Origin of the sequence: Micromonospora sp. NPDC005257 (assembly GCF_042872445.1) — a bacterium.
In the GTDB taxonomy this organism is placed as follows: Bacteria; Actinomycetota; Actinomycetes; order Mycobacteriales; family Micromonosporaceae; genus Micromonospora.
On the sequence record NZ_JBIAKL010000007.1, the window covers coordinates 1 to 355810 of the forward strand.

Here is a 355810-nt window from a genome sequence, read left to right on the forward strand (position 1 = left end):
ATCGATGGCTCCACGCCTGTTTCCACTGCCGCCCGACTCGCCGCCTTCGTCCGTGTCGCACCAATCAACCCTTACGCGTTGCTGAGATCACCTCACTGACGCCGTGAGCCTCGCGCTCTCAAGATCTGATCAGCACGCGGCGCATCACAGCCGCCCGCCACCAAACTAGACGTCCTCTAAATGGCCGCAATGGAGGCGACCCTCGGCCCGCTGCACGGTTTGGCAAAGGGTCAGCGTGCCGGCGTCGAAGTCGATATCCGACCAGGCCGGCCCGAGCAGCTCCCCGCGACGAAGCCCGACCGTTGAGGCACAGACGGACAACGCCTCCAGGCCAGTCGTTGCCGAGAGACCAGCGCCCCGTCTTCTCGGCCAACAGCCGACCCTGCTGGGGGACGACAAGGCAATGAAGAAGTCATGGACGCAGCGGCGCCCGTCGCGGTTTCACCTTCCGATAGGCGATCCGCCACCCTGCGGCCTCTCGACGAACGACGTCCTCGTAAACCACGCTGCCGACTGATCCGTCGGAATTGATGCCAATTCCTTTCGACACAGCCCGGACGGTGCCATCCGCGTCCTCGGTCACGTAGACGTTCGTGACATGGTGGCCCACAGGATTCCTGTCCCCTAGGGCTAGAGCTGCTTGCTTGATTTCCTCATAGCCGTGCAACTCGCCAGCTCCGAAGGCTGTCACGTCGTACACCACGTCGACAGCGAACAGCTCGTCCATCCTGTCGAATTCGCCAGCGTCCATGAGATGCCCGTGCAGAGCTATCAGCTCGTGGACCGCCAACTTGTCTTCCGCCGAGAGCGTCATCAGCGAACCCCTCCCCGTACAGCTATCTGTACAGCCGAGACTGCCAGCAGACGCCGGCACGGCCGGACAGCAGCAGACTGCGTGAGCAGGGGCAGGCTACCGTGACCAGCCATCCGCGATCCTCTTCGAATCCCGAGGCCGCAGGTTCGAATCCTGCCGGGCGCGGCCGGCGGGCCGGCCTGCAGGGCGACGAAGGCGAGCGGTGCTCCTCTGCCGGAGTCCGTCCGCCCGGCCGGTGACGCACTGCGCTGCGGGACCTACCGGCTCGGACGGATCCGGTGCAGTGCTCGCCGTACGGCCAGGACCACTCGCCCACGCCGACCGGCGACCGGACCGGGCGTCTCGGGCCCGTCCGGCCGCCGGTCGGCGTTCGCCCACTCCGCGTCGTTCCAGGTCGCGGGTACCGCGCCGACCGGCTGGAACCGGATCTGCGGATCGTTGCTCTGCACGAGACACACCAGACGCCGGCCGATCAGACCCGCCCGGCGGGAGTGAAGCGCCATGATGTCCAGCACGACCTGCGCGGCCCTCGGGCAGTGCGTGGCGAACGCATCGTAGCCGGTGAACACGAGGGCGAGGCCGGTTGCCGCGGGCGGCCAGCCGTAGTCCTGCCTCACGACGTCACGCATGCAGTCGTTGAGGGCGTCGAGGTTGTGCCCGTAGTAGCCGGGGAACCCGAGCACGGCCGCCACGTCCCGGTGCATGGCCTCCTCGGTCGTCCAGCCCGAGGCGTCCAGTTCGGTGACCTGGTAACCGTGATCGCGCAACCACTCCGTCGTCCGGTCGAGGACCGACGTGCGCCAGAAGAGGGTCACCGGTGTGTTGCTCAGGAGACGGAAGCCCAGGTCTGTGCGGGGATCGGTCTCCGCGTCGAATGCGGCCACGACCGGGACGGTACAGCCAAGCCCGCTCAGGTCGTCAGTGCCGCCAGAGCCCGGTCCATCGCGGCGTTGAACTCCTCCGGCTTCAGCGTCAGCCGGGACTTGACGTCCCGGCTCCACTGGTCGGCCAGCACCTCGGCGGCACCTGCCTCGACGCCGTCGAGCGCCGCGTCGGCCAGGTCGGGCAGCGGCGGTTCGCCGGGCGTCGTCGCCGCGCTCAGCCCGCACCAGACGAGCGCGGCCACCGCCAGGACCGCCGTCACCACACCCCGTCGCCCGCCGCGTGCCGGCAGCGCCGACACGGCGACCGCGAGCAGGAGTACGCCGAGAACGAGACCCCACGCGGTCAACCGCTGCCGGTCCATGCCGTCCTGCCAGCTCTCCAGCAGGTACGCCCGCGTCGCCGGCTGGCCCCGTGCCGGCTCGCCCGCGTCAGCCGCCTGTTGCCGGTGCCAGAGCAGGTTCGCGGCCGCCACCAGGGCGAACATCCCGGCACCGGCGGCGGCGCCCCACCTCACCCGGGGCGTGCCGGAGGCCGTGAACGCGTGGCCGCACAACGCCCCCAAGGTGACCACGGCCCACAGGAGTGACGCGTCCGGCATGGCGAGCAGTGCCGCTCCGACCGACAGCAGGCCGGCCACGAGCGCGGCCACTCCAAGGCTGGACGACAAGCGCATGGCGGAGAGAGTGGCACAGGAATCCGAGCCGCGATGACCCGGCGGTTTCGTCGGTGGCCTCGGGCATGATCGCATGGCCGCCTGCGGTGGCGGTCGACGAGCGGATTCACCGGGAGGCAGCGTGGGCGCATCGGGTTGGGACTATTTCGTGGCATACCAGCCGGACGCCCAGGCCGCGTTGGACGAACTGCGCCGACAGGTCTTCGAGGCCGGCGACTACTGGTGGGCGGTGCCGGGCGAGTTCGGCTCGTCCGCCGCCGACTTCCCGGACCGCCCCCGCAGCGAGGAGGAGCTGTGGGTGGACGAGCGGGTGCAGGAGTCCGGCACACACTCCATCCTGGACATGACGCGGGTGCTGGCCGACGGCGAGGCGCCAGGCTTCGGGGCGTTTGCGCCGGTGACCGAGGCGGAGGCGCTCGAACGAGCAGGCGTCGCCCGGCCGACCCGCGCCCACGTCGACGCGCTCGCGCCGCTGGCCGAGCAGCGCTGGTTCGGCCGGTACGCCGTGCTGCACGACGACGCGGGCGCCCCGAGCGAGCTCTACTTCTGGGGGTTCTCCGGCGACTGAGGATCAGCGTGCCGTGCCGGCCAGCAGCCACCGCCGGACGGGTACCTCCAGCAGCACCCGGTCACCGTCCGCGGTGACCGGCTGCCGGATGTCCCATCCGCCGTACTTCTCCGCGAACGCCGCGACGATCCCGGGCGGGAAGTCGGCGCGGTGCACGCGGGCGTCGCCCTCCGCGACGACCGGGTGGACGCCGTCCTCCAGGGCTAGCGAGACGCGGGGGTCGGCCGCCACGTTGCGGGCCTTGACGCTGCGCCCCTCGCAGCCGATCCACCAGACGCCGCCGGCGTAGACGAACCACACCGGCGTGACGTGCGGGGAGCCGTCCCGGCGCAGCGTGCAGAGCCAGACGTTGCGCTCGCGGGCAAGCCGGTCCTCGACGGCCGGCGGAATCGGTGCGGTGGGAGAGGAAGCCATGCCACAAGTGGATCAGGTGCGCGCGGAGGCGCGCGACCGGCTCACTCGCAGAGCCGCCACTCCCCGTCTTCCTTCACCAGCGGGAACGACTGCGTCACCTTGCTGCCGACTTTCGGGGTGAAGCGGATGGTCGTCGACCCGCTCACCCGTCCGTTGTTGTTCGACACGTTCAGCCCGACGATGTCGTAGCCGGTGAACTCCGGCTGCGAGGACTGCAGGCGTTCGAAGTCCGTCTCGCTGACCTGGTCGCGCACCTGGGAGCAGAACTGCCGGTACGCGGCGGGATAGTTCCGGTCGACGATCGCCTCGGCGTAGCTCTCCGCCACGGACCGGGCCGGGCCGGTGGCGTCCTGCACCACCCGGAAGAGGAGGAAGCCACCCAGCACACCCCCGGAACAACACAGCGCCAGCACCACGCCCAGCACGATGAACAGGGTTCGCTTGGACTTCTTCGGCGGCGCCATGGCCGGCTGGTATGCCATGCCCGGCAGGATAGGCGGCTCCGGCAACCTAAAGCAGATGCCGGAGCTCCCCTTCTCGGCAACCATCGACGCATGTCTGCGAACCGCCTACCCGAGCCGGACGTCCGTCGCTACTACACAGAGGTCTACGTCGAGGCCGACCGGCTGGAAGGATCACCGCAGGGCCGGCTGGAGGCTCGCCGTACCCGGGACCTGCTCGCCCGGCTGCTACCCGCCGCACCCGCGGACGTGCTGGACGTCGGCGGCGGTCCCGGGGCCTACGCGGGCCCGCTCGCCGCGGCCGGTTACCGGGTGCACCTGGTCGACCTGGTGCCCGCACACGTGGCGGCGGCGCGGTCCGCGTACCCGCTCGTGACCGCGTCGGTGGGTGACGCCCGCGCGTTGCCGTCGCCCGACGCGGCGGCGGACGCGACGCTGCTGCTCGGCCCGCTCTACCACCTGCCACGGCAGGCCGACCGGGTGGCGGCGCTGCGCGAGGCGGCGCGGGTGACCCGGCCGGGCGGGGCGATCGTGGCGGCGGCGATCAGCCGCCACGCCGCGCTGATCGACCTGAGCGCGCAGGGCCGCGTGGACGAGCACAACCGGCGGTTGCTGCGCGTCGAGTACGAGACCGGCGTGAACGATCCGCGCACCGGTTTCACCACCGCGTTCTTCCATCGGCCGGAGGAACTGGCCGCCGACTTCGTCGCGGCCGGACTGCCCACCCCGGAGGTGTACGGGGTGGAGGGTCCGCTGTGGCCGCTGCTGAACGCGCTCGGCACCGGGTCGCACGAGCGGTTGTTCGCCGACGCGGTGACCTGCGCCGAGACGTTCGAGCGGGACGCCGCGATCGTCGGCGCCAGCGCTCACCTGCTCGCCGCCGTGCGGCGTTGAGCACCGGACGCTTTACGGCGGAGTGAAACTCGTCAAACACCAAGGGTGACCAGTTGCGACAAAACATGTTATTCTCCGGCGTCAATCTAAGCCGCGCGGACCCGGCCGGGTCGCTGCCGGAAGGACATCCCCCCGATGCCGGTCGCTGCCGCCATGCCGCTGCCACGGCCCCCGCTGGCCCGCCCGGCGGGTGACGCGTTCACCCTGATCTTCACCACCCTGCCGGCGCTGCTGCGGCTCACCTGCGGCCTGGTCGGCGCGGTGGTCGCGCTGTCGGTGCGTACGCCGCCGGTGCGGGTCGCGCTGTTGATCCCCGCGGTCGTCGTGCTCACCGCCTGGTCGGTCCGGTACGCGTGGCGGGCGTTCCGGCACGGCATCGACGGCGCGCTGGTCGCCGGTGACGTGGCGCTGACCACTGCCGCCGCGCTCGCCGTACCGTGGCTCGTCGCGCCGGAGGTGCTGCCGGGCGAGGCGAGCTGGATCGCGGTGCTGGCGAGCTCGACCATCATCAACGCGCAGGCCACCGCACCGGCCCGCTGGTCCGTGCCGGCCGGCCTGCTGGTCGCCGCCGCGTACGGCACCGGCGCCACGCTGGCCGGCAACCCGGCCGAGGCGCGGGCGCACGCCGCGACACTGCTGGTGCAGACCGGCAGCACCGCGGTGATGACAGCGGTGATGCGCCGCCGGATCGGCCGCGCCGACGCCGCGTTCGCCGACTACCAGCGGTTGTCCCGCGAGGCGGTGGTGGCGCGCGCCGCCCGCGAGGCCGAACGGCGGCACAACCGCGATCTGCACGACACGGTCCTGGGCACGCTCACCATGGTCGGACTCGGCGCGGTCCCCGACTCGGCGACGTTGCGCGAACGCTGCGCGCACGACCTGCGTACCCTCACCGCCCTGGCGGGGGCGCGGACCGCGAGCGCGGCCGGCGAGGCCGATTTGGACGAACGGCTGCGCGACGTGCTCGCCGGTGCGCCCGGCCCGACGGTGGCCGCGACCCTGGAACCGTGCCGGCTGCCGGCGGAGGCCGCCACGGCGCTCGCGGACAGCGCCGCCGCCGCGCTGGCGAACGTGGCGCGGCACGCGCCGGGTGCGGCCGCCTCGCTGCGCCTGGCCCGCGAGGGCGACACCGTCGTGGTCGAGGTGACCGACGACGGTCCCGGCTTCGACCCGTCGATGGTTCCGGCCCACCGGTACGGGCTGCGCGAGTCGATCCACGGGCGGATGAGCACTGTGGGCGGTCGGGCGGTGGTGACTTCCGCCCCTGGCGCCGGCACCCGGATCCGGCTGGAGTGGTCCGGTGGCGACTGAGTCCGGTACGGCGGCGACGGCCGGCCCCGCGCTACGGCTGCCCCGGCCGCGGGCGGCGACGCGCGCCGGAGCGCCGACGGCCCCGCCCGAGGCGCACGCGGTGGCCGACGCGTCCGACCAGGGCGCGCGGATCGCGGTGATCGTCATCGCGGCGGCCTGGCACCTGGGGGTCGCGTTGCCGGCCGTGTCGCGGGCCGGGCAGGGGATGGCGGCCCCGGCCGTGGTGGCGACGGGCTGGCTGGTGACCGCGCTGGTCGGGGTCGGGGCCGGGGTACGGCTGCTGCGCGGCGGACTGCCGCCGGCCGGGCCGCTTGCCGCGGTGCTGCTGGTGGTCGACGCGGCGGTGGTCGCGGGGGCCGGCGAGCGGTTCCTGTTCAGCACCGCCAACTGGGTGTGGGGCGGCCTGGCCTGGTTCTTCCTCCTGGCCATCTGGCAGCGGCCGGCACGCTGGCTGCTGGTCATGCTCGCCGCGCACGGCGCGATCGCGCTGGCGGCGGTGGTGCTGTACGGGGCGACCGCTCCGGCCGACCTGAGCCGCACCGCGATGTACGTCTACGGCACCTCCACGCTGCCGGTGGCGGTGTTCGTCGGCGCGGCGGCGCTCACCGCGCAGGCCCGGGACCGGGCGGCCACCGCTGCGGCGACGCTCGCCGTGGCGGCGGAGCAGGAGGCGGCCGAACGGGCCCGCACCGAACGGCAGGCGCGACTGGCCCTGGTCAGCGGCACCGCCGAGGAGGTGCTGGCCGAACTGGCGGCCGGCGCGGCCGACCCGGCCGACCCGGCGGTACGGCGACGCGCGGTGCTGGCCGCGGCCCGGCTGCGCCGTCTGATCGCGGAGTCGGACGACGTGCCGGACGCGTTGCTGCACGAACTGCGCGCGGCGGCCGACCTGGCCGAGCGCAACGGACTACCGATCGACCTGGTGTCGGTCGGCACGCCACCGGAGTTGCCGGTGGAGATCCGCCGCGGGCTGGCCGACCCGCTCACGGCGGCGCTCGCCGCCGCCCAGGGCTGGGCCCGGCTGACGGTGGTCGCGGGCCCGGACGAGGTGGTGGTGAGCCTGGTGACACCGGATCACGACGGCCCGGACGAGCCGGCGGCCGGCGCGTACGGGCCGGTGGAGCACCTGCACGAACGCGACGGGGAGATCAGATGGACGCAGACCCGCTGGCGGCGGACGTGAACGCTGGCACCCCGATCGGGGTGGCGATCGTGGACGACCACCCGGTGGTGATCGACGGGGTGCGCGCCTGGCTGGCCGGCGAACCACGGTTGCGGGTGCTGGCCACCGGCGACGACCCGGACGAGGTGCTGCGGGCCGCGCCGGACGCCGAGGTGGTGCTGCTCGACCTGCGCCTGCACGGCCGGATGGTGCTGGACAAGCTGGCCGAGCTGAGCGCGGCGGGGCGCCGGGTGGTGGTCTACTCCGAGCACAGCGACCCGCAGACCATGCTGGCCGCGCTCGATGCCGGCGCGGTCGCGTTCCTGGCCAAGCACGAGGGGCGCGAGCACTGTGTGGCCACGGTGCTGGCGGCGGCGAGCGACCGGCCGTACGTGCCGCCGGCGCTGGCCGGCGCGATGGTCGGTGACGCCCGTCCGGACCGTCCGTCCCTGTCGGACAAGGAACGCGAGGCGCTGCTGCTGTGGTTCCAGTCGATGTCGAAGGCGTCTGTGGCACGCCGGATGCAGATCAGTGAGCACACGGTGAAGCAGTACGTCGACCGTGCGCGGATCAAGTACACCCGAGCGGGTCGTCCGGCTGCCACGAAGGCGGCGCTGCTCGCCCGGGCGATCGAGGACGGACTCGTCCGACCGGAAGATATCGGCATCTACCGGTCGCAGGCGTCGGCCGACCGGACGACCCCCTAACAGGCGTCATGACAGTCACCCCAGGAACCCGGCAGGCTCACCGATACCGCCAACCGTCACCGGGAGGTCGTACCGTGCCGGAGGACGCCACACCCTTCTTCGTCGGACCACACCGGTTCGACGCCGACGACGACCCCACCCGTCCCGTGCTCGACCGGCGCTACGAGCTGGTACCCGAGCCGGGCGAACGCCTGCTCGGCCAGCACCGCCTGCGCGTCGCCGGCCACCTGCTCGGCCCGAGCGAGGACGTCCGCTGCTGGTCGCTGCCCACCCCGGCGACGGTCACCGTGACCGACCGCCGGATGGCGTACGTCTGCACCGGCTCCGAGCTGTCACTGGTCTCCGGGCGGGACGGCCGGACGGGCGCCCGGCACCGGCGCCCGGTCCGGCCGTCCCGCCTGGTCAGCGCGCAGATCCGCTGGCAGTGGCCGTCCCGGCTGCACCTGGCCGAGGTCGGCGACGGCAGCGGTGAGCTGCGCGTCGTCTGCGACGCGCTGCGTACCATCCGGCAGCCCGCGCTGGCGCTGACCGGCCCGGTCGGCCCGGTGGCCGCGTTGGCCCGGCAGGTGCGCCGCGCGGTGGCCGGCTTCCGGCTGGCGAACGCCGAACTGGTCGATCTGTCCCCGCCGGAACGGGAAGTGCTCGCCGTCCGGGTGGCCGCCTCCCCCGGCCCGATGCTCGGCACCGTGACGCTGCCGGGCTCGCTGCCGGTGGAGTTCCTGTCGCGCGACGACTACTACCGTTCGCCGGAGGCCGAGACGTCGCAGTGGTCGTGGTCCGGCTTCCCGGCACACGACCAGCCCGGCTCCGCCTGCTGACGCTCGAAAGGGCGCGAAGGTCAGGAGGCGCTGCGGGTGCGGCGCCCGGACCGGTCCAGCTCGACGGCCTCCTCCGGGGTCGGCGCGCCGCCGCCCAGGTGGGCCGGCTGCCACCAGGCGTCGTCCGGGCCGGACGGCTTGTCCGGGTACTCCCGCTGGGCCCGGTCCACCAGCGCCGACAGGCGGGTACGCAGGTCGGCGGTCATGACGGTGGCGTCCGGGTAGGCCGCCGGGTCCATCGGCTCGCCGACGATGATGGTGATCGGCGTGTGCCGGCGGGTCAGCGTACGCGGGCGGTCCTTGGTCCACAGCCGCTGCGTGCCCCACAGCGCCACCGGCAGCAGCGGCACGCCTGCCTCCTGCGACATCCGGGCCGCGCCGTTCTTCAGGTCCTTGACGGTGAAGGAGCGGCTGATCGTCGCCTCCGGGAAGACGCCCACCACCTCGCCCCGGCGCAGCGCGCCGACAGCTGCGGCGTACGAGCCGGCGCCGGCCGCGCGGTTGACCGGGATGTGCTTCATGCCGCGCATCAGCGGACCGGAGACGCGGTGCCGGAAGACGCTGTCCTTGGCCATGAACCGGACCAGCCGCTTCGCCGGGTGGGCGCCGTAGCCGCAGAAGATGAAGTCGAGGTAGCTCACGTGGTTGGACGCGAGGACGGCGCCGCCGGTGGCCGGCACGTGCTCGCTGCCGGACACGTCCAGACGCAGGTCGAGCAGCCGGAACATCGTCTTGGCGGCGGTGATCACAGGTGGGTACACGAGTTCCGACATGCCGAAACTTTACCCCGAGTAGGTTACGCGACCCCAGGGCCGACCTGCCCTCGGCAGAACCGGGTGGCGCACCGGCCCGGCTGCGGTGACGATGACGCCATGACCGAACGCGCTGTGCTGCTCTGGATCCACGGTGGCGGCTGGCGGGCCCGCGCCGAGGAGGACGGGGCGGCGCTCGCGTCGCTCGGGCTGCGCGTGGTCGCGGCCACGTACCAATTCTCCCACCAGGCGCACTGGCCGGCCCAGCTCGACGACGTACGCGACGCGGCCCGGGCCGCCCGGGCCGCGGCGGGCGGCCTTCCGCTGCTGGTGGCCGGCGACTCGGCCGGCGGGATGCTGGCCCTTCAGCTCGGCCTGCGCGGGGTGGACCGCCCCGGCGACGTGGCGGGCGTGCTCGCGTACTGGGCACCCGTCGACCCGCTCGACCCGGAGCAGCGGCGCCGGCGTGCCCCCGGCGACGACCCGTGGACCGACCTGCTGGGCCGACCGCCGGCTGCGGACGATCCGGCCACGATCGACGCCACAGTCGCCACCCACCTCGGCTCCGGCGTGCCGGTGCTGCTGGTGCAGGGGCGCGACGACGTCGCGGTGCCGGCCGCCCAGTCGATCGATTTGACCGGCCGGCTGCTCGCCGCCGGCCACCCGGCGCATCTGTGGCTCACCCACGGCGGGCACGCGCTCGACCTGGCCCGGCCCGATCTACGCGCGGCTGCCGCCGCGTTCCTGGACAGCGTCCTGCCCGCCGTCGCGGGCGACTAGTTTCGAGGCATGCCCGACCTCGCCGCGATCGTCATCCACTGCCGCGACCCCTACCTGCTGGCCCCGTTCTGGAGTGCGGTCACCGGGCTGCCGGTGGTCGAGGACGATCGGGTGAAGCTCGCCGAGGGCACGCTCGCACCGGCCGAGGCGGTGCTGCTGCGTGATCCGCACGGCCGGCGTCCGGACCTGTGGATCAGCCCGGCCGACGTGCTGCCGGCGCCCGGCCGGATCCACCTCGACCTGGTCGGCGACGCCGAGGAGCGGGCCGCGGTGCTGGAGGCGGGCGCGACGGTCGTGCGCGAGCTGCCGCGCTGGACCGTGCTGGCCGACCCGGAGGGCAACGAGTTCTGCCTGCTCCCGCCGAACGAGGCGCACACCGCACCGCCGCCGGGCCACTGAGCCGCCGCCCCGCCACCGAGCCGGCTCAGTCGGGCAGCTCGTCCAGGTCGAGCCGGCCCCTGGCGAACGCGTCCACCCGACCCCAGCGGCCCGGGATGTCCAGCACCTCGATCCGTCCCATGCCCACCGGCAGCTGCGGGTCGACCACCAGGTGCCCCTCGTGCGGCTCCAGCCCCAGCATGGTCCGCAGCAGCAGCAGCGGCGCACCGGTGGACCAGGCCTGCGGGCTGCACGCGGTCGGGTACTCGACCGGGAAATTCGTCAGCTCGCGCTGGTAACCGCCGAACGCCTCCGGCAGGCGGCCGCCGAAGTAGGTGGCCGCGTCCAGGATGCCGTTGGCCACCGTGGCCGCCTCCTCGGCGAAGCCGTACCGGCGCAGGCCCCACGCCGCGAAGGAGTTGTCGAACGGCCAGATCGTGCCGTTGTGGTAGCCGATCGGGTTGTAGCGGACCTCGCCCTCGGCCAGCGTCCGCACCCCCCAGCCGGACCAGAGCCGGGGCCCGAGCAGATGCTCCGCGATCCTCGGCGCCCGCTCCTCGTCCACGATCCCGCTCCACAGCAGGTGGCCGATGTTGGAGCTGAGCACGTCGCACTGGCGTCCGTCCGGGTCCAGCGCGAGCGCGTAGAAGCCCTGGTCGGCGACCCACCAGTCGTTGTTGAAGCGCCGCTTCAGCTCCGCCGCCTCGCGTTCCAGCTGATCGGCGTACGCGGGGTCGCCCCAGAACGTCCGGGCCATCCGGGCGGCCCGCGTCTTCGCGTCGTACGCGTACCCCTGCACCTCGCAGGTGGCCCGCGGGAACGGCGGCAGCGTGCCGTCGGCGTACGAGATGGAGTCCCACGAGTCCTTCCAGCACTGGTTCTCCAGGCCGGTGTCGGTGTTGCGCCGCTCGTACCAGATGTAGCCGTTGCCGAGCAGGTCGGCGTAGTCGTCGATCCACTTCAGCGCGGCCCGGCACTCCCGTTCCAGCTCCTTGACCAGCGCGCCGTCGCCGCTCCACCGCTCGTACTCGTCGAGCAGCACCACGAACAGCGGCGTCGCGTCCACCGAGCCGTAGTACGGCGAGTGCGGCTGTTCCTCGAACGCGGCGGTCTCGCCGTACCGCATCTCGTGCAGGATCCGGCCCGGGTCCTCGTCCCGGAAGTCGTCGAACCGGGCGCCCTGGAGCGCGCCGAGGATGCGCAGCGTGGTCTTCGACATCTCCGGCGCGAACGGCAGCACCTGCAGGCAGGTGAGGATGCTGTCCCGGCCGAACATGGTCATGAACCAGGGCAGGCCCGCCGCGGGCAGCGTCTGCCCGCCGAGCGACAGCGGCGAGAAGCGCAGCGCGGCGAGGTCGACCAGACTGCGCCGGTACGTGGCGGCGATCTCGTCGTGTTCGCTGTTCACCTTCGGGGCCCGGGCGATCCACTCCTCCAGGTCGTGCTGGAGCGCGAGCCGCTCGGTGCCGTGCGCGCGCAGTCCCATCCGCAGGTCCCGGCCGCCGGGGCCGATCGCGAACGTCTGCACGTCGATGACGGCGTCCCACTGCTCGTTGGGCTCCAGCCGGATGCTCCAGGCGAAGCCGCGCTGGTCGTAGCGGGCCGGCCGATTGGCGGAGACGAACGTCTCGCGCCGGAAGTTGCCGCGCCGGTAGCCCAGGCGCAGCCGGTCCGGCTCGGCCTCGGCGTAGTGTTCGCCCTTCTTGTTGAGGATCTCGTCCTTGACCTGGAAGAGGTCGGCGAAGTCGGCCCCGGCGTCCATCCGGATCTCCAGGTCGATCGCCTTCTCGTCGTGGTTGAGGATGGTCACCGTCTCGCGGAAGCTGCCGCCGACAGCCCGCTCCCGGATGACCGACAGCTTCGCGTCCGTGTAGTGCGTGGCCACGCCGGGCACCAGGAAGAACCGGGCCTCGTAGTACTGCAGGTCGTCGTAGGACAACGCGTTGAGCCGCTCGCCGTTGACGGTGAGCACCCACTTCGACAGGTACCGCGTGTCGAGCGAGAACAGGCCGGTCGGCTCGCTCGCTGTGGCCTCGATGTCGCCGGTGTCCTGGCTCACCACGAACGTGTTGCCGTCCAGGATCCGGACCGTGTTGCCGCCGGGCATCAGGCAGCCCTCCCGGCGAACGTGTGGTGCGGTCCCCGGGAGTCCGGCGGGCCGGGGAAGACCCGCTCGACCTGCAACACGAGCCGCAGGTCGCCGACGACTGTCATGTCGCCGCGCAGCAGCGCCGCGATGGGGTTCTCCTCGCCGCCGACCATCTCGGCGAACAGACGCGGGTCGGTGCCGACGACGGTGTCCGCCTCGCCGTCCTCCTGCCGGACCCGCAGGTTCCCGTGATCGATCTCCAGCAGCCAGTGCGTGGTGTGCGGGCCCTCGTGCAGGTCGAAGCGGAGCGTTCCGGATGTCTTGGCGAGCAGCGGCTCGAACCCGCGCCGATCCAGGTCCTCGAAGAATCTCGTGGTCATGTCCACCATCCGGGTGACTCCTCCCGCGATCCGCGGTCCACCTGCCCAGCTCCGTGTCCCCACCCGGTCCGGGGTCAACCTCGCCCGGACCGGGTGAGCCCGGCACCACGGCGCGGACACGCGACGCCGGTCCCCGAACCGGGGACCGGCGTCCTCGCGGCGGACAGGTCAGTTGTTGGGATCGTCGGCGCTGATGTCCGCGAGCACCGACTGGGGTTCCCGTTCCACAGCCAGGTCACCCATGGAGATCAGGCCGACCAGCCGGCCGTCGTCGACCACCGGGAGCCGGCGGACCGCGTACGTGCGCATGAGGTCGGCGGCGGCCACGACATCGTCGTTCTGGCTCACGGTCACCACGTCCCGGCTGGTGATCTGGTTGAGCCGGGTGGCGGTGGGGTCCATGTCCTCCGCGACGCCCCGTACCGTGATGTCCCGATCCGTCACGATGCCGACCACGTTGTCGCCGTCGGTGACGACCACGTCGCCGATGGCGCTGTCGCGCATCTCCTGCGCCGCGGCGACGAGCGTGTCGTTGCCGTCCATCGTCACCAACCGGGTCGTCATGAACTCTCCGACCGTTGTCATGGTGCTCCCCTCTCGGTGTCGGCACGGCGGTCTACCCGCCGGCCGAGCCGGGGTAACGCGGGGGCGCCCACGACGGCGGCGTCAGCGTTCGGCGGCGACCAACTCGGCGAGCTGCACGGCGTTGAGCGCCGCGCCCTTGCGCAGGTTGTCGTTGGCGCAGAACAGCGCGAGCCCGTGCTCGACGGTCTCGTCGGCCCGGATCCGCCCGACGAACGTCGGGTCCTGGCCGGCCGCCTCCAGCGGCGTCGGCACGTCACGCAGCGCCACGCCGGGTGCGCCGTCGAGCAGCTCACGGGCGCGGGCCGGGTCGATCGGCCGGGCGAACCGGGCGTTGATCTGCAACGAGTGGCCGGTGAAGACCGGCACCCGCACGCACGTGCCGGAGACCTTCAGGCCGGGGATCTCCAGGATCTTGCGGCTCTCGTTGCGCAGCTTCTGCTCCTCGTCGGTCTCGAAGGAGCCGTCGTCGACGATCGAGCCGGCGAGCGGGAGCACGTTGAAGGCGATCGGGCGGGCGAACGAGCGCGCCGCCGGGAACTCGACGGCCCCGCCGTCGAAGGCGAGCCCGGTGGCGTCCCCGGCCACCTTGCGGACCTGCTCGTCCAGTTCCGCCACCCCGGCCAGGCCGGCACCGGAGACCGCCTGGTACGTGGCGACGACGAGGCTGACCAGTCCGGCCTCGTCGTGCAGCGGACGCAGCACCGGCATGGCGGCCATCGTGGTGCAGTTCGGGTTCGCCACGATGCCCTTCGGGCGGTCCGCGATCGCGTGCGGGTTGACCTCGGCCACCACCAGCGGCACCTGCGGGTCCATCCGGAACGCCGAGGAGTTGTCGATCACCACGGCGCCGGCCTCGGCGACCCGGGGAGCCAGCTCCTTCGCGGTGCCCTTGCCCGCCGAGAAGAGCACGATGTCCAGCCCGCGGTAGTCCGCCGTGGCCGCGTCCTCGACCGTGACCTCGCCGTCGCGCCAGGGCAGCGTGCGCCCGGCCGACCGGGCCGAGGCGAACAGGCGAACCTGCTCCGCCGGGAACTCGCGCGCCGCCAGCACCTGCCGCATGACGCCACCGACCTGACCAGTGGCTCCCACAATGCCGATCCTCATGCCCGCGAGGCTACCCAGCCGGGCGGCGCGGGTGGGAAACGTTTCCCACCGCGCGGATGGGGGGCGACGGGAATCACAGGCCCGCCGCCCCGCCCGGTCAGGTGTGGTCGACCACCTCGCCGAGACCGCTGGCGACCAGCTCGTCCCGGATGACCGCCGCGTCGCCCTCGACCACCATCGTCAGCGACTCGGGGCGCAGGTACGTCGCGGCCGCGGCGGAGACCTCCTCGACGGTCGCGGCGAGCAGTTGCTCCCGCAGCCGCGCGTGGTAGTCGTCCGGCAGGTCGTGCACGACGAGCGTGGTCAGGGCCGAGGCGATCGCCCGCGGGCTCTGCAACTCGACCGAGAGCTGCCCGGCCCGCCAGGAGCGCGCCACCTCCAGCTCGTCCTCGGTGACGCCGGTGAGCTGGGTACGCGAGATCTCGCCCACCGACTCGACCAGCGCCGGCGCCGTCACCCCGGTCTGCACTCCGGAGCTGACCGCGAACCGGCCGAACCGCCGGGACGAGGCGAAGTCGCCCCGGATCCCGTACGTGTAGCCGCGTACCTCACGGATCAGATGGTTGAGCCGGGAGGTGAACGCGCCGCCGAGCACGGTGCCGGCGAGCGTCATCGGCACGTGGTCCGGGTTGGCCCGGTGCGGGGACGGGTGGCCGAGGCGCAGCGTGGACTGCACCGAGCCGGGCCGGTCGACCAGGACGATCCGCCGCTGCCCGGCCATCGGCACGTCGATCGGGGCGCCGCGTTCCACGGGCCCCCCGCCGGTGCCGGCGAACGCCGTCGCGGCGAGCGCGTCCAGGTCGATCCGCTCCAGGTCACCGACGACGACGAGCGTGCCGGGGCGGATGAACCACTCCGAGTGGAAGACGGTGACGTCGTCCACCTCCAGCGCGGCCACGCTGTCCGGGTCGCCGTAGAGCGGGCGGCCCCACCGGTGCTGCGCGCCGAACAGCTCGGCGCGCAGCACCGCGTCGGCACGCGGGCCGGGATTGGCCCAGTCCATCCGCAGCGCGGTCGCCTCGTCGTCGCGCACGCGCAGCACGTCGGCCGGGTCGAGCCGGGGCGTACGGACCGCCTCGGCCAGCAGCTCCACGGCGGCGCTCAGCCGGTCCACCGGCACCTGCACGCTCACCTGGAACGAGTCCCAGTCGAGCCCGGTCGCCAGCTCGGTGCCGAGCGCCTCGATGGCCAGCGCGTACGCGGTGGCGTCCCGCTGGGCGGTGCCCTCCTCCAGCGCCTTGGCCAGCACCGCGCCGAGGCCCTCCTTGCCGACCGGCTCCCGGCCGGCGCCACCGTCGAGCAGCAGCAGCGCGACGGCGAGGTTCTGCCCGGGCAGGTGCGCGGCGACCACCTGGCCGCCGGCCACCGTTCGCCGGACCACCTGCGGAAACCGGTAGGCGCGGGCGGCACCGGGGCCGGGACGGGTGGTGATCAGCGACATCACTTCTCCTCGGGCAGGTAGGTCAGGATCACCCGGTCGGCGGCGCCGAGCAGCTCGGCGGCCTGCTCGGCGATCTGCTCCGCGGTCACCGCGAGCCAGGCCGGCAGCCGGTCGGCGGCGCGGGCCGGGTCGCCGAACTGGGTGGCGTAGCGGCCGAGCGTGTCCGCCCGCCCGTCCACAGTGGCCATCTGCCGCCACCACATGGTGCTCAGCAGCGCCTTGGCCCGATCCAGCTCGGCGGCGGTCACCGGCACCGTGGCCAGCTCGTCGACCACCTCGGCCAGCCCGTCGCGCAGCCGCTCGGCGCTCACTCCGGGGCGGGCCGTGGCGGTGGCGATCAGCGGGGCGGGTGCGTGCGCCAGATCCACCCCGTACGCGCCGACCAGGTCCGGCTGGGCGATCCGCTCGCCGTCGGCCAGCCGCTGGTAGAGGCGGCTGCCCCGGCCGCTGCCGAGCACGGTGGCCAGCACCGTCGTCACGTCGTACCCCTGGGTGCCGAACGGTTGGGTGCGGTGCGCGAGGTAGACGCGGGGGGCGGGCACGTCGGCGGTGACCGTCTCCAGCGCGGGACGGCCGGTGGCCGGCACGGTACGGCCGTCCGGCGCGGCCGGGATCTCGGCGCGCGCGGCCAGGCCGCCGAAGTACTTGTCGGCGAGCGCGAACACCTCCGCCGCTTCTGTGTCGCCGGCCACCGTGAGGACCGCGTTGTTGGGCGCGTAGTAGGTGCTGTGGAACTCCTGGAAGGTGGCCAGGTCGGCGGCGTTCAGGTCGGCCATCGACCCGATCGTGGCGTGGTGGTACGGGTGGCCGGGCGGGTAGAGCAGCGGCAGCAGCCGCAGCCAGGCGTCGCCGTACGGCACGTTCTCGTAGCGCTGCCGGCGCTCGTTCTTCACCACGTCGCGCTGGTTGTCCAGCGTCTCCTGGGTCAGCGCCGGCACCAGCCCGCCCATCCGGTCGGCCTCCAGCCAGAGCGCCAACTCCAGGTGCTCGGCCGGGACCGTCTCGAAGTAGTTGGTCCGGTCCGGGTTGGTGGTCGCGTTGAGCGAGCCGCCCGCGCCCTGGATCAGCTTCATGTGCTCGGTCTTCGCCACGTTCACCGAGCCCTCGAACATGAGGTGCTCGAAGAGGTGGGCGAAGCCGGTCTGTCCCGTCGGCTCATGGCGTGAGCCCACGTCGTACCAGAGGTTGACCGCCACGGCCGGGGCGGTGCGGTCCTCGCTCACCACCACACGCAGGCCGTTGTCCAGTCGGGTCGTCTCGATCGGCCAGGGGAAACCGCTGTCGGGCATGAGGTGACGCTATCCGATCTCGGAGGCGGAAAGGTGACACGCACGCCGGAGGCATCGTCGGTGCGCGCCGGGGTACCCGGCGGGCATGGCCACCACCACGTCTTCCGCCGTCGAGCGCGCCGCCGCCGCGCTGGCCCGGCTCCGGCACGCCCGGCTGCTGCACCCGGCCGGGCGCACGTTCGCCGGCGAGGCCCGGATCTGGGGTACGCCGGGACCGCCGACCGGGGTGCCGTTGCTCGACTCACCCGGCCGGTGGCCGGCCACGATCCGCCTCTCCAAGGGCGTGCCGACGCCGGGCGCCTGGCCGGACGTGCTGGGCGTGGCGGTACGGCTGCACCGCGACCCGGAGCCGCCGGTGGACCTGCTGTGGAGTTCCAGCGGCGCCGCGCCGGTGCTGCGGAACCTGCCGCTGCCCCGGCGGCGCTTCACCGGGACGTACACGTCGATCATGCCGTTCCGGGCCGGCGGGCGGCGGCTGTTCCTGGCCGTGCTGGCCGACCCGGACTCGCCGGACCTGGGCCGCGGCCTGGCCGAGGCGGGCGCGGCGGTGGCGGGCGGCGAGCCCCGGCTGGTGCTCGCGGTGGCCTCGGCGGTGGGCCGCTGGCGGCCGTTCGGCGAGGTACGCCTCGACGACGAGCGCGGCGCCGCCGAGGACGCCGCGCTCGCGTTCGATCCGATCGGCAACGTGCCGCCGGGGTTGTGCCTGACCGGCCCGCTGGCCCGGCTGCGGGACGACAGTTACCGGGGGTCCCGCCGGGCCCGGGGCGCCGGGCTCAGTCGGGCGGCTCGATGGGGGTGACGGTCTGCTCGGAGGTGCGGTGCTCCAGCACCGTGTCGGGGGCGGCGTTCTGGTCCGCCTCGCGAATGTCGGACTCGGCGAGGATCGCGTCGGCCTGCGCCTCGGCGTCGTCGCTGCCCGCCGCCGCCTCCTCCGGCAGCAGATGCGCCCGGGATTCGATTCGTTCCTGGTCACTCGGGTCGTGGCTCGTGGTCATGGCGATCTCATACCCCGCGTTCCGCACTTCGGAACGGAGCGGGCTTTTCGCCGCGCGTCGGGTACGCTGGCCGACGTGACGCGGTCGTATCGATGGTTTAGGCAGCCGGCTGGAGGAGCCGGTGACTCGACCATGAGCTGACGTCACTTCCTCTTCGAGCCGGCCGGGCAGGGATCGTTTCCTTGCCTTTCGCACGCGAGCAGCCGGCTCGATCCCCGGGCGCCGGCACGGGGGCACGGTCGGCGGAAGGATCCCCACCGTGGCCACCCCCCAGGACGCCCATCCGATCATCGACCAGCGCATCGACCGTGTGGTGCCGCTGACCACCCCGGCCCTGCTGCACCACCACCTGCCGCTCGACACCCCGCTGGCCGAGACCGTCGTGGCGGGCCGGCGGGCCGTCGCCCGGGTGCTGGACCGCGCCGACGACCGGTTGCTCGTCGTCGTGGGCCCCTGCTCCGTGCACGACCCGGCCGCCGCCCTGGAGTACGCGGGCCGGCTGCGCGAGGCCGCCACGCGGGTCGCCGACGACCTGCTCGTGGTCATGCGTGTGTACTTCGAGAAGCCCCGTTCGACGGTGGGCTGGAAGGGCCTGATCAACGACCCGGCGCTGGACGGCTCCGGCGACGTGAACACCGGCCTGCGTACCGCGCGGGCGCTCCTGCTCGACGTGCTGCGACTGGGCCTGCCGGTGGGCTGCGAGTTCCTCGACCCGATCACCCCGCAGTACATCGCGGACACGGTGGCGTGGGGCGCGATCGGCGCGCGGACCGTGGAGAGCCAGGTGCACCGGCAGCTCGCCTCCGGGCTGTCCATGCCGATCGGCATGAAGAACCGGCCGGACGGCAGCATCGCCACCGCCGTGGACGCGATCCGCGCCGCCGGTGTGCCGCACGTGTTCCCCGGCATCGACGTCTCCGGCACCCCGGCGATCATGCACACCCGGGGCAACGCGGACGGCCACCTGGTGCTGCGCGGCGGGGGCGGGCGGCCGAACTACGACGCGGAGTCGGTGGCCGGGGCGCTGGAACTGCTGCGCGCCGCGGGCCTGCCGGAGCGGGTGGTGGTCGACGCCAGCCACGCCAACAGCGGCAAGGACCACCGCAACCAGCCGCTCGTCGCCGCCGACGTGGCCGCCCAGCTCGCCGCCGGCCAGCGCGGGATCGCCGGGATCATGCTGGAGAGCTTCCTGGTCCCCGGCCGGCAGGACCTGGACCCGACCCGGGAGCTGGCGTACGGCCAGTCGGTCACCGACGCCTGCATCGGCTGGGACACCACGGCCGAGGTCCTGGAGCACCTGGCCCGGGCCGTCCGGGCCCGCCGCGCCACGCTTCCGGCGCGGGCCTGAGCGGGGTTGGGGCGAGTTTGACCGGTTCGGGGTCGGGTAGGTGGTCGGCGTGACCGATGACGCGCCCGTGACCGAGCAGCCCGACACCCGGCCGCTCGACGACTTGCTCGACGACGTCTACCACGGCCAGGAGCGGATCACCCAGGCGGACATCTACCGCCGGGCGGTGGCCGCCGAACTCCCCGCGGAACTGCTCACCCGGATCGCCGCCCTCCCCGAGGGCGAGTACGCGGCGGACGAAGCGGCCGATCTGCTGGGCGGCACGGTCGCCTGAGCCCCCGCCGACGAGAGGACGCGACATGACCGACCGCAACCCCGACCACGAGCACCTGGCGGCGCTCGGCCAGCCCCCGGAGGGCGTCGACACACTGCCCGAGCCGGACTTCGCCAACGAGCACGACCGCACCGCCGTGGACCGGGAGATCGTCACCGGGGAGGACGAGGACGAGCGGGAGCCGGAGGCGTCGCGCGGCTGGGCCGGCGAGGACCACGGCACCACCCCCACCTGACGGGTGGGAGGCACGGAAAGGGGGCCGGCGCCCGCGCGCCGGCCCCCTTTCGTGTCCGCTTCTCACTCCTGGTGGTGGCAACCACCCTCGGCCGCCTGCTGGGCCACCGCGTACCCCATCTGAAGGAAGTCGGAGGCGGCCACCGCGGTCAGCGCGGTGGCGACCAGCCGGGTCAGCCGGGGTGCCAGCACCAGTCCGCCGGTCAGCCCGGTGGCCACCCAGACCGCGAGGCAGAAGGGGCAGCTCACCAGCTCGCCGAGCGCGTGCCGGGTCGGGCTGCCCTCGTCGCGGACCTGCTCCATCACCTCGCCGCTGCCGATCGGGTGGTCGTAACGGGTGAACGGCGCCCGCAGCGGGCTGGTGATCGCGTCCTTGGACAGCAGCCGGCTGAGCTTGTGCGTGGCGATCGAGAGCAGCACCACGTCCGCGGGCGTGGGCCGCTCGGGCACCGGTCGGCCGGTCGCCCGGACCAGGCCGACGAGCCCGGCGGTCACCCCGGCGTACGTGCCCATCGCCTTGAGATAGCCCTCCAGCGGCCGATGCTCGTGCGGCGCGTACGCCTGGCGCAGGCGCGCCACCTTCTGCTTCAGGCCACTCCCGGTCAACCCGGCCTCCTCGTACTAGTCGTGCGGCCGTGCTCAGCCGGCGGTCAGGTTGTCGGCCACCTCGCGGTCGAGGTTGGCCAGGATCTCGTCGGCCAGGTCGTGGTCCGGCCCGGCCAGGTCCAGCCGTACCCGGGCACCGCCCGCGTCGGCCGGCTCCACGTCGATCTCGGCGGACCAGTCCGCGGCGCTCCACCGGGCCCGCATGTCGTCGGCGTCGACGACCTCCACCCGGCAGGCGCCGGAGCTGCGCAACCGCTCGGGCAGCCAGGCCGAGGAGCGGTCCGGATCGGTCGCGGTGTTGAACACCACCTCCGGCGGCGCGGACATGCCGCGCTCGGCGTGGCTGGCCATCAGGCGTCCCGCAGCCGGCTCGGGTCGACCTCCCGGCCGGGGTGCCGGGCCAGGTACTCCGTCTCCAGTTCGGCGGTGCGCCGCAGGTGGTTGGCGAGTGCAGAGTCGGTGGCGTGCCGCAGCGTGTCCAGCCGGGTCCGGTGCAGGCTCTGCATCTCCCGGACCAGGTCGTCGTCGCCCAGCTCCGCCGGGTCCACCCCGAGCTGCTCGCCGTCGACGGTGCGGGCGTGGTCGCCGTCCCACTCCGCGACCCGCTGTTCCGGGCTCGCGTCCCGGCGTACCGATTCGGTCATGGTCGCCCCCTCGTCTCGTTCGGGTTGGCAACTAAACGGATGCCCAGCGGGCGTGTCACCAAACCACCGCCCGGACTACGACGCCGTGTCGGAGACAACCGGCGGCCCCGGTACTCTCGTTGGCATGAATCGGCTCTGGACACCGGCGTGGATCGTCCGCCACGTGGCCATGGTCGTGCTCGTGGTGGCTTTCCTCGCGCTGGGCTGGTGGCAGGTCACCCGCGCCGCCGGGGGGAACGCGCTCAGCTTCGGTTACGCGATCGAATGGCCGGTGTTCGCCGCCTTCGTGGTCTTCGTCTGGTGGCGTGAGGTGCGTCAGACGCTGCGCGCCGCCGACCCGGCGTCGGACGATCCGGCGCCGTCGGACGGCCCCGCGCCGTCGGATGACCGCCCGCCGTCGGTGACCGCCGGCGCCGTACCGGTCGGCGCCCCGGCGGTACGCCGGCCGGTGCGCGTCGTGCGGGTGCCGGCCGCTCCGGCCGACGGGGCGGACGACGCCGAGCTGGCCGCGTACAACCGCTACCTATCCTGGTTGAACGCCAATCCGGGCGCCCGGCCCGGCGACTATCCCGGCTGAGGCCGGTGCGGAAGGACGGACGACGGTGGGCGGAGCCTTTACCCGGTACCGCGTGATCGCCTGGATCGTGGGCGTGGCGCTCGTGGTGCTGGTCCTGATCGGCATGCCGCTGAAGTACGGCTTCGACAACCCGAGCGTGGTGGCCGTGGTCGGCGTGGCGCACGGCTGGCTGTACATGCTCTATCTGGCGCTCACGTTCGACCTGTCCCGCCGGGCGGACTGGCCGCTGAAGCGGATGCTGCTGGTGATGCTCGCCGGCACCGTGCCGTTCGTCTCGTTCTACGCCGAGCGCCGGGTGAGCCACTGGGTGGCTGCCGAGAGCCGGTCGCGTATCCCGGAGCCGGTCGCGGGCTGACCGCGGCTCATCGAGCCGGCCGCCACGGCTCGGCCGACGGCGGATCGGCCCAGCCGCCCGGCCGCGACGCCTCCCGGGCCCGCGCCAGCGCGCGGGCGACCTGACCGAACTGCCGCTCGTCGTCGCTGCTGAACAGCAGCACCTCGGTGCCGCCCACCCGGCCCCACAGCTCGTGCGCCGGGGGCCGCACGCGGTCGCCGACCAGCACGAGCAGCAGCGGCACCAGCCCGACCGCGCCGAGCACGAGGTACGCACCGGCGGTGAGCCGGTGCAGGCCGCCGGTGAACCCCAGCAGCAGGCCGACCGCGGCGATCATCGCGGCGGAGACGGCGACGGCCCGGACGGCGAGCCGGTCGTGCGGCCCGCGGTCGGTCCGGAGCTGGGTGATCCCGGCCACCGGCCAGGTGTTGCGGCCGACGGTGAAGCGCTCGGCGGTGACGACGATGCCCGGCCGGGCGTAGAGCAGCCTGGGGGCGGCCGGTCGAGGCGAGCGGGTCGGCTGGGTGGCGGAGCGGTCGGTCTGCACGGCGGCCTCCCGGGAGCAGGGATCCCGTGGTGGGATTTCCCGTCCGGGCTTCATTGTGGTGGCCTTGCGCCACCTGACCTCGGGTTTCGGCGCTCGCGCGACCCACCGGCCCGGCCATGCCAGCCGGAAACAGAGAATGATTTCCGTCTTTGTCACGACTTTGCCCGCCGTTGCCTGGCTACATCCGCCCAGAACGACGAATCGGGCGAGTCGCCTCATCCACCCGCCGACTCCCTCTCGTCACTTTCCGCCACTTTGCCAACTTTCGCCCCTGCTTGAACTCCCGGTTACTGCGATCACGGGTTAGGTTGTCCAGGTCGGCCCGGTCGACAGCCATCCACCCGGATGGCCCCGGGCCGGTGTCGCCGGGCCGCTGTACGTGCCAGGCGACCGGTGGGAGAGGAGCTTTCCGCTCTTGTCGTCCTTACGGATGCTGCTCCGCTCGCTGGCGGTGGCCGGCCTCTCGGCCGCACTGCTCGCCCCGGCGCAGGTGGCCCGGGCCGAGCCCACCCCCACCGAGCTGACGAAGCAGATCGAGAAGTCCTCGACTGAGCTGGAGCGAATCGTCGAGTCCTACAACAAGCTCAACGAGGACATCAAGGCCAACAAGGCCACCGCGGCCAAGTTGGAGGCCCGGATCGGGCCGTTGCAGGACCAGGCCGAACGCAGCCGCGCCGACGTGGGCGTACTGGCCGCGACGGCGTACAAGACCGGTGGCATGCGCACCGCGGCGGCCCTACTGGACCCGGGTGGCCAGGCCACACTGCCGGAGCGGCTGGGCACGCTCGATCAGCTCACCCGCCAGCGGCAGCGCACCATCAACAGCTTCACCGCCGACCAGCAGCGGCTGATCGACCAGAAGACCCGGCTGGACGCCACGCTCGCCCGGGAGGCCGCGCAGGCCAAGCAGCTCAAGTCCGCCAAGACGCGGATCGAGGCGGACCTGTCCGGCCTCTACGAGATGCGGCGCAAGGCGTACGGGCGGGCCACCGAGGCGCCCGCCAAGCCGAGTTCGGCGGGCAAGCCGCCGGCCGTCTCCGGTGCCGCCGGCACCGCGGTGCGCTACGCCTACGGCGCGGTCGGCAAGCCCTACGGCTACGCCCAGGACGGCCCCGGCAGCTACGACTGCTCCGGTCTGACGCTCGCCGCGTGGCGGGCGGCCGGGAAGTCGCTGCCGCACAGCGCGGCGCGGCAGTGGAGCGCCACCACCCGGATCAGTCGCAGCGAGCTGCAACCGGGTGACCTGGTGTTCTACTCCGGGCTCGGGCACGTGGCGCTGTACGTCGGCAACGGCCAGATCATCGACGCGCCGAGCGCCGGACGCAACGTCAGCAAGCGCGGTATGAACATCATGTCGATCGCCGGCTACGGCCGGGTCTGAGCACGACAGACGGCGAACGGCCGGCGTCCCCCTGTCGGACGCCGGCCGTTCGCCGTTAATTGTTACCAGGTCAGGCCGCCTGGAGCCCCTCCGCGCGAGCCAGCTCACGCAGCCGGCCGAGAGCCTGGATCTCCAGCTGGCGGATGCGCTCGCGGGACAGCGAGAACCGCGACGCGACCTCGGTCAGCGAGTGCTCACGCCCGTCCTCCAGGCCGTACCGGGCCCGCATGATGCCCGCGGAGCGGTCGTCGAGGTGGTTGAGCAGACCCTCGATCCGCTGCCGCTCCAGGCCGGTCAGCACGATCTCCTCGGGCGACGGCGCGTCGCTGTCGGCGACCAGGTCACCGAGCTTGGTGTCGCCGTCGTCACCGACCGGGGTGTCCAGCGAGACGGTGTCCTGCGACCAGCGGACCAGCTCGTTTACCCGCTCGACGGTCACGCCGAGCGCGGTCGCGATCTGCTCCGGCTCCGGGTCGCCGCCCAGCTCACGGGTGAGCTGCCGGGCCACGTTGCGCATCCGGTTGACGTCCTCGACCAGGTGCACGGGCAGCCGTACGGTCCGCTCCTGCTGGGCGATCGCCCGGCTGATCGCCTGACGGATCCACCAGGTCGCGTAGGTGGAGAACTTGAAGCCGCGCTCGTAGTCGAACTTCTCGACCGCCCGGACCAGGCCGGTGTTGCCCTCCTGGATCAGGTCCAGCATGGGCATGCCGGAGCGCACGTAGCGCCGGGCGATCGACACGACCAGTCGCAGGTTCGCGCGGATGAACAGGTCCTTCGCGCGCTCGCCCTCGATGACCAGCCGTTCCAGGTCCTCCCGGTCGGCGCCGTCGGGGATGCGCCCCTCGTCGAGCAGGTGCTCGGCGTAGAGGCCCGCCTCGATCGCCTTGGAGAGGTCGACCTCCCGGGCGGCGTCGAGCAGCGGCGTCCGGGAGATCTCGTGCAGGTAGACGCCGACCAGGTCCCGCTCCTCGGCGACCTCGTCGGTACGCATGCCGATGTTCTTGTCCACGATTGCCACGGTCCCCTCGCTCGCGCCGGTTGCCCGGTTCCTTGCCATCCCCACGTTCATCAGCCCTCCCCGCAGCCTCCGCTGTGCCCGTAGGTGCTGACACCTACACAACAGATGCGACGTGTCGGGGATTCCATGTCGTGAGTCGAAACTGTCACGAATGCCTGAGTAGTAGCTGAGAGCCCGGTCCATGTTTCCTGTTACCGGCCCGGTTCCGGCGTTCCCGGCCGCCGATTTCGACGCATACCGGAGCTGCGGAATCACCGTTTGCCCATGGAATGGCACCATTGCCTCTTCCATGAACACAGCGAGCCGCGTCACCGGGTCGTTGCGATCCTGCTCACTGCGAGATACGCGCCTGCGGGCCGGCCGGTTCAGCCATGCTCAAGGATTACCCTCCGCCTCGTTGAACAATCCGTACCGGAGGAGTCGTCCCCTCCCTGCACGTGATACGCCTCGCACCCGCCGGGCGGATGCACCGGCGGGTGGAATCGGGCGGGCGGGAGGGGCCGGGACGGTCAGGAGGCGAGCAGGGCGAGCGCGTCGCGTACCTGGTGGGCGGAGCGGGCCAGCGCGGCCCGGGCGGCCGGCACCTCGGCGCCGGACACCAGCGCGACGAGCGCTGTCTTGAGGTCGCCGTCGGCCTCCCGCAGGGCGACCTGGCACACCTCCTCGGCGCAGCCGGTGGCCTCCATGAGAATCGAGATCATGCGGCCACGGAGTTTGGCGTTCGTGGCCACCATGTCGATCATCAGGTTCGAGTAGACCCGGCCCAGACGCACCATCACGGCCGTGGAGAACGTGTTGAGCACCAGCTTCTGCGCCGTGCCCGCCTTCATCCGGGTCGACCCGGTGACCACCTCCGGCCCGGTGTCCACCCCGATGAAGACGTCCACCGACGCGGCGGCCGCGGCCTCCGGGTTCGCGCAGAGCAGCACCGTACCGGCCCCCTGGGCCTGGGACGCGGCGAGCGCCCCGAGGACGTACGGGGTGCGCCCGCTGGCCGCCAGGCCCACCACGAGGTCACCGGGGCGTACGCACTCGGCGGCCTCGGCGGCGCCGGCGCGCTCGTCGTCCTCGGCGTCCTCGACCGCGTGCCACATCGCGTCCGGGCCACCGGCCAGGTGCGAGCAGAACCAGTGCCGCGGCGAGTTGAACGTGGGTGCCAGTTCGGCCGCGTCGAGCACGCCGAGGCGGCCGGAGGTGCCCGCCCCGAAGTAGTGCACGCAGTGGCCGTCGCACAGCGCGGCCACGGCCAGATCGACTGTCTCGGCGATCTCGTCCAGCACCGCGGCGACCGCGGCCGGCACCCGCCGGTCCGCCTCGTTGATCACGGTGAGCACGTCCCGGGTGGACATCAGGTCGAGGTCGACGCTGTGCGGGTTGCGCCGCTCGGTCGGTGCGCCGACACGTACCACCGGCTGGATCGCCGCCACGCCGTCGGGCTCCACCCGGCCCGCCGTCATCCCCGCCTCCGGCTGGGACCGACCCGGTGCGACTTGACCGCTTCGGCGGTGGCCTCCAAGGCCTTCTTGGTCCGGGCCCGGCTGCGGGCGGCCACCCCGACGAAGAGGCAGTCGACCACTGTGAGCTGCGCCAGCCGGCTGGCCGTCGCGCCGGAGCGGTACGTCGTCTCGCGCGCGGCGGTGGTGAGCACGTGGTCGGCGACCTCGGTGATCGGCGAGCGTGGGAAGTTGGTGAGCGCCACGGTGGTGGCCCCGCGTGCCCGCGCCTGCTCCAGCACCTCGATGACGTCGGAGGTGGTGCCGGTGTGCGAGATGCCGACCGCCACGTCGCCCCGGCCCAGCAGGGCGGCGGAGGTGAGCGCGGTGTGCACGTCCGGGAAGTAGAACGCGATGCGGCCGATGCGGTGCAGCTTCTGCTGGAAGTCGGAGGCGACGAAGCCGCTGGCGCCGGCGCCGTAGACGTCGATCCGGCCGGCCGCGCCGATCGCCTCGACCACCTGCTCGCAGACCGCCGGGTCGAGTTGCTCGGCGGTCTCCTCGACGGCCCGGGCGTCGTTGAACGCGATCGTGGCGATGATCTGGGCGAGATCCGCGCCCGGCGGGATGTCGCCGCCGACCACCCGTGCGTCCGGCGGATCGACCCGGCGGGCGGCCTCGGCGGCGAGCCGGATCCGTAACTGGGGGTAGCCGTTCATGCCGACCGAGCGGCAGAAGCGGATCACTGTCGCCTCGGACGTCTCGGCGGCGGTGGCGAGGTCGGTGATCGTGCGTCGGGCCGCGTCCGCCGGATCGGCGACTACCAGCCGGGCCACCCGCTGTTCGGCCGGGGACAGCGAGGGCAGCAGGCCGCTGATGTGGACGATCAGTCCACCGGGCTCGTGACTCGCAGAAATCTTCGGACTCTTCGCCACGGATGAAACTTACTTTCACACGGCGTGAGCGTCAACCATGACACCGCGTATCGGGAAATTTACCGTCTTCCGTGTCCCCTCCGGGCCAAGGATCCCATTCTCCCAGCCCGACCGCCTCATCCGGTCCGGTCGAGTCCCTCCTGCCGCCCGGCGCACCGGTCCCCCGTCGTGCCGCCCGGCCTGTCTGGTCAGCCTCGGCCGGGCAGGCCGGACGGTCCGCACGGGCCACCGGTCGGCCCGACGGTTGGCTAGCGTGTGTCCATGACGCGACGCACGGTGCTGGTGACCGGAGGCACGGGCGGACTCGGCCGCGCGGTCACCGCCACCTTCCTCGACGCCGGCTGGCGGGTGGTCGTACCCCAGCGGGAGCCCGGGACCGACGACGGCCCGGTCCGGGTCGTGGCCGACCTGCTGACCCCGGAGGGGGCCGCGCGTGCGGTCGAGGCCGGGACCGGCGAGCCGGGGGCGCCGCTGCGCGCGGTGGTCAACCTCGTCGGTGGGTACGCCGCCGGCGGGCTGGTGCACGAGACCCCGGTCGAGGACTTCGAGCGGATGCTGCGGCTCAACCTCCGCCCGACGTACCTGGTGACCCACGCGGCGCTGCCGCACCTGGCGGCCTCCGGCGACGGCGCGGTGGTCTGCGTCTCGGCCCGGGCGGCGGTCTCACCGTTCCCCGGCGCCTCCGGTTACGCCACCGCCAAGGCGGCGGTGCGCGCATTCGCCGACACGGTGGCGGTCGAGTACCGGCAGCGTGGCGTGCGGTGCAACACGGTGCTGCCGAGCGTGATCGACACCCCGGCCAACCGCGCCGCCCAGCCCGGCGCCGACCACGGGCGCTGGGTGCCGCCGGCCGAGATCGCCGAGGTCATCCGTTTCCTGGCCTCCCCCGAGTCCGCGCCCACGAGCGGCGCGAGCATCCCGGTCTACGGGCGGGCCTGAACCGGCAGCGGCCCGGCGCGACCGGTGCCGCCGGCCGGGCCGGTGCCGCCGGCCGGACATCGCGGGACGGCCGGCACGGGGCCGGGGCCGGCGGACGGGTCCTCGGGCAGCCACTCGCTCAGGTGCGCCCGGATCCGGCGGGCGACGTCCTCCGGCGGGCCGTTGCCGTCCACCACCACGAAGCCGCCGTACTCGGGTAGCTCCCGGTACGCGGCGTCCGCGGCGGTCAGCCACGCCATGCTCTCGTGGTCGGTGCCGCGCCGCTCGATCCGGCGGTACGCCTCGGCGGGGTCGACGGTGAGCAGGAACGTGACCCGGGGTGCCGGGAAGATCCGGTAGCCGGCCCGGGCCAGCCGCTCCCACCGCTGCCCACCGTGCGCGCGGATGCTGGCGTACTGGCAGGCGGACCACCTGTCCATCACCGCGGTCCGGCCGGTCACCAGGCGACTGAACAGGGCGAGCGCGATGGCCAGCCACCGCAGCACCGACTCGACCGCGAGCAGGCCGTCACGCCCGACGAGCCGCTGCGCGTCCGCGCGGCCCACCCGCTGGGCGAGCCGGCCGAGCCAGCGGCGGCCACCGGCGTTGCGGTGGTAGGTGGCGGGAAGACCGGCGGCGGTGAGCGCCTGGGCCAGCCGGTGGGCCTGGGTGGTCTTGCCCGAGCCGTCGATGCCGATCAGGGCGACGATGCGCGGTCGGGCCCCGCCCCGCCGCGTCCGCAGTGAGCTGGCCACCCTCCCGAGGTTATCCGACCGATGCTCGCTCGGCCGTTCGTCGCTTTGCTGCCCCGGCGCACGGATCGCGCGGCGACAGGTGTGACAGAAGCGTCCTCCGGGTACGCATCGTGGTCCCACCGCCCATGACGACGAGGGAGCCGCAGATGGCCGAGCGCGGGGACGAGACCCTGGTGCACACGTTGAAGAAGGTCGCCGCCGTGCTCAAACAGTCCGAGATCCCGTTCGCGCTCGGCGGCAGCTTCGCGGTGTACGCCCACGGCGGCCACTCCAGCGACCACGACGTGGACTTCCTGCTCCGCGAGGCGGACATCGAGCGGGCGCTGGAGGTGCTCGTCGAGGCCGGCTTCACCGCCGAGCGCCCGCCGGAGGACTGGCTGGTGAAGGTCTACGACGAGGACCGGATGGTGGACCTGATCCACCGGCCGGTGGAGACGCCGGTCACCGAGGAGACGTTCGCCGACACCATCGTGCGCCCGGTCGACGCGATCCACATGCCGGTGCTCTCGGCCAGCCAGCTCATGGTGCACAAGCTGCTGAGCTTCTCCCAGCACTACTGCGACTTCGCCCGCGCCCTGCCGCTGGCCCGCTCACTGCGGGAACAGATCGACTGGGAACGGGTACGGAAGGAGACGCAGCACTCGCCGTACGCGGAGGCGTTCCTGGTGCTGCTGGACCGGCTGGACGTGCTGCCCGGCGGCACGCCCGGCGGAAGGGAGACCCTGTGACCGGACAGTCCGGCGATGTTCCCCCCGACGAGTACGTCGAGGCGGAGATCCAGAGCATGCTGGCCGAGGACCCGACCGTGGCCGAACAGGGCATCACGGTGGTGCGGCGGGAGAACGGGCTGGTGCTCTACGGCGAGGTGGAGAGCCCGCACCGGCGGGAGGAGATCCTGCGGCGGGTGGCCGAGCGCTTCCCGGACACGCCCGTGACCGGCGACATCGGGGTGATCCGCACCCAGGCGCCCACCCAGGTCGAGGAGTTGCCGTGAGGGAGGTTCGATGGTGATCCGGATCGCCGCCGTGGGCGACGTGCATCTGGACGAGGACGTGGTGGGCCGGTTCCGCCCCGCGCTGGAGGAGCTGCCCGGCCGCGCCGACGCGCTGCTGCTCGCCGGTGACCTGACCCGGCACGGCACCGAGGCCGAGGCGCGGTGCGTGGCCCAGGAGTTCGGCGGCCTCGGCGTACCGGTGATCACCGTGCTCGGCAACCACGACCACCAGTGCGACGAGGTGCCGCAGGTGGTGAAGGTGCTGGAGGACGCCGGGATCACCGTGCTGGAGGGCACCGGCACCGTGGTGGACACCCCCGGCGGACGGCTCGGGGTGGCCGGCGTGAAGGGGTTCGGCGGCGGGTTCGCCGGGCGCTGCGCCAGCGACTTCGGCGAGCCGGAGATGAAGGCGTTCGTGCGCACCACACGGGAGGCCGCCGACGCGCTCGCCGACGCGTTGCTCTCGCTGGAGTGCGACGCGCTCGTCGCGCTCACCCACTACTCCCCCGTGCCGGACACGCTCGCCGGCGAGCCGCTGGAAATCTATCCGTTCCTCGGCTGCTACCAGCTCGGCCAGGCGATCGACTCCGCCCCCACCGCGCTGGCGCTGCACGGGCACGCCCACCACGGCACCGAGCGCGGCACCACGCCGGGCGGGGTCCGGGTCCGCAACGTGGCGCACCCGGTGATCAAACAGGCGTACAGCGTCTACCACCTGGGCGGTGATCAGCTCGACTGAACGCGAGGTTTCCGGGATCGGGCGCCCGGGTATTCAGCCGACATGGAGCTGATTCTCTGGATTCTCGCAGTCGTACTGGTGGTCGCCGGAATTCTTGCCCTGTTCCGTCGGCAGATCCTCTGGGGCATCGTCCTCATCGTCGTCGGCCTGTTGGTCGGCCCGGGTGGCGTCAGCATCTTCAACACGTAACCGAGGTTCACGTACCCGCCGGGGTCGCCGGGCCCGGGTGTTCCGTCCTGCGGGACCGGAACGTCCGGGCCGGGTGACCCCGGCCTTTTCGCGTCCGGCGGCAGTGCCGCGTTTGCCGGGCCGCCGAGCGGAAACATCTCGACGATGGAGATGTCGCGAAGTGTCGCCCGGCGCACCACCGGAGCCCGCAGATGGTGGGCGCTGCTCGGCTTCGGCGCCGCCACGTTCGCCGCCGCCGCGATCGGCGGGCTGGGGGTCCAGGGCACCTCCGCCGAGTACCAGAGCCTGGAGCAGCCCGCGTGGGCGCCGCCGTCGTGGCTGTTCGGCCCGGTCTGGACCGTGCTCTACGCGCTCATCGCGATCGCCGGCTGGCTGGTCTGGCGCCGGGCCGGTTTCGGCCCCCCGATCTGGGCCTGGGTCGTGCAGCTCGTGCTCAACGCGATCTGGAGCCCGCTGTTCTTCGGCGCCGGGGCGTACGGGCTGGCGTTCGCCGAGATCGTGCTGATGTGGCTGGCGATCGGCGTGACGGTGGCCCTGTTCCGGCGCGTCTCCCGGCCGGCCACGCTGCTGATGCTGCCGTACTGGGCCTGGGTGACGTTCGCGTCCGCGCTGAACTTCGCGGTGTGGCGGCTGAACTCGTGACCGGTCCGGGCGCGGGGGCCGCCGGCCCCCGCGCCCGCCGGGTTCAGCAGCGGGGTACGCCGGGGATGTAGCCGTCGTAGCCGGTGTAGACGTAGGCGTCGGAGATGAACCGGCCGGAGCCGATCCGGTCCCAGATCGTGCTGGTCCCGTAGGTGCCGCTGACGCTGGTGCCGTTGGTCTGGCACTGGATGGTCACCGTCGCCCCGTCGGCCACGGTGCCGACCGAGCTGTAACCGGTGCCCGGCCCGGACCGGACCGTCAACGGTGAGCCCGCGGTGTTCACAGTGCCCTCGCCGGTGTCCGCCCCGTCGCAGCCGTTGCCGCTGGTGTAGGTCTTGGCGCCCCAGTAGAGAGCCTGGACCCCGCCGAACTTGATCTTGATATCGCTGCCGTTGAGGCGCTGCTCGTAGTGCAGGTGCGGACCGCTGGAGTTGCCGGTCGAGCCGACGTAGCCGATCACCTTGCCGTAGCCGACGGTCTGCCCGACCGACACGTTGAAGCCGCTCAGGTGCGCGTAGTAGGTGGTGTAGCCGCCACCGTGGTTGATCCGGACGTACCTGCCGTAGCTGGCGCCGCCGAGGTTGGTCACCACGTCGACGGTGCCGGGCGCGCTGGCGACCACCGGGTCTCCCTCGTCGTTGGTCCGGTTGAAGTCGATCGCGTTGGCCGGGCTGTGATCGGACCGGGTCTTACCGGTCCAGGACTGGCCGCACGGGAACGGGACCTTGAACGTCGGTGCGGCCATCGCCGGCGCGGCCGGCACGAGAGTCGCCGCCAGGACCGCCACGCTCGCCCCGAGGGCGAGCCATCGCTTCCGCATCCACTGCCTCCCATGTTGAAAGTCTTCAATACGATGGGGACATCGTGACAGAAAGTTCCGTTCCGGGGAAGATTCGTGGGAGCGCACCCACCGCGGCGGCCAGGGTTTCTGGATTGTTACCGGGCCGTGTCCGATCAGGGGTGGACCCGACACGATGCAAGCGCTTACATATGAGGACGACATCGGACCGGCGCGGGTTCGATACCTCCACGCGCCGGCAAGGAAGGAGATCGGCATGGCGTTTGCCAGATCGCGCCAGACGCTCGCGGTTGCCGGCGTCCTGGGGCTGGCGCTCGGCGTCGCCGCCTGTGGCACCGGCGACGACAAGAAGAGCGACAAGGCCGGATCGGCCGAGTGCGCCGCATACGAGAAGTACGAGGGCCACGACGGCAAGAAGGTCACGATCTACTCCTCGATCCGTGACATCGAGGACGAGCGCCTCCAGCAGTCCTGGAAGGAGTTCGAGGACTGCACCGGCATCGAGATCGACCACGAGGGCTCCGGCGAGTTCGAGGCCCAGCTTCCCGTCCGGGTGGACGGCGGCAACGCCCCGGACCTCGCCTTCATCCCGCAGCCGGGCCTGCTGAAGCGCTTCGTCGACTCGGGCAAGCTCAAGCCGGTCGGCGCCGACACCAAGGCGATGGCCGAGCAGAACTACTCCCCCGACTGGCTGAAGTACAGCACCGTCAACGGCCAGCTCTACGGCGCCCCGCTCGGCTCCAACGTGAAGTCCTTCGTGTGGTACTCGCCGAAGACCTTCAAGGAGAAGGGCTGGACCGTCCCCACCACGTGGGACGACCTGATCAAGCTCTCCGACCAGATCGCGGCGAGCGGCACCAAGCCGTGGTGCGCCGGCATCGAGTCCGGTGACGCCACCGGCTGGCCGGCCACCGACTGGATCGAGGACGTGCTGCTGCGCACCGGCGGCCCGGACGTCTACGACAAGTGGACCACCCACGAGATCCCGTTCAACGACCCGCAGGTCGCCGACGCGCTCAACCGGGCCGGCACCATCCTGAAGAACGAGAAGTACATGAACGGCGGCTTCGGCGGCGTCAAGAGCGTCGCCACGACCTCGTTCCAGGAGGGCGGCACGCCGATCACCGCCGGCAAGTGCGCGCTGCACCGCCAGGCCTCCTTCTACGCCAACCAGTGGCCTAAGGGCACCAAGGTGGCCGAGGACGGCGACGTCTTCGCGTTCTACTTCCCGGCCATCGACCCGTCGAAGGGCAAGCCGGTGCTGGGCGGCGGCGAGTTCGTCGGCGCGTTCGCCGACCGTCCCGAGGTCCAGGCGGTGCAGACCTACCTGGCCTCCGGCGAGTACGCCAACAGCCGCGCCAAGATCGGTGACTGGGTGTCCGCGAACAAGAAGCTGGACATCAACAACGTCCCGAACCCGGTGGACAAGCTCTCCGTGGGCATCCTCCAGGACGAGAAGACGGTCTTCCGCTTCGACGGCTCGGACCTGATGCCGGCCGCCGTCGGTGCCGGCACCTTCTGGAAGGGCATGGTGGCCTGGATCAACGGCAAGGACACCACCTCCGTCCTGAACGACATCGAGGGTAGCTGGAAGTGATCTAGCAGGTGGTCCGGTCCGCATCGCGGGCCGGACCACCTCTGCTAGCCGAACCCTTGAGGGAGGGTCGATGGAGTTCGACTTCGCGGCGGAGCAGCCGAAGTTCCTCATGCTGATGTATGGGTTGATCGCCTTCGTCGCGGTGGTGGGCGGCCTGCTCCTGCTCCTCGACGTGGTGCCGTCGTTCTTCGCCCGGCGCCGGGAGGCACGGCTGGTCGCCGTCTCGGCGAGCGGTGCGCCGATGCCTCGGCCGCGCAAGCGGGGCGAAGGCTCGTTCGCGTTCTTCTTCCTGCTGCCGACGCTGCTGCTGCTCGGCGTCGGGCTGGTGGTCCCGGCCGTCCGCACCACGCTGCTCTCCTTCATGGACTCCAGCGGCAACGACTGGGTGGGCCTGGACAACTACCGCTGGATGTTCGCCGAGGACTCGATCGTCCGGGTCCTGATCAACACACTGATCTGGGTGCTGCTGGTGCCGCTGGTGGCCACCGCGTTCGGCCTGATCTACGCGGTCCTGGTGGACAAGGCCCGGTTCGAGGCGGTCGCCAAGTCCCTGATCTTCCTGCCGATGGCGATCTCGTTCGTCGGCGCATCGATCATCTGGAAGTTCGTCTACGCCTACCGGGGCGAGGGCGACCAGATCGGCCTGCTCAACCAGATCGTGGTCAGCCTGGGCGGGGAGCCGAAGCAGTGGCTGCTGGACTCGCCGCTCAACACGTTCCTGCTCATCGTGATCATGGTGTGGATCCAGGCCGGCTTCGCGATGGTGGTGCTCTCCGCGGCGATCAAGGCCATCCCGGCCGACATCGTCGAGGCGGCCCGGCTGGACGGCACCACCCCGTGGCAGATGTTCTGGCGGATCACCATCCCGAGCATCCGGCCGGCGCTGATCGTGGTGGTGGTGACGATCTCCATCGCCACGCTCAAGGTCTTCGACATCGTCCGGACCGCCACCAACGGCAACTACGACACGAACGTCATCGCGACCGAGATGTACAACCAGGCGTTCCGCTACCAGGAGAACGGTCAGGGCTCGGCGCTGGCGGTGTTCCTGTTCGTGCTGGTGATCCCGATCGTGATCTACCAGATCCGCAACCTGCGCAAGCAGCGGGAGGGCTGAGATGACCACCGCCACGCCCACTGTCGGAGTCGGCGCCCAGGCCACCACCGAGCCGACCACCCGGGGCACCCGGGTCCGCAAGCGCCTGAACAGCCGTACCGCCACGCTCGTGTCGATCGTCATCGCGATGCTCTGGACGATCCCGACCTTCGGCCTGTTCATCTCCTCGATCCGGCCGGAGAACGAGATCAAGACCACCGGCTGGTGGACGTTCTTCAGCAACCCGCAGTTCACCCTGGAGAACTACCAGGAGGTGCTGTTCAGCCGGGGCTCGTCCGGGCAGCTCGCCAGCTACTTCATCAACTCGCTGGCGATCACCGTCCCGTCGGTGCTGTTCCCGCTGGCGTTCGCGTCGCTCGCCGCGTACGCGCTGGCGTGGATGAACTTCAAGGGGCGGGACTGGGTCTACATCGGGATCTTCGCGCTGCAGATCGTGCCGCTGCAGATGGCCCTGGTGCCGCTGCTGCGGTTCTTCTCCACCGGCGTCACGGTCGCCGGCGTGCAGATCCTCCCGGCATGGGGCCTGGTCGACGAGCAGAAGTTCGCCCAGGTGTGGTTCGCGCACACCTGCTTCGCGCTTCCGTTCGCCGTGTTCCTGCTGCACAACTTCATCTCGCAGCTTCCCGGCGACCTGATGGAGGCGGCCCGGGTCGACGGGGCCACGCACCCGAAGATCTTCCGCACCATCGTGCTGCCGCTGATCATGCCCGCGCTGGCGGCGTTCGGCATCTTCCAGTTCCTCTGGGTCTGGAACGACCTGCTGGTCGCGCTGATCTTCGCCGGTGGCGGCGACGAGACCGCCCCGATGACCGTCCGGCTCGCCGAGCTGGCCGGCACCCGGGGCAACGAGTGGCAGCGGCTCACCGCAGGCGCGTTCGTGTCGATCGTCGTACCGCTGATCGTGTTCCTGTCCCTCCAGCGCTTCTTCGTGCGAGGCCTGCTCGCCGGCAGCGTCAAGGGTTGATCCGGCGTCCCGCCGCCGGCACGGCCGGCGGCGGGACCCGGATCGGTGCGGGGAGCCCACCATGACCAGGATTGACGACGTCGCCCGTCTGGCCGGGGTGTCCACGGCCACCGTCTCCCGGGCGCTGCGCGGCCTGCCGACGGTCTCGGCCGCGACCCGCCGCCGGGTGCTCGCCGCCGCCGAACAACTCCAGTACGCGGTGTCGCCCAGCGCGAGCCGGCTGGCCGGCGGCCGGACCGGCACGGTGGCGGTGGTGGTGCCCCGGATCACCAGATGGTTCTTCGGCACGGTGGTCGAGGCGGTCGAGGAATTCCTCCAGGACAGCGGCTACGACCTGCTCCTCTACAACCTCGGTGGCCGGGAACGGACCCGCCAACGGGTGCTGGGCACGGCCAGCCTGCACAAGCGCGTGGACGCGATCATCCTGGTCGCCACCCCGATGCGGGCGGCCGACGTGCACACGCTGACGAAGCTGGGCCTGCCGGGCGTGACGATCAGCTCCGGCGGCCAGGTGCCCGGGTGGCCCTGCGTCCGGATCGACGACGTGGCCGCCGCCCGGACCGCCACCCGCCACCTGCTCGACCTCGGCCACACCCGGATCGCGCACATCTCCGGCGACCCGGACGACGAACTGGCCTTCACCACCCACCTGGACCGGCGGCTCGGCTACCAGGAGGCGTTGCGGGCCGCCGGGCTGCGGCCCGACCCGAGCCTCGACGCCGAGTCGCGGTTCACCATCGACGGGGGCGTCCGGGCCACCGCCGAACTGCTGGCCCGGGGCGAGCCGCCGACAGCCATCTTCGCCGCCTGCGACGAGATGGCGATGGGCGCGATCACCGCGCTGCGCGACGCCGGGCTGCGGGTGCCCCAGGACGTGAGCGTGATCGGCATCGACGATCACGACCTGGCCGGCGTGCTCGGCCTGAGCACCATCGCTCAGCCCGCCGCCGACCAGGGGTTGCTCGCCGCCCGCATCCTGCTCGACCCGCTCGGCTTACGGGTCACCGAGCCGTACCCCGGCCTGGTGCCGGCGCCGCGCGGCACCGGCACCGGCACCGGCGACGGCACCGACGACGGGACGCCGCCCCCGGTGATCCTGCCCACTCGCCTGGTGGTGCGCGAATCGACTGCGCCGCCCCGGGCACACTGAACAACTCGCTCGTCCCGCACCACCCAGACAGGAGTAAGGCGCTGAACACCGACGCGACGCAGCAGGCCCCGGGCACCGGCTGGTGGACCGAGGCGGTCATCTACCAGGTCTACCCGCGTTCGTTCGCCGACTCCGACGGCGACGGGATCGGCGACCTGCCGGGCATCACGTCCCGGCTCGACCACCTCGCCGAGCTGGGAGTCGACGCGGTCTGGCTGTCCCCGTTCTATCCATCCCCGCAGGCCGACGCCGGGTACGACGTGTCCGACTACCGCGACGTCGACCCGCTGTTCGGCACACTCGCCGACGCCGACAAGCTGATCGCCGAGGCGAAGGCCCGCGGGCTGCGGGTGATCGTCGACCTGGTGCCCAACCACACCTCGTCCGCGCACCGCTGGTTCACCGCGGCCGTCGCCGCCGCGCCGGGCAGCCCGGAACGGCAGCGCTACGTGATCCGCGACGGCAAGGGCCCGGACGGCGCCGAGCCGCCGAACGACTGGGTGAGCGTGTTCGGTGGCCCCGCCTGGACGCGGCTGCCCGACGGGCAGTGGTACCTGCACCTGTTCGACCCCGGCCAGCCCGACCTCAACTGGGACAACCCGGAGGTGCGCGCGGAGTTCCTCGACGTGCTGCGCTTCTGGCTGGACCGGGGCGTGGACGGCTTCCGGGTGGACGTGGCGCACGGCCTGATCAAGCAGGCCGACCTGGCCGACTGGCAGGAACCGCAGGAGATCCTCTCCGGCAGTGAGGTGGACAAGCCGCGCCCGCCGATGTGGGACCAGGACGGCGTGCACGAGATCTACCGGGAGTGGCGACGGGTGCTCGACTCGTACCCCGGTGAGCGGATCCTGGTCGCCGAGGCGTGGGTGGAGCCGGCCGAGCGGCTGGCCCGGTACGTGCGCCCGGACGAGATGCACCAGGCGTTCAACTTCGAGTACCTGATGGCCGCCTGGTCCGCGCCGGCCCAGTACGCGGTGATCACCCGTTCGCTGGAGGCCACCGATTCGGTCGGAGCGCCGACCACCTGGGTGCTGTCCAACCACGACGTGGTCCGGCACGCCTCCCGGCTCGGGCTCGGCACCGGCGGCGGCCGGGCCAACGGCGTCGGTGTGGACGACCCGCAGCCGGACGCCGCGCTGGGTCTGCGCCGGGCCCGGGCGGCCAGCCTGCTGATGCTTGCGCTGCCCGGTTCCGCCTACCTCTACCAGGGTGAGGAGCTGGGGCTGCCGGAGCACACCACGCTGCCCGACGAGGCCCGGCAGGACCCGACCTGGGAACGCAGCGGGCACACCGAGCGCGGCCGGGACGGCTGCCGGGTGCCGATCCCGTGGGAGGCCGACGCCCCCTCGTACGGGTTCGGGCCGACCGACGCGAGCTGGCTGCCCCAGCCGGCGACGTGGGCCGAGTACGCGCTGGACCGGCAGCGCGGCGTGGCCGGCTCGACGTACGAGCTGTACCGGACCGCGCTGCGGTTGCGCCGCGAGCACGCGCTGGCCCGGGGCCCGCTGCGGTTCCTGTCCTCCGGCGACGAAGTGCTCACGTTCACCAACGGCGACCTCACCGTGCTGACCAACTTCGGCGCCGCCCCGGTGCCGCTGCCGGCCGGCGCCGAGGTGCTGGTGTCGAGCGCGCCGCTGGACGGCGCCGCGGTCCCGACGGATGTCACCGTCTGGTTCCGGGCGTAAGGAAGGGCCCCTTATTGACGCCTCCGGTAGAGGAAGGGCCCCTTCTTAACACTCACCGTCAAGAAGGGGCCCTTCCTTCCTCCAAGCGGTCGGCGCGGGCGTGCAGCAGGTCGCGCACCTGCGCGATGTCCCGCGGCGAAGTACGCGCGGCCAGCCAGTACATGATCCCGGTCGGGATGAAGAAGAGCTGGAACGCGGCCAGCCCGACCGCGTAGTTCAGCGGCGGCGGGAAGGCCGCCCGCAACCCGGCGAACGCCACCCCCACCAGCCCGTTGCCCGCCGCCCGGCCGACGCCGTTCACCAGGTTGCCCAGGCTGTAGACGGTGCCCCGGTGCTCGGGCGGGTTGACGTCCGCGATCAGCGCGAACCAGTTCGGCGAGTTCGCCGAGGTCAGCGCCAGCGCCACCACGGCGGTGAGCAGGCTCAGCCCCACCGACGGCTCGGTCAGCACGCTGGCGAGCACGGCCGTCACCACCGCGCCGGCGCCGGCGCCGTCGGGCACGTCGATGCGGATCGGCACGAAGAACAGGACCAGGTAGAACGGCAGCGCCGCGAGGATGCCGACGGCCGCGACCATGGCCCGGCCACTCGGTGTACGCCGTTGCAGCGCGTCGCCCACCAGGCCGCCCACGATGGACAGCACGCCGCCGAGCTGGAACAGGGTGGCGAAGACGCTGCCCACCACCACTGCCGTGGCGGGCGAGTAGCCCTGCGCCTCGGCCCGCTGGCTGAACAGCACCGGCAGCCAGACCAGCGAGCCGAACGCGGCCTGGGCGGTGAGCCCCTGCAGGATCAGCCAGCGGTTGGTCCGGCGGGCCAGGATCCGGGGCAGGTCGGCGCGGCTGATCCGGTAGTCGTACTCGTTTCCGGCGTCGATCGCCCCGGCCAGTTCCGGTTCGCTCTGCCCGCGCGCGATGTCGTAGGTGAACAGGTACGCCGCCGTGGCGGCCAGGCCCACGCCGGTCAGCAGCAGGAACGGCCGCCGCCAGTCGGTCGCGCCGAGCAGGCCGCCGAGCAGCGTCCCGGCCAGCGTGCCGACGCCCTGGGACAGCCCCCAGAAGCTCATCACCAGGCCGCGACGGCGCGGCGAGATCAGGTCGGTGACCACCGAGAAACCGACCGACCCCACCGCGCCGAGCCCGACCGCGCCGACGAACTGCGCGGTCAGGAACGTCGCGTACCCCCCGGCGAGCGCGCTGCCCCCGGTGCCGGCGGCCCAGAGCAGCGTGCCGACCATGAGCAGCGGCTTGCGGTTGGTGCGGTCGCCGACGTACGCCCAGCCCACCGCCGCCACCGCGCTGACCAGGAAGCTGACGGCGGTGACCAGGCCGAGCATCCGCTGGGGCACGTCGAGGGCGGTGGAGATCGGCCCGTACAGCGGGGGCACCAGGCCGATCGCCACGTTGTCCAGCGAGGCGAGCACCACGAAGACCACGACGCTGTAGAGCCGGTGTGCCGCGTTCCCGCGCCGGGAGATCCTCGTGCCCCTCATGCAGGGCAGCCAATCAGGTGCGGGCCGGATCGGGGACACCGCCCCCGGCTGACGCGCGTGTTGAAAGGGGCCCTTCCCTACCCCCGGGCGCGGGCGTAGCGCTCGCGGATGGCGGGGACCGCCTCGCCCGTGTACTCCTCGGTGTCGCCGATCGCCCAGGCGGGCGGGGTGTCGCCACCGAACGCCACCCAGGCGGCCTGCCGGGCCGCGCCGTCGGCCACGTACTCGCCCGGCGGCGGCACCACCACCGGGCGGCCGAAGACCTGTGGCGCGATCCGGCGTACCGCGGCGGACCGGGCGCCGCCGCCGACCAGGATGATCCGGTCGGCGCGGGCGCCCTGCGCGATGAGCGCGTCCAGGCCGTCGGCCAGCCCGCAGAGCATGCCCTCCACCGCGGCCCGGGCCAGGTGCGCCGGGGTCGACGTGCCCAGCGTCAGGCCCGTCAGCTCGCCGGTGGCGTGCGGCCGGTCCGGCGTCCGCTCCCCCTCCAGGTACGGCACCAGCACCAGCCCGTCCGCGCCGGGCGGGGCGGACAGGGCCAGCTCGCCGAGCGTGTCGAGGTCGACGCCGAGCAGCGTCGCGGTGGCGTCCAGCACCCGGGCCGCGTTGAGCGTGCAGACCAGCGGCAGGAACCGGCCGGTGGCGTCGGCGAATCCGGCCACCGCGCCGCTGGAGTCGGCGGCCGGCGTGTCCGCGACCGCGAAGACGGTGCCGGAGGTGCCGATCGAGACGACCACGTCGCCCGGGCCGGCTCCGGCGCCGAGCGCCGCGGCGGCGTTGTCCCCGGTGCCGGGACCGAGGAGCACCGGGCCGGCGGCGCCGGCTCCCGAACCCGCGGACGGGCCGGACGCCACGCCGTCGCCGAGCACCGCCGGGTCGAGGTGCCCGGCCACCTCGGCCGGGCCGAGCACAACCGGCACCTTCGGGCGGCGGCCGAACGCCCGTTCCAGCAGGTCCAGCCGGTATTCGCCGGTGCGCGGCGACCAGTAGCCGGTGCCGCTGGCGTCGCCCCGGTCGGTGCGCAGCCCGTCCAGGCCGGGGGCACCCGCCAGCCGCCAGGTGAGCCAGTCGTGCGGCAGGCAGACGGCCGCCACCCGGTCGGCGTTGTCCGGCTCGTGCCGGGCCAGCCAGCGCAGCTTGGTCGCGGTGAAGCTGGCCACCGGCACCGCGCCGGTCGCCTCGGCCCAGAACCGGCGGCCGGTCTCCCCGCCGCCGGCCTCCTCGACCAGGTCCCGGGCCGCGTCGGCGGACCGGGTGTCGTTCCACAGCAGCGCCGGGCGGACCACCTTCCCGGACTCGTCCAGGCAGACCATGCCGTGCTGCTGTCCGCCGACCGAGACGGCTGCCACGTCGGCCAGGCCGCCGGCCTCGGCGACCGCCGCCAGCAGGGCCTCCCACCAGGCGTGCGGGTCGACCTCGGTGCCGGGCGGGTGCGGCGCGCGGCCCTGCCGGACCAGCGCGCCGGTCTCCGCGTCCCGGACGACCACCTTGCAGGACTGGGTCGACGAGTCGACCCCCGCGACGAGCGGCATGGCGGCCCGCCTCAGCGCGCGCCGAGCACGTGCTCGACGGCGAGCTGGTTGAGCCGGACGAAGCCGAAGCCCTTGGCGCCGACCGACTCCGGGTCGAACTCCTCGAACGCGGTCCGGTCGGCCAGCAGCTCGCGGTAGCCCTCGCCCGGGTTCAGCGTCGGGGTGGCCAGCTCGGCCACCCGGGCGACGGCGAGCGCCTCGACCACCTCCGGGTCGGCGCGGAACGCCGCGGCCCGCTCCTTGAGCAGAAGGTACGTCCGCATGTTCGCCTCGGCGGAGGCCCACACGCCGGCGATGTCCTCGGTGCGGGACGGCTTGTAGTCGAAGTGACGCGGGCCGTCGTACGCCGGGCCGCCGTTCGGGCCGCCGTGCTCCAGCAGGTCGACCAGGGCGAACGCGTTGAGCAGGTCGCCGTGGCCGAAGACCAGGTCCTGGTCGTACTTGATGCCGCGCTGGCCGTTGAGGTCGATGTGGAACAGCTTGCCCTGCCAGAGCGCCTGGGCGATGCCGTGGGCGAAGTTCAGCCCGGCCATCTGCTCGTGCCCGACCTCCGGGTTGAGCCCGACCATCTCCGGGCGGGCCAGGGTGGAGATGAAGCCGAGCGCGTGGCCGACGGTGGGCAGCAGGATGTCGCCGCGCGGCTCGTTCGGCTTGGGCTCCAAGGCGAAGCGCAGGTCGTAGCCGTTGTCGACGACGTACTCGCAGAGCAGGTCCACCGCTTCGCGGTAGCGGTCCAGCGCGGCCTGGACGTCCTTGGCGACGTCGTACTCGGCGCCCTCCCGGCCGCCCCACATGACGAACGTCTTCGCGCCCATCTCGGCGGCCAGGTCGATGTTGCGCAGCACCTTGCGCAGCGCGTACCGGCGTACGTCGCGGTCGTTGCTGGTGAAACCGCCGTCCTTGAACACCGGGTGGTTGAACAGGTTGGTGGTGACCATCGGCACGACCAGGCCGGTCTCGTCGAGGGCCTTGCGGAAGCGGCTGAGCCGGGCGTCGCGGGTGGCGGCGTCCGCGCCGAACGGGACCAGGTCGTCGTCGTGGAAGGTGATGCCGTACGCGCCCAGCTCGGCGAGCCGGTGCACCGCCTCGACGGCGTCCAGCTCGGGCCGGGTGGCGTCACCGAACGGGTCGCGGGCCGGCCAGCCCACCGTCCAGAGGCCGAAGGAGAACTTGTCCGCGGGGGTGGGGCGGGGTGCCATGGCAGACCTCCAGGTGGTGGTGTCGTCCGCGATTTGTTCAGCGGTTGAATTAAATGGCGGCGATGTGGCAGTGTCAAGAGGTGACAAGCGCCAGCACCGCCGGGGCGGTCCGGCAGGGCAGCCTGCGCGAGTTGAACCTCGCGGTGGTGCTCCGGCGGATCGCCGCCGCCGAGCGGCCGCCCTCCCGCGCCGGGATCGCCGCCGACACCGGCCTGACCCGGGCCACCGTCTCCGCCGTCGTGGACGACCTGATCGCCGGCCGGCTGGTCGCCGAGGCGGAGCCGGAGCCGCGTACCGGGGCGGGCCGCCCGGCCCGGGGCCTGGTGCTCGCCTCCGACGGCCCGGCCGGGCTCGGCCTGGAGGTCAACGTCGACTACCTGGCCGCCTGCGTCGTCGACCTGACCGGCACGGTCCGGCACCACCTGGTCCGCCGCGCCGACCTGCGCCCGGTCTCCCCCGCCGACGCGCTCGCCCGGCTCGCCACGCTGGCCGCCGAGGCGCGCGCCGCCGCCGTACGCGACGGGCTGACGCTGGCCGGCGCGGCGCTCGCCGTGCCGGGCCTGGTGGGCGACGGCGGCCTGGTCCGGCTCGCACCGAACCTGGGCTGGCGGGACGTGGACGTGCCGGCGCTGCTCGCCGGGCACCCGCTGGCCGAGCCGGTCGACGGGGTGCCGCCGCTGGTGGTCGACAACGAGGCCAACCTGGCGGCGCTCGGCGAGCTGTACGCCGGTCCGGCCGGCCCGCGCAGCTTCCTGCACGTCACCGGCGAGATCGGCATCGGCGCCGGTATCGTGCTCGACGGCTCGCTCTACCGGGGCGCACGCGGCTGGAGCGGAGAGATCGGCCACTTCCCGGTCCAGCCGCAGGGGCGGCCATGCCGCTGCGGTGGCCAGGGTTGCCTGGAGCGGTACGCGGGCCAGGAGGCGATCCTGGCCGCCGCCGGGCTGACCGGCGCGGAACTGCCGGCCGACACCGCCGCCGCCCGGCTCGCCGACCTGGCCGAGGCCGGTGACGCGGCCACGCTGACCGCCCTGACCGACGCCGGCACCGCCCTCGGGGTCGCCGTGGCGGGTGTGGTGAACCTGCTGGATCTGGATACCGTGGTGCTCGGGGGCGGATACGCCCGGCTCGCGCCCTGGCTACGGCCGCCGGTGGAGGCGGAGGTCTCCCGGCGGGTGCTCACCGCCGCCTGGGCGCCGGTCACGGTACGCCCGGCCGTGCTCGGGGCACAGTCCGCGGCGGTCGGCGGGGCCGGCTCGGTGGTCCGCCGGATCGTCGACCGGCCGGTGGGCTGGCTGGCCCGGACCACCTGACCCCGGATGATCGTCGGCAGGCATTCCGTGCCTGTGCTCGGTACTCTTGCCGGCAGGCAACCTGTTTACCGAACGAGGGGTGCACCGACAGCATGCGCAGGGGTCGACCGACCGAAGCGCCCGGCCACCGGAGGTGACCGCCGCGCGCCGGGGCGGTGTCACGGGGCCGGTCAGCGGCGGCGGACACACCCCGCGGAGACGGCCCCGGCGGGTCGCCGGGGCCGCGCTTCCGGCTGACGGCCATCTGGCCCGGGAACTGCTGGACGGGCTCGCCGATGCGGTCGTGACCGTCGACCACGCCGGCGTGGTCACGCTCGTCAACGCGATGGCCACCGACCTGCTCCCCGAGGTCACACCTGGCGTCGACCTGGCCGCGTGCCGGGTGCCGGCCCTGGCCGACGCGGCGGTCGCCGGATCGGACACGTTCGAGACCGAACACCACGGCCGACGACTGCGCGGCCTGCGGCGCCCTCTGGCCGAGGACCGCAACGCCTGGTACGTCCGCGACGTCACCGAGGAACACGCGCGCACCGACGCGCTGCTCACCGAACGGTCCCGCACCGCGTTCCTCGCCGAGGCGGGCAGCCGGCTCGGGCTGTCCCTGCACCGGGAGCAGACGCTGCGCACCGCGGTGACGTTGCCGGTGCCCTACCTGGCCGACGCCGCCGTGGTGGTGCACCGCCCGCCGCCGCCCGCCGAGGACCAACCCCACTGGATCCGGTACGCCACGGGCGACCCCGGCCCGGTCACCGGCCTGGCCGGCTGGGCCACTGTGGAGTCCGTACCCGGCCTGGTCGAGGCGCTCGACGGCGACCTCACCGAACCGACTCCCTGGCTGGACGCCGAACTGGCCGACCTGGCCGAGGTGCTGCCCGCCGGGTTCGGCCGCCCCGGCACCGTGTTGATCAGTCCGATGCCCAGCGCGGGCGGTCCGGCCGGCGCGCTGTTGCTGGCCCGCCGCCCGGAGCGGCCCGGCTTCGACAAGCGCGAGATCGCCCTGGCCCGGGAGTTCGCCGGCCGGGCCGGCGCCGCGCTGGCCGCCGCCGAGCTGTACGGCGAGCAGGCCCACCTGGCCCGCGTGCTGCAGAACAGCCTGCTGCCGCCGGAGCTGCCCCGGCTGCCCGGGATGACGCTCGCCGGTGGCTACCGCGCCGCCGGGGACAGCCTGCGCATCGGCGGCGACTTCTACGACCTGTTCCCCACCGGCGACGGCGGCCTGTTCGCGCTCGGCGATGTCTGCGGCAAGGGCGTCGGCGCGGCCGTGCTGACCGGCCGCGTCCGCCAGTCCCTGCAGACCCTGCGCCTGGTCGAGCAGCGCCCCCGGGAGCTGCTGGAACTGCTCAACCGGGCGCTGCTGGACGCCCCCGACGCGGCCCGCCGGGCCCAGTTCACCACGCTCCTGCTGGGCGCGCTGCGCCGCGAGCCGGACGGCGGGCTGCTGGTCCGGCTCGCCGGTGGCGGGCACCCGGCACCGTTCGTCGTCCGCGCCGGCGGCGACGTCGGGACGGTCCGGGTGGGCGGCATGCCGGTGGGTGCGCTCACCGACGCCCGGTTCGCCGGCGCCGAGGTACGGCTGGCGCCGGGTGACCTGCTGCTGGCGTACACCGACGGGGTGACCGAGGCCCGCGGCGGCCCGACCGAGCCGGCCATGTTCGGCGACGCCCGGCTGCGTCAGGCGCTCGCCACCGGCGCCGGGCTTCCGCCCGCCGCGCTCGTCGAGCGGGTGCTCCAGCTCGTCGACGAGTGGCTGGACGGGCAACCCCACGACGACATCGCCATGCTCGCCGTGGCGGCCGGATGACGCCCCGGCGGATCGGGCCGGAGGCGCTCGCCGCGTACCTCGATCACCTGGACGCCGCCGATCGGGCCGGTGCGGTCGAGCTGGCGTGCAGCCTGCTGGCCGACGGCTTCTCGATCGCGGACGTCCTGGTCGACCTGGTCGCCGTGGCGCAGCGGGAGATCGGCCGGCGCTGGCTGGCCGGGTCGTGGAGCGTCGCCCAGGAGCACGCCGCCACCCACGTCAGCGAGCAGGTGGTGGACGCGGTGAGCGCGACGATCGGCCCGCCGCGCCGCGGGCACGTGGTGATGGCCTGCGTCGAGGGTGAGTGGCACGCGCTGGCCGCCCGCATCGTCACCGAGGTGGTCCGGGCGGCGGGTTGGCGGGTGACGTTCCTCGGCGCCAGCGTGCCGGCCCGGCACCTGGTCACCTACCTGCACCAGACCGGCCCGGACGCGGTGCTGCTGAGCTGCGTGCAGCCGAACCGGCTGGTCCGGGCGGCGCGGATGGTGGGGGCCAGCCGCGCGGCCGGGGTGCCGGTGCTCGCCGGTGGCCCCGGCTTCGGCGCGGACGGCCGGTGGGCCACCACGATCGGCGCGGCGGCCTGGGGCGCCAGCGCCCGGGACGCGGTGGCGCTGCTGGACCGGCCGCGCTCGGCCGCGCACACCGGTGCGCCGCCGCCCCCGCCCGACGACTCGTACGTGCCGGTGCTGTACCGGCGGCGTGAGCTGGTCCGGCTCGCGCTGTCCACGGTGGACCCGCCGCCGGAGACAGCCGAGGACGTCGCCGCCGGCATCGCGCACCTGGTGGACGCGCTGATCGCGGCCGTACGGGTGGACGACGACCGGCTGCTGCGCGACTTCGTCGAGTGGCAGGAGGAGGCGCTCACGTCCCGGGGTGGCCGGGCGCTGCTGGACGAGGTGCTCGACACGCTGGAACGGGCGCTGACCGAGCATCCCCGGGTGGTGGCCCGGTTGCGGGCCGCGCGCGAAGGCGTGCCGGACGATTCCGCCCGCGCCGACTGAGTCAGGCGGTACGGGCCACCGGTGACTCGCCGGACGGCCGGGCGGGATCGCCGATCCGTTCCCCGGAAGGCTGAAGCATCGGCCAGCCCTCCGCCACCGCGGCCCCACCGCGCCGGCCCACCTCGTCGAACTCCCGCATGCCGCGCACCAGCGCGAGCCGGCCCTCCGGGCTCATCCCGGCCATGATCCGCTCCAGCCGGCGCCGCCGGTCGGCGCGCAGCTCGGCGAGGAGCCCGATGGCGGCGGGCGTGAGGTGCAGGGAGATCTCCCGCCGGTCGTAGCGGCCCGGCTCGCGTTCCAGCATCCCGGCCGCGACGAGCCGGTCGCACAGCCGGCTGGCGGAGGAGAGCAACATGTCGGTGAGCGTGGCGAGCCGGCGGAGGTTGATGCCGTCATACTGCTCGACGACCATGATCGCGCGTAGTTGGGCACTCGACAGCCGGCTGGTGGTGCGTTCCCGGGCCGCCTCCCAGACGGCGAGCAAGGTGCCTGCCGCCTCGTCCAGGACAGCGGACATACTCGTTTCAGGTCCCCGGGGACCACGCTCTTCGGTCATGGTGGGCCCGAGACTACTCCCCGGACCTGCCGGGCGACCTGTGCAAAGGAGCAAAGATGAGCGGAGCGGAGGGCCGCGCGCGCCGGCTCCTGACCGAGGCGCCGACGGATCTCATCGTGGACCGCCTCGCCGCCGAGCTGGCGCGCACGTACGGCGTCACCCGCACCGCGCTCTACCAGGTCGACTACCGGCTCGCCGAACTGCTGCCGCTGGACGACGGCCCATCGCTCACCGGGCCGGGCCACCCTGCCTGGCGTGCCTTCGACCACCAGGAGCCGGTGATCGCCGACGGCGTCGGCTGGTTCCCGGTGGGCATGCGCGGCGAACGCCGGGGCGTGCTCCAGGTGTCGCCGGTGCCCGCCGACCCGCACGCCCGCCGGGAGCTGGACACCATCGCCACGGTGCTCGGGCACGAGCTGAGCGCGGTCACGCCGACCACCGACCTCTACCGGACGGCCCGGCGCAGCCGGCGTCTCACGCTGGCCGCCGAGATGCAGTGGGATCTGCTGCCCGGACGCAGCCGGATCCGGCCGTCGTTCAGCCTGGCCGGGCAGTTGGAGCCGGCGTACGCGGTGCGCGGGGACAGCTTCGACTGGTCCGACGACGGTCACCGGCTCTGGCTGGCGGTGCTGAACGGCTACGGCGAGGGGGTGGCCGCCGCGCTGCTCGCCTCGCTGGCCACGTACGCGCTGCGCAACGCGCGCCGGGCCGGGCTGGACCTGGCCGACCAGGCCGCGCTGGCCGATCAGGCCATCTACGCCCAGCATCGGGGTGAACAGCACGTCTCCGTGCTCCTGGTCGAGGTGGACCTGGCCACCGGCGAGATGACGGTCGTCGACGCCGGTTCGCCCCGGCTGCTGCGTCTGCGGTCCGGCGAGGTGACCGAGCAGGAGCTGGACAAGCAGTTCCCGCTGGGCATGTTCGAGGGCACCGACTACCGCCCGCAGCGGTTCCGGCTGGAGCGCGGGGACCGGCTCTTCGTGGTCAGTGACGGCGTCATCGACGCCACCACCGAGCAGGTGCGCTACGGCGAGGCGGCGCTGGACCGGTTCCTGCGCCGGACCGGGCCGATGGAGCCGCTGGACGCGGTCCGGTCGCTGATCGGCGACCTGCGGGCCTTCGTCGCCGGTGACCTGGTGGACGACGCGGTGGTGGTCTGCCTGGACTGGCTGGGGCCGCAGCCCTGACCCGCCCCGATCAGTACGCGCCGCGGCTGTTGACCACCGCGCCGAACGTCTTCCAGAGGATGGTCAGGTCGGCGGCCAGCGACCAGTTCTCCACGTAGTACAGGTCCAGCCGAATGCCGTCCTCCCAGCTCAGATCCGACCGGCCGCTGACCTGCCAGAGGCCGGTCATGCCGGGCTTGACCAGCAGCCGGCGTGCCACGTCGCCGTCGTAGCGGGCCACCTCGGACGGCAGCGGCGGGCGCGGGCCGACCAGGCTCATCTGGCCGAGCAGCACGTTGACCAGCTGGGGCAGCTCGTCCAGCGACCACTTGCGCAGCAGCCGGCCGACCCGGGTGACGCGCGGGTCGTCGCGCATCTTGAACATCAGGCCGTCGGTCTCGTTGCGCGCGGCCAGCTCGGCGAGCAGGGCGTCGGCGTTCACCACCATGGTGCGGAACTTGAAGACGCCGAACTCCTCGCCGCCCTGGCCGACCCGGGTCTGCCGGAACAGCACCGGGCCACGGCTGTCGATCTTGATGGCGAGCGCGATCACGGTCAGCAGCGGCGCCAGCACGAGCAGGGCGATCAGCGAGATCGACCGGTCGACGAAGCCCTTGACGAGCTTGCGGGCGCCGCGGAACTCGGGCGCCTCGACGTGGATCAGCGGCAGGCCGGCGACCGGGCGGGTGTGGATGCGGGGACCGGCCACGTCGGTGAGCGCCGGCGCCACCACCAGGTCGACGCCGGTGCCCTCCAACTGCCAGCCGAGCCGGCGCAGCCGGGTCGCGGTCAGCTCGCCGGAGGCGGTGACCGCCACCGTGTCGGCGCCGATCGCGGTGGCGGCCTCCGGGATGCCCCGGAAACTCCCGACCACCGGCACGTCGCCCAGCCGCTGCGGCACCGGGGCGAGCAGCGCGTCCGGGATGCAGGCGCCGACCACCTGGTAGCCGGCGTACGGTTCCCGGCGCAGCGTGTGCACCAGCTCCAGCACGTGCGCGGTGTCGCCCACCACGAGCACCTTGCGGGACCAGCCGGCGCCCCGGTCGCGGGCCCGGTGCAGCCGCTTGCGGGCGGCGAAGCGCGCCACCTCCAGGCCGACCGTGCCGACCGCGAAGGAGATGGCCAGGAAGCCCCGGGAGACGCCGACGTCGGCGATGTACCCGGCGATGGCGATGCCGCCGGCGAGTCGCATGCTGGCCGCGCTGACCCGGCGGTACTCGTCGGCGCCGTAGCCGAGCACCTGGTCGTCGTAGCAGCGCATCGCCTTGAGCGAGACGAGCCACACCAGCAGGAGCACCGGGGCGACCACCACGTACGGGATCTTGGAGCCGGTCGGCTCCTCGTCGCCGAACCGGGCCAGGTAACCCACCAGGATGGCCACGGCGAGCACGGCCGTGTCCAGCACCAGCAGGACCCGGATGTAGGCCCGCTCCGCGGATCGCGTCGTCTTGCCCGGGCGTTCACCACCGGGTCGCGACGACGTGGCAGGGGTCAACAGCGTCGCCGAGGTCACCGGTCCTCCCCACTTCGTTCAGGACCGCCTCGTCCCCGCCCGACTCCGGTGTGGAGCCTGCGGTCGAGGCACCCGGTCATCATGCCTGGACAATTATGGTTACCGATTGATTCGGACGCATTACCGTCAGTTCTCATCCCGGTCTTGACCCGGGAAGCCTTCCGCCGTACCGGATTTCCGGCACGGCGGAAGACTAGCGCTGAGCTTCAGGTCAGCGGGGGGCGGGCGGCCGGAGCGCGATCGCCCGGAGGAAGATCTCGCCGATCTTGCTGGGGTCGGTGGTGACGAAGGCGCCGCCGCCGGTGACCTTGGTGATCGACTCCAGCTCGGCCCGGTTCACCTCGGTGCCGATGCCGATGATGATGACCTGTACCGGCTGCTCGTCGTCCTGCAGCTTGGTCAACTGGTCCAGCAGCGCCTTCTGCGAGATGCCGTTGTCGTCCTCGTTCTTGCCGTCGGTGAACAGCACGATCGAGTTGACCTTGCCCGGCTCCCAGTCCTGCTGCACCTTCTTGTACGCCGCGAGCATCGTGTCGTACAGGCCGGTGTTGCCGTTGGAGGGCTTGATCGAGGCCAGGCCGCGCTGGAGGGCGCCCCGGTTGCTGGACAACGGCTTGATCCCGACGAGCTCGCTCCAGTCCTGCGAGCCTTCGAGGTTGGTGGAGAACGTCCAGAGGCCGATCGACCAGGAGTCGTCGAACAACCCGAGGCCCTGGCTCGCGGCGGCGACGGTGACCTGCTCCCGGCTGGCGCCGTTGGCGGTGGCGACCGGCTTCTTCATCGAACCGGAGACGTCGACGACGCAGAGCATCCGGCCCGACTGGGTGGCCACCGACCAGGTCGTGGTCGCGGTCGAGATGGCGCCGGGGTCGAGGCCTGCGGCACCGCCCTGACCCGACGGCGGCACCTGGCGCTCGCCGCCGTTGGCCGGGCTCGGCGCGCCGGTCGGGGCCTGGAAACCGCGCCCCCAGTTGCCGTCCGGCGCGCGCAGCGCCTGCGAGGCGAGCCGGTCCTTGAAGCCCGGCGTCCGCAGCACCTCGAAGAGCACCTTGGCGGCGGACGCCTTGGCCGGCTCGATGCCGGGCAGCACCGCGAACGGGTAGTCCAGCGAGATCGGCGGCGGCTCCAGATAGAGCGCGGCGAGCCGGATCGGCGGCTTGGTGCTGTTGTAGGCGATCACGTCCTCCTCGGACAGCGCCGCCGCGCCGAGCGCGTTGGCGATCGCCGTCGGATCCGACGAGCGCGGGAACCGCGCGAGGAGGTCCTGCCGCAGCGAGGAACGGTTGGTCGCCAGCGCACGCAGCGCACCGACCATAGCCTCCTGGGCCTTCGGCGAGCCGGACTCGCCGGTGGAGCTCGCCGCCGCGGTCAGCGACAGCAGGCCGGACAGGCCGGCCGCGTCCTGGGTCGGCTCGACGATCCCGGCGCGCAGCGGCTTGCTGGCGGTGACCTGGGTGAGCAGGTCGGACCAGCGGAGCTTCTTGTCCGGCCACCCGATGCGCGAGGCCACCGGCTCGGGCAGCGCCACCACCACCGGGCTGCGCGCGATCGAGGCGCCGTTCGCCGGCGCAAACGCGCTGGCCCCACCGCTCTTGAGCCGTACCAGCCAGGTCGAGGAGTCCGGCACCCAGACGTCAGGGGTGACGGCGGTGCCGCTGGCCTGCCCGACGCCGGCCAGCGTGGCGCCGTGCTTGCTAGCAACCGCGGCGGCCACCTCGACCGACTCGGCCGAGGAGACGTTCACCGCGATGCAGGTTCCGCCCACCGCGGCGCCGTCGGAGACCCACTGGTCGGCGGCGGCACGCACCGCGGGGGCGATCTCCGGGGCGGTCGCCACCGACAGCTCGATCCGGCCCGAGCAGTTCGGGCCGGCCAGCTGCTGGTAGCCGAACCAGGAGCCGGCTACGACGGCGACAAGGGCTGTCGCCACGGCGGCGGCACCTGCTCCGCGGAGGTGGGAACTCATGCGATGGCGGCCAGACACGGTGACCATCTTGCGTACCTCGTGGGGTTACCACCACAACCGTTCGGACGAAAGTTACGCAGCAGAAACAGTTGATCAGCCAACCCATACGTTAAGTTACTGATCAGTCATTTAAGGTGACTCCAGTCCACTTCGGACGCCCTTCGGTGACCGCCCGGTCACGGGAGAACGCACGTCGGGCTCGCCACCGGCACCGGCTCCCCCACCGGCTCGGGCACCCCGCCGTCCGGATCGACCCGGAAGATCCTGATCATGTCGGCCCGCTCGTCGGCCACGTACAGGTGCTCCCCGGCGAACGCGAAGTGCCGGGGCCACTCGCCGCCGGTGTCGACCTCGGCCACCAGCTCCGGCGCGGCGCCGCCGAGCGCGAAGACCGCGACGGTGCCGACTCCGCGGTTGCCCACGTAGAGGAAACGCCCGCCCGGCCCGACGGCCACCTCGGAGGGCTGCACGTGCCCGGTCCGGCCGCTGGCGTCGACCCGGCTGCGCTGCCGCGGGCCGTCCGGCGTCAGCTCGTACGCGGTGACCGTGGCGTCCAGCTCACCGACCAGCCAGCAGCGCCCCCCGTCCGGGTGCCGGGCCAGGTGCCGGGGCCCGGTACCGGGCGCCGTCCGTACCCGGGGCTCCCGCTCGGCCAGCCGGCCGGTGGCGGCGTCGAGGTCGTACCGGTAGACGGAGTCGGTGCCCAGGTCGACGGCGAGCAGGCCGTCACCGGCCGGGTCCGGCGAGACCATGTGGCAGTGCGCCTGCTCCTGCCGCTGCGGGTCGGCGCCGTGACCGGAGTGCCGGACCAGGTCGGTGCGCTCCCCCGGCACGCCGTCGGCGTCCAGGCCGAACACCGCGACGCTGCCGCCGCCGTAGTTCGCCACGAACAGGTGCCGCCCGTCCGGGGCGACCGCCAGGTGGCACGGCTCCGCGCCACCTGTCTCGCGTACGCCCAGCGGCGTGAGGTCACCGTCCGGGGCCACCCGGAAGGCGCTCACCAGCCCGTCCGGCAGCTCGTTGCACCCGTACAGCACCGGCAGCACGGGATTCCGCACCAGGAACGACGGCGACGGGGTGACCGCCACGACACCCAGCGGGGTCAGTTCCCCGGTCGCCCGGTCCCGCCGGGCCGCCACGACGCCCTCGGCCCGCCCGCCCGTCTGCGCCGTGTAGCCGCCGATGTGGACGATCTCGTCCCGCCCGGTCACCGCTCCCACCTCTCGTCGGTCCTGTTCTCCGGAGATCCAACCAGAGGCTTCCCGGTAAGGCGGCCGATCAGTCCCGCGACAGCCGACGGGATTCGCCGCGGGAGGTTCATCCCACCGGCACCGGCTCGCCGCGCTGCCGCGCCACGTGCTCGACGAGCGAGATCAGCACCAGCTTGCCGGACTGCCGGTCCCGGGCGTCACAGAGCACCAGCGGGACGTCCGGGTCCAGGTCCAGGGCGTCGCGCACCGCCTCCAGGCCGAACCGGCGGGAACTCTCGAAGCAGTTGACGCCCACCACGAACGGGATGCCCCGCTGCTCGAAGTAGTCGATCGAGGGGAAGCAGTCGGCCAGCCGGCGGGTGTCGGCGAGCACCACCGCGCCGAGCGCACCGAACGCCAGCTCGTCCCAGAGGAACCAGAACCGGTCCTGGCCCGGGGTGCCGAACAGATAGACCTGGAGGTCGTCGTTGATGGTGATCCGGCCGAAGTCCATCGCCACGGTCGTGGTCGACTTCTGCTCGACCCCGGAGACATCGTCGGTGTCGACCCCGGCCCCGGTCAGGACCTCCTCGGTCTGCAACGGCCGGACCTCACTCAACGCGCTGACGAGCGTCGTCTTCCCGGCGCCGAAGCCACCGGCGATGAGGATCTTCAACGCCAGCGGCACTCGTGGCGCCCCCGGCTCCCGGTCATAGCGCACGGAGTCCACTGACCACCGCCTTGAGGATGTTGTCGTCGGGCAGGTACGCGGTGGCCGGTGGCCGGTGCACCGCGACGAGCCCCTGGGCGAGAAGGTCGCCGAGCAGCACCCGGACCACACCCACGGCGAGGTCCAGGTCGGCGGCGAGGTCGGCCACGGCCTTCGGCCGCCGGGCCAGCTCGGTCAGGCGGCGGTGCTCCGGCTGGAGGCCGGGCCGCCCGGCCGGGTCCGCGCCGGGGGCGGCGAGCACGAACGCCAGCAGGTCGAAGCCGTCGACGGGCGGGCGCACGCGGCCCCCGGTGAGCGTGTACGGGCGCACCACCGGGCCGGCGTCGGCGTCCAGCCACTCGTGCTGCGGCCCGGGCGACTCAGCGCGCATCGGCCCGCTCCCCCGCCGCCCGGCTCGGCGCGGCCAGGTTCTCCCCGACCCGGATGACGAGCATCGCCATCTCGTACGCCACCAGGCCGATGTCGGCGTCGGCGTCGCTGGCCACCGCCAGGCAGGCGCCCTGCCCGGCGGCGGTCACGAACAGGTAGGCCGACTCCATCTCCACCACGGTCTGACGGACCGCGCCGCCGCCCAGGTGCCGGGTCGCGCCCTTGGCCAGGCCGGAGAAGCCGGACGCCAGCGCGCACAGGTGTTCCGCGTCGGTGCGGTCCTGGTCGGTGGAGGCGCCGAGCAGGAGCCCGTCCGCCGAGAGCACCACCGCCTGGCGGGCGGCGGGGACACGCTCCACCAGGTCGTCGAGCAGCCAGTCGAGATCGGCGTTCTGCCGCGTCGTGTGCACCACTAGGCGTCCCTCTCAGTCGCGGTTCGTTGGTCCGGCGCCGGCGGGGCGGGCTCCACGGCCGACCTCGCGGTGGTGGACGGCGTACCGGTGTCGCGCGTCCCGGTGGTGGGGGTGGCCGGGTCGGTCCCGGCGGCGCGCGAGCCGTCCCGGCGTCCGCGTGCGGTGCCGGCCTGCAACGCGGACATGGCCCGGCGGGCCTCCTCCGGGGTGCGGTGGGCCGGGGTGTCGGCGACCGCGGCGCGGGGCCGCGGTGTCGCGCCGCGCCGCCGGATCCGGCGGGGCAGCCCGTCGTCGTCGGCGGGTGGCTCCACCGTCGAGGCGCGCGCCGCCTGCAACGAGACCACAGTGCTCTCCGGCCGGTCCGGGCCGGGACGGCCCGTCCGGCCCGGCCGAGGCACGGTGGTCAGCCGGGTCACCTTGGCCAGGCGCCGCCGTTCCGGCCCGGCGGAGGCGTCCGCGCCCACCGGCGGCTCGTCGGTGACCAGTGCCGACGGTACGAGCACCGCGGCGACGATCCCCGCCGGGCGGGACGGCCGCAGCTCCACCCGCACGCCGTGCCGGGCGGCCAGGCGTGCCACCACGAACAGCCCCAGCCGGGCGCTGCCGGACGGGTCGAACTCCGGCGGCTCGGCCAGCTTGCGGTTGGCCTCGGCCAGGGCCGGGGCGGACATGCCCAGTCCCCGGTCGGTGATCTCGATGGTGTAGCCGCCCGGGACGCTCCGGCCGGTGACGTCCACCCGGGTGCCGGGCGGGGAGAACGCGGTGGCGTTCTCGATCAGCTCGGCGAGCAGGTGGATCACGTCGCCGACGGCCCGGCCCAGCACCCCGGCCGCCGCCACCTCGCCCACGTCGACCCGGTCGTACGCCTCGACCTCGGAGATCGCGCCGCGCATCACGTCGACGGCGGCGACCGGCCGCCGCCAGCCCCGCCCGGGCGCGGCCCCGGCCAGGATGACCAGGTCCTCGGCGTGCCGCCGCAGCCGCGTCGCCAGGTGGTCGACCTGGAACAGCCCGTCCAGCTCGTCCGGGTCCTCGGTACGCCGTTCCAGCCGGTCCAGCAGCGCCAACTGCCGGTGCACCAGCCCTTGGCTGCGCCGGGCCAGGTTGAGGATCACCTCGTTGAAGCCGCGGCGCAGCGTCACCTCGTCGACGGCGGCGCGGACAGCGGTCCGGCGCACCTCGTTGAACGCGCGTGCCACCTGGCCGATTTCGTCGCCGCCGTGGTCCAGCTCGGGCGCCTCCCGGGCCACGTCGACCTCCTCGCCCCGGCGCAGCCGCGCCACGACGTCGGGCAGCCGGCGTTCGGCCACCTCGGTCGCCGCGGCGCGTACGCCGGTCAGCCGCTGCGCCAGCGACCGGCCGACCCGCAGCGCCACCAGCACGCACACCACGATCGCGATCAGGCCCAGCACCCCGGCGGCGGCGAGCTGGACGAGGATCCGGGTGGCCATCGGCACCGAGCGCTCGGCGAGCGCGTCCGCGCCACGCAGCTCGAAGTCGCGCAGGCTCTGCCACACCTCGGCGTGACTGGTGTCCCACGCCCGCACGTCGAACCGGGCGGGCAGCGCCGGCGAGCGGATCAGGCTGTCCTGGAGCGCGCGCAGCTTGCCGAACCCGGCGCCCTCGATCATCCGCTGGTACGCGGCCCGCTCCCCGGACGGCAGGTCGGCCACCGCGATCTCGGCCAGGAAACGCTGGTTCTCGATCGTGCGCACCAGTTGTTCGTGCTCGCCGTCGGCGTACCGTCCGGCGGTGACGGCGCCGGCCAGCAGCGCGTCGGCCTGGCCGAGCAGCTCCCGGGAGCGGCCCAACGCGGTGAGCGCCGTGGCCTCCCGGTTGAGCTGCGCGTCGGGCAGCGCGGCCATCGCGCCGAACGCCTGGAACGCCGAGCCGATCATCCCGCTGTAGAGGCCGACGGCACCGGCCCGGTCCACCGTCCGGTCGTCGATGAACGCGCGCCCCCCGGGCAGCGCGTCGAGCGCCGAGACCAGTTGGTCGAGCCGGTTGTCGAGCTGGGCGTCGGCGACGTCGCGCAGGTCCTCGCCGTCGACCTTCCGGCGCAGCTCGACGATCGCGTCGTCGGTGCGTACCCGCTGTTCGACCAGCTCGGGGAGGGCGCGGTCACCGGCGAGCTGGACCACCGACAGCCGCCGTTCCCGTTGCAGCTCCGCCACCACCGTCTCGCCCGGACGGCCCAGGTCGTAGAGGAGGGTACGCGCGGAGAGCAGGTCGAGCGCGGGCCCGAAGGTGAGCGTGGTGGCGAAGATCCACAACGCCAGCAGCCCGGTCAGCGGGCCGATGACCAGCGCGGTCAGCTTGGCGCGGATCGGCCAGTCACGGGTGTTCAATCAGACCTCGCCCGGGAAGGTGTCGCTCGGTGGCGCCGGCAGCGGCCGTCACGTTCGCCGGCCACGACGCCGGGCCCGGCCCGGACGCCTTGGGCAGGATACGTAATCCGGGACGGATGCACTACCGGCCGTCTCGGCTCTCGCTACGGTCCGGAACGGGCACCACGGGCTCAGTCGGACACCGGCCCGGCACCGGACGGCGGTCGCGACACCGCACCTTTTTCTTGCCCGGGGACGGAAAGTGCCGCACAACGGGATTGGCGATCACCCGCGAGAGGGAATACCAGCGTGCGAAGGAGGAGCCATGTCGTCCACCCAGGTAGTCGTCATAGTCATCGTCGTCGCCGTCATCGCCGCCCTCGTCGCGGTCGCCGTGGTCGCCAGCCGCCGCCGCGCGCTTCGGGAGCGCTTCGGCCCCGAGTACGACCGGGCCGTCGCCGAGCAGGACAGCCGTAGCGCCGCCGAGCGCGAGCTGCGGGAACGGGAGCGCCGGCACGCCGAGCTGGAGCTGACCCCACTGAGCCCGGAGTCCCGGGCCCGTTACGCCGCCGCCTGGGAGGAACTCCAGGTGCGCTTCGTCGACTCCCCCGCGGAGACGGTCGGCGAGGCCGACGAGCTGGTCAGCCGCCTGATCGCCGAGCGCGGATACCCCACCGGGGACTTCTCGGACCAGATCGCCCACCTCTCCGTCGAACACGCCCGCACCCTCACCCACTACCGCGACGCCCACGAGATCCGGCAGCGCAACGAGCGCGGTGAGGCCGGCACCGAGGACCTCCGGCAGGCGCTGGTGCACTACCGGGCCCTCTTCGCCGACCTGCTCGGCGAGGACCCGGTCGCCCCCCAGCAGCCGGAGCAGCGCCACCCCGACCACGACCACGACCACGACGTCCCGAGCCGCTGAGGAGGCCGCCCCATGCGCCAGGAGGAACAACAGGTCACACAGGACCACCCCGAGGCCGTCCGGTCCGCACCGGTGCCGGTGCCGCAGCCGGGCGAGCACGCCGACGCCGACCGACGCGACGCCGACCGCCGCGACGCGCCCGAGGACGCGCTGGACGACCGGGGCACATTCGACGACCCGGCGGTCGCCACCGAGCGGGGCGACACCGAGGCCGACGAGCGGCGCGACGCCGTGACCGACGAGCGGAACGACGCCGAGGTGGACGAGACCCGCGCCTACGACGCCGGGGAGCTGCCCGACGCGGCCGACCGGACCGACGACGGGCGGGCCCCGTACCACGACCCGGCGCCGCTGCCGACGGCGTTCGGCGCGGCGACGGTGGGCGACGCGGTCGCCGCCTCGGCCCTGGCCGGCGGCCGTCCGCAGGACGAGCGCGACGCGCGCGACGAGGACACGGCTGCGCCGGGCGACGGCGCACCCGGTCAGACCGACCCGCTGGACGACGAGCGGGCCGACCCGACCGCCGGGGACCGCCTGCACGACCGCGACCGCTGGGACGCCGAGCACTCCGGCGGCATCGACCTGGACGGTGACGGCCGGGACGACCGCACGGCCGACGGCGTCGTCCGCGACGACGCGGTCGCCGACGGCGCGGTCGGGTACGGCAGCGCCGAGCCGGGCCTGGTCGACCCCGACGCCGAGCCCGTGTCCACCGCCTCCGGCGACGACCGGGTGGACACCACCACCGCGGCGGCGGGCGCGGCAGCCGCCGGCGCCGCCCTGGGCGGCGCGGAGCGGCCGACGCCCGGCGCGGTACCGGCCGACGCGGCGACGCTGTTCGCGCCGGAGGCCGCCCAGGGCTTCCGGGACCGCTGGCGCGATGTGCAACTGCGTTTCGTGGACGACCCGCGCGCGGCGGTCGGCGAGGCGGAGTCGCTCGTCGAGGAGGCGATCGAGGCGCTCTCCGCGGCCCTGCGTGAGCAGCGCACCCGGCTCGGCTCCTGGCAGGAGTCCGGCTCCACCGACACCGAGCAGCTCCGGATGGCGGTGCGTGGCTACCGCGACTTCCTGGACCGCGTGCTGGGCCGCTGACCCCTCACCACGAAGCCCCGGCCGGGTGACCCGGCCGGGGCTTCCGCATGCCCAGACCGAACAGCAGGCATAAGACCTCGCAATCGGGGTACGTGCGGGCGGCGGTACACACGAGGGGAGCACCGGCATGGGCGCCGGCCTGCGTCTGGACATGAACGCGGTGGACTATCTGATCCTCGCGCTCTACTTCGTCACCGTGCTCGGCGTCGGTTTCGCCGCCCGGCGCGCGATCCGTACGAGCGTGGACTTCTTCCTCTCCGGCCGCTCGCTGCCCGCCTGGGTCACCGGCCTGGCGTTCGTCTCGGCGAACCTGGGCGCGCTGGAGATCATCGGCATGGCCGCCAACGGCGCCCAGTACGGCATCATGACCGTGCACTACTACTGGATCGGCGCCGTACCGGCGATGGTCTTCCTCGGCATCGTGATGATGCCGTTCTACTACGGCTCGAAGGTCCGCAGCGTCCCCGAGTACCTGCGGTTGCGCTTCAACCGCCCCACCCACCTGCTCAACGCGATCAGCTTCGCGGTCGCGCAGGTGCTCATCGCGGGCGTGAACCTCTACGCGCTGGCCCTGATCATGCAGGCGCTGCTCGGCTGGCCGCTCTGGTTCGCGATCATCGTCGGCGCGGTGATCGTGCTGGCGTACATCACCGTCGGCGGGCTCTCCGGCGCGATCTACAACGAGGTGCTCCAGTTCTTCGTGATCATCGCCGGCCTGGTGCCGATCACGGTGATCGGCCTGGTCAAGGTCGGCGGCGTCAGCGGCCTGATGGACGCGGTACGCGGCTCCCGGCTCGGCGAGGCCGGCCTGCACGCCTGGGAGGGCACCGGCAGCACCGGCAACCCGCTCGGCGCGCACTGGCTGGGCATCGTGTTCGGCCTCGGCTTCGTGCTTTCCTTCGGCTACTGGACCACCAACTTCGCCGAGGTGCAGCGCGCCCTGTCCGCGCGGAACATGAGTGCCGCCCGGCGTACGCCGATCATCGCCGCGTACCCGAAGCTGCTCATCCCGGCCGTCACCGTGATCCCCGGCCTGATCGCCCTGGTCACCGTCAAAGGGCTGGGCGCCGACGAGGGCGACCTGGTCTACAACAACGCGATCCCGCTGCTCATGCGCGACCTGCTCCCGAACGGCGTGCTGGGTATCGCGGTGACCGGCCTGGTGGCCTCGTTCATGGCCGGCATGGCCGCGAACGTCAGCGGGTTCAACACCGTCTTCACGTACGACATCTGGCAGGCGTACTTCCGGCGGGACGAGCCGGACGAGCACTACGTGAAGGTGGGCCGCCTCGCGACAGTGGGCGCGGTCGTGATCGGGATCGGCACCGCGTTCATCGCGGCCGGGTTCAGCAACATCATGAACTACATCCAGGCGCTGTTCTCGGTCTTCAACGCGCCGCTGTTCGGCACGTTCATCATCGGCATGTTCTGGCGGCGGATGACGCCGCTGGCCGGGTTCTGGTCGTTGCTGTCCGGCACCCTCGTCGCCACCGCCACGTACCTGCTCTACAAGGGCGGCGTGATCAGCTTCAACTCGGACCTGGAGGAGAGCTTCTGGGGCGCGGGCCTGGCCTTCGCCACCGCCGCGGTGATGGCCGCGATCGTCACGCCGCTGACCCGGCCGAAGACCGACCGGGAGCTGACCGGACTGGTGTACGGCCTCAGCGACAGCACACTCGCCGACGACTCGCTGGCCGGCGACGCCGCCTGGTACCGCTCCCCGGTGCTGCTCGGCGTCGTCGCCGTGATCCTCGCCGCCCTGTTCTACATCCCGGTCTTCTGAAGGAGGGGACGCACGCCGTGGCAGACGACGCGGACCGCCACTACCAGGGCGGCGAGGCGCACGACCCGCTTGTCGACGAGACCGAGGACGCGCGGGAGGCCCGCTCGGCCGCGGCCCGGTTGTTCGACATCCGCCGGGTGATCGGCGGCCTGTTCGTGGCGTACGGGCTGATCGTCGGGCTGATGGGGCTGTTCGACACCTCCGCCGAGATCGAGAAGGCGCAGGGTGTCCGGATCAACCTCTGGGCCGGCGCGGCGATGCTCGTGTTCGGCCTGCTGATGCTGCTGTGGCAGCGGCTGCGCCCCACCGAGGCGGCGGAGCCGCGGCGCGACGACTCCTGACCCCCGCGCCCGCATGGCGCGGCCCGCACCGGGTACGCCGGGCGGATCACGCGAAGCGACAGGAGGGCAGCAGCATGACCGATCGTGACCGCGGTGGCGAGCGGCCGCTGGAGGAGACCCCCGAGGTGGCCGCGGCGGTGGACGACGACAGCACGGTGCCCCAGTTGCGCAGCGGCGGCACCGACCCGGACAATCCCGTCTTCACCGAACCAGACGGCGCGGTGCCCGACACCGGCTCGCCGAACCTCATCGGTGACCCGTACGCGGCCGGGACCGGCGCGACCGGCACCGGCACCGGCGCCGCCCCGGACGGCATCCGCACCGGCGCCGAACAGCCCTGGGACCCGGAGGATCTGGTGCAGGCCCGGGGTCAGGACGTGACGCCGGAGAACCTGGAGCGGGCCCGCCGCGATCTGGCCGAACTGGGCCGGGCAGCGATCGAGCGCACCGTGCCCTGACCCCGGGACGGCCGAGGGCCCCTGGCCGACGTGGGCGTCGACCAGGGGCCCGGGGAACCCGCGCGGGCGGTGCCTCACTCCCGCCGCCGCGGGTGGTCCGGCCGCGGCTCAGGAGAGCGCCGGGTACGCGTTCTGCATGAGCTGCTGGAACTGGGCCGCGAACCACGCGCCGGAGATCGGCGCGTCCGGCAGCGCGCCGGACATGTTGTTGCCGTTGCGGGCGTTACCGGTGTAGGTCGGGTCGCACATCCGGTCGAAGCCCTTGCCCTCGCTGTTCGGGATCTCCTTGCTGGAGCCGTCCGACTCACCCGGGGGCTTCACCCAGACGTAGGCGTCGATCCCGGGCTCCGGGTTGGCCCGCGGCCGCTCGCCGAGACCCGCGCCGGCCTGGTTGCACCAGTTGCCGGTGTGGAAGCGGCGGTCGACCCGGCCGCCGTCGACGTACGCGTCCACGCTGGTCGACGGGCCGGGGCCGGTCGGCCGGGCGGTGCCGCCCCAACCGTTGCGGGAGGTGTCGATCAGCATGCCGATGTTGCTGTCGAAGCCGATCGAGACCAGCTTCTGCCGGAACGCCTGGGCGAACGACAGCTCGTCGAGGTACTGGTTCCAGTCGGCCCACTTGGACTGCCGGACGGTCTGGCCGTTCACCGTGTCGGTGATCTTGACGTACGGCTCCTTCAGCGCGGAGTAGTTCGCCGTGTTGACGATGAAGCCCTGCACGTTGGCGACGGTGCTGCCGGACGCCACGGCGGCGGCCTTGAGCTGGTCGGCGACCGGGCCGAAGTTGCTGTCCCAGCCGATCCAGCCGTGGTGGGCGGCGTCGATGTAGTTGTAGACGTTGCCGATCGCGCCCAGCTTCGCCAGGGCGTAGCCGACACCGTTCACGTACGCGCCGTTGGCCTTCACCGTGTCACACATGACCGTGCCGCCCGCGTTGCCCGAGGTGTTGGTCACCAGGTTGGGCAGCGAGTCGATCTCGATGATGTTGACGATGCGCAGGTTCCGGTACTTCGCCTCGCCCTGGATCGCGGCGATCGGGTCGATGTACTCGGACTTGTAGCGGGGCAGCTCGTCCGGACCCAGCTCGCCGTTCGAGGCGAGCGCGGAGCAGTCCCGGCCGGGCAGGTTGTAGATGACGAACTGGATGTAGCCGGCACCCTGGGCGAGCGCGGCGTCCAGGTGGTCACGGACGCCCATCGCGCCGTTGGAGCTGCTGTCCGGCGTGCCGTTGATGGCGGCGATCCGGTCGAGCCAGACCGCGGTCGGGTTGTTCGACACCCGGTTGCCACCGGCGACCGACTCGGCCTTGGCCTTCCACTCGGGGTTCACGTACCCCTGGACGCCGGCGTACGGGTTGTCGACCCGCTGCCCGGGCGGCGGGGTGGTCGTCGGCGGCGGCGAGGTCGGCGGGGTCGACGTCGGCGGCGTGCTCGTGGGCGGCGTGCTGGTCGGCGGCGTGCTCGTCGGCGGGGTGCTGGTCGACGGCGTGCCGCCGTTGCAGACCGTGCCGTTGAGCGTGAACTGGGTCGGCTTGGGGTTGCTGCCGCTCCAGGAGCCGTTGAAGCCGATGGTGGTGCTGGCGCCGCTGGCGAGCGACCCGTTGTACGCCTCGTTCTGCGCGGTGACGTTCTGCCCGCTCTGGGACCACCTCGCGGACCAGCCGTTCACCACCCGCTGGGAACTGTTCGGGAAGGTGAAGCCGAGGTTCCACGAGCTGAGCGCGTCACCGATGTTCTTGATGGTCACGGTGCCGGTGAAACCACCGGGCCAGTCGCTGGTCGTATAGGTCACGCTGCACTGGGTGGCGGCCTGCGCCGCGGTGACCGGGAGGGTCACCAGTCCACCGGCTACCAGGACGCCGGCGCTGGTGAGCGCAAGCGTCCGGTTCCGGCCGGACAGCCTTCTCCACAGATTCATGCCACTGATCTCCTTGGGCGAGACCGGATCCGCGTACGGCCCGGCGCAAATGGCGGCTGTGGTCGTCCTGCGGGAACGGCCGTGCGCGCCACGGGTTACTTCGGGGGACGCCCGCCCGGACGGGCGTTGGGGGTGGTGGTGCCGACCGGTCCGCAGGACCGGCCGATGGAGACGGACGTCGGCCGGTGGTGCCGGCTGCCCTCGACGTCTGAGCTCGCGGTGTGGCTCCCCGAACCGCGTGCAGCGATTCTTGCATGGGAGCGCTTCCATGGCAATGCCTCGATGCGCCACCACCCACCCTACCGCCGCCCGGCGTCGCCCTCGCCCGGCGCTGGGCCGCGCGGACGAGGGCGACGGCCGGGCGGAACGGCATGGATGCCGAAACAGCCCGGCGGCCCCAGGGAGCTCCACTCGCGCGTAGAGGTCGGGGAGCACGCGCCCGGGTCGCATCACTGGCAAATCCCTAAAAGCGAATCTTTCCCCGAATAAGTCGTGAAACGGTCTAACGTCAGCCTTAGCTCGACTGACGTCGGGCTCAGGACGAACAGGGATGGAGACGCTGGTCATGGCTAAGAAGATGCTCGGGAAGGTGATCGCGGGCGCCGCTCTCGGCGGAGCGGGCCTTCTCGCGTTCACCCCGGGAATGGCCTACGCGGGTGGGCACGACGAGGGCAAGGTCATCGCCAAGCCGCACGCGGTGAAGGCCGGGGACACCGTCGAACTGCTCGCGATCTGCTCCGAGCCGCAGAAGCACGCCACCGTCTGGTCGGAGGTGACCGGCAAGGTCGACCTGCGCCCGGCCCGGAACGGCGAGCACGGTGACTGGGCCGACCGCGGCGGCGACCAGGGCGGCGACCAGGACTGGGGCTGGGACGCCGACCTGGGGCCGGACGGCAAGGGCGACCACGGCAAGGGCCCCGGCGGCAAGGGCGAGCCGGGCGAAGACGGCCACGGGCCGGGCGGACCCGGCGCACCGGGCGGACCCGGCGGCAACGGCCCGGGCGGGCCGGGGAGCGGCACGCCGCGGCCTCCGGCGGACCAGCCGCAGCCGGGTGGCGCCGGTGCCGGTGCGGCCGCCGACGCCGATGCCTGGCAGGGGCACGACGAGTACGGCCAGGACGCCGAGCCGGGCTGGGACAAGGAGCAGCGGGGCACGCCCGACTGGACCAAGGACGAGCACGGCCCGGACGGCAAGGACCGACACGCCAAGGACGCCAAGGACGAACACGGCAAGGACGGCAAGGACGACTGGCAGGCGAGCGGAGGCGCCTGGCAGGACGACAAGGGCGCCTACGGCAAGGACGGTAAGGACGAGCACGGCGGCTGGCCGGGCGAGAAGGGCGGCAAGGACGGCGAGGACCGGCCGGGCGGCGACTACGGCAAGGACGACGCGGGCTGGGAGCACGGGAAGGACTTCGTCTACTACGGCGAGGCCACCGTCTCGCACGACGCCCGGCCGGGCCGGTACGAGCTGCACGGCGCCTGCGGTGAGGGCGAGCTGGTGGTCCTGCCGCGCGGTGGGGTCGACGGCGGCGACGGCGGCATGACGACCACCGGCGTGGACCGCAACCTCGCCACCGGCGGCGCGGGCATGATCGGCGCCGCGGCGCTGGGCGGCCTGGTGCTGCTGCGTCGGCGGCGGGCCGGTGGCTCGGTCTGACCGGACGACGACCCGGGCCGGCGGCCGTCACGGAAGTCCGTGGCGTGCCGCCGGCACGGCCGTCGTCGTCCTGTTCGCCATGCTCGGCGCCGGTCTGGTCGGCGCGTCCGTCCGGACCGATCCGCCGCCCAGACCGCCACAGCCGATCACGCAGGCGGGCCCGGTCGCCACCGACCTGTCCGGCGATCCGGACGGTGCCTATGCCCACCCGGACACCGCGGGGGAACCGGCACCGGACGCCGCCGACCGGCCGGTACCCGGCAGCGGGCAACCGACCGTGGGAGGCAACGGGCAGACGACGCCCGGCCCCACCACCATCGGACCCGGCGCCCCGCCGGGCACCCCGAACCCAGGTGCCGCCGGCACCCAGGGTATCCCGAGCGCCACGAACACCCCACCGGCCCCGGCGGCGACCCCCGCCACCGGCCCGGCCCCGCTGCCCCGGTCGGCGCCGATCACCATCTCGATCCCCCGCATCGGGGTGCAGGCCCCGATCATGTCGCTCGGCACGAACCCGGACGGCACGGTCCAGGTGCCCCCGCTGGAACAGGCCATGAAGGCCGGCTGGTACTCCCCCGGCGCCAGCCCGGGCGAGGCCGGCAACGCGGTGATCGTGGGTCACGTCGACTCCGCCCAGCTCGGCCCGGCGGTGTTCTTCAACCTCGGCGCGCTGGTGCCCGGCGACACGATAGTGGTCGCCCGCCAGGACGGCTCGGCAGCCACGTTCACGGTGCGGGAGGTCGGGTCGTACCCGAAGACCGCCTTTCCCGCCGCGCAGGTCTACGGTCCGTCGGCCGCGCCCGCCCTGCGCGTGGTGACCTGCGGCGGGGTGTTCGACAAGACGGCCGGCAGCTACCTGAACAACATCGTCGTCTACGCCGCGATGACCGGCTGAGGCCGGGAACGGCGGTGGCCCGGTGGTCGGGGAACCGACCACCGGGCCACGCGCGCGTCAGCGGTCAGACCGCCGCCGAGGTCCGGACCAGGGTACGGATCTGGCGCAGCAGCACCGACAGCGCGGACAGGTCGGCGCGGGACTCGTCGAACTCCCCCATCGCCCGGTGCGCCCGGTGGATCGAGGTGGCGTTCGCCTGCTCCCACTCCTGCACCCGCTCCACCGGCGGCACGTCCTCGGACGTGGACCCGAGCACCTCCGCGGTGAGCGCGGCGAGCGCGGCGTACAGGTCGTAGCGCAGCGCCATCCGGGCCAGGGTCTGCCACCGGTCCTCGCGTGGCAGCAGGGAGATCTTCGACAGCAGCGCGTCGACCCGGAACCGGTCGGAGAGCACGAAGTAGACCGAGGCCACCTCGTCCACGTCCCGCCCGGCCGCCTGCGCCGTCTCGACGATGTCCAGCAGGCCGAAGCTGTACATCAGGCGGGTCGCCTGCTCGGCCAGGTCACGCGGCAGCCCGCGCTCGACCAGCGACTCGATGTGCGCCGCGATGGCCTCCCGCTCGGTGCCCCAGAACCGGTTCTCCAGATCCGGCAGGAGCCGGGCCACGCCGTCGCGCAGCCGGGCGATCTCCGCCGGCACGTCGATCGGCGACCGCCGGTTGGTGACCAGCCAGCGCACCGCGCGGTCGAGCAGCCGCCGGGTGTCCAGGTAGACGGCGGTCTGCAACTCGGGCGAGACCTTGTTGTCCAGCGCCTCGACCGCGTCCCACAGGTCGCGCAGGCCGAACACCTCGCGGACCACCACGTACGCCCGGAGCACGTCGGCCGCGGAGGCCGCCGTCTCCTCGACCACCCGGAAGACGAACGAGATGCCGCCCCGGTTGATCGCCTCGTTCACCAGGACCGTGGTGACGATGTCCCGGCGCAGCCGGTGCCGGCCCATCCGTTCGGCGAAACGCTGCCGCAGCGGCGTCGGGAAGTAGTTGACCAGGATGTCGGTCGTCCACTCCTCGTCCGCCAGGCCCTCGCCGACGATCTCGCGCTCCAGCACGATCTTGACGTACGCGAGCAGCACCGCGAACTCCGGCGCGGTCAGGCCGCTCTCGGTGCGGACCGCCAGCTCCTCGTCCGACGGCAGCGCCTCCAGCGCCCGGTTGAGCGCACCGGACCGCTCCAAGTCGTTGATCATCCGCCGGTGCACCGGGAGCAGTGAGGCGGCCTGGGCCTGGGCGTTGTTGAGCGCCCGCGCCTGGTCGTAGTTGTCCCGCAGCACCAGCTCGGCGACCTCGTCGGTCATCTGGGCCAGCAGCTCGTCGCGCTCCGGCCGGTCCAGCTCACCGTCGGCCACAGCCGTGTTGAGCAGGATCTTGATGTTGACCTCGTGGTCGGAGCAGTCCACACCGGCCGCGTTGTCGATGAAGTCGGTGTAGATGCGGCCGCCGGTCGCCGCGTACTCGATCCGGCCCTGCTGGGTGAAGCCCAGGTTGCCGCCCTCGCCGACCACCCGGCAGCGCAGGCCCTTGCCGTCCACCCGGATGGCGTCGTTGGACTTGTCCCCCACCTCGGCGTTGGTCTGGCTGGACGCCTTGACGTAGGTGCCGATGCCGCCGTTCCAGAACAGGTCGACCGGCGCGGTGAGGATCGTCTTCATCAGCTCCTGCGGACTGAGCTGCGTGACGTCCTCGTCGAGGCCGAGCACCGCGCGGACCTGCGGCGAGATCGGCACCGACTTCGCCGTACGCGGATAGACGCCGCCGCCTTCGGAGATCAGGTCGCGGTCGTAGTCCTCCCACGACGAGCGCGGCATGTCGAACAGCCGCTTGCGTTCCTGGAAGGACCGGGCCGAGTCCGGATCCGGGTCCAGGAAGACGTGCCGGTGGTCGAACGCGGCCACCAGGCGGATGTGCCTGGACAGCAGCATCCCGTTGCCGAACACGTCGCCGGACATGTCGCCGACGCCGACCACTGAGAAGTCCTGCGTCTGGGTGTCGTGCCCCAGCTCCCGGAAGTGCCGCTTCACCGACTCCCAGGCGCCCCGGGCGGTGATGCCCATCTTCTTGTGGTCGTAGCCGGCCGAGCCGCCGGAGGCGAACGCGTCACCCAGCCAGAAGCTGTGCGCCTCGGAGATCTCGTTGGCGATGTCGGAGAACGTCGCGGTGCCCTTGTCGGCGGCCACCACCAGGTACGGGTCGTCGCCGTCGTGCCGGACCACGTCCTCGGGCGGCACGATCTCGCCGCTGACGATGTTGTCGGTGACGTCGAGCAGCGCGGAGATGAACTCCTTGTAGCAGACCACCGCCTCGTCCCGGTCGCCCGGCTTCTGCTTGAGCACGAAGCCGCCCTTGGCGCCGACCGGCACGATCACCGCGTTCTTCACCATCTGCGCCTTGACCAGGCCGAGCACCTCGGTCCGGAAGTCCTCGCGCCGGTCGGACCAGCGCAGGCCGCCGCGGGCCACCGGCCCGTAGCGCAGGTGCACGCCCTCGAAGCGGGGCGAGTAGACGAAGATCTCGAACTTGGGTCGCGGCGCCGGCAGGTCCGGGATGGCCTGCGGGTCCAGCTTGAACGCCACGTACGCCTTGGGCCGCCCGCGCACCGGCTTCTGGTAGAAGCTGGTCCGCAGCGTGGCCTGGATCAACGTGAGGTACGCCCGCAGGATGCGGTCCTGGTCGAGGCTGGCCACCTCGTCCAGCGCCGCGCCGATCTCGTCGACCAGCTCGCCGCTGCGCTGCCGGCGCTCGTCCAGCGTGGTCGCGCCCGGCGCGAACCGGGTCTCGAACAGCTTCACCAGCAGATCGGCGATACGCGGGTACGCGATGAACGTCTGCTCCATGTACTCCTGGGAGAACACGGTGCCGGCCTGGCGCAGGTACTTCGCGTAGGCGCGCAGCACGACGACCTGCCGCCAGGTGAGCCCGGCGCGCAGCACCAGCTCGTTGAAGCCGTCCACCTCGGCCTCGCCCCGCCAGGCGGCGGCGAAGGCGTTCTCCACGTGCGGCCGCACCTCGGCCAGGTCCTGGTGCCGCTCGGGCAGCTCCAGCCCGAAGTCGTAGAGCCAGATCCGGCCGTCGACGCGCTCCACCTCGTACGGGTGCTCGTCGACCACCTTCACGCCGAGCGAGTGCAGCACCGGCAGCACTGCGGAGAGCATCATCGGCTCGCCGTACCGGTAGACCTTGAACCGCACGTCCATCGCCTCGTCGGCGTCGGTGGCGCGGGCGGCGTACGGGCGCGGCGGCGCCTGCTTGCGGAACAGGTGCATCTCCAGCTGGCCGGGCTCCTCCAGCAGTTCCAGCTTCGCCAGGTCCTTCATCGCCTCGTACGGCGTGTGCCCGTCCTTGTAGCCCTCCGGGAACGCGTCGGCGTACCTGGCGAACAGGTGCTTGGCCTGCTCGTCGCCGAGCTTGCGCTCCAGCACCAGCCGGTAGTCGTCGTCCCACAGCCGGGTCGCGTCGGCCAGTTCCTCGGCGAGCAGGTCGGCGTCGATCTCACCGGGCGGGTTGCTGGGGTCGGTGCGCACGATGAAGTGCACCCGGGCCAGCATCGACTCGGTCACCCGGGTGGTGTAGTCGACGCCGATGCCGTTGAGCTCGCGCAGCAGGATGTCCTGCATGCGCAGCCGGTTCTGCGTGGTGAACCGGTCCCGCGGCAGGTAGATCAGGCAGGAGATGAACCGCCCGTACGCGTCCCGGCGCAGGAACACCCGCAGTTGCCGGCGGCCCGCCATCCGCAGCACGCCGATCACCGCGTGGTAGAGGTCGTCGGTCTTGATCTGGAACAGCTCGTCGCGCGGGTAGGTCTCCAGGATCTGCAGCAGGTCCTTGCCGGAGTGGCTGCGCAGGCTCAGGCCGGAGCGGTCCAGCACCTCGGCGACCTTGCGCCGGACCACCGGCAGCTCCTGCACGCTGGTCCGGTACGCGGCGGTGGAGAACAGCCCCAGGAAGCGCCGCTCCCCGACCACCTCGCCGGCCTCGTTGAAGATCTTGAAGCCGATGTAGTCGAGGTACGCCGAGCGGTGCACTGTCGCACGCGAGTTGGCCTTGGTGATGATGAGCAGGCGCTTCTCCAGCACCTTCTCGTGCGCCTCGGGCGTCATCGACTTGAGCGACCGGGCCTCCGGCGAGTCGGAGCGCAGGATGCCCAGCCCGGTGCCGAGGACGGCTTCGAGTGCCTGCCCGCCACGGGCGCCGTCGGTGGCGACCAGGCGGTACTCGCGGTAGCCGAGGAACGTGAAGTGGTCGTGCGCGAGCCAGCGCAGCAGCTCCACCGAGTCCGTGATGTCCTTCTCCGGCACCGGCGGGCGGTTGTCCGACGTCCGGGCGGCGGCCAGCTCGTCGGCGAGCGCGAGGGCCCGCTGCCGCATCTTCGGCCAGTCCTCGACCGCCTCGCGCACGTCGGTGAGCACCCGCTGCAACTCACGGCGCAGCGCCTCCCGCTCGGCCGGGTCGCGGACCGGGTCGATCTCGATCCGCATCCAGCTCTCGACCAGGTCACCGGCGATGGCGTCGTCCGGTTCCACGTCCGCCGAGACCTCGGTGAGCCGGCCCAGCGGCTCGCGCCGCACCACGACCAGCGGGTGCACCAGCAGGTGTACGTCCAGGTGGCGGGAGTTCAGCAGGGCGGTCACCGAGTCGACCAGGAACGGCATGTCGTCGGTGACGATCTCGACGACCGTGTGGTGCTGCTCGGCGTCCGGCTCGTGGATGCGCAGCTTCAGCTCGCCCGGTACCCGCTGCTGGGCCAGGTCCCGGTGGGCCCGGGCCGCCTCCAGCATCTCCTCGGCGGTGAAGCCGATCAGCTCCTCGTCCGGCGCGAACCGCCAGAAGCGGTCCACGAGCGTGGCCGCGTCGTGGTCGTCGCCGGCCAGGGCGACCGCCTGGGCGACCAGCCGTTCCGCGTTGGGAACGGGCTCGTCCAGCTCGGCGTCCTCCGACCCGTCGGCCAGTGCCTGCGCGGGCAGGCCCAGGTCGTAGAGGGTGTCGATGCTGGAACCGGTCATCCCGGTCACGCCTGTGTCGAGACGGCTGAAACCGTCTCCGTCGGTCGCCGAATCGAAGCTGTCGTCGTCGTCCCGGCCGGTGTCAGCCTGCCGGAGGTCGGGTCCCGGTTTGATCGCCGGACGCCGGTCCATCGGTGCCACTCCCCTCGACCCACCGCGTTGTGGGTCACTCTGCCGCCCAGCCTAGGCCCTACCGCGTGGTACCTCCCGCGGTGGATCATCGGCCGGACGTCCGGATCGGGACTTCGTCCTTTCACCCGTTGCGGGTCTGTGGTCGGCCGTTCGCGGAGTACCCCGACTGGCGATGTTCATCACACTGCCACACACGGCTCGTCGCGCTGCCGGAGGCCGTGGCGGGGCGGTGGCGAGCGGCGGGCCGTACTAGCGTGCAGGGCAGTTACGCACCGGAGGGACTGCTTCATGCCCGTGTCGTACCCCGTACGCCCCCGTCACACCCGTCACCGCGTCCTCGCGGCGCTGGCCGCCGTCCTGGTCACGGCCGGCGCGCTGACCGGATGTTCCGGAGACGACGGTCCGGACGCGGCCGTCGAGGAGTTCCTCGTCGGCTGGCGCTCCGGCGACCTGCACGCGGTCGGCTTCGTCGAGCCGACCGGCGGGCGGCTGCCCGCCGCCGAGGTGACCAAGCAGATCCAGGCGCTCGCCGGCGCGCTCTCGTCCGGCCAGCCGGAGCTGGCACGCACCGGCGAGATCACCACCCGGGGGGACATCGCCACCGCCCGGGTCAAGGTGAGCTGGGCGCTGCCGGGCGGCGGCCGCTGGGACTACGAGAATCCGGTACGCCTCAAGCGCGGCGGCGACGACCAGTGGCAGGTGATCTGGGAGCCGTCGGTGGTGCACGAGAAGTTGGAGAGCGGCGACCGGATCGCGCTGCGGCGGGAGCCGGCGCAGCGGGCGGGTGTGCTGGACGCGGCCGGCCAGCCGATCGTCGCGCCGCGCCCGGTGGTCCGGGTGCAGGTCGTTCCCGGCGAGGTCACCGACGTGCCCGGCCTGGTCCGGAAGCTGGACGCCGCGTTCAAGGCGATCCGGCCCGCGCTCACCCCGCCGGTCGACCTGAGCGACCTGCCCAAGCGGCTCAAGGAGGCGAAACCGGACGGTCTCGTCGAGGTGGTGACGTTGCGCCAGGAGGCGTACCGGCAGATCAAGCCGCGCATCTACGACCTGTCCGGCACCCGGTTCGCCACCGAGCAGCTCATGCTGGCGCCGACCCGCGAGTTCGCCCGGGCGCTGCTCGGCTCGGTCGACCAGGCCACCGCCGACGACCTCCAGGCCCACCCCGACCGGTACGCGCGCGGCGACCTGGTGGGCCACGGTGGCCTCCAGGGCCGGTACGACGAGCGGCTGCGCGGCGTCCCCGGCGTCACCGTGATCAGCGAGCGGATCACCCCGGACGGCAAGGTCGAGCCGACCGGCACGGAGCTGTTCCGCAGCGAACCGAAGCCCGGGCAGCCGGTGAAGACGACGATCGACACGGCCACTCAGGTCGCTGCCGACGCCGCGTTGCGTGGGCAGACCCGCCGGTCCGCCCTGGTCGCCATGCGGATCAGCGACGGCGCTGTGCTGGCCGCCGCGAACGGACCGGGCGCGGCGGGCGACAACCTCGCCTTCACCGCCCAGGTGCCGCCCGGCTCGACGTTCAAGATGGTCAGCGCGCTCGGCCTGCTCGACCGGGGCGCGGTGACGCCGCAGACGATCGTCGACTGCCCGAAGACGTCGACGGTCGAGGGCCGGGTCTTCAAGAACTCGGACGACTTCGAGCTGGGCCGGGTGCCGTTCGCCACCGACTTCGCCAAGTCGTGCAACACCGCCTTCACCTCACTGGCGCCGAAGCTCGGCCCGGACGGGCTGGCCCAGGCCGGCCGTACGCTCGGCCTGGAGGCCGCGTGGGATCTCGGCACCGAGGCGTTCACCGGCAAGATCTCCGCCAACGGCCCGGCGCCCGAGCAGGCCGCCGCCGCGATCGGCCAGGGCACCACGCTGGTGAGCCCGCTGGCGATGACGAGCGCCACCGCGGCCGTGGCCCGGGGGAAGTTCGAGCAGCCCAGAATTCTGCTCGACCCGGCGCCGGCCAAGCCTGCGCCGTCCGGCGAGGCGCTCAAGCCGGAGTCGGTGGCGGCGCTGAAGTCGATGATGCGCGGGGTGGTCACATCGGGCAGCGGCAGCGCGCTGGCGGACGTGCCGGGCGAGCCGGTGCACGGCAAGACCGGCACCGCGGAGTACGACAACAACCCGGCGCACACGCACGCCTGGTTCGTCGGCTGGCAGGGCGACGTGGCCTTCGCCGTCTTCGTCGAGCAGGGCGGGGCGGGCTCGAAGGTGGCGGCGCCGATCGCCGAGCGGTTCCTGCGCGGCCTGGCCTGATTCCCGGCAGGTCATCACGCACGGTGATCGATCCCTTCGTCACGGACGGTAGCCGGCGTGGGCCCAGAGCGGACCCGACCGCAGTCCCACCGGGGGGACTGAGCGGCCGCGCAGACGTCGCCGGTGACTCTCCGGAGGAATCGCCGACAATAGCGTGAGCGAAAGCCACGTTGCGTGTTATCGCCGGTCGCATCTTCCGCTATTCATCCAGACCGATCGCCAAACCGTTTTGCCCACTCGTGCGATCCTGGTCAATGTGGGGTCACTGGATGATACGACTCCCGACCGCAGCAGAAAGGGCCCCGGTGTTCCCTGACCTTTACGCGACCACCGCCCAGGTTCTTCCCGTTCTGCTGCTCGCGCTGATCTGGGAGTCACGATTTCTGGATCGCCTTCGCGAGCAGAACCGCCGGCGCCGGAGTGAGGACCCCGATGGCGTCCTCTTCTGGACCCGGCCTCGCGTCCGGGCGTATTCCCTTTTCATCGTCGCCACCATCGTCACCGGAACGGCACTGGCCCTGCTGGTGCTGGCCGAGGTGCTGCCGCACGGTCCCGCGCTACGCGCCGGCGTGACGGCCTGCGTGCTCCTGGCGCTGGCCACGCTGCTCACCCGCGTCGTGGTGGATGTGCTGGCCGCGACCCGTCGTGATGCGGAGCCGGGCGTGGCCGAACCGTCCGTGACCGCGCCACCGGCACCCGCCCCGCCGGTGCCCGCCGCTCGGGACGAGCCGCGATGAACCGCGTCGACGTGGTTTTCGTGCACGGCCTCTTCTCCTCCCGACGCGCTTGGGAGCAGATGGCCCGCCTGCTGACGACCGACCCGGAGCTTCCCTCGCTCCGAGCCCACTTCTTCGAGTACGACTCGAAGGTCGTCCGGCTACGCCCGGACCGGCGGATACCGCGCATGGACGACATCGCGGACCGGCTCGGCACCTACCTCACCCACGAGATCGCCGAGGCAGAGCGGATCGTCCTGGTCTCGCACAGCCAGGGCGGGCTGGTGATCCAGCGGTACCTGGTGCGGACGCTGGCCCGGGGCGGAGGGCAGGAACTGGCGCGCATCCGCCGGGTGGCGATGTACGCCTGCCCGAATTCCGGGTCACAGTTTCTCGGCTCCCTGCGACGAATGATGCCTCGTTGCCGCAATCCCCAGGAGCGGGAATTGCGTCCGCTCACCAAAGAGATCACTGAGACCTACGACGCCCTCCAGCGTGGCGTTCTTCAGGCCCGGAAGGCCGGATCCCACGAGTGGCCGCTGCCGATCTCCACGTACGCCGGAATGTCCGACAACATCGTTCCCCCGTACGTCGCCAAAGGATCATTCACCGCCAGCGGGGTGGTGGACGGCGACCACTTCTCGGTGATCCGCCCCGCGACCCGTGACGATTCCCGCTATCTGGCGCTGCGCAAGGAAGTCCAGACCGCCGCCGAGGCGGGCGAGTCGCAGGTGGCCGAGGCCGCCGCGGACGGAGTCGTCACCACGACCCCGGCCGGAGGCTCCGCCGCGGAGGCGCCTGCCGACCGGCCGGAGCGGGCCGGGCGAATCTCCGTCGAACCACCGCTCAGCCTCCTGGACTTCCCGCTCTACGGCCGGGACGAGCTGATTCAGGCGATCCTGTCCCCCGAGCCGGGCGAGGAGACGCGTTCCGTGCACGTCCTGCACGGACTGCCCGGTGCCGGCAAGAGCTACCTCGCGCTGGAGGTCGCCCGGCGCACCCGTCTCGCCGGCCGGGAGGTCTGGTGGGTCGACGCCCAGCGTCTCAGTTCCAACATGCGCGAGGTGGCCACCCGGCTCGGCGCCCCGAGCGGCCTGGTCGATCGGGCGTGGTCGGGGGACGCGAGTGCCACCGACCTGGTCTGGCGCTTTCTCGACAAGGCCGAGAACCGGTGGGTGCTGATCATCGACAGCGCCAACGACCCCCGGCTGCTCGACCCGGTCGACGACGATCTCACCTCCGGCCGGGGCTGGCTGCGTCCGCCGCAGGACCCCGCCAATCTGGTCGTGGTCACCAGCCGGGACGGCGACCGCAACACCTGGCCGGCCTGGTCGGAACGGCACGCCGTGCGGCCGCTGACCGACGAGGAGGGCGCACTGGTGCTGCTGGACCGGGCCGGCAGCGCGGCCGGCACGGTGGAGCAGGCGCGTGAGTTGTCGGCAACGCTCGGCGGGCTGCCGATGACGCTGCGCACGGTGGGCGCCTACCTGAAGTCCGTCCACACCACGCAGATCTACCAGGGCCCGCAGGTGCTCCGCGACTTCGAGAGTTTCCGGGTCGAACTCCAGCAACGCCTCGCCGGGCCACCGGGCGCGCCGAAGCTCGACGAGCTGACCGGTCTCGGGGTCACCGCACAGGTCTTCGACATCTCGCTGGAACTGCTGCTCCGGCGTGGTCTCACCCAGGCCGGGAATCTGCTGCGGGTCCTCGCCTGCCTGAGTGTAGGCCCGGTGCCCTACTACCGGCTGTTCGACCAGGACGTGCTCAAGAGATCCCCGCTGTTCTCCGAGTTCACCGCGCAGCAGCAGTTGACCGTCCTGGAAGGACTGGCCGACCTGTCCCTACTGACCCCGGACGCGCTACCGGACGTGCGGATCGAGGACTTCCGGCACGTGCTCTCACTGCATCCGCTGGTGCACGGCATCATCCGGGACGACCGCGAGTTGCGCCGGCAGGCCTCCGAGTACCACGCGCTCTGCGCGCAACTGCTCACCGCCGCGGTCCGGGGCCTCAACCCCGACGCGACCGCCGACTGGGATGGCTGGTACCTGCTGGCTCCACACACCATCGGGCTGGCCCGGGACCACCTCCGCGGCAGCGGCATCCGGTACGAGCGGCTGACGGTGCTGGCGGTGCTGGAACTCGTCCGGCTGACCGCGCGTTATCTCCTCGCCACCGGCCTGGCGCTCTCCGCCGAGGAGATTCTCGTGCCGGTGGTGGACAACTGCGCGGCGTACGGCATGAGTCCGACCGACCGCGAGATCCTCGCACTGCGGCACGAACTGGCCCGGGCGGCACTCGAACAGCAACGGCCGGCGGAGGCCGAGGCGCTGCTCCGCGACGTGGTCGCCGGCCGCGAGGCGTTACTGGGCCCGCAGCACCCCGACACGCTCGCCAGCCGGCACAAGCTGGCCCGGTCCATCATGGCGTTGAACCGGTGGAGCGAGGCGGAGCAGGAACTGCGCGCGATCGTCATCGCGGAGGACAAGGTCCGCGGCCCGGAACACTCGGACACGATGATCATCCGGCACACGCTGGCCCGGGCGATCATGCATCAGGACCGGACCATCGAGGCCGAGGCGATGCTGCGGGAAATCCTCGCGATCAGGCTCCGCAACTGGGCGCCCGAGGAACCGGAGACGCTCCTGGTCCGGCAGAGCCTCGCTCGGTGCCTGTACGTCCTCTCCCGCTTCGACGATGCGGCGGATCAACTCAGGGCCGGCCTCGCCGGCCTACGGGCGGACGAACTGGTGCGGCCGGAGGCGCTGCTGCTGCGGTGGACTCTCGCCCAGGTGCTGATCGAGAAGGATGTGGCCGAGGCCCGCGCGGTGCTCACCCGCCTGCTGGAGGACCGTGAGCGGGTGCTCGGCGAACACCATGCGGACACGATCGTCACCCGCGAGACGCTCGCCCGGCTGGCTCCGTACGTGGTACCCCGCCAGCCCGGCGAGGCGGAACGGGAACAGAACGATCAGAGCCCACGGCGGACGGATTACGAGACGTGACTGATCTTCGGTTAGGCGGGCTACGTGATATCAGGAGGAAATGTCGTCCATCGAACTCATGCCATCCTCCGAATGGAGGTTGTACTGGTGGCCGCGGCGTATCAATCTCTAGAGGCAACGCTCGACGCAGGGGGCGCGAATGTCTGTCGACGACCAGCCGGGACCGGAACAGCCCAGCACCGAACAGGGGCGCCCGCCGACCCCCGCCTCGCGGGCCGAGGCGCTGCGCCAGATAGCCCGTGACATGGCCAAGGCGTACGAGGTGGCGCTGGAGGTCGACCCCCAGCTCTACTTCAGCGGCCGCTCCCCGGTGACCGCCAGCGCGCACGGGTCGGTCGATCGGGCATGAGCGCGGACGGCAGCCGGCTCTTCGTCGTCGACGCGTTCACCGACGAACCCTTCCGCGGCAATCCGGCCGGCGTCGTCATTCTCGCCGACAAGCGGGACGATTCCTGGATGCAGTCCGTCGCGAGCGAGATGCGCCATTCGGAAACCGCATTCGCATCTCCGGCGGAGAACGGCTGGTGGCACCTACGGTGGTTCACCCCCACTGTCGAGGTGGACCTGTGCGGGCATGCCACGCTCGCCACCGCACACGTACTCGGGGGCCACACCCGGTTCCACACGCGGAGCGGTGACCTGTCCTGCTCGGTCTCGCCGGAGGGGTGGATCGAGATGGACTTCCCGGCGGACCCGCCCACCCCGGTCGACGCGCCGGAGCAGCTCCGCGCCGCGCTCGGCGAGGGGATCCGGGTCGTCGCCGTCACCCAGGGCGTGTCCGACCTGCTCGTCGAGGTCGCCGGGCCAGACGACGTGCGGGCCGCCCGCCCCGACCTGGAGGCGCTCGCCTCGATACCGGTCCGGGGCGTCATCCTCACCGCGAACGACGCGTCCCGCGACCGGATCGTCAGCCGCTGCTTCTATCCCGCAGTCGGTGTCCCGGAGGATCCGGTCACCGGCTCCGCCCACTGCACCATCGGGAGTTGGTGGGCCGAGCGTCTGGGCCGGGACGACCTCATCGCCGAGCAACTCTCGCCACGCGGCGGCACCCTACGACTGGGCCGGAAGGGCGACCGAATGCGACTCGGAGGCCGGGCGGTAACCGTCTGGCACGGCGAGATCAAGGTCTGATCTTGAAGCACGCCGAGGAACTGACCGCCGTTACGCTGGCGCAGCTCGCGGAGGGCACTCTCGACGCCATCTGGGTCCGCGGCTTCCACTCGCCGTCGGCCTGCCGGGCGGTGCTGCCACGGCTGGTCGAGGCGTGCGAGCGGTCGCGCTACACCCTGACCGGAGACTTCCAGAGCATCGGAACCTCAATCGGTGAGGCGGCTGAGTCCGACGCCGACGAGCGGCGCTACCTGGAGACCGCGGCCGACACGCTCGCCCTGATCCGTGACGGCATCTTCGCGGGCCGGCTCTCCCCGCTCGACGAGCTGCGATTGCGGCTGGACGAAGCGTGGCCCGCCGGCGCCACGGTGGCCCGGCACGAGGGTCGGTTGATGCTGCCCGGCATCATCCGGCGCTGGCCGGCCGGTGGGCACGCCAACCCGCACATCGACCAACGGGCGATCCCGCTGCTCGCCGCGCACGGTCTGCGCCGCCGGATCGGTACCAACGTCTACCTGGAGGTGCCGCCCCCGGGCAGCGGCGGGCAGGTCGACTTCTGGTCGCTGTGGTCCGACGAGGACACGTACGACGGGCAACGCCGAACCGACTACGGCCTGGACCGGAAACAGCTCGGAGAGCCGCACTGGTCCTGCGCGCCCGGCCAGGGAGACCTGCTGATGTTCGACGCGGCGCGGGTGCACGGCGTACGCCGGGTGGCCCAGGGATCGCGGGTGACGGCGGCCTGCTTCGTCGGTGTGCGCGACCCCGGCCGGCCGCTCGTGCTGTTCGCCTGAACCGCGCCTCCGCCTACGCGGTTCCGTCGGCCGGCGACGCCTCCTCGACCGGCGGCGCGTCCGTGCCGGGCACCGCCACGCGGCGGAGCAGCCCGGGACCGGCCGGCGGTCGCCGATCCTCCGCGTCGGGCCACGACGGCGGCTCCTCGGCATCCGCCGGCGCGTACTCGTCGAGCCCGACGGGTGCGGCCGGCGGGCCGATCGGGTCCGTTGCGACGGCGGGCACCGGCACCGTCACCGCCGCCCGCTCGGCGCGGTGGCTGCCGGCGGCGCGGGGCGCCGGTGCGACCGGCGCGGCCGGCGCGGCCGGCAGCAGCCGGGGCGGCACCGCGTCCGGCGCCACGACCGGGGCGAGCCCGGCCACCACCGTGTTCACGATCTCGGCCGCGTACGCGCCGTCCAGGTCGTAGTCGGGGTCGAAGACGGTCAGCTCGACGCCGAGGCAGTGCGGGGTGTCGACCAGCCCGGCGAGCAGGATCTCCAGCTCGGCGAAGGCGATGCCGCCCGGGTCGGGCGCGTCCACGGCGGGCATCACCGCCGGATCGAGCACGTCCACGTCGATGTGCACCCAGTAGCCGGCGCAGTCGACGAGCTGCTCGTGCGCCCACTGGGCGGTACGGGCGGCGCCCTCGGCGCGCAGCGCCGGCACCGGCCGGGTGGTGATGCCCGCGGCCTGAAGGTCGAGGCGGTACTCGTCCTGCGCGCGGATGCCGAGCACCACCACGTCGATGTCCCGGAAGTACGGCCGCCGGCCCTCGATCGCGGCCAGGTCGGGCTGCCCCCGGCCGGTGACCAGGGCCAGGTTCTCCCCCGCCGCCGCGCCGACGTAGGAGGCGTTGCCCGGGTGCCGGAAGTCGGAGTGGCCGTCGACGAAGACCAGCCCGATCCGGCCGCCGACCGCCTCGCCGAGGCGGTGCATGGCGAGCGCCGAGCCGAGCAGCACCGAGCAGTCGCCGCCGAGCACCAGCGGGAACTCACCCCGGTCGATGATCGCGCCGATCCGGTCGGCGAGCGCCAGGGAGTACGTCGAGATCTCCGGCGCGTGGCAGACGCCGTCGCCGGGCCGCCAGTCCCCCGGGTCGTACCGCGGCGGGGTGAGGCAGCCCGCGTCACGGGCGCGCAGCCGGGCGAGCAGGCCGTGGTCGCGCAGCGCGCCCGGCGCCTTGCCGCAGCCGGGCACGGAGCTGGCGGTGGGCGGGCGCAGCCCGAGGTTCGTCGGCGCGTCGAGGACGGCGATCCGGCGCATCATGGGCTCCCGTCCTCGGCGGTCGGGCGGGCCGGCGGTGCGCCGGCCCGCGCGGGTTGACTCAGAACAGCGCGCTGGCCAGGGCGCGTCGGGCGGAGGCCACGGCGGGGTCCTCCGGGCCGGCGATGGTGAACAGGCCGAGCAGGTGCTGGCGTACCCGGTCCCGGTCGTCCCCGGCGGTGCGCCGGACCAGGCCGACCAGCCGCTTGTACGCCTGGTCGGCGAGGCCGCTGAGCACCTCGATGTCGGCGGCCAGCAGTTGGGCGTCCACGTCGTCGGGGGCGGCGGCAGCGGCGTCCAGCGCGCCCTGCGGGTCCGCACCGGCCACCCGTCGGGCCAGCCCGACCTGCGCCAGGCCCGCCTCCGCCGCCGCGTCCGCGGGCGACTCGGCCAGGATCTTCCGGTACGCCGCCTCGGCGGCGTCGAGGTCGCCGCTCATCAGCGCGTCGTCGGCGGCGTCGAGGCGCGGGTCCTCCGGCTCGGCGAGGGCGACGCCACCGGCCTTGAGCACGGCCTGGAGCCACTGTCGCAACTGCGACTCCGGCACCGGGCCGGGAAAGGCGTCGACCGGGCGTCCGCCGACGATGGCGTACGTGGTGGGCAGCGTCTGAAGCTGGAACATCTGCGCGAGCCGCGGCTGCTGCTGCACGTCGACCCGGGCCAGCAGCCACGCGCCGCCGCCCTCGGCGGCCAGCCGCTCCAGCACCGGGGCGAACTGGTCGCTCTCCGGGTAGCCGGCGGCGCCGAAGAAGACCACTACCGGTGTGGTGAGCGAGCGTTCGAGCACCTCGGACTGGATGTTCGCCTCGGTCACGTCGATCACGGCGGCGGAGCCGGCGGGGCTGCCCGGCAGCCCGGTCGGCCCAGCGCCCGGAGACGGTGTGGCGGAGGAGGTGTCGGCCGGTGCGGGGGTGCGCAGCGCGCTGAGGTCGACCGCGCCGCGGGTGAAGATCGACGAGGTGATCCGTGGGTCGCTCATGGTTGTCTAGTCTCGCACGTGCGTCACGGATCTCCGACCAGCCGCGACGGCGACAGTCGCCACTCTCCCGCCTGCTCAGCCCGGGCGAGGAAGGGCCCCTGTCAACGCCTTTGGTGAGGGAAGGGCCCCTTCTTGACAAACGCCTGTCAAGAAGGGGCCCTTCCCTGCTGGGCGGGGGGTCAGAAGCGGGCGGGCTCGCGGTAGACGCCCCACTCGGCGCGCAGCGCGTCGCAGATCTCGCCCAGGGTCGCCTCGGCGCGGACCGCGTCGAGCATGGCGGGGATCATGTTCTCGCCGGTACGGGAGACCCCGACCATCCGCGCGACGGCGGCCGTGACCGTGGCCTCGTCGCGGGCCGACTTGCGCTCGGCCAGCACCCGGCGCTGCTCCAGCTCCACCTCGTGCGAGATGCGCAGGATCTCCAGGTCCTTGGCGATCGTGCCGGTGTGGCAGTTCACGCCGACGATCTTCTTGTCGCCCTTCTCCAGCGCCTGCTGGTAGACGAACGCCGACTCGGCGATGTGCCCGGTGAACCAGCCGTCCTCGATGCCGCGCAGGATGCCGGAGGTCATCGGGCCGATGGTGTGCGGGCCCTCGCCGCCGAGCTGCTTGATCCGGGCGAAGATCTCCTCCGCCTCGGCCTCGATCCGGTCGGTGAGCGCCTCGACGTACCAGGAGCCGCCGAGCGGGTCGGCCACGTTCGTCACCCCGGTCTCCTCCATCAGCACCTGCTGGGTACGCAGGGCGATCTCGGCCGACTCGTCGGTGGGCAGGGCGAGCGTCTCGTCGAGCGCGTTCGTGTGCAGCGAGTTGGTGCCGCCGAGCACCGCGGCCAGCGCCTCCACCGCGGTGCGTACCACGTTGTTGACCGGCTGCTGGGCGGTCAGCGACACCCCCGCGGTCTGCGTGTGGAACCGCAGCCACTGAGCCTTCTCGCTGGTCGCGCCGTACACGTCACGCAGCCAGCGGGCCCAGATCCGGCGGGCGGCGCGGAACTTGGCGATCTCTTCGAAGAAGTCCACATGGGAGTCGAAGAAGAAGCTCAGGCCGGGGGCGAACGTGTTCACGTCCAGCCCGCGCGACAGGCCCAGCTCGACGTACCCGAACCCGTCGGCGAGCGTGTACGCCAGCTCCTGCGCCGCGGTCGAGCCGGCCTCCCGGATGTGGTAGCCGGAGACGGACAGCGGCTTGTACCGGGGGATCTCCCGCGCGCAGTACTCCATCAGGTCGCCGATGAGGCGCAGGTGCGGCTCGGGGTCGAACAGCCACTCCTTCTGCGCGATGTACTCCTTGAAGATGTCCGTCTGGAGCGTGCCGTCCAGCGTGGACAGGTCGGCGCCCTGCCGTTCGGCGGCGACCAGGTACATGCAGAAGACCGGCACGGCCGGGCCGGAGATGGTCATCGAGGTGGTCACGCCGGACAGGTCGATGCCGTCGAACAGCGCCTCCATGTCGGCCGCCGAGTCCACGGCGACACCACAGTGGCCGACCTCGCCGAGGGCCTGCGGGTCGTCCGAGTCGCGGCCCATCAGCGTCGGCATGTCGAAGGCGACGGAGAGACCGCCGCCGCCCGCGCCGAGGATCATCTTGTAGCGCTCGTTCGTCTGGCGGGCGTTGCCGAAGCCGGCGAACTGACGGATGGTCCAGGTCCGTCCGCGGTAGCCGGTCGGATAGAGACCCCTGGTGTACGGGAACTCGCCCGGCCAGCCGATCCGCTCGAACCCGGGGTACGCGGTGTCCTCCGGCGGGCCGTACACCGGCTCGACCGGCGTTCCGGACAGCGTGGTGAAGTCGGCGTCGCGCTTGCGGGCGGCGTCGTAGCGGGCCTGCCAGCGGGCTCGACCGGCGGCGATCTCGTCAGCATCCATGCGCGGAGCTCCTTCTCAAGTCGTCGTCCCGAGTCCGAGTGTAGAGCGAGATCCTGAACGATCCTTAAGGGCTCGCGTACCCGCCGGTAACCCGGCGGACCGCCCGCCCGGGCGACCCATGGCCGTCGATCCGCAGGTCAGAGCCCTGTCTCACGTGGCGGACGGCCGCCCGGCGCAGCCTCCCCGCGCGCAGGGGTCCGTGCCACACTCCCGCCGTGGGCAATCGAATCGCGACCCGGCTGATTACCTAGGCGGCGTACGCCTCCGCGTGCGTCGCCGGCCAAGCCATCCCGTCGGCTCGTCCTAGTGAGGCCCCCGTGAGCGTGTCCGCATCCACCCCCGGAACCGTCGACCGTCCCCGGCCCGCAGCCGACCGGCCGCACGCCGATCCCGCCGGTGACCACGGCTGGCCGAGCACGATGGTGATCCACCTCGGCGTGGGACACTCCACGACCGGCCTGCTCAAGGTGCTGTCGGTGCTGCACTCCCGCCGGGTCGCCGTCTCACACGTCCAGTACGTGCAGTGCCCGGACCGGTCCGCGGTGATGATCGTGGAGTGCACCCCCGGCACCGCGCCGATGGAGACGGTGCGCAAGAGCGTCGCGAACGCCGTACCGGTCGTCAGCGTCAGCGTGCACAGCGCGCCGAGCCGCGAGAGCGTGCGGCGCCTGCGGTCGGGCCCTCGCACCCACAGGTGAGGAGTCAGCCGGCGGGCTCCGGACCGGCGGCGCGCATGACGTCCCGGGCGGTGAGCGCGACGTGCAGCGACAGGCGCCGCTCGCTCGAATCCAGGTCGACGCCGAGCACCCGCTCGATCAGCTCCAGCCGCTGGTACAGCGCCGACCGCGACAGCGACATCGTGTCGGCCGCGCGCCGCTTGTTGCGCCCCTCCACCAGGTACGTCTCCAGCAGCGCGACGTGGTTCGTGCCGTGGCGCTGGTCGTAGGAGAGCAGCGGGCCCAGTTCGCGCTCGACGAACGTCTGCAGGCGCACGTCGTCGCGCAGCAGGTACAGCAGGCCCCGGAGGCGGACGTCGTGCAGCCGGTAGAACGGGCGGGGCTCGGCGGTGTGCACCGTGGCGTCGGCCACCTGCGCCGCCTCGACCAGTGAGCGCCGGGCCAGGTCGAGCGTCCGGACCACCGACCCGGCGGCGACCACGACGTCCGAGCCGGCCCGGTGACCGGCCCGGGTGAGCGCTGTGGACAGGCCGTGCAGCGCGGCTTCGTCCGAGCCCGTCTCGTCGAGGGCGACGAGGAGCGTGACACCGGTGCCGCCCGCCGCCTCGTCCACGTCGCCGACGAGCGCCGCGAGCCCGCACTCGCGTACCGCCGTCTCCACCGCGTCCAGCAGCTCCCGCCGGCGCGCGTTCCCGTCGACGCCGCCGGCCGGGGCCGCCCGCCGCCGACGGACCACGACCCCGAGTAGCGGTCGCTGCTCCAGGACCACACCGAGCCCGCGCGCCCGAAGCGCCACGTCCCGGGTGGGCGCCGAGTGGTTGACGAGGCTCAACAGCAGACTGCTGCGCGCCTGCCGCTCGACCGACGAGGAGTCCCGGGCGACGAGCTGGTTCAACGCGATGGTGGACGCGGCCCGCTCCAGCAGCACCCGGGTCCGGGCCGGCGGTTCCTGGTCGCACAGCAGCACGAGCCGCCCCCACCTGTTGCCCCGCGCCTCGACGCTCGTCACCAGCCAGCCGGAGCGCGGCTCGTAGCCGGTGCCGGACGGGACCTCGACCGCGCGCGAGCGGGTCTCCCACCGGTCCAGCAGCTCCTCGGCGGTCAGCGGGCCGGTCTCGTACGCCAGCACATGGTGGGCGAGGTTCTCCAGCACCGCGGGACGCCGGGACAGGCGGGTGACCTCGCGGAGCACCTGCCGGGGCTCGGCGCCCTCCACCGACAGCTCGGTGAAGACGCGGTGGATCTCGTCCTTGGCGAGCAGCTCGGCGGTCTGCTCCTCGACGATCACGGAGTGGACGACCTCGGTCACCGCCACGAACCGCATCTCGCGCCGCAACGCGATGAGGGGGAGGTTCCGGCTGCGGGCGTGCTCGACCAGCCCGGCCGGCAGGGTGCCGCCGAACCGGCGGCCCAGCTCGATCACCACGCCCGCCACTCCGACGGCCGCCAGGCCGTCGATCCAGCGGCGCAGCCCGTCGTCGTCGGGGGGCAAACCGATGCCTGTGGTCAGGACCAGCTCACCGCCGCGCAGCAGGTCGGCGATCTCGGGGACCTCGGCGACGTGCACCCAGCGCACCGGCGCGTCCAACCGGTCCCGGCCGGCCAGGACATGCGGCCCGGCCTGCTGCAACGCCGGCAGTTCGAGCACGTCGCGAACCGTCATCGGCATCGGCGGCGTCTCCCCCTTCCCCCACGGCGCACAGTATGTGCGCATCCCGGGTACGGGAGCGACACAGTGCCCATTGCCCGGACCTGGGGAAGCGCAGATGATCCGGGCATGACCCAGACAGCACCCGGCACCGTGCCCGCTCCCGTCCCGCTGGAGCGGGTGACCCACTGGATCGACGGCAAGCCGTTCGCCGGCGTCACCGAGCGTACGGCCCCAGTCTACGATCCGGCGCTGGGCTCGGTCCGCACGGAGGTGCCGCTGGCCTCGGTCGACGAGGTGGACCAGGCCGTCGCCTCCGCCGCCGCCGCGTTCACCTCTTGGCGGGCCTCGTCGCTGACCAAGCGCACCCAGGTGCTGTTCGCGTTCCGGGAGCTGGTCAACCAGCACAAGCAGGAGCTGGCCGAGCTGATCACGGCCGAGCACGGCAAGGTCGTCTCGGACGCCCTCGGCGAGGTCACCCGCGGCCTGGAGGTCGTCGAGTTCGCGTGCGGGATCCCGCACCTGCTCAAGGGCGGCTACTCCGAGGGCGTGTCCACGAACGTGGACGTCTACTCGATCCGCCAGCCGGTCGGCGTCTGCGCCGTCATCTCCCCGTTCAACTTCCCGGTGATGGTCCCGATGTGGTTCGTGCCCATCGCCATCGCGGCGGGGAACACCGTCGTGCTCAAGCCCAGCGAGAAGGACCCGTCCGCGTCGCTGCTCGTGGCCCGGCTCTGGGAGCAGGCCGGCCTGCCCGCCGGCGTCTTCAACGTCGTGCACGGCGACAAGGTGGCGGTGGACCGGCTGCTGGAGCACCCCGAGGTCAAGGCGGTGTCGTTCGTCGGCTCCACGCCGATCGCCCGGTACGTCTACGAGACCGGCACCCGCAACGGCAAGCGCGTCCAGGCCCTCGGCGGCGCGAAGAACCACATGGTGGTGCTGCCGGACGCCGACCTCGACCTGGCCGCCGACGCGGCGGTGAACGCCGGGTTCGGCTCGGCCGGCGAGCGGTGCATGGCGATCTCCGCCCTGGTGGTCGTCGAGCCCGTCGCCGACGACCTGGTGGCCCGGATCCGCGAGCGCATCGCCGGCCTGAAGGTCGGCGACGGTCGGCGCTCCTGCGACATGGGCCCGCTGGTCACCCGGGAGCACCGCGACCGCGTCGCGTCGTACCTCGACGCGGGCGTCGAGGCCGGCGCCGAGCTGGTGGTGGACGGCCGTGAGGTGCGGGTCGACGGCGACGAGTCCGGGTTCTGGCTCGGGCCGAGCCTGCTGGACCGGGTGCAGCCGGAGATGAGCGTCTACACCGACGAGATCTTCGGGCCGGTGCTGTCGGTGGTGCGCGTCGGCAGCTACGACGAGGTGCTCGCGCTGGTGAACGCCAACCGCTACGGCAACGGCACGGCCATCTTCACGAACGACGGTGGCGCGGCCCGCCGTTACCAGAACGAGGTCGAGGTCGGCATGGTCGGCGTCAACGTGCCGATCCCGGTGCCGATGGCCTACTACTCCTTCGGCGGCTGGAAGGACAGCCTCTTCGGCGACTCGCACGCCCACGGCGCCGAGGGCGTGCACTTCTTCACCCGCGGCAAGGTCGTCACCTCCCGGTGGCTCGACCCCAGCCACGGCGGCATCAACCTCGGCTTCCCCGAGAACGTCTGAGCAGCGGAAGAGAGAACGCCGATGAGCACCAGCGCACGCACCTACGAGCTCGACCGCGCGCACGTCTTCCACTCCTGGTCCGCCCAGTCGCTGCTCGACCCGATGGTGGTCGAGCGGGCCGAGGGCTCGTACTTCTGGGACGGCGACGGGAACCGCTACCTGGACTTCTCGTCCCAGCTCGTCAACACCAACATCGGCCACCAGCACCCCGTGGTGGTCGCGGCGATCCAGGAGCAGGCGGCCCGCCTCTGCACGATCGCGCCGTCCTACGCCAACGACGTCCGCGGCGAGGCGGCCCGGCTGATCACCGAGCTGACCCCGGCGGGCCTGTCCAAGGTGTTCTTCACGAACGGCGGCGCGGACGCGATCGAGCACGCCGTCCGGATGGCCCGGCTGCACACCGGCCGGCCGAAGGTGCTGTCGCAGTACCGCAGCTACCACGGTGGCACCCAGACCGCGGTGAACCTCACCGGCGACCCGCGTCGCTGGCCCAGCGACAACGGCACCGCCGGGGTGGTGCACTTCTTCGGTCCGTTCCTGTACCGGTCGGAGTTCGGCGCCACCACCGAGGAGGAGGAGTGCGCGCTCGCGCTGCGCCACCTCGAACGCGTCGTGGAGATGGAGGGCCCGTCCACCATCGCCGCGATCGTGCTGGAGACGGTGCCGGGCACCGCCGGCATCATGCCGCCGCCGCCGGGCTTCCTCGCGGGCGTACGGGAGCTGTGCGACAGGCACGGCATCCTCTACATCGCCGACGAGGTGATGGCGGGCTTCGGGCGTACCGGCGCCTGGTTCGCGCTCGACCACTACGGCGTGGCACCCGACCTGATCACCTTCGCCAAGGGCGTGAACTCCGGTTACGTCCCGCTCGGCGGTGTGGTGATCGCCGAGCACGTCGCCGAGACGTTCGCCACCCGCGCCTACCCCGGCGGCCTGACCTACTCCGGTCACCCGCTGGCCACCGCCGCCGCCGTCGCGACCATCAACGTGATGCGGGACGAGCGGATCGTCGAGAACGCCGCCACTATCGGCGCCGACGTGCTGGGCCCAGGGCTGCGCGAACTCGCCGAACGGCACCCGAGCGTCGGTGACGTACGCGGGCTCGGCGTGTTCTGGGCACTGGAACTGGTACGCGACCGCGAGACGAAGGAGCCGCTGGCGCCGTACGGGTCGTCGTCGCCGGAGATGAACGAGGTGCTGGCCGCCTGCAAGCGCAACGGCCTGGTCGCGTTCGCGAACTTCAACCGGATCCACGTGGTGCCGCCGTGCACCGTGTCGGAGACGGAGGCAAAGGCGGGCCTGTCGATCCTCGACGAGGCGCTGACACTCGCCGACCGCCACACGGTCTGAGGCAATGCCCACCACCGCCCGCCGGGTCCACCCCGGCGGGCGGTCCCGTATCCGAGATCCGCGAGACGGCCGGCGACCCCGGTGACGCGGAGACCCAGCACCCAGAAGGTGACGAATGACTACCGTAGATCTCGCCGACCCACCGGTCACCAACCCCTTCACCGGCGTCACCGGCCTTCCGCGCACAGCCGAGGGCTGCACGCAGCTCGTCACCCCGGACGGGCGCCTGCACCCGGACGTGGACGCCGACCGCGACGCCCTCGGCCGGCTCACCCGTGACCTCTACCGGGGGATGCGGCTCGCGCGGCGCCTCGACGACGAGGCGTTCGCGTTGCAGCGGCAGGGCGAGCTGGGCCTGTGGTTGCAGTGCCGCGGCCAGGAGGCCGCCCAGGTCGGTTCCGTCGCGGCGGTACGCGCCGACGACTACGTCTTCCCCAGCTACCGGGAGCACGCCGCGGCGCTGTGGCGCGGCATCGGCCCGGCCGACCTGCTGCGCCAGTGGCGCGGCGTCGCGCACAGCGGCTGGGATCCGGAGCCGTACTCGTTCCACATCTACACGCTGGTCCTGGCCGCTCAACTGCTGCACGCCACCGGGTACGCGCTCGGCGTGCAGCGCGACGGCAGCGACGCGGTGGTCGTGACGTACTTCGGTGACGGCGCGGCCAGCGAGGGCGACGCGAGCGAGGCGATGAACATCGCCGCCGTCAACGACGCGCCGATGGTGTTCTTCTGCCAGAACAACCAGTGGGCCATCTCCACGCCCACGTCGGCGCAGAGCCGTACGCCGATCCACCGGCGCGGCGCCGGGTTCGGCCTGCGCAGCGAGTGGGTCGACGGCAACGACGTGCTGGCGGTGTACGCGGTGACGTCCGCGGTGACCGAGCACGCCCGGTCCGGCAACGGCCCCGCGATCGTCGAGGCCACCACGTACCGGATGGGCGGGCACAGCACGTCGGACGACCCGACCCGCTACCGCACCGACGACGAGCTGGAGGCCTGGCGGGCGCGGGATCCGCTGGCCCGGGTCGAGGCGCTGATGCGCGCCGAGGGCTGGAGCGACGAGGCATTCCTCGGCGAGATCCAGGCCGAGGCGGACGAGATGGCCGACCGTACCCGCCGGGAGTGCCTGGCGCTGGAGGCGCCGGACCTCGCGGACGCCTTCGCCACGGTGCTGGCCGACGTGCCCCAGCTGCTGCGGGAGGAGCGCGACGCCTTCGTCGCCTACCGCGCCTCCTTCCTCGACTGACGCCCGCCCCGATCGGAGAACTCGTTTCATGATCACCCTGTCTCAGGCACTGAACAGCGGCCTGCGCCGCGCCATGGAGGACGACGACAAGGTCCTCCTGATGGGCGAGGACGTCGGCCGGCTCGGCGGCGTCTTCCGGATCACCGACGGCCTCCAGAAGGACTTCGGCGAAGCCCGGGTGGTGGACACCACGCTCGCCGAGTCCGGGATCATCGGCACCGCCATCGGGTTGGCGCTACGCGGGTACCGCCCGGTCTGCGAGATCCAGTTCGACGGCTTCGTCTACCCGGCGTTCAACCAGATCGTCTCCCAGCTCGCCAAGATGCGCGCCCGCACCGGCGGCCGTACCGCCCTGCCGGTGGTGGTGCGTATCCCGGTGGGCGGCGGGATCGGCGCGGTGGAGCACCACAGCGAGTCGAACGAGGCGTACTTCGCGCACACCGCCGGGCTGCGGGTCGTCTACTGCGCCGGCCCGGACGACGCGCACTGGATGATCCGCCAGGCCGTCGCCGGCGACGACCCGGTCATCTTCTACGAGCCGAAGCGCCGCTACTGGGTCAAGGGCGAGGTGACGCCCGAGGAGGCCGGGCCGCCGCTGCCGCTGGACCGCGCCCGGACCGTGCGGCCGGGCACCGACGTGACGCTGCTGACGTACGGGGGCACCGTCGCCACCTGCGTCGCCGCCGCCGAGGCGGCAGCACAGGAGGGCCGCGACATCGAGGTGATCGACCTGCGGTCCATCTCTCCGCTGGACGTGCTGACCATCGAGGAGTCGGTCCGCCGCACCGGCCGGGCGGTGGTGGTCCACGAGGCCCCCACGTTCGCCGGGTTCGGCGCCGAGGTCGTCGCGCAGGTGACGAGCCGGTGCTTCTACTCGCTGGAGGCGCCGGTCGAGCGGGTCGGCGGCTTCAACCTGCCGTACCCGCCGGCCAAGGTCGAGGAGGAGTACCTGCCCGACCTGGACCGGATCCTCGACGCCGTCGACCGCGTCCTGGCCGCGTGAAGGGAGAGGTACCGATGAACGTTCAGCAGTTCCGCCTGCCCGACGTCGGCGAAGGGCTCACCGAGGCCGAGATCGTCACCTGGCGGGTCGCACCGGGCGACCCGGTACGCCTCAACGACGTCATCGTGGACATCGAGACCGCCAAGGCGGTGGTCGAGCTTCCCAGCCCGTACGCCGGTGTGGTGGACCGCCTCCTCGCCGAGGAGGGGCAGACAGTCGAGGTCGGCTCGCCGATCATCGCGATCCGGGTGGCGGGCGACGGCCCGGCGGCCCCGTCCACCGACGAGCCCGCCGGCGAAACGCCCGCCGACGAGCCGGCCGCGGAGCGCACCGCGGTGCTCGTGGGCTACGGGGTCTCCACGCAGGCCCGGACGCGCCGGCCACGTCGCACCCCGTCCGTCCGTCCGGCCGACACCTCCCGCCCGGCGCACACGTCCCGGCCGCCGGTGCTCACCAAGCCGCCGCTGCGCAAGCTCGCCAAGGATCTCGGTGTGGAGCTGGCGGACGTACACGGCAGCGGCCCCGACGGCCGGATCACCCGCCAGGACCTGCTCGACCACACAACCGGCCCGGCACCGGCGGCCGACCACCGGCGGGACGAGCGCCTGCCCGTGCGCGGGGTCCGCAAGGCGACCGCGGCGGCCATGGTCGCCAGCGCGTTCACCGCACCGCACGTCACCGAGTTCCTCACCGTCGACATGACCGGCACCGTGGAGTTCGTGGACCGGCTGAAGCAGGACCCGGCGTTCCAGGGGGTGAAGGTCAGTCCGCTGCTCGTGGCGTCGCTGGCCCTGCTGGACGCGGTACGCCGGCATCCGGACGTCAACGCCCGGTGGGACGAGGAGAACCAGGAGATCGTCCGGTTCGCCGACGTCAACCTGGGCATCGCCGCCGCGACGCCGCGCGGGCTGCTCGTGCCGAACGTCAAAGCGGCGCAGAACCTGCCGGTACGGGGCCTCGCGGTCGCCCTGAACGAGCTGGCGACCACCGCGCGGGAGGGCCGCACCCGTCCCGCCGACCTGGCCGGCGGCACCATCACCATCACCAACATCGGTGTGTTCGGGGTGGACGCCGGCACTCCGATCCTCAACCCCGGTGAGGCGGCCATCCTCTGCCTCGGCGCGCTGCGCCGGACGCCGTGGGTGGTCGACGAGCAGGTCGTCCCCCGGTGGACCGCGCAGTTGTCGCTGTCGTTCGACCACCGGCTGGTGGACGGGGAACTGGGCAGCCGGGTGCTCGCCCACGTCGGGCGGTTCCTCACCGATCCGCTGTGGGGCCTGGCCCTGCGCTGAGACCGGCAGACGAACGGCGCGTGGACGGGGACCCGGGTCCCGTCCACGCGCCGTCGTCGTACGAGCGGCCCGCGTACGCGTCAGCCGGCCGTGGTGCCGCCGTCGAGGACGAGCGTGTGGCCGGTGATCATCCGCGCCTCGTCGCCGGCGAGGAACACCACCGCGTCGGCGGAGTCGCGCGGCGTCGCCATGCGGCCCAGCGGGATCGAGGCCCGGAAGTTCTCCCGCGCGCTGTCCGGCACGTCGCCCATGCCGCCCAGGAACGCCGAGAGCATCGGCGTCTCGGTCGCCGCCGGGGCGATCGCGTTGACCCGGATGCCGTGCGGCGCGAGTTCCAGCGCCAGCGCCTTCATCAGGCCGATGACGCCGTGCTTGGCGGCGGTGTACGGCGCGTACCGGGGACGGGCGATGACGGCCTGGAGCGACGCGGTGAACACGATCGCGCCGCCACCGGCTTCGATCAGCGCGGGCACGGCGGCCTGCGCGGTCCAGAACGCCCCCTTGAGGTTGACGTCCACCACGCGGTCCAGCGTCGCCTGGTCGACCTCGTCGACCGGACCGGTGAACGGCGTACCGGCGTTGGCGTGCATGAGGTCGAGCCGCCCGAACCGCTCGACGGCGGTCTCCACGGCGGCGCGGCAGTCCTCGGCGCGGGTGACGTCGCAGGCCACACCGGCCACGGCGGACCCGAACTCGGCGGCCGCCTTGGCGGCCCGGTCGCCGTCGAGGTCGGCGATGACGACGCGCGCGCCCTCCTCGACGAGCCGGCCGACGGTGGCCAGTCCGATGCCGCTGGCGCCTCCGGTGACGACGGCGACGCGGTCAACCAACCTCATGTGCTGCTCCTGTTGAATCGGTCCAGGAGGTCGCCGCGCAGGGTGGGCACCGCGGACAGCAGCCTCTGGGTGTACGGGTGCTGGGGTTCGGAGTAGATCGATTCGGTGTCACCCGTCTCGACGATCCGGCCCTGGTTCATCACCGCGATCCGGTCGCACAGGTACCGGACGACGGACAGGTCGTGCGAGACCAGGATCAGGGTCAGCTTGAACTGCTCGGCCAGCTCGGTGAGCAGGTTGAGGATCTGCGCGCGCACCGAGACGTCGAGCGCGCTGACCGGCTCGTCGCCCACGATGACCTTCGGACCGGCCGCCAGGGCACGGGCGATCGCGATGCGCTGCCGCTGGCCGCCGGAGAACTGGTGCGGGTAGCGGGTCACCGCCTCCTCGGGCAGACCCACCGAGTGCATCAGCTCGGCGACGCGGGCCCGGTGGTCACCGGGCAGGCGCAGCGCGCGCATCGGCTCCGCGACGATGTCCGCGACGCGCATGCGCGGGTTCAGCGACGACATCGGGTCCTGCAACACCATCTGCACGTCGCGGCGCAGGGACCGGAGCCGCCGCTCCGGCAGGCCGCTGATCCGCTGCCCCTGGTAGAACGCGGCGCCGGACGTCGGCTGGTCGAGGGCCATGAGGATGCGCGACAGCGTGGACTTGCCGGAGCCGCTCTCCCCCACAATGCCGAACGCCTCGCCTTCGTGGACCTGCACGCTCACGCCGTCGAGCGCACGGATCGGCTGTCCCGGCGTACGCAGCGACCGCCGCGGGGCGCGGTACTCGCGCACCAGGTCGACGGCTTCCAGCAACGGGGTGGTGGTCATGCGCTGGCCTTCCCGCTTTCTAGGGGCTGGTCGCTCTCGATCGGGTGGTGGCAGGCCGCCCGCTGGGTGCTGCCGGGCGGCGCCGTCAGCAGCGGCACGGTCCGGCAGACGTCGTCGGCGCGCGGGCAGCGGTTGCGGTACACGCAGCCGGTGGGGAACGACCCGAGCGACGGAACCCGGCCCGGGATGGTCGACAGCCGGCCGCTGCCGTCGGTGCTCTCCAGCACCGTCGACGCCCGCAGGCCCGCCGTGTACGGGTGCCGGGGCGAGTCGAACACGGTGGCCACGTCGCCGTGCTCGACGATCGAGCCGCCGTACATGACGAGCAGTTCCTCGCAGATGCTGGCGACGACCGGCAGGTCGTGCGTGATGAGCAGCAGCGACGCGCCCTCCTCGCGCACCAGCGTGTCCATCAGCCGCAGCATCTCCGCCTGCACCGTGACGTCCAGCGCCGTGGTGGGCTCGTCGGCGACCAGCACGGCGGGGTCGCACGCCAGCGCGATGGCCAGCACGACGCGCTGCCGCTGACCGCCGGAGAGCTGGTGCGGGTACTTGCGCGCGGTGCGGTCGGGCTCGGGCAGCTGCACCCGTTCGAGCAGCTCGGTGGCGCGGGCGGAGGCCGCCGCGCGGCTCATCCCCTTGTGCAGCCGCAGCGACTCGGCGACCTGGTTACCGACCCGCATCAGCGGGTTCAGCGCCGTCATCGGCTCCTGGAACACCATGGCGATGTCGTTGCCGCGGACCGCGCACATCTGCTTGTCGGACAGGTCGAGCAGGTTACGGCCGTTCAGCAGCACCCGCCCGGACGCCGTCACGCCGTGCGGCAGCAGGCCCATCAGCGCGAGCGCGGTCAGCGACTTGCCGCAGCCGGACTCGCCGATGAGCCCCATCCGGCGGCCCCGCCCGATCTCGAACGAGACGCCCTTGACGGCCTGGATGTCGTGGACCTCGACGACGAGGTCCTCCACCACGAGCCCGCTCATCCCGGTCACCGTCCTCTCAGCCGCGGGTCGAGGGCGTCGCGCAGCCCGTCGCCCATGAGGTTGAAACCGAGCACCGACAGGGCGATGGCCAGACCGGGCCAGACGGCGAGCATCGGCTGCACGACGAAGTAGTTCTGCGCCTCCTGGAGCATCCGGCCCCAGGTGGGGGTCGGCGGCGGGGTGCCGTACCCGAGGTAGGACAGCGCCGCCTCGGCGAGCACCGCGTGCGCGAACGACACCGACGCCTGCACGATGAGCAGGGCCGCGATGTTCGGCAGCACGTACCGCACCATGAGCACCACGCCCCGGCGGCCGTAGCTGCGCGCGGCGAGCACGAAGTCGCTCTGCAGCACCTGCATCGCGCCGGCGCGGGTGAGGCGGCCGAACACCGGGACGTTTGCGACGCCGATGGCGATCATGCCGGTGAGCGTGGAGGCGCCGAAGCCGGCCGCCAGGATGATCGCCAGCAGGATCGCCGGGAACGCGAAGACGATGTCCAGCCCTCGCATGACCGGCTCGCTGAGCCAGCGCCCTCCGCCGGCGGCGAGCAGACCCAGCGGTACGCCGATCGCCGCGGCGATCGCGACGGCGACGACACCGACGAACAGCGTGGTCCGCGCGCCGACGAGCAACTGGCTGACGATGTCCCGCCCGAAGTGGTCGGTGCCGAGCCAGTAGTCGCCGCCCGGGGCCAGCAGGGTGTTGGCCGGGTCGACCCGGGTCGGGTCGTACGGCGTCCAGAGGAACGACACCAGCGCGGTGAGGACGACCAGGCCCACCAGGGCGGCGCCGATCACCAGCGTGAGGTTCCAGCGGCGGCGCGGCCTGCCAGGGCCGGACGCGACGACGTCGGCGGTGGCCTCCGGTGGGGCGTCGGCGACTGATGTCATGCCTTGCTCCTCAGCCTGGGGTCGACCGCGTGGTACACCACGTCGACCAGGAAGTTGATCAGAAGCACCGCGGCCGTGAGCACCATGACCGTGCCCTGCACCTTCAGCAGGTCGCGGTTGCCGACGTCCTGCAACAGCATCCGGCCGAGGCCGGGCAGGCCGAAGACGTTCTCGATCACGACGGTGCCGATGAGCAGCGTCGCGAGTTGCAGGCCGAGGACGGTGATGACCGGGATGGCGGCGTTGCGCAGCGCGTGCCGGGTCAGCGCCTGCGAGCGGCTGAGACCCTTGGCCCGCGCGGTCTGGATGAAGTCCTCCTGCATGACCTCGACCACCGCGGAGCGAACGTAGCGCATCAGGATCGCGCCCTGGGCCACACCGAGGGCCAGGGCCGGCATCAGCAGGGCCTGGACGGCGTCGCCGACGTCGTCCCAGCCGGTGAACCCACCGGCCGGGAGCCACTGGAGTTTCACCGCGAACACGGTGATGAGCAGGATGCCCAGCCAGAACGAGGGGACGGCGATGCCGACCTGGCTGAACGCCGACAGCGCCGTGCCGATCGCGGTGCGGCTCTTCACCGCGGCCAGGATGCCCAGCGGCACGGCGATGAGCAGCGCCAGCGTCATCCCGGCGAGGATGAGCGGCACCGTGACGCCGAGCTTGTCGGCGATCTCCGAGCCCACCGACACCCCGCTGAGCGGTGAGACGCCGAAGTCACCGCGGATCAGGCCGCCGGCCCAGTCGAGGTACCGCTCGGTGAACGGCCGGTTCGTCCCGAACTGCTCCCGCAGCGCCTCCAGCGCCTCCGGCGTGGCGTTGACGCCGAGCATCGCCTGCGCCTGGTCGCCCGGCAGCAGCGCCAGCATCGCGAAGACGAGGACGGACGCGGCGAACAGCGAGACCGCGAGGATGGCCAGCCGCCGGACGAAGTAGATCACCATGCGTGTGTGCTCCCACTCCGAATCATGGCCTGATCATCACCATCTTGGTCACGGTCAGCTCCTCCATGGCGAAGCGCGGTCCCTCCCGGCCGATGCCGGAGTCCTTGACGCCGCCGTACGGCATGTTGTCGGCGCGGAAGCCGGGCACCTCGTTGACCAGCACCCCGCCCACGTCGAGGCGGCGCACGACGTCGAGGGCGACCGCCAGGTCACGGGTGAAGACAGCGGCCTGCAGCCCGTAGCGCGACCTGTTGACCAGCTCGACCGCCGCGTCCATGTCCGGCACCGAACGTACGCAGACCACCGGGCCGAAGATCTCCTCCGCCCAGCACTCGGCGTCCTCGGGGACGTCGACGAGCACCGTCGGCTGCAGCACCCGGCCCTGCGCCGTACCGCCGGACAGGCAGCGCGCCCCGGCGGCGACCGCGCGGTCCACCCACGAGTGGACCCGCTCGGTGGACGCCTCGTCCACCAGCGCGGACACGCGGGTGCCGGCGGACCGGGGATCACCGGTGGTGACGTTCGCGAGCAGCGGCTGGAGGCGTTCCAGCAGCGCCTCGCGGACCGGCTCCTCGACGATGACCCGCTGCACGCTGATGCACGCCTGCCCGGAGGCGTAGAACCCGCCGCGTACGACGGCCTCGGCGGCCCGGTCGAGGTCGGCGTCGCGGCCGACGACGAGCGCCGCGTTGGACCCGAGTTCCAGCAGCACCTTGCGCGGAGCCGCGGCGCGGGCGATCTGGTGGCCGACGTGCGCCGACCCGGTGAACGACACGGCCGCGACGCCGGGGTGCGTGGTCAGGAGCTTGCCGACCTCGACGCCACCGGTGACGAGCTGGACCCCGGCGGCCGGGCAGCCCGCCCGGCGGAACAGGTCGACCAGCACCAGCGTGGCCAGCGGCGTGTTCGGCGCCGGCTTGACGATCACCGGGCAGCCCGCCGCCACCGACGGCGCGACCTTGTGGGCGGCCAGCAGCAGCGGGTAGTTGAACCCGGTGATGCCGACGACGACGCCGACCGGGCGGCGTACCCAGAAGCCGAGCATGCCCTCGCCGGCCGGTTGCATGTCCAGCGCCACCGTCTCGCCGGTCAGGTGCCCGACCTCCTCGGCGGCCGTCTCCAGCGTGACCAGCGTGCGGGCCACCTCGACCCGGCAGTCGACCAGCGGCTTGCCGGTCTCCAGGACCAGCAGCCCGGCGAGCGCGTCGGCGCGGGCGCGGACCTCGGCGGCGACGGTGGTCAGGATCGCGCGCCGACGGTGGCCGGGCAGGCCGGCCATCTCCGCGGCGGCCTCACTCGCGGCCGCGACAGCCGCCTCCGCGTCGGCGGGGCCGCCCCACGGCGCCTGGGTCACGGTGCTGCCGTCGTACGGGAACCGCACCGGGGCGGTCTGCGCGGTGGTGGCCCACCCCGCGCCGATCGGCAGGCCGGCGGGCAGCGCGGTCAGCAGCTCCTGCGCGGTCACGACGCCGCTCCCGCCCGGGCGCCGGTGGCCCCGGTGAGGAAGGCCAGCGCCGCCTCGGCGTACACCTTCGTCTTGCGGACGATGTCGTCGACCTCGACGTACTCGTCGGGCTGGTGGGCGATCCACTTCGGGCCGGGGCCGTACACCACGTTCGGGATGCCGCTGTCGCGCCACAGGATGGTTCCGTCGGTCGCGCCGGGCACACCGCCGAAGGCCGGCTCGGCGCCGGTGACCGCGCGGTGCGCCGCCGCGACGGCGAGCGAGACGGGGTGGTCCTCCGGGGTGACCGCGCACGGCCGGTCGTCGACGACCTCGACGGCGAAGGTGACGCCGTGCCGGGCGCCGATGGCGTCGGCGTCGGAGCGGACGCGCGCGGCCAGGGCCGCGTGGTCGACACCGGGTACGGTCCGGCAGTCCACGCCGAGCACGGCGCGGCCGGGGATGACGTTGAGCTGGTCGGCGGAACCGGCGTCCAGGACCGTGGGGGTCAGGTACGTCGGGCCGAGGTGCTCGTGCTCACCCGGGTCGGCCTGCAGCTCCTTCTGGAACCGGCCGAGCGCGGCGACCAGCTCGGCGACCGCGGGCACGGGGTTGCGGCCGTGCTGCGGCATCGCGCCGTGCGCCATCTTGCCGGTGCAGGTGACGAGCAGCCGGACCGCGCCCTTGGCGACCGCGCAGATCTCCTCCGCCTCCGGCTCACAGATGATCGCGGCGTCCACCTCGCGGGCGAGCGCGGTGGTGGTGAAGTGCTTCGCGCCGAGCATCTGGCCCTCCTCGTCCACCAGGGCCGCCACCACGATCCGGCCCGGGAACGGCCCGGCCAGCTCGACGGCCCGGGTCGCGTGGATCATCGCGGCGACACCGGCCTTCATGTCGGCGGAGCCGCGACCGTACAGGCGCCCGCCGACGATGTCGCCGCCGAACGGGTCGACCGTCCACTCCTCGGGAGAGCCTTCGGTGACGACGTCGGTGTGCCCCTCGAACATCAGCGTCGGGCCGGGCAGGCCGCCGTCCACCACCGCGACGACGTTGGGGCGCCCGGGAACGACCTCGGTGACCTCCGGCCGCCACCCGAAGCCCCGCATGACCTCCGCGACGAGTTCCGCCACGGGCTGCTCGCTCCGCCCGCGCTCCGCGTCCCAGGTCGAGGGGATGCGGACCAGGTCCTGGGTGAGCGACACGACGGCTTGCTCGTCGACGAGATGGCCGGCGCGGAGTGAGGCATGGGTGTCCGACGTCATGGCGTCGGAGGTTACGAACTCCGACACCGGAGGGGAACGTCCAGTTTCCGGGCCGGTGGGGGTACCAGCCGTGGCCGGACCTGGTCTTCTACGGCCGCGGCGACCCGCCGCACCCCCTCGTCGATGCGGTCCAGCGGCATCACCTGGTACCCCAGCCTCAGGTGGTGGCGCGGCGCGGGCCGGGTGGCCCAGTACGGCGCCCCGGGGTCGAGCAGGACACCCTGCCGGCGCAGCTCGCGGGCGAGTTCCCCGGCGTCCAGCCCCGGCGGGCCGATCAGCCACCGGGCCAGCCCGCCGCGCGGCACCGGCTGCGGTCCCCAGCGCACGTGCCGCTCGACCGCCCGCACCATCTCCTCGTACAGGCCCTGGTAGTGGGCGCGCACGCGGCGCACGTGGCGGGCCAGGTCCCGGCTGGCGATCATCTGCGCCAGGGCGCGTTGCATCGGGCCGGGCGGGTGCCGCAGCACGTAGCGGGAGCGGGCCCGCATGGCGTCCACCAGCGCCGGGGACGCCACCACGTAGCCGAGCCGCAGCCCGGGCGCCAGCAGCTTGCTGAAGCTGCCGAGGTAGACGACGCGGTCCTCGTCGTCCAGCGCCCGCACCGCCACCGCGGGCATCCCCCGGAACGTCATCTCCGGGTCGTAGTCGTCCTCGATCACCACCGCGTCCGCCGCGCCGGCCCGGCGCAGCAGCTCCTCACGCCGGGACGCCGACATCGTCGCGCCGGTGGGGTACTGGTGGCTCGGCGTGACGTACACCAGTTGGGCGCCGTGCAGGTCCGCCGGCAGGTCCTCGACGACGAGGCCGTCCTCGTCGACCCGGCCGGGCACCACGTCGGCACCGGCCATCTGCATGATCGTCCGCGCGTCGGGATAGCCCGGGTCCTCGACCAGCACGACGGTCCCGGGCCGGACCAGGACGCTCGCCAGCAGGTGCAGCGCGTGCGTCGAGCCCAGCGTGATCATCACCTGGTCCGGATGGGCGGAGATGCCACGCGCGGGCAGCACGTGCTCGCAGAGCTGACGCACCAGCTCCGGGTCGTCGGCCTGGCCGGCGTCCCCGATGACCCGGGACAGGCCGTCCTGCCGCAGCGCCTCCCGCTGCGCCCGTTCCCACGCGCCGATCGGGAACATGCTGGGGTCGGGCTGGCCGACCACGAACGGGAACGGCGCCCGCGCCCAGGCCGGATCCCGGTGCACCGGCGTGGGGGGCGGTTCCGGCAGCCGCGACTCCCAGTCGATCGGCCGCATCGGCGAGCGGGCGGTCCGCCGCGCGGCCCGCATCCGCACCACCGCGTCGGAGGAGACGTAGAGACCGCGCCGCGGGACCGTCACGATGAGGCCCTGCTCCATGAGCCGGTCGTACGCGGTCAGCACGGTGTTCCGGGAGACGCCGAGCGACTCGGCCAGGCGGCGCGTGCTCGGCAGCGGGCCGTCGTCGTACTGCCCGGCGAGGATCGCGTCCTCGAGCCCGGTGATGATCTGCTCGTAGAGCGGAACCGCGCTCTGCGGGTTGACCGGCAGCAGGAAGTCCGCCACCTCGACCTCCCACTCCCGCGGGGGTCTCGCCTCGTCCCGTCGTCGCACGCCTTGCACACGCCATCCGCGTCCCGCTGGTACCAGCCTAGCCGGAGACCTGGACCTGTTGCCGACGGCCCGTTCCCGCCACGCTTGGCCGGGCGATGGCAGGTGACGGTCTCCTGCACGCGGACAGGGGTGGACTAATGAGCGCCCAGCGAATCGCGCTGGTGCCCGGCGACGGCATCGGACCGGAGGTCACCGCCCAGGCGGTCAAGGCGTGTGACGCCGCGGCCCGACGGTTCGGGCTCGACCTGGTGTGGGAAGACTACGAACTCGGCGCGGACTACTGGCGGATAACCGGCCAGGTCGTGCCGCCGGACGTGGAACAGGAACTGGCCAAGGCGGACGCCATTCTCTTCGGCGCCGTCGGCGACCCGTCGGTGCCACCCGGCGTGCTCGAACGCGGCCTGGTCATCCACCTGCGGACCGCTTTCGACCAGTACGTGAACCTGCGGCCGGTCAAGCTGCTGCCCGGCGTGCCCTCGCCCATCGCGGGACTCCGCCCCGAGCAGTGCGACCTGCTGATCCTGCGGGAGAACACCGAGGGCGCCTACGTCGGGGCCGGCGGCTTCATCCACCGGGGCGGGCCGGACGAGATCGCCACCCAGGAGTCGGTGAACACCCGCAAGGGGGTCGAGCGTCTCATCCGGCACGGTTTCCGCGCGGCGATGGGGCGGCGCAGGCACCTCACCCTGGTGCACAAGGCGAACATCCTCACGTTCGCCGGTGACCTGTGGCAGCGGACCTTCGAGGAGGTCGCGGCGGAGTACCCCGACGTCGCGACGGACTACGTGCACGTCGACGCGATGTGCCTCTACCTGGTGACGCAGCCGGAGCGGTTCGACGTCGTGGTCACCGACAACCTGTTCGGCGACATCATCACCGACCTGGGCGCGGCCGTGCAGGGCGGGCTCGGCCTGGCCGCCAGCGGCAACCTCAACCCGACCGGGTCGGCGCCGAGCATGTTCGAGCCGGTGCACGGCTCCGCGCCGGACATCGCCGGCCGGGGCTGGGCCAATCCCGCCGGCTCGATCCTCAGCGCCGCGCTCATGCTGGAGCACCTGGGCCACCCGGAGGCGGCGCGCAGCCTGGAGGACGGGGTGAAGGCGGTGCTGCCACGTCTGGGCGCCATGCGCGGGCCGGAGATGGGCATGTCGACCGAGGACTTCGGCGACGCGGTCGCCGCCGTCATCGCCGAGGGCGCGTACCAGGCGGAGGCGCTGCCGGCGTAGCGCGTCATCGGCTGATCGAGGTGGCGGCGGGGGTGGACCCCGCCGCCACCTTTTTCGCCTGGCGCCACGCCGGGACCGGGTCGGGCGTACGGGGACGTGGACAGCGCCGAACGGCCACCTCCCGTACGGCGTCGCGGGCAACGTTCGGGGACCTCACGGCCGGACCTGGCGCGCCCACCGAAAACCGCGTCTCACCTGCTGAGAGCCATTCGTCGCGGTGTCACGGCGTATTCCCGCGCCGGTGGCCGCCGGGCCGCCCGAAACCGGGCCACCGCAGGCTCCCCGAGCGGCGATTGGTACCTGCCCACCCCGCTGAACTGGCCCTTTTGCATCGGGTACCACGCTCCTAGTGTCCCGGCTCACAGGCTACGAGCGCCCTTGGCGTTCTTCGCGATGGGACACACGAATGAATCGGCTGAAGATAACGCTGCCCGCCGTGCTTCTCGCCACGGCGCTGGCTCTGACCGCGTGCAGTAGCGATGGCGACGACTCGGAGACCACCACCGGGGGTGGCTCCGGCAACGGCACTGTCACCCTCGGCGCCTACCTGGAGCCGGTGAGCCTCGACCTGACCGCCGAGGCCGGCGCCGCGATCCCGCAGGTCCTGCTCTACAACGTGTACGAGGGCCTGGTGCGCCAGAACGCGGACACCGGTGAGGTGGAGCCGCTGCTGGCCAGCGAGTGGAAGGTGTCCGACGACGGCACCAAGTACTCGTTCAAGCTCCGTGAGGGCGTCACCTTCCACGACGGTCAGAAGCTCACCGCGCAGGACGTGGCGTGGAGCTTCAAGCGGGTGACCGCGGAGGGCTCGACGAACCCGTTCAAGTCGCAGATGACCGTCGTGAAGACCGTCGAGGCGCCGGACGCCACCACCGTTGACGTGACGCTGTCCCGGCCGAGCCAGAGCTGGCTGTTCGACGTCGCCGGCCGCGTCGGCGTGGTGCTCAAGGAGAACGCCACCGACCTGGGGACCAAGCCGAACGGCACCGGCCCGTTCAAGTTCGACAAGTGGAACCGCGGCGACAGCATCACGCTGGCGCGCCACGACGGCTACTGGGGCGACAAGGCGAAGGTCGCCTCCGCCGTCTTCCGGTACATCACCGACGCCAACGCGCTGAACAACGCGATGCTCTCCGGTCAGCTGGACATCGTGGCGAACATCCAGGCGCCGCAGCTGCTCGAGGTGTTCAAGGGCAACAAGCAGTTCGAGGTGGTCGAGGGCAAGACGACCGGTGAGGTCGTCCTGGCGATGAACAACGGCAAGGGCCCGCTGGCCGACGCCCGGGTGCGCCAGGCCATCCGCCACGCGATCGACCACGACGCGCTCATCAAGACCGTCTGGTCCGGGTACGGGACGAAGATCGGCAGCATGGTGCCGCCGAGCGACCCGTGGTACGAGGACCGCACCGGCGACTTCCCGCACGACCCCGCCAAGGCCAAGCAGCTGCTGGCCGAGGCCGGCCACGCGAACGGGCTCACCCTGACCATGGACGTTCCGCCGCCGGGTTACGCCCGCGCGTCGGCGCAGTTCGTCGCCTCGCAGCTGAACGAGGTCGGCATCAAGGTGACCCAGAACAACGTCGAGATGCCGCAGTGGCTCGACAAGGTGTTCGGCAAGGCCAACTACGACCTGTCGATCATCGCCCACGTCGAGCCCCGTGACCTGGTCCGCTACGGCGAGCCGGGCTACTACCACCGCTACAAGAACCCGGCCGTCACCCAGCTCATGCAGGAGGCCGACACGGCTCTGGACGCGGCGACCCGGGACAAGAAGTTCGCCGAGGCCGCGAAGCTCATCTCGCAGGAGGCCGCCAGCGACTGGCTGTTCCTGCTGCCGAACCTCGCGGTGATCCGCGACGGCGTCGAGGGTTACCCGAAGGACTCGGTGACCCAGTCCTTCGACGTCACCAAGGTGTCGAAGAAGTAACCCGCTCCACCCACACGGAAGGACCTGGTAGGCCCCCGAGGCCCACCAGGTCCTTCTGCCATTCCCGCTCCCGCTCCCGCGATCTTGCAGTTGCGGCCCTCGACGCGGGGGATTTCTCCCTTTCGCCGGGGCACAAAGCGCAAGATCGACCGCCCGGGCAGGATCCCGGGAGCTGACACCGGTACGTGATCCGCCGTCCTGGCCGTGCGGGCGTGGGACTGGTTCGCCCGGAAGGGCCCAGTCTCTCGGCAGAGCTCGCTATTGGGCTGCGTGAGTGGCCCGAGTGGATGGACATGCACAGGGAGTACGGCGGTGGTCAGGTCGCCATCGACGAGCAGTATCGGGCGTGGACGAGAAGGGCCGGGAGCTGACGCGGCAGCTGCCAGAGGAGACCGGCGCGGCAGTCGTCTACCAGGGGATCGCGGTGAAGTGGCTGGTGGCTTCGTACCGGACGGCGAGCTTGTCGAAGCGGCTGGCCACGGCGCGGTCGCGCTCGAGCCGGTTGATGCCGCACTCCACGGCGTGACGCGGGATTCGGGTGGGCGGGCGGGCCGGGGAACGACGCGAGGCGGGCCCCGTCCGTGTGGACGAAGCCCGCCTCGATCGTCAGGCGCCTACGGTTGCGGCACCGGGTGGGACAGCGTGCGTGTCAGCTCAGCTGGGCGGAGGGTGCCCGTCGGCGACCCCGGAGGTGCATGCCCAGCAGGCCGATGCCGAGGATGCCCGCGGCCAGCAGAGCCGTGGTCACGCCGGTCGGGACGCTGGGGCCGCCTGTGTCACCGGAGGCGAGCACCATGCCGTTCTGCGACTCCTGAGCGGCGTCGTTCGTGTTGCTCGCCGGAGCGGCCTTCGGCTTGCCCTTGTCCTTGTCGGCACCGGCCGGCGCGGGGACCGGCGTCTGCGCCAGCGCCTGGGTGGCCTGAGCGAAGGTCTCCGGCGTCACGTCCGGGGCGTTGCCCTGCGTACGCCACTGCTTGAGCTGCTTCATGCCCTTGCAGGCCGAGGGGTAGCGGTCACAGTAGCTGGTGGTGTTGCCGATGCTCTCGGACGACAGGACGGCCTTGGCGATGGCCCGGGCCAGGGTGCTGGCGCCGGCGTTGAAGATGGCGTTCAGCTGACGGGTGTCGGCCGGGTCGTTGATCTGCAGCGCCTCGCCCTTGCCGGTGGAGACGGCGAACACGGTGTCACCGTCGCCCAGGGTGTGGATCGGGCTGATCGCGCGGGCCATGCCGTCGTGCGCGTTGCCGGACATGCGCTGCGCGGCGGCCTTCTCCAGCGGAGCGTTGGTGGCGACCACGGCGATCGTGGTGTTGGCCGGCTGCTGAGCGGCGGTGCTCGGCGGGTTGCACTCCTTCTTCTTGGGCGCCTTGTACCCGGCGAACTCGTCGCCGATGCCGAACTTGACGCCGTACAGGGTGCAGTCGGCCGGGTCGACCGGCGAACCCGCCGGGTTGACGATCACCATCGCGCCGACGTAGATGCCGTTGCCGAGGTGGACGCTGGCGGTGCCGACGCCGCCGCGCAGGCCGCCGCCGCGGGCGCCGGTGCCGCCGCCGACGCCGCCCTGGCGGACCGGACCGTCCGAGGTGGCCTGTGCCGCGAGGTAGCCCCACTCGGCGGAGGTACGCGCCTTCGGGTCACCGCCGCGGCCGAGGTCGAAGATGTCCGCGGCCGGCACGATCGGGGCCACGCCACCGGCGCCGACGCCGACGCCCTCGCCCCGGTCCTCCAGCCAGCGGATGATGCCGTTGGTGGCCGACAGCCCGTACATGCTGCTGCCGCCGAGCTGGATCGCGTTGACGCCCGGGTTCGAGTTGAGCGGGCTGAGCAGGTCGGTCTCCTTGGTGGCGGGGGCGCCACCACGCTGGTCCACACTCGCCACGGACATCTGCGGCATGTAGACGACCGAGGTGCCGGTCAGGTACGGAGCGGTGTCGGACTGGACCTGACCGACCTGGATGCCGGGAACGTCGGTGATGGCGTTGTGGGCACCCGGGGCGCCGGCGGCGGGATCGGCCGACGCGGGCGACGCGACGAGCACGAGTCCCGGACAGACCAGCGCTGCCGCTGCGAGTGCGGCGAATCTGGACGACTTCATGCAGCTTCTCCCATGTGAAGCGGTGCGACCGCCACCCCGATTAGGGGCGGTCGATGCATTGGTCAACTGGTGGTCCCCCGTGGTACACGACGAGCGATGTGGGGGAGGCTACTGGTCAGACCAGTTGAAGGGAAGACCTGGCCCAGCCAATGGCCAACTCGGGTAATCCCAGGTCAGGCCACATCAGGTGGTATCAGAGCAATATGTCCACCATCGAGCGACGCGCCTCCGGCACGTACTCGGCGTAGTAGTGGTGCAGCTCCTGACGGGTCAACCGGGCCACCTCGTCGGCCTCACCCGCCCGCATCGCGTCGATGACCCGCCGGTGGTGGGCCAGCGTGCGCTCCATCAGGGCCTGCGGGTCCGGGGCCTGCGCCAGCTTGGTGGCGATCAGGTCCAGCACCATGCTCCGGACCGCGTCGAGGCAGAGCACGAGCAACTCGTTGCCCGAGAGCCGCGCGACGTGTTCGTGGAAGCGGACGTCCGCCGTGCTGAACGCCTCGTAGCCGTCGGCCACCGCGTCCCGCATGCCGGCCAGCGCCGCCTCCAGCTCGTCCAACTCGGACGGTGACGCCAGCCGGGCGGCGACCGATCCGGCCGCCGACTCGATGATCATCCGGAACTGGAGCAGCTCCGCCACGCCGAGCCGCCGGCTGTCCACGACCCGGGCGAACAGCTTGCGCATCGCCGAGGCGGTCGAGGCGATCACCTGCGGCCCGAGCGGGTCACCGGGGCGGGAACGGATCAGGCCGCTGCTCTCCAGCACGCGCAGCGCCTCACGCACAGTGGACCTGCTGACGTCGAACTGCGTGGTCAGCTCGCGCTCGCTCGGCAGGCGGTCCCCCGGCCGCAGATCCCCGGCGGCGATCCGCTCCTCGACCTGCCGGACGATCCCCTCGTACGCCCTCACGGTTCGCACTGGAGCGAACGAGACAGCCTTCGGCATGGCGAACCTCCCGACGCACGGCGGCCTCGCGCCGCTGGGAACAACGGTACGGTGCATCGACCCGTCCGGTGGTCAGCCCCCGCCCGCCAGGACGAGTGCGCAGGCCGGGCGGCGGGTCACCGGAGGAGGCGGCGGGCGCACGGGCCGTCGTGGTCGGCCCGCAGCAGGCAGCGCCGGCCGTCGCCCATCCGCAGATCACAGAAGACCCGATGGCGTACGCCCTGCTCGTCCTCGGCCGAGACGGTGGTCTCGCCCGGGTCGGCCTGGGCGAGCACACCCGACCAGCGGGCGACGACCCGGGCCAGGCGTACGGCGCCGGCCAGGTCACCGGCGACGACCGGCAGGTGGATGACGAACCGCTCGCGGGGACTCATCGACGGTACGCTCCCGCGTTCATCCGCTTCTGCGCCTGCTCGGACTGCCAGCGCCGCAGCGCGTCCCGGACCCGCGCGGCCTCCTCCCGGCTGACGCCGAGCGCCCGGTAGACGTCGGCCAGGTCGAGCGCCACCCGGTCGAGGAACTCGTGCACCTCGGCCGGGTCGAGCCCGCACCGGCCCAGCCGGGTCGTCCGGAACCGCCGTTCCCGCACCCGCCAGGGGCGCAACGGCGTGTAGTTGGCCGCCCGGTAGCAGCCCGGCTGGGTGGTGCCGCGACCGGCTCGCGCGCGCCGACCGGGCCACCGGATGTTCCACCGCACGAACGCCTGCCTCTCGTGGTCGAAGGGACTGGAAGGGCGGGACCACCCGCCCGCCGCGCGCGGGCGGACCCGCCCGCCCCGCCACCGCAGCGTCACTTCGCGGTACGGCACCGGGGCAGACCGATCGGTCCGTCTCCCGCATACGCGACACGTACCGTGAGAAGGAAACTACATTGAATGACATGTGGCCACAAGGCCATACGGCCAGAAGCTCAGATACCCACGAGGGCACAAGGCTGAAGACATGGCCATCGATCCGCGCTCGCACACGCCGGTCTATGTGCAGCTTGCCGACCTGCTGCGCGAACGGATCGAGTCAGGAGAGATGCCGGCCGGATCGACCCTCGCCAGCGAGGCACGCCTCTCGCAGGAATACGGCATCGGCCGCGACGCCGTTCGCATGGCGATCTCGCTGCTGCGATCGGAGGGCCTGGTCAGCACGAGGCGCGGCCACGGCACCGTCGTCCGTGAGACGCCGCAACGCAGGCAGGTCGAACTCGCACCCGGCGGATCGGTCGTCGCGCGGATGCCTACCGGCGCCGAGCGCCGGAACATGCTGCTGGACGAGGGCGTGCCGGTGCTCGAGATCCACGGCCCGGAGGGCGACGTGGAGTTGCTGCCGGGCGACGAGGTGGAGCTGACCCGCCCGGCGCACGACTGAGCCGGGCGGCGCGCGTCAGGCGGTGGGCGTACCCATCGCCACGTCGTCGACCTTGATGTTGATCTCGTCGACCCGAAGGCCGTACGCCTCGACGGCGGACGCGACAGCGATCCGCACCTCGTCGGTCACCTGCGGAACCGGGTGGCCCGCCTCGATCACGAGGACCAGGTTGATCACGGCCGCGCCGTCGGTGACGTGGGCAGTGCAGCCCCGCCGGGCGTCGCCGACCTGGTCGAGCCCGACCCGGTCGAGCACCGCGTTGAAGAACCGGGCCACGTCACCGCCCAGCTCGGCCACGCCGGGCACCCCTCGGGCGGCGGCCACCGCGATCTTCTCCACCACCTCGTCGGAGACGTGCGTGGTCCCGCCCGCCACCGCGTCCGGCGTCACCTGAAGTTCCTGGGTCGCCTCGTCAGCCATGCTCTCCCACCCGTCGCACCGCCCCGCGCCGACGGCGTGGGCGGTGCGAGCGTACTAGGCGGAGGCGGTCCGCAGTGGACGGCCGCCCGGTTCAGCGTGCCCCGGCCGGCGCCGGCTCGCCGATCCCGTCCAGCCCGCCGGAGGTGCCCGGCACCGGGTGCGGCCCGGCGCCGCCCGCTGCCTGCTCGCGACGCCGGAGCCAGCGGTCGACACCGAGGTTGAGCAGCAGGCCGACCGCCGCCCAGACCGCCACGACGGCCAGGTTCCGTCCGACGCCGACCCCGCCGAAGTAGACGAGCGACCGGGCCGTGTCCACCGCTGCGGGCAGCGGCAGGACGCCCTGGAGCGTCCGGAAGAACTCCGGCACCATGTAGACCGACAGGCCGCCGCCGGACGCGGGCACGCCGGCCATCATCAGGACCACCATCATCGGGATGATCGCGGCGAGGCCGAAGGTACGGGTGAACACGGCGGTCACCAGCGACACGGCGAAGATGGTGAGCGCGCCGAAGCCGATCATCTCCAGGGCGTGCCCGTTGACCGCGCCGATGATCACGTCGAACAGCAACCACAGCCAGGCGGACATACCGATCGCCCAGCCACCGAGGATCGGCAGGAACTGCCGCAGCCGCCGGATGTGCGGCGCCCCGCCCCGGAGCACCGCGAGCATCAGGAAGCCGGACATGATCCAGGACATGCCGACGTACAGGCTGTTGCTGCCCATCGTGTCGGTCTCGCTCAGCGGCGACACGTCGGTGGCCGCCAGTGGCATCTGCTGCCCGGCCGCGACCTGCTGGAACATGGTCTGGACCATGGTGTGCTGGCTGGACCCGGCGGCCGAGGACGAGTACAGCGTGGCCTCGCCACCGGGCGTGGACGGCAGCACGTACGCGGCGACCAGGTCACGCGCGAGGATGCGCTCGCGGGCCTCGTCCACCGACGCGGCCACGGAGATGTCGACGACGCCGTTCAGGCCCGCCCGCAGCCCGGCGGCGGCCCGCTCGGCCTGCTCCGGGACGGCGGCGACCACCGCGACCGGGATGTCGTGGGGCTCCGGCTTGTGCATGGAGAAGCTCATCAGGCCCACCACGACGACAAGGATGCTCAGCGGGAACGCCGCCACCGTCGCGTACCGGAATCGCTTGGACCGCGGCGGCCCGCCGGCCAGCGCGGGCAGCGGCGTGTCCGGGCCGTCGACCTGCGGCGCCTGCGGGATGGGTGCCCCACCGCGCTCCTTGAGCAGGCAGAGCGCCACGGCGGCGACGATCCACGCGGCGAGCGTCAGCAGGTGGACGCCGATGCCCCGGCCGTCGAAGTAGAGCGCCGACCGCAGCGCCTCGCCGGCCGCCGGCAGGGGCAGTACGCCGTGCAGGAACTGGAAGAACCCGGGCATCGTGTGGACCGGCAGCGCCAGGTTCGACGCGGGCATGCCGAACACGACGAAGAGCAGCATCCCGAGCAGGACCGCCAGCGGCCCCATCAGCTTGGTGAACAGAAGCTGGGCGAGACCGACGGCGGCGGTGGCGAGCATGCCGACGCCGAGGAACGTGAGGTAGTGGCCGTCCACCGCGCCGACGACCGGGCCGAGGATCAGCCAGACGATCGTGCTGGTCAGCGCGGACCAGCCGGCGACCAGCGGGACGAACCGCCGCAGGCGCAGCAGGTGGGGGGTGGCCATCAGGAGCAGGCTCAGCGGCACGTACCCGGCGAGCATCATGCCCATCGCGGCGAACAGCACGGCGATGCCGGCCCGGTCCTCGTCGGGCAGCGCCGCGACCTCCTCGACCGTTGACGCCCACTGCTGCTGCACCGCGACCGGGGCGAGAAGCTGCTGGGCGGTGGCGGCGCCGGAGGCCCCGGCCGCCGAGGCCGTGAAGATCGTCGCCTGGTCCGACCCGGCGGCCGGGAGTTGCAGCGCGCCGCTGATCTCCCGGTCCCGCAGCAGCTCGACCGCGGCGTCCCGGGACGTCACCAGCCGGGCCTCGACCGGCTCGCCGGGGGTGGCGTTGAGCGCGTCGACGACGCCCTGCGCCTGGGCGCCGCTGCCGACCACCGCCACCGGCATCTGCCGGGGGTGTGGGGAGTGCATCGTCGCCACGTAGGTCGCGAACATCATCGTGACCATGAGGAACGGCATGACGAAGAGGGCGACCGAGCGGATGATCCGTTCCTTGCGGTCGGCGGCGTTCGGCTCGGCGGTCGCCGGGTCGGTGGTGGACGGCACAGGCATGCTCCGGACTGGGTTCGCGGCCGCGTCGGGCCAGAATGTAAGTCAACTGACTTACATAGTGTAGGTGACGCCGGCGCCGGACCACGAAACGACTAGGTTTGGCCTGCGCCACAGTCGCGCGGTCCACGAGGAGGGGTGCGGTCATGGCACGGTCGGAGGCAGCCCGCGGCGCGCTGCTCGACGCGGCCGAACGCCTGTTCGCCGAGGAGGGGATCGCCCAGGTCTCCGACCGCCGGGTGGCCGAGGTGGCCGGCAACACCAACCACTCGGCGGTGCGCTACTACTTCGGCGGCCGGGAGGGCCTGCTCCGGGCACTGGTCACCCGGCACATGGACGCCCTCGCCGAACCCCGCCGGGCGATGCCCGAGCAGCCCGACTCGGTCCTCGGCGACGTGCGCAGTCTCGTACAGCCGTCCATGGCGGTGCTCGCGAGCCTGCCCCGGCCGAGCTGGCGGGCCCGCTTCCTCGCCCAGGCCCTGCACGACCCGACGCTGCGGGTGCTGATGCGCGAGGCGTTCGAGTCGGCCTTCGTCGACCTGCCGGCCCGCGCGTCGCTGGCGTCGCGCCTGGCGCACCTCGACCGGGGAGTGGTGGCCGGCCGGTCGGCGCTGATCGCCCGCATCGTCATGACCGCCACCGCCGAGGTCGAGGCCCGGGCCGAGCAGGAGAGGCAGGACCCGCGCTGGCTGGACGTCGGCGACTTCCTCGCCGACGCCATCGCCGGCATGCTGGCGGCTCCGGTCAGCCGGCCCGGAGCCGCCAACCCGCTCACCGACGCGGAACTCTGAGCCCGGAGGCGGGCCGGCCGAACCCGGCGGCCGCGCCTTCAGGAACCGAGCTGGGCCAGCAGCTCGTCGGCCGCCGCGTACGGGTCGATGGCGCCCTCGGCCACCTTCGCGGCGAGCGTCGGCAGCTGCGTACCGTCGCGCAGTGAGCCGATCCGGGCACGCAGCACGCCCAGCGCGATGGCCTCGATCTCGGCGGCGGCCCGCGCCTCCCGGCGGCGGCGCAGCTCGCCGTGGCGCTCCAGCCAGTCGCGGTGCTTGTCGATCGCGGCGGCGATGTCGTCGATGCCCTCGGCGCGGGCGGCGATCGACCGCACCACCTGCGGGCGCCACTCCCCCGGACCGCGCTCGCCGAGCGCGATCATGCCCTGGATGTCGCGGACCGTCGCGTCCGCGCCGTCCCGGTCGGCCTTGTTGACCACGAACACGTCGGCGATCTCCAGGATGCCGGCCTTGACCGCCTGGATCGCGTCACCCATGCCCGGCGCGAGCAGCACGAGCGTGGTGTCGGCCAGCGAGGCCACCTCCACCTCGGCCTGCCCGACGCCGACCGTCTCGACGAGCACCACGTCGCAGCCCGCGCCCTCCAGCACGCGCACCGCCTGCGGCGTGGCCGCGGAGAGCCCGCCCAGGTGGCCCCGGCTGGACATCGAGCGGATGTAGACGCCCGGGTCGGTCGCGTGGTCCTGCATCCGGACCCGGTCGCCGAGGATCGCGCCGCCGGTGAACGGGCTGGACGGGTCGATCGCCAGCACGCCCACCCGGTGCCCGCGCGCCCGCAGCGCCCGTACCAGCTCGTTCGTGGTGGTCGACTTGCCCACGCCGGGCGAGCCGGTCAGGCCGACCACCTGGGCCTGCCCGGCGTACGGCGCGAGCGCCGCCGCCACCTGCGGCAGCACCTCGTCGCCGGACTCGACCAGGGTGATCAGGCGGGCCACCGCGCGGGGGTCACCCGCGCGGGCCCGTTCCACCAGCATGGGTACGTCCCGGCTGCGGCGCACCGGGCCGGTGGCCGCCGCCGGGGCGTTCTGTGCATCGTTCACAGGTATCAGCAATCAGCTCTCGGCGCCGTTCGGCACGTGGATGATCAGCGCGTCGCCCTGCCCGCCACCGCCGCAGAGCGCCGCCGCGCCGGTGCCGCCGCCGCGCCGCTTCAGCTCCATCGCGAGCGTGAGTACGAGGCGGGCGCCGGACATGCCGATCGGGTGGCCGAGCGCGATCGCGCCGCCGTTGACGTTGACCTTGTCGGGGCTGATGCCGAGGTCACGGGTGGACTGGATGCCCACCGCAGCGAACGCCTCGTTGATCTCGATGAGGTCGAGGTCCTCGATGCTCAGGCCGCCCTTCTTCAGGGCGTGGTTGATCGCGTTGGACGGCTGCGAGTGCAGGGAGTTGTCCGGGCCGGCCACGTTGCCGTGCGCGCCGATCTCGGCCAGCCAGGTCAGACCCAGCTCCTTGGCCTTGGCCTTGCTCATCACGACCACGGCGGCGGCGCCGTCGGAGATCGGCGAGGCGCTGCCGGCGGTGATGGTGCCGTCCTTGGTGAAGGCGGGTCGCAGCCGGCCCAGCGACTCGGCGGTGGTGTCCGGGCGGATGCCCTCGTCCTCGCTGATCACCAGCGGGTCGCCCTTGCGCTGCGGGATGACCACCGGGGTGATCTCGTCGCCGAAGTGGCCGTTCTTCTGCGCGGCGGCGGCACGCTGGTGGCTGGCCGCGGAGAACGCGTCCTGCTCCTCGCGGGTGATGCCGTGCTTCGCGCCGTGGCGCTCGGTGGACTCGCCCATCGAGCAGCAGTCCCAGGCGTCGGTGAGGCCGTCGAGGGCCATGTGGTCCTTGACCGTCACGTCGCCGTACTTGTAGCCGGAGCGCTGCCCGAGCAGCAGGTGCGGGGCGTTCGTCATGGACTCCATGCCACCGGCCACCACGACGTCGAACTCACCGGCCCGGATGAGCTGGTCGGCGAGCGCGATCGCGTCCAGCCCGGAGAGGCAGACCTTGTTGATGGTCAGCGCCGGGGTGGACATCGGGATGCCGGCCTCGACGGCCGCCTGCCGGGCCGGGATCTGCCCGGCGCCGGCCTGGAGCACCTGGCCCATGATCACGTACTGGACCTGCTCGGGCGCGACGCCGGCGCGCTCCAGGGCCGCCTTGATCGCGATGCCACCGAGCTTGGTCGCGGGGAGGTCCTTGAGGTTGCCCAGCAGGCGCCCCATGGGGGTCCGCGCGCCGCTGACGATCACCGAAGCCATTGCCTGCCTCCGAGGGGGTGCCGACCTGTACGCCTTAACGATTGTTCGGTCAGACTAGCGTCATGGCTGAGAACTCCCCCGTCGAGCCCGCTGCCGAGTTTGTCACAGACATCGGCCTGCGCCGCATCGACCACGTCGGGGTCGCCGTGGCCGACCTGGACGCCGCGATCGACTTCTACCAGCGCACGTTCGGGATGCGCTGCGTGCACACCGAGACCAACGACGAGCAGGGCGTACGCGAGGCGATGCTCGCGGTCGGGCCGGACGCCTCCGGCGGCATGGTGCAACTGCTCGCCCCGCTCTCCCCGGACACCACGATCGGCAAGTTCCTGGACAAGCGCGGGCCGGGCATCCAGCAGGTCGCGTACACGGTGGCGGACATCGACGTGGCGTGCGCGGCGCTGCGCGAGCGCGGCGTACGGCTGCTCTACGACGCGCCCCGGCGCGGCACCTCGAACTCCCGGGTCAACTTCGTGCACCCGAAGGACGCCGGCGGCGTGCTGATCGAGCTGGTCCAGCCCGCCTGACGCGCGGAGGGGGCCGGCCGCGGCCCCCTCCCGGAATCCGAACGCGCGCGGGTGTGCGCGCTTGCGCGTTCCCACGGACACCTCCACGCATCGGTGGATGCAGTTTTTCACAGAGACCTTCCCGCTTTAGCTACCGTTCAGTAACGTCCGCCGAACAGGAGCGCGACCGGTGCCGGACTGTGTCGATTGCCGACATGGCGGTCCCGTCGCACCGGCGCCGACGATGGCAGCACCCCTGCCCGCGTTGTGCGGGTGCGGATTAACGGGAGGTCACCGTGCAGGACATCCTCGAAGCGATCATGGCGGCGGAGGGTTCGTCGCAGCCGGAGCGGGAGCTCGCCGGCCTCGCCGGCCTGCCCGTGCCGGAGAGCTACCGGGGCGTGGTGGTGCGCGCCGAGGACACCCGCATGTTCGAGGGCATGGCCACCCGCGACAAGGACCCGCGCAAGGCCCTGCACGTGCAGGAGGTGCCGGTCCCGGAGCTGGGCCCGGGCGAGGCGCTGGTCGCGGTGATGGCCAGCGCGATCAACTACAACACGGTGTGGACGAGCATCTTCGAGCCGCTGCCCACCTTCAAGTTCCTCCAGCGCTACGGCCGGCTCTCCGAGCTGACCCGCCGTCACGACCTGCCGTACCACGTCGTCGGCTCGGACGCCGCGGGCGTGGTGCTGCGTACCGGGCCGGGCGTGACCAAGTGGAAGGCCGGCGACGAGGTGGTCGCGCACTGCCTGTCGGTCGAGCTGGAGGACTCCGCCGGCCACGACGACACGATGCTCGACCCGCAGCAGCGGATCTGGGGCTTCGAGACCAACTTCGGCGGCCTCGCCGAGCTGGCGATCGTCAAGGCCAACCAGCTGATGCCGAAGCCGCGCCACCTGAGCTGGGAGGAGGCGGCCAGCCCGGGGCTGGTCAACTCCACCGCGTACCGGCAGCTCGTCTCGCACCACGGCGCGAACATGAAGCAGGGCGACGTCGTGCTGATCTGGGGCGCCTCCGGCGGCCTCGGCGGCTACGCCACCCAGATGGCCCTCAACGGCGGCGCGATCCCGGTCTGCGTGGTCTCCTCGCCGGAGAAGGCCGAGCTGTGCCGCAAGATGGGCGCCGAGCTGGTCATCGACCGCACCGCCGAAGGGTTCAAGTTCTGGAAGGACGAGCACACCCAGGACCAGGACGAGTGGCGTCGCTTCGGTGAGCGCATCCGCGAGCTGACCGGCGGCGAGGACCCGGACATCGTCTTCGAGCACCCGGGCCGGGAGACGTTCGGCGCCAGCGTCTACGTCGCCAAGAAGGGCGGCACGATCGTCACCTGCGCCTCGACCAGCGGCTACATGCACCAGTACGACAACCGCTACCTGTGGATGCACCTCAAGCGCATCGTCGGCAGCCACTTCGCCAACTACCACGAGGCGTGGCAGGCCAACCGGCTGGTCGCGCTCGGCAAGGTGCACCCGACCGTGTCCAAGACCTACGCGCTGGAGCAGACCGGCCAGGCCGCGTACGAGGTGCACCGCAACGCGCACCAGGGCAAGGTCGGCGTCCGGTGCCTCGCCCCCGCCGACGGGCTCGGCGTCCGCGACACCGAGATGCGTTCGCGCCACGAAAGCGCCATCAACCGGTTCCGCGGTCACTGACCGTACGGTCGCCCCGGATTGCCTTTCCGGCCGATCCGGGCGCCATTCGACCGGCGTACGCACAAAGGGCCGCGGGTACCCACCCGCGGCCCTTTTCGCGCCGTCTTCCCCGCGGACGCCCGACCCGCCCCACCCGCCCGGGAGCTGGCAAGATCGCCAGTTGGTCCGGTCTCACCTGCCGTGGGAGTTGACCATGTAAACAGGACGCGAAAGGTGCCGACCGCTCTTGCGAACCACCCTGGGGGGTCTGCGAGTATGTCCCAATGCCCCAGCAGCAGTCCTCCCCTCTTGCGTTCTTCGATAACGCGAACTCACAGCCCGATTTCACCGTTGGCCTGCGTGGCTACAACACCAACCAGGTCGACGACTTCATCGGCCGCCTCGCCGCCGCCCTGAGCCAGTCCGAGCAGGCCCGCGCCGAGGCCGAACAGCGGATGAACGACGCGCAGCGCCGCCTGCGGCAGGCCGAGCAGCGCCAGAGCGCGCTGGAGCAGAAGCTCACCGAGACCAACAAGCAGCTCGAGGAGAACAGCCGGCCGACCCTGTCCGGCCTGGGCACTCGCGTCGAGCAGATCCTGCGGCTGGCCGAGGAGCAGGCCAACGACCACCGCAACGAGGCCAAGCGCGAGTCGGAGGGCATTCTCTCCGCCGCCCGCCTCGAGGCGCGTGAGATCACCGACAAGGCGCGCGCCGAGGCCGCCGCCATGAAGGCCACCGCCGAGCGCGAGGCCGGCAGCGTCCGTACCGCAGCCGAGCGGGAGGCCGCCGAGGTCCGCGTGCAGGCCCGCCGCGAGGCGGACACGCTGCGCGCCGACGCCGACCGGGAGACCAAGCAGCTCCGTACGGTCACCGCGCACGAGGTGGCCGAGCTGAAGTCGACGGTCGAGCGCGAGGTCGCCACGCTGCGTGCCACCGCCGAGCGCGAGATCACCCAGCAGCGGGCCAAGGCCGGCCGCGAGGCCGAGGAGAAGCGGGCCGAGGCGACCAAGCTGCTCACCGACGCGCGCGACAAGCGCGACAAGGACCTCCAGGCCCTGGAGCTCCAGCTCGCCGAGCGGCGCGAGAAGGCCGAGCGCGAGGAGTCGGAGCGGCACGCCACCCAGGTCGCGCAGACCCAGAAGCTGGTGAGCGAGGCCGAGCAGCGGGCCCGTGCCGCGCAGGAGCGGGCCAAGGAGATCGAGCAGCGGGCCGAGGCCCGGCGTGTCGAGTCCGAGCGCACCGCCAACGAGACCGTGGACAAGGCCAAGGCGCTCGCCGACAAGACGCTCAACGAGGCGCGCGCCGAGGCGCAGCGGGTGCTCAACGAGGCCCGCACCGAGGCCGAGCTGACCACGCAGGCGGCCCGCCGCGAGGTCGACGACCTCACCCGGCAGAAGGACGCCGTCACCTCGCAGCTCGGGCAGATGCTCTCCGGCCTGGCCGGCATCGTGCCGGGCGTGCCGGCCGGCGGCAAGACCGAGACGCCGAAGGCCGCCGACGCCTCCGGACAGAAGGTGACAGCCGAGTCGGCCGGCTGATCGAACACCCGCTGTCGGGGGCATGAGCCACGGCGCGGGGTGACCCGGGTGACCGGTGTCACCCCGCGCCGTCATGCTTGTGCGGACCGTTTCGCCAGGAGGGTGAAGTAGCTCCCAGAAGGGGCGTCCGTATCGCCCCAGCAGAGCCGGTTGCGTGTGAGGATGGGGGCATGTCGCACGGCGAGGAACTGTTCGCGCTCGGCGGGGACGTGACGACGGAGCCCAGCTTCGAGTCCGCCCTTCGGGGGTACGAGAAACGGCAGGTCGACCGCTACGTCGCTCGCGCGGAGCACGAGATCGCGGCGTTGACCACCGAGCGGGAACAGGCGTACACCCAGATCCACAAGCTGGCCGGCCAGGTCGAGGTGCTCCAGCGCGACCTGGCCCAGGTACGCAAGCAGGTGGGGGTGGTGGACCGGGCCTCGTTCCGGCACCTGGGCCCCCGCGTCGAGCAGATCCTCACGATGGCGGAGGAGCAGGCCGACGAGATCCTGAGCGCCGCCAACGAGGAGATCGAGGCCCGCCGCGCCGCCGCCGAGCACATCGTCGAGGAGGCGCGGGAGCAGGCCGCCCAGGCGCTCAAGGACTTCGAGATCGCGCTGGCCGCCCGCCGCGCCGAGGAGGAGCGGCACACCGCTGCCCGAAAGGCCGAGGCCGAGGCCACGCTCAAGACCGCCAAGGACGAGGCGGCGACGCTGCGCAAGGCCGCGCAGGACGAGTCGGTGAAGCTGCGTACGGCCGCCCAGGACGAGGCCGAGAAGCTGCGCCGCACCGCCCAGGACGCGCTGGCGAAGGCCCAGCAGGAGGCCACCCAGCTCCGCGACACCGCCAAGGAGATCCACTCCCGGGCCCAGCAGGAGGCCGCCCGGCTGCGCGAGGCGGCCAAGGAGGTGCTGGCCAAGGCCCAGCAGGAGGCGAACCAGCTCCGCGAGGCGGCCAAGGAGGTGCACGCCAAGGGCCAGCAGGAGGCCAAGCGGCTCACCGACGCCGCCGCCGGGGCCGGCCGGGCCACGCACGCCAAGGCGCTGGCCGAGGCCAAGAAGATCGTGGACGACGCGGAGGAGGCCGCCAAGGCCACCCGGGGCCGGGCCCGCGCCGAGGCCAGCCGGCTCACCACCGAGGCCACCGAGGCTGGCAAGCGCAACCGCGCCGAGGTCGAAGCGTACGTGCAGCGCATGCGCACCGAGACCGAGGCGTACGTGCAGCAGTCCCGCGCTCAGACCCAGCAGGAACTGGGCGCGTGGCGGGCCGGGGTGGAGAAGGAGGTCACCGAGCGGCGGGACAGCGCGGAGAAGGAGCTGGCCCAGCGCCGGGCCGCCGCCGAGCAGGAGTTCGCCAAGCGCCGCGACGAGCTGGACAAGGAGCACGCGAAGCGGCAGGAGGAGCTGGAGCAGGCGTACACCGCCCGGCGCGAGGAGGTCGAGCGCACCGCCGCCGACGTCCGGCAGGCCGCCGAGGCCGACGCGCTGAGCATGCGGCAGCAGGCCGAGCTGGAGACCGCCGAGCTGCTGCGCCGCGCCGAGGCGGACGCCACCGCGCAGCGCCGCAAGGCCGACGAGCACGTCGCGGCCTCACGCCGCCAGTTCGAGGAGTACGCGGCCACGACCCAGCAGCACCTCGCCACCACACAGCAGCACCTGGCCTCGACCCAGCAGGAGGTGGCCGCCGGGCGGCAGCAGCTCGCCTCGGTGATGCTGGAGATCGCCAAGGCCCAGCAGGAGCTGGCCGACCTGCGTACCGAGACCTGGAGGTCGCGGCAGGAGTCCGACGACCTGCAACGGCAGCTCACAGGCCTGCGGCACGACGCCGACGCGGCAGGGATCGCGGCCACCCCGGTCGACCCGGACGAGCTCGCTGCAACCGCGTCCGCCGGCCGCTCGACCGGCGACGGCGAGCCGGAGGGCAGCGGCACCCCGGCTGGGGCCGGCACCGTGGTCGGCGGCGGTGCGCCGGTGGCCACGAAGGCTGCTCCCAAGGGCGCCGGGCCGGCCAAGGGCGAGGGCCGGGCCGACGGCGAACCGGCCGAGGCGGGCAGGGCCAAGCCGGTCGGCGAGCCGGTGACCACCATGGACTCCCCCGCCGGCGCGGGCGTCGACGGGGAGCCGACGGTCGCCGCCGTACCGGGCGAGGGTGGCCGGGGCGCCACCCCGACGAAGATCACCAGCACCGGCGAGAACGGCAAACGCCCCACCAAGCCGACCACCGACGAGCGCAGCGCCAAGCCCAGCGCCGTCACCGTCGACAAGGACTGATCCACACCGCCTCGGATGCCGCCGCTTCGGCCGAAGCGGCGGCATCCGGCCCGCCCGGACCGCACCACCTCCCCGAGCCGCCCGGCGGCCGACCCGGCAAGCATTGCGGGCAGCGGTGGTGGGATGGCCGGGGCGGGGCGGCGGCGACTACCCTGCGGGCAGAGGGTCGCGCGTCGGCCGGGGACGTCACCGGCGGGGCCCGCCGGGCAGTGGGGAGAGCCGGGAGGCACGGGTGTCGCAGGAGGGCTCCGCCGCCCACGAGGACAAGACCCCGGACGTGCACACCGCCGGCCCGGTGGAGTCCGCGGGCGAGACCACGCGCACCGCCGCGAGCGACACCACGGGCACCGCGAGAAACCCGCGAACCGGCATCGACACGAGCAGCGAGCGACCCGCCGACGTCGAGCCGGGTGAGTTCGAGCCGAGCGGGCGCTTCGGTGTGCCGGGGCGGCCGCTGCGGCGCAGCGCCTTCCTGATCGGCTTCACCGGCGCGCTCGGCGTGCTGCTGGCGTACGCGCTGTTCCTGGGCATACGCAATGCCGCCGGCATCCTGGTGCTCGTGGTGATCGCGCTGTTCCTCGCGGTCGGCCTGCACCCGGCGGTGGTCCGGCTGCGCAAGTGGGGTCTGCCGCGCGGCCTGGCGGTGGCGGTGGTGACGCTCACCCTGCTGTTGCTGATCGTCGCCGGCCTGCTCGCGCTGGTGCCGCCGGTGGTGACCCAGTCCGGCCAGTTCGTCCAGCAGCTACCCGGCTATGTCGAGGAGCTGCGCCGCAACCCCACAGTCAACGACCTGGTGATCCGGTACGACGTGATGGAGCGGGTCCAGGCGGCGGCGAACGCGGACACGATCGGGCGGGCGCTCGGCGGTGTGCTCGGCGGGGCACAACTGGTCTTCGGGACGATCTTCCGCCTGCTCACCGTGCTGGTGCTGACGATCTACTTCCTGGCGTACTTCGACAAGCTGCGCGAACTCGGGTACGCGCTGGCGCCGCGCTCGCGCCGGGAGCGGGTCCGGCTGATCGGCGACGAGATCCTGACCCGGGTCGGCGCGTACATGGTCGGCGCGCTCGCCATCGCGGTGCTGGCCGGGCTGACCACGTACGTGTTCGCGTTGGTGGTCGGCCTGCCGTACCCGTTCGCGCTGGCTGTGGTGGTCGCGGTGACCGACCTGATCCCGCAGATCGGCGCGACGCTGGGCGCGGTGGTGGTGACGCTCGTCGGGCTCGCCACGGACCTGCCGGTGGGCATCGCCTGCCTGGTGTTCTTCGTGCTCTACCAGCAGGTCGAGAACTACCTGATCTATCCGAAGATCATGCGCCGGGCGGTGTCGGTGAACGAGGTGGCCGCGTTGCTCGCCGCGCTGCTCGGGGCGGCGCTGCTGGGCGTGGTGGGCGCGCTCATCGCGATCCCCACCGTCGCCGCGTTGCAGTTGATCCTGCGCGAGGTGGTGCTGCCCCGCCAGGACGCGCGCTGACCCGTTACTCGGCGCGTCGCTGAGCCGGACCGGGCACCGGGGTGTCGGCGAACGCGGCGACCGTACGGTCGGCGTACGCGCTGACGTCACCGGTCTCCATCGGGCCGTCCCAGGTGGTCGGCAGCGGCAGCGGCACGCCGGGGGCGACGCGCCGGACGATCTCGTCCAGCACCTTCTCCGCGTCGCCGACCCAGAGGTGCTTGGCGCCGTCCACGCCCACCACCTCGGCCTGCGGCACGGCGGCGAAACGCTGCCGGGCCTCCTCCGGGCGCAGGTAGTCGTCGAACTCGGGGACCAGGGCGGTCAGCGGCTTGCCGGACTCGGTCCAGACCGCCAGGTCCTCCGGCGCGGAGAAGCGCAGCGGCGGGGAGAGCAGGATCGCGCCCGCCACCGCCGGGTCACAGCCGTACTTCAGCGCCAGGTCGGTGCCGAACGACCACCCGACCAGCCAGATGTTCGGCAGCTCGTGGAACTCGGCGTACTCGATCGCGGCGGCCACGTCGAACTTCTCACCGACCGCGCCGTCGAACGCGCCCTCGCTGGTGCCGCGGACGCTGGTGGTGCCCCGGGTGTTGAACCGGAGCACGGCCAGGCCGGCCAGCGCGGGCAGCCGCCAGGCCGCCTTGCGGAACACGTGGCTGTCCATCATCCCGCCGTGGGTGGGCAGCGGATGCAGGCAGACCAGCGTGGCGGCCGGTTCGCGGTCCAGTGGCCGGGCCAGCTCGCCGACGAGCGTCAGCCCATCGGCGGTGTGCAGCTCGATGTCCTCCCGGCGGCCGGGCAGGATCGACGACGCGCGAATCGGAGTGCTCACGCCTGCCAGTCTCCCGCGTCGGCGGCCCCGCCGCCCACCGGGACGGGAACCTGGTGATCCAGATCGCTCAGCCGTAGCGCGGAGCGCCCCGGCCGCGCTGGAGGTTCGGCCCACGCCGGTCCCGGGCCCGCCAGCAGCCGGAGTGCCAGTGCCGGCGGTCGGTCAGGTCGCCCCGGTCGTCGGCCGGCCAGGCCACCAGGTGCGCCACGCCGGGGCGGATCTCCTGCTCACAGCCGGGACAACGGTACGTCTTGACTGATGCGCCGCCGCTGATCCCGCGTACCTGCCAGTCGCCGTCGCGCCACTGCTGCACGGTCGGCACGCCGTGGCGGGCACGCTCGGTGTCCACGGCGGCGATGTCGTCCCGGCGGGGGCGGTTGCGACGAGGGCTCACGGTCACCAAGCGTACGGTCCGCCGACCGGGCCGGCCCGCGTCGGGCAGCCGGCCGGCGGACGACCGCTCAGTCCCAGGTCTCCGGGCGGGTCGGGTCCGGCGCCACCTGTACGCCACCGAGCACGAGCGCCGCGTCGCGCTCGTCGAACCCCTGCTCGGGCCAGCCGTAATCGGCGAGCAGCTGCGACTTCGGCAGACCCAGCAGCTCGATCCGGCCCTGTTCCGGATAGAGGCGGGCGGGCCGCCCGTTGATCTCCATGTTGGCGCCCGCGGTCGAGGTCGACACCTCGGCCGCGTACCGGTAGGAGACGGCCATCTGCTGGTCGACGGGGCCGGTGATGACGAACCGGGCGGTCACCAGCCGCGGGAAACCGCTCGCGTCGACCCGGCAGCCCACGACGCGGGCGCCGTCCGGCAGGCTCGTGGGGCGGACGGGGGCGCCACACCGGCGCGCCTCGGTCAGCCGCAACGCCTCCACAGCGGCGGTCAACGCCGTGTCCGGCTGGTCCGACGCGCTCGCCCGCGCGTACAGGCCGGGCACCGGCTTCCACTGCCGGACCCGGATCGGCAGCCCGTCGACGGTCAGGCCGCTGGTCCGGCCGTCGAACGCCGCCTCCTCGGCGAACGCGCTGACCTCGAAGGGCACCCCATCGGCGGCGTACTGCCGTAGCGATTCGGCCGAGCGCGCCAGCTCGACCGTGACGATCCGCCCGCCGCCGACGTCCAGCCGGATGCTCTCCACGCTCCGCCACGTCTCCCAACGCAGGTAGCGGGCCCGGGTGGGGTCGACGCCGAAGTGCAGCACCCCGGCGTCGGTGCCGACGGCCTCCGGCGCGCCCGCCGCTCCCGGCTCGGCCCGCATCAGCGGTGGCACCGCCCCGGCGGCCGGGGCGGCCGGGGCTGCCGGGCCGGTGAGCGGCCGGTCCACGCCGGGCAGGCCCGGAACGACGGCGAGGCCGCCGAGCAGCGCGACCAGGGCGAGACCACCACCGAACACGGCCCGGCGACGGTGTAGCCGACGGCGGCCACCCGTCACCGCCCCGGCGGTCAGCCGGTCGAGGTCCACTTCGCCCTCGGCGTGCTCCCGCAGCACCGAGGCGATCCGCTGGTCGAGGTCGGTCACGGCCGGCTCCCCTTCGTCATCGGGACGCCGCAGCGCTCCCGGAGGTGGGCGAGCGCCCGCATCGCGTGGGTGCGGACGGTGACCGGGGAGCAGTCGAGGATCTGGGCGATGGTGGCGTCGTCCAGGTCCTCGTAGTAACGCAGCACCAGCACGGCGCGCTGACGGTCCGGGAGGGCGAGGATCAGCCCCCACATCTCGTCCCGGTCGGCCGCCTCGCCGCTCAGGTCGCCGCGCTCGGGCCGGTCGGCGAACGTGTCCACCGCCAGCTCGCGGCTGGACCGCCGCCGCCACCAGGACGTGTTCGCGTTGACGAGCATCCGCCGCACGTACACGTCGGGCCGGTCGGCGCGGGCGATCTTCCGCCAGTGCACGTACGCCCGCGCCAGCACGTCCTGCGTCAGGTCCTCGGCGCGGTGCGCGTCGCCGGTCAGCAACCGGGCCAGACGCAACAGAGCCGGGCCGCGGCTGCCGACGTACTCCTCGAATGTCACACCTCGAAGACGCCGTCACCGGGCCCGGCTGTTGACAGCGGTCAGCGCCGGGTGTGGTCGCGGAACCCGCGCCCGCTCTTGCGGCCCAGGTAGCCGGCCGTGACCAGGTGCTCCAGCAGCGGCGCCGGGGCGAAGCCGGGCTCGCGCAGCTCCAGGTACAGCTCCTGCTGAATGGCCAGCGAGACGTCCAGGCCGACCACGTCGAGCAGCTCGAACGGGCCCATCGGGTAGCCGCAGCCGAGCTTCATCGCGTAGTCGATGTCGTCGGCGGTCGAGTAGCTGGCCTCCAGCATCTTCACCGCGTCGTTCAGGTACGGGAACAGCAGCGCGTTGACGATGAAGCCGGACCTGTCGCCGCAGACCACACCGGTCTTGCCGAGCTTCGCGCAGACCGCGCGGGCGGTGGCCGACGTCTCGGCGGAGGTGCGGATGGTCTGCACGATCTCCACCAGCGGCATGATCGGCGCCGGGTTGAAGAAGTGCAGGCCGATCACGTCGGCCGGGCGCTGGGTCGCCATCGCCACGTCGATCACCGGCAGCGACGAGGTGGTGGTGGCGAGCACGACACCGGGCTTGCAGATCTCGTCCAGGCTGGCGAACAGCGCCTTCTTGACGCTCAGCTCCTCGATCACGGCCTCGACCACCAGGTCGACGTCGGCCAGGTGCTCCAGCGTCGCGGACCAGGTGATCCGGCCGAGCGCGTCGTCCCGGTCGGTCTCGCTGAGCTTGCCCCGCACCACGCCCTTGTTCAGCGAGGTCTTGACCGCCTCGCAGACCTTGGCGGACTTCTCCGCGCCCCGGGTCACCGAGATGACCTCGTACCCGGCCTTCGCGAACACCTCGATGATGCCGGTGGCCATGGTGCCGGAACCGACCACGCCGACCTTCGCGGTGGCGCGGGCGCCGTCGGCGATCGCGGCCTCCGCGGCGAGCGGCGTGAACTCGTCGGGTACGACCTTCGGCGAGCCCGGCCGCTCGTAGGTGTAGAAGCCGCGACCGGACTTGCGGCCCAGCAGCCCGGCGGTGACCATCTGCTTGAGCAGCGGGGCCGGGGCGTGCCGGCGGTCCCGGCCGCCGCGCCGGTACATGGTGTCGAGGATCTCGTACGCGGTGTCCAGGCCGATCAGGTCCATCAGCGCCAGCGGGCCCATCGGCAGGCCGCAGCCGAGCTTCATGGCGGCGTCGATGTCCTCGCGGGTGGCGTAGCGGGCCTCGAACATGCCGACCGCGTGGTTCAGGTAGCCGAACAGCAGCGCGTTGGCGATGAAGCCGGCCCGGTCGCTGATCGTCACGTCGACCTTGCCGAGCCGCTCGCAGAGCGCCTCCACGTCGGCGACCACGTCGGCCGAGGTGACGACCGTACGGACCACCTCGACCAGCTTCATCACCGGCGCCGGGTTGAAGAAGTGGATGCCGATGACCTGGTTGGGCCGGGTGGTGGCGACGGAGATCTCGGTGACGCTCAGCGAGGACGTGTTCGTGGCCAGGATCGCCTCGGGCTTGCAGACCCGGTCCAGCTCAGCGAAGATCCGCTGCTTGAGGTCGAGGTGCTCGGGCACCGCCTCGATCACCAGGTCCACGTCGTGCAGCGCGTCCAGCCCGACCCGGAAGTCGACCCGCGCCAGCAGCGCGTCCCGCTCGGCCTCGGCGAGCTTGCCCTTGGCCACCGCCCGGTCGGTGGAGGCGGTGAGCGTGGCCCGGCCGCGCTCCAGCGCCCCGTCGGAGATCTCGACGGCTGTCACGTCGATGCCGTTGCGGGCGAACACCTCCACGATGCCGGCACCCATGGTGCCCAGACCCACCACGCCCACCCTGGTGAACTCCCGCGCCACGACCGGCCTCCCCTGGCTCGACTCCGCCGTCCGCGACATGAACGGCCGCTAAGGTTATGCGCCGGAGTCTGCCACGTGACGCTGTGTTGTCGAGACGCGGTGGGATATTTCACGCACCGCGCCTCACCCGGTGGCGTTCTGCCCGGCCAGCGCCAGCAGTTCGGCGACGAACTCCGCCGGCCGTTCCAGGTGCGGGCTGTGCCCGCAGCCCGGCAGCACCACCTCCCGGTACGTCCCGCCGGCCGCCGCGTACCGGTCCAGCACCGCGCGGGTCTGCCCCACCATCGGCTGCGGCGGGCACTCCCGCTCGCCCGGCCAGCCGGGCACCATGCCGAGCTGACCGAGGTACGCCAGGTCGAACAGCGAGGTGTCCGAGACGATCACGTCGGCGTCGCCGCGTACCCAGGTCACCGGCGGCTTGACCGGCGCGGCGGCCAGCTCGTCGGCGAGCCGGAAGTGGGCCGGGGCGAGCGCGTTGAGCACGCCGCGCGGCCCGGCGGCGGTCCCCGGCCAGTGCGGCGAGGCGACAGCCGTGCCGGGGTAGTTGTCGTCCCCGGTGGCGGTGGTCAGCATGCTCTCCACCAGCAGGTCCTCGTCGTCGCCGAGCGAGGCCGGGTCGGCCACGTACGCGGCGCGCAGCACCGCGCGCGGGCTGGTCGGGCCGTCCGCGCTCCGGTCACCGGCGGCGAGCCGGGCCACGAAGTCCGGGTTCGCGCCTCCGGCGCCGGTGCCGGCGAAGTCGGGCGTGGCGGGGGTGCCGTCGAGGTCCCGGGTGCCGCCGAAGCCGTACGGGGACACCGGCGCCTCCAGCAACAGCCCGGCGATCCGTTCGGGGCGGTCGACGAGCAGCCGCATCGTCACGCCGCCGCCCAGCGAGTGCCCGGCCACCACCGGCCGGGCGCCGGGCCGGAACAGCTCCGGGGCGTCCAGCAGCGCGGCCACGTCGTCGGCGAAGTCGTCGAGCCCTCGGGTGGCGTCGACCGGCGCGGTGTCGGTCTCGCCGTAGCCGCGCAGGTCGGGGGCGACCGCCCGCAGCGTCTCCGGCAGCCGGGCCAGCAGCGGTTCCCAGAAGGCGGAGGAGGAGACGTTGCCGTGCACCAGCAGCACCGGCACGCCGTCCGGTGGGCCGGCCACGCGGACCGCCTGGGTGATGCCGTTGGCCTGGACGGTGAGCCGTGCGCTGCGCATCCGCGCATGCTGGCACGGACGGCCGGCCCGGTCCATGTGGCCTGCCGACACAGCGGGCCTACCGAAGGTGGGCGCCGGCTCCCCGGCGCTCGGCCGTCGGCGTCAGCCGACGTCGGCCGGCTGCGCCTCGCGCGCCTCGATCGGCTGGCGCGGCCCGGGGACGGGCAACGGCAGGGTGGGACGCTGGTCGCGGCGCATCGCGCCGAAGCTCATCCCGACCGGGTCGGTCCGGGCCACACCCGGGTCGTAGAGGCGCAGGTCGGTGCGGCCCAGCCGGACCACGTCACCGTCGGAGATCGCCACGCTGCCGGTGACCCGGGTGTCGTTGAGCCAGGTGCCGTTCGTCGAGCCGAGGTCGGTGAGCAGCACGCCCTCCGGGGTGGCCCGGACGCTCGCGTGCCGCCGGCTCAGATGCGGGTCGGCGAGCACGATGTCGGCGGTCGGCGCCCGCCCGATCACCTGCGCGTCCTGGCCGACCCGGAACGTGAGCCCGCGCATCGCCCCGCCGGACACCGTCAGCAACGGCATCAGCTCAGGATGCTCCTCCATGGACAGTCCTCCACCCCACATCGCCCCGTGGCGTCAGCCTGCCACCTCACCGTAGTGGCTCACACCACCGCGCGGTTACCCCCGCGACCCCGGGCGGTCATCTCCCGTTCGCCGTTTCGGACGGCACCTCCGTCGATGCGCCGACTGATCGTCCGCGCAGCGTACGGCGCGTTCCGCACCTACCGGCGAGTAATTCTCAGGTCTAGACTTCGGCCATGACCGCTGTGCATGTGCCGGGCGCCCCGCTCATCTCCGAGGGCCGGCTGGTGTCGACCAACCCGGCCACCGGCGCCGAGGCAGGCAGTTTCCCGCTGGCCACCGAGGCGGACGTGCGCGCCGCCGTCGACCGTGCCCGGGCGGCCGGCGACTGGTGGGCCGCGCTCGGCTTCGCCGGGCGGCGCGACCGCCTCCAGCGCTGGCGCGGCGTGCTCGCCCGGCGGATCGAGGAACTGGCCGACCTGATGCACACCGAGGGCGGCAAGCCGGTCGGTGACGCCGTGGTGGAGATCCTCACCGCGCTGGAGCACATCGACTGGGCGGCCCGCAACGCCCAGCGGGTGCTCGGGCCGCGCCGGGTCCGCTCCCGCCTGGTCCTCGCCGAGTTCACCGGTCACCTGGAATACCAGCCGTTCGGCGTGATCGGTGTGATCGGCCCGTGGAACTACCCGGTCTTCACCCCGATCGGCTCCGCCGCGTACGCGCTCGCGGCCGGCAACGCCGTGGTGTTCAAGCCGAGCGAGTACACCCCTGCGGCCGGTCAGTGGCTGGTCGACAGGTTCGCCGAGGTGGTGCCGGAGCAGCCGGTGTTCCAGGTGGTGCACGGCTTCGGCGCGGTCGGCGCGGCGCTGTGCCGCTCCGGGGTCGGCAAGGTCGCCTTCACCGGCTCGACCGCCACCGCGAAGCGGGTGATGGCCGCCTGCGCGGAGACGCTCACGCCGGTGCTGCTGGAGGCCGGCGGCAAGGACGCGATGATCGTGGACAGCGACGCCGACCTGGACGCCGCGGCGGAGGCGTGCGTGTGGGGCGGGATGACGAACGCCGGCCAGACCTGCATCGGCATCGAACGGGTCTACGCGGTCGACCAGGTCTTCGACGCCTTCGTGGAGAAGGTGGTGGCGAAGGCCGGGCGGCTCACCGTGGGCGCCGACGGGAGCGACCTCGGCCCGATCACCATGCCGTCGCAGATCGACATCATCCGGCGGCACATCGACGACGCGCTCAGCCGGGGCGGCCGGGCGGTGCTCGGCGGTCCGGAGGCGGTCCAGCCGCCGTACGTGCACCCGACGGTGCTCGTCGACGTGCCGGAGGACTCGGCCGCCGTACGGGAGGAGACGTTCGGCCCGACGCTCGTGGTCAACCGCGTCCGCGACGTGGACGAGGCGGTCGAGCGGGCCAACGCGCTGCCGTACGGGCTCGGGGGTTCGGTCTTCGGCCGGAAGCGGGCGGTGGCGGTGGCGCGGCGGCTGCGCTCCGGGATGGCCTCGGTCAACTCGGCGCTGACCTTCGCCGGCATGTCGACGCTGCCGTTCGGCGGCACCGGCGAGTCCGGCATCGGCCGCATCCACGGCGAGGAGGGGCTGCGCGAGTTCGGCCAGCCCAAGTCGGTCACCCGCCGCCGGGCCCGGTCGCTGCTGCCGGCGATGACGTTCGAGCGCACCCCGGCCGACATCGCCCGCATCGTCAAGATCGCCAAGCTGATGTACGGCCGGGGCCGCTGAGGCCGCGCCTCAGAACAGCGTCAGCTCGTCACGCTCGATGCCGCGCAGCTTGTCGTAGTCGACCACCACGCAGCGGATGCCCCGGTCGGTGGCGAGCACCCGCGCCTGCGGCTTGATCTCCTGGGCGGCGAACACGCCGGCGACCGGCGCGAGCAGCGGGTCGCGGTTCATCAGCTCCAGGTAGCGGGTGAGCTGCTCCACGCCGTCGATTTCGCCGCGCCGCTTCACCTCGACCGCCACCGCGCCGCCGGTCGCGTCCCGGCAGAGCAGGTCGACCGGCCCGATCGCGGTCATGTACTCGCGCCGGACCAGCGTGAAGCCCTCCCCCAGCGTCGCCGGGTTCGCGGCCAGCAGCTCCTGCAGGTGCGCCTCGACGCCGTCCTTGCGCAGGCCCGGATCCACGCCCAGCTCGTACGAGGTGTCCTGGAAGATCTCCTCCAGGGTGATACGCAGCTCCTCGCCGGCCTTGTTCACCACCCGCCAGACGCCCGGCGCCTCCTCCAGCCGGCACGGCGGGCTCATCCAGTTCAACGGCTTGTAGGCCCGGTCGTCGGCGTGGATCGACACCGACCCGTCCGCCTTCACCATGAGCAACCGGGTCGCCGGGGGCAGGTGGGCCGAGAGCCGTCCGACATAGTCCACCGAGCACTTCGCAATGACCAACCGCACCCGCCGAGGGTAGCGGAGGCCCCGGCGGGCGCCGACGAGCGCCACTGGCACGGCAGTGTCATATTGAGATCGTGCTCGAAGTCCTCACCGGTTCCGGTCTGGCCGCCTCGGCGGGCCTGAACGCCTACATCCCGCTGTTGCTGATGGGGCTGCTGTCCCGCTACACCGACCTGGTCGAGTTGCCGAGCGGTTGGCAGTGGCTCGGCAACGGCTGGGTGGTGCTGATCCTCGCGGTCCTGCTCGTGGTCGAGGTGGTGGCCGACAAGGTTCCGGTGGTCGACCACGTCAACGACGTGGTGCAGACGGTGGTCCGGCCGACCGCCGGTGGCCTGGCGTTCGGCGCGGGCGCCGGCTCGGAGACGGTCACCGTGAGCGACCCGGACACGTTCTTCTCGTCCCACCAGTGGGTGCCGGTGGTGGCCGGCGTGGTCATCGCGCTCGGCGTGCACCTGCTCAAAGCCGCGGCCCGGCCGGTCATCAACGCGACCACCGCCGGCGTGGGCGCGCCGGTGGCCAGCACCGCCGAGGACGCGACCAGCGTGGTCATGTCGGTGGTGGCGCTGCTGCTGCCGGTGCTGGTGCTGGTGTTCCTGGCCGCCCTGGTGATCTTCGTACCCTGGCTGTTCCGCCGTCGCCGGAGTCGGCGTCGGGAGCGCGCGGCGGCCCGCGCGGCCGGCTTCCGCGTCTGACCCGCACCGGCTCCCGAAACCTCTAAAATCGGGGCAAGACACCCAAGGAGGTACGGGAAGATGACCGCGTCATTGGAGATGCCCCGGGTGCAGGAGTGCGCCGTTCGCTCATGCGCCTACAACCACACGAACGACTGCCACGCGTTCGCCATCACGATCGGCAGCAGCGACCACGCCCACTGCCACACGTTCGTGGAGATGCCGGTGCGCGGCGGCATCGACCAGTTGGTCGCCCAGGTCGGCGCGTGCTCACGCGACGACTGCCGGCACAACTCCGACCTGGAGTGTCACGCCCCGGCCATCACGGTCGGCCCCGACATGGACATGGCCGACTGCATGACCTACGAGAGCCGCTGAAAGGGGCCCTTCCCCTCACGCCAGCGCGTTGGCCTCGCGGATCACCGTGACCAGCTCGTCGATGATGCCGGTGAGCGCGAAGTCCTTCGGCGTGAACACCCGGGCCACCCCGGCGGCCCGCAGCGTCTCGGCGTCGGCGGCCGGGATGATCCCGCCCACCACCACCGGCAGGTCGCCCCGCCCAGCCGCGCGCAGCCCGTCCAGCACCGCCGGCACGGCGGCCAGGTGCGAGCCGGAGAGCACGGAGAGCCCGACCAGGTCGACGTCCTCCTCCACCGCCGCCGCCACGATCTGCCCGGCGGTCAGGCGGATGCCCTGGTAGACCACCTCGAAGCCGGCGTCGCGGGCGCGCACCGCGATCTGCTCCGCGCCGTTGGAGTGCCCGTCCAGGCCCGGCTTGCCGACCAGCAGCCGCAGCCGGCCGCTGCCCAGCTCCCGGGCGGTCGCGGCGACCCGCTCCCGCACCCCGGCGAGGGTCGCGTCACCGGCTGCCCCGACCGCCCCGGCCAGGCCGGTCGGTGCGCGGTACTCGCCGTACACCTGGCGCAGCGCGCCCGCCCACTCGCCGGTGGTGACGCCGGCCCGCACGCAGTCGAGCGTCGCCGGCATCAGGTTCGCCGTGGTCGCGGCGTCGGCGCGCAGCCGGTCCAGCGCCGCCTCGACCGCCGCCGCGTCCCGGTCGGCCCGCCACCGGCGTACGCCGTCGGTGGCCGCCTCCTCGACGGCCGGGTCCACCTGCTCGATCGCCTCGGCGCCGGCGGCGGTCAGCGGCGACGGCTCGGTCTCGGTGTACCGGTTGACGCCGACCACCACGTCCGAGCCGGACTCCATCCGGCGGCGCCGCTCGGCGAGCGATCCCACCAGCGCGCTCTTGAGGTAGCCGGTCTCGACGGCGGCGACCACGCCGCCCATCTCCAGCACCTTCTCCAGCTCGACCCGGGCGCCGGAGACGATGTCGTCGACCAGCGCGGTCATCACGTGCGAGCCGGCGAACAGGTCCGGGTACTCCAGCAGGTCCGACTCGTACGCCAGCACCTGCTGCATGCGCAGCGACCACTGCTGGTCCCACGGGCGGGGCAGGCCCAGCGCCTCGTTCCACGCGGGTAGCTGCACGGCGCGGGCGCGCGCGTCGCGGGACAACGTGACGCCGAGCATCTCCAGCACGATGCGCTGGATGTTGTTCTCCGGCTGCGCCTCGGTCAGGCCCAGCGAGTTGACCTGGACTCCGTAGCGGAACCGACGCTGCTTCTCCTCCGTCACGCCGTAACGGTCGCGGGTGATCTCGTCCCAGAGCGCACCGAACGCGCGCATCTTGGCGATCTCCTCGACGAAGCGCACCCCGGCGTTGACGAAGAACGAGATCCGCTGGACCACGTCGCCCATCCGCTCGGGCGGCACCTGGCCGGAGTCGCGCACGGTGTCCAGCACGGCGACGGCGGTGGCCAGCGCGAAGCCGACCTCCTGCACCGGCGTCGCGCCGGCCTCCTGGAGGTGGTACGAGCAGATGTTGACCGGGTTCCACCGGGGCATCTCGCGCAGCGTGTACGCGATCACGTCGGCGGTCAGCCGCAGCGAGGCGGCCGGCGGGAAGATGTACGTCCCCCGGGACAGGTACTCCTTGATGATGTCGTTCTGCGTGGTGCCGGCGCAGCGGCTCAGCTCCGCGCCCTGCTCGGCGGCGACGGTGCCGTAGAGGCCGAGCAGCCACATCGCCGGGGCGTTGATGGTCATCGAGGTGTTCATCTCGGCCAGCGGGATGCCCTCGAACAGCGCCCGCACGTCGCCCAGGTGCGCCACCGGCACACCGACCCGGCCCACCTCGCCGGAGGCCAGCTCGTGGTCCGGGTCGTACCCGGTCTGGGTGGGCAGGTCGAAGGCGACCGACAGGCCGGTCTGGCCCTTCGCCAGGTTGCGGCGGAAGAGCGCGTTGGTGGCCGCGGCGGAGGAGTGCCCGGCGTACGTGCGCATCACCCACGGGCGGTCCCGCTCGGGCAGCCGTCCCGGCATCGCGTCGTCCATGGCCGGAGTTTAAGTTACCGTTCAGTAAAAGAGAGTGTGGAAAACCACACAACCCGGTGCCCGCGCCGGTGGGCCGGCGCGCGGCCGGCCCACCGTACGGGTCACTCGCTGCGGGCGGTCTCCGGACCGGTGATCCGTTCCAGCAGCGGCAGGGTCGCGGCGATCACCGCGAGGCAGCCCAGTACGCCGAGGGCCATGACCGCCGCGAACCCGATCCCCGGTAGGCGCAGGTCGTAGCCCATCTGCGCGCGCAGGAACAGGTGCGCGGCGGCCAGTCCCATCCCGACCGCGACCACGGCGACGGTCAGCAGCGGCACCACGCTCTCCAGCGTCACCACGCGGCGCAACAGCCGCACCGGGGCACCACTGAGCCGCAGCAGGCTGAACGGCCGCCTCCGTTCACTGAGACCGGCCGCCACCGCCACGGCCAGACTGCACCCGGCGAGCGCGAGACCGGCCACCACGACGAGGTCGGCCAGCCGCTGCCAGCCCCGCATGGTGTCGGCGAAGTCGGCCTCGAAGTCGCCCGGCACGTTCGGGGCCACGAAGAAGGTCGGGAACGCGGCTTCGAGGACCGTCCGGACCCGCTCCACCGCCACCGGGTCCGCCGCGTCGACCGCCACCGAATCAGCCGGGAGTCCCGCGAGGGCAGCCGGGTCCACGGGGGACGACGGCCAGACCCGGTCGGCCGAGGCGGACTCCCGCCAGGGGATCAGGCCCGGCGGCACCTCGGCCACGCTCGCCCCGGCTGCGCACCGCCCGTAGGCGGGCGGGATGGCCGCGCAGGCGATCACCCCGGAGTCGCGGCCGTTCCCGCGTACCGGGTTCTCCCGGACGAGCACCGGGTTGCGGACGCCGGGAATCGCCGCGAGATCGGCCAGCAGCGTGCCGGGCACCGGCGAGTCACCCGCCAACGAAAGGGACAGCCGACCGGCCTCCAGCGAACCCCGGGGCGCCGGACCGCGCTCGTGCGCGATCGTCCCCATCACGCCCACAGCCACGGTCGTGACGAACAGCGCGAGCATCACGCCGCTCACCGCCCGGAACCCGGCGGCCGGGTTGTCGGCGAGCCGGCGCGCGGCGATCAGCGCGGCCGGCCGGCTGGCCCGGGCGGCCATCGCCCGGGCGCCGACCATGGTCAGCCACGGGCCGCCGGTGATCAGACCGACCATGACCAGCAGCAGGGCGGGCAGGAACAGCGCGGCCTGGCCGTCCGACGTGGGGGGTCGGTACACCAGGGCGAAGCCCAGCCCGACCAGGCCGAGCGCGAGCGGGATCAGCCGGTACACCCGGGGCGGCCGGGGCGTGACCCGGCGGCTGACACCGAGCGGGGAGATCCGGACCCGGCGCAGCGCGACCCAGGCCGCGGCCGCCGCACCCGCCGGCACGCCGAGGGCCACCAGGAGGGCCTCCGGCGCCCCGATGGCCATGTCTTCGGGGAAGAACGGCATGCCGGTGAACGGGATGCCGGCGAGCTGCCCGCGGAACGCGAAGAACACCGCGAAGCCGGCCGCCGCACCGGCCGCCGCCGCGAGCGCGGCCTCGACGGCCGCTACCGCCGAGATCTGCCGGGGCGTCGCCCCGACCAGCCGCATGGCCGCGAACCGCTGCTCCCGGCGGGCGGCGCCGAGCCGGGTCGCCGTGCCGATGAAGACGAGTACGGGGAACAGCAGCCCGCCGGCCACCACGCCGAGGATGAGGTCGACCGCCGCCCTCGGCAGGGCAGCGCCGTTGTCGTCGACGCTGGTGACCTTCCGGACCTGGTCCAGGCTCCCCACCTGCTCCTGGGTGCCGCCGACGAGGACGAGCAGGGTGTCCGGCGAGGTCAGCGCCGCCGGGCCGACGACGCCGAGGTCCCGGCCCGGGTAGCGGTCGGCGAGCTGGTCGGCCGGGGCGGTCGCCATCAGCTTGCGCAGCGCCGGAGAGGCGTAGTACTCGCCGGGTCCGGGCACGCGGGGCACGCCGACAGGCGTGGGCGCGTCCGGCCCGGTGGCGGCGACGTCGATCCGCACGATCTGGTCGCCCCGGAAGAAGTCGCTCCGGGTCGACCAGAGCAGCGGATCCGCCGACCCGTCCGCCGTCCCCTGCGGGTACATCGACGCGTAGCGGGTGAGCTGGGCGTCGGTGGCGTGCACACCGGCGAGCGTGGTGAGCAGCAGCCCGGTGCCGACCGCGACGGCGGCGGCGATGGCGACCAGCCGGAGCAGCGCCTCCCGGCCACCGGCGACGGCGAGCCGGAGCGCGAGCCCGATCACGAGGCGACCCCGGCGGGGGCGTTGACCCGGCCGTCCCGCACCATGACCTCCCGGTCGGCGTACGCGGCGATGCGCGCCTCGTGCGTCACCAGGACGACTGTGGTGCCCTTTTCGCGGGCGGCGTCCACCAGCAGCGTCATCACCTCCTCGCCGGTGAGCGAGTCGAGCGCGCCGGTGGGCTCGTCGGCGAACAGCACCCGGGGCTCGGCGACCAGGCCGCGGGCCAGCGCGACCCGCTGGGCCTGCCCGCCGGACAGCTCGCCCGAGCGGCGGTGTTCCAGGCCGGCCAGGCCGAGCCGCTCGAACCAGCCCCGCGCGGCGCGCAGCGCCGGAGTGCGGCGGACACCGCGCAGCAGCAGCGGCAACGCCACGTTCTCCGCCGCGGTGAGTTCCGGCACGAGCTGGCCGAACTGGAAGACGAAGCCGAAGCTGTCGCGGCGCAGCGCGCTGCGGTCGGCCTCGCCGAGCGTGTCGATCCGCGTCCCGTCGAACCGGACCTCACCGGAGTCGGGGCGCAGGATCCCGGCCATGCAGTGCAGCAACGTCGACTTGCCGGAGCCGCTCGGTCCCATCACGGCGACGACCTCACCGGCCGCCACGGCGAGGCTCGCGCCGCGCAGGGCGGGTGTCTCGCCGAACGCGTACGTGACGTCCCGTGCCTCGATCATCGCGCTCATGGGCGTACCGCCTTTCTCAGGGCGTCCAGCCGGGCGCCTGTCGTCTCGATCCAGCGCAGGTCGGCCTCCAGGTGGTAGAGGCCGTGGTCGGCGAGCATCACGTCGACGAGTTCGCCGTTGCGTTTGATCTCGGTGAGTTCGCGCATCCGGCGCAGGTGGGCGGCGCGCTGGGTGTCCAGGTACTCCTCGGCCGGGCGGTCGAGCATCAGCGCGAGCACGACCTTGGTGAACAACAGCGTCTGCAGGTGTGGTTCCGGCTCGACCGGCTCGGTCAGCCAGTGCTCCACCTCGGTGGCACCCACGTCGGTGATGACGTAGCGCTTGCGGTCCGGCCCGGCGCCGGGAGCCACGTCGCCGACCACCACCTTGCCGTCGCGGGCCAGCCGGCTCAGCGTCGAGTAGACCTGCCCGTACGGCAGCGGCTTGCCGCGCCCGAAGAAGGTGTCGTAGTCGCGCTTGAGGTCGTAGCCGTGGCTCGGTTCGCGTTCGAGCAGCCCGAGCAGGGTCAGGGGAACCGTCATGACCAGAGACTACACCGGGTGTATACCTCGCGTATATAGCTGACCCGGCAGTGGAACGGGCGACCGCACGACGCACACTTGACGGCATGGAGAACGAGCTCGCGATTTCCGTGCGAGGGCTGCGCAAGGCGTACGGCGGCAACGTCGCCGTCGCCGGGGTGGACCTGGACGTCCACCGGGGCGAGGTGTTCGCCCTGCTCGGTCCCAACGGCGCCGGCAAGACCACCACCGTCGAGATCCTGGAGGGCTACCGGCAGCGCGACGCCGGCGAGGTGCGCGTCCTCGGCGCCGACCCGGCCCACCCCGACGCCGGATGGCGCTCCCGGGTCGGCATCGTGCTCCAGGGCACCGGCGAGTTCGACGAGCTCAGCGTCATCGAGGTGGTCCGGCACTTCTCCGGCTTCTACCCGGGCGCCGACGACCCGGACAAGGTGGTCGAGCGGGTCGGGCTGGGCGCCAAGGCCAGGGCGCGCACGCACACGCTCTCCGGCGGGCAGAAGCGCCGCCTGGACGTGGCGCTGGGCATCATCGGCCGCCCCGAGCTGCTCTTTCTCGACGAGCCGACCACCGGCTTCGACCCGGAGGCCCGGCGCGAGTTCTGGGAGCTGATCCGCGACCTGTCCGCCGCCGGCACCACGATCGTGCTCACCACCCACTACCTGGACGAGGCCGAGACGCTCGCCGACCGGGTCGGCGTGATCGCCGCCGGCCGGGTGATCGAGGTCGCGCCGCCGAACGCGCTGGGCAACCGGCAGGAGTCGCTGGCGACCGTCTCCTGGCGTACCCCGGACGGGACGCCGGCCTCGGCGGAGACCGCGACGCCGACGGCGCTGGTGGCCGACCTGGCCGCGCGCTTCGGCGGCGAGGTGCCCGGCCTCACCGTGACCCGGCCGACCCTGGAAGACGTCTACCTGCGGATGATCGGACACTCATGAGCACCACGACGAAGCCCGCCGCCCCGGTCGCCGCCGCCTCCGGCCGGCGGCCCGGCGCGGGCGCGCTGGCGCTGCGCCAGGGGCGGCTGGAGATCACCCAGTTCCTGCGCAGCCGGGAGTCCGTCGTGTTCACGATGGGCTTCCCGATCATCATGATCCTGATCTTCGCGGCGATCTTCAGTGACGAGATCGCGCCCGGGGTCAGCTACACGCAGTACTTCATCACCGGCATGATCGCGACCGGCCTGATGACCGTCAGCTTCCAGAACCTCGGCATCTGGATCCCGATCGAGCGGGACCGGGGCGTGCTCAAGCGCTACCGGGGCACGCCGATGCCGAAGTGGGTCTGGTTCGCCGGCAAGGTGATCATGGTGGTGGCCATCGGCATCGCCGAGACCGTGCTGCTGCTCGCCGTCTCGGTGGCGATGTTCGACCTGGACCTGCCGCAGACCACCGCCAAGTGGCTGACGTTCGGCTGGGTCTCCGTGCTCGGCGTCACCGCCTGCACGCTGTGCGGCATCGCCATCTCGTCCCTGGCCCGCACCGCCCGCAGCGGCTCGGCGGTGGTCACCCCGGTCGCGCTCGTGCTCCAGTTCATCTCCGGCGTGTTCTTCGTCTTCACCAGCCTGCCCACCTGGATGCAGCAGGTAGCGGCGATCTTCCCGCTCAAGTGGATGTGCCAGGGGCTGCGCTCGGTCTTCCTGCCGGACAGCTTCGGCGCCCGGGAGCCCGGCGGGTCGTTCGAGCTGGGCACGGTCGCGCTGGTGCTGGGCGCCTGGTGCGTCATCGGCCTGGTGCTCTGCCTGACCACGTTCCGCTGGACCACCAAGCGCGACGGCTGAGTGGCACACTCGCCGGCATGGCACACACGCTGACCCGGCGAGCGGTGCTCACCGCCGCCGCCGGGCTCGCCGGGGTCGGCCTGGTCGGCGGCCTGGCCGCCCGGCAACTGGCCGGCCCCCGCCCGGGACCGGCCCCGGCCCTGCCGGACGCGCCGCCCGGCGACGAGCGGCTGATCCGCATCGCGTCCGCCGCGCGCGGGCGCGAGGTGGACTTCTGGACGGCGGTGCCCGACGGGTACGGCGACGGCCGCGGCCTGCCCGTCTGCCTGGTGCTGCACGGCGCGTCGGCCACCCCGCGCGACTACGGCCGGTTCGGGCTGGCCCGCTTCCTCACCGACGTGGTACGCCGGGGCGCCCCGCCGTTCGCGCTCGCCGGCGCCACCGGCGGGCGGCTGTCCTGGCGGGCCGCCGGTAACGACGACCCGCAGCGGATGGTGCGCGAGGAGGTACCCACCTGGTGCGCCCGGCGCGGGTTCGACAGCAGCCGGCTGGCCGTGTGGGGCTGGTCGATGGGGGGCTTCGGCGCGTTGCTGCTGGCCGAGACGTACCCGAAGTGGCTGCGGATGGCGGCGGCCTTCTCCCCCGCGGTGAGCCCCGGCGACGCGGTCTTCACCGGCGTGGAGAAGCTGCGCGGCACCCCGGTCGGGCTGTGGTGCGGGCGGCAGGACAACTTCCTCTCCGATGTCCGCGCCCTGGCCCGGGCGCTGCCCGAGGAGCCGGTACGCGCCGCCTGGGCCGACGGGCGGCACAACTTCGGCTACTGGGGCACCGTCATCCCGGACGCGTTCGCGCTGATCGGCGCCGCGCTCAGCCCGCCCCGGACGTGAACCAGGCCCGGACGTGAACCGCCCCCGGCCGCGCGGGCCGGGGGCGGGACGGGCCGATCAGTACGAGTAGAAGCCCTGGCCGGTCTTGCGGCCCAGGTCACCGGCGGTGGCCATGCGCTGGAGCAGCTCCGGCGGGAAGAACTTCTCGTCGGCGGTGTCCGTGTAGATGTTGCGGGTGGCGTTGAGCAGCACGTCCACGCCGGTCAGGTCGACGGTGGCGAGCGGGCCCATGGCGTGGCCGAAGCCCAGCTTGCAGGCGGTGTCCAGGTCCTCTGCGGAGATCACGCCGGCCTCGACGAGCTTGACCGCCTCCATCGCCAGCGCGCAGATCAGCCGGGTGGTGACGAAACCGGCGATGTCCCGGTTGACCACCACCACGGTCTTGCCGATCTCCTCGGCGAACGACTTGGCGGCGTCCATCGTCGCGTCGCTGGTCTTGTAGCCGCGCACCAGCTCACAGAGCTTCATCATCGGCACCGGCGAGAAGAAGTGCGTGCCGACGACCGACTCCGGACGCTCGGTCGCGGTGGCGATCTGGGTCACCGGGATGGCGGAGGTGTTGGTGGCGAGCACCGCGTCCGCCTTGCAGATCTTGTCCAGCGCGCGGAACACCTCGTGCTTGATCTCGATCTTCTCGAAGACCGCCTCGACCACGATGTCCGCGTCGGCGGCGGCCTCCAGGTCGGTGGTCGGGGTGATCCGGCCCAGCGTCGCCTCGACGTCGGACGCCTCGATCTTGCCCTTCTCGGCGAACTTCGTCAGCGACTTCCGGATGCCGTCCACGCCGCGCTTCGTGGCCGCGTCGTCGATGTCGCGCAGCGTCACCTGCCAGCCCGCCTGCGCCGCCACCTGGGCGATGCCCGAGCCCATCAGCCCGGCACCGACGACCGCGAGTCGACCCGCCATCTGCTTCTCCCTCGCCGTGTTCTGCAACGTCTGCCAGAACCCTACTTAACGAGGGATAAGCGTCGGCCGTCAGATGGCCAGGTCCGGCTCCTCCGGCGCGGTGCCGCGTTCCACCTCGACGCCGAGCGCGCGCAGGTCGGCCACGAAGTCCGGGTAGCCCCGGTCGACGTGGTGCACGTGCGAGACCTCGGTGAGCCCGTCGGCGCAGAGCCCGGCGATGATCAGGCCGGCGCCGGCCCGGATGTCGGTGGCGCGTACCGGGGCGCCGGACAGCCGCTCCCGGCCGCACACCAGGGCGTGGTGACCGTCGGTACGGATCTCCGCGCCCAGCCGCATCATCTCGTTGGCGAACATGAACCGGCCATCGAAGATGTTCTCGGTGATCAGCGAGCCGCCCTCGCTGACCGCCGCCAGCCCGATCGCCATCGGCAGCAGATCGGTGGCGAAACCCGGGTAGGGCAACGTGACCACGTCGACCGCCCGGGGGCGGTCGTCCATCCGTACCCGGAAGGCGTCGCCTCGCGTCTCGACCAGGCCGCCGGCCGCGACCAGCTTGTCCAGCGCGACCTCCAGGTACGCCGGGTCCAGGCCGGTCACCGTCACGTCGCCGCGGGTCATCGCGGCGGCGAACGCCCAGGTGCCGGCCACGATCCGGTCCCCCACCGTGGCGTGCCGGACCGGGCGCAACTCGGGTACGCCGACGATGTGCAGCGTCGACGTGCCGGCGCCGGAGATCCGGGCGCCCATCCGGTTCAGCATGGTGCAGATGTCGACGATCTCCGGCTCCCGGGCCGCGTTGTCGATCGTCGTGGCGCCCCGGGCCAGCACCGCCGCCATGACCAGGTTCTCGGTCGCGCCCACGCTCGGGAAGTCCAGCACGATGTCGGCGCCGTGCAGCCCGTCCGGCGCCTCGGCGATGACGAAGCCGTGCTCACCGGAGATCTCCGCGCCCATCCGGGCCAGCCCGGCGATGTGCATGTCCAGGCCGCGCGAGCCGATGGCGTCGCCGCCCGGGTGGGCGACCCGGACGTACCCCCGGCGGGCCAGCAGCGGACCGAGCACGCAGATCGACGCGCGCAGCCGCCGCACCAGGTCGTAGTCGGCCTCCGCGCCCGGCCGTTCCGGCACGTCGATGAGCACCGAGCGGGACCGCTCCACACCGCCGTGGGCCACCATCGGGTCGACCGGGTCGTCCGGGCCGAAACGTACGCCGCAGCCGAGCCGCCGCAGCACCTCGCCCATGATCGCGATGTCGGTGATCCGGGGCACGTTGGTGATCAGGCTGCGGCCGGGCGCGAGCAACGCGGCGGCCATCAGCTTCAGCGCGGAGTTCTTCGCACCCACCACGTGCACGGCACCGGCGAGCCGGGCGTCACCGCGTACCCGGATGACGTCGACGTCGTTGAGCGCCGAATCTCCCGCGTCCCCCGGCCCCACCGGGCTCGGGCTCGGCCGGGCCGGGATCGTCAGGTCCGGTATCCGTAGGCTGTGCGTCATGGCCGTCCACCTCACGCGCATCTACACCAAGGCCGGCGACGCCGGCATGACCAGGCTGAGCAACAACGAGCAGGTGCCGAAGACCGATCCGCGCATCGCCGCGTACGCGGACGTGGACGAGTGCAACGCCTCGATCGGCGTCGCGCTCGCCCTGGGGCAGCTCTCCGACGAGCTGCGGGCCGTGCTGCAGTCCGTGCAGAACGACATGTTCGACGTCGGCGCGGACCTGGCGACGCCGGTGGAGCCGGACCCGAAGTACCCGCCGCTGCGGGTGACCGAGGAGTACGTCGAGCGCCTTGAGGGCTGGTGCGACGAGTACAACGCGCGCCTGAGCAAGCTCGACTCCTTCATCCTCCCCGGCGGCACCGCTGGTGCGGCACTGCTGCACGTGGCACGGACGACCGCCCGGCGCGCCGAGCGTGCGGCATGGGCACTGGTCGCACACGACCCCGATCGGACCAGTCCCCTCCCGGCAAAGTATCTCAACCGACTCTCCGATTTGCTCTTTATCCTGACGAGAACGGCAAATCCGGACGGCGACGTGCTATGGGTGCCGGGCGGGAAGCGCTGACCATCGGCGGCCTCCATCACGTGGAGGTCTGGGTACCCGATCTGGCGGCGGCCAGTCGTTCCTGGGGCTGGCTTCTCGGCGAGCTGGGCTGGACGCTCTACCAGGACTGGCCCGCCGGCCGGTCCTGGCGGCTCGGCGCGACGTACATCGTGCTGGAGGAGTCACCCGCGCTCACCGGCCGCGCCCACGACAGGCGCGCGCCCGGCCTGAACCACCTGGCCTTCCACGCCGGCCCACCGGCCGCCGTCGAGCGGCTGGTCAATGCCGCCTCCGGGTACGGCTGGACGCTGTTGTTCCCGGACCGGCACCCGCACGCGGGCGGCCCGGACAGCTACGCCGCCTACCTCACCGACGGGCAGGGGTACGAGGTCGAGCTGGTCGCGAAGACGTGAGAAGGCCGGCACCCCGTTGGTTCGGGGTGCCGGCCTTCACGCTGTGTCTTGCTTGTTGGTCTTACTTGGTCCAGTGCTGGGCGACGAGGTCGGCGGCCTGCTGCTCCCACTGGGCGTAGTGGTCCGGGTAGGCCGACACCTGGACGGTCTGGGCGGCCTTGGTCAGCGGCATGTCCCGCCAGCCGTCGACCTGCTTGAGACCCTTCAGGAACGCCGTGGTCGAGTACTCGGGGTCGGTGATCTGCTCCACCGTGCCCCAACCACTGGACGGCCGCTGCTGGAACAGGCCCTGCGAGTCATGGTCGTTACGGTCGCCGAGGTGGCCCAGGTTCTCCAGCTTCGACTCCTGCAACGCCGTGGCGATCGACACGACCGCGGCACGCTCGTCCATGCCGGCCTTCTTCGTCGCCGCGATGATCGCCTTCACATTCGCGGTCTGCTCGTCGTTCAGGTCGATGCGCGACTGCTCGCCCTGCACACCGTGCGGGATCAGCTTGTCGCCCTGCACGCTCACGCTCACCGGCTTCGCGGCGTGGGCGGTGGTGTCGGCCGCGTGAGCGGCCACCGGACCGGCGAACACGCCACCGGTGAAAGCCAGACCAGCAATACCCAGAACGCTCTTCCGCAGAATCGTGTTCATGATGAGGGCTCCATTCGGGGGATCGACGCCCACACCGACGGGGGATCGGCGCGGGTGCGAGCACCGTCAGGCGCTCAAAAGGTCTTCGGGGGGAACCGGCCGCTCGCGGGGCAAGGGGATGCCACGTCGCGGCGCCGGAGACATGTCCAACGACCCACCACCCGGCATCATTCCCGAGGAGGGCTACACACCACCGGGGAGCAGCGCGGGCCGTCACGTCGTCGTGGTGCTCGGTCGTTCACCCGGTTACAACGCCACCCACCCGCCCACGATTCCGCCACCAGAGTGCCGCCCACCACCCCCGAACCGGACACACCGCCCACACGGGCTCGCGATGCCGGCTCGCGCACCTCGAAGCGCCCTCGCACCCCCACGGCAGCCCGCCCGCCCGCGTCGATCATGAAGCTAGCGGCGACAAACCGGACAACAAACGCCGCCAACCTCATGATCGACCCACCCAGGGCAGGGCTGGCCCGGAGCGGGAGCGAGCGCTTCGGGTCACCCGCGATCTTGCAGCTTGAGTCCTCCGCGTGCCCTGTCTGCGCGGTTTGCGGGGTCCCGAAGTGCAAGATCGCGGGTGCCGCGAGGGACGTCTCGGCGATCTTGAAGTTGTGGTGCCTCGCGAAGGGCGCGAAGCGGGCATCCTGGGTTCCAGAAGTCCACGATCGGCGGCAGCTAGGGCATTCGTCGCGACCCGTGACGGGGAGCGGGAGTCAGGCGGCGGGCCAGTCCTGGGAGGCCAGACGCGGCGAGGCCGCCCCAGGTGGGGCGGCCTCGAGCCAGGACAGGAATCCGGTGACCGTGGATCGCGCCATGGCGATCTCGATCGGGGCGTGGTGGCAGGTACAGCGCAGGATCACCCACTCGGCGGGCATCGACATGCACTCCTGCCCCTCGGGCAGCCGGCGGCGCTCGACCGCCAGCCCCTTGCGCGAGAGCACCCGCTTGGGGCGCAGCGCGAAGCTGAACATGCGATACCAGCGGAGCTCGTCGCCCACGAAGCGACCGAACCCGGGTGACCAGCCACGACCGTCGAGGATCGTGTTGACCCGGACGCTCAGCCGGATGATGCCACCGGTACGGGTGAACAGGGCCCGCCGGATGAAGAGGACCAGAAGCGCGACGACGACTACCGCGACGCCGATTCCGATCCCTTCGACGATCTCCATCGGCGGATCGGCTCAGCGGGCCGGGGTGGCGGGGGTTGCGCTCTCGGCCAGGACTGTGACGCCCTCACCGGTCACCGACAGGAAGCCGCCGGCCACGTCGTACGCGATCTGCTGGCCACCGGCCTGCTTGATGCGTACCTGGCTGGGCTCGGCGAGCTGGCCGAGCAGGGGTGCGTGCCCTGGCAGCACACCGAGCTCACCCTCGGTCGTCCGAGCGACGACCATCTCGGCCTCGCCGGTCCAGACCTTCTCCTCGACGGCTACGAGCTCGACGTGAAGCTGCTTTGCCACGCTGTCTCCTTGCTGCGGCGGCGGATTGCCGAAAGTCTAGTCGCGCCCCCGCAGCCCACCCAACGCGGGTGGTGAGAGCCCTACCACCTCGGCCCCGCACCCGCTCAGGCTACTTGGTCTTCTGAATGAAGTCGGGGTGCTCCAGCAGGAAGGCGTCGAGCTGTTCGGTACGCAGCGCGGTGAAGAAGTCCTCCGCCGGTTCGAGCAGCTGCTCGCCCCGGTAGTTGCTGCCGGTGCCGACCGACCCGGCCGGCAGTTTGATCGTCTCGATCGCGTCGGGGCGGATGTCCTTCAGCGCCAGCCCGAAGTCCACCACACTGTTGCCGCGCCCGTTGAACACCAGCGACTTGCCGGCCGCACGCAGCACCCGGTCCAGCTTGACCGGGTTGGTCACCACGTCGGCGCTGAACGCCTGGCTCGCCATCGCCTTGACGAACTGCTGCTGGTGCCGCTGCCGGCCGTAGTCGCCGTCCGGCACGCCGTTCTTGGGGTAGCGCTGCCGGACGTAGTCCAGCGCCTGCCAGCCCTTGAGGTGGGCGCTGCCCTTCTCGTACACCGCCTGCGGCCCGAGGTAACCCCCGCCGCCGGGCCGCAGCTCGCGGGGTGTGCCGTCCGGCTGGAGGTGCTCGGAGCGCACCTCCCGCTCGATGTACATGTCGACACCGCCCATGGCGTCGACGATCTTCTTGAACCCGCTGAAGTTGATGATCGCGCCGGCGTCGAAGCGCTTGATGCCGGTGACCTCCTGCACGGTGTTGGCGAGCAGCTCGAAGCCCTGCGCGGTGCTGGGGTTCTGCCCGGGCACGTTGCTGCCGTGCGACATGGCCGCGTTGAGCCGGTCGTTGGCGCCCGCGTACTCGGCCTTGGGGAAGGCCGGGATGTCCACGCGCAGGTCGCGCGGGAGGGAGAAGAGATATCCGCGGTCCATGGTGGCGGGCACGTGCAGCACCATGATCGAGTCGGCCAGCGGCCGGGCGGTCGACGTCCGCGGGTCCACGCCGACCAGCAGGACGTTGAGCGGGCCCTTGATGTCGCTCTTCTTCTCGTTGGCGCCGGCGGCCTGGTCACCGAAGAGGTCCGCCTTGCCCACCGATCCCTCGTAGCGGGCGACAAGGGCACGTGAGCCGACCAGCACGGAGCCGCTGAGCACCACCATGACGATGCCGAGGATGGTGCAGACGCGGGCCCACCGGGGCACGCCGCGCCACATGGACCGCTTGCCGCGATCCGTGCCGCCCTTACCGCCCACGAGCATCTCCAATCGTCGCGCCCTCGGGTAGGAAGACGGGCACGGGGATCCGTTTCGTTGCAGAGAGCAACGGCCGGGATGTGAAGTCGTGTCAGAAACGGTAGCGCGTGATCCGGTGAACCGCTTGCCGGAGAACCGGGCATCTGATAGAGCGGCGCCCCGAACAGGCGAGGGCCCCCCCGGCTTTCGCCGGGACGGCCCTCGTGGGATGTGAGCGGGCTCTCAGCCCTCCTCGCCCATCAGCTCCTTGGCCTTGGCCTTGAGGTCCTCCAGGCCGCCGCACATGAAGAACGCCTGCTCCGGGAAGTGGTCGAACTCCCCCTCGCTGATCCGGCGGAAGGCGTCGATGGTCTCGGAGATCGGGACCGTCGAGCCGGGGACGCCGGTGAACTGCTCCGCCGCGTACGTGTTCTGCGAGAGGAACCGCTCGATCCGGCGGGCGCGGCCGACGGTGAGCTTGTCCTCCTCGGAGAGCTCCTCGATACCGAGGATGGCGATGATGTCCTGCAGGTCCTTGTAGCGCTGCAGGATCCGCTTCACCTCGGTCGCGACGGCGAAGTGCTCCTCGCCGACGAACTCCGGGGCGAGGATCCGGGACGAGGACGCCAGCGGGTCCACGGCCGGGTAGATGCCCTTGTCGGAGATCGACCGCTCCAGGTTGGTGGTCGCGTCGAGGTGGGCGAACGTGGTGGCCGGCGCCGGGTCGGTGTAGTCGTCGGCGGGCACGTAGATCGCCTGCATCGAGGTGATGGCCTGGCCCCGGACGGAGGTGATCCGCTCCTGGAGCTGGCCCATCTCGTCGGCCAGGGTCGGCTGGTAACCCACCGCGCTCGGCATGCGGCCGAGCAGCGTGGAGACCTCGGAACCGGCCTGGGTGAAGCGGAAGATGTTGTCGATGAAGAGCAGCACCTCCTGCTTCTTCACGTCACGGAAGTACTCCGCCATGGTGAGCGCGGACAGCGCGACCCGCAGCCGGGTGCCCGGCGGCTCGTCCATCTGGCCGTACACCAGGGCGGTCTTGTCGATGACGCCCGACTCGGTCATCTCGGCGATGAGGTCGTTGCCCTCGCGGGTGCGCTCACCCACGCCGGCGAAGACCGAGGTACCACCGAAGTTCCGGGCCACCCGGGTGATCATCTCCTGGATGAGCACCGTCTTGCCCACGCCGGCACCGCCGAACAGGCCGATCTTGCCGCCCTTGACGTACGGGGCGAGCAGGTCGATGACCTTGATGCCGGTCTCCAGCATCTCGGTCTTCGGCTCCAGGTCGGCGAAGGCCGGGGCCTTGCGGTGGATGCCCCACCGGTCGTCGGCCTCGATGGTCTCACCCTCGGTGAGGTTGAGGCACTCGCCGATCGCGTTGAACACGTGGCCCTTGACCGCGTCGCCCACCGGCACGCTGATCGGCGCCCCGGTGTCGCGCACGTCGGTGCCGCGGACCAGGCCGTCGGTCGGCTGCATCGAGATGGCGCGGATCAGGTTGTCGCCCAGGTGCTGGGCGACCTCCAGGGTCAGCGTCTTCTCGCCACCGGAGAGCGTCACGTCGACGTGCAGAGCGTTGAACAGCCCCGGCATGGCGTCGCGCGGGAACTCGGCGTCGACGACCGGGCCGATGACCCGGACCACGCGACCCGTGGCCGTCTTGGTCTCAACTGCGGATACAGTCATCACACTTCACTTCCCGATGCGGCCAGCGCGTTCGCGCCGCCGACGATCTCACTGATCTCCTGGGTGATCCCGGCCTGACGGGCCGAGTTCATCTCGCGCGTGTACTTCTCGATCATCTCTTCGGCGTTGTCCGTGGCGCTCTTCATCGCCCGCCGGCGGGCGGCCGACTCGCTGGCCGCCGACTCCAGCAACGCCGCGAAGATCCGCGTGTTGATGTACTTCGGCAGCAGAGCGTCGAGCAGCGACTCCGGCTCCGGCTCGAACTCGTACGCCGGCAGCGCGCCCTCGGACCGCGGCCGGTCCTCGACCTGCATCGGGCCGATGATCCGGGTCACCGGGTTCTGCGTCATCAGGGACTTGAACTCGGTGTAGACGATGTGCAGTTCGTCCACGCCGAGGATCCCGTCGGCGCCGGCGTCCCCGTCCGTGTCGTCCGCGCCGGCGGTGAACGCCTTGATCAGCGTGTCACCGACCTCGCGGGCGTCGGCGAACGTCGGCTGCTCCGAGAAGCCGGTCCAGCTTCCGGCGATCTCCCGGCTGCGGAACCGGTAGTACGCCACGCCCTTGCGGCCGATGACGTAGAGCACCGGCTCCTTGCCGTCGGCGCGCAGCCGGGCGATGAGCGACTCGGCGGTCCGGATCGCGTTCGAGCTGTATCCACCGGCCAGACCCCGGTCGGCCGTGACCAGCAGGACGCCCGCCCGCCGCACCCGCTCGCGCGAGGTGAGCAACGGGTGGTCGATCCGCGCGTTCGAGGCCAGCGCCGTCAGCACGCCGGTGATCGCCTCGGCGTACGGCAGCGAGGCCGCCACCTTGGCCTGGGCCTTGGCGATGCGGCTCGTCGCGACGAGCTCCATCGCCTTGGTGATCTTCTTCATCCCCTTGGCGGAACGGATCCGCTGCCGGAGAACGCGTACCTGGGCGGCCATCGGATCAGCTCTCGGCCGGGCGGTCGGCGCCGTCGCGCAGGCGGGTCACCGTCTCGCGGGACTGCTCACCCTCCAGCGGCTTCGCCGGCGCCTCGTTGATCCGGACCTCGTCCTCCTTGCCCAGGAAGAGCTGCTTGAACTCGGTGATCGCCGAGTCGAGCGAGGAGATGATGTCGTCGCCCCACTTGTGGTCCGCGATCGAGGCCAGGACGCCCTCGTGCTTGTGCCGGAGGTACTGCAGGAACTCCGACTCGAAGCGGCGGACCTCACCGACCGGGACGTCGTCCAGCTTGCCCTCGGTGCCGGCCCAGACGGAGACGACCTGCTCCTGCACCGGGTACGGCGAGTAGTTCGGCTGCTTGAGCAGCTCGACCAGCCGGGAACCGCGGTCCAGCTGGGCCCGGGAGGCCCGGTCCAGGTCGGAGGCGAAGGCGGCGAACGCCTCCAGCTCGCGGTACTGGGCCAGGTTGAGCCGCAGCGAGCCGGCGACCTTCTTCATCGGCTTCACCTGCGCGGCGCCACCGACCCGGGAGACCGAGGTGCCGACGTTGATGGCCGGCCGGACGCCCTGGTTGAACAGGTCGGTCTCCAGGAAGATCTGGCCGTCGGTGATGGAGATGACGTTGGTCGGGATGAACGCCGAGATGTCGTTCGCCTTGGTCTCGATGATCGGCAGACCGGTCATCGAGCCGCCACCCAGCTCGTCGGAGAGCTTGGCGCAGCGCTCCAGCAGGCGCGAGTGCAGGTAGAAGACGTCACCCGGGTAGGCCTCACGGCCCGGCGGGCGGCGCAGCAGCAGCGACACGGCGCGGTACGCCTCGGCCTGCTTGCTCAGGTCGTCGAAGACGATCAGGACGTGCTTGCCGCCGTACATCCAGTGCTGCCCGATGGACGAGCCGGTGTAGGGCGCGAGGTACTTGAAGCCGGCCGGGTCGGAGGCCGGGGAGGCGACGATGGTGGTGTACTCCATCGCGCCCGCCTCCTCCAGCGTCCCCTTGATGGAGGCGATGGTGGAGGCCTTCTGGCCGATCGCGACGTAGATGCAGCGGACCTGCTTCTTCGGGTCGCCGGAGCGCCAGTTCTCGCGCTGGTTGAGGATGGTGTCCAGGGCGACGGTGGTCTTGCCCGTCTTCCGGTCGCCGATGATCAACTGGCGCTGGCCGCGGCCGATCGGGGTCATCGCGTCGATGGCCTTGATGCCGGTCTGCAGCGGCTCGTCGACCGACTTGCGGGACATCACGTTCGGGGCCTGCAGCTCCAGCTCGCGGTAGCCCTCGTTGGCGATGTCACCGAGGCCGTCGATCGGCTCGCCGAGCGCGTTGACCACGCGACCGAGGAACGCGTCACCGATCGGCACCGAGAGCACCCGGCCGGTGCGCTTGACGCGCTGACCCTCTTCGATCCCGCCGAAGTCACCGAGGACGACGACACCGATCTCCCGGACGTCGAGGTTCAGCGCCACACCGAGCGTGCCGTCCTCGAACTCCAGGAGCTCGTTGGTCATGGTCGAGGGCAGCCCCTCGACGTGTGCGATGCCGTCACCGGCGTCGGCGACGGTGCCGACCTCCTCGCGGGAGACGTCGGCCGTGTAGGAGGAGACGTAGCGCTCCAGGGCGCCGCGGATCTCCTCCGTCGAGATGGTCAGCTCGGCCATCCTCTGCTTCCTTAAAGTTCAGGGGCCCGGGATACCTAGTACCGACCGGTCCGATGGCGTCGAATCAGGGCTGCAAAAGACGCTGGTCAGCGCTTCGCGAGCGCGTTGCGGGTCTCGTTGAGGCGGCGCAGGACGGTGCCGTCGTACAGGTCGGAGCCGACCCGTACGCGTGCCCCCCCGAGCACGTCGGGGTCGACCGTCTGCTTGACGGAGACCTCCCGACCGTACATCTCCGAGAGGCGGGCACCGAGGCGTCGCTCCTCCTCCTCGGTCAGCGGGGACGCCACGGTCACGTACGCGACCTGACGGTCCCGCCGGTCGGCGGCCAGCTCGACCAGCCGGGTGAGCGCACCGGTGAAGGAGCGTCCCCCGAAGCCGGCGAGCGCGGCCTCCACGAGGCGGACGGTGACCGGCTGGGCCTTGCCGGCGAGTAGCTGCCGGGCCAGTTCGGCCCGCCGCTCCACCGAGGCCATCGGGTCGGAGAGCGTGTTGGACAGCTCGGCGGAGCCGGAGACGACCTGCCCGAAGCGGAACAGCTCGTCCTCGACCTCGCCCAGGTCGCCGGAGAGGTCGGCGCTGGCCAGCAGCGCCTCCACGCCGAGGCGCTCGACGCCGTCGAGCAGCTCGGACGAGTTCGACCAGCGGCCGGACACCAGCGACGCGAGCAGGTCGAACGCTTCCGCGCCGATCCGGCCGCGCAGCATGTCACCGAGCAGACCGGAGCGGTCGGACCCGGCCCGGGCCGGGTCGGAGAGCGCCCGGCGCAGCCGCGGCTCGCGCCGCAGCAGGTCGGCGACGGAGAGGATGTCGTCGGCGGTGGCAGTCACCGCCGACGGCTCCGCGCCGCGGACGTACGCGTCGAGGCGCTCGGCCCCGGCCCGGTACGACTCCCGGCTGGCGGCCTGCATCAGCGGGCCCCCGTGCTCTCGAGACCGCTCAGGAACCGGTCGACGGTGCCCTTGCGACGCGCCTCGTCGGCGAGCGACTCACCGACGATCTTGCTGGCCAGGTCCACAGCGATGGTGCCCACCTCGGTGCGCAGCTCGCGCACGATGGTGGCCCGCTCCGCGGAGAGCTGCTCCTTGCCGGCGGCGATGATCCGGTCGGACTCCTCACGCGCCTTGGCGAGGATGTCCTGCCGGATGCCGTCGGCGTCGGCCCGCGCGTCGTCGCGGATCTTGGCGGCGTCGGTACGCGCCTCCGCGAGCTGGGCCCGGTACTGCTCGAGGAGCTGGTTCGCCTCGGCCTGGGCCGCCTCGGCGCGCTTGATGCCGCCCTCGATCGCGTCGACCCGCGCCTGGTACATCGCCTCCATGCGGGGCATGACGAACTTCAGCAGGACGAAGACGAGCAGGGCGAAGGAGATCGTTCCGACGACCATCTCCTGCCAGATCGGCAGGATCGGATTGTGCGCGCCTTCGGCGGCGAGATACATGTCAGACCTCCGGGTCGGGGGAGCTCGCGTCAGCTAACGGCGAAGGCGAGCACCAGGCCGAACAGCGCCAGCGCCTCGACCAGGGCGAAGCCCAGCACCAGCCAGGTGCGGTTGTAGCCGGCCGACTCGGGCTGGCGAGCGCTCGACTGGATGTAGGCCGCGAAGACCAGGGCCACACCGATACCGGGGCCGATGGCGGCGAGGCCGTAGCCGATGGTGTTGACGTTGCCACCGATCTCGGCAAGAACGTTCATTGCGGGTATTCCTCCTAGTTCACACGTGAGGGCTCACGTGTACGCGGTCGGTACCAGATGCTTGGCCGGGCCGGGTGCCCGCCGAGCCGGATCTCAGTGCTCGTCGGCCAGCGACGTGCCGATGTAGTTGGCGCTCAGCGTGACGAAGACGTATGCCTGCAGCACCGCCACCAGCGCCTCGAAGAAGGCCATCACGATCGCCATCGCGAACGAGAAGACCGAGGTCGCCTGGACGAAGACGCTGCTCGACCCGAGCATCACGAAGCCGCCGACGGTGAAGACCAGCAGGAGCAGGTGGCCGGCGAACATGTTGGCGAAGAGCCGCAGTGCCAGGGTGACCGGCCGGACGACGAAGTTCTGCAGGAACTCGATCGGAATCAGCAGGAAGTGCATCGGCCACGGCACGCCGGGCAGGATGAGGCTCTGCTTGAGGTACTTGCCGAGGCCGTGCTTGCGAACGCCGACGTAGTTGTACATGACGTACGAGATGGCGGCGAGCACGATCGGGAACGCGATGTGCGAGTTCGGCGAGATCTGCAGGCCGGGGACGATGCTGAAGATGTTGGTCAGCAGGATGAAGCTGAACAGCACGGTGAGGTAGGGCGCGAAGCGGATGCCCGCGTTGCCCATCTGCTCCCGGGCGATGTTGTCCCGGACCAGCCCGTAGACCGCCTCCGCCGCCCACTGGCCCTTGCCCGGCACCAGCTTCGGCTTCCGGTACGCGGCCACGAAGAAGATGATCAGCAACGCGACGGCGATCCAGATCATGATGCTGAACTTGGTGACCCAGGGGCCGGCCACGTCCGGCGGGTAGAAATCCCCGACGCTGGGGGGCCAGGGAAGGTCCTGGGCGACGACCAGCTGTCCGCTCACCGTGTCATCCTCCGCACTCAACAGACCCGCGTGTGCCGGAACTCAGGCACTGAGCCTCTTCATGATCAGGTAGATCGCCCCGGCCGCGCCGAGCATCATGCCGACGGCGACCCCGATGCCGGCTGGCAGACCGAAGAACCGCTCTGCCAACCAGCCGAGGCCACCCCACATCAGAATGCCGGCGAGAAGGTAACCCACGACGGCGCCTGCCGCACCCTCCGACGAGTGCTCGTCGGACTTGCGGGAGTGGGGGTCATCGGCCATGACGTGGCGAACAATATCAGCAGGGGCGCGCGGGGATGTGCGGCACCCCCCACACTGCGGGCAGCGTGCGGGCCGTACTGCGGGCGCGTCAACCTGGCGCCACGTTACTCCTGTCGCGCCCGTGAGGGGACCCGCCGTACCGGACAGAATTCGGCGAAGTCACTCGATGTCGTCACGGCGCTGGAAGGTGGGCAGCGGGGACCTCATCGCCCAGGTCAGGTGCGCTCCGGTCCACACCACGACCGCCGCGATGATCGCCACGCCCATGTCCGGCAGGCCGGGCCATCCGGTGGCCGCCACGGCGGCCATCACCACGCCCAGGATCACGATCTTGGTGGCGTAGGTGACCAGTCCCACCGACATGATCATCCGAGGGTGGATGGCGTCCGCCCAGGCCACCGAGAGGCTGGAGATCAGGTAGCTGACGATCACCAGCGCCACGCCGGCCGCGAACCCCGCCGCCCCGGTCGGCCCGCGCAGCAGCGCCGCCACCGGCACCCCCACCACGGCGAGCGCCGCGCACGCCAGTAGCGGCAGCCGCAGGTGGGTCAGCCGGGCCCGGATCGCGCCGGGCTCGCCCGCCCGTGGCGCGGTCATCGGGGGTACGCCGGGAAGGCGGCGACCAGTTCGGCGACCTCGCGGGCCACCTCGGTCAGCGCGTCGGCGCCACCGAGGGCCTCCGGATCGGTGCGTACCGCGCGCGCGATCAGCCCCGCGATCCGGCGCATCTCCCCCTCGCGCATGCCCTGGGTGGTGACGCTCGGCGTCCCCACCCGGATGCCGGAGGCCACCGACGGCGGCTGCGGGTCGTACGGGATCGCGTTCTTGTTGAGCGTGATGCCGGCGGCCTCGCAGCGGGCCTCGGCCTCGGCGCCGGTCACGCCGGTCTCCCGCAGGTCCAGCAGCGCCAGGTGGGTGTCCGTGCCGCCGGAGACCGGCGGCAGCCCCTCCGCGGCCAGCCCGTCGGCGAGCGCGCGGGAGTTGGCGACGACCTGGGCGGCGTACGTGCGGAACTCGGGCTGCGCGGCCTCGCGCAGCGCCACCGCCTTGGCGGCGACGGCGTGCATCAGCGGGCCGCCCTGGGTGAACGGGAAGACCGCCTTGTCGATCCGGGCCGCGAGCGGCTCGCGGCAGAGGATCATGCCGCCGCGCGGGCCGCGCAGCACCTTGTGGGTGGTCGCGGTGACCACGTCGGCGTACGGCACCGGGGACGGGATCGCCCCGCCGGCGACCAGGCCGATGAAGTGCGCGGCGTCCACCATCAGGTACGCGTCGACCTCGTCGGCGATCTCCCGGAAGCGGCCGAAGTCGATCAGGCGCGGGTACGCCGTCGCACCGCAGATGATCATCTTCGGCCGGTGTGCCCGGGCCAGGTCGCGTACCTCGTCGTAGTCGATCATCCCGGTGTCCGGCCGGACGGTGTAGCCGACCGGGTGGAACCACTTGCCGGAGAAGTTCACCCGGCTGCCGTGCGTCAGGTGCCCGCCGTGCGGCAGGTCCATGGCCAGCACCGTGTCCCCTGGCTGGATCAGGGCGGCGTACGCGGCCAGGTTGGCGCTCGCCCCGGAGTGCGGCTGGACGTTCGCGTGCTCGGCGTCGAACAGGTCCTTCGCCCGGGACACGGCCAGTTCCTCGGCCCGGTCCACCTCGGCGCAGCCGCCGTAGTAGCGCCGGCCCGGGTAGCCCTCGGCGTACTTGTTGGTGAGCGTGGAGCCCAGCGCGGCCAGCACCGCGGGCGAGGTGAGGTTCTCGCTGGCGATCAGTTGCAGTCCGCCGCGCAGCCGGTCCAGTTCCCCCAGCACCACCTCGGCGATCTCCGGGTCGACGGTACTGAGCTGCTGGAAGTCCGGCCCCCAGAAGGTGTCCCTCGCGTTCTCCACAGCGAAGGAGTCTACGGAGCCGCAGACTGGATGCCGTGAGATGCCTCGTCACCGGTGCGACCGGCTACATCGGCGGGCGCCTCGCGCCCCGGCTGCTGGCCGAGGGGCACACCGTACGCTGCCTGGCGCGTACCGCCGGGCGGCTGCGGGACGTGCCCTGGGCGGCCGACGCGGAGGTCGTCGAGGGTGACCTGCGCCGCCCGGAGACGCTGCCGGCCGCGTTCGCCGGCGTGGAGGTGGCGTACTACCTGGTCCACTCGCTGGGTCAGCGCGGTTTCGAGGCGGCCGACCGGGAGGCGGCGACGAACTTCGCCGCGGCGGCGCGTGCCGCCGGCGTACGCCGGATCGTGTATCTCGGCGGGCCGGAGCCGACGGAGCGAGACGGCCTGCCCTCGGCGCACCTGCGCTCCCGGGCGGAGGTCGCGCGGATCCTGCTGGACAGCGGCGTGCCGACGGCGGTGCTGCGCGCCGCCGTGATCATCGGGTCCGGCTCGGCCTCGTTCGAGATGCTGCGCTACCTGACCGAGCGGCTGCCGGCGATGGTCACCCCGCGCTGGGTGCGCAACCGGATCCAGCCGATCGCGGTCCGGGACGTGCTGCGTTACCTGGTCGGCTGCGCGCACCTGCCGGCCGGGGTGAACCGGGCCTTCGACATCGGCGGCCCGGACGTGCTGACCTTCACCGAGATGATGCAGCGGTACGCCCGGGTGGCCGGACTGCGGCCCCGGGTCATCCTGCCGGTGCGCCCGCTCACCCCGTCGCTCTCCTCGCACTGGGTCGGCCTGATCACCCCGGTCCCGAACGCGATCGCCCGGCCGCTGGTGGAGAGCCTGGTGCACGAGGCGGTGGCGCACGAGCACGACATCGCCGAGTACGTGCCGGACCCGCCGGGCGGGCTGACCGGCTTCGACCAGGCGGTCGCGCTGGCGCTGACCAAGGTGCGCGACGCGCAGGTGGAGACGCGCTGGTCGAACGCGAGCGGGCCGGACGCCCCCGCCGAGCCGCTGCCGTCGGACCCGCACTGGTCCGGTGGCACGGCGTACACCGATGTGCGGCAGCGGACGGTGGACGCGCCGCCGGCGGCGCTGTGGCGGGTCATCGAGGGTGTCGGCGGCGAGCACGGCTGGTACTCGTTCCCGCTGGCCTGGTCGGTGCGCGGCTGGATGGACCGGCTGGTCGGCGGCGTCGGGCTGCGCCGGGGGCGGCGCGACCCGCACCGGCTCCAGGTCGGCGAGGCGCTGGACTTCTGGCGGGTCGAGGAGATCGTCCCGGGTGAGCTGCTGCGGCTGCGCGCCGAGATGCGGCTGCCCGGCCGGGCCTGGCTGGAGATGCGCGCCGAGGCGGACGGGGACGGCCGCAGCCGCTACGTCCAGCGGGCCGTGTTCCTCCCGCGCGGGCTGCCCGGCCACCTCTACTGGGCCTCGGTGGCCCCGTTCCACGCCGTGGTCTTCGGCGGCATGGCCCGCAACATCGCCCGGGGCGCCGAGCACCCGGCCGGTCGGTGAGGAACGCCGGGCACGGTGGGCCGGCCTGCCGGATTCATGCGGCGTCCTTCTGCAGTGCGGGGCCGAGGAGCAGCCCTCCGTCGATGACGTACTCGGCGCCGGTGATGAAGGCCGCGTCCGGCGACGTGAGGAACAACAGCAGCGCGGTGATGTCGGCGGGCTGCCCGAGTCGCGGGACGGCGAACGGCTCGGGCGAGTAGAAGTCGGCGATCGGGGCGTCGCTGCCGGCCGCCGGCTCGGTGATGAACGGAGTGGCGACCACGCCGGGGTGGATCGCGTTGACGCGGATGTTGTCGCGGCCCAGCTCGAGGGCGGCGGTCCGGGTGAGTCCTCGTACCGCCCACTTGCCGGCGACGTAGGGCGCGTAGAAGGCGGTACCGCCGAGGCCCATCGTGGAGCCGATGTTGACGATCGATCCTCCTCCCGCGCGTCGCAGCGCCGGGGCGGCCGCCTTGATGCCGAGGAAGGTGCCGGTGAGGTTGACGTCGAGGATGCGAGCCCACGTGGCCTGGTCGGTGGACTCGATGAGGGCCGGCGGGTTCTGCACCCCGGCGTTGTTCACCAGGATCGTGAGCGCACCGAATGCCTTCTCGGTCTCCGCGACGGCGGCGGCCCACGACTCCTCCCGGGAGACGTCCAGGGAGACGGAACGGGCCCGGTGACCCAGCTCGGCGGCGAGGTCGGCGCCGCGCCCGGCGTCGATCGCACCGATGGCGACGTTGGCGCCTTCGGCGTGCAGGGCGCGAACGTGGCTGGCCCCCTGCCCGCCGGTGCCGCCGGTCACAAGAACGGTCTGATTGGCGAATCGGGACATCGGATCCTCCGGTACGTACGAGACGACAACCCGGGAAACAGGTGGTGAGTCGATCGACTCACCATGCCGACGCTACGCCCCCGCACATGGTGAGTCAACCCACTCACCTCGCTACGATGGGCGCATGACCCCAGCACCGTCGGCCTATCACCAGCGCGTGGCGGAGGAGAAGCGCGCGCTGATCGTGCAGGCCGCCACCGAGCTCTTCCTGGAGTTGGGCTACGACCGGGCCTCGCTGGCGCGTGTCGCCGCCAGTGCCGGCGTGTCGAAAGCGACGCTGTTCAAGCAGTTTCCGACGAAGGCGGCATTGTTCGATGCCATCGTCATCGACTCGTGGGCCCGGAACGACGTCGCCGACGTGCCGCCCGCCGGTGACCTGACGGCCGGCTTGACGGTTCTCGGGCGGCACTACGCGACGCTGTTGAGCCGGCCGGAGATGACCGACCTGTTCCGCATCGTGATCGCCGAGATGCCCCGCTTTCCCGAACTGGCCAGAGCGCATTTCGCACAGGGCAAACTGCCGTACTTCGAGTCCGTCCGGATCTACCTCTCGGCCGAGCACGACGCGGGAGTCGCCGACATCGCCGACCCGGAGATGGCCGCCACGCACTTCCTCGGCATGATCTCCAATTACCTGTTCTGGCCGAGCCTGGTCCTCCCGGACTGGACGGTGACTCCCGATCGCACGACCGCAGTAGTGGACGAAGCCGTCCGGACCATGGTCGCGCGGTACGGCAGATCGACAAGCTGACGGACGTCTCTCAGTTGCCGGTGCGAGGGCTGGTGTGCTGGAAGGCGACCGCCTGGCCGGGCGGGACGAAGTCGCGTACCGGCTCGTCGCGCAGCGACCACGCGAGGATGCGTCCCACCGCGGCGATCTGCCGCTTTTGCACTCCGCCGCCGACCGCGTCCCGGGGGTCGTCCGGGTTCGCGGCGATCGTCGCCACCGAGAGCTGCGGGGTGAACGCCACGACCGTCTCCGTGGCGTTGCGCTCCGAGCTGCCGGTCTTGCCCGCCACCGGCCGGCGCAGGCCCGGGGCCAGCTCCTCGGCCGTGCCCCCGTCGCAGCGCCGGTACATCGACTGGTCGCCGACCGGGCAGCGGCCGGCGTCGGCCGCCGCGCGGGCGACCTCGGTGTCCAGCACCTGCCGGCAGTCGGTGTTCCCGGCCGCGATCTTCCGGCCGGACGGGTCGGTGATCGAGGTGACCGGCGTGGGCCGGCACCAGTTGCCCTCAGCGGCCACGGTGGCGTACGCGCCGGCCAGGTCCAGCGGCGTGGTGGCGGAGACGCCGAGCGTGAACGGCCCCCAACTCTTGGCGCCCTCGCGGGCCATCCGGGCGTCCGCCGGAGCGCGGAACGCGATGCCCAGCCGCTGGGCCATCTCGACCACCCGGTCCGCGCCGACGCGCTCGGTCAGCCAGGCGAAGTACGTGTTCACCGAGCGGCCGAACGCATCCCACATGTCCCGGTCGCCGTCCATCCAGGAGGCGTTGGCGTTCTCCGGGCACCACCGGCCGCCGCAGCTCGCCGGGCCGGCGCCGACCGGGTACCCCGTCACGTAGACGCGCGGGGCGTCGAACTCGGTGTCCAGCGGCAGCCCGGACTCCAGCGCGGCCAGCAGCGCGAACAGCTTGAACGTCGAGCCCGCCTGGTAGCCGGTGATGTCGCCACCGCCGGCCACGAGCTGGTTGACCGTGTTCGGGTAGTTCTTCTGCCCGTCCGGGTTGGCGGCCGTGCCGTACGTGCGGTTCACCGCCATGGCCAGCACCCGGCCGGTGCCCGGTTGCACCACCGCGGTCGGCGCCGCGCGCGCGATCGTCTCCGGGTAGATCTCCCGCACCTGCTCGCTCGCCTTGGCCTGCACGTCCGGGTCGAGCGAGGACACGATCTTCCAGCCGCCACGGCGCAACGTGCGCTGCCGTTCGTCGGCGGTCTCGCCGAACGCCGGCTGGGCGTTCCACCACTGGGTGAACCAGTCGCAGAAGAAGCCCCAGTCGTTGTGCTCGGCGGACACCGCGGCGCAGTCGTTGGGGGTGGTGTTCGGCTGGAGGGCCAGCTCCTCCGCCTTCGCCGCCTCGGCATCGGCCGCGCCGACCCGGCCGGTCTCCACCATCCGGTCCAGCACGTACGCCCGGCGTTGCAGCGCCGAGTCGGCGTCGCTGTTGATCGGGTCGTCGGCCGGGGAGCGGACCAGCCCGGCGAGCAGCGCGGCCTGGGCCAGGGTGAGCCGGTCCGGCGTGGTGGAGAAGTAGCGCTTGCTGGCGGCGGCGATCCCGTACGCCCCGGCGCCGAAGTACGCGATGTTCAGGTAGCGCCCGAGGATCTCGTCCTTGCCGACCTGCCGTTCCAGCGCCAGCGCGTACCGCATCTCGCGGATCTTGCGCCCGACGGTGATCTCGGTGGCGGCGGCACGCTGCTCCTCGGTCAGCCGGGTGTCACCGGCGAGCGCGTTGCGCACGTACTGCATGGTCAGCGTGGAGGCGCCCTGGCGGGTGCCCTCGCGTCGGTTGGCGGTGAACGCCCGCGCCACGCCGCGCACGTCGACGCCGTGGTGCTCGTAGAAGCGCACGTCCTCGGCGGCCACGATGGCGTCGCGCATCACCGGCGCCACCTCGCCGACCGGCACGTCCACCCGGTCCTCGACGTAGAACGAGGTGATCAGCGTCCGCCCGTCGCTCGCGTACAGGTTGGAGCGCTGCGCCGGCTGCGGCGTCTTGAGCGCCTCCGGCAACGCGGTGTACGGCATCAGGTTCTTCACGCCCAGCCCGAAGACCAGCGCGGCCGGCAGCGCGGCGGCGGCCAGGGCCAGTCCGGCGAGCACGCCAGCGAGCACAACAGTGAACAGTTTGTCGAGATAGGCCCGGTTCATCAGCTCTCCCCGCAGGAGCCGGCCGTACGGACCCGTTCAGAATGACCGGAATGGCCGCTTTCGCCGCCACCTTCCGCGAAATGCGCAGAAAGTTCGCGGGAAAGGATGAACCGCGATCAGGGCAGCAGGACGGCAGCCAGCGGCTGCACCGTCTCCTCGATCTCGTCCGCGACCCGGCTGAAGCACTGGTCGCCCCGGCCCCACGGGTCGTCCAGATCGTCGGTGGGCAGCGCGGAGGCGTTCTGCCGGACCGCGTCGGCGGCCGCGACGAGGGCGATGCCGCGCGCGTGGACCGCGTCCGGCGTCGGCTCGGCCGGCGGCAGGGCAGAACGGTCCAGCCCGCCGAGCAGGCGGCCGAACTCACCGAGGACGAACGTGCGCGCGGCGGCGTCCGGCCGCAACGCCACCACGTACTCCTGCTGGTCGGCCGTGGCGGTGAGCACCAGGTCGGCGGCGTCGATCAGGTCGGAGCGCAGCCGCCGGGCGGCGAACCCCTCGGTGTCACCACCGCGCGAGGCCACCTGCCGGGCGGCGGGCGGGTTCATCTCCTCCCCCGCGTGCCAGCCGCCGGTGCCGGCGCTGTGGCTGTGCACCAGCGCGTCCGACCCGGCCGGGTCGACGTCGAGGCGGGCCAGTCGCTCCCGGACCGCGAGCAGCAGCAGCCGCTCGGCCATCGGCGACCGGCAGATGTTGCCCATGCAGACGTGCAGGACGGTGAAGGGCGGCACTCAGATCCCCCGCTCGTCGAGGATGTCCGGCACGACCTCCCGCAGCTTCGCCAGCGTCACCGCGCCTTGGCGCAGCACCCGCGGCACGTCGCCGGTCAGGTCGACGATGGTGCTCGGCACGGGGTCGACCGCCGGCCCGGCCTCCAGGTACGCCCGGACGCCGTAGCCGAGCTGGTCGCGCGCCTCCTCGGCGGTGAGTGCGGCCGGCTGACCGACCTTGTTCGCCGACGCGACCGCCATCGGCCCGGTCTCCCGCAGCACCTCCAGCGCCACCGGGTGCAGCGGCATCCGCACCGCCACCGTGCCGCTGTTGTCGCCCAGGTCCCAGGCCAGGCTCGGCGAGTGCTCCACCACGATGGTCAGCGCACCCGGCCAGAACGCCTCGACCAGGTCGCGGGCCACGCCGGGCAGCGAGAAGACCAGGCCGTCGAGCGTGTGCCGGGAGCCGATGAGCACCGGGGGCGCCTGCCGGGCGCCCCCCTTGGTGTCCGCCAGGGCCTTCACCGCGTACGGGGTGAAGGCGTCCGCCCCGACGCCGTAGACCGTGTCGGTCGGCAGGACGACGAGTTCCCCGTTCTTGACGGCCTCGATGGCAGCGGCGATGCCGCGGTCCCGGTCGGCGAGCGACCGACAGTCGTAGAGCATCACGAGGAGTCAGTCTGCCACGCCCGGCCGGGGTCGGGGTGGGTGCCGTCCGCCCGCCGGGACGCGCTCGCCCAGCGGGGCCGCCCGGCCAGGTCCCGGTGCTCCTCGACCCGGTCGTAGCGGCCGTCACCGCGCAGCAGCGCCGGCACCTCCTCGGCGTGCGTGTCGTCGTGCTCGACGCCGATCACGCCGCCCTGGCGCAGCAGCGCGGCGGCCCGGCGTACCACCGGGCGGATCACGTCCAGCCCGTCCGCGCCCCCGAACACGGCCTCGTCCGGGTCGTGCCCGGCCACCTCCGGCGGCACCGTCACCGACCTCGGCACGTACGGCGGGTTGCAGAGCAGCACGTCGACCCGCCCGGCCAGGCCGGCCAGCAGCTCCGGGTCGGTCACGTCGGCGGCCACCACCTCGACCGGCCGGTCCCCGGCGGCGGCCCGGTCCGCCGCGTTGCGCCGCAGCCAGGCCAGCGCGGCCGGGGACCGCTCCACCGCCACCACCCGGGCCGCGGGCACCTCCTGCGCGACGGCGAGGGCGATCGCGCCGGAACCGCTGCACAGGTCGACCACGAGCGGCGCGGCGTGCTCCCGGGCCCGCTCGATCCCCCAGCCGGCCAGCAGCTCGGTCTCCGGACGGGGCACGAAGACGCCCGGCCCGACCGCCAGCTCCAGGTGCCGGAAACCGGCCCGGCCGAGCAGGTGCTGCAACGGCTCCCGGGTCACCCGCCGCCCGACCAGCTCGTCCAGGCGGTCACGCTGCGCCGGAGTGAAGCCGTCGGCGAGCGCCAGCCGGCCCCGCGGCACGTCGAGGACGTACGCGGCCAGCTGCTCGGCCTCGGCGCGGGGCGCCTCGACGCCCGCCGCGGCGAGCGCACGCGCCACCCGGTTGATCACCAGCGACGGACGTTCGCGTTCTGTCCCTTCGGACGGGTGTTGCGGGAGTGCTGTCACGCAATAATCATGAGGCGTCGCGGCCCACCTCACGAACGGGTGCGTCCGGGCACACACCGCAGGGAGGTCGCGAGTGGGCTGGCTCGACCAGGTCGAGGACCAGGTTGACGCTCTCCGACGCGCTCGGTCCCTCCAGGAAGCCAGCCGGTCCGCGGAGGCGTGCGCCCTGCTCGACCGCGTCATCCGCACCACAGCCGATCCGTACGCCCGCGCCGACGCGCTCGTGCAACGCCTGTCCGCGTTGATCAACCTCGGCCGGACCGCGGAGTTCACCCGGGCCATCGAGGACGCCTCCGCCGCCGTACGCGATCTGGCCGAGCCCTACCTGCACGGGCACCTCCACGCGCTGGCCGCGCTCGCCGCCCACCACCAGGGCGCACTCGACAGGTGCGTGACGCACCTGGTCCGGGCCGCCCGCGCGCTCGGCGCCGACGACACCCCGGACCGGGACACCGCCTGGGGCTGGCACGACCTGGCGATGGCGTACTCGTACCTCAGCTTCCACGGCCACGCTCTCGGCGCGATCGAGCGCGCCCGGGAGGTCGGGCTGAGCGCCGGCATCCCGGAGGAGACGTTCGCCGCGCCGGGCATCCGGCTGCGCAACGCGGTGGCGCTCGACCACAACGGCGACAGCGACGGCTGCCTGCGGGTACTGCGCGACGTGGCCGGCGACCTGGCCCGGTTCCTGCGCGGCGGGCGGGCCGGCAACCTGCGCCCGAGCAGCCTGGCCGCGTACGGCTACGCCGCCGCCCGCCGGGCCGCGCTCGGCGACCGGGTGGAGTCCGCCGGAGACGCCGACCCGAACCGGCTGCTCGGCCACGGCGCCGACAGCGCCCGCGCCCGCGACCTGCGCCAGCTCGGTCAGGTCTGCCTCGCGGTGGCCGACGGCCGCCCGATCGAGGCGGTCACCCGGCTGGACTCGCTCCGGGTCTCCGCCGAGACGCTCGGCGCGGCCGAGGCGCCCCGGCTGCGCAGCGTGGCGCTGGCCCGGGCCGGTGACCACGCGGGCGCGCACCGGGCCGACCGGCACGCGTTCCGGCTGGCGGCACAGCGCAGCGACCGGCTGCGGGACGTCTACATCGACGGCATCGCCGCCCGGATCGACCACGAGGAGATGCGCCGCGAGGCGGCCCGGTACGAGGGCGAGGCGCTCACCGACCCGCTCACCGGCCTGCCCAACCGGCGCCGGCTGGAGCGCTACCTGGGCGCCGTGGTGTCCCGGGGCGAGCGGGTCGTGATCGGCGTCTGCGACCTCGACGGGTTCAAGGCGGTGAACACCCGCCACGGCCACCACTCCGGTGACCTGGTGCTGCAACGGGTGGCCGGGGTGATCAACCGGGTGATGCGGCGGGGCGACTTCGTGGCCCGCTACGGCGGCGACGAGTTCGTGGTGGTGCTGCCCGACACGGTCATGTCGGAGGCGGTCGAGGTGGCCCGCCGGATCGAGGCGGCCGTCCACACCGAGGACTGGGAGTCCCTGGTGCCGGGCACGCCGGTCGGGGTGACCATCGGCTTCGCCGAGGTCGACGGCAGCACCACGGTGAGCGTCCGGGAGGCGCTCGGCACCGCGTTCGAGCTGGCCGACCGGGAGATGCTGCGCGCCAAGGCGCGGTTGCGGGCGAGCTGAGGCCGTGCCGCTCCTGCGGCCCTCCGCGCGGACGCCGCGACCCGCGCGGATCGCACGCCGGCCTCGCGCGGACGGCGAGGCCCTGGCGGCGACCGCGTGCGGTCAGCGGCGGGACAGCTCGGTCTCGCCGGCCAACCGGGCCGCGCGGTCCGCCTCGGCCAGCGCGTCGAGCACCCCGTCCAGCTCGCCGGCCAGGGCCAGGTCCAGGTTGTACGCGGTGTAGCCGATACGGTGGTCGGTGATCCGGTTCTGCGGGAAGTTGTAGGTGCGGATCCGCTCGGACCGGTCCACGGTGCGGATCTGCGCCTTACGGGCGTCCGACGCCGCCGCGTCCGCCTGTTCCTGGGCGGCGGCGAGCAGCCGGGCGCGCAGGATGCGCATGGCCTGCTCCCGGTTCTGCAACTGCGACTTCTCGTTCTGACAGGAGACCACGATGCCGGTCGGCACGTGGGTGATGCGGACCGCCGAGTCGGTGGTGTTCACCGACTGCCCACCGGGGCCGGACGAGCGGAACACGTCGATGCGCAGCTCGTTCGGGTCGATGGTGACGTCCACATCCTCCGCCTCGGGCAGCACCAGCACCCCGGCGGCGCTGGTGTGGATGCGGCCCTGCGACTCGGTGACCGGTACGCGCTGCACCCGGTGCACGCCGCCCTCCCACTTGAGCCGGGACCAGACGCCGTTGCCGCCCTCGGGCACACCCTTGCTCTTGATCGCCAGCGAGACGTCCTTGACGCCGCCGAGGTCGGAGTCCTGCGCGTCGATCACCTCGGTGACCCAGCCGTGCCGCTCGGCGTACCTGGTGTACATCCGCAGCAGGTCCCCGGCGAACAGCGCGGACTCCTCGCCGCCCTCACCGGCCTTGATCTCGACGATCACGTCCTTGGCGTCGTGCGGGTCGCGCGGGATGAGCAGTTCCGCGAGCCGTTCCTCAAGGGCCGGCAGGGAGGCGGCGATGGCGTCCGCCTCGGTGGCGAACGACGCGTCCTCGGCAACCAGCTCCCGGGCGGCGGCCAGGTCGGCGCGGGCCTGCTCCAGCTCGCCGGCCGCCTTGTGCAGCGGCACCAGTTCGGCGTACCGACGGCCGACCCGCCGTGCGGTGCCCTGGTCGGCGTGGATGGCCGGGTCGGCCAGCCGCCGCTCCAGCTCGGCGTACTCGTCGAGGAGGGCGGCCAGGCGCTCACTGCTCATGCTGCGGATGCTCCTTGGGATGAAGGCGGCGCAAACGGACGAACGCCCGTGCCCGGCAGGAGCCGGACACGGGCGTCGTCGACGGAGCTACTTGGCCTTCTTGGCCTGAACCTTGGCGTACTTCTGCTGGAACTTCGCGACCCGGCCGGCGGTGTCCAGCACGCGCTGCTTACCGGTGTAGAACGGGTGGCAGGCGCTGCAGGTCTCGACGCTGATCGCGCCGCCCTTGGCGGTGCTGCGGGTCGTGAAGGAGCTGCCGCAGGAGCAGCGGACCTCGGTGGTCGCGTACTCCGGGTGGATGTTGGGCTTCATGTCGCCTCGGTCCTTTCGTCGGTGGTCGCCGGGTCGCCGTCGGTGCTTCCCGTCGTCACGACGGGCTCGGGCGTGAACCGGAACCGGTGGCCGATTGACCAGTCTGCCACGGGCGTCTTCCACCCGGCACAGGAGGTCCGCCACCTCCAACGCCGGCCCACCGCTCAGCATTCCCACCCCCACCCCGCCCACTCCCCCACCCGACTCTCGCCCCCCACCCGAGCCCGAGCCCTGAGCCCGACGATCATGACGTTGACCGCCACCCGGCCGGGCGGGCCGGGAGGCGGGAGGGCCGGGGCTCCGTCCCCCAGGTGCGGAGCCCCGGCCCGGGGTCAGGCGGCGGGGGCGTGGACCGCGGCGGCGGCGGTGGTCACCGTCGCCTCGGCCTTCACGCCGTTCACAGTGACCGCCAGCAGCACCTGGGCACCCGCGCGCAACGCGGTGAGCTTGCCGGTGGCCGGGTCGAACCAGGCCACGTGCCACGGCCGTACGCCCAGGGCGCCACCGACGTGCAGGTTCGGTGACCCGGACCAGTCGGCGCTCACCGGCGCGGCCACCGGCACCTGCCGCCCACCCGGCTGGGTGAGCGTGGCCGTGACCTCCACCGGCGTCCCCCGGCGCACCTCGGCGGGCGCGGTCAGGGCGAGCCGGTCGACGTGCGCGTGCGTCTCCGCCGCCACCCACGTCGGCCCCTCGGCCAGCGGGTCACGGCGGGCCCGTTCGGCCTCCCCCGGCGTCACCGGGTCCACGCCGAACTCGGTCCAGCCGGTGAACCCGCCGAGCGCGGCCGGGGTGGACGGGTCCTTGCCCGAGTTGCCGTTGATCACGTACGGCACGCCGTCCACCCGGTCGGCGTGGAACGTGCCGACGTGGCCGTTGACCATCAGGGCGCCCTTGCCCGTGCGGTGCTGGAAGTCGGCCAGCCACTGCTCCACGAGTGCCGCCTCCTTGCGGTCGCCGAGCTGGCTGGCCTTGGCGGGGCTGGGATCGCGCGGTGGGTGGTGGAAGAACACCGCCACCGAACCCACCGAGCGGTCGGCGGCCGCCTGGTCGAGCGTCCGGCGCAGCAGCTCCACCTGGTCGAACCCGCCGCCGCGCAGCGATCCGGTGGCGGTGCTCAGCGTGAGGAACCGGGTGCCCCGGTGGTCGAAGACGCGTGAGGTGTCGCCGAAGACACTGCGGAAGTTGTCGATCGGCGCGCCCATGATCTCGTGGTTGCCCGGCACGTAGTGGTACGGCACCTCGCCGCCCAGTTCCTCGTCCAGGATGCGCTTGGCCAGGGCGAAGTCCGCCGGGTAGGCGGTGTCCACGAAGTCGCCGTTGATGATCAGGAAGTCCGGCCGGGCGGCGCGGACCTCGCGCAGCGTACGGCGGGCCTGGGCGACCAGGTCGCTGTCCGGGTTCGCGGCGACGAACTGGGCGTCGGAGAGCACCGCGAAGCGCCAGGGCGCCCCGTCCACCGTGCCGTCGCGCACCACCACCCGGTCGGTGCGGTTCGGCTCCGGCGGCGCCTGCACGTCCGGCGGCACCCGGGCCACCAGATCGTCGATCACCACCTCGCTGCGGTACTGCTTGGCCGGGTCGGTCTCGGCCACGTAGAACCGGCGCACCCGCACCGGGTACTGCACGCCGGGCGGTACGGCGAACTCGACGTACTTCCAGCCGGTCCAGTCCAGGTAGGGCCCGCGCAGCACGAACTGGGTGTCCTGCGCGTCGTGCAGGTGCAGGCTGGGCCACTCGCCGGTGCCGTTCGCCTTGATCCACATCCCGAACGCCTGCGGCTGGCCGGGTACGTCGATCCAGGCGGGCGGGTCGGCGTACGCGGCCCGGGTGCCGGTGGACTGGCTGAAGTCGTACGACATCCGCAGCCCAGTGCCGGTGTGCCCCTCGGCCGGTGCGACCGACCCGGCGGCGCGGGCCTGGCTGAACTTCCAGGACGCGGCGTCGTCGAACCCGGCCACCGGCACGTCGGTGAGCCCGACGGTCACCGGCAGGACCGTGCTGCGGTTGCCGACCCGGGCGGTGACGAGCGCCGAACCGGTCGCGGCCAGCGCCTTGACGGAGAGGTTGCCGTCGGCGGTGGGGGTGACGGAGAGCAGGTCGCTGTCGTACTCCAGCTTCAGGTCGGCCGGCTCGATCGGCGCGGTGTTGCCCTCGGCGTCGAAGCCGACCACGCCGAACAGGCCGCTGTCACCGGCCCGGTCCAGGCCGACCCGGTCGACGGTGCCGTCGATGCGCGCGAGCGGGCCGAGCACCGTCAGCTCGATGGCGCCCCGGGCGCGTCCCCGCGTGGCCGTGACGGTGCTGCGTCCGGGGACGACGGCGCGGAACACGCCGTCGCCGTCCACCAGGCCGTGCGTGGCGTGCCAGCGCGGCTCGCCCGCGGCCGGACCGTACGTCTCGTCGTATCCGGCGGCGGTGAGCCGGCGGGTGAGGCCGGGGAAGACCCGGTCCGGCCGGCCGCCACGCACCGGCGCGACGCCGGGCGCGGCGGTCGGGTCGCTGGCGGCCTCCAGCCAGTAGCCGGTGAGCCGGCCGCTGCCCTTCGGCGCATAGACGGCGAGCCCGTTCGGCACCGGCCGCTCGCTGCCGTCGGACGGGCTGTTCTCCACCTGGACCGCCGCCGCGCCCGGCTCCCGGGCGAGCAGCGTGGAGGAGCCGCCGCCGTCGAGGTTGAGCGCGTTCGCGGCGCCCAGCTCGGCCATCATGCGGCCCATCTCGGTCTGGGTGACGCCGCGGCTGTCCACCTGCCGCCCGTCCACCGTCAACATGATCATCTTGCGGCCGTCGGCGGAGAAGCCGACAGCGGTACGCGGGGCCAGCGACTCGTCGGCGATGCTCTGCACCACGCCGTCGCGGACCAGCACGTTGCCGCCGCCCACTGCCGCGCGCAGGTCACCGCCGTCGGAGGCGCGCGGCCGCCAGGTCAGGTCCACCGTGTCGCCGGGACGCAGCGCGGCGAGCGCGTCGGCGCCGGCCTCGCGGCCGAGCAGCACGGTGCTGCCGGCCGGGATCGGCCCCTCGCCCGCCGTGGTGGCCACGCTCGCCACCCGGCCGCCGGTCACCGTCACCTCGACCGTCCGGGCCGCGTCCTCGACCGCCCGCTTGCGGGTGTACGAGCCCCAGAGCGGGGTGAACACACCCACGCCGTCGCGCTGCACCATGTTGTTGAACTGGGTGAGCGACACCGGCCCGGCGGGCAGCGTGGCGGTGCCCTCGAAGCCGACCTGGACCACCCGGCCGACGCCCTGAGCGCTGATCCCGACCGCGTTGGGGTGCCCGGCGACCGGCGACTGCACCAGCTCACCGGAGCGGACGCCGACGCCCTGGGCGGCCCCGGAGTTGTTGATGTCGAAGAAGTCGCCGTTCACCGCCGCGACGGCGCGGGACCGGTCCGCCGCGGCGCGCAGCGGCTCGTCCCTGGTGACCTCGCCGGAGTTCACGTAGTCCACTGTCAGCCCGCCGGCCAGGTCGGCGGTGAGGGCGTCGGCGCGCAACCAGCCGGCCGCGTCGTACCTGTCGAAGGAGGTCAGGTCGAGACCGGGCGCGACCGGCCGGGTGGTCTTGGCGGTATCCAGGCCGCCGGCCGGTTCGACACCGGCGAGCGCGACGGCGGAGTCGGGCCGGGACGAGGCGCGTGGCGCGTCCTCGGCGGCGGTGGCTGCCGGCGGGCCGACAGCCGACGGCCCGGCGGCGGACGGCGCCGGCGCGGTGAGGGTCAGCAACGGCGTCAGCAGCAGGACGCCGGCGAGGTGGGCGGGTCGACTGCGGGTTCGCATGGACGACAGTCAACCCGATGGTGAACAGAAGTTTCAATACCTCGCGGCTTAACCGTAGAAAAACTTCAACACACCGGCCGTGAACGCGACGAGGGGCACGGCCGCGTGGCCGTGCCCCTCGTTCGTCGGATCCGTCAGCTCACTCGCCCGGGGTGGACTTCGCGATCTGCATCAGGAACTCGATGTTGGTGCGGGACTGCTTGAGCCGGTCCAGCAGGAGGTCGAGCGCCGCCTGCGAGTCCAGCGAGTGCAGCACCTTGCGGAGCTTGTGGATGATCGCCAACTCCTCCGGCGCGAGCAGGACCTCTTCCTTACGCGTACCGGTGGGGTTGATGTCGATCGCCGGGAAGACGCGCTTGTCGGCGATCTTCCGGTCGAGCTTCAGCTCGGCGTTACCCGTGCCCTTGAACTCCTCGAAGATGACCGTGTCCGCCATCGAACCGGTCTCCACCAGCGCCGTGGCGATGATGGTCAGCGAGCCGCCGTTCTCGATGTTGCGAGCGGCACCGAGGAAGCGCTTCGGCGGGTACAGCGCGGTGGAGTCGATACCACCCGACATGATCCGGCCGCTGGCCGGCGCCGCCAGGTTGTACGACCGACCGAGCCGGGTCACCGAGTCGAGCAGCACGACCACGTCGTGCCCCAGCTCGACCAGCCGCTTCGCCCGCTCGATCGCCAGCTCGGCCACCGTGGTGTGGTCCTGCGGCGGCCGGTCGAACGTGGCCGCGATGACCTCGCCCTTGATCGACCGCTGCATGTCGGTGACCTCTTCGGGCCGCTCGTCCACCAGCACCACCATCAGGTGGCACTCCGGGTTGTTGCGGGTGATCGCGTTCGCGATCGCCTGCAACACCATCGTCTTACCCGCCTTGGGCGGCGACTGGATGAGCGCCCGCTGGCCCTTGCCGATCGGCATCACCAGGTCGATCACCCGGGTAGTCAGGATGTGCGGCTCGGTCTCCAGCCGCAGCCGCTCCTGCGGGTAGAGCGGGGTGAGCTTGTAGAACTCCGGCCGGCGCTTCGCCTCGTCCGGCTCCATCCCGTTGATGGTGTCCAGCCGGACCAGCGGGTTGTACTTGTCGCGCCGCTGCTCGCCGTCCCGCGCGGCCCGCACGGCGCCGGTGATCGCGTCACCGCGGCGCAGGCCGTACTTCTTGATCTGGGACATCGAGACGTACACGTCGTTCGGGCCGGCCAGGTAGCCGGTGGTCCGGACGAAGGCGTAGTTGTCGAGCACGTCGATGATGCCGGCGACCGGGACGAGCACATCGTCCTCGCCGACCTGCGGCTCGCGACCGCTGCCGCTGTCGCCGACCTCGCCCCGCTCGCCACGGCCGCGACGGCGGTCCCGGAACCGGCTGCGCCGGCCGCGCCGGCCGCCGGCCTCGTCGTCGTCGCCGTCGTTGTCCCGCTCGGCGCGCTGGCCTCGGTCGTTGCGGTCACCCCGGTCGTTGCGGTCGCCACGGTCGTTGCGGTCACCCCGGTCGTTGCGGTCGCCACGGTCGTTGCGCTCGCCACGGTCGTTACGGTCGCTGCGCTCGGCCCGCTCGGCCCGCTCGCCACGGTCGCCGCGCTCGTTGCGGTCGCTGCGCTCGGCCCGCTCGCCGCGATCACCACGGTCGTTGCGGTCGCCGCCACGCTCGTTGCGGTCGCCGCCACGCTCGGCCCGGTCACCGCCACGCTCGGCCCGCTCGCCACCGCGCTCGGCCCGCTCACGGCCCCGGCCCTCGTTACGCTCACCGCGCTCGGCCCGGTCACCGCCACGCTCGGCCCGCTCGCCGGTCTCGGCGGGCGCCTCGTCGGCGCGCGTCGTCTCGGCCGGCCGCGTCTCGGCCGGCCGCGCCTCGGCAGCCGGCGTCTCGGCCGGTCGGGCCTCGGTGGTCGCGGCGGCGGTCCGGCTACGGCGACCACGGGTACGGCCCTCGGTCACCTCGGCGGCCGGCGCCTGCTCGGCGGGGCGTGCCTCGGCCCGCTCCTCACGGACCTCCGCGTGCACCTCCTCACGGGCGGGCGCGGCCGCTGCCGCCACCTCGGCTCGCGGTCGAGGGGTTCCGGCCGCGGCGCCGCCCTGCTGCCGCTCGGTGATGGCACTGATCAGCTCGCCCTTGCGCATGCGAGCGGTGCCAGAGATGCCGAGCGACGCGGCCAGGCTCTGCAGCTCCGGAAGCAGCATCGCCGACAGACCGGTGCCGCTACGCCGGCGACGCGTGGGGGCGGCGGCGGTGGTGGCATCGCCAGCGACGTTGGAAACATCCGACGTCACGTCGGTGGTGTCGCTCAATGGATTCCTTCCCTCGATAGGCCGGGCTGCCCGGGGTCGTGGAACCAGGTGGCCGGGCGGCCTCGGTGCACCCGCCTCGCATGACGCGTCGCGGGAGTCTGTGACACAGCAGCCGGTGGTTTCCCGACTCACCACCGTCGGTGAGCAGGTCTCGCCGTCTGCGGCGACCTGTGGAAACTGCGGCGCGGCGTGGGCCTTGAGCAGGGGTGACGGGCTACCGCCGAGAGCTTCGGGGGTGCGCCGAACCGCAGGAAGATCGCATGCTTCGCGGCTGTGCTAGGTCTAGAGCGTAATCGCCTTGTCCGACCTGCGGCAACAGGGCCCCGCTCGGCGTGTCAAAGTCTACCCCGGATGACCCGGGCACCGCTGACATCTATCGGCAACTCCCAGCGCCGCCAATCTGTTCCCGCCTGAAAGCCCGCTGAGACCTGGGAGAGCGCCAACACGGTCGGCCCCGCCCCACTGACCACAGCCGCCACACCCGCCGCACGCAGCGCGGCGACGAGCGCCGCCGAGGCGGGCATCCCCGGGGCCCGCTGGTCCTGGTGCAGCCGGTCGACGGTGGCGGGCAGCAGCAGCGCGGGGTCGGTGGTGAGCGCGTGCACCAGCAGGGCCGCCCGGCCGGCGTTCGACGCCGCGTCGGCGTGCGGCACGGTGGCCGGCAGCGCCGCCCGGGCCACCGAGGTCAGGCCCCGCTCGGCGGGCACGAACACGGTCGGGCGCACGGCCGCCGCCACCGGCAGCGAGACCGCCCGCGCCCCGCCCGGTTCCGTCCAGGCGATCGTGAAGCCGCCGAGCAGGCAGGGCGCGACGTTGTCCGGATGCCCCTCCAGCTCGGCCGCCAGCCGCAGCGCGGCGCCGTCGTCCATCCGCCGCTCGCCGTCGGTTACCAGCGCGCGGGCCGCCAGCACCCCGGCCACGATCGCCGCCGACGACGAGCCGAGCCCGCGGGCCTGCGGGATGCGGTTGACGCACTCCAGTGCCAAGCCGGCCGGCTGCGCGCCGAGCGCGTCGAAGGTGGCCCGCATGGCGGTGACGATCAGGTGCCGCTCGTCCGACGGCAGCTCGCCGGCGCCCTCGCCGGTGACCGACACCCGTACGCCGCCGTCCGTCACCTCGGCAGTGACGTCGTCGTGGCGGCCGAGGGCCAGCCCGAGCGCGTCGAAGCCGGGGCCCAGGTTGGCGCTGGTCGCGGGCACCCGGACCCGTACCGGGCCGGAGGTGAATGTGATCGGCACCGGCTCATGCTAGGACGTCACAGCGACCGCCCGGCCGGACCGCCCGGACCGTGGGACCGGCGCGTCACCCGGTGCGCTCCGGTGTCGGCACGTCGACCGGGTCGGTGAGCGAGAGCCGCCGGGTGGCGAACCGCCAGCCGATCGCGTACAGGACTGTGACCAGGCCACAGCCGGCGAGCACGGTGCGCTCGTCCACCCGGTCCACGACGAGCGCCACCACCAGCTGGCTCACCGCGATGGCGAGCGTCGCCAGCATCATGTCGGTGGCGAAGACCCGGCCGCGCAGCCGGTCCGGCACCTCGCCCTGCAACGCGTAGTTGGACAGCACCCAGTTGCTGCCGCCGCCCAGGTGGGCCAGGAAGACCAGGACCAGCACCAGCGGGAACCAGGTGACCATGGAGGCGCCCAGGTAGGCCAGGCCGTACATCGACATGGACAGCGCCAGGCCGGTGAGCAGCCAGGCCCGGTTGCTCAGCACCCGGCGCATCATGATCGGGCCGACCAGGGCCCCGGCGCCACGGGCGGCGAAGAGCAGGCCGGCGCCGACCGCGCCGACCCCGTACACCCCGGCGAGCAGCGGGAAGACGGTGAGCACGCCGTTGCCCAGGCCGACCGCCGACTTGACGGTCACCAGCGCCAGCACCCGCGGGCGGTGGGCGATGTAGCGCAGCGCCTCCCGGATCGCCGCCCAGGTGCGCGGCACCGCCGCCGCCGGGTCCCGTGGCGCCTGCAACGGCCGGCGGATCAGCGCGGCCAGGCCCGCGGCGGCGACCAGGCCGACGGCCGCCACCCAGAAGCTGACGTACGCGCCGGCGGCGGCGCTCAGGATGCCGCCCAGCGAGGCGCCGACCACTGTCATCGTGCCCCAGGCCGAGCCGGCGACCGCGTTGCCCGCCGCCAGGTCCTCCGGGTCGACCACGTTGGGCAGCGCGGCCTGGGCGGCGGGCGAGTAGAACGCCTTCGCCACCGCCACCAGCGCGATCGCCGCCAGCGCCAGCCAGGCCGTACCGGCGCTGCGCACGCCGAGCAGCAGCAGCACACCGGCGAGCGCGCCCACGTTCGCCACCATCATCACCGTGCGGCGGTCGAACCGGTCGGCGACGGTCCCGGCGTACGGGAGCAGCAACGCGGTCGTGCCGGTGTCCACCGCCAGCACCAGCGCGCCCCAGACGCCGCTGCCGGTCAGGTCGGGCAGCAGCACCAGCAGCGGCACCATGACGAACCAGTCCGCGCCGAAGACCACCAGCTCGGCGAGGAACAGATGGCGGAAGTCGCGGTTGCGGACGACTACCGAGAGGGTGGGCGACACGCGGGGCACCCTACCGGGCCGCCCCCGGCGCGGCAGCGCGGCGCAGCAGGTCGGAGACCGTGACGAAGGTGTATCCCCGGGCCCGAAGCCCGTCGATGATGTCGGGCAGGCCGCGAAGCGCCACCAGCCGTGAGTCGTTGCCCACGTCGTGGGCGAGCAGGATCGTGCCGGGGCGCATGTCGGCGACGATCCGCCGGGCGTGCCCGGCCGGGTCGTGCGGGAAGGCGCCCTCGACCATCTGGAGCGTCCAGAGCACCACGCGGTAGCCCAGCCGGGCCGACGCGTACAGCACCGAACCACCGAGGTGCCCCCAGGGCGGGCGGAGCAGCCGGGGCGCCGACCCGGTGGCCGCGGTGATCGCGTCGTGGCTGCGGCGCAGGTCGTCGTAGACGGTTGCGGCGTCCATCCGGGCCAGGTCGCGGTGCGCCCAGCTGTGGTTGCCGACCTCGTGCGCGTCCATCCGGCCCCGCAGCAGCGCGGCGTGCTCGCGGGCCCGCTCACCGACCAGGAAGAAGGTGGCCGGCACCCGGTGCTCGGCGAGCGTGTCGAGCGCCATCGGGGTCCACTGTGGGCGGGGGCCGTCGTCGAAGGTGAGCGCCACCAGGCGCTCCTCGGTGCGTACCCCCCAGACCACCTGCACCCCGCCGGCGCCGACCTCCTGGTGGCGGTTGCCGACAGTGGTGCTGGCCGGCCCGCCCGCGATCGGGAGCCGGCGGTCGGCCACCCAGGTGCTCTCGGCCGTCGCGGCGGAGCCGATCGTCGCACCGCCGAGCAACAGCGCGGAGCGGCGCAGCAGGCTCCGCCGATCCCACCGGCCTATGCCCCCCGCCATCACGCCCCCGAACCGAAAGTGTGCAAAAGTTCACTGAGCGTACCGCTCGATGTCACTGCGGTGTGTCCCGCGCGCCGAGGCGCCGGGAGGGGCCCACGGGCCCCGTCCCGGCCCGTCACTCAGTCGGCGGAAGCGGCGAGCTGCGGCTCTTGGGCAGGCGCAGCACCTCGAACTGATCAGTGCCGTCGACCAGCGCGCCCGACGGGCGGGCCGGCGGCGGCGCGACCCTGGACCGCTCCTCGGACCGTTCCTCGGCCCCGCCGGCCGGCACCGGCACCGGATCCGGCTGGAGTTCGACCGGCTCGGGAGCGCCGCCCCGGCGCCGGGCCCGCAACGAGCCCTTTGTGTGCTCGACCATGGTGTAGAGCGTCGGGACCAGCACCAGCGTCAGCAGCGTCGAGCTGAGCAGGCCGCCGATCACCACGATCGCGAGCGGCTTGGAGATGAAGCCGCCCTCGCCGGTCAGCCCGAGCGCCATCGGCAGCAACGCGAAGATGGTGGCCACCGCGGTCATCAGAATCGGCCGCAACCGGCGCCGGCCGCCCTCGACCACCGCCTCGGTCACGCCCATGCCCTGTGCCCGGTACTGGTTGATCAGGTCCAGCAGCACGATCGCGTTCGTCACCACGATGCCGACGAGCATGAGCACGCCGATCAGCGCCGGCACGCCCAGCGGTGTGCCGGTGACCAGCAGCAGCCCGATCGCGCCGGTCGCGGCGAACGGCACCGAGATCAGCAGGATCAGCGCCTGGGTCAGGCTGCGGAACGTGGCCACCATGATCAGGAAGACGATCGCGATGGCGGCCAGCACCGCGAGACCGAGATCCGCGAACGCGTCGGCCTGGTCCGCGCTGACGCCGCCGATCACGTACGTGGCGCCCGGCACGTCCAGCGCGTCCAGCCGCTTCTGCAGCTCCTGCGTGGTGGCGCCGAGGTTCGAGCCGGTCGCCGTGCCGGTGACCGAGACGCTGCGCTCCCCGTCGATCCGGGTCACCTGCTGCGGGCCGTCGACCTGGTTGACGTCGGCGATCGCGTCCAGCGGCACCGCGCCGACCCGCAGCGCCCGCAGTTCCCCGACGGTGAGCGGCGGCCGGGCGCCGCTGCTCAGCACCACGGTCTGCGCGGTCCCGTCCAGCGTCACCTGCCCGAGCGGCGCACCCCGGTACGTCTGCGCGACGAGCTGCCCGACGGCCGCCTCGGTGAGACCCGCGCGGGCCGCGGCCAGCCGGTCCACTGTCACCTCGACGCGCGGCACCTGGGTGGCCAGGCTGGTGGTCACGTCCTCCACGCCCGGCGTGCCGGCCAGCGCGCCCCGTGCCGCCTCGGCCGCCCGGGTCAGCGTCTCCTGGTCGGCGGCCTGCACCACCACCTCGACCTGGCTGGCGGAGGCGTTCTGCCCGCCGCCGAACGTCAACTCGCCCACCTCCGGGCCGAGCGCGTCGAACTCCTTGCGCAGAGCCTGCCGTACCGTCGCGGCGTCGGTGTCGTCGGACAGCGACAGCGACCAGGTGGCCCGGTCGCTGCCGCCGCCAGCGAACGGGTTGTCCCCACCACCGGCGCTGACCTGGTAGGTCTCCACCCCGGAGGTACGCCGCAGCACCTCCTCGACCCGCGCGGCGGCCCGGTCGGTGCCGGCGAGCGAGGTCCCGGCCGGCATCTCCTGCCGGATGGCGAGCGTGTCCTGGCCGGAGTCGTCCAGGAAGTTCGTCTCCAGCTTCTGCGCCAGGCCGAACGTGCCCAGCAGCACGAGCAGGCCGAGGCCGACGGTGGCCCAGCGGGTCTTCCGCGAGCGGGTCGCGAAGTCGATCACCGGCAGGTACGCCCGCTGCAACGGGTTGCGCAGCTCCTTCTCCTCGGCGGCCCGCCGGGCGGCGGCGTCGGCACCGGCGCGCGGCCGCAGGAACCAGTACGCCAGCACCGGGATGACGGTCAGCGACACCAGCAGCGAGGCGAGCAGCGCCACCGTCACGGTGATCGCGAACGGGGCGAACAACTGCCCGACGAAGCCGCCCACCAGGGCGATCGGCGCGAACACGGCGACAGTGGTGAGCGTGGACGCGGTCACCGCGCCGGCCACCTCGCGGACCGCGGTCAGGATGGCGTCCCGCTTCGGCTCGCCGTACTCCAGGTGGCGTTTGATGTTCTCCAGCACCACGATGGAGTCGTCCACCACCCGCCCGACGGCGATGGTCAGCGCGCCGAGGGTGAGCAGGTTCAGCGAGTAGTCGCCGGACCAGAGCACGATCAGCGCGACCAGCACGGACAGCGGGATGGACACCGCGGTGACCACCGTGGAACGCACCGACAGCAGGAACACCAGGATCACCACGACCGCCATGACCAGGCCCAGCAGGCCCTCGGTGGTCAGGCTCTCGATGGACCGCTCGACGAACGGCGCCTGGTCGAAGACCACTGTCAGCTCGGCGCCCGCGGCGTCACCCAGCTCGTCCAGCCGGTCCCGGATGTCGTGCGAGATCTCCACCGCGTTGCCGTCCGGGGCGGCGGTCACCGCGATGCCCAGGCTGGGCTTGCCGTTGGTACGGGTCAGCGAGGTGGCCGGGGCGAGCCGCTGCTCCACCGCCGCCACGTCGCCGAGGCGTACCGGGGCGGCGGGAGCGGTGGTCAGCACGATGCCGCGCAGGTCGTCGAGCGTGCGGATGGGGGTGCCGACCTGCACCGGCAGCGACCGGTCGCCGTCGGCGAGCGCGCCCGCCGGCACGGCCACGCCGTTGCTCTTGAGCGCCGAGGCGATGGCGGTCGGCGCCACCTTGGCGGCGGCCAGCTTCGCCGGATCCGGCGTGATCGTCACGACCTGGTCCCGGGCACCGGTGACGTCCACCGAGCGGACCCCGTCCAGCGCCTCCAGCTCCGGTACGACGGCGCTGCGCAGCTTCTCCGCCAGCGCCCGCTCGTCGCCGTCGCCGGTCGCGGCGACCACCAGGGCGGGCAGGTCGTCGGTGCTACCGGCGATCACCTGCGGGTCGACGCCCTCGGGGAGCTGGGAGTCGATCCGGTTGAGCGCGGTCTCCATCTTGTTCACGACGTCGTCCAGGTCGGTGCCGAACTCGTACTGCACCTGGACCGTGACCGCGCCCTCGCGCGAGGTGGAGGTGACCTTGTCCAGGCCGGGGATGCCCTGGAGGCCCTTCTCGATCGGCTCGGCGACCTGGGATTCCACGATCTCCGGCGCGGCGCCCGGGTACGTCGCCACGATGAACGCGGCGGGGAACTCCAGCGACGGCAGGAGCTGCTGCTTCAGCGACGGCACGGCGAACAGGCCGAAGGCCGTGGTCACCAACGCGACGAGGGCGATCAGGCCCCGGTTGGCGAGGCTGAATCTGGCGAGCAGCGACATCGGCGTTACTCACTCCTGGAGAGGTGTCCGGCGGGGGCGTCTGAGTCTGCCGCACGCCCCGGCACTCCCGGCATCCGCCCCGGCCGATCACACTCCCGCCGACGTCGTCCGCCGACGCCTCGACCTCAGACCAGGTCGAGGGAACGCGCGGCGGCCAGCGCGTCGTTGGCGATGGTCACCGGCGCCGGCGCGGTGGAGATGGCCCACTCCGGGTCCTTCAGGCCGTGCCCGGTGACCGTGCAGACCACCCGTGATCCGGCCGGCACCCGGCCGGCGTCGGCCTGCTGGAGCAGACCGGCGACGCTCGCCGCGCTGCCCAGCTCGACGAAGACGCCCACCTCGCGGGCCAGCAGCCGGTACGCCGACAGGATCTCCCGGTCGGTGACCGCCGAGATCAGGCCGTCGGAGGCGTCCCGCGCGTCGATGGCCTTCGTCCAGCTCGCCGGGTTGCCGATCCGGATGGCGGTGGCGATGGTCGACGGCTCCGGCACCACCTGCCCGGTGACGATCGGGGCGGCGCCGGCCGCCTGGAAGCCGTACATCCGGGGGGCCTTCGTGGCGTTGCCGTCACGCAGGTCCTCGGAGTAGCCCATCCAGTACGCGGTGATGTTGCCGGCGTTGCCGACCGGCAGGCAGTGGATGTCCGGCGCGTCGCCGAGCGCCTCGACGATCTCGAAGGCGGCGGTCTTCTGGCCGTGCAGCCGGTCGATGTTGACGGAGTTGACCAGCGCGACGGGGTAGTCCTGGGCGAGCTTGCCGGCGAGCCCGAGGCAGTCGTCGAAGTTGCCCTGCACCTGGAGCAGTTTCGCGCCGTGCACGAGCGCCTGGGCCAGCTTGCCCAGCGCGATCTTGCCCTGCGGCACCAGCACCGCGCAGGTGATCCCGGCGCGCGCCGCGTACGCGGCGGCAGAGGCGCTGGTGTTGCCGGTGGAGGCGCAGATGATCGCCTTGTCACCGGCCTCGACGGCCTTGGAGACCGCGACCGTCATGCCCCGGTCCTTGAACGAGCCGGTCGGGTTGGCGCCCTCGACCTTGAGCCACACGTCCGCACCGACCCGGGCGGAGAGCACCGGCGCCGGCAGCAGCGGGGTGTTGCCCTCGTGCAGGGTGACGACGGGCGTCGCCTCGGTGACCGGCAGCCGATCCCGGTACGCCTCGATCAGTCCCCGCCACATGTCGCGCTCCTCGCCTCTGTCGCCCCGCACCGGGGCCTGCCACCAGCGTGACCCAGCCGGCCCGGCCGGTCACCGGCACACCCTGACCTAACCATCAGGCGGGACGCGTGGGTTACGCGCCGCCCTCCACCCGCAGCACACTCGTCACCGACCGGACGATGTCGAGTCCGCGCAGTTCCCGCACGGTGGCCGCGAGCGCGGCGTCGGGCGCGACGTGGGTGACGATAACGAGTTCCGCGTCACCGCCGGCCGGGCCCTGACGGACCGTGGCGATGGACACCTCGTGCCGGGCGAAGACGCTGGCCACCCCGGCCAGCACGCCCGGCCGGTCGGCCACGTCGAGGCTGATGTGGTAGCGGGTGAGCGCCTCGCCCATCGGCCGCACCGACAGGTCCGCGTACGCCGACTCGCTCGCCGCGCGCACCCCGGCGAGGCGGTTGCGGGCCACCGCCACCACGTCGCCGAGCACCGCGCTGGCGGTGGGAGCGCCACCGGCGCCCCGGCCGTAGAACATGAGCTGCCCGGCGGCGTCGGCCTCGACGAAGACCGCGTTGAACGCGTCGCCGACGCTGGCGAGCGGGTGGGTCAGCGGGATCATCGCCGGGTGCACCCGAACGTTCACGGTCTCCCGGCCGTCCGGGCCGACGCCCCGGGCCGCGATGCAGAGCAGCTTGATCGTGCAGCCCATGGCCTTCGCGCTGGCCACGTCGGCGGCGGTCACCTCGGTGATGCCCTCGCGGTGCACGTCGGCGGCGGTCACCCGGGTGTGGAACGCCAGCGAGGCGAGAATGGCGGCCTTGGCGGCGGCGTCGAAGCCCTCCACGTCGGCCGTCGGGTCGGCCTCCGCGTACCCCAGCTCGGTGGCCTCCTCCAGCGCATCGGCGAACCCGGCGCCGGTGGCGTCCATGGCGGAGAGGATGAAGTTCGTGGTGCCGTTCACGATGCCGGTGACCCGGGTGATCCGGTCTCCGTGCAGCGACTCGCGCAGCGGGCGCAGCAGCGGGATGGCCCCGGCGACGCTCGCCTCGTAGTAGAGGTCGGCCCCGCCCTCGGCGGCGGCGTCGTGCAGTGACGCGCCGTCCTCGGCGAGCAACGCCTTGTTGGCGGTGACCACGCTCTTGCCCGCGCGCAGCGCCTCGACCAGCCAGCCCCGGGCCGGCTCGATGCCGCCGACCACCTCGACCACCACGTCCACGTCGTCGCGCTTGATCAGCCCGAGCGCGTCGGTGGTGAACAGCGCCGGGTCGACCGGCAGGTCGCCGCGGTCACGGCCGATCCGGCGTACGGCGATCCCGGCGATCTCCAGCGGGGCGCCGATCCGGGCGGCGAGGTCTGCCGACTGCTCGTGCAGCAGCCGGACCACGTCGCTGCCGACAGTGCCGCAGCCGAGCAGCGCCAAGCGAACCGGTGAGGTCATCCCACATCCAATGCCAGCAGGTCGTCTTCGGTCTCCCGGCGGACGATCAGCCGCGCCCGACCTTCGCGGACGGCGACAACCGGGGGCCGCGGGACATGGTTGTAGTTGCTCGCCATGCTCCGGCAGTAGGCCCCGGTGCCGGGTACCGCGACAAGATCTCCGGGCTGCACGTCACCGGGCAGGAATTCATCCTTCACCACGATGTCCCCGGACTCACAGTGCTTTCCCACCACGCGGGCGAGCTTCGGCTGCGCGGCCGACGTGCGGTTCGCCAGGGTGGCCGAGTACGAGGCGTCGTAGAGGGCGGTCCGGATGTTGTCGCTCATCCCCCCGTCCACGCTGACATAAGCACGACCCTCCGCTGCGTCACCGCCGGCGCCCAACGGCACGGACTTGACGGTCCCGACCTGGTAGAGCGTGAACACGGCCGGACCGACGATCGCGCGGCCCGGCTCGACGGACAGGTGCGGCACGGCGAGGTTCTCCGCCGCGCACTCCCCGTCGACGATCTTGCGCAGCCGCTTCGCCAGCTCGTGCGGCGAGGCCGGGTCGTCCTGGGTGGTGTAGGCGATGCCGAAGCCGCCGCCCAGGTCGAGCTCGGGCAGCTCCACGCCCCGTGCGTCGCGGATCCGCGCCTGGAGCTCGAGCACCCGGCGGGCGGACACCTCGAAGCCGCTGGCGTCGAAGATCTGCGAGCCGATGTGCGAGTGCAGCCCGCGCAGCTCCAGCACGTCCTCGTCGAGGATCTTGAAGGCGGCCGCCGCGGCGGCGCCGCCCGCCAGCGAGAACCCGAACTTCTGGTCCTCGTGCGCGGTGGCGATGAACTCGTGGGTGTGCGCCTCCACGCCGACGGTGACCCGGACCAGCACCTTCGGGCGTACCCCGCGTTCGCGGGCCAGCTCGGAGAGCCGGTCGATCTCGGCGAACGAGTCGACGATGATCCGGCCCACGCCGGCGTCCACCGCCCGGGTCAGCTCCGCCACCGACTTGTTGTTCCCGTGGAAGCCGATCCGCGCAGGCTCCATCCCGGCCGACAGCGCGATGGCCAGCTCACCGCCGGTGCAGACGTCGAGGAACAGGCCCTCCTCGGCGATCATCCGCACCACGGCGCGGCACAGGAACGCCTTGCCGGCGTAGTACACGTCCGCGTCCGGGAAGGCCGCCCGGAACTCGCGGCAGCGCTCCCGCAGGTCGTCCTCGTCGAGCACGTACGCCGGGGTGCCGTACTCGGCGGCCAGGTCGCGGACGTCCACGCCCGCGACGGTCAGCGCGCCGCCGGGGCCGCGCGCCACGTTGCGCGGCCACAGTTGCGGCACCAGGGCGTTGACGTCGACCGGGGTACGCAGCCAGGCCGGCCCCCTGGTGCCGATCTCGCCGTGCAGCGCTCCCGCCTCGTGAGCCCGCATGCCGTTACATCCGCTCCGGCGCGGACACCCCGAGCAGGTGCAGGCCGTTGGCGATGACCACCCGGGTGGCGTCGTTGAGCCAGAGCCGGGCCCGGTGGGTGTCGGTGATCTCCTCGTCGCCCTGCGGGGCGATCCGGCAGTTGTCGTAGAACCGGTGGTACGCCTGCGCCACGCTCTCCTCCAGGTAGCGCGCCACCCGGTGCGGTTCGCGCAGTTCGGCGGCGGTGGCCACCACGGCCGGGAACTCGGCGAGCGCCTTGAGCAGCTCGTTCTCCTTGTCGTGGCCGAGCAGCTCCGGCTGGAACGCGGCGGCGTCACCACGGGTCAGCCCGATCTCGGCCGCGTTGCGGGCCGCCCCGGCGGTACGCGCCGCGACGTACTGCACGTAGTAGACCGGGTTGTCGTTCTTGGCCCGGGTCCACAGCTCCACGTCGATGTCGATGGGCGAGTCCGCCGAGTAGCGGGCCAGCGCGTACCGGGCGGCGTCCACGCCGATGGCGTCGACCAGGTCCTCCAGCGTGACCACGGTGCCGGCCCGCTTGCTCATCCGCACCGGGGCGCCGTCGCGGACCAGGTTGACCAGCTGGCCGATGAGGATCTCCAGGTTGTGCGCCGGGTCGTCGCCGAAGCACGCGGACATCGCCTTCATCCGGCCGATGTAGCCGTGGTGGTCGGCGCCCAGCATGATCACGACCCGGTCGAAGCCGCGCTCCCGCTTGTCCAGGTAGTACGCGCAGTCGGCGGCGAAGTACGTCCACTCGCCGTTGGACTTGCGCAGCACCCGGTCCTTGTCGTCGCCGAACTCGGTGGTGCGCAGCCAGGTCGCGCCCTCGGACTCGAAGACGTGCCCCTGCTCGCGCAGCCGGTCCAGCGCGGCGTCCAGCGCGCCCCGGTCGTGCAGGTCCTTCTCGTTGAAGTAGGTGTCGAACTCCACACCGAAGTCGCGCAGGGAGGACTTGATCTCCGAGAACATCAGCTGGACGCCCTCGGTCCGGAACACCTCCTCGGCGGCGTCGTCGGTGAGGTCCAGCACATCCGGCCGCAGCCGGACCACAGCGGCGGCGATCTCCGCGATGTACGCACCGCCGTAGCCGTCCTCCGGCGCGGGCTCGCCCTTCGCGGCGGCCAGCAGCGACCGGGCGAACCGGTCGATCTGGGAGCCGGCGTCGTTGAAGTAGTACTCCGTGCCCACGTCGGCGCCGGTGGCGCGGAGCAGGCGGCTGAGCGCGTCGCCGACTGCCGCCCAGCGGACCCCGCCGATGTGCACCGGGCCGGTCGGGTTCGCCGAGACGAACTCCAGGTTGATCCGCTGACCGGCGAGCGTGTCGCTGCGCCCGTACGCCGGACCGGCCTCGACGATGACCTTGGCGAGCTGGCCGGCGGCGGCCGCGTCCAGGCGGACGTTCAGGAAGCCGGGCCCGGCGATCTCCACCGACTTGATCCCCGGCGCCTTCGCCAGTTCGTCGGCCAGCGCGGTGGCCAGCTCCCGCGGGGGCACACCGACCTTCTTGCTGAGCTGGAGCGCCAGCGTCGAGGCGTAGTCACCGTGATCGGGATTACGGGGCCGCTCGACGGTGGTCTGCGCGGGCAGCGCGGCGCGGTCCAGTCCCCGCTCGTCGAAGACGGCGTGGGCTGCGGCGAGGACGACCTCGGCGAGTTCTGCGGGAGTCACTGATCCATGTTATCGGGGGTAGACTCGGCCACCGCGGCGGCGACCCAGCATGTGAACCGGTCCCGCACTCCCCCTGACCGACCGACCTGACGAGGCACGATGAGCATCAGCACCCCGGGCGGCCCGGAACGCCGTCCCACCGTGGTCAGCACCGGCAAGAAGCCGGCCGCCGGCCGGCCCGCGGCTGCCGACAAGCCCGCCGCGAAGGCCGGCTCGGGCAAGGCCGAGGGCGGCAAGGGCACGCCACGGCAGGGCGCCGGGGGCAAGGGCCGCAAGCCGATCGCCCCGGTGAAGGTCAGCCAGGGCCGCTCGTGGGGCCCGATCGCCCTGTTCGTCGCGGTCGGCGTACTGGCCGTGGGCATCATCGGCGTCGGCGCCTGGGCGGTCTACCAGGGCGCCCAGCCCTGGCAGAAGCGGGCCGACGCGATCGACGGCCTCGTGAACTACCGCGACAAGGACCCCGAGAGCCTGAAGTACGAGAAGCACCAGTCGGGCCCCCTGAAGTACAAGTACCTCCCGCCGGTCGGCGGCGTGCACAACGACGCCTGGCAGAACTGCATGGGCGACGTCTACGACGCCCCCATCGCCAACGAGCACGCGGTGCACAGCCTGGAGCACGGGGCGGTGTGGATCACCTACCGCACCGATCTGCCGCAGGACCAGGTCGAGAAACTGGCCAGCAAGGTCCGCGGCACGGAGAAGATGATGATGAGCCCGTACGAGGGCCTCGACAAGCCGATCTCCCTCCAGGCCTGGGGTTACCAGCTGAAGGTGGACAACGCGGACGACAAGCGGATCGACGAGTTCATCAAGGATCTGCGGGTCAACGCCTCGGTCGAGGGCCCGACCGCCCTGTGCAACCAGGGCGTGACGGCGACGGGCACCACCCCTCGTGACCTCGGCCCGCAGATGCCGACTCAGTAAGGGGTCAGCATGAATGCCACCGACACCACCGACGTCGAACCGGCGGCGGCCCCGGACGTCGACCAGGACGTCCACGTTCCCCGTCGTTTCGGCGCCCTGGCGCTGACGGTGACCCTCGTGGTCGGCCTCCTACTCGGGTACGCCGGCGGTTTCCTCACCCCACAGCTCACCCGGCCCGGGGACAACTCCGCCGAAGCCGGCTTCGCCCGGGACATGACGACCCACCACTCCCAGGCCGTGGAGATGAGCCTCACCGCCTACCGGTCCGCCACCCTGCCGGGCGTACGCCAGATCGCCGTCGACATCGCGACCGGGCAACAGGGTGAGATCGGTGCGATGCAGACGTGGCTTCGCGAGTGGGGCCTGAGCCCGACCGGCTCCGAGCCGCCGATGTCCTGGATGCCGGACGGCCGGGCGTCGATGCGCGATGGGCTCATGCCAGGCATGGCCAGCAGCGCGGCGATGAAGCAGTTGCGCGAGGCGCAGGGCATCGAGGTGGACCGGCAGTTTCTGGCCCTCATGATCGAACATCACCTCGGCGGCATCCACATGGCCGACGCCATCCTCAAGGCGAGCGACAACAGCGAGGTGGTGCGCGTGGCCGGCACCATGAAGGCCACCCAGCAGAACGAACTGAACAGCCTGCTCGACCTGCAGCGACAGGCGAAGGGCTGAGGTCGGACGCCGATGCCGGCTGACCGTTCGGGTCAGCCGGCATCGGCGTCTGTCATCCCGGGCAGTCCCATATGTCGATCATTCACGCCCCCACCGGACGTCGATCCTGACCTATCCTGTAGCTGGCCGCTTACAGAGGGCCGGACGCAACGGGGGGCAAGTGAACGTTCAACTAAAAATTCTGGGGCCGATCGACGTGCTCGTGGAGGGCACGTCATCCGCCCCCGCAGGCATCAAGCCGAAACAGCTGCTCGCGGCGTTGATGCTGGATCCCAACTCGGTCATGCCAACCGATCGCCTGGTAAGCGCGCTGTGGCCCGAAGAACGGCCGGCTTCGGCCTTGGAAAATCTGCGGACATACGCCACAGCGATCCGGCATTCGCTGCGATCCACCGGGAACGCGGGCATCAGCCTGACCACCATCCGCCTCGGATACCGGCTCAATGTGCCGCCTCACCTGCTGGACCTCAGCCAGTTCGAGGAACTGACGGCTCGCGCCCGGGCGGCTACCGCCTCGGGCAGGTTGTCGGACGCCGCGAGTTCCCTCGGTGAGGCTCTGCAGCTCTGGACCGGAGCGGCCGGGGAAGGGCTGCCGCGCAGCGGCTGGCTCGGCAGCGCGCTGGATTCGCTTGACGAGTCACGGACGATCGCCCTGGAGGAACGCGCCGATGCCTGGCTGGGCCTGGGCCGGTACGCCGAGCTCATCCCCGAGCTTCTCCGGCTGACTGCTGAGCACCCGCTGCGGGAACGGCTCTGGCAGCAGTTGATGCTGGCCCAGTACTGCAGTGGCGCGGCCGGCGAGGCGCTCGAGACCTACGCGAGGGCACGCCGGACACTTGTCGATCAGCTCGGTATCGAGCCCGGCGACGAACTGGTCGAGCTGCAGCGTTCGATCCTGCGGAGGGACCTGCCCGCCGCCTCGGCGCTCGCTGATCAGACATCGGTCGGGCCGCCCGCAGACGCTGCGAGCGGACGGTACGGGACTCCGCCGGATCACGCGCGGGGGCGGCAGAGCGCCGGCCGGCCCGCCGCGGACGAAGGTTCACGCCCCATACCGCTCCAGGTGCCAGCGCCGCCCGTTCCCTTCGTCGGGCGGGAGAAGGAGGAGCGGCTGCTGAGGGAGGCGATGACGGCAGCCGACACCGACGCGCCGATGGTCGCCCTGATCCGGGGGCCGCTCGGGACCGGGAAGTCGGCGCTGGCCAGCCGCGTCGCTCACGGGCTGCGCGACGCGTTTCCGGACGGCCAGTTGTACGTCAATCTCCGGGAATGCGGCTCGCCGCACACCTCGACCACGACGCTTCACGCCGTCCGGCATCTGCTGAGGAGCCTCGGTCGGGACGTCCCATCCGACGCCACCCTCTCCGAAGCGACCTGCCTGCTTCGATCCGTCCTCGCCTCCCATCGTCTCCTGATCGTGATCGACAACGCCGTCTGCGAGAGCTCAGTGGTCGCGCTGCTGCCCGCGTACCCGGGTTCGTCCGCGATCGTCACGAGTTCACGCGAGTTCGCGCTCACCCAGGCGGGTCGCCAGACGCGACTGGGTCCACTGGACGACGCCGACGGCCTTCGGCTGCTCGGATCACTGGTCGACCCCGCCGTGATACGTGCCGATCAACGAGCGGCGGCCGAGATCGTACGACTCTGCGGCGGGATCCCGCTGGTGCTCCGCGCCGCAGCAGCGCGGCTGGCCAGCCGGCCGAATTGGTCGGTCGCCATGTTGCGGGACAGCCTGAAAGATGGCTGTGGCCGCCTTGAGGGCCTCCGGCTCGGCGAGTCCTCGCTGCGGGAATATCTCCGTTCCGCGCTCGACGAACTGGCAGCGGAGCAGCCGGCCGCCATCGAATTGCTGAGCCGGCTGGCCTTGTTTCCCACGCGCTTCCGGCAGTCGGACATCGCCCATCTGTTCAGGCCGGGAGGCTCCCGGTCCACGCTCCAGATCGGCCCCTCGGAGCTGGAAACCCTTATCGATTTCCACCTGCTGGAGACACCGGCACCCGGCTATTTCGACCTGCCGGATCTCGTCCGGGTTTTCGCCTCCGACCTCTCCAAGCACAAGGTCAGCTAACGACAGCTGAATGTACGACATCTGTCACGATCGCTGTATGGGAAAGGAATAGCCTGTCGGCATCAACATCCGCGATCAGATGGAGGCCACAATGACCGCAATGCTCACCCGGATGGCGGACCAGGCACTGAGCCGGGTAGTCCCCCGCGTCGTGGCCGTCGCCAAGGTGTGCGGGTGCGATCCGGGGTCGACGTGGTGCACCAGTGGCACCGTCCGGTGCAGGTGCAACAGCGATTGCGTGACGACCTACTGCTACTGCCCCATCAACGGCTGCCGCTGACGAGCAAAGGAAGCGGGCCGCTCCTTCCATCGGATGAGCGGCCCGCTTCTTTTCTGCCTACTACCAGGGACCGCAGACCGACGTCAGGCACTTGCAGTAGTGGGTCAGGCAGTCCGCCTTGCAGCAGCAGGCTTCGCGGAGCGAGTAGTTGCGGCAGTAGCAGGACCCCGGGTCGCAGGCACAGACCTTCGCCTGCGCCGGAACCTTCGGGACGACCCGGCCGAGCATTCGCGCGCCGAGACGCTCCAGGGTATTCCTCACATTTTCCTCCTTCTCCTGGGGGATTTCCTCGAGATTAGACGGGCTTGGTACAACGACTGCGCCAGCAAATGCACAGAGCCTTCTGTATTCGGTCCATCAAGGCGATCCGAGGACAACGCCCAGCACTGATTCGGTCGCCACGTAGCCGAATCGACGTGAGTCGAAGCTCCGATCCGGATTGTCACCGAGCACCAACATCTGCCCGGCGGGCACCACGGCGCCGAGCGCCGAGCGCCACTGACGGAACTCCGGCGGCACCGGCTCCCCTTCGGTGGCCGCCACTCGCTTGACGATCCACTTCTTGTCCGGCTCGGACTCGCCGGCCGGCCAGAATCCCTCCGGACCGACCCGAACACCTGCCTGCCATGAGTCGACCGAACGCCAGGGCGGCGGTTGGCCTACCACCACGACCTGGCCCGCCACCGGCCTGGCGCCTCGCATCCGACGCGCCAGAACGCGGCTGCCTGCCCGAAGCGTCGGCTCCATGCTCTGGCCCTGCACCTGCACCAGCAGCAGCCGCCGGCGAGCGAGGACGACTGCGCCCACTGCGACGCACACCGGCACCGCAAGCCACAGCCCGGTCATCGGGCTCCCGCTCCGGGCGACGGCGCCAGGACCTCGGCGATGTCTTCGAACGCCACCACGACCACCGCGATCACCACCGCGCCACCGATGGAGAGCAGCACGGCGGGCAGTGCGAGCGGCGCGTCGCTCGCCCCGCCGACCAGCCCGGCGAACCCGATGGCCAGCAGCAGCCCGTTCCGGACGAGGTGCCGGCGGCCGAAGTCGACAGCGGAGCCGCCGAAGCAGGGACAGGCGACGCGAGTGCCGCGGGCCAGCACCAGACCGATCGCCGCGGTGAACGACGCGAGCAGAACGATGGCGAGCACGAACCCCGCCGTGCCCGTGCCAGCGCTCGGGAGGCCGAGCAGCACCACGGTGATGATCTCGCCGACCACTACCGCGACAGCCACGGTCGGCACGACGGCCTTCGGCAACACGCGCATGTCCGCCAGGCCCTTCCGGAAGGCCACGAAGGCGGCACCACTCTTGATCTTGCCGACTGCCGATGCGACGAACACGAGCGCCAGGACCGTTCGTCCGAGAACTTCTACGTACTGCATGTGTCGTGTCCTAACTAGGAGATCTCTGCATGTCCGAGTAGCCCGACGCCTGCGTCTCGTAGAGCTCCGCGTATTCGCCACCCCGGCCGACCAGTTCCTCGTGGCTACCGAGTTCGGTGATGCACCCGTCACGCAGCACCGCCAGCACGTCGGCGTCGCGTAGCGAACTCATGCGGTGCGAGATCAGCACTGCGGTTGCGCCCGTCCGGTGCCGTCTCACCAGATCGTTCACCTCGTGTTCGGCGACAGCGTCCAGACCCGCGCTGGGCTCGTCGAGGATCATCAGGTCGCGCCGGCCCCGGAACATGGCGCGCGCCAGCGCGATCCGCTGCCACTGGCCGCCGGAGAGAAGCACGCCGCTCTGCGCTTCCTCCTCCTCACCGAAGTTGCGGAACATCCGCGTGAGCAGCGTGTCGTAACCACGGGGCAGTGCGGCGAGGGCCGCGTGTGAGCCGGCCACGCGGCTCGCCTCCTGGATCGCATCCCGGTCACCGAGCCGCCGTATGTCACCGATGGCTACGTTCTCCGCCGCCGACAGGTCGTAGTGCATGAAGTCCTGGAACAGCGCGGAGATCCGCTCACGCAGGGCCCGCGGGTCGTACTGGCGCAGGTCGACGCCGTCCCAGAGGATCTCTCCCCTCGTCGGGTCGTAGAACCGGCACAGAAGTTTGACCAGGGTGCTCTTGCCCGCCCCGTTGCGGCCGACCAGACCCAGCACAGCGCCCTGTGGGATGAAGAGGTTGACGCCCCGGAGGACCCACGGGTGGTCGTCGGCGTATCGGAACCAGACGTCGCGCAGTTCGATGCCCCGACGTAGTGCGGTGATCGGGACGGGGCCGGCCGGCACCGGCAAGTCGGGCTCCGCATCGATGACGTCCTGGTAATGCCGGAACAGCATCAGTTGCTGATTGCTCCTGGCGACGACCAGCACCGCCGCGCTCAGTGCGGTCTGGACACCGCCGACGCTGGTCACGAAGAGCGTCAGGTCGCCGACCGAGAACACACCGGCGCGCGCCCGCGCGACGGCCCACAGCAGTCCCCCACCGGAGACCGCAGCGGCGAGGACCGCCAGCAGGGCCTGGGTGCGGAGCTCACGTCTCTCCTGAGCGCTCCGGGCCCGATTGGCGATCGTCCGCTCACCGAGCATCCGTCGACGCAGGAACGACCCGATGTTGAACAACCGGATCTCCGTCGCCGCCTCCAGGCTGGAGAGCAGCCCGCTGAAGAACAGTTCCCGCCGTTCGACCGGGCTGAGCCCCCATGCCAGGACCGCCCGCTGGCGGGCCAGTTTCAGCTCGGCCAGCAGCACCGGGACGACAGCGGCGATCACGAACCCGACCATCATGGGACTGATCAGGGAGAGAGCGGTGACGAAACCCGCGAGGGTCAGCACCTTGGCGACGATGCCGAACAGGTCGCTGACAAGTTGGGTCGACGTGACGCCGGCCGCCTGCTGGGCCAGCCGCAATCGATCCTGGAACGCGGGATCCTCGAAGCGTCTCAATCCCGAGAAGGTGTCGAGCGCAGCATAGAGCCGGTCCTGCGCCAGCAGGCCGGTCGCGCGGCCGAGGTGCTCGCCGAGAAACCGTTCGAGCTGCGGCAGGAGCGCCGCCAGCACTCCGACCCCGGTCAGCGCCAGGGCCACCGCCACCGTGTGGTCGCCCGCGCCGAAGCGCGGATCGATCTCGTCGATCAACTGCTTCATCAGCCAGGCGGCTGCCACCGGCACGCCGGCCTGTCCGAAAACCACGCATCCGTAACAGAGGACGAACGCCGGTGCGGCCCGCCACGCGAGCCGCACCGCCGCCAGTGATGTCCTCACCGGGTCTTCCGTGTTCCCACGAGCACCGGGGGCCGTGGTCAGCGTCGCGCGGACGCCAGCACGGGGAGGTGGGAGAGCGTGTGCCCGCCCGACTCCACGACCCCGGCGTCGCCCATCACGTAGATGGCAGGGAAGCCGCTGCCCTTGAAGACGTCGAGCATCGGCTGCCCACCCTTGGCCGCCAGCACCGTCGCGACGGGCGACAGCTGCCGGACCATGTCCTTCGTCTCGAAGTCGTCCGCCGCCGCGACCACGGCGAAGACGCGGGACGGGCCGTCCGGCTGCGCGGACGCGTACTCGATGAAGTCGGGCACCTTTTCGATGCACGGCTGGCAGTTCGGTGAGAAGAAGGCGACGACAGCCCCCCGGGGGAGCATGGCCCGGTTGACCACCGCACCTTGCACGGTGTGGGCGGTGAAGTCGTCGATCCGCTCGCCCGCCGGGAACAGGCCCTCGTTCGAGCCGGTGCCGCCGTGTGGCTGCGCGAGCAGCTGCGAGTGCTCCCGGAGGCGACGAACGACGCCAAGGGTAAAGATCAGGTTCAGCATCGCGATTGCCCCTACCAGGACTACCGCTCCAACGATGTATGGCATCGGGTGACCTCCTCAGTGCAGTGGAGACACGCTAGGCACATCCGCTACACCCGGAGCTACGAGCGTCGTACACGTCGTCATGTACGGCCGGGTAGAATGCCCCTTTTGTCCGTTGGCTTCTATATGAGTCCTAAGTTAGGAACGAGAAGGTTGCTGCCTTATGCGTGACCAGTTGTGATTCGGGCTCGTTGCCCAAGACGTGGGGGTTGCACTCAGAGACGCAGGGCGGTCGGTGACCAGCTGGTGCCGACGCCACACCATCGGCGGTGACGGAGCGGTGGCAGCCGTCCGTCGCGGACTGCGGCAGGGCGAGCCGGGAACGCTCAGCCGCGAACAGGAACTCGAACTCATCGACGTGCTCCGGGGGATCCACCCCGACGAGTTCGGCCTCGACGAGGAGCTCTGGACACGGCAGAGCCTGACCGTCCTCATCGAGCGCCGGTTCGGGCTGACGATGGACGCCGGCACCGTCGGGGCGTACCTGCGGGCCTGGGGGCTCGGGCCCCGCGAGCCGCGCGAGCGGGCCTGCGGCCTGTGCGTCGGCGCGGTCGAGCGCTGGGTACGCGGCGAGTACCCGGCGATCACGCGGGCGGCCCAGGAGCACGCCGCCGAGGTCTACTGGATCGGCCGGGTACGCCTGCGCGGCACCATGCCCGCCGCCGACGTGGTCTCGGCGGTCTCCTCACGGGGACGGGTGCGGTTCATGGTCACCACACCGTCGGTGGACCCGCCACTGCCCCGGGACTTCGTCCTGCGGCTCAGCGGCGCCGAGGAACGCACGGTGCACCTGATCGTGGACGGCTCGTGGCCGCGCAACGAGTGGCCGCGCCGGCTGCCCCGGCGGGTCGTGCTGCACCCGCTGCCGAGCTGCGGTCGCGCCGTCGCCGCCGCCTGACCGACGAAGATCGACTCGCAGGGGTACCGATTCGGTGATCCGGGAGGGGGTTTGCTACTCTTCTCGGGTCGCTGAGCCCCCGTAGCTCAGGGGATAGAGCACCGCCCTCCGGAGGCGGGGGCGCAGGTTCGAATCCTGCCGGGGGCACACTTGCCAGCAAACCGCGATCACCGCAAGGCCCTTGACCAGCCCGGTCGAGGGCCTTCGTCGTGTCCCGGGCCACCTGAGCAACCCTCACCCGGCCTCGCGGCGGGCCTTCGCGCGGCGCTTGCCCTCGTGCATCGCCTGCACCCGGGCCACCGGAATCGTCCGACCCTGCTCGACCAGGTCCGCAGGCAGCCGCTGCGGCGCGGGCAGCGCCTCCGCCCAGGGATCCCGGTCACCGAGCAGCGCGGGCACGGTCCGCACGGTGAAGTCGGCCGGGCTCGCGCTCTCCAAGTCGGTCCAGCCCACCGGGTACGACACCGGGGCGCCGGGCCGGATCCGAGGGCTGTAGGCGGCCACCACTGTCGCCCCGTACGCCCGGGTGGAGTCGACGAAGACGCGGCCGCCGCGGTCGGCGACGATGAACGCGGTGGTCGCGGCCGCCGGGTCGAGCCGTTCGGTACGGGCGGCGAGCGCCCGGGTCGCGGCGGCGGCCTCCTCCGCCGTGGTGGCCGGATCCACCGGCACGATCACGTGCAGTCCTTTCGCCCCGCTCGTCTTCACCGCGCCGGCCAGCCCGGCGTCGGCGAGCGCCTGGCGCACCAGCAGCGCGACCCGCACCACGGCGCCGAACGCGTCCCCCTCCGGCGGGTCGAGGTCGAGCACCAGGTGGGTCGGGTGCTCGGGCGCCCCGGTGCGGGCCAGCGTCGGGTGGTACTCCACCGCCCGCTGGTTGGCGAACCAGAGCAGCGTCCGCCGGTCGTCGCAGAGGGCGTACGAGATCTTCCGGTGCGACGCCTCCGCCCACACCTCGGTGCGGCGGACCCAGTCGGGCGTGTACTTCGGCAGGTTCTTCTGCATGAACGGCTCCTGGCCGGGCCGCACCCGCAGCACCGACAACGGCCGGTCCCGCAGCTCCGGCAGGATCCGGTCGCCCACCGCGTCGAGGTAGTCGACCAGGTCGCGTTTGGTCGCCCCGGCGCCGTCGAACAGCGGCTGGTCGAGGTTGGTCAGCGACACTCCGGCACGGGTCTCGTCAGCGGCGGCCATCGGACCACCATCCCGGGCCGGGCCCGGCTCGGCAACCCCGACACGGCGTCCCGCGCGTCCCGGCGGCCCGCACCTGAGACGATCGGGAGGTGGGTGAGGCGGAGGCGGACCGGTGCGGAGCAGGCCCTGCGGAGCAGGCGAGCGCCTGCACCGTGCGGGAGGCGCTGGACCGGGTCGGCGGCAAGTGGGCCATCGGCATCCTGATCGCCGCCTCGGCCGGCCCGATCCGCTTCACCGAGTTGGAGCGCCGGGTCGAGGGGATCAGCCGCCGGATGTTGACGCTGACGCTGCGCAACCTGGAGCGGGACGGGCTGCTGCACCGGCAGGCGCATCCCACCGTGCCGCCGAAGGTGGAGTACACCGCCACCCCGATGGCCCGGGAGCTGTACGAGTCGCTGGTGGCGCTGACGAGCTGGGCCGAGCGGCACCGCGAGGCGATCAGCGCGGCCCGGGCCGAGTACGACCGCACGCACGGCCGCCCACCGGCCTGACTCAGTCCGGCACCCGCTCGGCCCAGTCGATGTGGTGGTCGAACAGCCAGGCCTGGGCGGCGCCGCCGTCGCGCGCCAGGTAACGGGCGGCCAGTGGCATGCCCAGGTCCCGGATCAGCCGCCCGACCGGGCCGGCGACCTTCGTGGTGCTGGTCCGCCGCCCCTGCGCGACCACCCGCTGCACCCGGTCGCGGCGCAGCCGCTCGTAGGCCCGGAACGCGGCCGGCACGTCCGGCAGGTCGCGCAGGCAGCGGGCGAGCTGGACGGCGTCCTCGAAGGCCATCGCCGCGCCCTGGCCGGAGGAGGGGGCGGCGGTGTGCGCCGCGTCGCCGATCACGATCATGCGGTCGCGGTGCCAGACCGGCACCGAGGGCAGGTCGTACGTGGGCCAGCCGTACTCGATCCGCTCGGTGTGGTCGAGGATCCGCGTCGCCGGTCCCGGGTCGCCGGCGAGCAGCGCCCGCAGCCGGGACCGGGCCTCGTCCGGGTCGGTCGCCGCGGGCCGCTCCCGGCTCGGCTCGACCGGCTGCGGCGGGTTGGCGAACCACCAGACCTCGTCCTCCCCCACCACGATCCAGCAGAAGAAGCAGCGCCGGCCGAACATCATCTGCATCACGCCGCGCTCGTCGGGCAGGCGCAGCCCCCGGGCGAAGCCACCGGCGTTCAGCAGCGGCACGTAGCGCGGCGCGGGCGCGGCCGGGTCGATCAGCGTGCGGACCCGGGAGCGCAGCCCATCGGCGCCGACCAGCAGGTCACCGCGGGCGGTACGGCCGTCGGCGAACCGGGCCGTCACCCCGCCGTCAGTCGTCTCGGCGCCGGTCAGCCGCGCGCCGTGGACGAACTCGACGCCCCGGCGCAGCGCCTCGTCGCGCAGCGCCCGGTAGAGGTCGGAGCGGCCGACCGTACGGCTGCCGGGCACCCCGAACTCGGCGAGCCGGCGCCCTCTGTGGTTGTGCATGAGCATCCGGGGCGTCGGGTGTCCGAGCCCGGCCACCAGGCCGTCGAGTTCGATCGCGCGCAGCGCGTCGAGCCCGTTGGCCGACAGCGTCAGGAACGCGCCCACCCCGATCGCGTCCCGCGGATAAGCCTCGTACACGGAGGCGTCGATGCCGGCGCGCCGCAGCGCCATGGCGGCAACCGGGCCGGCCAGTCCGGCACCGACGACGAGAGAGTTAGTCATTCCATGACTATACATAAAATGACTATGGCGCGACAGGGGGCACCTAGGGTGGTGCCATGACGGTTCGTCGCTCGCCGCTGGCGATGATGGTGCTGGCCCTCCTGGTCGAGGAGCCGATGCACGCGTACCGGATGCAGCAGCTCATCCGGGAGCGGGAGAAGCAGGACGTGGTGAACGTCGCGCAGCGCAACAGCATCTACCAGACCATCGAGCGGCTGCGCCGCGACGAGCTGATCCGGGTGGCCGAGACCAGGCGCGAGGAGGGGCGGCCGGAGCGCACCGTGTACGCGCTCACGCCGGCCGGCCGGCGCACGCTCGACGGGTGGCTCGCCGACGCGCTCGCCACCCCCGCCCGGGAGTTCCCGGAGTTCCCCGCCGCCCTGTCGTTCCTGCCGATCCTGCCGCCCGAGGAGGCGGCCCGGCGGCTCGACCAGCGGGTCGGCGCCATCGAGGCACGGTTGCGCGAGCGTGAGGCCGCGCTGGCCGGGGTAGAGCTGCCCCGGCTCTTCCTGATCGAGGACGAGTACCAGCTGGCGCTGCTCCGCGCCGAGCTGGACTGGGTACGCCGGCTCGTCGCCGACCTGCGCTCCGGCGCGCTCACCTGGTCCGGGGAATGGCTCGCCGACTGGACCGGCACACCGTCCTGACCTGCACAGACCGGTCATTGTGGCGAACACCACGGACCGGATCTGACCGATCGGTCAGCACCTGACCGATCGGTCAGGCATGCTGGAGGACATGGCGCGACCGACCACCGCCACCCACGACGAGCTGCTGGCAGCGGCCGCTCGCCGGTTCGCCCTCACCGGGTACAAGGGCACCTCACTGCAGGACATCGCCCGTGATGTCGGCTGTTCCAAGGCGACGGTGCTCTACCACTTCGCCAGCAAGGACGCCCTGCTCTGCGAGCTGATGGCCCCGGCCATCGCGATGCTGGAGGAGCTGGACGCCCGGATCGCCGCGCACACCGGCGCCGAGGCCCAAGGCGTCGCGGCCGAGGGCTTCGTCGACCTGGCGGTCCGCTTCCGCCGCGAGATCGCGCTGCTCCGGGGCGAGTTCTCCGACCTGCTCCAGCAACCCACGTTCACGCACATCCAGCAGATCTCCGAACGGCTGGTCGCGGCGTTCGCCGGCTTCTCCGACCGTCCGGAGGCCCGCGTCGCGGCCCTGGTCGTGCTCGCCGGCATCGCCGAGACCTGCGGCGAGTTCCTGGACATCCCCGACGAGCAGCTCCGTCCCGCGCTGCTCGCCGTGGCGTACCGCGCGCTCGAAGTCACCACCTGATCCGAACCCGAGGACAAGGAAGGTCCATGGCGACCCTGCTGTACCGGCTCGGCCGGGCATCCCTGCGCCGACGGCGACTCGTCGCCGTCGTCTGGCTCGTCGTACTCGTCGGACTCGGCCTGGCAGCGGCCACGCTGAGGGGCCCGACGGCGAGCAACTTCACCATGCCGGGCACCGAGTCGCAGAAGGCGATCGACCTGCTCGCCGACCGCTTCCCGGCGGCGAGTGGCGCCACCGGCACGATCGCGATCAAGGCGCCGCAGGACGGCGCCCTCACCTCACCCGCCGGACAAGCGGTGGTCACGCAGGTCACGCAGGAGGCGGCCACGCTGCCCGGCGTGGTCGGCGCGGTCGACCCGTACCAGGCGCAGGCGCTCACCCCCGACGGCCGGTACGCGCTGATCCAGGTGCAGTTCGCCGGTGGGGCGGACGAGGTCACCGACGAGCAGCGCGACGCGTACGAGAAGGTCGGCGCGCAGGCCGAGGCGCAGGGCTGGCAGATCGCCCCCGGCGGCGAGGTGCTGAACGGTGAGCCGGAGGTCGGCTCGACCGAGGCGATCGGCGTGCTGGTCGCGGCGATCGTCCTGGTGATCACGTTCGGCTCGCTCGTGGCGGCCGGGATGACCATGCTGAACGCGCTGATCGGTGTCGGCGTCGGCATGGCCGGCCTGTTCGCGCTCAGCGGCGCGGTCGAGCTGACCAGCACCGCGCCGATCCTGGCGCTGATGCTCGGCCTCGCTGTCGGCATCGACTACTCGTTGTTCATCACCTCCCGGCACCGGCAGAACCTGCTCGACGGCCTCTCTCCGGAGGAGGCGGTCGGCCGCGCGGTCGGCACGGCCGGCTCGGCTGTGGTCTTCGCCGGCGCGACGGTCGTGGTGGCGCTCGCCGGCCTGGCCGTGGTGGGCATCCCGTTCCTCACCGTGATGGGCCTGGCCGCCGCAGGCACGGTCACCGTGGCCGTGCTGGTGGCGATCACGCTGGCCCCGGCGCTGCTCGGTTTCGCCGGCCACAAGGTCCTGCCGCGCAAGCTGCGTGACCGCAAGGCGGTCGAGGACCCGACCACCGGCTCGGAGGACCGCTCCGGCTTCGGCTTCCGCTGGGCGCGGTGGGTGACCAGGCTGCGCATCCCGGTGATCCTGGTCGGGCTGCTCGGCCTCGGCCTGCTCGCGCTCCCGGCGCAGGACATGCGCCTGGCGCTGCCGGACGCCTCCGCCGCCGCCGAGGGCACCCCGGCCCGGGTCAGCAGCGACCTGATCCGCGAGGGCTTCGGTCCCGGCTTCACCGGCCGGCTCGCCGTCGTGGTGACTGCCGACTCGCCGCAGGCCACCCAGGGCGCCATCCCGCAGGTGACCGCGCTGATCCAGAAGACCGACGGGGTGCTGGCGGTGGCCCCGCCGCAGGTCGACCCGTCGGGGCGTACCGCGCTGATCGGGGTGATCCCGAAGTCCGGGCCGACCGACGAGGCCACCGAGACGGTGGTGCACGACATCCGCAAGCAGGTCTCCGGCATCCAGGACGTCGACGTGCTGCTCACCGGCGTCACAGCGGTCGGCATCGACGTGTCGGAGAAGCTCTCCGACGCGCTGCCGGTCTACCTGCTGCTGGTGGTGGGCCTGTCGATCCTGCTGCTGATGCTGGTGTTCCGGTCGATTCTGGTGCCGGTCAAGGCGGCGCTGGGCTTCCTGCTCACCGTGGCGGCCACGTTCGGCATCACCGTCGCGGTGTTCCAGCAGGGCCACCTGGCCGACCTGGTCGGCCTGGACACCCCGGCCCCGCTGGTCAGCTTCCTGCCGATCCTGCTCATCGGCATCCTGTTCGGCCTGGCCATGGACTACGAGGTCTTCCTGGTCTCCCGGATGCGCGAGGACTTCGTGCACGGCGACACCGCCCAGCAGGCCACCATCAACGGCATGGGGCACGGCGCCCGGGTGGTCACCGCCGCCGCGCTCATCATGATCTCGGTGTTCGGCGGCTTCGTCTTCCTGGAGGACCCGATCATCAAGTCGATGGGCTTCGCGCTCGCGATCGGTGTCGCCATCGACGCGTTCGTGGTCCGCATGACGATCGTGCCGGCGGTGATGTCGCTGCTCAACAACGCCGCCTGGTGGCTGCCGCGCTGGCTGAACAAGATCCTGCCCAACGTGGACATCGAGGGTGAGGGGCTGCGCGCCCACCTCGCCGACAAGCGGCACGCGCAGGTGTGAGCCGTACCGGGTGGGGTCCGACGTGGCCCCACCCGGTCACATCCCCGCCGGATACGTCTCCATCTCGCCCGGGGTCACGCGCGTCGGCAGCGGGTGCAGCGCCGTCGTCTCGTCACACCAGATGAACGCGTCGTACCGCTCACCCAGCCGGGTCGGCACGTAGTTGCCCCACGACTCGAAGCTCGGCTCGTACACCACCCCGATCGCCCGGTGGTCGGCCTCTTCGGTCACCCATTCCGGCTGGTCGTCACCGCCGAAGACGAGCACCGCCCGGTCCGGCATCAGCTCGTGCAGCCGGTGCTCCACCGAACCCGCCCGGGACGGTGGCACCACCATCGTCTCGGCGGGTGAGCCCCAGCGCGGCGCCGCCACGACGCTGCCGCGCCAACTGCCGAAGCCGATCAGCGCCACCGCCTCCCGGCCGTGCCGTTCCCGGCCGAGCTGCCCGATGTTGACCATTCCGTCGGCCGCCATGTCGGTGGCCCGGGCGTCGCCGACGTGTGTGTTGTGCGCCCACACGATGCCCCGCGAGCCCGGCCCGTACCGGTCGAGCAGGCGGTCGAGCGTGTCGGCCATGTGCACGTCCCGCACGTTCCACGACTCGGGGCCGCCGCCGAGCATGGCCCGGTAGTACCGCTCCGCGCCGGCCACGACCTCCGCGTTCTGCCAGGCCGAGAAGCGGTCCGCACCGTCCGCGACGGCCTGTTCCCGGGTACGCGCCAGCAGCCGGACCACCTCCTCCTCGCACCGGGCGGAGACGAACCGGCTGGCCGACGCGTACTCCTCGGCCCGCCTGCCGTACGGCTCGAAGCAGCGGTACGCCTCCTGGGCAGCCTCCAGCGAGGTCGGGTCCTCCTCACCGAGGTAGTCGAAGATGGCCTGCATCGACTCCCAGAGGGAATACACGTCCAGACCATGGAAGCCGGCCCGCTCCCCCTCCGGGCGTTCCAGGTTCCACGCCCGCATCCAGCGGCAGAAGCGGGCCACCTCGGCGTTCGCCCACATCCAGGTGGGCCAGCGTTCGAACCGTTCCAGCGCGAGGAGCGGATCGGCGAGTCCGCCCGGCGCGCCCACCACCGATCGGTGCACCCGGTCGCAGTCCGGCCAGTCCCCCTCCACCGCCACGAAGTCGAACCCCTGCTCGGCGACGAGCCGCCGGGTCAGCTGTTCCCGCAGCCGGTAGTAGTCGTAGCTGCCGTGCGTCGCCTCGCCGATCATCACCACCCGGGCGTCCCGCACGCGGTCCAGCAAGGGGTCGAAGTCGCTCGGCGCGCCGAGCCGCTGTACCAGCATGTTCGCGGCTACCCGGGCCCCGCCGCGACAAACCGCGGCCCGGACCCGGCGGCGGGGCATGCCGCCGGGCCCAGCGGGTAGCCCGGCGGCATGCCCGTCACCGGTGCGCAGTTGCGGGAGTTCCTGGCCGGCTTGGACTACCCGGTCTCCCGGGAGGACCTGATCCGCTGGGCCAGGAGAACGTTCTCTGCACTACCCGGTGTCGGCGTACGGGTCTCGATGCAGAGCCAAGTACTCCAATGCCGCCGTTGACCATGAGTCACGAGTGACCGCCTGGTAGCGCACCGGATCGCGACACGAGAGTGAGCCGATGTCCGCTGCGGCATACTGCGTCAGCGCAGGACGCTCGCCACGACGTTGTACACCTCTTCGACTGGCGGCTCGCCGCGGTGCTCGGTGAACAGCAACTGCACGACGCCGATCAGGCTCGGCGCCAGCACCTGCACCTCCGCGTCGGCGGCGAGCCGGCCACGGTCGCGTTCGGCTGCCAAATAGCCGGCCACCGCGGCGACCGCCTCGCCGACCAGGGGGAACCGGGCGGTGCCAGTTGCGCGCAGGCGGTTGCGCAGCTCGTCGCGGGCGATGGTGAGCACGATGATCGCGGACATGACCGGCTCGAAGAGCTCGAACATCGCGTCGGTGAGGTTGCCGGCAACGGTCCCGGTCCCGGCCGCCTCGCGAAGCGCGGCACCTTGCGCCTCGACTCGCGCGATGCGGTCGAGCACCAGATCGACCAGGAACGCGTCGAAGTCGGCGAAATGCCGATGCAGCACGCCCTTGGCAACGTCGGCCTCGTCGGTGACCGCGCGGCTGGTCAGCGCCGTGACGCCGCCGCGGGTGAGCACCCTCGCGGCCGCGTCGAACAGTTGCTGACGCGGATCGCGTAGAGCTACGCCGGTCGGCATGAATGCTCCAGCTTTCTAATGGGCAATCGCCCACTAGAGTGGGCACATGGCCACTCTACCGCCGCACCCTCACGAAGCACGCCGCATCGCAGAGTCGTTCGGAAGCGATCCAGGACGCTACGACCGCAGTCGGTCGCCGTATCCGAACGCGCTGATCGAGCACATCGTCGCCGCCGCACCGGGCCCCGCGTTCCTCGACGCCGGTTGCGGAACCGGGATCGAAGCCCGCCAGTTCCGCGCTGCCGGGCGCACGGTCCTCGGCGTCGAGCCCGACCCCCGGATGGCCGACTTCGCCCGCGCGAGCGGCATCGACGTCGAGGTCGCGACGTTCGAGACGTGGGAACCGGCCGGCCGCACCTTCGACGCGATCGTCTCCGGCACAGCCTGGCACTGGGTCGACCCCGCCGCCGGAGCCGCCAAGGCAGCCGAGATACTGCGCCCGGGCGGCGTCCTCGCACCGTTCGGCCACGTCTACGAACTGCCGCCGCCGATTGCCGTAGCGTTCGCTGAAGGGCTGCGACGAGCCGCGCCCGACCTGCCCTACCGCCAACCGTCCGGCTCCATCCTCGACGGCTATCGCGCCCTCTACGACCGCGCCGCCGAGGGAGTCCGCACGTCCAGTTGCTTCGCCGAACCCGAGATCCGCCGCTACGACTGGCAGCGCACCTACACCCGCGACCAACTACTCGAACTCATCCCGACTTCCGGCGGCCTCGCGAGCATGCCACCAAACAAACTCGCCGAGATCCTGTCGACGGTCGCCGCCGCGGTCGACGGCGACGTCACCCTTACCTATGCCACCTGGTGCCTGACCGCTGTCCGCAGGTAACCCGTCGACGCCGCTCGCCGCAACAGAGAGCGCCAGTCACACCTCAAGTACATTCACATCGGCCAGATCCGGGCGTCACGGCAGCCGGTAATGCCGGACGAATGGGGCGAGCACGATCGAACTCACGGGGCTGGATCCACTCCGCCGCCGAGCTGGGCGAGGCGCTGATCGTGCTGGCCGACGCCTGACCGGCAGGTGCGCGGCCCCTATGCCGGAGGCGTGGAGTAGGGGCCCTTCCGCGCGTGCAGCAGGCGGAACAGCACCAGCCACTGCTCCGGCCAGACCAGCCCGACCGGGGTGTCCGGCGCGATCCGCGCGGCCCGCAACGCGCCGTCGACGCGCCGCCGGGGATGGGCCGCGCGCAGCGAGGCCGCGAGCGAGCCGCCGACTCCGCCGAAGCCCAGCTCCACCATCCGCCGGTACGCGGGCAGCGCGGCCGGCGCCACGAGGGGCGTGCTCCGGCGCTCCAGCCGCAGGATGCCCCCGTCGACGCCCGGCACCGGCCGGAACGCGGCCCGGGGCACCCGCCCGCCCAGCCGCCAGTGGTACTCGGGCCAGGTGAGCACGGTGAGCCTGCTCCACCGGCCGTGGTCGCCGGTGCGCTTTCGGGCGTAGTCGAGCTGGGTGAGCAGCGTCGCGGTACGCAGTCCGGGTGCGGCCAGGCACCATCTGACCACCGCCGCGGTGAGTGACCAGGGGATGTTGCCGGCCACCGAGAACGACCCGGCGGGCGGGGACGCGGCCAGGAAGTCGGCCGCCCGTACCTCGATGTTCGGCAGCGGGGCGCAGGCCGCCGTCAGCTCCGGCAGCACTGCCGGGTCGACCTCGTACGCGATCAGCCGCCCGCACCGCGCGGCGAGTGGCCGGGTCAGCCGGCCGCGCCCGGCGCCGACCTCCAGCAGCAGGTCGTCCGGGCCGGGCCGGACCGCGCGGACCATCAGCGCGACGGCGGCCGGGTCGGCGAGAAAGTTCTGGGACAGTACGCGACGCGACCGGTCGCGTGCGGTGATTCGGCGGGGCGCCACGGGTTCGTCCTGTCTGTCGCCGGACGGCGACGGGTACGGACCGCTGCGCGGGTGTCACCCCCGCCGTCGAGGCGGCGCGAGGGCGGATCGGGCGGGCGGTCCGAGCGGATCGGGACTCGGACGACCCTGGGGAGTAGCCGGGACGCGGCGCCGGGGAACGGCGCATGCCGGAGAACGCCACCTCGGCGAGGTGGCGTGGTCGACGGACCGCTGACACCGCCACCTCGCGAGGTGGCGACCGACGCGCCACCTGGGCGGGTCGGGGACCGGCGGTCGGGTCAGACGCGGGCGGCGTACCGGCCGGCCAGGGCCGGGCGCCGGAACCGCGGACGGGCGACCGGGAGGAGCCCACACGCGGCCGGCGCGACGGCCACGCGGATCAGGGCATGCGTGAACATGCGGCCACGCTAGCGACCGGGTCCGGCCCGGGCGACCGGTTTTCTACAGGTCGACGGTGCGTCCCTGCGCCCGGGCGGTCTGCGCGGCGTCGAGCACCGCCACCACCTCGCGGCCGAACCGTACGTCGCAGCGGTGGTCGCGGGTGCCCGCGTCGGCCTCCTCCAGCAACTGGTCGAGCGCGGCGCCGAACGCCTGGAGCGCGCTCCCGTCGCCGGGCGGGACGGTTTCGGTGCCGTTCTCGCCGAAGAAGACGAAGTCCCGGGTGACCGCCTCCGGCGGCGCGTCCAGGGTGAGCGAGAGCGAGCTGGTCGCGCCGCCGTCGTGGGTGAGCAGCAGGTGCACCAGGCCGCTCGGGCCGTCCATCGCGGCGACCCGGGTGACCCGGCCGAGCACCGGCAGGATCAGCGACAACGCGTGCGGGCCGATGTCCCAGAGCGCGCCGCGCTCCCGTCGCCAGGTCGAGTCGCCGTACGGGTTCCCCGGCTGGAAGATCGAGGCGAACATGGTGGCGCGGGCGTGCTGCCAGCCGGCGGCCGCCGCGGTCGAGGCGAGGAACCCGGTGACGTTCGGGTGGAAGCGCTGGGTGAAGAAGACCACCGAGGCCACCCCGGACGCCTGCGCCGCGTCGACCACCCGGTCGGCGTCGGCGAGGTCGAGCGCCAACGGCTTGTCCAGCAGCAGGTGCCGCCCGGCGGTGGCGGCCCGGACGGCGATGTCGGCCTGCACGTCCGGCGGGAGCGCCACGGCGACCGCGTCGCAGGCGTCGATGAGCGCGTCGACGTCGGTGAAGGCGGGTACGCCGTGCCGGGTGGCCAGTTCCTCCGCCTTGGCGGGGTTGCGCCCCCAGACGCCGGCGAGCCGCGCCCGCGGATGCGCCTCGATGGCCGCGGCGTGCGTCTCCGCCGCCCAGTAACCCGTGCCGAACAACCCGAACCGCACCCCGGCCCCCTGCCGTCGACGTCCGCCACCGGCGTACGCCGGGACCGTGATCCACGCTAGCCCCCGGACCCGTCCGGCGCGCCCCGACCCGGTGGGCGAGCCGCTACTACGCCGGTTAGTAGGCTGTCCCGGTGAACGACACCGTGTCGACGACCAGCGCGGCGGCCTCCTCCCCGGTGGACGGGCCACTCGCCACGGTCGCGATCGTGATCTCGCTGGCCGTCGCCGTCTGGGCCCTGGTGGCGGCGGTACGCCACCGCCCGCCGGACCGGATCCAGTTCGTCGGCCTGGCCGTGCTGGAGGTGGCGCTGCTCGCGATCACCGTGATGGCGATCGTCGCGCTCGGCGGCGGCGAGCGGCCGGGCGAGCCGGGCGCGTTCTTCGGCTACCTGGCGACGCTCGTCTGCCTGCCGCCGCTGGCCTGGGTGCTGGCCCGGATGGAGCCGACCCGCTGGGGCTCGGGCATCGTCTGCGCGATCTGCCTGGTCACACCGGTGGTGGCGGTACGGCTCCAGCAGACCTGGGAGGTCCTCGGTGGCTGACACCGCGACCGAGCAACCCGTCACCAACCGCGGGCCGGGCCGGCTGCTGATCGCCGTCTACATCGTCTTCGCCATCGCCGCGACCTCGCGGGCGGCATTGCAGATCGCCACGAAGTTCGACGAGGCGCCGGTGGCGTACCTGCTCTCCGCGCTCGCCGCGCTGATCTACATCGTGGCAGCGGTCGGGCTGGCCCGGGCCGGGCACACCGGCCGCCGGATCGCGCTCGCCTGCTGCACTGTGGAACTGGTCGGAGTGCTCGGGGTGGGCGTGCTGAGCATCGCCGACAAGGAGCTGTTCCCGGACGAGACGGTTTGGTCGGACTTCGGCAGCGGCTACGGCTACGTGCCGCTGGTGCTGCCGGTGCTCGGCCTGCTCTGGCTCTGGCGCACCCGGCGCGACCCCGCCTGAGCGGGCCCGCGCCGGGCACCTGCCGGTCAGTCCTTCGGACCGCCGGCGACGTAGATGACCTGGCCGGAGACGAACGACGCGCCCTCGCCGGCCAGGAACGAGATGGTGTGCGCGACGTCCTCCGGGCGGCCGGGACGGCGCACCGGGATCTCGGCGGCGGCGTGCTTCTGGAGGTCGTCGAAGTCGACCTTCATCCGGGCCGCGGTGGCAGCGGTCATGTCGGTGACGATGAAGCCGGGCGCGACCGCGTTGACTGTCACCCCGAACGGGCCCAGCTCGATCGCCAGCGTCTTGGTGAAGCCCTGGAGGCCGGCCTTGGCGGCCGAGTAGTTCGCCTGGCCCCGGTTGCCGAGCGCGGACGTGCTGGACAGGTTGACGATCCGGCCCCACTTCGCCTCGACCATATGCTTCTGCGCGGCCTGGCTGAACAGGAACGCGCCACGCAGGTGCACGCCCATGACCGTGTCCCAGTCGCCCTCGGTCATCTTGAACAGCAGGTTGTCGCGCAGCACGCCCGCGTTGTTGACCAGCACCGTCGGGGCGCCCAGTTCGGCGGCGACCCGTGCCACGGCGGCCTCGACCTGGGCCCGGTCGGACACGTCGGCACCGACCCCGAGCGCCCGGCCGCCCGCCGAGCCGATGGCGTCCACCGTCTCCTTGGTGGCGGACTCGTCGATGTCGACCACGGCGACGGCCATGCCGTCGGCCGCCAGCCGGCGGGCGGTCGCCGCCCCGATGCCGCGCGCGGCTCCGGTGACGATGGCGACGCGGGTCTCCTCCGACATGCTTACCTCCCGGTAACTTGTGGCTCGATCGAAGGAGCTTAACCCGCCGGTACGCCGTGCCTACCGCTCGTGGTCCCGGCAGAGCCGGATCCACCGGTAGCCGTACCCACCGAGCTTGAGCCGGTCGAGCTTGCCCACGTCCTCGTAGTTGCGGTCGCTGAGCACGTCGATCGGCAGGTCCGCCTCCGGCGCCAGCGTGCTCAGGTCCACCTCGACGTCCTCGGTGCCGAGATTGTGCAGGAAGACCATGATCCCGGTACGCCCGTCGGCGCGGTGCGCGAGCACGCCCGGCGGCATCGGCACGTCGATGTGGGTGGTGCTGCCGGAGCCGGTCTCCGGCGCCTCCCGCAGCGTCCGGATCATTCGCTCGAACCAGCCGAGCAGGGACCGCGGGTCCTTGCGCTGGGCGGTGACGTTGACGTGCTGGTAGCCGTACTCGCCCTTGTCGATCACCGGGCGGATCAGCTTCTCCGGCTCGGCCGTGGAGAAGCCGGCGTTGTCGGCGTAGGACCACTGCATCGGGGTACGGATCGCGTCGCGCCCGTCCAGCGCCAGGTTCTCCCCCATACCGATCTCCTCGCCGTAGCGCAGCACCGGCGTGCCGCGCAGCGAGAACTGGAGCGAGTACGCCAGCTCGATGTGCCGGCGGTCGTTGCCGAGCATGGGGGCGAGACGGCGGCGGATGCCCCGGCCGTAGAGCTGCATGTTCTCGTCCGGCCCGAACTTCGCCAGCACGTCGTTGCGCTGGTCGGCGGTGAGCCGGGACAGGTCGATCTCGTCGTGGTTGCGCAGGAACGTCGCCCACTGGCCGCCGGTGGGCAGCTTCGGGGTGTCGCGCAACGCCTCGATGATCACCTCCGGGTCCTCCCGGACCAGGGCGAGCATCAGCCGTCCGTTGAGCATGAAGTCGAACAGCATGTGGATCCGGTTGCCCGAACCGCCGCCGTCGCCGAAGTAGACGGGCAGCTCGTCCGGCTCGACGTTCGCCTCGGCCAGCAGGACCGCGTCGCCGCGCCGCCACTGCACGTGCTGGCGCAGGTCGGTGATGAAGTCGAAGTCCTTCGGCGAGTTCGGGTTGCCCGGCTCGGTGCGCTCGATGATGAACGGCACGGCGTCCATCCGGAAGCCGGCGACGCCGAGCTGGAGCCAGAACGACGTGATCTTCTTGATCTCCGCCCGGACCTTCGGGTTCTCGATGTTCAGGTCCGGCTGGAACTTGTAGAAGCGGTGGTAGTACCACGCCTTCGCGGTCCGGTCGTAGGTCCACGTCTCGTGCTGCTCGCCGGGGAAGACCATGCCCTGGTGGCGGTCGGCCGGCTCGTGGTCGGCCCAGACGTACCAGTCCCGGTACGGCGAGTCGGGCGAGGAGCGGGCGGACTGGAACCACGGGTGCTGGTCGGAGGTGTGGTTGACCACCAGGTCGATGATCACCCGGATGCCCCTGTTGCTCGCCTGGTGCAGCAGTTCGGCGAAGTCACCGAGCGTGCCCAGGCGCGGGTCGACGTTGTAGAAGTCGGTCGCGTCGTACCCGTCGTCCTCGTTGGGCGAGGGGTGGATCGGGTTCAGCCACAGGCAGGTCACCCCGAGCCGGGCCAGGTAGTCCAGGCGCCCGATCAGCCCCTGGAAGTCACCCACCCCGTCGCCGTTGGAGTCCGCGAACGTGTCGACGTCGAGGCAGTAGACGACCGCCTCCTGATACCACCTGTCACCCATGCGAGGACTACTTCTCCGAACGCGCGCGGCGGCAAACCCGGTACGGTGCCGGGATGGACGAGGAGGCGTACGACTGGTCCGCCGGCTCCTGGCTGAACCCGCCCGAGCGGGCCGAGCCGGTCGACGGCGGCCTGCTGGTCGAGCCGCGTGGCGGCAGCGACTTCTGGCGGCGCACCAGCTACGGCTTCGTGCACGACGACGGCTCGGCGCTGCTGGCGCCCTTCCCGGTCGGCAGCGCCGTGGAGGTGTCGTTCCTCCTCGACTACTCGTTCCAGTTCGATCAGGCCGGCGTGCTGGTCCGGGTGGACGAGCGGCGGTGGACCAAGGCCGGGGTCGAGGTGAGCGACGGCGCTCCGCAGGTGGGCGCCGTGGTCACCGACGAGTTCTCCGACTGGTCGGTGGCACCGGTGCAGCAGTGGTCGGGCCGGGAGGTGACGGTCCGGGTGAGCCGGGCCGGCGACGCGCTCACCGTGCGGGCCCGGTGCGCGGACGAGCCGTGGCGGCTGGTCCGCGTCGCCCCGCTCGACCCGGCGGCGGAGGCCTCGGCCGGGCCGTACTGCTGCTCGCCCAGCCGGGGCGGCCTGCTGGTCCGCTTCACCGGCTGGCGGCGGGGTCCGGCGGACGCCGCGCTGCACCCGGAGGCTGAGTCACAGGTGTGACACCGGGCGGTCCGGGTAACACCTTCGGATCTCCGGATCTCGCGTGGAAGGACCGCCATGGCCCTGGCCCAGGATGTCGACCCGAACCAGTTCACCGGGCTGACCGGCTGGGTGGCGGACGTGATCGACTCGTTCGGCGCGGTCGGCGTGGCGCTGCTGGTGGCGCTGGAGAGCATCATCCCGCCGATCCCGAGCGAGATCGTGCTGGCGATGGCCGGCTACCTGTCCGCCGAGGGCCGGTTCAACCTGGTGGTCATCGTGGTCGCCGCGACAGTCGGCTCGCTGCTCGGCGCGCTGGTGCTCTACTGGCTCGGCGCGGCGCTCGGCGAGGACCGGCTCAAGCGCTGGCTGGACCACATCCCACTGGTCGACCTGGAGGACCTGGAGAAGGCCGACCGCTGGTTCGAGCGACGCGGCCGGTGGGCGGTGCTGATCGGCCGGGTGGTGCCCGTGGTGCGCAGCCTGGTCTCCATCCCGGCGGGCGCCAACCGGATGCCGCTGGGCGAGTTCATCCTGCTCACCACGCTCGGCAGTGGGGTGTGGAACGCCCTGATCGTCGGCGCCGGGTTCACCCTCGGGTCCCGCTGGGAGGACGTCGACAAGTACAGCCAGTGGTTCAACTACGCGATCTTCGCGGTCTTCGGCTTCATGATCGTGAGCTGGGCGGTGAAGAAGGTGCGCCGGCGGCGCGCCCGGCAGTCGGTGACCACCGGGCGCTGACCGCCGCGCGGGCTCAGAAGCCCGCGGTGATGCCGGTGAACTCCCAGGTGTTCTGCGCGATGCCGGAGCAGTTCGCGACCACGCCGCCGCCGGGGCAGGGCCGGTCCCGGTTGACCGACCAGAACGTGAACCGGGCCAGGCCGCGCGCCTTGGCCCAGTCGCGGATCTGCGTCCAGGTGGCCGGCGAGGTCAGCTCCTGCTGGTCGGAGAGTCCGTTCATGCCCGACAGCCCCATGTGCGCGTACGCGGTGGCGTCGGACCAGCCGAACGCGTTGCGCAGCGCGGTCTTCAGGCCCTCGGCCGCGTTCACGGTGCTCTGGTACATGTTCGCGCCACCGCCGAAGTCGAACGGCATGATGGTGAACACGTCGATCCCGGCGCCCTTCGCCGCGGCCTGGTTGATCAGCCGGGTGCCGTAGTACGACGGCCCGGTGGTCGAGGTGCCGAACGTGATGATCGTCTTGATGCCCGGGTTGTTCTGCTTGACGATCTTCAGGGCGTCCAGGATGCGGTCCTGCACCGCCTCGTTCTCGAACTCGTCGCTGTTCTCGATGTCGATGTCGATCGCCTTCAGCCCGTACGCGTTGATGACCTGCTGGTACGCGCCGGCCAGCGCGGCGGCGGACGAGCAGTTCGGGCCGAGCTTGTTGCCGCTCCACCCGCCGAAGGAGGGGATGACGTCGCCGCCGGCCGCCTTGATCGCGGCGATGGTGGCGGCGTGCGCGCCCCCGGTCAGCGGGCCGGTGCCGTCCCAGGCGGGGGTGCAGCCGCCGCCGGAGAGCACGAACGCGATGGTGAACCACTTGATCCCGGTCGCGCCCATCACGGTCGCGGGCGCGGGCGGGTCGCCCCAGCCCGGGTAGAGGTAGGGCGCGGCGGCCATCACGCCACCGCCGCCACCGGTGCAGCCGCTGGTGGTGGCCGCGACCGCCGCCGACTTCGCCGACTCGCCGCTGCCGTTGTACGCGGTCACCGTGTAGCTGTGCCCGCTGCACGCGGCCAGCCCGGAGACGGTGGCCGAGGTGCCGGTGACGGTGGCCTTGACCGTGCTGCCCTCGTACACCCGGTAGCCGGTGACGGTCCCGGAGACCGCGTTCCAGGCGAGCGAGACGGCGGAGGCGGTGGTGCCGGTGACCCGCAGCCCGCCGGGGGTGCCGGGCGCGCCCGGGTTGCCGGGGTTGCCGCCGCCGGCGCAGGCGGCGCCGTTGACGGTGCAGTTCACCGGGTCGCCGGTGCCGCTGACGACGAAGCCGAAGCTGGTGCTGGCGCCCGGGGCGAGCGCGCCGTTCCAGGACTGGTTGACGGCGGTGACGTGCTGGCCGGAGGTGGTCAGCCGGGCGTCCCAGAACGAGCCGAGCGTGCTGCCGGACGGCAGGTCGAACTGGACGTTCCACGAGGAGATCGCGGCGGAGCTGTCGTTGGTGACGGTGAACCGGGCCTCGTACCCACTGCTCCAGCTGGAGGTGCGGACGAAGGCGGCGGTGGCGGCAGAGGCGGGTGGCGCGGCGAGCAGGGCACCGGCGACCACGGCGGTGGTCAGCGCGGCGGCGAGCGTCGCCAGGCGGGGGCGGAGTCTCACGGCGTCCTCCAGGGGACGGGCGGGGGTGGAGAGGGGATTCACAACCGTCGACGTGCGCCTATTATTAAGAGTGTTAACTGTTTCTGTCCAGCACCGGTTCGGCGCGGCCCGGTACGTCCGGGCCGCGCCCCGGCCGCGCCTCAGCGGCGGAAGGTGAACCAGTTGACGTTGACGAAGTCCGACGGCTGGCCGCTGCTGAACGTGAGGTAGACGGTGTGCCGCCCGGTCACCGCGCTGACGTTGCCCGGCACCGAGCGCCAGGTCTGCCAGCCGCCGGTGTTGCCGACCGCGAAACTGCCGATCGGCGGCGCGGTCGGGCTGTCCACCCGGACCTCCACCAGCCCACTCACCCCGGACGCTGCGCCGGACGCGACCCGGGCCACGAAGTCGCGCGGCGGCGTCGAACCGAAGTCGACGTTGTCGTAGCGGGCCCAGTCGCCGTTGGCGAGCCAGCCGATGTCCTGGCCGCCCTCGGCGCACGTCTCCACCTGCACGCCGTTCTGCGCGTTGAACGACTCGGCCTGGATCGTCGCGTACGCGTCCCGCACCCCGCCCGGCGGTGGCGTGGTCGGCGTGGGCGACGGGTTGCTCCCGCCACCCCGGGTGTAGACGGCCACGTAGTCGACGAGCATCGACCGGCCGGGCACGGTTGCCGCGGTGGGCGTCGCCGAGCCGGCCACGCCGTCCGGGAAGCCGCCGCCCATCGCCACGTTGAGCAGCAGGAAGTAGCCGGCGTGGTTGGTCATCTGACTCCAGTACGGCTCACCGATCTGGTTCTGCCCGACGGTGTGGAAGAGCTGGCCGTCGACGTACCAGCGCAGCTGCTGCGGGCTCACCGAGGCGTCCCACTCGAACCGGTAGGTGTGGAACGCCGACTGGCAGGTGCTGCCCGGGCAGGCCCGGGACGCGCCGATGCCGTTGAACTCCCCGCACGGGCCGCCCGGCGCGACACCGCAGTGCAGCACGCCCCAGACCGAGTTGATCCCGTTGACGTTCTCCATCACGTCGAACTCGCCGATGCCCGGCCAGTTCTGGTAGTTGCCCCGGTACGGCGAGCCGAGCGCCCAGAACGCCGGCCAGTACCCGGACGCCGCCGCGCCGGTGACGTTCGGCATCTGGATCCGGCCCTCCAGGGCCAGCACGCCACCCGACGGCGCCTTGAAGTTCGAACGCACCGTCTCGATCCGGGCCGAGGTCCAGCGGCCGGCCGAGTCCCGCAGCGGCGTGATGCGCAGGTTGCCCGAGCCGTCGTGGGCCAGGTTGGCGGTGCTGGAGGTGTAGGTCTGGATCTCGCCGGTGCCCCAGTTGGCCGGGCCGCCCGGGTAGCTGGTGCCGGTGTCGATGATCCAGTTGGCGGACGAGGGCAGAGTGCCGGCGGAGCCGGTGAAGTCGTCGCTCCACACCAGGCTCCAGCCGGACGGCGTCGGGGGCACCGCCGCCTGGGCGGTCATCGAGACGCCCGCGAGGGCTGTGGTGAGCGCGAGGACGCCGGCGACCAGGGCGAGCCGGCGGCGCGGTCGGGGCACGGTGGCGGAGGCGGCCAGGGCCGCCAGGATCGGGTTCATGCGGGGTGCCTCTCTGCGGGGACGGGTCCGGGAGAGCGCTCTCTGAGAGCGATTTCTACGCGCCCGCCCCCGCACTTGTCAACGCTTGTCGATGGCCGCCGCCGGCTGCGGCCGCCGCAGCACCACCTGCTCCAGCGCCGTCCACGCCGTGGTGGTGACCAGATAGAGCACCGCCGCCAGCGGCACCACGAGCGCGACGAGCACGGTGCCGTACGGCAGCAGCGGCAGCAGCCGCCCGAGCACCGCCGCGCCCGGACCCTCGGCCGGGGTACCGGCCACGGCGCCGGTGGCGGCCGCCGCCCGGCGCGTCCGCCGCGAGGACCACCAGGCCAGCGCGAGCAGCGCGGCCAGCAGCACCCCGAACACCAGCGGCACCGGGCCGGCCAGCCCGTCGCCGAGGTGCCACCCCAGCGGTACGCCGGCGAGCCGCTCCCCCAGCAGCTCCGGCGCCCCGTCCCCGGTCGCGAACACGCGGTACATGACCAGGAAGAACGGCGCCTGCAACAGGGCCGGCAGGCAGCCCGCGACCGGGCTGGCCCCGGCGTCGCGGTAGAGCGCGAACACCTCGCTCTGGAGGCGGGCCGGATCGTCGGCGTACCGGCGCTGGAGTTCCCGTACCTCGGGGGCGAGCGCCGTGCGACGCCGCTCCCCGCGTACCTGGGCCACTGTCAGCGGCGAGATCAGCAGCCGGACGGCGACTGTGAACAGGACGATGGCGGCGGCCGTCGCGGCGCCGCCGGTGAGCGGGGCGAGCACGTCGGCGAGCCAGGTGACGACGGTGGCCGCGGCCGAGGCCGCGGAGTGCAGCGGTGCGAAGGCAAGCATGGGTGGACCCCTCGATGGCGATTCCGGGTGTCCCGGGCGGCGACGTGCCGCGCGGCGGGACGGATGACGACGGAATCGGCCGCGAAAGCCGGTACGGAGGGACCGGCGACCCGCGGGCGCGGGCCGGCAGGTGGCTACGCGGCCGAGGGGTGCAGGCCGGGTGCGCGGGGGCGCGGACGCCCCGGCGCGTCGGGGTCGACCTGCCGGGGCACCCCGCGACGGCGGGCGCGGGCGCGCAGGGCGGCGGCGAACCGGGTGCCGGGCGGCGTGGGCAGCGCGCGGACCCGCAGCGCGAGCAGGGTGGCCAGCAGCAGCGCGGCGACCACCGCCGCACCGGCGAGCAGCCCGGCCGGCCGGTCGGCGAACAGGGCGAGGGCGTAGGCCCACGCCCCCGTCAGCACCGCCAGCATCCCCGCCACGGGACCATCCTAGCCCGCGTTGTCACGCCCTACGGGCCCATGCGCTAACGCACCCGGCCGACCCGAACGGGCGAACCGGCGCCGACACGCCCACCGGCACGTTTCCCGAAACGGACACGGTGGGTAACAGGGCCTCGACCACGCGGCACGGTGCCGTGAGCGGTCCGGAGAGACGGTGGTGACGATGAGTGGCTCAGTGGCGGAGCGGGAGCGGAGCGCCTCACCGGGCGGAACCGACCTGCTGACAGTCGGCGTCGAGGAGGAGTTCCTGCTCGCCGACCCGCACACCGGCACCGCCGTACCCGCCGTCGACCTGGTGATGGAGCAGGTGCCGGCCGAGCTGCGGGGCCAGGTGGAACGCGAGTTCCAGACCAGCCAGATCGAGATCGGCAGCCCGCCGGGGCTGGACCTGTCCTCGATCCGGCACTCGCTGTCGATGCTGCGCGGGGAACTGGCCGACGCGGCCGAGCGGGCGGGCGTACGGCTGCTGGCGATCGGCACCGGGCCGGTCGACGGGCCGGTGCCGCCGGTGGTGGACAAGCCGCGCTTCGACCGGATGATCGAGCGGTTCCGTCTGCTGGTGCCCGGCCCCGGCAACAACGGCATGCACATCCACGTCGGCATCCCGGACCCGGACACCGGCGTGCAGGTGCTCAACCACGTCCGGCCGTGGCTGCCGATCCTGCAGGCGGCCACCGCGAACTCCCCGTTCGCCCGGGGCGAGGACACCGGCTACGCGAGCTGGCGCTCGGTGGAGTGGGAGCGCTGGCCGTCGGTCGCGCCCACGCCGTACCTGGAGTCGCACGAGCACTACGAGCGGCTGATCCGCCAGCTCATCGCCAGTGGCGTGATGCTGGACGAGGGAATGCTCTACTGGTACGCCCGGCTCTCCGCCAAGTACCCCACCGTGGAGATCAGGATCGGTGACGTCTGCCCGTCCGTGGACGACGCGGTGCTGGTGGCGGCGCTGGTCCGCGCGCTCGTCGCGACCGCGCTCACCGACATCGCCGCCGGCCGTCCGGCCGTCAACACCGACCACCACCTGCTGGTGGCGGCACACTGGCGGGCCGCTCACGACGGGCTGGAGGGCGAGGGCGTCGACCTCACCGACGGTGAGCTGCGGCCGGCCTGGGAACTGCTGGACCGGCTGGTCGACCGGCTGCGCCCGGAACTGGAACGGCACGGCGACCTGGACCGGGTCACCGATCTGCTGGGCGGGCTGCGCCGGCACGGCAGCGGCGCGGCGCGGCAGCGGGCGGTGTTCGCGCGTACCGGCAGCCTCGTCGACGTGGTCGCGGACGTGGCGCGGCAGACCCGTGGCTGAGCGGCAGTGCGGCCGCGGCCCGGCGTGACAGGATGGGCGACGTGGCCGAGCGCATGATCGTCATCGGCGGCGACGCCGCCGGCATGTCGGCGGCGTCGCAGGCCCGGCGCCGCCGCCGCGACCGCTCCGACCTGGAGATCGTCGCGTTCGAGCGCGGGCACTTCACCTCCTACTCGGCCTGCGGTATCCCCTACTGGGTGAGCGGCCTGGTGGAGGAGCGGGACGAGTTGATCTCCCGCGACCCGGCGACCTTCCGCGACGAGTTCGGCATCGACGTCCGCACCCGGCACGAGGTCACCGCCATCGACCTCGACCGTCGCGAAGTGGTCGCGCGGGACCTGGACGGCGGCGGCGAGGTCCGCGCCGGTTTCGACACCCTGGTGTACGCCACCGGCGCGTCCCCGATCCAGCCGGACTGGGCGCGCGACGACGTGTCAGGGGTGTTCGGCGTGCAGACGCTCGACGACGGGGCGGCGCTGATCGACTGGCTCGAACGCGAGCCCAAGCCCCGGCGGGCGGTGGTGGTCGGCGGCGGCTACGTCGGCGTCGAGGTGGCCGAGGCGCTCGTGCAACGCGGGCTCTCGGTCCAGTTGGTCGAGCAGGCCGACCAGCCGATGTCGACTGTGGACCCGGACATGGGCGAACTGGTGGCCGAGGCGATGCGCGGCACCGGGATCAACGTCCGTACCGGCATCACCGTCACCGGCCTGAACGAGCGGGACGGCCGGATCCGCGCGGTGCTCACCGACGAGGGGCCGATCCCGGCCGACGTCGTGGTGCTGGGTCTCGGGGTACGCCCCAACACCGCGCTCGCCGAGGCCGCCGGCCTGCCGATCGGCCCCTCCGGCGCGATCCGGGTGGACCGGCGGATGCGGGTGCCGGGCGTGCCCGGCGTCTGGGCCGCGGGCGACTGCGTGGAGTCCCTGCACCGGGTCAGCGGCATGCCCGTGCACATCCCGCTCGGCACGCACGCCAACAAGCAGGGCCGCGTGGCGGGCATCAACATCGGCGGCGGGTACGCCACCTTCCCGGGCGTCGTCGGCACCGCCGTCACCAAGGTCTGCGAGCTGGAGGTGGGCCGGACCGGGCTGCGCGAGCGGGACGCGCGGGAGGCCGGCTTCGAGTTCGTCACCGTGCACACCCGGTCGACGAACCGGGCCGGGTACTACCCGGGCGCGCGGGAGATGACGATCAAGCTGATTGCCGAGCGGCCCAGCGGGCGGCTGCTGGGGGCGCAGATCGTCGGCTGGTCCGAGGCGGCCAAGCGGATCGACACGCTCGCGGTGGCGCTGTGGAACGGCATGACAGTGGACGAGATGACAGCGCTCGACCTGGGCTACGCGCCGCCGTACGCCCCGGTGTGGGATCCGGTGCTGATCGCCGCCCGCAAGGCCGTCGACGCCCTCGCCGGCACGTAAGGAAGTGTCGGTGCCGCCGGTTAGCGTGTGCGCGCTGCCGGTCCGGCACTTCCCCTCGGAGGTAACCCCCATGTCCCAGGAGACGACCTACCTCGAACTGTCCGAAGTGGACGGTGGAGCGCACAAGTTCTACGAGGTGGTGGTCGACGACACCGCGATGACAGTGCGCTTCGGGCGGATCGGCGACCAGGGCCAGGTGAAGACCAGCACCTACCCGGACAACACCCGCGCCCGCGCCGCCGCGGCGAAGAAGATCGGCGAGAAGATCCGCAAGGGGTACGCCCCGGCCGTGCCCGGCGTACGCCAGAAGCGCACGGTCTCGCGCCGGCAGATCGTCAGCACCCGCTCGACCGCCCGCACCGCCCCGGTCCTCTGGCGGTACGCCTCGGGCGCGCCCGCCTTCGGCATCTTCGTCGACGACCGGCACTGCATGGTCGGCAACGAACACGGCGTGATCACCACGCTCGACCACGACGCCCGGCTGGTCAACCAGGTCCGGCTGCCCGACGGGGTGAAGTGCATCGTCGCCGACGACGCCTGGGTCTATGCCGGCTGCGACGACGGCAACGTCTACGACCTGTCCGGCAAGGTGCCGCGCGCGGCGTACGCGATCGCCCCGGAGATCGACATCTACTGGCTGGACATCCACGACGGCGTGCTGGGCGTGTCCGACCGCGACGGCGGCATCTCGGCGATCGACCACGAGGACGAGTTCCTCTGGCGCCGGCCGGGCCGGGGCCGGTCGGCGTGGATGGTGCGCTGCGACGCCGACGCGCTCTACCACGGCCACTCGCAGGGCGTCACCGGCTACGACTGGCGCACCGGGCGGGAGCTGTGGCACACCGGCACCGGCGCGGTGCTGTTCGGTTGGCAGGAGCGGGACGCGGTCTTCGCCGGCACCGGCACCCGTGAGGTGGTCCGCCTGCGGAAGGACGGCCGAACCGAGCAGGTCTACCGCTGCGACTCGGCGGTCTTCTCCTGCGCCACCGCCGAGGGCGGCCGGTACGTGTTCGCCGGCGACAGCGCCTCCTCGATCTACTGCTTCGACCGGGCCGGCAACCGGCTGTGGAAGCTCGGCACCGGCTGCGGCTCGGCGTACTCGATGCAGTACCACGACAACCGGCTCTACGTGGTCACCACGAGCGGCCACCTGGCCTGCATCGACGCGAGCGAGGCGGCGATCCGGGCGGCCGAGGCGGGCAGCGTGCCCGACGTGGTCGACGTCAAGGCGCCGGCCCGGATGCCGGAGACGGCCGCCTGGACCTCGGTCGAGGTGACCACCGACGACCGCGACGGCGTGCTGGTGCAGTGCGTCGAGCAGGGCGGCCGGCTGCGCGTGCACGTCCTCGCCGACGGCTACCGGCGGGACTGGTCGGTGCAGTTCCCCAAGGGCATCCGCGAGCCGGGCGCGCGCTACCTGGTCACCGAGGTCCGCCAGTCCGGCCGGGGCGGCTTCTACCGGGCGTACGGGGACATCCGCCGGCTGCGCTGACGGGCGCCGCCGGGCGGGGGCCGCACCAGCGAGGCCGGGAGCCGCACCGCCGCGGCCGGGGACAGCGGATCGTCGCCGTACCGGGCAGGATGTGCCGATGCGGTGCGACATTCCCGAAGGGCTGCGCTGGGTCGAGCGGACCGAGGCCGGCCGGGCGTGGCTCGCGGAGCTGCCCGGCCGGCTGGCCGAGTGCGTCGCGCGGTGGGAGCTGACGGTCGGCCCGCCGTTCCCGTACGCGTTCGCCTCGCTGGCGCTGCCCGCGACGCTGCCGGACGGCACCCGGGCGGTGCTGAAGCTCCAGTACCCGGACGACGACAGCGTCCACGAGGCGACAGCGCTGGCGCACTGGGACGGCCGGGGCGCCATCCGGCTGCTCGCCCACGACGCCGACAAGCGCGCGCTTCTCGTGGAGCGGTGCGACCCCGGTACACCGCTGCACGCGCTGGCGGCCGACGCGGCGCTCGACGCCGCGGTCGGCCTGCTGCCGGGGCTCGCGGTGCCGGCCGGTGCGCCGTTCACGCCGCTGGCCGAGGAGGCGGCCGGCTGGGCGGAGCGGATGCCGGGTAACTGGCGACGGGCCGGCCGCCCGTACGAGCGGCGCGTGCTCGACGCCGCGCTCGGGCTGCTCGCCGAGCTGACGCCGAGCCAGGGTGAGCAGGTGCTGGTCAACCAGGATCTGCACGCCGGCAACGTCCTGGCCGCCACACGCGAGCCGTGGCTGGTGATCGACCCGAAGCCGCTGGTCGGCGAGCGGGAGTTCGCGGTGGTGCCGCTCGTGCGCGGCGCGGAGCTGGGTCACTCTCCCGCGGCGGTACGGCACCGGCTCGACCGGCTCACCGCCGGGCTGGACCTGGACCGGGAGCGGGTACGCGGCTGGGCGATCGGTCAGACGGTGGCCTGGAGCATCGGCGGCGACCAGGTCTTTCCCGGCAACGTCGAGGTGGCCCGCTGGCTGCTCGACGAGATGTGAGCGGACCGCCGGGGCCACACCGGGACGGTCAGCCCGCCTGGCAGGTGGGGCACCAGTAGAGGTTGCGGCCGGCCAGTGTGCCCCGGCTGACCGGGGTGCCGCAGACGTGGCAGGGTGCGGTCGGGCGGCGATAGACGTACACCTCGCCTCCGTGCCGGTCGACGCGCGGCGCGCGGCCGGTCACCTCCGGCAGGTCGGCGTCGCACACCGTGTCGATCCGGCCCCGCTCGACCGCGCGGGTCATCAGCGCGACCAGGTCCGCCCAGAGTTCGGTCCAGCCGGCCGGGGTCAGCTCCCGCCCGGGCAGCAGCGGCGGCAGCCCCGCCCGGAACAGCGCCTCGGTCACGAAGATCAGGCCGGTGCCGGCCACCACCGACTGGTCGAGCAGCAGCGCGGCCAGCGGGGTGGGGCTCCGGCGGATCCGCGCGTACGCCCGGTCCGGGTCGGCGTCGGCGCGCAGCGGATCGGGCCCGAGCCGATCGCGCAGCGCCGCCACCTCGGGCGGGGTCAGCAGCTCGCAGGCGGTCGGGCCGCGCAGCTCCAGCCAGTGCCGGTCGCTGTGCAGCCGCAGCCGTACCTGCCCGACCGGCGACGGCGGCTCCCCCGGCCCGTCGGTGAACTTCCCGTACAGACCCAGGTGTATGTGCAGCGTCAGCTCGCCCGCGTAGTGGTGCAGCAGGTGCTTGCCGTACGCCTCGGTGCCGTCCAGGACGGTGCCGCTCAGGCGGGCAGCGCCCTCGGCGAAGCGCCCCTGCGGGCTGTCGGCGTGCACCTTGTCGCCCGCGAACAGCTCGGCGTGCCGGGCGGCGAGGCGGTGGATGCTGTGTCCCTCTGGCACGACCGCCAAGCGTAGCCAGCAGATCGCACGGCCGGCGACTTCGGGCCGCGGTACGGCATTGAATCGATGACCGTCGACTGACAGACTGGTGGCGCTAGCGCTCGGGAGCCAGTGCGAGCCGCTCGATCTCGCCGGAGGGACAAGCGCGGGGTGATGCGCCGCCCCGGTGCCGGGCAGTCCTCTCCGGCAGTCCACCGTGCCGCCGCGCCGCCCCTCGGGGACGGCTGTGCGCCAGCCGAACACGCGGCGGGTGACATCGCGGTCCACCACACCGCGGCGCCGAGTGCCCTCGGCGCCCCCAGCTCGGGAGAAGCAGATGCTCCGTACGCTCGGCGCGGCACTGGCCGCCGCGCTCGCCCTGACCGGCCTGGCCGCCTCGGCCGACGCCGACCCGTCCCTCGCCACCACGGCGATGACGCCCGCCACGGCGGCGACGCCCACCCCCGCGCCCACCTGCCCGCCGGCGCTGCCGGTCAGCGGCCAGGTGACCGGGGCCACCACCACCAGCATCACCTTCGCCTACTGGATGGTGCTCAGCCCGCCCTGCGGGTACGACCCGCCCATCGTCGTGAGCCTCTTCGCCAGCCGCGAGGACGCCATCCAGCGGCGCGACCCGGTGGCCAAGGCGGTCTCCGGGCCGGAGCGCTCGGGCACGGTGACCGTCGGCGGGCTGACCCCCGGCACCGCCTACTGGTTCCGCTTCGGCGACACGGAGGGCGCGCGGGGTCCGTACCTGATCGGCGGACCGGCGCGCACGCTGTCGCTCTGCTCCGCGACGGCCACCATCGACAGCAGGTGGGGCGATGGCTTCGTCGCCACCGTGACAGTGCGCAACGACGGGACCGAGACGCTGCCGGGCTGGCTCGTCTCGTGGCGGTGGTCCGGTGACGAACGCATCCAGTCGGTCTGGGGCGGGGTGGCCGAGGGCACCGGCCAGGACGTCGTGGTCCGCGGCGCCTCCTGGAACGGGACGCTGCCGCCCGGTGGTTCGGCGACGTTCGGCCTGCTCGTGGCGGCCAGCGCCACGCCCGCCTCCGTCACGCCAATCTGCGGGCAGTGACCGGCATGCGGTGGACGGCACGACACGGCGGCAGCGGCCGCCTCCTGGCGGCGGGGCTGGCGCTCGCCGTGGCCCTGACCGCGCCCGTGGTGGGACCGGCCGCGAGTGCGCTGGCCGCGCCGGTGGCCGTCACGAACGGCACCCAGTTCACCGACACCAGCGGCGCCGTGGTGCACGCCCACGGCGGCGGTGTGCTCAAGGTCGGCGACTACTACTACTGGTTCGGCGAGAACCGCAACCCGGACAACACGTTCCGGGCGGTGTCGGTCTACCGCTCCACGGACCTGCGCACCTGGGAGTTCCGCAGGAACGTACTCACCCAGTCGTCGGCCGCCGAGCTGCGGGTCGCCAACATCGAACGGCCCAAGGTCGTCTACAACGCGAGCACCGGCCGGTTCGTGATGTGGATGCACAAGGAGAACGGGTCCGACTACAACGAGGCGCGGGCCGCCGTCGCCTCGTCGGCCACCGTTGACGGCGACTACACCTACCACGGCAGCTTCCGGCCGCTCGGGCAGCACATGTCCCGCGACATCACGCTCTACAACGACAACGGCACCGCCTACATGATCTCGGCCGCGGACGACAACTACGACCTGAACATCTACCGGCTCACGCCGGACTACCTCAACGTGGCCGGACTGGTCGGCAACTTCTGGGACGGCGCGCACCGCGAGGCGCCCGCGATGTTCAAGCGGGGCTCCACCTACTTCCTGCTGACCTCGGGGGCGACGGGCTGGAGCCCGAACCAGGCCCGGTACGCCACCGCGCCGAGCATCTCGGGGCCGTGGAGCGGCTGGACCGACGTGGGCAACGGCACCACCTTCAACTCCCAGCCGGCCTTCGTGCTGCCGATCCAGGGCACGTCCGGCACCAGCTACCTCTACCTGGGTGACCGGTGGGCGGGCGCCTGGGGCGGCCCGGCCAACGACTCCCAGTACGTGTGGCTGCCGATCACCTTCCCGACAGCCACCAGCATGAACCTGACCTGGTATCCCTCAGTCACCATCGACACGGCCGCGGGCACCGTCACCGGTGACTCGCCCGCGTCCTACCGCGTCACCGCCCGGCACAGCGGCCGGGTGCTCGACGTGATCAACGGCTCCACGGCGAACAACGCCGAGGTCAAGCAGTGGAGCTGGAACGGCGGCGGCAATCAGCGGTGGGAGTTCCAGGACGCCGGGGGCGGCTGGTTCCGCCTGGTGAACGCCGCGAGCGGCAAGTGTCTCGACGTCGCGAACGCGTCCACCGCCGACGGCGCCAACATCATCCAGTACACCTGCGGCGGCGGCGCCAACCAGCAGTGGCAGTGGGCCGCGCGCGACGGCTGGTTCCAGCTGCGGGCCCGGCACAGTGGCAAGTGCCTGGACGTGGTGAACGCCGGCACCGGCGACGGCGCGGACGTCCAGCAGTACACCTGCGGCGCCGGCACCAACCAGCAGTGGTCACGCACCGTGTCCTGACCGGCGGCGATCTCCGCACGCTCCGATGCCGGGTGCCGGAGCGTGCGGAGCGGCCGACGGGTGTCGATCTCGGCGCACCTGGGTACTTCCTTCCTGTCATGCGCGGCCTCCGCGCCTGGATCAGGAGGTGCCATCGTGAAGATTCTGTCCCGCCGGAACCCTCCGGCGACCAGTACCGATACCAACGGCGACGGCGTGGTCGACGAGCGCGACCGGACCGCCGAGGAGCCGGCCGACCGGCCCGTGGTCACCGACCGCGACGAGGAGCGGACCACGTACCGCAGCGCCGCCACCGCGACCGAGGGCGAGCGTGCCCGGGACGTGGCGGGCGACCGGGACGCACGCGACCTCGGCGCGGCGACCGGCGACCGGCGGCCGGCCACCACCGCCGAGGGCCCGACGGCGGCCACGACGACCGACGGCCGGAACGCGGCGGCCGATGACGAGCCGGACGCGGAGGCGCGGCGCCGGGCCGCGGACCGGGGCGCGGCGGCGCGTGCGGTCACCGGCCGCCGGGTCGACGCCGACCCGCGGACCGCCCCGGTGACCGACGCCCGGACCGCCGGTGCGACGCCCGTCGTCGCGGCGCCCGTCGCCGAGCGCACCGCGGACCTGGACCGCGACGGCCGCCCGGACCACACCGACCTCGACCGGGACGGCCGCCCCGACGGCACGGATGCCGACCGCGACGGCCGGGTGGACCGGCCGGAGCCGTACACCACCAAGCGTCCCCGGGCCAGCCTGCTCGCCACGCTCGGCCTGATCGTCTCGGTGGCCGGGGCGCTGTTCGTGCTCTCCGGCACGCTCGCCGGGTACGGCATCGGGCTCGGCGCGGCCGGCGCGGTGCTGGCTGTCCTGGGCCTGATCGCCACCCGTCGCCGGCACGTGGCGGGCAAGACCGACGCGCTGATCGGCATCGCTGTGGGCCTGGCCGCCGTGGTGCTCGGCATCGTGGCGATGACCGGCCAGTTCGACTGGCCGACCACTGACGGCGACTGGGTGGGGCGCTTCCGCGAGTGGCTTGACTCACAGTTTGGTGCCTGGTTCTAGCGGGCACTGTCCCGATCGCCGGCAGCGCCGGCCAGCCCGATCAGATCTGGTGGTTCACCGGCCGGGCAACACCTCTTTCGGGGGCGGCGGTTCGCCGCCCCCGAAGTGTGTCCGGGCATTGGCGCAATGATCGCCCACCCGTGACCGATTCAACGCAACGATTCGCCGCTGAACGCAACTTCTCGCGGTGGATGTCGTCTACCGGGGCCGCATAACGTTGGACCACGGCGCCAGCCCGTGGGCCGACGGTGGCCGGGCGCGCCCGAACCTGGGAGCACGACATGACGATGGACGCCATCCGCCAGCGCTTTCTGATGTGCCGGCCGACGTACTTCGCCGTCGACTACGCGATCAACCCGTGGATGGACCCCACCGCCCCGGTCGACCCCGGCCTGGCGATCCGGCAGTGGGAGCAGCTTCGCCGGACGTACCTGGACCTGGGCCACGAGGTCGAGCTGATCGAGCCGGTCGCCGGCCTGCCGGACATGGTCTTCGCGGCCAACGGCGGCACCGTGATCGACGGCAGGGCCATGGCGGTGCAGTTCCGCGACCCGCAGCGCGCCGACGAGGCGCCCGCGTACCGGGCCTGGTTCGAGGACGCCGGCTTCGAGATGTACGACCCGAAGCACGTGAACGAGGGCGAGGGCGACGTCCTGCTGACCGGCGACCACCTGCTCGCCGGCACCGGGTTCCGCACCGCGCACGCGTCGCACGCGCAGCTCCAGGAGGTCTTCGGCTACCCGGTGGTGACCATGCAGCTGGTGGACCCCCGCTTCTACCACCTGGACACCGCGCTGACGGTGCTCGACGAGCGCACGGTGGCGTACCTGCCGGAGGCGTTCTCCCCCGGCAGCCAGGCGGTGCTGCGCCGGCTGTTCCCGGACGCGATCCACGCCACCACGGCCGACGCCGAGGTGCTGGGCCTGAACGCGGTCAGCGACGGCCGGCACGTGGTGCTGCCCGCGCAGGCCACCGACCTCGCCGCGAAGCTGCGCGGCCGAGGCTACGAGACCATCGGCATCGACCTGTCCGAGCTGCGCAAGGCCGGCGGCGGACCGAAGTGCTGCACGTTGCGACTCCGTCAGGGAAAGGCGAGCAAGTGATCATCGACGACATGCTGCGGACTCCGTCCGCGGTCCGGGACGCGGAGCGTCACACGGCGCACAACTACCACCCGCTGCCCGTGGTGATCTCGTCGGCCGAGGGCGCCTGGCTGACCGACGTGGACGGCCGCCGCTACCTGGACTGCCTGGCGGGATACTCGGCGCTGAACTTCGGCCACCGGCACCCGAAGCTGATCGAGGCCGCGCACGCGCAGCTCGACCGGCTCACACTGACCAGCCGCGCGTTCGTCCACGACCAGTTCGCCGACTTCTGCCGCGAGCTGGCCGCGCTCTGCGGCAAGGACCTGGTGCTGCCGATGAACACCGGCGCCGAGGCGGTGGAGACCGGCATCAAGGTCGCCCGCAAGTGGGGCTACCAGGTCAAGGGCGTCGCCCCGGGCCAGGCCAACATCGTGGTGGCGGAGGGCAACTTCCACGGCCGTACGACCACCATCGTCAGCTTCTCCACCGACTCCGACGCGCGCGCCGACTTCGGCCCGTACACGCCGGGTTTCACTGTGGTCCCCTACGGCGACCTGGCCGCGCTGACCGAGGCGATCGACGAGAACACGGTGGCGGTGCTGCTGGAGCCGATCCAGGGTGAGCAGGGCGTCGTGGTGCCGCCGGAGGGCTACCTGCCGGGCGTGCGCCGGGTCTGCACCGAGCGCAACGTGTTGTTCGTCGCCGACGAGATCCAGTCGGGCCTGGGGCGTACCGGGGCCACGTTCGCCTGCGAGCACGAGGGCGTCGAGCCGGACATGTACCTGCTCGGCAAGGCGCTCGGCGGCGGCATCGTGCCGGTCTCCGCGGTGGCGGCGAACCGCGACGTGCTCGGTGTGCTCCAGCCGGGCCAGCACGGCTCGACCTTCGGTGGCAACCCGCTGGCCTGCGCGGTCGCGACCGAGGTGGTCCGGCTGCTGGCCACCGGCGAGTTCCAGCGCCGCTCGGCCGAGCTGGGCGAGCGGCTGCACGCCGGACTGCGCGGCCTGATCGGCAAGGGCCTGGTGGCGGTACGCGGCCGCGGCCTGTGGGCCGGGCTGGACATCGACCCGGCGCTGATGACCGGCCGGCAGGCGTGCGAGCGGCTGATGGAGCGGGGCGTCCTCGCGAAGGACACGCACGGCTCGACCATTCGGCTCGCCCCGCCGCTGGTGATCACCGAAGAGGAGATCGACCACGCGGTGGCGCAGCTCGCCGCCGTGCTGGCCGGCTGAGCCGTACGCGAGAAGGCGCCGGGACCGCGACGGTCCCGGCGCCTTCGCACGCACGTGCCCGTCACTGACGCGGCAGTCGCATCGCCATGGTCGGCGCCTCGGCCATCACCGAGTTCGGGGTGTACTTCGCGTCGCTGCTCATGTCGTCGGCGCGGCCCACCTGCACGCCCGGGTACAACTCGATCAGGTCGCCCTCGGCCAGCACCCGGGACTGCTGCGGCGCCAGCGCGATCCGCTCGTGCTCCGCCATCGAGCCGCCGGGGCGTACGCCGGAGCCGTTGGTGCTGGTGTCGGTGACCACCACCTCGCCCACCCGCAGCTCCAGCCGGATGTGGCTGCGGCTGATCCAGCGCCGGGCCTCGTCGTTGAGCCACTGGCCGAGCGTCACCCCGCCCGGGCCGTCGGGCGCCCGGCCGATCGCCACCGGATCGGTCTCGGTCAGCACGAACCGCTTGCGGACCAGCCCGCCGATGCGCGCCGCGAGCACAGCGGTACGCGGGCGCGGGCCGGCGTCGGAGAGCCGCGTGCCGTGCCGGGGGCAGGTCGGCGCCCCGGTGCGCAGCGTGGGCGGCGGCTGCTCGGCCGGCACCCGGTCCACGGCGGCCAGGTCGGCGAAGGCGCCACCGCCCCCGCCGCCGCCGAACAGCGCGCACCCCGGCTCCGGGCAGCGCCACTTCCGGGAGAGCAGCTTGACCCCGGCCGGGGAGCGGCTGCCGGTGGCCGGGTCCTGGCCGCCGCCGACGTGCGCGATGAAGACCGGCCCGCCGGCCCCCGGTACCGGGGCGAGCACGCGGCCCGCCTGCCCGATCCACTGGTACCGCCCGACGAGCCCGTCCAGCCGCGCCCGGGTGAGCACCGGCAGGCCGAGCAGATCGGCCACCTCCAGCATCCGGTCACCGGGCTGGTCGAGCACCTCCACCAGGCCGTCGTCGGCCCAGCGGCGCACCACCATCCGCTCGTTGGAGGTCAGGTCGGCGTCGGACAGCAGCGCCCGGTGCACGATCGCGTAGACCGGGACGCTGTCCTCGCCGATCTGCCGGGACAGCGCGTCGATCACCATGCCGAGCCGCAGCAGGCTGGCCGGACGGCCGCCGTCCAGGTTCTGCCACCGGATGACCTCGGCCAGGTCGACGACGGCCCGGGCCAGCGACGGGTCGGTGCAGACCCGCCCCTCGATGGCGTCGAGCACCTTGCTGATCTCGAATCTCATGCCGCAGCTCCGCACGATGTCGTCAGTGACGCGGCCGGGCCCGTTCGCCCCGCCGCGCCGCGCGCCACCACCGCGGCGCGCCCTCCACCATCCGACGACCCTACCGGCAGCCGATCGGCTCAGGCCGCGCGCAGCGGCCGGCCCACGTCGTGCAGGTGTGCCAGAGCCTGCCGGTACGACTCGACCAGCCCGGTCTCCGCGTACGGGACGCCCTGCTCGGCGCAGTACGCCATCACCAGCGGCCGGGCCCGGCGCAGGTTGGCGCGCGGCATGTTCGGGAACAGGTGGTGCTCGATCTGGTAGTTGAGCCCGCCCAGCGCCAGGTCGACGAACCGGCCGCCGCGGACGTTGCGTGCGGTCAGCACCTGCTTGCGCAGGTAGTCCAGGTCGTCGTCGGCGGTCGGCATCGGCATGCCCTTGTGGTTCGGGGCGAACGAGCAGCCCATGTAGAGGCCCCACAGCCCCTGGTGCACGGCGACGAACAGCAGCGCCTTGGCCGGGGACATGACCGCGAACAGCAGCCCGAGATAGCCGGCGGCGTGCGCGGCGAGCAGCAGCGCCTCCACGGCCCGGTGCCGCATCGGCACCCGCCTCCGGCCGTCCGGCTCCCGGCCGACCAGCGCCTGCACGCTCGCCACGTGCAGCGCGAACCCTTCCAGCAGGAGCAGCGGGAAGAACAGCCACGCCTGGCGGCGGGCCATCCACCGGCTCAGGCCGCGCGTGGCAGTCGCCTGCTCGTACGTCCAGACCAGCGCGCCCGCGCCGACGTCCGGGTCCTCGTCGGTGTGGTTCGGGTTGGCGTGGTGGCGGTTGTGCTTGTCCACCCACCAGCCGTAGCTGAGCCCGACCGCGAGGTTGCCGGCGACCAGTCCGGCCGCCTCGCTCGGTCCGCGTCGGCGGAACATCTGCCGGTGCCCGGCGTCGTGGCCGAGGAACGCCACCTGCGTGGTGGCCACCGCCATCACCACCGCCAGGAGGATCTGCCACCACGAGTCGCCGACGAGCGCCACCACCACCCAGCCGGCCACGAACGCGCCGAGCGTGAGCGCGATCCGGAGCGCGTACCGGCCGGGCCGCCGCTCGAACAGCCCCGCCTCGGCGATCCGGCGGGACAGCCGCGCGTAGTCGCTGCCCCGACGTGCCGCGGGTTCCGTCGACGTGGAAGTAGTCATGTCGCCCCCGATGCCACGAGCCACGCTCTCGTACGCGACTCTCCGTCACCAATTTTGCCGATGATCGTCGCCGTGGGTAATCCCGCAAACCCCCGGCCCGATGGTGGTGCTGTCCCTACCCCGCCGGGCCGGAGCAGGGCAAACGATCTTCGTCACACCGTAGCGGTCCCGCTCGCCAGTGGGCGCACCCACTCTGACCAGCTAGCCTATACGTAAAGATGAGTGCCATTCATCCGAACGGACAGGTGCAGGCCGCACGGTCATCGACAGACGGGAGACAGCGCGGTGCGTGGATTGACAGACAAGGTGGTTCTCGTGACGGGCGGCGGCTTCAGCCCCGACCAGGTCGGCTCCGGACTCGGCATGTCCATGTGCGTCGAGCTGGCCGCCGAAGGCGCGAAGGTCGTCGTCTCCGACCTCTCCCTGGAACGCGCCGAGGCGACAGTCACGCGCGTCAAGGAAGCCGGCGGCGACGCCGTGGCGGTGGCGGCCGACGTCACCGACGAGGACTCGGTACGCGCCATGGTGAGCGCCGCCCTCGACGCGTACGGGCGCATCGACGTGCTGGTGAACAACGCGGGCGTGTTCGGCGCGTACGTGCCGCTGCTGGAGATCGAGAACAAGCAGTGGGACCTCGTCATGGAGGTCGACCTGAAGGGCGTCTTCCTGGTGACGAAGGCGACGCTGCCGCACATGCTGGAGCGCGGCAAGGGCGTCGTGATCAACGTGTCGTCGGCCTCGGGCCTGGTCGCCAGCGAGGTCGGCGCGGAGTACACCACCGCCAAGCACGGCGTCATCGGGCTCACCAAGCAGATCGCCTACGACTACGGCCACAAGGGCATCCGCGCGGTCGGCATCGGCCCCGGCGTGATCAAGACCGCCGCCTTCGAGGGCGCGGAGATCACCAGCGACTTCCCGTTCTACGACCTGACCACGCAGGCGCCCGCCGGCCGGTACGGCGAGCCGCACGAGATCGCCCGCGCGGTCTGCTTCCTCGCCAGCGACGACGCGTCCTTCATCCACGGCCACACCATCCCGGTCGACGGCGGCTCGCCGATCAGGTGAGGCGAACGGCGAGCCTTCTCACCACTGGGTGAGAGGGCTCGCCGCGTGCGTCAGCCGAGCCGGGCGACGGCGTCGCGCAGCCGGACCAGATCGCGCCGGCGCCGCTCGTAGGTGGCGGCCAGCCCGATCAGCAGCAGCCCACCCACCCCCAGGAAGATCCAGCGGGGCATCAGGTCCCAGCCCCGGGCCAGCTCGTGCAGCGTCAGCGGCACCAGCGTGGCCGCGCCCAGCACCACCGGCGCCTGCCAGCGCCGGGCCGCCCCGCCGAGCACGACCGCCAGCGCCGCCACGCCGAGCGCCAGCCGCCGCCACGGCTGCGGCTCGCCGGAGAACAGCACCGACACGAGGCTCGGCAGGAACGCCGCGCCGAGTCCCGGGCCGAGCGCCAGCCAACTGGTCAGCCCGGGCCGGCGCCGCAGCGCCAGCAGCCCGGCGCCCAGGGCGAGCGCCGCCGCCGACAACGTGTACGCCTCCGGCACCGTCACCCCGCGCGCGGCCAGCAGCAGCCAGGCGCCGACCAGCTCGCTACCCGCGGCAACCGCCGCCAGCACGCGACGCCCGGCCGCCGACTCGCCCCGGCGCAGCACCCGGACCCCGACGGCCACGCCCCACAGCACGCAGACCGCCGCCGCATGCCGCAACGAGCCGAGGGCGAGCAGCAGCGCGAGCAGCGCCACGGCCTGCGCCGCCGCCTCCAGCACCCACGCGCCGGCCCGCCTCACGCCGACACCCCCCGGCCGGCCCGCGCGCAGCAGCGGCGCCGCGTGCAACGTCACCGCCGCGACGGCCAGAACCGCGAACGCCCCGGTCCGCATCGGCTGCCCGGCCGCGATCGACGCGGTGACGGCGAAGCCGGTGGCCGCCGCCACAGCACCCAGCCACCCCGCGATCCGGACCGGCGTCGACCGTCCGGCCATCCCGGTCACGACCCCGGCCACCACCAGCACACCGAGCGCGGTGAGCGTCAGGGCCCGGGTGGCGAGCAGGCCACCGAACCCGGGTACGGCCAGCACCGCCCCGAGCGGCACGAGCACCACCGGGCGGACGCCGGTGAGCGCGGCGGCCAGCAGCGCGGCCAGCCCGATCCCGAACGCGACCGCCGGCACCACCGGCCAGGGCGCACCCGCCGCCGTCAGCAGCACCGGAAGCGCCACCGCGCCGAACGGCAGCGCGGCGAGCCACCACGCGATGCGGCGATCGGTCGCGGCACAGGCTCCGGCAGCGGCGCCCAGGACCAGCAGCACCAGCCCGGCACGGGCCGTCCCGGCGGACGCCGCCGCGGCGGCGGGCACCCCGGACCAGGGCAGCACCGGCAGGTTAAAGAGCACCACCAGCACCGGCCGCGCGGTGGCCAGCAACGCCAGCACGGCCAGCCCGGCACCCACCACCCGCGGCGCGACCGACGGCCGGACACCCGCCCCGGCGGCGAGCGCCAGCAGCACCCCCACCGCGGCGTACGGCGCCACCGGTTCCCCGCCCGGCGCGACGACCGGGCCGAGGCCGACCCCGGCGAGCGCCACGGCGAGCCCCGTCGAGGCGTACCCGCTCAGGTCGGTCCACAGGCGACGGACGACGAGGTGGACGACAACCGGCACCACGACGGCGGCGGTCGCGCCGCGCAGTTGCCACCAGACCGGCACGCCCAGGCCCAGCAGCGCGACGGCCACCCCCGCCGGTACGGCGAGCAGCGCCACCGCCAGCGCGACGCCGCCGACGACCGGCTGCGTGCCCTGCCCGCGCCGGCCCAGCGCCGCGAGCACCACGCCGAGCACCGCCGTCACGGCGAGTACGGCGACGGCACCGGCCGGGGCGGCGCAGCCCACCAGCAGCGCGTGCCCGAGCAGCACCGCACCGGCCGCCGCGGTGACCGGGACGACCACCCGTCCCCCGCGCGGCCGGACCACGGCCGCCAGCAGCAGCGCGACGGCCACCGCGAGGTCCACGACCAGCACCAGCGGCCACGGCGTCGCCGTCACGGCCGGCGCCGCGAGGGCGACCAGCCCGGCGGCGGCCACCCCGGCGAGCGGCCGGACGGCCCGGGGCGTCAGCAGCGCCACCGCGCCGGCGGTCAGCAGCAGCGCCACCGGGAGCTGCCAGCCCCAGGACGGAACCGGCACGTCCCGCCCGCCCTGCCAGGCGGGGAACGAGGCGCCGGCGGTGGCCGCGCCGACCACGCCGACGAGCACGACCGCGACCTGGCCCAGCGCGGCGGCCACCGCGAGCGCCCCCACGAGCGGACCGGTCCGGACCGGCGCCGGCAGCGCCCGGACCGCACCGGCGAGCGCCGCCACCACGAGGCCGGCGGCGAGCAGCAGCAGCCCCGGGCGCAGTTCGCCGACCGGCCGGATCAGCGCGAGGGCGAGCGCCGGCACCAGCAGCCCGGCGGTCGTCGCGCGCCAGAGGCGGCCACCCGCCGCGAGCGCGCCGGCGACCACTGCCAGCGCCACCACCAGCAACGGGCCACCGGCGAGCAGCGGGGTGCCCGCCGCGCGGCCGACCACCAGCGGCACCAGCGCGCAGCCGGCCGCCAGGGCCAGCGCCACGCCGTGCCCGGTCCAGCCCAGCACCCGCCCGACCGCCGGCGCCGTACGGGTGCCGGAGATCCGGCGGCGCAGCGCGAGCACCACCGCGAGGTCGCCGAGCGCCACAGCGGTCAGTACCAGCGCCCAGCCGGCCGCGGTGGGCCGGAAGTCCGCCGCGGCGAGCGGCAGCACCGGCTGGGCGAGCAGCCACGCCGCGAACCAGGGCGCGGTCAGCCGGCTGACCAGGCCGTACCCGGCCGCCACCGCAGTGCCGGCCGCCGCGACAAGCGCCGCGTACCGGCTGCCGGGCAGGGCGGTCACCCCGAACAGGTCCACCGACCAGGCGGCGTACCCGTCCAGGACCACCAGCAGCAACGCCACCGAGGCGAGCGTCTCGGCGGTGCCGCGCAGCCCGCGCGCCCGGGCGACGAGCGGCGCGACCAGGGCCAACGCGGTCACGGCGAGCAGGATCAGCGCCCGGCCGCCCACCCCGAACGTGGTCCAGGCGACGGCGGTGAACACCACCGCGGCGGTGCCGAGCAGCAGTCCACCGAGGACGAACAGCACGCCCTGGACCGCGCGGGTGGAGGTCTCCGCGCCGCCGGGGCGTACCGGAGGGGTGGAGGGAACCGGACGCGGCGGCATCACCGCCGGGTGCGGCGGCATCACCGCCGGGTGCGGCGGCATCACCGCCGGGTGCGGCGCGGGACCGGCGGCCCGCGGCGCGGGGATCTCCTGGCGGACCCGGGCGGCGAGCGCCGCCCGCTGCTGCCGGGCGGTGACCAGCCGGCCGGACAGATCCTGGTACGCGAGCCGGGCCGCCTCGACGCGCGGCGCCAGCTCGATGATCTCCCGGTCCAGCCGGATCACCTCGGCGGCCGGCGGGTAGGGCGGACGGCCGCAACCTCGGCATCCGGCGACGAGGTCGGCCGGGGCGCCGCAACCGGGGCAGGGGTAGCCGGTGTTCTCCACCCGGTCAGCTTCCTCACCGGCCGGGCGGACGGACAGAGTAGGAGTACCTAGGGCCGGGTCTGCTCGTGTACCCAGGCGGTGTAGCCGGGGTTGCCGCTGTCCTCCCGGCTGACCAGGATCTCCGGCACCTCGTACGGGTGGTTGGCCCGGATCTGGTCGACCAGGGCGTCCGCCCGGTCCGGCGCGGTCTTGAACCGCACCTGCCACTCGGCGGTGGTCTGGATCGCCGACTGCCACCAGTAGGTGCTGTCCACCGGGCCGTCGACTTGAGCGCAGGCCGCCAGCCGGCCGGCGACGGCCGCGGCCGCCAGCACGTCCGCGACCCCGCGGGCGTCCACCACAGTCGTCACCACGCAGATCTGGTCCACCAGCGCACCCTACGTCGCCAGCCGCCACCGCGCCGAACAGGAGCTCGGGTGATTCGGCTCAGGCGTCGGCCGCGCCGTTGCGGTTGTCCGCGATCCACCTGTCGATGCGGGCCCACCAGTCGAACAGCCAGTCGATGCGTTCCTGCTTGCCGGCCGGGATCTCCTCCGGCGGCACCGACCAGAACCGCATCACGATCCGCTTGTCCATCGGCAGCTCGCGCCACACGTCCGCGACGGTGAGCATCTGGTCCAGGCCGGTGTGCGCCACGAAGATCACGCCGGCGTCCGGCGCGGCGTCGAGCGCGGCGAGCAGCCCGCCCGGCTGCGGGGCGAGCACGTGCCGCATCCGCTCGGCCCGCCGCGCCATCCGTTCCAGGCCGAGCGAGCGCAGCCGGTCGATCGCGCGCAGCCGCCGCGACGGGGTGAAGTTGCCACCCTCCGGGAAGATCACGAAGGCGTCGTTCTCGTCCAGGCCGGTGGCCAGGTGCCCGACCTGCCGGGCCACCGAATCACGCCCGTCCGGGCCGGCCGCGATGAACCGGTTGGGCAGCCGGTTGAGCAGCACGTCGATGGCCGGATCCCACTGGAGCGTCTCCTTGAGCACGATCCGGGGTTCCCGGTTGAACCAGTTCACCAGCGCGTGGATCAGGATGAACGAGTCGCCCGGCCCGGCGTGCCGGCAGACCACCAGCTCGGGGCGGCCGGGCAGGGCGGTGTCCGGGTCGGTGCCGACCACGTCGATGCTCAGCCGCAGCGTCCAGCGGGCCTGCCAGAACATGATCCGCAGGAACCAGCCGGCCAGCACGTAGTGGGCCCGCTGGAAGGCCGGCGCACGCTTGTACGCGCCGAAGCCCGAGGCGAGCCAGAGCAGGAACAGCGCGAGCAGCGCGGCGGCGTCCCAGACCAGGTAGACCGTGCCGATCCAGAGCAGCCGCAGCGGACGCAGCCGCCCCGGCACCAGTGGGGACACGGCCAGCGCCAGCAGCGCCCAGCCGGGCAGCGTGGTCACCACCAAGAAGGCCAGCAGCACCACTCCAGGGGCGAGCACCAGCCGGCGTAGCCAGCGGGGCGGCAGCGGCATTCAGCGCTCCAGCGCGGTGTCCAGATATCGGCGGGAGGCAGTGTACGCCCGACTGATCCGTCGCCCAACCGCCGCCGTGTCCCGGTACGCCCACGGACTGTCGTCGCGCGGCTCCAGCCCGCCGGTCGGCAGCACGTGCACCTCGACGTCCGCTGGCAGCGCCGCCATCTCCCGCGCGAACCGGTGCCGGCGGGCGATCTCGAACGCCACCTGGGCGATCTCCCAGGGCCGCCGGGGCGGGCTCAGCTCGCGTTCGATCCGGCCCACCTGGAGTACGAAGATCTGCTTCGCGCCGAGCGCCACCGCCTCGCCGACCGGGATCGAGTTGACCACCCCGCCGTCGATGTAGTGCTGGCCGTCGATCTGGGTCGGTGGCAGCAGCCCGGGCACCGAGGCGGACGCGAGCACCGCCGGCACCAGCGGTCCGGTGTGGAACCAGTGCTCGGCGGCGCGCTCGATGTTCGCGGCGCAGCAGCGGAACGGCACGGCCAGGTCGGCGAAGGTGGTCTCCTCACCGAGCGTGCTCTCCAGCAGGCGGTGCAGCGGCCGGGGCGAGTGCAGGTGGGTACGGGCGGCGAACCGGCGCAACTGCCGGGCGACCGAGTCGCCGTACACCTCGCTGGCCTCGGGCGACGCCCACAGCCGGACCAGCCGGTCGGTGACCGCCTCGGTCGGGTCGGCGGCGACCAGGGCGCCGTTCACCGCACCGATCGACGTGCCGAGCACCAGGTCGGGTTTGATCCGGGCGCGGAACAGGGCGCGCAGCATCCCCACCTCGACCGCGCCGAGCACTCCCCCGCCGCCGAGCACGAACGCCACCGGACCTGCTGCCATGCCGTTCATCCTGGCACGCGGCCCACAACCGGCCGGCCGGCCGCCCCGCCCGCGGCCCGGAGCGTCACGGGCACCCACCCGCATTGTTACGCAGCGCTATCGTCAACCGGACGACTGTTGACAGGTCAGACACATTCCCGCAACCTGATAGCGCTCCCGAGCCCAGGGCAGGTGCGAGCTGATGGCGACACTCCAGGCCGGCCGTCTGCTGGCCCGTCGGTACCGGCTCATCGACCGGATCGGCGCCGGTGGCATGTCGGTGATCTGGCGTGCCCGCGACGAGGTGCTCGACCGGGTGGTGGCGGTGAAGGTGCTCGCCCCCTCACTCGCCGCCGACGCGCGGTTCCGCGACATGGTGCGCGAGGAGGCCCGCTCCGCCGCGCAGCTCGACCACCCGCACGTCACCGCCGTGCACGACTACGGCGAGACGGTGGCCCCGGACGGCTCGATCACCTCGTTCGTGGTGATGGAACTGCTCAGCGGCGAGGAACTGGAGCACCGGCTCACCGGAGGGCCGCTGCCCTGGCCGGCGGCGGTGGAGACGGGCGCGCAGGTCGCCGAGGCGCTGGCCGCGGCCCACCGGCTCGGCATCGTGCACCGCGACGTCACACCGGCCAACGTGATGATGACGGCCACCGGCGCGAAGGTGCTCGACTTCGGCATCGCCACCCGGATCGGCACGCCGGACGACGACGAGGACGGCGGCACGTTCGGCACGCCCGCGTACGTGGCCCCGGAACGGCTCGACGGTGCGCCCGCCCAGCCGGCCACCGACGTGTACTCGCTCGGCGTGCTGCTGTTCGAGACGCTGACCGGGCAGCCGCCGTACCCGGCGGAGACCTGGGAGCAACTGAGCGCGGCGCTCGCGGACAGTCCGGAGCCCACACTGGACGACGTACCAGGGCTGCCCGGACCGGTCGCGGAGATCTGCCTGCGCTGCCTGGCCCGCGACCCGCGTCGGCGGCCCACCGCGCGCCGGGTCGCCGCCGTGCTGCGCGACCAGTTGCTGCCCGCCGACCCGCAGGCGGCCACCATGCTGGCGCCCACCATGACGCTGCCCGCGCTGACCTCGCCGCCGCCGCCGGCCGACCCGGCCGGGCAGCCGGCTGCGGGCCGGATCCCCGTGGTGCAGCCGGTGCCGGAGCCGTCCCCCGCCGCGCAGCCGATTCCGGCTGCCCCGCCGGGCCGGCGGCGCACCCTCACGCTGGCGGCGGCCGGGGTGACCGTTGTCGCCGCCGCGGCGCTGCTGGCGCCCGCGCTGACGCCGGACCGGCCCACCGAACCCCGGGTGCTGCCGACCACCGGGCCGGTGCAGCCGTCGCCCGCCGAGCCGCCGGTGACCGACGAGCCGGCCACCACGCCGCCGGCCACGCCGACGCCCCCGCCGCCGACCGGGGGCGCCCGGCCGCCGGTCGCCGGTCAGGCCGACGCCGCCGAACGGGTGGACGGACTGATCGAGGCCGGGCTGACCGAGGGCCAGATCCGCGAGGACGTCGGGGTGGACCTGCGTAACCTGCTGCGCAACGCGGTCGCCGCGAACGGCGAGGACGCGGTGACCGCCGCCGTGGACCGGCTCCGCGGCAAGATCGACGAACGCCGCCGTGAGGGCAGCATCAGCCCGGGGTACGCGCGGCGACTCGACGCCGCCGCCGCGCAACTCGTGGCCGGGCAGACCTGACGGATCAGCCGGCGACGGCCGGCACCACCGCGCGGGCCGTCCGTGTGCCCGCCCGCGCGGCCAGGAAGCCCCGGTAGACCCCCTCGTAGTCGGCGGCCATCCGCTCCACCGAGAAGCTCTCCGCCATGTGCGCGACGCAGTCCGCCGGGTCCAGGTCCGCCGCCGCCCGCAACGCCGCCGGCAGCTCGCCGGGTTGCTCGCAGACGAAACCGGTGATCCCGTCGCGGACCAGCTCCGGCACCGCGCCGCGGCCCAGCGCCACCACCGGCGTACCGGTCGCCATCGCCTCCACCATCACCATGCCGAACGGCTCCGCCCACTGGATCGGCATGATCAGACAGCGGGCGTGCAGCATCAGCCGCAGCGCGGTCGCCCGGTCCGCGTTCACCACGAGTGTCACGTCGTCGCCGAGCAACGGCCGGACCACCTGCTCCAGGTAGCGTCGCTCGGCCAGTTCGTTGCTCTTGCCGGCGAGCGTGAGCGGCAGCCCGGCCGCCCGGCAGGCCGCGATCGCCACATCCGGGCCCTTGTCCGGGCTGAACCGGGCCAGCCAGAGCACCGGGCCCGCGCCCGGACTGCGCTTACGGGGGATGTCCCGCAGCGGCATCGCGTTGTGCACGGTGCCGGCCCAGGGCAGCCCCGGATTCGCCCGGCGCTGGGCGTGCGAGATCGCGACCAGCCCGACGCCCGGGTCGGTGGCGCCCAACGCCGTGCCGTACTCGCCGACCGGGTTGCCGTGCACGGTGGCCACTGTGGGCACCCGGCGGCGGCCGGCCACCATCGGGCCGATCGTGGTGTGGTCGTGGATCAGGTCGAAGCCGGCCGGGCCGACCAGGCGGTCCACATGCGCCAGGTGCGCCAGCTCGGGCAGCGCCTCCCCCATCCGCTCGTACTGGAGGTCGGCGCAGGTGGAGACGAACTCGGCGGCGGTGCCGTGCGCGGTCCCGGCGCCGAACAGCGTGACGCGGTGCCCCCGCTCGACCAGCGCGTCGACGAGGCCCGCCACCACGGTCTCCAGCCCGCCGTAGCCGGGCGGCGGCACCGACAGCCACGGCGGCACCACCATGGCGATCCGCAACGGCCCGGCCCACCCGCGCTCCGGGGACTGCTGGTTCACGGCTACGCGTCCTCCCCGTCTGTCCCCGGCGTGCCCCGCCGCGCGCGGGTTCCCGGCCCGGTCAGCGGTAAACGACCGTGTCAGCCGGACACCTCGATCCCGACGTGCACCTCCCGTACGCCGGGCAGCGCCCAGGCGGCCCGTTCCGCGTCCTCCCGCTGCCACCAGGCGCTCGCCACGCCGTCGAGCACCACCGTGTCGCCGTCGACCCGGGCGTCGATCCGCTTGGTTCCGGTACGCCGCGCCAGCAGGCGGCGCAGGTCGAGCCGCCTCTGCTCGTCACTCGGCGGGGTCGGGGGCCGCACCTCGACCAGGTTCGTCACACCGCGTACGCCGCGCAGCCGGCGCAGCTCCCGTTCGGCGGTACGGCGCTGGAATCCGAACTCGACCTCGCCGCGGAGCATGACCCAGCCGTCGGCCACCGTCACGTCCAGCCGCTCGGCGGGCACGAAGCTGTCCCACTCCAGCGCCCGGCTCGCCGCGATCGCGATGTCGGCGTCGGTACGCCGGGCCGTGGCGGGCAGGTCGACCGCCAGGTCACTGGCGACCGCGCGCACGCCGCGTACCCGGTGGGCGCAGCGTTCGACGGCCCACCGCCGGGCGTAGCCGTCCACCTGCCCGGTGAGCGTGACGACCCCGTCGGCGACCGTCACGCCGACCTCGGTGGCCCGGGTCTGCGCGTCCCAGTCCAGTTCGGCGAGGACGTCGCGCTGGATCTCCTGGTCGGTACGCACGGCGGACGTGGTGGTCATGCCCCGAGCCTGCCGTCGGTACGGGTGAGGCGCGCTCACCCGTACCGGGTGAGAAACGAGGAGGGGCGGCGGGCGACGGAACCAACCCCCTTGGCTCCGTCGTCCGCCGCCCGGGAGGGAGGCAGGTTCTCGGGACTATGACGTCTCGGCGAGCGTCACGGTTGCGCTCTCGTTGGATCCGTTTCGCTTGTACTCCACCTCGACCCGGTCGCCGACCTTGCCGGCCTGCACGGCGCCGACCAGGTCGTTCGAGTCGTTGATCACCTTGTCGCCGAACTTGGTGATCACGTCGCCGCGCTGGATCCCGGCCTTCTCGGCGGGGCTGCCCGGCGTCACGGCGGCGACCAGCGCCCCGCCGTCCTCGGCGCCGTTGACGCTCACCCCGAGCGAGGGGTGGCTGATCTTCTCGCCGCGCTGGAGCTTCTCGGCCACGTCCTTGGCCTTGTTGCTCGGGATGGCGAAGCCGACGCCGATGTTCCCGGTGCTGCCCTGCCCGGCGGTGGCGATGGCGGTGTTGATGCCGATCACCTCGCCCCGGGTGTTGACCAGCGCGCCGCCGGAGTTGCCCGGGTTGATCGGGGCGTCGGTCTGCAGCAGGCCGGAGATCGAGCTGGCGCCCTGCTGCGGGTTCTGCTGCTGGCCGCCGCCGCCCGCCTGGATGGTGCGGTCGCGGGCGCTGAGGATGCCGGCGGTGACCGAACCCTGGAGGCCGAGCGGGCTGCCCAGGGCGAGCACCTGGTCACCGACCTGCATGGCGTTGCTGTCGCCGAACTTGGCCGCCTTCAGGTTGCTCACGCCCTCGGCCTGGACCACCGCGAGGTCGGTCTTCGGGTCGGTGCCGACAACCTTGGCGGAGGCGCTCTTGCCGTCGGCGAAGACCACCCGGACGGTGTCGCCGCCGCCGGCGACCACGTGGTTGTTCGTGAGCACGTACCCGCCGGCGCTGAGGATCACCCCGGAGCCCTCACCGCTGCCCGTCATGATCGTGACGATGCTGTCCTGGACGGAGGCCGCGATCTTGGGCAGGTCGGCGCTGTTGATCACCGGAGCGGCGGAGTAGGTGCGGGTGGGGCCGCCCTCGTCGAGCGCGAGGGCCAGCGTGCCACCGGCCACGCCGGAGCCGAACATCAGTGCCAGCGCCAGCACGCCCGCGCCGACGAACTTGCCGGCCCGGCTGGGCCGCGCCGGCTGCTGCGGGCCCCACTGCGGCGTCGGCTGCCCCGGCTGGTACGGCTGGTAGCCCTGCTGCCCCTGGTACGGCTGCGCCTGGTAGGACGGCACCGGCCCACCGTGCTGCGTGGACGGGTAGCCCGCGTTGCCCTGCTGGTTCCAGCCACTCTGCTGGTGCTGCCCCCCGTACCAGGGGTGGGGCTGCTGCGGCTGCCCCGAGGCCGGGTACGGCGGGGCGGACGGCGTCGCGGGCTGCGGCGGGTACGGCCCGGCGGGCGCGGTGTTTCCGGCGCCGCCCGCCGGGTTCGTGTTCCCGGCGGGCGTGGTGGTTCCGGCGGGCGTGGTGGTTCCGGCGGCCGGGGAGTCGGCCGGAACCGACGCGGGGGCCGGGTTGTTCGAGGAGTCCGACGTCCCGCTCTCGACGCGGGGCAGCTCGGCGGTGTGGTGCGACGGCTCGGCGTCGGCGGGGGCCGGCGACCGCTGCGGATCGGTCTCGTGGTCGGTCATGTCACCAGCTTTCCCCGTAGCACTGTCACCAGCCTGGGATCGACCTGGAAGTTTTCTGAATGTCACTCGCCCGGATCGGTCGCCTCGGTGAGCAGCGGCAGCTTCACCCGGAACGTCGCTCCACCGCCGGGCGTCTCCGCGACCTCGACGGTGCCGTGGTGCGCGGCGACGAGCGCGGCGACGATGGCCAGGCCGAGGCCCGTGCTGATCGGTCCGCCGACCCGGCGGGTGCGGGCGGCGTCCACCCGGTAGAACCGCTCGAAGACCCGCTCGGCCTGCTCCGGCGTGAGGCCCGGGCCGGTGTCCGCCACCTCCACCACGGCGAGGTTGCCCGCCTCCGCCCGCAGCCGCAGCGTCACCGATGCGTCGGACGGGGTGTGGGTGAGCGCGTTCGCCATCAGGTTGCCGATCACCTGGCGCAGCCGGGCGTCGTCGCCGAGCACCACGAGCGGGCCGGAGCCCGGTTCCCGCTCCAGCTCGATCCGCCGGTCCGGGTCGACCACCCGGGCCGCCTCCACCGCGTCGGACGCCAGTACCGGCAGCTCCACCGGCGCCAGCGCGATCGGCCGTTCCCGGTCCATCCGCGCGAGCAGCAGCAGATCCTCCACCAGCAGACCCATCCGGGACGCCTCGTCCTCGATGCGGCGCAGCAGGTCCGCGGTCTGCTCCGGCGCGCGCGCCGCGCCCTGCCGGTACAGCTCGGCGAAGCCCCGGATGGTGGTCAGCGGCGTCCGCAGCTCGTGCGAGGCGTCGGCGATGAACTGCCGCATCCGTTCCTCCGACCGGCGGGCCCGTGCCTCCGAGGCCTGCGCGTACGCGGCGGCGTCCCGCGCGCCCATCTCGGCGCTGCGCGCCGCCGCCTCGGAGGCGGCCCGCGCGGTGAACGCGGCCTCGATCTGCGCCAGCATCGCGTTCAGCGCCCGGGACAGGCGGCCCAGCTCCGAGGTGGGGCACGACCGCCCCTCCTCCGGGTCGGGCACCCGCCGGGTCAGGTCGCCGCCGGCGATGGCCGCCGCCGTGCGTTCTATCTCCACCAGCGGCTTCAGGCTGGTACGGACGATCCCGGCGCCGACGGACGCCAGCGAGATCAGCACCGCGCCCCCGACCAGGAGGTCTATCCACACCAGCCGCCCGACCGCGGAGTCGACGCCGGTGAGGTGCTGCCCGAACGCGATGATCCGGCCGTCGGGCAGGTCGGCGTAGAGCATCCGCCACCGGCTCCGGCCGTCCTCGGAGCGCACCGTGAACGGTTCGCCCACCCGCTCCTTGTAGCCCGCGTAGTCGACGGGGAACCGCGGCAGTTCCTCGTCGCGCAGGCCCTGGTAGCGGTACGGCCCGGCCGGATCCGGAGGCTCGTCGGGAGCCACGGTGGACGCCACGTAGTCGGACGGGATGGTGATCTTGATCGGGCCGCCGTCGGCCTTGTCGAGCGTGTTGGCCACCGTGTACGCGCCGCCGCGGAGTTGGTCGTCCGCCTGCCCGATCAGATAGTTGCGCAGCAGGAACGCCGTCAGGCCGCTGATCACGACGAGCGCCACGGCCACGAGCGCGAGGACGGCGGCGACGAGCTTCAGCCGGAGCGGGACGCTGCGCAGCCTGCCCTTCGCGTCGTGGACGACGTTCACGCCGCCGGCTTGCGGAGCACGTATCCCACTCCCCTGAGCGTGTGGATCAGCCGGGGCTGGGTGTTGTCGACCTTGCGCCGCAGGTAGGAGATGTAGGACTCGACGATGTTGTCGTCACCGCGGAAGTCGTAGTTCCAGACGTGGTCGAGGATCTGCGCCTTGCTGAGCACCCGGTTGGCGTTGAGCATCAGGTAACGCAGCAGCTTGAACTCGGTCGGCGAGAGCTGCACCCGCTGACCGGCGCGGTGCACCTCGTGCGTCTCCTCGTCCAGCTCCAGGTCGGCGAAGGTGAGCCGGGACGGGGTCTGGTCGCCGGTCGCGGTACGCCGCAGCACGGCCCGGATCCGCGCGGTCAGCTCCTCCAGGCTGAACGGCTTGGTGACGTAGTCGTCGCCGCCCAGGGTGAGCCCGCGGATCTTGTCGTCGGTGGCGTCGCGCGCGGTCAGGAAGACCACCGGGGTACGCGTGCCGCCCTCGCGCAGCATCCGGATGACCTCGAAGCCGTCCAGGTCGGGCAGCATCACGTCGAGCACCACCAGGTCGGGCCGGTGGTCCTTGGCGGCGTTCAGCGCGGCGCTGCCGCTGGTCGCGGTGGCCACGTCGAAGCCCGCGAAGCGCAGGCTCGCGGAGAGAAGTTCGAGGATGTTGGGGTCGTCCTCGACGACGAGAAGCCGAGCCTCGGTCTGGGTAGCCGCCATGGCACCCATCATCCGTGCTCCGGCTGCCACCGCGCTGCGTGCCGGCTGGAAACAACCTGTGAGATCAGCGGAGCAGCCGCCGCAGCCCGTCCAGCGCGCCGTCGAGCAGCCGGATCGCGGTACGGAGTTGGTTGTCGCTCAGGCCCCGGGACCGGACGAGCGCACCGACCTCGACCGTGAACGCGGCCAGCCGCTGGTCGAACTCGGCGAGCAGCGGCGGGTCGTCGGGACGGGCCGAGCCCTCGCCGGTCGCGGGCCGGGCGCTGGCGGACGCCGCCCAGCCGCCCTGCCGGGTCTGCCGGGTCGCCTCGCGCAGCTCCCGCTTCAGGTCGCGCACCGATCCGCGTACCTCGGTGCGGATCTCCCCGGCCAGCGCGGAGAGATCCTCGACGGCGGCGCCGATGTCGCTCTCCAGCGTCGACAGCTCGTCGGCGCGCTGGCGCAGCTCGGCGCGGCCCGCCTCGGTGATCTCGTAGACCTTCCGCCCGCCCGCGGCGGTGTGCCGGACCAGCCCTTCCGCCTCCAGCCGTTGCAGCCGCGGATAGATGGTGCCGGCGCTGGGCGCGTACAGGCCGAGGAAGCGCTCCTCCAGCAGGCGGATCAACTCGTAGCCGTGCTTCGGGCCGTCGTCGAGCAGCTTCAGCAGATAGAGCCGGAGCCGGCCGTGGCTGAACACGGCGGTCACGGCACGTCCTCCACGTGGTCGGCGGGCGCGACCGGGCGGGCGAGCAGGGCGATGCTGCCGGAGGTCGCGGAGGCCCAGAGCCTACCCGCACCGCCACCGAGCACGCCGTGACTGTCCTTGATCGAGCCGAGCCCGCGCCCACCGCCGTCCACCTGCGGGAAGCCGCTGGTGATCTTGCCGGAGGTGGTGTGCAGGTGCACGGTGAGGTCGCTGTCCTCGCGGACCCGCACGGTGATGCTGCCGGAGATGGCGCTGAGCCGGATCTCGCTGCCGCGCGGGTTGTCCAGGTCGCAGGTGATCGAGCCGGAGACGGCGTGGGCGCGGACCCGCTCGGGCGCGCTGTCGGCGAGGATCAGCTCGCCGGAGACCGTCTCCAGGTCCAGGTCGCCGCCGATGCCGAGCGCCTCGACCGGACCGGAGATGACCTTCGCGATGGTGCGCCCGCGCAGTCCGCGCAGCGTGACCTGGCCGGAGGTGACGTCGACCCGGGTCTCCCGGCGCAGCCCGGAGGCGACGAGCGCGCCGCTGACCACCGACAGGTTGGCGAGCACGTCCGGCGGTACGGCGACCGACACCTCGGCCCGGATCCGGTTGCCGAACCAGGAGAAGACGCCGAGCCAGCCGGGCTTGCGCTTGTGCCGGATCGTCAGCCGCCCGTCGCGGACCTCGACGAGGAGCGGCCGGCCGCCGATCCGGGTCACGTCGACCCGGGCCGGACCGTCGGCGCCGACCACGTTCAGCCGGCCGCTGACCAGTTCGGCGTCGAGCCGGGTGATCGGCTCGTCCACGGTGATCCGCTGCGGGCTCTCGACGGTCCAACTGGCCATGGCGCGCTCCCCTCGTCGGCGTGCCGACCCACGGCCCGCCAGATGCTGCGAGGAGCATAACGCGATACATCGCGACTGAACAAGAAACTATCGCGACTATGTCGCGTCCCCGACGAGAGCGGGGTGAACGCGGCGTGCGAACCGGGACGGCCCGGTCGCCACAGGCGTGTGCGAGGCTGCCGGTCGGACCGCCCGCGACGGCGCCGGCGGTGGTCAACCGGAGGTGCACATGCTGGTCGAGGCCCGCTTCCAGGGGCCGGACGGCTCCGGCAACGGCGGCTGGAGCGCCGGGATCTTCGCCGCGCTGATCGACGACCGGGGCCCGGTGGAGGTCACGTTGCGCCGGCCGCCGCCGCTGGACACCCCGCTGACCGCCGCCGACGGCGAGGTACGCGACCCGGACGGTCACCTGGTCGCCCAGGTACGCCGGGTCGAGCCGGTCGACGCGGTGGTGCCACCGGTGGACCGGGCGACGGCGGCCGACGCCGCGCGGGCGTACCCCGGTCTGGTGGACCACCCCTTCCCCCGCTGCTACGTCTGCGGCCCAGCGCACCCGGACGGGCTGCGGATCTTCCCCGGGCGGCTGCCGGACGGGCGGACCGCCGCGCCGTTCGACGCGCCGGCCGCCGTGGCACCCGCGACCGTGTGGGCGGCGCTGGACTGCCCGGGCGGCTGGGCGGTGCTCGCGCCCGGCCGGCCGTACGTGCTTGGGCGGATCGCCGCGCAGGTCACGGCACTGCCACAGCCGGGCGAGGAATGCGTGGTCACGGGCCTCGCGGTCGGCGTCGAGGGGCGCCGGGCCGAGGTGCACACCAGCCTGTACGGTTCGGACGGCGCACTGCTCGGCCGCGCCCGGGCCACCTGGGTGGCGCTGCCGACCGGATGATCTCATCCCGGAGGGGGACGGCGCATACGCGTCCCGCCTGATTGACCCCCTTGCGCCGGGTTGGAAGGCTGTTGCCGGGTGCCCCCGCAACGGCGCCCCCACCGGCGTGCGACGAGCCCGCCGGGGCAGGAGAGGAGAATGATGTCCGACGGGCAGCCACGCCCCAGTGCCGGGACCGGCCAGATCACCGTGTCCGGCCTGACCAAGCAGTACAAGAACGTCCGCGCGGTGGACGACCTGTCGTTCACGGTCGAGCCGGGCCGGGTCACCGGCTTCCTCGGCCCGAACGGCGCCGGTAAGACCACCACGCTGCGCATGCTGCTCAACCTGGTGACGCCGAACGCCGGCACGGCCACCATCGGCGGCAGCCGGTACGCCGACCTGGCCGACCCGCTGCGTACGGTCGGCGCCGTGCTGGAGGCGTCCAGCGCGCACAAGGGCCGCACCGGCGTCAACCACCTGCGGGTGATCTGCGCGGCGGCGGGCCTGCCGAAGGAGCGCGCCGACGAGGCGCTGGCCCTGGTCGGGCTCACCCCCGCGGCGAAGCGCAAGTTCAAGGGCTACTCGCTGGGCATGAAGCAGCGGCTCGGCATCGCCGCCGCGATGCTCGGCAACCCGCAGGTGCTGATCCTGGACGAGCCGGCCAACGGCCTGGACCCGGAGGGCATCCGCTGGATGCGCGGCTTCCTCAAGGGGCTCGCCGCCGAGGGGCGCACCGTGCTGGTCTCCAGCCACCTGCTGTCCGAGATGCAGTTGCTCGCCGACGACGTGGTGATCATCGCGGCCGGCAAGCTGGTCCGGCAGGGCCCGGTCGACCAGGTGATGGCCTCGATGACACACGATGTCCGCGTGCGGGTACGCACGCCGCAGGCGGACGACCTGGCCGCGGCGCTGCGCGAGCAGTCGGCCACCGTCGACACCGATCCGCACGGCGCGCTGCTGGTCAGCGGCGTGGACGCGCCGACGGTGGGCCGGGTCGCGCTGGCCACGAAGGTCGAGCTGCACGAGCTGACCACCGAGCGACCCGACCTCGAAGGGGTCTTCCTGGAGCTGACGGCCGGAAAGGCGGAGATCCGATGACGCTTGTCCGATCCGAACTGCTCAAGATCCGTACCACCAGCACCTGGTGGATCTTCGGGCTGATCAGCCTGCCGCTCTGGGTGCTGGCGCTGCTGTTCAACTGGTTGCAGACCGACGCGCTGGCGAGCGACAACCTGGGCGAGATTCCGGCCGAGCAGGCCGACCAGGTGCAGGCGATCTCCAGCGCCGACAGCATCGCCGCCAACCTCTACACGAACGGCCAGTTCTTCGGCCTGCTCATCGTGCTGCTGCTCGGCATCGTCGTGGTGACGAGCGAGTTCTTCCACCAGACGGTGACCACCACGTTCCTCACCGCGCCGCACCGCACCGCGGTGATGCTGGCCAAGCTGGCCGCGGCCGGCGTGCTGGCGCTGCTGTTCTGGCTCGTCACCACCGTGCTCAACCTGATCTTCGCGCCGATGATCCTGAGCGCGTCGGACATCGGCAGCCAGCTCGGCAGCGGAGAGGTCTGGGGGGCGATCGCGCTCAACGGGCTGGCCTACCTGCTCTGGTCGGTGCTCGGCGTCGGCCTCGGCGTGCTGATCCGCAGCCAGATCGGCGCGACGGTGACCGGCATCCTGCTCTACCTGGGTGGCACCATCGGCGCCGCGATCGCCATCGGCCTGCTGGCGGGGCGCTTCGGCGACTGGATCAACCAGCTCCAGCTGCTGGTGCCGTCCCTCGCGTCCAGCCTGATGGTCGCCGGCACCGAGATCCCCGGCAACCCGCCACGCTGGGCCGGCGCCGCGGTGCTGATCGGATACGCGGTGCTGACCGGCGCGGTCGGCGTGGCCACGATCCGCAAGCGCGACATCTCCTGACCTGACGGTCCGGGGCGGACCCCGGCCGGTGACCGACGTCATCGGCCGGGGTTCGTCGTCTAGCAGCAGCGGGCGGGTCACGCAGCGTTTGCCGAACTTCTGGCATCTTCTGTGAAACGGACCACCAGCCGGAGGCGAGAATGCCTGCGCGTAGCGCACGGCGTAGCCTTGGCATCGGTTTACCCAGCGTCGGCAACCGGGGGTCACCGGGGGCCACCGTGACATTCACAACCGCGTGAAAGAGGCGATTAGCGGCCGTGTCGACCCAGCAGACTTCGCAGGAGAACCCATTGGCGGGTTTCGGCCCGAACGAGTGGATCGTCGAGGAGATGTACCAGCGTTACCTCACCGACCCCTCGAGCGTCGATTCGGCCTGGCACGACTTCTTCGCCGACTACCGTCCGGCCCCGGGCGCCGCCACACCGCGCCCCGAGGGACAGGCCAAGCCGGCCGCGAAGCCGGAGCCGGCCGCGCAGCAGGAGGCCGCGGCCACCGTCACCGCGCAGCCGGCCAAGTCCGAGCCGAAGGCCGCCCTCGCCCCGACCAAGCCCGCCGCCAAGCCCGCCGCGAAGCCGGCCGCCAAGACGCCCGAGCCGGCCAAGAAGTCGGTCCCGGCCAAGCCGGCCGCCAAGGCGCCCACCGCGAGCGCCGCGGGCACCACGCCGCTGCGCGGCGTCGCCGCCAAGATCGTGCAGAACATGGACGCGTCGCTGTCGGTCCCGACCGCGACCAGCGTGCGCGCCGTCCCGGCCAAGCTGCTCGTCGACAACCGCATAGTGATCAACAACCACCTGGCCCGCGGTCGCGGCGGCAAGGTCAGCTTCACCCACCTGATCGGGTACGCGCTGGTGCGCGCAGTCGTCGAGCACCCGGAGATGAACAACTCCTTCGCCGAGGTGGACGGCAAGCCGGCGATGGTCCGTCCGGAGCACGTCAACCTGGGCATCGCGATCGACCTGGTCAAGCCGGACGGCTCGCGCAACCTGGTGGTGCCGTCCATCAAGGGCTGCGAGCAGATGGACTTCCGGCAGTTCTGGCAGGCGTACGAGGACGTGGTCCGGCGTGCCCGCCGCAACGAGCTGACCATGGACGACTACGCCGGCACCACGATCTCGCTGACCAACCCGGGCGGCATCGGCACCGTGCACTCGATCCCGCGCCTGATGCAGGGGCAGAGCGCCATCATCGGCGTCGGCGCGATGGAATACCCGGCCCCCTACCAGGGCATGAGCGAGGCCACCCTGGCCGAGAACGCGGTCAGCAAGGTCATCACGCTGACCAGCACGTACGACCACCGGATCATCCAGGGCGCGCAGTCCGGCGAGTTCCTGAAGGTCATGCACGAGCTGCTGCTCGGTGAGCGCGGCTTCTACGACGAGATCTTCACCTCGCTGCGCATCCCGTACGAGCCGGTGCGCTGGATGCGCGACGTGGCCGTCGACAGCGAAGGCCAGATCAACAAGACCGCACGGGTGCACGAGCTGATCCACGCGTACCGGGTGCGCGGCCACCTGATGGCCGACACCGACCCGCTGGAGTTCACCATCCGCAAGCACCCGGACCTGGACGTGCTCCAGCACGGGCTCACGCTCTGGGATCTCGACCGCGTCTTCCCGGTCAACGGCTTCGCCGGCCAGCAGCGGATGAAGCTGCGCTCGATCCTCGGCGTGCTGCGCGACTCGTACTGCCGCCGGGTCGGCATCGAGTACATGCACATCCAGGACCCGGAGGAGCGGCGCTGGATCCAGGAGCGGGTCGAGCGCAAGTACGAGAAGCCCAGCACCGACGAGCAGAAGCACGTGCTAAACCGGCTCAACGCCGCCGAGGCGTTCGAGACGTTCCTCCAGACCAAGTACGTCGGCCAGCGGCGCTTCTCGCTTGAGGGCGGCGAGTCGCTGATCCCGCTGCTCGGCGAGGTGCTGGAGTGCTCCGCCGAGGCCGGGCTGGACGAGGTCGTCATCGGCATGGCCCACCGCGGCCGGCTCAACGTGCTGGCGAACATCGTCGGCAAGCCGTACGAGAAGATCTTCTCCGAGTTCGAGGGGCACCTCGACCCGCGGTCCACGCAGGGCTCGGGCGACGTGAAGTACCACCTCGGCCAGAACGGCAAGTTCACCACCCCGGACGGCGAGTACGCGGTCAAGGTGTCGGTGGTGGCGAACCCGTCGCACCTGGAGGCCGTGGACCCGGTGCTGGAGGGCATCGTCCGGGCCAAGCAGGACCGCATCGACCTCAAGCTGGAGGGCTACACCGTGCTGCCGCTGGCGGTGCACGGTGACGCCGCCTTCGCCGGCCAGGGCGTGGTCGCCGAGACGCTCAACCTCTCCCAGCTGCGTGGCTACCGCACCGGCGGCACCGTGCACGTGGTCGTGAACAACCAGGTCGGCTTCACCACCGCCCCGGAGTACAGCCGGTCCAGCCTCTACAGCACCGACGTGGCCCGGATGATCCAGGCGCCGATCTTCCACGTCAACGGTGACGACCCGGAGGCAGTGGTCCGGGTGGCCCGGCTCGCGTTCGAGTACCGGCAGGCGTTCAACAAGGACGTCGTGATCGACATGGTCTGCTACCGGCGGCGCGGGCACAACGAGGGCGACGACCCGTCGATGACCAACCCGCAGATGTACCAGATCATCGACTCCAAGCGGTCGGTCCGGAAGCTCTACACCGAGGAGCTGATCGGGCGCGGCGACATCACCGTGGAGGACGCGGAGGAGCTGCTGCACGACTACCAGTCGCAGCTGGAGCGGGTCTTCAAGGCCACCCGGGACGCGGCCACCACGCCGCGCCAGCTCAGCCGCCCGGCGCGGACGGATGAGCCGGAGCCGCAGGTCGAGACCGCCACCGACGCCGACGTGATCAAGGCGGTCGGCGAGGCGCACATCAACCTGCCGGAGGGCTTCACCCCGCACAAGCGGATCCAGCAGCTGCTGGAGCGGCGCCGCAAGATGTCCGTCGAGGGCGGCATCGACTGGGGCTTCGCCGAGATCATCGCGTTCGGCACGCTGCTGCACGACGGGGTCACCGTCCGGCTCGCCGGGCAGGACTCCCGCCGCGGCACGTTCGTCCAGCGGCACGCCGCGGTGGTCGACGCCAAGACCGGCGAGGACTACCTGCCGCTGGCGTCGCTCACCGCCGACGGCGAGCGGTCGCGCTTCTTCGTCCACGACTCGCTGCTCTCCGAGTACGCGGCCATGGGCTTCGAGTACGGCTACTCGGTGGAGAACATCGACGCGCTGGTGGCCTGGGAGGCCCAGTTCGGTGACTTCGTCAACGGCGCCCAGTCGGTGATCGACGAGTTCATCTCCTCCGGCGAGGTGAAGTGGGGCCAGCGCTCCGCGGTGACGCTGCTGCTGCCGCACGGCCACGAGGGCCAGGGCCCGGACCACACCTCCGGCCGCCCGGAGCGGTTCCTCCAGCTCTGCGCCGAGGACAACATGCGGGTGGCCATCCCGAGCACCCCGGCGAGCTACTTCCACCTGCTGCGGCGCCAGGCCATGTCGCCCAAGCGCAAGCCGCTCGTGGTGTTCACGCCGAAGTCGCTGCTGCGGCACAAGCTCTGCGTGTCGCCGGTGGAGGACTTCACCACCGGCACGTTCCAGCCGGTGCTGGCCGACCCCGCGGCTCCGGCGCCGGAGCAGGTGAAGCGGGTGCTGCTCTGCTCGGGCAAGGTCTACTACGACCTGTTCCAGGCCCGGCAGGAGCGGGGCGTGACCGACACCGCGATCCTCCGGATGGAGCAGCTCTACCCGCTGCCCGTCGAAGAGGTCCGGGCCGCGTTGGCGCAGTACCCGAACGCCGAGGACTTCGCCTGGGTCCAGGAGGAGCCGGCCAACCAGGGCGCCTGGTCGTTCGTCGCGCTCAACCTGCTGGAGCACCTGCCCGAGGTGCGGCTGCGCCGCATCTCCCGGCCGGCCGCCGCCGCTCCGGCGGTCGGCTCGGCGAAGATGCACGAGGTCGAGCAGAACGCGCTGATCGAGGCGGCTCTCCCCCGCCCGTGACACCACCGGCAGCGGCCCGCCCCGACCCGGGGCGGGCCGCTGCCGTACGACGAGAGGAACACCGTGTACTTCACCGACCGTGGCATCGAGGAGCTGGTCGAGCGCCGGGGCGACGAGCAGGTCAGCCTGGAGTGGCTGGGCGAGCGGCTGCGTGACTTCGTCGACCTGAACCCGGAGTTCGAGACCCCGATCGAGCGCTTCGCCACCTGGCTGGCCCGGCTCGACGATCCGGACGACGACTGACCGGTCTCAGCCGGTCGCGCCCTGCCCGGTGACCCGGAGGCCTCCGGTACGCCGCAGCTTCTGCCAGCCCAGCCGGCCGCCGGTGAGCGCGGTGCCGACCGCCTGGAGCAGCACCAGGTACATCACCTGGCGGTAGACGAACTGCTGCAGGGGCAGCACCCAGAGCACGCCGAGCTTCTCCCGGTCCAGCCGGAAGGCCAGCACCGCGGTGAGGAACTGGAGCGCCAGCATCGCCAGCCAGGCCACCACCGTGTCGCTGCGGTCCAGGAAGACCAGCCCGTAGACGGCGAGCAGGTCGATCACCGGGGCGGCGAGCGGCAGCAGCACGCCGAACAGGGTCAGGAACGACAGGCACCGGCGGCCGAAGCGGCCCGACGGACCGCTCTGCGTCACCGAGCGCCGGTGCTTCCACATCGCCTGCATGGTGCCGTAGCTCCACCGGTAGCGCTGCTTCCACAACTGGCCGATCGTGGTCGGCGCCTCGGTCCAGGCGCGGGCGCTCTCCTCGTACACGATGTGCCAGCCGGCCCGGCCGATGGCGATGGTGACGTCGGTGTCCTCGGCCAGCGTGTCGTCGGGCATGCCGCCGGCCTGCTCCAGCGCCTGACGCCGGAACGCGCCGATCGCCCCGGGGACGGTGGGCATGCAGCGCAGCGTCTCGTAGAGGCGGCGGTCGAGGTTGAAGCCGATGACGTACTCGATGTGCTGCCACTTGGCGATCAGGCCGCGGCGGTTGCCGACCTTGACGTTGCCGGCGACCACGCCCACCCGGGGGTCGGCGAACGGCTGGACCAGCCGGCGGACCGAGTCCGGCTCGAAGATCGTGTCGCCGTCGACCATGACGATCAGGTCGTGCCGGGCCAGCGCGACGCCCGTGTTCAACGCGCTGGGCTTGCCGCCGTTGGGCTTGCGCACGACCCGGACGTTCGGCAGGCGCAGCGCCGCCACGAGGTCGGCGGTGCCGTCGGTCGAGCCGTCGTCGACCACCACCACCTCGATGCCGCCGGGGTGGTCACCCAGGGCCAGCGAGCGGACCGCCGCGGCGATGCCCTCCCGCTCGTTGTACGCGGGCACGATCACCGAGACCGGCTCGGTGACCGGTGGACCCCACGACCAGTCGCGGCGACGGCGGCGGCGCGCGTGCCGTGGCGCCACGACGAACAGCAGCAGCGCCCGGCCCACAGTGAGCACGCCGACGAGCAGGAAGAAGACGCCGAGCACTCCGAACATGCCGTCGGCCACGCGTACCGCGCCGACCAGCATGTGCCCCCGCCACCGCTCGCCGAGCGGGGCCGCCGTCTGCCCTCCGACCGGGCCGGACACGCCCGCCGCCGCAAACGTCCGGTTGAGCCCCTCGCTGACTGTGGTGAAGCGGTAGCCGCGTTCCAGCATCATCGGGATGTACCGGTCCAGCGCGGCCACGGTGCCGGACCGGTCGCCGCCCGAGTCGTGCCAGAGCGCGACGGTGCCGGCCGTGCCGGCCGGCGTGGCGTTGGCGACCATCTCCTCGACCGGGGGACGTTCCCAGTCCCGGCTGTCGACGTCGTTCACCACCGTGAGGTAGCCCAGCTGGCCGGCCTGCCGCAGCATCGGCCAGTCCCGGTCGCTGTAGGCGTCCGCGCGGGACGAGTACGGGAAGCGCAGCAGCGACGGGCGGACACCTGTGGTGCTGGCGACGGCGAGCTGGGTCTGCGCGTACTCCAGTTCCCGCCGCCAGTCCGGCAGCGCGGCGAGGTCGGGGTGGGTGAATGTGTGCACGCCCAGTTCGTGGCCCTCGGCCACCAGCCGGCGGGTCACGTCCGGGTTGCGGACGACCTGCGAGCCGATGACGAAGAAGGTGCCCTTCACCTGGTACTTGTCCAGGACGCGCAGCACCTCGGGCGTCCAGCGGGGGTCGGGCCCGTCGTCGAAGGTGAGCGCGACGGTACGCGCCGGCAGGCGGTGCGACTGGGTTCGGCCCTCAGGGCTGACGTTGACGATCGGGCCGCCCTCGATCACCGAGCTGGGGACCTCCCGCTGGCTGCCGGGCTTCACCCGGTTGTCGGGCACGAACGCGGCGTTCGTGTACGCCTCGACGACGAGCAGGCCGGCCAGGACCACCATGACCATGACGACCAGGGTCCAGCTCGGCCGGGGCAGCAGACGCCGGCGGGAGCGGCGGGAGCCGGAGATCCGCCGGGGGTCCAGGACGACTGTGGGCGCGTCGTCCGGCCGCGGTCCGGCCCGCTGCCGGCGGACGGCGTGCACGTGTCGGGAGTCCAGCGGAACCGTGGGCTGGTCACCTGTCGACCGCCGGGCGGGCGCCTGGTCAGTCATCGGCGGGCGCGGCCGGCGCGACGGGATCGGCGGGCGGGTCGACGGCCGGCGGATCGACCACTGGCGGCGGCACCTCGGCGGTGGGGGCGGTGGGCGGCGCGGTGGTGGCCGGCGCCGGACGGGTGACGGTGGGCGCGCTCGGGGCGCTCCGGGTCGGCCGTGCGTACCGAGGGCTCGGCGGGACCGTGCCGCCGGGGGTGACGGAGGTAACCGGCGCCCCCGGCGGGGCGGTACGGATGTCGGCAGGGGTGTCCGGCGTGGGGCGGGTGACCGCGGGTGCCGGCGACGCGGGCGGCTTCGGCGACGGCAGCGGCTGCTCGGTGGTCTCCTCGACGAACGGGATCACGGTGGCCGGCGTGATCGGCCCGCCGGCGAAGCTGACCCCGACCATGATCGTGTAGATCACACCCGCCGCGCCGGCGCAGTAGGCGAGACGACGCAGCCGCCGGCGTCGCCGCCCGCTGGGGTCGACGAAGACGGGGGGCGATTCCGGTACGACGGGAATCAGCGCGGTCGGGCCTTCCACGCGACCAAGTGTAGATGCGAAAAATTTCCGCCTTATCCCCCGGCTAGCCGGTGTGACCAGGCAGAACGGGCAACACCGACCGCGATCTTGTAGGTTGGGTGCCGTGGCGCGCAGCGTGTACCTGACCGGCGTTGGTTCGGGTGGGGGAAAATCGACAGTGGCGCTCGGGCTGGCCGAGCTGTTGTCCCGACAGGTGGAACGGATAGGCGCGTTCCGGCCGCTCGTCGCCGGCGACGGCGCCGACCCGATCCTCGCCCTGCTCACCGAGCGCTACCGGATGGAACTGCCGGTCGACGAGCTGTACGGCGCCACGTACGCCGAGGCGAGCGCGCTCGTCGCGGACGGCCGGCGGGAGGAGCTGATCTCCCGGATCGTCACCCGCTACCGGGAGGTCGAGCGGCGCTGCCCGGCGATAGTGGTGGTCGGCAGCGACTTCGCCTACGGCGACGGCACCGGCCCGCGCGAGCTGGCCTTCAACGCCCGGCTGGCGACCGAGTTCGGCAGCGTCGTGGTGCCCGTGGTGGACGGGTTCGGGCAGTCGCCCGACACGATCGCGGCGGCGTTGCGTGGCGCGTACCACGATCTGGTCGACCTCGGCGCGACGGTGATCGCGGCGCTGGCCAACCGCGTGCCGGAGCCGATGACGCTGCCCGAGCTGCCGGTGCCCGCGTACGCGATCCCGGAGGTGCCGACCGTGTCTGCGCCGACGGTGGCCGAGGTGTCGGCGGCGCTGCGCGGCACGGTGCTCACCGGCGACGAGACCGCGCTCGACCGCGACGTGCTCGACTACGTGGTGGGCGCGGCGCACGTGCCGACGCTGCTGGACCACCTCACCGACGGGGCGCTGGTGATCACCCCGGGCGACCGGGCGGACCTGCTGGTGGCCGCCGGCGCCGCGCACGTGGCCGGGCAGGTGTCGCTGGCCGGACTGGTGCTCACGCTCGGCGAGCAGCCCGACCCGCGCGCGATGCGGCTGGTCGAACGGATGAACACCGGGCTGCCCGTGCTGTCGGTGCCGAGCGACAGCTACGACACGGTGTCCGCGTCCAGCCGGATCGAGGGTCGCCCCAGCACCGCCAACCCGCGCAAGGTCGAGGCCGCGCTCGGCGCGTTCGAGCGCTGCGTGGACACCGACGACCTGGCCCGCCGGCTGCGGGTCAGCCGCTCCGCGCGGGTCACCCCGCTGATGTTCGAGAACGACCTGATCGACCGGGCCCGCGCCCAGCGCCGCCGGCTCGTGCTGCCCGAGGGCGCCGACGAGCGGATCCTGCGCGCGACGGAGGTGCTGCTGCGCCGGGGCGTCGCCGAACTCACACTGCTCGGCCGCCCGGACGAGATCGCCCGGCGGACCCGGGAACTGGGCGTCGACCTCGGTGACGCCCAGGTCGTCGACCCGCTGACGAGTCCGTGGCGGGACGAGTTCGCCGAGGCGTACGCGCGGTTGCGCGCCCACCGGGGCGTCACCGTCGAGCTGGCGCACGACATCGTGGCGCAGCCCAACTACTTCGGCACGATGATGGTGCAGACCGGCCACGCCGACGGCATGGTCTCCGGCGCCACCCACACCACTGCCGCCACCATCCGGCCCGCGTTCGAGATCATCCGGACCGTGCCCGGCGTCTCCGTCGCCTCCAGCGTCTTCTTCATGCTGCTCGCCGACCGGGTGCTGGTGTACGGCGACTGTGCCGTCAACCCCGACCCGGACGCCGACCAGCTCGCCGACATCGCCATCTCGTCGGCCGACACGGCGGCCCGGTTCGGCATCGAGCCGCGTGTGGCGATGCTGTCGTACTCCACCGGCAGCTCCGGCTCCGGCGCCGACGTGGAGAAGGTCGCAGCGGCCACCACGCTCGTCCGGGAACGCCGGCCCGGCCTGCTCGTCGAGGGGCCGATCCAGTACGACGCGGCGATCGACCCGCAGGTGGCGGCCACCAAGCTGCCGGACAGCCCGGTCGCCGGGCGGGCCACCGTGTTCATCTTCCCGGACCTGAACACCGGCAACAACACGTACAAGGCGGTGCAGCGGTCGGCCGGGGCGGTGGCGGTCGGGCCGGTCATGCAGGGCCTGCGCCGGCCGGTGAACGACCTGTCCCGGGGCGCTACCGTTCCGGACATCGTCAACACGGTGGCGATCACCGCCATCCAAGCCGCCGTGGAGGCGTCGGAATGAGCCGCATCCTGGTCCTCAACAGCGGATCCTCGTCGGTCAAGTACCGGCTGTACGACGGCGACGACGTCCTGGACAAGGGCACTGTCGAGCGGATCGGCGAACCGGGCGGCGGGCCGGCCGACCACGAGAGCGCGGTCCGGGAGATCATCGGCCGGCTCGACCTGACCGGGCTGGCCGGCGTCGGTCACCGGGTGGTGCACGGCGGGCGGAAGTTCAGCGCGCCGGTACGCGTCGACGACGCTGTCGTCGCCGCGATCGAGGATCTCGTGCCGCTGGCCCCACTGCACAACCCGGCCAACCTCGCCGGCATCCGGGTCGCGCTGGAGGCGCTGCCGGACACCCCGCAGGTGGCGGTCTTCGACACCGCGTTCCACCACACGCTGCCCGAGGCCGCCGCCACGTACGCGATCGACAAGGACACCGCCGAGCGCTACGGCGTACGCCGCTACGGCTTCCACGGCACCTCGCACGCGTACGTCTCGCGTCGCGTCGCCGACCTGATCGACCGCCCGTACGACGAGATCAACACCATCACGCTGCACCTGGGCAACGGGGCGAGCGCGTGTGCCGTACAGGGCGGGCGCAGCGTGGCCACCTCGATGGGCATGTCCCCGCTGGAGGGCCTGGTGATGGGCACCCGCAGCGGCGACCTCGACCCGACCGTCATCTTCCACCTGCGCCGCGAGGGCGGCATGGTCGTGGACGACATCGACGACCTGCTCAACCACCGCAGCGGCCTGCTCGGGCTGACCGGCGTCAACGACATGCGGGAGGTACTGGCCCGCCGCGACGCCGGTGACCCGGACGCGACGCTGGCGTTCGACGTCTACTGCCGCCGGATCACCGGCTACGTGGGCGCGTACTACGCGCTGCTCGGCCGGGTCGACGCGATCGCCTTCACCGCCGGGGTCGGGGAGCACGCCGCACCGGTCCGTGCCGCGTCGCTGGCCGGGCTGGAGCGGCTGGGCATCGCCGTCGACCCGGCGCGCAACGACGGCCGGGGCGACCGGGTCGTCTCCCCGGACGGCGCGGAGGTGGCGGTGCTCGTGGTCGGCACCGACGAGGAGCGGGAGATCGCCCGCGAGACCCGTGAGGTGCTCGCCGCCGACCGCTGACCGCGGCGGCAAGCAGGAGGCCGACGGGCCCTGGCGGCTAGCGGAGAGCCAGCCAGACGACCAGGGCGACGACCACCACGACGGCGACGGCGACGCCTGCGATCAGGGGCAGGCGCGACGGACGTGACGCCGCCGCAGCCGGCTCGGGCGTGTTGACGAAGGCACGGAACTGCGCCGTGTTGCCGCTCGGGTCCGTCTGGTTCTCAGCCATGGGCGTGACCCTAGCGAAGCCCGCCGACCGGCACCGTCCCGCCGGGCCGGTGTCGTGCCGGCCGTCCGGTCGCGCGCGGATCCGGTCCGGCCGGTGGAGGCACGGCCCGGCCGGACGGCGGGCGCGGATGGCCCGTCCGGCCGCCTACCGTGCAGGTGTGAGGGGACTACGGCTGGTCGCCGTGCTGACGACGGCGCTGCTGGCCGGCTGCGGCACGGCCGCCCCTGCCCCCGACCCGGCCCCGGCCGGCATCCGGCCCGCGCCGGACCGCCCGTACGCGGTCGGGATGCGACAGTTCACGCTCGACCCGCACGGCATCCGGCCGCTGCCGGTCACCGTCTGGTACCCGGCCGACCTGCCGGGCATGCCGCCGGACACGGTCAGACCGCCGCGCACACCCGTCTCGACCGGTTCCGCTGCCGTCGCGCCCGGTCGCGCACGAGCCGCGATCGGTCGATCGGGCGCCACCTCGGCCGTGCCGCCCGGCCCGTCCGCCGGCCCGGTTCCCGCCGGCTCCGGCCACGCCGTACCGGACGGCCCTCGCCCGGAGAGCGGACCGCGCGTCCGGCCGGGCGCGCCGTTCGCGGCCGGCCGGTTCCCGGTGGTCCTCTACAGCCACGGCCTGCGCAGCCTGCCCGCCCTGCACGCGGCGCTGACCAGCCGCTGGGCCGCCGCCGGCTTCGTGGTGGTCGCGCCCACGTATCCGCGTACGAACCAGCGCGCCCGCAACTTCACCCGCGAGGACGTACGCAACCAGCCCGCCGACGCCTGGCGGCTGGTCCGCCACCTGGTCCGGCTGGGCGCCCGTCCCGGGGACCCGCTCGGGGCGCACATGGCGGTGGACCGGTTCGCCGCCGCCGGGCACTCGGCCGGCGGTCACACCACGCTCGGCATGTTCGCCTCCGGGCACCCGTCCCCGTTGCGGGCCGGAATCGTGATCGCCGGTGGCCGGATGGTCGCCGGCCTCTCCCGGCCGCTCGCGCCGATGCTGTTCGTGCACGGAAGCGCCGACCGGATCGTGCCGGAGTCGATCGGCCGGGCCGCGTACGCCCGCTGTCTCGGGCCGGCCGCCTTCCTGAGCCTGACCGGTCAGGGCCACGGCGAGTACCTGACGCCGGGGCGGCCGGGCTTCGCCCAGGTGCTGACCAGCACCACCGACTTCCTGCGCTGGACGCTCTACGCCGACCGCCAGGCCCTGCACCGCCTCCCCACCGGCGCGACCGCGCCGGACACCGCCTTCACGACCCGTTCCCTCCCCACCTGACGCACCGCCGTCCCTCCCCCTCCATCATGAAGTTGATGGGACAATCCGGACATCCGGCGCCGCCAACCCATTGATCGACCGGGTGTGGGCGGGAGGGGGAGAGCGACCGGTAGCGTGCGCGGGGTGGACGGGTTGGAGGGGCGGCAACTGGCGCGATCCGGGAGGTCGTCGGCGTCAGCCGCGCCGGTGGGATCGAGGTGTGGCTGCGCGGCGGCTGGGCGATGGACTTCCACCTCGGCGAGGTGACCCGGCCGCACGTCGACGTCGACTGGTACTGCTGGCGGCGCGACGCCGAACCGCTGGCCGACCGGCTCGGCGCGCTCGGCTGGCGGCCCGACCCCCGCATGCCGCCGGCCACACAGCTCGACCTGCTCCGCGGCGACGTCGAGCTGAGCTTCGCGTACCTGGACCTGGACGCGGACGGCCGGGTCGTCGTCGGCGCCGGACCGTGGGCCGGCACCCCCCTGCCCGACGGGATGCTGGGCGGCCCGCCCGGGCGGATCGGCGCGCTGTCGGCGCCGGTGATCAGCGCGGCCGCTCAGATCGAGTTCAAGGAGATGTTCCCGGTCTGGATGCCGGAGCGTCCCCGCCGGGCCAAGGACGCCGCCGACCTGGCCCGTCTCCGGGCGTCAACGGGCGGTCACCCGCTGCGCTGACCGGGGCTGGTGGCCGGGATCGCGAGGCACAATCGAGTCCATGCGCCGTCGTCCCGCCGCCCTCGTCACCGCCGCTCTGCTCTCCGCCGCCCTCACCGGCTGCTCGGAGCGGCCGGCCACCCCCGCCGAGCGGCCCACTCCCGACACCCCGCCGACGACGAGCTCAGCCGCCCCGCAGGTGCCCGCCGGCAAGGCGCCCGCGGAGCGCTTCGCGGTCGGCGTACGCCAGGTGAAGCTGAACCGCGACGGCGACCGGCCGCTGCCGGTGACGCTCTGGTACCCGGCGGCGGGCGCCGCCGGTGGCGCGGTCGAGCGCTCCGCCCCGGCGGCGGACGGGAAGTTCCCGGTGGTGCTGTTCAGCCACGGGCTGGGTGCCCGGCCGGAGGACTACCAGGCGCTGCTGACCCGCTGGGTGGCTGCCGGTTTCGTGGTCGCCGCGCCACGTTTCCCGCACACCTCGCGGGGCGGCGACGGAAACCCGCTGGACGTGCTCAACCAGCCGGCCGACGTGTCGTACGTGCTGACCCGGGTGCTCGCGCTCGGTGAGAAGGCGGGCGACCCGCTGCGCGGCCGGCTGGACCCGGAGCGGGTGGCCGCGACCGGGCACAGCGCCGGCGGCGTGACCACTATCGGGTTGTTCACCGCGAGCCGGGACGAGCGACTGGACGCGGGCATCGTCTTCGCCGGCACCGCCCTCGGCGTGGGCACCGCGTTCGCCGGCGCCGCCGCGCCGCAGTTGTTCGTGCACGGCGAGGCCGACGAGGTGGTGTCGTACGCGGCGGGCAAGGCCGTGTACGACGCGGTGCCGTGGCCGAAGGCGATGCTCAGCCTGCCCAAGGGTGACCACGGCCGGGCACTGCTCGGCGACGGCAAGGCGATCGGCGTGGTCGCCGACACCACTGTCGAGTTCCTCCGCTGGACGCTCTACGGCGACCCGGCGGCGAAGAAGCGCCTGCCCGCCGACGCGGCCCGGGGCGGCCTGGCCACCCTCGACGACCGCCTGTGAGGAAGGGCCTCTTACTCCGTAGAGAAGGGGCCCTCCCTCACAAGCGGTCCACCTCAGGCGGTGTGGTCGACGACCACCTTGCCGAAGACGTCGCCGGAGTGCAGCCGGGCGAACGCCTCGGAGATCTCGCTGAACGGCACCACCCGGTCGACCACCGGGCGCACCTCGTGCTCCGCGCAGAAGGCGAGCAGCTCGGTCAGCTCGCCCGGCGTGCCCATCGAGGTGCCGAGGATCTCCAGCTGCATGGCGAAGACCCGGCGCAGGTTGACCTTCGGCTCGTGCCCGGCGGTGGCGCCGGAGACCACGATCCGGGCCATCGGGGCGGCCGACTTCAGCGAGTGGTCGAAGGTGGCCGCGCCGACCGTCTCGACCACCACGTCGACCCGTTCCGGCAGCCGCGCGCCGGGCTCCAGCGCGGTCGCGCCCAGCTCGGTGATCCGCTCCCGCTTGGCCGCGTCGCGGCTGGTCGCGTACACCCGCTTGCCGAGCGCGACGCCGAGCGCGACAGCCGCGGTGGCCACGCCACCGCCGGCGCCCTGGACCAGCACCGACTCGCCGTCGGCGACCCGGCCCTTGGTGGTCAGCATCCGCCAGGCGGTGAGCCAGGCCGTGGGCAGGCACGCCGCGTCGGTCGCCGACAGGCCGTCGGGCAGCGGCAGCAGGTTCATCCGGGGTACGGCGACAAGCTCGGCGAACGTGCCCTGGTAGTGCTCGGAGAGGATGGAGACCCCGCGCGGGTCACCCGGGGTGGGCACGACCGGGTAGATGACCACCTCGTTTCCGTCCGGGTCGGTGCCGACCGCGTCGCAGCCGAGGATCATCGGAAGCTGGTCGGCCGTCAGGCCCACGCCGCGCAGCGACCAGAGGTCGTGGTGGTTCAGCGAGCTGGCCCGGACCCGCACGGTGACCCAGTCGTCCTGCTGGTGGGTCGGCTCGGGACGGTCGCCGACGGCGAGCGCGGCGAGCGGGTTGTCGGGGTCGAAGGCCGAGGCGAAGGCAGCACGCATGATCGGCACGGTAACAAGCTGAGCAGCAGTTAAGAAGGGCCCTTCCGCCGCCGGAGGCGTGGAGAAGGGCCCTTCCCTACCTCTCAGCGACGGGCGACCCCGTCGCGGCGGGCGGCCTCCGCGACCGCCTCGGCGACCGCCGGGGCGACTCGCGGGTCCAGCGGCGAGGGCACGATCGCGTCGGCGGTCAGCGACTCGGCCACCACGCCGGCGATGGCGTCGGCGGCGGCCACCTTCATCGAGTCGGTGATCCGGGTGGCCCCGGCGTCCAGCGCGCCCCGGAAGACGCCGGGGAACGCGAGCACGTTGTTGATCTGGTTCGGGTAGTCGCTGCGCCCGGTGGCGACCACCGCCACGTGCCGGGCGGCCACCTCGGGGTGCACCTCAGGGGTGGGGTTGGCCAGCGCGAACACGATGCCGCCGGGGGCCATGCCGGCCACCGCCGCCTCCGGGATCTGGCCGCCGGAGACGCCCACGAGCACGTCCGCGTCGCGCAGCGCCTCGGTGATGTCGCCCTGCCGGCCCTCGGCGTTGGTGATCTCGGCCAGCTCGGCCTTGGTGCCGGTCAGCTCGCGGTGCCGGCCGATGATGCCGCGCGAGTCGCACACCACCACCCGGTCCGGGTCGACGCCACCGGCGATCAGCATCTTGGTGACCGCCACCCCGGCCGCGCCCGCGCCGCTGACCGCCACCCGCAGGTCGCCGAGCTTGCGGTTGAGCAGCGTCGCGGCGTTGCGCAGCGCGGCGAGCACCACGATCGCGGTGCCGTGCTGGTCGTCGTGGAAGACCGGGATGTCCAGCGCCTCGTCGAGCCGGCGCTCCACCTCGAAGCAGCGCGGGGCGCTGATGTCCTCCAGATTGATGCCGCCGAACGAGGGCGCGAGCGCCTTGACCGTCGCGACGATCTCGTCCACGTCCTGGGTGTCCAGGCAGACCGGCACCGCGTCCACGCCGCCGAACTGCTTGAACAGCACCGCCTTGCCCTCCATCACGGGCATCGCGGCGCGCGGGCCGATGTTGCCCAGACCGAGTACGGCGGAGCCGTCGGTGACCACGGCGACGGTGTGCGACACCCAGGTGTAGGTGTCGACGAGCGCGGGGTCGGCGGCGATCGCCTCACACACCCGGGCGACACCCGGGGTGTACGCGAGGGAGAGGTCCTCGCGGCTGGTCAGCGGCACGGTGGAGGCGACTGCCATCTTGCCGCCCACGTGCAGGCGGAAGACGGGATCGGCGGGGTCCGGGGTGGACGAAGACATGGTGACTCCAGGATCTGTCGAGCAGACGGACCGGCCGGCGTGGTCAGCGCTGGTCAGCGACCGTCGGCGCGGCGGTGCGGGGGTCACCCGGGCACTTTTTCGAGCATAGTCACGCTTCGGCACCCAGTATGTGAGCGGGGTCATATCCGCTCCGGTCGTCACCGTCCCCTGACCCGTCCCGGACGCGGCCACCAGCGTGCCACCACCCGGCCCCGGACGTCGGCCACGCCGTACGCCCGGGAGTCGTCGGTGACGAACTCGTTGTCGCCGCGCAACCACCATCCGCCGTCGCGGGGTTCCACCGCCCGCTTGACGACGAGCAGGTCGGGACGTCTGCGGAACACCGCGACGACGACGTCCCCGGGGCGTACCGGCCGGCCTCCGGTGCGGACCAGCACCGCGTCGCCGTGACGCAGGGTCGGGGACATGGACGGGCCGCTCACCAGCACCGGCACCAGCGGGCCGCGCAGAGCCGGAGGTTCACCGGTGGGCGTCATGTCACCTCCCAGCCCCGGAAGGCGTCTCCAGGAGTAATGTCGTCTTGGATCATCGCAAACAACCCATGGAGGACCCTGATGCGCCTTCCCCGCATCCTCACGCCCCGGGTGACGGCCAGCGCTCACTGCGACCTGCCCTGCGGCGTATACGACCCGGCCCAGGCCCGGATCGAGGCCGAGTCGGTCAAAATGATCTGCGAGAAGTACCAGGCCAACACCGACCCGGAGTTCCGTACCCGCGCCATCCTGATCAAGGAGCAGCGTGCGGAGCTGGTCAAGCACCACCTGTGGGTGCTCTGGACCGACTACTTCAAGGCGCCGCACTTCGAGAAGTACCCGCACCTGCACCAGCTGTTCAACGAGGCCACCAAGCTGGCCGGCGCGGCCGGCGCCAAGGGTGGCACCGACCCGGCGAAGGCCGACGAGCTGCTGGCGAAGATCGACGAGATCTCGAAGATCTTCTGGGAGACCAAGCAGGCGTGACGTCGTCGCCCGACGGCACTCCGACGATCCGGCCGGTACGTCCCGAGGACGTACCGGCCGTGGTCGTCATGGTGCACGAACTCGCCGAGTACGAGCGCGCCCCCGAGCAGTGCCACCTCACCTCCGAGCAGCTCGACGCGGCCCTGTTCGGCCCCTCCCCGGCGCTGTACGGCCACGTCGCCGTCGACGCGTCCGGCCGGCCGGTCGGTTTCGCGCTCTGGTTCCTCAACTTCTCCACCTGGGCCGGCGTGCACGGCATCTACCTGGAGGACCTCTACGTCCGCCCGGCCGCCCGAGGCACCGGCGCGGGCCGGATGCTGCTCGCCACGCTCGCCGCGATATGCGTCGAGCGCGGCTACCAGCGGCTGGAGTGGTGGATGATCCACTGGAACCCGGCGGCCCGTTTCTACGCCGCGATCGGCGCCACGCCGATGGACGAGTGGACCCCGTACCGCCTGGCCGGGCCGGCGTTGCGCGAGCTCGCCACGCACGCGACGGCCGCGCCCACGCGGCCCGCCCCCTGACCGGGTAGAGTTCCGCTCCGGGGGGAGGAGCCGTGACTCAACTGACCGGGCACCCGACGACCGACGACGACGTCGTCCATCTCACCGTGCCCGCCGACGGTGGTTACCTCGGCGTGCTCCGCACCGCCACGGCCGGCCTCGCGGCCCGGCTCCAGTTCGCCCTGGACGAGATCGAGGATCTGCGTATCGCCGTCGACGAGGCGTGCGCCATGCTGCTCGCCATCGCCACCCGCGACGCCGAGTTGGAGTGCCGGTTCGCGGTCACCGAGGACGCGCTCGCCGTCGAGGTGACGGTGCCGACGGTCCGGGGCGCCACGCTCCCGTCCGAGTCGTCGTTCGCGTGGAAGGTGCTGACGGCACTGACCACCGGGGCGAACGCCCACGCGTCCGGCGGCCGGGCCACCATCTCGCTGCTGACCCGCCGCGCCGGCGGCTACTGACCGGCTCGGCCCGGTCCTCGCCTGCCGACAGGGGCCGGACCGAGGCGGATCGCGTTCAGCGGGCCGGCTCGCCGAAGCCCAGCGCGCGGTTGGTCGGACCGCTCACCAGCAGCCCGACCATGCCGATCCCGAGCGCGATCAACGGCACCCCGAGCCAGCCCATCCCGCCCTCGATCATGAACCAGCCGACCGGCAGCAGCATGAGCTGGAGCACGATGGCCGGTGCGCGGGCTCCGGCCCGGCGGCGGGACAGCGCGCCGCCGAGCGCCCAGAGCGCCACCGCGCCGCCGACGGCGAAGACGGTCACCAGCAGCGCCGAGGTCAGATCCGTCGTCTCGGCGGTGAGGTCGGACCAGATGAGCCACACCGCGATCAGCCCCAGCGCCACCGCCTGGGCATGTAGCAGGAGCACCGCCGCGCGCAGCGTGCCGGGGAGCGGGTCGGAGTCGATCGTCACGGCCGCCACGATACCGGTGGGTAGGCGCGGTATTGTGCCGCCCATGCGGGCCGTCCTGGTGGTCAATCCGAAGGCCACCACCACCAGCGAGCGCAGCCGGGACGTGCTGGTCCGGGCGTTGCGCAGTGAAGTCGACCTGTCGGTGCGCTACACCCGCCGACGGGGCCATGCCACGGATCTCGCCCGGGAGGCCGCCCAGGAGGGCGTCGACCTGGTCGTCACGCTCGGCGGTGACGGCACCGTCAACGAGGTGGTGAACGGCCTGATGGCGGCGGAGCCGCCGACGTTCCGTACCGGGCAGACCTCGGCCGAGCGGCTGCCCGCGCTGGCCACCGTGCCGGGCGGTTCGACGAACGTCTTCGCCCGCGCGCTCGGGCTGCCCCGGGAGTGGCCCGACGGCACCAGCATGATCCTGGAAGGGCTGCGGCTGGGCCGCTCCCGCACGATCGGGCTGGGCCGGGCGGACGACCGCTACTTCACGTTCTGCGCCGGCTTCGGGCTGGACGCGGCGGTCATCCGCCGGGTGGAACAGGCCCGCAAGCGGGGTCGCGTCTCCACACCGGCGCTCTACTTCCGCTCCACCGCGAGTCAGTACTTCGTCGGCTCGGACCGCCGCCACCCGTCGATCACGCTGGAGCGCCCGGGTGAGGCGCCCGCCACGGGGCTGGCCACCGCGATCATCCAGAACACCGCGCCGTGGACGTACCTGGGCGACCGGGAGATCAATCCGAACCCGGAGGCGTCCTTCGACCTGGGGCTCGACGTGCTCGCGCTGCGGCGGCTGCGGGTGGCCAGCACGGCCCGTACGGCGACCCAGTTCTTCTCGAAGCGACCGGATCCGCACGGCAAGCAGGTGCTGCGGCTGCACGACGTGGCGGAGTTCACGCTCGTCTCGGAGCGCCCGTTGTCGTTCCAGCTGGACGGGGACTATCTCGGCGAGCGGGAGAAAGTCCGGTTCACGTCCGTTCCGGCCGCACTGAGAGTAATCTGCTAGGCCTCGGGTATCCCTGTCGGTTGACGCGGACCCCCGCCGCGCGGGTGCGGTGGCCGCCACGCCGAGGAAGGTGCCGGAAATGTCAGCAACGTCACGCGGGACGTACTACATTGATTATCGACTGTGGCACGCCGGGTAACCAGGGCACTGGCAAACCCGGACAAATGGGTGGTGAGCCCGCTCACTGTTCGGAGTTTTTCCGAGCGTCACCCTTGACATCGCTGTCGTTCGTGAAAGTATTCACAAGCGAACTCGTGTTGCCGGGACATTGCCTGGATATGCTCGTTCGGTTGAGCTGTTCCAACAGGTCCGGCACCCCACAGCCCGCTCACGCTGCGCCGAATTGATGGATGCTGACCGTCACCATTTGGCAATGCGGACGCATATAGGAATAGCAACGAAGCGTTATTGACCAGCCACCAAGAATGAGGAGTGTTGCCGCCATGGACTGGCGCCACGATTCGGTCTGCCGCGACGAGGACCCGGAGCTGTTCTTCCCGATCGGGACGTCCGGTCCGGCCCTCCTGCAGGTGGAGCAGGCGAAGGCCGTCTGCCGGCGCTGCCCCGTGACCGACCAGTGCCTGCAGTGGGCGCTGGAGTCCGGTCAGGACGCCGGTGTCTGGGGTGGGATGAGCGAGGAGGAGCGTCGCGCGGTGAAGCGCCGCGGCGGTCTCCGGGTGCTGCGCGCTCACTCCGCCTGACCCGTACACGCTGACGCCCCGGCCGGGATTCCGGCCGGGGCGTTCTGCTGTTTCCGGACCGGTCAGCCCGGCACCGCGTCCACCCGTCGCCGGACCAGGTCGGCCAGCTCCGGCAGGTCGGTCAGCGGATCCGCCACCGCCACCGCGCCGGCTGACCGGGCCGCCGCGCGTACCCCGTCGTGGAACCGGCCCGGGGCCAGGAAGTAGGCGGCCACCGCGACCCGGCGGGCGCCCGCCGCGCGCAGGCGCGCCACCGCGCCGCCGACCTCCGGGGGTGCCGCCGAGGCGTACGAGACGCGGCAGGGCACACCCAGCCCGGCACCGAACGCCGCGGCGACCCGGCCCACGGAGGATCGCGCCGCCGGATCCCGGGTACCCGCCGCCGCCAGCACCACCGCGTCCAGCCCGCCCGGCCCGTCGCCGGTCGCCTCCGCCAGGCGGCGGCGCAGTCCGTCCAGCAGCCCGCCGTCCACGCCGTCGCCGGTCGGCCCCAGCACGTCGGTCACCCGTACCTCGATGTCCGCGCCGGCCTCCGCGACCGCCGCCGGGATGTCCACCTTCCGGTGGTACGCGGCGGTCAGCAGCAGCGGCACCAGGACCGCCCGGGAGTGACCGGCGGCGGCCAGCCCGCGCAGCACCTCGGCCGGCCCGGGATCGGTGTGGTCGAGCCAGCTCGGCAGCACCGGGCGGCCCGGCCAGGTGGCCGCCACGGCCCGGGCCAGCGCCCGGGTCGCCTCGGCCGCTCGCGGGTCACGGCTGCCGTGGGCCACCAGCACCACCGGTTGCCCCGCGCTCAGGTGTGCAGGCCGCACTCGGTCTTCTCGAACATCGCCCAGCGCCCCGCGCGCGCGTCCTCCCCCGCCCTGGTCCGCCGCGTGCACGGCCAGCAGCCGATCGAGCCGTAGCCGCGGGCGAACAGCTCGTTCACCGGGATGTCGTACCGGGCCACGTAGGCGTCCACCTCCCGCTGCGTCCAGGCCGCGATCGGGTTCACCTTGACCTTGCCGCGCCGCGCGTCGAAGGCCACCACGGGCGTGTTCGCCCGGGTCGGCGACTCGTCCCGGCGCAGCCCGGCGGCCCAGGCGTCGTACCCGGACAGCGCCCGCTCCAGCGGCTCCACCTTGCGCAGTTGGCAGCAGTCGTCCGGGGACCTGTTGAACAGGCGCGGACCGTACTGGCCGTCCTGCTGGCCCACAGTCATCCGGGGCCGGATCGAGCGCACCCGCACCGGCATCCGCCGGGCCACCTCGTCGCGGACCCGCAGCGTCTCCGGGAAGTGCAGCCCGGTGTCCAGGAACACCACGTCGACGCCGGGCGCGACCCGGGAGACCAGGTGCGCCAGCACGCCGTCGGCCATCGAGCTGGTCACGCAGAACCGCTCACCGAACGTCTCCACCGCCCAGCGCGCGATCTCCAGCGCGGACGCGTCCGCCAGTTCCCGGCCGGCCTCCTCGGCCAGCGCGCGCAACTCCTCCGGGTCGCGGCGGGCCGGCCCGCCCGGGCCGATCAGGCCGAGGCCGGCGGCGGAGACGAGGCCGGTCACCGGTTCACCGCCCGGCTCAGCAGACCGGTGAACTTCACCACGAAGACCCGCGCGCAGGCGTGGCACTCCCAGGCGCCGTGTCCGGCCTCGTGCGGTCGGAGGTCCTCCTCCCCGCAGTACGGGCAGTAGAGAGGCGCAGATCTGGCGTCGCTCATCGCAACTCCTCCTCGTCGGCTCTGATCACCCAGTTGGCGAACGTCTCACCCTCGGTCCGGCCGGCCAGGTAGCGGCGGGCGAGCCGTTCCACGTACTCCGGAAGCTCATCGGCTGTGGTCTTCAGGCCGCGCAGCTTGCGGCCGAAGCCGGCGGTCTGCCCCTGGGCCATGCCGAGGCCCCCGCCGAGGTGCACCTGGAAGCCCTCGACCTGCCGGCCGTCCGGGCCGACCACGAGCTGGCCCTTGAGCCCGATGTCAGCGACCTGGGTGCGGGCGCAGGCGTTCGGGCAGCCGTTGAGGTGGATGGAGATGTCCGCGTCGAAGTCGCGCAGCCGCTCCTCCAGGCGCGCGACCAGTTCCTCGCCGCGCCGCTTGGTCTCGACGATGGCGAGCTTGCAGAACTCGATGCCGGTGCAGGCCATCGTGCCGCGCCGCCAGGCCGACGGCCGGGCCTCCAGGCCGATCCCGCGCAGCGCCGCCACCAGCGAGTCGGTCCGCTCCGGCGCCACGTCCAGCACGAGCAGCTTCTGGTACGGGGTGAGCCGCACCCGGTCACTGCCGTGCGCCTCGACCACGTCGGCGAGCTGCGCCAGCTGGGTGCCGGACACGCGGCCCACCACCGGGGCGGCGCCCACGTAGTTCGCGCCGTCGCTCTGCTGGTGCACGCCGATGTGGTCGACCGGCTTGGCCGGCAGGTCAGCGGCCGGACCGTCGAGCAGCGCGCGGCCGAGGTATTCCTTCTCCAGCACCTCCCGGAAGCGCTCCACGCCCCAGTCGGCGACCAGGAACTTCAGCCGGGCCCGGTTGCGCAGCCGGCGGTAGCCGTAGTCGCGGAAGATGCCGACCACACCGGCCCAGACGTCCGGCACCTCGTGCAGCGGCACCCAGACGCCGAGCCGCTTGGCGAGCATCGGGTTGGTGGAGAGCCCGCCGCCGACCCATACGTCGAACCCGGGTCCGTGCTCCGGGTGCTCCACGCCGAGGAAGGAGATGTCGTTCGCCTCGTACGGCGTGTCGACCAGCCAGGAGATCGAGGTCTTGAACTTGCGGGGCAGGTTGGAGTACGCCTTGTCGCCGACGTACCGGCGGACGATCTCGTCGATCGCCGGGGTCGGGTCGAGCACCTCGTCCCGGGCCACACCGGCGACCGGGCTGCCCAGCACGATCCGGGGGCAGTCGCCGCACGCCTCGGTGGTCTGCAGGCCGACCGCCTCCAGCCGGCGCCAGATCTCCGGCATGTCCTCGACCCGGATCCAGTGGTACTGGATGTTCTGCCGGTCGGTGATGTCGGCGGTGTCCCGGGCGAACTCGCGGGAGATGTCCGCGATCACCCGGAGCTGGGCCAGGTTGAGCTGGCCGCCGTCCACCCGGACCCGGAGCATGAAGAACTCGTCCTCCAGCTCGTGCGGCTCCAGCACCGCGGTCCGCCCGCCGTCGATGCCGGCCTTGCGCTGGGTGTAGAGGCCCCACCAGCGGAACCGGCCGCGCAGGTCCTGCGGGTCGATCGAGGCGAAACCCCGGTGGGCGTAGATGTTCTCGATCCGGTCCCGCACGTTCAGCGGGTCGTCGTCCTTCTTGATCCGCTCGTTGGGGTTGAGCGGCTCACGGTGCCCGAGCGCCCACTGCCCCTCGCCGCGTGGCCGGCGGGGCGCACGGGCGGCAGGCGCCGGGCTGTCGGGACGGGTCGGGGTGCTGCTGACCGCCATCGCGGCGTCCTCCATTGCTTGCTGCGGTGCTGCGAGCGCGGACGCGGCGGCCGGCCCGGGAGAGGGCCGTGGACGGCGATGTCGATTGACGGCCGGCGCGAGTACGCGCCCGAGACGGAAGGGTCGGGCGTCGTCAGTGGGCCGGACAGATCGCGCTGCGCACGCGGCCGTAATCGACGTGGCGGCGAGCCACGAAGCGGCGGACGACAGCGGCGGTCATGTGCCTCATGCTGCCACACCACACCCCGCGCGACCACAGCTCCGCACTGTGATCCCACATCACGGGCCCCCCGAGATCGACTCACACCTTTCCCCCTCCCGCCCTCCCTGCCCCCGCACCGTTGATTGGGAAATGGTGGAGCGGGCGGGTGAGCGGGAGCGGGCGTGTGACGCTACGGGGGTGAGAAGGTTCCCGCCCGCGTCTGTTCGCGCCCTTCCCGGCTGGGCGGTGTGGGTGGTGCCGGGGCTGCTCACGCTCGTGGTGACGCTGGCCGGGATCGGGCACGCCCAACCCTGGCGGGACGAGCTGGCCACCTGGAGCGCGGCCACCCGCCCGCTTTCCGACCTGGCCCGGATGACCCGCACCATCGACGCCGCCACCGGGCCGTACTACCTGCTCATGCATGCCTGGACGGCGATTGCCGGCGCGTCGCCGACGGCGCTGCGGCTGCCCTCCGCGCTCGCCATGTCCATGGCCGCCGCGCTCACCGCCCGCCTCGGGGCACGCCTGGCAGGTGACCGGGCCGGGCTGCTGGCCGGACTGCTGTTCGCGGTCCTGCCGGTCACCTCCCGGTACGGGCAGGAGGCCCGCCCGTACGCCCTCGCCACGCTGCTCGCCGTGCTGGCCACGCTGCTGCTGGTCGAGGCGCTGCGCCGAGGAGGGCGGTGGCGCTGGGCGGGGTACGCCGCAGCGGTCGCCGCGCTCGGCCTGTTCCACCTGCTCGCGCTCACGCTGCTCGCCGCCCACGCCGTGGTGGTGCTGCTGACCGCCGCACGTGGCCCCGCGGCGGTCGTCGATCCGCCCGGCCAGTTCCGAGCCGAGATGCCCGACGCGAGCCGGCCACGCCGCAGACACCCACGGCGTTCCACCCAGCCACGAGATCGAGCGCCGGTGGAACGCCACGGGTGTCACGGCGCCCCGCAGACACCCACAGCGTTCCACCCAGCCACGAGATCGAGCGCCGGTGGAACGCCACGGGTGTCACCGCATCCCGGGAGAAGGGAGCACGGCACGGACGCGCCGGAAGCGGAACCGCAGGACGTGACCGGCGAGGCTCGGGAGGCGTCGGCGCCCGGCCGACGGGTGCTGGCCGGGTGGTTGCTGGCGCTGGTGCCGGTCGTCGTGCTCGTCACCCCGCTGGCGCTGGTCGCCCGGGGGCAGCGCGGTCGACAGCTCGACTGGGTGGACCCGGCGCGGCTGCCCGACCTGGCGGCACTACCGGGCGCGCTGTCGCAGAGCGGCGTCGTCGGCGGGTTCGTGCTCGCGCTCGCGGCGCTCGGCGCGGCCCGGCTGGGTCGCCGTGCGCTGCTGCCCACCGCCGCTGTGCTGCTGCCGGTGGTGCTGGTCTTCGCCGCCGGAACGACGGTGCCGCTCTGGGTGACTCGCTACCTCGTCTTCACCGTGCCGTTCGCCTGCGTGCTGGCCGGCGCCGCGCTGGCTGCCGCGCGGGTCACTCCCGCGCCGGCCCGGACACCGGGAACAGCGACGCCCGCCAAACCCGAGCGCACGGCGACACCCGCCGCAGCCGGCCGCACTGCCGCGCCCGGGGAAGCAGAGCAAGGGCCGACGTCGCCACGCGTACGGATCGCGGCGGGACTCGCGGTGGTGGTCCTGGCCGGGCTGCTCGGGCTGCCCGATCAGGCGGCCCTGCGCCGCACCCACGAGTGGCCGCGCGGCGCACCGGTCGACTACGCGGGCGCCGCCGGGGTCGTCCGCGCCGAGCAGCGGCCGGGCGACGCGATCGTCTACGCGTCCCGCAACGGCTGGCTGTTCCCCGATCTGGGCATTGCGTACCACCTGGGGTCGAGGTTGCCGCGCGACGTGCTCGTGGTCCGCGACCAGCGTCGGAACGCGAGCCTCTGGGCCGTGGAGTGCGACGATCCGGCGCGCTGCCTGGCCGGGGTGGACCGGGTCTGGCTGGTGGTCACCGGCCGGCGCGCGGACCCGCTGGCGGCGGTGCCGGGCGCGAAGGGCGACGCGCTGCGCGCGGGCTACACGGTGCGGCAGGTGTGGCCGCGCCCGGGGATCACGGTGGCCCTGCTCGTCCGGTGAGGCGGTCGGTGGTGCCGCGGGCCAGCGGTACGACGATGGTCGCCTCGGTGCCGCCGTCGGCGCCGTTGCGCAGCGCGATGGTGCCGCGCAGCTCGCCGGTCACCAGCGCCCGGACGATCTGGAGACCCAGGTTTCCGCCGCGCTCGGCGTCGAACTGCTCGGGCAGTCCCCGGCCGTTGTCGGTGACCGCGACGTGCAGTTGCTTGCGGGCCCGGTGCGTGGAGACCACCACCTCGGGCCGGGGCGCGTCCGCGGGTGCGGGCCCGGCGTCCTCGTCTGCCGGCGGGAAGCCGTGCTCGACGGCGTTGAGCAGCAACTCGTTGAGCACCATCACCAGCGAGGTGGCGATCTCGGCGGGCAGTACGCCGAAGGTGCCGCGGCGGCGCATACCGACGCTCACCTCGGTGGCGGCGACCTCGGTGGCGGCGCTGGCGACCCGGTCCACGATGCCGTCGAACTCGACCGCCTCGTCGCTGGACATGGAGAGCGTCTCGTGGACCAGCGCGATCGAGGCGACCCGGCGTACCGATTCTTCGAGCGCCACCCGCGCCTCGGGCATGGCCACCCGGCGGGCCTGGAGGCGCAGCAGCGCGGCGACGGTCTGGAGGTTGTTCTTCACCCGGTGGTGGATCTCCCGGATGGTGGCGTCCTTGGTGATCAGAGCGCGGTCGCGGCGGCGTACCTCGGTGATGTCGCGGACCAGGACCAGCGCGCCGATCGGCACTCCGGCGGGCATCAGCGGCAGCGCCCGGGTGAGCATGGTGGCGCCACGGGCGTCGATCTCCCGGCGGGGTGGCGCCTCACCGCGCAGCGCGGCGAGCACGGCGTTGCCCGCGTCGGTGCCTTCCAGAGGATCGCCCGCGAGCCGGCGGTGCAGCTTGGCGAGGTCCTCCCCGACGAGATGTGAGGCGTAGCCGAGGCGGCGGTACGCGGACTGCGCGTTCGGGCTCGCGTAGGTGACCTTGCCGTTGGCGTCGAGCCGCACCAGGCCGTCGCCGACCCGGGGCGCCGAGGTGGTCTCGCCCGGGTGCCGGGGCGGCGGGAACGTGCCGTCGGCGATCATCTGGGCCAGGTCGTCGGCGGTGGTGAGGTAGTTCAGTTCGAGCTGGCTGGGGGTGCGGGCGGTGGACAGGTTGGTGTCCCGGCCCACCACGGCGATCACCTCGCCGGCCTCACCGTCGCCGGTGCGCAGCCGGACCGGGATCGCCTCGTGGCGGGCCGGGACGTCGCCGTACCAGACCGGGTCGCCCTCGCGCCAGATCCGTCCCTGGCGGTGGGCCACCTCCAGGTGGGCCACCTCGGCCCCGCCGACGATGCGCCCGACCTGGTCGTCCAGGTAGGCGGTCGGCGCGGTGGTGGGACGGACCTGGGCCACGCAGAGGAACGTGCCGTCACCGTCCACCGGCACCCAGAGCAGCAGGTCGGCGAAGGACAGGTCGGACAGCAACTGCCAGTCGCCGGCGATCCGGTGCAGGTGGTCGATGTCGGCCGGACGGAGCGCGGTGTGCTCCTCGGCGAGGTCACGGAGGGTGGACACGCCACACAGCGTGCCACGCCGGGCCTCACATCGTCGCCGTGACCTTCTTCAAGCCGCGCGGCGCGTCCGGGTCCTCGCCCCGGGCCAGCGCCAGGGACAGCGCGAGCCGTTGCAGCGGCAGGATGTCGAGCAGCGGCGCGTACCGCTCGTCGACCTCGGGCACCGCCATCCGGGTCTCGCCGACGTCGGCGGAGCCGACCACCACCACGTCGGCGCGGCGCTCGCCGAGCCGGGGCAGCACCTCGCGCATCGACGTGCCCCCGGGGCCGGAGCCGACCACGGCGAGCACCGGGACGTCCGGGTCGGTCATGGCGAGCGGGCCGTGCAGCAGGTCGGCGCCGGAGAAGGCGAGCGCCGGGAGGTACGAGGTCTCCATCAGCTTCAGCGCCGCCTCCCGGGCGGTCGGGTAGGCGTAGCCCCGGCCGGTGGTGACGAGCTGGGCGGCGAACCGGTAGCGCGGGGCGAGCCGGGCCGGGGTGTCGTCGGCGAGCGTCTGCGCGGCCAGCTCGGGCAGGCGGCTCAGGGCGGCGCGTTCCTCGGCGGGCAGCACGCCGTCGCCGGCGCGTACGCCCTCGATCAGCATGAGCAGCGCGAGCAGCTCGGCCGTGTAGGTCTTCGTGGCGGCGACCGCGCGTTCGTGGCCGGCGGCGATGTCGACGCTCAGCTCGGCGGTCTCCACGAGCGGCGAGCCGGGGTTGTTGGTGACGGCGAGGGTGAGCGCGCCGGAGGCGCGGGCGACCCGCAGCACCTCGGCCAGGTCGGGCGAGCCGCCGCTCTGGCTGACGCCGACGACGAGCGCGTCGGAGAGGTCGGGCCGGGCGCCGAAGACGGTGATCGCGCTCGGTGAGGCCAGTCCGGCGGGCAGCCCGAGGCGGATCTCGGTCAGGTAGGCCGCGTAGAGCGCGGCGTGGTCGGAGGTGCCCCGGGCGGTGAAGACCACGTGCCGGGGGCGGCGTTCGGCGACGACGGCCGCCACCTCGGCGACGGCCGCCGCGTGCTCGGTGGAGAGCAGACGCTCGTAACCGGCCGGCTGCTCGTCGATGTCGGCGGCCATACCGGCCCCTGCTCGCGTCACTCCAGAACCTCCTTCTGCGCGTTTCCCGCGCGTTCGATGCTCAGTCTTGCACGTTTCGACGATCTAGATCAACGCAACGAGCAGGAGTGCGCAGTGGATCACTAATCGACGGAAGATCCCCTAGGCTTGCCCGGCTGACCGACCCGACCGGCGAGAGGACGACGTGCCCGAGGACGACGCCGCGCTCTCGGCGGAGGAGGAACTCGCGCTGGCCCGGCTGGCGCTGGACGAGGGCGACCTGCGGCACGCCGCCGACCACGTGGCCGCCGCGCTGGTCCGCTCCCCCACGCTGCCCGAGGCACACGAGACGCTCGCCCGGCTGAACGCGGCGAGCGGCGGCGACCTGGACCTCTTCCCGCTCGGTCAGCAGGCGTTCGTCGGCGCCGTGGTGGCCCGCGCGCACCTGCTCGCCGCCGCCGGCCGCCCCGCCGAAGGGCTCGACCTGCTCGCCGCCGCCACCGGCTACGCGCCCGTCGCCCCGTGGGCCGCCGTACCCTGGGTGACCGCCGCCGACCTGCCGGAACGCCTCGATCCCGAACGCACCGCCCGGATCCTCATGCAGGTCTGCGCGGCGGCGCCCGACCCCGCGCCGCGCCGGCTGCGCGAGCCGCTGGAGCCGTACCTCACGCTGGCCCGCAACGCGATCACCGTCCATCCGGCCCATCCGCTGCTGCTCGGCGCGGCGTCCGCGCTGGCCCGGCGTCTCGGCGAGGTCACCCTCGCCGTCACCTGGGCCACCCGGGGGGTACGCGCACAGCCCACCAAACTCGGCGAGGTGTGGCTCGGGTACGCGTACCGCAGCGCCGGCCGCACCGGCGAGGCGCTCGCCGCGCTGGAACGCGCTGTCGCGCTCGACCCGGACGACCTCGCGGTCTACGCGGACATCGCCGGGACGCTGGCCGACCACGGCCGGCTCGACGCGGCACTGGGCTGGGTCGACCGGGCGCTGGCGAAGGATCCGGACTTCGACTGCGCGGTGCACACCGCGCACCGGCTGCGCTACCTGCGCGACGGGAACGTGGACCACCTGGTGGCGCTCGCCGACTTCGTCCGCGACCACCCGGACGACACGCACGAGCACGGTGATCTCGCCGAGTGCTGCCGGGGACGCCCCTGGCTCGGGCAGGTGACGGCGGCCGGCGACGACGCCCCGGCCCCGGACGGCCCCGCCCCCTCGGCCGAGGCGGTACGGCGGCTCCAGCAGCTCGCGCACCCGGCGTGGCCGCACCCACCAGCCGCGTACGACGCCGCCGTCGGGCTGGCCACACTGGACCTCGCCGACCTGCTCGCCCTGCTGGCACACCCGCCGGAGGCGCCGGCGACCGCGCTGGGCCGGGTGCTCGGCGGGCAGGACCCGGCACTGTGGACGCGCTGCGCGCGGGTCTGGGCCTGCCTCGGCCTGCTGCACCACCGCACCGACGAGCCGTGGGAACGGTCCGCCCGCCGTCGGGTGCTGCGGGAACTGGCCGTCGGCGATCTCGGCCCGGCCGCCGACGCGGCACTGTTCGCCCTGGTCACCGCCGCCTGGGTGCACCCGGACACGCGCGCCGACGTGGCCACGCTGGTGGCCGGGCGGATCGCCGAGGTGGCGGCCGGATCCGCTCGGCGGGCCCCGGTGGCGGTGTCGCTGGCGTACCTGGCGCGAGCCACCCCGGCACTCGACCCGGCGGCACGCGCCACTGCCGACGGGCTGATCGCCGACGCCGAGGGCGGACCGCTGCGGCGTCTCTGGCGACGCCTCACCGCCCTGTTCCGCCGCGTCTGACCGCGCGGCGCGGCCAGACGCGGCACGGCCCCGCGTACCCCCTCGGGGGCGGCGGGGCCGCGACCGTGCGTGCGTCAGGCGACGGGGGCCCGGCCGAGCGCGGCCTCGGCCTCGTCCTCCGGTGTGGCGCCGGCCGGCGGCACGTCGTTCGTCGCGCGCAGCGGCACCTCCTTGATGAACCAGGCGAGCACCGGTACGGCGACCGTGAACAGGACCGCCCAGAAGAAGACGTGCGAGATGGCGTCGGAGAGGCCGCCGAGCACCGCCTCGCGCACCGGGCCGGTGAGCTTCTTGAGCGCCTCCAGGTTCATCGCGCCGCCCTCGCCGCCACCCGAGCCCGCGAACGCGGGGCCGGCCGCGGAGTCGGCGAGGCGGTTGGCGAAGATCGCGCCGAAGAGGGAGACGCCGAACGAGCCGCCGATGGACCGGAAGAAGGTGGCCGCGCCGCTGGCCGCGCCGAGGTCCTTCTGTTCGACGCTGTTCTGCGCGATGAGCATCGAGGTCTGCATCAGGAAGCCCATGCCAACGCCGAGAACGATCATGTAGAGCGAGGACTGCGCCTTGCTGGTGTCCACGTCCAGCAGGCTGAGCAGGGCCAGGCCGGCGGTCATCACCACGCCGCCGATGATCGGGAAGATCCGGTAGCGGCCGGTCTTGGTGATGGTCCGGCCGACCACGAGCGACACCACGAGCATGCCGAACATCAGCGGGAGCAGCAGCAGACCGCTGTTCGTGGCCGACGCCCCCTGGACGGTCTGCTGGTAGAGCGGCAGGAAGTTCATCGCGCCGAACATGGCGAAGCCGAGCAGGAAACCGATCACCGAGATCAGCGCGAAGTTGCGGTTGGCGAACAGGCTCAGCGGCAGGATCGGCTCCGGCGCGCGCCGCTCGACCAGCGCGAACGCGGCGAGCGCGAGCACCGCCAGCGCGGCGAGGCCGAGGATCTGCGGCGACACCCAGTCGTACTCGTTGCCGCCCCACGTGGTCACCAGCACGATCGCGGTGATGCCGACGGACAGCAGCGCGGCGCCCAGCCAGTCGATCTTGTGTTCGGTGCGGTACTTCGGCAGGTGCATGGTGGTGGCGAGGACCAGCAGCGCCGCGCCGCCCAACGGCAGGTTGACGTAGAACGCCCAGCGCCAGGAGAGGTTGTCGGTGATGAAGCCGCCGACGAGCGGGCCGGCGACCATGGCGATGGCCATGATGCCGGCGATCATGCCCTGGTAGCGGCCCCGCTCACGGGGCGGGACCAGGTCACCGATGATCGCCATGACGCCGACCATCAGGCCGCCCGCGCCGAGGCCCTGCACGGCACGGAACGCGATCAGCTCGATCATGCCGGTGTCCGTGCCGCCGAAGACGCCGGAGCCGGACATGCCGCAGAGCGCGGAGCCGACCAGGAACACGACGACGGCGGTGAGGAAGACCGACTTGCGGCCGTAGAGGTCGCCGAGCTTGCCCCAGATCGGCGTGGAGACCGTGGTGCCCAGCACGTACGCGGTGACCACCCAGGTGAAGTGGTCGGCGCCGCCGAACTCGAAGACGATCCGCGGCAGCGCGGTGCTGACGATCATGTTGTCGAGCATCGCGAGCATCATCGCGATCATCAGGCCGAACAGGACGACCCGGACATTGGGTCTGGTGGTCACCTGGGCTGGTTGACTCATCGGTAGGCTCCCCCGCAGGTCACGTGATCAACTTACTTGCCGCCCGGCTAGTTCACTTACTAGCCGGACGGTAAGCTGACGACGGGCACACGTCAAGCGCTTTGAAAGGATGTCGGCTGGTGAGGGAGACCACAGGTGGCACGCGGCAGCGAATCCAGGCCGTCGCCTTGGAACTCTTCACCGAGCAGGGCTACGAGAAGACGTCCCTGCGGGAGATCGCCGAGCGGCTCGGCGTGACCAAGGCGGCGCTCTACTACCACTTCAAGAGCAAGGACGAGATCGTCACCAGCCTGGTCGACGACCGGCTGCGCCGGATGGACGAGCTGATCGCCTGGGCCGCCGACCAGCCGCCCACCCTCGCGACCCGGCGCACCCTGCTCGGCCGGTACGCCGACAGCATGTTCGCCGGCGACCTGCCCCAGGTGATGCGCTTCTTCGAGCAGAACCAGACGGTGCTCAAGAGCCTCGTCGCGGGCCAGCAGATGCGGGACCGGATGATGCGCCTGGCGCACGAGCTGTGCCGGGGCGACAACTCACCCGCCGCCCAGCTCCGCGCCGCGCTCACCCTGTTCGCGGTGCACACCAGCTGGTTCGCGGTACGCGCGCCCGGCATCACCGACGACGAGCGCAAGCGGATCGCGCTCGAGGTCGCCGACGAGCTGCTCGCCAAGATCGGCGCGGAGAGCGACTCCTGAGCCGCGCTCAGCGGGCCGCGGTCAGGTCCAGCCGCAGGCCGCGCAGGTCGATGCCGGGCATCGGCATCCAGTCCTTCTCCGGGCACCTGACGAAACCCAGCCGCTCGTAGAGGCGGTGTGCGCTCGCCGCCATCCCGGCGCGTACGCAGATCACCACCGCCGTGCAGCCCAGCTCCGTCGCGCGCGCCACGCACGCGGACGCGAGCGCCGCGCCCGCGCCCCGGCCCTGGGCGGCCGGATCGACCGCGAGCATCCGGAACTCGCCCTCGCCAGGGCCGGCGAGGTCGGCGTACGGGGTGCCGGGCAGCACGAACGTCACCGCGCCGAGCACGTGGCCGGTGGCGTCGTCGACGGCCACCAGCACCTCGCCGGTCTCGGCGCGGGTGGCCACGTCGGCGAGCACCGACGTGTACCCGGTCTCGTCCTTGAGCTGGCCGTCCGCCTCGTACGCGGCAACGGTCAGCCGGGCCACGGCCGGTAGGTCCGCCGGCTCGGCGCGACGCACCCGCAGGCCGGTCAACCGATCTCCGCGATCAGGTCGCCGTCCTGCACCACGTCACCCTCGTTGACCGCGAGCCTCTGCACCACGCCGTCGGACTCGGCGACAACCGGGATCTCCATCTTCATCGACTCCAGGATGACGAGGGTGTCGCCCTCGGACACCGTGTCGCCGGCCGACACGACGACCTTCCAGACGTTGGCCACCATCTCGGCACGGATCTCCTCGGCCATCTTGCGGCCCTCCCTCTCCCCCGACAGCTCCCCGACAATCCTGCGAACGGTATCCAATCATGACGCCGGTCACGCCGGCCCGCGCACCACCGGCGCGCGATCCGCCCCACCGCGCCCCGGCGGGCGGCCACGGCACTAGCATCGTGCGGGTCGGCCATCGGCGAGCCCGGAGGGCCGCACCCGCGACCTCCGCCGCGCCCAGCCGCGGACGGAACCGTGACCAGCACAAGGAGGCAGAGCATGGCGAAGAAGGCCCGCAAGAAGAAGGCCCGTAAGAAGAGCAGCGCCAACCACGGCAAGCGCCCCAACTCCTGATCATCGGATCAGCGCGGCGCAGGCGCCGGACATGCGCGACGGCCCGGGTCCGTGATCGGACCCGGGCCGTCGCGTCTGTCGTTCAGTCGGCCAGTTCGCGGGACTGGGTGGTCTCGAAGACCACCAGCTCGGTCAGCCGCAGGCGCAGCCGCTCCCGCAGCTTCTCCGGCGCCGCCTCGTTGCCGCAGCACCGGGCAACCAACGCCTTGACCTCCTGCTCGATGCCGTACTCGCGCAGGCACGGCCCGCACTCGTCCAGGTGGTGCCGGATCAGTACCCGGCGCTCCTCGGCGCACTCCAGGTCGAGGTAGAGGTAGACCTCGGCGAGGACCTCGTGGCAGTCCGTCTCGTGCGGTCGTCCACAGCTCACGGTCACACCTCCCGGCCGGCGGCGGCGGTCGAACCCTTCTTCGACGAGGCGGCGCTGAAACCCCGCTCCGCCGCGTACTGCTCCAGCAGCTTTCGCAGATTACGTCGGCCACGGTGCAGACGGGACATCACGGTGCCGATCGGCGTGCCCATGATGTCGGCGACCTCCTTGTAGGAGAAGCCCTCGACGTCGGTCAGGTAGACGGCCATGCGGAACTCCTCCGGCAACTGCTGGAGGGCCTCCTTGACGTCACTGTCCGGCAGCCGGTCGAGCGCCTCCGTCTCGGCCGAGCGCAGGCCGCTGGACGTGTGCGACTCGGCCTCGGCGAGCTGCCAGTCGGTGATCTCCTCGGTCGGCGCCTGGATGGGCTGGCGCTGCCGCTTGCGGTAGGTGTTGATGTAGGTGTTGGTCAGGATCCGGTAGAGCCAGGCCTTCAGGTTCGTGCCCTGCTCGAACTGGTGGAAGGCGGCGTACGCCTTCAGGTACGTCTCCTGAACCAGGTCCTCCGCGTCCGCCGGGTTGCGGGTCATCCGCAGCCCGGCAGCGTAGAGCTGATCGACGAAGGGCATCGCGTCCCGCTCGAAGCGGGCCCTGCGCTCGTCCGTCTTCTCGGTGGTCAACCGCACATCCCCTCGCGTCGGATGCTTTCCCGCCGAGGATACGCGTACCCACTTGCCGGCAGATTCACTTCCGGAGTGTGTGCCGGTGCTCACGACCGACGCCGCCGCGGGCCACTCCGGCGCGTCGAGCAGCCGCCGGAGCTGGTGCTCGTCCCGTTCGTCCCGTTCCCGGCTCCGTGTCTCGATCCGCACCGGTCACCCCCCTCGCCGCTGGCTCTGTCGTCGTCCAAGGGGGTAACGCGAGGTGCGGGGTGCGGCATTCCTCCGGCCCCACCCGATCCTGGTCCCGGCCTCGGCCGCGACCGACGCTGGGACCAGGAAGGGCCTGGGAGGGCGGCCCCGGCACGCCCGAACCGGGCGGCCGGCACCAACCGGTGCAACGACCCGCCGCGGCGGACGGTCACGGCGCGCGCCGCCCGGTCAGGACGACCATCCGTGTACGCGCAGCCAGTCCCGCACGACGGCGGCCGTCCCGGCCGGATCGCCGCGCAGGTCGTGGCGCTCCCCCGGCCGGACCACCACCTCGATGCCGGGGCCCGGCTCGGGCACGCCGAACGGGTCCCGGTCGCCGTTCACGACGAGCGTGGGCAGCCCGGTGCGCAGTTCGCCGGCCCGGGAACGCTCCGGTCGCCCCGGCGGGTGCAGCGGGAACGCCAGCGCCACGACTCCGGCCGCCCCGACGGCGACGGCGGTACGGCAGGCCACCCGGGCACCACTGGACCGGCCCCCGACCACCCAGTGGCGTACCAGCGGGGCACGACGGCGCAGCTCGGCCAGCACCGCCGTCCACGCCTCGTCGAGGTGCCCGGCGGGGGCGGGCGCGCGGCGCCCGGCCACCCGGTACGGCTGGGTCACCAGGGCCACCCCGGCCCCGGCGGCGAGCGCCGAGTCCCGTACCGCGGTGAGGTCCGGCGCGTCCACATCACCGCCGGCGCCGTGCCCGAGCACCAGCACCGTCGCGCCGCCGGCAGGCGGGTCGAACCGCAGCCGGGCGGGGCCTCGCGGGGTGTCGATTTCGTCATCGTGCCGCACCGGCCCATTCTGCGCGGGCGGGCGGCCCACCGGCGGCCGGGCGCGGAAACGCCCCACGTCGCCCGTGGCCCACCGCGGCGGGACACGGGCGACGTCGGGATCAGCTCAGCGGAACCAGCGTGAGCAGACGATCACGCACCGGCGGGCCGGCGTCGTCGAGCGCGTCCGGATCCGGCTGCACCTCGCTGCGCCAGGCCACCAGCATGGCTCGCCGCTCACGCGGCGTGGTGCCGCCCCAGACGCCGTGGCAGTCGCCCACCTCCAGCGCCCAGGCCAGGCAGGAGCCCTGGACGTCGCAGGTGCGGCAGAGCGCCACGGCGGCGTCGGCCGGCTCGTTCGGCGCCGGGAAGAACGTCTCCGGATCGACGTTCTGACAGGCGCCCTTGGTGCGCCAGGCGTCGTCCTGGCGTCGTTCGTCAAGCGCCCGCAGCAGTCGCGGATCGCGCCGCGCGGCGGCTACCTCGTGCGGACGGGGCATGCGTGCCCGTGTCAATTCACCCACCTCCCCCGTGGGAACCGGCGAAGATCTCTGCAAGATCGATGAATGCCATTCGCCCCGTGCGAACAGACGCCCATCACCGGCGCTGTGTTCTATCGCATTCGCATACGTAAGGACAAGAGTCTTCAATGAAAGTGACTGAACATCCGGCCGACTTTCCGGCGCAACCCCGGCAAAAAGGTACACGCCGATGTGGCGGAGCGTGATCAGAACAGGGTCGCCTCGGCGACCGTCTCGACGCCCGCCGGGGCCACCGGCGCGATCAGTTCCGGGCCGTCGTTGCGGACGTCGCCGACGGCCCGGGAGACGGGCCGGATCTCCAGCCCGGCGAGCAGGCCGGCGTCCGGCGCCAGCAGCTCCGCCGGCTCCTCGGCCGGGCCCAGCCAGGCCCCCCAGCGCTCCGGCGGCAGCAGCAGCGGCATCCGGTCGTGCACCTCGGCCAGCTCGCCGACCGCAGCGGTGGTGAGCACGCTGAACGTGAGCCGGGCCGCACCGGCCGCCTCCCAGACCGACCAGATGCCCGCGAAGGCCAGGACGGAGCCGTCCCGCGGGGTCATGAAGTAGGGCTGACGTCCGCCGTCGGCGAGGCGGACCCACTCGTACCACCCGTCGGCGGGGACCAGGCAGCGGCGGCGGGCGAAGGACGGCGCGTACGCCCGGCTGGTGGCGACCGTCTCGGCCCGCGCGTTGATCATGCGGGCGGCTCCGGCGGCGCTGCGCGACCACTGCGGGAGCAGGCCCCAGCGGCCGAGGGAGAGCAGCCGGTGCCCCTCCGGGGCGAGCCGGACCAGCGGCACCGGATCGGTCGGCGCGACGTTGAAGTCCGGCGCCACCCCGCCGGTCTCGTCGGCCGACTCGAACAGCGCGCTCAGGTCGGCGGCGCTCCGGGTCGTGGCGTACCTCCCGCACATGGCGCCCACGCTAGCCGCATTCGGACGTTCCGGCTGTCCCGCCCAACGGGAGCAGTGGCGACGAACGCTTCCACCGGGCCGCGCGCTTGGCAGAATGTGACCGTGAGCAATCCGATCGCGACGTGCCCGCAGCCGTGGACCGCGCCGACCGCGAGCGACCCGGTCGCCGCGACGCTGCGCCTGCCCGGTTCCAAGTCGATGACCGCCCGGGCCCTGGTGCTCTGCGCGCTGGCCGGCGGGCCGTCGACACTCGCCCGGCCGCTGCGCGCCCGGGACACCGAACTGATGGCCGGCGGGCTGCGTGCGCTCGGCGCCCACGTGTCGATCTCGGACGACGACCGCTGGCTGGTCCGCCCGCATCCGCTGGCCGGCCCGGCGCACGTCGACGTCGGCCTGGCCGGCACCGTGATGCGCTTCCTGCCCCCGGTGGCCGGGCTGGCCGCCGGTCGGGTCACGTTCGACGGCGACCCGCACGCCCGGACCCGCCCGCTCGGGCCCCTGATCGGCGCGCTGCGCGCGCTCGGCGTCCGCATCGACGCGCCCCCGGCCGGCAGCCTGCCGCTCGTCGTCCTCGGCGCGGGCCGGGTGACCGGCGGCGACGTGGTGATCGACGCCTCCGCGTCCAGCCAGCTCGTCTCCGGGCTGCTGCTCGCCGCGCCCCGCTTCGACCGGGGCGTCGTGGTCCGGCACGAGGGGCCGCCGGTGCCGTCCGCGCCGCACGTGCGGATGACGGTGCAGATGCTGCGCGCCGCCGGCGCCGCCGTCGACGACACCACGCCGGACGTCTGGACGGTCGAGCCGGGCCCGCTGTCCGGGCGCGGCTGGGAGATCGAACCCGACCTGTCCGGCGCCGCGCCGTTCTTCGCCGCCGCCCTGGTCACCGGCGGCGAGGTGACGCTACAGGGCTGGCCGCACAGCAGCCTCCAGCCGGTCGAGCGGCTACGAGAGCTGCTGCACCGGATGGGCGGCGAGGTGAGCCTCGGCACCGACGGCCTGACCGTGCGGGGCACCGGCAGGGTGCGCGGGCTCGACGCCGACCTCTCCGACGTCGGCGAGCTGACCCCGGTGCTGACCGCGCTCACGCTGCTCGCCGACGGCCCGTCCCGGCTCACCGGCATCGGCCACATCCGCGGCCACGAGACCGACCGGGTGACCGCGCTGGCAAAGGAGTTCACCGCGCTCGGCGCGGACATCACCGAAACCCACGACGGGCTGGAGATCCGGCCCCGTCCGCTGCGCGGCGGCACGTTCCAGACGTACGCCGACCACCGGATGGCGCACGCGGCGGCGGTGGCCGGGCTGGCCGTCCCCGGCATCGAGGTCGACGACGTGGCGTGCACCTCCAAGACCATGCCGGAGTTCCCGGCACTATGGTCAGGGATGGTGACCGGCAAGAACTGACAGCGGGGGGACGTCCTGACGACGAAGCGGCGCGAGTACGACGAGGACGACGTCCGGATCCGACCGGGCCGGTCGTCGCGCCCGCGTACGCGCACCCGGCCCCGGCACGACGACGCCGTCGAGGGCTTCGTCATCGCCGTCGACCGGGGCCGCTACACGTGCGTGCTGTCCGGGGCAGGGCCGGACGCGCCGCTCGTGACCGCCATGCGCGCCCGCGAGCTGGGCCGCAAGTCGGTGGTGGTGGGCGACCTGGTCGGACTGGTCGGGGACACCTCCGGGGCGTCCGGCGCGCTGGCCCGCATCGTGCGCATCGCCGAACGGACCTCGGTGCTGCGGCGTACCGCCGACGACGACGAGACCACCGCCGAGGGGCGGCTGGAACGGGTGGTGGTGGCGAACGCCGACCAGCTGGTGATCGTCAGCGCGCTCGCCGACCCGCCGCCGCGTACCGGCTTCATCGACCGCTGTCTGGTGGCCGCGTACGACGCCGGCATCGAGCCGCTGCTCTGCCTCACCAAAGCCGATCTGGGCGGCCCGGAGGCGGTGCTCGGCTACTACACCGAGCTGGAGTTGCCGTACGTGCTGATCCGCCCGGACTCCGACCTGGCCGCGCTGCGGGCGCTGCTCGCCGGCCGGGTCTCGGTCATGGTCGGCCACTCCGGGGTGGGCAAGTCGACGCTTGTCAACCGCCTCGTCCCGGCCGCCGAACGGGCGGTCGGCACGGTCAGCGCGATCGGCCGGGGCCGGCACACCTCGACCAGCGCGGTGGCGCTGCGCCTGCCCGCCGAGCCCGGCGCCGACGGCGACACCGGCTGGATCGTCGACACCCCGGGGGTACGCAGCTTCGGGCTGGCGCACGTGTCCGCCGAGAGCCTGCTGCACGGCTTCCCGGACCTGGTCGAGGCGACAGTGGACTGCCCGGCCAACTGCCCGCACACCGGCGACGAGGCGGACTGCGCGCTCGACGCCTGGGTGGCCGCCGGGAAGGCGGACGCCCGCCGGCTCGCCTCGTACCGCCGGTTGCTGGCCTCCCGCAGCGGCGAGGGCGACCCGCGCGAGCCGGAGCGCAACCCCGGCGACCCGCTCGCCGGTTCCTGATCGGCGGACCGGCGGCGACCCGCCGTCGCGGGTCGGGCCGCCGCCGCTAGCGTGTCGGACATGACCGGGTACGCCGACGACCTCGCCCTCGCCCACCTGCTCGCCGACGCCGCCGACGCCGTCTCCTCGGCCCGCTTCCGCGCGCTCGACCTGCGCGTGGAGTCCAAGCCGGACCTGACCCCGGTCTCCGACGCCGACACCGCCGTGGAGCGGGAGATCCGCGCGCTGCTGGCCGCCCACCGTCCCGCCGACGGCCTGCTCGGCGAGGAGTACGGCGAGCAGCCGCCGGCCGGACCGGACGGGCGGCGCTGGGTGGTCGACCCGATCGACGGCACGAAGAACTTCGTCCGGGGCGTGCCGGTCTGGGCCACGCTCGTCGCGCTGCTGGAACACGACCGGCCGGTGCTCGGCCTGGTCTCCGCCCCGGCGCTGGGCCGCCGCTGGTGGGGCGCGCTCGGCGCGGGCGCGTTCGCGGGCACCGGCCCGACGGACGGCACGCCGATCCGGGTCTCCGGCGTCACCGAGCTCGCCGACGCGAGCTTCTGCTACTCGTCGCTGACCGGTTGGGAACAGGCCGGCCGGCTGGACGCGGTGCTCCAGCTCATGCGCGACACCTGGCGCAGCCGTGCGTACGGCGACTTCTACGGCTACATGCTGCTGGCCGAGGGAGCACTGGACGTGATGGTGGAGCCGGAACTGTCGCTGTGGGACATCGCCGCGCTGGTGCCGATCGTCACCGAGGCCGGCGGAAGGATCACCGACCTGGCCGGGCGGCCCGCACCGGCCGGCGTGGACTCCGCCGACATCAGCGCCGTGGCCAGCAACGGCGCGCTGCACGACGACATCCTGACCCGGCTCGGCCGTCCAGCCGAGCGCTGACCCGGGGAGAGCCTCTATCCTCGCCAGGTGGTTTCCTCTGGTTGGTGCTTCCTGGCGGCGATGATCATCGCGTACGGCTTCGCCAACCTCCTTCAGTCGATCGCCGCCGCGCGGACCACCGTGCACCACACGTTCGACCCGGGGCTGCTGCTGCGCCTCGCCGGGCACCGGACCTACCTGATCGGCCTGGCCTGCCAGGTCGTCGGCTTCGTGCTGGCCTTCCTGGCCCGCCGGGACCTGCCGTTGTTCCTGGTCCAGGCCAGCGTGGCGGCCGGGCTCGGGGTGACCGCCGTACTCGGCGTGCTGGTGCTCAAGTGGCGGCTGCCGGCCGCCGAGATGGTCCTGCTGGTGCTGTTGTTCGCCGGCATCACCGCGCTCGTGCTGTCGGCGCAGCCGGCGCCGTCACGACAGCTCGGCACCGCCGGGCTGGTCGGCCTGGCGGTGGCGGTGGCGGCGATCGCCGGCTCGGGCTTCTTCGCCGCCCGGCTGCACGGCGCGCTCGGGTCCGTGGTGCTCGGCTCGCTCGCCGGGATGGCGTTCTCCGCCGCGGCGGTGGCGGCCCGTCCGCTCGCCTCGGCCGGATCGGTGGAGGCGTTCGTCCGCGATCCGCTGCTCTACCTGCTGATCGTCCACTCGGTGATCGGTCAGCTCCTGCTCGGGCTGGCCATGCAACGCGGGTCGACCACGGCGGCGGTGGCCGCGATGGACGCGGCCGGCGCGGTGCCCGCGGCGATCGTCGGACTGCTGCTGCTCAACGACAAGATCTGGCCCGGCCGGGAATGGCTGGCCGGACTCGGCTTCCTGGTGACGCTCGCGGCGGTGGTCGGCCTGACTCGGTACGCCGAACCGCAGCACCACCACACCGGCGCCCGCGACCGCCGGAAGGCGGCGGTGGGCGCCGGGCTGGTGCCGCTTCAGGCCGCCTCGACCGGCCCGCGTTCGGAGACGACCACCTCGTCCGGCGCTGTCACCTCGACCGGCGCTGTCACCTCGACCGGCGCCGTCGGCTCGGTCGGGGTGGCCGGACGGCGCCGGCCGATCACCCGCTCGTAGAGGCGCTCCAGCGCGGTGGCGGTCCGTTCCCAGGTGTAGCTGCACCGGACCCGGTCCACCGCGGCGTGCCCGTACGCGAACCGCCCGGCGTTGTCCGACAGCAGCCGGCGCAGCGTGACCCCGAGCGTGCGTACGTCACCCGGCGGCACCAGCTTGCCGGTCACCTCGTCCACCACCGCGTCGGCGATGCCGCCCATGGCGTACCCGACCACCGGCACGCCGCAGGCCATCGCCTCCAGCGACACCCGCCCGGCTGCCGCGTAGTGCGGCGTGCAGGCCACCACGTCGGCGGAGCGGTACCAGGTGGCCATCTGGTCGTGCGGCACCGCGCCGACCAGCTTCACCTGCTCCGCCACGCCCGCGCGTTCGGCCAGTTCGCGCAGGCGGCGCGCTTCGGCGTGCCCGTCCAGCCGCTCGGCCGGCGGGCCGCCCGCAATCACCAGTTCGGCGTCACCGACCAGCCGCATCGCCCGGATCAGGTCATCCTGGCCGTGCCCGGGCGCGAGCCCGCCGACGGAGAGGATCCGGGGCCGCTGGTCCCGGGGCGCCGCCTCACCGTCCGGGTGGAACCAGCCGGTGTCCACGCCGGTCGGCACCATCGCCACGGCGGTGCGTTGCAGGCCCATCCGGGTCAGCTCGTCGACCTCGTCGTTGCACTGGGCGACCGCCGCGTCCACGGCCCGGGTCAGCGCCCGCTCCAGCGGGATGCGCTCCCCCGGCCCGGTGTAGTCACGGCCGAGGTGACGCAGTTGCTCCACGCCGAGCGAGTGGAACGTCTGCACCACCGGGATGTCGGTGGCGCGTACCGCGTGGGCGGCGGCCAGCCCGCCGACCCAGTAGTGCCCGTGCACCACGTCGGGGGTCCAGTCACCGGCCCACTGCCCGGCCAGCCAGCGGCCGTACTCGGCGACGAAGGGGACCAGTTCGGCGGTGGAGAGCGTGTCGGGGGGGCCGACCGGGACACGTTCCACCCGGTAGCCGTCGAGTTCGGTCAGGGCGGGCTGGGCGGACGCGGCACGGCGCTCGTAGACGCGGACGTCATGGCCCCGGGCGGCGAGTTCCGCCGCCACGCGCGCGACATGCTCCTGCGTTCCGACGGTGGGACCGTCGGTGGACGAGCCGGCGTGCGCGCATACAAGGCCGACGCGCATGGTGCACCTCCATGCGTTCTCGCGAGCGGGGTCTCCGGTCAGAGCGTCCCATTAACCCAGGCCTGGTGCGCCCAAACCTGACAGATCGGGGTCACCCGACCACGGCCGTCCGGGACGACGGGACAGCCGACCGAACCCGATCAGCGGCGGATCGGTCGGCATGACGGCCCGGGCCGGGGGTACCGACAGGGAATGCCGCTCACCCGCAGCCTCTCCGACGCCACTGTCGTCGTCACCGGCGCCTCCAGCGGGATCGGCGCGTCCACCGCGTACGCGCTGGCCCGTCGGGGTGCCAACCTCGTGCTGGCCGCCCGGACCGAGTCCGCGTTGCGCCGGGTCGCCGTACTCTGCCGGGAACTGGGCGGGCAGGCCCTGGTGGCGCCCACCGACGTGACCGACCCGGCGGCGGTGGAGCGGCTGGCCGAGCGGGCGGTGGCCGAGTTCGGCCGGATCGACGCCTGGATCAACAACGCCGCCGTGGGCGCCGTGGGGCTGTTCGACGAGATCCCGGTGGCCGAGTTCCGCCGGGTGGTGGACGTGAACCTGCTCGGCGCCGTGTACGGGACGCGGGCCGCGCTGCCCCGGCTGGAGGCGGCCGGCGGCGGGGTGCTGGTCAACAACGCCTCGGTTCTGGCCGAGGTGGCGATGCCGTACCAGTCGGCGTACAACGCGACAAAGCACGCGATCCGCGGGCTGGCCGACACCGTACGGCAGGAGCTGCGGGTGACCGGGCGGGGGAACATCTCGGTCTGCACGGTGCTGCCCGCCACCGTCGACACGCCGTTCTTCCGGCACGCGGCCAACCACTCCGGCCGGGAGCTGACCCCGCCGCCGCCGGTGTACCCGCCGGACATGGTCGCCGAGACGATCGTCAAGCTGCTGCGCCGGCCCCGGCGGGAGGCGTACGCGGGCGGCGCGGCCCGGCTGATCGGGCTCCAGTGGCGGCTCGCGCCGGCGGTGGCCGAGCGGGTGCTGGGCTGGTACACCGCGCGCACCCAGTTCGGCCCCGGCGTACGCGCCGACTCCTCCGGCGCCGTGTTCACGCCGGACTCGGCCGCGGAGCGGACCGACGGGTGGTCCGGCCGGCGCGGTCAGGTGCTACGGCTGACCGCGGCCGTCGGGCTGGCCGCCGGCACCGCTGCCGGCACGGTGGCGGCGCTCAGCCGCCGGTCGCGGACCGGTCGGCCATGAGTCCCGTCGACCGGACCGGTGCGCGGGCGCGGACCGACGTGCACAATGGGACGATCATGCCGACGGATGCGCGTTGCCTGGTGGAGACCCACGATTCCTCCCCGACGGTCCGGCTGACCGGAGTGCTCGACCGGTCCGAGGTGGAAACCGTGCGGGACGCGCTGCTCACCCGGTTGTGGCAGCGCCCCGGGGTGCTGCTGGTGGACCTGTCCGGAGTGCGGATCACCGATCCGGGCGCACGCGACGCGCTGGACGAGGTCTGCCGGGCGGTCGCCGACTGGCCCGCCGCCGAGTTGCTGCTCGATCCGGCCGCGCCGCCGCCGGACGCGCCGCCCGAGCCGCTCGACGCCGAACTGCCCCCGGTGGTCGAGGCCGCCCGCGAGGCGCGGGTGCTGGTGACCGACGGGTGCGCCAGATGGGGGCTGCCGGAGCTGGCGGAGCCGGCCTGCATCGCGGTCACCGAGATGGTCAACAACGTGGTGGCGCACGCCGTCACCCCGATGACGCTCCGGCTGGCCCCGCGCGGCGGCGCGCTGCACCTGGCCGTCCGGGACCACTCGACCGGCCGGCCCGCGTACCGGGGGGCGGCGCCGACGGACTCGGTGGGCGGACGAGGGCTGCTGCTCATCGACACGGTGGCCCGGCGCTGGGGCAGCACCGCCCTGCCCGACGGCAAGGTGGTGTGGTGCGTGCTGTACGCCGAGGACGAGGTGACATTCCGCAACTGAGGCACCTTTTCGCCCCGTTGCTCCCGATCCACCCGGCCGGTTGCGGTTAGGGCGGGGAGCGCAGTGGGTAGATCCCGAGCATGCGCGACGACGAGTACCCCACCCCCGTGTCCGATCCCGAGGCGGAGGGCCTGCCCGACACCGCCGACGACGACTCCACCGCGAACGACGACGTGCTGACCGGGCGCGAGGCGGACGGCCCCGAGCCGGCCCAGCTGCCCGGTGACCGCACGCCGGTCGCCGTGGACCAGTTCGGCACCACGGCGGAGGAGCAGCTCGACGGCGAGTCGCTGGACTACAAGCTCCAGCGCGAGCGGTACGAGCGCCCCGCCGACGATCCACTCGCCGGCCCGGTCGACCCCGCCATCGCCGCCGAGGCGGAGAGCGAGGAGGCCGCCGCCCGGGCCCAGCTCGACGCCGACGTGATCGACCCGGGCCCGGTCTCGGACCCGAACTCCCCGGTCTCGGTGTACGACCACGGGCAGCTCGGCACCGTCGCCGACCACCAGGTGGGCCGGCTGGTCGAGCCGGACGAGGGCGCGCACACCGACCAGGAGACCGACAACGTCGCCTACGACGCCGGCGCGGCCGGCGGCGGGGCCAGCGCGGAGGAGCTGGCGGTGCACGAGACCCGGCCGCCGGAGGCGCACTGACCGCTCAGTCGTCCAGGCCCCGCTCGATGGCGTACCGGGTCAGCTCGACCCGGTTGTGCAACTGGAGCTTGCCCAGGGTGTTCTGCACATGGTTCTGCACGGTCCGGTGGGACAGGCCCAGCCGGTCGGCGATCTGCTTGTAGGACAGCCCCTTGGCCACCAGGCGCAGCACCTCGGTCTCCCGCTCGGTGAGCCGGGGTGCGTCGTCGTCCGGGTCGGGCGGCGCGGCGGCCAGCCGCCGGTACTCCCCCAGCACCAGTCCGGCCAGGCCGGGCGTGAACACCGGCTCACCGGCAGCCGTACGGCGCACCGCGTCCAGGAACTCCGCCGGAGCGGCCGACTTGACCAGGTAGCCGGTGGCGCCGGCCTTGACCGCGTCGAGCACGCCCTGCGGCTCCCCGCTGGCCGAGAGCATGAGCACCCGCACGTCGGGCAGCGCGGCGCGCAGGCCCCGGATCACCTCGACGCCGGAGATGTCCGGCAACTGGAGGTCGAGCACCACGAGGTCGGGGCGGGCCGCCGCGGCCACCCGTACCGCCTGCCGCCCCTCACCACTGGTCGCCACCACCTGATGGCCCGCCTCGGTGAGGTCGCGGGCCACGCCCTCGCGCCACATCGGGTGGTCGTCGACCACCATCACCCGGACGCTCATCCGCGGCTCCTCGGCACGACCAGCTCGATCTCGGTGCCGGCGCCGGACACGGAGGCGATCCGCACCTCCCCGCCCAGGTCCGCCACCCGGCCCTGGATGGACTGCGCCACCCCGAGCCGGCCCTGCGCGGCGGCCTCCGCCAGCCGCCCCTCCGGGATGCCCGGTCCCTCGTCGCGTACCGAGACGGTCACCGTCTCCTCCTCGTCCTCGATCAGCACCCAGGCCCGCCCGCCGGCGTGCCGGGCCACGTTGTCGAGCGCCGCGCCGACCGCCGCGGCCAGCTCACCGGCGGTACGCGCCGGCAGCGGCACCGGTGTGGCGGGCGCGGCCACCCCGACCGTGGCCGAGGCGTACCTGTCGATCAGGTCACGCAGGTCCTGCTCGGCCCCGGCCGGGTCCGGCGCCGCCCCCGCCCGGCCGATCAGCGCTCGCAGCGCCGCCTCCTGCTCGCCGGCCAGCCGCGCCAGCTCGGCCGCCTCGCCGTCCAGCTCCGCGCCACGTCGCCGGACCAGCGCGAGCACCTGGAGCACGGAGTCGTGGATGTCGCGGGCCAGCCGTTCCCGTTCCCGGGTGGCCGCCTCCAGCTCCACCGCCCGCTGCAACCGCTCCTCCGCCTCCACCGCCAGCCGCGCCACGTGCCCGACCACCACACCGGCCAGCAGCATCAGGATCGCACCGGTCAGCGCGGACGGGCTGATCCGGTCCCGGGTGGCGAGGTCGGCGCCACCGAGCACGATCGCGGCCATCACGCCGCCACGCCGCCCGCAGGCGACCGCCCAGGCGAGCACCGGCCCGGCCAGCCAGGCGGCGGTCAGCATCGGCACCCCGGCGGCGAGCGCGGCGCTGCCGACCACCCACGGAGTGACCAGGATGAGCGCCAGCACCACGCCGAGGTCGGTCAGCAGCAGCGGCCAGCGCCGCCCGGCCGGCCGGCCGTACCCGGCCGCCGTCACGCCGCTCCAGGCCAGCATCGCCAGCAGGACACCGCCCGCGGCGACCGGGTGCGCGTAGCGGCCCGCGTCGCGCAGCACGACCAGTCCGACGTACGCGAGCGCGGCGAAGCGGAACACCGCTATCGATCGCCAGAACGGGCCCTCAAGGCCGGAGGACGACGGCATGTGCGTCACCCTGTCACAGCCGGTCCAGGGCACCCCGGGGGTGCGGCCCGAGAAACCCTGACGTACGGTGGAAATGCCGCGAAAGTCGTCGACAACCATCGTCGGGACGGGGTCATGACAAACGCAGAACTCCCCGCACCGCGTACGGTTGTGCCCATCGAACCTTCCCTGCTTCTCGCCACGGCCTTCGACCAGGCGCAGGTGACCGGGCTGCGGCACGCGGTCAGCTCACACGCGCACGGCGCGGGCCTCTCCGGCCAACGGCTGGACGACTTCGTGCTGGCGGTCAACGAACTGATCACCAACGCGGTCCGGCACGGCGGCGGGCAGGGCTGGCTGCGGCTCTGGCAGCGCGGCGACGACCTGGTCTGCGAGGTCGCCGACCACGGGCCCGGGATCAGCGAACGGCGGCTGCGCGACCGGGACCGGCCCGCGCCGGACACCGCCGGCGGCTGGGGTCTCTGGCTGGCCCGGGAGCTGAGCGACTCGATGGAGGTGGACAGCGGCGACGCGGGCACCGTCGTCCGGATCACCGCCGCGCTCACCATCCGGCAGCCCGTCACCGGCCCACTGGAGGGCTGACCCAGGGCCGTCAGCCGAACAGGGCGCTCACCGACTCCCCGTTGTGGATCCGCCGCATCGCCTCGGCCAGGGCCGGCGCCACCGACAGCACCCCCAGCTTCGGCACCCGCTTCTCGGCCGGGATCGGCACCGTGTTCGTGCAGACGATCTCCAGTACGCCCTCCTGTGCGCTCAGCCGCTCCAGCGCCCCGCTGGAGAACAGGCCGTGCGTGCAGGCCAGCCGGATCGAGCGGACCCGCCGCTCGTGCAGGTGCGAGATCAGCTCGATCACGGTGCTGCCCTTGGCGATCTCGTCGTCCAGCACGATCACGTCCCGGTCCGTCACGTCGCCGATGATCGTGCTGATCTGCACCCGGTCGTCGCTGTAGCGCTGCTTGGCCCCGGCCGCGACGGGCGTGCCGAGCATCCGGGCGAACGCGGCGGCCTCCTTGGCGTTGCCCAGGTCCGGCGAGACCACCACCGCGTTGCTCAGGTCGTACCCCTTGAAGTGGGCGGCCAGCTCGCGCAGCGCGTGCAGGTGGTCCACCGGGACGCTGAAGAAGCCGTGCACCTGCGGCGAGTGCAGCGTCATGGCCAGCACCCGGTCCGCGCCGGCGTAGGTGAGCAGGTCGGCGACGAGCCGGCCGCCGATGGAGATGCGCGGCGCGTCCTTCTTGTCCGACCGGGCGTACGCGTAGTGCGGCAGCACCACCGTGATCCGCGCGGCCGAGGCGCCCCGGGCCGCGTCGATCATGAGCAGCAGCTCGACCAGGTGCTCCTGCACCGGTGGCACCAGCGGCTGGATGAGGAAGACGTCGCGCTCCCGGCAGTTCGCCTGCAACTGCACCTCAAGGCAGTCGTTGGCGAACCGGGACACCCGGACCGGGTGCAGCGGAACGTGGAGGTGGGCGCAGATCTCGGTGGCGAGGTCCGGATGGGCGGTCCCGCTGAACACGGCAATGTCACGCACGTCTGATGATCGTACGGGTCGCCGGAGGAAGACGGTGGGCGGTCGCGGCGGGTACGGTGCTGCCGTGACCGCAGAGTTCGTCGCCGCCATCGACCAGGGCACCACGTCCTCGCGCTGCATCGTCTTCGACCGGGCCGGTGAGATCGTCGCCGTGGCCCAGCGCGAGCACCGGCAGATCTTCCCCCGGCCCGGCTGGGTCGAGCACGACGCCGAGGAGATCTGGACGAACGTCGAGCACGTGGTGCGCGAGGCGCTGACCGGCGCCGACATCAGCACCGAGGCGCTGGCCGCGGTGGGCATCACCAACCAGCGGGAGACCACGGTGGTGTGGGACCGGGCGACCGGTCGCCCGGTGGCCAACGCGATCGTCTGGCAGGACACCCGCACCGGCCCGCTGCTGCGCGAGCTGACCGAGACGTACGACGAGGAGCGGCTGCGGACCCGCACCGGCCTGATCCCCGCCACCTACTTCGCCGGCCCGAAGCTGCGCTGGCTGCTCGACCACGTCGACGGTCTGCGCGAGCGCGCCGAACGCGGCGAGGTGCTGTTCGGCACCATGGACAGCTGGCTGATCTGGAAGCTGACCGGCCGGCACGTCACCGACGTGACGAACGCCAGCCGCACGATGCTGATGGACCTGGAGACGCTCGACTGGGCCCCGGAGCTGCTCGACGCGCTGCGGATCCCGGCCGCCGTGCTGCCCGAGATCCGCAGCTCGGCCGAGGTGTACGGCACCGCCCAGGGGGTGCTGGCCGGAGTGCCGGTGGCGAGCGCGCTCGGCGACCAGCAGGCGGCGCTGTTCGGGCAGACCTGCTTCCAGCCCGGCGAGGCCAAGTGCACCTACGGCACCGGCAGCTTCCTGCTGCTCAACACCGGCGCCAGCCCGGTACCGTCCCGGCACGGCCTGCTCACCACCGTGGCGTACCGGATCGAGGGCCAGCCCGCGGCGTACGCGTTGGAGGGCGCGATCGCGGTCACCGGCTCGCTGGTGCAGTGGCTGCGCGACAACCTCGGCCTGATCTCCACCGCAGCGGAGGTCGAGGAGCTGGCCCGCACCGTCGACGACAACGGCGGCTGCTACGTGGTGCCGGCCTTCTCCGGCCTGTTCGCCCCGCACTGGCGCAGCGACGCCCGGGGCGTGATCGCCGGGCTGACCGGCTACATCACCAAGGGGCATCTGGCCCGCGCGGTGCTGGAGGCGTCCGCCTTCCAGACCCGCGAGGTGGTGGACGCGATGAACGCCGACTCCGACGTGGCGTTGCGGCGGCTGCGGGTCGACGGCGGGATGACCGGCAACGAACTGCTCATGCAGTTCCTCGCCGACGTGGTGAACGTGCCGGTGGTCCGGTCCCGGATCACCGAGACGACCTGCCTCGGCGCCGCGTACGCCGCCGGTCTGGCAGTCGGGTTCTGGCCCGACCTGACCACGCTGCGCGAGAAGTGGCGCTCGGACGCGCAGTGGGAGTCGACGATGGACCCGGCGCACCGGGAGCGCCAGCTGCGCCAGTGGCACAAGGCGGTCCAGCGCACGCTCGACTGGGCCGACTGAGCGTCAGTCCCAGCGGTTGCCGGTGAGCTTCTCGTACACCTCGACGTAACGGGCCCGGGTCGCCTCGATCACCTCGGCCGGCACCTCCGGCGCGGGCGGTTGCTTGTCCCAGCCGCCGGCCGTGGCCCAGTCCCGCACGTACTGCTTGTCGTAGGAGAACTGGGAGCGGCCCGGCTGGTACGACTCGGCCGGCCAGAACCGGGACGAGTCGGAGGTGAGCACCTCGTCGCCGAGGACCAGCGTGCCGTCCGGCGCCCAGCCCAGCTCCAGCTTCGTGTCCGCGATCAGGATGCCCCGCTCGGCGGCGATCTCCGCGCCGCGCCGGTAGACGTCGATGGTGATCTGCCGCAGCCGCTCCGCCACCTCCGGCCCGACCTTGTCCACCACCTGCTCGTACGTGATCGGCTCGTCGTGCTCGCCCTTCGGCGCCTTTGTCGACGGGGTGAAGATCGGCTCGGGCAGGATCGACGCCTCGACCAGGCCGCGGGGCAGCGGCACCCCGGAGACCGAGCCGGCGCGCTGGTATTCGGCGAAGCCGCCGCCGGTCAGGTAGCCCCGCGCCACGCACTCGACCGGCACCATCTCCAGCCGCCGGCAGCGGATCGCCCGGCCGGCGAACTCCGCCGGCACGTCGGTAGCCGAGATCACGTGGTTCGGCACCAGGTCGGACAGCTGCTCGAACCACCACAGCGACAGCGCGGTGAGCAGGCGGCCCTTGTCCGGGATCGGGGTCGGCAGCACCACGTCGTAGACGGAGACGCGGTCGGTGGCGACCAGGATCAGGTCGTCGCCGTCGGCGTAGACGTCCCGGACCTTGCCCGAGTGCAGAAGTTCCACGGCGCTAGTACACCATGACCGGCGCGGGTCGCTCGGCGTGCCCGTCGCCGTCCGCCCGGCACGGACGCCCGGCGTTGACACCCGGCCGGGGGCCGGTGAAATGATCCGTCCACCCCACCTTCGGAGAGAGACCCGTGCGCGCTGTGCAGTCCGTACCCCGTCCCGGGTTCGACCGGCGACGGTTCCTCGGCGCGCTCACCGGGCTGCCGCTGGCTGCCGGGCTGCCGGTGCTCGCCGGATGCAGCCCGGACGAGGTGGCCGCCGACGACGGCCCGGTCGAGCTGTCCGTGTTCTGGTGGGGCGGCGCCCGCCGGGCCGCGGCCACCGAGCGGGCGCTACGGCTGTACTCGCAGCAGAACCCGCGGGTCAGCTTCCGGGTCACCTGGCAAGGGCTGGGCGGCTACTACGACCGGATCGCCACCCAGGCCACCGGCGGGAACCCGCCGGACCTGTTCCAGATCGACGACACCCTGCTCGCCGAGTACGCCGGCCGGGACATCCTGCTCGACCTCACCCGGTATGTCGCCGACGAGCGGCTCGACCTGCGCGAGGTGCCGGAGCAACTGGCCCGCTACGGCCAGGTGGACGAGCGGACGGTCGGTGTGCCGGCCGCGCAGACGAGCGCGGCGCTGGTGTTCAACCGCCGGCTGCTGCGCCGGCTGGGCCAGCCCGAGCCGCGTACCGGGATGTCCTGGAAGGAGTACGCGTCCTGGGCCGCCCGCGTCACGCGCGCCTCCGGCAACCGGGTGGCCGGCACCATGGACGCCTCCGGCGACTACCGGGCGTTCTGGTTGTGGCTGCGGGGCCAGGGCAGCGAGCTGTACCAGGGGCGGCAGCTCGGGTTCGGCTCCGCCGAACTGCTCGCCTGGTTCGAGTTCTGGGAGGTGGCGCGCTTCGACCGGGCCACACCGAGCGCCGCCCTGGTCGAGCAGGCCGACAGCGGCGAGCTGGCCCGCCAGCTCGTGGTCACCGGGCACGCCGCTGCCTCCTTCGCCTGGTCGCACCAGTTGCCGGAGCTGCAGGGCCTGACCGACGACGAGTTGGGCGCGGTCGCCTTCCCGGGTACGCCCGCCGCGCAGTGGCCGCGCGCGTCGATGTACTGGGCCGGTTTCCGGGGCACCCGCCACCCGGGGGCGGTGGTGGACGTGCTCGACTTCCTGACCACGAACGTGGCGGCCGGCCGTCTCCTCGGCCTGGAACGCGGCCTGAACGCCAGCAAGCAGGTGCGCTCGTTCGTCGCAGAGGAGGTCACCGGCCGGGCCGAGAGGCGCATGGCCGCGCTCGGCGCCGAGCTGGAGGATCTGGCCGGGCCGTCGCCCGCACCTCCGCCCAAGGGGCACGCCGAGGTGCGCACGCTGCTGATCGAGGCGGCCGAGAGCATCCGCGCCAAGCGGGCCGGCGCCCGCACCGCCACCTCCCGCTTCATGGCGCAGGCCAACACCGCCCTGGCCCGGTAGCCCGCCCCACCCCCGCGCCGGGGGTGGGGCGGATCCGCGTCAGCGCGGGGGACGGTTGCGGCGTCCGCGGGTGAGCAGCAACACGAGCAGCACGATGCCGCCGACCACCACGAGGCAGCAGAGCAGGCCGACGATGCCGAACCCACCGCGGGAGCGCCGGCGTGCCGCCTCCACCACGATCTCGCCGGTGCCGGTGGACGCCCAGGCCGCGACCGGCACGAAGACCGAGAGCACGACCGTACCGAGGACCGCGCCCAGGCGGCCCCACCACTTGTTCCATGCAGACATGCCCCCATCCTCGCCGAGACCCGCAACCCGGGCACGGCGGACGGGGTGGATGTCGCCGAGTTGCCCGGCACGCTCGTCGTGGCGCTGATCGGCGTCCTGCTGTCGCGGCTGCTCGCCCTCACCGAGACGACCCCGGAATGAGTTCAGGCCCGGAATCCGTGGATTCCGGGCCTGAACCTTGGTAGCGGGGACAGGATTTGAACCTGCGACCTCTGGGTTATGAGCCCAGCGAGCTACCGAGCTGCTCCACCCCGCGTCGGCTCACATAGCTTATCGCACTCCGATCCTGGAGATCAGCCGGGTACCCGATCCCGGCCGCGCTCCGTCGCGGGCGTCCCCGGAGGGCCGGCGGGCATCATCCCGACACCGCTGGCCGAACCGGGACAGAGTACGGGAGCGCGCCCTTCACCTTGCCGCGCGCGACCGTGAGGAGGAGAGGACCGTGACCCCCGGAAGCAGCCTGGGATCGCCTCTGCGCCCCGGGTGAGCCCGAGCAGGGGTCGGTAACGGCGAAGGGCCCCGGAGAGAACTCCGGGGCCCTTCGTCACGAGTAGCGGGGACAGGATTTGAACCTGCGACCTCTGGGTTATGAGCCCAGCGAGCTACCGAGCTGCTCCACCCCGCGTCGGCTCGACAACCGTAGCGCATCGCCCCGGGGAGGCGCAAAACGGGTACCCACCGGTGGCGGCGCCGCCCGGGGCGTCCGCTCGACGGGACGGGACGAGCCCGCGGTCCGGGTGACCGTTGCGGTCCCGGACCACGGGCTCGTGGTGTCGGTCAGGGCGTCAGCCGCCCGGTGACGGCGCGGGTGAGGTCGGCGCCGGCGGCGAGACGCTGCCCGACGGCGCCGGGTTGCCCGAGCTGTTCGCCGCGGCCTGGGCCTGCTGGAACGCGCTCATCGCCTCGTCCAGCGCCTTCAGCGCGCGCCCGTACCGCTCGAAGTCACCGGACGCCTGCGCGGCCTTGACCTCGCCGATCGCGGTCTGCACCCGGGCGGCCGCCTGGGTCAGCTCCCCGCTCATCGGCGGCGTGTTGTTGTTGTCACCCCCGGTCGGCGGCGGCGTGGGGGTGTCGTCGGTGCTGGGCGGCGGGTTGTTGTTCGGCGCCCGCTTGCCCTGCTCGACGAGTTGCTTGATGCCGTCGCTGAGGTTGTTGGCGAGCACCACGTACGAGCCGCCGTCACCGTAGGAGAGCAGCACCTTCTGCAGCAGCGGGTACGCGTCCTGGCTGCTGCTCTTCACGTACACCGGCTCGACGTAGAGCATGCCGTCGGCGAACGGCAGCGAGAGCAGGTTGCCGTACTGCACCTGCGCCTGGTTGGAGGAGAGCAGGTTGAGCTGCTGCCGGATGTCGCCGTTGTTCGTCATCTGCTGGTGCACCTGTGTCGGCCCGGAGATCCGGGTCTGGTCCGGCAGCTCCAGCACCTCCAGTCTCGGCTGACCGTCGATGTACGACCCGGAGACCAGCGCGGCCAGGTTCTGCCGCCCGTTCGGGGTGACCGCGGAGGTCAACTGGAAGCGCGGCCCCTCCTGCCCGGGGAACTGGGTGAATAGGTAGTACGGCGGCTGCTTCTGCCCGCTGTCCGGCGCGTCCGGCACGTTCGGCACCTGCCAGAAGTCCTGGCCGGAGTAGAAGTCGCCGGGGTCGGTGACGTGGAACTTGGTGAGCAGGTTGCGCTGCACCTTGAACAGGTCGGCGGGGTAGCGGAAGTGCTCGGCCAGCTCCGCCGGGATGTCGCCCTTGGGCAGCACCAGGTCGCCGCCGAACGCCTTGTTCCACGCCTTGAGCACCGGGTCGGTGTCGTCGTACGAGTAGAGCTTGACCGTGCCGTCGTACGCGTCGACTGTCGCCTTCACCGAGTTGCGGATGTAGTTGACGTTCTCCCGGGCGAGCTGGAACGTGCCCCGGCCGGTCAGCTCGTCGGTCGTCTCGGCCTGGAGGTTGACCCGCTCGGCGTACGGGTAGGTCGCCGCGGTGGTGTAGCCGTCGATGATCCACAGGACACGCCCGTTGACCACCGCCGGGTACGGGTCGCCGTCGAGCGTGAGGAACGGCGCGACCTTCTCCACCCGGTCGCGCGGGTTACGCACGTACAGCAGCTTCGAGTTCTCGTTCACCGCCTCGGAGAGCAGGAAGTTCGACTCCTGCTCCTTGATCGCGTAGAGCAGCCGGCGCGGGAACGAGCCGATCTTGACGCCGCCCTCGCCGGTGTAGGTGTAGTACTGCTCACCGCCGGTGGAGGTGGGCCGGTCGAACTCGACGTTACGGTCGCCGTTCTGCCCGACGATCGCGTAGTCACCCGCCTCCATCCGCTCGCCGTAGTAGATCCGCGGCTGCTGGGCCGGGATCTCCTCGGTCGGCGCGGAGCACGCCTCCTGCGCCTTCTCGCCCAGATAGCCGGAGACGAAGTACGGCTGGCCGCCGCAGACCACCTGGTTCGCCGGGGCGGCCACCAGGCCGTACCCGTGGGTGTAGACGGTGTGGCGGTTGATCCAGTTGTTCTGCTGGTCGGTCAGCTCGCCGTAGTTGATCTCACGGACGCCGACCACGTAGTCGGAGGTCTTGTCCTTGACCGAGTACCTGTCGATGTCCAGCTTCGAGCCGAAGTCGTAGAAGCCACGGACCTGCTGGAGCTGCGTGTACGTCTCGGAGACGAGCTGCGGGTCGAGCAGCCGGATGTTCGACACCACCGAGGTGTCGGTGGCCAGGCTGGCGGGTGGCACGAGGTTGCTGGCGGCGTACGGCGTGGTCTTCGTGCCGTCGAGGCCGAACGCGGACCTGGTGGCCTTGATGCTGCGTTCGATGTACGGCGCCTCCTTGTCCCGGGCGCTCGGCTTGACCTCGAACGTCTGCACCGCCCACGGGTAGATGCCGCCGATCGCCACCGCGGAGACGCCGAGCAGGGCGAGCGAGATGCCCGGCCAGACCAGGTTCCGCATGACCGCGTTGGAGAACACGATGATCGCCAGGGCCACCACGATGGAGATCCAGGCGAGGATCTCCTTCGCCGGCAGCAGCGCGTTCACGTCGGCGTAGCCGGCGCCGTAGAGCTTGGCACCCTCGTTGTACTCCAGCAGCATGGCTCGCCGGTCCAGCACGTAGGCGACGGCCTTGAGCAGCACGAACACGGCGACCAGCGAGCTGAGGTGGGCCCGGGCGGCGTTCGTCATCCGGTCGCCGACGCCCTGGAGCCGCACCCCGCCGAAGATGTAGTGCACGGCGAGCGCGCCGAGCAGCGACAGCACCACGGTGGTGAAGCCGACGCCGAGCAGGTAGCGCCAGAACGGGAGCTGGAAGACGTAGAAGCCGACGTCGACGCCGAACTCCGGGTCCTTCACCCCGAAGTCGCCGCCGTTGCGGAACAGCAGCCACTGGGCCCACCGGCTCTGCGCGGAGAGGCCGGCGAACAGCCCGACGACGGCGGCGGCGAGCGCGATCCAGGTGCCGAGCCGCGGGCTCAGCAGCATCCGGTAGCGCTCCAGGGTCGCCTGCTCGGCCGAGTGCGGACGCATCCGGGGCCGCAGCCGGTACGCCAGCCAGAGGTTGCCGCCGACGATCAGCGCCATGCCGACGCCGATCACCAGGAACAGCAGCAGCCGGGTGACGAGCACGCCGGTGAAGATCTGGGTGTAGCGGACCTCGCCGAACCAGAGCCAGTCCGTCCAGGCGTTGACGCCCCACCCGAGGAGGGTGAACAAGACGAACACCCCGATCAGGACACCAATGGTGACGCGTCCGCGCCGGCTCATCCTCGGTAAGGGACTGCTACGCATGACCACTGTTTGGCTCCGCACGCTCGATGTGATCGGCTCCGACCAGGCACCAAGAGTACGGGGTGTTCCTGAGCACGTCGGGTCAAGGTCACGTCACGATCCGCCCGGTGGCCGCAGGCCGGCCCGCCTCAGCAGCGCGTCGGCTGTCCCCCGGACCGCAACGCTTCGAGCGCCCTCAACGCCTCGTCGAGCGTGGCGACCTTCAGCAGCGGCAGGCCCGGCTGCGGGTTGCGGACCGCCTCGGCGCAGTTGTCGGCGGGCACCAGGAACACCTTCGCGCCCGCGTCCTTGGCGCCGACCAGCTTCTGCGCGATGCCGCCGATCGGGCCGACCCGGCCCTCGTCGTCGATGGTGCCGGTACCGGCGATGATCTTTCCACCGGTGAGGTCGGCCGGCTCCAGCTTGTCGATGATGCCGAGCGAGAACATCAGCCCGGCGCTGGGACCGCCGATGTCACCCAGGTCGATCTTGAGGTTGAACGGGTGCGGCTGCTGCTGGTCGATCTCCACGCCGATCCGCGGCCGGCCGTCCTGTTCGCGGCTGGTCACCGTGGCGGTGCCCGGGGTGTCGCCCCGGCTGTAGCCGATCTTCAGCGCGGTGCCCGCCGGCTTGGACCGGATCAGCTCGGTCAGCTTGGCCGCGCTCGTCACCTGCACCCCGTCGACCGAGGTGAGCACGTCGTCGGGCCGCAGCACGCCGACCGACGGGCCGCCCGCCGTGACCGCCTTGACCAGCACCTTGACCGGGTAGCCCAGTTGGCGCAGCGCCGCCGTCTCGGCGCTGGTCTGCGAGTTCTGGAAGTCCTCCGCGTTGCGCTTCTCGACCTCCTCCTGCGACTCCCCCGGCGGGTAGACCAGCTCCCGCGGCACCACGGCCTCGTCCGAGGAGAACCATCCGGCCAGCGCCGACCGCAGCCGCACCGTCGGCTGCACACCGACAGTGGTGAGCCGGAGCTGACCGGCGGAGGTGGACGTCGCGCGGCCGGTCACCTGGATGACCTCCTTGCCGTCCTCGCGGCCCAGCGTGTTCACCGTCGGACCGGGGCCGAGCACCACGTACGGCAGCGGCACGCTCAGCACGCCGACGCTGAGCAGGGCGGTGAGCAGGGCACCGAGCAGGACGGTCACGCCGCGACGTCTCATGCGCCAGAGCGTACCGATCCGTCCCCCGCCATCCGGCGCGGTGACCGGCGGACTTCGCCCTCAGCGCAACGCCGAGTGGCACGACCTGCGGCGGGGCCCGCGTACCGTAGACGTCGTGCCTGATATTCCGTTCGGCTTCGCGCTCCCGGGTGGTCAACCACCAGACCCCAACGATCCCGCGGCGATGCAGCAGTTCATGTCGCAGTTGCAGCACCTGCTCTCGGCGCCGGGCAGCGGACCGGTCAACTGGGACCTCGCCCGGCAGGTAGCCGCCAGTCAGCTCGCCGCCGCCGGCGACCCGGCGGTGTCGCCGTTCGAACGCAACGCGGTCGAGGAGGCGCTGCGCATCGCCGACCTCTGGCTGGAGCCGGCGACCTCGTGGCCCTCCGGCATCCGCAGCTCGGTCGCCTGGAACCGCAACGAGTGGATCTTCAAGACGCTCGACGTGTGGCGCAAGCTCTGCGACCCGGTGGCCAGCCGGATGGTCGGCGCGATGGGCGACCTGGTGCCGCCGGAGGCCCGCGCCCAGCTCGGCCCGATGCAGTCGATGGTCGCCACACTCGGCGGCGCCCTCTTCGGCGGCCAGCTCGGCCAGGCGCTCGGCTCGCTCGCCGCCGAGGTGCTCTCCGCCGGCGACATCGGCCTGCCGCTCGGCCCCGCCGGCACCGCCGCGCTCGTTCCCGCCAACATCAAGGTGTACGGCGAGGGCCTGGAGCTGCCCGAGGACGAGGTACGCCTGTACGTGGCCCTGCGCGAGGCCGCCCACCAGCGCCTGTTCCAGCACGTGCCGTGGCTGCGCGGGCACGTGCTGGCGGCGGTGGAGAACTACGCCGCGGGCATCCGGGTCAACCGGGAGGCGATCGAGGAGGCGATGGGCCGGGTCGACCCGACCGACCCGGAGTCGATGCAGGCGATCGCGCTGGAGGGCATCTTCACGCCCGAGGACACGCCCGCGCAGAAGGCGTCGCTGGCCCGGCTGGAGACCGTGCTCGCGCTGGTCGAGGGCTGGGTCTGCCACGTCGTCGACAGGGCCGCCGGTGACCGCCTGCCCAACGCGGTACGCCTCGGCGAGGCGTTCCGCCGCCGCCGCGCGGCGGGTGGCCCGGCCGAGCAGACGTTCGCCGCGCTTGTCGGCCTCGAACTGCGGCCCCGTCGCCTGCGTGAGGCGTCGGTGCTGTGGGCGGCGCTCACCGAGCACCGCGGCATCGCCGGCCGGGACGCGGTCTGGGGCCACCCGGACCTGCTGCCCTCCGACGACGACTTCGCCGCGCCGGAGGCGTTCGCCACGACGAGCACCGATCTCGACGACGAGCTGGCGAACTTCGACTTCTCCGCACCGGGCGCCCCGGAGGAGAAGGCCCCGGGCGAGGACGACGACAAGCGCTGACGCGTACGCGACGGGGCCCGCACGGATCACCGTGCGGGCCCCGTCCGCGTCTGCGCCCCCGGCCCCGCCCCGCCGCCCGGCGGGGTGTCAGACGGGGTGGCCGGACAGCAGGGCGCGGGTGGCCTCCCAGCCCTCGACGGCCGGATCGAGGGCGGTCAGGTCGGCCGGGCCGCGCATCCGGCGCCAGCCGGCGGTGACCGCCACGTCCCCCGGGCTCGGCGCCGCTCGCCGCACCTCGGCCGGCTCGGTCGTGTCCAGATCCAGCGCCGGCAACCACTCCGGTACGGGCAGCCGCGCCGCCACCCCCAGCAGCCCGGTTCCGCCTCCCTCGGCGGGGGCCACCGCCACCGGCCGGGTGGTGAGCGGCCGGAGCAGCTTGCCGAGCGTCAGCCCGGGCACGTCCGGCGCGTCCGCCGCCACCACAGCCACCTGGTCGTAGCCGCCCGTGTGGGCCGCCCGGTCACCGGTGTCCACGACCCGGCCCCGAGCCGCCGCGCTCTCGGATCCATGCGCGGACGACTCCCCGGCCAACGCCGCGAACACCGCGTTCGGCGTCGGCTCGGCCACCTCGTACACCTGGGTGCCGGGCCAGACCACGGCGTCGGCCAGCCATCGGTCCCGGGCCGTGACCGCCACCGCGGTCTCCACCTCGTTCAGAGTGGCCAGCAGGTCCACCACGTCCTCGGCGAGCGCGGTACGCCAGCGCGTCGGATCGATTCCGGGCGGCGACCAGGTCACCGGGCCGAGCAGCGCCACCACCACACGTCGCGACATCCGCTGACCTTAACCCCACCGCCGGCCGGGTCCGCCCTCGATCATGACGTCGGCGCGACGGAGCGGACCAGACGCCGGCCGCGGCCAGGGGTGGTCAGGGGACGGCTGCGGTGGCGGCAACGCCCTCCAGGTAGCCGCGGGCCCGCTCCGATCTCGGATAGCGGGCGACGAGCGCCCAGAACTCGGCGTTGTGGCTGGGCACGATGAGATGAGCCAGCTCGTGCAGCAGCACGTAGTCGATCACCCAGTCGGGCATGTCCTGGACCCGGTGCGAGAGCCGGATGGTGCGGTCGGCGGGCGTGCAGGAGCCCCAGCGGCCGTTCTGGTTGGTCACCCAGCGGACGCTGGCCGGCACGGCGGCCGATCCGTACTCGGTCAGGTAGAGGTCGATCAGACGGGCGGCGCGGGCGAGCAGTTCGGCGTCCGAGCGGGTCAGCCGGCCCTCACGGGCGGCGAGCCGGGCGAGCATCCGGTCGACCCACTCGCTCTCCTCGGCCCGGGAGAACTGGTCGGGAATCAGCACGACGACGCGCTCCCCGTCCCGGTACGCGGACACCGTGCGCCGCCGACGCTGGCTGCGCCGCACCTCGACGACGGGCTTCCGCGTCACGGCCATTACCGGTCCGCGCAGCCTCGGTTGACTGTCACGAGGGAAAGCTAATGCGTACTGACCAGGGCTCCGCAAGAGTCAACACGACGACACGCGCCCGGAAAATGGCGGTTGATTGTCCGGAGTCCGGAAAAAATTCTTTGCGACGGTAGCTGACCATCACCTGACCGGCCCTGTTCACGTTAAGTGATCTACGACGGGTGACGGTCGGCGGGGCGGCGCGAAGGGGAGCTGGGCGCATTTCATCCGGCGTGTCCGCGCGAAACTGACTTATCCGACGTTACTCGGCATGCACACTCTCGACGTCGACTTGCTCACAGAGTCGGCGTACAGCTGACATGGAACCGCCCAGACCTGGGTAGGGTCCGCCAACCACGGTCAGGTGACTGGCCGCGGAGAACCCCCGGCGCCGGTGCCACGCGTGGGCCGCCGCAGGGAGACCCGCCGGACACCTCCGGCGGACGAGACGAGGAGGCTACCGTGGCCGACCAGGCCCAGACCTACAACGGTTACTGCGTGAAGTGCAAGGAGAAGCGGGACTTCGAGGGGCACGTGGAGGTCTCGAAGACCGGCATGAACATGGCAAAGGGCAAGTGCCCGGTATGCGGCACAACAGTGAACCGCATCCTGGGCAAGGCCAAGGTCTGACCCGTAGGACACACGGGGGAGGGCGGCCGGTGGCCGCCCTCCCCCGTCGCGTAGCCGACACAACTACCGGCTGGTTGTGGAAAACCGGCGAGATCCTGTGGACAACGCTGGCCACGGCACGCGCGGCTGTGGACAACGAGTGACGGATCGCGTGGAGACGGTCACGATGAGTTGCGTGACCGATCCGACACCGCTCGTCCGCCCCATCCTGCTGCCCGGCCTCACCCGGCTCTGGCGCGACCGGCACACGCTCCAGCTCGGCGAGCAGCCCGGCCGGGCGTTCCTGCTGGAGATTTCCTCGCCCGGGACCGCCCGCCTGCTCGACCTGCTCGACGGCACCCGCAGCGAACGCGCCGTGCTCGCCGAGGCGGGCGCCGCCCGGATCCCGTCCGACGAGGCCCGCGCCCTGCTCGACACGCTCCGGGACAACGGACTGGTGGTGCCGGCGCAGGCGCTGCTCCCCCGTGACCTCACCGGATCGGCCCGGGCCCGGCTGGCCGCCGAGGCCGCCGCGCTGGCGCTCGCGTCACCCGACCTGCCCGGCACCCCGGCTCGGCTGCTGCGCCGCCGCCGGGGCGCGCGGGTGCTGGTCACCGGCACGGGACGGCTCGGCGCGACGGTCGCCGTCGCGCTGGCCCAGGCCGGCGTCGGGCACGTCGTACCCGATCTGGCCGGCCCGGTCGGCGCCGGCGACCTGGCCGGGACCGGCCTGACCACCGCGGAGCTGGGCCGGCCGCTGGCACCGGCGGTACGCGCGGCGCTGGAGCGGTGCGCGCCCGGCACGGTCACCGCCCCGTTGCGGGGAACCCGGCCGGACCTGGTGGTGCAGCTCGGCGTCGACCGTCCGGCGGAACTGCTCGCCACCGGTTACGCCCGCCGGCGCCAGCCGCATCTGCTGCTCGATCTGCGCGGCGGCGTACCGGTGATCGGTCCGCTGGTCCGCCCACCCGCCGGTCCCTGCCTGCGCTGCCTCGACCTGCATCGCGGCGACCGGGATCCGGACTGGCCCGCGCTGGCCGCCCAGCTCGCCGCCGACCGGGGCGAGCGGGCCTGCGCCGTCGCCACCGGGCTCGCCGCGGCGGCCTTCGCGACGGCGGAGGTGCTGGCCCAGCTCGACGGCGGCCAGCCGGAGACGCTCGGCGGCGCGGTGGAGATCCGCGGTCCCGGCCGTGTCCGTCACCGACGGTGGCCGCCGCACCCCTCCTGTGACTGCTGCCGGCGTCGCCCGATCCGGTCGGTGCCGGTCGCTACCCGCCGCACGGCAGCAGCGGAGGCCCCGAGTCGGTAACAATGGCCGGGTGACCGACATCCCGCGCCGGGCCGTGTCCCGCACCGCCAAACTCGCCGCCCTGCCGCTCGGGTTCGCCGGTCGAACCGTGCTCGGCATGGGCAAGCGGATGACCGGCCTCGCGTCCGACGTCATCTCCGCCGAGATCCAGCAGCGCACCGCCGAGCAGTTGTTCAGCGTGCTCGGGCAGCTCAAGGGCGGGGCGATGAAGTTCGGCCAGGCCCTTTCGGTGTTCGAGGCGGCGTTGCCCGAGGAGGTCGCCGCGCCCTACCGGCAGGCGCTCACCAAACTCCAGGAGGCCGCGCCGCCGCTGCCGGCGGCCACCGTGCACAAGGTGCTGGCCGAGCAACTCGGCCCGGACTGGCGCGACCGGTTCGTCGAGTTCGACGACACTCCGGCCGCCGCGGCGAGCATCGGGCAGGTGCACCGCGCGGTCTGGCGCGACCCGGGGTACGGCCCGGCCGGTGGCCCTCTCCACCGGGACGTGGCCGTGAAGATCCAGTACCCGGGGGCCGGTGACGCCCTGCTGGCCGACCTCAAGCAGCTCTCCCGGCTCGGCGGCATGTTCCGGGCCATCCAGCCGGGGCTGGACGTGAAGCCGCTCCTGGCCGAGCTGCGCGAACGCATCACCGAGGAGCTGGACTACGAGCTGGAGGCGGAGTCGCAGCGGGCGTTCGCCGCCGCGTACGCCGACGACCCGGACATCTTCATCCCGGAGGTGCTCGACGCCGCGCCGCGGGTGCTGATCACCGAGTGGGTGGAGGGCATCCCGCTGTCCCAGATCATCCGGGAGGGCACCGAGGAGCAGCGGAACGAGGCCGGCCGGCTGATGGCCGAGCTGCACCTGTCCGCGCCGGAGCGGGCCGGGCTGCTGCACGCCGACCCGCACCCGGGCAACTTCCGGCTGCTCCCGGACGGGCGGCTCGGTGTGATCGACTTCGGGGCGGTGGCCCGGATGCCGCAGGGCACCCCGGAGCCGATCGGCCGGATCGCGGCGCTGGCGCTGCGCGGGGACGCCGACGCGGTGGTGGAGGGGCTGCGCGCCGAGGGCTTCGTCAGCCGTACCGAGTCGATCGACGCCCCGTCGGTGCTCGACTTCCTCCGCCCGATGCTGGAGCCGATCGCCGCCGACGAGTTCCGCTTCACCCGGGCCTGGCTGCGCGCCGAGGCGACCCGGCTGGCCAGCCCGCGCTCCCCCGCCTACCAGCTCAGCCGCCAGCTCAACCTGCCCCCGTCGTACCTGATGATCCACCGGGTGACGCTGGGCTCGATCGGTGTGCTCTGCCAGTTGGAGGCGAAGGCGTCCTACCGGTCGATCCTGGAACGCTGGCTGCCGGGCTTCGCGCCGGTGCCCTGAGCACCATCCTGCGCCGAGGAACGGCGAAGGGGCGGTGACCTGTCGGTCACCGCCCCTTCCTCATGTGTTCGTTCTACAGAACGCCCAGGTCGCGGGCCGACTGGCTGCGACTCCGCATGGCGACGTTACGGGCGGAACGGGTTGCCTCAGTGCTCGTGGTGGTGCGACCGGCCTGAGGCCGGCGCATTCGGGCCCTGGACAACGCTTCGTGGAGTAGTTGCATCTCGAATCCGTTCGGCAGGTTCAGCATCAGAATTTCTCTCTCAGGTCGGCCGGTGGAGGGACACCGGCATCGGTCGGGCTCGGTTCGTAGGTGTGTCAGGCTGCCAGCCGGACGGAGTTCCGCGACTCGGACAGCCCGCTGGCCGCCAGTCGCGCCTCCGCCTCGACCCGGAGCTGCGCGTCACGGGCGAGGTCCTCCTTGCGCGGACGGCCACGGGGCCGCTTGCGCGGGACGACCGCGCCACGCTCGAAGATCTCGCCGCCCCAGACGCCCCAGGGCTCGGCTCGCTCGACCGCGCCGGCCAGGCACTCGACGCGCAGCGGGCAGTCCCCGCAGAGCGACTTGGCCAGCTCCAGCTCGGCGGGCGAGTCGGAGAACCACAGGTCGGGGTCGAACTTCCGGCAGGGCAGGTTCGCCTCCACCTCGACGCTCACGTCGAGTGGGGCCAACGCCAGACTCATCCTCCGGTCACCTCTCTCTCACTTCGATCTCGTGGATCGCATTCCGACGTACTTCGGCGGGACAAAAAACTGAGGCCGCGGATCCCGGTAGCGGGTTCCGCGGCCTCGAGGTGAGCCGGCGTCTGATGGATCAGACCGGTCTACCTCGAGGTGGAACGCCGCGGACATCCGTGCGCTTCTTGGCGCCATCGATGCCCATGCCCGCGAAGCCACTGGTCCCCTCGACTCCGGCGATCGGCGCAACGGTCAGGTTCAGCTCGGCCTGAACCTGGACCTGGTGCACCTGCGGAACCGACGGTCGAGCAGCGAGGGCCACCCGGACAGCCGACAGCGGAGCGACGGCAGACGGCATCGCCGCGAGACGCTCATAGTTGAAGATCTTCATTGGTGCCACCTCCCTACTCTCCTCGTGCCGACCACGGACTCATCCCCCTTGAGCAGCCAGAACGACGCCGCTCGCGAGGTGTGTCCTGAGGCTATTCCTCGCCCTCGGGGGAGGGCAAACGATTTAAGGCTAGATTTCGAAAGTTTTCTGCGGGCAGACCTCGTCCACGGTGGAGCCCGCCACCAGGGCCAGCACCGTATCGCCGTAAAGCCCCACTTTTCGGGGCCCGATCCCGGCGATCGCCACCAGTTCCTCGGTGCGGCCGGGCTTCCGCTCGGCCAGCGCGGTGAGCGTGGCGTCGGTGAAGACCACGTACGCCGGCACCTTCTGCGCGCCGGCCACCCGCTGCCGCCACTCGCGCAGGCGCTCGTACAGCTCATCGTCGATGTCCGACGGGCAGGTCGGGCAGCGGCCCAGTTTGCGGTCCGCGCCGGCGAGCAGCGTGGCGCCACAGATCCGGCAGGAGACCACCTGCGGCCGGCGCCGCTCGGCCCGCCGCGCCGGTCCGGCGCCGCCGGCCCGTTCCCCGCCGCGGGCCCGTTCCCCGCCGCCGGAGCGGTCGAGCTGCGGCAGGAACCGCGACGGCCGCCGGGACCGGCCACCGGGCGAGCGCGAAGTGGCGTACGACAGCCAGAGCCACTCCCGCGCCCGGGTGATCCCGACGTAGAGCAGCCGCCGCTCCTCCTCGACCTGCTCCATTGTCTTCGCGTACGTGGTGGGCAGCGTGCCCTCGGCCAGCCCGACCAGGAACACCGCGTCCCACTCCAGCCCCTTCGCCGAGTGCAGCGACGCGAGCGTCACCCCCTCGACGGTGGGCACGTGCTGCTGGGCGGCCCGCCGGGCGAGTTCCTCGGTGAAGCCGGTCAGGCCGGGCTCGTCCTCGGCTTCCGCCGCGTACTCCTCGGCGAGCTGGACCAGCGCGGCGAGCGCCTCCCACCGCTCACGGGCGGCGCCGCCGGGCGGGGGCGCGTCGGGCGCCCAGCCGACGGCGGTGAGCGCCTCCACCACGGCGGCCGGCAGCGGGGTCCCCGGGTCGGCCGACCGGGTGGCGGCGCGCAACGCGATCATCGCCTGGCGCACCTCGGGCCGCTCGAAGAACCGCTCCGCGCCCTGGAGCACGTACGGCACCCCGGCCTCGGAGAGCGCCTTCTCGTACGCCTCGGACTGCGCGTTGGTGCGGAACAGCACCGCGATCTCCCGCGCCGGGGTGCCGCCCGCGACGAGCGCCCGGCAGCGGGCGGCGACCGCGTTCGCCTCGGCCGGCTCGTCGGTGAAGATCCGCAGTTCCGGTTCCGGGCCGGGCCGGCGCTGGCCGTGCAGCTCCAGCCGCAGCCGCGCCTCGGCGCCCCGGGCCTGGGAGATCACCGCGTTGGCGAGCCCCACCACCTGCGGGGTGGAGCGGTAGTCGCGGACCAGCCGGACCACAGTCGCGCCCCGACGCAGCCGGGGGAAGTCGACCAGGTACGACGAGGTGGCCCCGGTGAACGAGTAGATCGTCTGACTGGCGTCGCCGACCACCGTCAGGTCGTCCCGGCCGCCCAGCCACGCCTCCAGCAGCCGCTGCTGGAGCGGGTTGACGTCCTGGTACTCGTCGACCACGAAGTGCCGGTACTGGTTACGCACCTGCTCGGCCACGTCCGGGTGCTCCTCGATGCCCCAGACCGCCGCGCGCAGCATGTCCTCGAAGTCGATCACGCCGTTGCCGCGCTTGAGCCGCTCGTACGCGTCGAACACGTCGGCCACCCGGGCCGGCTCGTACGGCGTCTCGCGCAGCGCCTTGGCCGCGGCGACCACGTATTCCCCGGGCTCGACAAGCGACGACTTGGCCCACTCGATCTCGGCGGACAGGTCCCGCGCGGCGGCCCGGTCGGCGCGCAGGCCGACTTTGGCGGCGGCCAGCGTGACCACCCGCACCTTGCTGTCCAGCAGCTCCGGCATGGCCCGCCCGGCCAGCAGCCGGGGCGCGAAGTAGCGGACCTGCCGCAGCGCCGCGGCGTGGAACGTGCGCGCCTGCACACCCTGCACCCCGAGCACGGTGAGACGGCTTCGCATCTCGGCGGCGGCACGGGCGGTGAACGTGACCGCCAGCACGTGGCGACCGGCGATGTCGCCGGTCAGCGCCCGGTACGCGATCCGCGACGTCACCGCCCGGGTCTTGCCGGTGCCGGCGCCGGCCAGGATGCAGACCGGCCCGGCCGGGGCGGTGACCGCGGACCGCTGCTCCGGATCCAGTCCGGCCAGCACCCGTTCCGCACCTGAGTGAACACCCACAGCAGGGAATCATCCCAGCATCGTCCGACGTTGCAGCGGTTAGCCTGGCCTGATCGGACCGGGCGCGAGTCACCCCCTGGAGGAGCAGACCATGCTGACGATGTATTCCACCCCGTGGTGCGGCTACTGCCACCGGCTGAAGTCGCAGCTCGACCGGGAGGGCATCGCGTACGAGGTGGTCGACATCGAGCAGGACCCCGCGGCCGCGGACTTCGTGATGGGCGTCAACGGTGGCAACCAGACCGTCCCGACGCTGCGCTTCGCCGACGGCAGCGCCCTGACCAACCCCTCGATCACCCAGGTCAAGCAGCACCTGGCCGCGCTGCCCGGCTGATCTCCCGCGACGCCGCGAGCGGCCGTACCCGGATCGGGTGCGGCCGCTCGTCGCGTTCAGGACCCCCCGGGGCTGAGCACCCCGTCGTCGGCCGGCCACCGGGGCGCCGGGATCCGGACCGGCGCCGCGACCGGCGTGGTCAGCCCGCGACCCCGCCACAGGTAGAGGCCGGCCGCCGTGGTGACCACCCCCACCACCGCGAACAGCAGCCGGTAGTCGAACACGCCGACGAGCAGCGCACCGCTGCCGATGGAGAGCGCCTGCGGACCGCTGACCAGGGCCTCGGACGCGGCGGTGACCCGGCCCAGCAGCCGCGGCGGGGTCCGCCGCTGGATCAGCGTGTTCAACCCCACCATGGTCAGCGGCAGCGAGAGGCCGGCCAGCAGCAGCGCCACCACCCCGAGCCACAACCGGGGGTACGCGAGCGCCAGCGCGGCCGGTCCGAAGAACGTCACGCCCGCGGCGAGCGCGCCGACCTCGCCGAACCGGCGGACCACGGCGGCCGAGAACAGGCCGCCGGCCAGGCCGCCGACGCCCTGCACCATGACGAGCACGCCGACGAACGCGGCGTCGCGGCGCAGGCCCAGATCGACGTACGCGAAGATCAGCGACTCGGTGAAGCCCATCACCAGCGAGCCGAGCCCGTACCCGAGCAGCGCCCGGCGCAGCGCCGGCTCGCCGGTCAGGTGGCGCAGCCCCGCGCTCAGCTCGGACGGACCGCGGCGGGCCGGCCGTGGCGGTGTGCCCTCCACGACGCGCAGCCGCGCGACCACCGCCGCCGCCGTCAGGAAGCCGGTCATGGCCATGACGACGAGCAACCATCCGCCCACCACGGCGTAGACACCGGCCCCGGTCAGCGGCCCGATCAGCCGCAGGCCCTGCCGGACGGTCTGCAGCAGTCCGTTCGCGTCGGCCAGCAGCTCGGCCGGGACCAGATGCCGGATGAGTCCGTTCAGCACGGCGGCGAGCGTGATGTACGACAGCCCGTAGAGCGCGGCGACCACGTAGATCACCCAGACGTCGGACCGGTCCCGGACGGCGAGCAGCGGGCTGAGCAGCACTGCCGCGACCAGGTTGGCGGCGATGAAGAACGGTCGCCGGCGGCAGCGGTCGACCACCCAGCCGACCAGTGGGGCGAGCGCCATCGGCGCGATGACCGCGAAGATGGTCGCCCCGGCCATGCTGTCCGAACCGGTCAGGTCCTTGACCCAGACGGCCAGGGCGAGCAGCAGGACCGACTCCGCCGCCATGCTCGCGACGAGCGCGGCGAAGAGGAGACGGAAGTCGGGGCGGCGCAGGACGGTGCGCATCGATTCCCTCCGGAGGGGGTGCGCCACCAGGGCGCGTCGGGGGCGGGCGCAGGTGAAGACGCCCTCCACAGTCCTCTTTTTGTCACGTGACACGCCCTCGCCGGAACCTCCGGCGCCGGTCGCGCCGTCCATACTGACCGTGGGGGGCGAATTTCATACAGTTACCGTTGCGTCAAGCGACGGTCGACGGGAAAGAGGACGCCGTGCCTCCTGCCGTACCAGGCCCGATTCTGCGCCGTCGCCGGCTCGGCACCGAGCTGCGCCGGCTCCGCGAACAGGCCGGTCTGACCGGTGACCAGGTCATCGAGCGGATCGGCTGGGCCTCCGCATCCAAGCTGTCCCGCCTGGAGAACGGCCGCAGCCGTCCCGACCCGGACGACGTGGACGCGTTGCTGACGCTCTACGGCGCCGACGAGGAGCAGCGCGCCGAGCTGACCGGCATCACCCACGAGGCCGGCGACATGCGCGGCTGGCTGCGCAACTTCCCGGTGATGACCCAGCAGCAGCGCGCCTTCGCCGAGCTGGAGGGCGGTTGCGCGGAGATCTCCGAGTACAACCCGGTGCTGGTGCCGGGGCTGTTGCAGACGCCCGGGTACGCCCGGCACCGGATCATGTCCGCAGCGCAGGTGGCCGCCGAGGCCGGCGACCCGGAGAGCGAGGATCCCGAGACCGAGGTACGCGCCCGGCAGGCCCGCCAGTCGCTGCTGACCCGCTCCCCCGACGTGCCCCGCTACACGGCGGTGCTGGAGGAGGCCGCGCTCGGCCGCCGGGCCGGGCCGCCGGAGGTGCTGCACGAGCAGCTCGTCCACCTGTGCGAGATGGCGCAGCTTCCGAACGTGACGCTGCGCCTGCTGCTGCGGGACACCCGGGTCGGTGACTGGTTCCTTCCGCCGACCGCGTTCTCGGTCTACCGGTTCGCCGATCCCCTCGATCCGGAGACGCTCGCCATCGAAGGTGGGTTCACCGACGTCATGTCGACCGAGGCAAACACCCTAAATCGCTATAAAGTGGTGTTCGAGTGGCTATGCTCGTCGGCGCTCTCCGCATCGGACACCCTCTCCTGGTTGATCGAGGCGACAGGACGGCTGACCGGCACGGCAGTCGAGTCCACGGTGGCGTACGGGCCGGCAACGGCGCCGGCCCAACGTCGCCGGGACTCGGGGCGCCTCACCAAGGAGCGGTGATCCGACACGGACGCTGCCCGCGCGGGTGCCGCTCGTCCCCATCGGAGCACCTCACCAGGAGCAAGCACCATGAACGAGACCCGCACCAGCACGACCGCCCTCTCGGCACGGCTCGCCGGCGCCGCCTGGCGCAAGAGCACCCGCAGCCAGACCTCCAACTGCGTGGAGGTCGCGCCGCTCGACTCCGGGCCGGCGACGGTGGCGCTGCGGGACAGCAAGGACCCGAGCGGACCTGTCCTGCTGTTCGACCGGGCCGGCTGGCTCGGCTTCCTCGCCGGCACCAAGAGCGGTCAGTTCGATCTGGACTGATCCGGCGAACCACGGGGGCCGTCGGCGCGAACCGGCGGCCCCCTCACCTGTCCGTCCTCGACAACGGTGCTGACCTGGGATCCCCCGATCGGTCGAGGTGGTGCGTTTCCCTTGCCGGGCGGAAACATCGGCGTAACATGACGCGGGAGTGACGTGGAAGTTCCAGCGTGTAACCGCCGATTGTCCGGGGGACACCATGCGGTTCCTGATCGTCCGCACCGAGATCCGTACCGTCGCCGACGCCGAGATCGCCGCCGCCTGGGCCGGCGGTCGCCGGCTGCGGGACGAGAAGAGCACGCCGGAACCCCGCCGCCAGGTCGTCCACGCCGAGGACCGGGACGCCGCCCTCCTGCTCGCCCGCGCGCTGTCCGCCGTCGGGGCGGTACGCGCCGGCCGGCACCGGGTCAAGGTGCTGCCGATCGAGGAGCCCGCCGCCTGGCACCAGTACCGCTGGGACGGTGGATGACCGGACGCTCACGTCCGTCGCCGGCCGGACCGGCCTCCCTCGCCGTTCCCCGCCACACCCGGCCACGACGGAACGTGTTCCCGGCCCGCGGCCGTCGCGGCAACGACGGCCCGGGTCGGGGCCGCGTCCATCTCGGCGCCCGGGCAGGTGGTCAGCAGTGGCCGTCGAGCCAGCGGTGCACCAGGAACAACGCGATCGACGACGGCGGCGGCAGCACCAGCCGGTCTCCCCCACCGACCGGCACCGGTTCGTCCGCGAGCGCCGCGCCGATCTCCCGGCGGGTGAACCAGCGCGCGTGCGCGATCTCGGCCAGGTCGACCCGGATCGGCGCGTCCGCGTCGGCGCGGGCCAGGAAGCCCAGCATCAGCGAGCCCGGGAAGGGCCAGGACTGGCTGCCCACGTACGCGATCTCGTCGACCGGGACGCCGACCTCCTCGCGGACCTCGCGGAGCACGGCGGCCTCGGCCGACTCGCCGGGCTCGACGTATCCGGCCAGGCAGGAATAGCGGCGCATGCCCGGGGTGCGCGGCCATGTCGCGTTGTTGCCGAGCAGGCAGCGGCCGTCCGGGCCGTTCACCCCGTCGTGCACCAGCACGATCATGGCCGGGTCGGTGCGCGGCCAGACCCGGTCACCGTGCGGGTCGATCCGCGACCAGCCGGCCTCGTCGGCGCGGGTCGGCTTGCCCGTCGTCGACGAGTAGCCGTGCCGCAGGTGCCAGTTGAGCAGCGCGAGCCCGGTGGTGAACAGGCCCGCGTCCCGGTCGGTCATCAGATGGCCGACCTCGCGCAGGTGGGCCGGACGGGTGTCCGGCAGCACCGGCAGCGGCCCGTCCACAGCGAAGACCGGGACGCCGTCCGGCTCGACGCCGAGGAACATCGGCACCGACCGGGGCACCTCGGTCAGCTCACCGGGAGCGACCAGGACCAGCTCCGGCGGGGCCGCCGCGCCCCGGACCAGCGCCCTCCCCTCGGCGGCGGAGTCGAGCACCAGCACCCGGGCCCGCTCCCACGCCTCGGTCAGCCAGGCCGGGTCGGCACGCCGGTGCGCGGCCCGGTCGAGCGTGGACCGGGCCAGCGGCGGCGCGGATTCGCCGCTCATGCCGATTCCGTACGCACCGGTGTCAGCGCGGCGAGCGAGTCGGCCACCCGCGCCGCGTCGCCGAGCACGACGGTGACCGCGCGCGCCGGCGCCAGGTAACGGGCGGCCACCTCGGCCACGTCGTCCACCGTCGCGGCGGCCAGCCGGGCGGCGTGCTCGGCGAGGAAGTCCAGCCGCAGCCCGTTGCCGGCGTACGCGCTGGTCAGCGACGCGAGACCAGCCTGGGTGGACATCCCGAGCTGGAGCGTGCCGAGCGCGTACTGACGCGCCTGATCCAGCTCGTCGGGCTTCGGCGGCACAGTCGCCAGGCGGCCCAGCTCGTAGGTCGTCTCCACCAGCGCCGCCGCTGTCACCTCGGTGGCCACCTCGGCACCGGCGACGAGCAGCGAACCGGCCACCGAGTGCTCCACGAGCGAGCGCGGCCCGTACGTGTAGCCCTTGTCCTCACGGATGTTCTCCACCCAGCGGGAGGAGAAGTAGCCGCCGAAGATCAGGTTGGCGAGCTGCAGCGCGGCGTGGTCCGGATGCGTACGGGGCACCGCCGGGAGCGCGAGGCGTACCGAGGACTGCACCGAGCCGGGCCGGTCGACGAGCAGCAGTGGCCCGGGTTCCAGCGGCGGCGCGGGCGGCAGCTCGGCGATGTGGCCGTCACCGCGCCACCCGGCGAGCGCCTTCTCGGCCGCGTCCAGCGCCCGCTCCGGCGCCACGTCGCCGACGAGCACCAGCACCGCGCCGGCGGGGTGCACCCGCTCGGCGTGCAGCCGGCGCAACGCGGCCGGGCGGACCGCCCGGACCTGGTCCGGGTCGGGCGTCTGCACCGCGTACGGGTGCCGGCCGTACACCCGCTTGAGCAGCGCGGTGCGGGCCAGGTGGGACGGCTGGCTCTGGGCGACCTGGATGCGGTCGACCAGCCGGTCCCGCTCGGTCTCCACCCAGTCGGCCGGGTAGGCGGCGCCGGTGAGCACCTCGGCCAGCAGCTCCAGCATCCGGTCCAGCCCGGTGACCAGGCCCGCGCCGGAAAGCATCAGCCGATCCGGGTCGACACCGGCGGTCAGCCCGCCGCCGACCTTCTGCAACTCGGCGGCCAGCTCGGTGGCGCTGTGCGCCTCGGTGCCGGAGAGCATGGTCTGCGCCAGCATCGCGCCACGGGCCAGGTGGGTACGTCCGAACGGCATCCACAGCCGCAGCTCGACCAGCGGTACGGCGGAGCGGCGTACCGCGATCACGGTGAGGCCGTTGCGGAGCGTGCGCTCGGCCTGCTTCGGCACCTTGAGGCGGCGGTTGGGACCGAGCGCCGGCAGCGGCCGGACGGTGGTCGTAGTCACTGGGCCATCTCCGTTCGCGACTGCGGGGCTCGCAAAACCGGCTCACTCCTCGCGCTCACCGCCCACCTCCGGCAATGACCTCGACGGACGCGCGGCGCTCGGGCCGCAGTGTGGCGGCGGCGGCGCGGACCTGCTCCTCGGTCACCTCGCCGACCAGCCGGGGCAGGTCGTTGAGCAGGCCGGGTTCGCCGCGTTGCTGTTCCAGCACCGCCATCCGCAGCGCGCGGCCGAGCACCGCGTCCGTGTCGCGCAGCAGGTGGGTGACCATCCGGGCCTGGGTACGCGCCAGCTCCCCCTCGGTCAGCCCGTCGGTCGCCAGCCGGTCCAGTTCCTCGTCCATGGTGCGCAGCACCTTGTCCACGTCACCGCCGGGCGGCAGGTGCGCCTGGAGCAGCAGCGCGGTGGGGTCGCGCACGTCGAACGGGTCGCCCATGAACCCGACGTACCCGCCGAGGCTGGTCACCGACCGGTCGCGCTGCACCAGCCGCTCGACCAGCCGGGAGGCGTCGCCGTCGGTGAGCACCTCGGCCAGCACCACATAGGGCAGGTAACCGGTGAAGTCGTCGATCGGGTCGGGCACCCGCCACGCGCCGGCCACCGCCGGGAGCGGGGCCAGCGCGTCGGTGTACGTGCTGCGCCGCTCGGCGGTCAGGTCGGGCTCGGCGAAGTCGGGCCGCTGCGGGGCGGGCCGGGCCGGCACGTCCCCGAAGTGCCGCTCGATGAGTTCGGTCGCCTCGGTCACGTCGATGTCACCGCTGACCGCGAGCACCGCGTTGCCGCTGGCGTAGTAGCCGCGGAAGAAGTCGGCGGCGTCGGCAACGGTGGCCGACTCCAGGTCGACGAAGGAGCCGTAGCCGTCGTGCGCGTTGGGGAAGGTGTCGAACATCACCGGGGGCAGCGTCAGCCAGGGAAACCCGCCGTACGGCCGGTTCAGCACGTTGACCCGGATCTCCTCCTTGACCACGTCGACCTGGTTGCGCAGGTTCTCCTCGGTCAGCCGCGGGCCGCGCATCCGGTCGGCCTCCAGGAACAGCGCCCGTTCCAGGGCGTTTGCCGGCAGCGTCTCGAAGTAGTCGGTGTAGTCCAGGTGGGTGGAGCCGTTGAACGTCCCGCCCGCGCCCTGGACGTGCCGGAAGTGGGCCAGCTTCTCCAGGTTCTCCGAGCCCTGGAACATCAGGTGCTCGAAGAGGTGCGCGAATCCGGTGCGTCCCTCCGGCTCCGAGCGGATGCCGACGTCGTAGACCACCGCCACCCCGATGACCGGGGCGCTGCGGTCCGGCGTGAGCACCACGCGCAGGCCGTTGTCGAGGGTGAACCGTTCGACCGGGTACTTCGTCGCTGGAATCTTCGCTCTCCGCGTCGGCACGAGATCGACACTAGCGCCTCGGTACCGGCTCCACCGCCGGTGTGCCGTGGCCCACCGTACGGCGGTGCCGGTGGCTGGCCGACCGGCCACGCCTTCTCCACCGAACAGGTGGGATTACCGGGAAATCCCAGGTCGCGGGGGGCGGCCCGGAAACAGGGCTTGACGCCGCCCGCGAGCTGCCCCACTCTTCCTACCAACTAAATAGGAATACTGCGGATTGGACATTCGATGAGACGGCTTCCCCTGCGCCGCCTGGCCACCCTCGCGGCCCTGGCCGCCCTCGGCGCGGCCACGCTCGGCACCACCGCCGCCTGCGGCGAGGACAGCGACGCCGGCGCCGCGTCCGGCCCGGTAACGCTGCGCCTGGGCTACTTCCCCAACATCACGCACGCCCCGGCCGTGGTCGGCGTGGAGAAGGGGATCTTCGCCGAGAAGCTCGGCAGCGACGTCAAGCTGGACACCAAGACGTTCAACGCGGGCCCGGCCGCCATCGAGGCCGTCTTCTCCGGCGCGCTCGACGCCACGTACATCGGTCCGAACCCGACGGTGAACGCCTTCTCCAAGTCCAAGGGCGAGGCGGTCCGGGTCATCTCCGGCGCCGCGTCCGGCGGCGTCGCGCTCGTGGTCAAGCCCGGCATCACCTCGGTGGAGCAGCTGCGCGGCAAGAAGATCGCCACCCCGCAGCTCGGCAACACCCAGGACGTGGCGCTGCGCTACTGGCTCAAGGAGAAGGGCCTGGAGACCACCAAGGAGGGCGGCGGCGACGTCAAGGTCGTGCCGCAGGAGAACGCGCAGACGGTCGAGACGTTCGGCAGCGGCGCGATCGACGGCGCCTGGGTGCCCGAGCCGTTCGTCTCCCGGCTGGTGAACGCCGGCGGCAAGGTGCTCGTCGACGAGCGCGACCTCTGGCCGGACAAGAAGTTCGTCATCACCAACCTGCTGGTCAGCACCAAGTTCCTCAAGGCGCACCCGGACCTGGTGAAGAAGCTGGTCGAGGGCCAGGTCGCGGCGAACGAGTTCGTCAACACCAAGCCGGACGAGGCGCAGCAGGCCGTCTCCGACCACATCGGCAAGATCACCGGCAAGCCGCTGGACCTCAAGCTGATCAAGCAGGCGTGGCCGACGCTGGAGTTCACGAACGACCCGATCCCGTCGTCGCTGAAGGCCGGCCTGGACCACGCGGTCGCGGTCGGGCTCACCCAGCCGGTCGACCTCAACGGCCTCTACGACCTGAAGTACCTCAACGAGGTGCTCAAGGCGCAGGGCAAGGCCGAGGTCAGCCAGCCGTGACGTCGACGGACACGACCCCGCGCAGCGCGACCGGCTCGGTCGCGCTGCGCGGCGTGACGAAGGTGTACGGCCAGGGCGAGCAGGCGGTTCTGGCGCTGGACGGGCTGTCGCTGGACATCGCGCCGGGCGAGTTCGTCTGCATGGTCGGCGCGTCCGGCTGCGGCAAGAGCACGCTGCTCAACCTGGTCGCCGGGCTGGACCGGGCCAGCGGCGGCGCGGTCGAGCTGGGCGAGGGCGTCACCCCGGGCCTGATGTTCCAGGAGCCGGCGCTGTTCCCGTGGCTGACCGTCGAGGGCAACGTCGAGGTGCCGCTGAAGCTGCGCGGGCTCCCCCGCGACCAGCGCAAGGAACGGGTGGCCGAGCTGCTGCGCACGGTTCACCTGTCCGAGTTCGGCCGCAAGCGGCCGCACCAGCTCTCCGGCGGCATGCGGCAGCGGGTCGCGCTGGCCCGCACGCTCGCGTTGGAGACGCCGGTGCTGCTGATGGACGAGCCGTTCGGCGCGCTGGACGCGATGACCCGCGACATCCTGCACGACGAGCTGGAGCGGATCTGGACCGAGCGCAAGCTCACCGTCCTCTTCGTCACGCACAACGTCCGCGAGGCGGCCCGGCTCGCCGACCGCATCGTGCTGCTCTCCAGCCGGCCCGGCCGGATCATCTACTCCACCGAGGTCGCCGTGCCGCGCCCCCGGCGGATCGACTCGCCGGAGGTCTCGGCCATCGCCGCCGAGGTCACCGACCGGCTGCGCAAGGAGGTGGGCCGGCATGGCCAGTGACACCATGTCCGCGTCGGCACGGGCCGACGCGGAGATCTCCGGACTCGACGCGCTGGAGATCGCCGGCCGGGAGAAGGGACCGTCCACGGTACGCCGCCTGTGGTCGGCCACCTGGCCCAAGTTCGCCGCGCTCGCGCTCGCGGTAGCGATCTGGCAGGCGGTGGTCTGGTCCGGGTGGAAGGAGCCGTGGGCGCTACCCGGCCCGGCGGTGGTCTTCGGTGACCTCGGCGAGTACCTGCTCAGCTCGGCGCTCTGGGAGGGCCTGGCCACCACCGCCCGGCGGGCGGCGGTCGGCTTCGCCGCCGCGGTCGCGGTCGGCCTGCTGCTCGGCCTGGCGGTGGCCCGGGTCAAGGTGCTCCGGGCCGCGCTCGGCTCGATGATCACTGCGTTGCAGACAATGCCGTCGATCGCCTGGTTCCCGCTGGCCATCCTGCTGTTCCAGCTCAGCGAGCAGGCGATCTTCTTCGTGGTGGTGCTCGGCGCCGCGCCGTCGGTCGCCAACGGCGTCATCCACGGCGTGGACTACGTGCCGCCGCTGCTGGTCCGCGCCGGCCGCAACCTGGGCGCCCGCGGGCTCAATCTCTACCGGTACGTGATCGCGCCGGCCGCGCTGCCCGCCATCGTGGCCGGGCTCAAGCAAGGCTGGGCGTTCGCCTGGCGCAGCCTGATGGCCGGTGAGCTGCTGGTGGTCATCGCCACCCGCACCTCGATCGGCGCTCAGCTCACCTACGCACGCGAGCTGAGCGAGGCGCCCCGCCTGATGGCCATCATGATCGTCATCCTGGTGGTGGGCCTGCTCGTGGACACCGCGTTCGGCGCAGCCGACAAGGCGATCCGCCGCCGCTGGGGCGTGCTGGACCAGGCCGGCAACTGACGTCGTGTACATCTCCGCGCGCGCCGACTACGCGCTCCGGGCCATGCTCGCCGTCGCCGACGCCGCCGGGTCCCCCGGCGACCCGGCAGCCGGCGGCGGCGAGCTGGTCAAGGCGGCGAGCCTGGCCGAGAGCCAGGACATCCCGCTCAGCTTCCTCCAGGGCATCCTGCTCGACCTGCGGCGGGCCGGACTGCTGAACAGCCACCGCGGCACCGAGGGCGGGTACGCGCTGACCCGCCCGCCGGCCGAGATCAGCGTGGGCGACGTGCTGCGCGCGGTGGGCGGCGCGATCACCAGCGTCCGGGGCATACCCGCCGACCGGACCGGCTACCACGGCGTGGCCACCGGGCTGCGAGACGTGTGGCTGGCGGTCGACGGCGCGATCGCCCTGGTCGTGGACCGGACCACGCTCGCCGACCTGCTGAGCGACCGGGCCACGGCGCCCTGACGCTCGTCCGGTCACGGCGCCGGCGGCTGCGCCGGGTCGAGGACGGCCCCCGGCTGTCGAGTGTGCGGGGCGCTCATCCCGGAGGTGAAGCTGCGGGCGGCGCCACGATCCGCCGGGCCGCCGTCCGACGGCCGCCAGGGCCCGAACGCGGCCACCGCCGCGAGCGCCAGGCCGGCCCCCGCCACCGCGAGCACCAGCAGCACTTCCCGCGCTCCGCCTGAGCCGACGTCCCCCGCCATGACCACTCCCTCCGCGTCCGGCCGACCCCCCGACCGGTCCCCCATGCGACAGCATGGGGGACACATGTCCGTTGCGCAGTCGGGCAGGCGACCGAAAGTCGACTGATTCCCGACTCAGGACCGGGCCGGCCGGACCGCCGAGCCGGGACGCTCAGCCAGGTCGGACGCGGCCAGGTCGGGCACGGGTGGCCGGACGCGAGCTACCCGGATGCGAGACCGGGCAGAGGCGGGACTGCGATCAGCGGCGGCGCGGGCGACGGCGGGGACGGGTCGCCTGAGCGGGGTGCGCGGCGGCGGGCGCGGTGATGGTCACCGGCACGCCGGACGGCTCCCGGGCGCCGGTGAGCCGGGTCAGCTCGCCGTCGCCGGGGCGTACCCGCGTGGTCTTGGGGTTGATGCCCGCGGTGCTCATCAGCCGGGCCACGTCGCGGCGCTGCTCCGGCAGCACCAGCGTGACCACGGTGCCCGACTCTCCGGCCCGCGCGGTCCGGCCGCCCCGGTGCAGGTAGTCCTTCGCCTCGGCCGGCGGGTCGGCGTTGACGACCAGGTCCAGCCCGTCGACGTGGATGCCCCGGGCCGCCACGTCGGTGGCCACGAGCGCGGTGACCTGACCGGTGCGGAACTGCTCCAGGATGCGGGTGCGCTGCGGCTGCGACTTGCCGCCGTGCAGCGCCGCCGCGCGTACGCCCTTGGCGAGCAACTGGCGGGCCACCCGGTCGGCGCGGTGCTTGGTGGCGATGAACACGATGGTGCGGCCCTCGCGGGCGGCGATGTGCGCCAGCGCGGCCTGCTTGTCGTCCGCCTCCAGGTGCAGCACGTGGTGCGTCATCGCGGTGACGGTGGCGGTGCCCGGGTCGACGGAGTGCGTCACCGGATCGGTCAGGAACCGGCGGACCAGCCGGTCCACGCCGCGGTCCAGGGTGGCCGAGAAGAGCATCCGCTGCCCACCCGGCGCGACCTGCTCCAGCAGCTTCGTCACCTGCGGCAGGAAGCCCATGTCGGCCATCTGGTCCGCCTCGTCCAGCACGGTGATGGTCACCTGGTCCAGCCGGGCGTCCCCGCGGTCGATCAGGTCGTGCAGCCGGCCCGGCGTGGCGACCAGCACCTCGGCGCCGGCGCGCAGCGCGGCCGCCTGCCGGGTCAGCGAGAGCCCGCCGACCACCGTGGCGCAGCGCAGTCCGAGCGTGGCGGCGTACGGGGTGAGCGCGGCGGTGACCTGCGCGGCCAGTTCCCGGGTGGGTACGAGCACCAGCGCGAGCGGGCGGCCCGGGCGGGCCCGGCGGCCGGCCGTACGGTGCAGCAGCGGCAGCCCGAACGCGAGCGTCTTGCCCGAGCCGGTACGGCCCCGGCCGAGCACGTCCCGGCCGGCGAGCGAGTCCGGGATCGTGGCCGTCTGGATCGGGAACGGCGCGGAGATGCCCTGCGCGGCCAGCTCGGAGATGAGCGCCGGAGCCAGGCCGGTGGCGGCGAACGTGGGCAGGGTCGTGGTCATGCGGAAAGCCTTCCTCGACGCGGCACGTGTCGAGGAGGGGCGCCGGGTTACGGCGCGTCACCGGCGTCACCGGTGGTCACAAGCACGAACCGAAGGGACGGGCCGGCCCAGCAGAGGCGGGCCGGCCCGTGCACCGCGCCCGAGAGGGCGCGGTGGTGGTGCCGGTTGATCCGAAGATCAGAGCGGGCGGATGTTCTCCGCCTGCGGGCCCTTCTGGCCCTGGGTCACCTCGAACTCGACCCGCTGGTTCTCGTCCAGGCTCCGGTAGCCGGAGGTCTGGATCGCCGAGAAGTGGGCGAAGACGTCGGCGCCGCCGTCGTCCGGGGTGATGAAGCCAAAGCCCTTGTCAGCGTTGAACCACTTGACGGTGCCAATTGCCATGTGTTTCGTCTCCTTGACGGAACGGTCGGCCCGCACGTGTTGCGGGCCGGAGAGGAGCACCCCGCGCGTGGAATACGCGGCGTGCTTGTCGCTGCTGGTCGCCCCGCCCGGAGAACTCCGGACACAACAAAGCGCGCCTGGGGCCACAATCCGCCAGGCGCACACAGAGTCTCTGGAAACCAAAACTGCAACCCGGCTAACGTATCACGGGTTCGCGTGCTGCGGAAGATCCCCCGGGATTTCCGGCACGGCGGCCACCAACGCGGCCAGCCCGTCCACGTCGAGCAGATCGGCCGGGCGGACCGTGGCGGAGTCCCGCACGTAGTGGAACGCGGCGCCGACCCGCTCCACCGGCACCCCGGCCAGCTCCGCCCAGGCCAGCCGGTAGACCGCCAGCTGCACCGCCGCCGCGTCGGCCTCCCGGCCCGCCGGCTGCCGCCCGGTCTTCCAGTCGACCACGTCGTACCGCCCGCCCGGACGGGCGAACACGGCGTCCATCCGGCCCCGGACCACCACTCCCGCGATGACTGTGGCGAACGGCACCTCCACCTCCACCGGCACCCGGTCGGCCCACTCGCTGGCCAGGAAGCGCTCCTGCAACTCGACAAGCGCCTCGTCCGGCGCCGCGTCCTCGTCCGCCGCGCCGGGCAGCTCGTCCACGTCGAGGAGCCGGTCGGCGCCGAAGCGCTGCTCCAGCCAGGCGTGGAACGCGGTGCCGCGCCGGGCGTACGGGTTGGGCTCGGCCGGCATCGGGCGGCGCAGCGTCCGGGCCAGCGCCTCGGGGTCGCGGCGCAACGCCACGAGCTGGGTCACCGAGAGCTGGCCGGGCAGCTCGACCTCGACCGCCTCGGCCTGCCGGGCCAGCTCCGCCCGCTCGGCGAGCAGCAGATCCGCCTCCCGCCGCCAGCGGGTCACCTCGGCATCATCCGCCGCGCCGGTCGAGGCGATCAGGGCCGCTTCACGGCGGGCCGCCTCCGGGTCGGCCAGATACCGGCGGACCAGCGCCGCCGCCTCGGTCAGCGCGGGCCGGCGGGCGCCGAGCGGGTCGGCCGGCCACTCGGCCCGCAGCACCGTCTCGGTGGTCGGGTTCACCGCGTCCCCGGCCGGCTCGGGCGTCCACGCGTCCACCACGTGCCCGCCCGGGCCGGCCAGGCAGGCGTCGTGCACCTCGCGCAGGAACACCGACGGGCCGCGGAACCGCTTCGTCCCCTCCCCCCACCAGTAGCCGGAGCAGAGCAACAGCCGGCGGGGGCGGGTCACCGCCACGTACGCCAGGCGGCGCTCCTCCCGCTCGTCGTGCGCCCGCCAGGCGTCGGTGAACTCGGTGAGCGACCGGGCCACCGCGCGCTGGTCCTCCGCCTCGGGCAGGGCCAGCTCGGGCAGCCCGTCCGCGTCGCCGCGCAGCGGGAACGGCAGCACGCCCAGCCCGCCCAGCCAGTGGTCGGAGTTGCGGACCGGCCCCGGCCAGACGCCCCGGGTCATCCCGGCCACCGCCACCACGTCCCACTCCAGGCCCTTCGCGGCGTGCGCGGTGAGCACCTGCACCGCGCCGGCCACCACCTCGACCTCGCCCGGCGCCAGCCCGCGCTCCTCGTCCTCGGCGGCTGCCAGGTAGGCGAGGAAACCGGCGAGCGTGGCGCCGGGCGTCTCACCGCTGAACCGGGCCGCCACGTCGCCGAGCGCGTCCAGGTGGGCGCGGGCCAGCCCGGCGTCCCCGGCGCCGTCCCGCCCTGCCCGGACCGCCACCTCGACGTCCAGCCCGATGGTCCGCTCGATGTCCGCGATCAGCTCCGGCAGCGACTGGTCCAGCCGGTAGCGCAGCAGCGCCAGCTCCATCCCGTACGAGCGCAGCCGCGCGTAGCCCTCGGCCGAGTACGCCTGCGCCGGGCCCAGGTCGGCCAGCGCCTCGACGAGCGTCGCCTCGTCCAGCGCGTCCACGATGATCTCCGGGCCCTCGTCGCCGGTGACCTCCCGGCGGCTGCGGGCGATCGCGCGGGCCCGGCGGTGCAGGGCGACCAGGTCACGCGGGCCGATCCGCCAGCGCGCGCCGGTGAGCAGCCGCAGCAGCGCCGCCCCGTCGGTCGGGTCGGCGAGCACGCGCAGCGTGCACACCACGTCCCGTACCTCAGGGGTGTCCAGCAGCCCACCCAGGCCGACCACGTCGACCGGCAGCCCGCGGGCGCGCAACGCCGCCTCGATCGCCGGGATCTGGCTGCGCACCCGCACCAGCACCGCTGTGGTCGGGCGGCGGTCGGCGGGGATGTGCTCGGGCAGCGCACCCGACATTCCGGCCGCGCCCCGCCAGGCCGCCAGCACGCTGTCCGCGATCCAGTCGGCCTCGTCGGCGTACGTCTCCAGCAGCGCGCAGTGCACGGTGCCACCGGCCTGCCCGCCCGGCGTGCGGTGCGGGATCGGGTCGCGGACGCTGAGCGCGGCGTGCAGTTCCGGCACGCGCGCGCCGGCGGCCCGCAGCGGCACCGACAGCGTGTTGGCGACGCCGAGGATCTCCGGCCGGTTGCGCCAGCTCGTGGTCAGGCTGAGCACGTCGGCGGGGCTGCCGTCGGTGCGGGCGAACTCGGCCGGGAACCGGTCGAGCGTGCCCGCGCTGGCCCCGCGCCAGCCGTAGATGGACTGGCACGGGTCGCCGACCGCGGTGACCGGGTGGCCGCCGCCGAACAGCGCGTTGAGCAGCACCACCTGGGCGTGGCTGGTGTCCTGGTACTCGTCGAGCAGCACCACCCGGAACCGGTCCCGCTCGATCACGCCGACGCCGGGGTGGTCGCGGGCCACCCGGGCCGCGCGGGCCAACTGGTCGGCGAAGTCCATCGCCTCGAAGTCGTCCTTGCGCCGGGCGTACGCGCGCACCAGCGGCAGCAGCTTCAGCCGGGTCCGCTGGAGCTGGAGCGCCTTGCGGACGTCGGCGTAGACCCGGCCGGGCCGGGACTGCACGTCGGCGAAGAACCGGCCGGTCCAGGCGGCCAGCTCGTCCGGGTCGACCAGGTGCTCGTCCAGCTCACCGGCGAGCGCCAGCACGGCGTCGGTGATGGTCGACGGCATCCGGTCCACCTCGGACATGTCGCCGTCGTAGTTGCGCACCAGCAGATCGACAAGCTGCCAGCGAGACGCCTCGGTGAGCAGCCGGGTGGTCGGCTCGTACCCGGCCCGCAACCCGTGCTCGGTGACGATCCGCCCGGCGTACGAGTGGTAGGTGGACACCGTCGGCTCGCCCGCCAGCGGGTCGTCGTGCGGGTCCCGCCCCTGCCGGCCGAGCCGCCGGATGAGCTGGTCGAGGCGGGTCCGGACCCGGTGCGCCAGCTCGCCCGCCGCCTTGCGGGTGAAGGTGAGGCCGAGGATGTGCTCGGGACGTACGTAGGAGTTGGCGACCAGCCAGACCACCCGCGCGGCCATCGTCTCGGTCTTGCCCGAGCCCGCGCCCGCGACCACCAGCAGCGGCTCCACCGGCGCGGCGATGATCGCGGCCTGCTCCCGGGTCGGCGCGGGCAGCCGCAGCAGCTTGGCCAGCTCCACAGGCGTGTAGCGGGGCCCGGCGTCGGCGGCGCGCGGCGCGGGCGTGGCGGAGGCGCCGAACAGCGCCGGCTGAACAGTCATGGCCCGGTCCTTGTTCGCGACTGCGGGGCTGGCAAAACCGGCTCACTCCTCGCGCTCACGGCTGGTTGTCCGGTGGTGGCTCGACCACCTGGCGGCCCTGGCCGGAGACCGGGCAGCTGGTGCGTACCGGGCAGACCCGGCACTTGGAGTTGGCCACGGCGGCGAACGTCGAGGCGGCCATCGTGTCGGCGGTACGGCGCACGAGCGCGGTGGCCCACCCGGCCTCCGGGCCCTCCCCGGCCGCCGCCTGGGTCTGCTCCCTGGCGTCACGCGCGCCGGTGCCGAGCTGCACCAGCGCGGCGCCGCCCGGCTCCTCGCCGAACTCGGCGAACCCGCCCGCCTCCACCGCCGCCTGGTACGCACCGAGCTGCGGATGCTCGGCCACCTCCCGCTCGGTGACCGCCGTCGACTTGCCGGTCTTCAGGTCGATCACCACGAGCCGCCCCTCGGCGTCGACCTCCAGCCGGTCGACCCGGCCGGTCAGCTCGATCGGGCGGGACGGATCGTCGAGGCGGACCGCGAACTCGTGCTCGATCGCGAGCAGCCGGCGCGGGTTGCCGGCCAGCCAGCGCAGCAGCTTGTCCACCATCGCCTCGGCGCGCTGCCGCTCCGGACCGGCCATCCACCGGGCGGCCAGCTCGATCGCGTCGAACCGCGCGGCCACGTACTCCAGCAACGCCTCCCGGTCGACGCTCGCGTCCTCCGCGAGCATGGCGGCGGCGTGCACCAGGTTGCCGACGCCCTGCGCAGCGCTCGCCGGGCCGCTGCCGCCGTGCCGTTCCAGCAGCCAGCGCAGGCTGCACCGCAGCGCGCTCTCCATCGCCGACGGGGTGACCCGCACCGGCTCGCCCTCGTCGACAAGCGGCCGGTCGTCGGACAGGCCGCGCAACCCCCACCAGTCGTCCGGGTGCGCGCCGGGCACCCCGGCGGCGGCCAGCCGCGCCAGCTCACCCGCCGCCGCGTGCTGCCGGATGACCGGCGTCGCCGGGTCGGTGACTGCGGTACGCAGCTCCGCCACCAGCGCGGACAGGGTGAGCCCACGCGGCGGGAGGGTGACCGGGAGCGCGGCGGGCGACCCGTCCTGCGGATGCTCGTCCCCGTGCGGCACCGGCCCGTCCGAAGCTTGCCCTCGGGTGGCCGGGCCGGTCGGGCCGGTCGGGTTCGGGCCGGTTCCGCCGGTGGCGGGTGGGTCGGCGGCGGCCAGTTCGTGCAGGAAGCGGCTCGGCTGCTCCTCGTGGTCGTCGCCGCCGACCGCGGCGGACGCGACGGCGGTGACCAGCAGCCGCCGCCGCGCCCGGCTGATGGCGACGTGGAACAGCCGCCGCTCCTCGTCCAGGAGCGCGGACGTCTGCCCGACCAGGCTGGCCCGCAGCCCGGCCCCGTCGGCGCGACCGGCGAGCACGTCGACGAGCCGCTCCGAGCCGAGCAGGCTGCCGCGCAGGCGCAGGTCCGGCCAGACGCCCTCCTGCACCCCTGCCACCACGACCAGATCCCATTCCAGGCCCTTGGCGGCGTGTGCGGTGAGCAGGCGTACCGCGTCGCCCCGGTCGGCGGCGGCGGCGAGCGTGTCGGCGGGCAGCTCCTGCCCGAGGACGTGGTCGAGGAACACCTCGGTACGCGCGCCGGGCAACCGGTCGGTGAACCGGGCCGCCGCGTCGAAGAGCACGAGCACCGCGTCCAGGTCCCGGTCGGCGGCCTCGGCCCGCCAGCGCTGGGCGGTCTCGTGCTCGCCGGTGGCCGCCCGCCCCCGGGTGATCGCCCCGGCCCAGCGCTCGGCCAGCCCGCTCTCCCGCCACACCGCCCAGAGCACGTCCTCGACTGTGGCGCCGGGCCGACCGGCCGTTTCCCGGGCGGTCGCGAGCAGGTGCGCCACGGTCTGCGCGGGCGCGGCCCAGCGACGCTCGATGGTGGCCAGTTCGGCCCTGTCGCGCAACGCCTCCACCAGCAGGTCACCGGAGGGACGGCGGTCACCGGCGGCCAGCGCCAGCGCCCGCAGGCCCTGGCGCAGCCGCCGCTCGGCCAGCGGGTCGGCGCCACCGAGTGGCGAGTGCAGCAACGCGACGGCCGCCTCCTCGTCCAGCCGGTCGGGTTCGAGCGCGCAGCGCAGCAGGAGCAGCAGCGGGGCGACCGCCGACTGGAGGTGCAGCGGCAGGTCCTCGCCGTGCACGACGGTCGGCACGCCGGCGGTGTGCAGCGCGCGCCGCAGCGACGGCAGTTGCCGGCCGGTGGAGCGGACCAGCACCGCCATCCGGGCCCAGGGCACACCGTCGAGCAGGTGCGCCTCGCGCAACGCGTGCGCCAGCCACGCCGACTCGCTGGTGGCGGACCGGAACGTCCGCACCTCCACCGCCCCGGCCCGGGCGCCGGGCAGCGGGCGCAGCCGCCGGTGCGCCGCCGGGCCGCGCAGCCGCCGGGCCAGCCGGGCGGTGGCCGCCAGCAGCTCCGGCCCGGCCCGGTACGAGGTGGTGAGCGTGACCTGTGCGGCCGGCGCACCGGAGGCGGTGCGGAAGCGGTGCGGGAACGTGGTCACACCCGCCGGGTCTGCGCCGCGGAACGCGTACGTGGACGAGTCCGGGTCGGCGAACGCCACGACTGACCGTCCACCTCCGGCCACCACGGCGAGCAGGTCGAGCTGGGCCGGATCGGTGTCGGCCAGCTCGTCGACGTACACGTGGGACAGACGGCGGCGCTCGGCGGCGAGCAGCTCGGGATCGTCGAGCAGCATGCCGGTGGCGGCGCGCACCAGCTCCGCCGGGTCGTACGCCACCGAACCCCGGTTGCTCACGTCGCGCAGGGCGAGCACGGCCACGTACTCCCGCAGGAAGCGCGCGGCGGCCGGCCAGTCCGCGCGGCCCAGCCTCTCGCCCAGCCGGGCCAGCTCGACCGGGCCGACGCCACGCTCCGCGGCACGCATCAGCAGGTCGCGGAGCTGCTGCGCGAACGCCCGGGTACGCAGCGCGGGACGCATGTCCTCCGGCCAGCCGACCGGGTCGTCGCCGGGCTCCTCCCCCACCACGTCGAGCAGTTCCCGGATGATCAGATCCTGTTCCGGACCGGTGAGCAGCCGGGGCGACGGCTCACCACGTTCGGCCGCCGCGCGGCGCAGCAGCCCGAACGCGTACGCCGGGAACGTCCGTACCAGCGGCTCCCGGATCACCCGGTGTCCGCCCCCGGCGATCCGCGCCTCGATCCGGTGGCGCAGCTCGGTGGCGCCGCGCCGGCCGAAGGTGAGCACGAGGATCCGCTCCGGGTCGACGCCCTCGGCCACCCGGGCGGCCACCGCCTCGACGAGCGTCGTCGTCTTGCCGGTGCCGGGACCGCCCACCACCAGCATCGGCCCGTCCGTGTGCGCGATCACCTGGGCCTGCACCGGATCAGCGTTCGTGCCCTGTCCGGCCACGGCTTTCGGCGAGGTGCTCCCGGGCTGGTGCGGCGGGGCGGTTTCCGGGTGCGCGGCATCGCCCGCCGACCCCCCGGATCGCGGCTCCGCCTCGGCCGGCCCGTCGGACCGACCCACCCCCTGCCCCGCCCCGGCGTCGTGGGTGACCCCCGCCCCCGCGCCGCCGGGCCGGCGCACCAACCGGTACGCCTGCATCACCGACATCCCACCACGCCGGTACGACACCCGGAAACCGACGTCCACTCCGCGCGCCGCAGCTCATCCCAGGTCGCGCGACAACCGCCACCCCCGCTGACACCGATCGGCGAGGCGAAAGGCCAGCGGGAGGCGAAGGCGGGGCGGGAGGCGGGCGCGAGGCGGTCAGGTCAGGCGGGCGTCGATCAGGTCCAGGGCGGCGGGCACGCTGTCGGCGACCAGCAGCAGGTCCAGCGCGGCCGGCTTGAGGAACCGCTGCTCGCCGAGCCCGCGGATCCAGTCGAGCAGCGGCCGGTAGAACCCGTCCACGTCGACGATCACCATCGGCTTGGCGTGCAGGGCGAGCGTGGCCGTGGTCCAGACCTCGAACAGCTCGTCGAGCGTGCCGAGGCCGCCGGGCAGCGCGACGAACGCGTCGGACTTCTCGTCCATCAGCGTCTTGCGGCTGGCCAGGCTGTCGGTGACCAGCAGCTCGTCGGAGTCCAGGTCGGCGACCTCCAGGTCGACCAGGGACTGCGGGATGACGCCGACGGTGCGCCCGCCGGCCGCCCGCGCGCCCTGCACCACGGCGCCCATCATCCCGACGCAGCCGCCGCCGCTGACCAGCGTGTGCCCGCGCCGGGCCAGCTCCTCACCGGTCTCGGTGGCGAGTGCCAGCCAGCGGGCGTCGAGGGTACGGGAGGACGCGCAGAAGACACAGACGTTCGCCACGGGTCAGCTCCGTCCCGCCGGGCCCTCGGGGGCAGCCTCGGCGGCGGCGCGCTGGTCGTCGGTCAGCCGGGCGACCGCCTCCTCGCGGACCGCCTCCTGCTCGGCGGAGAGCACCGCCTCGGCCTCCACGATGTGCCGGACCGCCTCGTTGACGTCGTCGGTGAGCCGGATCAGGTCGAGGTCGGCCGGGCCGATCTTGCCCTCGGCGGCCATTGTGGCGCGCAGCCAGTCGAGCAGCCCTCGCCAGTAGTCGGTGCCCATCAGCACGACCGGGAAGCGGGTCACCTTGCGGGTCTGCACCAGGGTGAGCGCCTCGAACAGCTCGTCCAGGGTGCCGAAGCCGCCGGGCAGCACCACGAACGCCTGGGCGTACTTGACGAACATGGTCTTGCGGACGAAGAAGTAGCGGAAGTCGATGGCCAGGTCGACCCAGTCGTTGAGGCCCTGCTCGAACGGCAACTCGATGCCGAGCCCGACGGAGAGGCCGCCGGCCTCACCGGCGCCCCGGTTGGCGGCCTCCATCACGCCGGGGCCGCCGCCGGTGATCACCGCGTAGCCGGCCCGGGCCAGGGCGCCGCCCAGTTCCTCGGCCATCCGGCACTCCGGGCTGTCCGGCTTGCTGCGGGCGGAGCCGAAGACGCTCACCGCCGGGGGCAGGTCGGCGAGGGTGTCGAAGCCCTCCACGAACTCGGAGAGGATCCGCAGCGCGCGCCAGGCGTCCTTGGTCTTCCAGTCGCTGCGGCCCCGGGAGTCGAGGAGCCGCTGATCCGCCGTACTCGTCGGAATCGCCCGGTTTCGCAGCGTGACCGCGCCGCGGTGCCGTTCTCCCCGGTTCCGCTCCCCCGACTGGCCTCGCCCGGCCGACATTCCCCTGCTCTCGCCCATGGGGCCACCGTAGTAGAGCGGCACCGGCGCGGCGCGCGGGCCCGGGAGCCGGAGAAATCTTTGGGATCCGGGCAACTAATTCGGTCGCACGTACGTCTTACTATTCACATACCCGGTATGCCCGGGCGACGCGCCTTCGGGGGAGGAGCCTGCGTTGATCAATAACAGCGAGATGATCCGGATACGCCGTCAGATGCAGCGGCGGATCCGCGACGTGGTGGCCGAGCGCCGTCGCGCCCGGATGATGGAGACCCACCGGTCCGACCTCACCGGTGAGACCGGCGAGGCGGACGCGCCTCTGACGACGAGCGTCTGACGATCCCGGGGGCCCGCACGGTGGGAGCGGGCCCCCGGGATCTCAGCTCGTCAGGCCGGGGCCAGCCAGCGGTGCAGGGTGGCCGCGCCGTCCCGGATCTTGGTCAGTTCGACGTGCTCGTCCTTGTGGTGCGCCAGGTTCGGGTCGCCGGGGCCGAAGTTCAGCGCCGGGATGCCCATGGCCGCGAACCGCGCCACGTCCGTCCAGCCCAGCTTGCCGATCGGCGCGGCGCCGACCGCCGCCAGGAACTCCTGCGCCGCCGGGTTGTCCAGCCCGGGCGGCGCACCGGCCGCCGCGTCGGTGACCGCCAGCTCGAAGCCGGCGAAGACCTCGCGCAGGTGCGCCTCGGCGCCCGCCGGGTCGCGGTCCGGGGCGTACCGGTAGTTGATCTCGATGTCGCAGCGGTCGGGGATGACGTTGCCGGCCACCCCGCCGGTGATCCGTACCGCGTTGAGGCCCTCGCGGTAGTCGCAGCCCTCGATGGTCACCCGGCGGGCCTCGTACGTGGTCAGCCGGCGCAGCACCTCGCTCGCGCCGTGGATGGCGTTCACGCCGTGCCAGGAGCGCGCCGCGTGGGCCCGCTCGCCGTGCGTGGTGACGACCGCCCGCATGGTGCCCTGGCAACCCGCCTCGACGATCCCGTACGTCGGCTCCAGCAGCACCGCGAAGTCTGCCTCCAGCCACTCGGGGTGGCTCTGCGCGACCAGGGTGAGCCCGTTGTACTTCGACTCGATCTCCTCGGCCTCGTAGAAGAAGTACGTGACGTCGTAGCGCGGGTCGGGCAGCGTGACCGCCAGATGCAGCGCGAAGGCCACCCCGGACTTCATGTCGGAGGTGCCGCAGCCGTACATCAGGTCGCCGCGCATGGAGGAGGGGAAGTTGCCGTTGAGCGGGACGGTGTCCAGGTGGCCGGCGAGCACCACGCGCTGCGCCCGTCCCAGATCGGTACGAGCCATGACGGTGTTCGAGTGCCGGTAGGTGGTCAGGTGCGGCACACCGCGCAGCACCTCCTCGACGCAGTCGGCGATCGCCTTCTCGTTGAGGGATACCGACTCGATGTCGACCAGGGCACGGGTCAGCGCCACCGGATCGGCCAGGACCTCGGGGGTCAACGGGTTCTGCATGTCTCGCACGGTACCGTCAACCTCGGCGGGCCAGGGAACACGTTCGGCGAGGCCCGCGGCCGCGAGCAGCGGCGGACGCCGTTGCCGGAGGAGAAAGGTGACATCGTGACGTCCGCACCATCCGCCTGGGGCATCGGCCTGGCCACCGTCACCGCCGAGGACCAGATGCTCGACGCCTGGTACCCGACCGGCAAGCTGGGCCTGGGCGAGCTGCCGCTGGTGCCCGGCGAGGACCAGGCCGACGTGCTCGACCTGCCGCCGGGCGCGATCGGTGAGCGGGCACTGCCCGGCCTGCGCACCGTCGAGGTGACCACGCTGATCGGCTCGCTGGACGACCCGATCAAGGACGCCGCCGACGCGTACCTGCGGTTGCACCTGCTCTCCCACCGCCTGGTGCGGCCCAACGAGCTGAACCTCGACGGCATCTTCGGCAAGCTGGCGAACGTGGCCTGGACCTCGGCCGGGCCGTGCCCGCCGGAGCGGGTGGACGAGCTGCGCGTCATCGAGCGGGCCGCCGGCCGCCACCTGTCCGTGTACGGGGTGGACAAGTTCCCCCGGATGACCGACTACGTGGTGCCGTCGGGGGTGCGGATCGCCGACGCGGACCGGGTCCGGCTCGGCGCGTACCTGGCCGCCGGCACCACCGTCATGCACGAGGGCTTCGTCAACTTCAACGCCGGCACGCTCGGCACCTCGATGGTCGAGGGCCGCATCGTGCAGGGTGTGGTGGTCGGCGACGGCTCCGACATCGGCGGCGGCGCCTCGATCATGGGCACGCTCTCCGGCGGCGGCACGGAGAAGGTGCGCATCGGTGAGCGGAGCCTGGTCGGCGCGAACGCCGGTGTCGGGATCACGCTCGGCGACGACTGTGTGGTGGAGGCCGGCTGCTACATCACCGCCGCCTCGAAGATCGCCCTGCCGGACGGCCGGGTGGTCAAGGCCCGCGAGCTGTCCGGCGTCGACGGGCTGCTGTTCTGGCGCAACTCGGTGACCGGCGCGCTGGAGGCGAAGCCCCGCACCGGCCAGGGCATCACGCTCAACGCCGCGCTGCACGCCAACGACTGAGCCGTACCCCCGTCCGGGTCCGCGCTCACCGCGCGGACCCGGACGGCCGGCTCACCGCAGGCGGTACGCCTGGATGATCCGCTGGGTCACGGTGTTGCCGGCGTCGTCACGGGCGGTGGCCCGCAGCGACGCGTATCCCGGGCCGGCCGGGTGCCGGACGGTGGCCGTCCACGCCCCGCCCTGCTTCTTCAGCGCCGCCTTGCGCCAGGTCTTCCCGCCGTCGTAGGAGACGTCGACGGTGAGCGCCACGACCCGGCCGGACGGTGCGCCGGGCTGGCGCTGCACCGACACCGGCACGGTGAACGTCCGGCCCGCCGGGGCGGAACTGTCCGTCGCCAGCGGCGGGGTGAACCGGACCGCCATGGCCGGGAGCCGGGCCGGCACGTCGCCCGGCACGCGCTTGGAGCGGAACGTCCAGCTCGCCGACACCTCGGTGCTCAGGTCGGTGAAGCCGCGCGTCGCCGTGGTCTCCAACCGGTAGTTCGCCGCGCCCGGCGGGACGGTGAACTCGCCGTACCCGCCGTAGGGCGACTCGCCGGCGAGCTTGCCGTTGCGGTAGAGCCGGGTCAGTTCGGTGTCGTTGAGCGAGCCGCCCGGGTGCCCGACCGCGTCGCTGTGCATCGGCAGCGAGACCATCATGGTGTCGCCGGTACGGGTGATGCTCTGCTCCGGCCAGCGCGGCTGCGGGAACGACGGACCGAACGGGCCCTTGTTCCACTCGTCGCGGTAGGTGTGCCCGGCGCGGTAGCGGGCGGACTCGGACTCCAGCACCGCACGCGGCTCCAGCCAGCCGTCCTCGTCCCGCTCACCGAAGGCCAGGTCGCCGCTCCAGCGGGTACGGGTGGTGCTGAAGTGCTCGACCCGCTTGCCCGGCACCTGGACCGGCAGCGCGACCGCCGAGCCGCCCATGTTGTAGTCGGGCTCCGCGTACACGGCCCGCTCGTTCTCCATGCCGGTGTAGCCGGCGGCGAACCGGCTGGTGACGGTGGCCAGGTCGGCCGGCTGGTAGTGCCGGACGAAGCCGGTCGGGAACCGGCCCGGGAACAGGTCGATCAGGCCGTAGAAGTACGGACTGCGCTCGGGCGCGGTCGGCTCGGCCCACTGGCTGGCGAGCGAGCCGACGAACACCTTGTCGGAGACGTCGCGGCCGAGCTGGCCGGAGTAGAGACCCTCGAACCTGTCGGTCCAGAGCCCGAAGCTGGCGTAGTAGTCGCCGAATTCCCACGCCGCTGTGAGGTCGATCAGCATGGGCGCCGCGCCGCGCTGCGGCACCGTGGTGCGGATCGGCTTCGCCCGCCGGGCGTCCAGTGCGAGCCGCTGGTTCCCGGTCACCACCAGCTCCGGCTGGGTGAGCGAGGCGACCTCCGGCGAGCCCTGGTCGCCGTCGGCGAAGATCAGGCTCTGCACGCCGTACCGGCCCTTGGGGAGCCGGATCCGGACCTCGCCCCCGGTGTCGTAGACGTCGTGGTAGCTGCCGTCGTCGAGCCCGAGCAGGCTCGTGTAGTAGGAACCGGCCAGCGCGCCGGAGCGGTCCCGGTGGGTCATGGTCAGGTCGTAGCTCTCCACCTCGCGGTCGACAGCGAGCGGGGTCACCGCCACCGCGTCGCCGGCGCGGGCGAGCAGGCGGCCGGTCCAGTAGCCGTCGGCGCCGCCGAGCCGGGTGTCCACCACGACCGTCACCTGGGCGGTGCCGCCCGCCGGAACGGTGAGCCGGGAGGTGCTGAGGGTGAGCATGCCGGCCGGCGCGGTCCGCCCGCCCGGCCCGGTGAACCCGGTGCTCAGGTCCAGCGTGAGCGGGGCGTTCCCGCCGTTGCGGTAGGTGACCGTCCGGCTGATCGGCTTGTCGTCGGTGTGCGGCCAGGCCGCCAGGCCGAACGAGACGGACGCCGGTTCGCTGGTCACCTGCTGGGTGATCGCGCGAGCGAGGTCGACCCGTCCCGCGCCCTGCTGGAACGCGGTCTGCTCCGGGTGCGGCTTGGCCGAGGCCATCAGCGTCGCCTTGTAGCGGCCGGGCGTCCAGCCGGGGTGCTGCTGGGCGAGCAGCGCGACCGCGCCGGCCACGTGCGGCGTGGCCATCGACGTGCCGGACAGCGAGACGTACCGGTCCCCCACCGGGTCACCGATCTGGCCGTTCGCGGCCCGGGCGGCCACGATCTCCACACCCGGCGCGGTGATGTCCGGCTTGATCGCCCCGTCGCCGACCCGGGGGCCGCGGCTGGAGAAGTCGGCGAGCGCGTCGTCCCGGTCGACAGCGCCGACCGCGAGCGCGGCGTCGGCGGTGGCCGGCGAGCCGACCGAACCGTCAGCACCGTCGTTACCGGCGGCGATCACGAAGAGCGTGCCGTGCTGCTCGGTGAGCGTCTCGACCGCCTGCTCCAGCGGGTCCACCTCCGGCGTGTCGCCGCCACTGAGGCTCATGTTCGCGACCGTGGCGTGCTGTTCGGCCGCCGCCCACTGCATGCCGGCCAGGATGGCCGACTCGGTGCAGCCGTAGACCTCGCACACCTTTCCGGACAGCAGCGTGGCGTCCGGCGCGACGCCCCGGTACTTCCCGCCGGAGGCGGCGCCGCTGCCGGCGATGGTCGAGGCCACGTGCGTGCCGTGGCCGACGATGTCGTCCGGGTCCGTCTCCTCGGTGAAGTTGCGCGACTCGGCGACCTTGCCGGCCAGGTCCGGGTGGGTCAGGTCGACGCCGGTGTCGAGCACCGCGACCCGCACGCCCTTGCCGGTGTATCCGGCGGCCCAGGCGGCCGGGGCGCCGATCTGCGGCACGCTGCGGTCGAGCGTCACCCGCCGCCGGCCGTCGAGCCAGATCCGGTCGACACCCCCCGCCGCGTCGAGCCGGGCGCCGGAGCGGTCCGCGCTCACCGCCTTCCAGAGCGCGCCGGTGTCACCCTTGCCGGCGACGACCGCCGCGCCGGCGATCGCCGGCAGGTCGCGGATCACCCGAGTGCCGGCGAGCGGGGCCGCCGTCCGCCGGGCCACCCCCGGCCGGTACGACACGAGCAGCGGTACGGTGTCGCGGCGCGCGTCGTCGTAGCCGGCCTCGATCAGCCCGGTCACGTCGAACAGCCGGCGGTCCAGCCGGCCGGAGCGGACCAGCGCGAGCGCGTCCTGCGGCAGCACGGTCAGGTGGTCGCGGTCGCGACGGACCAGGAACTCGACGCCGGTACGGCCGGGGCCGGGGCGTACCGCGGCACGGCCACCGGCGGCGACTGTCACCTGGTCGCCGGTGATCAGGGTGACGGTGACCGGGCGGGCGCCCGCGGGCGCGGACGGGCCGGTACGGGCCGCCGGGCCGTTCGACGTCGTCGGCGCGGCGGCCAGCGCGGGCACCGGCAGGCCGAGCGCCAGCGTCAGGCCGAGGCCGAACGCCGTCATCTTTCTGCGATTCCGGAGCAACCTTCCTCCTTCTTCGGACGTTTCATCGATGAGAGAGACATCGACGCGGGTATCAGGATTGCATACCGCGTATGTATCGGGAAGCCACTGATCCGCTCGAATCGCTGCCGCGCCACCGAGCGGGCCGCGACGATCAGGTGATGACCTCCATGAAGGACCGGATGCTGGCCGGCGAGCGGTACATCGCCGACGATCCCGCGATCACCGCCGACCTGGAGCGCGCCGCCCGGCTCAGCGAACGCTTCAACCGAAGCTCCGCCGACGACCCGGCGGGCCGCCTCGCCGCCCTGCGCGAACTGCTCGGCTCACTCGGCGAGGACGCCTGGATCCGGCCGCCGCTGTACTGCGACTACGGCTACCAGACGCACATCGGCCCGCGTACCTTCGTCAACTTCAACGCGGTCTTCCTCGACGTCGCCCGGATCAGCATCGGCGCGGACGTCCAGATCGGACCGAACGTGCAGCTGCTCACCGCCGTCCACCCGGTGGAACCGGAGGCGCGCCGGGCCAAGTGGGAGTCGGCCCAGCCGATCACCATCGGCGACAACGTCTGGCTCGGCGGCGGGGTGATCGTGCTGGCCGGGGTGGCGATCGGCGAGGACACGGTGGTCGGCGCCGGCGCGGTGGTGACGCGCGACCTGCCACCCGGCGTCGTGGCGGTGGGCAACCCGGCCCGCCCGGTCCGGAGCGTCCACGAATCCTCGTGAGCCGGCCGCGCCCGGCGTCACCGCGGCGGGTCGGCCAGGCTTACCACCAGGTCGGCGTGCCCGGCCGTGCCGACAACCAGCCGGGCGTTGTCCTCGTCGCTGCCCAGCGCCCAGGCGCGCGCCTGCTCCGGCGACTTCCCGTACGCCTCGTGACGCGCGGCGAGCCGGCGCAGCCGCTCCTCCGCGTCCAGGTCGAGGAACCAGATCTGGTGCAGCAGGGTGCGCACCTCTTCCCACGGGTCGTCCCGCAGCAGCAGGTAGTTGCCCTCGGTCACCACCAGGCGCACCTCGGGCGGCACCTCGATCGCCCCGGCAACCGGCTCCTCCAGGTCACGTCGGAACTCCGGCGCCCACACCGACGTCGGTTCCAGCCGGCGCAACCGGCGCAGCACGGAGACGAAGCCATTGACGTCGAAGGTGTCCGGCGCGCCTTTGCGGCCCGCCCGGCCGAGCCGTGCCAGCGCGGACCCGGCCAGGTGGAACCCGTCCATCGGGACCAGCCGGGCGACCGGGCCGAGCGCGGCCACGATCCGTTCCGCCAGGGTGGACTTGCCCGCCCCCGGCGCCCCGGCGATGCCGAGCAGCTGGCGCGGGCCGTCGTCGGCCAGCGCCCGCGCCCGGGCGACCAGCTCGTCGAGCGTGAGCACCTCCGCCGCCGGCATCAGCCCAGCACCGGCTCGCTGATGGTGAACCGCGCCTCGACGGCCGCCTGCACCGGCTGCGGCGCCGGATCCAGTTCCAGCTCGAACTCCGGCTCGCCGGACCGCGCGTACGCCGCCTTGACCATCATCGGCGGCGCCGCGCTCATCCCGGTGTCGGACAACTCGCGCAAGGCGACCACCCGGGCGCCGAGCGCCTCGGCGTACTCCCGGGCCCGGACCAGCGCGTCGGCGATCGCCGCGTGCCGCGCCTCCCGGTAGGCCGGGCTGTCCGGTCGCAGCGACCACACCGGGCCGGCCACCTCGACCTGGTCCTGGTCGGCCAGGCGGAGCATCAGGTCACCGAGCGCGGTGAAGTCGGTGGTCGTCACGGTGGTGCTCACGCTGCCCTGGTAGGCCACCACCCGGTCGCCGGAGCGCTTCGTCACCGGCCGGACATGGACCTGGCCGGTCTCCCGGCGCTCCACCGCGGGCTCGGCCGCGTCGAGCAACGCGCGCACCGCGGCGGCCCGTTCGGCCAGCCGGGTCAGTGTGGTCTCCCGGTCCCGGTCCCGCGCCACCGCCGTCACGGTGAACCGGGCCAGCTCGGGAGCGACCTCCCGGTACGCCTCACCGCGTACCGCCACGACCGGTGCGTCCGCCATGCCGCTCAGCCTAACGGCGGGGTGGCCGGCAGGTGCGCCATGTAGGTGACCGCGCCGGCCGTCTCCCGGACCTCGCTGAGGTGGCCGCCCGCTGCGCCCAGCTCCCGCAGGTACGCCAGCTCGCCCGCGTGGTCGGCGGCGGCCGGGAACTCCCGCCGGTGCGGGGTGAACGAGCGTGCCCGCAGCGTCGAGCGGACGTCGCGCCCCTCGGCGAACCGGTCGGCCAGCGCACCGGCGTCGCCGCCGCGCAGCGCCTCGGTCAGCTCGTTCAGGAACGCGCCGAGCGCGTCCAGTTCGGCGAGCACGCGGTCCCGGTTGCCGAGCAGCATGTTCGCGGTCCGCTCGGGTGGTCCACCCGCGACCCGGGTGCCGTCGGAGAAGCTGCCCGCGGCCAGCGTCAGCACCGCGTCCCGCAGCGCCGACCGGTGCACGGTGCCTGCCAGCGCACCGGCCAGCACGTGCGGTACGTGCGAGGCGAGCGCGGCGGCGCCGTCGTGCTCCGGGGCGGACATGGGCACCACCCGGGCGTGGAAGACGTCCACCAGCAGCGTCGCCAGCCGCCGGAACGCGGCCAGGCCGGTCGGCCCCGGGCAGAGCACCCAGGCGGCGCCGTCGAGGAGGTCCGCGATGGCCGCGCCCGCTCCGGCCCGGTCCGCGCCGGCCATCGGGTGGCCCGGCACGAACCGGTGCCCGAGCCCCTGCACGGTGGCGGCGGTGCTCACCTCGGCCTTGACGCTGCCCACGTCGGTGAGCACGCACCCGTCCTCGGTCACGGCGGCGACCCGGGCCAGCATCGTCGGCAGCGTCGGCAGCGGGCCGCAGAGGAACACCACGTCCCGGCCGGTGACCGCCTCCTCGACCGTGTCGGGCGTCTCCACGCCCCGGTCGCGTACCTGCTGCCGGGCGGCCGGATCCGGATCCCAGCCGGTGACGTCGAGCCCGGCCTCGCGCAGCCGCAGCAGCACCGAACCGCCGATCAGCCCGGTGCCGACCACCGCCGCCCGCGCCAGCCCGCCGGCCCCGCCCGCCACGTCACGACCCGGCGAGCCGCCCGGCCACCGCGTCGACGTGCTCGTCGGACTCGGTGAGCGCCACCCGGACGTGCCGGGCGCCGGCCGGACCGTAGAAGACGCCGGCGGCCACCAGGATGCCCCGGCGGGCCAGCCAGTCCACCGTCTCCCAGCAGTCCTCGTCGCGGGTCAGCCAGAGGTAGAGCCCGGCCTCGGAGTGCTCGACAGTGAAGCCGGCGGCCGTGAAAGCCTCGCGCAGCTTCTCCCGCCGGACGCGGTAGCGCTCGCGCTGGGCGTCGGCGTGCTCCTGGTCGCCGAGCGCGGCCACCATGGCGGCCTGCACCGGGGCCGGCACGATCAGGCCCGCGTGCTTGCGGATCTTGAGCAGCTCGGCCACCAGCGCCGGGTCGCCGGCGACGAACCCGGCCCGGTAGCCGGCCAGGTTCGAGCGCTTGGACAGCGAGTGCACCGCCAGCACGCCGTCGTACGAGCCGCCGCACACCTCGGGTGAGAGCACCGAGACGGGCTCGGCGTCCCAGCCCAGCGGCAGGTAGCACTCGTCGCTGGCGACCACCGCCCCGCGCTCGCGCGCCCACTCGACCACCTTGCGCAGGTGGGCGGCGGGCAGCACGCGGCCGGTCGGGTTGCCCGGCGAGTTGACCCAGACCAGGCGGACCCGGGGATCCGGGCCCAGCGCGGTCAGCGAGTCGGTGCGGACCGTCGTCGCCCCGGCCAGCCGCGCCCCGTCCTCGTAGGTCGGGTAGGCCACCGACGGCACCACCACCACGTCACCGGGACCGAGCCCGAGCAGCGTGGGCAGCCCGGCCACCAGCTCCTTGGAGCCGATCGTCGGCAGCACGCCCAGGCCGTCCACGCCCGCGCCGCAGGCACGCGCGACCCAGGCGGCGATCGCGTTGCGCAGGGCGGGCGTACCGGCGGTCAGCGGGTAGCCCGGCGCGTTCGACGCGTCGGCCAGGGCCCGGCGGATCAGCTCCGGCACCGGGTCGACCGGCGTGCCCATCGACAGGTTGATGAGACCGTCCGGGTGCGCCGCGGCCGTGGTGGCCGCGGCGTCCAGGGTGTCCCAGGTGAAGTCGGGCAGCCGAGCCGAGACCGGCGTACGCCGGTTCAGTGGCCCTCGCCGCGCGGCGGCTGCGCGGCGACGAAGGTGGCGTCCTTCTCCACCTTGCCGATCTTCGAGGCGCCACCGGGCGAGCCCAGGTCCTCGAAGAACTCGTAGTTCGCCCCGGTGTAGTCCTTCCACTGCTCCGGGACGTCGTCCTCGTAGAAGATCGCTTCCACCGGGCAGACCGGCTCGCAGGCACCACAGTCGACGCACTCGTCGGGGTGGATGTAGAGCATCCGATTGCCCTCGTAGATGCAGTCGACCGGGCACTCCTCGATGCATGCCTTGTCGAGCACATCCACGCACGGCTCGGCGATGATGTAGGTCACCGGTCTTCTCCTCCGCAAGACTCGTCGCGATCAACCGCAACGATAAGAGCCTAGTATCTCGCCGGGGAGGGGGTCGATCGTGCTCCGACAGCAGGATGTGGGACACCGGATCGTGGTCCGCCGGATTGTGGGGATTCGCGAGGGCCGCACGCTGTTCTCCGATGCCCTCGGCGAGCTCGTCGAGCTGAGCGAGACCCACATCACGCTGTCCACCGACGCCGGGCCGCTGCGCGTGCCGGTGACCGAGGTGCACCGGGCCAAGCGCGTGCCGCCGGCCCGCCGGCCCACCGCCGCCTCGGTGGTCGCGCTGGAGCTGGCCGCCGACGAGGCGTGGCCCGCCCCGGTGCGCGGACGGCTCGGCGACTGGCGGCTGCGCTGGGCCGACGGCTGGACCGGCCGGGCGAACAGCGCGCTGCCGGTGGGCGACCCGGACCGCCCGCTGCCCGACGCGCTGGACGCGGTGCAGCGCTGGTACGCCGAGCGCGGCAGGCCCGCCCTGGTGAACACCCCGCTGCCGCTGGCCGCCCCGGTCGGCGCGGAACTGGACGCGCGGGGCTGGACGTCCCGCCCCCCGGTACTGGTGCAGACCGTCCCGCTGCGCGCCCTGACCGCCCCGCCGGAGGCCGCCCCCGCCGACGCGCCGCCCGGGCGCGCCGACGTGCCGGCGGACGCGGACGCCCCGCCGCCGGTGACGCTGGCCGTCGCGCCCGCCGACGACTGGCTGGCCATCTCCGCCGGCCGCAAGGGTGGCCTGCCGGACGCCGCGCGGCACGTGCTCACCGCCGTCGACCGGGTCCGCTTCGCGGAGCTGCGCGTCGACGGCCGGGTGCTCGCCATCGGCCGGGGGACGGTGACCGGCGAGGGCCGCTGGCTCGGTGTCAGCCTGCTCGAAGTGCTGCCCGAGGCGCGTCGGCGGGGATTCGCCGCAGCCGTCGTCCGCGCCCTGGCCGGCTGGGGCGCGGCCGAGGGCGCCACGCAGGCATTCCTCCAGGTGGAGCAGAGCAACACCGGCGCGGTCGCGCTCTACCGCAGGCTCGGGTTCACCACCCACCACACCTACCTGACCCGGGTCGCGCCGGCGGGCTGAGCCCGCAGGGCGGTCAGCGCCGGATGATCCTGCGGGGCCGGACGCGCTTCATCTCGGCGTACCGCTTGAGCTGGCGGGACCGGTAGTCCCGGCCCAGCGCGGTGAGGATCAGGTAACCGACGAGCACGCCCGCCGCGGTGGCCGCGAGATAGAGCCAGATCTGGGCGAAGAAGAGGCCCGCGCCCCCGCCGAACGGGTTCTCCCCGACAACCAGCGGACCGACGAACACGGTGAGCGCCAGCGCGACCACGACCGCGGCGGCCAGCTCACCGGCCCAGCGGCCCACCGGCTGTCCGGCGCCCCACCGGAACGCGGCACCGGCCAGGATGAGCCCGATGACCAGGAACATCGCCAGCGAGACCCGGCCGGAGGCGGTGTCGTCGTCCGGGAACGCGAATCTGGTGACCAGCCGGGCCACCACGTTCACCGCGAACAACGCGGCCGCCAGCACACCGACCGCACGCCACCGCTGACCCATCGCACGCCTCCCGCCGTACCGCCCGCTCCCTCGGCGGGCCTCTGGCAGGAATGTCTACCACCGCCGCCGGTGCGGCGTCAGCACCTCACCGGGGAGAGGGCGGCGTCACGAGGTGCCGGAAGCCCACCACCGCGAACGTGACCGCGCCGGTCACGATCAGCGCGAGGCCGAGCACGTTGTCGCCGACCAGCCCGAGATCACCCTCGACGGTACGGACACCACCCGCCACGATCACCACGAACCACGGCAGCGCGGCCAGCACGATCGCCCACCGGCCGCCGGTCGACCTGTGCGCGAACGAGCCCAGCAGCACCGTCGACGCCACCACGGCGACGGCGCCGACAGCTACCGCGCCGACCCCCACCAGCGCCTGCGCGGCCCCGGAGAGCCCTTGCACGACATTCCAGGCCCAGGTCGCGATGATCAGTTCGAGCAGCGCCAGCAGGACGCCGGCCCAGACCGTGACGACGCCGCCGGCCACGCGCAGCGCACGGTCGAGCGCCCGCTCCGCCGGGCTCGGCGTCGCGGCCGTCGGCGGCTGCTCGGGAAGGGTCGACACGGGTACGGCCGGCAGCGTCACCGGAGACCGGCCGCCACGACCGGGGACCGCTGCGGGTCGTCCAGGGCGATCCCGGCGAAGAGGTCGTCCTCCCAGCCGTACGGGCCGGCGCCCGGGCCCTTCTCACCGGCCGCGAGCGTGAAGTACTCCACACCCATGAACTCGCCACCGAAGTTGCCCGCGATCGAGTAGAGCCAGGAGTTCGCCGGGATCTGGGTGGCGTGGGCCCGCATCGCCGCCTCCTTGGCGGCGTGCTGGTCGGTGCCGTCGATCCGGGCGGCGATCTCCGCGTCCGGCGTGCCGAACGGCAGCTCGTCGGCGCTCTCGATGCCGGCGAACGGGTTGTCCGACGACTCGGTGAACGTCTCCAGGCCGGCGTCCAGCACGCTGCGCGGCATGGCCGTCCAGTAGACCTTCGCCGGGGCGATCCCCTTGGCCGCGGCCAGCTCCACCGCCCGCATCGCCACCCGGTGCGCCTGGATGTGGTCGGGGTGGCCGTAGAAGCCGTCCGGGTCGTACGTGACGAGCACCTGGGGGCGCACCTCGCGGATGACCTCCACCAGGTACCCGGCGGCCGTGTCCAGGTCGGCCTGCCAGAACGCCCGTGGGTGCTCGTTCGTGGCCAGGCCCATCATGCCGGAGTCGCGATAGCGGCCCGCACCGCCGAGGAACCGGTGGTCGGTGACGCCGAGCGCGGCGCAGGCGGCTGCGAGCTCGCCGATCCGGTAGCCGCCGAGCTGGTCCGCCTCGGCCGCGCAGAGCTGGGCCAGGGCCGGGACGTGGATCTCGCCCTCCTCGCCCAGCGTGCAGGTGACGAGCGTGACGTGGGCGCCGGTGGCGGCGTAGTGCGCCATCGTCGCGCCGGTGCCGATCGACTCGTCGTCGGGATGCGCGTGGACCAGCAGAAGGCGTCGGTCGGGCAGCGTCGTCACGCCCGTCACTCTAACCGGCGGTCCTGCTCCCTCGACGGTGATGCGTCCGCCCAGGTCGGCCACATCACCCCCCGGCGCCCGCCTACGCTGCAGGCGTGGACTTTCCCGAGCTGGCCGCCCGTACCCGTCGGTTCAGCCACGGGGCGCCACGCGCCGTCTCCGTCACGGGCGACGGCGCCCGGGTGATCTTCCTGCGTTCCGCGGGACCGGAGGACCCGGCCGACGCGCTCTGGCTGCTCGACGTCGACAGCGGCGAGGAACGACTGGTCGCGGACCCGGCGGCGCTGCTGGGCGCCGACGCCGAGCCGGCCCGCCTCGCCCCCGGTGAGCGGGCGCTGCGCGAGCGGCTGCGGCTCAGCTCCGGCGGCATCGGCTCGTACGCGCTGGACTCGGCCGGCCGGGTCGCCGCGTTCGCGCTGGCCGGCCGGCTGTTCCGGGCCGACCTGGTGCACGGTGACGTGGTCGAGGTGGCGGCCGTCGGACCGGTGATCGACCCGCGCCCCGACCCGGCCGGTGAGCGGCTCGCGTACGTCACCGACACCGCCGAGGGGGTGCGCCGGGGCCAGTTGCGGGTGGTGGAGCCGGACGGCACGGACAACCTGCTCGCCGGTGAGGACAGCGGCGTCACCTGGGGACTCGCCGAGCACATCGCCGCCGAGGAGTTCCACCGCTACCGGGGCTACTGGTGGGCGCCGGACGGGCGTAGCGTGCTCGCCGCCCGGGTCGACGATTCCCGCCTGGAACGCTGGTACCTGCACGACCCGGCCGACCCGGCGAGCCCGCCCACGTCGCTCGCGTACCCGGTGGCGGGCGGGCCGAACGCGGAGGTCAGCCTGCACCTGCTCGACCTCGACGGCGGCTGGGTCGACGTGCACTGGGACCGGGAGACCTATCCGTACCTGAGTTCGGTGGACTGGACCGAGGGCGGCCCGCTGATCACTGTGCTGCGCCGCTCGCAGCAGCACGGCCTGGTGCTCGCGGTGGATCCGCGCACCGGTGAGACGCAGGTGCACGCCGAGCTGGCCGACCCGCGCTGGGTGGAGCCGATCCCCGGCACGCCCGCGCACCTGCCCGACGGGCGGGTGCTGGTCGGCGGCGAGCTGGCCCACGACGGGTACGACGCCCGCTGCCTGTTCGCCGACGGCACGCTGCTCACCCCGCCGTCGCTGTACGTGCGCCGGGTGGTCGGGCGGCTGCCGAACGGCCCGAACACGGCGGCGGACCTGCTGGTGGAGGCGAGCGAGGGCGAGCCGAGCCAGCGCCACCTCTACCGGGTGCGGACCACGATCGGCGGCGGCATGGACGCCCGCCGGATGGGCAGCGACCCCGGCTGGCACACCGCCTCGATCGGCGGGTCGACGCTGGCGGTGGGCATCGCGTCGCTGGAGCACCCCGGGGTCCGCTGGCGGGTGTGGCACGGTGACCGCGAGGTGGGCGAGCTGCGCACGTTCGCCGCCACCAGCTCGTACGCGCCTCGGCCGACGATGGTCCGGGTGACCGACAGGCGGCTGCCCAGCGCGGTGCTCTACCCGGCCGAACACGTCAAGGGCACCCGGCTGCCGGTGCTGCTGGACGTCTACGGCGGCCCCGGCCACCAGGAGGTGGTGGCGGCCCGCAGTGCCTGGCTGGAACGACAGTGGTGGGCCGAGCAGGGCTTCGCGGTGGTCACCGTCGACAACCGGGGCACCCCGGGCATCGCGCCGTCGTTCGAGAAGGCGATCCACCGCCGGGTCGCCGACGTGATCCTCACCGACCAGGTGGACGCGCTCACCGCGCTCGCCGACAAGCACCCGGACCTGGACCTGGGGCGGGTGGCGGTGCGCGGCTGGTCGTTCGGCGGCTGGCTGGCCGGCCTCGCGGTGCTGCGGCACCCGGAGCTGTTCAAGTGCGCGATCGTGGGCGCGCCGGTCACCGACTGGGCGCTGTACGACACCGCGTACAGCGAGCGCTACCTGGGCATGCCGGAAGACGGGATGGACATCTACGCCCACCATTCGCTGGTCGAGCTGGCCGCCGAGCCGCTCGGCGACCCGGCGCAGGCCCGGCCGATGCTGCTGGTGCACGGCCTGGCCGACGACAACGTGCTGGCCGCGCACACGCTGCGGCTGTCGGCCGCGCTGCTGGCGACGGGCCGCCCGCACGCGGTGCTGCCGCTGACCGGCGCGAGCCACCTGGCCGCCGGCGGGGTGTCCGAGCGCCTGCTCCGGCTGGAGCTGGACTTCCTCCGCCGCTACTTGTGAAGGAAGGGCCCCTTCTCAACGCGTTGAGAAGGGGCCCTTCCTTCAACTACCGGTACGGCTACTGCTTGACGTACGCGTTGACGAAGTTCGGGTAGCCGAACACGGAGGAGATGAACACCCCGCCCGCCTTGGAGCCGTGCACGTGGTACGCGACGTCCACGTAGAGCGGCACCACCGGCGCGTGCTCCTTCATGATCCGCTCGTCGAGCTTGCCCCACTCCGGGCCCTGCTCGGACGGCGGCAGCGCCTGGATGCGGTCCATCTCGGCGTTGATGGCGTCGTCGTTGAAGTAGGACGAGTTGCTGTTGCCCTCGGCCTTGATGGTGCGACCGTCGTAGAGCACCGGCAGGATCGACGCGCCGCTGGGCCAGTCCGCCGCCCAGTTACCGATGTAGAGGTCCCAGGGGTTGTTCTTCTTCTTCACCTCGTCCAGCTTCGCGTCGTCCGGGATGTTCCGGACGGTGATCTTGAAGCCGGCGCGCTCCAGGTTGCCCTTGAGCTGGACCGCCTGCTGCTGCTCGGTGGTGTTGTCCGCGACGCCGAGAACCAGCGCGGGCGTCTGGCCGCCGAGCAGCTCCTTGGCCTTCTCCACGTTGCCGTTGGCGCCCGCCGGGTACGCGTCGTACGCCTTGTAGCCGATGGTCGACGGCGGCATCAGCGTGGTGAGCGGCTGCGCGACGGTCTGGCCGCCGAGCGCCTTGATCATGCCCTCGCGGTCGATCGCGTAGTTGAGCGCCTGGCGGACCTTCAGGTCCTTGACCCGCTGGGTGTTGATCACGAGCTGGTTGGCGCTCGGGGTCGGGGACAGCAGCGTGCGGGACTTCAGCGCCGGGTCACCGGCCACCTTGGCCACGAGCGAGGCCGGCACGCCGTTGAAGGCGAGCGCGCTCTGGTCGGCGCCGTTGTCCGCGATGACCCGGTTGTTGGCCGCGTCGGCGGTCGGGCCGAAGTTCCAGACGAACTTGTCCGGGTACTGGTGCCGCACCGGGTCGGTCTTCGGATCCCAGTTCGGGTTTCGGTCAAGGGTGATCCGGACGCCCACCTGGTTTTCCGCGATCTTGTACGGGCCGGACGAGAACGGCTTCTGGTCCAGGTTGACCCCGGTGTCCTTCTCCGGCTTGAGCGGGGCGCTGGTGGGCAGCGAGACCGCGAACGGCAGGTCGCAGCGGGGCTTGGCGAACTCGAAGCGCAGCGTCTTGTCGTCCGGCGTGGTCAGGCCCGGCGGCAGCGACGTCTTGTTCTTCTTGAAGTCCCACTTGGTGTCGAACTGCGCGGTGTCGGCCAGCCACTCCTGGATGTAGGTGGGGCCGCCGGTGAGGTCCGGGTCGAAGGAGCGGGCGATGCCGTACGCGATCTCCTTGGAGGTGATCGGGCTGCCGTCCTCGAACTTCACCCCGTCCTTGATCGTGAATTCCCAGACCTTGCAGTCGTTGTTGACGTTCTTGCCCGGGGTCTCGGCCAGGTCACCCACGAGGACCAGGCCACCCTTGCCGTCGTCCTTCCAGGTGGTCAGGTAGCGGGCGAAGAGCGGGTTTGTCATCAGGCCGGCGAACGAGTACGTCCGCTGCGGATCGAGGTGGGAGATGGGGGTCTCCCGGATGATGGTGAACGTCCCGCCCTTGGCCGCGCCGTCGATCTCGGCGGCCGGTCCCTGCGAGTCCTTGGGGTCGGTCGCGATGACCCCTGTCTGCTGCCGGTTGCTGTCCACCTTGGTGCCTTCGCCCGTGTTCTCCGAGCAGGCACCGAGTGCCACAACCAGTGCGATGGCACCGCCAGCGGCGGCCGCTGCGCGTGGTCGCATGTCCTACCTCCTCCACCCGTGCGCCGAGCGCATCCGCCGACGTCCCGAGGATCGTAAAGAAGAAAAACTACAAGTTGGATAACAGTTGACGATAAATTTCGTCGCGGTTCAGCCGAGCCGCACCCGCGGATCGATCACCGCATAGAGCAGGTCCACCACCACGTTCGCCAGCACCACGAAGACCGCCGCGATCAACACGGTCGCCATGATGGTCGGCAGGTCACCTGAGCGGACCGCGTCGACAGCGGTACGCCCCATCCCGTTCAGACCGAAGGTCGTCTCGGTGATCACCGTGCCGCCCAACGCCCCGCCCACGTCCAGGCCGGCGATCGTCACCACCGGCGTGATCGCGGCGCGCAGCGCGTGCCGGCCGTACACCTTGCGTTTGGCCAGACCCTTCGCCCGCGCGGTCCGGACGAAGTCCTCCGACAGCGTCTCCAGCATCTGTGCCCGGGACAGTCGCGCGTAGATCGCGGAGAAGAGGAACGCCAGCGCCACCCAGGCCAGCACCAGCCCGCTCGTCCATTTCAGCGGGTTGTCGAAAAACGACGTGTAGCTCGGCACCGGCAGCAGGCGCAGGTTGTAGACGAAGACGATGAGCAGCACCGCGCCCACGAAGTAGAGCTGCAACGAGGCGCCGGTGAGCGAGAAGCCGATGGCCGCCCGGTCCAGCCAGCTCCCCCGGCGCAGCGCCGAGAGCATGCCCAGGCCGACGCCGAGCAGCAGCCAGAGGATCGCCGCCGGGATGACGATGCTCAGCGTCACCGGCAGCACCCGGGCGATGGTGTCCGAGACCGCCTCGTTCGACACGTACGACCAGCCGAGGCAGGGGGCGTCGCACCGGCCGCCCTGGGCGCTCCCCAGGTCCCGGCCGGTGAAGATGCCCTTCATGTAGCCGGCGTACTGGCTGATCAGCGGATCACGCAGGCCCAACTCCTGGCGGACCCGTTCCAGTCGCTCCGGGTTGCAGTTCTTCGGGCACATGCCGGTGACCGGATCCCGCGGGAGGGCGAAGAACATCAGGAAACTGAGCACGCTCACCGCGAACAGCGTGAGCCCGGCGGACAGCAGCCGGCGGATGAGGAATCGCGTCATGGGCCGGCCTCCTACCGGGACGACTTCGGATCGAGCGCGTCGCGCAGCGCGTCACCGAAGAGGTTGAAGGCGAACACGAGCGCGAAGATGGTGATGCCGGGGAAGAAGACGTACGCCGGATCGGTCTGCAGGTAGTCGAGGCTGCGATAGATCATGCGGCCGAAGCTCGGTGTCTCGTCGGTGAGTCCGACGCCGATGAACGACAACGCGGCCTCGCTGGTGATGTACTGCGGCACCGCCAGCGAGAAGGCGACCAGGATCGGCGCCCAGGCGTTCGGCAGCAACTGGCGGAACAGCATGTGCCCGAGGCCCGCGCCGCTGGCCCGCGCCGCCTCCACGAACTCGCGTTCGCGCAGCGCGATGATCTGACCCCGGACCAGCCGGGCCGTACCGGTCCAGCCGAACAGGGCGAAGATCGCGATGAGCACACCGATCTGGAAGTACGCCGGCACAGCCTCGCGCTGACCGTAGAAGCGCAGCGCGACGGTCGGCATCAGGGCCAGCGCGATGATCAGGAACGGCATGGCCAGGGTCAGGTCGGTGATCCAGTTGATCACCGTGTCCAGCCAGCCGCCGAGGTAGCCGGCGAGCGTTCCCAGCGTCACCCCGATCACCGCGGTCACCACGGCCGCCGCGAACGCGATGAACAGCGACGTCCGCAGCCCGTGCACCATCCGGATGAAGATGTCCCGGCCGAGACCGGGCTCCAGCCCGAACCAGTGCTCCCCGGTCACGCCGCCGGCGTAGCCCAACGGCATGCCGTAGCCGTCGAGGCGGCTCTGGAACTGCTCCTTCGGCCCCACCCCGTACAGCGCCTCGATGAGCGGGACGGCCAGCGCGACGAGCAAGAAGAACGCCAGCAGGCCGCCGCTGATCAGCGCCGTGCGGTCCCGCTTGAGCCGCGCGAGGGCGAGTTGGCCGGGTGACCGGCCGACGAACTCCTTCTTGCCGCCTTCGTCGCCCTCGCCGGTGGACTCGATCTCGGCGAGGGCGACGCCCTCGACCGGTGACAGGCTCATTTCGACACCTCCACGGGTTCGCCGGCCGGCACGCCGACCGGTCCGCTCTCCGGGTAGTGGCAGGCGGTGAGTTGTCCGCCGCCGTCGCGGGTGACCAGGGCGGGTTCTTCGGTGGCGCAGTGGTCGGTGGCTTTCCAGCAGCGGGTGCGGAAGCGGCAGCCTGATGGGGGGTTGA

At 72.9% G+C, this 355810-nt stretch carries 327 protein-coding genes, 3 tRNA genes and 4 pseudogenes; 142 read left to right on the forward strand and 192 right to left on the reverse strand.

Annotated features, from left to right (window positions below; all coding sequences use genetic code 11):
- Positions 1 to 412: 412 nt before the first annotated feature.
- The 3 genes and pseudogenes from ACFYO8_RS16115 to ACFYO8_RS16125 all read right to left on the reverse strand — a co-directional run bounded on the left by ACFYO8_RS16115 (position 413) and on the right by ACFYO8_RS16125 (position 2372).
- The gene (locus ACFYO8_RS16115; RefSeq protein WP_354870957.1) at positions 413 to 814 is read right to left on the reverse strand and encodes a nuclear transport factor 2 family protein; all 402 of its coding nucleotides are present in this window, start codon (positions 812 to 814) and stop codon (positions 413 to 415) included.
- Between the two features lie 344 nt (positions 815 to 1158).
- A pseudogene (locus ACFYO8_RS16120) lies at positions 1159 to 1698 on the reverse strand (barstar family protein); the annotation flags it as partial.
- 26 nt (positions 1699 to 1724) lie between these two features.
- The gene (locus tag ACFYO8_RS16125) at positions 1725 to 2372 is read right to left on the reverse strand and encodes an aminopeptidase (RefSeq protein ID WP_354870959.1); all 648 of its coding nucleotides are present in this window, start codon (positions 2370 to 2372) and stop codon (positions 1725 to 1727) included.
- A gap of 121 nt (positions 2373 to 2493) precedes the next feature.
- Between ACFYO8_RS16125 and ACFYO8_RS16130 the strand changes: the two genes are divergently transcribed.
- Positions 2494 to 2940, forward strand: a complete 447-nt coding sequence (locus tag ACFYO8_RS16130) for a hypothetical protein (protein WP_354870961.1) — start codon at positions 2494 to 2496, stop codon at positions 2938 to 2940.
- Between the two features lie 3 nt (positions 2941 to 2943).
- Here the strand turns inward: ACFYO8_RS16130 and ACFYO8_RS16135 are convergent, their stop codons facing one another.
- Together ACFYO8_RS16135 and ACFYO8_RS16140 are read right to left on the reverse strand one after the other, a co-directional pair.
- The gene (locus ACFYO8_RS16135) at positions 2944 to 3354 is read right to left on the reverse strand and encodes a TIGR03618 family F420-dependent PPOX class oxidoreductase (RefSeq protein WP_354870964.1); all 411 of its coding nucleotides are present in this window, start codon (positions 3352 to 3354) and stop codon (positions 2944 to 2946) included.
- A gap of 41 nt (positions 3355 to 3395) precedes the next feature.
- Entirely contained in the window at positions 3396 to 3836 is a 441-nt protein-coding gene (locus ACFYO8_RS16140; RefSeq protein WP_354870966.1) for a hypothetical protein, read from the reverse strand.
- A gap of 72 nt (positions 3837 to 3908) precedes the next feature.
- Between ACFYO8_RS16140 and ACFYO8_RS16145 the strand changes: the two genes are divergently transcribed.
- From ACFYO8_RS16145 to ACFYO8_RS16165, 5 genes are all read left to right on the forward strand, one after another.
- On the forward strand, positions 3909 to 4709 hold the full coding sequence (locus ACFYO8_RS16145) for a class I SAM-dependent methyltransferase (protein ID WP_354870968.1): 801 nt from the start codon (positions 3909 to 3911) through the stop codon (positions 4707 to 4709).
- A gap of 135 nt (positions 4710 to 4844) precedes the next feature.
- A complete protein-coding gene (locus tag ACFYO8_RS16150; protein ID WP_354870971.1) occupies positions 4845 to 6020 on the forward strand; it encodes an ATP-binding protein in 1176 nt (391 codons plus the stop codon).
- Positions 6021 to 6057: 37 nt separating this feature from the next.
- The gene (locus ACFYO8_RS16155; RefSeq protein ID WP_354871270.1) at positions 6058 to 7203 is read left to right on the forward strand and encodes a hypothetical protein; all 1146 of its coding nucleotides are present in this window, start codon (positions 6058 to 6060) and stop codon (positions 7201 to 7203) included.
- Positions 7173 to 7889, forward strand: coding sequence for a response regulator transcription factor (locus ACFYO8_RS16160; protein WP_354870974.1), 717 nt, complete (start codon positions 7173 to 7175; stop codon positions 7887 to 7889). The genes ACFYO8_RS16155 and ACFYO8_RS16160 overlap by 31 nt, the downstream gene beginning before the upstream one ends.
- A 74-nt stretch (positions 7890 to 7963) precedes the next feature.
- Positions 7964 to 8707: a hypothetical protein gene (locus tag ACFYO8_RS16165; protein WP_354870976.1), complete on the forward strand. Its 744-nt coding sequence runs from the start codon at positions 7964 to 7966 to the stop codon at positions 8705 to 8707.
- A 20-nt stretch (positions 8708 to 8727) separates the two neighbouring features.
- On the opposite strand, the gene ACFYO8_RS16170 is transcribed toward ACFYO8_RS16165, so the two are convergent.
- The gene (locus tag ACFYO8_RS16170; RefSeq protein ID WP_354870978.1) at positions 8728 to 9480 is read right to left on the reverse strand and encodes a lysophospholipid acyltransferase family protein; all 753 of its coding nucleotides are present in this window, start codon (positions 9478 to 9480) and stop codon (positions 8728 to 8730) included.
- A 99-nt stretch (positions 9481 to 9579) separates the two neighbouring features.
- Here ACFYO8_RS16170 and ACFYO8_RS16175 point away from each other — a divergent pair, with 99 nt between their 5' ends.
- Both ACFYO8_RS16175 and ACFYO8_RS16180 read left to right on the forward strand, forming a co-directional pair.
- The gene (locus tag ACFYO8_RS16175; protein WP_354870980.1) at positions 9580 to 10239 is read left to right on the forward strand and encodes an alpha/beta hydrolase; all 660 of its coding nucleotides are present in this window, start codon (positions 9580 to 9582) and stop codon (positions 10237 to 10239) included.
- Between the two features lie 9 nt (positions 10240 to 10248).
- Positions 10249 to 10638 (forward strand): VOC family protein, encoded by a 390-nt coding sequence (locus ACFYO8_RS16180; RefSeq protein WP_354870982.1) that lies wholly within the window; start codon positions 10249 to 10251, stop codon positions 10636 to 10638.
- A 25-nt stretch (positions 10639 to 10663) separates the two neighbouring features.
- On the opposite strand, the gene ACFYO8_RS16185 is transcribed toward ACFYO8_RS16180, so the two are convergent.
- The 6 genes from ACFYO8_RS16185 to ACFYO8_RS16210 all read right to left on the reverse strand — a co-directional run bounded on the left by ACFYO8_RS16185 (position 10664) and on the right by ACFYO8_RS16210 (position 17505).
- Positions 10664 to 12724 (reverse strand): glycogen debranching N-terminal domain-containing protein, encoded by a 2061-nt coding sequence (locus ACFYO8_RS16185; protein ID WP_354870985.1) that lies wholly within the window; start codon positions 12722 to 12724, stop codon positions 10664 to 10666.
- Positions 12724 to 13095, reverse strand: coding sequence for an SCP2 sterol-binding domain-containing protein (locus tag ACFYO8_RS16190; RefSeq protein ID WP_354870988.1), 372 nt, complete (start codon positions 13093 to 13095; stop codon positions 12724 to 12726). Before ACFYO8_RS16190 ends, ACFYO8_RS16185 begins: the two co-directional genes overlap by 1 nt.
- A 159-nt stretch (positions 13096 to 13254) precedes the next feature.
- A complete protein-coding gene (locus ACFYO8_RS16195; protein ID WP_354870991.1) occupies positions 13255 to 13671 on the reverse strand; it encodes a CBS domain-containing protein in 417 nt (138 codons plus the stop codon).
- An 81-nt stretch (positions 13672 to 13752) separates the two neighbouring features.
- A complete protein-coding gene (locus tag ACFYO8_RS16200) occupies positions 13753 to 14775 on the reverse strand; it encodes an aspartate-semialdehyde dehydrogenase (RefSeq protein WP_354870993.1) in 1023 nt (340 codons plus the stop codon).
- A 97-nt stretch (positions 14776 to 14872) separates the two neighbouring features.
- Positions 14873 to 16216 (reverse strand): pitrilysin family protein, encoded by a 1344-nt coding sequence (locus tag ACFYO8_RS16205; RefSeq protein ID WP_354870996.1) that lies wholly within the window; start codon positions 16214 to 16216, stop codon positions 14873 to 14875.
- Positions 16216 to 17505, reverse strand: coding sequence for a M16 family metallopeptidase (locus ACFYO8_RS16210; RefSeq protein WP_387189175.1), 1290 nt, complete (start codon positions 17503 to 17505; stop codon positions 16216 to 16218). The genes ACFYO8_RS16205 and ACFYO8_RS16210 overlap by 1 nt, the downstream gene beginning before the upstream one ends.
- 85 nt (positions 17506 to 17590) lie before the next feature.
- Between ACFYO8_RS16210 and ACFYO8_RS16215 the strand changes: the two genes are divergently transcribed.
- A complete protein-coding gene (locus tag ACFYO8_RS16215) occupies positions 17591 to 18304 on the forward strand; it encodes a phosphodiesterase (RefSeq protein WP_387189174.1) in 714 nt (237 codons plus the stop codon).
- On the opposite strand, the gene ACFYO8_RS16220 is transcribed toward ACFYO8_RS16215, so the two are convergent.
- A complete protein-coding gene (locus ACFYO8_RS16220) occupies positions 18279 to 18500 on the reverse strand; it encodes a hypothetical protein (RefSeq protein WP_354871002.1) in 222 nt (73 codons plus the stop codon). The genes ACFYO8_RS16215 and ACFYO8_RS16220 overlap by 26 nt on opposite strands.
- Before the next feature lie 259 nt (positions 18501 to 18759).
- On the opposite strand from ACFYO8_RS16220, the gene ACFYO8_RS16225 reads away from it, so the two are divergent.
- From ACFYO8_RS16225 to ACFYO8_RS16235, 3 genes are read left to right on the forward strand one after another with little or no spacing between them, the layout of a single operon-like run.
- Positions 18760 to 19848 carry a 3-deoxy-7-phosphoheptulonate synthase gene (locus ACFYO8_RS16225; RefSeq protein ID WP_387188712.1) on the forward strand — a complete coding sequence of 363 codons (1089 nt, stop codon included), beginning with the start codon at positions 18760 to 18762 and terminating at the stop codon, positions 19846 to 19848.
- A 40-nt stretch (positions 19849 to 19888) separates the two neighbouring features.
- Entirely contained in the window at positions 19889 to 20122 is a 234-nt protein-coding gene (locus ACFYO8_RS16230) for a hypothetical protein (RefSeq protein ID WP_387188710.1), read from the forward strand.
- A 25-nt stretch (positions 20123 to 20147) separates the two neighbouring features.
- Positions 20148 to 20357, forward strand: coding sequence for a hypothetical protein (locus tag ACFYO8_RS16235; protein WP_354871007.1), 210 nt, complete (start codon positions 20148 to 20150; stop codon positions 20355 to 20357).
- 62 nt (positions 20358 to 20419) lie between these two features.
- On the opposite strand, the gene ACFYO8_RS16240 is transcribed toward ACFYO8_RS16235, so the two are convergent.
- Genes ACFYO8_RS16240 through ACFYO8_RS16250 form a run of 3 tightly spaced genes read right to left on the reverse strand, consistent with a single transcriptional unit; the run spans position 20420 to position 21606 of the window.
- On the reverse strand, positions 20420 to 20962 hold the full coding sequence (locus ACFYO8_RS16240) for a DUF1360 domain-containing protein (RefSeq protein ID WP_354871009.1): 543 nt from the start codon (positions 20960 to 20962) through the stop codon (positions 20420 to 20422).
- 33 nt (positions 20963 to 20995) lie between these two features.
- Entirely contained in the window at positions 20996 to 21313 is a 318-nt protein-coding gene (locus ACFYO8_RS16245) for a hypothetical protein (RefSeq protein WP_120573496.1), read from the reverse strand.
- Complete coding sequence (locus tag ACFYO8_RS16250) at positions 21313 to 21606, reverse strand: DUF6158 family protein (protein ID WP_354871012.1); 294 nt, start codon at positions 21604 to 21606, stop codon at positions 21313 to 21315. The genes ACFYO8_RS16245 and ACFYO8_RS16250 overlap by 1 nt, the downstream gene beginning before the upstream one ends.
- 124 nt (positions 21607 to 21730) lie before the next feature.
- On the opposite strand from ACFYO8_RS16250, the gene ACFYO8_RS16255 reads away from it, so the two are divergent.
- Both ACFYO8_RS16255 and ACFYO8_RS16260 read left to right on the forward strand, forming a co-directional pair.
- Entirely contained in the window at positions 21731 to 22183 is a 453-nt protein-coding gene (locus tag ACFYO8_RS16255; RefSeq protein ID WP_354871014.1) for a hypothetical protein, read from the forward strand.
- A 25-nt stretch (positions 22184 to 22208) separates the two neighbouring features.
- Positions 22209 to 22538 (forward strand): DUF3817 domain-containing protein, encoded by a 330-nt coding sequence (locus tag ACFYO8_RS16260; protein WP_354871016.1) that lies wholly within the window; start codon positions 22209 to 22211, stop codon positions 22536 to 22538.
- Between the two features lie 7 nt (positions 22539 to 22545).
- On the opposite strand, the gene ACFYO8_RS16265 is transcribed toward ACFYO8_RS16260, so the two are convergent.
- Entirely contained in the window at positions 22546 to 23064 is a 519-nt protein-coding gene (locus ACFYO8_RS16265; protein WP_354871019.1) for a DUF6232 family protein, read from the reverse strand.
- Between the two features lie 415 nt (positions 23065 to 23479).
- Here ACFYO8_RS16265 and ACFYO8_RS16270 point away from each other — a divergent pair, with 415 nt between their 5' ends.
- The gene (locus ACFYO8_RS16270) at positions 23480 to 24445 is read left to right on the forward strand and encodes an NlpC/P60 family protein (protein WP_354871021.1); all 966 of its coding nucleotides are present in this window, start codon (positions 23480 to 23482) and stop codon (positions 24443 to 24445) included.
- A 70-nt stretch (positions 24446 to 24515) separates the two neighbouring features.
- On the opposite strand, the gene ACFYO8_RS16275 is transcribed toward ACFYO8_RS16270, so the two are convergent.
- The 3 genes from ACFYO8_RS16275 to ACFYO8_RS16285 form a co-directional block, all read right to left on the reverse strand.
- Positions 24516 to 25505, reverse strand: coding sequence for a sigma-70 family RNA polymerase sigma factor (locus ACFYO8_RS16275; RefSeq protein ID WP_354871276.1), 990 nt, complete (start codon positions 25503 to 25505; stop codon positions 24516 to 24518).
- A 470-nt stretch (positions 25506 to 25975) separates the two neighbouring features.
- Positions 25976 to 26923 carry an N-acetylmuramic acid 6-phosphate etherase gene (locus ACFYO8_RS16280; RefSeq protein WP_354871024.1) on the reverse strand — a complete coding sequence of 316 codons (948 nt, stop codon included), beginning with the start codon at positions 26921 to 26923 and terminating at the stop codon, positions 25976 to 25978.
- Positions 26920 to 27834: a MurR/RpiR family transcriptional regulator gene (locus tag ACFYO8_RS16285; protein ID WP_354871027.1), complete on the reverse strand. Its 915-nt coding sequence runs from the start codon at positions 27832 to 27834 to the stop codon at positions 26920 to 26922. Before ACFYO8_RS16285 ends, ACFYO8_RS16280 begins: the two co-directional genes overlap by 4 nt.
- Positions 27835 to 28095: 261 nt before the next feature.
- Between ACFYO8_RS16285 and ACFYO8_RS16290 the strand changes: the two genes are divergently transcribed.
- Positions 28096 to 28773: an SDR family NAD(P)-dependent oxidoreductase gene (locus tag ACFYO8_RS16290; protein ID WP_354871030.1), complete on the forward strand. Its 678-nt coding sequence runs from the start codon at positions 28096 to 28098 to the stop codon at positions 28771 to 28773.
- Here the strand turns inward: ACFYO8_RS16290 and ACFYO8_RS16295 are convergent.
- On the reverse strand, positions 28758 to 29507 hold the full coding sequence (locus ACFYO8_RS16295; RefSeq protein WP_354871032.1) for a dTMP kinase: 750 nt from the start codon (positions 29505 to 29507) through the stop codon (positions 28758 to 28760). The genes ACFYO8_RS16290 and ACFYO8_RS16295 overlap by 16 nt on opposite strands.
- A gap of 146 nt (positions 29508 to 29653) precedes the next feature.
- Here ACFYO8_RS16295 and ACFYO8_RS16300 point away from each other — a divergent pair, with 146 nt between their 5' ends.
- The 5 genes and pseudogenes from ACFYO8_RS16300 (at position 29654) to ACFYO8_RS16320 (ending at position 32071) form a co-directional block, all read left to right on the forward strand.
- Entirely contained in the window at positions 29654 to 30235 is a 582-nt protein-coding gene (locus ACFYO8_RS16300) for a nucleotidyltransferase (RefSeq protein ID WP_354871034.1), read from the forward strand.
- A 56-nt stretch (positions 30236 to 30291) separates the two neighbouring features.
- Positions 30292 to 30501, forward strand: coding sequence for a hypothetical protein (locus ACFYO8_RS16305; protein ID WP_354871279.1), 210 nt, complete (start codon positions 30292 to 30294; stop codon positions 30499 to 30501).
- Between the two features lie 10 nt (positions 30502 to 30511).
- Positions 30512 to 31292 (forward strand): annotated as a pseudogene (locus tag ACFYO8_RS16310) (metallophosphoesterase).
- A complete protein-coding gene (locus ACFYO8_RS16315) occupies positions 31283 to 31429 on the forward strand; it encodes a GPGG-motif small membrane protein (protein ID WP_013288160.1) in 147 nt (48 codons plus the stop codon). The pseudogene ACFYO8_RS16310 and the gene ACFYO8_RS16315 overlap by 10 nt, the downstream one beginning before the upstream one ends.
- A 144-nt stretch (positions 31430 to 31573) precedes the next feature.
- Positions 31574 to 32071, forward strand: coding sequence for a TspO/MBR family protein (locus ACFYO8_RS16320; protein WP_354871036.1), 498 nt, complete (start codon positions 31574 to 31576; stop codon positions 32069 to 32071).
- Between the two features lie 43 nt (positions 32072 to 32114).
- On the opposite strand, the gene ACFYO8_RS16325 is transcribed toward ACFYO8_RS16320, so the two are convergent.
- Positions 32115 to 32891, reverse strand: a complete 777-nt coding sequence (locus ACFYO8_RS16325) for a peptidoglycan DD-metalloendopeptidase family protein (RefSeq protein WP_354871039.1) — start codon at positions 32889 to 32891, stop codon at positions 32115 to 32117.
- Between the two features lie 235 nt (positions 32892 to 33126).
- Between ACFYO8_RS16325 and ACFYO8_RS16330 the strand changes: the two genes are divergently transcribed.
- From ACFYO8_RS16330 to ACFYO8_RS16350, 5 genes are all read left to right on the forward strand, one after another.
- Positions 33127 to 34467, forward strand: coding sequence for an ABC transporter substrate-binding protein (locus ACFYO8_RS16330; RefSeq protein ID WP_354871042.1), 1341 nt, complete (start codon positions 33127 to 33129; stop codon positions 34465 to 34467).
- A gap of 70 nt (positions 34468 to 34537) precedes the next feature.
- The gene (locus ACFYO8_RS16335; RefSeq protein ID WP_354871045.1) at positions 34538 to 35584 is read left to right on the forward strand and encodes a sugar ABC transporter permease; all 1047 of its coding nucleotides are present in this window, start codon (positions 34538 to 34540) and stop codon (positions 35582 to 35584) included.
- A 1-nt stretch (position 35585) separates the two neighbouring features.
- Positions 35586 to 36548 (forward strand): carbohydrate ABC transporter permease, encoded by a 963-nt coding sequence (locus ACFYO8_RS16340; protein WP_354871048.1) that lies wholly within the window; start codon positions 35586 to 35588, stop codon positions 36546 to 36548.
- 61 nt (positions 36549 to 36609) lie between these two features.
- The gene (locus ACFYO8_RS16345; protein WP_355095259.1) at positions 36610 to 37698 is read left to right on the forward strand and encodes a LacI family DNA-binding transcriptional regulator; all 1089 of its coding nucleotides are present in this window, start codon (positions 36610 to 36612) and stop codon (positions 37696 to 37698) included.
- A gap of 41 nt (positions 37699 to 37739) precedes the next feature.
- Positions 37740 to 39383, forward strand: coding sequence for an alpha-amylase family glycosyl hydrolase (locus ACFYO8_RS16350; protein WP_354871281.1), 1644 nt, complete (start codon positions 37740 to 37742; stop codon positions 39381 to 39383).
- A 58-nt stretch (positions 39384 to 39441) separates the two neighbouring features.
- On the opposite strand, the gene ACFYO8_RS16355 is transcribed toward ACFYO8_RS16350, so the two are convergent.
- The 3 genes from ACFYO8_RS16355 to xylA form a co-directional block, all read right to left on the reverse strand.
- On the reverse strand, positions 39442 to 40875 hold the full coding sequence (locus ACFYO8_RS16355) for an MFS transporter (protein WP_355095261.1): 1434 nt from the start codon (positions 40873 to 40875) through the stop codon (positions 39442 to 39444).
- A 77-nt stretch (positions 40876 to 40952) separates the two neighbouring features.
- The gene (gene xylB / locus ACFYO8_RS16360) at positions 40953 to 42407 is read right to left on the reverse strand and encodes a xylulokinase (RefSeq protein WP_354871055.1); all 1455 of its coding nucleotides are present in this window, start codon (positions 42405 to 42407) and stop codon (positions 40953 to 40955) included.
- Positions 42408 to 42418: 11 nt separating this feature from the next.
- Complete coding sequence (gene xylA / locus ACFYO8_RS16365; protein WP_354871058.1) at positions 42419 to 43606, reverse strand: xylose isomerase; 1188 nt, start codon at positions 43604 to 43606, stop codon at positions 42419 to 42421.
- 53 nt (positions 43607 to 43659) lie between these two features.
- On the opposite strand from xylA, the gene ACFYO8_RS16370 reads away from it, so the two are divergent.
- From ACFYO8_RS16370 to ACFYO8_RS16380, 3 genes are all read left to right on the forward strand, one after another.
- Positions 43660 to 44919 carry an ROK family protein gene (locus tag ACFYO8_RS16370; protein ID WP_355095263.1) on the forward strand — a complete coding sequence of 420 codons (1260 nt, stop codon included), beginning with the start codon at positions 43660 to 43662 and terminating at the stop codon, positions 44917 to 44919.
- A 79-nt stretch (positions 44920 to 44998) separates the two neighbouring features.
- Positions 44999 to 46720 carry a PP2C family protein-serine/threonine phosphatase gene (locus ACFYO8_RS16375; RefSeq protein WP_354871062.1) on the forward strand — a complete coding sequence of 574 codons (1722 nt, stop codon included), beginning with the start codon at positions 44999 to 45001 and terminating at the stop codon, positions 46718 to 46720.
- The gene (locus ACFYO8_RS16380; RefSeq protein ID WP_387257300.1) at positions 46717 to 47721 is read left to right on the forward strand and encodes a B12-binding domain-containing protein; all 1005 of its coding nucleotides are present in this window, start codon (positions 46717 to 46719) and stop codon (positions 47719 to 47721) included. The genes ACFYO8_RS16375 and ACFYO8_RS16380 overlap by 4 nt, the downstream gene beginning before the upstream one ends.
- A 1-nt stretch (position 47722) precedes the next feature.
- Here ACFYO8_RS16380 and ACFYO8_RS16385 read toward each other — a convergent pair whose 3' ends face one another.
- Positions 47723 to 48238 (reverse strand): MarR family winged helix-turn-helix transcriptional regulator, encoded by a 516-nt coding sequence (locus ACFYO8_RS16385; protein ID WP_387189172.1) that lies wholly within the window; start codon positions 48236 to 48238, stop codon positions 47723 to 47725.
- 95 nt (positions 48239 to 48333) lie between these two features.
- Between ACFYO8_RS16385 and ACFYO8_RS16390 the strand changes: the two genes are divergently transcribed.
- Complete coding sequence (locus ACFYO8_RS16390) at positions 48334 to 49464, forward strand: PP2C family protein-serine/threonine phosphatase (RefSeq protein WP_355095278.1); 1131 nt, start codon at positions 48334 to 48336, stop codon at positions 49462 to 49464.
- Positions 49465 to 49474: 10 nt separating this feature from the next.
- On the opposite strand, the gene ACFYO8_RS16395 is transcribed toward ACFYO8_RS16390, so the two are convergent.
- The 7 genes from ACFYO8_RS16395 to ACFYO8_RS16425 form a co-directional block, all read right to left on the reverse strand.
- Positions 49475 to 50956 carry a sugar transferase gene (locus tag ACFYO8_RS16395; RefSeq protein WP_354871070.1) on the reverse strand — a complete coding sequence of 494 codons (1482 nt, stop codon included), beginning with the start codon at positions 50954 to 50956 and terminating at the stop codon, positions 49475 to 49477.
- Positions 50957 to 51167: 211 nt separating this feature from the next.
- Positions 51168 to 52922 (reverse strand): VWA domain-containing protein, encoded by a 1755-nt coding sequence (locus ACFYO8_RS16400; RefSeq protein WP_354871073.1) that lies wholly within the window; start codon positions 52920 to 52922, stop codon positions 51168 to 51170.
- A 176-nt stretch (positions 52923 to 53098) separates the two neighbouring features.
- Positions 53099 to 54142: a lactonase family protein gene (locus ACFYO8_RS16405; RefSeq protein ID WP_387188696.1), complete on the reverse strand. Its 1044-nt coding sequence runs from the start codon at positions 54140 to 54142 to the stop codon at positions 53099 to 53101.
- A gap of 97 nt (positions 54143 to 54239) precedes the next feature.
- Positions 54240 to 54842: an ATP/GTP-binding protein gene (locus ACFYO8_RS16410; protein WP_354871077.1), complete on the reverse strand. Its 603-nt coding sequence runs from the start codon at positions 54840 to 54842 to the stop codon at positions 54240 to 54242.
- Entirely contained in the window at positions 54823 to 55212 is a 390-nt protein-coding gene (locus tag ACFYO8_RS16415) for a DUF742 domain-containing protein (protein WP_354871079.1), read from the reverse strand. The genes ACFYO8_RS16410 and ACFYO8_RS16415 overlap by 20 nt, the downstream gene beginning before the upstream one ends.
- Positions 55202 to 55624 (reverse strand): roadblock/LC7 domain-containing protein, encoded by a 423-nt coding sequence (locus tag ACFYO8_RS16420; RefSeq protein ID WP_354871081.1) that lies wholly within the window; start codon positions 55622 to 55624, stop codon positions 55202 to 55204. The genes ACFYO8_RS16415 and ACFYO8_RS16420 overlap by 11 nt, the downstream gene beginning before the upstream one ends.
- Positions 55624 to 57972, reverse strand: coding sequence for a nitrate- and nitrite sensing domain-containing protein (locus ACFYO8_RS16425; protein WP_387257301.1), 2349 nt, complete (start codon positions 57970 to 57972; stop codon positions 55624 to 55626). The genes ACFYO8_RS16420 and ACFYO8_RS16425 overlap by 1 nt, the downstream gene beginning before the upstream one ends.
- A 304-nt stretch (positions 57973 to 58276) precedes the next feature.
- Here ACFYO8_RS16425 and ACFYO8_RS16430 point away from each other — a divergent pair, with 304 nt between their 5' ends.
- The 5 genes from ACFYO8_RS16430 to ACFYO8_RS16450 all read left to right on the forward strand — a co-directional run bounded on the left by ACFYO8_RS16430 (position 58277) and on the right by ACFYO8_RS16450 (position 62550).
- Positions 58277 to 58876: a hypothetical protein gene (locus ACFYO8_RS16430; RefSeq protein ID WP_354871086.1), complete on the forward strand. Its 600-nt coding sequence runs from the start codon at positions 58277 to 58279 to the stop codon at positions 58874 to 58876.
- 12 nt (positions 58877 to 58888) lie between these two features.
- Entirely contained in the window at positions 58889 to 59968 is a 1080-nt protein-coding gene (locus ACFYO8_RS16435) for a hypothetical protein (RefSeq protein WP_354871089.1), read from the forward strand.
- Positions 59969 to 60095: 127 nt separating this feature from the next.
- Positions 60096 to 61751 carry a sodium:solute symporter family protein gene (locus ACFYO8_RS16440; protein WP_354871091.1) on the forward strand — a complete coding sequence of 552 codons (1656 nt, stop codon included), beginning with the start codon at positions 60096 to 60098 and terminating at the stop codon, positions 61749 to 61751.
- Positions 61752 to 61768: 17 nt separating this feature from the next.
- Positions 61769 to 62092, forward strand: coding sequence for a hypothetical protein (locus tag ACFYO8_RS16445; RefSeq protein WP_355015044.1), 324 nt, complete (start codon positions 61769 to 61771; stop codon positions 62090 to 62092).
- Positions 62093 to 62166: 74 nt separating this feature from the next.
- Entirely contained in the window at positions 62167 to 62550 is a 384-nt protein-coding gene (locus ACFYO8_RS16450) for a hypothetical protein (RefSeq protein ID WP_354871095.1), read from the forward strand.
- Between the two features lie 108 nt (positions 62551 to 62658).
- Here the strand turns inward: ACFYO8_RS16450 and ACFYO8_RS16455 are convergent, their stop codons facing one another.
- Entirely contained in the window at positions 62659 to 64467 is a 1809-nt protein-coding gene (locus tag ACFYO8_RS16455) for a glycoside hydrolase family 6 protein (protein WP_354871098.1), read from the reverse strand.
- Between the two features lie 565 nt (positions 64468 to 65032).
- On the opposite strand from ACFYO8_RS16455, the gene ACFYO8_RS16460 reads away from it, so the two are divergent.
- Together ACFYO8_RS16460 and ACFYO8_RS16465 are read left to right on the forward strand one after the other, a co-directional pair.
- A complete protein-coding gene (locus ACFYO8_RS16460; RefSeq protein WP_387257303.1) occupies positions 65033 to 66127 on the forward strand; it encodes a hypothetical protein in 1095 nt (364 codons plus the stop codon).
- 79 nt (positions 66128 to 66206) lie between these two features.
- Entirely contained in the window at positions 66207 to 67022 is an 816-nt protein-coding gene (locus tag ACFYO8_RS16465) for a class F sortase (RefSeq protein ID WP_387257335.1), read from the forward strand.
- Positions 67023 to 67086: 64 nt separating this feature from the next.
- Here ACFYO8_RS16465 and ACFYO8_RS16470 read toward each other — a convergent pair whose 3' ends face one another.
- Positions 67087 to 72153: an NAD-glutamate dehydrogenase gene (locus ACFYO8_RS16470; RefSeq protein WP_354871103.1), complete on the reverse strand. Its 5067-nt coding sequence runs from the start codon at positions 72151 to 72153 to the stop codon at positions 67087 to 67089.
- A gap of 288 nt (positions 72154 to 72441) precedes the next feature.
- On the opposite strand from ACFYO8_RS16470, the gene ACFYO8_RS16475 reads away from it, so the two are divergent.
- The 6 genes from ACFYO8_RS16475 (at position 72442) to ACFYO8_RS16500 (ending at position 80025) form a co-directional block, all read left to right on the forward strand.
- Positions 72442 to 74400, forward strand: coding sequence for a penicillin-binding transpeptidase domain-containing protein (locus ACFYO8_RS16475; RefSeq protein WP_387257305.1), 1959 nt, complete (start codon positions 72442 to 72444; stop codon positions 74398 to 74400).
- Positions 74401 to 74669: 269 nt separating this feature from the next.
- Complete coding sequence (locus tag ACFYO8_RS16480; protein WP_387257307.1) at positions 74670 to 75137, forward strand: hypothetical protein; 468 nt, start codon at positions 74670 to 74672, stop codon at positions 75135 to 75137.
- Positions 75134 to 78121, forward strand: coding sequence for an alpha/beta fold hydrolase (locus ACFYO8_RS16485; RefSeq protein WP_354871110.1), 2988 nt, complete (start codon positions 75134 to 75136; stop codon positions 78119 to 78121). Before ACFYO8_RS16480 ends, ACFYO8_RS16485 begins: the two co-directional genes overlap by 4 nt.
- 139 nt (positions 78122 to 78260) lie before the next feature.
- Positions 78261 to 78470 carry a hypothetical protein gene (locus ACFYO8_RS16490; RefSeq protein WP_354871112.1) on the forward strand — a complete coding sequence of 70 codons (210 nt, stop codon included), beginning with the start codon at positions 78261 to 78263 and terminating at the stop codon, positions 78468 to 78470.
- Complete coding sequence (locus ACFYO8_RS16495) at positions 78467 to 79252, forward strand: PhzF family phenazine biosynthesis protein (protein WP_354871114.1); 786 nt, start codon at positions 78467 to 78469, stop codon at positions 79250 to 79252. The genes ACFYO8_RS16490 and ACFYO8_RS16495 overlap by 4 nt, the downstream gene beginning before the upstream one ends.
- 2 nt (positions 79253 to 79254) lie before the next feature.
- Positions 79255 to 80025, forward strand: coding sequence for a 2OG-Fe(II) oxygenase (locus ACFYO8_RS16500; RefSeq protein WP_354871116.1), 771 nt, complete (start codon positions 79255 to 79257; stop codon positions 80023 to 80025).
- Positions 80026 to 80038: 13 nt separating this feature from the next.
- Here ACFYO8_RS16500 and ACFYO8_RS16505 read toward each other — a convergent pair whose 3' ends face one another.
- From ACFYO8_RS16505 to ACFYO8_RS16515, 3 genes are all read right to left on the reverse strand, one after another.
- A complete protein-coding gene (locus tag ACFYO8_RS16505) occupies positions 80039 to 81274 on the reverse strand; it encodes an arginase family protein (protein ID WP_387257310.1) in 1236 nt (411 codons plus the stop codon).
- A gap of 58 nt (positions 81275 to 81332) precedes the next feature.
- Positions 81333 to 82250 carry a tetratricopeptide repeat protein gene (locus ACFYO8_RS16510; protein ID WP_354871120.1) on the reverse strand — a complete coding sequence of 306 codons (918 nt, stop codon included), beginning with the start codon at positions 82248 to 82250 and terminating at the stop codon, positions 81333 to 81335.
- 179 nt (positions 82251 to 82429) lie between these two features.
- Positions 82430 to 84118, reverse strand: a complete 1689-nt coding sequence (locus ACFYO8_RS16515; protein WP_354871123.1) for a methylmalonyl-CoA mutase family protein — start codon at positions 84116 to 84118, stop codon at positions 82430 to 82432.
- Positions 84119 to 84435: 317 nt separating this feature from the next.
- Between ACFYO8_RS16515 and ACFYO8_RS16520 the strand changes: the two genes are divergently transcribed.
- Positions 84436 to 84816: a hypothetical protein gene (locus ACFYO8_RS16520; protein ID WP_354871125.1), complete on the forward strand. Its 381-nt coding sequence runs from the start codon at positions 84436 to 84438 to the stop codon at positions 84814 to 84816.
- A gap of 4 nt (positions 84817 to 84820) precedes the next feature.
- Here ACFYO8_RS16520 and ACFYO8_RS16525 read toward each other — a convergent pair whose 3' ends face one another.
- On the reverse strand, positions 84821 to 86464 hold the full coding sequence (locus tag ACFYO8_RS16525; protein WP_355047576.1) for a PucR family transcriptional regulator ligand-binding domain-containing protein: 1644 nt from the start codon (positions 86462 to 86464) through the stop codon (positions 84821 to 84823).
- Positions 86465 to 86572: 108 nt separating this feature from the next.
- On the opposite strand from ACFYO8_RS16525, the gene ACFYO8_RS16530 reads away from it, so the two are divergent.
- The 5 genes from ACFYO8_RS16530 (at position 86573) to ACFYO8_RS16550 (ending at position 92996) form a co-directional block, all read left to right on the forward strand.
- Positions 86573 to 88105, forward strand: coding sequence for a CoA-acylating methylmalonate-semialdehyde dehydrogenase (locus tag ACFYO8_RS16530; protein WP_387257311.1), 1533 nt, complete (start codon positions 86573 to 86575; stop codon positions 88103 to 88105).
- A gap of 21 nt (positions 88106 to 88126) precedes the next feature.
- Entirely contained in the window at positions 88127 to 89455 is a 1329-nt protein-coding gene (locus ACFYO8_RS16535; protein WP_354871129.1) for an aspartate aminotransferase family protein, read from the forward strand.
- 115 nt (positions 89456 to 89570) lie between these two features.
- Positions 89571 to 90701, forward strand: coding sequence for a thiamine pyrophosphate-dependent enzyme (locus ACFYO8_RS16540; protein ID WP_354871132.1), 1131 nt, complete (start codon positions 89571 to 89573; stop codon positions 90699 to 90701).
- Between the two features lie 28 nt (positions 90702 to 90729).
- A complete protein-coding gene (locus ACFYO8_RS16545) occupies positions 90730 to 91704 on the forward strand; it encodes an alpha-ketoacid dehydrogenase subunit beta (protein WP_355047575.1) in 975 nt (324 codons plus the stop codon).
- Positions 91705 to 91718: 14 nt separating this feature from the next.
- Positions 91719 to 92996, forward strand: a complete 1278-nt coding sequence (locus ACFYO8_RS16550; protein WP_354871136.1) for a dihydrolipoamide acetyltransferase family protein — start codon at positions 91719 to 91721, stop codon at positions 92994 to 92996.
- An 80-nt stretch (positions 92997 to 93076) separates the two neighbouring features.
- Here the strand turns inward: ACFYO8_RS16550 and ACFYO8_RS16555 are convergent, their stop codons facing one another.
- The 8 genes from ACFYO8_RS16555 to ACFYO8_RS16590 are packed head-to-tail and all read right to left on the reverse strand — an operon-like array spanning position 93077 to position 101711.
- Positions 93077 to 93832: an SDR family oxidoreductase gene (locus ACFYO8_RS16555; protein ID WP_354871138.1), complete on the reverse strand. Its 756-nt coding sequence runs from the start codon at positions 93830 to 93832 to the stop codon at positions 93077 to 93079.
- Positions 93829 to 94653 (reverse strand): ATP-binding cassette domain-containing protein, encoded by an 825-nt coding sequence (locus tag ACFYO8_RS16560; protein ID WP_354871141.1) that lies wholly within the window; start codon positions 94651 to 94653, stop codon positions 93829 to 93831. Before ACFYO8_RS16560 ends, ACFYO8_RS16555 begins: the two co-directional genes overlap by 4 nt.
- Positions 94650 to 95636 (reverse strand): ABC transporter ATP-binding protein, encoded by a 987-nt coding sequence (locus ACFYO8_RS16565; protein WP_354871144.1) that lies wholly within the window; start codon positions 95634 to 95636, stop codon positions 94650 to 94652. Before ACFYO8_RS16565 ends, ACFYO8_RS16560 begins: the two co-directional genes overlap by 4 nt.
- A 5-nt stretch (positions 95637 to 95641) precedes the next feature.
- On the reverse strand, positions 95642 to 96526 hold the full coding sequence (locus ACFYO8_RS16570) for an ABC transporter permease (protein WP_354871147.1): 885 nt from the start codon (positions 96524 to 96526) through the stop codon (positions 95642 to 95644).
- Positions 96523 to 97467 carry an ABC transporter permease gene (locus ACFYO8_RS16575; RefSeq protein ID WP_354871150.1) on the reverse strand — a complete coding sequence of 315 codons (945 nt, stop codon included), beginning with the start codon at positions 97465 to 97467 and terminating at the stop codon, positions 96523 to 96525. Before ACFYO8_RS16575 ends, ACFYO8_RS16570 begins: the two co-directional genes overlap by 4 nt.
- A 22-nt stretch (positions 97468 to 97489) precedes the next feature.
- A complete protein-coding gene (locus ACFYO8_RS16580; protein ID WP_354871152.1) occupies positions 97490 to 98932 on the reverse strand; it encodes an aldehyde dehydrogenase family protein in 1443 nt (480 codons plus the stop codon).
- Positions 98929 to 100173: a M20 family metallopeptidase gene (locus ACFYO8_RS16585; protein ID WP_354871155.1), complete on the reverse strand. Its 1245-nt coding sequence runs from the start codon at positions 100171 to 100173 to the stop codon at positions 98929 to 98931. The genes ACFYO8_RS16580 and ACFYO8_RS16585 overlap by 4 nt, the downstream gene beginning before the upstream one ends.
- Before the next feature lie 11 nt (positions 100174 to 100184).
- Positions 100185 to 101711: a PLP-dependent aminotransferase family protein gene (locus ACFYO8_RS16590; protein ID WP_354871158.1), complete on the reverse strand. Its 1527-nt coding sequence runs from the start codon at positions 101709 to 101711 to the stop codon at positions 100185 to 100187.
- Positions 101712 to 101896: 185 nt separating this feature from the next.
- Here ACFYO8_RS16590 and ACFYO8_RS16595 point away from each other — a divergent pair, with 185 nt between their 5' ends.
- The 3 genes from ACFYO8_RS16595 to ACFYO8_RS16605 all read left to right on the forward strand — a co-directional run bounded on the left by ACFYO8_RS16595 (position 101897) and on the right by ACFYO8_RS16605 (position 105438).
- Positions 101897 to 102985, forward strand: coding sequence for a 3-isopropylmalate dehydrogenase (locus tag ACFYO8_RS16595; protein ID WP_354871161.1), 1089 nt, complete (start codon positions 101897 to 101899; stop codon positions 102983 to 102985).
- Positions 102986 to 103391: 406 nt separating this feature from the next.
- Positions 103392 to 104912 (forward strand): ABC transporter substrate-binding protein, encoded by a 1521-nt coding sequence (locus tag ACFYO8_RS16600; RefSeq protein WP_354871163.1) that lies wholly within the window; start codon positions 103392 to 103394, stop codon positions 104910 to 104912.
- A gap of 346 nt (positions 104913 to 105258) precedes the next feature.
- A complete protein-coding gene (locus ACFYO8_RS16605) occupies positions 105259 to 105438 on the forward strand; it encodes a hypothetical protein (protein WP_387188177.1) in 180 nt (59 codons plus the stop codon).
- Positions 105439 to 105561: 123 nt separating this feature from the next.
- Here the strand turns inward: ACFYO8_RS16605 and ACFYO8_RS16610 are convergent, their stop codons facing one another.
- The 4 genes from ACFYO8_RS16610 to ACFYO8_RS16625 all read right to left on the reverse strand — a co-directional run bounded on the left by ACFYO8_RS16610 (position 105562) and on the right by ACFYO8_RS16625 (position 108653).
- Positions 105562 to 107010: a P1 family peptidase gene (locus ACFYO8_RS16610; protein ID WP_354871165.1), complete on the reverse strand. Its 1449-nt coding sequence runs from the start codon at positions 107008 to 107010 to the stop codon at positions 105562 to 105564.
- Between the two features lie 193 nt (positions 107011 to 107203).
- Entirely contained in the window at positions 107204 to 107920 is a 717-nt protein-coding gene (locus ACFYO8_RS16615; protein WP_354871167.1) for an FCD domain-containing protein, read from the reverse strand.
- 152 nt (positions 107921 to 108072) lie between these two features.
- Positions 108073 to 108330 (reverse strand): hypothetical protein, encoded by a 258-nt coding sequence (locus tag ACFYO8_RS16620; protein WP_030503872.1) that lies wholly within the window; start codon positions 108328 to 108330, stop codon positions 108073 to 108075.
- On the reverse strand, positions 108327 to 108653 hold the full coding sequence (locus ACFYO8_RS16625; RefSeq protein WP_355015043.1) for a DivIVA domain-containing protein: 327 nt from the start codon (positions 108651 to 108653) through the stop codon (positions 108327 to 108329). Before ACFYO8_RS16625 ends, ACFYO8_RS16620 begins: the two co-directional genes overlap by 4 nt.
- Before the next feature lie 244 nt (positions 108654 to 108897).
- Between ACFYO8_RS16625 and ACFYO8_RS16630 the strand changes: the two genes are divergently transcribed.
- Positions 108898 to 109314 carry a winged helix-turn-helix domain-containing protein gene (locus tag ACFYO8_RS16630; protein WP_262014032.1) on the forward strand — a complete coding sequence of 139 codons (417 nt, stop codon included), beginning with the start codon at positions 108898 to 108900 and terminating at the stop codon, positions 109312 to 109314.
- Positions 109315 to 109329: 15 nt separating this feature from the next.
- On the opposite strand, the gene ACFYO8_RS16635 is transcribed toward ACFYO8_RS16630, so the two are convergent.
- On the reverse strand, positions 109330 to 109734 hold the full coding sequence (locus ACFYO8_RS16635; protein WP_354871170.1) for an Asp23/Gls24 family envelope stress response protein: 405 nt from the start codon (positions 109732 to 109734) through the stop codon (positions 109330 to 109332).
- 91 nt (positions 109735 to 109825) lie between these two features.
- Entirely contained in the window at positions 109826 to 111964 is a 2139-nt protein-coding gene (locus ACFYO8_RS16640) for an ABC transporter permease (RefSeq protein WP_354871173.1), read from the reverse strand.
- A 143-nt stretch (positions 111965 to 112107) separates the two neighbouring features.
- On the opposite strand from ACFYO8_RS16640, the gene ACFYO8_RS16645 reads away from it, so the two are divergent.
- Positions 112108 to 112752 (forward strand): helix-turn-helix domain-containing protein, encoded by a 645-nt coding sequence (locus ACFYO8_RS16645; protein ID WP_354871175.1) that lies wholly within the window; start codon positions 112108 to 112110, stop codon positions 112750 to 112752.
- Between the two features lie 38 nt (positions 112753 to 112790).
- Here ACFYO8_RS16645 and meaB read toward each other — a convergent pair whose 3' ends face one another.
- Entirely contained in the window at positions 112791 to 113792 is a 1002-nt protein-coding gene (gene meaB / locus ACFYO8_RS16650; protein WP_387188182.1) for a methylmalonyl Co-A mutase-associated GTPase MeaB, read from the reverse strand.
- A 12-nt stretch (positions 113793 to 113804) separates the two neighbouring features.
- The gene (locus ACFYO8_RS16655) at positions 113805 to 114998 is read right to left on the reverse strand and encodes an acetyl-CoA C-acetyltransferase (protein ID WP_354871178.1); all 1194 of its coding nucleotides are present in this window, start codon (positions 114996 to 114998) and stop codon (positions 113805 to 113807) included.
- Positions 114999 to 115060: 62 nt separating this feature from the next.
- Here ACFYO8_RS16655 and mce point away from each other — a divergent pair, with 62 nt between their 5' ends.
- The 5 genes from mce to ACFYO8_RS16680 all read left to right on the forward strand — a co-directional run bounded on the left by mce (position 115061) and on the right by ACFYO8_RS16680 (position 122399).
- Complete coding sequence (gene mce / locus ACFYO8_RS16660) at positions 115061 to 115525, forward strand: methylmalonyl-CoA epimerase (protein WP_354871180.1); 465 nt, start codon at positions 115061 to 115063, stop codon at positions 115523 to 115525.
- 275 nt (positions 115526 to 115800) lie between these two features.
- Positions 115801 to 117156 carry a crotonyl-CoA carboxylase/reductase gene (gene ccrA / locus ACFYO8_RS16665; protein WP_354871182.1) on the forward strand — a complete coding sequence of 452 codons (1356 nt, stop codon included), beginning with the start codon at positions 115801 to 115803 and terminating at the stop codon, positions 117154 to 117156.
- A 263-nt stretch (positions 117157 to 117419) separates the two neighbouring features.
- Positions 117420 to 118673: a DivIVA domain-containing protein gene (locus tag ACFYO8_RS16670; RefSeq protein ID WP_354871185.1), complete on the forward strand. Its 1254-nt coding sequence runs from the start codon at positions 117420 to 117422 to the stop codon at positions 118671 to 118673.
- Positions 118674 to 118843: 170 nt separating this feature from the next.
- On the forward strand, positions 118844 to 120925 hold the full coding sequence (locus tag ACFYO8_RS16675; RefSeq protein ID WP_354871187.1) for a hypothetical protein: 2082 nt from the start codon (positions 118844 to 118846) through the stop codon (positions 120923 to 120925).
- A 370-nt stretch (positions 120926 to 121295) separates the two neighbouring features.
- Entirely contained in the window at positions 121296 to 122399 is a 1104-nt protein-coding gene (locus ACFYO8_RS16680; RefSeq protein WP_354871291.1) for an AI-2E family transporter, read from the forward strand.
- 4 nt (positions 122400 to 122403) lie between these two features.
- Here ACFYO8_RS16680 and ACFYO8_RS16685 read toward each other — a convergent pair whose 3' ends face one another.
- From ACFYO8_RS16685 to ACFYO8_RS16715, 7 genes are all read right to left on the reverse strand, one after another.
- Positions 122404 to 123213 carry an alpha/beta hydrolase gene (locus ACFYO8_RS16685; RefSeq protein ID WP_354871190.1) on the reverse strand — a complete coding sequence of 270 codons (810 nt, stop codon included), beginning with the start codon at positions 123211 to 123213 and terminating at the stop codon, positions 122404 to 122406.
- A 67-nt stretch (positions 123214 to 123280) separates the two neighbouring features.
- Positions 123281 to 123607: a hypothetical protein gene (locus ACFYO8_RS16690; RefSeq protein ID WP_354871192.1), complete on the reverse strand. Its 327-nt coding sequence runs from the start codon at positions 123605 to 123607 to the stop codon at positions 123281 to 123283.
- Positions 123608 to 123674: 67 nt separating this feature from the next.
- Positions 123675 to 124730, reverse strand: a complete 1056-nt coding sequence (locus ACFYO8_RS16695) for a hypothetical protein (protein WP_355094112.1) — start codon at positions 124728 to 124730, stop codon at positions 123675 to 123677.
- Positions 124727 to 125221 carry a SigE family RNA polymerase sigma factor gene (locus ACFYO8_RS16700; RefSeq protein ID WP_355094110.1) on the reverse strand — a complete coding sequence of 165 codons (495 nt, stop codon included), beginning with the start codon at positions 125219 to 125221 and terminating at the stop codon, positions 124727 to 124729. The genes ACFYO8_RS16695 and ACFYO8_RS16700 overlap by 4 nt, the downstream gene beginning before the upstream one ends.
- A 41-nt stretch (positions 125222 to 125262) precedes the next feature.
- Positions 125263 to 127053, reverse strand: coding sequence for a 3-hydroxybutyryl-CoA dehydrogenase (locus ACFYO8_RS16705; RefSeq protein ID WP_354871200.1), 1791 nt, complete (start codon positions 127051 to 127053; stop codon positions 125263 to 125265).
- Positions 127054 to 127176: 123 nt separating this feature from the next.
- Positions 127177 to 128241 (reverse strand): alpha/beta fold hydrolase, encoded by a 1065-nt coding sequence (locus ACFYO8_RS16710; protein WP_387257312.1) that lies wholly within the window; start codon positions 128239 to 128241, stop codon positions 127177 to 127179.
- Positions 128242 to 128343: 102 nt separating this feature from the next.
- Positions 128344 to 128790 carry an FHA domain-containing protein gene (locus ACFYO8_RS16715; RefSeq protein ID WP_354871204.1) on the reverse strand — a complete coding sequence of 149 codons (447 nt, stop codon included), beginning with the start codon at positions 128788 to 128790 and terminating at the stop codon, positions 128344 to 128346.
- A gap of 215 nt (positions 128791 to 129005) precedes the next feature.
- Between ACFYO8_RS16715 and ACFYO8_RS16720 the strand changes: the two genes are divergently transcribed.
- Positions 129006 to 130508, forward strand: coding sequence for an aldehyde dehydrogenase family protein (locus tag ACFYO8_RS16720; protein ID WP_355094105.1), 1503 nt, complete (start codon positions 129006 to 129008; stop codon positions 130506 to 130508).
- Between the two features lie 9 nt (positions 130509 to 130517).
- On the opposite strand, the gene nucS is transcribed toward ACFYO8_RS16720, so the two are convergent.
- Positions 130518 to 131177, reverse strand: a complete 660-nt coding sequence (gene nucS / locus ACFYO8_RS16725) for an endonuclease NucS (RefSeq protein WP_354871209.1) — start codon at positions 131175 to 131177, stop codon at positions 130518 to 130520.
- 71 nt (positions 131178 to 131248) lie between these two features.
- Here nucS and ACFYO8_RS16730 point away from each other — a divergent pair, with 71 nt between their 5' ends.
- Together ACFYO8_RS16730 and ACFYO8_RS16735 are read left to right on the forward strand one after the other, a co-directional pair.
- Complete coding sequence (locus ACFYO8_RS16730) at positions 131249 to 131866, forward strand: DUF4126 domain-containing protein (protein ID WP_354871211.1); 618 nt, start codon at positions 131249 to 131251, stop codon at positions 131864 to 131866.
- A 60-nt stretch (positions 131867 to 131926) separates the two neighbouring features.
- The gene (locus tag ACFYO8_RS16735) at positions 131927 to 132223 is read left to right on the forward strand and encodes a DUF1540 domain-containing protein (protein WP_354871213.1); all 297 of its coding nucleotides are present in this window, start codon (positions 131927 to 131929) and stop codon (positions 132221 to 132223) included.
- Between the two features lie 15 nt (positions 132224 to 132238).
- Here the strand turns inward: ACFYO8_RS16735 and ACFYO8_RS16740 are convergent, their stop codons facing one another.
- The 4 genes from ACFYO8_RS16740 to ACFYO8_RS16755 all read right to left on the reverse strand — a co-directional run bounded on the left by ACFYO8_RS16740 (position 132239) and on the right by ACFYO8_RS16755 (position 137695).
- Positions 132239 to 134242: a protein meaA gene (locus tag ACFYO8_RS16740; RefSeq protein ID WP_354871216.1), complete on the reverse strand. Its 2004-nt coding sequence runs from the start codon at positions 134240 to 134242 to the stop codon at positions 132239 to 132241.
- Positions 134243 to 134343: 101 nt separating this feature from the next.
- Entirely contained in the window at positions 134344 to 136497 is a 2154-nt protein-coding gene (locus ACFYO8_RS16745; protein WP_387257313.1) for an FtsX-like permease family protein, read from the reverse strand.
- Complete coding sequence (locus ACFYO8_RS16750) at positions 136494 to 137174, reverse strand: ABC transporter ATP-binding protein (protein ID WP_354871220.1); 681 nt, start codon at positions 137172 to 137174, stop codon at positions 136494 to 136496. Before ACFYO8_RS16750 ends, ACFYO8_RS16745 begins: the two co-directional genes overlap by 4 nt.
- Positions 137171 to 137695, reverse strand: coding sequence for a PadR family transcriptional regulator (locus tag ACFYO8_RS16755; RefSeq protein ID WP_334462759.1), 525 nt, complete (start codon positions 137693 to 137695; stop codon positions 137171 to 137173). The genes ACFYO8_RS16750 and ACFYO8_RS16755 overlap by 4 nt, the downstream gene beginning before the upstream one ends.
- Positions 137696 to 137781: 86 nt before the next feature.
- On the opposite strand from ACFYO8_RS16755, the gene ACFYO8_RS16760 reads away from it, so the two are divergent.
- From ACFYO8_RS16760 to ACFYO8_RS16770, 3 genes are read left to right on the forward strand one after another with little or no spacing between them, the layout of a single operon-like run.
- Complete coding sequence (locus ACFYO8_RS16760) at positions 137782 to 138630, forward strand: ABC transporter ATP-binding protein (RefSeq protein WP_354871224.1); 849 nt, start codon at positions 137782 to 137784, stop codon at positions 138628 to 138630.
- Positions 138627 to 139472 carry an ABC transporter permease gene (locus ACFYO8_RS16765; protein ID WP_357708298.1) on the forward strand — a complete coding sequence of 282 codons (846 nt, stop codon included), beginning with the start codon at positions 138627 to 138629 and terminating at the stop codon, positions 139470 to 139472. Before ACFYO8_RS16760 ends, ACFYO8_RS16765 begins: the two co-directional genes overlap by 4 nt.
- A 17-nt stretch (positions 139473 to 139489) precedes the next feature.
- Positions 139490 to 140299 (forward strand): alpha/beta hydrolase, encoded by an 810-nt coding sequence (locus ACFYO8_RS16770; protein ID WP_387257315.1) that lies wholly within the window; start codon positions 139490 to 139492, stop codon positions 140297 to 140299.
- A gap of 57 nt (positions 140300 to 140356) precedes the next feature.
- Here ACFYO8_RS16770 and ACFYO8_RS16775 read toward each other — a convergent pair whose 3' ends face one another.
- Together ACFYO8_RS16775 and murA are read right to left on the reverse strand one after the other, a co-directional pair.
- The gene (locus tag ACFYO8_RS16775; RefSeq protein WP_354871233.1) at positions 140357 to 141205 is read right to left on the reverse strand and encodes a 3-hydroxyacyl-CoA dehydrogenase family protein; all 849 of its coding nucleotides are present in this window, start codon (positions 141203 to 141205) and stop codon (positions 140357 to 140359) included.
- Positions 141206 to 141274: 69 nt separating this feature from the next.
- On the reverse strand, positions 141275 to 142702 hold the full coding sequence (gene murA / locus ACFYO8_RS16780) for a UDP-N-acetylglucosamine 1-carboxyvinyltransferase (protein ID WP_354871236.1): 1428 nt from the start codon (positions 142700 to 142702) through the stop codon (positions 141275 to 141277).
- Between murA and ACFYO8_RS16785 the strand changes: the two genes are divergently transcribed.
- Positions 142701 to 143273 (forward strand): cob(I)yrinic acid a,c-diamide adenosyltransferase, encoded by a 573-nt coding sequence (locus ACFYO8_RS16785; protein WP_354871239.1) that lies wholly within the window; start codon positions 142701 to 142703, stop codon positions 143271 to 143273. The two genes, murA and ACFYO8_RS16785, sit on opposite strands and share 2 nt — an antisense overlap.
- The gene (locus ACFYO8_RS16790) at positions 143249 to 143665 is read left to right on the forward strand and encodes a VOC family protein (protein ID WP_355096761.1); all 417 of its coding nucleotides are present in this window, start codon (positions 143249 to 143251) and stop codon (positions 143663 to 143665) included. Before ACFYO8_RS16785 ends, ACFYO8_RS16790 begins: the two co-directional genes overlap by 25 nt.
- Positions 143666 to 143726: 61 nt before the next feature.
- Here the strand turns inward: ACFYO8_RS16790 and ACFYO8_RS16795 are convergent, their stop codons facing one another.
- The 14 genes from ACFYO8_RS16795 to glyA form a co-directional block, all read right to left on the reverse strand.
- The gene (locus ACFYO8_RS16795; RefSeq protein ID WP_357708294.1) at positions 143727 to 144305 is read right to left on the reverse strand and encodes a hypothetical protein; all 579 of its coding nucleotides are present in this window, start codon (positions 144303 to 144305) and stop codon (positions 143727 to 143729) included.
- A gap of 713 nt (positions 144306 to 145018) precedes the next feature.
- On the reverse strand, positions 145019 to 145474 hold the full coding sequence (locus ACFYO8_RS16800) for a DUF2550 domain-containing protein (RefSeq protein ID WP_355095242.1): 456 nt from the start codon (positions 145472 to 145474) through the stop codon (positions 145019 to 145021).
- Positions 145475 to 145486: 12 nt separating this feature from the next.
- Positions 145487 to 145765 carry a F0F1 ATP synthase subunit epsilon gene (locus tag ACFYO8_RS16805; RefSeq protein ID WP_354871298.1) on the reverse strand — a complete coding sequence of 93 codons (279 nt, stop codon included), beginning with the start codon at positions 145763 to 145765 and terminating at the stop codon, positions 145487 to 145489.
- A gap of 109 nt (positions 145766 to 145874) precedes the next feature.
- Positions 145875 to 147020 (reverse strand): LCP family protein, encoded by a 1146-nt coding sequence (locus ACFYO8_RS16810; RefSeq protein WP_354871697.1) that lies wholly within the window; start codon positions 147018 to 147020, stop codon positions 145875 to 145877.
- 216 nt (positions 147021 to 147236) lie between these two features.
- On the reverse strand, positions 147237 to 148682 hold the full coding sequence (atpD, locus tag ACFYO8_RS16815; RefSeq protein WP_354871300.1) for a F0F1 ATP synthase subunit beta: 1446 nt from the start codon (positions 148680 to 148682) through the stop codon (positions 147237 to 147239).
- Entirely contained in the window at positions 148682 to 149611 is a 930-nt protein-coding gene (locus tag ACFYO8_RS16820) for a F0F1 ATP synthase subunit gamma (RefSeq protein WP_354871302.1), read from the reverse strand. The genes atpD and ACFYO8_RS16820 overlap by 1 nt, the downstream gene beginning before the upstream one ends.
- Before the next feature lie 4 nt (positions 149612 to 149615).
- Positions 149616 to 151265 (reverse strand): F0F1 ATP synthase subunit alpha, encoded by a 1650-nt coding sequence (gene atpA / locus ACFYO8_RS16825; RefSeq protein WP_354871304.1) that lies wholly within the window; start codon positions 151263 to 151265, stop codon positions 149616 to 149618.
- Between the two features lie 86 nt (positions 151266 to 151351).
- Positions 151352 to 152173, reverse strand: coding sequence for a F0F1 ATP synthase subunit delta (locus ACFYO8_RS16830; RefSeq protein ID WP_354871306.1), 822 nt, complete (start codon positions 152171 to 152173; stop codon positions 151352 to 151354).
- The gene (locus tag ACFYO8_RS16835; RefSeq protein ID WP_354871309.1) at positions 152173 to 152700 is read right to left on the reverse strand and encodes a F0F1 ATP synthase subunit B; all 528 of its coding nucleotides are present in this window, start codon (positions 152698 to 152700) and stop codon (positions 152173 to 152175) included. The genes ACFYO8_RS16830 and ACFYO8_RS16835 overlap by 1 nt, the downstream gene beginning before the upstream one ends.
- Before the next feature lie 29 nt (positions 152701 to 152729).
- Positions 152730 to 152954 (reverse strand): ATP synthase F0 subunit C, encoded by a 225-nt coding sequence (gene atpE, locus ACFYO8_RS16840; RefSeq protein WP_018789141.1) that lies wholly within the window; start codon positions 152952 to 152954, stop codon positions 152730 to 152732.
- A gap of 93 nt (positions 152955 to 153047) precedes the next feature.
- Positions 153048 to 153827 (reverse strand): F0F1 ATP synthase subunit A, encoded by a 780-nt coding sequence (gene atpB, locus ACFYO8_RS16845; RefSeq protein WP_043328655.1) that lies wholly within the window; start codon positions 153825 to 153827, stop codon positions 153048 to 153050.
- A gap of 42 nt (positions 153828 to 153869) precedes the next feature.
- A complete protein-coding gene (locus tag ACFYO8_RS16850; RefSeq protein WP_354871313.1) occupies positions 153870 to 154091 on the reverse strand; it encodes a hypothetical protein in 222 nt (73 codons plus the stop codon).
- 159 nt (positions 154092 to 154250) lie between these two features.
- Positions 154251 to 154688 (reverse strand): hypothetical protein, encoded by a 438-nt coding sequence (locus ACFYO8_RS16855; protein WP_354871316.1) that lies wholly within the window; start codon positions 154686 to 154688, stop codon positions 154251 to 154253.
- A complete protein-coding gene (gene glyA, locus ACFYO8_RS16860) occupies positions 154685 to 155971 on the reverse strand; it encodes a serine hydroxymethyltransferase (RefSeq protein ID WP_354871318.1) in 1287 nt (428 codons plus the stop codon). The genes ACFYO8_RS16855 and glyA overlap by 4 nt, the downstream gene beginning before the upstream one ends.
- A 35-nt stretch (positions 155972 to 156006) precedes the next feature.
- Between glyA and ACFYO8_RS16865 the strand changes: the two genes are divergently transcribed.
- Positions 156007 to 157476, forward strand: a complete 1470-nt coding sequence (locus ACFYO8_RS16865) for an SDR family oxidoreductase (RefSeq protein WP_354871320.1) — start codon at positions 156007 to 156009, stop codon at positions 157474 to 157476.
- 34 nt (positions 157477 to 157510) lie between these two features.
- Here the strand turns inward: ACFYO8_RS16865 and ACFYO8_RS16870 are convergent, their stop codons facing one another.
- Positions 157511 to 158290 (reverse strand): SDR family oxidoreductase, encoded by a 780-nt coding sequence (locus ACFYO8_RS16870; RefSeq protein ID WP_354871322.1) that lies wholly within the window; start codon positions 158288 to 158290, stop codon positions 157511 to 157513.
- Between the two features lie 124 nt (positions 158291 to 158414).
- Between ACFYO8_RS16870 and ACFYO8_RS16875 the strand changes: the two genes are divergently transcribed.
- Entirely contained in the window at positions 158415 to 159041 is a 627-nt protein-coding gene (locus ACFYO8_RS16875; RefSeq protein WP_354871325.1) for a TetR/AcrR family transcriptional regulator, read from the forward strand.
- Positions 159042 to 159051: 10 nt separating this feature from the next.
- On the opposite strand, the gene ACFYO8_RS16880 is transcribed toward ACFYO8_RS16875, so the two are convergent.
- From ACFYO8_RS16880 to prmC, 4 genes are all read right to left on the reverse strand, one after another.
- Complete coding sequence (locus ACFYO8_RS16880; protein WP_354871327.1) at positions 159052 to 161160, reverse strand: transglycosylase domain-containing protein; 2109 nt, start codon at positions 161158 to 161160, stop codon at positions 159052 to 159054.
- A 116-nt stretch (positions 161161 to 161276) separates the two neighbouring features.
- A complete protein-coding gene (locus ACFYO8_RS16885; protein ID WP_354871329.1) occupies positions 161277 to 161888 on the reverse strand; it encodes a phosphotyrosine protein phosphatase in 612 nt (203 codons plus the stop codon).
- Positions 161889 to 162533 (reverse strand): L-threonylcarbamoyladenylate synthase, encoded by a 645-nt coding sequence (locus ACFYO8_RS16890; RefSeq protein WP_387188193.1) that lies wholly within the window; start codon positions 162531 to 162533, stop codon positions 161889 to 161891.
- On the reverse strand, positions 162533 to 163480 hold the full coding sequence (prmC, locus tag ACFYO8_RS16895) for a peptide chain release factor N(5)-glutamine methyltransferase (RefSeq protein WP_354871332.1): 948 nt from the start codon (positions 163478 to 163480) through the stop codon (positions 162533 to 162535). The genes ACFYO8_RS16890 and prmC overlap by 1 nt, the downstream gene beginning before the upstream one ends.
- Positions 163481 to 163553: 73 nt before the next feature.
- Here prmC and ACFYO8_RS16900 point away from each other — a divergent pair, with 73 nt between their 5' ends.
- A complete protein-coding gene (locus ACFYO8_RS16900; RefSeq protein WP_354871335.1) occupies positions 163554 to 165107 on the forward strand; it encodes a GGDEF domain-containing protein in 1554 nt (517 codons plus the stop codon).
- Positions 165108 to 165209: 102 nt separating this feature from the next.
- Here the strand turns inward: ACFYO8_RS16900 and prfA are convergent, their stop codons facing one another.
- From prfA to argS, 12 genes are all read right to left on the reverse strand, one after another.
- Complete coding sequence (gene prfA / locus ACFYO8_RS16905) at positions 165210 to 166298, reverse strand: peptide chain release factor 1 (RefSeq protein ID WP_354871338.1); 1089 nt, start codon at positions 166296 to 166298, stop codon at positions 165210 to 165212.
- Positions 166299 to 166385: 87 nt separating this feature from the next.
- Positions 166386 to 166610 (reverse strand): 50S ribosomal protein L31, encoded by a 225-nt coding sequence (rpmE, locus tag ACFYO8_RS16910; protein ID WP_354871341.1) that lies wholly within the window; start codon positions 166608 to 166610, stop codon positions 166386 to 166388.
- Positions 166611 to 166942: 332 nt separating this feature from the next.
- Positions 166943 to 170389, reverse strand: a complete 3447-nt coding sequence (locus ACFYO8_RS16915; RefSeq protein ID WP_355094752.1) for a phosphodiester glycosidase family protein — start codon at positions 170387 to 170389, stop codon at positions 166943 to 166945.
- 139 nt (positions 170390 to 170528) lie between these two features.
- Complete coding sequence (gene rho / locus ACFYO8_RS16920) at positions 170529 to 172670, reverse strand: transcription termination factor Rho (protein ID WP_387257316.1); 2142 nt, start codon at positions 172668 to 172670, stop codon at positions 170529 to 170531.
- A 335-nt stretch (positions 172671 to 173005) separates the two neighbouring features.
- A complete protein-coding gene (thrB, locus tag ACFYO8_RS16925) occupies positions 173006 to 173908 on the reverse strand; it encodes a homoserine kinase (protein WP_354871347.1) in 903 nt (300 codons plus the stop codon).
- Between the two features lie 64 nt (positions 173909 to 173972).
- Positions 173973 to 175217, reverse strand: coding sequence for an MFS transporter (locus ACFYO8_RS16930; RefSeq protein WP_354871350.1), 1245 nt, complete (start codon positions 175215 to 175217; stop codon positions 173973 to 173975).
- Positions 175218 to 175227: 10 nt separating this feature from the next.
- Positions 175228 to 176049: a polysaccharide deacetylase family protein gene (locus ACFYO8_RS16935; protein WP_354871353.1), complete on the reverse strand. Its 822-nt coding sequence runs from the start codon at positions 176047 to 176049 to the stop codon at positions 175228 to 175230.
- 115 nt (positions 176050 to 176164) lie between these two features.
- A complete protein-coding gene (locus ACFYO8_RS16940) occupies positions 176165 to 179404 on the reverse strand; it encodes an efflux RND transporter permease subunit (protein ID WP_354871355.1) in 3240 nt (1079 codons plus the stop codon).
- A 125-nt stretch (positions 179405 to 179529) separates the two neighbouring features.
- Positions 179530 to 180579 (reverse strand): threonine synthase, encoded by a 1050-nt coding sequence (thrC, locus tag ACFYO8_RS16945; RefSeq protein WP_354871357.1) that lies wholly within the window; start codon positions 180577 to 180579, stop codon positions 179530 to 179532.
- Between the two features lie 112 nt (positions 180580 to 180691).
- The gene (locus tag ACFYO8_RS16950; protein WP_354871359.1) at positions 180692 to 181996 is read right to left on the reverse strand and encodes a homoserine dehydrogenase; all 1305 of its coding nucleotides are present in this window, start codon (positions 181994 to 181996) and stop codon (positions 180692 to 180694) included.
- Positions 181993 to 183402 (reverse strand): diaminopimelate decarboxylase, encoded by a 1410-nt coding sequence (gene lysA, locus ACFYO8_RS16955; RefSeq protein ID WP_354871362.1) that lies wholly within the window; start codon positions 183400 to 183402, stop codon positions 181993 to 181995. The genes ACFYO8_RS16950 and lysA overlap by 4 nt, the downstream gene beginning before the upstream one ends.
- Before the next feature lie 4 nt (positions 183403 to 183406).
- A complete protein-coding gene (argS, locus tag ACFYO8_RS16960) occupies positions 183407 to 185074 on the reverse strand; it encodes an arginine--tRNA ligase (protein ID WP_354871364.1) in 1668 nt (555 codons plus the stop codon).
- 99 nt (positions 185075 to 185173) lie between these two features.
- On the opposite strand from argS, the gene ACFYO8_RS16965 reads away from it, so the two are divergent.
- The 3 genes from ACFYO8_RS16965 (at position 185174) to ACFYO8_RS16975 (ending at position 188741) form a co-directional block, all read left to right on the forward strand.
- Positions 185174 to 185998, forward strand: coding sequence for a DUF3105 domain-containing protein (locus ACFYO8_RS16965; RefSeq protein WP_354871367.1), 825 nt, complete (start codon positions 185174 to 185176; stop codon positions 185996 to 185998).
- A 9-nt stretch (positions 185999 to 186007) separates the two neighbouring features.
- On the forward strand, positions 186008 to 186673 hold the full coding sequence (locus ACFYO8_RS16970) for a DUF305 domain-containing protein (protein ID WP_354871369.1): 666 nt from the start codon (positions 186008 to 186010) through the stop codon (positions 186671 to 186673).
- 160 nt (positions 186674 to 186833) lie between these two features.
- Positions 186834 to 188741: a BTAD domain-containing putative transcriptional regulator gene (locus tag ACFYO8_RS16975; RefSeq protein WP_354871371.1), complete on the forward strand. Its 1908-nt coding sequence runs from the start codon at positions 186834 to 186836 to the stop codon at positions 188739 to 188741.
- A gap of 340 nt (positions 188742 to 189081) precedes the next feature.
- Here ACFYO8_RS16975 and ACFYO8_RS16980 read toward each other — a convergent pair whose 3' ends face one another.
- From ACFYO8_RS16980 to ACFYO8_RS17000, 5 genes are all read right to left on the reverse strand, one after another.
- Entirely contained in the window at positions 189082 to 189282 is a 201-nt protein-coding gene (locus ACFYO8_RS16980) for a hypothetical protein (protein ID WP_354871374.1), read from the reverse strand.
- Between the two features lie 96 nt (positions 189283 to 189378).
- Positions 189379 to 189867 (reverse strand): S26 family signal peptidase, encoded by a 489-nt coding sequence (locus ACFYO8_RS16985; protein ID WP_354871377.1) that lies wholly within the window; start codon positions 189865 to 189867, stop codon positions 189379 to 189381.
- Complete coding sequence (locus ACFYO8_RS16990) at positions 189864 to 190406, reverse strand: MauE/DoxX family redox-associated membrane protein (RefSeq protein WP_354871380.1); 543 nt, start codon at positions 190404 to 190406, stop codon at positions 189864 to 189866. Before ACFYO8_RS16990 ends, ACFYO8_RS16985 begins: the two co-directional genes overlap by 4 nt.
- A gap of 10 nt (positions 190407 to 190416) precedes the next feature.
- Positions 190417 to 192228 carry an ABC transporter ATP-binding protein gene (locus ACFYO8_RS16995; protein ID WP_357708275.1) on the reverse strand — a complete coding sequence of 604 codons (1812 nt, stop codon included), beginning with the start codon at positions 192226 to 192228 and terminating at the stop codon, positions 190417 to 190419.
- Between the two features lie 38 nt (positions 192229 to 192266).
- Positions 192267 to 192776 (reverse strand): hypothetical protein, encoded by a 510-nt coding sequence (locus ACFYO8_RS17000; RefSeq protein ID WP_354871385.1) that lies wholly within the window; start codon positions 192774 to 192776, stop codon positions 192267 to 192269.
- Between the two features lie 244 nt (positions 192777 to 193020).
- Between ACFYO8_RS17000 and ACFYO8_RS17005 the strand changes: the two genes are divergently transcribed.
- Together ACFYO8_RS17005 and ACFYO8_RS17010 are read left to right on the forward strand one after the other, a co-directional pair.
- The gene (locus tag ACFYO8_RS17005) at positions 193021 to 193716 is read left to right on the forward strand and encodes a winged helix-turn-helix domain-containing protein (RefSeq protein ID WP_354871387.1); all 696 of its coding nucleotides are present in this window, start codon (positions 193021 to 193023) and stop codon (positions 193714 to 193716) included.
- A gap of 75 nt (positions 193717 to 193791) precedes the next feature.
- Positions 193792 to 193863, forward strand: a tRNA-Arg gene (locus tag ACFYO8_RS17010).
- 87 nt (positions 193864 to 193950) lie between these two features.
- Here ACFYO8_RS17010 and ligD read toward each other — a convergent pair.
- The gene (gene ligD, locus ACFYO8_RS17015) at positions 193951 to 194910 is read right to left on the reverse strand and encodes a non-homologous end-joining DNA ligase (protein WP_354871390.1); all 960 of its coding nucleotides are present in this window, start codon (positions 194908 to 194910) and stop codon (positions 193951 to 193953) included.
- A gap of 89 nt (positions 194911 to 194999) precedes the next feature.
- Between ligD and ACFYO8_RS17020 the strand changes: the two genes are divergently transcribed.
- A complete protein-coding gene (locus ACFYO8_RS17020; RefSeq protein ID WP_355094367.1) occupies positions 195000 to 195401 on the forward strand; it encodes a helix-turn-helix domain-containing protein in 402 nt (133 codons plus the stop codon).
- Position 195402: 1 nt separating this feature from the next.
- Here ACFYO8_RS17020 and ACFYO8_RS17025 read toward each other — a convergent pair whose 3' ends face one another.
- Complete coding sequence (locus tag ACFYO8_RS17025) at positions 195403 to 196581, reverse strand: FAD-dependent monooxygenase (protein WP_354871395.1); 1179 nt, start codon at positions 196579 to 196581, stop codon at positions 195403 to 195405.
- Positions 196582 to 196637: 56 nt separating this feature from the next.
- Here ACFYO8_RS17025 and ACFYO8_RS17030 point away from each other — a divergent pair, with 56 nt between their 5' ends.
- The 3 genes from ACFYO8_RS17030 to ACFYO8_RS17040 all read left to right on the forward strand — a co-directional run bounded on the left by ACFYO8_RS17030 (position 196638) and on the right by ACFYO8_RS17040 (position 200072).
- Positions 196638 to 197228, forward strand: a complete 591-nt coding sequence (locus ACFYO8_RS17030; protein WP_355094365.1) for a helix-turn-helix transcriptional regulator — start codon at positions 196638 to 196640, stop codon at positions 197226 to 197228.
- A gap of 91 nt (positions 197229 to 197319) precedes the next feature.
- A complete protein-coding gene (locus ACFYO8_RS17035) occupies positions 197320 to 197865 on the forward strand; it encodes a TetR/AcrR family transcriptional regulator (RefSeq protein ID WP_354871400.1) in 546 nt (181 codons plus the stop codon).
- A 26-nt stretch (positions 197866 to 197891) separates the two neighbouring features.
- A complete protein-coding gene (locus tag ACFYO8_RS17040; RefSeq protein WP_354871402.1) occupies positions 197892 to 200072 on the forward strand; it encodes an MMPL family transporter in 2181 nt (726 codons plus the stop codon).
- A 36-nt stretch (positions 200073 to 200108) separates the two neighbouring features.
- Here ACFYO8_RS17040 and ACFYO8_RS17045 read toward each other — a convergent pair whose 3' ends face one another.
- On the reverse strand, positions 200109 to 201365 hold the full coding sequence (locus tag ACFYO8_RS17045) for an erythromycin esterase family protein (RefSeq protein ID WP_354871404.1): 1257 nt from the start codon (positions 201363 to 201365) through the stop codon (positions 200109 to 200111).
- Positions 201366 to 201455: 90 nt separating this feature from the next.
- Here ACFYO8_RS17045 and ACFYO8_RS17050 point away from each other — a divergent pair, with 90 nt between their 5' ends.
- Entirely contained in the window at positions 201456 to 201617 is a 162-nt protein-coding gene (locus ACFYO8_RS17050; protein WP_354871406.1) for a DUF2795 domain-containing protein, read from the forward strand.
- Positions 201618 to 201697: 80 nt separating this feature from the next.
- Here ACFYO8_RS17050 and ACFYO8_RS17055 read toward each other — a convergent pair whose 3' ends face one another.
- Positions 201698 to 202270, reverse strand: a complete 573-nt coding sequence (locus ACFYO8_RS17055) for a TetR family transcriptional regulator (protein WP_354871408.1) — start codon at positions 202268 to 202270, stop codon at positions 201698 to 201700.
- 46 nt (positions 202271 to 202316) lie between these two features.
- On the opposite strand from ACFYO8_RS17055, the gene ACFYO8_RS17060 reads away from it, so the two are divergent.
- Positions 202317 to 203099 carry a class I SAM-dependent methyltransferase gene (locus ACFYO8_RS17060; protein ID WP_354871411.1) on the forward strand — a complete coding sequence of 261 codons (783 nt, stop codon included), beginning with the start codon at positions 202317 to 202319 and terminating at the stop codon, positions 203097 to 203099.
- Between the two features lie 206 nt (positions 203100 to 203305).
- Here ACFYO8_RS17060 and erm read toward each other — a convergent pair whose 3' ends face one another.
- Both erm and ACFYO8_RS17070 read right to left on the reverse strand, forming a co-directional pair.
- A complete protein-coding gene (gene erm / locus ACFYO8_RS17065) occupies positions 203306 to 204124 on the reverse strand; it encodes an ErmE/ErmH/ErmO/ErmR family 23S rRNA (adenine(2058)-N(6))-methyltransferase (RefSeq protein WP_355094359.1) in 819 nt (272 codons plus the stop codon).
- Positions 204125 to 204565: 441 nt separating this feature from the next.
- The gene (locus ACFYO8_RS17070; protein WP_354871413.1) at positions 204566 to 205462 is read right to left on the reverse strand and encodes a Gfo/Idh/MocA family oxidoreductase; all 897 of its coding nucleotides are present in this window, start codon (positions 205460 to 205462) and stop codon (positions 204566 to 204568) included.
- A gap of 131 nt (positions 205463 to 205593) precedes the next feature.
- On the opposite strand from ACFYO8_RS17070, the gene ACFYO8_RS17075 reads away from it, so the two are divergent.
- Both ACFYO8_RS17075 and ACFYO8_RS17080 read left to right on the forward strand, forming a co-directional pair.
- Positions 205594 to 206004 (forward strand): hypothetical protein, encoded by a 411-nt coding sequence (locus ACFYO8_RS17075; protein ID WP_355094357.1) that lies wholly within the window; start codon positions 205594 to 205596, stop codon positions 206002 to 206004.
- A complete protein-coding gene (locus tag ACFYO8_RS17080; RefSeq protein ID WP_355094355.1) occupies positions 205997 to 206413 on the forward strand; it encodes a hypothetical protein in 417 nt (138 codons plus the stop codon). The genes ACFYO8_RS17075 and ACFYO8_RS17080 overlap by 8 nt, the downstream gene beginning before the upstream one ends.
- 26 nt (positions 206414 to 206439) lie before the next feature.
- On the opposite strand, the gene fabG is transcribed toward ACFYO8_RS17080, so the two are convergent.
- Positions 206440 to 207198 carry a 3-oxoacyl-ACP reductase FabG gene (gene fabG, locus ACFYO8_RS17085; RefSeq protein WP_354871419.1) on the reverse strand — a complete coding sequence of 253 codons (759 nt, stop codon included), beginning with the start codon at positions 207196 to 207198 and terminating at the stop codon, positions 206440 to 206442.
- 60 nt (positions 207199 to 207258) lie between these two features.
- Positions 207259 to 208911: an alpha-amylase family protein gene (locus tag ACFYO8_RS17090; protein ID WP_355094353.1), complete on the reverse strand. Its 1653-nt coding sequence runs from the start codon at positions 208909 to 208911 to the stop codon at positions 207259 to 207261.
- Positions 208912 to 208964: 53 nt separating this feature from the next.
- Between ACFYO8_RS17090 and ACFYO8_RS17095 the strand changes: the two genes are divergently transcribed.
- Positions 208965 to 209570, forward strand: coding sequence for a DUF1349 domain-containing protein (locus tag ACFYO8_RS17095; protein WP_354871425.1), 606 nt, complete (start codon positions 208965 to 208967; stop codon positions 209568 to 209570).
- 57 nt (positions 209571 to 209627) lie between these two features.
- Positions 209628 to 210290 (forward strand): DedA family protein, encoded by a 663-nt coding sequence (locus ACFYO8_RS17100; RefSeq protein ID WP_354871427.1) that lies wholly within the window; start codon positions 209628 to 209630, stop codon positions 210288 to 210290.
- A 13-nt stretch (positions 210291 to 210303) separates the two neighbouring features.
- Here the strand turns inward: ACFYO8_RS17100 and ACFYO8_RS17105 are convergent, their stop codons facing one another.
- The 4 genes from ACFYO8_RS17105 to ACFYO8_RS17120 all read right to left on the reverse strand — a co-directional run bounded on the left by ACFYO8_RS17105 (position 210304) and on the right by ACFYO8_RS17120 (position 214669).
- Positions 210304 to 211869, reverse strand: coding sequence for a cellulose binding domain-containing protein (locus tag ACFYO8_RS17105; RefSeq protein ID WP_355094351.1), 1566 nt, complete (start codon positions 211867 to 211869; stop codon positions 210304 to 210306).
- Positions 211870 to 212009: 140 nt separating this feature from the next.
- Entirely contained in the window at positions 212010 to 213434 is a 1425-nt protein-coding gene (locus tag ACFYO8_RS17110; RefSeq protein WP_354871431.1) for a carbohydrate-binding protein, read from the reverse strand.
- A gap of 78 nt (positions 213435 to 213512) precedes the next feature.
- Entirely contained in the window at positions 213513 to 214259 is a 747-nt protein-coding gene (locus ACFYO8_RS17115; protein ID WP_355094349.1) for a membrane protein insertase YidC, read from the reverse strand.
- Positions 214260 to 214393: 134 nt separating this feature from the next.
- Complete coding sequence (locus tag ACFYO8_RS17120; protein WP_091422448.1) at positions 214394 to 214669, reverse strand: DUF6412 domain-containing protein; 276 nt, start codon at positions 214667 to 214669, stop codon at positions 214394 to 214396.
- Between the two features lie 184 nt (positions 214670 to 214853).
- Between ACFYO8_RS17120 and ACFYO8_RS17125 the strand changes: the two genes are divergently transcribed.
- From ACFYO8_RS17125 to ACFYO8_RS17140, 4 genes are all read left to right on the forward strand, one after another.
- The gene (locus ACFYO8_RS17125; protein WP_354871436.1) at positions 214854 to 216002 is read left to right on the forward strand and encodes a glutamate--cysteine ligase; all 1149 of its coding nucleotides are present in this window, start codon (positions 214854 to 214856) and stop codon (positions 216000 to 216002) included.
- 41 nt (positions 216003 to 216043) lie between these two features.
- Entirely contained in the window at positions 216044 to 217420 is a 1377-nt protein-coding gene (locus ACFYO8_RS17130; RefSeq protein WP_355095966.1) for an FAD-dependent oxidoreductase, read from the forward strand.
- Positions 217421 to 217490: 70 nt separating this feature from the next.
- Positions 217491 to 218912 carry a WGR domain-containing protein gene (locus ACFYO8_RS17135; protein WP_355095962.1) on the forward strand — a complete coding sequence of 474 codons (1422 nt, stop codon included), beginning with the start codon at positions 217491 to 217493 and terminating at the stop codon, positions 218910 to 218912.
- Between the two features lie 97 nt (positions 218913 to 219009).
- Positions 219010 to 219882, forward strand: coding sequence for an aminoglycoside phosphotransferase family protein (locus tag ACFYO8_RS17140; RefSeq protein WP_354871444.1), 873 nt, complete (start codon positions 219010 to 219012; stop codon positions 219880 to 219882).
- Between the two features lie 28 nt (positions 219883 to 219910).
- On the opposite strand, the gene ACFYO8_RS17145 is transcribed toward ACFYO8_RS17140, so the two are convergent.
- Complete coding sequence (locus ACFYO8_RS17145) at positions 219911 to 220720, reverse strand: Fpg/Nei family DNA glycosylase (protein ID WP_387257317.1); 810 nt, start codon at positions 220718 to 220720, stop codon at positions 219911 to 219913.
- 316 nt (positions 220721 to 221036) lie between these two features.
- Here ACFYO8_RS17145 and ACFYO8_RS17150 point away from each other — a divergent pair, with 316 nt between their 5' ends.
- The 5 genes from ACFYO8_RS17150 to rocD all read left to right on the forward strand — a co-directional run bounded on the left by ACFYO8_RS17150 (position 221037) and on the right by rocD (position 226610).
- Positions 221037 to 221780, forward strand: coding sequence for a cellulose binding domain-containing protein (locus ACFYO8_RS17150; RefSeq protein WP_354871449.1), 744 nt, complete (start codon positions 221037 to 221039; stop codon positions 221778 to 221780).
- A gap of 5 nt (positions 221781 to 221785) precedes the next feature.
- The gene (locus ACFYO8_RS17155; protein WP_387257336.1) at positions 221786 to 223243 is read left to right on the forward strand and encodes an RICIN domain-containing protein; all 1458 of its coding nucleotides are present in this window, start codon (positions 221786 to 221788) and stop codon (positions 223241 to 223243) included.
- Between the two features lie 135 nt (positions 223244 to 223378).
- Positions 223379 to 224293: a thrombospondin gene (locus ACFYO8_RS17160; RefSeq protein WP_357708261.1), complete on the forward strand. Its 915-nt coding sequence runs from the start codon at positions 223379 to 223381 to the stop codon at positions 224291 to 224293.
- A gap of 287 nt (positions 224294 to 224580) precedes the next feature.
- Positions 224581 to 225396, forward strand: a complete 816-nt coding sequence (gene ddaH / locus ACFYO8_RS17165; protein ID WP_355096059.1) for a dimethylargininase — start codon at positions 224581 to 224583, stop codon at positions 225394 to 225396.
- A complete protein-coding gene (gene rocD / locus ACFYO8_RS17170) occupies positions 225396 to 226610 on the forward strand; it encodes an ornithine--oxo-acid transaminase (protein ID WP_354871704.1) in 1215 nt (404 codons plus the stop codon). The genes ddaH and rocD overlap by 1 nt, the downstream gene beginning before the upstream one ends.
- Positions 226611 to 226671: 61 nt before the next feature.
- Here rocD and ACFYO8_RS17175 read toward each other — a convergent pair whose 3' ends face one another.
- Together ACFYO8_RS17175 and ACFYO8_RS17180 are read right to left on the reverse strand one after the other, a co-directional pair.
- The gene (locus ACFYO8_RS17175; RefSeq protein ID WP_355096055.1) at positions 226672 to 227820 is read right to left on the reverse strand and encodes an FHA domain-containing protein; all 1149 of its coding nucleotides are present in this window, start codon (positions 227818 to 227820) and stop codon (positions 226672 to 226674) included.
- 119 nt (positions 227821 to 227939) lie between these two features.
- Positions 227940 to 228992 (reverse strand): acyl-CoA desaturase, encoded by a 1053-nt coding sequence (locus ACFYO8_RS17180; protein ID WP_354871456.1) that lies wholly within the window; start codon positions 228990 to 228992, stop codon positions 227940 to 227942.
- 285 nt (positions 228993 to 229277) lie between these two features.
- Here ACFYO8_RS17180 and ACFYO8_RS17185 point away from each other — a divergent pair, with 285 nt between their 5' ends.
- Entirely contained in the window at positions 229278 to 230057 is a 780-nt protein-coding gene (locus tag ACFYO8_RS17185) for a glucose 1-dehydrogenase (protein ID WP_355096053.1), read from the forward strand.
- A 50-nt stretch (positions 230058 to 230107) separates the two neighbouring features.
- Here the strand turns inward: ACFYO8_RS17185 and ACFYO8_RS17190 are convergent, their stop codons facing one another.
- From ACFYO8_RS17190 to ACFYO8_RS17205, 4 genes are read right to left on the reverse strand one after another with little or no spacing between them, the layout of a single operon-like run.
- A complete protein-coding gene (locus tag ACFYO8_RS17190) occupies positions 230108 to 233551 on the reverse strand; it encodes an SCO7613 C-terminal domain-containing membrane protein (protein WP_387257318.1) in 3444 nt (1147 codons plus the stop codon).
- Positions 233552 to 233598: 47 nt separating this feature from the next.
- Positions 233599 to 233919: a divalent-cation tolerance protein CutA gene (gene cutA, locus ACFYO8_RS17195; RefSeq protein WP_354871465.1), complete on the reverse strand. Its 321-nt coding sequence runs from the start codon at positions 233917 to 233919 to the stop codon at positions 233599 to 233601.
- 58 nt (positions 233920 to 233977) lie between these two features.
- A complete protein-coding gene (locus ACFYO8_RS17200) occupies positions 233978 to 235000 on the reverse strand; it encodes a 1-acyl-sn-glycerol-3-phosphate acyltransferase (protein WP_355094460.1) in 1023 nt (340 codons plus the stop codon).
- Positions 235001 to 235834 (reverse strand): patatin-like phospholipase family protein, encoded by an 834-nt coding sequence (locus tag ACFYO8_RS17205; RefSeq protein WP_354871470.1) that lies wholly within the window; start codon positions 235832 to 235834, stop codon positions 235001 to 235003.
- A gap of 181 nt (positions 235835 to 236015) precedes the next feature.
- Here ACFYO8_RS17205 and ACFYO8_RS17210 point away from each other — a divergent pair, with 181 nt between their 5' ends.
- Positions 236016 to 237512, forward strand: a complete 1497-nt coding sequence (locus tag ACFYO8_RS17210) for a protein kinase (protein ID WP_354871473.1) — start codon at positions 236016 to 236018, stop codon at positions 237510 to 237512.
- A 4-nt stretch (positions 237513 to 237516) separates the two neighbouring features.
- Here the strand turns inward: ACFYO8_RS17210 and ACFYO8_RS17215 are convergent, their stop codons facing one another.
- The 7 genes from ACFYO8_RS17215 to ACFYO8_RS17245 all read right to left on the reverse strand — a co-directional run bounded on the left by ACFYO8_RS17215 (position 237517) and on the right by ACFYO8_RS17245 (position 244893).
- The gene (locus ACFYO8_RS17215; RefSeq protein WP_354871706.1) at positions 237517 to 238578 is read right to left on the reverse strand and encodes a glycosyltransferase family 4 protein; all 1062 of its coding nucleotides are present in this window, start codon (positions 238576 to 238578) and stop codon (positions 237517 to 237519) included.
- 131 nt (positions 238579 to 238709) lie between these two features.
- Complete coding sequence (locus ACFYO8_RS17220; RefSeq protein WP_354871476.1) at positions 238710 to 239381, reverse strand: BON domain-containing protein; 672 nt, start codon at positions 239379 to 239381, stop codon at positions 238710 to 238712.
- A gap of 135 nt (positions 239382 to 239516) precedes the next feature.
- Entirely contained in the window at positions 239517 to 241058 is a 1542-nt protein-coding gene (locus tag ACFYO8_RS17225) for a trypsin-like peptidase domain-containing protein (protein WP_354871479.1), read from the reverse strand.
- Positions 241059 to 241120: 62 nt separating this feature from the next.
- Entirely contained in the window at positions 241121 to 242683 is a 1563-nt protein-coding gene (locus ACFYO8_RS17230) for a HAMP domain-containing sensor histidine kinase (protein ID WP_354871481.1), read from the reverse strand.
- Entirely contained in the window at positions 242680 to 243381 is a 702-nt protein-coding gene (locus ACFYO8_RS17235) for a response regulator transcription factor (RefSeq protein WP_043328553.1), read from the reverse strand. The genes ACFYO8_RS17230 and ACFYO8_RS17235 overlap by 4 nt, the downstream gene beginning before the upstream one ends.
- 64 nt (positions 243382 to 243445) lie before the next feature.
- Positions 243446 to 244066, reverse strand: coding sequence for a PadR family transcriptional regulator (locus tag ACFYO8_RS17240; protein WP_354871484.1), 621 nt, complete (start codon positions 244064 to 244066; stop codon positions 243446 to 243448).
- The gene (locus ACFYO8_RS17245) at positions 244063 to 244893 is read right to left on the reverse strand and encodes a DUF4097 family beta strand repeat-containing protein (RefSeq protein ID WP_354871487.1); all 831 of its coding nucleotides are present in this window, start codon (positions 244891 to 244893) and stop codon (positions 244063 to 244065) included. The genes ACFYO8_RS17240 and ACFYO8_RS17245 overlap by 4 nt, the downstream gene beginning before the upstream one ends.
- 229 nt (positions 244894 to 245122) lie before the next feature.
- Between ACFYO8_RS17245 and ACFYO8_RS17250 the strand changes: the two genes are divergently transcribed.
- From ACFYO8_RS17250 to ACFYO8_RS17270, 5 genes are all read left to right on the forward strand, one after another.
- Complete coding sequence (locus tag ACFYO8_RS17250) at positions 245123 to 245779, forward strand: hypothetical protein (protein ID WP_387189159.1); 657 nt, start codon at positions 245123 to 245125, stop codon at positions 245777 to 245779.
- Positions 245780 to 245917: 138 nt separating this feature from the next.
- Positions 245918 to 246859, forward strand: coding sequence for an ABC transporter ATP-binding protein (locus tag ACFYO8_RS17255; protein WP_387188214.1), 942 nt, complete (start codon positions 245918 to 245920; stop codon positions 246857 to 246859).
- Positions 246856 to 247680, forward strand: coding sequence for an ABC transporter permease (locus ACFYO8_RS17260; RefSeq protein ID WP_387189158.1), 825 nt, complete (start codon positions 246856 to 246858; stop codon positions 247678 to 247680). The genes ACFYO8_RS17255 and ACFYO8_RS17260 overlap by 4 nt, the downstream gene beginning before the upstream one ends.
- A gap of 257 nt (positions 247681 to 247937) precedes the next feature.
- Positions 247938 to 251681, forward strand: a complete 3744-nt coding sequence (locus tag ACFYO8_RS17265) for a multifunctional oxoglutarate decarboxylase/oxoglutarate dehydrogenase thiamine pyrophosphate-binding subunit/dihydrolipoyllysine-residue succinyltransferase subunit (RefSeq protein ID WP_387189157.1) — start codon at positions 247938 to 247940, stop codon at positions 251679 to 251681.
- Positions 251682 to 251744: 63 nt separating this feature from the next.
- Positions 251745 to 251924, forward strand: a complete 180-nt coding sequence (locus tag ACFYO8_RS17270; RefSeq protein ID WP_030503218.1) for a DUF6104 family protein — start codon at positions 251745 to 251747, stop codon at positions 251922 to 251924.
- 6 nt (positions 251925 to 251930) lie between these two features.
- Here ACFYO8_RS17270 and ACFYO8_RS17275 read toward each other — a convergent pair whose 3' ends face one another.
- Together ACFYO8_RS17275 and ACFYO8_RS17280 are read right to left on the reverse strand one after the other, a co-directional pair.
- Entirely contained in the window at positions 251931 to 254240 is a 2310-nt protein-coding gene (locus ACFYO8_RS17275; protein ID WP_354871499.1) for a bifunctional polysaccharide deacetylase/glycosyltransferase family 2 protein, read from the reverse strand.
- Entirely contained in the window at positions 254233 to 254766 is a 534-nt protein-coding gene (locus ACFYO8_RS17280; protein WP_354871501.1) for a hypothetical protein, read from the reverse strand. The genes ACFYO8_RS17275 and ACFYO8_RS17280 overlap by 8 nt, the downstream gene beginning before the upstream one ends.
- 94 nt (positions 254767 to 254860) lie before the next feature.
- Between ACFYO8_RS17280 and pta the strand changes: the two genes are divergently transcribed.
- The gene (pta, locus tag ACFYO8_RS17285; protein WP_354871504.1) at positions 254861 to 256936 is read left to right on the forward strand and encodes a phosphate acetyltransferase; all 2076 of its coding nucleotides are present in this window, start codon (positions 254861 to 254863) and stop codon (positions 256934 to 256936) included.
- The gene (locus tag ACFYO8_RS17290; RefSeq protein WP_354871507.1) at positions 256933 to 258051 is read left to right on the forward strand and encodes an acetate kinase; all 1119 of its coding nucleotides are present in this window, start codon (positions 256933 to 256935) and stop codon (positions 258049 to 258051) included. Before pta ends, ACFYO8_RS17290 begins: the two co-directional genes overlap by 4 nt.
- Positions 258052 to 258088: 37 nt before the next feature.
- Here ACFYO8_RS17290 and ACFYO8_RS17295 read toward each other — a convergent pair whose 3' ends face one another.
- A complete protein-coding gene (locus tag ACFYO8_RS17295; protein WP_354871509.1) occupies positions 258089 to 258262 on the reverse strand; it encodes a hypothetical protein in 174 nt (57 codons plus the stop codon).
- 157 nt (positions 258263 to 258419) lie between these two features.
- On the opposite strand from ACFYO8_RS17295, the gene ACFYO8_RS17300 reads away from it, so the two are divergent.
- The 3 genes from ACFYO8_RS17300 (at position 258420) to ACFYO8_RS17310 (ending at position 261188) form a co-directional block, all read left to right on the forward strand.
- Positions 258420 to 259526, forward strand: a complete 1107-nt coding sequence (locus ACFYO8_RS17300; protein ID WP_355094972.1) for an alpha/beta hydrolase — start codon at positions 258420 to 258422, stop codon at positions 259524 to 259526.
- Between the two features lie 197 nt (positions 259527 to 259723).
- Positions 259724 to 260182 (forward strand): nucleotidyltransferase domain-containing protein, encoded by a 459-nt coding sequence (locus ACFYO8_RS17305; protein WP_355094974.1) that lies wholly within the window; start codon positions 259724 to 259726, stop codon positions 260180 to 260182.
- A gap of 40 nt (positions 260183 to 260222) precedes the next feature.
- Complete coding sequence (locus ACFYO8_RS17310) at positions 260223 to 261188, forward strand: chlorophyllase (protein ID WP_355094976.1); 966 nt, start codon at positions 260223 to 260225, stop codon at positions 261186 to 261188.
- 53 nt (positions 261189 to 261241) lie between these two features.
- Here the strand turns inward: ACFYO8_RS17310 and ACFYO8_RS17315 are convergent, their stop codons facing one another.
- The 3 genes from ACFYO8_RS17315 to ACFYO8_RS17325 form a co-directional block, all read right to left on the reverse strand.
- Positions 261242 to 262195, reverse strand: a complete 954-nt coding sequence (locus ACFYO8_RS17315; protein ID WP_354871518.1) for a zinc-binding dehydrogenase — start codon at positions 262193 to 262195, stop codon at positions 261242 to 261244.
- Between the two features lie 83 nt (positions 262196 to 262278).
- Positions 262279 to 263454 carry an NADP-dependent malic enzyme gene (locus ACFYO8_RS17320; protein WP_354871520.1) on the reverse strand — a complete coding sequence of 392 codons (1176 nt, stop codon included), beginning with the start codon at positions 263452 to 263454 and terminating at the stop codon, positions 262279 to 262281.
- Between the two features lie 158 nt (positions 263455 to 263612).
- The gene (locus ACFYO8_RS17325; RefSeq protein ID WP_387189155.1) at positions 263613 to 263951 is read right to left on the reverse strand and encodes a S26 family signal peptidase; all 339 of its coding nucleotides are present in this window, start codon (positions 263949 to 263951) and stop codon (positions 263613 to 263615) included.
- A 78-nt stretch (positions 263952 to 264029) separates the two neighbouring features.
- Here ACFYO8_RS17325 and sodN point away from each other — a divergent pair, with 78 nt between their 5' ends.
- The 3 genes from sodN to ACFYO8_RS17340 all read left to right on the forward strand — a co-directional run bounded on the left by sodN (position 264030) and on the right by ACFYO8_RS17340 (position 265398).
- Positions 264030 to 264434: a superoxide dismutase, Ni gene (sodN, locus tag ACFYO8_RS17330; protein WP_013288353.1), complete on the forward strand. Its 405-nt coding sequence runs from the start codon at positions 264030 to 264032 to the stop codon at positions 264432 to 264434.
- A 68-nt stretch (positions 264435 to 264502) separates the two neighbouring features.
- Positions 264503 to 264958 carry a GNAT family N-acetyltransferase gene (locus ACFYO8_RS17335; protein ID WP_354871708.1) on the forward strand — a complete coding sequence of 152 codons (456 nt, stop codon included), beginning with the start codon at positions 264503 to 264505 and terminating at the stop codon, positions 264956 to 264958.
- Positions 264959 to 264990: 32 nt separating this feature from the next.
- Positions 264991 to 265398: an ATP-binding protein gene (locus tag ACFYO8_RS17340; protein ID WP_354871527.1), complete on the forward strand. Its 408-nt coding sequence runs from the start codon at positions 264991 to 264993 to the stop codon at positions 265396 to 265398.
- 55 nt (positions 265399 to 265453) lie between these two features.
- Here the strand turns inward: ACFYO8_RS17340 and ACFYO8_RS17345 are convergent, their stop codons facing one another.
- A complete protein-coding gene (locus ACFYO8_RS17345; RefSeq protein WP_387189154.1) occupies positions 265454 to 265855 on the reverse strand; it encodes a hypothetical protein in 402 nt (133 codons plus the stop codon).
- Between the two features lie 43 nt (positions 265856 to 265898).
- Between ACFYO8_RS17345 and ACFYO8_RS17350 the strand changes: the two genes are divergently transcribed.
- Entirely contained in the window at positions 265899 to 266849 is a 951-nt protein-coding gene (locus ACFYO8_RS17350; protein WP_354871532.1) for a diacylglycerol kinase family protein, read from the forward strand.
- Between the two features lie 443 nt (positions 266850 to 267292).
- Positions 267293 to 267550 (forward strand): WhiB family transcriptional regulator, encoded by a 258-nt coding sequence (locus ACFYO8_RS17355; protein WP_013288358.1) that lies wholly within the window; start codon positions 267293 to 267295, stop codon positions 267548 to 267550.
- A 62-nt stretch (positions 267551 to 267612) separates the two neighbouring features.
- Here the strand turns inward: ACFYO8_RS17355 and ACFYO8_RS17360 are convergent, their stop codons facing one another.
- The 4 genes from ACFYO8_RS17360 to ACFYO8_RS17375 are packed head-to-tail and all read right to left on the reverse strand — an operon-like array spanning position 267613 to position 270954.
- Positions 267613 to 268362, reverse strand: coding sequence for a sirohydrochlorin chelatase (locus tag ACFYO8_RS17360; RefSeq protein WP_387189153.1), 750 nt, complete (start codon positions 268360 to 268362; stop codon positions 267613 to 267615).
- Positions 268344 to 269093: a phosphoadenylyl-sulfate reductase gene (locus tag ACFYO8_RS17365; protein WP_354871538.1), complete on the reverse strand. Its 750-nt coding sequence runs from the start codon at positions 269091 to 269093 to the stop codon at positions 268344 to 268346. The genes ACFYO8_RS17360 and ACFYO8_RS17365 overlap by 19 nt, the downstream gene beginning before the upstream one ends.
- Positions 269090 to 269248: a hypothetical protein gene (locus ACFYO8_RS17370; RefSeq protein ID WP_357708242.1), complete on the reverse strand. Its 159-nt coding sequence runs from the start codon at positions 269246 to 269248 to the stop codon at positions 269090 to 269092. The genes ACFYO8_RS17365 and ACFYO8_RS17370 overlap by 4 nt, the downstream gene beginning before the upstream one ends.
- Complete coding sequence (locus ACFYO8_RS17375; RefSeq protein WP_357708240.1) at positions 269245 to 270954, reverse strand: nitrite/sulfite reductase; 1710 nt, start codon at positions 270952 to 270954, stop codon at positions 269245 to 269247. Before ACFYO8_RS17375 ends, ACFYO8_RS17370 begins: the two co-directional genes overlap by 4 nt.
- Positions 270955 to 271354: 400 nt before the next feature.
- On the opposite strand from ACFYO8_RS17375, the gene ACFYO8_RS17380 reads away from it, so the two are divergent.
- Entirely contained in the window at positions 271355 to 273226 is a 1872-nt protein-coding gene (locus ACFYO8_RS17380) for a glycosyltransferase family 39 protein (RefSeq protein WP_387257323.1), read from the forward strand.
- On the opposite strand, the gene ACFYO8_RS17385 is transcribed toward ACFYO8_RS17380, so the two are convergent.
- Both ACFYO8_RS17385 and ACFYO8_RS17390 read right to left on the reverse strand, forming a co-directional pair.
- On the reverse strand, positions 273201 to 274763 hold the full coding sequence (locus tag ACFYO8_RS17385; protein WP_354871543.1) for a histidine kinase N-terminal domain-containing protein: 1563 nt from the start codon (positions 274761 to 274763) through the stop codon (positions 273201 to 273203). The genes ACFYO8_RS17380 and ACFYO8_RS17385 overlap by 26 nt on opposite strands.
- A 25-nt stretch (positions 274764 to 274788) precedes the next feature.
- A complete protein-coding gene (locus ACFYO8_RS17390; RefSeq protein WP_354871713.1) occupies positions 274789 to 275817 on the reverse strand; it encodes an SIS domain-containing protein in 1029 nt (342 codons plus the stop codon).
- Positions 275818 to 276001: 184 nt separating this feature from the next.
- Between ACFYO8_RS17390 and ACFYO8_RS17395 the strand changes: the two genes are divergently transcribed.
- On the forward strand, positions 276002 to 277603 hold the full coding sequence (locus ACFYO8_RS17395) for a tetratricopeptide repeat protein (protein WP_387257324.1): 1602 nt from the start codon (positions 276002 to 276004) through the stop codon (positions 277601 to 277603).
- 74 nt (positions 277604 to 277677) lie between these two features.
- Here the strand turns inward: ACFYO8_RS17395 and ACFYO8_RS17400 are convergent, their stop codons facing one another.
- Entirely contained in the window at positions 277678 to 279270 is a 1593-nt protein-coding gene (locus tag ACFYO8_RS17400; RefSeq protein ID WP_387257326.1) for an MDR family MFS transporter, read from the reverse strand.
- Between the two features lie 119 nt (positions 279271 to 279389).
- Between ACFYO8_RS17400 and ACFYO8_RS17405 the strand changes: the two genes are divergently transcribed.
- The gene (locus ACFYO8_RS17405) at positions 279390 to 279965 is read left to right on the forward strand and encodes a TetR/AcrR family transcriptional regulator (protein ID WP_387189151.1); all 576 of its coding nucleotides are present in this window, start codon (positions 279390 to 279392) and stop codon (positions 279963 to 279965) included.
- A 7-nt stretch (positions 279966 to 279972) separates the two neighbouring features.
- Here the strand turns inward: ACFYO8_RS17405 and ACFYO8_RS17410 are convergent, their stop codons facing one another.
- Together ACFYO8_RS17410 and ACFYO8_RS17415 are read right to left on the reverse strand one after the other, a co-directional pair.
- Entirely contained in the window at positions 279973 to 280485 is a 513-nt protein-coding gene (locus tag ACFYO8_RS17410) for a GNAT family N-acetyltransferase (RefSeq protein WP_387189150.1), read from the reverse strand.
- The gene (locus ACFYO8_RS17415) at positions 280482 to 280697 is read right to left on the reverse strand and encodes a biotin/lipoyl-binding carrier protein (protein ID WP_043328500.1); all 216 of its coding nucleotides are present in this window, start codon (positions 280695 to 280697) and stop codon (positions 280482 to 280484) included. The genes ACFYO8_RS17410 and ACFYO8_RS17415 overlap by 4 nt, the downstream gene beginning before the upstream one ends.
- Before the next feature lie 240 nt (positions 280698 to 280937).
- On the opposite strand from ACFYO8_RS17415, the gene ACFYO8_RS17420 reads away from it, so the two are divergent.
- Positions 280938 to 281012, forward strand: coding sequence for a 50S ribosomal protein bL37 (locus ACFYO8_RS17420; protein ID WP_369752275.1), 75 nt, complete (start codon positions 280938 to 280940; stop codon positions 281010 to 281012).
- Positions 281013 to 281094: 82 nt separating this feature from the next.
- Here ACFYO8_RS17420 and rsrA read toward each other — a convergent pair whose 3' ends face one another.
- The 5 genes from rsrA to ACFYO8_RS17445 all read right to left on the reverse strand — a co-directional run bounded on the left by rsrA (position 281095) and on the right by ACFYO8_RS17445 (position 284444).
- Positions 281095 to 281382 carry a mycothiol system anti-sigma-R factor gene (gene rsrA, locus ACFYO8_RS17425; protein ID WP_354871556.1) on the reverse strand — a complete coding sequence of 96 codons (288 nt, stop codon included), beginning with the start codon at positions 281380 to 281382 and terminating at the stop codon, positions 281095 to 281097.
- A 2-nt stretch (positions 281383 to 281384) separates the two neighbouring features.
- Positions 281385 to 282194 (reverse strand): sigma-70 family RNA polymerase sigma factor, encoded by an 810-nt coding sequence (locus tag ACFYO8_RS17430; RefSeq protein WP_354871559.1) that lies wholly within the window; start codon positions 282192 to 282194, stop codon positions 281385 to 281387.
- A 228-nt stretch (positions 282195 to 282422) separates the two neighbouring features.
- Entirely contained in the window at positions 282423 to 283034 is a 612-nt protein-coding gene (locus ACFYO8_RS17435) for an alpha/beta family hydrolase (protein ID WP_354871561.1), read from the reverse strand.
- Between the two features lie 100 nt (positions 283035 to 283134).
- Complete coding sequence (locus tag ACFYO8_RS17440) at positions 283135 to 283527, reverse strand: WhiB family transcriptional regulator (protein ID WP_355047213.1); 393 nt, start codon at positions 283525 to 283527, stop codon at positions 283135 to 283137.
- A 212-nt stretch (positions 283528 to 283739) separates the two neighbouring features.
- Positions 283740 to 284444, reverse strand: a complete 705-nt coding sequence (locus ACFYO8_RS17445) for an SOS response-associated peptidase (protein WP_354871566.1) — start codon at positions 284442 to 284444, stop codon at positions 283740 to 283742.
- A 102-nt stretch (positions 284445 to 284546) separates the two neighbouring features.
- On the opposite strand from ACFYO8_RS17445, the gene aroA reads away from it, so the two are divergent.
- The 4 genes and pseudogenes from aroA to ACFYO8_RS17465 form a co-directional block, all read left to right on the forward strand.
- Entirely contained in the window at positions 284547 to 285845 is a 1299-nt protein-coding gene (gene aroA / locus ACFYO8_RS17450; RefSeq protein WP_354871568.1) for a 3-phosphoshikimate 1-carboxyvinyltransferase, read from the forward strand.
- Positions 285846 to 286007: 162 nt separating this feature from the next.
- A complete protein-coding gene (gene rsgA / locus ACFYO8_RS17455) occupies positions 286008 to 286943 on the forward strand; it encodes a ribosome small subunit-dependent GTPase A (protein ID WP_354871571.1) in 936 nt (311 codons plus the stop codon).
- Between the two features lie 60 nt (positions 286944 to 287003).
- Positions 287004 to 287822: a histidinol-phosphatase gene (gene hisN, locus ACFYO8_RS17460; protein WP_355047212.1), complete on the forward strand. Its 819-nt coding sequence runs from the start codon at positions 287004 to 287006 to the stop codon at positions 287820 to 287822.
- Between the two features lie 60 nt (positions 287823 to 287882).
- Positions 287883 to 288779, forward strand: a pseudogene (locus ACFYO8_RS17465) (hypothetical protein); the annotation flags it as partial.
- Here ACFYO8_RS17465 and ACFYO8_RS17470 read toward each other — a convergent pair.
- Entirely contained in the window at positions 288737 to 290026 is a 1290-nt protein-coding gene (locus ACFYO8_RS17470) for a glycosyltransferase (protein ID WP_387189149.1), read from the reverse strand. The pseudogene ACFYO8_RS17465 and the gene ACFYO8_RS17470 overlap by 43 nt on opposite strands.
- A gap of 192 nt (positions 290027 to 290218) precedes the next feature.
- On the opposite strand from ACFYO8_RS17470, the gene ACFYO8_RS17475 reads away from it, so the two are divergent.
- The 3 genes from ACFYO8_RS17475 to ACFYO8_RS17485 all read left to right on the forward strand — a co-directional run bounded on the left by ACFYO8_RS17475 (position 290219) and on the right by ACFYO8_RS17485 (position 292598).
- Positions 290219 to 291217: an SDR family oxidoreductase gene (locus ACFYO8_RS17475; protein ID WP_387189148.1), complete on the forward strand. Its 999-nt coding sequence runs from the start codon at positions 290219 to 290221 to the stop codon at positions 291215 to 291217.
- 56 nt (positions 291218 to 291273) lie between these two features.
- Positions 291274 to 291945, forward strand: coding sequence for an ATP-binding protein (locus ACFYO8_RS17480; protein ID WP_354871582.1), 672 nt, complete (start codon positions 291274 to 291276; stop codon positions 291943 to 291945).
- 80 nt (positions 291946 to 292025) lie between these two features.
- Positions 292026 to 292598, forward strand: a complete 573-nt coding sequence (locus ACFYO8_RS17485; protein WP_354871584.1) for a DUF5709 domain-containing protein — start codon at positions 292026 to 292028, stop codon at positions 292596 to 292598.
- A 4-nt stretch (positions 292599 to 292602) separates the two neighbouring features.
- Here the strand turns inward: ACFYO8_RS17485 and ACFYO8_RS17490 are convergent, their stop codons facing one another.
- The gene (locus tag ACFYO8_RS17490; RefSeq protein WP_354871587.1) at positions 292603 to 293250 is read right to left on the reverse strand and encodes a response regulator transcription factor; all 648 of its coding nucleotides are present in this window, start codon (positions 293248 to 293250) and stop codon (positions 292603 to 292605) included.
- Positions 293247 to 294368 carry a MacS family sensor histidine kinase gene (gene macS / locus ACFYO8_RS17495; protein WP_387189147.1) on the reverse strand — a complete coding sequence of 374 codons (1122 nt, stop codon included), beginning with the start codon at positions 294366 to 294368 and terminating at the stop codon, positions 293247 to 293249. Before macS ends, ACFYO8_RS17490 begins: the two co-directional genes overlap by 4 nt.
- A 114-nt stretch (positions 294369 to 294482) precedes the next feature.
- On the opposite strand from macS, the gene ACFYO8_RS17500 reads away from it, so the two are divergent.
- Positions 294483 to 294950 (forward strand): ATP-binding protein, encoded by a 468-nt coding sequence (locus ACFYO8_RS17500; RefSeq protein WP_354871591.1) that lies wholly within the window; start codon positions 294483 to 294485, stop codon positions 294948 to 294950.
- A 10-nt stretch (positions 294951 to 294960) separates the two neighbouring features.
- Here the strand turns inward: ACFYO8_RS17500 and ACFYO8_RS17505 are convergent, their stop codons facing one another.
- Entirely contained in the window at positions 294961 to 295899 is a 939-nt protein-coding gene (locus ACFYO8_RS17505) for a ribose-phosphate pyrophosphokinase (protein WP_355047211.1), read from the reverse strand.
- 64 nt (positions 295900 to 295963) lie between these two features.
- Here ACFYO8_RS17505 and glpK point away from each other — a divergent pair, with 64 nt between their 5' ends.
- A complete protein-coding gene (gene glpK / locus ACFYO8_RS17510; RefSeq protein ID WP_355047210.1) occupies positions 295964 to 297448 on the forward strand; it encodes a glycerol kinase GlpK in 1485 nt (494 codons plus the stop codon).
- 3 nt (positions 297449 to 297451) lie between these two features.
- Here the strand turns inward: glpK and ACFYO8_RS17515 are convergent, their stop codons facing one another.
- A complete protein-coding gene (locus tag ACFYO8_RS17515; RefSeq protein WP_354871598.1) occupies positions 297452 to 298285 on the reverse strand; it encodes a phosphoribosylaminoimidazolesuccinocarboxamide synthase in 834 nt (277 codons plus the stop codon).
- A gap of 134 nt (positions 298286 to 298419) precedes the next feature.
- On the opposite strand from ACFYO8_RS17515, the gene ACFYO8_RS17520 reads away from it, so the two are divergent.
- The gene (locus ACFYO8_RS17520) at positions 298420 to 299742 is read left to right on the forward strand and encodes an extracellular solute-binding protein (protein WP_354871600.1); all 1323 of its coding nucleotides are present in this window, start codon (positions 298420 to 298422) and stop codon (positions 299740 to 299742) included.
- A gap of 39 nt (positions 299743 to 299781) precedes the next feature.
- Here ACFYO8_RS17520 and ACFYO8_RS17525 read toward each other — a convergent pair whose 3' ends face one another.
- The 5 genes from ACFYO8_RS17525 to ACFYO8_RS17545 form a co-directional block, all read right to left on the reverse strand.
- Entirely contained in the window at positions 299782 to 300030 is a 249-nt protein-coding gene (locus ACFYO8_RS17525; RefSeq protein ID WP_354871602.1) for a hypothetical protein, read from the reverse strand.
- Between the two features lie 179 nt (positions 300031 to 300209).
- A tRNA-Met gene (locus ACFYO8_RS17530) sits at positions 300210 to 300286 on the reverse strand.
- 295 nt (positions 300287 to 300581) lie between these two features.
- Positions 300582 to 300655: transfer RNA gene (locus ACFYO8_RS17535), tRNA-Met, on the reverse strand.
- A gap of 160 nt (positions 300656 to 300815) precedes the next feature.
- Positions 300816 to 303803 (reverse strand): UPF0182 family protein, encoded by a 2988-nt coding sequence (locus ACFYO8_RS17540; RefSeq protein ID WP_354871604.1) that lies wholly within the window; start codon positions 303801 to 303803, stop codon positions 300816 to 300818.
- Between the two features lie 128 nt (positions 303804 to 303931).
- Positions 303932 to 304945, reverse strand: coding sequence for a PDZ domain-containing protein (locus ACFYO8_RS17545; RefSeq protein ID WP_354871607.1), 1014 nt, complete (start codon positions 304943 to 304945; stop codon positions 303932 to 303934).
- A 115-nt stretch (positions 304946 to 305060) separates the two neighbouring features.
- Here ACFYO8_RS17545 and ACFYO8_RS17550 point away from each other — a divergent pair, with 115 nt between their 5' ends.
- Positions 305061 to 306332 (forward strand): zinc-dependent metalloprotease, encoded by a 1272-nt coding sequence (locus tag ACFYO8_RS17550; RefSeq protein ID WP_354871610.1) that lies wholly within the window; start codon positions 305061 to 305063, stop codon positions 306330 to 306332.
- An 87-nt stretch (positions 306333 to 306419) separates the two neighbouring features.
- Here ACFYO8_RS17550 and ACFYO8_RS17555 read toward each other — a convergent pair whose 3' ends face one another.
- Entirely contained in the window at positions 306420 to 307106 is a 687-nt protein-coding gene (locus ACFYO8_RS17555; protein WP_357708223.1) for a hypothetical protein, read from the reverse strand.
- A gap of 94 nt (positions 307107 to 307200) precedes the next feature.
- Positions 307201 to 307722 (reverse strand): M48 family metallopeptidase, encoded by a 522-nt coding sequence (locus ACFYO8_RS17560; RefSeq protein ID WP_354871615.1) that lies wholly within the window; start codon positions 307720 to 307722, stop codon positions 307201 to 307203.
- A gap of 474 nt (positions 307723 to 308196) precedes the next feature.
- On the opposite strand from ACFYO8_RS17560, the gene ACFYO8_RS17565 reads away from it, so the two are divergent.
- From ACFYO8_RS17565 to ACFYO8_RS17575, 3 genes are all read left to right on the forward strand, one after another.
- The gene (locus tag ACFYO8_RS17565) at positions 308197 to 308364 is read left to right on the forward strand and encodes a DUF5679 domain-containing protein (RefSeq protein ID WP_007464795.1); all 168 of its coding nucleotides are present in this window, start codon (positions 308197 to 308199) and stop codon (positions 308362 to 308364) included.
- A 166-nt stretch (positions 308365 to 308530) separates the two neighbouring features.
- Positions 308531 to 309652, forward strand: coding sequence for a TOMM precursor leader peptide-binding protein (locus tag ACFYO8_RS17570; RefSeq protein WP_355047443.1), 1122 nt, complete (start codon positions 308531 to 308533; stop codon positions 309650 to 309652).
- A gap of 10 nt (positions 309653 to 309662) precedes the next feature.
- Positions 309663 to 311009 carry an AarF/ABC1/UbiB kinase family protein gene (locus ACFYO8_RS17575; protein ID WP_354871617.1) on the forward strand — a complete coding sequence of 449 codons (1347 nt, stop codon included), beginning with the start codon at positions 309663 to 309665 and terminating at the stop codon, positions 311007 to 311009.
- Positions 311010 to 311327: 318 nt separating this feature from the next.
- Here ACFYO8_RS17575 and ACFYO8_RS17580 read toward each other — a convergent pair whose 3' ends face one another.
- From ACFYO8_RS17580 to ACFYO8_RS17590, 3 genes are all read right to left on the reverse strand, one after another.
- The gene (locus tag ACFYO8_RS17580; RefSeq protein WP_091422217.1) at positions 311328 to 311693 is read right to left on the reverse strand and encodes a WhiB family transcriptional regulator; all 366 of its coding nucleotides are present in this window, start codon (positions 311691 to 311693) and stop codon (positions 311328 to 311330) included.
- 130 nt (positions 311694 to 311823) lie between these two features.
- A complete protein-coding gene (locus ACFYO8_RS17585; protein WP_184688293.1) occupies positions 311824 to 312078 on the reverse strand; it encodes a hypothetical protein in 255 nt (84 codons plus the stop codon).
- 129 nt (positions 312079 to 312207) lie between these two features.
- Positions 312208 to 314349, reverse strand: a complete 2142-nt coding sequence (locus tag ACFYO8_RS17590) for an ATP-dependent DNA helicase UvrD2 (protein WP_354871621.1) — start codon at positions 314347 to 314349, stop codon at positions 312208 to 312210.
- A 91-nt stretch (positions 314350 to 314440) separates the two neighbouring features.
- Between ACFYO8_RS17590 and ACFYO8_RS17595 the strand changes: the two genes are divergently transcribed.
- Positions 314441 to 314683: a mycoredoxin gene (locus tag ACFYO8_RS17595; RefSeq protein WP_354871623.1), complete on the forward strand. Its 243-nt coding sequence runs from the start codon at positions 314441 to 314443 to the stop codon at positions 314681 to 314683.
- Positions 314684 to 314739: 56 nt separating this feature from the next.
- On the opposite strand, the gene ACFYO8_RS17600 is transcribed toward ACFYO8_RS17595, so the two are convergent.
- On the reverse strand, positions 314740 to 315993 hold the full coding sequence (locus tag ACFYO8_RS17600) for an MFS transporter (RefSeq protein ID WP_387257330.1): 1254 nt from the start codon (positions 315991 to 315993) through the stop codon (positions 314740 to 314742).
- 203 nt (positions 315994 to 316196) lie between these two features.
- Between ACFYO8_RS17600 and ACFYO8_RS17605 the strand changes: the two genes are divergently transcribed.
- From ACFYO8_RS17605 to ACFYO8_RS17615, 3 genes are all read left to right on the forward strand, one after another.
- On the forward strand, positions 316197 to 317177 hold the full coding sequence (locus ACFYO8_RS17605; protein WP_355095165.1) for a helix-turn-helix transcriptional regulator: 981 nt from the start codon (positions 316197 to 316199) through the stop codon (positions 317175 to 317177).
- Positions 317178 to 317246: 69 nt separating this feature from the next.
- On the forward strand, positions 317247 to 317486 hold the full coding sequence (locus ACFYO8_RS17610; protein ID WP_354871628.1) for a DUF397 domain-containing protein: 240 nt from the start codon (positions 317247 to 317249) through the stop codon (positions 317484 to 317486).
- 196 nt (positions 317487 to 317682) lie between these two features.
- Positions 317683 to 317952, forward strand: coding sequence for a hypothetical protein (locus ACFYO8_RS17615; protein WP_387257331.1), 270 nt, complete (start codon positions 317683 to 317685; stop codon positions 317950 to 317952).
- Positions 317953 to 318103: 151 nt separating this feature from the next.
- Here the strand turns inward: ACFYO8_RS17615 and nudC are convergent, their stop codons facing one another.
- From nudC to ACFYO8_RS17630, 3 genes are read right to left on the reverse strand one after another with little or no spacing between them, the layout of a single operon-like run.
- Positions 318104 to 319051: an NAD(+) diphosphatase gene (gene nudC, locus ACFYO8_RS17620; protein WP_354871633.1), complete on the reverse strand. Its 948-nt coding sequence runs from the start codon at positions 319049 to 319051 to the stop codon at positions 318104 to 318106.
- Positions 319048 to 320376, reverse strand: a complete 1329-nt coding sequence (locus tag ACFYO8_RS17625) for a M16 family metallopeptidase (RefSeq protein WP_387257333.1) — start codon at positions 320374 to 320376, stop codon at positions 319048 to 319050. The genes nudC and ACFYO8_RS17625 overlap by 4 nt, the downstream gene beginning before the upstream one ends.
- A 55-nt stretch (positions 320377 to 320431) precedes the next feature.
- Complete coding sequence (locus ACFYO8_RS17630) at positions 320432 to 321742, reverse strand: pitrilysin family protein (protein ID WP_355095171.1); 1311 nt, start codon at positions 321740 to 321742, stop codon at positions 320432 to 320434.
- A gap of 228 nt (positions 321743 to 321970) precedes the next feature.
- On the opposite strand from ACFYO8_RS17630, the gene ACFYO8_RS17635 reads away from it, so the two are divergent.
- The 4 genes from ACFYO8_RS17635 to ACFYO8_RS17650 are packed head-to-tail and all read left to right on the forward strand — an operon-like array spanning position 321971 to position 325130.
- Positions 321971 to 323032 (forward strand): ABC transporter substrate-binding protein, encoded by a 1062-nt coding sequence (locus tag ACFYO8_RS17635; RefSeq protein WP_355095174.1) that lies wholly within the window; start codon positions 321971 to 321973, stop codon positions 323030 to 323032.
- Positions 323029 to 323808, forward strand: a complete 780-nt coding sequence (locus tag ACFYO8_RS17640) for an ABC transporter ATP-binding protein (RefSeq protein WP_354871643.1) — start codon at positions 323029 to 323031, stop codon at positions 323806 to 323808. The genes ACFYO8_RS17635 and ACFYO8_RS17640 overlap by 4 nt, the downstream gene beginning before the upstream one ends.
- Positions 323798 to 324682 (forward strand): ABC transporter permease, encoded by an 885-nt coding sequence (locus ACFYO8_RS17645; protein WP_354871645.1) that lies wholly within the window; start codon positions 323798 to 323800, stop codon positions 324680 to 324682. The genes ACFYO8_RS17640 and ACFYO8_RS17645 overlap by 11 nt, the downstream gene beginning before the upstream one ends.
- Positions 324683 to 324686: 4 nt before the next feature.
- A complete protein-coding gene (locus tag ACFYO8_RS17650) occupies positions 324687 to 325130 on the forward strand; it encodes an Rrf2 family transcriptional regulator (RefSeq protein ID WP_354871647.1) in 444 nt (147 codons plus the stop codon).
- 11 nt (positions 325131 to 325141) lie between these two features.
- Here the strand turns inward: ACFYO8_RS17650 and ACFYO8_RS17655 are convergent, their stop codons facing one another.
- The 7 genes from ACFYO8_RS17655 to ACFYO8_RS17685 all read right to left on the reverse strand — a co-directional run bounded on the left by ACFYO8_RS17655 (position 325142) and on the right by ACFYO8_RS17685 (position 336042).
- Complete coding sequence (locus ACFYO8_RS17655; protein ID WP_354871649.1) at positions 325142 to 325369, reverse strand: hypothetical protein; 228 nt, start codon at positions 325367 to 325369, stop codon at positions 325142 to 325144.
- Positions 325370 to 325607: 238 nt separating this feature from the next.
- Positions 325608 to 326861 (reverse strand): DEAD/DEAH box helicase, encoded by a 1254-nt coding sequence (locus tag ACFYO8_RS17660; protein WP_354871651.1) that lies wholly within the window; start codon positions 326859 to 326861, stop codon positions 325608 to 325610.
- Positions 326862 to 327038: 177 nt separating this feature from the next.
- Positions 327039 to 327242 carry a cold-shock protein gene (locus tag ACFYO8_RS17665; RefSeq protein ID WP_013288421.1) on the reverse strand — a complete coding sequence of 68 codons (204 nt, stop codon included), beginning with the start codon at positions 327240 to 327242 and terminating at the stop codon, positions 327039 to 327041.
- Positions 327243 to 327446: 204 nt separating this feature from the next.
- The gene (locus ACFYO8_RS17670) at positions 327447 to 330851 is read right to left on the reverse strand and encodes a UvrD-helicase domain-containing protein (protein ID WP_354871654.1); all 3405 of its coding nucleotides are present in this window, start codon (positions 330849 to 330851) and stop codon (positions 327447 to 327449) included.
- A 55-nt stretch (positions 330852 to 330906) separates the two neighbouring features.
- Entirely contained in the window at positions 330907 to 334446 is a 3540-nt protein-coding gene (locus ACFYO8_RS17675) for an ATP-dependent DNA helicase (RefSeq protein ID WP_354871717.1), read from the reverse strand.
- 165 nt (positions 334447 to 334611) lie between these two features.
- The gene (locus ACFYO8_RS17680) at positions 334612 to 335157 is read right to left on the reverse strand and encodes a TIGR00730 family Rossman fold protein (RefSeq protein WP_354871656.1); all 546 of its coding nucleotides are present in this window, start codon (positions 335155 to 335157) and stop codon (positions 334612 to 334614) included.
- Positions 335158 to 335160: 3 nt separating this feature from the next.
- Positions 335161 to 336042 (reverse strand): TIGR00730 family Rossman fold protein, encoded by an 882-nt coding sequence (locus ACFYO8_RS17685; protein WP_387188238.1) that lies wholly within the window; start codon positions 336040 to 336042, stop codon positions 335161 to 335163.
- 154 nt (positions 336043 to 336196) lie between these two features.
- Between ACFYO8_RS17685 and ACFYO8_RS17690 the strand changes: the two genes are divergently transcribed.
- Complete coding sequence (locus ACFYO8_RS17690) at positions 336197 to 336358, forward strand: hypothetical protein (RefSeq protein WP_354871659.1); 162 nt, start codon at positions 336197 to 336199, stop codon at positions 336356 to 336358.
- Positions 336359 to 336408: 50 nt separating this feature from the next.
- Here ACFYO8_RS17690 and dapE read toward each other — a convergent pair whose 3' ends face one another.
- Positions 336409 to 337482, reverse strand: a complete 1074-nt coding sequence (gene dapE / locus ACFYO8_RS17695) for a succinyl-diaminopimelate desuccinylase (RefSeq protein ID WP_354871661.1) — start codon at positions 337480 to 337482, stop codon at positions 336409 to 336411.
- Between the two features lie 105 nt (positions 337483 to 337587).
- Here dapE and dapD point away from each other — a divergent pair, with 105 nt between their 5' ends.
- Positions 337588 to 338547, forward strand: coding sequence for a 2,3,4,5-tetrahydropyridine-2,6-dicarboxylate N-succinyltransferase (gene dapD, locus ACFYO8_RS17700; RefSeq protein WP_354871664.1), 960 nt, complete (start codon positions 337588 to 337590; stop codon positions 338545 to 338547).
- Between the two features lie 51 nt (positions 338548 to 338598).
- Here dapD and ACFYO8_RS17705 read toward each other — a convergent pair whose 3' ends face one another.
- The gene (locus tag ACFYO8_RS17705; protein ID WP_354871667.1) at positions 338599 to 341928 is read right to left on the reverse strand and encodes a S8 family serine peptidase; all 3330 of its coding nucleotides are present in this window, start codon (positions 341926 to 341928) and stop codon (positions 338599 to 338601) included.
- A gap of 161 nt (positions 341929 to 342089) precedes the next feature.
- Here ACFYO8_RS17705 and ACFYO8_RS17710 point away from each other — a divergent pair, with 161 nt between their 5' ends.
- A complete protein-coding gene (locus ACFYO8_RS17710) occupies positions 342090 to 342656 on the forward strand; it encodes a sugar O-acetyltransferase (protein ID WP_354871669.1) in 567 nt (188 codons plus the stop codon).
- A 17-nt stretch (positions 342657 to 342673) separates the two neighbouring features.
- On the opposite strand, the gene ACFYO8_RS17715 is transcribed toward ACFYO8_RS17710, so the two are convergent.
- From ACFYO8_RS17715 to fdxA, 5 genes are read right to left on the reverse strand one after another with little or no spacing between them, the layout of a single operon-like run.
- Positions 342674 to 343318 (reverse strand): nucleoside/nucleotide kinase family protein, encoded by a 645-nt coding sequence (locus ACFYO8_RS17715; RefSeq protein ID WP_354871671.1) that lies wholly within the window; start codon positions 343316 to 343318, stop codon positions 342674 to 342676.
- Positions 343318 to 343959 (reverse strand): SIMPL domain-containing protein, encoded by a 642-nt coding sequence (locus tag ACFYO8_RS17720; RefSeq protein ID WP_354871673.1) that lies wholly within the window; start codon positions 343957 to 343959, stop codon positions 343318 to 343320. The genes ACFYO8_RS17715 and ACFYO8_RS17720 overlap by 1 nt, the downstream gene beginning before the upstream one ends.
- 5 nt (positions 343960 to 343964) lie before the next feature.
- Positions 343965 to 344990, reverse strand: coding sequence for a prephenate dehydrogenase/arogenate dehydrogenase family protein (locus ACFYO8_RS17725; protein WP_354871675.1), 1026 nt, complete (start codon positions 344988 to 344990; stop codon positions 343965 to 343967).
- 1 nt (position 344991) lies between these two features.
- Positions 344992 to 346101, reverse strand: coding sequence for a succinyldiaminopimelate transaminase (gene dapC / locus ACFYO8_RS17730; protein WP_354871723.1), 1110 nt, complete (start codon positions 346099 to 346101; stop codon positions 344992 to 344994).
- On the reverse strand, positions 346098 to 346424 hold the full coding sequence (gene fdxA / locus ACFYO8_RS17735; protein ID WP_007464872.1) for a ferredoxin: 327 nt from the start codon (positions 346422 to 346424) through the stop codon (positions 346098 to 346100). Before fdxA ends, dapC begins: the two co-directional genes overlap by 4 nt.
- Positions 346425 to 346503: 79 nt before the next feature.
- On the opposite strand from fdxA, the gene ACFYO8_RS17740 reads away from it, so the two are divergent.
- The gene (locus tag ACFYO8_RS17740) at positions 346504 to 347511 is read left to right on the forward strand and encodes a GNAT family N-acetyltransferase (protein WP_354871678.1); all 1008 of its coding nucleotides are present in this window, start codon (positions 346504 to 346506) and stop codon (positions 347509 to 347511) included.
- A 13-nt stretch (positions 347512 to 347524) separates the two neighbouring features.
- Here ACFYO8_RS17740 and ACFYO8_RS17745 read toward each other — a convergent pair whose 3' ends face one another.
- The 3 genes from ACFYO8_RS17745 to mshB form a co-directional block, all read right to left on the reverse strand.
- On the reverse strand, positions 347525 to 347989 hold the full coding sequence (locus ACFYO8_RS17745) for a hypothetical protein (protein ID WP_355047555.1): 465 nt from the start codon (positions 347987 to 347989) through the stop codon (positions 347525 to 347527).
- 85 nt (positions 347990 to 348074) lie between these two features.
- The gene (locus ACFYO8_RS17750) at positions 348075 to 348548 is read right to left on the reverse strand and encodes a hypothetical protein (protein WP_354871683.1); all 474 of its coding nucleotides are present in this window, start codon (positions 348546 to 348548) and stop codon (positions 348075 to 348077) included.
- Between the two features lie 17 nt (positions 348549 to 348565).
- Positions 348566 to 349489 carry an N-acetyl-1-D-myo-inositol-2-amino-2-deoxy-alpha-D-glucopyranoside deacetylase gene (gene mshB, locus ACFYO8_RS17755; protein ID WP_355047556.1) on the reverse strand — a complete coding sequence of 308 codons (924 nt, stop codon included), beginning with the start codon at positions 349487 to 349489 and terminating at the stop codon, positions 348566 to 348568.
- Positions 349490 to 349575: 86 nt separating this feature from the next.
- Here mshB and ACFYO8_RS17760 point away from each other — a divergent pair, with 86 nt between their 5' ends.
- Positions 349576 to 351720 carry a prolyl oligopeptidase family serine peptidase gene (locus tag ACFYO8_RS17760; RefSeq protein ID WP_355047557.1) on the forward strand — a complete coding sequence of 715 codons (2145 nt, stop codon included), beginning with the start codon at positions 349576 to 349578 and terminating at the stop codon, positions 351718 to 351720.
- Positions 351721 to 351778: 58 nt separating this feature from the next.
- Here the strand turns inward: ACFYO8_RS17760 and ACFYO8_RS17765 are convergent, their stop codons facing one another.
- The 4 genes and pseudogenes from ACFYO8_RS17765 to ACFYO8_RS17780 form a co-directional block, all read right to left on the reverse strand.
- Positions 351779 to 353521, reverse strand: a complete 1743-nt coding sequence (locus tag ACFYO8_RS17765) for an ABC transporter substrate-binding protein (protein WP_354871690.1) — start codon at positions 353519 to 353521, stop codon at positions 351779 to 351781.
- Between the two features lie 108 nt (positions 353522 to 353629).
- Positions 353630 to 354616, reverse strand: a complete 987-nt coding sequence (locus ACFYO8_RS17770) for an ABC transporter permease (protein WP_354871692.1) — start codon at positions 354614 to 354616, stop codon at positions 353630 to 353632.
- 11 nt (positions 354617 to 354627) lie between these two features.
- Positions 354628 to 355635 carry an ABC transporter permease gene (locus ACFYO8_RS17775; RefSeq protein WP_354871694.1) on the reverse strand — a complete coding sequence of 336 codons (1008 nt, stop codon included), beginning with the start codon at positions 355633 to 355635 and terminating at the stop codon, positions 354628 to 354630.
- A pseudogene (locus tag ACFYO8_RS17780) lies at positions 355632 to 355810 on the reverse strand (dipeptide/oligopeptide/nickel ABC transporter ATP-binding protein); the annotation flags it as partial. The pseudogene ACFYO8_RS17780 and the gene ACFYO8_RS17775, both read right to left, overlap by 4 nt.

Bases quoted from the DNA above. Each gene is read 5' to 3' on its own strand.
- ACFYO8_RS16280 (WP_354871024.1), bottom strand. From the start codon at position 26,923: ATGACGGCGGGCCGGGTGGAGCCCGACGGCGTGGCGGCGATCCAGCCG.
- ACFYO8_RS16635 (WP_354871170.1), bottom strand. From the start codon at position 109,734: ATGGCTGACGAGGCGACCCAGGAACTTCAGGTGACGCCGGACGCGGTG.
- ACFYO8_RS16465 (WP_387257335.1), top strand. From the start codon at position 66,207: ATGCTCGGCGCCGGTCTGGTCGGCGCGTCCGTCCGGACCGATCCGCCG.
- ACFYO8_RS17255 (WP_387188214.1), top strand. From the start codon at position 245,918: ATGATGTCCGACGGGCAGCCACGCCCCAGTGCCGGGACCGGCCAGATC.
- ACFYO8_RS17370 (WP_357708242.1), bottom strand. From the start codon at position 269,248: ATGAGCGACGCCAGATCTGCGCCTCTCTACTGCCCGTACTGCGGGGAG.
- ACFYO8_RS16455 (WP_354871098.1), bottom strand. From the start codon at position 64,467: ATGAATCTGTGGAGAAGGCTGTCCGGCCGGAACCGGACGCTTGCGCTC.
- ACFYO8_RS16735 (WP_354871213.1), top strand. From the start codon at position 131,927: ATGACCGCGTCATTGGAGATGCCCCGGGTGCAGGAGTGCGCCGTTCGC.
- ACFYO8_RS16485 (WP_354871110.1), top strand. From the start codon at position 75,134: ATGAACCGCGTCGACGTGGTTTTCGTGCACGGCCTCTTCTCCTCCCGA.
- ACFYO8_RS16810 (WP_354871697.1), bottom strand. From the start codon at position 147,020: ATGCTCGTGGGCGGTAAGGGCGGCACGGATCGCGGCAAGCGGTCCATG.
- ACFYO8_RS16460 (WP_387257303.1), top strand. From the start codon at position 65,033: ATGGCTAAGAAGATGCTCGGGAAGGTGATCGCGGGCGCCGCTCTCGGC.
- ACFYO8_RS17260 (WP_387189158.1), top strand. From the start codon at position 246,856: ATGACGCTTGTCCGATCCGAACTGCTCAAGATCCGTACCACCAGCACC.
- ACFYO8_RS16600 (WP_354871163.1), top strand. From the start codon at position 103,392: ATGAATCGGCTGAAGATAACGCTGCCCGCCGTGCTTCTCGCCACGGCG.
- ACFYO8_RS17325 (WP_387189155.1), bottom strand. From the start codon at position 263,951: ATGACGCCCACCGGTGAACCTCCGGCTCTGCGCGGCCCGCTGGTGCCG.
- ACFYO8_RS16200 (WP_354870993.1), bottom strand. From the start codon at position 14,775: ATGAGGATCGGCATTGTGGGAGCCACTGGTCAGGTCGGTGGCGTCATG.
- ACFYO8_RS17555 (WP_357708223.1), bottom strand. From the start codon at position 307,106: ATGTCGCGACGTGTGGTGGTGGCGCTGCTCGGCCCGGTGACCTGGTCG.
- ACFYO8_RS17135 (WP_355095962.1), top strand. From the start codon at position 217,491: ATGTCCCAGGAGACGACCTACCTCGAACTGTCCGAAGTGGACGGTGGA.
- ACFYO8_RS16795 (WP_357708294.1), bottom strand. From the start codon at position 144,305: ATGAACACGATTCTGCGGAAGAGCGTTCTGGGTATTGCTGGTCTGGCT.
- ACFYO8_RS17710 (WP_354871669.1), top strand. From the start codon at position 342,090: ATGACCTCCATGAAGGACCGGATGCTGGCCGGCGAGCGGTACATCGCC.
- ACFYO8_RS17480 (WP_354871582.1), top strand. From the start codon at position 291,274: ATGCCGACGGATGCGCGTTGCCTGGTGGAGACCCACGATTCCTCCCCG.
- ACFYO8_RS16115 (WP_354870957.1), bottom strand. From the start codon at position 814: ATGACGCTCTCGGCGGAAGACAAGTTGGCGGTCCACGAGCTGATAGCT.
- ACFYO8_RS17250 (WP_387189159.1), top strand. From the start codon at position 245,123: ATGCTGGTCGAGGCCCGCTTCCAGGGGCCGGACGGCTCCGGCAACGGC.
- ACFYO8_RS16325 (WP_354871039.1), bottom strand. From the start codon at position 32,891: ATGCGGAAGCGATGGCTCGCCCTCGGGGCGAGCGTGGCGGTCCTGGCG.
- ACFYO8_RS16835 (WP_354871309.1), bottom strand. From the start codon at position 152,700: ATGTATCTCGCCGCCGAAGGCGCGCACAATCCGATCCTGCCGATCTGG.
- ACFYO8_RS17635 (WP_355095174.1), top strand. From the start codon at position 321,971: ATGAGACGGCTTCCCCTGCGCCGCCTGGCCACCCTCGCGGCCCTGGCC.
- ACFYO8_RS16305 (WP_354871279.1), top strand. From the start codon at position 30,292: ATGCTGGCCGAGGACCCGACCGTGGCCGAACAGGGCATCACGGTGGTG.
- ACFYO8_RS16875 (WP_354871325.1), top strand. From the start codon at position 158,415: ATGACCCCAGCACCGTCGGCCTATCACCAGCGCGTGGCGGAGGAGAAG.
- ACFYO8_RS16180 (WP_354870982.1), top strand. From the start codon at position 10,249: ATGCCCGACCTCGCCGCGATCGTCATCCACTGCCGCGACCCCTACCTG.
- ACFYO8_RS16380 (WP_387257300.1), top strand. From the start codon at position 46,717: ATGACGCCCCGGCGGATCGGGCCGGAGGCGCTCGCCGCGTACCTCGAT.
- ACFYO8_RS17225 (WP_354871479.1), bottom strand. From the start codon at position 241,058: ATGACCGACCACGAGACCGATCCGCAGCGGTCGCCGGCCCCCGCCGAC.
- sodN (WP_013288353.1), top strand. From the start codon at position 264,030: ATGCGCCTTCCCCGCATCCTCACGCCCCGGGTGACGGCCAGCGCTCAC.
- ACFYO8_RS16870 (WP_354871322.1), bottom strand. From the start codon at position 158,290: ATGTCCCGATTCGCCAATCAGACCGTTCTTGTGACCGGCGGCACCGGC.
- ACFYO8_RS16210 (WP_387189175.1), bottom strand. From the start codon at position 17,505: ATGCCCGACAGCGGTTTCCCCTGGCCGATCGAGACGACCCGACTGGAC.
- ACFYO8_RS16415 (WP_354871079.1), bottom strand. From the start codon at position 55,212: ATGCGCGCTGAGTCGCCCGGGCCGCAGCACGAGTGGCTGGACGCCGAC.
- ACFYO8_RS16620 (WP_030503872.1), bottom strand. From the start codon at position 108,330: ATGAGTCCCCGCGAGCGGTTCGTCATCCACCTGCCGGTCGTCGCCGGT.
- ACFYO8_RS16510 (WP_354871120.1), bottom strand. From the start codon at position 82,250: ATGAGCGACCCACGGATCACCTCGTCGATCTTCACCCGCGGCGCGGTC.
- ACFYO8_RS17310 (WP_355094976.1), top strand. From the start codon at position 260,223: ATGCGCCGTCGTCCCGCCGCCCTCGTCACCGCCGCTCTGCTCTCCGCC.
- ACFYO8_RS17685 (WP_387188238.1), bottom strand. From the start codon at position 336,042: ATGGGCGAGAGCAGGGGAATGTCGGCCGGGCGAGGCCAGTCGGGGGAG.
- ACFYO8_RS16855 (WP_354871316.1), bottom strand. From the start codon at position 154,688: ATGACCGCGCCACGGGCGGGCGAGCCCGGCGCGATCCGGGCCCGGCTG.
- ACFYO8_RS16385 (WP_387189172.1), bottom strand. From the start codon at position 48,238: ATGTCCGCTGTCCTGGACGAGGCGGCAGGCACCTTGCTCGCCGTCTGG.
- ACFYO8_RS17720 (WP_354871673.1), bottom strand. From the start codon at position 343,959: ATGGCGGACGCACCGGTCGTGGCGGTACGCGGTGAGGCGTACCGGGAG.
- ACFYO8_RS16935 (WP_354871353.1), bottom strand. From the start codon at position 176,049: ATGGCGGGGGGCATAGGCCGGTGGGATCGGCGGAGCCTGCTGCGCCGC.
- ACFYO8_RS16940 (WP_354871355.1), bottom strand. From the start codon at position 179,404: ATGTCGCTGCTCGCCAGATTCAGCCTCGCCAACCGGGGCCTGATCGCC.
- ACFYO8_RS17485 (WP_354871584.1), top strand. From the start codon at position 292,026: ATGCGCGACGACGAGTACCCCACCCCCGTGTCCGATCCCGAGGCGGAG.
- ACFYO8_RS16335 (WP_354871045.1), top strand. From the start codon at position 34,538: ATGGAGTTCGACTTCGCGGCGGAGCAGCCGAAGTTCCTCATGCTGATG.
- ACFYO8_RS16190 (WP_354870988.1), bottom strand. From the start codon at position 13,095: ATGGTGGACATGACCACGAGATTCTTCGAGGACCTGGATCGGCGCGGG.
- ACFYO8_RS16760 (WP_354871224.1), top strand. From the start codon at position 137,782: ATGGAGAACGAGCTCGCGATTTCCGTGCGAGGGCTGCGCAAGGCGTAC.
- ACFYO8_RS16150 (WP_354870971.1), top strand. From the start codon at position 4,845: ATGCCGGTCGCTGCCGCCATGCCGCTGCCACGGCCCCCGCTGGCCCGC.
- ACFYO8_RS16490 (WP_354871112.1), top strand. From the start codon at position 78,261: ATGTCTGTCGACGACCAGCCGGGACCGGAACAGCCCAGCACCGAACAG.
- ACFYO8_RS16220 (WP_354871002.1), bottom strand. From the start codon at position 18,500: ATGACCACGAGCCACGACCCGAGTGACCAGGAACGAATCGAATCCCGG.
- ACFYO8_RS16850 (WP_354871313.1), bottom strand. From the start codon at position 154,091: ATGGCCGATGACCCCCACTCCCGCAAGTCCGACGAGCACTCGTCGGAG.
- ACFYO8_RS16545 (WP_355047575.1), top strand. From the start codon at position 90,730: ATGATCACCCTGTCTCAGGCACTGAACAGCGGCCTGCGCCGCGCCATG.
- ACFYO8_RS17670 (WP_354871654.1), bottom strand. From the start codon at position 330,851: ATGACTGTTCAGCCGGCGCTGTTCGGCGCCTCCGCCACGCCCGCGCCG.
- ACFYO8_RS17030 (WP_355094365.1), top strand. From the start codon at position 196,638: ATGACGGTTCGTCGCTCGCCGCTGGCGATGATGGTGCTGGCCCTCCTG.
- ACFYO8_RS17655 (WP_354871649.1), bottom strand. From the start codon at position 325,369: ATGGCGGGGGACGTCGGCTCAGGCGGAGCGCGGGAAGTGCTGCTGGTG.
- atpD (WP_354871300.1), bottom strand. From the start codon at position 148,682: ATGACTGTATCCGCAGTTGAGACCAAGACGGCCACGGGTCGCGTGGTC.
- ACFYO8_RS17570 (WP_355047443.1), top strand. From the start codon at position 308,531: ATGAGTTGCGTGACCGATCCGACACCGCTCGTCCGCCCCATCCTGCTG.
- ligD (WP_354871390.1), bottom strand. From the start codon at position 194,910: ATGGCCGCCGCTGACGAGACCCGTGCCGGAGTGTCGCTGACCAACCTC.
- ACFYO8_RS16550 (WP_354871136.1), top strand. From the start codon at position 91,719: ATGAACGTTCAGCAGTTCCGCCTGCCCGACGTCGGCGAAGGGCTCACC.
- hisN (WP_355047212.1), top strand. From the start codon at position 287,004: ATGACCGGGTACGCCGACGACCTCGCCCTCGCCCACCTGCTCGCCGAC.
- ACFYO8_RS17390 (WP_354871713.1), bottom strand. From the start codon at position 275,817: ATGGCCGCCGACATCGACGAGCAGCCGGCCGGTTACGAGCGTCTGCTC.
- lysA (WP_354871362.1), bottom strand. From the start codon at position 183,402: ATGCGGGCTCACGAGGCGGGAGCGCTGCACGGCGAGATCGGCACCAGG.
- ACFYO8_RS17675 (WP_354871717.1), bottom strand. From the start codon at position 334,446: ATGCAGGCGTACCGGTTGGTGCGCCGGCCCGGCGGCGCGGGGGCGGGG.
- ACFYO8_RS16215 (WP_387189174.1), top strand. From the start codon at position 17,591: ATGGCCACCACCACGTCTTCCGCCGTCGAGCGCGCCGCCGCCGCGCTG.
- ACFYO8_RS17415 (WP_043328500.1), bottom strand. From the start codon at position 280,697: ATGGCCGAGGAGATCCGTGCCGAGATGGTGGCCAACGTCTGGAAGGTC.
- ACFYO8_RS17320 (WP_354871520.1), bottom strand. From the start codon at position 263,454: ATGTCTTCGTCCACCCCGGACCCCGCCGATCCCGTCTTCCGCCTGCAC.
- ACFYO8_RS17175 (WP_355096055.1), bottom strand. From the start codon at position 227,820: ATGAGATTCGAGATCAGCAAGGTGCTCGACGCCATCGAGGGGCGGGTC.
- ddaH (WP_355096059.1), top strand. From the start codon at position 224,581: ATGGACGCCATCCGCCAGCGCTTTCTGATGTGCCGGCCGACGTACTTC.
- ACFYO8_RS16430 (WP_354871086.1), top strand. From the start codon at position 58,277: ATGTCGTCCACCCAGGTAGTCGTCATAGTCATCGTCGTCGCCGTCATC.
- ACFYO8_RS16400 (WP_354871073.1), bottom strand. From the start codon at position 52,922: ATGAGTTCCCACCTCCGCGGAGCAGGTGCCGCCGCCGTGGCGACAGCC.
- ACFYO8_RS16595 (WP_354871161.1), top strand. From the start codon at position 101,897: ATGAGCGCCCAGCGAATCGCGCTGGTGCCCGGCGACGGCATCGGACCG.
- ACFYO8_RS16525 (WP_355047576.1), bottom strand. From the start codon at position 86,464: ATGCCGATGACGGTTCGCGACGTGCTCGAACTGCCGGCGTTGCAGCAG.
- ACFYO8_RS16330 (WP_354871042.1), top strand. From the start codon at position 33,127: ATGGCGTTTGCCAGATCGCGCCAGACGCTCGCGGTTGCCGGCGTCCTG.
- ACFYO8_RS17295 (WP_354871509.1), bottom strand. From the start codon at position 258,262: ATGGCTGAGAACCAGACGGACCCGAGCGGCAACACGGCGCAGTTCCGT.
- ACFYO8_RS17235 (WP_043328553.1), bottom strand. From the start codon at position 243,381: ATGGCGGCTACCCAGACCGAGGCTCGGCTTCTCGTCGTCGAGGACGAC.
- ACFYO8_RS17210 (WP_354871473.1), top strand. From the start codon at position 236,016: ATGGCGACACTCCAGGCCGGCCGTCTGCTGGCCCGTCGGTACCGGCTC.
- ACFYO8_RS16170 (WP_354870978.1), bottom strand. From the start codon at position 9,480: ATGTCGGAACTCGTGTACCCACCTGTGATCACCGCCGCCAAGACGATG.
- ACFYO8_RS17470 (WP_387189149.1), bottom strand. From the start codon at position 290,026: ATGCGCGTCGGCCTTGTATGCGCGCACGCCGGCTCGTCCACCGACGGT.
- ACFYO8_RS16775 (WP_354871233.1), bottom strand. From the start codon at position 141,205: ATGGCGGGTCGACTCGCGGTCGTCGGTGCCGGGCTGATGGGCTCGGGC.
- ACFYO8_RS16435 (WP_354871089.1), top strand. From the start codon at position 58,889: ATGCGCCAGGAGGAACAACAGGTCACACAGGACCACCCCGAGGCCGTC.
- murA (WP_354871236.1), bottom strand. From the start codon at position 142,702: ATGACGCACAGCCTACGGATACCGGACCTGACGATCCCGGCCCGGCCG.
- ACFYO8_RS16560 (WP_354871141.1), bottom strand. From the start codon at position 94,653: ATGACCACCACCCCGTTGCTGGAAGCCGTCGACCTGGTGCGCGAGTAC.
- ACFYO8_RS17525 (WP_354871602.1), bottom strand. From the start codon at position 300,030: ATGTCTGCATGGAACAAGTGGTGGGGCCGCCTGGGCGCGGTCCTCGGT.
- ACFYO8_RS17615 (WP_387257331.1), top strand. From the start codon at position 317,683: ATGCGGTTCCTGATCGTCCGCACCGAGATCCGTACCGTCGCCGACGCC.
- ACFYO8_RS17540 (WP_354871604.1), bottom strand. From the start codon at position 303,803: ATGCGTAGCAGTCCCTTACCGAGGATGAGCCGGCGCGGACGCGTCACC.
- ACFYO8_RS17705 (WP_354871667.1), bottom strand. From the start codon at position 341,928: ATGACGGCGTTCGGCCTCGGCCTGACGCTGGCGCTCGGCCTGCCGGTG.
- ACFYO8_RS17205 (WP_354871470.1), bottom strand. From the start codon at position 235,834: ATGGCAGCAGGTCCGGTGGCGTTCGTGCTCGGCGGCGGGGGAGTGCTC.
- ACFYO8_RS16770 (WP_387257315.1), top strand. From the start codon at position 139,490: ATGGCACACACGCTGACCCGGCGAGCGGTGCTCACCGCCGCCGCCGGG.
- ACFYO8_RS17000 (WP_354871385.1), bottom strand. From the start codon at position 192,776: ATGCTGAACCTGATCTTTACCCTTGGCGTCGTTCGTCGCCTCCGGGAG.
- nudC (WP_354871633.1), bottom strand. From the start codon at position 319,051: ATGAGCGGCGAATCCGCGCCGCCGCTGGCCCGGTCCACGCTCGACCGG.
- ACFYO8_RS16320 (WP_354871036.1), top strand. From the start codon at position 31,574: ATGGAGATGTCGCGAAGTGTCGCCCGGCGCACCACCGGAGCCCGCAGA.
- ACFYO8_RS16135 (WP_354870964.1), bottom strand. From the start codon at position 3,354: ATGGCTTCCTCTCCCACCGCACCGATTCCGCCGGCCGTCGAGGACCGG.
- ACFYO8_RS16195 (WP_354870991.1), bottom strand. From the start codon at position 13,671: ATGACAACGGTCGGAGAGTTCATGACGACCCGGTTGGTGACGATGGAC.
- ACFYO8_RS16765 (WP_357708298.1), top strand. From the start codon at position 138,627: ATGAGCACCACGACGAAGCCCGCCGCCCCGGTCGCCGCCGCCTCCGGC.
- ACFYO8_RS17775 (WP_354871694.1), bottom strand. From the start codon at position 355,635: ATGAGCCTGTCACCGGTCGAGGGCGTCGCCCTCGCCGAGATCGAGTCC.
- xylB (WP_354871055.1), bottom strand. From the start codon at position 42,407: ATGCCGCTCGTCGCGGGGGTCGACTCGTCGACCCAGTCCTGCAAGGTG.
- ACFYO8_RS17290 (WP_354871507.1), top strand. From the start codon at position 256,933: ATGAGCCGCATCCTGGTCCTCAACAGCGGATCCTCGTCGGTCAAGTAC.
- mce (WP_354871180.1), top strand. From the start codon at position 115,061: ATGGCTGAGAACTCCCCCGTCGAGCCCGCTGCCGAGTTTGTCACAGAC.
- ACFYO8_RS16470 (WP_354871103.1), bottom strand. From the start codon at position 72,153: ATGGACCGGCGTCCGGCGATCAAACCGGGACCCGACCTCCGGCAGGCT.
- ACFYO8_RS16530 (WP_387257311.1), top strand. From the start codon at position 86,573: ATGACCCAGACAGCACCCGGCACCGTGCCCGCTCCCGTCCCGCTGGAG.
- ACFYO8_RS16555 (WP_354871138.1), bottom strand. From the start codon at position 93,832: ATGAGGTTGGTTGACCGCGTCGCCGTCGTCACCGGAGGCGCCAGCGGC.
- ACFYO8_RS17115 (WP_355094349.1), bottom strand. From the start codon at position 214,259: ATGCTTGCCTTCGCACCGCTGCACTCCGCGGCCTCGGCCGCGGCCACC.
- ACFYO8_RS17315 (WP_354871518.1), bottom strand. From the start codon at position 262,195: ATGCGTGCTGCCTTCGCCTCGGCCTTCGACCCCGACAACCCGCTCGCC.
- ACFYO8_RS16675 (WP_354871187.1), top strand. From the start codon at position 118,844: ATGTCGCACGGCGAGGAACTGTTCGCGCTCGGCGGGGACGTGACGACG.
- ACFYO8_RS16630 (WP_262014032.1), top strand. From the start codon at position 108,898: ATGGCCATCGATCCGCGCTCGCACACGCCGGTCTATGTGCAGCTTGCC.
- ACFYO8_RS16800 (WP_355095242.1), bottom strand. From the start codon at position 145,474: ATGGAGATCGTCGAAGGGATCGGAATCGGCGTCGCGGTAGTCGTCGTC.
- thrC (WP_354871357.1), bottom strand. From the start codon at position 180,579: ATGTGGCGGGGACTGATCGAGGCGTACCGGGATCGGCTGCCGGTCACC.
- prfA (WP_354871338.1), bottom strand. From the start codon at position 166,298: ATGAGCAGTGAGCGCCTGGCCGCCCTCCTCGACGAGTACGCCGAGCTG.
- ACFYO8_RS17355 (WP_013288358.1), top strand. From the start codon at position 267,293: ATGGACTGGCGCCACGATTCGGTCTGCCGCGACGAGGACCCGGAGCTG.
- ACFYO8_RS17475 (WP_387189148.1), top strand. From the start codon at position 290,219: ATGCCGCTCACCCGCAGCCTCTCCGACGCCACTGTCGTCGTCACCGGC.
- ACFYO8_RS17220 (WP_354871476.1), bottom strand. From the start codon at position 239,381: ATGACCACCACGTCCGCCGTGCGTACCGACCAGGAGATCCAGCGCGAC.
- ACFYO8_RS17350 (WP_354871532.1), top strand. From the start codon at position 265,899: ATGCGGGCCGTCCTGGTGGTCAATCCGAAGGCCACCACCACCAGCGAG.
- ACFYO8_RS16355 (WP_355095261.1), bottom strand. From the start codon at position 40,875: ATGAGGGGCACGAGGATCTCCCGGCGCGGGAACGCGGCACACCGGCTC.
- ACFYO8_RS16640 (WP_354871173.1), bottom strand. From the start codon at position 111,964: ATGCCTGTGCCGTCCACCACCGACCCGGCGACCGCCGAGCCGAACGCC.
- ACFYO8_RS16290 (WP_354871030.1), top strand. From the start codon at position 28,096: ATGACGCGACGCACGGTGCTGGTGACCGGAGGCACGGGCGGACTCGGC.
- ACFYO8_RS17765 (WP_354871690.1), bottom strand. From the start codon at position 353,521: ATGCGACCACGCGCAGCGGCCGCCGCTGGCGGTGCCATCGCACTGGTT.
- ACFYO8_RS16340 (WP_354871048.1), top strand. From the start codon at position 35,586: ATGACCACCGCCACGCCCACTGTCGGAGTCGGCGCCCAGGCCACCACC.
- ACFYO8_RS16390 (WP_355095278.1), top strand. From the start codon at position 48,334: ATGAGCGGAGCGGAGGGCCGCGCGCGCCGGCTCCTGACCGAGGCGCCG.
- ACFYO8_RS17665 (WP_013288421.1), bottom strand. From the start codon at position 327,242: ATGGCAATTGGCACCGTCAAGTGGTTCAACGCTGACAAGGGCTTTGGC.
- ACFYO8_RS17745 (WP_355047555.1), bottom strand. From the start codon at position 347,989: ATGGGTCAGCGGTGGCGTGCGGTCGGTGTGCTGGCGGCCGCGTTGTTC.
- ACFYO8_RS16965 (WP_354871367.1), top strand. From the start codon at position 185,174: ATGAGCATCAGCACCCCGGGCGGCCCGGAACGCCGTCCCACCGTGGTC.
- ACFYO8_RS17100 (WP_354871427.1), top strand. From the start codon at position 209,628: ATGGCCCTGGCCCAGGATGTCGACCCGAACCAGTTCACCGGGCTGACC.
- ACFYO8_RS17770 (WP_354871692.1), bottom strand. From the start codon at position 354,616: ATGACGCGATTCCTCATCCGCCGGCTGCTGTCCGCCGGGCTCACGCTG.
- ACFYO8_RS16950 (WP_354871359.1), bottom strand. From the start codon at position 181,996: ATGACCTCACCGGTTCGCTTGGCGCTGCTCGGCTGCGGCACTGTCGGC.
- ACFYO8_RS16145 (WP_354870968.1), top strand. From the start codon at position 3,909: ATGTCTGCGAACCGCCTACCCGAGCCGGACGTCCGTCGCTACTACACA.
- xylA (WP_354871058.1), bottom strand. From the start codon at position 43,606: ATGGCACCCCGCCCCACCCCCGCGGACAAGTTCTCCTTCGGCCTCTGG.
- ACFYO8_RS17585 (WP_184688293.1), bottom strand. From the start codon at position 312,078: ATGAAGATCTTCAACTATGAGCGTCTCGCGGCGATGCCGTCTGCCGTC.
- ACFYO8_RS17610 (WP_354871628.1), top strand. From the start codon at position 317,247: ATGAACGAGACCCGCACCAGCACGACCGCCCTCTCGGCACGGCTCGCC.
- ACFYO8_RS17035 (WP_354871400.1), top strand. From the start codon at position 197,320: ATGGCGCGACCGACCACCGCCACCCACGACGAGCTGCTGGCAGCGGCC.
- ACFYO8_RS17215 (WP_354871706.1), bottom strand. From the start codon at position 238,578: ATGGTGGTGCCGCCGTGGCTGTCGGTGCCGCCGCCCGGCTACGGCGGG.
- ACFYO8_RS16255 (WP_354871014.1), top strand. From the start codon at position 21,731: ATGAATCGGCTCTGGACACCGGCGTGGATCGTCCGCCACGTGGCCATG.
- ACFYO8_RS16645 (WP_354871175.1), top strand. From the start codon at position 112,108: ATGGCACGGTCGGAGGCAGCCCGCGGCGCGCTGCTCGACGCGGCCGAA.
- ACFYO8_RS17595 (WP_354871623.1), top strand. From the start codon at position 314,441: ATGCTGACGATGTATTCCACCCCGTGGTGCGGCTACTGCCACCGGCTG.
- ACFYO8_RS17445 (WP_354871566.1), bottom strand. From the start codon at position 284,444: ATGTGCGGGAGGTACGCCACGACCCGGAGCGCCGCCGACCTGAGCGCG.
- atpA (WP_354871304.1), bottom strand. From the start codon at position 151,265: ATGGCCGAGCTGACCATCTCGACGGAGGAGATCCGCGGCGCCCTGGAG.
- ACFYO8_RS16755 (WP_334462759.1), bottom strand. From the start codon at position 137,695: ATGACGGTTCCCCTGACCCTGCTCGGGCTGCTCGAACGCGAACCGAGC.
- ACFYO8_RS16125 (WP_354870959.1), bottom strand. From the start codon at position 2,372: ATGCGCTTGTCGTCCAGCCTTGGAGTGGCCGCGCTCGTGGCCGGCCTG.
- ACFYO8_RS17040 (WP_354871402.1), top strand. From the start codon at position 197,892: ATGGCGACCCTGCTGTACCGGCTCGGCCGGGCATCCCTGCGCCGACGG.
- ACFYO8_RS16175 (WP_354870980.1), top strand. From the start codon at position 9,580: ATGACCGAACGCGCTGTGCTGCTCTGGATCCACGGTGGCGGCTGGCGG.
- ACFYO8_RS17150 (WP_354871449.1), top strand. From the start codon at position 221,037: ATGCTCCGTACGCTCGGCGCGGCACTGGCCGCCGCGCTCGCCCTGACC.
- ACFYO8_RS17645 (WP_354871645.1), top strand. From the start codon at position 323,798: ATGGCCAGTGACACCATGTCCGCGTCGGCACGGGCCGACGCGGAGATC.
- ACFYO8_RS16820 (WP_354871302.1), bottom strand. From the start codon at position 149,611: ATGGCCGCCCAGGTACGCGTTCTCCGGCAGCGGATCCGTTCCGCCAAG.
- ACFYO8_RS17180 (WP_354871456.1), bottom strand. From the start codon at position 228,992: ATGACTACTTCCACGTCGACGGAACCCGCGGCACGTCGGGGCAGCGAC.
- ACFYO8_RS16480 (WP_387257307.1), top strand. From the start codon at position 74,670: ATGATACGACTCCCGACCGCAGCAGAAAGGGCCCCGGTGTTCCCTGAC.
- rpmE (WP_354871341.1), bottom strand. From the start codon at position 166,610: ATGAAGCCCAACATCCACCCGGAGTACGCGACCACCGAGGTCCGCTGC.
- ACFYO8_RS16205 (WP_354870996.1), bottom strand. From the start codon at position 16,216: ATGTCGCTGATCACCACCCGTCCCGGCCCCGGTGCCGCCCGCGCCTAC.
- ACFYO8_RS16245 (WP_120573496.1), bottom strand. From the start codon at position 21,313: ATGGCCAGCCACGCCGAGCGCGGCATGTCCGCGCCGCCGGAGGTGGTG.
- ACFYO8_RS17245 (WP_354871487.1), bottom strand. From the start codon at position 244,893: ATGGCCAGTTGGACCGTCGAGAGCCCGCAGCGGATCACCGTGGACGAG.
- ACFYO8_RS16785 (WP_354871239.1), top strand. From the start codon at position 142,701: ATGGCCGTCCACCTCACGCGCATCTACACCAAGGCCGGCGACGCCGGC.
- ACFYO8_RS16990 (WP_354871380.1), bottom strand. From the start codon at position 190,406: ATGCAGTACGTAGAAGTTCTCGGACGAACGGTCCTGGCGCTCGTGTTC.
- ACFYO8_RS16915 (WP_355094752.1), bottom strand. From the start codon at position 170,389: ATGCGAACCCGCAGTCGACCCGCCCACCTCGCCGGCGTCCTGCTGCTG.
- ACFYO8_RS17275 (WP_354871499.1), bottom strand. From the start codon at position 254,240: ATGACTGACCAGGCGCCCGCCCGGCGGTCGACAGGTGACCAGCCCACG.
- ACFYO8_RS17120 (WP_091422448.1), bottom strand. From the start codon at position 214,669: ATGCTGGCGGTGCTGACGGGGGCGTGGGCCTACGCCCTCGCCCTGTTC.
- ACFYO8_RS16750 (WP_354871220.1), bottom strand. From the start codon at position 137,174: ATGAGCGCGATGATCGAGGCACGGGACGTCACGTACGCGTTCGGCGAG.
- ACFYO8_RS17660 (WP_354871651.1), bottom strand. From the start codon at position 326,861: ATGACCACGACCCTGCCCACGTTCGCCGCCACCGGCCTGGCTCCGGCG.
- ACFYO8_RS16185 (WP_354870985.1), bottom strand. From the start codon at position 12,724: ATGCCCGGCGGCAACACGGTCCGGATCCTGGACGGCAACACGTTCGTG.
- ACFYO8_RS16450 (WP_354871095.1), top strand. From the start codon at position 62,167: ATGACCGATCGTGACCGCGGTGGCGAGCGGCCGCTGGAGGAGACCCCC.
- ACFYO8_RS17110 (WP_354871431.1), bottom strand. From the start codon at position 213,434: ATGAACCCGATCCTGGCGGCCCTGGCCGCCTCCGCCACCGTGCCCCGA.
- ACFYO8_RS16345 (WP_355095259.1), top strand. From the start codon at position 36,610: ATGACCAGGATTGACGACGTCGCCCGTCTGGCCGGGGTGTCCACGGCC.
- ACFYO8_RS16160 (WP_354870974.1), top strand. From the start codon at position 7,173: ATGGACGCAGACCCGCTGGCGGCGGACGTGAACGCTGGCACCCCGATC.
- ACFYO8_RS17580 (WP_091422217.1), bottom strand. From the start codon at position 311,693: ATGAGTCTGGCGTTGGCCCCACTCGACGTGAGCGTCGAGGTGGAGGCG.
- ACFYO8_RS16440 (WP_354871091.1), top strand. From the start codon at position 60,096: ATGGGCGCCGGCCTGCGTCTGGACATGAACGCGGTGGACTATCTGATC.
- ACFYO8_RS16515 (WP_354871123.1), bottom strand. From the start codon at position 84,118: ATGGATGCTGACGAGATCGCCGCCGGTCGAGCCCGCTGGCAGGCCCGC.
- macS (WP_387189147.1), bottom strand. From the start codon at position 294,368: ATGCCGTCGTCCTCCGGCCTTGAGGGCCCGTTCTGGCGATCGATAGCG.
- ACFYO8_RS17155 (WP_387257336.1), top strand. From the start codon at position 221,786: ATGCGGTGGACGGCACGACACGGCGGCAGCGGCCGCCTCCTGGCGGCG.
- ACFYO8_RS17090 (WP_355094353.1), bottom strand. From the start codon at position 208,911: ATGGGTGACAGGTGGTATCAGGAGGCGGTCGTCTACTGCCTCGACGTC.
- ACFYO8_RS16505 (WP_387257310.1), bottom strand. From the start codon at position 81,274: ATGATGCGCCGGATCGCCGTCCTCGACGCGCCGACGAACCTCGGGCTG.
- ACFYO8_RS16300 (WP_354871034.1), top strand. From the start codon at position 29,654: ATGGCCGAGCGCGGGGACGAGACCCTGGTGCACACGTTGAAGAAGGTC.
- ACFYO8_RS17375 (WP_357708240.1), bottom strand. From the start codon at position 270,954: ATGGCGGTCAGCAGCACCCCGACCCGTCCCGACAGCCCGGCGCCTGCC.
- ACFYO8_RS16140 (WP_354870966.1), bottom strand. From the start codon at position 3,836: ATGGCATACCAGCCGGCCATGGCGCCGCCGAAGAAGTCCAAGCGAACC.
- ACFYO8_RS16720 (WP_355094105.1), top strand. From the start codon at position 129,006: ATGACCGCTGTGCATGTGCCGGGCGCCCCGCTCATCTCCGAGGGCCGG.
- ACFYO8_RS17140 (WP_354871444.1), top strand. From the start codon at position 219,010: ATGCGGTGCGACATTCCCGAAGGGCTGCGCTGGGTCGAGCGGACCGAG.
- ACFYO8_RS16740 (WP_354871216.1), bottom strand. From the start codon at position 134,242: ATGGACGACGCGATGCCGGGACGGCTGCCCGAGCGGGACCGCCCGTGG.
- atpE (WP_018789141.1), bottom strand. From the start codon at position 152,954: ATGAACGTTCTTGCCGAGATCGGTGGCAACGTCAACACCATCGGCTAC.
- ACFYO8_RS17025 (WP_354871395.1), bottom strand. From the start codon at position 196,581: ATGACTAACTCTCTCGTCGTCGGTGCCGGACTGGCCGGCCCGGTTGCC.
- ACFYO8_RS17055 (WP_354871408.1), bottom strand. From the start codon at position 202,270: ATGCCGACCGGCGTAGCTCTACGCGATCCGCGTCAGCAACTGTTCGAC.
- ACFYO8_RS16235 (WP_354871007.1), top strand. From the start codon at position 20,148: ATGACCGACCGCAACCCCGACCACGAGCACCTGGCGGCGCTCGGCCAG.
- ACFYO8_RS16370 (WP_355095263.1), top strand. From the start codon at position 43,660: ATGGCGGCGATGTGGCAGTGTCAAGAGGTGACAAGCGCCAGCACCGCC.
- ACFYO8_RS16275 (WP_354871276.1), bottom strand. From the start codon at position 25,505: ATGGCAAGGAACCGGGCAACCGGCGCGAGCGAGGGGACCGTGGCAATC.
- ACFYO8_RS16540 (WP_354871132.1), top strand. From the start codon at position 89,571: ATGACTACCGTAGATCTCGCCGACCCACCGGTCACCAACCCCTTCACC.
- ACFYO8_RS16570 (WP_354871147.1), bottom strand. From the start codon at position 96,526: ATGACATCAGTCGCCGACGCCCCACCGGAGGCCACCGCCGACGTCGTC.
- ACFYO8_RS16880 (WP_354871327.1), bottom strand. From the start codon at position 161,160: ATGAACCGGGCCTATCTCGACAAACTGTTCACTGTTGTGCTCGCTGGC.
- ACFYO8_RS16575 (WP_354871150.1), bottom strand. From the start codon at position 97,467: ATGGTGATCTACTTCGTCCGGCGGCTGGCCATCCTCGCGGTCTCGCTG.
- ACFYO8_RS16985 (WP_354871377.1), bottom strand. From the start codon at position 189,867: ATGACCGGGCTGTGGCTTGCGGTGCCGGTGTGCGTCGCAGTGGGCGCA.
- dapE (WP_354871661.1), bottom strand. From the start codon at position 337,482: ATGCAGAACCCGTTGACCCCCGAGGTCCTGGCCGATCCGGTGGCGCTG.
- ACFYO8_RS17045 (WP_354871404.1), bottom strand. From the start codon at position 201,365: ATGCTGGTACAGCGGCTCGGCGCGCCGAGCGACTTCGACCCCTTGCTG.
- ACFYO8_RS16315 (WP_013288160.1), top strand. From the start codon at position 31,283: ATGGAGCTGATTCTCTGGATTCTCGCAGTCGTACTGGTGGTCGCCGGA.
- ACFYO8_RS16495 (WP_354871114.1), top strand. From the start codon at position 78,467: ATGAGCGCGGACGGCAGCCGGCTCTTCGTCGTCGACGCGTTCACCGAC.
- ACFYO8_RS17715 (WP_354871671.1), bottom strand. From the start codon at position 343,318: ATGCCGGCGGCGGAGGTGCTCACGCTCGACGAGCTGGTCGCCCGGGCG.
- ACFYO8_RS16715 (WP_354871204.1), bottom strand. From the start codon at position 128,790: ATGGAGGAGCATCCTGAGCTGATGCCGTTGCTGACGGTGTCCGGCGGG.
- ACFYO8_RS16710 (WP_387257312.1), bottom strand. From the start codon at position 128,241: ATGCGCAGCGCACGGCTCACCGTCCAGGCCAACGGCATCACCCAGGCG.
- ACFYO8_RS16830 (WP_354871306.1), bottom strand. From the start codon at position 152,173: ATGCAGGCCGCCAGCCGGGAGTCGTACCGGGCCGGGGCCGAGCGCCTC.
- ACFYO8_RS16565 (WP_354871144.1), bottom strand. From the start codon at position 95,636: ATGAGCGGGCTCGTGGTGGAGGACCTCGTCGTCGAGGTCCACGACATC.
- ACFYO8_RS17050 (WP_354871406.1), top strand. From the start codon at position 201,456: ATGCCCGTCACCGGTGCGCAGTTGCGGGAGTTCCTGGCCGGCTTGGAC.
- ACFYO8_RS16535 (WP_354871129.1), top strand. From the start codon at position 88,127: ATGAGCACCAGCGCACGCACCTACGAGCTCGACCGCGCGCACGTCTTC.
- fabG (WP_354871419.1), bottom strand. From the start codon at position 207,198: ATGTCGGAGGAGACCCGCGTCGCCATCGTCACCGGAGCCGCGCGCGGC.
- ACFYO8_RS16655 (WP_354871178.1), bottom strand. From the start codon at position 114,998: ATGGCTTCGGTGATCGTCAGCGGCGCGCGGACCCCCATGGGGCGCCTG.
- ACFYO8_RS17490 (WP_354871587.1), bottom strand. From the start codon at position 293,250: ATGAGCGTCCGGGTGATGGTGGTCGACGACCACCCGATGTGGCGCGAG.
- ACFYO8_RS16585 (WP_354871155.1), bottom strand. From the start codon at position 100,173: ATGACGTCGGACACCCATGCCTCACTCCGCGCCGGCCATCTCGTCGAC.
- ACFYO8_RS17335 (WP_354871708.1), top strand. From the start codon at position 264,503: ATGGTGCACGAACTCGCCGAGTACGAGCGCGCCCCCGAGCAGTGCCAC.
- ACFYO8_RS16790 (WP_355096761.1), top strand. From the start codon at position 143,249: ATGGGTGCCGGGCGGGAAGCGCTGACCATCGGCGGCCTCCATCACGTG.
- ACFYO8_RS17600 (WP_387257330.1), bottom strand. From the start codon at position 315,993: ATGCGCACCGTCCTGCGCCGCCCCGACTTCCGTCTCCTCTTCGCCGCG.
- ACFYO8_RS17500 (WP_354871591.1), top strand. From the start codon at position 294,483: ATGACAAACGCAGAACTCCCCGCACCGCGTACGGTTGTGCCCATCGAA.
- ACFYO8_RS16250 (WP_354871012.1), bottom strand. From the start codon at position 21,606: ATGACCGAATCGGTACGCCGGGACGCGAGCCCGGAACAGCGGGTCGCG.
- ACFYO8_RS17560 (WP_354871615.1), bottom strand. From the start codon at position 307,722: ATGGCCGTGACGCGGAAGCCCGTCGTCGAGGTGCGGCGCAGCCAGCGT.
- ACFYO8_RS16475 (WP_387257305.1), top strand. From the start codon at position 72,442: ATGCCCGTGTCGTACCCCGTACGCCCCCGTCACACCCGTCACCGCGTC.
- ACFYO8_RS16610 (WP_354871165.1), bottom strand. From the start codon at position 107,010: ATGAAGTCGTCCAGATTCGCCGCACTCGCAGCGGCAGCGCTGGTCTGT.
- ACFYO8_RS17060 (WP_354871411.1), top strand. From the start codon at position 202,317: ATGGCCACTCTACCGCCGCACCCTCACGAAGCACGCCGCATCGCAGAG.
- ACFYO8_RS17200 (WP_355094460.1), bottom strand. From the start codon at position 235,000: ATGCCGCTGCCGCCCCGCTGGCTACGCCGGCTGGTGCTCGCCCCTGGA.
- ACFYO8_RS17545 (WP_354871607.1), bottom strand. From the start codon at position 304,945: ATGAGACGTCGCGGCGTGACCGTCCTGCTCGGTGCCCTGCTCACCGCC.
- ACFYO8_RS16970 (WP_354871369.1), top strand. From the start codon at position 186,008: ATGAATGCCACCGACACCACCGACGTCGAACCGGCGGCGGCCCCGGAC.
- ACFYO8_RS17095 (WP_354871425.1), top strand. From the start codon at position 208,965: ATGGACGAGGAGGCGTACGACTGGTCCGCCGGCTCCTGGCTGAACCCG.
- ACFYO8_RS16890 (WP_387188193.1), bottom strand. From the start codon at position 162,533: ATGCTCTACGACTGTCGGTCGCTCGCCGACCGGGACCGCGGCATCGCC.
- ACFYO8_RS16670 (WP_354871185.1), top strand. From the start codon at position 117,420: ATGCCCCAGCAGCAGTCCTCCCCTCTTGCGTTCTTCGATAACGCGAAC.
- ACFYO8_RS17400 (WP_387257326.1), bottom strand. From the start codon at position 279,270: ATGAGTCAACCAGCCCAGGTGACCACCAGACCCAATGTCCGGGTCGTC.